Source organism: Streptomyces sp. GS7, from assembly GCF_009834125.1.
GTDB lineage: Bacteria > Actinomycetota > Actinomycetes > Streptomycetales > Streptomycetaceae > Streptomyces.
In genome coordinates this window covers 5,263,016-5,724,388 of sequence record NZ_CP047146.1, presented here as the reverse complement: position 1 = coordinate 5,724,388, position 461,373 = coordinate 5,263,016, and the positions used below count along the sequence as shown (strand labels likewise).

Below are 461,373 nucleotides of genomic sequence, written 5' to 3'. Positions count from 1 at the left end.
GCTGGGAGAGCGCGGGTGCCGTGTAGCCGAGCCGGGCCGCGGCCCGGGTGATCGAGCCGGCCTCCGCGACCGCTACGAGAGCGGCCAGCCGCGTGGGGTCGTACATAAGAACCTCTTTAGGCCCACCTACGAGAATGCCAATACCCATTAAAGGCTCTGGTCGGTGACGATGGCGTCATGGACGGACAGCTGATCACCTTCACCGGGGTCGCCGCGGGCATGGTCACCCTGCCGGGCGCGGACTTCGCGGTCGTGGTGCGCAACGCCCTCGACTCGCGCCGCGCGGGGGTGGCGACCGCCGTCGGCGTGGCGGGCGGGCTGCTGGTGCACACCGCACTGGCGGTGGCCGGCCTGGCCGCGGTGCTGGTGGCCGTGCCCGCACTCTTCGGTGCCGTCCAACTCCTGGGTGGTGCCTACCTGTTGTACCTGGGCGTCCGCGCGCTGACACCGGTCCTGCGCCGACCGGTCGCGCCGCCGGACGCCGCGCCCGCCACCCCGGGCACACCCGCGGCGGCACCCGCGGCCCGCCCCGCCGGGCCCGCGGTCGGCCTCGGTGCCGTGCAGTGCCTGCGCCAGGGCTTTCTGACCAACGCGCTCAACCCCAAGGCCCCCGTCCTCTTCCTCAGCCTGCTCCCGCAGTTCGTACCGGCGGCAGCGCCGGCGCTGCCCCGGACACTGCTGCTGGCCGTGATCGTCGTGGCCATGGCACTGGTGTGGTTCCCCGCCGTCGCCCTGCTCGTCGACCGGCTGGGCACGTGGCTGCGCCGCCCCCGGGTGGCCCGCGCCCTCCAGGCCACCACCGGCGCCCTGCTCACCGCCCTGGGCGGCATCCTGCTCGTCGAGCTCGTCGTCGCCTGAACACCCGCCCTGCGGGCACCGCTCACTGACTGCGCACCAGTCGCCGCCACCGGCCGGGCATCAGACGTCACGGCAGGTCAGCGGACCCGCCCGTACCAGACCGCGCGGCTCCAGATCCGCTCCAGGCGGACCACGCTGCCGGACTTGGGCGCGTGCCAGATCCGGTCGCCGCCGGCGTAGATGCCGACGTGGTAGATCCCCTTGCGGGAGTGGAAGAAGACCAGATCGCCGTCCCGGCGCGCGGCGCGCGAGACATGCTCGGTGTGGTGGTACTGGTCCGCCGCGGTGCGCGGGAGCGACCGCCCGGCCCGCCGGTACGAATACAGCGTCAGCCCCGAGCAGTCGAAGCTGTCCGGCCCCTGCGCACCGTACTCGTAGGGAGCGCCCTTCTTGGAGGCGGCGATCCGCAGCGCCGTGGCGGGCACGGACGCCGCCTCGGTCGCTCCCGGGGCCGTCGCCGTGCCGCCCACCGCGACCAGTGCCAGGGCGGACACGGCGCCGGCACGCATCAGGAGATGCGGCACCTGCACGCGCATGGTCATGCGCAACCCTTCGTCAGCCGGTGATCCGGACAACGGCGGGGTTCAACTGCCCGTCCGGACCGCCCCGTCGCTGTGGCGGGGTCTTGTCGTCGAGGGGATCGTCACGCAACCACTCCCCGATTTCCTCGCTGAAATTGCCTTATGTGGCATTGGTCACATTTAGCCTCAATGGGGGATTTTCTCCGCTCCGGCGCGACGACCGGCGCGTCGCTGAGGCCGGGACCAGCGGCGAAACGCAAGGGACAGCGGAAATCCCGGTGTTCCGCGCAATTTCTCGCTCCCTTACCGCAGGCGCGGACGCTACGCCGTAAGTGCGATCCGGAGTCGTTCGTGTCCCCTGTCTGCCCGCCCTGCGCTTCGCGCCGGTGCCTCAGACCTCCTGCTGCGGCGGCACCGCGACGCGCCGGGCCCGGCGCTCTCCGTCCAGCACCCGCAGTGCCCGGCCCAGCGTCTCGTGGTGCAGTTCGCTCTCGCCCCGGTCGTGCATCAGCGTCAGCGCGTCCCGCAGCTCCGCGGCCTTGCCGACCAGCGCCTGGGCGGCGCGCAGGCTGCCGTAGGTGGAGTCGCCGCGGGCCGGGTTGATCCGGCCCAGCAGGTCGAGGGCCGCCAGATAGCAGTCGATCAGCTCGCCCTCGGCCCGGGTCAGTGCGGGCAGCGGCGGCAGCTCTGGTGGCAGCACGGCGGCTCACCGCGCCGCGGGCCGGTCGGCGGACCGCTTGCGGTCGCGGGTGAGCCCGTCGATCAGGCCGTACTCCCGGGCGGCCGGGGCGTCGAAGACCGTGTCGCGCTCGATGTCCGCGGCGATCCGCTCGCGGGGCTGCCCGGTGTGCTCGGCCAGCATCTCCTCCAGCCTGTCGCGGGTGCGCAGCAGTTCCTCCGCCTTGATCTGGAGATCGGTGGTCTGCCCCTGGACCGGCTCGGCGAACGACGGCTGGTGGATCAGGACCCGGGCCCGGGGGAGGGCCAGCCGCTTCCCCGGGGCGCCGGCGGCCAGCAACACCGCGGCCGAGGAGGCGGCCTGCCCCAGGCAGACGGTCTCCACGTCGCAGGAGACGAAGCGCATCGTGTCGTAGATGGCGCACATCGCGGTGAACGAGCCGCCGGGGGAGTTGATGTAGAGCGAGATGTCCTGGTCGGGCGCGGCGTGTTCGAGGTGGATGAACTGCGCCATGACGTCGTTGGCGCAGGTGTCGTCGATGGGGGTGCCCAGGAAGACGATCCGTTCGCTGAGCAGCTTGGAGTACGGGTCCATGGTCCGGGTCCCGTCGGTGGTGCGTTCGGTGAACTCCGGCAGGACGTGGCGCGCCGCGGGTCGCAGCATGACTGCTCCTTTCCCTCCGTAAAAAATGTACAGGACGTACATCCCGTTAGAATGGGAGCATGGCCTACGAAATTCCGGTGACGCAAGCCCGAGCCGAGCTGGCGGATCTGATCAACCGCGTCGTCTACGGCGGTGAGCGGGTGGTCGTCACGCGCCACGGGAAGCCGCTGGTGGCCCTCGTTTCCGCCGCTGACCTGGAGCGACTCGAAGAGCTGGGGCGGCGCGCGGCGGATCCGGAACAGGAGCAGGTGATCAGCACGGTCTCCGCTGTCCGGCAGCTGCCGTCCGCTGCGGGCGAACGGCAGCGGTTCGGCATCGCGGCAGAACACCGCGACCCGGCTGCCGGGGATCGGCGGCCGGGTCGCGGGAGGTGACCGTGCGCTGCGCGGTGGCGGTCCGTCAGTGCGGGACCGCCCGGTGCCGCGGTGGCGTCAGGAGCTGAGCTGCCACAGGGCGTTGGCGATGGCGTTGCTGTGGTTGTGCAGTGCGGTGTCGTCGATGTTCTTGGACGTGTCGCAGGACTGGTGGTAGCAGGGGTCGAACGCCTTGCCCGCGGTGCCGCCCCACTCCTTCGCCTGGGCGTCGGTCTTGATGTAGTCGGCGCCGGAGAACAGCCCGCCGACGGGGACGCCGGCGTTCTTGAAGGGCGCGTGGTCGGAGCGGCCGTCGCCCTCGGTCTCCCGCTCGGTGGGGATCTTCTTGTCGGCGAACCAGTCCTTGAAGACCTTCGTCAGCCGGGCGTCGTATTCATAGACGAAGTAGCCCGGGTTCGGCGAGCCGATCATGTCGAAGTTCAGATACGAGTCGAGCTTCGCCTTGTCGGCGCCGAGGCTGTCGACGTAGTGCTGGGAGCCGACCATGCCGTCCTCCTCGTCGCCCCACCAGGCGAACCGCAGGTGCTTGGCGGGCTTGAGGTGCTCCCGGGAGACGGTGAGCGCGATCTCCAGGAGGCCGGCCGAGCCGGAGCCGTCGTCGTTGATGCCGGGGCCCGCGTCGACCGAGTCCAGATGGGAGCCGGCCATGACGGTCTTGTCCTCGGCGCCGCCCGGCCAGTCGGCGATGACGTTGTAGCCCTTGGCGCCGCCGTGCTCGAACTCCTGGAGCCTGGTGGTGAATCCGGCGGCGTCCAGCTTGCCCTTGATGTAGTCGACCGACGCCTGGTAACCGGGCTGCCCGTGGGCGCGGTTGCCGCCGTTGGCGTCGGCTATGGACTGGAGCTTGTCGAGGTGTGCCTTGACCGCGGCCACCGGGATGTCCGGGGCGGAGAGCGGCCGGGATGAGGTGGCCTGGGCCGCGGCGGCGGTGCCCAACAGGGCCGCGACGGCGGTGCAGGCGCCGGTGGCCAGCACGATACGGCGGGTACGGATTGAGCGGGTCACGATGTGGCTCCGATGCTGGTGTGGGGGAAGTGTTGCCCAGCTGATTTGACGCGCTCATGAGGATTACGACCGACTTTGAAATCAGTCAAGAGCGGTTACCGGACAGTCGCGTTCGTGAATCGGAATGACGTCTGTTTTATGCGGATAGTTCCGCTTGCTGTCGCGTATCGCGGAGGCCTCGGGCTTTCCGGAACGGTTTCCGATGTGTGGAATTCGCCACCGGATTTCCGCACAAACCCGTCGGGCTGGGGGGCGGGAAAGGCTGCGGCGAATCCGGTCGCCCCGGTGGCGGTCGGTGATTTCCGGTGTGTTACGCCAAGCGCGCCAAGGGTTCCGTGCCCGCCGTCCGCCGTAACGGCGATGAAATATCGGCGAACTAGGTTGGAGCGATGGGGTGGTTGATGTCCAAGTGCTGGTGGCCGGTTTGCTCCCCCTTTAATCACTGTGTGGTACATCTAACTGAACGGGTGTGTCAACGCCCGTGACCTGGGCAAATGCACCCGGGCGGGAACACTGTGAGGTGGAACGTATGCAACTGACCCCGCATGAGCAGGAACGGTTGATGATTCATGTGGCGGCAGACGTGGCCGAAAAGCGGCGGGCGCGGGGATTGAAGCTCAATCATCCGGAATCCATCGCGCTGCTGACCGTGCACATCCTCGAAGGTGCCCGCGACGGCCGTTCCGTAGCCGAGCTCATGTCCTCCGGCCGGAAGGTGCTCACCCGGGACGACGTCATGGAAGGCGTCCCCGAGATGATCCACGACGTGCAGGTCGAGGCGACCTTCCCCGACGGCACCAAGCTCGTCACCGTTCACGAACCCATCAACTGACCGCGGGAGTAACGAAGATGATCCCGGGACAGATCCTCTACGCCGACGAGCCGGTACGCCTGAACGCAGGGCTCCCCCTCACGCGCATGACCGTCCTCAACGCCGCCGACCGTCCCGTCCAGGTCGGCTCGCACTACCACTTCGCCGAGGCCAACCCGGGCCTCGACTTCGACCGCGACGCCGCGCACGGCAAGCGGCTGAACGTCGCGGCCGGCTCCGCCGTGCGCTTCGAGCCCGGTATCCCCACCGAGGTCGAGCTGGTCCCCATCGGGGGCAAGCGGATCGTCGCGGGCCTGCGCGGTGAGACCGGAGGAGCACTCGATGGCTGAGCTGACCCGCCAGGCGTACGCCGACCTGTTCGGCCCCACCGCCGGCGACCGGATCCGGCTCGCCGACACCGACCTGGTCATCGAGATCACTGAGGACCGCTCGGGCGGCCCCGGCCGGGCCGGCGACGAGGCGGTGTTCGGCGGCGGCAAGGTGATCCGGGAATCGATGGGCCAGTCCCGCGCCACCCGGGCCGAAGGCACGCCCGACACCGTCATCACCGGCGTCGTGGTGCTCGACCACTGGGGCATCGTCAAGACCGACGTCGGTATCCGGGACGGCCGGATCACCGCCCTCGGCAAGGCCGGCAACCCGGACACCATGGACGGCGTCCACCCCGACCTGGTCATCGGTCCGGAGACCGAGATCATCGCGGGCAACGGCAAGATCCTCACCGCCGGCGGTATCGACACCCACGTCCACTTCATCTGCCCCCAGCAGGTGGACGAGGCGCTGTCCGCGGGCATCACCACGCTCGTCGGCGGCGGCACCGGTCCCGCGGAGGGCAGCAAGGCCACCACCATCACCCCCGGCGCCTGGCATGTCGCCCGGCTCTTCGAGTCGATGGACGGTCTGCCGGTCAACGTCGGGCTCCTCGGCAAGGGCAACACCATGTCCCTGCCGTCGATGCGCGACCAGCTGAAGGCCGGCGTCCTCGGCTTCAAGATCCACGAGGACTGGGGCGCCACGCCCGCCGTCCTCGATGCCTGCCTGACCGTGTGCGAGGAGAGCGGCGCCCAGCTCGCGATCCACACCGACACCCTCAACGAGGCCGGGTTCCTCGGCGACACCCTCGCCGCCATCGCCGGCCGCTCCCTGCACGCGTTCCACGTCGAAGGGGCCGGCGGCGGCCACGCCCCCGACATGATCGCGATGGTCTCCGAGCCCAATGTGCTGCCCGCGTCCACCAACCCGACGCGACCGCACACCGTCAACACCGTCGAGGAACACCTCGACATGCTGATGGTCTGCCACCACCTCAACCCCGCCGTCCCCGAGGACCTGGCGTTCGCCGAATCCCGGATACGGCCCTCCACCATCGCCGCCGAGGACATCCTGCACGACCTCGGCGCCATCTCGATCATGTCCTCCGACGCCCAGGCCATGGGCCGGATCGGCGAGGTCGTGATGCGTACGTGGCAGACCGCCCACGTCATGAAGCGCCGCCGGGGCGCCCTGCCCGGCGACGGCCACGCGGACAACCACCGCGCCCGGCGCTACGTCGCGAAGTACACCATCAACGCGGCCATCGCCCAGGGCATCGACCACGTCGTCGGCTCGGTCGAGAGCGGCAAGCTCGCCGACCTCGTGCTGTGGGACCCGGCGTTCTTCGGGGTCAAGCCGCAGCTCGTCATCAAGGGCGGCCAGATCGCGTACGCGCAGATGGGCGACGCCAACGCGTCCATCCCCACCCCGCAGCCGGTCCTGCCCCGCCCGATGTTCGGCGCCTTCGGCCGGGCCCCCGGCAGCAACTCGCTCAACTTCGTCTCCCAGCAGGCCATCGAGGACGACCTCCCCGAACGCCTCCCGCTGGCCAAGTCCTTCGAGGCCATCCGCTCCACCCGTGGCGTCAGGAAGGCCGACATGCGCAACAACGACGCCCTGCCGCGCGTCCAGGTCGACCCCGACACCTTCACGGTGACCATCGACGGCGAGGTGGTCGAACCTGCCCCCGCCGCCGAACTCCCCATGGCCCAGCGGTACTTCCTCTTCTGACGTGCCGTCCATGTCGTCACCGAATGATCCGGAGCGCCATCGATGAGCGAGCGTAGCGAGCGAGCCATTCAAAGGTGCGTGCTGAGCGAATGCGAAGCCGAGCGAAGCGAGGTGTCGGCATGAGTCGCGCCGCGCTGCTCGTCCTCGCCGACGGCCGGTTCCCCGCCGGAGGGCACGCCCATTCGGGCGGCGCCGAACCGGCCGTCACCGCGGGACGTATCAAGGACGCCGCCTCCCTGGAGACCTTCTGCCGGGGCCGGCTGCACACCGCGGGCCTGGTCGCCGCGGGACTCGCCGCGGCAGCCGCCGGCGGCTGCGACCCGCTCCTCCTGGACGACGCCGCCGACGCCCGTACGCCCGTACCGGCGCTGCGGCAGGTCGCCCGGCGGCTCGGCCGCCAGATGATGCGGGCCGCCCGCGCCACCTGGCCCGGACCCGAACTCGACGCGCTGGCCGCGGCCCGCCCGCGCGGCGCCCACCAGCCGGTCGTCCTCGGCCTGGCCGCCCGGTCCGCCGGCCTGACGCCGCTGGACGCCGCGTACGCCGTGGCCTACGAGAACATCAGCGGCCCGGCCACCGCCGCGGTCCGGCTGCTGAGCCTGGACCCCTTCGACGCCACCGCCGTCCTCGCCCGCCTCGCCCCCGACCTCGAACGGGTCGCGGAACAGGGAGCCGAGGCCGCGGCCCGCGTCGCCGCCGAAGGACTCGACGCCCTGCCCGCCGCCTCCGCGCCGCTGCTCGACATCACCGCGGAGGCACACGCCGCCTGGCCGGTGCGCCTCTTCGCGTCCTGACCTCCGCCGCCCGCCCACCGCGCCGCGCATCCCGCGGCCGTACGAACCACCGGAGTGACCCACCATGCACCTCGACCACCAGGACGGCTTCCCCGAGCGGCACACCTACAGCGCCGCCGATCCGGTCCGCACGGACGGAACCCGGCGCGCCTTGCGGATCGGGCTGGGCGGCCCGGTCGGCACCGGCAAGACCGCCACCGTCGCCGCCCTGTGCCGCGCACTGCGCGACGAGCTGTCCATCGCGGTCGTCACCAACGACATCTACACCCGTGAGGACGCCGAGTTCCTGTTGCGTGAGGCGGTGCTGCCCGCCGAGCGGATCGCCGCGGTGGAGACCGGCGCCTGCCCGCACACCGCCATCCGCGACGACATCTCCGCCAACCTGGAGGCGGTGGAGGACCTGGAGGAGAGCGTCGGCCCGCTCGATCTTGTTCTGGTCGAATCCGGCGGTGACAACTTGACCGCGACCTTCTCCAAGGGGCTGGTCGACGCCCAGATCTTTATCATCGACGTGGCCGGCGGCGACGACATCCCGCGCAAGGGCGGTCCCGGCGTCACCACCGCCGACCTGCTCGTCATCAACAAGACCGACCTCGCCCCCTACGTCGGCGTCGACCTCGACGGCATGGCCCGCGACGCCAAGGCCCAACGCGGCGACCTCCCCGTCGCCTTCACCGCCCTCAAGCTGCCGAACGGTGTCCGTCCCGTGGCGGAGTGGGTCCGTGCGCGGCTGGCCGACTGGACCGCGGCACAGGCATGACCACAGTCCTTCCCACCCCCGCGGCGGTGCGGGCCACCGCCCTCCCGGCGGCCGGCCTGCGCGCCACCGCCCGCATCGTCGCGCGGGCGGACGCCCATGGCGCGACCCGGCTGCCGGTCCTCGACGGCGGCGGCCCGTTTGCGCTGCGCCGTATCCAGCCGCACGCCGGCCAGGCGCGGGTCTGCGTGGTGGGCGCCATGAGCGCCCCGCTCGGCGGTGACCGGCTGGGCATCGAGGCCACCGCCGAGGCGGGCGCCTCGCTGCGCGTCACGGCCGCCGCGGCGACCGTCGCGCTGCCCGGCCGCACCGCCGAACAGGCCACCTACGACGTGCGGTTGACGGTCGGCGAGGGGGCTGTCCTGGAGTGGCTGCCGGAGCCGCTGATCTCCGCCGAGGGCAGCGATCTGCGGATGACCACCACCGTCGAACTCGCCCCCACCGCCCGGCTCGTGCTCCGCGAGGAGCAGGTCCTGGGGCGCAGCGGCGAGCGGACCGGCGCCCTGCGCAGCCGCCTGACGGTCCGCCGGGCCGGCCGCACGCTGCTCGACCAGGAGACCGCCTACGGCCCCGGCGCCCCCGGCTGGGACACCTCGGCCGTCCTGGGCGGCAACCGCGCCGTCGGGCAACTCCTCGTCGTCACACCGGAGTACGAGCAGCAGCCGGCCGAGGTGCGGCTGCTGGGCGGGGTGGCCGGCGACGGCGCGGGCCAGGGCGTCCTGGCACCGCTCGCCGGACCCGCCGCCCTGGTCACCGCGGTCGCCCCGGACGGGCTGCGGCTGCGGCGGCTGCTGGACGAGGTCCTGGCCGGCTGAGGTCTCACACCTCCAGCTCGGCCTCCAGACGGGCGAGGCGGTGGCGCGCCAGCGCGAGGTTGGCGCGCTTCCGGTCCAGCACGAGGTAGAGGAACAGGCCGCTGCCGTTCTTGCCCGTCACCGGCCGGATGATGTGGTACTGCGCGGTCAGCGTGATCAGCATGTCCTCGATGGCGCCCTGGAGTTCCAGCATTTCCATGGTGCGCAGCTTGGCGCGTACGACGTCGGTGTTCCCGGCCGCGGCGATATTGAGGTCGAACGTCTGGTTGTCGCCGAGCGTGGCCAGCGCCATTCCGCTGGTGTAGTCGACCAGGGCGACGCCTATGGCGCCTTCGATGGTCGATATCGCTTCGGCGAGGGCCTTTTCCATTTGAGCCATGAGGGGTCGAGCCTTTCGGTGTAGGTAGTGCCTTCTCGTGATGCGCGGGCGGAATATCAGCGGCCCGGCGGTGCGTCCAGCAGGGTCGCGATGCGCGCCGCGGTCCGCCGGGCCTGTAAATGGAGCCGCCCGATATTGGTGTCCGGTCCCGCCACGGCCGTGAGGACCGCGCGGTGCCCGGCGGAATAGGCCGCGATATAGCCGCCCGAGCCACGTGTGAGGGATTCCTCGAACGCGCCCTGCCCGGTGGCGTCGGCCAGTCTTTTGGCGACCCCGATCGCCGCGGCGGTGAGCGCGGCGAGGCCGTCCGGTTCGATATCCGGCAGATCATGCGCGATGACCATGCCGTCCGCACTGGCCACCATTCCGCCGTGCAGGTGCCGCACTTGGTCGCGCAGTGCGAGCAGTTCCTCCCGGATTCCGGGTGCGATCGCCTCGGATTCGATCGTCATCGGTTTGCTGAATCTCCTTCTTCCGGCGCGCTTGCCGAATACGTGCCTCATGGCAGGGGTTCGCAGGGGTTCACAGGTTCTCCTCCAGCGCGGTGCGCAGTCGGACAAGGAGGGCGACGTCCGGATCGGCGGTCTCCAGGACGCCCGGGTCCGGCAGGTGCCAGCGCGGTGCGGCGCCGGGGGCCGCGGCGCGCCGGTCCGCCCCGGACGCCCCCGGCCGCCGCCGGGGCAGCGCCGCCGGCTTCGGGGGCAGCCGGATCAGCCCGGCCGCGGCCAGCCCCCGGACGTCGAGGAGCGTCAGATACGCGGACTGGCCCAGCGCATGGGCGAGTTCGTACGGGGTGTGCCGGCCGTCCGCGTGCTCCAGCAGCCGCCGCTGCCGACCGGTGACGGCCGGGCGCACTGCGCCGGCCGGCCCCTCCGGGCCACCCGGTCCGTCCGCTCCGGCCGAGCGGACCGGGACCACGGGGACGACCGGCGCCTCGTCGGCCGCCGCCCAGGGCCGCAGCCGGTCGAGCAGCGCCCGCCGGCGCGCCGTCGCCTCCTGGAGCGCCGCCGCGCCGACCAGGCGTACGACACCCAGCCAGTGCCCCTCGCCCGGTGTGAAGGTGGTGCTTCCGGGCGCCAGCGGCAGGACGAAGAACGCCGCGTCGAGGAGCGCCGCGAGCTGGCAGATCTCCAGCTCACCCTGGGTCAGCCACCCCTGCTCGACGAGGAACCGGCCACCGCGCCGCTGCGGACCCGCCGCCTCCGCGGCGCGCTGCCGGGACCGTGCGGAGAGCCGTCCGGCCGCGGTGAGCCGGGCCTCGGGCCCCGGAGCCGCCGGGCACTCGACGCAGTAGACCGCGCCCTCGCGGAGATAGACGCAGCCGTTCGGGGCGCGCAGGGCGCCGGTGGCGCGCTCGGCGGCGTACCGGCCGAGCAGACCGGACCCGCCGCCGTCGCCGGACGTGGCCGAACGGGTCGGCAGTGGAGGTGCCATGACGGGCCGTCAACCGGTGACCAGCTCCGCGGCCAGATCCCGCAGCCGTAACCGGGCGATGGCCAGATTCGCCTGGGCGCGATCCAGCCAGAGGTAGAGGAAGGTCTGGCTGTCGAAGGCGGTGGGCACGAAGCGGATCAGGTGGTAGCTGCGCGCGGCCGTGATGATCAGATCCTCCAGCGCGGGGCCTTCGCCGCCCGCGGTGTCGAAGGTGGCGTTGCGGGCCACGGCCTGCACCACCTCGGCGGTGTCCGCGGCGGCGGCGTCGTGATCGGCGTGCGGCGCCTGCCCGGCGGTACCGAGGGTCAGCCCGCTGGTCCAGTCGATCAGCCCGGCACCCAGGACTCCGGGTATCCCCATCGCTCGGGCCAACACCTGGTCGATACCGGGCACTTCAGGTCTCCTTCCGGCAGGCACACGGCAAAACGCGGAGGCTCTCCCACGTGGCGGTGAGTGGGAGAGCCTGCACGGAAGGTAACGTAACGCGGGCGCCGGGCATACGCATATGGGTCATGCGTACGGCAATTGACCGGTTCTCGCCCTTCCTCGGCCCGTTGTCTCCGGCCCGGTCCGCGGCACCGGTCAGCCCACCAGATCCCGTGCCGTGAGCGCTCTGCCGTCGAGCAGCCCGGCCTCCTGGTACGCCGCCTGCTGCCTCATCAGCTGCCGTGTGTCCGGGAGCAGTTGCGGGTCCCACTCGTACGACGGGGTGTGGCGCAGCACGCCCAGCCGCTGCCCGGTCGCCCGGGCCAGGATGCGCAGATTGACCTCCGCCGTCCGCCCTGTCCCCTGGAGGTCCGCGGCCCCCTTGCGCAGCGCCGTCAGGAACTTCGCGGCGGCCGGTGTCGCCGCGAACCGGGTCCCGAAGAGCACCCCGGTCGCGACCGTGCCCCTGGGAGGCACGGCCAGCGGCGTCGACACCCCGGCCTCCTCCATGGCCGTGGTGAGCGGTGCGGGCGGCAGCGCCGCGGCCACGCTCCCGGTGGACAGGGCGGTGCGCATGTCGGTGAAGGCGACATCGACCACCGTGACGTCCTTGAGGGTCAGCCCCGACTCCTGGAGCGCGGAGGCGAGTTGGTAACCACCCGCCGCACCCACCCCGCCGGACACCGCGATCCGCCGTCCGCGCAGATCGGCGGCGGTCTTGACCTCCCCCGAGTCCAGCAGCCGCTGGGACACCTCCAGCGCGGACGGGGACGGCCCGGCTCCGGTGGCGGCGCCCATCGACGCGGCGACCCGCACCTTCAGGCCCTTGGCCACCCCGTTGAACAGCCCCGCGGAGAACCCGGCCACCACCGCGTCCACCTTCCCGGAGGCGGCCAGCGGCACCGCGTCCTGGCCGTTCTTGACCGTCTCCAACCGGACCCGGAGGCCCTGCTCCTTGAAGTAGCCCTTGGCCTCGGCGATGTAGAGCGGGGCGAAGAGGGTGGAGGGGACGTGGGCGACCCGCACCGTGGACCCGCCGGCCGCGTCCCCGTCCGCACCGCCGCTCCCGCAGCCGGCGGCGAGCAGGGCGAGGACGGCGAGCAGCACCGGCAGGGCCGACCGGACGGGCGAGAGGGTACGGGGCATGGGGGAGGGGATCCTTTCGGCAGGCATCGGTCGGTCCCGGCTACTCGGGGCGCCAGGGCATCGCCCGGCGCCCGACCAGCGTCACCGCGGCGGAGAACAGCGTGCCCAGCATCGCGACCGCGACCAGGCCGACATACATCCGGTCCGGCTGGAAAAGCGTCCAGGCGTTCCAGATCAGATGGCCCAGACCGCTCTCGGACGCCACGAACTCGACCGCCACGACGACCACCACACCGAGCCCCGATGCCGTCCGCAGCCCGGTCAGCACCCCGGGCAGCGCGCCCGGCAGCAGCACGAACCGCAGCAGCCGCAGCCCCGAAGCGCCGTACGAGCGCGCCGACTCCAGCAGCCGGGGATCGATCTGGCGGACGGCGGAAGCGGTGTTGATCTGGAGGACGAAGAAGACGGTGATCGCGACGGAGAGGATCTTGGGGGTGTCGTTGAGTCCGAAGAGGAGCAGCAGCAGCGGCAGTACCGCGATCTTCGGCACGGAGTACAGCGCGGAGAAGAGCGGGCCCAGGGCGGCGCCCGCGGTGCGGGAGACGCCCATCACGAACCCGGTCAGCGCACCGGCCACCGCCCCGATCACGTACCCGGGGACCAGCCGCCCGAGTGTGGCGAGGGTGTCGGCGCCCAGGTCCCCCGACGCGGTCAGCTCGACGCACCGGACCGCGATCCGCGACGGCGGCGGGAACAGCAGCGCGTCGAGCAGGCCCGCCATCCCCGCGGCCTGCCAGCCCAGCAGCAGCACGGCCGGTACGGAGACGCCCAGCGCGGCGTGCCGCCAGGTCGTCCGCCGGGCCCGTACGACCACGGCGCGCACGGCGTCGTCGGCGGGTACGACGGCCCGCAGCCGCGGCGGGGCGGTCACCGGGCGCTCACCGACAGCTCGTCGCGCAGCACGTCCCAGATCCGGGCCCGCAGCCGGCCGAACTCCGGACCGTCCTGGATGCCGGGATCGCGGGGCCGGGCGAACGGCACCGCGAACTCGTCGGTCACCCGTCCCGGACGTGCCGACATCACCAGCACCCGGTCGCCCAGCAGCAGCGCCTCGTCGAGGGAGTGCGTCACCAGCACCACTGTCTTGCGCTCCTCCTGCCACAGCTCCAGCAGCTGCTCCTGCATCAGCCGCCGGGTCTGCGGATCGAGCGAGCCGAGCGGCTCGTCCATCAACAGCACCGGGCTGCCGGTGGCGAACGCCCGGGCCAGCGCCAGCCGTTGCCGCATGCCGCCGGAGAGCTGCTCCGGATACCCGTCGGCGAAGTCGGCCAGGTCCATCCGCAGCAGCCAGGCATCCGCGGCCCGTTCGGCCTCCCGCCGCCGGACACCCGCCATCCGCAGGCCGAAGGCGGCGTTGCTGCGTACGGTGAGCCAGGGGAGGACGGCGAAATCCTGGAAGACGAACGCCGCCGGGGGCACGGGCGGCCGCCCCGGCCGCCGTGTGACGGTGCCCGTCGACGGCTCCGTGAGCCCGCCGAGTATCCGCAGCAGGGTGGACTTCCCGCAGCCCGACGGGCCGACGACGCAGACGAATTCGCCTTCCCGGACGGTCAGCGAGACACCGTCCAGGGCCTGGACGGCGCGGCCGTCGACGAGGAAGAACTTGCCGATGTCCTGCGCGGACACCATGGGGGGCGGCACGGTCATGTCCGGACAGTTACCCGGCGCCACGCCCTGTGACCCGCCCTCGCCGCAACCGTGCTAATCCTACGGTCTGGTAAAGAAATTCTGGCCGAATCTGGTCAAGGAGGGGCAGGAGACGAAAGGATCGCCTTGTAACGCTGTGATCACCGCCGCGACTCGCGGCGCACCCTGCAGGGGGATCCCCACACATGAAACGAACAGCAGCGCTCGGAGCCGCCGGCACCCTGGTGTCGGGCGCGCTCATAGCCGGAGCGATCGCCGCGACGCCCGCCGCCGCGGGCGAGCCGCGGCCCGGCGGATCGGCCGAGGCGCGTGGCGTCCAGATCGCCGCCGCCCGCGCCGCCAAGGAAGGCGTCAAGTGGCAGGACTGTCCTGCCGCCTGGGGGTTCAAGGCCCCCGTCCAGTGCGGCTATGTCACCGTCCCGGTCGACTACGCCAAGCCCAACGGCCGCACCATCAAGCTCGCCGTCGACCGGGCCGTCAACACCGGCGGCCCCCAGAAGCGGCAGGGCTCGCTGGTCTACAACCCGGGCGGCCCCGGCGGTTCGGGGATGAGGTTCCCCAACCGCATCGCCACCAAGAGCCCCCTGTGGGTCAAGACCGCCCAGGCGTACGACTTCGTGGGCTTCGACCCCCGGGGCGTGGGCCACTCCGCACCGATCTCCTGCGAGGACCCGCAGGCGTTCGTCAAGGCCCCCAAGGCCGACCCGGTGCCGGGCAGCGAGGCCGACAAGCTCGCCCAGCGCAAGCTGGCGAAGGAGTACGCCCTCGGCTGCGCCGCGCACAGCCACGGCCTGCTGCCGTACATGACGACGGCGAACACCGCCCGCGACCTGGACGTGATCCGCGCCGCGCTCGGTGACAAGAAGCTCAACTACCTCGGCGTCTCCTACGGCACCTACCTGGGCGCCGTCTACGCCACGCTCTTCCCCGACCACGTCCGCCGGATGCTGGTCGACAGCGTGGTCGACCCCGCGCGCGAGAAGATCTGGTACCAGGCCAACCTCGACCAGGACATCGCCTTCGAGACCCGCTGGGGCGACTGGGAGAAGTGGGTCGCCAAGAACGACGCGACCTACCACCTCGGGAACACCCCCAAGAAGGTCCAGGCCGCCTGGGCGAAGCTGCGCGCCACCGCGAAGAAGAACCCCATCGGCGGCGTCGTCGGCCCCGCCGAGCTCACCGCCTTCTTCCAGAACGCGCCGTACTACGACTCCTCGTGGGCCGAGGTCGCCCAGGCATGGAGCGCGTACGTCGCCGGCGACAGCAAGCCGCTGATCGACAAGGCCGGACCGCACCTCGCCGACAAGGCCGCCAACATCACGGCGGAGAACGGCAACGCTGTCTACACCGCGGTCGAGTGCACCGACACCAAGTGGCCCACCAGCTGGCAGAAGTGGGACCGCGACAACACCCGCGTCAACCAGCGGGCACCGTTCATGACCTGGTCCAACGCCTGGATGAACCTGCCCTGCGCCAGCTGGCCGGTCAAGCAGCAGACCCCGGTCAACGTGACGACCGGCAAGGGCCTGCCGCCCGTGCTGATCGTGCAGAGCACCCGTGACGCGGCGACGCCGTACGACGGCGCCGTGGAGCTGCACAAGCGGTTCGCGGGCTCCCGGATGATCACCGAGCGGGGCGCCGGTTCGCACGGTGTCACGGGCCTGGTCAACCCCTGCATCAACAAGCGGGTCGACGCGTACTTCCTGGAGGGCAAGACGGACCCCAAGGACGTCACCTGCGCTCCGCACGCCACGCCCGTCCCGGGCAAGCAGGCGGCCAAGTCCGCCGGCTGACACCCACCGGGGGCGGCCGGGGAGACTCCCCGGCCGCCCCCGGCCTGTCCGGGGCAGGGCCGCACCGACCCCCGGTCCCGCCGCCTCGCCGCAGCAGCCGGGACGTCCCCGGCATCACACCGGAAACACCGCGCGGAAGGCATCCCTGGTGGGGGAGTCCGCCCGCTGGTCCAGCACGGCGAAGACCACCCGCCCGAACCAGCCGGCGAACCGGCCCCCGGGCAGCAGCGGCACCGCGAACGCCCGTGCCACATCGGCCGGTTCATTGCGGAACACCCCGCATCCCCAGGCACCCAGCACCAGTTGGCGGTACCCGCCGGCCGCCGCCACCTCCAGCACCCGCTCCGCGCGGACCGCCAGCGCCGCCGGCACCCGGCCCGCCTCGTCCGGCCGCTGCCGGGCGATCACCCCCGCGTTCGGCGCCGCCGACGTCAGGAACCCCGCCTCGTAGGGCACTTCGAGCAGCCGACCGCGGTCGTCGCGGAACACCGGCACACCGGGGGAGAGGATCACCCGGTCGCTGTAGAAAGGACTGGTCGCGGCCCGGTGCGCCGCATAGAACTCCGGGGCCTCGCGCACACAGCCGTACAGCGCCGACCCCCGGCACAGCGCCTCCTCCTGGGCCTGGGCGCCGCGGAGATAGCCGCCGCCGGGATTGCGCGCCGAGGCGAAGTTCAGCACCGCGACCGGGCCGTGCTCCGCGCCCGCCGCGGCCAGCCGCCGGCCGGCCGTCAGACTCCCTTCGCCCGTCACCTCGAACACCGTCCGCAGCCCCGGAGCCGGGCCCGGCACGGCCACCGCCTCCGGTCCGTACAGCCGGGTCCCGGCGCGCGCCCGCCGCACCGCCCCGGCGATCTCCACCAGCCGCCCGCTCGGCGCGCGGTACGCACCCGTCGCGACGATCCGCTCCGTCTCCTGCGCCATCCCGCGCAGCCGGGCGCTCATCGTCGGCACCCCGTTATCCGTTCGATCATGGAACTCACCGTACGGGCGGGCGCCACGCCCCGCGAACGGATATCCCCATCCGCCGTGCCGCGCGCGGGGGTTCAGCTCCCGCCGGAGCCCCGCCGCCCGTGGCCGCGCGCCTGCGCCGCGGCCTTCGCCTCGCCCGCGTACAGGTCCACGTACTCCTGGCCGGAGAGCTTCAGGATCGCGTACATGATCTCGTCGGTGACCGCCCGCAGCGCGGTGCGCTCATCCGACAGGCCCGCGTAGCGCGAGAACTCCAGCGGGGTGCCGAACCGGATGGTGATCCGCCTCGCACGCGGCAGCCGCCGCCCGGTCGGCTGCGCCTCGAACGTGCCGATCATCGCGCACGGGATCACCGGGACCCCGGTCCGGATGGCCATCGAGGCGACTCCGGTGCGCCCCTTGTAGAGCCGTCCGTCGTGCGAGCGGGTGCCCTCCGGGCAGATGCCCAGCAGCCGGCCCTTGCGCAGCACGGAGAGCCCCGAGGCGAGCGCCGCCTGAGAGGCGTGGCCCCCGGACCGGTCCACCGGGATCTGCCCGACGCCCCGGAAGAACGCCGCGGTCAGCCGTCCCTTGAGGCCGGGCCCGGTGAAGTACTCGGCCTTCGCCAGGAACGTCACCCGGCGCGGCACGATCGCCGGCATCACGAAGTGGTCGGCGAACGACAGATGGTTGCCCGCGATGATCGCCGCGCCCTCCTCGGGCACATGCTCCAGCCCCTCGATCCGCGGCCGGAACACCAGCCGCAGCAACGGCCCCAGCAGGATGTACTTCAGCACCTGGTAGAACACGGCGGCCCCCTATCCCATCCCGCGGGTCACCTGTGCGATCGCGTCGTGCCAGGTCACCGGGGATTTCCAGGGCCGTCAGTGTAGGCGCGGAAGCCGTTCTCCGTAACCGCGCCGGTCCGGATCGGCACCCTTCGGCCCGCGCCGGGCCGTACGGGCGACCGCACGGCGTGGCCGCTTGCGCACCGAAGCGCGGCGGGGTGCCCTGGGCCTGGGGCCGCCGGGCCCGCCGGCCCCGGTGATCGCCACCGCAGCGAGGCCACCGTCCCACCGAAGCCCCGATCCCCCGAACGCTCCAGGAGACCCCGATGCCCGTCAGCCGCCGACGCCGTACCTTCCGTGCCGCCGTGACGGTGGGCGTGGCCGCGGCGCTGTGCACCGCCCTCGGCGGTGCGTCGGGCGCCGCCGTGGACCGGGCCGGCGAGGGCCTGTTCCTGACGGTGTCCGGCTCCGACGACACCTGGATCCACGGGGTCCGGCTCACCTGCCCGGACACCCGCGGCAGCCATCCGCACGGGGCCGCCGCCTGCGACGCGCTGACCTCGGCCCACGGCGATCTGGACGCCCTGCGCGGCGAACCGCACGTCTGCACAAGGGAGTACGACCCGGTCGTCGTCGCCGCGTCCGGCACCTGGCGCGGTGAGCCGGTGGACTGGCACAAGGAGTACCCCAACGCCTGCACGATGGACGCCGCGACCGGCCCGGTCTTCCGCTTCTGACCCCGGTCCCGCTCCGGGACCGCGCTCAGACCCGCCGCGCGCCCACCACGCCGACCGTCACCAGCGCCAGCACCACCCACGCGAACCACAGCCGGCCGTCGCCGCCGAACACCACGGTGTAGGCGCTCGCCGCCACCAGCCCGCACACCGTGCACACGGTCATCGCCCTGGCAGATCCGGGCATACCCGCAACCTCCTCACGGACCGCCCGGGCGACAACGCCACGGGCCGCGACCCCGGGACCATCGTCCCCGGCCGCGGCCCGTGCCGCCAGATGACCTGCGGATCCGCGCTCCGCCGCGGTACCCCGTCACCGCCCCCGCGCGTTCAGCGAGGCGAGGTACGCGTTGTAGTCCGCCAGATCCCGGTCGCCGTTGCGCTCGGCGGCCCGGTCGGCGCGCTGCGACTGGCGCTCCTCGGACTTGTACCACTGGTAGACCAGCGCGATCAGCACCACCACGGACGGGATCTCGCTGAACGCCCAGGCGATCCCGCCCGCCGCCTGCTGGTCGGCCAGCGGCTCGATGCCCAGCGAGGCCGGCGGGTGCAGGAACGTGTCGACCATCGGCTCGGACGCCATCATCAGCGCGATCCCGAAGAACGCGTGGAACGGCATACCCGCGAACAGCTCCAGCATCCGCATCACGTAGCCAGGCCGGTGCGGGCCCGGGTCCACGCCCATGATCGGCCAGAAGAAGACCAGACCCACCGCGAGGAAGTGCACCATCATCCCGATGTGCCCGGCCCGGGACTCCATCAGGAGGTCGAACAGCGGGGAGAAGTACAGCGCGTAGAGGCTCGCGATGAACAGCGGGATGGTGAACGCGGGGTGTGTGATGACCCGCATGTAGCGGCTGTGCAGCAGCGCCACCAGGAGTTCGCGCGGCCCCTTGCGGCCCCGCCCCGCGGCCGGCAGCGCACGCAGCGCCAGCGTCACCGGCGCCCCCAGGAGCAGCAGGATCGGGGAGAGCATGCTGATGACCATGTGCTGGACCATGTGCACGCTGAACATCGCCATGCCGTAGTCGTTGAGCTTGGTGCACATCACGAGCGCGACGCTGACCACACCCAGCACCCAGGCGACGACCCGGCCCATCGGCCACGCGTCCCCGCGCCGCCGCAGCCGGATCACGGCCCAGCCGTACAGCGCCAGCCCCAGCAGGCAGCCGACGAGAAAGAACGGATCACCACCGAACTCCAGGCCCCGCCCCAGCGTGAACGGCGGCAGATCCATGTTCATGCCGTCCATGCCGTGCCCGCTGTGATCCATCCGCTCGCTCCTGATTCGTACCGGTACTCCGGCGACAAGCGTAGAGGCGCCCCCGGCCGATCCCACGGCCGGGGGCGCTTCGTCCAGTACTGGACTACTACGGGTGGATCGCCGCTCCTGCCCGGGGCGGGATCAGGGTGCCGGTCACAGCACGCACTCGGCCTCGTCGTAGCGCTCCGCGGGCACCGTCTTCAGGCTCTCCACGGCCTCCGCCAGCGGCACCAGCGTGATCTCGGTGCCGCGCAGCGCCGTCATCATCCCGAACTCCCCGCGGTGCGCGGCCTCGACGGCGTGCCAGCCGAAGCGGGTGGCCAGCACCCGGTCGTACGCGGTCGGCGTCCCGCCGCGCTGGACGTGCCCGAGGATGACCGGACGGGCCTCCTTGCCGAGCCGGCCCTCCAGCTCCAGTGACAGCTGCCGGGCCACACCGGCGAACCGCTCGTGGCCGTACACGTCCGTGCCGCCCACGTCGAACGACATGGTGCCCGTACGCGGCTTCGCGCCCTCGGCGACCACCACGATCGCGAACTTCTTGCCGGCTTCGAACCGTTCGGCGACCCGCGCGGTCAGCTCCTCGATGTCGAACGGCCGCTCCGGCACCACGATCGCGTGCGCGCCGGCCGCCATCCCCGAGTGCAGCGCGATCCAGCCGGTGTGCCGCCCCATCACCTCGACGATCATCACCCGCTGGTGCGACTCGGCGGTGGTCTTGAGCCGGTCCAGCGCCTCGGTCGCCACCCCCACCGCGGTGTCGAAGCCGAAGGTGACGTCGGTGACGGCGATGTCGTTGTCGATGGTCTTCGGGACGCCGACGATCGGCAGCCCGGCGTCCGACAGCAGCCGTGCCGCCTTGAGCGTGCCCTCGCCGCCGATCGGGATGATCGCGTCCAGACCCAGCTCGGCGACATGGCCGCGGGCCCGCTCGACGCCGTCCCGCAGATGGGCGGGCTGCACCCGCGACGACCCGAGGATGGTGCCGCCGCGCGCCAGGATGCCACCGACCGCGTCCAGGTCGAGCTTGCGGTAGTCGCCCTCCAGCAGGCCCTTCCAGCCGTCGCGGAAGCCGATCACCTCATCACCGTGGTCGGCGGTGGCACGGTGGACGACGGACCGGATGACGGCGTTCAGACCGGGGCAGTCGCCGCCGGAGGTGAGTACACCAATACGCATTGCTCGTAGAACCCTCTGCAACTCAACCGGAGGCCGGACCCCGTCGTCCGGTGGGAATCCCGCCCAGCCTACAAGCGCACGGCCACCCGGCACAGGGACGCCCGCACTGCGGACGCGCACCCACGACAACGCGGAACCGGCCGGATGCGGGGCATAACGCCCCGTATCCGGCCGGTTCCGCGCGGTGGTCGCCGGCCCGCTCAGGCGGTCTGCGCCGTCGCCGCCGCGATCCGCTCCTGGCGCAGCGCCTCGTACCAGGTGTCGTCGGCCGGCGGCAGCGCGTTGACGTCCAGCGCCAGCTTGATCAGCAGATCCGCGATATGCGGGTTGCGGGCCATCACCGGGCCGTGCATGTACGTACCGAAGACGGTGTCGTTCCACGCGCCCTCGTAGCCGTCGCCGACCCCGTTGCCGTTGCCGAAGCGCACCTTGGCGAACGGCCGGGCGGTCTGGCCCAGGTGCGTCACGCCCTGGTGGTTCTCGAAGCCGGTCAGCGGCGGCAGCCCCAACTGCGGGTCGATATCGGCCAGTACGTCACCGACGCACCGTTCGCCCTCGCCGCGGGTGCTCACCACGTCCAGCAGCCCCAGGCCCTGCTGCCGCTCGCCGAGGTCGTTGATGAACTCGTGGCCCAGGATCTGGTAGCCCGCGCACACCGAGAAGACGATCGCGCCGTTGGAGACCGCGCGGTCCAGGCCGCCGTCGCGGATCAGCCGTTCGGCCGCCAGCCGCTGCGGCCGGTCCTCACCGCCGCCGATCAGGTAGATGTCGCCGGAGGTGGGGATCTGCTGGTCGGACCGTACGTCCACCCGCTGGACGTCCAGACCGCGCTGGCGCGCCCGGCGCTCGACCACCAGCGCATTGCCCTGGTCGCCGTAGGTGCTCAGCAGGTCCGGGTAGATCCACACCAGGCGCAGACTGTTGTCACTCATGCTCGCTCGTCCTTGTCCGTGAGGTCGGTGGGATCGCACTAGTTGCCCACACGGCGGCGCAGGTCCTGGAAGGCCGTGTAGTTGGCGATGACCTCGATACGGCCGGGCGGCGCCACCCGTACCGCCTCGTCGAGGCTGTCGCACACCTGGAAGTCGAGCCCGGCGACCTCCAGGCGCACCGCCAGGTCCAGCTTGCGGTCACCGAGCACGAAGATCGGGTGCCCGGCCAGCCGGGTGTAGTCCACGTCCCACAGCCAGGAGGTGTCCGTGCCGTCCGCGCCGCGCGCGTTGACGGACATGATCACCGGGGTCGGCGGCCCGTCGATCAGCGAGAAGGTCTCCAGCCAGCCGGCCGGGTTCTTCGCCAGCAGCAGCCGCAGCTCCCGCTCCATGAAGCCGACCACGTCGTAGCGGCCGGCCACCGCCTGCACGGTGAACATCCGCTCCAGCGCGACCTGCGGCGGCACGCCGAAGGCGGCGGCGACGGCGGCGGAGGTGGTGGCGTTCGCCTTGTTGGCGCGGCCCGGCAGCTGGAGCTTGATCGGCCAGGCGCTGCCGTGCGGGTCGAGCACGTGGTCGCCGGAGAGCGCCCAGCTGGGCGTCGGGCGGCGGAAGCCGCACTCGGCGCAGAACCAGTCGTCGCCCGGCCGCTGCATCACACCGCCGCACGAGGGGCAGGACCAGGCGTCGTCCTTCCACTCCTGCCCGGCCGCAACCCACACCACGTTCGCGGACGACGAGGCCGCCCAGACGATCAGCGGGTCGTCCGCGTTGGCGATGATCAGGGCCTTGGAACCGGTCAGCCCCTCGCGCCACCGCTCGGCCAGCATCCGGGTCTCCGCGGCGCGGTCGAGCTGGTCCCGCGAGAGGTTCAGCAGCGCTATGGCCTTCGGCGTGACATCCCGTGCCACTCCCGCGAGGTACTTCTCGTCCACCTCGATGACGCCGTACTTGGCGTCCGAGCCGCCCGCCAGGGCGGAGGTGATCCCCGCCGGCATGTTGGCGCCGAGCGCGTTGGAGACCACCGGACCGCTGGCCCGCAGTGCCTCGGCGATCAGCCGCGTCGTGGTGGTCTTGCCGTTGGTGGCGGACACCAGGATCACGTCCAGATGCCTGGCCAACGAGGCCAGCAGGTCGGGGTCGAGCTTGAGTGCCACCCGGCCGCCGATCACCGATCCGCTGCCGCGGCCCGCCGCGCGCGACACCGCTGCCGCGGCCTTGCCGGCCGTCACGGCCAGCTTGGCCCGCGGCGACAGCGGCTCCGTGTTGCCTGCCATCGTCCTAGATCCTCCTTGCATCCGGCGCCCTCCTGGCCTCAGGCTGCCGGTGGAACGCCCCCTCCGTGGCCGACGGCCGGCCGGAGGCTTCGGTCGGGGATCAGCCTATCGAGATCCGGCGGCAGGCCCGAACTCCGCCACCTGTGTGACACCATCCGGTATGCCCCGGCCCGTACGCTGGGGCACATGCGCCACCGCACCATCCCCGGCAGTTCCGGCCGCGTCCGCCCCCTGCGCCTCCTCGGCGACCCCGCCCTCACCGGGCCCTGCGAGGACGTCACCGCCTTCGACGGCGAGCTGGCAGCGCTGGTCGAGGACATGTACGCGACAATGTACGCCGCCGAGGGGGTGGGACTGGCCGCCAACCAGATCGGCGTCCCGCTGCGGGTGTTCGTCTACGACTGCCCGGACGACGAGGAGCGCCGCCACCTGGGGCACCTCGTCAACCCCCGGCTCGTCGAGGCGGACGGCCCGGTCGTCCGCGGACCCGAGGGCTGCCTTTCGGTGCCCGGTATCGAGGCCGGCACACCGCGCCACGACCACGCCGTTGTGGAAGGGCTCACGGTCACCGGCGAGCCGGTGACCGTGACCGGCACCGGGTTCTTCGCCCGCTGCCTCCAGCACGAGTGCGACCACCTCGAAGGCGGCCTCTACCTGGACCGGCTCACCGGGTTCCGGCGCCGCCGGGCGCTGCGCGCGGCGGCGCGGTCCCCGTGGGCGGCGGGGACCGTCCCGGCATAGGGCAGGTCCCCGGTACGCCCGGTACGACACTGCTCCCCGGTACGGCTCAGAAGCCGGGGCCGTCCGCCAGGTCCCGGACGGTGGCCAGCTGGCCCCACAGCAGATCGGCCAGGTGGCGCACCAACTGCTCGCGGGAGCACGGGCGTTCGCGCAGCCACCAGTCCCCGGCGGCGTGCATCATGCCGACGATGCCGTGGCCCCAGACCCGGGCCCGCTCCGCGCCGTCCGACCCCAGGTCGAGCCGTTCGGAGATCACCGTGGCCAGCTCCTCGCCGAGCCGGCGCAGCAGGGGGGCGGAGTGCCGTCCCACGTCGAAGCCGGACTCCGACGGCATGTCCTCGTCCGCCGGGTGCATCAGGAAGCGGTAGACCTGCGGCCGGGCCTCGATGGCGACCAGATAGGCGTCGAGGGTGGCCTCCACCCGGTCCCGGCGCAGGACCGGGGCGTCCAGTGCGGTGCGCAGGTTGGCCAGCAGGGCGTCGGTGTGCCGCACGGCCAGGGCGCGGTAGAGCCCGCCCTTGTCGCCGAAGTGCCGGTAGAGGATCGGCTTGGTGATACCGGCCTCGGCGGCGATGGCGTTCATCGACGCCCCCGGGCCGTCGCGCAGCACGATGCGCTCGGCCGCCTCCAGGAGTTCCCGCCGTCTGCGCTCGGTCGCGGTCTGCTGCCGGTCGCTCTGCCCGGCCTCGCCGTGCGCGGTGCCGCTGTGTGTGGTGCCGCTGTGCGTGGTGTCGCTGTGCTCTTCGCTGTCCATGGTCGTGCTCCCCACCCTTGTGAATCCGTGGCGCTCGCGCAACGTAACACCCGAACTGCGCAAGGCCCGAACTCCGCGGCCGATTCGGACCGCGCTGCGGATGCCCTGCGGCGCCGGTTGGGTCGCGCGGAGGAGTTGACATTATCTACTGGCGAGTAACAGACTCGGGTTACCGCAAGTAACATCTGGCATGCGCGCACCACTGGAGGGGACATGGCCGAGTTCACCATGGAGCTCAACGACGAGCAGAAGGAAGTCCGTGACTGGATTCACGGCTTCGCCGCGGATGTCATGCGCCCCGCCGCCGCCGAATGGGACGAGCGCGAGGAGACTCCCTGGCCCGTCATCCAGGAAGCCGCCAAGATCGGGCTGTACTCCCTCGACTTCTACGCCCAGCAGTTCTTCGACCCCACCGGCCTCGGCATCCCCATGGCCATGGAGGAGCTGTTCTGGGGCGACGCCGGCATCGCGCTGTCCATCGTGGGCACCGGGCTCGCCGCCGTCGGCGTCCTGGCCAACGGCACCGAGGAGCAGATCGGCACCTGGGTCCCGCAGATGTACGGCGACCCCGATGACGTCAAGGTCGCCGCCTTCTGCTCCTCCGAACCGGACGCCGGCTCGGACGTCGCCTCGATGCGCACCCGGGCCGTCTACGACGGGGCCAAGGACGAGTGGGTGCTCAACGGCACCAAGACCTGGGCGACCAACGGCGGCATCGCCGGCGTCCACGTCGTGGTCGCCGTCGTCGACCCGGAGCTGGGCTCCAAGGGGCACGCCTCCTTCATCGTCCCGCCGAACACCCCGGGCCTCTCCCAGGGCCAGAAGTTCAAGAAGCACGGCATCCGCGCCTCGCACACCGCCGAGGTCGTCCTGGAGGACGTCCGGGTCCCCGGCCACTGCCTGCTCGGCGGCAAGGAGAAGCTCGACGAGCGGCTGGCCCGCGCCCGCGAGCGAGCCCGGAGCGGCGGCGAGCGCGTGAAGAACGCCGCGATGGCCACCTTCGAGGCTTCCCGCCCGGCCGTCGGCGCCATGGCCGTCGGCACCGCCCGCGCGGCGTACGAGGAGGCGCTGGAGTACGCCAGGACCCGCGAGCAGTTCGGCCGCCCGATCATCGACAACCAGGGCGTGGCCTTCCAGCTCGCCGACATGCGGACCCAGATCGACGCCGCCCGGCTGCTGGTCTGGCGCGCCTCGTGGATGGCGACCACCGGCAAGCCCTTCACCTCCGCCGAGGGTTCCATGTCCAAGCTCTACGCCAGCGAGGTCGCCAAGAAGGTCACCGCCCAGGCCGTCCAGATCCTCGGCGGCAACGGCTTCACCCGCGAATACCCGGTCGAGCGGATGCACCGCGACGCCGCCATCTACACGATCTTCGAAGGCACCAGTGAGATCCAGCGGCTGGTGATCTCCCGCACGCTGTCGGGAATGCCGATCCGCTGACACGAAGCACCTGCACGACGCGCATGGTCCGTGGTAAGACGCGCATAGTCCGCCGTGAAAGAACAAGGGCTCCACGCCACCTGGAGTGGGGCCCTTGGCCGTCTCCTGGATGTCGCATACCGCTGGTGGCAGAGATTTGGGAGATCGCTTTCGTGGGGGAGGAGAGAGTAGCGACATGCACAGCCGTTGTGCGTTCCCACTCCCCGACCTGCCCGGCGGCCTCCGGCCTCTCCAGCAACCTCAGCCCATCGCCTTCTTCACGAGCGCGCTGATGCGCTGTTCGTCGGCTGCGGTGAGTTCCTTCAGAGCGTAGGCGGTCGGCCACATGGCGCCGTCGTCGAGCGCCGCCTGGTCGCTGAATCCGAGCGTGGCGTACCTCGACGTGAACTTCTGCGCACTCTGGAAGTGGCAGACGACCTTGCCGTCTCTGGCGTAGGCGGGCATCCCGTACCAGAGCTTGGGCGTGAGGCCCGGTGCGGCGGCCTTGACGACGGCGTGGATCCGCTCGGCGAGGACCCGGTCCGCCTCCGGCATCTCGGCGATCTTCGCGAGCACATCCCGCTCCGCCGCCGCCTCCTTCTCCGCCCGCGAACCGCGCCGCACCGCCGCCTTCTTCAGCTCCTGCGCGTGCTCCTTCATCGCGGCCCGCTCCTCGGCGGTGAATCCGTTGTACTGCTCGGCGGCCGTGCCGGAGTTCTCGGCAGACGACTTCGTGTGCTGCATGGCAGATTTCCTCTCGTACGGGGATGAGCAGGCCGGGGCGGGAGTTGAGCGCCGGGAGGTCAGGGCCGGGAGTCAGGACGGTGCGGACGCCGTGGACGGCGCGGGGGTGAGCGGGGTGGCGGCCTCCCAGGCGAATCCGTCCGGGTCGGTGAAGGAGCCGGCGGTGCTGCCGAGGACGACGCGGTGCGAGCCGGTGCCGTCGGCGGGGACGCCGAGGTCCTTGGCCAGGCCGCGGCGCTTGTACAGCGCCAGCTTGACGGGGCCGGCCTCGCCGGAGGCGAACTCGGTGTACTTTCCGCCGAAGCTCCTGGCCACCGTCAAACCCCGGCCGACGTAGAACTGCTTGCTTGCCTTCATGTCCTCGACGCCGAGCAGGAGGACGATCTCGTCGATCTCGCGGGTGGCCGGGCCGGTGTCCTTCTTCGCCGAGGTCGCGACCTTCCAGATCGTCCCGTCGGGCGCCTGGACGACTCCGCCGTAGCCCCACAGAGACTTCGCGGCGGGCTTCAGCACCGTGGCGCCGGCGTCCACGGCGGCGCCGAGGAAGCTGTCGACGGAGGCCGGCTGGGACACCGTGAGCGCCAGGGTGAAGCCGCGGAATCCGGTGGAGTGCGCCTCGGACGCCCGCAGGCGTATGTGCATGTCCACTCCGAGGGCGGTGGAGAAGCGGTGGGCGGCCTCGGGATCGGCCACCTCAAGGGTGACGGATGCGAGGTGCGCGGTGGATGCGGTGGAAGTGGTGATTGCCATGGCCATCACGCTAGGGGCCGCTCGGCGGCCGGGGCTTCTCGATTCCTGACCGGTCTGGTCACCTGCTTCGCCACACACGCCGGCATCCCCTCCACCGTGACCGCAGGCCCCGCATCACCGGCCGCACCTGCGGCATCGGCACGGTCGGCCGCCCCATGCGCCCCATGCGCCCCATCCGCCGCGCGGCGCCGGAAGGCCCCGGGCGACATGCCGACCAGCTCGGTGAAGCGGGTGGTGAACGTGCCCAGGGACGCGCAGCCGACCGCGAAGCAGACCTCGGTGACGCTGAGATCGCCCCGCCGCAGCAGCGCCGTCGCGCGCTCGATGCGACGCGTCATCAGGTACGCGTACGGCGACTCGCCGTAGGCGGCCCGGAACTGCCGACTGAGGTGCCCGGCGGACATGTTCACGCCGCGGGCGAGTGCCTCCACGTTCAGCGGCTGTGCGTACTCCCTGTCGATCCGGTCGCGGACGCGGCGCAGCCGCGCGAGATCGGTCAGGCGCTGCGCCTCGACGCGTGCACGGCGCCACTCGGGCTGGCACATGGCAGAACTCCCCTTCCCTTCTTGCCTCTTCCACTTCCGTCGACGCCTACGAGCGCTTGGGGCGCTTGCCGGGACAAGGCCCCCCGGGCGCTCGGTGATGAGGACCGGCGCGCCGGAGCCGAGCAGCCGGTCGCGCCTCTGCCGGACGGCAGCGGAACGGACTCCGGGCCCCTGTCCGATGCGGACGCGGCCCCGGTGGGCGGCCGGCGGGGCGGACACCGCGGCACGGTGCGCCGCCTTCTTCGCAGGTGGTCGCGGTGCCGACCGGCACGGCCGCAGCGCCGTCCGCAGGTTCAGCGCAGCTCCTGGATGCGGACCAGGTTGCCCGCGGGGTCGCGGAAGGCGCAGTCACGGTTGCCGTACGGCTGCTCGGTCGGCTCCTGGACGACCTCGGCGTCACCGGCCTGCGCCTTCTCGAACGTGGCGTCGAGGTCCGGGGTGGCCAGCAGGATCCAGCCGTAGGTGCCCTTGGCCATCATCTCGGCGATGGTGCGGCGCTCGTCCTCGGTGACTCCAGGGTCGGCGGCCGGCGGCGCCAGAAGGATCGACGTGTCGGGCTGACCGGCCGGACCGACCGTGATCCAGCGCATCCTGCCCTGACCGACATCGCTGCGGACCTCGAAGCCGAGGACGTCGCGGTAGAAGGCGAGCGACGCGTCCGGATCGTCGTGCGGCAGGGAACTCGTGTGAATGGTGATGTCCATGACGAGAAGGCTAGAACCGGCTCCGTGTGCCGCGCTTCTCGATTCCTGATCGATCCGACCACGTCCCCTGCCCCTCCTCCCGGTCTGGCCGGAAGCTGCCCCAGCACGGACACCAGCCCGCCACCCGACCCCACCCCACCCCACTCACCCCACCCCACTCACCGCACCACCGGTTGCCCGTCCGGACAGGTTGACCAGGCCCTGCCGGTGCGGGACGGTCATCGCGCAACCATGCGCAACCGTGTGCAACCGACTCGACACACGAGGCGGCGATGGGCAGTTGGCGGATTGACCCACTCGTCGACAGTTCCACCGCGGGCTCAGCCGTAATTCTCTTGACCGGGCCATGGGGCAACGCTGCACTGTGGCGGGTCACCATGAATCGTGGTGCCGGTATCCCGGGGAGGCAGCGGCAGCTATGGAGATCCGTCCGACGACCGACAAGGATCTCGACGTCTTCGTCGACACACTTCATGCCGCGTTCGGGCGCTTCCCGGAAACCCCGGCCGAGGGTGGCGGCGGGGTCTGGTGGTCGGCGCTCGAAATGGACCGCAACCTGCTCGCCATGGCGGCGGACGGGCGGCCGGTCGGCACCGCCGGTGCGTACTCCTTCGAGCTCACCCTGCCCGGTGAGATCCTCGCCCCGGCCTCCGGGGTGAGCGCCGTCGGTGTCCTGCCCTCGCACCGACGCCAGGGCGTGCTCAGCGCGATGATGCGGCATCAGCTCACCGAACTCCGGGCCCGAGGGGAGTTCCTCTCCGTACTGCTGGCCTCCGAGGCCCTGATCTACGGCAGGTTCGGCTACGGACCGGCGACCTACACACAGCGGCTGACGGTGCCACGCCACCAGGCCGCCTTCGCCTTCCCCCGGGCGCGCGGAACGGCCGGCGCCGTGGCGACCGGTTCGGACACCGGCACGGTCCAGCTGCTACCGCGTGCCGAGTGCGGCGAGATCCTGGAAGAGGTCTACGACCGGTACCGCCGCGCACAGCCCGGCGCGTTGTCCCGGCCGCACCGCTGGTGGGCCTTGGGCGCGGGGCAGCCCCCGGTCTCTCCGGCGCCGCGCCGCGTCGCCGTACACCGTGACGCCGACGGAGCCCCGAACGGGTACGCCAGCTACTCGGTCGAGTCCGGCACCCTGACGGTCGACGAGACCATCGCCACCGACGACGCCGTCTTCACGGCCCTGGCCCGGTTCGTGCTCGGACACGACCTCGTCACCCAGGTCGTGTTCAAGCACGTCCCGCCCGAGCACCCGCTGCGCTGGCAGCTCGCGGACCTCCGCGCCGGCCAGGTGAGCGACGGCACCGACTGGCTCTGGGTGCGGCTGCTGGACGTCCCACGCGCGCTGACCGCGCGCGGCTGGTTCACGGACGGCGAACTCGTCCTCGACGTCGACGACCCGTTCCTCGGCGAACACGGCCGCTACCTGCTGACCGTCCAGGACAGCAAGGCCGACTGCGTCCCGACGGACCGGGAGCCCGACCTGTCCCTGGACGTGAGCGACCTGGGCTCGGTCTACCTCGGCGGCACCGCCCCGAGCACGCTCGTGCGTGCCGGACACATCCGGGCCCACCGCCTGGGCGCTGCCACCCTCGCCGACGCCCTCTTCCGCGCCGAGCGCTCCCCGCACTGCCTGCACTGGTTCTGACCGCGCGCTCGCCGACGCTGCACAGTTCTCGTTCGACCGGCTGAGCTTCAACGGCACCATCATCGAAACCCGCACCGCCTCCCACCGTTGGCCGGCCCCGGCCGCCAGGGGGAGGGCCTGCCAAGACGGGCTGACCTCTGATGCCATGGCCTCGACGGCCGGCCACCCTCTGACGGGTTGTCGGCCTTCCCCCTCTCGGCATACACGCGAGCGTCCCAACTGAGCCCGCGTGAGTGTGCTCCGGGACGGGTGCCTCAGCGGAAGGCTGCGGCATTCTCCGAAACCCACTGGTGGAACGGCCTGGCAGGGGATCCGGTGACCCTTGGGACCGTGTCGCGCACGGTTGCAGTTCGTAGTTGACGTCCCCGCCTGTCACCTCCAGCACCGCATCCGCGGCCTCGGCTCGGCTCCCAGGAACGTGGACATGTGCCGGTGAGCCTCCTCCCCGCCGATCTGCGCAACGGGCACCTCCCGTCCCAACGCCGCCCCGATGGCCTCAACTTGCTGCCGGGCCGTCACCCGCTCCGGACCAGTCAGCGCATAACGTCTGCCCCTGGTGACCGGGCTCGGCCAAAGCCACTCGCGCCACCGCCGCAATGTCCGCAGGGTGAATCGTGGGCAGCCCGGCGTCCGCACACGGCACGCGGACCGTTTGGTGCTGGCGGGTTGACGCCGCCCACCACAGGGCGTTCGAGGCGAACTGCGTTGGCCGCAGAACCGTCCAGGCCATGCCGCTGTCCTTGAGCAGCCGCTCGACGGCCATGTTCTCGCGGGTGGGGCCCAGATGCGGATGTGTCTGGACGGTGATGGACCTCCCGGGCACCGGGACCGGCGAGCGGGTCCAGGGCGGAGCCGAGCAGGCCCTCACTCCGCCTGCGTTCGGGTGGGGCGACCCTCCCGGCGCTCCGAGTCAGGCCGTGAGCCATCATTGCCGCTCATGAGCCTGGCTATTACACCCGCCATCCCGGCTGGGACCCTCTCCGCTTCCGCTCAGCCCTCGATTCCGTCGCATGACCGTGAGTTGCTGTTACGGCCATGGGAGTCGGACGACGCTACCATCCTTCAACGTGCCTTCCAGGACCCTTCAATCCGGCGCTGGCACACGCACCACGTGAGTTCGCCGGGGGAAGCTCGCGACTGGATCGCATCCTCCCACCGGTCCTGGCAGCAAGAGCAGGCTGCCCAGTGGGCTGTTACCCGGGTTGGCGGCGAGGTCGTCGGCCGGGTGGCGCTGCGCTGGATGGATCTGCTCCACGGCCTCGCCGAGTGTGCGTACTGGGTCCTGCCACACGCTCGTGGCACCGGTGTCGCCCCGCGAGCCCTCGCCGGGTTGGCCGCCTGGGCGCTGGACGAGGCCGGCTTTCACCGCCTTGAACTCGCTCACGCAGTCGACAACGAAGCCTCCTGCCGGGTGGCCACCAAGTCCGGCTTCGCTTTGGAGGGCACTCGGCGCAGCGCGCACCTGCGACTGGATGGCTGGCACGACATGCACCTCCATGCCCGTGTTCTGGGAGATTCTTGAACTGCTGGTGCTGTGACCGGACATGACCAACGGTTGGTGGTGATCGGCCCCGCATCGGCTGAATCTGACGATGCGTCCGATCGATGCAAGGAGGCGGTACGGCACGGCCGGTCAGGGTGCGCAGGCCGACCGCGCAGGTGGGGCGGAAGCTGCAGCGGACATGGCCGCCGGCTCGGCTTGGGGCCGGCCCTGGCCGTGCCCCGCCCGTACCCCGGCGGATGCCGCCACCCGATCAGCGACGGAGCTGCGACGAAGCACTTGTCTCGGCGCCTTCTGAACGTGGCGTGGCGGTGCTGTCCGGTGAACGTGGCGTGGCGGTGCTGTCTGGGGTCGTTTCGGGTCTGGTGTAGAGGACTTCGCGGCCCTGCTGGGCGGCGCGGGTGAGTGCTTCGCTGACGAAGTCGAGGAAGCGGGTGGCGTTTTCGAGGCGGGTGGCGGCGGGGGTGCCGGGGCCGAGGATGTCGACGCCCTGCCGTGCGGTCTCGATGAACTGGTCGTTGGCTCGGGCGCTGCGGAGCATCGCTTGGTACCAGAGGTCGTCGTCGACGACGTAGCGCTCGCGGCGGCGTTGTTCGTCGCGTTCTCGGCGGACGAGGTCTTGGCTTTCGAGGAACGTGATCGCTTTGGAGATGGATGCCGGGCTGACCTTCAGGTGCCTGGCGAGTTCGGAGGCGGTGAGGCTGCCGGTGTCGGTGGTGTAGAGGCAGCCCAGCACCCGGGCCATCATCTTGGGCAGGCCCGAGGTCATGAAGACGGTGGTGAGGGTTTCCTGGTAGTCGCGTACGGCTTCGGTGTCGCGTCCGTAGCCTTGCGGGAGCGTCTGCGGCCCCTGCTGCGTGGTGTGCCTGCGCCGGTGGGTGCGTTGCTGGGTGGCGCGGTGGGCCAGGTCGGCGCGGTAGCCGGCGGGGCCGCCGTTGCGCATCACCTCGCGCGTGATGGTGGAGGTGGGGCGGTCGAGACGGCGGGCGATTTCGGCGTAGGCCAGGCCGTCGGCCAGCCCTGTGGCGATCTGCTGGCGTTCGGATTGGGTGAGCCTGCCTCCCGGCATGACGACCCCCTTCATGCCCCACGGGTGCTCCATGGTGCTGCTCGGTGTTCCTCGACGCCTTCACCATAGCGTTCACCCTCAACGCATTGCAACGGGCGACCGTTCCATCGTTGCGTTAAGCGGGAGAGTGTTGCAATGATTGCCGCGCTTCCACCTGCGCAGATGCTGTTTTCATGCAAAGGGCTTGTTGCTCGAAGTTGGAAAGCAACGTAGCGTTTCCGTCATCAGGAAACAGTGAGTCGCCAGCACACAGGAGCGCATGATGCACAAGTTCCACACCCCCGCCCCGATCTCCGCCGTCCTGGGCATGCCCGCCGGACGCGTCCAGTTCATCGCCGCGGACCGAGCCGACACCACGGTCGAGGTCCTGCCCGCGAACACCTCGAAGGGCCGCGATGTGAAGGCGGCGGAGCAGACCACGATCGAGTACGCCGACGGCGTCCTGCGGATCGAGTCGTCGGCGAAGGACCAGTACTTCGGCCCGTCCGGATCCATCGAGGTGACGGTCAAGCTGCCCGCCGGCTCCCACGTCGAGGCCAAGACGGCCAGTGCCGAACTCCGGACCCTCGGCCGCCTCGGCGACGTCGTCTTCGAAGGCGCCTACAGCCAGACCAAGTTGGACGAGGCCGCGAGCGTGCGCCTCACTGCCGTCGACGGTGACGTCGAGGTCGGCCGGCTGGGCGGGCCCGCGGAGATCAGCACTGCACGGGGCGACATCCGGATCGCCGAGGCCACGGGCGGCAAGGTCGTGCTCCGCACCCAGGCCGGCGACATCACGATCAGCGCCACCGCCGGCGTCTCGGCCGCCCTGGACGCCCACACCGCCTACGGCCGCATCCACAACGCCCTCAAGAACGACGGCACCGCCGAACTCGACATCCGCGCCACCACCTCCCACGGCGACATCACCGCCCGCAGCCTCTAACCCGCCCCCCAAGCAACACCCCGCAGCACCCCCCGGCCTTCGGGGCGAACGGGCTGCGGACCTCAGACGGCGACAACGACGTCTGAGGTGCCCCCAAGATCACGGGTAGATGCAACTGGGCTCCGACCACCACGGGCCTACCGGGCCGGACTTCGCGAATGGCATGGACGTCCGGCTCGCCGCCCGGTCCGCCGGGCGGTCAGTCCAGCGCGAGCCAGGCCGCCCCCGCCCCGCGCCGGGCAGGCATCCCGCACCGCGAACGCAGCACGAGCACCGTCCGGGACGTGCTCGCCCGCTCGCGCTCACGGCCCACGCCCTCGGCGGCCGGCACAACCTCATCGCCGCCGCCGGGCAGCCGCACACCTCGCCGCAACGATCACCCACAGCTCATAAGGAGCACAGTCATGTCCCTCACCCTCATCGGGCAGGATCGCCCGGAGCTGCAGAAGGCCATCGAGGAGATCGTCGATTCCGGTTTCGCCGGGGTGCAACTGCGCGTGAACGACGAGCGGGGCGAGTGGGTCGGCAGCGCCGGGGTGCGCAAGCTGGGCGAGAGCGCCAAGCCGTCGACGAACGGGCGGTTCCGTATAGGCAGCACCACCAAGACCTTCACCGCGACCGTGGTGCTGCAACTGGTGGCCGAGGGCAGGATCGGGCTGGACAGCCCGGCCGATGACTACCTGCCCGGGTTCGGGCTGGACCGCCGGATCACGGTGCGGATGCTGCTGCAGCACACCAGCGGGCTGTTCAACTACACCGGCGAGTACTACGACGATGGGACGGTCGCGCCGGGGATCCCCTGGCAGGGCCAGGAGTACGTGGACAACCAGTTCCACACCTACCGGCCGGAGGAGCTGGTAAGGCTGGCGTTGTCCAAGCCGGCGCGGTTCGAGCCAGGGGCGGACTGGAGCTACTCCAACACCAACTACGTGCTGGCCAAGTTGCTGATCGAGGAGGTCACCGGCCGCTCGTTGGCCGAGGAGATGCAGCGGCTGATCCTGCAGCCGCTGGGACTGTCGGGCACCGTGGTGCCGGGCGCCTCGCCGGAGATCCCCGAGCCGCACGCCCACGGCTACTACCGGTACGAGCACGCCGGCCAGTGGAAGGTGGTCGACGTCACCCGCTTCAACGTCTCCTGGATCTCCGCCGCCGGCGACATGATCTCGACGACCGATGATCTCCACACGTTCTTCTCCGCCCTGATGAGCGGCAAGCTCCTGCCGGACTCACTGCTGGCCGAGATGCGCAGGCCGCACCCCAAGCTCGGCTACGGCCTGGGGTTGTTCGTGGAGGAGACGGACTGCGGCACCGTCTTCCACCACAACGGCGGCTTTTTCGGTTGGGGGGCGCTGATGTACAGCACGCCCGACGGCAGGAGGACCCTGACCGCCTCGCTGGCCACCGGTGACGCCGAGCTCGACTTCGCCGCCACGGCCGAGGCGTTCCAGAAGGCGCAGCAGAGGCTCGTCAAGGAGGTGTTCCGCAGCGGGCAGGCCGAGCCGGCTCACGCAGCGACCGAGTCGGCTCAGTAGACGGGGCCGAGCGGTGTGAACCGGCCCCTCAGGGGCGGCCCCATCCCGCACCGAGCCGCGTACCGGTAGCCACCGGTGCGCGGCTTTTCGCTGTCCGCAGGCCGGTTCGCCCGCATCGCTCACCAGGCACCTCTTGACGGGTGGAACGTCTCGCTCTACGTTCCTTCCATAAAGCAAAACATTAATTCCATGATGCGGAATTAAGTCCCGGCCGGTTCGGCCGGAAAGCCCGTGACAGGCCGACGCAGGAGTACCCGATGCCTCGAATGACAGCAGCCCGCGCTGCGGTGGAGATCCTCAAGCGCGAGGGCGTGACCAACGCCTTCGGCGTGCCCGGCGCGGCGATCAACCCCTTCTACGCGGCGCTCAAGGGTGCAGGCGGGATCGATCACACGCTGGCGCGCCACGTCGAGGGCGCGTCGCACATGGCCGAGGGCTACACCCGGACCCACCCGGGCAACATCGGCGTCTGCATCGGCACTTCCGGCCCGGCCGGCACCGACATGATCACCGGCCTCTACTCCGCGACCGGCGACTCCATCCCGATCCTCTGCATCACCGGCCAGGCGCCCACCGCGGTGATCCAGAAGGAGGACTTCCAGGCCGTCGACATCGCCGCGATCGCCAAGCCGGTCGCCAAGGCCGCGACCACGGTCATGGAGGCCGCCCAGGTTCCCGGGGTCTTCCAGCAGGCGTTCCACCTGATGCGCTCCGGCCGTCCCGGCCCGGTCCTGATCGACCTGCCGATCGACGTCCAGCTCACAGAGATCGACTTCGATCCGGAGCTGTACGAGCCGCTGCCCGCCTTCAAGCCGGCCGCGACCCGCGCCCAGATCGAGAAGGCGATCACCCTCCTCAACGAGTCCGAGCGCCCGCTGATCGTCGCCGGCGGCGGCATCATCAACGCTGACGCGTCCGACCTGCTGGTCGAGTTCGCCGAGCTGACCGGTACCCCGGTCATCCCGACCCTGATGGGCTGGGGCATCGTCCCCGACGACCACGAGCTGAACGCCGGCATGGTGGGTCTGCAGACCTCGCACCGCTACGGCAACGCGAACTTCCTGGAGTCGGACTTCGTCCTCGGCATCGGCAACCGCTGGGCCAACCGCCACACCGGCAAGCTGGACCTGTACACCAAGGGCCGCAAGTTCGTCCACGTCGACATCGAGCCGACCCAGATCGGCAAGATCTTCGCCCCGGACTACGGCATCGCCTCGGACGCCAAGGCCGCCCTGGAGCTGTTCGTCGAGGTGGCGAAGGAGCTCAAGGCCGCCGGCAAGCTGCCCGACCGCGGCGACTGGGCCGCCTCCACCCAGGAGCGCAAGGCTCAACTCCAGCGCCGTACGCACTTCGACAACATCCCGATGAAGCCGCAGCGCGTCTACGAGGAGATGAACAAGGCGTTCGGCCCGGAGACCCGCTACGTCACCACCATCGGCCTCTCCCAGATCGCCGGCGCGCAGATGCTGCACGTCTACAAGCCGCGCCACTGGATCAACTGCGGTCAGGCCGGCCCGCTGGGCTGGACCATCCCGGCCGCGCTGGGCGTCGCCAAGGCCGACCCGGAGACCCCGGTCGTGGCGCTGTCCGGTGACTACGACTTCCAGTTCATGATCGAGGAGCTGGCGGTCGGCGCCCAGCACAAGATCCCCTACGTCCACGTCCTGGTGAACAACGCGTACCTGGGCCTGATCCGCCAGGCACAGCGCAACCTCGACATCAACTTCCAGGTCAACCTGGAGTTCGAGAACATCAACTCGCCGGAGCTGGGCGTCTACGGCGTCGACCACGTCAAGGTCGCCGAGGGCCTGGGCTGCAAGGCGATCCGGGTCGCCGACCCCAGCCAGCTGGGCGCCGCCTTCGAGGAGGCCAAGAAGCTGGCCGCCGAGCACCGCGTCCCGGTCGTCGTCGAGGCGATCCTGGAGCGGATCACCAACATCTCCATGGCCGCCGCGGAGATCGACAAGGTGAACGAGTGGGAAGAGATCGCGACCGAGCCGGGTCACGCCCCCACCGCGATCAAGCCGCTCAAGGTCTGATTCCGGCCGAGGTCCGATTCCGGCCCCGATGCGGACGGTGTCCCGGGCGCGGCTTGACCGCCGCGCCCGGCACGGCCACCATCCCGTGCAGCAGAAAAAGAACTCCGCCATCCGGAAGGGTGGCATAACTCAGTCACCCGGAAGGGATGCCGAGCGGTTATGGGTTTCACGGACACGCGCTTCAACGTCAACCTGTCGATTCTGTTCACCGAGCTTCCGTTGCTGGAGCGGCCGGCTGCCGCGCGGGCGGCGGGTTTCACGGCGGTGGAGCTGTGGTGGCCGTGGGTGGACGCTCCCACTCCGGAGCAGTCCGAGCTGGACGCGCTGCGTGAGGCCATCGAGGACGCCGGGGTGCACCTGGTGGGCCTGAACTTCTACGCCGGCCGGCTGCCCGGCCCCGACCGCGGTGCGCTGTCGGTCCCCGGCACGGAGTCGGAGAGGTTCCGGGCCAACGTGCCGGTGGCGATCGCGTTCGCCACCTCGCTGGGCTGCACCACCTTCAACGCCCTGTACGGCAACCGCATCGAGGGCGCAGACCCCGCCGAACAGGACGCCCTCGCGCTGGAGAACCTGACGTTCGCGGCGCGTGCGGTGGGCGAGGTGGGCGGCACGCTGCTGATCGAGGCGCTCAACGCCCCCGAATCGCCGCTGTGCCCGATCGTCTCCGCACCCAAGGCCATCGAGGTCGTCGACGCGGTCAACGCCGCCACCGGACTCGACAACACCCGGTTCCTGATGGACCTCTACCACCTGTCGATGAACGGCGAGGACCTCGATGAGGTCATCGACCACCACACCGGCAAGACCGCGCACGTACAGATCGCCGACAACCCCGGCCGCGGCGCCCCCGGCACCGGCACCCTCGACTTCACCGCCCTGCTCGGCCGCCTGAAGAAGAACGGCTACGACGGCTACATCGGCCTGGAATACAAGCCCGGCAACACCCCCAGCGCCAGCGCCTTCGCCTGGCTCCCCGCACCCCTGCGCCCCGCCCACTAGCCAGGCACCACGCCACCCGCCGCCCCCATTTGTTTTTGAATGTGAAAGAGGCTTTTCGATGAGCAACCTCCCCAAGATCGCGTGGATCGGGCTGGGCATCATGGGCTCGCCCATGGCCGAGAACCTGATCAAGGCCGGCTACTCCGTAACCGGCTACACCCTGGAGGCCGACAAGCTCGAACGCCTCACCCAGGCCGGCGGCACCGCCGCCACCAACATCGCCGAAGCCGTCGCCGACGCCGACGTCATCATCACCATGGTCCCCGCCTCCCCCCACGTCGAGGCCATCGCCTACGGCCCCGACGGCATCCTGGACAACGCCAAGACCGGCGCGCTGCTGATCGACATGTCCTCGATCACCCCGCAGACCTCCATCGACCTGGCCAAGGCCGCCGCCACCAAGAACATCCGCGTCATCGACGCCCCCGTCTCCGGCGGCGAGGCCGGCGCCATCGAAGCCGTCCTGTCGATCATGGTGGGTGGTGAGCAGGCCGACTTCGACGCCGCCAAGCCCATCCTCGAAGCCCTCGGCAAGACCATCATCCTGTGCGGCCCCCACGGCTCCGGCCAGACCGTCAAGGCCGCCAACCAACTCATCGTCGCCGTCAACATCCAAGCCTGCGCCGAAGCCGTCGTCTTCCTGGAGAAGTCCGGCGTCGACCTCAACGCCGCCCTCGACGTCCTGGGCGGCGGACTCGCCGGCTCCACCGTCCTTGCCCGCAAGAAGGACAACTTCCTGCGCCGCGACTTCAAGCCCGGCTTCCGCATCGACCTGCACCACAAGGACATGGGCATCGTCACCGACGCCGCCCGCAACGTCGGCGCCGCCCTCCCCGTCGGCACCGTCGTCGCCACCCTCGTCGCCTCCCTGCGCGCACAAGGCGACGGCGGCCTCGACCACTCCGCCCTCCTCCGCGGCGTCGAACGCCTCTCCGGACACCCCACCCAGGGCTGAACCGGTCCGCGGCACGCGCCGCAGACCGCCACCGACAACCGGCGCCGCGACTGCCGCACTGCAGTCGCGGCGCCGGTTCGCGCGTACGCCGGTACGCGTAGACCGCGTATACGCGTACATGTGGCTCCCACGGCGGCGTCCCGGGCTCCGCACCGTCCGCCGCCCGCCCACTCACTGTCCCGGTTGACTGTCTTGAACGTCCCCGTTGATGGCCTCTGTGATGACCGTCACGTATCCTTCATGGAACGCTCATCCTCTGTTCACCGTTCAATGGAGTGTGGGCAGTTGAGAAACGCCTCCGCCAAGCCGCCCCGGCCAGTCTCCCCCGTCTGGCCGGGGCATTTTTCTGCCGTCTCCGTCTCCTTCTCCGTTTCCGTCTGCTGGACGCTGGGAGGGATGGCCGCAGTCCGCGCCTACGCCCCGTGCGCGTCCAGGGGATTGGCGGCGATCCGGTCGGCGATGCCGGCGCGTACGCACTCCGCGGCGGCACTGTCCGGTTTCCGCTCCGCCTGGTCCCGGAAGCAGGCGAGGAACTCCTCGCCGAGGCCCAGCCGCGGGTAGCGGTCCAGCACCTCGTTGCGCAGGCTCGCCGGGAGGGCGTCCGGACGCCGCCCGGAGATGTCCAACGACGTGCTGAACGCCAGCAGATGCGACTCCGGGTCCGTCGCCACGTCCACCTCGTCCCACATGTGCCGGACGATCACCTCGGACGCCCGCACCCGGCGCTCCACGGGCCACCCGGCGCCCGCGGCGAACACCCACGCTATATGCCCGCCGGCGTTCTCGAAGGGCACGGTGTGGCTGTCGAACTCCTTGACCAGCCCGATGTCGTGGAACATCGCGGCCACGTAGAGGAGTTCCGCGTCGAAGGCGATGCCGTGGGCCGACGCATATCCGGCCGCCCAGAGGTAGGCCCGTACGGAGTGGTTCAGCAGTGCGGGCGAGCAGTAGGCGCTCGCCACCTCCCGCGCGGCACGGCAGGCGGTGGTCTCGGGTATCACAAGATCGTCCATGGTCATGGCCGTGATTGTGGCCTACCGTCGGCCCCTCGGGCATGGGCGGTGGCACCCTCGGCCGTCCGCCGTATGCGCTGCCACCGCCCCTGTCGCCACCCCTGCTGCGACCGTCTCCGTGACCGACCCGGTGACCGGCGACCCGCCCGCCCACCCGCCGCCGAGGTGCGAGCGCGCGGAGCCCGGCGCACGCTGGAGGCATGACCGAGCATCCGCCTGTCATCGTGCATCCGCCGACGCCCTCCGGGGGCCGTCGGGTGACCGTGCACGGGCAGATCGTCGGCCTGGCCCACGGCCGCGGGGATGTGGCCGAATTCCTGCGCCGCGCGGGCGTCGCCGATCCCGCCGAGGACATCGCGCTGGACGATCCGCGCCTGGTCGAATGGCGCGGCGGCTCGCTGGACGACTGGCCGGTTCCGCGCGCGTGAACCGTCGGGCGGTCTGGGGCTCCACTGTTCCGAACTGAGCGCGAGCGCAGCGGAGTTGTACGGACGGGACGGTGGCGGCTCGATGTTGCCGCCGGGGGGGCGACGGGACCTCGTGCGAAGGGGCCCGGGATGGGGGGACCTCGTCCGTGGCGATGGGACAGGCGGGCGGTCGCCGCGCGCCGAGTGCGGGTGGATGACCGGAGCCACCAGCAAGTGGGTCGAAGGCCGGAGCCACCGGACGTCGATGACCCGAGCCACCGGAGCGGCAGGCGGCTCGCCCACCGAGGCCGCGACCGGATCCCTGGCTCCGCCCCATGGCCGTCGCGCGCCCACCGCGGTGTCCGATTTCCGCCAGCACCGGGGCTCCGAGTGCCGCACAGTGGGTCGTGTGATGACCGAGGACAGCAGGTACGAGGCGGTGCGGAGCCGGGACGCCAGGTTCGACGGCGCCTTCTTCTTCGCCGTGTCCACGACCGGGATCTACTGCCGGCCGAGCTGCCCCGCGACCACCCCGCGGCGGCGGAACGTCCGCTTCTATCCCACCGCGGCGGCGGCCCAGGGCTCCGGATTCAGGGCCTGCCGGCGCTGCCGCCCGGACGCGGTGCCCGGCTCGGCCGAGTGGAACGCGCGGGCCGACGTCGTAGGCCGGGCGATGCGGCTGATCGGCGACGGGGTGGTCGACCGCGAGGGCGTCGCCGGTCTGGCCGACCGGCTCGGCTACAGCGCCCGGCAGGTGCAGCGGCAGCTGACCGCCGAGCTGGGCGCCGGGCCGGTCGCGCTGGCCCGCGCGCAGCGCGCCCACACCGCGCGGATCCTGCTCCAGACCACCGGACTGCCGGTCTCCGAGATCGCCTTCGCGGCGGGCTTCGCCAGCGTCCGGCAGTTCAACGACACGATCAAGGAGATCTACGCGCTGACCCCGAGCGCCCTGCGCGCGGCCCGTCCCGCCGGTGCCGCCCGCCCCGGCACGGGCGCCCGGTCCGCCCCCGTCGCACCGTCCGCCACGCCCGGTGTCCTCCCGCTGCGGCTGCCGTTCCGCGGTCCGTACGCGGCGCGGCAGATCTTCGACCACCTCCAGCGGCACGCGCTCGCCGGGATCGAGGACGTCGGCGGCGCGCCCGGCCGCCGCACCTACCGGCGTACGCTGCGCCTCCCGAACGGCACCGGCGTCGTGGAGGTCGACGAGGCCACCGGAGACGGTTGGCTGGAGTGCCGGCTGCGCCTCACCGAACTGCGCGATCTGACCACCGCCACGCAGCGGATCCGCCGCCTGTTCGACCTGGACGCCGACCCGTATGCGGTCGCCGGGCGGCTGGGCGCGGATCCCGTGCTCGCCCCGCTGGTGGCCCGCTACCCGGGTCTGCGCTCCCCGGGCGCCGCGGACCCGCAGGAGGTCGCCGTCCGCGCCGTGCTCGGCCGCCGGATGTCGGCCGCCGGCGCCCGTACGCTCGGCGGCGCACTGATCGCCGCGTACGGCGAGCCGCTGCCGCAGCCGGCCGGCGCGCTCACCCGTCTCTTCCCCCGGGTCGAGGACCTGGCGCGGGCGCCGCTCACCGGACTCGGCCTGCCCGAGGCCCGCCGCGCGACGCTGCGGACCCTCAGCGCCGCGCTCGCCGACCGCACGGTGATCCTGGACGCCGGAACCGACCGCGACGAGGCGGAACGCGCCCTCCTCGGCCTCCCGGGCATCGGCCCCTGGACCGCCGGCTACCTCCGCATGCGGGCGCTGGGCGACCCGGACGTCCTGCCGGCCGGCGAGGCGCGGGCGATCGAGGGCGCCGACCCGTCGGCCTGGCGCCCGTGGCGCTCGTACGCGACGCACTACCTCTGGACGGCCGAAGCCGCGGGCGACGCACCGGATCCCGGAGCGGCAGACCACCGGCCACCGCACCGCATCGACCCCGACCGACGCCCCGACCGACTGACGAAGCGAACGGAATGACCGGACCCATGACCCTGACCCTTTACGCCACTCTCGCCAGTCCCCTCGGCGAACTCCTCCTGGTGGGCGAGGAATCGGCCACCGCTCCGGGCGGTGTCGCACTCGCCTCACTGTCCGTACCGGGCCAGAAGGGCGGGGCGACCGTCCAGGACGGCTGGACGTACGACCCGGCCGCGTTCGCCGGGATCGAGCGGCAGCTGCGGGCCTACTTCGACGGCGCGCCGACCCGCTTCGAGATCCCGTCCGTCACCCGCGGTACCGCCTTCCAGCAGCGCGTCTGGAAGGCGCTGGAGGACATTCCGTACGGCACCACGACCACCTACGGGCGGATCGCCGCCGACATCGGCGCGGCGCGCGGCGCGGTACGCGCCATCGGCACGGCCATCGGCGCCAACCCCCTGCTGGTCGTCCGGCCCTGCCACCGCGTCATCGGCGCCGACGGGTCGCTGACCGGCTACGCGGGCGGCCTGGAACGCAAGGCGCAACTGCTCGCGCTCGAAGGCGCCCTGCCGGCCGAGAGCTGACCCGCCCGACCGTTCCGCCCCTCTGGAGCACACCACCATGCCCGCCACCACGACCCGCCCCACCGCCTTCGCCGACCGCGTGGCCGCCGCCGACTGGACGGCCCTCGCCGGCGAACTCGACTCCCTGGGCTGCGCGTTGACGCCGCAGCTGCTCACCCCGGCCGACTGCCGCGCGCTGAGCGGCCTGTACGACGAGCCCGGCCGCTTCCGCTCCACCGTCGACATGGCACGGCACCGTTTCGGCGCCGGCCAGTACCGCTACTTCGCCGACCCGCTCCCCGAGCCCGTCCGGGCCCTGCGCGAGGCGTTCTACCCGTACCTGCTGCGGACCGCCCGCGACTGGGCGGCCCGGCTCGGCCGACCGGCCCCCTGGCCGGACACGCTCGCCGACTGGCTGGCGATGTGCCATGAGGCCGGCCAGTCCAAGTCCGCCCAGATTCTGCTGCGTTACGGGCCGGGCGACTGGAACGCCCTGCACCGCGACCTCTTCGGCGAGCTGGTCTTCCCGCTCCAGGTGGTCATCGGGCTCGACGCGCAGGGCACCGACTACACCGGTGGCGAGTTCCTGCTCGTCGAGCAGCGCCCGCGCGCCCAGTCCCGCGGCACCTCGACCGTGCTCCCGCAGGGCCGCGGGCTGGTCTTCACCACCCGGGACCGCCCGGTGCGCTCCACCCGCGGCTGGGCGGCGGGTCCGGTGCGCCACGGCGTGAGCGCCGTCCGCTCGGGCCTGCGGCACTCCCTGGGGCTGGTCTTTCACGACGCCTGAGGCACGTCCGGCGCCGGGGGCGCGTCCGCCCGGCCGGGCGCGTCCAGTGCCGTGAGTGTCGAGGTGAAGACCGGCTCACCGTTCTGCGAGCCGGTGACCTGGACCATCGTGGTGCGGGGGATCGCCGACGGGACCCGGCGGGCCTCGATCACGCACGGGACGCCGTGTTCCGCGTACCGGCAGAACTCCGTGCCGAAGGCGTAGGGGACGAAGGCGTCGGGGGCGGTCACCGCGCGGGCGGCCTGCTGGGCGGCGTCCAGCAGCGACAGGCCGGGCACGTGGTCGTTCGCCGGGTTGACGACCGTGGCATGGCCGGGGGCGATGCGCAGCAGCCAGTGGTCGGGCCGGTCGGTGGGGGCGAGCAGCACATCGCCGTCGGTGGCGCTGCCGGTCAGGCCGGCCGGGACGGGCGTGGGCAGCGGGCCGACGGTACGGCGTGCCGCCAGGCGCTCGCCGCGGATCCGGCGGTAGACCGCGGGCGAGGTGACGCTCACGCTGGAATTGCCCGTCGCGACGATCCGGCCCTCCTTGCGGAGGGTCATGTCGAACCGGCTGCTTACCAGCGAACCGGCCCGCATCCGCGTCTTGCTGCACGTGACGTCGATGGTCAGCCGGGTCGGCTCGTTCTCAACGGCGAGCTGCTCGGGGTCGGTTGTGTAGACGAGGTCCCCGAGGATGAAGTGGTGGCCGACCGGCACGCCGAGTTCGGCGTGCGAGAGCAGCAGCCCCGCCTGGCGGATGGTCTCGCCGGCGAGGAGGAGGTGGTGCCGGCCGTTGGTCGGGGCGAAGTACCGGTGGTTGTGCGGCCACTGGGCGGTGACCGAGAAGTGGCTCTCGTCCAGCCGGCGCCACGACGTGATCAGGACATCCTCGGCGAACGGACGGTGCACGAACTCGCGCGGTACGCGGGTGGCGAATCCCCGACCGGGCCGGGCGTCGGCGCGAGGGCTCCGGACCGGCTGCGCCAGGCGCTTGGCCCGGGGCCGAATCGTGCCGCTGACCTGCAACGTGTCGCTCATGACTGCCCCCAGGCGTCTCAACGGGAAGAGGTACGACGCTGGTAAGATACGTACCATCCGGTTTTCTTTTCAATGCCGACGAGGAAATTCGAGCCAACGGCCGATCTGCGGGAGACTTGGGCGACAACCCACTGGGGAAACACCCGTGTGCTTCGAGAGACAGGAGGCGTCCTGTGGCGCAACAGGACCGCGCGATCAGAACCCGGCGGAACATCTTGGAAGCCGCGGCGTCGGTTTTCGACGACCGTGGCTACGACCGCGCGACCATCGCCGAAGTTCTCGAGCGAGCCGGTGTCACCAAGGGCGCCCTCTATTTCCACTTCGCGTCGAAGGAGGAACTCGCCCTCGCCGTGCTCGAAGACCACGTGGTGGACATCGCGGTGGCGCCGCAGAAGATCAAGTTGCAGGAGTTCGTCGACTCGGGCCAGGTCCTGGCATACCGGCTGCGGCGCGACCCCATGCAGCGCGGCGCCGCCCGCCTCGCCGTTGAGCAGGGCTCCAACCGCCTTGACCGCAAGCGGTCGATGCTGGCGTGGACCCGGTTCGTCGAGGAGCTGCTGACCGAGGCGAAGGAGCGCGGCGAAGTGCTGGACAGCGTGGTCGTACGGGAGACGGCCGAGCTGTTCGTCGGGGCGTTCGCCGGCCTCCAGACGATGTCGCACGCGCTGACCAATCAGGCCGACCTCTGCCACCGGCTGGCCGTTTTCTTCGAACACACCCTGCCCAGCATCGCGGTGCCCGCGGTCCTCGCCAAGCTGAAGCTGGACCCGGAGCGCGGCGAGAAGCTCGACCTGGAACTCCGGGGCGGGCGCACGGAAGAGGGCGCGTTCCTGGACGCGGGCAACTCCCTTGCGGACGCGGCGTCGTAGGAATTCGGGCTGTTGCCCGCGAGTCGGAAAGGGCGGGATCCAGAGGGGCGACACGGGCGAATCAGCCGGCCGAACCATACCGGGCGTGCGGTCCTGACCGCGGTCCCGGGGCGACCCGGGGCGATTGTCAGTGGCATGCGGTTCACTGGAGTCGGTGTCCGGAACGAGACCGGGGGAGGGGCCATGAACGGGCCGGCGAGCGGGCCGCGATGCAGGTCGGCGGGAGTGAGGGAGATCACCGGCGGGCGGGCGAGACGGTGGGACGTGTGGCGGAATAGCGCCCCGAGATAAAACGTTCGGCATGCACGTACCAGGGGGCCGGCACTCCCCTTCACGACGCTCACCGCGCACCCCTCTCCGCTCACCCCTGCCGCACTGGAGGCCGCCCGCATGACCCAGACGACGACGGACCAGCTACCAGCAAGGGCGGCCGGCGCCTCCGCCGCGCCGCCCCCGTCCGACCCGGGCAGGGACGCCCACCCCAGGGCGGGCGGCGGCATCGTCCCCGTCCTCGCCTTCGCCGGCATCGTCGTCGCGGTGATGCAGACGCTGCTCGTGCCGGTCATCAAGGACCTGCCGACGCTGCTCAACACCGCGGCCAGCAACGCCACATGGGTCATGACGGCCACCCTCCTCGCCGGTGCCGTCGCAACGCCCATCATGGGCCGCCTCGGCGACCTGTACGGCAAGCGGCGGATGCTGCTCACCAGCCTCGCCGTCATGGTCGTCGGCTCGCTGGTCTGCGGGTTCACCGACGACCTGGTCGTCATGATCGTCGGGCGGGCGCTCCAGGGCTTCGCCATGGGCGCGATCCCCCTCGGCATCGGCATCATGCGCGACGAGCTGCCGCGCGAACGGCTCGGCTCCGCCATGGCGTTGATGAGTTCGTCGATCGGCGTCGGCGGCGGGCTGGCGCTGCCGGCCGCCGCCCTGGTGGCCCAACACGCCGACTGGCACGCCCTGTTCTTCGGCGCCGCCGGGCTCGGTGTGCTGTCGATAGTGCTCATCATCCTCCTCGTCCCCGAGACCGCGGTGCGGGCCCCGGGCCGCTTCGACGTCGCCGGTGCCCTCGGGCTGTCCGCCGGGCTCGTCGCCCTGCTGCTGCCGATCACCAAGGGCAGCGACTGGGGCTGGGGTTCGCCGACCACCCTCGGCCTGTTCGGGGCCGCGGCGCTGATATTGGCGCTGTGGGGCGTGATGGAGCTGCGGATCGCCGATCCGCTGGTCGACCTGCGGACCAGCGCGCGGCGCGAGGTGCTGCTCACCAACCTCGCCTCGATCACGGTCGGTGTGGCGTTCTACGCCATCTCGCTGGTGCTGCCGCAGCTGCTCCAGCTGCCGAAGTCGACCGGCTACGGCTTGGGTCAGTCCATGGTGGTGGCCGGTCTGTGCGTGGCGCCCCTGGGCCTGACCATGATGTTCGTCGCCCCGGTGTACGCGCGGATCGCCGCCCGGCGCGGCCCCAAGATCTCGCTGCTGCTGGGCATGCTGGTCATCGGGATCGGCTACGGCGGCGGCATCGGCCTGATGAGCGCCCCCTGGCAGACGGTCATCATCGCGGTGGTCGTCGGAGCGGGCATCGGGCTGGCCTACTCCTCGCTGCCGGCGCTGATCGTCGGCGCCGTCGACCCCTCCGAGACCGGCGCGGCGAACGGCCTCAACACCCTGATGCGCTCGATCGGCACATCCGTGTCCAGCGCCGTGATCGGCATGGTGCTCGCCCATATGTCGACGCGCATCGGCCCGGTCTCGGTGCCCACCATGTCCGGCTTCCGGGTCTCCTTCCTGATCGCCACCGCGGCGGTCGCCCTCGGCGTACTGGTGGCGGCCTTCCTGCCGTCCCAGCGGACCTCGTCCCGGCCGACGCCGGTCGCCCGGCACGCGGAAGGGGCGGACGCGGCCGACGAGCCCGCCGCGGCCGACGCGGTGGCGGCCACGCCGGAGCCGGCGGCGGAGCGCGCCCCGGCGCAGGCACCCGCGGCCGGGTTCCGCGGGCGGGTCGTCGACGGGGCCGGCGGGCCGGTGCCGCGCGCCGGCGTCACGCTGATCGACCGGCAGGGGCGGCAGGCCGGTGTCACCACGGCCGACGCCGAGGGGCGCTATGCGCTCGCCGCCCCGGGTGCGGGCACGTACGTGCTCACCGGCGCCGCGCCGGGCCACACCCCGCACGCGGTCGCGGCCACCTGCCGCGGCGTGGGCGCGCCCGTCGAGACGGACCTGATACTGACCGCAGCCGGCAGCCGCCTCGGCGGGACCGTGCTCGGCGGTCCGGACGGGACCCCGCTCGCCGGTGCGAGCATCGTCGTCACCGACGCCCGGGGCGATGTGGTAACCCGTACGTCATCCGGCGCCGACGGCAGTTGGGCCGTCGCCCAGCTGGCGAACGGTGACCACACCCTCGTGCTCAGCGCCCCCGGCCACCAGCCGCAGGCCCGTGCCGTCCAGCTGTCCGGCGGCGGCCCGGAGCGCCAGGACGCCCGGCTCCGGCCGAACGCCACCGTGCGCGGCACGGTCCGCGGCCCGGACGGGCAGCCCCTGCGGGACGCCGCCGTGACCCTCCTCGACGACGGCACGGTCGCCGGACACACGGTCACCGGCCCGGACGGCGCCTTCGCGTTCGCCGATCTGAGCAGCCGTCACTACACCCTCGCGGCGGCCGGCTATCCGCCGCACGCCGCGCCGATATCCCTCACCGGCGGCGGCGACGCGGTGCTGGATCTGGACCTCGTCCAGCCGTCGGGTGCCGAGGCGGGCTGACGACCGCCGGCGGGCCCGCGCGCCGCCCGTGTGCGCCGGGCCCGCACCGTGCCAACACGCCCCGGCCCGCCGCCGGGCGGTACGGCTCACCGCACCGTCAAGTGCGCCCGCCTTTCGGCCGGTTCGTCCCGGAGCGAGCGGCCGGCCGCCTCGGCGCCACCGCTCGCGTCGGCCTCCACCAGGGCCGTGTGCCGGGCGTCGCCGCGACCGTGGGCGCGGGCCAGGACACCTCCGCGCCGACGTGTCCCTGCGGGCCGTCCTGCGGGCCGTCCCGGCGGCCGTCGACCGCCGCATCCTGTCCGCCCCGGCCCCCGGGGCGTAAGCCGGCCGGCACCGGGGCAGACCGGCAGTCGGGTGCACCGGAGCGCCGGTGCACCCACGGACGGGCGAGCGGACAGGAGACACCGTGGCAGCGGACCTCGGCATCGGCGTCATCGGACTCGGCATGCGCGGCAACCTGGCGGACGCCGCGCACCGGCCCGGCCGGGGCTCCGCGGTCACCGCCGTCGCCGATCTCGACCCCGGCGTCCGCCGCCGCGCGGCCGCCCGCTTCGGCGCCCGCCTCGCCACCGGCGACCACCGCCAACTCCTCGCCGACGACTGGGTCGACGCGGTTGTCGTCGCCACCCCCGACGACACCCATGAGCGCATCGCCTGCGACGCTCTGGTGGCGGGCCGCCCGGTCTACGTCGAAAAGCCGCTCGGTATCACCGCCGAGAGCTGCGACACCATCCTGCGCACCGCCCGGCGTACCGGCACCCGCCTCTACGTCGGCCACAACATGCGGCACATGGGCGTGGTCCGGCTGATGCACCGTCTGATCGCCCGCGGCGACATCGGCGAGCCCAAGATGGTGTGGACCCGGCACTTCGTCGCGTACGGCGGCGACTACTACTTCAAGGACTGGCACGCCGACCGCCGCCGCACCACCGGCCTGCTGCTCCAGAAGGCAGCCCACGACATCGACGTGATCCATCTGCTCGCCGGCGGCTACACCCACCGCGTCAACGCACTCGGCGACCTCCTCGTCTACGGCGACCTGCCGCGCCGCGCCCCCGGCACCCCGCGCCCGGACGGCTGGCTGCGGGAGTACGACTGGCCGCCGACCGCCCGCCGGGATCTGCACCACGTGGTGGACGTCGAGGACGCGTCCGTGATGAACATGCAGCTCGACAACGGGGTGCTCGCCGCCTACCAGCAGTGCCACTTCACTCCCGACTACTGGCGCAACTACACCGTCATCGGCACCGAGGGCCGGCTGGAGAACTTCGGCGACGGCCCCGGCGACATCGTGCGGGTGTGGAACACCGGACCCAGCGGCTACCGCCCCGAAGGCGACGTCACCCACCGGGTGCCCGAGGCCGGCGGATCGCACGGCGGTGCCGACGCCCGGATCATGGACGAGTTCCTCCGGTTCGTCCGCGAGGGCGGGGCCACGGACACCTCACCGGTCTCCGCCCGGATGAGCGTCGCCGCGGGCGAGGCGGCCACCCGCTCACTGCGCTCCGGCGGCGTCCCGTACGAGGTGGCGCCGCTCGACGGCGAGCTGCGGGGGTACTTCGAGCGCGGCCAGGAGCCTTCGCCACGACGGCGCCGTCAATGACCGCGGTGCGTCCACACCCGATGGTGGTATTTCGGCCGTCTGCGGACCACCGGCCCACGCCCGGTGCCCACCGCTGCCCCGCGGTCACCGCCGGCGCCACCGCCCCGCGGGCGTCCGTATGCGCCGGACGGCGGCGCGGGACCGTACGGCGGGGCTCCCGGGGCGGCTGTGGCGGCCGGGACCGGTGGGCGGGAGGTCTGAAACGGCCGAACCTCGTAGTGCCGCGTCCGCAACCGTGAAGATTTCTGCGAGCCTGGGCGGCGCACCGGAGTTCCGGCTGGTCACAAGGCCGCCGGGGCGGCGTCATCCCGGGCGCGCGGACTCGTTAGCGGTGTGTTAGCGCACCGTTAGCGGACCGGCAGTGCCCGGGGCCACGCTGGAAGGGCAACGGACGGACCGTACGCACCCAACTGTTACGAGGGTACCCACCTACCAGACGAGGGGGAGACTCATGTCGCTCACCATCAAGACCCTCGGCCGCGGCCGGCGTGTCGCCGCCGGATCGCTGATCGCCGTCACGGCGCTGACGCTCACCGCCTGCCAGAACGGCACGGACACCGCGTCCCGCCCCTCGTCGGCCGCCGCACCCGCAACCGCCACGGCGAACGGGCAGTCGGCCGGCGCCAACGCGCAGTCCACCGGAAACGGTGCCCGGTCGTCCAACGGCGCCAAGCCCTCCGGCACCGCCGCGGGCCTGCCGAACGCCAGCCAGGCCAACCCCTCGGCCATGACGGACTCGGACCGCTGCACCGCGACCGACATGTCGCTGCACCTGGGCCGCGTCGACATCGGCGCGGGCAACATCCGCGTCCCGCTGGTGTTCACCAACAAGGGCAAGAAGACGTGCTCGCTGCGCGGCTTCCCCGGCGTCTCGCTGATCCAGCGCGACGGGTCCTCCGTCGGCAAGCCGGCCAGCCGCGAAGGTGCCGCGGGCGGCACCATCCGCCTCCGGCCCGGGCAGAGCGCCCACGCCCTGCTGCACACGGTCAACGACGGCGTCTCGGACACCCCGTGCTGGAAGAACTCGCAGATCGTCTTCGTCTACCCGCCCGGCTCCAAGGAGTCGATGACCACCGGCAGCGGCGGGCTGCGGGTGTGCGGCGGCACGTTCACCGTGACGTCGATGGAGGCCGGGTCGCCGAGCTGACCCGCGAAACCTCTTTCCGGCCACGGGGCCGTTCCGGTGCTGGTGCGTCACCGGAACGGCCCCGCTCGGCTCTCCAGGTCCCCGCGGCGGTGTTACGAAGGTGAACGGAAGCCGTCCGAGCGCTTCCGCTGCACCCCTCCCCTAAGGAGGCACACCGCCATGGATGCCGCACCCGCGACCGCGACCGACGCCGCCCGGCCGTCGGCCGAGGACGAGTCCCCGATCCACGTCCTCTGGATCAACGCCGGCCTGAGTTGCGACGGCGACTCGGTCGCCCTGACCGCCGCGACCCAGCCGAGCATCGAGGAAATCGCGCTCAGCGTGCTGCCAGGACTTCCCAAGATCCAGGTGCACTGGCCGCTGATCGACTTCGAAAGCGGTCCGGTGCAGGGCGCGGACACCTTCATCGAGTGGTTCTTCAAGGGCGAACGCGGTGAGATCGACCCGTTCGTGCTGGTCATCGAGGGATCCGTCCCCAACGAGTCGATCAAGCCGGAGGGTTACTGGTGCGGCTTCGGGGACAACCCGGAGACCGGCCAGCCGATGACCACCAGTGACTGGATCGACCGGCTGGCCCCCAAGGCGCTCGCCGTCGTCGCCATCGGCACCTGCGCCACCTACGGCGGCATCCACGCCATGGCCGGCAATCCGACCGGCGCGATGGGCGTGCCCGACTACCTGGGCTGGGACTGGAAGTCCAAGGCCGGCATCCCGATCGTGTGCGTACCGGGCTGCCCGATCAAGCCCGACAACTTCTCCGAGACGCTGGTCTACCTGCTCTACCAGGCGGCCGGCGCGGCACCGATGATCCCGCTGGACGAGCAGCTGCGGCCCACCTGGCTGTTCGGGGAGACCGTGCACGAGGGCTGCGACCGCGCCGGGTACTACGAGCAGGGGCAGTTCGCCACCACCTACGACTCGCCCAAGTGCCTGGTGAAGCTCGGATGCTGGGGACCCGTGGTCAAATGCAATGTGCCCAAGCGGGGCTGGATGGACGGCATCGGCGGCTGCCCCAACGTCGGCGGGGTCTGTATCGCCTGCACCATGCCCGGCTTCCCCGACAAGTTCATGCCGTTCATGGACGAGCCGCCCGGCGCGAAGCTCTCCAGCACCACCAGCGCCGCCTACGGCACCGTTGTCCGACGACTCCGCGGCATCACGGCCCGGACCGTGGACCACGAACCGAAGTGGCGGCACCGCGGCGAGAAGCTGACCACCGGCTACCGGCGCCCGTGGTGACCGCCGCGGGCCGACGGCCGCCCCGGCGGCCGTCGGCCCGTCGGCAACCGCCTGAGCACACCTGCCGGACACGATGTCGGACCACAGGTCAGACCCCACTTCCCGCGCGCGCAGAAGGGCACGGCACACACCATGGCAGCGAAGACCAAGACAGCCGGTGACGGCAGCGGTCTGACGGAGATGTCCTGGGATCCGATCACCCGGATCGTGGGCAGCCTCGGTATCCACACGAAGATCGACTTCAAGCAGAAGCGGGTCGCGGAGTGCTACAGCACCTCGTCCGTCTTCCGCGGCTACAGCGTCTTCATGCGCGGCAAGGACCCGCGCGACGCCCACTTCATCACCAGCCGGATCTGCGGCATCTGCGGCGACAACCACGCCACGTGCTCGGTCTACACGCAGAACATGGCCTACGGGGTCAAGCCGCCGCACCTCGGCGAGTGGATCATCAACCTCGGCGAGTCCGCGGAGTACATGTTCGACCACAACATCTTCCAGGAGAACCTGGTCGGGGTCGACTACTGCGAGAAGATGGTCCGCGAGACCAACCCGGGCGTCTGGGAACTCGCCCAGCGCACCGAGGCCCCGCACGCCGGCGAGCACGGCTACCGCACCATCGCCGACATCATGACCTCCCTCAACCCCATCGAGGGCGAGTTCTACCGCGAGGCGCTCCAGGTCAGCCGCTACACCCGGGAGATGTTCTGCCTGATGGAGGGCCGCCATGTGCACCCCTCCACGCTCTACCCGGGCGGCGTCGGCACCGTGGCCAGCGTCCAGCTCTTCACCGACTACCTCAGCCGGCTGATGCGCTACGTGGAGTTCATGAAGCGCGTGGTGCCCCTCCACGACGACCTGTTCGACTTCTTCTACGAGGCGCTGCCCGGCTACGAGGAGGTCGGCCGGCGGCGGGTGCTGCTTGGCTGCTGGGGTGCGCTCAACGACCCGGAGCACTGCGACTTCACCTACCGCAACATGACGGACTGGGGCCGGAAGATGTTCGTCACCCCGGGCATCATCGTCGACGGCAAGCTGGTCACCAACGACCTCACCCAGATCAACCTCGGCATCCGGATCCTGCTCGGCAGCTCCTACTACCAGGACTGGGAAGGCCAGGAGCAGTTCGTCACCCACGATCCGCTCGGCAACCCCATCGACCCGCGCCACCCCTGGAACCAGCACACCATCCCCGCCCCGCAGAAGCGGGACTTCAACGACAAGTACAGCTGGGTGATGTCGCCGCGCTGGTTCGACGGCAAGGAGCACCTGGCCCTGGACACCGGCGGCGGCCCGATCGCCCGCCTGTGGTCCACCGCGCTGTCCGGGCTCGTCGACACCCCGTACGTCAAGGCCACCGGCAACAGCGTCGTCATCGACCTGCCGCGCAGCATGACCCGGCCCGAGACCCGCTTCGAGTGGAAGATCCCGAAGTGGAGCAACGCGCTGGAGCGCAACCGCGCCCGCACCTACTTCCAGGCGTACGCGGCGGCCATGGCGCTGCACTTCGCCGAGCAGGGGCTGGAGGAGGTCCGCGCCGGACGCACCCAGACCTGGGAGAAGTTCGAGGTCCCCGACGAGTCCATCGGCTGCGGTTTCACCGAGGCGGTACGCGGCGTCCTCTCGCACCACATGGTCATCCGCGACGGCAAGATCGCCAACTACCACCCGTATCCGCCGACCCCGTGGAACGCCAGCACCCGCGACACCTACGGCACCCCGGGCCCCTACGAGGACGCGGTGCAGAACACCCCGATCTTCGAGGAGAACTCCCCGGAGAACTTCAAGGGCATCGACATCATGCGGACGGTGCGCAGCTTCGACCCGTGCCTGCCCTGCGGCGTCCACATGTACGTCGGCAACGGCCGGTCCGTGCAGAGCATGCACGTGCCAACCGGGCTGAGCGGACTGGCCGGATGACCGCGCCGACCGCCGAGCTGACGGGCCGCCGGGTCGAGGAAGTACTGGACCGCCTCACCGCGCAGGGCGACGGCGGATCGGTCGCAGCCGCCGAGGAACTCGTCCGCGTGCTGATGGACTTCTACGGCGCCGGGCTCACCCGGATCATGCACCTGGTGGAGCGGCGCACCGGCGAGGGCGGGCCGCGGGCCGCGCTGCTGGCGGACGAGCTGGTCAGCAGCCTGCTGGTGCTGCACGATCTGCACCCGGAGGACGTCACCACCCGCATCGGCCGGGCGCTGGAGAGCGTACGGCGGCAGATCGCCGCGGAGGTGGCGGAGTTCGACGCGGGCACCGGCGCGCTGCGGCTGCGGACCGCCGGGTCCGGCGGCTGTGGCTGCCCGGGCAGCGCGGCGGGCGACCGCGAGGCGGTGGCGGCGGCGCTGTCGTGCTTCGCACCCGAGGTGGCCTCGATCGCGTGGGAGGCGCAGGACCGCACGCCGGAGCCGGCCCTGCTGCAGATCTCCCGGCGCCCGCCGACCGCCGCCGCGGCGCCATGAGCACCCCGCAAACGGTCGCGCACCGCGGACTGCAGCGGTTCCGCGCCCCGGCGCCCCCGCCGCCCGAGCGCTGCGAACTGTGCGGTACCGAACTGGTCGGCCGGCACCGGCACTTGGTCGACACCACCAACCGCGCGCTGGCCTGCGCCTGCATTCCCTGCGCACTGCTCTTCCAGCGGCCGGGGGCCGGCGGGGGGCAGTTCCGTACCGTCCCGGACCGCTGCCTCACCGACCCCGCGCACCGCCTCGACGACGCGGCCTGGGACCGGCTCCAGATCCCCGTCGGCGTCGCGTTCTTCCTCCGCAACGCCGCGCTGGACCGGCTGGTGGCGCTCTACCCCAGCCCGGCCGGCGCCACCGAGAGCGAACTCGACCCGGCGCGCTGGCAGACCCTGCTGGACGCCAGCGACCTGGCCGGGCTCCTCGAACCGGATGTGGAGGCCCTGCTGCTGCGCCGCACCGAGGACCGGATCGAGTGCTACCTCGTACCGGTCGACATCGCCTACGAACTCGTCGGCCGGATGCGGCTGTTGTGGCGGGGCTTCGACGGCGGAGCCGAGGCGCGCGAGGCGCTCACCGAGTTCTTCCGCGACGTCGCCGGCCGGGCCCGGGCGCCGCGTGAGGAGGACCGGCGGCCGTGACCGAGCTGTCCTTCACCTGCCTCGGCGTCCGCGCCGACCGCTACGCCGCCGCGCCCACCCTCCTCTTCCGGCTGCGGATCACCGCCCCGGGACCGGACCGGGTGCACGCCGTCGCGCTGCGCTGCCAGCTGCGGATCGAACCGGCCCGGCGCGACTACGGCCCCGAGGAGGCCGCCGCGCTGGCCGACCTCTTCGGCGAGCGGGCGCGCTGGGGCAGCACCCTCAAACCGCTCCAGTTCGCCCAGGTCTCCCTCGTCGTACCGGGCTTCACCGGTGAGACGGAGGTGGATCTGCCCGTGCCCTGCACCTACGACCTGGAGGTCGCCGCCGGGCGCTACTTCCACGCGCTGCGGGACGGCGAGGTGCCGCTGCTGCTGCTGTTCTCCGGCACGGTGTTCGCCGGTGCCGGCGGCTTCCGGGTGATCCCGGTGCCCTGGCACAAAGAGGCGGTCTGCCGGATGCCGGTGGCCGTCTGGAAGGAGATGACCGACACCCACTTCCCGGGCGGCGGCTGGCTGCGGCTTCCCCGGGAGACCCTGGACGCGCTCCTCGCCTTCCGGTCCCGGCACGCGCTGCCGTCCTGGGAGGCCACCGTTGAGGCGCTGCTGGCCCGTGCGGAGAACCCCGGGCCGCGCGCCCGGCTCTTCCCCGGAGCCGCCGCCCGTCCCGTCACCGAGAGGACCGAGTCGTGACGACACATGTGCCGAACGATGCGCTGGGCGAGCGGTTCGCCGCCGTCCGGCAGGTTGCCGACGCCGTGCTGTTCGAGGGCTATGTGCTCTATCCCTACCGGGCGTCCGCCGCCAAGAACCGGCTGCGCTGGCAGTTCGGCGTGCTGGTGCCGCCCACCTGGGGAGCGGACCGTGCCGAGCAGTCCCACCAGCGCACCGAATGCCTCATGGAGCCCCGCTCCGGCGCCCGGCTCCGCGCCGAGCTCCGGTTTCTGCGCGCCCAGCGGCGTACCGTCCAACGCCTGCGCCCGGACGGCGAGTTCGAGACCGTACCGGAACTGGAACTGCCCGACCGGGTGCTGGTCCCATGGGACGAGGGCGCCGAGGAGCGCTGCCCGCTCGACGTGGCGGTCGCCGATCTCGCCGGGGACGGCATCACCGTCCCGTTGACCTGGCCCGCGGGCGAGGAAACCGAGCCGGTGCACGACGCGGACGGGCAGCTGGTCGGCCGGCTGGTGCGCCGCCGCGAGGAGGTCTGCGGCCGGCTGCGGCTGACCGCGAGCGAGGTCGACGGACCGTACGCGGTGCTGCGACTGACCGCGACCGTGGAGAACACCAGCGACTGGGCACCGGAGCCGGCGGCCGACCGGGAGGCGGCGCTGCCGCGTTCGCTGGTCGCCGCGCATCTGCTGCTCGGCCTGAGCAGCGGCCGGTTCCTGTCCCTGACCGACCCGCCCGAGTGGGCCAAGGGCGCCGTCGCCGACTGCCGCAACGAGCACACCTGGCCGGTGCTCGCCGGCCAGCCCGGCAGCGACGACGTGGTCCTGTCGTCCCCGATCATCCTGGAGGACCACCCCGCCGTCGCCCCCGAGAGCCCCGGCCCGCTCTACGACGCCCTGGAGATCGACGAGATCCTCACCCTGCGCACGGCGGCCCTCACCGACCAGGAGAAGCGCGAGGCCCGTGGCACCGACCCCCGGGCGGCCGAGGTCATCGACCTCGCCGACACCATCCCGCCGGAGGTGCTGGACCGGCTGCACGGCGCCGTACGGTCACTGCACGAGGCCACCGGACCGGACCCGGCCCGGGAGGCGACCCGTACCGACGCCCCCTGGTGGGACCCCGGCAGCGACCGCTCGGTGGATCCCGAGCGCGACCGGATCATCATCAACGGCCGGTCGGTCGGCTCCGGCAGCCGGGTGCAGCTGCGCCCCGGCCGGCGCCGCACCGACGCCCAGGACCTCTTCCTCCACGGGCTCACCGCACAGGTCGAGGCCGTCCTGCACGACGTGGACGGCGGGGTGCACCTCGCGGTGACGGTGGACGGCGACCCGGGCGCCGACATCCGGCGGGAGCAGGGCCGCTTCCTGTACTTCCAGCCCGACGAACTCGCGCCCCTGGAGGACGCGTGAACCGCGACGCGCCCCGGACCGCGCCGAGCGGCAGGACGCTGATCGCGGGCGTCGGCAACATCTTCCTCGGCGACGACGGCTTCGGCGTCGAGGCCGTCCGCGCGCTCGGCCAACACCCCCTCCCCGAGGGCGTCGAGGTCGTCGACGCCGGCGTGCGGGGCGTCCATCTCGCCTACCAGATGCTGGACGGCTACGAGACGGTGCTGCTGGTCGACGCCTGCGCGCGCGGCGGCGCACCCGGCTCGCTCCACGTCCTCGACGCCACCGACCCCACCGAACGACACGGGCCCGAGACCACCCCCCTCGACGGGCACCACATGACACCGGACGCGGTGCTGGCGTTGCTCGACACGCTCAGCGCCGGCACCGGCGGCCGGCGCCCGCGGCGCGTCCTGGTCGTCGGCTGTGAACCGGCGGACACCGCGGAGGGCATCGGGCTCAGCGAGCCGGTCGCCGCCGCCGTCGACGAGGCCGTACGGACCGTGCTGGAGCTGGTCGGCGCGGACCGGCCGGCCCCGGCCACCACCAGTGAGAGGAACACGACACCATGCTGAAGCTGGTCCTCGGCGGCGCGTTCGCCGCCGCCGTTGCGCTCGCCCTGCGCAACCTGCCCGACCTCAAGCGCTATCTGCGGATGCGCACCATGTGAGACGGACCGGCGCGGGGCGCTGCACCGAACGGTGTACGCCACCGCGCCGCCCCGGCGAGGCACCCCGGACGCCCCGGGGCCGCGCCGTCTAATGAAGCCAGCGGCAACCGGTCGTCACACCAGAGAGAGACGGACCGATGCACGAGATGTCCATCGCGCTGGCGGTCGTGGACCAGGTCGAGAGCGCGGACCGGCCGGACGGGGCGACGGCGGTCAGCAGCGTCCGGCTGGAGATCGGCGAACTCGCCGGAGTGGTCCCCGACGCACTCGCCTTCTCGTTCCAACTCGCCTGTGAGGGAACGGTGCTGGCGGGTGCGGAACTCGTCACCGAAGCGGTGGTGGCGCGCGCCCGCTGCATCCCGTGCGCGGAGAGCTGGCCGGTCGGCATGCCGCCGCGACTGAGCTGCCCCGGATGCGGCGGGGCGTCCGTGGAGCTGCTGTCGGGCCGTGAACTGCGGATCGCCGGCGTCAGCTGGCACGACGCCCCGGTACCCACACCGACGCACGAGGAGCGCTGATCCCATGTGCCGTGTCATCGACCTCCAGCAGGCGGTGCTCGCCAAGAACGACGCCTGTGCCCACACCCTGCGCGAGGACCTGGCGGCCCGCGGCACCGCGGTCGTCAACCTGCTCTCCAGCCCCGGCAGCGGCAAGACCGCCCTGCTGGAACGGGAGCTGACGCTGGCCCGCAGCCGCGGGGTGCCGGTCGCCGCGCTCACCGCCGACCTGGCCACCGAGAACGACGCCGTCCGGCTGGCCCGCTCCGGAGTGCCCGTCAAACAGGTGCTCACCGACGGGCTGTGCCACCTCGAAGCCGAGATGCTCGGCGGGCACCTGGACGGCTGGCTGCCCGCGGACACCCGGCTGCTGTTCGTCGAGAACGTCGGCAACCTGGTCTGCCCCGCCTCCTACGACCTGGGGGAGACGCTGCGCATCGTGCTGGCCTCGGTGACCGAGGGCGAGGACAAACCGCTGAAGTACCCGACGGCCTTCGGGCTGGCCCACCTGGTGGTGGTCACCAAGACCGACATCGCCCGCGCGGTCGGCTTCGACGAGGCGGCGTTCCGCGCCAACGTGGAGCGGGTCAACCCCGGTGTCGAGGTCGTGCTCACCTCGGTGCGCGGCGCCGAGGGCGACGGGGTGCTGCTCGACCGGGCGCTGGCGGCACGGGACGGCGGGCCGGTCCACATCCCGGTCATGACCCGGCAGTCGCACCATGTGCACGACGCCGGCCACCACCATCCGCACCATCACGGCACGGCGGACCGCGTCGGCGACCCCGGAGCCGTGGGGTCGAGCCGCTCATGACCACAGGGCGGCCCGGTGCGGGCGCTGCTCCCCACGTTCCCGCATCCACCCCCGAGTCTCCGACTCCGGTCGAGCAGCGGGGAGCCCCGTACGCAGGGGCGGCCCCCCGCACCGGAGCGGCGCGCTCCGCCGAGGCCGCCGCGACGGCCGCCCGCCGCCGGATCGTCGTGCGCGGCATCGTCCAGGGCGTCGGGTTCCGCCCGTTCGTCCACGGCCTGGCCACCGAAATGGGGCTGACCGGCCATGTCACCAACACCGGCGAGGGCGTGGTCGCCGAGGTCGAGGGCGCGCCCGGCGCGCTGCTCCGCTTCGGCGAGCGGATCCGTGGCGAGGCGCCGCCGCTGGCCGTCGTGGAGGCCGTCGAGGGCGAGGACATCGCCGTCGCCGGGGACACCGGCTTCGCCATCCTCCCGTCCCGCCGCGACGGCCCCGCCCGCACCCTGGTCGCCCCGGACGCCGCCACCTGCGACGCCTGCCTGGCCGAGCTGACCGATCCGGCCGACCGCCGCTACCGGCACCCCTTCCTCACCTGCACGCACTGCGGGCCGCGCTTCACCATCGTCCGCGCCCTGCCCTACGACCGCGCGCAGACGACCATGGGCCGTTTCCCCATGTGCGAGCGCTGCGCGGCGGAGTACGCCGATCCGGCCGACCGGCGGTTCCACGCCCAGCCGATCGCCTGCCACGACTGCGGCCCCCGGCTCCGGCTGCTGGCCGCCGCACCGGACGATCCCGCCGGTGCGCCGCGCCCGGTGTCCGGGGACCCGGTCGCCGCGACCCGGCGGCTGCTCGCCGACGGCGCGATCGTGGCGGTCAAGGGACTCGGCGGCTACCACCTGGTCTGCGACGCCGGTGACGACGCCGCCGTCGCGCTGCTGCGGCGGCGCAAGGCCCGCGGCGACAAACCGTTTGCGCTGATGACCCGTCATATTTCCGATGTGGACGGGCTGGTGGCGGTCGGCGCGGACGAACGGGCGCTGCTCACCGGGCCCGTTCGGCCCATCGTGCTGCTGCGCCGGCGGGACCGGGCGGCACCCGGCGCACCGGCGGTGTCGGACGCCGTCGCGCCCGGCAGCCCCGACCTGGGGGTGATGCTGCCGTACACGCCGCTGCACCACCTGCTGTTCGGGCTGCCGGGCGACCCCCCGGGGCCCCGGCTGCTGGTGATGACGAGCGGGAACGTCGCGGGCGAACCGATCGTCACGGACGACGGTGAGGCACTGGAGCGACTGGCGCACCTGGCGGACGCCTGGCTCGGCCACGACCGGGCGATCCAGGTCCCGTGCGATGACACGGTGGTCCGGATCAGCGACGGGGAGCCGCTGTACGTCCGGCGCTCGCGCGGCTGTGCGCCGTATCCGATCGCCCTGCCCGTCCCCGTACGGCCCGCGCTGGCGACCGGCGGCGACCTCAAGAACGTGCTGTGCCTGGGCGAGGGGCGGCGCGCCTGGCTGTCCGCGCACATCGGCGACATGGACGACCTGGCGACCCAGCTGGCGTTCGAGCGCGCCGGGGCGCACCTGGAGACGATCACCGGGGTGCGCCCGCGGCTGCTCGCCACCGACCGGCACCCCGGCTACCGCACCGGCCAGTGGGCCCGCCGCCACACCGACGGCCGGCCGCTGGTCCACGTCCAGCACCACCATGCGCATATCGCCGCCGCCATGGCCGAGCACGGACTGGACGGCAGCCGCCCGGTGATCGGTGTCGCCTTCGACGGCACCGGCTACGGCGACGACGGCGCGGTCTGGGGCGGTGAGGTGCTGCTCGCCGACTACGCCGGATACCGCCGCTTCGGCCAGCTCGGCTACGTCCCGCTGCCCGGTGGCGACACCTCCGTACGCCGTCCCTACCGGATGGCGCTGGCGCATCTGCACGCCGCCGGGATCCCCTGGAGCGACGAACTGCCTCCGGTGGCCGCCTGCCCGCCGGACGAACGACGTTTGCTGGCCCGCCAGTTGGAGCGAGATCTCAACTGCGCGCCCACCTCCAGCATGGGCCGCCTCTTCGACGCGGTCTCCTCGCTGGCCGGGATCTGCCACCGGGCCGGATACGAGGCCCAGGCTGCCATCGCGCTGGAGGCCGCCGCGCTGACCGCCGGTGAGGACCACGGACCCGGCTACGCCTTCGCGCTGCGCATCGGGGCCGGGGCCGCCGGCGCCGATCTCGTCGCCGACCCCGCCCCGGTCCTCACCGCCGTTGCCGAGGACGTCCGCGCCGGCACCTGCCGGGCGGTGATCGCGGCCCGCTTCCACACCGCGGTCGCCGAACTCGTCCGCCGCTGCTGCATCCTCGCGCGGGAGCGCACCCGGCTGGCGACCGTCGCGCTGACCGGCGGGGTGTTCGCCAACACCCTGCTGGCCGAGACCGCCGCCGCTCTGCTGCGGCAGGACGGCTTCACCGTGCTGCGGCACCGCCAAGTGCCGCCCAACGACGGCGGGTTGGCGCTCGGTCAGCTGCTGGTCGCGGCCCGGACGCGCGGCTCGTAACCCTTTTCTACCCGCTTGTGTACCCGCACGACGAGGAGGACCCATGTGCCTGGCGGTGCCCGGCAAGGTGATGGAGATCGAGGAACGGGACGGCACCCGGATGGCCACCGTCGACTTCGGCGGCGTGGTCAAGGAGGTGTGCCTGGAGTACGTACCGGATCTGGCGGTGGGTGAGTACGCGATCGTCCATGTGGGCTTCGCGCTCCAACGGCTGGACGAGGAGTCGGCCCGGAAGACCCTGGCGCTCTTCGAGGAACTCGGCCTGCTCCAGGAGGAGTTCGGCGACCCGTGGGAAGCGGCGGCGGAAGTGGGCCAGGAGGCGCGGCAGTGAAGTACATCGACGAGTTCCAGAACCCGGAGCTGGCCCGGCGACTGTTCGACGAGATCCGCGCCACGGTGACCCGGCCGTGGGCGCTGATGGAGGTGTGCGGCGGCCAGACGCACACGATCATCCGCCACGGTATCGACCAACTCCTTCCCGATGAGGTCGAGTTGATCCACGGTCCGGGGTGCCCGGTGTGCGTGACGCCGCTGGAGGTCATCGACAAGGCGCTGGAGATCGCCGCCCGCCCGGACGTGATCTTCTGCTCCTTCGGCGACATGCTCCGCGTACCGGGCAGCGACCGCGACCTGTTCCAGGTGCGCGGCGAGGGCGGCGACGTCCGGGTCGTGTACTCCCCGCTCGACGCGCTGAAGATCGCCCAGCAGAACCCGCACCGCGAGGTGGTGTTCTTCGGCATCGGATTCGAAACCACCGCCCCGCCCAACGCCATGACGGTCCATCAGGCACGCAGGCTGGGCATTCCCAACTTCAGTCTGCTGGTCTCCCACGTCCGCGTGCCGCCCGCCATCGAGGCGATCATGACCTCGCCGAGCTGCCGCGTCCAGGCGTTCCTCGCCGCCGGCCACGTGTGCAGCGTGATGGGCATGGGGGAGTACCCCGAGCTGGCCGAGCGCTTCAAGGTGCCCATCGTCGTCACCGGGTTCGAACCGCTGGACATCCTGGAGGGCATCCGGCGCACCGTCCGCCAGCTGGAGCGCGGCGAACACACCGTCGACAACGCCTATCCGCGGGCCGTCCGGCCGGAGGGCAACCCGGCGGCGCAGGCCATGCTCGCGGACGTCTTCGAGGTCACCGACCGGGCCTGGCGCGGCATCGGCACCATCCCCGCCAGCGGCTGGCGGCTGTCCGAGCGCTACCGCGACTACGACGCCGAACACCGCTTCGCGGTCGGCGGTATCACCACCCGCGAGCCCGCCGCCTGCCGCAGCGGTGAAGTGCTGCAAGGGCTGATCAAGCCGAACGAGTGCCCGTCGTTCGGCACCACCTGCACCCCGCGCACCCCGCTCGGCGCGACCATGGTCTCCAGCGAGGGCGCCTGCGCCGCCTACTACCTCTACCGCCGACTCGGCGTCACGCCCACCCCGCTGGAGGCGAGCCCCGTTGTCTGACACCACCTCCCAGAGCCCCCGCGACCTGCCCGCCGTCGACATCTCCGGCTGGACCTGCCCGACCCCGCTGCGCGAGACCCCCCGCGTCGTCATGGGGCACGGCGGGGGCGGCGCGCTCTCCGCCGAACTCGTCCAGCAGATCTTCGTCCCCGCCTTCGGCGGTGAACTCCTCGCCCAGCTCGGCGACTCCGCGGTGTTCTCCCTGGGCGGTCTGCGGCTCGCCTTCTCCACCGACTCCTATGTCGTCCGGCCGCTGTTCTTCCCCGGCGGCAGCATCGGCGACCTGGCCGTCAACGGCACCGTCAACGACCTCGCGATGAGCGGCGCCCGGGCCGCCTACCTCTCCTGCGGGTTCATCCTGGAGGAGGGCGTCGAGATGCCGGTGGTCGCCGGGGTCGCCGACGCTCTGGGCGCCGCCGCGCGGGCCGCCGGGGTGGAGGTGGCGACCGGTGACACCAAGGTCGTCGAGGCCGGCCACGGCGACGGGGTCTATCTGAACACCGCGGGCATCGGGCTGATCCCGCCGGGCGTCGATCTGCGTCCGCAACGGGTGGTGCCCGGCGACGTGGTGATCGTCAGCGGCGACCTCGGCGTCCACGGCGTGGCCATCATGAGCGTCCGCGAGGGCCTGGAGTTCGGCGTGGAGATCGAGAGCGACTGCGCCGCGCTCGGCGGCCTCGTCCAGACCATGCTCGCCGTCACCCCGGATCTGCACGTGCTGCGCGACCCCACCCGCGGCGGACTGGCGGCCGCGCTCAACGAGATCGCCACCGCCTCCGCGACCGGCGTCGTCATCAACGAGCGCGCCATCCCCGTCCCGCCCGTCGTCGCCAACGCCTGCGCCATCCTCGGCCTCGACCCGATGTACGTCGCCAACGAGGGCAAGCTGGTGGCCTTCGTCCCCCGCGAGCACGCCGACGCCGTGCTGGACGCGATGCGCGCGCACCCCCTGGGGGCCGGGGCCGCGGTGATCGGCGAGGCGGTCGCGGCGCACCCCGGGATGGTGGTGGCCCGTACCCCGCTGGGCGGTACGCGCGTGGTCGACCTGCCGCTGGGGGAGCAGCTGCCGCGGATCTGCTGAGCGCGGCGGGGAGTTCGGCCGCTGACCTCTGCGCCCACGGCGGCTACCGTGTCGGGCCATGGGGCGCTCGACGATCGCGATGCACCATGTGCGGGCCGCGCTGGGCGGGGCGCGGCGGCTCGGCATCGACACCGTGCCGCTGCTCCAGGGCGCGCGGATCCCGCCGCTGCTGCTCGGCGACGACCGGGCCCGGGTCACCGGGGAGCAGTTCGCCCTCCTGATCCGGGCCCTGCACCGCGCCACCGACGACGAGTTCCTCGGCCTGGGCCCGGTTCCCAGCCGCCGCGGCACCTTCGCGATGATGTGCCATGCCTGCCTGGGCTGCCCGGACCTGGGGTCCGCCCTGGAGCGGGCCGCGCGCTTCTACGCGCTGTTCCCCGGCGGCCCGGTGATGTCCGTCGACGGGGGCACCGCCTCCGGCACCGCCGTCTTCTCCGTACGCAGCGATCTGCGCCCGTACGACGACGCCGACTTCCTCGCCGAATGCGTACTGATCATCTTCCACCGGCTCTCCAGCTGGCTGATCGGGCGGCGCATCCCGCTGCGCTGGGCCCGGTTCGCGCATCCGGCGCCCGGCCACGCCGGCGAGTACGACCTGCTCTTCGGCTGCCCGGTCCGCTTCGGCGCCGAGCACACCGCGGCCGGCTGGGACGCGCACTGGCTGGCCGCGCCCGTGGTGCGGGACGAGACCGCGCTGACCGCGATGCTGCGACGGGCGCCGGCGGATCTGCTGGCCCGGCGGGAGTACGGGACCACCGTCGCCGAGCAGGTGCGGCGCACCCTCGCCCGGGCGCTGCGGACTCCGGCGCCCGCGCGGCTCCCGGAGGCCGCGGAGGTCGCGGCCCGGCTCGCGGTCAGCCCGGCGACCCTGCGGCGCCGGCTCCAGGCCGAGGGCACCTCCTACCAGCGGCTCAAGGACGCGGTACGCCGGGACGCGGCGATCACCGCGCTGACCGCCGGGCGGGAGCCGATCGCCGAACTCGCGGCGCGGATCGGCTTCTCCGAGGACACCGCCTTCCACCGCGCCTTCCGCCGCTGGACGGGCACCACACCGGGCGCCTACCGACTGCAGGGCGGCGGTGCCGATCCCGGCGGGCGCCCGCCGCCTGCCCCGCACGGCCAGCAAAGCTGAGCGTCCCGGTCAGCCCCCTCCTTACCCGCGAGTCACTACGGTCGGCCCAACGACCCCAGCCCTCAGGTCAGTTGGGAGAGCCGTATGCACCTTCGCTCCGCTTTACCGACCACTGCCGCCGCCCTGGCCCTGCTGCTCGGCCTCTCGGGCGCGGGCGCCGCGACGGCGCAGCAGCCCGCGCCCGGGGACGGCCGCCCCGGTGACATCGTGACCGCCGCCCCGACCTCCTTCCACCCGCTGCCCGGCCAGCCCACCCGGACCCGCGCCTGGCACCTCACCTACCGCTCCACCACCGCCAAGGGCACCCCCAACACCGTCTCCGGAACCGTCATCGTCCCCGACGACGGCAAGAACGGCCCGCGCCCGCTCGTCACGTACGCCGTCGGCACCGTCGGCCTCGCCGACTCCTGCGCACCCTCGGCCGGCTTCCCCAAGGGCACCACCATGGAGGCCAACCTCATCCAGCAGCTCACCCGCCGCGGCTGGGCGGTCGCGGTCACCGACTACGAGGGCCTGGGCACCCCCGGCGACCACACCTACACCGTGGGGCGAGCCGAGGGCCAGGCGGTCCTGGACGTGGCCCGGGCCGCCGAACGGCTCCCCGGGGCGGGCGCCGCCGGGGTCAGCGGGGACTCCCCGGTCGGCATCATGGGCTACTCCCAGGGCGGCCAGGCCAGCGGCTGGGCGGCCGAACTGCACCGTTCCTACGCGCCCGAGCTCAAGGTCAAGGGCACCGCGACCGGCGGCGTACCGGCCGATCTGCTCAAGGTCGCGGACGCCGACAACGGCACCATCGGCGCCGGGCTGATCCTGATGGCCGCCATCGGCCAGAACGCCGCCTTCCCGGAGCTGCACCTGGACCGCTACCTCAACGACAAGGGCCGCCACTACGTCGACTTCCTGCGCAACAACTGCGTCGCCGCCGACGTCGCCGCCGGCCTCTTCAAGCGGATCTCCGACGTGACCGTCAAGAACCCGCTGTACGAGCCGGACTGGCAGGCGCGGCTGCGGGAATCCGCTCTCGGCACAGGTACGCCGGACGCGCCGGTGTACCTGTACCACGGGACCGCCGACGAGCTGATCCCGTACGCCGTCGGCAGGCGGCTGCGGGCCGACTGGTGCGCCAAGGGCGCCCCGGTGCAGTGGAGTTCGGTCCCCCTGGGTGAGCATGTGGCCGGCGCGATCGTGGGCTCCGTACCGGCCGCCGACTGGCTCGCCGACCGCTTCGCGGGCAGGCCGGCGGCCGGCAACTGCGGCTGACCGGCACCGCCGCGCGCACCCCGGACGACGCGCGCCCCGGGGCGCCTCGTGAGCCGAGGCGCCCCGGGGCGTCTTCGCGGGGTGCGTGTCGTCTGGCGCCTCAGGTGCCGCGGGGCCGGGTGTCCCGCATCAGCTGGGATCCGAACCAGTCGTCCCGGTCCCGTACGCCGGGCAGCACGAAGAAGTAGCCGCCGCCGAACGGGGTGATGAACCGGGACAGCGGCTCGTGCCGCAACCGCCGCTGCACGGTGGCGAACTGCCGCTCCAGATTCTGCTGGTAGCCGACGAAGACCAGTCCCAGGTCCATCTCGCCGCGCTGGTCGAACCCCGTGCTGTAGTTGTAACTCCGCCGCAGGAAACGGGAGTCGTCGGTGCCGCGCCTGCGCGGATTGGCCAGCCGGATGTGGGAGTCGAACGGGATCTTCCTGCCGTCCGGGTCCGCGTCGTAGTCCGGCGGGTCGTTCTCGCGCACGCCGTCCAGCGGAGCGCCGCTCGCCTTGCGCCGCCCGAAGATCCGCTCCTGGTGGGACACCGGCACCCGCTCCCAGGACTCCGTGTGGAAGCGGATCAGCCGCAGCGCCTGGTAGCTGCCGCCCACGGCCCACTCCGGCTCACCGCACCGCGGCGTCACCCAGAGCAGCCGGTCCACCTCATCCGCCGAGTACGTGTCCGGATTGACGATCCCGTCCTTGAAGCCGAGGAAGTTCCGCGGTGAACCCGACGGCCGCGACGGGTTCATGAAGGCGTCCATCCGCCAGCGAGGCCGCAGCATCCCCTCCGTCTCCCGGGCCAGGTCGCGCAGCACGTGCACCACGGCGTCCGGGTGCTCCGCGCAGATCTGCAACGACAGGTCGCCGTGGCAGCGCGCCGGGTCCAGCCGGTCGTCGGGGAACGCGGGCATCGCCTTCAGGTGCCGCGGCTTGTGCCCGGCGAGCCCGAACCGGTCGTCGAACAGCGACGCCCCCACGCCGACGGTGAGGGACAGCGAGTCCGGCGTGGACCGCTCCGACGCCACCTTCTCGTCCGCCGGCTTCACCCCGGCCGCCAGCACCCGGCACCGTTCGGTGAGCCGCCGCAACAGCTTCGTCAGGGCCGCTCGGTCCTGCCCCAGGAAGTCGTAGGCGACGAAACCGGCGAACAACTGCTGCGGTGTCACGATCCCGGCCTGCGCCCAGCCGTGGAACGGCACCCGGTCCGGCGGCAGCCGCCGGCCGTCGTCCGACCTGCCGTACGGGGCCGGCGCCGCCTCCTGTGCCGACCGGCCGGCCGGCACCGCGGCGGCCCCGCCGGCCAGCCCCACCGAGGCCGCCGTCCCCGCGAACCCCGCCGCACATCTGAGGAAGTCCCGGCGCCCGTCGTCCGGCGCCGGGTCCCGCTCTTCGCCGGTCCGCTCACGTCTCATCGTCCCGCCCTCTCCACTTCGTCGTCCCGTGCCGGTGTACGTGCCCGTACCTGCGCGCGATCCTGACCGCCCGCCGCGCGCGCCCCGCGCTCAACACGGCAGGGCCCGGCGGAATCACGCCTGGGGAGTTGTCCGGCCGCCCGAACGGCGCACACCGGGCCCGCTCCCGCGCGACACGGCCCGCCGCTGCTCCTAGCGTCGGCCGTGTGACCCGCCCGACCGATGACCCGTCAGAGATCCGGTTCCGGATCGTCCGGGGCCACGCCGAGCCCGAGGAACTCGCCGCACTGACCGTCATCCTGTGCGCCCGGTTCGCCGGCACCCGGCCCGTGTCGCACGAGGTCCCGGACGACGGGCTCACCGCGCTCCGGCTGCGCGACCACAGCGCCCGGTTGGCCTGCTGGGCCGGGTGCTGGACCTGCGGCTGACCCGGTCGGACCGCCGGCTAGCGACCGGTCGTGCGCGTCCCGGCGGTCCCCGGGACGTATCGCGCCGCCAGTCCGGCCGCGACCAGGAAGCCGGCCGCGCCGGCGGACACCGCGGTGTGCAGCCCCGGGACGAGCCCGGCGGCGGTCAGCGTCCCGAAGACGGCGACACCGAGGACGCTGCCCAGTTGGCGGGCGGCGTTGAAGACCGCCGCGGCGGCGCCGCTACGCTCGCCGGGCGCGGCGTCCATCACGGCCGCGGTGGACGCCGGCATGGTCAACGCGGTACCGAACCCGGCGGCGGCCATCGGGGCCACCAGGGCGAGGTACGGCGTGTCGGGGGCCGCGCACAGCCAGCCGGCCAGGCCCGCCGCGCCGACGGCCAGGCCCGCCACCATCGGGGGCCGCGGACCCGTCCGGGCCGTCAGGCGCCCGCCCAGCGCGGAGCCGGCGGCCACCAGCCCGACGGCCGGCAGCAGCGCGATGCCGGTGCGCAGCGCGCTGTAGTGGTGGACCTGCTGGAAGTACAGCGGGGCGAGGAACAGCAGCCCGTAGAAACCGGTGTTGAGCAGCACGCCGATGACGGCGGAGGCGGAGAACGCCCGGTTGCGGAAGAGAGCCGGCGGCAGCATGGGCGCCGCCGAGCGCCGCTCCAGGAACAGGAAGGCGGCCGATCCGAGGAGCGTGACGGCGAACGCGCCGAGCACGGCGGGGTGGGTCCAGCCCAGGGGGCCGGCCTCGATGCAGCCGGTGGCCAGCGCCGCCACGCTCACCGCCGCGGCGGTCTGCGCCGGGATGTCCAGACCGGTCCGGGCCGGGGCGGCGGGGGAGCGGGGTACCCACCGCAGCGTCAGCAGCAGCGCGGCGAGCCCCACGGGCAGGTTCACGAAGAACACCGAGCGCCAGCCGAGCGCGGTGACCAGCACCCCGCCGAGCACCGGCCCGGCCCCGGCGCCGAGACCGGCGACCATGCCCCAGAGGCCGAAGGCACGGGCGCGGGACGCCGGGTCGGGGCAGGCCGCCCGCAGCAGCGCGAGTGAGGCGGGCACCAGCAGCGCGGCGCCGACCCCCTGCACCAGCCGGGCCACGACCAGTACCGCGACCGCGGGCGCGAGGGCGCACCCCGCCGAAGCGAGCGTGAACACCGCGAGCCCGGCGAGGAACACCGTCCGGGCGCCGAGCCGGTCCCCGAGCCCGCCGCAGAAGAGCAGCAGCCCGGCGAAGACCAGGGTGTAGCCGTCCACCGTCCACTGGAGCCCGGTCACCCCGGCGTGCAGCGCGCCGCCGAGTTCCGGCAGCGCCACCGTGACGACGGTGACGTCCAGGATGACCATGAAGTAGCCCAGGCAGACGGCCACCAGGGACAGCGGGGACATCGGGCGGGTGGCCGGAGGGGTGCGGAGCGGTGTGGAGAGTGTCGGCATGCGGTCAGTGTCCTGGCGGAATACTGCGGTCCCCGGCGAAACGTTCTGCCCCTCGGGGCAGCGCTCCTGGGGCGAGGCGCCGCGCCGTACGGCCGCCGTACCGGGTGCCCCGCGGCGCGAGGTCGTTTCGCCATCTGCCGAATCGTCTTGGGCGTACCGTCGCACCATGGATGCCCGGAACGAGACCGAACGCGCCACCGAGGCCGACATCGCGCAGGTGGCGGCGGCCATCGGCGACCCGTCCCGCGCCAGGGTGCTGATGGCTCTCGCCGGGGGCGGTGCGCTGCCCGCCAGCGCGCTGGCCGCCGAGGCCGGGGTGGGCAACTCCACCATCAGCGGCCACCTGGCCAGGCTCCGCGACGCCCGGCTGCTGACCGTCGAACTCGACGGGCGGCACCGCTACTACCGACTCGCCACCACCGACGTCGCCCGCGCCCTGGAGCAGCTCGCCATGATCGCCCGCCCGCTCCCGGTGCGCTCCCTGAACGCCGACACCCGCGCCCGGGCCCTGCTGCGCGCCCGGCTCTGCTACGACCACCTGGCGGGCCGCCTCGGTGTCGCCCTGATGAGTGCGCTGCTGGCGGGCGGCGTCCTCCAGGAGGAGCGGACGGGCGCGGACACCGAGTGCGTCGGCTACCTGCTGACCCCGCCCGGCCGCCGCGAACTGACCGCGTTCGGCGTCGACTTGGACCGGTTGCCGCGCCGTCGCGCCGCGGTCCGCTACTGCGTGGACTGGGCCGAACAGCGCCACCACCTGGCGGGTGCCCTCGGCGCCGCGGTCACCGCCCGGATGTTCGCTCTGGACTGGCTGCGCCACGGCACCTACCGGCGGGTCGTCCGGCTCACCGACGCCGGGCGCGACGGTCTCGCGGCGACCTTCGGCGTCCCGCCCGACCGGCTCGGCTAGGTCCCCGGCTCCTGTCCGGTCCCTTCCTCGCCATCTCCTGCCCCCTGTTCGCCATCTCCGGCCGCGCCCCTGTCGCGAACACGTCGAGTAGGGTCCTGACCAGCCGGAACAGAGAGTCGAGGAGGCCGTGTTCGTGACGGATCGTCAAGTACCGGAGGAATACGGCGGGAGCGGCGCACCGGACGTGCGGATGCAGGAGCGCCGGCTGCACCGCGACCTGGGGTTCTGGGGGCTGACCGGGATCGGCTTCTCCAACATCGTCGGCTCCGGCTGGCTGTTCGCCGCCATGTACGCCGCGCAGACCGCCGGACCCGCCGCCCTGCTGTCGTGGGTGGCGGCCGGCCTGCTGTGCGGGCTGGTCGCGCTGGTGATGATCGAGCTGGGCGCGTCCCGGCCGGAGGGCGGCGGTACGGTCCGCTGGCCGCTGTACGCCAGCGGCCGGCTGGTCGGCACCCTCGTCGGCTGGTCGGTGCTGCTGTCGGTCGGCGGTACCGCCGCCGAGATCAGCGCGATCATGCAGTACACCGCGCACTACCTGCCGGGCCTGTACAACGGGCACACCCTCACCGCCTCCGGGCTGGCCCTGGCCGCCGGTCTCAGCGTGCTGCTGACCGCGCTGAACTGGTTCGCGGTGCGGATGTTCGCCCGGCTGAACAACCTGGTCTCGGTGTTCAAGATCGCCGTCCCGGTCCTCACCGTGCTCGCCCTGATCGCCTCCGGCTGGCACTCCGGGCGCCTGACGGACCACGGCGGCTTCGCCCCGTACGGCTATGTCGCCTGCCTGACCGCGCTGGCCGGCGGCGGCATCGTCTACTCGGTCAACGGCTTCCAGGCCCCGCTGGACTTCTCCGGCGAGACCCGCAACCCCCGCCGCACCATCCCGTGGTCCGTTCTCACCGGCATCGGCCTGGCCGTCCTGATGTATCTGGCGCTGCAACTGGCCTTCCTGTTCACCGTGCCCGAGAACCTGCTCGGCGGCGGCTGGAAGGGCGTCTCCTTCGACTCGCCCTTCGGGCAGCTGGCACTGATCCTCAACCTGCACTGGCTGTCCAGCCTGCTCTACGCCGACGCGGTGCTCTCGCCCGGCGGTTCGGCGTACGTGGGGGTGGCGATCGACGCCCGGCACACCTACGCGCTGGCCAAGAACGGCACGATTCCCCGCTACTTCATGAAGGTCGACGAGCGTTTCGGCGTGCCCCGCCGGGCGTTGGCGATCAACCTGGTCGTCATCGTGCTGTTCCTGCTGCCGTTCGGCGGCTGGCAGGACATCGTGAGCGTGATGGGCGACATGTACCTGCTGATCTACGCCGCCTCCGCGGTCGCCGTCGCGGTCTTCCGCGCCGAGCCGGGCGGCAGCACGGCCGGGTGGGTGCCGGGCCTGCGCTGGATCGCGCCGGTCAGCTTCGTGGTGGCGAGCGAGTTCGTCTACTGGTCCGGCTGGCACGATCTGCGGCTGGCGCTGCCGCTGGTGCTCGCCGGACTGCTGGTCTTCCTGCTGATGCGGCGGCCCGGCGCGCGGGCCGCGGAGGACGACGGCGCCGGGCCGCGCCGCCCGCTGGGCGCCGAACTGCGCACCGGCGCCTGGCTGGTGGTCTATCTCCTCGCCCTGACGCTGCTGTCCTGGCTGGGCACCTTCAAGGGCTCCGGACGGCTGCCCGCCCCGTACGACTCGCTCACCGTGGCCGCCGTCGCGCTGGCCGTCTTCTTCTGGGCCGTACGGTCGGGCGTCGGCCACCTGACGGCGTCCCGGCCGGCCGCCGGGGAGTGACGGCCGTGGCGCCCCGGGTCGTGAAGCGGATGCCGGACCCCCGAAATATCATGAAGCCATGCTTCGGCGTCGTCCCCCGCGGTCGGCGAGCGCCGACGATCTGCTGACCACGCTCGGGCGGCTGACCGCCCAGGCGCGGGAAGGCGCGGAACTCCAGCGGGCCCGGGTCGAACTCGCCGAGGCGCTGCAGCGCGAGATGCTGCCGGGCGCGCTGCCCGAGCTTCCCGGGCTGCGCACCGCCGCCACCTACGCCCCCGCCCGGCACGGCCTGGCCATCGGGGGCGACTGGTACGACGGCTTCCGGCTGCCGGACGGCTCGCTGGCGTTCTCGGTGGGCGATGTGCAGGGCCACGACGTCGAGGCGGCGGCCTTCATGGGCCAGATCCGGATCGGGCTGCGCGCCGTCGCCGCGCACGCCGCCGACCCCGGCGAGGTGCTCAGCCGGGCCAACGACCTGCTGCTCTCCGTGGACTGCGAACTCTTCGCCACCTGCACCTTCGTCCGCTTCGACCCGGTCCGCTGGGAACTGGCCAGCGCCCGCGCCGGCCACGTCCCCGGCATCTGGGCCACCACCGACGACCGCCACGGCGTGACCGACGACCCCGGCGGCGTCCCGCTGGGCATCCTGCCGGGGGAGCGGTACCCGGTCACCCGGCGGCGGCTGACCACGGCGGGCGCCTTCGTGCTGCTCACCGATGGGGTCGTCGAGGGGCCCTGCTTCCCCATCGAGGACGGACTGGCGCAGGTGACCCGGCTGGTCAGCGCCAAGGCCGGGGACCATCCCGCCGACGTCGCCGACGCGGTGATGTGCGTCGCCGAGCTGACCGGGCACACCGACGACGCCGCGGTCATCGTGCTGCGCTTCGACGGCGCGGACGGCAGGGCCGGGTGAAGCACGCGCCGGGGGCGCGTGTCGCGGCCGGCGCCCGGCCACCGGCGTTGTCTGATGGCACACGTGGTACGCACCGGGGAACTCCGTCGGCCGGCAGCGGCAGCCCTGGCGAACCTCGTACTCGCCGGCGTCTACTGGGCGTCCGCGAAGGTCGGCCTGCTGGAGCAGGTCGTGGTCGCGGGTGCGGTGGTCACGCCCCTATGGCCGCCCACCGGCATCGCGCTGAGCTGCCTGCTCCTGCTGGGCCTCTGGATGTGGCCGGGCATCGCCCTCGGCACTCTCCTGGTCATCTCCACACTCACCAGGCTCGACCTGGCCGGCTTCGGCGTGGTGGCCGGCAACACCCTCGCGCCGGTCTGCGCCTGCCTGATGCTGCGGCGGGTCGGCTTCCGCACCGAACTGGACCGGCTGCGCGACGGCGTCGCCCTGGTGTCCCTCGGCGCCTTCGCCGCGATGGTGATCAGCGCGACGCTGGGCAGCGGCACCCAGGTGCTCACCGGGGCACTGCCGCCCGGCGACTTCTGGCGTACCTGGTCGGCCTGGTGGGTGGGCGACGCGATGGGCGTCCTGGTCATCGCGCCGCTGCTGCTCGCCTTCCGAAACGTCCGTCCGCCCCGGAACGTCCCCCTCTACCGCTGGGCCGAGGCGGCGGTGCTGCTGGCCGGCACGGTCGTCGTCTCGCTGCTGACGACCCGCAGCTCGATGTCCCTGCTCTTCCTGGTCTTCCCGGTGATCGTGTGGGCGGCACTGCGGTTCCAACTGGTGGGAGCGGCGCCCTGCGTACTGGTGATGTCGGTCTTCGCGATCAACGCGGCGACCGGCCGCAGCGGACCGTTCACCGGGCACAGCCTCCTGGAGTCGATGGTCAACCTCCAGGCCCTCAACGCCTCCGCCGCGCTCACCGCGCTGCTGCTGTCGGCGATCGTCACCGAGCAGAGCACCATCCGACGGAAGATCGAGCAGGCGTGCACGGAACTGGCCGAGGTCGTCGACCGGCTCGCACCGGGGGAGAGCCGGCGCCGGTGGCCGCCCGACGGCGAGCCGGGGTGAGCGGGTGAACGGCGCGGCTCAGCCGCCCAGCAGCTCCCCCAGGTCGTAGCCCACCGGCTCCTCCAGCTGCGCGTAGGTGCAGCTCTGCGGCGTACGGTCGGGCCGCCAGTGCCGGAACCGGGCGGTGTGCCGGAAGCGGCTGCCCTCCATGTGGTCGTAGGCCACCTCGCACACCAGCTCCGGGCGCAGCGGCACCCACGACAGGTCCTTGCCGCCGCTCCACCGGCTCGGCCCTCCGGGCATCCGCCGCGACACGTGCGCCGCCTCGTCGGCCCAGTCGCCCCAGGGGTGGCCGGCCACGTCGGCCATCCGCAGCGGCGCCAGCTCCTCGACGAGCCGGCGCCGCTCGGCCATGGGGAACGCGGCGCACACCCCGACGTGCTGGAGGTGCCCCGCGTCGTCGTGCAGCCCCAGCAGCAGCGAGCCGACCACCGGCCCGCTCTTGTGCAGCCGGTAGCCGGCCACGACGCAGTCCGCGGTCCGGGCGTGCTTGATCTTGAACATCGCGCGGTCGCCCGGTCGGTACGGCAGGTCCAGCGGCTTGGCGACCACCCCGTCCAGCCCCGCGCCCTCGAACTGCGCGAACCACCGGGCCGCCAGTTCCCGGTCGAGGGTCGCCGGCGCGGTGTGCACCGGCGGCCGGGCCGTCCGCAGCGCCTCGACCAGGGCTTCCCGGCGGGCCGTCTGGGGCTCGTCCAGCAGCGCGGCGGAGCCGAGCGCCAGCAGGTCGAAGGCGACGAGCGAGGCGGGCGTGCGCGCGGCGAGCGTACGGACCCGGGAAGCCGCCGGGTGGATGCGCTCCAGCAGCTCCTCGAAGTGCAGCCGGCCGTCATGGGCGACGACGATCTCGCCGTCCAGCACACAGCGCGGCGGCAGTTCCTCCCGTACGGCGTCGACCACCTCGGGGAAGTAGCGGCTGAGCGACCTCGTCGTCCGGCTGGCGATCTCCACCTCGTCGCCGTCCCGGAAGACGATGACCCGGAACCCGTCCCATTTCGCCTCGTACTGCATGCCGGCGGGGATCTCCGCCACCGACTTCGCGAGCATCGGGGAGACCGGGGGCATCACGGGCAGGTCCATGCTCCCGATCCTGGGGGCAGGGCGCCGCCTGCGCCCGCCGGGGACCGCCGGGCGCCCCGCCGCCCGGCGCGCGGCACTCCCGCACGGAACCTAGCGTGGAGGCATGGCCGGAGCCCGAGCTGTGGAGCTGGACGTCGCGGGGCGCACCGTACGGGTGTCGAACCCCGACAAGATCTACTACCCGGAACGCGGCTTCACGAAGTGGGACGTGGTCCAGTACTACCTCGCGGTCGCGGACGGGGTGCTGCGCGGTCTGCGCGACCGGCCCACCACCATGCAGCGGTTCCCCGACGGTGTCGCGGGCGAGTTCTTCTACCAGAAACGGGCGCCCAAGGGGCTGCCGGAGTGGCTGCCCACCGCCCGGATCACCTTCCCCAGCGGGCGGTTCGCCGACGAGATGTGCCCGACCGAACCAGCTGCCGTCCTGTGGGCCGCCAACCTGGGCTGTCTGACCTTCCACCCCTGGCCGGTCCGCCGCGGCGACACCGACCACCCCGACGAGCTGCGCATCGACCTCGACCCGCAGCCCGGCACCGGTTTCGCCGACGCGGTCGAGGTCGCCCACGAGCTGCGCGAGCTGCTGGCCGCCCACGGGCTGCGCGGCTGGCCGAAGACCTCCGGCGGCCGTGGTGTGCACGTGTACGTGCCGATCCGCCCCGAGTGGACGTTCACCGAGGTCAGACGGGCGGCGATCGCCGTGGCGCGGGCGCTGGAGCGGCGGCTGCCGCGGCTGGCGACCGCCGCCTGGTGGAAGGAGGAGCGCGGCGAGAAGGTCTTCGTGGACTACAACCAGATGGCTCGCGACCGCACCATCGCCTCGCCCTACTCGCTGCGCGCCCGCCCCCGGGCGACCGTCTCCACCCCGCTGCGCTGGGACGAGCTGCCCGACGCCGCGCCCGAGGACTTCGACCTGCGCACCGTCCCGCCCCGCTTCGCGGAACTCGGCGATGTGCACGCGGACATGACGGAGCACGCCTACGGCCTGGAATCCCTCCTGGAGCTGGCCGACCGGCACGCCGCCGACGACGGGCTGGGCGATCTGCCGTACCCGCCCGACCACCCGAAGATGCCCGGCGAACCGGCCAGGGTCCAGCCGAGCCGCGCCCGCAAGCAGTAGAACGCCGGACGGTGTCCGGGTAGCCGCGCGGCGGACCCGGAGCCGTGCCGCGACCGGAGCAATTCCGAGGGCCGTTGGAGTGGACGGCCGCCGTGCCTGCGAGGACGGTGGCACCGCGCGGTACGCATCACTTGTCCTATTTCCTGCCAAACAGGAGAAACGCATGCGTAAGTTCATAGGGCGTACCGTCGCCGCCGTGGCGCTTGCCGCGGCCACCGTCGTCCCCTCCGCCGGTATGGTCCAGGCCGCCCCTCGGAGCCAGACCGTCGCGGTGAGCGGTGATCACGGCCGTGGGCACCACGGCCGTCACTTCCGCCACCACCGGCGCGACGAGGACTGCGACTTTTTCGGCTTCGGTCGCTTCGGCCACGAGGGCCGTGAGGGCCGTGAGGGACGCCATCACCGCAAGGGCCACCATGGACGTGAGTTCCGCGAGGGGTGCGAGGAGCACCACTTCGGCCTCCTCGGCTGGCTTCTTCACGGTCTGCTCGGCTGGCTCTGACCGGCAGGAACCAGGCGGGCCGCCGCAGTTGCGCACTGCGGCGGCCCGCCACTGCCGGTCCGGTGCCCCGGGACCGGCGGGCCGGGATCAGACCGCGTCGCCCGACTCCTCGGCGCGGCGCCGGAGTTCCTTCTTGTCCGGCTTGCCCGCGTCGGTCAGCGGCAGCGCGTCCGCGAAGGCGATCCGCGCCGGCTCGTACATCGTGCCGCGGACTTCGCGCACCATCGCGCGCAGCTGCTCCGCGTCGACGTCGCCGCCGGGGGTCCGCACGACCGTCGCGTACACCCGCTCCATCCGGTCCGCGTCGCGGACGCCGTAGACGGCGCTCTGGAGTACCTGCGGGTGCGAGTTCAGCAGGTCCTCCAGCTCGGTGGTGTACACATGGCCGCCGACCACGACGATCATGTCCTTGAGCCGGTCGACGATCGTCAAGTAGCCCTCGCCGTCCAGGAATCCGACGTCGCCGGTGTGGAGCCAGCCGTCCCGCAGCACCTCGGCGGTCAGTTCGGGCTGCTTCCAGTAGCCCTGCATGATCATGGTGGAGCGGACACAGACCTCGCCGTGCTCGCCGGCCGGCAGATCACGCCCGGACTCGTCACGGATCGCCACCTCGACGTCGGGCAGCACCTTGCCGGCCGAACGCAGCCGGTCGGGGCGGTCCGGGTCGTGGTCCTCGGGCAGCAGCACGCTGATGCCGCCGGCCTCGTTCTGGCCGTAGCCCTGCACCAGCACCTGCCCGAACGCCCGTACCGCGTCGGCCAGCCGGGCCGGGGACGCCTGGCAGCCGCCGTAGGTGACCATGCGGAGGCTGGAGGTGTCGGTGTGCGGGCGGTCGGGGTGGTCCATCAACTGGTAGAGCAGCGGCGGCAGCAGGAACAGGGCGGTGATCCGCTCGCGCTCGATGGCCGCGAGCGCCTCCTTGGCGTCGAAGTCGTCGTGCAGGACGACGGTGCCGCCGGACTGGAGGACGGTGTCGGCCATGTAGCCGGCCGCGTGGGCGAGGGTGGTGCAGACCAGCTGCCGGTGCCGCACGCCCTCGAACTCCGGCAGCACCCCGGTGAACCACCGCACCTGCTCGAAGGTGGTGCAGATGCCCTTGGGGTGGCCGGTGGTGCCGCCGGTGTGGCGGATGGTGCAGATGTCCTCGGGCCGGGCGAGCGTGGCGAACGGCTCGTCGCTCTCCGCGGCGGCCAGCTCCAGCAGGTCGGCGCCCACCTTGGCCGGACCGAGTACGAGGACGTCGGGTACGGGCGCCAACTCGACCAGTTCCGCCGCCCGTTCGGCCAGCCTCGGATCGACGATCAGGGCGCGGGTCTCGACGTCGCGGACGATCGCGGCCTGGGAGTCGGCGGAGAGCTTGTTGTAGAGGTGGTTGACCCGGGCCCCGATGAGGTTGGCGGCGTAGCGGGCGGCGATGGTCTCCGGCAGGTTGCCGCTCAGCAGGGTGATGGTTGCGCCGGGTTCGATCCCCTGGGTGCGCAGGGCGCGGGCCATCTTGAGGACCAGGGTGCGGAACTCGCCGGCGGTGACCCGGCGGCCTTGGTGGACCAGGGCTTCGCGCCCCGGGTCGAGGCTAAGTGCATCGAGATTCTCCTCCACGTACGTACGGAACTGCTGGTCGGATATGGGCATCGACGGATTCCTCCTGACCCCGGCGGCGTATGGGGGTACGCCGGTGGTGCGAAATTCCATTATTGGTTGCCCCTAGCAACTAATGTCAGGGTAGTCCCAAGAGATCCACATCTCCAAGTCGGGAGGTCGGGCGCGGGCGTTGTGCCGTCGCGGGAGGCCGGACCAATATCGCCAACGAGGTCGCCGACCTGGCGGAGGGCGACGCATAATGCTCCATCCGGTACGGGCCCACCCCTTGTGGATCTCGCTCGCCATGTGTGTGGGGGCGCGGCCGTCCCGTGTGGAGGGATGATGGAGGGCAGCGGCAGCACGGCGAGAGTCGGCCGGTGCACGGAGCGCCACGGCTGTCGGTCCCCGGAGACCGGCGGAAGGAGTGCCTGGATGGGTGCGACCGACGCGTTCCCCGAGCGCGCCGTCCCGGTCGGAGCCGGACCGTCGCAGCCCGGCGGGCTGCTCGACGTCCTGGGTGTGGCTGCCGTGATGCTGGACGCGAAGGGCCGGATCACGCTGTGGAGCCCCCAGGCCGAGGAGCTGTTCGGCTGGACCGCCGAGGAGGCGCTGGGTCGGTACGCGGCCCCGCTGCTGGTCCCTCCGGAGCACGTCGATCTCGTCCTGCAGCTGTTCTCCGAGGTCATGGCCGGCAGCGGGAGCTGGGCCGGCGTCTTCCCCGTCCAGCACAAGGACGGCAGCGTCCGGCTGGTCGAGTTCCGCAACATGCGGCTGCTGGACGAGCGCGGCGAGTCCTACGCCCTGGGCATCGCCACCGACCAGGCCGTGCTCCGGCGGGTGGAGCGGGACCTGGCGCTCTCCGTCCGCCTCGTGGCCCAGTCGCCGATCGGACTCGCGGTGCTCGACACCGATCTGCGGTTCGTGATGGTCAACCCGGCGCTGGAGCGGCTCAACGACCTGCCCGCGGAGCAGCACGTCGGCCGCCACGTCCGGGAGGCGCTGTCCTTCCTGGACACCGACGTCATCGTGGAGCGGATGGGCGAGGTGCTGGCCACCGGCCGGCCGCTGATCGACCAGTTCACCCTCGGCCGCACCGCCGGCCATCCCGACACCGACCAGGCGTGGACGGTGTCGTACTACCGACTGGAGGACCCCAACGGCCGGGTGCTGGGCCTCGCGACCTCGGTCGTGGACGTCACCGAGCAGCACCGGGCCGCCACCGAGGCCGCCCGCGCCCGGCGCCGGCTCGCGGTGATCGCGGACGCCTCCGCGACCGTCGGCACCACCCTCGACGTCCACCAGACCGCCCGTGAACTCGCCGACGTCATCGTGCCGGAACTCGCCGACCTGGCCGCCGTCGACGTCCTCGACACCGTGCTGGACGGCCGCCGCCCCGCCGCGGTCGGCCGCGACGGCGCCGCCCGCTTCCGGGCGCTGGCGGTCTCCACGTCCGGCGAGACACCCGCGGTGCGTGCCGCCGACCCGACCGGGGAGCTCGCCTCGTACGGCGCCGACCGGCTGATCACCCGCGCCGTCACCGAGGCCCGCCCGGTGCTGGTCTCCCGGGTGGGCCCGGGGGACCTGCCGCGGATCGCCGCCGACGGGGAGGGCGCCGAGCTGCTGCGGGCGGCCGGGCTGCACTCCTATCTGGCGGTGCCGCTGATCGCCCGCGGCGAGGTCCTCGGCACGCTGTCGCTGTACCGCATCGGCAACGAGGTGCCGTTCGACGACGACGATGCGGTGCTCGCCGTCGAGCTGGCCGCCCGCGCGGCGGTGTGCATCGACAACGCCCGCTCGTACCAGAGCGAACGGCGCACCGCGCTCACCCTCCAGCGGCATCTGATGAACCACCGTCCGCTGCAGCCCACCGCCATGGAGATCGGCTTCCGCTACCAGCCCGCCCAGGCGGCCAGTGAGGTCGGCGGCGACTGGTTCGACGTCATCCCGATCGCCGGCGACAAGACCGCGCTGGTCGTCGGCGACGTGATGGGCAGCGGTATCAACGCCGCCGCCACCATGGGGCAGTTGCGCACCACCATCCGCGCGCTGGCCGATCTCGATCTGGAGCCCGACGAGGTGCTGCGCCACCTCGACCACATCGCCGGCGGCCTCGATCCGGCCTTCGCGACCTGCCTGTACGCCGTCCACGACCCGCACCGCGAGGAATGCCGGATCGCCGTCGCGGGTCACCTCCCGCCGGTCGTGGTACGTCCCGGCCGGCCGCCCGAGCTGCTCGACCTGCCGACCGGCGCCCCGCTCGGCGTGGGCGGGGTGCCCTTCGAGCAGACCACCGTGCCGCTGCGCGAGGGCGACCAGGTGGTGCTCTACACGGACGGGCTGATCGAGACCCGCGACCAGCCCATCGACGTCCGCCTGGACATCCTCCTCGGCCTGCTCGCCGAGCCCGAACGGCCGCTGGAGGAGCTGTGCGACCGCCTCCTGAGCGTGCTGCGGCGCGGCAACGATCACGACGACGTCGCGCTGCTCGTGGCGCGAATCGGGCGCCGCGGCGACTGACGGCCGTATTGCGCCCGCAAAAAACGCCGCCCGCCCCCGCGCCCCACAGGGGAATCCGCAGCTCGCCAAGGTCAGCGGAATTCGCGGTGACAGCGCTGCTCTCGCATGGATTGGGGCGTTCTGGTCCGGCGTTGGCTGCGGATTTCGTTGTCTCGGTGTCTTAACAAGACCTTGACGGGAGTCGACGACGGCGGTTGTATTCCGGTCACCGAAGCGGACCCGGCGATTCATCCGGTCCGACCGCTTTACGGCACTCCGCCTTGTATGTGCCACCCCTTCCTGCCTCCAGCACTGATGGGACACGGATGACCGATATGCCCTACACGCCTGTTGCCACCGCAGCTTCGGAGCCGGACACCCGCAGTGCGACAGCGGCGGACACCCCCCGACTCACCCGCTCGATCGGTGTGGTCGGCGGCACCCTGCTCACGCTGTCCTGCCTCACCCCGGCGTCCTCGCTGTTCGTGATCGTGCCGGGCTCGTTCGCCACACTCGGTACCGGAACGGCCCTGACCATCGCCATCGCGGGCCTGCTGTGCGTCGGAGTGGCCTTCACCTACTCCGAGTTGGGCACCCTCGTCCCGAGCTCCGGCGGCGAGTACGCGATGGTCGGCACCCTGATGGGCCGGCTCGCCGGCTGGCTGGTCTTCGTGCTCTCGCTGATCGTCGTCATGATCGTGCCGCCCATCATCGCGCTGGGCACCGCCGACTACCTGGCGCCGCTCGTGCACCTCGATCCGCAGTACACCGCCGCCGGCGTGATGCTGCTGGCCACCGCCATGGGCCTGCTCGACCTGCGCGCCAACGCGTGGATCACCGGCATCTTCCTCGTCCTGGAGGTCGTGGCCAGCGCGCTCGTCGCGTTCCTCGGCTTCACCCACCCCCACCGGTCCGCGGCCACCCTCATCCACCCCGTCATGGACGCCGGGCACGGCACCAGTACGGCCGTCACCGCCGGGCTGATGGTGACCGGACTGGCCACCGCGCTCTTCATCCTCCAGGGCTTCTCCACCGCCGTGTACCTCGCCGAGGAGATGGAGAACCCGCGGCGCAATGTCTCCCGCACCGTGCTGTGGACCCTCGCCATCGGCGCCGCCGTCGTGCTGATCCCGGTCGTCGCCATCACGCTCGGCGCCCCCGACCTCAAGACCCTCGGCGCCGGTGACATCGCCGGCATGGTGCAGACCTGGAGCAACTCCGCCGTCGGCACCTTCGTCAGCCTCTGCATCGCCCTGGCGATCATCAACGCGGCGATCGTCATGGTGATCCAGAACTCCCGGGTGGTCTTCTCCTCGGCGCGCGACGCGGCCTGGCCGACCCCGGTCAACCGGATCTTCTCGCACGTCGGCAAGCGCTTCGGCTCCCCCTGGGCGGCCACCCTCGCGGTGGGCGTTCCCGGCGCCGCGCTCTGCTTCGCCAAGCTGGACATGCTGAACGAGGTCACCGGCGTGGCCGTCGCCGGCATGTACGTCTTCGTCGCGCTGGGCGCCCTGGTCTCCCGCCGCGGGGAGCACAGGCACCGCCTCGCCTGGCGGATGCCGCTGTGGCCGGCGATCCCCGCCCTGCTGGTCGTCGTACTGGCCTGGGTGCTGTGCCAGCAGAGCGCCGTCAGCCTGCTGATCACCGGCGGCGTGGTCGCCGCGGCGGCGGTGTACTGGGCGGTCTACCTCCGCCCGCGGCAGGACAGCCACTGGGTGATCACCGTCCCGGAGGACGACCTGGCCGCCGAGGCGCCGCGGGTCTGAGCGGCCCCTTCTACCGGCCGCCGGGCCGGGAGAGGGCGAGCGCGTCCAGCAGCAGGCACACGTGGTCGACGGCATCCCGCCCGGCGGGGCCGTCGGCCACGTCCGTGTCGTCGAGGAGGCCGGCGGTCGCCCCCAGCAGCCCCACCAGTCCCGCGCTGGCCGGCGCCGCCGGCTGCGGGTGCGCGAGGGCGGAACGGATCTGCTCGCCGTTCAGCGGCAGCCCCGTCTCCAGGAAGCGGTACAACGCGACGGCGGTCTGCCGGTCGGCGTCGTTGGGCTTCCACAGTCCGCGCACAAGGTGGTCGATCAGCTCGGCCGCCCCGGCACGGATGTCCTCTGCAATACGCATGCCCACGAACGTCTCATACGCGCCCGCCGGCCCGGAGGCCGCCCCCCGGCCCCGTCCGGGCGCCCCGCGCCGCATCCGACTCCTGAGCAAGCGCCCCTGACCAGGCGTGTTGCCCGAAACGCCATGATCGCGCGGCAGATCCGGAGGGCCGCCGCAACCGTCCGGGCCTGTGGGAAGAGTTACACGCAAGGGGCTCCCGCCGCGTTATCGCGGCCCGCACGTCTACCGCAGACCCGTAGCCCTGAAACATACCCGCTGGTTTACTGGCCCCCTGGTGCCCGGGCCGCGGCCACGGGATCATCGTCCTCCGACGCCTGTGCACCGACCGTCGCGCGGCGGCCCACGGCCGCTGCGCTGCGCGATGTGCAGCTCGCCCACCGTATGCGGGAGGTGTAGAAAGAGGACATGGCCGGACGCTACGGCCGCCCGCGTTCGGTTCTGCGGATGCGAACTGTCGCAGGTCAGGTCTTTCTCCTGCAGGTGGCGATCGTGGTCCTGCTCGTCGCCGCCGCCATTGCGGCCCTCGTGCTGCAGTCCGGGTCCGACTCGGAGCGCGAGGCCCGGAACAGATCGCTCGCCGTCGCCCAGACCTTCGCCAGTTCCCCCGGCCTCGAAGCCGCCCTCAAGAGCCCGGACCCGACCGCCGCCCTCCAGCCCCGGGCGGAGGCCGCCCGCCGCGGCTCCGGCGTCGACTTCGTCGTCGTCATGAACACCGACGGCATCCGCTACACCCACCCGATCCCCAACCGCATCGGCAAGAAGTTCGTCGGCACCTTCCAGCCCGCGGTGCGTGGAGTCGTCGTCACCGAGCAGGTCACCGGCACCATCGGCCCGCTCGTCCAGGCCGTGGTGCCGGTCTTCGGGCACGGCGGCAACGTCGTCGGACTGGTCTCCGCCGGCATCACCATCAGCAAGGTGAGCGGGGTCGTCAACGAGCAGTTCCCGCTGCTCTTCGGCTCGGCGGCCGGCGTCCTGCTGCTCACCACCGGAGGTACGGCCCTGGTCACCCGGCGGCTGCGCCGGCAGACCCACGGCCTGGGACCCGCCGAGATGACCCGCATGTACGAGCACCACGACGCGGTGCTGCACGCGGTCCGCGAAGGGGTGATCATCGTCCGCGGCGACGGGCGGCTGGTCCTCGCCAACGACGAGGCGCGCCGGCTGCTCGACCTCCCGCCGGACGTCGAAGGACGCCAGGTCGCCGACCTGGGACTGGACCCGGCCACCGCCGGCCTGCTGGAGTCCGGCCGGACCGTCACCGACGAGGTCCACCCCGTCGGGGAGCGCCTGCTAGCCGTCAACCAGCGGTCGACCGACCAGGACGGCGGCCCGCCCGGCAGCGTCACCACCCTGCGCGACACCACCGAGCTGCAGGCCGTCACCGGCCGCGCCGACGTGGCCCGCGGGCGGCTGAAGCTGCTCTACGACGCGGGTACCGAGATCGGCACCACCCTCGACGTGGTGCGCACCTGCGAGGAACTCGCCGGGTTCGGGGCCGCGCGCTTCAGCGACCTGGCGACCGTCGACCTGGCCGTGTCCGTCCTCGGCGGCGAGGAACCGACGGTCACCGGCGCCGGCATCGAGATGCGCCGCACGGCGGTCGGCGGCGAACCGCCCGACGGCTCGCTCTACCCGGTCGGCGAACCGATTCGCTTCGCGCCCCACACCGCGCTCGGCGCCCGCCTGCCCGCCGGTGAGCCGTTCCTGGACAGCGATCTGGCGGAGTTCGCCGGCTGGCAGCACCACGACCCCGAACGGGCCCGGCAGATCGTCGCTCACGGCATCCACTCGCTGATCGCCGTTCCGCTGCGCGCCCGCGGCGTGATCCTGGGCGTGGTCCTCTTCTGGCGCTCGCGCACCCCCGAGCCGTTCGACGAGGAAGATCTCTCGCTCGCCGAGGAGCTGGTCGCCCGTGCCGCGGTGAGCATCGACAACGCCCGGCGCTACACGCGCGAGCACGCCATGGCGGTGACCCTCCAGCGCAGCCTGCTGCCGCGGGCCCTGCCGGACCAGAACGCCGTCATGGCCGCCTTCCGCTACCGGCCGGCCCAGGCCGGCCTCGGCGGGCTGGGCGGCGTCGGCGGCGACTGGTTCGACATCATCCCGCTGCCCGGGGCCCGGGTGGCGCTGGTGGTCGGCGACGTCGTCGGGCACGGGCTGCACGCCGCGGCCACCATGGGCCGGCTGCGGACCGCCGTCCACAACTTCGCGAACCTGGACGTACCGCCCGACGAACTCCTGTGGCACCTCGATGAACTCGTCACCCGCATCGACCAGGACGAGGGCACCGAGGGCACCGGCGACGGCCCCGAGGCGTCCGTCACCGGCGCCACCTGCCTCTACGCCATCTACGACCCCGCCTCCGGGGTCTGCACCATGGCCCGCGCCGGCCATGTCCAGCCGCTGCTGCTGCGCCCGGACGGCAGTGCCGCGTTCGTCGACGTACCCGGCGGCCCGCCCCTGGGGCTGGGCGGGATGCCCTTCGACACCTGCCGGCTGGAACTCCCCGAGGGCAGCAGCCTGGTGCTCTATACCGACGGACTGGTCGAGGGCCGCCACCGGGACATCGACGAGGGCATGGCGCTGCTGCGCCGTACGCTCGCCGGACACCCCGACCGCACACCGGAGGAGACCTGCGAGGCGGTGCTCGGCGCGCTGCTGCCGGACCGCCCGGCCGACGACATCGCGCTGCTCGTGGCCCGCACCCGGGTGCTCGGCGCCGCGCAGATCGCCGACTGGGACGTGCCCGCCGACCCCTCGGCGGTGGCCCAGGTGCGCGCCGCCGCCGTGCGCAAGCTGATCGAATGGGGGCTGGCCGACGAGGCGTTCACCACCGAGCTGATCCTCAGCGAGCTGGTCACCAACGCCATCCGCTACGCCGCCGGCCCCATCCGCGTCCGGCTGATCCGGGACCGCTCGCTGATCTGCGAGGTCGCCGACCGCAGCAGCACCTCCCCGCATCTGCGGCAGGCGGCCACCACCGACGAGGGCGGGCGCGGCCTCTTCCTGATCGCGCAGCTGGCCGAGCGGTGGGGGACCCGGTACACCGGCGACGGCAAGGTCATCTGGACCGAACAGGCGCTGTCCGACGGGGAGTCCGCCCCCGACGGCCCCTGATCGGCAGAGCGGCCGGCTGCTAACCTCCCGTTGCGTGAAGCGCATCTACGGGACGACGGTCGGGCGATGACCGACGCACCGCACGCGGACGGCGCTCCGCTGCCCCCGATTCCGGCACGGCGCTGGGCCTACGTCATCCCGGTCGCCGCGATCATGTACATGCTGGCGTACCTGGACCGCAACAACATCTCCGTCATCCTCCCCTACATGCACGGCGATCTGGCGCTCTCGCACGCCGACCAGGGGCTCGCCGGCGGCATCTTCTTCGTCGGCTACGTCTTCCTGCAGATCCCGGCCGCGGTCCTCGCCCAGCGCTGGAGCGCCCGGAAGACCGTGCTGATCCTCATGGTCGCCTGGGGGCTGTCCGCGATGCTCTCCGGTCTCGTCCGGACCCGCGGCCAGTTCTACGTGGCGCGCTTCGTCCTCGGCTTCTTCGAGGGCGGCGTCTGGCCGGCGGTGCTGATCCTCCTCGCCTCGTGGTTCCCGCTGCGCGAACGGGCCCGCGCCAACGCGCTCTGGATGGCCTGCCTGCCGCTGTCCTCCGTCCTGATGGCGCCCTTGTCCGGCTGGATGCTCGACCACGCGGGCTGGCGCTGGGTGCTCGTGCTCCAGGGGCTGCCGCCGCTGCTGTGGGCGGTGGTGTGGTGGTTCACGGTCGCCGACCGGCCGGCGCAGGCGCGCTGGATCTCCCGGGCCGAGGCCGCCCACCTGGAGCGGGCGCTCGCCGCCGACGAGGCCGCCAAGTCCCCGGCGGGCGGCGGCTCGTACCGGGACGCGGTCCGGCAGCGGCCGGTCCTGGTCCTCATCGGTGTCTACTTCTTCTGGATCACCGGCTTCTACGGTTTCAGCCTGTGGCTGCCCTCCGTCATCAAGGAGCTGACCCACAACGGCTCCCCGACGGAAGTCGGGCTGCTCACCGCGATCCCGTTCACCGTCGCGCTCGTCGCGATGATCGGCAACGCCGCCTGGTCCGACCGCACCGGCCGGCGGCGGCAGGCGGTGGCCGTCCCCCTGGTGGTCGGGATCGCCGCCCTGCTCCTCGGGCAGGCCGTGCACGGCGCGCTGCCCCGGATGCTGTTGCTGTGTCTCACGGCCGCCGCGGTGTACGCGCCCTACGGCCCGTTCTGGGCGATCCCGGGGCAGCTGCTGCGGTTCGAGGCGGTGGCGGTCGCGATGGGCCTGATCAACGCCCTGGGCAATCTGGGCGGGTTCGCCGGGCCGTATCTGGTGGGGTGGCTCACCGATGCCACGGGGTCGAGCCTGACCGGCTTCGCGGTGCTGGCCGGGTTCCTCGCGGTGGCCGTCCTCCTGGTGGCGCTCGGATTGCGCCCCGGCTCCCGGTTGCCGTACGAGCCCTCCGGGTGTCTGCCCGCCACGACGGCCAATACGCCGCCGAACGCGGCGAGTTGACGGTACCGGTCCGTCACCGCTGCCGGCGCCTTCCCTACGTCATCGGCCGTCCGCGGCCCTGCGCGGCGACAGCTCGGGCAGGGCGGCGTGCAGAGCCTGGAGGCCGCGCAGGAAACCGTCCCGGTCGGCGGCCGGCAGCCGGGCCAGTAGCCGCTCCTCGCCGCGCTGGATGTCCGACTGGACCGCGTCGCGCAGCCGCCGGCCCTCGGGGGTCAGGGAGAGCAGCCGGACCCGCCGGTCCCCGGGGTCGGGCTGACGGCGGATCAGTCCGCGGGCCGCCAGGTCGTCGAGGACCGGGATGATCCGGGTCTTGTCCGCCCGGATGGTCTCGGCCAGGGCGGCCTGGGTGCGGATCGGGGTCTCGTCGAGGTGCAGCAGTACCGAATACGCCCACATGGCCAGGCCGTGCGCGTCGAGTACCGGCTGCTCCAGGGCGGTCAGCGCCCGGCCCAACGGCACCAGCATCGCGGCCAGATCGGGGCGGGTCGGCCGCCCCGCGGAGGAGGTGTCCAGGTCAGCTGCGTTCTCGGCCATGGACAGGAAAATACCCCTTGACAGATCATGTGCTCACGCAGATCGTAAGCGCATGCCTATTAACTCTGCCGAACCGCACACCGCGAGCCCGGACCCGTACGGCGCGGGTGCGCCCTCCGCGGAGCCCGACCGCCCGGCGTTCGACCGCCTCAGGAGGCTCAACGCCCGCGCGGTGCGCGACAGCGCGGCGCTGGTGAGCCGGCTCGCCCCCGGGGACCTGGTGCGGCCGACGCCCTGCTCGGAGTGGGACCTCGCCGCCCTGCTCGGCCACATGACCGCTCAGCACCGGGGCTTCGCGGCGGCGGCCCTGGGGCGGGGGGAGGACCTGGCGCACTGGGCGGTCCGCCCGCCGGGCGACCGGATCCCGGACGTGGTGGCGGACCACCGCTCGGCCACCGAGGAGGTCATCGCCGCGTTCGCGGCCGTGGACACCCCCGGCCGGCAGTTCGCCCTCCCCGAATTCACCACCGACCGGACCTTCCCCGCGATCCAGGCCATCGGCTTCCATCTCATCGACTACGTCGTCCACGGCTGGGATGTCGCCCGCAGCCTCGGCCTCGCCTACGACCCCGACCCCGAACTGCTCGCGGCGGCCCTCCCGATCGCCCGCGCGGTCCCGGACGGCGAGGCCCGGCTCGCCGCCGGCAGCTCCTTCAAGCCGGGGCTGTCGGGCGCCGAGGGCGCGGGTGTGCTGGAGCTGATCCTTACGGCGCTGGGGCGCGCGCCCGAGTGGCGGGCGGGGGAAGCGGTGCGGTGAGGGGCGGGTGGCGGCGCGGGGCGGCTCGCGGGCCGGGCCGGTGAACGCCAACTCGCCCAGCGGGCCGGCCGGTTGCCGATTCGGCTATCGTTGCGTCCGCTGCATGCGCCGTGCCACCCGTCCGTGCTCCCGCAACTTCCCCATCGGCTCCGGAAGTCGGGGCTCGCCGCGGTCGACGAGGACCCGGCCGCCGACGATCGAGGTCCGGGCGCGGGACGGGCCCGCACCCGTCGACCGCCACGCGCGGGTGCCCCCGCGCGTGGCGGGGGCACCTGTCGGACGGGGCGGGTCGGCTCAGCCCTTGCCGGGGGCGTTGGCGGCGGTGACGTTGACGGCGGCCCAGGCGCGGTCGACCGTCTTGTACGCGGTGCTGCCCGCGCCGTAGAGGTCCTTGGCGGCCTTGAGGGTCGCGATCCGGGCGTCGTGGAAGTCGGTGGTGGAGACCATGTACCGGGTGAGTGCCCGGTAGAAGATCGCCGTCGCCTTGTCCCGGCCGATGCCGGTCACCTTCGCGCCGTCGTAGGTGGGGGAGTCGTAGGCGAAGCCCCCGATGGTCTTCTTCCCGCTGCCCTCGGCGAGCAGGTAGAAGGCGTGCGAGGAGACGCCGGAGCCGGCGTGCACCTCGGTGTCGTGGGTCTGCTTCGACCAGTAGTCGACGGTGCCTTCGAGCTTGTCGAGGGAGGGCTTGTCGAGCCGGCGCAGGAACTTCTGCTGGAGGCCCAGCTTTTCACCCATGAGGTAGTTCGGGGGGTTCTTCGGGTTGTTGGTGGCGAACTCGACCGCGGTGCCGAAGATGTCCGCCAGCGACTCGTTGAGCGCGCCGGGCTCGCCGAACTGGTTGCCCTCGGCGTCGACGCGGGTGGGCTGGAGCTTCGCGGTCGCGTCGACCACGCCGTGGGTGAGTTCGTGGCCGGTGACGTCCAGGACGACCAGCGGCTGGGTGAAGGTCTTGCCGTCGCCGTCGCCGTAGAGCATGCAGCCGCAGTCCGAGGACCAGTAGGCGTTGCCGACGTTCTTGCCGAAGTGCACCAGGGCGTGCGCGCCGGCGCCGTCGTTCTTGATGCCCTTGCGGCCGAAGGTCTTCTTGTAGAAGTCCAGGGTGCTGGTGATGCCGTACTGGGCGTCGACGGCGGCGGTGGTCGGGTCGGCGGCGGTGCCGTTGCCCCAGTGGTCGGTCGTGCTGGTGAGCGCCTTGCCGTCGGCGAACTTGTCGAGTTCCCTGCCGCCGGCGTCGCGGGTCTCGGTGTTGCCGCGGGTGCTGTCCTTGAGGGTGAACGCGGCCTTGCCGGTCTGGGTGGTGGACAGCGGCACGGTGCCGACGAAGAAGGACGAGCCGGTGCCGGTCGCCGGGGCGGGGAAGCCGCCGGCCTTGCCGGGCGTGGCAGTGGCGGACGCGGCGGCGGCCGGGCCGGTGGCGGGCGCGAGCCGCTCGCCGCGCTGCCGGAGCGTGCGCTGCAGGGAGGGCGACAGGAAGGAGTCGGCGGCCGGGATGTCGCTGAGCACGCCACCGGTGGTGGCGTCGACGACGACGGTCCGGGCGCCGCCGGACTCGGCGGTGCGGCTGTCGTCGACGTGCACCCGGTAGGCGAGCGTCGTGCGGTTCTCGCGGGCGTCCACGACCAGTTGGGGCTCGCCGGCCCGGCCCTGGGCAACGGAGGCGGCCTTGGCCGCGGCCTGCCGGCCGGTGAGCTTCGGGTCGGTGGTGGTGACGTCGACCTGATGGCGGGAGGCCCGGGTGACGCCCTCGTAGGCGGAGTTGGCGCCCAGGTGGATGACCAGGTCGCCGCCGAGCACCGGCAGTCCGCGGTGGCTGCGGAGGAAGCGCACGTGCTGCCGGCCGTCGGGGTCGACCAGGGTGTCGGTGGCCTGGAGGGTGTCCTGGCTGCCGACACCGGTCGCCGCGGAGTGCGCGTAGGCGGCGGCGCGGGCAGCGTCGACGACGGAGGGGGAAGCGGAAGAGGGGGCGGAGGGGGTGGCGGGGGCGGCCGTGGCGGCGCCCGCGGTTCCGGAGGTGAGGGTGGCGGCCGTGGTCACGGCCACGGCTATCGCCAGGTGGTACCTGCGTATGTGGGGTCTACGCACCGGTGTGGGTCCTTTGGGCTGCGGGGGCGGCCGGCTCGCCAACCGCCCGTACGCACGGTGCCGTTGGGCACCGTGGGGGTTGTGTGGCCCCGCGCAAACCCTGGTATGTCTGGCATGCGCATGTAAAGGAAAATGATCGATTTCCGATGCGAAGAATTCAAAAATTGACAATTCATCAGCTTTAGGTAGTCACAAGGTGACCAAATGTGTTCTGGGAGGGGGGACGCACGACGCGGTACGAGGGTTGCCCGGCATGGCAGGGGCCGGGACAGCGGCTGCTGTCCCGGCCCGGATCGTCCTGGGCGCCCTCGCGGGCGCTACATATGGAAGAGTTCCTCCAGCGACGCATGCGCCTTCTCGCCGCCGCGCACCGCCTCCACCACGGCCTGATGGAAGGTCCGGCTGTCCTCTTCCGAATGGCAGGGCACGGGGCTGCCGACCATGGTGTACCAGTCCGACGACCCGGTGTACTGCACGGCCACGTGCGCCTCGTCCTCCGACCACGTGGTGTGAATGGTCAGGTCGCCCTGCATCGGGCCGATCTCCTCGGTGCGCACCGCGCCGGGGCGGGCGTGGATCCCCACCGTGGTCCAAGATGCCCAGGTCATGATGTTCCCCTCGGTCCCAAGGGCCCCGGCCGGCCGCCGGGCGCGGTGCTTCAAGTCTGGCACCTGAGGTGCGGCGGCGCACCGTATCGACAGGCCGCCACGGCTCCCGCTCACTGTGTCACCATCCCTCCTCCATCCGCCCGTCACTCAGCCGTCACACAGGGTGCCGGCCGGCCAGTCGCCGACCGCACGGAGCGCCCGGTCCGCCGCCGGCAGTCGGCCGGCCGCGCCGAGGAAGCCGCGGAAGGTCCCCCGGCATTCGTCGACGCGGACCGCCACGCCCGCCCGCCGCAGGGCGCGTCCGTACGCGCGCCCCTCGTCCCGCAGCGGGTCGCACTCGGGCAGGACGAGGAGCGCGGGCGGCAGCCCGGTGAGGTCCGGGGCCATGCCCGGGGAGGCGTACGGGTGCCCCGGGGCGCCGTGCGGGCCCAGGTGCATGACGCCCATCGCTACTTCAAGCGCGCGCACGGGAGCGCCCAGCTCTTCGGCGCACCTGCCGAACACCGCCGGCGACTGGCCGAGGAACCGGGATTGACGGACCTTCCGCGCGTCGGCTGAAGGCGGTGCCGCGCAAGGAGCCGCCCCCGTACCTCGGTCGGATCGACGGGTACGGCGGCGGTGGCGCGCGCGGGCGGCGCTATCCGGCCAGGACCCGGGCGCGGCACTCGGACGGGGTGCCCCAGGCGTCCCGCAGCGGGCGGGCCTTGCGGATCCGGAGGGAGAGGTCCGGCTCGTCCGTGTAGCCGAGCGCGCCGTGCAGCTGGAGCGCGGTGCGCGCCGCGGTATGGCATGCCTCGCCCGCCGCCACCTTCGCCGCCGCGATATCCGGGCCGGCACCTGCGGCGTCCCGGGCCAGTGCCAGGGCCGCCGCATGGACCAGCGGCTGCGCGAACTCCAGGGCGAGGAGGGTGTCGGCCAGTCGGTGCTGCACCGCCTGGAACGAGCCGATCGGCACCGCGAACTGGGTGCGCCGTTTGACGTGGCCGACGGTCTCGTCCAGCAGGGCGCGGCCCAGGCCGAGCGCCTGCGCGGCGGTGAGCAGCCGGGCGGTGTCGGTGGCGTACGTGGCGGCCGCGGTGACCGCCGGGCCGCGGGTGAGAACGGTGCCTCCGAGCGGGCGGGACAGCCGGCGGGCCGGGTCGAGCGAGGGCTGCACCGGGCCGTGGGCCTCCGTGCGGCACACCGTGTCGCCCCGGACGACGAAGACCGCGTCGGCGGCGTCCGCGTCCAGCGCGAACGGTGCACCGTCCGCGCACAGCCCGACGATCGCGTCACCGGAGGCGATGCGGGGCAGCCAGGCGTCCGCCGCCCCGGTCTCGCCGAGACGGTCCAGGAAGGCCGCCGCGGCGGCCGTCTCCACCAGCGGGCCGGGTACCGCATGGCGGCCCAACTCGGTGTAGGCGACGGCGAGTTCGAGGGGGAGTGGGCCCAGTCCTCCGTACGCCTCGGGGACCGCGAGGGCGAACACCCCGGTCTCCGCGAGCCGCGCCCACAGGTCGCGGCCCGGCTTGTGCTCCCCGGCCGCCCAGGCCCGCACGACAGCCGGGGTACCGAACGCGCCGAGCATACCGTCCAGCGTCCGCGCGAACTCCCGCTGCTCGTCGGTCAGGAGGAACCGCATCACCGGCGTCCCTTCGGCAGGCCGAGCAGCCGCTCGGCGATGATGTTCCGCTGGATCTCGTTGGTGCCCGCGTAGATCGGGCCGGCGAGGGAGAAGACGTAGCCATCGGCCCAACTGCCGTGTGCGGGAGCCTCGTCGGCGCCGTCGGCGAGGGTGCCGTAGGGGCCGAGGAGGTCGAGGGCGGTCTCGTGCAGGGCGATGTCCAGCTCGGACCAGAAGACCTTGTTCAGGCTGGACTCGGCACCCAGGGTGCCACCGGCGGCCAGGCGCGAGGCGTTGGCGTAGGCGAACAGCCGGTAGGCGCGGGCGCCGATCACGGCGTCGGCCACCCGGTCGCGCAGCGCGGTGTCGCCCGGGTCGGCCGCCGCGTGCCACAGCGCGGTCAGCCGGTCGGCTGCGGCCGTGAAGCGGCCCGGACTGCGCAGGGTCAGCCCGCGTTCGTTGCCGGCCGTACTCATCGCGACCCACCAGCCTCGTCCCGGCTCGCCGATGACGTCCGCGTCCGGGACGAACACCTCGTCGAGGAAGAGTTCGGCGAAGGCCGGCTTGCCGTCCAGCCGGCCGATGGGCCGCACCGTCACACCCGGCGCGTCCAGCGGGAACATCAGATACGTCAGGCCGTGGTGCGGCTTGTCGGTGCCCGGCTCGCTGCGGAACAGGCCGAAGGCGCGGTCGGCGAAGGCGGCCCGGGACGACCAGGTCTTCTGGCCGCTCAGCAGCCAGCCGCCGTCGGTCCGTACGGCCGTGGAGCGCAGCGACGCCAGGTCCGATCCCGACTCCGGCTCGGACCACGCCTGCGCCCAGACCACCTCGCCGGTGGCCATCGGGCCCAGAACGCGGGCGCGTTGCTCCTCCGTGCCGTGTTCGAAGAGGGTCGGCGCGAGGAGGCTGATGCCGTTCTGGCCGACCCGGCCGGGTGCGCCGGCGGCGTAGTACTCCTCCTCGAAGACCAGCCACTGGAGGAGGGAGGCGCCCCGGCCGCCGTACGCCTCGGGCCAGGAGACCACCGACCAGCGGTCGGCGGCGAGCCGGCGTTCCCAGTCGCGGTGCGCGGCGAACCCCTCGCGGGTCTCCAGCGACGGGAGGGGGGTTGCGGGCACGTTCTCCGTGAGCCAGGCCCGTGCGGCGGTCCGGAAGGCGTCCTCGGCGGCGGTGAAGTCGAGATCCATCAGACGCCAACTCCCATGATTTCGCGGTCCATTACGCTCCCGCCTGCCGGGGGCGGGGCGAGCCGTCCGCGCCGTGCCGGCGCATCGCCGCGATGTCCACCCCGGCGAGCGGGTCCGCGGCGGTCTCCGCGTTGTGGGCGTGCGCGAGGTGGTGGAGTCCGAACACCGAGTCCATTCCGGTGTGCAGGCCCTGAAGGTCCTCGGCCTGGTTGACCGCGCGCTTGGTCAGGGCCAGGCCCAGCCGGGGCATCTCGGCGATCCGCAGTGCCAACTCGGTTGTGCGGTCGGCCAGTTCGTCGCGCGGTACGACGCGGTTGACCATGCCCACCTCGTACGCCCGCCGCGCGGTCATCCGGTCGCCGGTGTAGAGGAACTCCCTGGCGATGCGCGGCGGCATCACCCACGGGTGGGCGAAGTACTCCACGCCGGGGATTCCCATCCGTACGACCGGGTCGGCGAAGAAGGCGTCCTCGGAGGCGACGATCAGATCGCAGACCCAGGCGAGCATCAACCCGCCTGCCACGCAAGCCCCTTGGACGGCCGCGACGACGGGTTTGGGTAGCTCCCGCCAGCGGCGGCACATCCCCAGATAGACCTCGGACTCGCGGGCGAAGCGGCTCTCCGCGCCCTCCTTGTCCGAGTGGTCCCACCACAGCCCTGCCGTGCGGTCGAAGGGCAGATGGGCGTCGCGTTCGGGGGTGCCGATGTCATGGCCCGCGGAGAAGTGCCGGCCCGCGCCGGCGAGCACCACGACCTTGACGTCGTTGTCTTCGGCGGCGCGGTAGAAGGCGCGGTCCAGGGCGTAGGTCATCGCGGAATTCTGGGCGTTGCGGTAGTCCGGGCGGTTCATCGTGACGGTGGCGACCGAGCCTTGCCGCTCGTAGCGCACGACGGACGTGTCCTCGCCGGAGGTCATCGGCGACTCCTTCCCTAACAAGTGTTTGGTAGGTTAACGTACGGCCATGAGCAGCGTCGAGGCCCCGCCACCGTCGCGAGCTTCCGCACCGAGTTCCGCAGCCGGCTGCGGGCCGACTTCGCCGGGGAGTTCGCGGACCTGCGGGGCCGCGGCAGCCCCGCTTCGACGCCCGGCGGATGCTGGAGGGCGTCGCCGCCGGAGCGCCCGGTCCGGAGGCGTCCATCGGGAAGATCTCCTGGGCGACCTGGCACCGCGCGCTCGGCGAACTCGCCATGGACATCCGCGGCGCGGACCGCACGCTCGCCGCCGGGGAACCGTACGACCTGGACGACCGGCAGCGGCTGTTCCTCTTCTCCCGCGCCGACACGCTCCACGCAGGCTCGAACGAGATCCAGCGGAACATCGTCGCCGAGCGGGTGCTCGGCCTGCCGAAGGAGGCGCCGGCATGACCCCACCGCCCTACGTACCCGGTCATGATCTGCTCAGCGGGCGGACGGCGGTCATCACCGCCGCGGCCGGTGCCGGCATCGGAGGGGCCACCGCGCGCCGGTTCCTGGAGGAGGGAGCGCGGATCGTCATCGGCGACGCGCACACCCGGCGGCTGACCGAGAGCGCGGCGGCGCTGGCCGCGGAGTTCGGGCCGGACCGGGTCGCCGGGCTGCCCTGTGACGTCACCGACGAGGCGCAGGTCGAGGCGCTGCTGGCGCTGGCCGAGGAGCGGCACGGCCGGCTCGACATCGTGGTCAACAACGCCGGGCTCGGCGGCACCGCCGAACTCGTCGAGATGACCGACGCCCAGTGGGGCAAGGTCATCGACGTCACGCTGAACGGCACCTTCCGCTGCACCCGCGCCGCACTCCGCCGGATGCGGACCTCGGGCGGCGGCGTGATCGTCAACAACGCCTCCGTCATCGGCTGGCGCGCCCAGCGCGGCCAGGCCCACTACGCCGCCGCCAAGGCCGGGGTGATGGCCCTCACCCGCTGCGCCGCGCTGGAGGCCGCCGACCACGGCGTACGGATCAACGCGGTCGCGCCCAGCCTCGCCATGCACCCGCACCTGGTGAAGGTCACCACGCCCGAACTGCTGGCCGAGCTCACCGCGAAGGAGGCGTTCGGCCGCTACGCCGAGCCCTGGGAGGTCGCCAATGTCATCGTCTTCCTGGCCGGCGACTACGCCTCCTACATGACGGGCGAGACCGTCTCCGTCAGCTCCCAGCATGCCTGAGGAGCGCCGCCGCGAACTCCTCGCCACCGCCGCGGAGGTGTTCGCCGCCCACGGCTACGACGCCACCACCGTCCGGCAGATCGCGGATGCGGCCGGAATGCTCGCGGGCAGCCTCTACTACCACTTCGACTCCAAGGAGTCGATGCTCGACGAGATCCTGTCCACCTTCCTCGACGAGCTGCGGGCCGGCTACGAGGCGGTCCTCGCCGCGCGGCTCGGCCCCCGCGAGACCGTCGAGGCCCTGGTCACCGAGTCCTTCCGGGAGATCGACCGGCACCGCGCGGCCGTCGCGATCTACCAGAAGGAGGCCCGCCACCTGGCCGCCCAGCAGCCGCGGTTCGGCTGTCTCGCCGACGCCCGGGACAAGTTCGCCGGGGCCTGGCTGGGCACCCTGGAGCGCGGGGTGGCCGCCGGGGTCTTCCGCGCCGATCTCGACATCCGGCTGACGTACCGGTTCGTCCGCGACACCGTCTGGGTCGCCGCCTCCTGGTACCGGCCGGGCGCACAGCACAGCCCCGAGGAGATCGCCCGCCAGTACCTCACGACGGTGCTGGACGGCATCGCCTTGCGGACCTGACCGGCACCTCCGCAGAATCAGACCAAGGAGTTCACCATGCCCGAGGCGTACATCGTCGATGCGGTCCGCACCCCGGTGGGGAAGAAGGGCGGAGGGCTCTCGGCCGTCCATCCCGCCGATCTGGGCGCCCATGTGCTGACGGCGCTGATGGCGCGTACGGGCGCCGACCCGGCCGCCGTCGAGGATGTCGTCTTCGGCTGCCTGGACACCGTCGGTCCGCAGGCCGGGGACATCGCCCGGACCTGCTGGCTGGCCGCCGGGCTGCCCGAAGAGGTGCCCGGGGTCACCGTCGACCGGCAGTGCGGCTCCTCGCAGCAGGCCGTGCACTTCGCCGCCCAGGGCGTGCTCTCCGGCACCCAGGACCTGGTCGTGGCGGGCGGGGTGCAGAACATGTCGCAGATCCCGATCGCCTTCGCCAGCCGCCAGGCCGCCGACCCCCTGGGCCTCACCCAGGGCCCGTTCGCCGGCTCCCAGGGCTGGCGGGCCCGCTACGGTGACCAGCCGGTCAACCAGTTCCACGGTGCCGAACTGATCGCCACCACGTGGGACATCTCCCGCCAGGACATGGAGGAGTTCGCGCTCCGCTCCCACCAGCGGGCCATCCGCGCGATCGACGAGGGCCGCTTCGACCGCGAGATCGTCCCCTACGGGGAGTTCACCACCGACGAGGGGCCGCGCCGCACCACCTCGCTGGAGAAGATGGCCGCCCTCGCGCCGGTCGTCGAGGGCGGCCGGCTGACCGCCGCCGTCTCCTCGCAGGTCTCCGACGGCGCGGCGGCGATGCTGCTCGCCTCGGAGCGGGCGGTGGCCGAGCACCGGCTCACCCCGCGTGCCCGGATCCACCACCTCTCGGTCCGCGGCGAGGACCCGATCCGGATGCTCTCCGCCCCGATCCCCGCCACGGCGTACGCGCTGAAGAAGGCCGGGATGACCATCGAGGACATCGATCTGGTCGAGATCAACGAGGCGTTCGCGCCGGTCGTCCTGGCCTGGCTGAAGGAGACCGGTGCCGACCCCGAGCGGGTCAACGTCAACGGCGGCGCCATCGCCCTCGGCCATCCGCTGGGGGCGACCGGCGTCCGGCTGATGGCGACGCTGCTGAACGAACTGGAGCGCACCGGAGGGCGGTTCGGCCTCCAGACCATGTGCGAGGGCGGCGGCCAGGCCAACGTCACGATCATCGAACGCCTCTGACCCGGCCACTGCCGCGGGCGGTCCGTCTCGGGTGATCCTGCCGTCTCGGACGGCTTCGTCTCAGGGGGTGGTGTTGCCGGTGTTGCTGCGCGCAGATCATCCCGGGTGCTCAGGAGGACATGGCCAGCCCGGCCGTGATCGCCCGGGCCACCGGAGAAGGGTCGGAGCCATCGACGATGAACCCTTCCCGTACGTGCACGGCGGGCTGGGCCATCATCCGTGGAATCGTCCCCCGGTGCGGCCACGTGGCGGTGTGCACGATGAAGGGATGGCACAAGTAGACATCGCCCGCCTTGCCGGTGGCGTGCGCGGTGGCCCGGCACAGCACCGACGGTCGCCACAGCGATTCGACCTGTTCGGCGGGAACCCCGGTCTCGCCAAAGGGCCTGAGGACCGGCGGGATGTGCAGGTGCGAGCCTTTGACGAGGCGGGTCGGCGCGTCATCGGCGCCGGTGTCGGAGAACAGGAACAGTGCGAGCAACCCCCTTGCACGGGAGCGCAGGTTGACCCAGAAGCCTCCGTCCGGCCCTTCGTAGCTGCCTTCGACGTGATAGCCGGAACCCATCCCCGGGTATTCCTCCGACGGGAAGCGGACGGGGACCGCGCCGCCGACCCGGTCCCGACGGGTCCACCTGCCCGGCCCGATCAGTTCGTCGTATGCAGCGGTCAGCACCGGCGACGTGGCCGCTGCCGTGAACGGCTCGCCGGAAGGGCAGGGGATCTCCACGCTCGGGCGCCAGGTGTCGGGGGCCTCCCGACGGACTCCCCGCTCGCCCAGCGATTCCCAGATCATCTCCCGGCATGCCCTGGCCGTATCCGCATCGAAAGCGCCCCGGACGGCCACGTAGCCGTCGCGTACGAAACCTTCCACGTCCATGCGCCGATGGTGCTCCCGCAGCGCGCGAACTTCACCTGGATTTCCCGCCCGTTGCCGCTGAGCCGCCATGAGACTCCTCGGGCCGCAGGCGGGAAGACACCTGCCGGGTGGAGAACGTGTGCCGGACGGCGCTCCCTCTCGATCCACTGACGCGTACGGCCCCGCGCACGGGCACGCCGAGTGGCGTGCCCGTGCGTCGTTCGCCTACAGCGCTACGTCCACACCGCGCCGGCGTGGCATCAGCGGGAGCGACGCGATGCGGGGCGGTGCGGCCGGAACCGTCGACGGGCGCGCGAACGCCCGTTGTCCGAGGCCGGGCGGTCTCCAGCGGCGGGGGCCTGCGGGGACTTCGCGACTGCCCCGCCGTGCAGCATCAGTAGCGTGCCGGTGGCGAATACCACCAGGAACAGTGCGATCGATCCGGTGGCCATCAGCACGGCGGGGGCGTGGAGCATCTGGTTGGCCAGGGCGAGGACCACGGCGGGCACGCTGCTTCCGGCGGACAGCAGCAGCATGGCGATGCCGATCGCGGACGGCGACATCGACTGGGCCTCATCGGTGGCGACCTCCATTTTGGCGGGGCCGAGCTCCCACCTGAAGGTCAGTCCGGTGCTTTCCTTGAGTACGGCCGCGTCCGCGCGGTTGCTGGGTTCTTCCACGCTGAGGTCGAGATCTCTGGTGGCCATCTCCCACCCTTCTCCCCTCAGCTGTCCTCCGTCTCCTAAACCGCTCACGCCCCGACGTTAGCGATCAGGCGTGAGGTGCATCAACTTTACTTTCTCCGCCCTTACGTGACTGTTACTCAGCACCCACGCACTGGTGACGGAATCGGTCGGTGTTCGACCGCGAAGCACGTCTTGTGCGTGCATCATGTGCGTATCATCCATACGATTGCTTGACAGCGTATGGACGATCGGGCATCTTGGATGGGGTAGAGGTCTGGTCAGGTCAGACCGCGGATGGACCAGACGAAGGGGAAGCCGTCAGATGCCCACCTCGCGTAAGGGAGCCGCTGCCCAGGAGTGGCAGAGCGCCGGCCCGACTCGCATCACCGTCAACCTCGCCCCGAAGGCCGCCGCGGCGCTGGACCAGGCCGTCAAGCTGACCGGTGACACCAAGACCGACACCATCAACCGGGCCCTGCAGATCTACGCCTACCTGGAGAAGGTCACGCAAGAAGGCGGCACCCTCTACACCAGGTCCGCCGACAGCGACGAACTCGAACGCCTCTACTTCGTCTGACCAGCGGAGCAGATGACCCACGAGGGCCGGTCCCTCATCAGGAGTGCCTGGAGGCGCGCGCTGACGGGCCGTTCCGCCTTTTCCGCCCGGAGTTCGGACAGCTGGACCTGCGACCGGCTCGCCACTGGGCGACTGAACTCCCCACCTGCAGCCCGGCGGTCCTCCGGTTCAGTCGGGGATCACTTCGACGCGTTGGCGGTTGAGCGGATGCCGGGGGAGGTACGGCTGTTCCACGGCGATGGGGAATGCGTAACCGTGGGCCAGGCTCGCCATCACGATTCATCCCGACGACTCCACGAACTACCGTGCGTCGGGGCGGCGGCGGGTCGTGTACGCGGGCCGCACTTCGTGGGTGGGCAAGGGCACCGAGGGAGAGCCGTCAGGACTGTTCTCGGGCCGCTGTCCAGGGTGTTCCGAGACGCTCGCGTCATCGAGGTCCTGAGCCCTCACCCGACACGGCGTCGTGAGGTCGGCGGGCAGTGAGACGGTGGCTTCCGCGGTGGAGCAACTGCACCGTCTGGAAGCGGGGCTGCGCACGCAAGGACCGGCAGAACTCCTGGTGCGCTGATCGCCGGGGGACGTCGAGCCCAAAACCGGTCGTGCGGGCGCCCGTTGATGAGCGAGACTGACGCGCGATGAGTGAGCAACCATGCGGTGTCGAAGCAGCCTTTCGGACGGCCGGTGGCCGGGTGCGGGGCAGAGGGGCCGGCGACGGCGTCACCGCCGTCCTCGGTATCCCGTACGCGGCCGCGCCGTTCGGCGCCCGCCGGTTCCGGGAGCCGCAACCGGCTCCTGCCTGGGACGGGGTCCGGGACTGCACGGCCTTCGGCCCCATCGCCCCGCAGTCGGCGGAGCTGCCCGGAGCGCCTGCGTGGCATCCCGGGGACGAGGACGTCCTCACCGTCAACGTGTGGGTGCCGGAGCGTGCGGACGGCGGCGCGCTGCCGGTGTTCTTCTGGATACACGGCGGCGCCAACACGTTCGGCTCCTCCGCCCAGCCCGACTTCGACGGGACGACCCTGGCCCGCGCCGGGTTGGTCGTGGTCAGCTGCAACTACCGGGTGGGCTTCGAGGGCTTCGGGCATGCGCCCGGCTTTCCCGACAACCGCGGGCTGCTGGACCAGGTCGCCGCGCTGTGCTGGGTCCGGGAGAACATCGCGGCCTTCGGCGGCGACCCCGGGAACGTCACCGTCGCCGGGCAGTCCTCCGGAGGAGCCTCGGTGGTCTGCCTGATGGGCATGGAGCAGACACGGGGACTGTTCCGGCGGGCCGTTGCCCACAGCGTGCCCGGTGTCTTCTTCACAGTCGAGCTGGCAGCGGCGGTCACGGAGCGGATCGCGGCGGAGGCGGGGGTTGCCCCGACGGCGGAGGGACTGCTGTCCGTGTCGCCCGAGGCGCTGGTGGCCGCCTCCGACAGAACCGCCGCCCGCTGCGGGACCGACCCCGCGGCGGCGGTCCACGCCTTTGACCCGGTGGTCTTCCAACCCGTCGTCGACGGCGCGGTGCTGCCCGCCGACCCACTCCGCATGCTCGCCTCCGGGACGGCGCGGGAGGTGGACCTGCTGGTGTGCCACGCGTTGGAGGAATACTGGTTCCTCCACGCCGTGGGAGCCGTGCGGGAGGTGACCACCGAGGCGGAACTGGCGGACTTCGCCGAGGCCCTGCGCCTCCCGGCCCACCTGGTGGACGGCTACCGCGCGTTGCTGCCTGACGCTCCGGTACTGGACCGCTACCTCGCGATCTCCGGCGACGCGAAGTTCGGCGAGTACACCACCCGCCTCGCCGAGCACCACGCGAGGGCCGGCGGCCGGGCGTACCTGGCCCGCTTCGCCCGCAGGCGCGGAGAGGCCAGGCCCTGGCACACCGCGGACATCCCCTTCGCCTTCGGCAACCTGGACGCCGTCGGCGCCGACTTCCTCATCGGCGGTGCCCCCGACGACCACGACCGCGCCCTGTCCCGCCGCATGCTCCGCTCCTGGACCGGCTTCGTGGCCACCGGTGACCCGGGCTGGCCGGCGGTCACCGCCGCCGCCACCCCGGTCAAGTCCTGGGCGGTACCCGGCGACCACCTGGTCGGCGACGACACGACCGGGCTCCGCGCCCTGTGGCGCGACGTCCGGTTCGACCCGCTGCGCCCCGGGCAGACGGCCGGGCATCGTGCGCGTTCGGGATCGAGCTGACCCGGTGGCTCGCGTTCTCCGTGGACACGGTCGCGTCCGGAACGGTGCTCGGCGCCAAGCCGGCGGACAGTCCCGACCAGGTCACCGCGATTCTGGGCGCCGACTTCGCCGAGAACTCCCTTGACGACCACAGCATGTGGCGCGACTACGGAATGGCCGAGTTCTTCTGGGGCCGGGAATTGCCCGACCACCCGTGGGAGGGGCACCACTTCACCCTGTACGTGCATCGGCTCACGTACTGGGGCGGCAGCATCGTCAACAGGGCGATCCGCGACCGCTACGGCCGCTTCGACCGCCACCGGCAGGGTGGCCGGAGCATGCCGTGCGGAGGGAGAGGGCGCGGCCCACATCGTTCTGCCATCGTTCGGCGGTTGGTGATGCTTTCATGGGGCACGTCAGGGTGCTCCCCATCTGTGAACGGGGTACCCGAGTGTGGAGGGAGCCCCCATGACGGCAAGCGCGAGGGACCGGGCCACCGGGCCGACGACCGGCACGGGGCCGGTGGCGAACAAGGAGTGGGCCGGGTTACCCGAACGGGCCGCCGGGCTGGTCGAGTTGCTCCGGCGCAATGCCGCCCGCACCGAGCAGGACCGGCGGGTCGCCGAGGAGAACATCGCCGCGCTCGATGAGGCCGGCCTGTTCGGCATCACGAGGCCCGAGAGGCTCGGCGGCCCCCAGGCAAGTATCCGCACCCTCGTCGAGGTGAGTTCGGAACTCGGCCGCGGTTGCGGATCCACTGCCTGGATCACCAGCTTGACCAACGTCTCCGGCTGGCTCATCGGCCTCTATCCCGAACGCACGCAGCGTGAGGTCTACGAAGCCGATCCCCGCGCCCGCGCCTGTTCCGCCCTTCCTCCCCAAGGCACGAGCAAGGCAGCCGACGGGGGGCAGATCATCTCCGGACGGTGGCGCTTCGTGTCCGGCTGCCTCCATGCCGGATGGGCACTGCTCGGTACGCCGGTGACCGGCGCGTCCGGCGAGCAGCTGGACCAAGGGCTGGCACTGGTCCCGATGGACCGGCTGACGATCGAGGACAGCTGGCATGTGGCCGGGATGTGTGGCACCGGCAGCAACACCCTTGTCGCCGAAGGCGTCTTTGTCCCCGCGCACCGCATCCTGTCGGTGACCAAGGCGAGGCGCGGCGAGTATCCGACCGAGTTCACCGACGAGGCCCTGTACCGCGCCGCGTTCGTCCCCACGCTCGCCCTGTCGCTCGCCGGCCCGCTGCTGGGCCTCGCCCGCGGCGGACTGGAACTGGTGCTGGCCTCCCTCGCCGAGGGGCGCGGTATTTCGCACACCCTCTACGAGGAAGCCCGCGAGGCGCCCGCGACTCAGACGCAGCTCGCAGAGGCCGCTCAACTGATCGACACCGCCACCCTGCACCTGATGCGTGCGGCCGACGACGTGGACAACTGGGCGGCGAGCGGCCGGTGCATGCCCCTGCCCGACCGGGCCCGGGTGCGCATGGACGTCGCCACCCTCGTCCGCCGTTCACGGGAGGCGCTGGAGATCCTGCTGACCGTGCAGGGGGCCAGGGGCTTCGCCGACGGAAACCCGTTGCAGCGCATCTGGCGGGATCTGGGGACCGGCAGCCGGCACGCGATGATCAATCCCGCCATCGCGGCCGAGATCTACGGTCGTGCCCTGCTCGGCATCGAGGAGCAGATCACCCCGCTGATCTGAGTGGTCTGCCGAGAGGCTGGGCTGCGGCAGCTCGCCCCACCACTGCGGGACGACCAACCCACCTTGCCTATGCGGACTTCACATGGCCCCACAGTCCCGATCGGGATCACGCTGCCGACCCCGCCCCGCATCGTTTCCCATTGAAATGCGTCAATTCGGGAGCTTGCGGGAACCCTGTACTGGAGAGTCGACTCCTCATTCGCAGAGACGCACACCGGTGCGTCCGGTACGAAGTGGGGGCAGTATGACACGTAGGGCGCAACAGCCTGTGAGTGCGCGGCAGGCGACGGCCGGCTCCGCGGCAGCGGTGGTCGCGGGACTGGCCTTGGTGATCGGGGCGGCGGCTCCGGGGCAGGCGGTCCCCGCGGCGACTGCGGGGGCACGGTCGTCCGTGCCGAACTGCGGTGCCGCAGCGACGGCACCCGGCGCTGCGGCGGCGCGGTCGAACGCCGCGGCGGGGACGGAAACGGCCCCGGACACGGGCTTCACCGGTAGTCCGGCCACGGCCGTCACCGGAAGTGCGGCGCAGAAGCTGTCGTACAGCCTCGCTCCCGAGGCGCCGATCGGCCTCTGGTCGTCCTCGAACGTCACCCTGCGGACCCCGGTCTCCAAGGGCACCGTCCGCCTGGACGTCACCACACAGGGCTTCATCGCCGATTCTCTGCTGATGCAGCGTTACGACGAGAAGAGTCACCGCTGGGTCGACCTGGACGTCCAACGGGTCGGCACCGAGCGGCCGGACAAGGGAAGGTTCTCCTTCCCCGTCTCGGTGGCGGCGAGCCCGGGCCGCCCCGCCACGGTGGCTCTCCGGGTCCAGGCCATCGACCGTCCCGGCCGCCTGGCCGTGGCCGCTTCGGTCGTCGACCGCCACGGCCGTACCTACCGCGCGCCCACGCGGAGCGCCGTCGTCGACCGGCCCGCCACCACGGTCACGGGCTGGCCGAGCGGTACCGGCCTGGTGCGCGGCGGTGCGGCGAAGGAGTTCGAGCTCACGGTCAGGAACACCACCAAGCGGGCCTATCCGGCGCTCAACGCCGGGTACTTCGCCTACGGTCAGAGCGGCGGCCGTGCCGTGGCCCCCAAGGACCTGGTGCTGCAGCAGTACGTGCCCGGCCACGGGTGGCAGCGCGTGCCGTTGGTGCCCGGCGGCTGCGACCCGGGCATGAGCGCCGAGCTCACCCCGACCGCCAGGTCGCCGCTGGCACCCGGCGCCACCGCCGTCTACCGGTTGCGTCTGGCGGTCGCGGGAGGCGCTCCCGCGGCCGACGTCGAAGCGGGTGTGTCGGTGGGTACCGGCGACACGTCGTTCTTCTACCGGACGTTGCCGTTCAGGATTCGCGCCAGGTAGCCCTGCCGAACTCCTGGTCACGCAGGGGGAGTCGGGGGACGAGGGGCCGGGTTCCTCCTCGCCTTCGACTCCCCGTCGGCGTGTGCCGCCGATCTCGGCTGCGTGCCCACCAGCGTGCGCACTGCCTCCAGGGCCACCTGGAGCTGCTGGCGGAGCGGTTGCCGGGGTACGGGGCATCGCCACTGGTCGGCCGGTGGGACGGGGGACGGGACGGTGCGGGCCGAGCCCTTGACCAGGCGGATGCGGCCGGGGAGGGCGAGGAGTTGCTGAAGATCGTCGGAGGTGCGGTGCAGACGCGCCTGGATGGTGACGCCGACGTGGTCGAACCGACGGCACAGGGAGCGGTGCAGGGCCAGTACGGAGTCGGGGCGGTCGGAGCCCTCGGCCGAGATGATCATTTCCCGGTTGGTCTCGGCCGTGGCGTGCGCGATGCGGGTGGCGTTGGCCGGGGCGAGTTCCTCATCGACGACCAGGCCGATGCGGGACAGGTCGAGAGAGAGCGAGCAGCCGGGCGCAAGGAGTCCGGCGGCGTCGAGGAACACCTCGGTCGCCTCGGTGGCCCGCTGCGGGGCGCGGCAGCTTTCGCCCATGTAGTCGACGGTCGTGCGATGACCGGTGCCGCGGATGCGCTTGGCGTGGTCCAGCGCGTCGGTCAGCGTTTCGCCTGCCACGTAGCGCCCGGCGACCTTGCGGACCAGTGGGCCCAGGACCGGGTCTTGCGGAACGCGCGCCTTCAGCTCCTCGTCGAGCGCGACCCTTCTCAGAACCTGGGCGGCCTGTGCGGAAATCTCGGCGGTGGCGGTGGCGGTGGCGGTGGCGGGGAGGTCCGAGGCCATCGTGTCGTGCCTCGCAAGTGGAGCACTCGTTGCGCGGTGCGCCTACAAGACCTGCCCACGCCAGACTGTCGGCGGTGTCGCCTCGGGTCGGCGTCACAAGCTCGCGGACAGTCGGCGAAGACGTCCCCTCTGGGACGACGTAGGGCTCCAGGAAGCAGGACTTCGCCCTGGCGATCAACTCCCCATTCCGACCGACGCACGCCACCAGAGCCGTCTGGTGCCGTCACGGACACCCTGCACAACACGTGCGCCGTGTCGGAACGTGTCGCAACATGCCGCGTTCGGAGGCGATCTCCTCAACCGCCCCCGGCCGTTCAGTCGTCGAGCCCCAGGAGGTCGCTGACAACGGGAACGCTGGTAAGGACGGCCGTGAGCGGGGGTTTGCCGCTCGAAACCGCGGCCTGGGCCGGCGCGGCCAGGCCGAAGGTCAGCAGGGTGAGCATGGCGGAGACGGTCATGATGCGGAGATGGCGCCGCATGGTAGCCCCTTTCTCTCTTTCCGATAGCGGGCCGCGTCGGTGTGCACCCATGACACGCGTGAAGTCGTGATCAGAGCGCCCCGAGGCGGAGTGGATTCGATGAAAGGCATTCCTCCGCGCCGTGCATATTAACGCCACGTCACCCGAAGGATGGGAGCCTTCTGCATTCCGGCCTCGGACCGCAACCGTGTCCACCGTCTGGGGGCGCACCTGTTCGATACCGAGAGGGGGCTCCGGAGCGACGAGCATCCCCACTCCCCGGAAGCCGCGGACGGCACCTTCTGCAGCGTCATCGACTTCGGCGACCTCTGCGCAGGCGATCCAGCCCGCGACCTCGCCGCCTCCTGGGTGCTGCTACCGGAGGGCGCCGCCGGCCGCTTCCATGACGCCCGCCAACCGGCCCGGCCGTCACGACACTGCGCCGCGCCCGCGGCTGGGCGATATCGCAAGCCCTCCGCGGCGTCCTCATCGGAGAGGCCGGTATCCACGACCGCCCCGGCGGCAAACCCACCTGGGGCCCACCCGCCCACACCGCCCTGAAGCGACCCATCGCAAGCGCCCCGAGAGCTACCTCCCGCAAGCGGGCCAAGGCGCCTTCTTCCGTGGGGAGTTCAAGGCCCAGGGCCGCGGTGGCACGGTCCCGTCCGGCGAAGAGGTCCGGCATGTCCTCCAGGTACTCGGCCGCGAGGCCACGGCTTTCCTCGGCGGTGAACGTCTGGCAGTCGCGCCACCACGGGGCGATCAGCAGGAGCCGCGGGAGTTCGGGCAGGCCGATCGCGACCAGCGCCGCTCCTCCTTCGGAATCCGCGTACAGGACAGGCCGTTCCTCACCGCCTTCGCCGCAGAAGAAGTAGGTGCCTCCGGCGCTATACCGAAGCGGTCGATGTGCTCGCAGCAACACGCGGACCAGGACGGGCGGAGTGAGGATGGGGATGGGGATGGGGATGGGGATGGGGATGGGGATGGGGATGGGGATGGGAACTCGACGCGTCGCCTTGACCGTTCGACGATTCAGGGGATGGATCTCGTGCAGGGTCCCCGCCGTTGCCGGCGGGGACCACACGGGTGTCGGGGCGCTCAGTCAAGCCCCGCCACGACCCGTACATCGCGGTCGGCACCGTCGTCCAGCACCGCGACGGCCTGCTGGTAGTCCTCGCTTAAGAGCTCGCGCAGATAGGTGTGGGGGTGCCCGTGACGGCACGGCAGGCGCAGGTCAGCCGGTCTGGGCGATGGCGCGCAGGGCGTCGAAGGTCTCCTGTTCGTCTTGCTGGTCCCCGTAGTCGCTGAGTTTGACCACGACGGTCCTGCTTACGGGGTCGACGTAGATGTATTGCCCGTACACGCCGAGGGCGGAGTAGTCCTTGCCGTTGCCGCCGGGCGGATGCCACCACTGGGCGGAGTAGCCCCAGCCGTCGACTTTGTGGGGTGCTGGGGTGGCGATGCGCTTGATCCATGCCAGGGGATGATCTGTTTGCCCTGGGCGCGGCCGTTGTTGAGGACGAGTTGGCCGAGTTTGGCGTAGTCGCGGGGGGTGGCGTTGATGCAGCAGTACGCCTTCTCGTGGCCGTTGTCGTGGTCGAGGTTCCAGGTGGCGTTGTCCTGTGCTCCCATCGGTGCCCAGATGTTGTCCGCCAGGAGGTCGGCCAGCGGTCGGCCTTGGGTCTTGGCCAGGGCCTGTCCGAGGAGTTCGGTGTCGATGCTGCGGTAGGCGCCTTGGCTGCCGGGCGGGAACTGCAGGTTGCGATGGTCGTGTGCGAAGGCGGGCAGGTCCCGGGTGAGGTACATCCGGGCGGTGCCGGTCAGCGGGTAGTACTCGTTGTAGTTCTCCGGGACGTCCACGCCCGAGGTCATGTCCAGCAGGTCGCGCACGGTGATGGCGTCGTAGGCTCCGCCGGTCTTCAGCTGGGGCAGGATGTCGACCAGCCGGTCGTCTTCGCGGAGTTTGCCCTGTTCGATGGCTTGCCCGGCGAGCAGGGACACCACCGACTTGGCGGCCGACCAGGAGGACAGGCGGGTGGTGGAGCCCACCCCGTTGCGGTACCACTCGTGGGTCAGTCGGCCGTTCCTGAGGACGAGGAAGGCGTTGGTGTGGGTGGTCGTCAGGAACTGCTCGACCGGCACCCGCTCGCCCTTCCATGGCACGGTCGCAGGAAGCGACTCGTCGTGGACGGGCAGGTGTGCCGGCGTGGCGGAGGCGGGGATGGTGCGGGTGGCGAACAGGCCGCCCTGTCGCGAGGGCTCGGTGGTCAGCAGTTGGACCAGCGTGGGTGGGGAGGGGATGTCGAGCAGCGCGGTGGCCGTGTAGGAGCCGGCCACCAGCACGCCAAGCGCCACCGGCAGTGCGATGAGGGTGCGCCGAAGTGCGCGCCGTGTCCGCGGCTTTGCCGAACGCGAGGCGGCCACGGTGCGGTCGGTCGGCTCCACGGCCCGGGTGGTGGGACCGGCAGCGGAAGCGGACGGGCAGCTGGCTGCCGGTTCGGGACCGCTGTCCTGGGGGGCTTTCTGGCTCGTGTCGACAGCCTCGTCAGCCTCGTCGGCGGCTTCCACAGCAGGGCGATGGTCAGACATCGGCGTCGTCCTTGGGAGTGGTGCGGGCGGTTGCGTCGACGGCCAGCCAGAACGCCTCCATCAGCGTCTGGAAGACGGCCTCGTCGTCCTGCGCTGCCAGTTGGGGCAGGTGCGTGGTGATGGCCGGATAGCGCTCGGGGGAGATGGTGGCGTACGCCCCGGCCCAGGCATGCTCGTCGGCGGCGCGCACCTCCTGCGGGAGCGCGGCATACCCGGCACGCATGCCCGCATACGCCAACACGGTATCGGCGAGCATCCGTTGGTACCGGGCCACACTGCCCTCGTCCAGACCGATCTCCTCCAGCGCCGCGAGCATCGTCTCCATCGCAGCGAACTCGCCCGGGCCGCGGGTGGTCCGGCACGCGACGGCCGCACCGACGTACGGGTGGGCCTCAAAGACCTCCACCAGGGAGCGGGCCAGCTCCTGCAGCACCTCCCGCGGCCCCAGGCCGTCGGGCACACGCTCCACGGCCATTGCCAGCAGCCGGTCACCCACCGCCAGCAGCAGCGCGTCCCGGTCCGCGAAATGCCGCCACACCGCCGACCGGTCCACGCCCAGTTCCTCCCCCAGAGCCCGTCCGGTCAGCCCGTCCGGTTCCGCCCGCGCCGCGATCCGCACGGCCGCCTCCACGATCAGCTCCGGCGACAACCGCACCGCCCGGCCCTTGCCCACAGCCATGTCCGCCCCACCTTCGAAATCATCAGTGCTGTCATCGATGATGACAGCACTGGGGTGGGATGGTCAACTCTGGAGTGCGACCACGATGCGGCGACGTTCTCGGGAAGGGCGTCGGACGCAGGCAGTCGAGACGACCGCTGCTGCCGGCTTCTGCGCGACGCTCTGCGATCATCGGGGAGACCTGTGCCTGTTCTTCCGTCATGGCTGACCGAACCGCTGTGGGCCCAGTTCTCGGCGCTGCTGCCCCAGCGGCCGCTCCACCACCCGGCCCATCCTCTGCGCTGCCACCGTCCGCGCATCAGTGACCGGATCGTGTTTGACAAGCTTCTGCAGTTGCTGCGGTTCGGCTGCCCCTACGAGGCGATCGCTGACACGACCTGCTCGGCCAGCACCATCCGCAGCCGTCGCGATGAGTGGATCCGCCTGGGCATCTTCAGCCAGTTGAAGCGGATCGCGCTCGACTCCTACGACCGCATCATCGGCCTGATGCTGGATCAGATCGCCATCGATGGCTCCCTCACCAAGGCACCCGGCGGCGGCGAGGTCGCCGGGCGTTCCCCGGTCGACCGGGGAAAACAGGGCCTGAAACGCTCCGGCATGACAGACGGCTACGGAATCCCGCTCGGCCGCGTTCTGGCCGGGGCGAACTGTCACGACTCTCCGCTGCTGGCCCCGACCCTGGACCACCTCGCGGAACTCGGGCCGCTGCCCGACTACATCACGGTGCACCTGGACGCTGGGTACGACTCGCACAAGACCCGCGCCCTGCTCGACGAACGCGGGCTGCACGGTCGGATAGCGCACAAGGGCGAGAAAGCCCCGATTCAGTCAAGCCAGCGGTGGCACGTCGAGCGCACCCACGCCTGGCAGAACGCCTTCCACCGTCTTTCCCGCTGCTACGAACGCCGCGCCGTCGTGATCGACGCCTTCTTCGACCTCGCGGACACGATCATCACCGTCCGCAGCCTGATCCGACGATCCTGGACTACCCATCGCTGGGACAACCGTCCGAGGCGATGCCCGTAAGCCCACGCCTATCCGCGCGAGTTCTCAGTAGGCCGCGACCGCGGCATCGTAGCTGGGGAACTCGACCAGGACCGTGCGCTCGGGCAGGCCCGACTCGAACGCGGTCACCCGGCCGCCCCGGGCCAGAATCCAGCCGCCGGCCGCCTCCAGCGCGGGCTTGGCCAACTCCCCGTACGCGGCGAGCTTTTCCGGGTCGCGCACCGATCGGTAGGTGCCGACCAGATATCCTTTACATCCCTTGGCCATGCTGCTTACTCCTCGTTCTCCTCGTTCCGCGGGAACTTCGACCCGAGCCGGACACCTTTCGGTGCGGTCAGGAAGGGGGCCGGACCCCGCCCCGACCCCGCGGTTGCTGCCTCTGCATCGTGCCGGTGGTGCGTGTCGGCAGCCGCCCGCGCGCGAAGCCCGGACCGGACATGGCCCATTGCCGTGCAGCAGGCGTCCGCACCGGCAACTGGACGAGGAAGGCGCCCACTTGCCGCGCCGGGCCCCGCCGGTCGGTCTGCGCGGGGTTCACCCGCCGGAAGGCGAGCAGCAGGACGGCGATGCCTCCCGTGGCGGTGGCCGCGGCGAAGAGGGAGCCGGCGACCGCCTGGAGCAGGGGGCCGGTGCCGGTCTGGTGGATGTCGCCGGTGGCCGTGTAGCGGATGTCGGTGGTCCGGCCTGCCTGCAGCCCGTCCGAGGGCAAGTTTGGACGTGAGCATGCCATACCGACATGGCGGTCCCGCACCCGGGTGATGGTGTTGGTTTGGGGGGAGAGTGGGCCGACGCCTGCGTCGTGGACATCGCCAGGGCCGACGTCGCCAGGGGGGACCAGTGCGGCGGTCGGGTGCGGATCCGGGCGAGGGGCCCGGCGTCCAGGCCCAGCCGGGCGGTGAGGTGGCCCGGGATGGTGCCGTAGTCCCGGTGCCGGTGGGTGGTGTAGGGATGGGGGAGCGACAACACCGGTCCCTATGTGGGGAGTTGGGTTGGCGGGTGGGCGGTCAGCGGGGCAGGTCCGCCAGGGTTCCGTGTGCCTCGGTCATGATGCGGTCGATCAGTTCGGCGCAGGACGGCAGATCCTCGATCAGCCCGGCGACCTGGCCGGCGGCCATCACGCCGAGGTCGGTGCGGCCGTCCACCATCGACGCCTTCAGCAGCATCGGGGTGTTGGCCGCCAACAGGACCTGGCTCCAGGTCAGTTGCCTGCCGTGCTTCATCGCCAGCCCGTCGCGGACCATCCGGGTCCAGCTCAGCCCGGACAGCTTCCGGAACGCCGCGGCGTGGCGTACCGCGGTGAGCAGCGCGGCGGTGCGGCCGGACCGCTCCAGGGACTCGACCAGTTCGCTGCGCAGCATCCGGTGCGGCAGCCCGTCGACCTTGGTGGTGACGGTGACGTCCTTGACCGCCGCCTCCAGATAGCGGGTCTGGACGGCCCGCGGCACGGTGCTGTCCGACGTCAGCAGGAAGCGGGTGCCCATGGCGATGCCGGCCGCCCCGTAGGCGAGCGCGGCGACCAGGCCGCGGCCGTCGAAGAAGCCGCCCGCGGCGATCACCGGGATGTCGACGGCGTCCACGACCTGGGGGAGCAGCACGGTGGTGGCGACGTCGCCGGTGTGGCCGCCACCCTCACCGCCCTGGACGACGACCGCGTCGGCTCCCCAGGCGGCGACCTTCTCGGCGTGCCGGCGGGCCCCGATGGAGGGGATGACGACCACGCCCGCGTCCTTGAGCCGGGCGATCAGCTCCTTCGAGGGCGCCAACGCGAACGAGGCGACGCGTACGCCCTCGGCGACGATGATGCCGACGCGCTCGGCCGCGTCGCCCGCGTCCGCCCGCAGATTGACGCCGAAGGGCCGCTCCGTGCGGGACCTGACCTCGCGGATCGCGGAGCGCAGCTGATCGGGCGTCATGGTCGCCGAGGCGAGGATGCCGAGCGCGCCCGCGTCGGCGGCGGCCGAGACCAGTCGGGGGCCCGCCACCCAGCCCATGCCGGTCTGCACGATCGGATGCCGTACGCCGACCAGCTCGGTGAGCGGTGTGGCGAGCGCGGGTGAGGTGCCGGCGCTCACGACGGTACCTCGCGGTCGCGCAGTCCCTGAGGGTCGATGACCTCGCGGATCAGCCGCAGTTCGTCGCCGGTCGGCTCGCGGGTGCAGGGGATCTGTTCCGGGACCGTGAGCGCGAAGCCGGTGGCCTGCCGGACCTCCTCGGCCGTGACGCCGGGGTGCAGGGAGGCGAGCCGCATGGTGTGGTCCGGGGTGGCGAAGTCGAGGACGCCGAGGTCGCTCACCACCCGCGGGATGCGGTGATAGCGGGTCGCGGACGGGCCGGCGGCGGCTGCGCTGTCGTACCCGACGCCGCTGATCATGTCGACCCGTTCGACGAAGACCCGGGGTGAATGCCGGGGGATCCAGTAACTGACGGGATGGTTGAGGGTGTTGACGGGGGCGCCGCGCACCCCCAGCAGCTGGCGGGCGGGCCGTTGCCAGTCACCGATGCAGGAGATGTTCTGGTTGCCGAAGCGGTCGAGCTGACTGGCGCCCATCATCACGTGCCGCCGGCCGCCGGTGACCATGGCCAGATGCCGGCGGTACGGCAGCCAGCCCTCGGGCTCGCCGTCGAGGCCGACGAGCATCGCCTCGCCGTCGGTGAGCAGCAGGTCGGGGGAGAAGGTGCGCTTGGCGAGCCGGGCGCCGATGGACGGGATGGTGCCCATCGGGCTGGCGAGCACCTCGCCGTTGTCGCGCCAGGCGTCCGCGCAGGCGATCACGCAGTATTCGGCGCGGGTGGCGGTGGCGGTGGCGGTGGCGTTGGCGGCCGGTCCGCTGGTCGTGGTCACTTCTGTTCCTCCTTCGCCGTCAGCTCCTCGTGCCAGGTCCGGACGGCGGACTGGTAGGTCTTCTCGTCGCCGTGCAGGAACCGTGCGGCGAACTCCGGCCAGGGCGCGGTCGCGTAGAGCTTCTGGAAGGGCTCGTCGCGGCCGTAGTCCGGGACGCAGGAGGTGAAGTGGGCGCCGTGCGGGGTTTCCACGACTCCGGTGACCGCATGCCGTTTGACGAGGAGGGTCTGCGGTGCGGCGTCCCGGAAGCCGCCGGTGTCCACGAGTCGTTCGCAGGAGACGTAGGCCGCGTCGGCCGCCTCGCAGAAGAGGTCGTCGAAGTACGGGTCGGGGCCCAGGTATTGGCCGTTGCCGAGCCGGTCGGCGCGGTTGAGGTGCACCAGTGCCGCGTCCATGCGCAGCGCCGGCATGGCCACGAAGGTCTCGCCGTCCTCGTACGGGGAGGTGACCGTCTTCAGGCCGGGGTTGACCCGCATGACGTCGGAGCCGAGGCCGGCGCGCACGGGGAGGAACGGCAGCCGGTTCGCGGCGGCGTGCAGCCCCCACATGAACATCGCCTCGTCGACCTCCGCCAGGGCGAACGCGCCGGCCTGGCGGGCCGTGCGGAAATGGGGTTCGAGGGGGATGGAGTCGAGGGTCGCGAAGGGGGCGACCAGCTTGCGGATCTTTCCCGCGGCGGCGAGCAGGCCGACGTCCGGGCCGCCGTACGAGACGACGGTGAGATCGGTGATCTCGGATCGGAGCAGTGCACGGACCAGCGTCATCGGCTTGCGGCGCGAGCCCCAGCCGCCGATGCCGAGGGTCATCCCGCTGCGCAGCCGCGCGATCACGTCGTCGGGGGTCATGGTCTTGTCCGTCAAGGTCAGTCCTCCTCGCTGTCCGCTGCTTCCGGGGCCCGGCCGAAGGTGTCGCGGACGCGGTCGGCGACCCCGCTGAGGTTCGCCTCGAAGGTGAAGCCCTGCTCGAAGCGGTAGCTGCGGCGGACGTCGACGGGGTCGATGCCGTTGATGGCGGCCTTGGCGAGCCGGATCAGCGAGCCGTCCTTGCGGGCGATCTCACGGGCCAGCTCCACAGCCGATTCGAGGAGTTCGTCCCGCGGGACCACCTTCCAGACCGAGCCGTGGGCGTGCAGTTCGGCGGCCGTGGCGGTGCGCGAGGTGTAGTACAGCGCCCGCATCAGATGCTGCGGGACCAGCCGGGCCAGATGGGTGGCCGCCCCCAGCGCGCCGCGGTCCAGCTCCGGCAGGCCGAAGGTCGCGTCCTCGCTCGCCACGACGGCGTCCGCGTTGCCGGCCAGCCCGATTCCGCCGCCCAGGCAGAAGCCCTGGACGGCGGCGACCACCGGCACCTCGCACTCGTAGACCGCGGCGAACGCCTCGGCGCAGCCGCGGTTGGCGCCGATCAGGGCGGTGTGGCCGCCCGCCGCGGTGTCCCGCTGCATCTCCTTGATGTCGACTCCGGCGTTGAAGCCGCGGCCCGCGGCGGCCAGCACGACGCAGCGGACGTCGGGGTCGCGGCCGGCCGCCCGTACGGCGTCGGCGAGGTCGTACCAGCCCTGTACGGGGAGGGCGTTGACCGGAGGGAAGTCCACGGTCACGACCGCGATGCCCCGGTCCGGACCGGAGGTGGAGACACCCATGAGCAGATCAGCTACCTTTCCACCAAGCGTTTGTTAGGTAGCGAAGCTAGCAGCGGATCGCACGCTGCGGGAGGTGCCCGTTGAGCCTGACTCTCGATCTGACCGGACAGGTCGCCGTCGTCACCGGCGGCACCCGGGGCGTCGGCGCCGGAATCGCCCGCGCCTTCCTCCAGGCCGGCGCCGAGGTCGTCGTCTGCGCCCGCCGGCCACCGGACGCCCCGGTCACCGCGGACGGCAGGACCGCCCGCTTCCGCCCCCTCGACCTGCGCGACCCGCCTGCCGTACGGGAGTTCTTCGCCCGCGTCGCGGCCGAGCACGGCCGGCTGGACTGCCTGGTCAACAACGCCGGCGGCACCCCCTACCGGCTGCTCGGCGAGACCGGTGCCGAACGGCACGCCCGCGTCGTGGAGTTGAACCTCACCGCACCGCTGACCGCCTCGCTCGCCGCGTACGAGGTGATGCGCGGCCAGCCGCACGGCGGTTCGGTGCTCATGATCGGCAGCGTCAGCGGCACCCGCCCCTCGCCCGGCACCGCCGCATACGGCGCGGCCAAGGCGGGCCTGGACAACCTCGCCCGCTCGATGGCCGTCGAATGGGCGCCCGCGGTGCGGGTCAACACCGTCGTCCTGGGCATGGTGCGGACCGAACTCGCCGCGCTGCACTACGGCGACGCGGCGGGCCTGACCGCCGTCGGCGCGACCGTACCGCTCGGCCGGCTCGCCGAACCCGCCGAGATCGGCGACGCCTGCGTCTTCCTCGCCTCCGACCGCGCCCGCTACGTGAGCGGCGCCAGCCTGCTGGTCCACGGCGGCGGGGAGCGCCCCGCCTTCCTCGACGCCGCCACCGTCAACCACCCCAAGGAGCCCTGAGATGACCGGAATCTGCACCGGACGCGTCGCCGCCGTCACCGGCGCCGGCCGCGGCCTGGGCCGCGCCCACGCCCTCGCCCTCGCCGCCGAGGGGGCCCGAGTGGTGGTCAACGACCTCGGGGTGGCGGCCGACGGCGCCGGGGCCTCGGCCGGACCCGCCCAGCAGGTCGTCGAGGAGATCCGCGCCCGCGGCGGCGAGGCCGTCGCGCACACCGGCGACATCACCACCGGCGAGGGCGCCGCCTCGCTGATCGCCGCCGCCCTGGACTCCTTCGGCCGGCTGGACAGCCTCGTCAACAACGCCGGTTTCCTGCGCGACCGGATGCTGGTCAACCTCGACGAGGACGACTGGGACGCCGTGCTGCGCGTCCACCTCAAGGGCCACTTCCTGCCGCTCCGGCACGCCGCCGCCCACTGGCGCGCCGAGGCCAAGGCCGGGCGGACACCCGACGCACGGATCGTCAACACCAGTTCCGGCGCCGGGCTGTTGGGCAGCGTCGGCCAGGGCAACTACTCCGCGGCCAAGGCCGGCATCCTCGGCCTGACCCTCGTCGCCGCCGCCGAACTGGGCCGCTACGGCGTCCAGGTCAACGCCATCGCCCCGGCCGCCCGTACCCGCATGACCGAGCAGACCTTCGCCGACAGCATGGCGGCGCCCGCCGAGGGGGAGTTCGACGCCATGGCGCCGGAGAACGTCTCCCCCCTGGTGGTCTGGCTGTCCGCCGCCGACAGCGCCCATGTCACCGGCCGGGTCTTCGAGGCGGAGGCCGGTCGGATCACCGTGATGGAGGGCTGGCGGCCCGGCCCCACCGCCGACAAGGGCGCCCGCTGGACCCCGGCCGAGGCGGGCGAAACCGCCCGGAAGCTGCTCGCCGCCGCGGAGCCGGCGCAGGCGGTGTACGGCGCCCCCTGACCGTTTCGCTGCGCTTGGCTGGCTTCCCACGTTTTTGGCTTTCCCGCCGTGGGGGTTCGCGTGTTTGCGCCTTCGGCGCGGGGTGTTGTCCGCTGCGCGGGGCTTTCGGGTGCGGTGGTGGTCCTCCGGGGGTGGTGTGCAGGACTGCTGCGCTTTACGTCCTGCACACCACCCCCTCCGGCCCGCCCCCTCCCGTGGGGGGAGAAGAAAGACGGTGGGTGGGGGCTGGGGCGAGTGGTCCGCTGAGGGTTTCCCTCCACCCGTGAACCGGCACGGTCCCACTTACGCGCACCCCATCGGCCTTTTCTCACCCACTCACGGGAGGGGCGGGCCGGAGGGGCAGGGTGTCCGGACGTAAAGCGAAGCAGTCCGGACACCCTGCCCCGCAGGACCGCCACCGCACCCGACAGCCCCGCGCAGCGGACCCGCCCGCCGCAGGCGAAACGGCGCCGCACCCGGCAACGTGGGGAGCAGGCAAAGCGCAGCGGAGCCGCGCAACGGCGACAAACCCCTACGGCGGGACAGCCGACAACGTGGGAAGCAGGCAAAGCGCAGCGGAATCGTTACAGCCCCGGCAGGTTGACCACGATCGCCTCCTGCGTGCTCCGGGCGATCACCACCACCGCCTCCTCGTCCGGACTCGGGTTCTCCTCCCGGTGCGGCACGTACGGCGGCACGAACACATAGTCCCCGGGATCGGTCCGCAGCCGGACCTCCTCCCGGGCTCCGCCGGTGTCCTCGGCGAACACGAACTCCGGATGCCCCTTGACGACGTAGATCGCCGTCTCCGAGGCCCCGTGGTGGTGGTTCGAGGAGGCGGTACCCGGGGCGACGTGCGTCTGCCCCATCCAGATCCGCTCCGATCCCACAGCGCCCCCGCTGATCGCGGCGAACCGCCGCATCCCGTCCGTCTGCGCGGTGTCGCCGTCCAGCGCGTCCGCCCGGATGTGGTGCAGCCGGGCCCGCAGCGGGGCCGGGCCGTCCGCCCCGCTGCCGTCGAGGTCGGGATGAAACGCGTCGTACCCCATGCCGCTCCTCTCCGCGGTGCGGGCCCAAGTGCCCTCACCCGTCCATGGCATGCTCCCACCGGCGCTTCGGCGCGGTACCGGCACCCGGCCGTTCCAGCCAGGTCAGCAGGGTCCGGGAGAGCTGCGCCGGCGCCACCGTGCGGTGCCGCGAACCGGCGCCCTGACCCGGCGGCCGGGCGAGCGCGACACAGCCGGTCGCGGCGAGCAGCAGACCGGACACGAGGGCGAGGACAAGAGAGCGGCTCACGGTGTCACGGTGGAGGAGGCCCGGCCGCGGTCCAAGCGACGCGCCGGGAGGTCACGCGGACGAACGACAGCGACCGTCCCCTTGCACGACGGAGCCGGGCGGCCCGGCCGGGCCGCCGTTAGCGTCGACGGGGACGAGGAGGTGGGTGCGTGGCCAGATGGCCGGCCGTGCTGTTCGCGCTGCTCGCCGCGGCCTGCAACGCGCTCTCCACGGTGCTCCAGCGGCGCGCGGCTCGCAGCGTACCGGTCTGCGGACGGCTGCGGCTGGGCCTGATCGCCGATCTGCTGCACCGCGCGGTATGGCTCGCCGGGATGGCGATGGTGCTGCCGGCGGCCTGTTTCCAGGCGCTGGCGCTGTCGCTGGGCGCGCTGTCGGTGGTGCAGCCGATCTTCGTGCTGGAGCTGCCGCTGGCGCTGCTGATCGGGCGTCTGCTGCTGGGCGGGCGGATCTCCCGGCCCGGCTGGGCCGGCGTCGGTCTGCTCGTCGTCGGGCTGGGGACGGCCCTGGCCGCCGCCGCGCCCAGCGTCGGCCGCGACCACGCCCCGCTCAGCCGCTGGGTGCCCGCCCTGGTCGTCTGCGCCACGGTGATCGCGGCCACCGTCGGTGCCGGCCTGCGCCGCGGCGCCGGCAGCGTACGCGCCGCCGGCTTCGGGGCTGCCACGGCCGTGGCGTACGCACTGACCGCCGCCCTGCTGAAGGACGCCACCCATGTCTGGCAGGCCGCCGGCCCCGCCGCGTTCTTCCTGTCCTGGCAGACCTACGGCTTCGCGCTGGCCGGCGCACTGGCGCTGTTCCTCATGGAGAACGCCATGCAGTCGGGACCGCTGACAGCCTCCCAGCCGGTCCTCACCCTCGGCGATGCGCTGGTCAGCCTGTCGCTGGGGGTGACGCTCTTCGACGAGCAGGTGCGGGTGGGGTGGTGGCTGCTGCTGGAGGGCCTGGGCGTCGGACTGGTCCTGTGGGGCGCGGTGATGCTCTCCCGGGTAGCGCTGGCCCGGGACCTGGCGGCCGGTCAGGCCGCGGGGCCGCCGCCCGGCTCGCCCGCCTGAGCCGGCCCCGTCGGCACCGCGCACCTGCCGCCCGTCAGCGTACGTACGCCGGTGCCACCGCCGACGTCATCATCCGGCGGGCCGCCCCTGACCCGTTCGCCGGGACCGTCCACAGATCCGAGCCGTAGTCCCCGGGCAGGGCGTAGACCAGGTTCGCGCCGTCGGCCCACAGTGCCTGGTCGTCGATGTTGCGGTGCTCGGCGGTGGCGGTCTCCGCCATGGTGCGCAGGTCGAGGACGTACAGCCGCCACGGGGCGTCCGGGGAGGCGCCGGGGGCGCGCTTCTTGTAGGCGATGCGGGTGCCGTCGGGGGAGAGGGAGGGGCATTCCACGTTGCGGTGCAGGGTGGTCAGCGTCCGGGCCGCGGCGTCGCCCTGTACGAGATAGGTCTGGCCGCCGGTGGCCAGAGTGGCGTAGAAGCGGGTGTCGTCGGCGAAGGTGACACCCCAGACGTTGATGTCCGAGGCGTGGTACGGCCGGCCGTCCTTGACGACGGCGTACCGCTCCAGGTTGTCGTCGATCGCCCAGGTGCGGGTGTCGACGATGGCGGTCCGGGTGGAGAAGTCGGTGCCCGCGTACGAGTCGCCGCTGACGAAGACCGTCCAGGCGACCCGGTGCCCGGAAGGCGAGACCCGGGCCCGGGTGGGGATCCCGGCTGCCGGGAAGCGGTGCAGCTCGCGCAGGTGCGCGTCGAGCACCACGGCGCGGTAGGTGTCCTCCAGGGCGCCGTGCTCGGCCTGTAGGCAGACGGCGGTCCCGGCGGCGGCGTGGAAGCGCAGGCACTTGACGCCGGAGGCGGTGCGCGGGCCCTGCGGACGGTCGGCGGGCACGCTCGCGATCTCGTCGCGGTGCGGTCCCCACGCCAGGTTGCGGACCAGCAGCCGGCGGCCCGTGCCCGGCCGGAGCGAGACGCTGCCGGCGTGTACGGCCGGGCCGCCGGCCTGCTGACGGTCGCGGCTGCCGGAGCGGTCGGCGGCCCGCAGCACCGCCACGGCGCCGACCGCCCCGAGCAGCAGCACGGCGGCCAACAGGACTGCCAGACGGGAGTTTTGGGTCATCCTCACACCTCGTCGCTGATGCGTCGGTCGTCGTCGTTCTCCTCCGGCGTGCCCTCGACGGTCCGCAGCACGCGGGCCGCGACGACGGCGCCGACGGCCAGTCCCGCCGCGGTCACCGCGAGCGCGGCCCGCCCGTCCCACAGGCTCCAGGCCGCGCCGAACGCCAGTGAGCAGACGAACCGGGCGAGTGCCTGGCCGGTGCCCACCAGCGCCTGCCCGGCACCCTGGTGCCGGGCCGGGACGGCCCCCGCGGTGGCGGCGGCCAGTACCCCGTCGGTGGCGGCGTAGAACGCGCCGTGCAGCACCAGCACCGCGACCACGGCCGGGGCGCCGTCCAGCGGGGAGAGCACCAGCCCGTAGGCCAGCAGCAGCGCGCCGTGTCCGGCCAGGAACAGCCGGCGGCGGCCGATCCGGTCCGCGAGTGCGCCCAGCGGGACGGCGAGCAGCAGGAACACCGCCGCGGTGCCGAGCGGCAGTAGCGGGAACAGGTGGGCGGGCACGCCCAGTTCGCGCTGGAGGAGGAGGTAGAGGAAGGAGTCGCTGACGGTGGTGAGACCGAGCAGCGCGGCGCACAGCGTGAGCCGGCGCAGGGTGGGACGGCGCAGCAGGGCCAGCGAGTCGCGCAGCGCGGGACGCGCGGCGGCGGGCCGGGCGTCCGCACCCCCGGCCCGGCCGGGCACGAACAGCACCAGCACCAGCACGCCCAGCACCGCGACGCAGCCGCTGACCGTGAACACCGCGTCGTAGCCGTCGACGGTGGCCCGCAGTACGGCGAACGCGGCCAGCGGCCCGAGCAGCGCCCCGGTGGTGTCCATGGCGCGGTGCACGCCGAAGGCCCGGCCCCGGTGCTCGGGCCGGGTGGCCAGCGAGATCATCGCGTCCCGGGGCGCGGTGCGCAGCCCCTTGCCGGTGCGGTCGGCGGCCAGGACGGCGCTGATGACGGGCAGTCCGTGGGCGACCAGCAGCAGCGGCTTGCACAGCGCCGACAGGCCGTAGCCGAGCCCGGCCACCACCTTGTGCCGCCGGCCGCCGCCGTCCGCGAGGTGGCCGCCGGCCAGCCGGACCAGCGCGCCCACACCGTTGTTGATGCCGTCCAGCAGCCCGAAGCCGAGCGGGGACAGCCCGAGTGCGGTGACGACGTACAGCGGCAGCACCGCGGTGATCATCTCCGCCGAGACATCGGTGATCAGACTGACCGCGCCGAGTGCCAGGACCGTCCCGGGCACCGCAGCCCGCCGCCCCGGACGGATGCTGCCCGGGGCGGCGGCTGCGGTGCTGGAGGGCTCGCGCGTGGTGCCGTTGCGGGAGTCCGCGAGATACACGGGCCTCAGTTCCAGATGTCGCTGATGTCGGATGCCGAGGCGGCGTTGCCCGCGTGCGTGGTCAGACCGGCCAGGTCCTCCAGCGTACGGAGCACGTTGTAGTGGTTGTACTGGGTGTCACTGGTGCTGCCGGGCGCGACGTGCTGGCCGTAGAGCAGGGTCGGAATGCGGTTGCCGGACAGCCGGTTGTCCTCGTCGAAGGTGATCGCGAGGATGCTGTTGTGGCTCTTGGCCCAGTCCGCGTAGGCGCTCAGGTTGTCCTTCAGCCAGCTGTCGCCGGTGGACACCGAGCAGTCGTGCATGTCGTTGCAGAGGTTCGGGATGACGAAGGAGACCTTGGGCAGCGTGCTGTAGTCGCTGGGGAACTGATCCATCGTCATGGCCGTGTCGGCCGGCACGTTCGAGAAGCCGAACCACGGGTTGTGCTTCTGTGCGTAGTCTCCGCTGCTGCAGGTCGTCGAACCCTGGCTCGGCAGCGACTCGTTGTAGCTGGCCCAGCTCTGGCCGGCGGCTATCAGCTCGGAGGCGAGGTTCGGCGCGGACATCGACCCGACGTCGACGCAACTGTCGTCCGTGCGGCCCTGGTTGTCGCCGGAGAACAGCATGTAGTAGTTCGGCTCGCTGGGGTGGGTGAGCGCGTACGACTGGGTGAGGTCGGCGCCGCCCGCCTTGAGGCTGTTGATGTACGGAGCGCTGGAGTCGCCGATCACCTGGCCGTAGGCGTGGTTCTCCATCACCACGACGACCACGTGGTCGGGCGAGGGGAGCCCGGCGGTCTGCGCGGACGCGGTGGAGCCGGTGGTGGCCCACAGAGCCGCCGACGTGGCGGTGACGGCCATCGCACCGGCCAGCGCGGTCAGGGTGCGCCGGGTGCGCTTGCGTGCCTTGGCTGCGGTCATGACTGTCCTCCGGACAGGAGTGACGAGTGGGGGAGGGAGCGCGGTAACCCTAGAAGCCGACGTATGGATTCGGCCGCGTCTGCCGGGTGAAGAAAAGGCGAACAGATGAACGATGGTCCCCGCCCAACTGGCCGCCCGCACAGGGGAATTCAGGCCACCCTGATGCGTTTCCGGTCACCCGCTCCGAGGAGTTCCGGTCACCCCCGGCGCAGCTCCGCCCCGGCGGCGGGGCACCCTTGACGAGGGGAAGCGGACCGCCCCGCTCCGGGGTTCCCGGGGCCGGGCGGTCCGGTGCGTCAGGCCGTGGGCTTGGGGCGCGGTGCGGCCGGCGTGTCGCCCCGCACCGCGTGCAGGTACAGCAGCGCCGTGTCGAAGGTGAAGTACGCGCTGTAGGAGATGTCCGGCGTGTCGCCGCCCGTGTGGTAGCCGCCGATGACACCGATCAGGGCGTAGCCGCGGAAGTCCGGTACGAGGAAGGGCCCGCCGGAGGTGCCGCCGATGTAGCCGGCGCAGGGGATCTCCAGGAAGTCGCCCGGGGCGGCCGGGTCGGTGCTGGTGTAGCGGTGGGTGGCGGAGGAGCAGTCCAGCGGCTTGGGGTAGGTGGCGTCGCTGCTGCCCGGGTAGCCGATGAGCCGTACGTCGTGGTGGACGTAGCCGGGGTAGGGCAGCAGGTCGAAGCCGCCGGTCACCTCCTGGACCTCGGCGCCGTCCTCACGCGGGCCGACCTGGACGACCGCGTAGTCCCAGCGGGCGCCCCCGTCCGTCCCCAGGTCGTAGAGGTGCTGGTCGAGGTAGATCCGCTCGACGGGGTAGATGCCGTGCGGCTTGAGTCCGTCGTGGTACTGCGGCACGAACGACAGGTACTTCTTCGGGTCGGGGGAGAGCAGGCAGTGCCCGGCGGTGACGACGAGGTTGCGGTGCGGGCTGCGGACGACCGTACCGCCGCAGAAGCGGCCGATGTTGTGGCCGTCCGTCCAGAAGAACGTGCCCACCTGCGGGAGCCCGTCGAAGGGATGGCTGGGCGGCACCGGCGTGCCGGCGGCCTTCGGGGTGGGGGAACTCCCCTTCGTCGCAACGGGTTCGGCGGCCTCCATGCGGTGTGCGGTCCAGTAGCGGTCGTCCGTCGACGCGGGGGAGCCGGGATCGCCGGCGGCGTGCGCGAGCGGTGCCGGCAGGGCGGTCAGCGGCAGGACGAGCAGCAGCGCGGCGAGCAGCAGCCGCGCGAGGCGGCCGGGCGCGGGAAGGGGTCTGCCCATGGTCGTGTTCCTTTCGAGGTCACGTCATACGGCGTACGGCGAGGAACGAACGAGAGGCTGCGCGAGACGGGGCGAGGTGCGAGGAGCCGAGGCGGGCCGACACGTGGTCAGCCGACCCGGGGGTCAACTGACAGGGTGGTCAGCCGACATGGTCGTACGGCGAACGGCGGCTGACCAGAGGGGCGTCATCGTTCCCCTCCCGTTTCCCGTGCCGTCCCGTGGAGTTCCGCCAGAATGCGCGCCCGGTCCTCGTCGAGCGCCGGCACCCTGTCCATCCTGGGCTCCCGTCCGGCGACGGTGACCGGCGGCAGCAGCGCGTCCAGCGGGCCCACGGGGGAGTCCACGGTCCGCCAGCGGTCCCGCGCGGCGAGCTGCGGATGCGCCGCGAACCCGGCGACGTCGCGCAGCCGACCGTGCGCGATCCGCGCCGCTTCCAGCCGCTGCTCGACCTCCTCGGCCGTCATCGTGCCGAACCGCTCCTCGATCCGCTCCCGCAGGACCTCCCGGTTCGCCACCCGTACGGAGTTCCGGGCGAACCGCGGATCGGCCGCCAGCTCCGGCAGGTCCAGCACCCGGGTGCAGAACTCCGCCCACTCCCGCTCGTTCTGGATGCTCAGGAAGACCTGCGCCCCGGCCGCCGCCCGGTACGGCCCGTACGGGGCGATGGCGGCGTGCTCGGCGCCCGAGCGGGGTGGCTGGCTGCCGCCGTAGCGGGTGAAGTAGTGCGGGTACCCCATCCATTCGCCCAGCGCCTCCAGCATCGACACCTCGAAGGAGCCGCCCCGCCCGGTGCGTTCGCGCTCGTAGAGGGCCGTGAGAATCCCGCTGTAGGCGTACATCCCGGCGGCGATGTCGGCCACCGCGATCCCGATCTTGGCCGGGGCCTCCTCCGTACCGGTCAGCGACATCACCCCGGCCTCGCACTGCACCAGCAGGTCGTACGCCTTCTTGTGCTCGTACGGCCCGCCGGACCCGTAACCGGAGATGCCGCACACCACCAGCCGCGGATCGCCCTGGCACAGCGTGGCGGCGTCCAGCCCCAGCCGCTCCGCCGCCCCCGGCGCGAGGTTCTGCACGAAGACGTCGGCCCGCGCGACGAGCCGCCGCAGCACCTCGGCGTCCGCGGCGTCCTTCATGTCGAGCGCGATCGACTCTTTGTTGCGGTTCAGCCAGACGAAGTGGCTGGACATCCCGCGCACCGTCTCGTCGTAGGAGCGGGCGAAGTCGCCGGCGCCGGGGCGTTCCACCTTGATGACCCGGGCGCCGAGGTCGGCGAGCTGGCGGGTGGCGAACGGTGCCGCCACCGCCTGCTCGACGGAGACCACGGTGATGCCGTCCAGAGGGAGCATATGAGGACCTTTCCGAGAGAACCGGGGCGTGGACGCGAGGAGCGGGGTACCTATGCCTCCATGGATCCGCACCTGCCGCCCCATCGAACCCCACCCGTCCACCAGGCGGGATCGCGCGGTCCGCTCGCCCGCGCCCCCCGCACCCCGCAGGAGTCACCATGACCGTGGACCGGCACGGACACGCCATGACCGATACCGGCGCCGAGGCCCTGCGCCACTACGAACAGGCCCTGGACGACCTGCTGTTCTTCCGCCCCGCGATCACCGACACCACACTGGCGCTGCTGGCCGCCGCGCCCCGCGCGCCCATGGGCCAGGCCCTCGCCGCGTACCTCGGCGTCCTGGGCACCGAGGAGAAGGGCGCGGCCGAGGCCCACCAGCGGTTCAGCCGCTTTCGCGCGGGCCTGGACGCCGACCGCCTCACCCCGCGCGAACGCATGCACATCGCCGCCGCGACCGCCTGGCTCGACGGCGACTACCGCACCGCGGGCCGCGTCCTCGGCGAGATCAGCGTCGCCCACCCCCGCGACCTGCTGGCCCTGTTCGCCGGGCACCACCACGACTTCCTCACCGGCGATGCCCAGCGCCTGCGCGACCGGGTCGGCGGCGCGCTGGACGCCTGGGACGAGGACGATCCGCACCGCGCCCCGCTGCTCGGCATGTACGCCTTCGGCCTGGAGGAGACCGGGCACTACGAGCACGCCGAGCAGGTCGGCCGGGCCGCCCTCGACCGCCATCCGCACGACGTGTGGGCCATCCACGGCGTCGTGCACACCTACGAGATGCGCGGCCGGTTCGCCGACGGCATCCGCTTCCTCGACGCCCGTACCGCCCACTGGTCGAGCGGCACCCTGCTGACCGTCCACAACTGGTGGCACTACGCCCTCTACGCCCTGGAGTCCGGCGACACCGCCCGCGTCCTGGGCATCTACGACTCCGCCCTGCACCACGACCGCTCGGCGGGCGTGGCCATGGAACTCCTGGACGCCGCCGCCCTCCTCTGGCGGCTCTACCTGGCCGAGGACGACCAGAGCACCCGCTGGACCGCCCTCGCCGACGCCTGGGAGCGCCGCGCCGACGGTCCCCACTACGCCTTCAACGACGCCCACGCGGTGATGGCGTACGTCGGCGCCGGCCGCATCGACCGGGCCCGGTGCCTCGTCCGGGACCGCGAGAGCTGGCTGGCAGCGGAACCCGCCGGCGCCAACCGCGCCATGACCGCCGAGATCGGCCTGCCCGTCTGCCGCGCCCTGATCGCCTACGGCTGCCGGGACTACGCCGGCGCCGCCGACCTGCTGCTGCCCATCCGGCACCGGGTCCACGAGTTCGGCGGCAGCCACGCCCAACGCGACGCCGTGCAGCGCACCCTGGTCGAGGCCGCGCTCCGCGCCGACCGGCCCGGACTCGCCCGTACCCTGCTGAGCGAACGCATCCAACTCCGCCCGATCTGCCCGTACAACTGGTCGGCCAAGGCCCGCCTGGAGGACCGGCTCGGCGCTCCGGACCGGGCGGAAGCCGCCCGGAAGCGGGCCGCCGCCCAGGCGGTGACCGCCTGAGACGACATCTGTCCGGGACGGTGTGCGCGGTACGGGGCGGCGCGCCGTGCCGGCCGCGGCCCGGCCGGCACGGCGGTGTCACCCGCCGACGGCGGCCGGAACCGGCCGCCCCGGCAGCAGCCCCGCCGGCAGCAGCGCGAGCGCCGCGACAGCGGCCAGCACCAGCAGCGTGCCACCGGTCGCCGCCGCGGACCCGTCCGACGCCGAACCGGGGCCGCCCGCCGCCGACTTGAGGAACATCATGCTCGCCGCGACGGCGATCCCGAAGGCCGGCCCCACGTTCACCGCGGTCTGCTTGAGCCCGCCGACGACCCCGGCGTACCCGGGTGGCGCGTCGCCCACGACGGTCCCGGTGGCGGTCACCATCACTGTGGCGAACCCGGCGCCCAGCCCGGCGAACGCGGCCCCGGTCACCGCCCACGCGCAGTGCGTGCCGAGTCCCGACAACCCCACCAGCCCGAGCACGACGAGGGCGACACCGGCCAGCGCGACCCGGCGCGGGCCGTACCGCCGCAGCGCGGCACCGGCGACCGGCGCGCCGAGCACCATCAGCGCGGTCAGCGGCAGCACCCGGACGGCACTGGCGAACGGCCCCAGCCCGGCCACGTCCTGGAGGAGGAAGGTGGCCGCGAACAGCGCGCCGAACATCCCGCCGCTGACGAGCAGCAGCATCGCCATCGACGCCGTGACCGACCGGGACCCGGCCACGACGGACGGCACGATCGGCTGTGCGCTGCGGCGTTCCTGTACGACGAGCGCCCCCGCGAGGCCCGCCGCCGCGGTCAGCCCGCACACCGTCGGCACGGAGGCCCAGCCGCGTTCCGGCACCCCGCTCAGCGTTCCGACGCACACCCCCAGTGCCAGCGCCAGCAGACCCGCCCCCACCAGATCGAGCCGCCCGTCCCCCGCGGGTGCCGCGGCCGGCACCCGCACCGCGAGGACCAGCAGCGCGAGCAGCAGCGCGACGGGCACGTTCACCCAGAACACCGACCGCCACCCCCACTGCGCGACCAGCACCCCGCCCAGTACCGGCCCGGCCGCCGCGGCCACCCCGATCGCGGCGGTCCGCACCGCGACCGCCGTACCGAGCCGGTCCGCCGGGTACGCCAGCCGCAGCAGGGCGAGCGTCGCCGGTTGCAGGAGTGCCCCGAACACCCCCTGTGCCACCCGCAGTCCGACCACCCAGCCGATCCCGGGGGCCAGCGCGATCCCGCCCGAGGCCAGGCCGAAGCCGGCGACGCCGGCGAGCAGCAGCCGCCGGTGGCCGTACCGGTCGCCCAGCCGGCCGGCGATCACCAGCAGCGATGCCACCGCGACCAGGTACCCCGTACTGGTCCACTGCACCTGCGCCACGCTCGCGCCGAGATCGCGCCGCAGTCCCGGCTGCGCCACCATCAGCACCGTGCCGTCCAGCGCCACCAGCATCGCCCCGGCCACGCTGACCACCAGCGCCAGCCGCTCCCGTATCCCCGCGCTCACCGCGCCACCGGCCCCAGATGGGCGTCCAGCGCCGCGGCCACCAGCCGGTCCAGCAGCTCCGCGTCCGGCGTGCCGCCGCCCGCCGCCGGGGCGCCCATCGCCAGCTGGAGACTGCCCCACCGCCACAGCTGCGCGATCCCGTGCAGGTTCGCCCAGAGCGCGGCGGCCGTCACCCCCGGCGCCTCGGACCCGCCGCACCGGGCCACGCGTTCCACCAGCATCCCGAACAGCGGCACCGTCGACTCCCGCAGTTGCGGCCCGTCCGCCGCCTCTTCCTCGCCCTCGCTGTTGAGCAGGTCGTGCCGGAACATCAGCTCGAACATGCCGCGCCGCTCCAGTGCGAACCCGACATAGGCCCGCGCCAGCGCCGCCAGCTGCTCGCGCGGCGGACCCGCCGCGCCGGCCCCGTCCGCGATCCGCTCCCCGAGTTCCGCGAACCCCCGGCGGGCGATCGCCGACAACAGGGCCCGGTGCGTGGGGAAGTACCGCCGCGGCGCGCCGTGCGAGACGCCCGCGCGCCGGGCGATCTCGCGCAGTCCCAGCGCGGCGGGTCCGTCGGTCGTCACGAGATCGACGCCGACGTCGATCAGCCGCTCCCGGAGGGAGGCGTCGGATGGAGGGTTCGCAGAGCTCATAGACAGTGTCTACCAGGAGGGCGTAGACGGTGTCTACTCGCTTGTCGGGCGATGCGGGCGCTGTCGCGGGGCCGGCCGGTGCGGTGGTGCACGGATCAGCCGAGGAGCTGCTCGGCCCAGATGATCTTTCCGTCGGTGGTGTACCGGGTGCCCCAGCGGTGGGTGAACTGCGAGATCAGGAAGAGCCCCCGGCCGCCCTCGTCGGTCGTGCGCGGATGCCGCAGATACGGCGAGGTGCTGCTGCCGTCGCACACCTCGCAGATCAGGGTGTGCTCCAGGATCAGCCGCAGCCGGATCGGCCCGGAGCCGTACCGGATCGCGTTGGTGACCAGTTCGCTGACCACCAGCTCGGTGGTGAACTCCAGTTCCGCCAGGCCCCATTCGGCGAGCTGCGCGGCGGCCATCTCGCGGGCCCGGCCCACCACGGCGGGGTCGGGGGCCAGCTCCCACGAGGCGAACCGGTCCGGGTCCAGGCCCCGGGTCCGGGCCAGCAGCAGGGTGACGTCGTCGAACGGCCGCTCCGGTACGAGCGTGCCGATGACCGACTCGCACAGCGCGTCCAGCGCGTCGCCCGGCGCGGTCAGCGCCTCCAGCAGCCGCTGCCGCGCCGGACCGCGCGGACCGCCGCGGTCCACGCCGGCCAGCAACCCGTCCGTGTAGAGCGCGAGCACGCTGCCCTCCTTCACCGGCACCTCGACGGCCTCGAACGGCATTCCGCTGACGCCCAGTTGGGGCCCGATCGGCACCTCGGCGAAGGACGCGGTGCCGTCCGGCGCGACCACGGCGGGGGCCGGGTGCCCCGCGCTGGCCGCCGTGAAGGACCGGCCGACCGGGTCGTAGACCGCGTAAAGGCAGCTGGTGCCGAGGACCCCGGTGTCGGCGCCGGGCGGCTCGCTGCCCTCCTCCGACACCCGGCTCACCAAGTCGTCGAGATGGGCGAGGAGTTCCTCGGGGCGCAGGTCCAGGGCGGCGAGCGTCTGCACCGCGGTGCGCAGCCGCCCCATCGTGGCGATCGCGCCGATGCCGTGCCCGCGCACCTCGCCCACCACCAGCGCCAGCCGCGCCCCGGACAGGGGGATCACGTCGAACCAGTCGCCGCCCACGCCGGCCAGTTCGTCGGCCGGCCGGTAGCAGGTCGCCAGGGACAGCGCGCTCTGCTCCAGGACGCCGTGCGGGAGCAGGCTGCGCTGGAGCGTGAGCGCCGCCTCGCGTTCCCGGGTGTAGCGGCGGGCGTTGTCCACGCAGAGCGCGGCCCGCGCGACGAACTCCTCGGCCAGCCGCAGGTCGTCCTCGCCGAACGGTTCGCCCTGCTCGCTGCGGAAGAAGCTGGTGACGCCCATCGTCGTGCCGCGCGCCCGGATCGGCACCACCATCGCGGTGTGCAGTCCCATCGCCCGCATCCGCGCCCGCCGGCCGCCGGGGATGTCGGCGGCCCACTCCGCGCCGAGCGGGTCCAGCCACTCCACCCGCCAGGACTTGCCGTCGGCCAGCGCCCGGATGGGCGGCGACCAGGAGTGATACGACGCCAGGTCCCCGACCCCGATGACGGCTTCGGGGATGCCCTCCCGTACGGACTGCTGGCCGCCGCGGCGCAGTGCCACCATCTCCGCGTCGCCGCGCGGCCCGGTGAGCGGTTCGCCGCCCTGGATCACCGAGTCCAGCAGGTCCACCGCGACGAAGTCGGCGAGGTCCGGCACCGCGACGTCCGCCAGCTCCTGGGCGGTCCGCATCACGTCGAGGGTGCGGCCGATGTCCTTGCCGGCCCGGTCGAGCAGCAGCAGCCGCTGGCGGTTGCGGTACCGCTCGGTGATGTCGATGACGGTGTAACAGACGCCGAAGGGGCTGCCGTTGCCGTCCTCCAGCCGTACGAAGGACATGGCGTGGGCGCGCACCTGCTCGGGTTCCGAGCGGGGGCGGCCGATGTGCTCGTGGCCGAGCACCGGCTCGCCGGTCTCCAGGACCTGCCGCATCTTCGCTTCCAACGCCTCGGAGTCCAGGCCGGGTTGGATCTCCCCGAGCCGCCGCCCGATCCGCTGCTGTGCCGGGCCGCCGCCGAACCGCTCCAGCGCCCTGTTCGACCAGACGAAGCGCAGATCGGTGTCCACCACGGCCATCCCGACCGGGTTCTGCATCAGCATCCGCTCCATCACCGGGCGGCTCATCGTCCAGCCCTGGAGGGGCAGCGCCTCGACCGCCCCCACCAGCCAGTGCGGCTCGCCGGCGCCGTCCGACACCAGGACCAGCTGCGCCACGACGCCGACCAGGCCGCCGTCCTTGCGGCGGGCGGTCAGCGGTCCGCTCCAGCCGCCGCGGCCGCGGCACTCCTCGGCGAGCGCGGGCACCCGGGCCGCGTCCTCGGGCACCAGCAGCGCCGTGACGGACCGTCCCACGACGTCCGCGGCGGGGTGGCCGAGCAGCCGCTCGGCGCCTTCGGGCCAGCTCTCGACCCGGCCGTGCGCGTCGCACAGCACCAGGGCGGCGTCGGCGATGTCGAACGGCGCCCGCCGCCCGTAGTGGCCGTTCTCCTCGCACTCCACCATCTGAGCCGTTCCGTCTCTGCCGACCGAATGTGTTATATGCGCGATTTACCCCTCCTGAGGGTACTGGTCACGGGCCTTTCGGCCCGGCGGGCAGCCCGGCGAGTTCACGGGCCCGAGTGAGCAGCTCGACGAGCATCGCGAAGGTCAGCCGGCCGGTGAAGGTGTTGCGCCGGCTGGGGTGGTAGCAGCCGAGAACCCGCAGCTCCGGGCGACCGCCGGCGGCCGGCAACGTCAGCTCCGCGCCATGGCCGAACGCGGGCCGGGGGCGCGGAAGCGGCCAGCCCGCCGCCCCGAGCGCCGGCAGCAGCGCCCGCCAGCCGAACCCGCCGAGCGCCACCACCGCCTTCAGCCCCGGGGAGAGCAGCCCCAGCTCGGCCACCAGCCAGGGGCGGCAGGTGTCCCGCTCGGCCGGGGTGGGCCGGTTCGCCGGCGGGGCGCAGCGCACCGGCGCGGTGACCCGTACGCCGTACAGCTCCAGCCCGTCGCCGCGGTGCGTCGCGGTGGGCCGGCTGGCCAGGCCCACCGCGTGCAGCCCGGCGAACAGGAAGTCCCCCGAGGCGTCGCCGGTGAACATCCGGCCGGTGCGGTTGGCGCCGTGCGCGGCGGGTGCCAGCCCGACGACGACCAGCGCGGCGTCCGGCGGGCCGAACCCGGGCACCGGCTTCGCCCAGTAGTCCCAGTCCCGGAACGCCGCCCGCCGGGCCGCCCCCACCTGCTCCCGCCAGGCCACCAGCCGGGGGCAGGCCCGACAGCCCACCACGGCGGCATCGAGCGCCGCCAACCCCGTGCAGCGCGGCGCCTGATGGGCCGGAAAACCGTGCTCGCCGCTGCCCGGCGGCGGCTCGGCCGGGGCGCTCATCCGCGGCCCGCCACGGTCAGTCCCCGCCGGTCGGCGCCAGGAGCAGCAGCGCCACGTCGTCCAGCCGTTCCGCGTGGGCGCCGCGCCGCTTGAGGACGGTGTCGGCGACCGCGTCCGGGTCCCCGTACGGCGCGTCCGCGAGGTCGGCGGCCAGTCCGGCGATGCCCTCTTCGAGGTCGGCGCCCGGCCGCTCCACCAGGCCGTCGGTGTAGAGGGCCAGCACCGCCTGCGGCGGCAGCGCGATCGTCGTGGCGTGGTACCGGGCGTCCGGTGCGACACCCAGCAGCAGCCCGGGAGGCATCCGCAGCACGCCGGTGCGGCCGTCGGGGTGGCGCAGGACCGGCGGCGGATGGCCGGCGCCGGCCAGGCACGCCTCGTGGGTGCGCAGATCGATCAGGACGTACAGGCAGCTGGTGAACAGGTCCGGATCCAGGTCGGTGAGCAGCCGGTTGGTGCGGGCCAGCACCTCGTCGGGCGCCACCCCCGCCGTCGCATGCGCGTGCACGGCCGTCCGGGCCTGGCCCATCAGCGCCGCCGCCGCGGCGTTGTGGCCCTGCACATCGCCGATGACCGCGGCCACCCGGTGCGCGTCGAGCCGGATCAGATCGTAGAAGTCGCCGCCGATGTCCATCCCGCGGGTCGCCGGCAGGTAGCGGGCGGCGACGGACAGCCCGGGGGTCTCCGGCAGGCTGCGCGGCAGCAGACCGGCCTGGAGGTCATGGGCCAGCTGCTGTGTGGTGTCGTAGAGCGACGCCCGGTCCAGCGCCTGGGCGATCAGCCCCGCGAGCGAGGTCAGTACCTGGCGCTCCTCGGGACTGAACGTCCGGGGACGGGTGTACGCAAGGACGCAGCAGCCGACCGGGCGGCCGGAGACGATCAGCGGCAGCACCGCCCGCGCCGCCATCCCGGTCAGCCCGGCCAGCCCCGGGAACTGGCGCTCGGTCTGCTCGGCGGAGGTGAAGAAGCCGGGCTCGCCGGTGGCCAGCGCGCGCACGGTGGGGCTGTTCGCGGTGCTCAGGAGGCTGCCCTCGTACGCCTCGACGGCCTCCGGCGGATAGCCGCGCTGGCCGACGGTCCGCAGCCGGCCGGCCTCGGCCACGTACATCAGCATGCCCTGGGCGCCGAACGCCGGCACGATCTCCTCGGCGAAAAGCTCGGTGACGTCGTGCACGCTGACCGCCTCGGTGAGCCCGGCGGCGAGGTGCAGCACGTGGTACATCTGCGCGGCCCGCAGTGGTGTGACGTCGTCGGTGGGGTACTGGATCACCGGGGTCCCCGCGCGGACCGTGGCCCGGACCCAGACGCTCACCCCCCGCCCGTCCGGGAACAGCCGGAACGCCAGCCACTGGTGCGGCGGGCGGCAGGCGTGGAACGAGGTCGGCCGGCGGCTGATGACCGCGGCCCGGCAGCGGTCCTCGAAGACCGGGTCGGCCAGCCACGGCAGCACGTCCCACGGCCGGGCGCCGAGCAGCCGGGACTCCGGGGCGTCCAGCAGTTCCGCCGCGCCGGTGGTCAGCGCGGTGATCCGGCCCTCCAGATCGACCGCGAAGCAGCCGCCGGGCAGCCGTTCCGCGAAGTCCACCGCGGCCTGCGCCTCCCGCGGCCCCGCCGTCCGGGCCGGGGGCGGCAGCACCACGGCCGGGCCGTCGGCGGTGTCCTGCGTCGGCAGCAGCGCGGTCAGCCGGCGGCAGGCGGCGTCCAGTGCCGTGGACTCCGCCCCGGACAGCTCCGGAGCGTGGCCGGCCGGCCACAGCAGCACCACCGCACCCCGGCACACCGTCCCGTCGTTGAGGGGGGCCGCGCCGAGGGCGAAGTCGTAGGGCAGCGCCACCGCCGTGCGCGGGAAGTCCCGGGCCAGCTGCTGCTGCCCGGATGCCCACACCCGGCGCCCGCAGCGCGCCGCGATGGCGACCGGGATGGGCGCGGCGAGCGCGATCCTGGTCCACGGGTCCAGCACCGGCGGCGGGATGCCGCTCATGGCGGCCAGGTGCAGCACCGGCTCGTCGGCCGCGAGCTCGTAGACCACGCCGGAGGAGGCCCCGGTCTCGTGCATCGACCGCAGCAGTGCGCGGCCCAGGGCTGAGTCACCGGTCCCATGGGCCGTCATGTCGCACCTGCCCGCAGCCACCACGGCACAGTGCTGACGTTACGCCGCTCCCGGGGGCGCGGCAGTCCTGCCGGCGGGTGGCCAACTCGACCGTGACCGAGCGCATCGCCGCGTCCGCGGCCCGGTCGACCTCGGCTGCGGTGTCGGCCCGCGGCACGACGTGGCCGACCCGCACCACGGGGTTGGGTCCGATGGGGCGGACGGCCGGGCGGCGTGGTCACCGGCCCGCCCGACGCCGCAGCGCCGGGCCCAGCGCCAACTGGCCCAGCGCCGCCAGCAGGCACAGCGCCGTACAGCTCAGCCAGAGGGTGGTGGTGCCGACGACCAGCAGCCGGGTGCCGGCGACGGGGGCGATCAGGAAGCCGGTTCCCCAGGCCATCCCGATCAGCCCGTTGTACCGGCCGCGCAGCGCGGCGGGCGCGAGGTCGGCGACCACGGCCGCGGTGACCGCGAAGACCAGGATCTCGCCGAGCGTCGACACCGCGACCGCGATGCCGTAGACCACCGCGGCCTGGGCCGTGGCGGCCACCGCGTTGCCGACGGCGGCGACGGCGAAGCCGGTGGCCAGCACCCGGCTCTTGTCGAGGTCGGCGAGCCGGTGGCCGATCAGCGGCTGCGCCGCGATGACGACGAGTCCGTTGACGCCCATCACCATGCCGTAGGCGCCGCTGGACATCGCGGTGCTCCGCATCGCCAGCGGCAGGGTGGCGAACGCCTGCTGGAAGACGACGGCGTAGACCACGATGATGCCGGCGAACGCGAGCATCACCCGGTCCCGTACGACGGTGCCGAAGCCGCCGCCGGTGCGCTCCCGGGCGGCCGGCCGGGTCTCCGGGACGGCCAGCCACACCAGCACCCCGAAGGCCGTGCAGGCCCCCGCGTCCAGCCAGAACAGCAATGCGTAGCCGTGGCCGGCGAGATAGCCGCCGATCACCATGGCGACCGAGAAGCCGAGGTTGATCGCCCACAGCAGCAGCCCGTACGCCCGGGTCCGGTCCGCGGCGGGCACCGCGTCGGCGACCAGGGCCTGGGCGGCGGGCCGGAACAGGTCGAGGGTGATGCCGAGGACGAAGCAGGCAGCGACCAGCACCGCCAGGCTCCGGGCGTGCCCGAGGACGAGCAGCGTGGCGCCGTTCGCCAGCATCCCGCCGGTCAGCGCCACCCGGCGGCCGAAGCGGTCGGCGAGGAACCCGCCGAGCGGCTGGGAGATCACCGAGCCGACGCCGCCGACCGCGAGGACGATGCCGGTGGTGGCGATCGGGACGTGCCGGATACCGGTGAGGTAGAGGCTCAGGAACGGATTGACCATCGCCCCCAGGCGGTTGACCAGAGATCCGCCCCACAGCACCCAGAACGCCCCCGGCAGTCCGCCGGCCCGCACCCGGACGAACGCCCGCAGCCGGCCGTCCCGGGCGACCCCGCCGGCCACCGGGCCGGGCTCGTCGAGCCGGCTCACCGGGCGCCTCCGGCGGCCCCCGCCGCGGCCGGCACCGCCCCCGCCGCCAGCGCCGTCCGGTCGACCTTGCCGTGCGCGGTCGTGGGCAGCCGGTCCAGCAGCCGGATCTCCTGGGGGACCATGTACGGGGGCAGCGTCCGGGCGCAGAACTCCCGGAGCGCGCCCGTGTCGCCGAGGTCGTGACCGGCGGCCGGGACGACGAACGCGGCCAGCCGCTGTCCGCCACCGGGCAGCGGCAGGGGCAGCGCGGTGGCCGCCGCCGCGCCCGGATGCTCCGTCAACCGCCGTTCCACCTCGGCCAGTTCGACGCGGTTGCCGTTGATCTGCACCTGGGAATCGGTCCGTCCGGCGAAGTAGAACTCGCCGCCCGGGCCGCGCAGGGCCAGGTCCCCGGTCCGCAGGACGTACTGGCCGGACTGCGGGCACAGCGGGTCGGGGACCAGCGCCGCGCGGGTGGCCTCGGGGTCGTCCCAGTAGCCGGAGAACAGCGCCGGGCTGCGCAGATGGATCTCGCCGACCACACCGGGTGCGTCGACGACCGCGCCGGCCTCGTCGACGAGGAGCATCTCGGCGCCGGGGTGGGCGATGCCGATCGAGAGCCGCTCGCAGGTCGCGGGCAGCGGGCGGGGCACGTCCTCGAAGGAGCAGGCCATGGACTCCGTCGCGCCGTAGCAGTTGATGATCCGGGCCGTCGGCAACAGCTCCTGGAGGCGGCGGAGTTCGGGCAGCGGGAACTCCTCGCCGCAGAACAGGACGCCGCGCAGCCGGTCGAGCGCGGCCAGCCGCCGTGGCTCGTGGCGCAGCGCCTGCCGCCAGATCGACGGGACGCCGTTGACCTGGGTGGCCCCGGTCTCGCGCAGCACCCGCAGCAGATGCCGGGGCCAGCGCACCAGCCGCGGTGGGACCGGCACCACGGACGCGCCGCTGCCCAGCGCCAGCCCGATGTTGAGCAGCGAGAAGTCGAACTGGAGCGGTGAGGTGCTGGCGATCCGGTCCTCGGGGCCGGCGATCCGGTGCGCCAGCATGCCCCGGTAGAAGGCGACCACCGCGCGGTGGCTCATCACCACGCCCTTGGGGCGGCCGGTGGTGCCGGAGGTGAAGATGACGTACGCCGGGTCGGTGACACAGGGCGCGGTGCGCCGCGGCGGGCGGCGTACCGGGGCGCGGTCGACGGCCAGCCCGCCCGGACCGAACCGCGCGGTCCCCACGGACGGCGGGAGATCCGCCCGCTGCCCGGCCAACTCCTGGAGATGCAGGGCGGGTTGAACGGCATCGACGATGGATTCCAGGCGCCGGCGCGGCGTTTCCGGGCTCACCGGGACGAAGGTGAGGCCGGCCCGCGAACAGGCGAGCAGCATCGCGACGGCCGGGGCGGTGGTGTCCGCCTCCAGGATGACCCGGGCGCCGGGTTCGACGCCCAGCGCGCGCAGTTCAGCGGCGTATTCGCCCACCAGGGCGGTGAGTTCGGCGTAGGTCGTCACCGCGGTGTGGCCGGCCTGCGGCGATGCGATGACCGCGGGGTCGCCGGGGGAGTGCCGGGCCGGGTCGAGAAGGAAGTCGTGCAGGAAGTCATGGCGGATGCCCCCGGCGGTGTCGACGGGGGTGGGCTGCTGCTGACTCACGTGGCAAAGCCCCCTTGTGGCCTTCGGGAACGGAGAGTTGGCGCGAAAGCGGATGGAGTGCGATGGGAGTGCGATGACGTGGCGAAGGGCGGGAAGCGCGGAGAAATACTGCCTCGATTTTCCAGGATTTGGAAAGATGATTCCGGCAGGCGGCAATCAGGCTCTCATGTCCGCGACGGCGTCGACGTGTGAGGTGGATCACCTCGCCGCTTCGGCAACTCCTTGCGGCGGTCGATGGATTGTGGCAGCGTCACCCTTGCGTGGAATTCAACTTCCGCATAATGGAAATGTGACATGGGGGAATTGTATGTCCGAGGCAGGACCGCTTTCGCTGGGTCAGCTCTCGGTGTGGCACGACATCCGGGGCCTGCCGGCCTCCCGCCGGCACGAGCCGAACAACGCGGCGGCCTGGCCGCTGCCGCCCGGAGCGACCGTGGAAGCGGCCCGTACGGCGCTGCGCGTGACCGTCACCCGGCACCCGTCACTGCGGACGCGCTACGACGTCCACGACGCCGACGCCCCGCGCCAGTTGCCGCCCGACGAGCCCACCGGCGACCGCCTGCCGGTCGTCGAGGACGACGGCACCGGCCCCGACGAGCTCGCCGCGCGGCTGGCCGCCGAGCCCTTCGACCTGGGCCGGCAGCACGGCTGGCGGGCCCGTTTACTGACCCGCCGAGGCATCGCCTCCCATCTGCTGTTCGTCAAGCACCACATCGCCGCGGACGCCTGGGCCCAGGAACTCCTCCACCAGGAATTCCGCCGGGCGCTCACCCACCCGGCAGGACTGGGCACCACCCCGCCCGGTCCCGCCGACCTCGCCGCCGCACAGCACACCCCCGCCGGGCTCCGGCGCCAGGCGCAGGCCCTCGACCACTGGGCCCAACTCCTGGATCGCGCCCCGTCCGCGGCCCTGCCGCGCGACGCCGCCGCCGAAGGCCGGGTCGTCCAGGGCACCCTGCGCTCCGCCCCTGCCCGCCCGGCCGCGCACACCGTCGCCGAGCGCGCCCGGGTCTCCGTCGCCAGCGTCGTCCTCGCGGCCTACGCCCGCAGCGTGGCCCGGATGTGCGGCGCGGACACGCTGCTGGTGCAGCTGATGAGTGCCAACCGCTTCGCCGGCCGCTGGCGGAACGTGGTGACCTCCATGAACCAGTGGGTCCCGGCGCTGATCGAGCACGCCCGCGGCGACGACCTGGTCAAACTGGCCGACGCCGTCCACTGGAGCGGCCTCGGTGCCTTCCGGCACGGTATGCACGACGTCACCGCCGTGGCCGCGCTCCGGGCCCGTATGCCGGCGGCTCCCGAACCGGCCTGTGCCTTCAACTACGTTGCAGTACCGGAGAGTTCGGCCCCCGATGTGCCGGTCCTTCCGGCCTCCGCCGGGGCGCCCGCCCTCACCTGGGAGGAGCCCTTCACCACCATCGGCCCGCGATGTTACGCCCGCGCGCTGGAGACCGACCGCGCCCTGTCCATCCGGCTGACCGCCAAGGACCTCGGCCGCGACCGGTGCGCCGCACTGCTGTGGGACACGCACGAGGCCCTGCTGACCGCCGCCCGCGGGAACTGACCCGGCGGCGGCCCGGACCGCCGGAACCCGGCGCGCACCCGCCCGCCCCGTGACTCTCCAACACCGCTTCACGCATGGCGAGTCGGCCGAGTGGGCGGAGTTCATCCCGCCGCCTCCGTGCCCTCCTCCGCTCCCCGTGCACCGGCGCCCGCCCGGTGTCCGGTCTGCCCGCCCCCGGCCCCCTGCATCCCCGTGCCCGACCGCGCCCCAGGAGCCCTCCGGTGCCCGAACACGTGATCATCATCCACCGTTGGACCGACCGCTACGCCGACTACGCCGCCTACCTCGACCACGCCGCGCACCGCGTCAGCTACGTCACCACCGAACGCGCCACCCGCCACCTGCCGGCCGAACAGGCCGCCGGCGTACGGATCGTGGACAGCACGGAGAACGTGAAGGCGGTCCGGGAGGCGATCGACACGCTGGTGGAGCGGGTCGGGCCGGTGACCCGGATCGTCGCGCTCCAGGAGACCGACCTCGACCTGGCGGCCGATCTGCGCGGCGAGTTCGACCTGCCCGGGCAGCGCGCCGCCGACCTGGAGCCGCTGCGCGACAAACTGCTGATGGCCCGGAAGCTGGCCGCCGCGGGCATCGCCGTACCGCCCACCGCCGCCGCCCCCGACCGTGCCGCGGTGGCCGCCTTCGCCGCCCGGCACGGCTGGCCGGTGCTGCTCAAACCGCGCCGCGGCACCGCCAGCGCCGGGATCACCCGGCTGGACTCCGCGGACCGGCTCGCCGCCTGCGAGATCCCCCGCGACGGCGGCATGCTGGTCCAGTCCTGGCTGCCGGACCAGGTGCTGCACGTGGACGGCGTGTTCACCGGGGACGGCCTCGGCGCCTGGCGGGCCGCCCGCTATCTGACGACCTGTCTGGACTTCACCAGCGGCACCGCGCTCGCCTCGGTCGAGATCGACGATCCTCAACTCCTCGCCCGTATCGAGGAGATCACCGCCGCCACGGCCGGCGCGCTGTTCACCGGCCCGTCCGTCTTCCACCTGGAGCTCTTCGCGAGCGAGCGCGGGGCGCTCACGGTCCTGGAGATCGGGGCCCGGCCCGGCGGCGCCGAAGTGCCCTTCGTCTGGCGGGAGGTGCACGGCATCGACCTGATGGCGGCGGCGTTCGCGCACCAGGCGGGCACCGACGACCGCTCCGCCGGGTCGGCCCCCGCCCCCGGCGCGGTGGCGGGCTGGCTGCTGGTGCCGCCGACGGTGCCGATGCCCTGCCGGGTGCGCGCCCATCCCCCGTACGAGGAGGGCGGAGCCTACGCCCACGTCCTCCCCGAGGTCGGCGCGTTGCTGACCGGCGGCGGCTACGAGCACGCCGGGGCCCGGTTCCGCTTCCGCGGCGGCAGCAGCGCCGAGGTGGCCGCCGCCGTCCGCCGCACGATGCGCGGCGCCGTCCTGGACTGCACGCCCGTCGACCCCGAAGGGGCCCCGCAGCTCGTCGTCATCGGCTGCGGCAACCCGCCCTACCGCGGATACGCGCTGCGCACCGTCTCCGAACGCGCCCGCACCGCACTCGTCCAGTCCGCGGACATCGACTGGCAGCGGCGCTACGTCGCGGACCGGTTCCGGGCCGCGGACACCGCCGACCCCGCGGCCACCACCCGGGCCGCCGCCGCGCTGCTGGCCGCGCACCCGGGCCCCGGAGCCGTACTGACCTGGGACGAGGCGCTGTTGGAGACCACCGCGGAGGTCGCCCGACGGCTGCACCTGCCGCACATGAGCCCGGAGGCGGTCCGCCGCTGCCGCGACAAGCTCACCACCCGCCGGCTGCTGGCCGCCGCGGGCGTGCCCTCCGCCCGCTTCCACCACGCGCACAGCGGCGCGCAGGCCCAGGAAGCGGCCCGCGAGCTGGGGCTCCCGGTCGTGGTCAAACCGCGCGCCCTGGCCGGCAGCATCGGCGTCACCCTCGCCGCCGACCCCGGCGCCGTCGCCCGCGCCTACGCGCAGGCGGTGTCCGCCGCCTTCCCCGGACTCGGCGCGCTCGACGGGGTGATCGTGGAGGAATACCTGTCCGGACCGGAGATCAGCGTGGACTGCGCGGTCGCCGACGGAGCGGTACGGATCGTCAACGTGGCGCGCAAACGCCTCGGATTCGCCCCGTACTTCGAGGAGACCGGCCATCTCGTCGCCCCCTGGCGGCACGAGCCGTGGGCCGACGAGACGCGGACCGTGGTCGCCGAGGCGCACGCCGTCCTCGGCATCCGCACCGGCCTCACCCACACCGAACTGCGGCTGACCGCCACCGGCCCGCGCATCGTCGAGGTCAACGGCCGGCTCGGCGGCGACTTCATCCCGCTCCTCGGCACCCTCGCCACCGGCGTCGACCCGGTCGCCGCCGCCGCGGACCTCGCCCTCGGCCGGACCCCCGACCTCACCCCCGCCCGCGACCGCTGCGCCGAGGTCCGCTTCCTCTACCCCGAACACGACGGCACCGTGCGGTCCCTCGACGTGCGCGCCGCCGCCGCCGAGCCCGGCATCGCCGAGGCCGTGCCGCTCGCCGCCCCCGGCACCGTGCTCCGGCTGCCTCCGCACGGCGTCGTCCCGCGCCTGGCCGCCCTCCTGGCCGTCGGCGCGACCCCCGAGGACTGCGCGGCGGCCCTCGACCGCGCCCGGCACGCCGTGCGGTACTCCCTCACCCCCCTCCGGTGACCCGGGCCCCTCCCTCCACCACCCGCCTACGAAGAGAGAAACGCGTCATGTGGATCCTTGGCGTCAACGCACCGCCCACCGGCTGGCACGACAGCGCCGCCTGCCTCATCGACGAACACGGCGAGATCATCGCCTTCTCCGAGGAGGAGCGCTGCAACCGCCACCGCCACTCCCTCTACCGCAAGCCCCTCGGCGCCGCCCGCTACGTGCTCCACCAGGCCGGCATCTCCCCGGCCGACGTCGACGTGGTCGCCCTCGGCTGGGACAGCGAACAGCTCTACCCGCGCCGCTTCGCCACCGACGCCGACTTCCTCGCCTACGCCGTCGGCCTGGACTTCGGCGACCGCACCCCCGAGGTCGTCCGCGTCCCCCACCACCAGGCGCACGCCGCCTCCGCCTTCTACGCCTCGCCGTTCACCAAGGCCGGCGTCCTGGTCGTCGACGGCCACGGCGAGAACGAGTCCTCGACCATCTGGACCTACGAGGACGGCGCCGCACCCCGCCTGGAGCGCAGCTGGCAGCGCACCGCCTCCCTCGGCTACGCCTACGACGCCGCCTCCACCTGGCTCGGCTTCTCCTTCCTCAACGCCGGCAAGACCATGGGCCTGGCCGCCTACGGGCGCGCCGCCGGCATCGAGGTGGAACCCCTCGTCGACCTCACCGCCGACGACTTCCGGCCGGCCGTCGCACCGCTCACCGAGAACCGGGGGAGCGCCACCGCCGACGAGATCAAGGAGCAGTACGACACCGTCGTCGGCCGCTGGCGGGACCGCTACTCCCGAATCGCCGGGGCCGACGGCCCGAGCGCGCCGGAGGGCAGCCTCACCGACGACCCGAACGCCGTCCTCGTCGCCTACACCGCTCAGCGCGTCATCGAGGAGACCGTCCGCCACCTCGCCTCGCTCACCCGCAAGGCCGCCGGTGTCGAAGAGCTCTGCCTCAGCGGCGGCGTCGCCCTCAACTGCAGCACCAACGGCACCCTGCCCGGACCGCTCTACGTCCCGCCGGTGCCGCACGACGCCGGGGTCGCGCTCGGCGCCGCCTGGACCGTCCGCCCGCCCCGGCGGCACACCACCCCGCTCAGCCCCTACCTGGGTACCGACATCCACGGCCCCGACTCCGCCCGACGGCGGGCCGCGCTCGACACCTCGGACCTGGTCCGCACCGACCTGGACACCGACGACCTCGCCGCCCTCCTCCTGGACGGCCGGATCGGCGCGGTCGCCCAGGGCCGCGCCGAGGTCGGCCCGCGCGCGCTGTGCCGCCGCTCCATCATCGCCGTACCGGACACCGCGGGCGTCACCGTACGGGTCAACACCCTCAAGAACCGCGAGCAGTGGCGCCCCTTCGCCGGTGTCACCAGGCCCGACTACGGCGCCGAACTCTGGGAGCAACAGGAGCACTTGAGCCGCTACATGCTCGGCGCCGCCCGGGCCACCGCGCTGGGCCGGCAGGTCGCCCCCGGCGTCGTGCACATCGACGGCACCACCCGCCCGCAGGTCCTGCACGGCGACGAGGCCCCGGCCGTCGGCGCCGCCCTGGACGCCCTCCGCACGCAGGGCGCACCACCGGTGCTGCTCAACACGTCCTTCAACGGCAAGGGCGAACCCATCGTCAACACCGCCGCCGACGCGCTCACCGCCTTCCGCGCCATGGACCTGGACTTCCTCGTCCTCGGCGACGACCTCTACCGCAAGAGCGACCGGACCGGGGGTGCCCGCCGATGACGGCCGAGCCGTCGGCTTCGGCCGCCCCGCCCCGCTTCCGCGCCTACGGCCCCCGCCACATCGATGCCATCGCCGCCCGCCACGGACTGCCCGAGGAGATCCGGGAGACCGTCCGCCGGGTGTCGCTGGTGCTGCCCTTCCGCGTCAACGAGTACGTCCTGGACGAGCTGATCGACTGGGACGACGTACCCGGCGACCCGATGTTCCAACTGACCTTCCCGCAGCGCGGCATGCTGTCCCGGGACGACGAGGACCGGCTCGCCAAACTCTCCGCCGACCCCGCCGACACACCACTGCTGCGCGAGGCCGTCCAGGAGATCCGCGGCCGGCTCAACCCGCACCCCTCCGGCCAGCAGCGACTCAACGTACCCCGCCGGGACGGCGCCGAACTCCCCGGCCTCCAGCACAAATACCGCGAGACCGTCCTCTACTTCCCCGGCCAGGGCCAGACCTGCCACGCCTACTGCACCTACTGCTTCCGCTGGGCCCAGTTCATCGGGGACGCCGATCTGCGCTTCGCCGTCCCCGACCCGGGCGGACTGATCGACTACCTCGGCGCGCACCCCGAGGTCCACGACGTCCTGGTCACCGGCGGCGACCCGATGGTGATGTCCACCGAGCGGCTGCGCGCCCACCTGGAGCCGCTGCTCCGCGTCGACGCGGTCCGTACGATCCGGATCGGCACCAAGTCCGTGGCGTACTGGCCGCAGCGCTACGTCACCGACCCGGACGCCGACGACGTGCTGCGGCTCTTCGAGCGGATCGCGGCCTCCGGGCGGCAGCTGGCGGTGATGGCCCACTTCAGCCACCCCCGCGAACTCGCCACCGACCTCGCCCGGCGCGCCCTGGCCCGGATCCGCGCCACCGGTGCGGTGGTCTACTGCCAGGCGCCGCTGATCGCCCACGTCAACGACGACGCCCGGGTGTGGAGCGAGCTGTGGCGGGCCGAACTCGCCGCCGGTGCCGTGCCGTACTACCTGTTCGTGGAGCGGGACACCGGACCGTACGACTACTTCAAGGTGCCGCTGGCCAGGGCCGCGGAGATCTTCGCCGACGCCTACCGCACGCTGCCCGGACTCGCCCGCACGGTCCGCGGCCCGGTCATGTCCGCGACCCCCGGCAAGGTCGCGGTGGACGGGGTCGAGCACACCCCCGAAGGCGCCTTCTTCCAGCTGCGGATGCTCCAGGCGCGGCAGCCGGATCTGGTGGGCCGGCCGTTCCGGGCCCGCTACTCGGCCACCGCCGCCTGGCTCGACGAACTCGACCTGGACCCCGCCACGCCCGCCGACCTCGCGGCAGCCGTACGCGGCGACGCCGCGCACACCGAAGGGAACCCGCGATGACCGCCGGCACCGCCGCGCCGCCCGCGCCCTCACCGAACCTCGCCCTCAACCAGCTCGTCGACCGGCGCCGGGCCCGCGGCGACTCCCTGGTCCATCTCGCCTTCGGCGAGGCCCGGTTGCCGGTCCTGCCGCAGCTCGCCGACCGGCTCGCCGCCGGCGCGACCCGTGCCGCGTACGGGCCGGTGGCCGGCGGCGAGGGCGTACGCACCGCGGTCGCCGGCTACTTCACCCGCCGCCGGCTGCCCACCACCCCCGACCGGATCGTGGTCGCCCCCGGCAGCAAACCGCTGCTGATGGCCCTGCAACTCGTCATCCCCGGCGATGTGCTGCTGCCCCGCCCCGCCTGGAACACCTACGCACCCCAGGCGGCCTACGCCGGCAAGCGGGCCTTCGGCGTCCCGATCCCCGCCGACTGCGGCGGCGTCCCCGAGCCCGGTGCGCTGCGCACCGCCCTGCACCGGGCCCGGGCCACCGGCGCCGACCCCCGCCTGCTGATCCTCACCCTCCCCGACAACCCCACCGGCACCCTCGCCCCGCCCGCGCTGATCCGCGAACTCGGCGCGCTGGCACGGGAGGAGGAGCTGCTGATCGTCGCCGACGAGATCTACCGCGACATCGTCCACGACCCGGACGCCACCCCCTTCCTCAGCCCCGCCGAGGCCGCCCCGGAACGCACCGTCGTCACCAGCGGGCTGTCCAAGTCCCTCGGCCTCGGCGGCTGGCGGATCGGCGTGGCGCGGTTCCCCGAGGGCGACACCGGGGAACTGCTGCGGGACGCGGTCGTCGCCGCCGCCAGTGAGCTGTGGTCCACTCTGGCCGGCCCGATGCAGCACGTCGCCGAGTACGCCTACGCCGAGCCGCCGGAGATCGTGGCACGGGTGCGGGCCGCCGCCCGGCTGCACGGCGCGGTGGCCCGGGCCGTCCACCGGATCGCCGTCGACGCCGGGGCCCGCTGCCGCCCGCCCACCGGCGGGTTCTACGTCTACCCTGACTTCGCACCGCTCCGCGACCGGCTGGCCGCCCGCGGCATCACCGACTCGGCGTCCCTCGCGTCGGCCCTCCTCGACGACTCCGGCATCGTCGTCCTCGCCGGCCACCTCCTGGGCGACGACCCCCAGGCGCTCCGCTTCAAGGCCGCCACCAGCCTGCTCTACGGCGACGAGCGGCAGCAGGCGGAGGCGCTGTGCGCCGACGACCCCACACAACTACCCCACATCGCTGGCGAGTTGGCCCGAATCGCCGACGGGTTCGGCCGGCTCGCCGCCCCGCACCGCCGACCGGAGGAAGCACCGTGAAGGAAATACCCCCCACCCCGGAATCCTTCCGGGAGATCGCCGCCGCCGCTGATCGGCTGCTCACCGGCATCGAGGGCCTCACCGACGCCGACATCCCGGTGCCGTCCAGGCTGCCCGGCTGGACCCGCGGCCATGTCCTGTGCCACCTCGCCCGGCAGGCCCCGGCCCTGGAACGGCTGCTGGAATGGGCCCGTACCGGAGTCGTCACGCCCCAGTACCCGGACCGGGCGACCCGTGACGCCGAGATCGAGGCGGGCGCACACCGCCCCGCGGCGGCCCTGGCCGCGGACGTCCGGGCCACCGCGGCCCACTTCCAGCGCACCGCCGAAGCGCTCCCGGCGCCCGCCTGGCAGGCGACCATCCGGCCCTTCACCGGCGAACTCTGCACGCCCCAGCGGGTGTTGGCGATCCGCGTCCGGGAACTCGAACTGCACCACGTCGACCTCGCCATCGGCTACGAGGTCGCCGACATCCCCGCATCCGCCCGGCGGATCATCCTCGCCGACGTCCTGGGCTACTACGCCGAGGCCGACGGGGTACCGGACTTCACCCTGCGCGACCACGGGGGAGCGGTGCTGGCCCGGTTCGGGACCGGCGGCCCGGCCGTCACCGGCACCCCCGCCGACGCCCTCGGCTGGCTGGCCGGCCGGACCGGCGGTACCGGCCTCCACTCGACCACCGGGCAACTGCCCGTACTGCCGCCCTGGCTGTGACCCCGGCCCCCGCGAACGCCGCCACCCCCCGACCGGAAGAAAGCGATTCCCGAATGGCGCACCTCGAACTCGGTTCGGTCCGTACCGGTCTGCTGGACTGCATCCAGGTCAACCTGGCGGTACTGGCCGACCACCACCACGGCCCGGGCACCCACCTGCGCCTCGGCTCGTCCCTGGGCTTTCGCGCCTGGCGGCGCGCCGACGACGGCCTGCCGACCGTCGACCCGCCGCTGACGCGGCAACTGGCCACCCTGCCCGGCCTCCTGGGACTCCGAGTCGTCCGGCGCGCCCGCCTGCCGCGTACCGAACCGCTCGCCGCCCTCACCGCCGACGGCGGCACCCGCTACGTCGTCGCGGACTCCTACCATCTGCCCTGGCTGCCGTATCACGGCCAGGCGCACATGGAGCACAGCTTCCTGCTCGCCGCGGACCCCGAAGGCTGGCGGGTCACCGACGGCTACCGCAACGAGACCCCCTGGGGCCCGGCCACCCCCGGCCACTGGCTGCTGTCCGCGTCGGACCTCGCGGGTATCGCGGCGGCCGAAGTCGTCGAGCTGGCCCCGGCGGAGCCGCCCCCGATCGCCGCGCTGCCGCCCGCGCCGACCTTGGACGGGACGGCCGTCGACGCCTACCTCGACGCCTACGACCGCTGCCCGGACCGCGCCCGCGCCATCGGGCAACTCACCGTGGAGACCTGGCTGCTGGCCCGTACGCGCAAGCTGCACGCCACCTACCGCGCCCTGTTCTCCGGCCGGGTCGACGGGCCCGGACCCGGCCCGGAGGCGGAACACCTGCGCGCCTGGGACAAGGTCGTCGAGCAGACCTACCTCGCCCACCGCCGGGTCTCCCGCGGCCGGGCCGAACCCCCTGGCGTCGTCGACCGGTTGCGCGCCGTCCTCGCCGCCGACCGTACGGTCTTCGGCGTGGTACCGGAACGGGCGGCCGCCCCCGCCCCCGACGACGAGCTGCGCCGGCAGGTGGCCGCCGTCGCCGGCGCGGTGCTCGGTGTCGCCCCGTCAGAACTCCTCGCCGGAGCGCCGTTCGACTCCTTCCCCTCCTTCAGCTCCTTCCGGCTGGTCGAGATCATCGAGCAGCTGGAGAGCGCGCTGGGCCGGGAACTCGACGCCGACGAACTGATCCCGGAGAACCTCCGCCGCGTCGACGACCTCTGCCGTATCGCCCGCTGAGCCCCTCCCCGAACAGGAGACGCACCCCCATGGACCCCCGCTTCACCGCACTCCTCCGCCCCTTCCTCAAGCACGCCGGCCCCGGCGAGGCCGCCCTCACCCCCGAAACCGACCTGCGCCGGCTCGGCGTCGACTCCATGCAGGCGATCGAGCTGCTCTTCGCCATAGAGGACACGTTCGGCATCTCCCTGCCGGACGACGAACTCAACGACACCACCTTCGCCACCGCCGGCAGCCTGTGGCGCGTGATCGCCGACCAGCTCCCCGACAAGGTCTCCGCATGAGCGGCCCGCTCGCCCTGGCCGACCGCCTGGCCGAGGTCGCCGAGGTCACCGAGCGGTACGCGGCCGACACCGACCGGGCCGCCGCCTTCCCGGTGGACGCCCTGGCGGCGCTGCGCCGCACCGGCCTGCTCGGCCTGCTGGTACCCGCCGCATACGGCGGACTCGATGGATCCGTACGGGAGTTGGTGACCGCGGCACAGGCCCTGGGCCGGAGCGACATGTCCGTCGGCATGGTCTTCGCCATGCACTGCCAGCAGTCCGCGGCACTGGTCCACCACGGCGGCGCACGGCTGCGCAAGGAACTCCTTCCCAGGGTCGCGGCCGGCGAACTCTATCTCGCCTCCGTCACCACCGAGACCGGCAAGGGCGGGCACCTGCTCAGCGCCCATGCCCAACTCGCCGAAACCGACGGAACCTTGGCGTTCGACCGTTTCGCCCCGATCGTCACCGGCGGCACCCACGCGGACGGCTTCCTCGTCACCATGCGCAGTCCGAGCCAGGACGCCACGGCCGACGAGGTGTCCCTCGTCTTCGCCCACCGCGACCAAGTCGAGATCACCCCCTCCGGCGACTGGCAGCCCATGGGAATGCGGGCCAGCCACAGCGTCGCCCTGCGGCTGACCGGCCGTGTCCCGGCCCATCAAGTGGTCGGCGAGCAGGGCGGGTTCCACCGCATCGCCGCCGAGGTCTTCGGCCCGCTCGCCCACACCGGCTGGTCCGCGGTCTGGCTCGGCACGGCGGCCGGGGCGCTCTCCCGCGTCCTGCGGCTGCTGCGCAGCCCCTCCGGCCGGGAGCGCTTCGACCTCTCCTCCGAACTGCTGCTCACCCGCCTCTCCCGGTCCCGGAAGCGGCTGGACACCGTCCACGCACTCCTCCAACAGACCCTGAGGACACTGGAGTCGGGCCAGGACCTCTCCGTCCCCGCGCGGCAGCTCCAGCTCAACGCGCTCAAGATCACCGCCGCCGAGGAGTGCCACGCCGCCGTCGACGACCTGGTCACCGCCCTCGGCCTGCGTCACGGCTACCTCCAGGACTCACCCACCCGCCTCGAACGCGCCCTTCGGGACCTGCGCTCCGCGGCCCTCAACTACAGCAACGACCGCCTCCATCTCGCCGACGGCCGGCTGGCGCTGCGCGACCAGGGGGTCGGCTTTGCCTGACACCCGGCACCCGGTGGACCCGCCCGGCCCCCCGGCCACCGACGGCGCCGCCCTCGACGCCCTGCCGCCCACCGCCACCGGCGCCGAAGTCTGGCGCGCCCTCGGCGGGGCGGGCCTGCTCACCCGGGCCTACCGCGGCGGCGACCCCCGCACCGGACCGGACCCCGACGGCCTCGCCGAACTCCTCGGCGCCGTGGACGCCCGCTTCTCGCTCGCCGCCACACTGTCCGTCAGCGTCCAACTCGCCACCGCACTACCCCTCCTGGCGGTCGGCCGGGAACGCCGCGCCCACCACGCACTGGACGGCGCCCTCGCGGGCCGGGCCACCGTCGCCCTGGCCGCCACCGACGTGACCGCGGGCACCGACCTCACCGCCCTGCGCACCCGCGTCACGCTCGACGACGACGGGCTGACCCTCACCGGCGAGAAGAACTGGATCGCCAACACCACCACCGCCGCCCACTTCCTCGTCCTGGCCCGGCACCGCCCCGGCCGCCACTTCACCCACTTCACCTGGGTCCTGGTCCCCGCCGGCACCCCCGGCGTCACCGTCCGCCCCGCCGACTCGGCCCTTTTCGCCGACGCGGGCACCGGACACCTCGCGTTCGACGGCGTCCGGCTCGGCCGCGACCACATACTGGGCCGGACCGGCTTCGGGCTGCCGCTCTTCGCCCGCCACATCGCCACCGAACGGCTCGCCGGCGCCCAGTGGGCGGTCGCCCTCTGCCGCCGGGTGCTGGCGGACACCCACCGCCACCTCACCCGACGCGCCCACGGCGACGGCACCCTGTGGGACCTGGACGCGGTCCGCCAGCGCTTCGCGTCCTGCCTGGTCCGGGCAAGCGAACTGCGGGCGCTCGTCGCGGACCTGTCGGACGCGGTGGCATTCCGTTACGACGCCACGGCCGCCGCCACCCTCAAGGCCGCCGCCGGTGCCACCGTCCATCACGTACTCGACACCTGCGGCCGGCTCTGGGGCGCGGCCGGGTTCACCACCGGCGGCGTTCAGGAACTCCGCGCCCAGGCAGCACTGTTCGGCATCGGGGGAGGGGCGACCGAGGTCGTCCTCGGCACCGTCGCGGACGCCGCCGAGTCCGTCCTCGCCGCACTGGCCCGGCCGGGCACCCTCCCGTGACCGGCCCGCTCCAGGTCGCGGACCGGGTCTGGGTGAGCACCGTGACCGGGACACGGCACGAGCCCAGCCGGCACCGCGACGATCTGCGCCGGGCGGCGACCCTGCCCGAATGGCGCATCCGCGAATTCCTCTCCGGACGCGGCCTGTTGCGGCAGCTGCTGACCGCGATCCGGCCGGAGCTGGCCGACGCCGAGATCGCCCGGGACCGGCGCGGCAAGCCCGCCCTGCGCGGCCACCCCGGCATCGGCGTCAGCATCTCCCACACCCCGGGCGCGACGGCCGCCGGGCTCGCCCTCGGCCGCGACCTCGGCGTGGACGTGCAGCGCCCCGCCCCCGCCGTCACCGCGTCCTTCACCCGGCGGCTGCTGCCCGCGCACGCCCCGCGGCTCGCCGCCCTGCCCCCGGCGCGCGCAGCCGAGGAGGTGGCCTGGGTCTGGACCGCCCAGGAAGCCTGCGTCAAGGCCGCCGGAGCCGGGCTCGCCGGCCGCCCCTGGACCATCGGCATCCCGCCCGGCGCCCGCACCGGACGCTGGGGCGGCTACCGCTGGATCAGCCTCCGCGACCACTCCTCCGTGCCGCTGAGCTGCGCCTTCACCGATCCTGACGACCACGAGAAAGCCGGACCGCCCGCATGAGCACGCCGCCCCTGGCCGCACCGCAGACCCTCTACGACTGGTTCGCCGCCTCCGCCGCCCGCCACGGCACCCAACCCGCCCTGGAAGTCGGCGAGATCGCCCTCACCTACCACGAACTGGCCGCCGCGGTCGACGCGTTGGCGGCCCGGCTCCACCGGCACCTCGGCACAGGGGCGCCGCCCCGCCGCGTCGGGCTGCTGGCCGCCCGTACCGCCGTCGCCTACGCGGGATACCTCGCCATCCAGCGGCTGGGCGCCACCGCCGTCCCGCTCGGCCCCGCCTTCCCGCCCGAGCGCAACGCCGCGATCGCCGCCGCGGCCGGACTCGACGCCGTCCTCGCCGACTCCACCCCCGCACCCACCGCCCGGCTCGGCGCCCCGACCCTCACCCTCACCGACACCGAACTCCTCGCCCTGGCACCGCAACCGCTCCCGGCCGTCGACCCCGTCCGCCCGCACGGCCTGGCCTACATCCTCTTCACCTCGGGCTCGACCGGCGTCCCCAAGGGCGTCCCCATCCAGCACCGCAACATCCGCGCCTACCTCGCCCACGTCGTCCCGCGCCACGCCGCGGGCCCCGGCGACCGCTTCTCGCAGACCTTCGAGCTGACCTTCGACCCCTCGGTACACGACATGTTCACCGCCTGGGGGAGCGGCGCCACCCTCGTCGTACCGTCCCGCGGGGAACTCCTGTCCCCGGTCCGCTTCATCAACCGCCGGGCGATCACCCACTGGAACTCCGTCCCCTCGGCCATCTCCCTCGCCCACCGTCTGCGCGCCCTCCGGCCGGCCGCCCTGCCCACCCTCCGCAGCAGCATGTTCTGCGGCGAACCGCTCACCCTCCCGCAGGCCGACGCCTGGCGGCAGGCCGCCCCGCACAGCACGGTGGAGAACGCCTACGGTCCGACCGAACTGACCGTCACCTGCGTGACCTACCGCCTCCCCGCGGACCGCACCGCCTGGCCGGAGCCCGCCAACGGCACCGTGCCCATCGGCGCCCCGCACCCGGACCTCGAAGTACTCGTCCACCAGGGCGAGTTGTGCGTGCGCGGAACGCAGCGCTTCCCCGGCTACCTCGACCCGACCGACGACGCCGGCCGCTTCCTCGCCCCCGACACCTCCCCCTACGACCCCGCCACCCCGCTCACCGACGCGCACTGGTACCGCACCGGCGACCGGGTCGGCCCCGCCGCCGGCGGCCCGCCCGGCGAGCCGCCGCTGGTCCACCTCGGGCGCGACGACCAGCAGGTACAGGTGCACGGCTACCGCGTGGAGCTGGGCGAGGTGGCGGCCGCACTGCGCGCCCTTCCCGGCGTCCTCGACGCGGCCGTGCTGCCGCGGGCCACCCCCGCCGGCACCGAACTGACCGCCGCCTACACCACCGGCGTCGCCCCCGCCGCCGAGGACGACCTCCGCACCGCCCTCCGCGCCCGCCTGCCCGCCTACATGGTCCCGGCCACCCTCACCGCGCTGGACGCCCTCCCGCTGAACGCCAACGGGAAGCTGGACCGGGCGGCGCTGGCGGACGCCCTCGCTCCGCCGGTGACCCGCCGCTGAGCCGCCGTCTCCGGGACCCGCCCGGATCCGCCGGCCCCGCGGGGTCCGCCGGGTCCGGCAACTCCACCGGCGGGGCGGTGCCCCGGAGCGCCGCCAGACCGCCGGCCCATTCCAACTCGCTCTGTCCCGGCGGCCCTTGGGCGCCGTCGAGCCGTCGCGGCGGTATCCAGTGGACCACCATCGCCTCGCCGACCCGGGGCCTGGAGGCGCCCTGCACAGGCCCCGCAGCACGGCGCCCTCCGGCCGGCCCGCGTCTCCGCGTCGAAGGTCCCCTGAATCAGCCCGTCACTCCGTCCGCTGCGGCCGCCACGTCGCGGTGATCGTCAGACTCGCCCGCCCGTTGGCCCCCACGAGGCCGAGCTTCAGGTCCTGGCCGACCTGCACCCCGAACTGCACCGACATCTCGTGCGGGGGCCGTTCGGAGGCGGTGACCGCGTCATGGATCTCCTGGAGGAGCGGGCCCAGCGGTCGCAGCGTCGTGTGCAGCGCGGCGACCGCCGTCGCCGCTGCCGCCGCGCCGCCGCGGGCGACTGGCCCGGTCGGCCCCGTCCCCTCCGGCAGATCCGCGGCTTCCGTCCGGTCCGTGGCCGCGTCGGGCTGCGGGTGCGGCCGGTGCGCGCCGTCGACCGGAGTGAGCTCCAGACGGATGGATGTTCCATCGGCGAGGGTGAGTTCAGAGTGATTCGGCACGCACTCATTGTGCCGATCAGCGGCGATCACGACAGCGGAACGGCCGTATCACCGGCGGGGCCTGCGGGTGCCCCGGTGAGGGACTCGCTACCACCGGTCATGATCGCGGCGGGCAGGCGGGCAGGCGGGCAGGCGGGCAGGCGGGCAGGCGGGCAGGCGGGCAGGCGGGCAGGCGGGCAGGCGGGCAGGCGGGCAGGCGGGCAGGTGGAGGAGGGGCGTGCGGCGCCGCCGGCGGCGGGCACGCGCCGGGCCGGCCGCCGGGCGTGCCCGCCGCCTCCGGTTTGGCGCAGCCGCCCGCCGCTACGTAAAGTTCCGCCGAAGCTCGAACAGGCGGTGCGAAGGGCTGGAACAGCCGGCCTGACGAGGACGAACGATCCCAGGAAAGCGGCAGCGGCGATGACGGTGACCGATGACAGCCGGGCCGATGGCGCGGGAATCGACGCGGAGCGGATGGCGGTCTGCCTCAGCGTCCTCGAAGAACTCGACACCATCCCGGTCGACCACCCCGACGCGATCACGATACGGCGGGCCACCGCGGGCATCTACCGGACGGTGAAGCAGCGCCGGCGCCAGGAGCGCCGGGCGGCCAAGACCGCCAACGACAAGCAGGTGACCGAGGCGACGGCCACCGGAGCCGCCGACCGGATCGACGACGAGACCCTGGGCGTGGCGCTCACCAGCTCGGTGACCTCGGAACTCGCCGGAATCCTGGAACGCCCCCGCTGCTGCTACGTCTGCAAGGCCCGCTACGTCGAGGTCGACGCCTTCTACCACCAGCTCTGCCGGGCCTGCGCCACGGAGAACCGCGCCCGCCGCGACGCCCGTACGGACCTCACCGGGCGGCGTGCGCTGCTCACCGGCGGACGCGCCAAGATCGGCATGTACATCGCCCTCCGGCTCCTCCGGGACGGCGCCCACACCACGATCACCACCCGTTTCCCGAACGACGCGATCCGGCGCTTCACGGCGATGCCGGACAGCGCGGAGTGGCTGCACCGGCTCAAGATCGTCGGCATCGACCTGCGCGACCCGGCCCAGGTGATATCCCTGGCCGACTCGGTGAGCGCCGAGGGCCCGCTCGACATCCTGATCAACAACGCCGCCCAGACCGTCCGCCGCTCGCCCGAGGCGTACGACCGGCTGGTCGCCGCGGAGTCCGCGCCGCTGCCCGCCGGGGAGCTGCCCGCCTCGCTCGTCCTCGGCCACTTCGGCAGCGGTGCCCCCGCGCTCCCCGGCGCCGGGGCCGACGGGCGGCCGGAGCTGACCGCCGAGAACCTCACCGCGCTCGCCCTGACCAGCGGCTCCGCCTCGCCCGCCCGGATCGAGGCGGGCACCGCGATCGACGCCGGCGGTCTGGTCCCCGACCTGCACGCGAGCAACAGCTGGATCCAGAAGGTCGACGAGGTCGACCCGGTCGAGCTGCTGGAAGTCCAGCTCTGCAACATGACCGCCCCGTTCCTCCTGGTCAGCAAGTTGCGGCCGGCGATGGCCGCGTCCCCGGCCCGGCGCAAGTACGTGGTCAACGTCTCGGCGATGGAAGGCCAGTTCAGTCGCGGCTACAAGGGCGCGGGGCATCCGCACACCAACATGGCCAAGGCCGCGCTCAACATGCTCACCCGTACCAGCGCCAAGGAGATGCTGGAGACCGACGGCATCCTGATGACCGCCGTCGACACCGGCTGGATCACCGACGAGCGGCCGCACCCCGCCAAGATGCGCATGGCCGAGGAGGGCTTCCACGCCCCGCTCGACCTGGTCGACGGCGCGGCCCGGGTCTACGACCCGATCGTCCGGGGCGAGCTGGGCGAGGACCTGTACGGCTGCTTCCTGAAGGACTACGCCCCCGCGGCCTGGTGAGCACCGGGCGCCGTCCCCCGCAGTGGTGGACGGCGTCCTCGCCGGGCACCGCGGACGCGGGCGATCACGGCTCCGCCGGTGCGCCGTAATCTGGTGACGTGACCACGACCGAGCCGGACTCCGACGACATCCGCCGTATCGCCCTCGGCCTCCCGCAGACCACGGAGAAGCAGGCATGGGGCATGCCCACCTTCCGCGTCGCCGGGAAGATGTTCATCACCGTCCCCGATGACGAGACCTCCTTCGCCGTGCGCTGCCCCCGCCACGAGCGCCAGGAGCTGATCGCGGCCGAGCCGGAGAAGTTCTGGGTACCGCCTCACGAGGCCGGCTCCAACTGGGTACGGGTCCGCCTGGCCGCCCTGGAGGACATCGACGAACTCCGCGACATCCTCGTCGACTCCTGGAAGCAGGCGGCCCCGGACGCACTGGTCGAGGCATTCCCGACCCGGGACTGACCGCGAGCCGGCGGTACTTCGCCGCTCCGCGGCGGGTCGCACAGCCGCTCCGCGGCCGACCGCGCCGCCGCTCGTCAGGACGGTCGGAACGGCTCGTCCGGCAGCAGCACCGCCGCCCCCTCGATACGGTCACCGGCCAGATCCGCCAGCGCCTCCGGGGCGCGGCTCAGCGGATACGGCCGCGTGGTGACCCGGATCCCGATCCGCGCCGCCGCCGCCAGGAACTCCCGCCCGTCGCGCCGGGTGTTCGCCGTCACACTGCGCAGGTTCCGCTCGTAGAACAGCTCGCGGTGGTACGAGAGCGGGGGGATGTCGGTGAGGTGGATCCCGGCGACGGCGAGCGTGCCCGACCGGTCGAGCGCCGCCAGCGCCACCGGTACGAGATCCCCGACCGGCGCGAAGAGGATCGCGGAGTCCAGCGGTTCGGGCGGTGCGTCGTAGGCGCCACCGACCGAGGCCGCCCCCAGTTCGCGCGCCAGGTCGCGCGCCCGCGCCGACCGGGTCAGCACATGGACGGTCGCGCCCTCGGATAGCGCGACCTGCGCCGCCAGATGTGCCGAGCCCCCGAAGCCGTAGATCCCCAGCCTGCCGCCGGGCGGCAGCGCACTGCGCCGCAGCGCCCGGTAGCCGATGATCCCCGCGCACAGCAGCGGCGCCAGCTTCTCGGCGCTTGCGGCCTCCGGCAGCGGATACGCGTAGTCGGCCGGTATCAGCGCCGTATCCGCGAATCCGCCGTCGGCATCCCACCCCGTATAGGTCGACTCGGGGCAGAGGTTCTCCGCCCCCGCTCGGCAGTAGCGGCACCGCCCGCAGGTGCCGCGCAGCCACGCTCCGCCCACCCGGTCACCGGTCCGGAACGCCGTCACCGCCTCGCCCGCGGCAACCACCCGGCCCACGATCTCGTGTCCCGGCACGGTCGCCGGCCGGTGCGGCGCCAGATCACCCTCAGCGAGATGCAGATCCGTACGACAGACACCGCATGCCTCCACGCTCACCAGGAGATCGCCGGGCCCCGGCTCCGGAACGGGCCGGCGCACCGCCGTCAGCGGTCCGGAGTCCGCCGGACCGGGCCGCTCCACGGCCCAGCCGGACAGCGTCTCCGCCCGCGCCACGGCTGCCACCCCTCCAGCGTCGCGCCCGCCCCGGCACCGGGCAAACGCTGGCAGGCACCGCCCGCCGTACCCGCCGGCCACTGGCCTGATCCCGAGCAGCGAATTTCTACAGTGCTGTAGATTTCCGCCCGTAGCCAACGACCGACGAAAGGATGTCCCGTGGGCATCGTCAGCTGGATCGTTCTCGGACTCCTGGCCGGTGCGATAGCCAAGTTCCTTCTCCCCGGGCGCGATCCGGGCGGGCTGGTGGGCACCACGCTCATCGGTATCGCCGGGTCGTTCGTCGGCGGCTGGCTGTCGGCGAAGTTCCTGCACCGGCCGATCGCCCACAACTTCTTCGACGCCGCCACCTGGATCGCCGCCGTCGCCGGTGCGCTCGTGCTGCTGATCATCTACCGGCTGCTGTTCGGGAATTCACGGGACTGAGTCGATTCCACCCGCACCGGGAGAGGCACAGGTTTCTTCGCGGCTGCGGGAACCGCCGTGCCGGCGCGTCCGTTTCCCCGGCAGACCGGAATTGGGGAATCAGATGACCGTGAACATGAGCAAGGGCCAGAAAGTCAGCCTCAGCAAGTCCGACGGCGGGGCGCTGAGTGTCGTACGGATGGGACTGGGCTGGCAGGCCGCGCGCCGCAAGGGATTTCTCGCCCGCCTGACGGCCCGGGAGATCGACCTCGACGCGTCGGCGGTGCTCTTCGCGGGCAAGCAGCCCATGGACGTGGTCTTCTTCCAGCACCTGGTCAGCGACGACGGCTCGGTGCGGCACACCGGCGACAATCTGGTCGGGGGCAGCGGCCAGGGGGATGACGACGAGTCGGTTCTGGTCGATCTCCAGCGGGTCCCCGCGCACGTCGACCAGATCGTGTTCACCGTCAACTCCTTCACGGGGCAGACCTTCCAGGAAGTGGAGAACGCCTTCTGCCGCCTGGTCGACGAGACCAACGGCCAGGAACTGGCGCGGTACACCCTCTCCGGAGGCGGCGCGCACACCGCCCAGGTCATGGCCAAGGTCTTCCGGGCGGACGGGGGTTGGCAGATGGCGGCGCTGGGCACGCCCGCGCACGGCCGGACGTTCCAGGATCTGATGCCCACCATCGCCGCGCACTTGTGACGAGGCGAGTCGCCGTGCATGCGTGACGACGCGCTCGACGGCGTATGCGTGACGACGCGCGCCAGGGCGAATGCGTCACGCTGCGGGCCGGATCCCGGTGGCGCCGGTGGCTGTGGCAGGTGGCCGTGAGGGCGCGGGGGCGCCGTCGAGGAGCGGTCTCGACGGCGCTCGCTACTGCGCCCCGGGCGCTTTCGGCCCGGAGAAGTCCGGGCTGCCGAAGTCGGGGCCGGAGAAGTCCGGGGAGCTGAAACCCGGGCCGTCGGTGTGGACGGGGCGCCCCTCGCCCGTGCCGCCGGAGACACCGGCCGCGGCGGGGCGCGGGAGGGCCGGGCGTCCGGTGCGACTCCCGCCGCCGCTCAAGGTGGTGTCCAGCCGGCCGAGCAGGAACGGCATGATTCCCCGCTCCAGCAAGGCCAGTTGCCAGGCGGCGTGCGCCCGCGCGGTCTCCGGATCGGCGTCCTCCGGCGTCCGGGCGTCGGCCGCCGCGCGGTTGCGCGCTGCCGCCGCGAGCACCCAGACGAGCCCCGTCAACGTCGCCACACCCGCTACACCCGCGGACGTCCAGCCGGCCGTGATCAGCTCGTCGGCGAGCGGGGACGGCGATGCGACGGCCCGCAGACCGAAGCCGAACAGCAGGAAGACGGCCGCCGCGGTGGCGGCCAGGCCGGGCACCAACACCCCCAGCGCGGGCAGCAGTCCGCCGCTCCGGGCCTGCGTGCCGGTGCCGGTCGCGGGCTCCACGGGGCGGATCGGCGTCGTGGCGGCCCGCAGCCGGACGAACTCGCGGTACTCGGCCGCCGCCCCGGCGGTGATCGCGGCGCGCGCCCCGAGCGCCTCGCTGCGCAACTGCTCGGAGTTGAGCGTCCTGGACGTCCGCTGCAACGCCTCCCTGACCTCCGGGGAGTTCAGGGCCCGGTCCAGGGTGCGCTCGAATTCGGGTGCGTCCTGTGCCTCTAAGCGGTCGTTCTCGTGCACGTGTATTCCCCGGTGGGTTGAGGGAGCCAAGGTTGCGCGGTGCGGCCCGGTGCTCTGCCGGGGCCGACCGGACGGCGATGCATTCCGGTCACTGTGCGACCAACGTGGTGCACTTCTTGATGGTTCCCTGATTGCGCAATCTCTAAAGTGTTGCTCATGGATGAGATGGACGCAGCAGGGTGGGAAACGGCCGTACTCTCCGGCGGGCCGGCGGACGGGGTCCGGCTGCGACTGAGCGGCCGGCCGAGCGTGCTGCAGGTCAACCACCCCTGCCAGGCGGAGAACGCACCGGACGGCATGCAGATCGCGGCGCTGCACATCTACCGCCGTGACCTGAAGGTGAAGAGCGAGCCGCTGCGGTACGGGTTCGACGGGGTCAGCCCCTGACGGTCCGTCAGTGGTGAGGAGTTCCGTGCCCCTGCCTCAGGAAGCGGGGCGGGGGCCGGCCTCCTGGTCCGCGCGGGCGGCGGCGGGACGCTCGGCGCCGGCGCTGCCGGGGGCGGTCGCCGAGCTGACGCTGCCGGGCGCGCCGGGTGCCGCGTGGATCGTGCGCGGCGACTCGGTCCGCTCCTGGGGTCCCGCCTCGTAGGTGGCGGTCGGCGGCGTCCCGTCGTCCTCCCGCATCGCCTTCGCCTCGCTCTTGAGGATCCGCAGCGACTTCCCCAGTGCGCGGGCGGTGTCGGGCAGCTTCTTGGAGCCGAAGAGAACAATCACGACGATTGCCACCACGAGCAGATGCCAGGGTTCCAGTCCGTTGCGCAGCATCGCTGCCCGCCTTTCTCTCGTTGTCACAGTCGCGGCCGACGGGGACCGGCCCCGGATTTCACTTGCTACATTGCGCAACTGTATAACCCTGTGCAGGGGCTCCCCGTCTGCCTGCACGAAATCGCACGGACGAGGGTGCACACGTGACACGCAGCCACAAGGCACAAGCCGTACGCGGGAGCGAGGACGGGCTTGTCGGGGGACGGCGGCGTCGGCCCAGCGGGGTCCGGACAGCGGCGGCGCTCACGGTCTCCGTTCTGCTGCTTGCGGTCGCGGGTTCCGGCTGGCTCTACCTCCAGCTCAACGGGAACATCACCACCTTCGGCGCGGACGGCCTCAGCCGGGACCGGCCCGCCGCGGGCGCCGGCGGCAGCAACGTCCTGGTCATCGGCTCCGACTCGCGCGCCGGCAGCAACGCCAGGCTGGGCGGCGGGACGGGCGACGTGGGGCGCTCGGACACCGCCTTCCTGCTGCACGTCTACGGCGACGGCCGGCACGCGGGCGCCGTGTCGTTCCCCCGCGACACCCTCGTCGAGATCCCGCCGTGCCGGCTGCCCGACGGAAGCTGGACCGCCCCGCAGTCCGGGGCGATGTTCAACTCCGCGTTCACCGTGGGCCAGACCGCCAAGGGCAATCCGGCCTGCACCCAGAACACCGTGGAGAAGCTGACCGGGCTGCGTGTCGACCACACCGTCGTCGTGGACTTCGCGGGCTTCTCGAAGATGACCACCGCGGTCGGCGGCGTCACCGTGTGCCTGCCCAAGGACGTCTACGAGGGCGACCTCAACCCCAACCGGGGATCGCGCGGGCAGCTCATCTTCGCCAAGGGCCCGCAGACCGTCTCCGGCCGGAAGGCGCTGGACTACGTACGCCTGCGGCACGGCATCGGGGACGGCTCGGACATCGGGCGCATCAAGCGGCAGCAGGCGTTCGTCTCCGGCCTGATCAAGAAGGTCAGGTCGCAGGGCATGAACCCCTCCGCGCTGCTGCCGCTGGCGAACGCGGCCACCGAGTCGATGACCGTCGACCCGGGGCTGGGCTCGGCGGACAAGCTCCTCGCCTTCGCGATGTCGATGAAGAACATCGATCTGCACGACACCAAGTTCGTCACCCTGCCGTGGCGCTATCAGGGCGCCCGGGTGGCGATCGTGCATCCGGACGCGGACAACCTGTGGGCGGCGATGCGCGCCGACCGCACCGTGGACGGCCAGGACGCCAGCGGCACGTCCGCGCACAAGGACGATGACGGCAAGGCCGCCTACGCCACCGCCGCGGGGCCGGGCGTCACGGTGTCCGGGGCCGGCATCCGCGTCACCGTCTACAACGGCACCACCGTCCCCGGGCTGGCCGCCCGCGCCGCCGACGAGCTGAAGGCCGCCGGCTTCACCGTCACCGGCACCGCCACCGCCGGCGCCCAGCGGCACACCACCACGGTGATCAGCTACGGCCCCGGCCGGCAGGACCACGCCGTGGCCGTCGCCCGGCTCTTCCCCGACGCGGTGCTCCAGCAGGCCGCCGCCCCGGGCGTCAACGTCACCCTCGGCCGGTCCTACGCAACCCGACCCGCCCCCGCTGCGTCCCCGCACGGAGGAGAGCCGTCACAGGTGGGCGGCAGGGCCCGGTCCGCCGACGACAACCCCTGCTCCGATCTCTCCTACGGCTGACGACCGCCCATAATGGACAGTCGCAGGAGTCCCGTTCACCCTGTTTCGCCCCTACGTATCCCGTACACATCCCGAGCTTCCTGAGGAGATCAGCCCTATGTCAGCCCTCCGCCGGCCCTCGCCCGGCCCTCTGACCGGAGTCCTGTCCGGCGTCCTGCTGGCGGCCCTCGTGCTGCTCGCCACGGTGGCCGTGCTGCCGCGGCCGGCGTACGCCGCGGGCAGTGGCCTGGGCACCGTGGCCGAGGCACTGAGAAAGAGCCCGGTATATGTCGATCCGCGGGTGAAGGACCAACTGCCGGACGCGGACCGGGACGCCCTCGCGAAGAAAATACGCGACGCCGACAAGCCGGTCTTCGTCGCCGTGCTGCCCGACACCGCCGAATTTCCCAAGAAGACGCTGCTGCAGGACCTGCGGACCAGGGTCGGCGTGACCGGCGTCTACGCCGTCCACCTCAGCGCCGTAGGCTTCAACGCCGGCGCCGACCGGACGGTGCTGCCCACCAACGCGATGGACAACCTCAAGAAGGCCGTCAGAGACTCCCACAGCCGCGACGACGCCAAGGGCATGGTCACCGACTTCGTCACCCAGGCCATCGCCCAGGCCCACGGGACCGCACCCTCCTCATGGGGCGACGACGCGAGCGGCGGCTCCGGCGGCTCCACCACCGGGCTGATCGCCGCCGGTGTGGTCGTCGCGGGCGCCGGAGGCGGCTACGCCCTGTACCGCCGGAACCGGAAGCGGCGCGAGCAGGCCGAGCTGGAGCAGCTGCGCGTGGTGGTCGACGAGGACATCACCGCCTTCGGCGAGGCTCTGGAGCACCTCGACTTCAACCCCTCCGAGCCCGGCGCCACCGACGACATGCGCGCCGACTACACCACGGCCCTGGATGCCTACGACCTCGCCAAGACCACGATGGCCGAGGCCCGCGTCCCCGGGGACGTACGGGCGGTGACCGACGCCCTGGAGCGCGGCCGGTTCGCGCTGGCCACGCTCGCCGCGCGGCGCACCGGCGCACCGCTGCCGGAACACCGCAAGCCCTGCTTCTTCGACCCGCGGCACGGTCCCTCGACCGTCGACGTGCAGTGGGCCCCGCCGGGCGGCGCGCCGCGCCCCGTCCCTGCCTGCGCGGCCGACGCCACGCGGCTGGCCGACGGCCAGGAGCCGATGTCCCGTACGGTGCAGACCGCCGACGGGCAGCAGCCGTACTGGAACGCCGGACCCGCCTACTCGCCGTGGGCCGGCGGCTACTTCGGCAGCGGCGTGCTCCCCGCCCTGGTCGCCGGAACCGTGCTCGGTTCCCTCATCAGCGCCCCGTCCGCCTACGCCGACTCCCCGTCGTTCTTCGGCGGCACGGAGGGCGGGACCGACTCCGGCGCCAACTTCAACCCGGCGGACTTCGGCGGCGGTTGGGGCGACGGCGGCGGCTTCGACGGAGGTGGCTTCGACGGTGGCGGCGGCGACTGGTGAGCCGGTGAACCACGGCTGACCCGCCGACGCGCCAGGGCCTGCCCGGATTCCGTTCCGGGCAGGCCCTCGGCCGTTCTCGCGGTCCGTTGGTCGTTGCCGTGGTCCGTCAGCCGTTCTCCCGACGCGCGTACCGCATCCGCGCGATGGTCAGCGCCGCCCCGTAGAGCGCGAGGACGACCGAGAGCAGCAGGTAGTACAGCGGCGGCGGGGCCGACATGGCCAGCAGCGGAGCCAGCGGGGAGACCGGCAGCAGCAGACCGACGACCGCGAGGGCCGTGACGGCGAGATGGACCGGTCCGATGGCCCGGCCCTCGGCGGCCCGGCGGCCCGTCCGCAGTAGCAGCATCACCATCCCCTGGGTCAGCAGGTTCTCGGTGAACCACCCGGCGTGGAACATCGTGGGAGTGTCGGTCCCCGACGTCGCCCGGGCCGAGAACGCCAGCACCGCGAAGGTCGCCAGGTCGGCGGCGGCGTTGATCAGGCCGAAGGCGGTGATGAAGCGGAGGAAGACCCGCGGGCGCAGCACGGCGGGACGGCGCGCCGAGCCGGGGCCCGGGCGGTCGAAGGCGAGCGAGAGCTGCGCCGCGTCGAAGCAGAGGTTCTGCACCAGGACCTGGGCCGGGAGCATCGGCAGAAAGGGCAGCAACAGACCCGCCGCCAGCATCGCGATCACGTTGCCGAGGTTGGACGACAGCGTTATCCGCAGATAGGCGGCGATGTTGCTGCTCGCGTGCCGGCCGGTGGTGATCGCCCGCTCGATGGCGGTCAGATCCTTCTCGCCGAGCACCACGTCCGCGCCCTCGCGTGCGACCGGCACCGCCCCGCGCGGACAGATCCCGACATCCGCGGCGTGCAGCGCGGGCAGGTCGTTGACCCCGTCCCCGAGGAACCCCGTGGTGTGCCCGCTCTCCCGCAGCGCGGTGACGATCCGGGCCTTGTCCTGGGCCGTGCACCGCGCCACGACCGTCGCCCGCTCGACCGCCGCGGCCAGCGCCGGCCCGCCGCACCCGGCGAGCCGGTCCGCGGTGAGCACCTCGCCCGGCTCCAGCCCCAGATCCCGGCAGGCTCGCGCCGCGGTGCCCGGGTGGTCGCCGGTGAGCACCTTCACCGCCACCCCGCGCTCGGCGAGTACCTCCAGCGCGTCGGCCGCGGACGGCGCGAGCGCATCGCTCAGCTCGACGAAGCCGAGGAAGGTCAGCCCCCGGACGTCGGCGTCCGTGTACGCGCCGAGCCGGGGACGGCGCTCGCAGCGCGCCACGGCCAGCAGCCGCAGACCGCCCTCCGCCTCCGCCGCGGCGAACCGCAGCAGCCGCTCGCGGGCCGCCTGGTCCATCTCGGCGTCCTGCCCGTCGAGGTTCAGCCGCCCGCAGCGGGCGACGACATCCTCCACCGCGCCCTTGGCGACGAGAGTGTGGCTGCCGTGCCGCCCGGGGCTGCGGACCACCGCCGCGGCCAGCCGCCCGACCGGATCGAACGGCAGCGCCGCGATCCCGTCGTACTCCAGCGGATCCGCCCCGCACGCGTCGGACGCCTCCAGGACCGCCTCGTCCAGCGCGTCCGGCACCGGCAGCTCGGCCAGCTCGATCGTCCAGAAGCTGTTCACCGCCGCCCAGCGCAGCACCTCGGGATCGCCGACGCCGCGCGCGTCGACGGCCCGTACGACGACCGGCCGGTCCTGGGTCAGGGTGCCCGTCTTGTCCAGGCACAGCACGTCGATCGCCCCGAGATCGTGCAGTGCCGGCAGCCGCTTGACGATCACCCCGCTCGCCCGGGCCAGCGCGGCGGCCCCCCGGGCCAGCGCGGTGGTGACGATCACCGGCAGCATCTCCGGCGTCAGACCCACCGCGACGGCCACCGCGAACGGCAGCGTCTCCAGGCCGCGTCCGCGCAGCGCGGCGTTCGCCATCAGCACCAGCGGCGGCGTCAGCAGCATGAAGCGGATCAGCGTCCACGCGATGCCGTGCACCGAGCGGTCGAACGCGGTCTCCCCGCGCCGCCGGGCCCGCCCGCCGTACGCCGCGGCGAACCGGGTGTCCGCCCCCGTGGCCACCACCAGCGCCGTCCCGCTCCCGGACGCCACGCTGCTGCCCTGGAAGCACATGTGCGGCGGTTCGGCCGGCCCGCCGTCCCCGTCGAGCGGCGCGTCCACCGGCCGCTTCGGCACCGGCGCGGACTCACCGGTCAGCGCCGCCTGGTGCACGGTCAGCCCGCTGGCCCGCAGCAGCCGCACATCCGCCGGTACCAGGTCTCCCGGGCCCAGCCGCACCACATCGCCGATGACCAGCTGGTCGACGGGGATCTCCCGCACCCGCGGCGGAGCGTCGTCGTCCGTCCGGCGCTGCACCGTCGCCGTGGTGGCGACCAGCTCCCGCAGCGCCGCCATCGAGCGGCTGGCATGGTGCTCGCCGCCGGACCGCAGCGCGCAGCTGACGGCCACCAGCGTCAGGATCACGCAGGCGGTGCCCCAGGAGGCGACGGCCGCCGACACCAGACCCAGGCACAGCAGCACCGTGGTGAACGGATCCCGCAGACTGCCCAGGAAACGCCGCGGCCAGGACACCGGCTTCCAGGACGGCATGGTGTTCTCGCCGAGCCGGGCCAGCCGCTCCTCGGCCTGCGCGTCGGTCAGTCCGCGCGGCCCGCTGTCCAGCCGCCGCATCAGCTGCAACGACGTCAGCGCGGCCAGCGCCCCGACCCCCGCCGGGGCGCGGCGGGGCTCCCCGTCCGCGCGGGTGTCTTCCGTGTCCGGGGACGTCGGGCCGGTCCCGGGTGCCGCGGTGATCTCAGGCACCGAGCTCACGCAGGCGGAACGGCGCCTCTACCTCGGAACGGGCGGCGAGCTGGACGACCAGCGTCCGCATCACCGCCACCACGTCGGGGTCGTCGACGAGGTAGACCACGCGCCGGCCCTCGCGGCGCGAGCGCACCAGTCCGGCCAGTTTCAGCTTGGACAGGTGCTGGCTCACCGCCGGCAGGGCGCCGCCGACCCGCTCGGCGAGCCCGCTGACGTCGCTCTCGCCCTGGGCCAGTGCCCAGACGATGTGCAGGCGCGGGGGAGAGGCCAGCAGCCCGAACATCGCCGCCGCCGCGGCCAGTACCTCGGCGGACGGGTCGGGCTTGGCGGCCTTGGCGGCCTTGCCGTCGAAGCTGGTCACCACTGCCGCTCTCCGTCCTTCCGGGGCGTCCCCTTGTCCCCGGAACGCCCAGTGTAGGCGGCGGGCCGTATGCCCTGACAGGCCGAAGCTTCCAGTGCCGAACAGGCGAGTGCGGAGTGCCGGGAGCCGCGGCTGCCCCCATGATGGCGAATGCTTCACCACGGGTGCATCACGGCCGCATCAGCCACTCGATCTCGCGAGGTCTCACGATGGAAGAGAACGGGACCATGGAAGCGCCCCGGCCCCTTGCCGGTGGCCGGGCCACCTACGGGGGCCGGACCACGGAATGGAGCCGGGCCCTGAGGGACGGTCGGGCGCTGCGCCGGGCTCCGGTCCAGGTCCACGGGCTCCGCCCGCTGCCCGCCGACGTCTCCGCCCCGCGCACGCTGCCCTGGCTCGTCGCGGTCAGCGCGCTCTTCGTCCTCCTCCAGGTGGCCCTGGTGGCACCCGGATCCGGGCTGGGCTGGGACGAGACGGTCTACGCGAGCCAGGTCAGCCGGCACGCGCCACCTGCCTTCTTCAGCGCACCGCGGGCCCGCGGCATCACCTACCTGATCGCGCCGGTGACCGAACTGACCTCCTCCACCACCGTCCTGCGGATCGTCCTCGCGGTGCTCTCCGGCGCCGGTCTCCTGGGCGCGCTGTGGATCTGGCGCCGGCTGCTGCCCACCCGCGTCCTGGCCCTCGGGGGCGCCCTCTTCGCCACCCTCTGGATCACCCTCTACTACGCGCCCCAGGCCATGCCCAACCCCTGGAGCGCGTACGCCACGCTGGCCGCCGTCGGCTGCTTCCTGCGCGCCGTACGGGACCGCGCCGACCGGTCGGCGCGGGTCATGCTCCCGCTCGCCGTCGCGGTGGTGGCGCTGATGCGCCCGCCGGACGCCGTCTGGCTGGTGCTCGCGCTGGCCGCCGCGGCGCTGGCGGTGCCCCGGTGGCGGCGCCCCGGGCTCGTCCTGCTGCTGGTGGGCGGGCTGGTGCTGGGCGGCGCGGACTGGGTCGTCGAGGCGTACACCCGCTACGGCGGCCTGCTCGCCCGGCTGCACCGGGCCGCCGAGATCCAGGGCGGCATCGGCTGGAACGTCGCGGTGGAGGACCAGATCCGCAGTCTGGACGGGGTCGGGCTGTGCCGTCCCTGCGACGTGCCCTGGAGCCACCCCGTCACGGCGGTGTGGTGGTTCGCCCTGCCCGTCCTGGTCGTCGGGGGCATCCTGGCCGCCGTACGGGCCAGGCGCCCAGCCACCGCGCTGCTGCCCGGCGCGGTAGCGCTGGTGATGGCCGTGCCCTACCTCTTCCTCATCGACTACGCCGCGCCCCGCTTCCTGCTGCCCGGCTACGCCCTGCTGGCCCTCCCCGTGGCCGACTGCGTGTGGCGGCTGATCGCGCGCGGGGACCGACTCCGCCCGTTCGCCACGATCCTCTTCACCGTGGCCCTCCTGGGACATCTGGCCGTCCAGGGCGCCGTGCTGACCGGCAACACCGCCCGCAACCGCCATATGCACCAGGACTTCACGGCCGTCGCCACCGCCCTGCACGGCCTCGGACTGCGCCCGCCCTGCACGCTCTCCGGCGAGAACGCCGTCCAGATCGCGTACTACACGGGCTGCGCCTCCCGGCAGATCGGCGGCCCCGACGCCAGCATCACCCCCGACGGACTGCGCGCCGAGGCCAACCGACGCCCGGTGGCCCTGCTCGTCCCGCCGCGCACCGCGCCCCCGGCCTACGCCCGTTCCTGGCACCCCGCGCCGCTGCCCGACTCCACCCGATTCCGGGGATACCGTGCCTATCTCGCGCCGGTCCCGAAGGCCCGGAAAACGGCCGCAAGGTAAATCCCGCGGATATGCGGGGGAAATTCCGGCGAGCGCAGAATTCACCGGATCTCCGTTCGGATGTGCGGACCGGAAACTTCCGCACCGTGTTTGATCGGGGGTGCATCACCACACCCCCCTCCTCACAGTCTTCAGTGCCGTCAACGCACCGTTCCGGAAGTGGACCATGAGCACGATCAGCATCGGCGAGGCCGTCCTCCTCGAAATCACCGAGGACGTGACGGAATGCCTCCCGGTCTCTCCTGCCGGCCGCCCTGGCATCACCGACCGGCGCGAGAGCGCCGGAGGGCCGAGGGGAGTATCCGGCGACGACCGAGCCGTGCTGGCCGCCCCTCACGCGGCGAACCGCTGAGCGCGGGTGCTCTCGGCTGACGACCACCGCCCGCCGACGGAGCCCGGCGCGGGGCTGCGGGCGCGGTTGCACGCGGTCGAGGAGGCAGCCGAGCGGATCGGCACCACCTTGGACGAGCAGACCACCTGCGCCGAACTCGCCCGGTTCGTCTGCCGACGGCTGTGCGACGCCGCCGCGGTGGACCTCCTCCCCGAGGACGCGGCCACCGGCGCACCCGGAACACCCGGTGGTCCACCGTCCCCGGCAGCGCTGCACCGGGCGGCCGAGGCGGGCTCCGCCCCGCTGCTGGAATCCGGGTTCGCCGCCGTACCGGTGCCCCTGTCGGTGCCGCTCCTCGCCCACGGCCACCTCTACGGCGTGCTGCTTGCCGCCCGCGCCGACGGCGGCTTCACCGAGGACGAGAGCGCCACCCTCCGCCACGCGGCCCGCCTGGCAGCCGCCCATCTCGCGCACGCCCGGCGCCACGCCGCCACCCGGCGCACCTCGATGGACCTGCAACGCGCGCTGCTCGCCGAACCCGGCCGCCCGCACCCCAACCTGGAGCTGGCCACCCGCTATCTGCCGTCCGGCACCAGCGCCTTGGTCGGCGGCGACTGGTTCGAGTCCGTACGGCTCCACTTCGGGCGCACCCTGCTGGCCGTCGGCGACGTCATGGGGCACGGGCTCGACGCGGCCGTCGACATGAACGCCTACCGCTCCGCCCTCCGTTACGTCGCCTCGGCCGATCTGCCGCCGCACCGGGTCCTGCGCCAGCTCGACCTCGCGGTGGCCGAGGACGACGGCCGCCGCCCGGCGACCTGTCTGCTGGCCCGGGTGGATCCGGCCCGCGGTATCGCCGCGTTCGCCGCCGCGGGCCATCTCCCGCCGGTCGTGTTCACCGGCGCCGGCACCGCCGAACTGCTCCGCGTCCCGGTCGGCCCGCCGCTGGGCACCGGCGTCGGGGGCTACGACCTGGTCACCCGCGCCCTCACCCCCGCCGACACCCTGGTGATGTTCACCGACGGCCTCGTCGAACGGCGCGGCGAGGACATCGACGCCTCCCTGGACCGGGTCGCGGGGATGCGCCTGCCCGCCGGCGCCGGGGTGGAGGACGTGCTCGACGAGGTGCTGCTCCGCCTCGACGGACGGCGCGCCGAGGACGATGTCGCGGTCCTCGCCGCCCGCATCCGCCACCACCCGGGCCCCGGCGGCTCCCGGCGGCCCGCCCGACCGGACGTCGTGTCGCCGCGCAACGGTGAGTCCGCGGAGGGGTGCTGCGGATCGGTCCAACTCAAGGGAGACGGTGGTGAGTTGCCGGTACGGGGCGAGTGAGGGGGCAGTCGACGGCCGGCGTCCCGTGCGAGCGGGAAGAGCCGGTGATGCGCGGGGTGCCGGTGGCGTCGTCGGACGGATCGACCCGGACGATGTGCTTGCCGACCGCCGGTCGCCTCGTGAGGGTCGGTGCGCGGCGTGGTCGGGTCCCCGTCCTCCGGTACCGCCGCACCGCTACGGCGCCGGGCGCCGCGGCGGCGGTGACGGCCGGCCCGCCGACGTCCCCGTGGCGGGCTGTTCCGCGTCCGGTTGCTCCGGGGCCGGTCGCCCCGCGCCCGGTTCCTCGGCGTCCGGGAACCGGGTGATGGCGATCATCGCCGCGTCATCGCCCAGGTTCCCGTCCGCGTACCGGAGCAGATCGTCGTGGAGACGCCGCACGAGGGAGGCCGGGTCGCGGTCGTTCCAGGAGGCCAGCCGGTCGGCCAACGGGTAGAAGACGCCGTCGCGGTTGCGGGTCTCCATCACCCCGTCCGTGTAGAGCAGCAGCACATCGTCCGATGCGAACGGGAACGTCTCGACCTCGTACTCGCTCGGCGAGGGGGTGTTCAGGCCCAGCGGGATCGCCGGATCGGCGACCTCCAGCGGCAGGACCCTGTCGTCGCGCAGCAGCAACGGCGGAGGGTGTCCGCAGTTCACCATCCGCAGGAACGGGTCGCTGTCGGGCACGTCCAGCATCAGCGCGGTGACGAACGACTCCGGGTCCTCCTCGGGGGCGTGGGCCAGGTTCCAGTACACCGAGTTGCCCAGGTGCGCCATCATGCCCGCGAGGGGGAGGTGCCGGTAGGCCGCCCCGCGGAAGGCGCCGACCAGCGCGGACGCCTCGCCGATGGCCGCCAGGCCCTTGCCGCGCACGTCCCCGATGACCAGCCGGACCCCGCCCGGCACCGGCGCCGCCGCGTACAGATCACCGCCGATCTCGGCCTCCTCCTCCGCCGAGATGTACGCGCACTCGATCCGCAGCCGGCCGATCCGGCGGGGCAGCGGCCACAGCAGCACCTGCTGTGCCGCCGCGGCCACCGACCGTACCTGGACGAGCTGCCGCGCATGCCGGTCGCGCACATAGCGGAAGATCGTCACCAGTACCGACAGGACGAGGAGGGCGGCGACCTGCGCCTGGTGGTTCGCGGTCGTCAACCCGCCGTGCAGCTGGCCGATGAGGATCTGGGCGGCCACCGCCAGGGCTCCGACGGCGCCGGTCAGGCGGGCCCCCGCGAAGGACGCGGTGATCGCGGGCGCGGCCACCAGGAACGGGCCCAGGTGGATGCTCGTGGGCGTGCTGATGTCCAGCACGGTGACCGCGACGATCAGCGCGAGCGGGATGGCGACCAACCCGTGGCTCAGCTGCCAGGACCTGCCGGGACGGGGGCGACCCTGCCGGACGCGCATACCTCCTCTTTACACCCGGCGCGGCTGCAGTGCCCGCAGGGCCTGTCCGGCCGCCCGGAGAGGCCGGCCGGACAGGTTCCGGGCTGCCGCGTCGCGCCCCGTGCCGGAGCGCGACGGCGTCCCGGGTCAGAGGGTGACGATCTTCTTCGCGTCGGCGTAGTGGGCACCGTGCGGGGTGACGACGCTCGCAGCGACCTGGACCTTGTTTCCCTTGTGGAACGAGGAGCCGGGCTTGGGGCGCAGGGTCAGTCGCACCCGGTGCTGCCGCGCGTCGCAGACCAGCTTCTTGTTGGCCAGGGTCGCGGTGGCCACGGCCGGCCGGTGCCCCTTTGCCGGGTGCAGGCGCGTCGCGGTGGTCGCCAGGTGCACGTCGGAGCCGGGGTCGCAGGAGTAGGCGAGGGCGGCCGTTATCACCGCGTGCCGGGTGTCCAGGGCGACCTTGCCGACGGTGATGGAATTGGCCTTGGCGGCGGCCGGGGACGCCAGGGCGCCGACGGTGCACGCGGCGAGCGTCAGGGTGGCGACGGCGGTACCGGCGGCCCGGCGGTTCAGAAGGGCTGGCTTCACAGGTGGCGTCCTTTGCTGGTGTCGTGTTCGGTCGGGTGCATGGGCGTACGTCGTGCGGTGTCCGGCTCGTGCGCCTCTCGCTTGTCTTGATGGCAATTGCCGCCGCCAGGTTGCGAGATGAGCCGGTTTCCTGATCGGGGCGGCCACGGCCCGCGCCGCGACCGCCCCGTCGGATCCGCCGGCCGGGTCAGGCCCCCGGCGGCAGGTACGACGGCCGGCCGGAGCCCCGGGTCAGCCGGTAGCCGCCGATGCCCGCGAGAGCCGCGAGAACGCCGCCCACGGCGGTCCACACCCAGCGGTCCGACCACCAGCCCGACGACCAGCCGCCGTCCGGCGCGTCGGACGCCGCGGGCTGCTGCGCCGCCGCGCTCCCACTGGGCTTCGGGGCCGGCGCGACCGCGCCCGGCACCAGGGGAGCGGACAGCTTGCCGTCCACCGCCTGCGCGCCGCCCGCTTCGGAGGCGGACGCCTCGACCTCGGCGTGCACCGGCTGCCCCAGGTCGTCCTGAGGCAGGTCGACGACGGTCAGCCGGATGTAGTAGCTCCCCGGCAGCGGGTCGTTCGCCCACTGCTCCGCCCAGCCGCGCACGGTCCGCAGCGAGCAGGACAGCTCGACCGACGCGGCGTCCTTGGCCGCCGCCTTGGTCTGCGCCCCGTACCGGCACGCCTGCCGGCGGCGCAGCCCGTCGTACACGTCCAGCTGCCAGGTCGCCGCGCCGTGCCGGGCGGACGACGGCGGCAGCGTCACCTTCGCCTTGACCGTGGCGCGCGCTCCGGCATCGATCGGCAGCACCCAGTAGAGGTAGTCGCCGGTGGAGGCGCCGGCGGTGGCCCGCTGGTCCATCCTGATCGGCGTCGCGGTACGGAAGGAGGTACCGGCCTCGGTGGGGGCGCTGTCAGCCCCGGCGGAGGCACTGGCGCTCGGGCTCGGGCTGTCGGCGACGGCGGTGCCTGCCGCACCGGCGAGCCCGGCGCACGCCACCAGCACCGCGGCGACGGTCGTCGTCAATCGACGTACGCTACGCATCAGTTGGTCCTCCAGACGGTGACGCGCCAACGGGAGATCCAGCCCCACAGCAGGCCGCCCAGCAGCCCGGCGAGCGCCAGGGCGCCCAGCAGCCACCAGCCCCGGCCGAGGCCGAAGGAGGCCGCGTCGGAGGCGTTGTGCGGCCCGTCCACCACATCCACGGCCAGCTCGACCGGCATGCCCGGGTCGGTCTTGACCGAGGCGGGCGCCGAGAAGGAGTTGCTGACCTGGAGGCAGACGGTCTCCGCCGCGTTCTTGCCCGCGTCGTCCGAGGAGCCGGCCGGGGGCTTGGCGTAGCGCAGCCCCGTCGAGACGGCGTCGGTACGGCCGTCGCCTGCCTCGGAGCCGCGGACGATCTCCCGTCCGTGCACCGTGGAGGCCCGGAGCAGCACCCCGTAGTCGTTGTTGACGGCGCGGTCCGCCGCGACGCTCACCGACGCGCGCAGCTCCTGGCCGGGCTTGACGTCGACGCGGTACCAGCGGTGCTCGGCGAACTTCTCGCGGTCGCTGTAGAGACCGGGCTTGAGCTGTGGGGCGCCGGTGCACTGCTGGGTGCCCTGGGTGGCGACCGGTGTCCGCACGGGATGCGCCGTACGGTTGACCAACTGGTGGACCCGGTCGCGGAGTTGGCCGCGGTGCTGCACCGAGGTGTAGGTGCCGCCGGTGGCCTCGGCGATACAGCTCAGCTGGCTGCGGGTCTTGGCGTCCGGCAGCAGCCCGAGCGTGTCGACGGTGAGGTGGATGCCCTGGGCGGCGATGTCGCGCGCCACCTGGCAGGGGTCCAACGGGGCGCAGGTGTCCTCGCCGTCGGTGATGAGGACGATCCTGCGCTGCCCGTCACCGCCCTGGAGGTCCTTGGCCGCGGCCTGGAGGGCGGGGCCGATCGGCGTCCAGCCGGTGGGGACGAGCGTGGCGACCGCGGTCTTGGCCTCGGTGCGGTTGATCGGGCCGACCGGGTAGAGCTGGCGGGTGTCCTTGCAGCCGACCTGCCGGTCCTCGCCCGGGTAGTTGGCGCCCAGGGTGCGTATGCCGAGCTGGACGCCCTCGGGGACGGCGTCCAGCACGTCGTTGAACGCCTGCTTCGCCGCGGACATCCGGCTCTGCCCGTCGATGTCCCGGGTCCGCATCGAGCCGCTGACGTCGAGCGTCAGCTCGACCTTGGGGGCGGACTGCTGCGCGGGTTCGCCGGCGGCGGCCGGGGTGGGCGACAGCCCGACCGTCAGGGCGGCCAGCAGCCCGCACACCCCGGCCGCCAGCCTTCGCCTGGTGATCCGTTTGGTGATCGTTCTGGTGATCATCGCCGGATCGTATGGAGAAATCGCGCCGAGTCCAAAACGACCCTGAGGGAGGCGGCAAACCTCCCGTAGGAGGAGCGGGCGTACGCGACTTCCCGGCCCCGGCGACGAACCGCTGTCCCCGGGATCCCGGACACGTAGGTGGCTCATCTGCGGCCCCACCTCGACGGGGACCGGGCCGCTTGCGTGCCTTCGGCGGCATGCCACCGCGGAAGGCGGTAGGAACGTCGCAGGGAGCGGCAGGAGCGCACCGGAACGCGCGGGAAGCCGCCGGAACACCGAAGAGAGCCGAAGAAGCGACCGACGCGTCCCGCACAGAACAGAAGAGAACAGAACAGCAGCCCCGCGACACCAGGGAGACGGAGAAGATGGCGCCCACGAACCCGCATTTCGGCGACTACCAGAACGAGATCCACGCCAACGGCCTGCTGCACGGTGAACTGCCGCGGCTGCCGATGACCTTCGCCGAGCTGGAGGCGCGCGCCGAGTCCGCCCTGCCACCGTCCGTCTGGTCGTACGTGTACGGCGGCGCCGGGGACGAAAGCACCCAGCGCGCCAACGTCAGCGCCTTCGGGCGCTGGGGGCTGATGCCGCGGATGATGGTCGGCGCCGCCCAACGCGACCTCAGCGTCGAGCTGTTCGGGATGACCCTGCCGTCGCCGCTGCTGATGGCTCCCATCGGGGTGATCGGACTGTGCACCCAGGACGGGCACGGCGATCTGGCCACCGCGCGCGCCGCGGCCCGTACCGGCGTACCGATGATCGCCTCGACCCTGTCCGCCGACCCCATGGAGCAGGTCGCGGCCGAGTACGGCGGCACCCCCGGCTTCTTCCAGCTCTACACCCCCAGCGACCGGGAGCTGGCCGAGAGCCTGGTCCGGCGCGCCGAGGCCGCCGGGTTCAAGGGCATCGTCGTCACCCTGGACACCTGGACCCTCGGCTGGCGCCCGCGCGATCTGGCCACCGCCAACTTCCCCCAGCTGCGCGGCCACTGCCTGGCCAACTACACCTCGGACCCGGTCTTCCGCGCCCGGCTGCCCAAGCCGCCCGAGGAGGACCCCGGCGCCGCCGTCGCCCTCTACTCCGGCGTCTTCAGCAACCCGCTGACGTGGGACGACCTCCCCTGGCTGCGCTCCCTGACCGACCTGCCGCTGCTCCTGAAGGGCATCTGCCACCCCGAGGACGTACGCCGCGCAAGGGACGGCGGGGTGGACGGCGTCTACTGCTCCAACCACGGCGGGCGCCAGGCCAACGGCGGCCTGCCCGCCCTCGACGCGCTGCCCGGTGTGGTGGCCGCCGCCGAGGGCCTGCCGGTGCTGTTCGACTCCGGTGTCCGCACCGGCACCGACGTCGTCAAGGCGCTCGCCCTCGGCGCGACCGCGGTCGCCGTCGGCCGCCCGTACGCCTACGGCGCGGCCCTCGGCGGCACGGACGGCATCGTCCACGTCCTGCGCTCGCTGCTGGCCGAGGCCGATCTCCTGATGGCGGTGGACGGCTACCCGACGCTCGCCGACCTCCGCCCGGACACTCTGGTACGCGTGTGACCCGCACCGCCCGCCGGGCCGGGCCCCGGCGGGCGGGCGCACTCGGGCGTAAAGGCCGCCGGGAGCGGGAAGTGGTTAACGCGAACCGAGCGGGATGCGTCATGTCCGTTTCCAGGGGGGTCACTTGGCGGCTGCTGTGCCATCGTCACCGGAGCCGCTGTCTCTGGAGCCTCGTCTGGAGGAGCGTCTGGCGTCGCTGCTGAGGTCGGGGCGGTTGCTGCACACCCTCGTCGACGCGCTGGGCTCGCCGCTCAACGTGGTACTGCCGGACCAGATCGCCGAGAACGCCGAGCGGTTCCGCGCCGCGTACGGCACCCGTCATCTCGGCGGCCAGGTGTTCTTCGCGCACAAGGCGAACCGCTCCAGCGCGCTGGTACGGCGGCTCGCGGCGGCGGACGCGGCCGTCGACGTCGCCTCGCTGGGCGAGTTGCAGCATGCGCTGGGGGCCGGTTTCACCCCGGACCGCATCATGGCGACCGGCCCCAAGAACCCGGAGTTCCTGTGGCTCGCCGCCCGCACCGGCGTCACCGTCAACGTCGACTCGTACGGTGAGCTGGAGGCGCTCGCCACCCTGGTGAGGGAGCGTGAACTCGCCCGAATACGCGTGCTGTTACGGCTCTCGGCCTTCGACGGCCCCGGCGTCCGGGTGCTCAGCCGGCCCAGCCGCTTCGGCTCACCGGCGGGGGAGCTGGAGCAACTGCTGAAGGCGGTCGAGCGGCACGCCGACGCGGTCGAGCTGATCGGTGTCGGCTACCACCTGGACACCACCAGCCTGGACGAGAAGGCCCGCGCCCTGGAAGGCTGCGTCCGGGCCATGGACGCCTGCCGCGGCCGCGGACTGCGGCCCCGGGTGGTGGACATCGGCGGCGGCTTCGGCGTCAACTACCTTGCCCACGGGGCGCAATGGGAGCGCTACACCTCCGCGCTGACCGCCGCCGTACTGGGGCGGCGGCCCGCCATCACCTGGCGCGGACACGGCTACGGGCTGCGCAACGACGCGGGCACCCTGCGCGGCTCGCTCGCCCTCTACCCGGCCCACCGCCCGGTCGCCGGCGACCGGTACCTCGACGAGCTGCTGTCCCTGCCCGCGCCCTCCTTCGGCGGCCGGCCGCTGGCCACCCTGCTGCTGGAGAACCTCTACGACCTGTACACGGAGCCGGGGCGCGCCCTGGTGGACCAGTGCGGGCTGGTGCTGGCCCGGGTGCTGGAGGTACGCCGCACGGACGGCGGCGAGCACCTGGTCCGGCTGGGGATGAAGGCCGATGACGCGGGGCTGGAGGAGCACGGGGTGCTGATGGACCCCGTCCTCCTCGCCCGGGACGGGGTCCGCGCCACCTGCGGCGGTGAGCCGGTGGGCGTCTATCTGGCGGGCAGCCTCTGCCTGGAGGCCGATCTGATCACCCGCCGGATGGTCTTCCTGCCGCGGCTGCCCCGGCCCGGCGAACTGCTGGGCTTCGCCAACACCGCGGGCTACTGCATGGATTTCCAGACCAGCGGCGCGCAGCACCAGCCCGTCGCGCGCAAGGTCGCCGCCTGGCAGGAGGAGGGCTCCTGGCATTGGTGCCTCGACGAGCAGTACTGGCCGATCACACGTCCAGGGGGAGAGCGATGAGGTACGACAGCATCACCGAGGCCATCGGGAACACCCCGCTGGTGCGTATCGATCCGGCCGTGCACGGGCTGCGCCATATCGACCTGTACGCCAAGCTGGAACTGCTCAACCCCTTCGGCTCGGTCAAGGACCGCGCCGCGTGGCACATGGCCCGCGCCGGGCTGGCCGACGCCGTCGCGCACGGCAGCCAGGTCGTGGAACTCTCCAGCGGCAACACCGCGAAGGCGCTGGCCGTGATCGCGGGCATGCACGGGCTCTCCTTCAAGAGCGTGACGAACCGGATGCGGATACCGGAGATCAAGGACCTGCTCCTGCTGCTGGGCGCCGAGATCGAGGAGCTTCCCGGGCAGAGCGAATGCCTGGACCCGACCAACACCGACGACCCCCTCACCCTCTTCCACCGGGAGTTGTCCGGGCTCGGCCACAGCTATCTGCACACCGACCAGTACTTCAACGCCCGCAACACCGAGGCGCACACGACGGGTACCGGCCCGGAGATCGTCAAGGACCTGGACGGGCGGGCACCGGACTGGTTCATCGCCTGTGTCGGCACCGCGGGTTCGTCGACCGGGGTGGCGAGGGTGCTGCGGGAGCACGATCCGCGCGTCCGGGTCGTCGGCCTGGTCGCCGGCAAGGCGGACTTCATCCCCGGCATCCGCACCCTCGACGAGGTCCACGAGGTCGGCCTCTTCGACCCGGACACCTACGACACCATGGAGTCGGTCAGTTCCGACGAGGCCATCGAGGGGATGCTGACCCTGGCCCGCCGCTGCGGCATCCTGGCGGGACCCACCGGCGGGGCGGCCTACTACGGAACGGTGCGCCATCTGCAGGCCTGGGACGATGAGTTGACGTCAGGTCAGGGGAGTGCGGCGGCGCGCGGTGCGCGCAGGTCGGCGGTCTTCATCGTCTGCGACCGCATCGAGAGCTATCTCGGTTACACCAGGCAGCGCCGCCCCGACCTGTTCCACCAGCCGCCGCGCAGGAACGCGGTGGCCGATCTGACCGCCGCCGAGATCGCCTCGGCGGGCGCCATCGACACCCAGGACGCCCAGAAGTGGATGGTGCAGGAGCGCCCGTTGGTGGTGGACCTGCGCAGCCCGTTCGCGTACGCCGCGCTGCACATCGAGGGGGCGATCAACATCGTGGACGAGCTCTTCGAGGAACTGGTGCGGGGCGGGCTGCCGTTCGGCAAGCAGCAGCCGGTGCTGCTGGTCTGCCCGGTCGGCGAGCAGTCGGCCCGTTATGCCGCGCTGCTGACCCGCATGGGGCATCCCGACGTCCGCAGCCTCAGCGGCGGGGTCATCGCCTGGCGGGACGCCGGCGCTCCGCTGGTGCGGGAGTGACCGGTATGGCCCCCATCGCGGCGCGTGACCGCAGTGCGGCGCTGTTCGCGGAGCTCGGCCCGTGGCAGCGCGCGCTGCGCGCCCAGTTCCCGATCATCACCGGCAATCCGGAGCTGGCGTACCTGGACAGCGCGGCCACGTCCCAGAAGCCGCAGGCCGTACTGGACGCGGTCCAGGCCCAGTTGACCACCGCCAACGCCAACGCGGGCCGCGGTTCCTACCCGTGGGCCAATGCCACCACGGCGCTGGTGGCCGGTACCCGCGACCGGATCAAGACCTTTCTCGGCGACCCGGACCCGGCCCGCTCCGCGGTCCACTTCACCGGCGGGACGACCGAAGGGCTGCGGGTCCTCGCCCAGGACTGGCTGCCCGAACTGCTCCGTGACGGGGACGAGATCGTCGTTCCGTTCGCCGACCACGAGGCCAATCTCTCGCCGTGGCTGGAGGCCCGGGACCGGCTGGCCCGGCAGGGCGTGCGGATCCGGGTGCGGGAGATGCCCTACCAGACGTCGTCGGGCGACTACGACCCGGCGGCGCTGGCCGAGTCGACCGGGCCGCGCACCCGGTTCGTCGCCGCCACGCACGTGCACCATGTCTACGGCGGGAACATGAACGTGCACCTGATCCGGCGGGTGGTGGGGCCGGACGTGCCGATCTGCCTCGACGCCGCGCAGAGCATCGGCCATCTGCCGGTCTCGGTCGCCGAACTCGACGTGGACTTCGTGGTGTTCTCCGGGCACAAGGCCCTGGCGCTGCCCGGCTCCGGCGCCCTGTGGGCCCGGCAGGCCCGCGGTCCGGAGTTCGTCCCCGGCGGTTGGCGCGGCAGCCCCAACACGACCGGCGTAGCGAGCCTTTCGGCGGCGCTCGACTGGCTGGACGCCGCGGGCACCGACCGGATCGCGCGCTGGACGGTCGCCCTCGCGGCACGGCTGTCCGACGGGCTGCGGCGGCTGGACGCGTACGAGATCCTCGGCTGCCAGCGCAGTCTGGCGCTCGACTCGCCGGTTCAGCAGCGCTGCGGCATCGTCACCTTCCGGCACCGCGACATCAGCGCCCGCGACCTGGGCTTCATCCTCTTCAGCCACGGCTTCATGGTGCGGACGGACGGGCACTGCCAGGGGAGGGCGGGGGAGCGGTCGAGTTCGGTGCGGGTGAGCCTGCATGTCTACAACACCCCGGAGGAAATCGACCGGTTGCTCGCCGTCCTCGCCTCCCTGGTGTGAGGGCCGCTCCTCGGGGGTGGCTGCCACTCCGGGGTGGCTGCCACTCGGGAGTGAATGGCGACCCTTATGGCTAATGGAAACCGTTTCCACCTGTAGCCTCGTGGTGGACCGGTTATCGCGGGTGTGAACGGCAGAGGTGGCGCGACCAGATGGGGCTGAGCATGGCGGCGGCGGAACTGTGGGTGGAGCGCTGGGAGCGCCAGCAGCGGCGCTATGCCATCGACCGCGAGGAGCGGTTCACGGTCATCGCCGATGTGGTCGAGCATGTGACGCAGGGTCAGAATCGCCCACTGGTCGTCGACTTGGGCTGCGGACCCGGATCGCTCGCCGCCCGGCTCGCCGAACGGCTGCCCCGTGCGGAGGTGGTGGCGGTCGACATGGACCCGCTGCTGCTGGAACTGGCCCGCACCCACCACTCCGCCGCGGCGCGCTACGTGGACACCGTCATCGGCGAGGACGGCTGGACCGAGGCCCTGGCGCTGGGCCGCGCGCTGGACGCCGCGGTGTCCACCACCGCGTTGCACTACCTCCCCGAGGCCACCCTCCGGTGCACCTACGCCCAGCTCGCCGCCCTGCTGCGGCCCGGCGGCGCGCTGATCAACGGCGACCACCTGCCGCAGCGCGACCCCGTCGCCGCCGCGCTCGCCGCCCATGTGGGGCACCGCCGCGCCGATCGGCAGCAGGCGTACGCCGACGAGGACTGGGATGCCTGGTGGACGGCGGTGTCGGACGAGCCGGAGCTGGCCGAACCGCTCGCCGAACGCCGTCGCCGGCAGTGCGCCCCCGGCGGCGGCCAAGGCGCCGGTGACGGCCACGGTGCCGGTAACGGCCTGTCCGTCTCCGGCCACACCGCCCTGCTCCTCCAGGCCGGCTTCGCGCACGTCCTGCCGGTCTGGCAGTTCGGCGACAGCTACGTACTGGTGGCGATCCGCTAGGCGGTGTCTTTCCGGGCAGGCCCCGGCTTTCCGGACGAGCCCCGGTCAGCCGGCGTCCGGGAGTGCGTCCTTGGGCGTGTCCGTGCGGCTGATCGCCAGGTAGCCGACGAGCACCACGATGGGCGCCGTGAGCGCCAGCGTGACCGGACCGGTGCCCCAGTCGAGGCCGCCGCGCTGGGCCGAGACGCCCATCCAGTCGGCGAAGGAGGCGCCGAGCGGGCGGGTCAGGATGTACGCGCCCCAGAAGGCGGCGACCGCGTTCAGCCCGAGGAAGCGGCCGGACAGCGCGGGCACGAGGATGAGCACGCCGAAGACGATGCCGGCGGGGAGGTACCCCAGTTTCAGGGTGCCGGCCAGCAGGTCGCCGACCGCGGTGCCCAGCGCGAAGGTGGCGAGCACGGTCGCCCAGTAGAACGTCTCGCGGCGGCGGGTGCGGATGCTGTGGATGGACAGCGTGCCCTCGGAGCGGTACCAGGCGAACAGGATGACGGCCAGTGCGGCCGAGAAGGCGACGGTGGAGACCGCGTAGGGGACGCCGGCGATGACATGGACGACGTCGGCGGCCATGGTGCCGAAGACGCTGACCATGACGATCGCGGACCAGTAGATCCCGGCCCGGTAGCGCCGGGTCCGGAACTGCACGGCCAGCATCAGGGCGAAAGCGGTGAATCCGAGCGCACCGGCAGGTATCGGACCGAGCGTCCGGCCCAGGTAGTCCGAGGCGGTCTCGCCCATGCCGGTGGTGAGGATCTTCACCACCCAGAACAGTGCCGTGACTTCGGGTACCTTGCTCCAGCCCGCCCCGTGTCCCGCGGCTCCGTGGTGCCGTTCCTGTCCCGCCGGCGCCGCCACCGTCGTGCCGCTCGGCTGCCCCATCGTCATGTTCCGCCCTTCCGGCGCGGTGCGCCGTTTCGCGATCCGCGATCGTCTACAGGACTGTAGACGATCCCGGGTGGGGTCTGCGCACCCCCTGGGGAGCGAAGGTGCATGCGCTCCGGGGAGTGGGGCCGGGTCGGCCGAATGATCGATCAACCGACCGATGAACCCCGGGGAAACTCTTCGCATCTAAGGGGGCGGAAGGATGTTCGGAGGCGTTGCGCCTGCCTAGCATGTGCGGCGAGACAAGATCCCTTCCCTCGCACGACCCAGGAGGACCGGAGTGCCACGACCCAGCCCTGCCCGGCTGCGGTCGCCTCGTATCTGGGGTGCCGGAAGCGTACTGCTCGCGGGCGGCGTGGTGGCCACGCTGGTGCTGACCAGCGGCCCGGACGCCGCCGAGGAGGGGGCGCAGACCGCCGCCGACGGGCTGGTGCACACCAGCATCGAGATCTCCCCGAGCGGCTGCGGCCACGGCTGGCGGCACCCCCGCCCCGGAACCCAGGTCTTCGACCTCCACAACACCTCCAGCAACGCGGCCGAGGTCTACCTCAAGGCCGTCGGCACCGGGGCCGTCTACGGCGAGGTGGAGGGCATCGGCCCCGGGACCACCCGCCAGCTGCGGGTCCGGCTCGGCCAGGGCTCGTACGCCTTCATGTGCCTGCCGGACGACGCCGACGCCGTCACCGGGCCCACCGTGCGGATCACCGGCGGCGGGCGCGGCGGACCGGCCGCCGCCCCGATCACCCAGCACGACCTCATCGACCCGTCGATCGACTACCAGAAGTGGGTCGGCGGCGGACTGGACGACCTCGTCCGGCAGACCGGCGCCCTCCGCGACGCCGTCACCCGCGGCGACCTGGCGGCGGCCCGCGACGCCTGGCTGCCCGCCCACCTCACCTACGAGCGGCTGGGCGCGGCCTACGGGGCGTTCGGCGACGCGGACAAGAAGATCAACGGGACCACCGCGGGCCTGGCGGGCGGTGTGCGCGACCCGGAATTCACCGGCTTCCACCGCGTCGAGTACGGCCTGTGGCACGGCGAGTCCGCCGATGCCCTGCGCGCCCCGGCCGGCGCGCTCGCAGACGCGGTCACCGCCCTGCGGGACGACTGGGCCCAGGCCCGGATGGATCCGGCGGCACTCGGCCTGCGGGCGCACGAGATCCTGGAGAACACGGTGCAGTTCGAGCTGACCGGCCGCACCGACTACGGCAGCGGCAGCAACCTCGCCACCGCCCGCGCCAACCTCGACGGCACCCGTGCGGTACTCGCCCGGCTGCGCCCCCTGCTCACCACCCGGTTCCCCGAACTCCCGCAACTGGACCAGCAGTTGGACCGTACCCAGCGGCTGCTGGACGGCTTCCGCGCGGACGGCCGGTGGACGCCGCTCGGCGAGCTGGACCGCGGCCGCCGGGAACAGGCCAACGCGGTGCTGGGGGACCTGGTGGAGCGGCTGGCGTCGGTGGCCACCCTGTGCGATCCGCGCAGGACCGTCTGAGGCAGTGGCACAGGTGGAGAACGGGGCAGGAGGAGAGATGAACGGTGGGTACCGGTGAGTGGTGACCTGAGCGGGTTCCGCCGACGGGGGTTCCTGCGCGGCGCGGCGCTCGCGGGCGCCGGACTCGCGGCCGGCGCCGCCGCCCCCGGCTCGCAGCAGACCGGCGGGCAACTCCCGCTTCCAGGGCCGGAGTTGTCGACCGGTTCCGCCACCCCCTTCCACGGCGCGCACCAGGCCGCCATTCTCACCCCGCCGCGCCGGGTCACCACGTTCCTCGCCTTCGACGTCACCGCCGCCGACCGCCAGGGGCTCGCCGACCTGCTGCGGACCGTCACCGAACGGGCCCGCTTCCTGACCGGCGGCGGTATCCCTGCGCCTGTCGGCATCACCGGCCCGCCCGCCGACTCCGGCATCCTCGGCCCCCGGCTGCCCTCCGGCGCGCTCGGCGTCACCGTCGGCGTCGGCGCCTCGCTCTTCGACGACCGCTTCGGGCTGCACGGCCATGCGCCCCGCCATCTGGCCACGATGCCCGCCTTCCCCGACGACGACCTCCAGGCCGACTGGTGCCACGGCGACCTCAGCCTCCAGCTCTGCGCGGACGACACCGACACCGTGCTGCACGCGCTGCGCGACATCGCCCGGCACACCCGCGGCGGGATGCAGGTCCGCTGGCGCCTGGACGGCTTCGCCAACCCGCCCCGTCCGACCGGCACACCCCGCAACCTCCTCGGCTTCAAGGACGGCACCGCCAACCCGGACACCGGATCGGCCCGCGAGATGGACCGCCTGGTGTGGGTCGGCAAGGGCCAGGGCGAGCCCGACTGGACGGCCGGCGGCAGCTACCAGGTCGTCCGTCTGATTCGGATGCTGGTCGAGTTCTGGGACCGGGTCTCGCTGACCGAACAGGAGCGGATGTTCGGCCGCGCCCGCGAGACGGGCGCCCCCCTCGACGGCGACCACGAGCACGACACGCCGAACTACCCCGGCGACCCCAAGGGCGACGTCATCCCCCTGGACAGCCACATCCGGGTGGCCAACCCGCGCACCGCCGCCACCGCCGACCAGCGCATCCTGCGCCGCGCCCACAACTACGACCGCGGGATGGACGGCAACGGCAACCTCGACATGGGCCTGCTCTTCTGCTGCTACCAGCAGGACCTGGCCCGCCAGTTCGAGACGATCCAGCACCGACTGGCCGGCGAGCCGCTGACGGACTACATAAAGCCGTTCGGCGGCGGCTACTTCTTCGCGCTGCCGGGCGTCCGCGACACCGCCGACTGGTACGGCCGGGCGCTCCTCGGGGCGTAGGGCCCGTCCGGTGGACCGCGGCCGGGCCCGCGGCGTACTCCACGTGGCAGACCGGGCCCCGCTCGCGTAGTACTGGATACGAGCCGCTCGGTGGCCCCAAAGGTCAACAGCGGGTCAAGGTTTGGCCTGGGATACCTGACCCGGTGTTCACTCTCGCGCCATCATGGCTCTGCCGCGTCGCCGTCCGTCCCGCAGAGCATCCGGACGTACGGACCCACTCGATCCGCCCGGAGGAAGAACCAGCATGACCAGTAGGGGAAGAAGAGCAGCGATACGGACCCTGGGAGCCCTCACGGGCGCCGTGGCCCTCGCCGCCGCGGGCGGGGGAGCCCCTGTCCTGGCCGCCGGTCAGCCGCACGGCGGCTCCACCGGAACCGCCACCCCGATCAAGCACGTGGTGGTCCTCTTCGACGAGAACATCTCGTTCGACCACTACTTCGCGACCTACCCGCAGGCCGCGAACACCGACGGGACCAAGTTCACCCCGTCCCCCACGACCCCCCGGGACATCGACAACCTGCGCACCGCCGGGTTGCTCAAGCACAACCCCAACCAGTACGCCCCCAAGCGGCTCACCCCGAAGCAGGCCATGACCTGCGACCAGAACCACGACTACGGGCCCGAGCAGTACGCGTACAACGGCGGCAAGGCCGACAAGTTCGTCCAGAACACCGACTCGGGCAAGTGCTCCGGCGGCCTCTTCGGCGAGCCCGGACTGGTGATGGACTACTACGACGGCAACACCGTCACCGGCCTGTGGAACTACGCCCAGCACTACGCCCTCAACGACCGCTCCTTCGGGTCGGTCTACGGTCCGTCAAGCCCCGGTGCCATCAACCTCGTCTCCGGCCAGACCCATGGAATCATCTCCACGGACCCGGCCTCCGGCACCGAGAACCCCAAGCAGACCGCCAAGCCCGACAAGGAAGCGGTCCAGTCGCCCGACGCCAAGGGCGTCGGCACGATGGTCAACGACCCGGACCCGGCCTACGACGACTGCTCCGGCAAGGACCACACCGGCAAGAACGCGCTCGCCGCGATGCAGGGCCGCAACATCGGCGACATCCTCAACTCCCGTAAGGTCAGCTGGGGTTGGTTCCAGGGCGGCTTCCGGCCGAGCACCGCGTGGGACGGTCAGCAGGGCCACTACGCCAAGTGCGACACCCACCACGCCAACGTCGGGGGCGCGCCGGTCGTCGACTACAGCCCGCACCACGCGCCGTTCCAGTACTACAAGTCGACCTCCAACCCGCACCACCTGCCGCCGAAGAGCGTCGACGAGATCGGCCACGCCGGTCAGGCCAACCACAACTACGACCTGAGCGACTTCGACGCGGCGCTGCGCGCGGGCAAGCTGCCGGCCGTCAGCTTCCTCAAGGCCGGCGCCTACCAGGACGGTCACGCGGGCTACTCCGACCCGGTTGACGAGCAGCACTTCCTCGTCAACCAGATCAACCGCATCGAGCAGTCGCCGCAGTGGAAGGACACCGCCGTGGTCGTCGCCTACGACGACTCCGACGGCTGGTACGACCACGTCTACGCCAAGCCCCGCAACGGCTCCAAGGACACCTCCACCGGCTCCAACGGCAAGGCCACCGACGGCCCGGCCTGCCAGTCCGGCCCCGCCGCCGCGGGCGGCTACGCGGACCGCTGCGGCCCCGGCGCCCGCCAGCCGCTGCTGGTGATCTCGCCCTACAGCAGGACCAACAAGATCGACCACACCGCCACCGAGCAGACCTCGATCATCAGGTTCATCGAGGACAACTGGCACACCGGCCGCATCGGCGACGCCTCGTTCGACGCCCGCGCCGGCTCGCTGAACGGCATGTTCGACTTCCGGCACCCCAACAACAAGCAGGTGCTGCTCAACGCCGACGGCTCGGTCAAGTCGGTCGGCCCGATCCGCCCCGTGGCGCCCGTGAACACCTCCATCGACCCGGGCCCCGCGATGCAGGACACCGCCTCGGCCAGTGACGCGTCCGGCTTCCCCGTCGTGCCCGTCGGCATCGCGGCGGCGGTGCTCGCGGCAGGCGCGACCGGAACGGTCTTCGCCCTCCGGCGCCGCAAGGAGCAGGGCGCGTCCTGACGCCCGGCCCACCGGCCCGTATCCCGGCCGGACCGCCGCCCCGCGCGGTGGCCCGGCCGGGCTCGCTCGTTCACGCCGCGGTGCCCGTTCCGTCGGCCGAGCCGCGCGGGCCCCTCGGGAGGCCGTGCCTCACGCCCGCTCCGCCAGCAGCAGGTTCGCGGCGAACCCCAGGAACGCCACACCGCTCAGCTGCTCCATCCGGCGCCGGAAGGACGGCCGGCGGACCCGCTCGCCGAGGGCCGACGCGGCGGTGGACACCACCCAGTACCACAGCGCCAGTTCGGCCACGTCGACCGCGGTGAGCAGCAGCGTGGAGCCGAAGACCGGCGCGCCGTGCGGAATGAACTGCGGGATCAGGCTCATGTAGAAGATGCCCGCCTTCGGGTTGAGCAGGTTGGTGGCGACCCCGGCCCGGAAGGCGGCCCGCCGTCCGCGCCCTGACGCACCGTCGGTGGACCCGCCGTCCGCCGCCGCGGCCACGACCGCCCCGTCGGCCGCCGACTCCGTGCCGTCCACCGCCGCCCGGCCGGTGAACCGCCGCCGGGACTTCCACAGGGCCGAAACCCCCAGCCACGCCAGGTAGACGGCGCCGCCGATGCGCAGGGTGTCGAAGGCGAGCCGGGAGGCGGACAGCAGCGCCGTCAGCCCGACGGCGGTCGCCGCGCCCCAGGCCAGGCACCCGGCGAGGATGCCGAACGCGGCGGCCCGGCCGCCGGTCCGGCCGTGTGCCACGGAGGTCCGCAGGACGAGCATGGTGTCCAACCCCGGTGTGACATTGATGAGCGCCGCGACACCGGCGAACCACAAGAGAGAGGTGAGCATGCCAACAGCCTAGGGAACCTCGGCCCGTGGCTGTCCTGGCGCGGACCGGCCCGGGTATGGTCGCGCGGTCGGGGAGCAACCGGACGGAATGGTGTTGTCGTGATCTGGATGGGTTTGGCCTGCCTGGTGGTGGCGGCGTGCTGCGCGTACCTGGCGCGCGTCGCGAACACCCGGGCCCGCGCGATGGAGAGCACCGAGACGCTGCCTGTCCAGGACCTCCGAGCCATGCACGAGGCGGCGGCCCGGGCAGCGGGGGAGGGGCACTTCCGCTACCGCTGCGAGGTGGTCGGCCAGTCACTGCCGTACAACGACGGCGTACTCCGCTCCGAATTGGAGAATCTGGAGTGCGTCTGGCACAGGCACCGGATCACCCGCAAGTACGAGGAGACCTACCGCGACGGCAACGGCGGCCGCAGGCGCCGGACCCGCACCGAAGTGGTCTCCGAACACACCAGCTCCACCGCGTTCTTCGTGGCCGACGCCACCGGCGCGATAGCCGTCCGCCCCGGCAACGAGAGCGTCATCGGCGCGGAGAAGGTCCTCGACCGCTTCGACCCGCACACCGACAACGGCAACCGCCTCGAACTCGGCCCGCTGCGCCTCAAGTTCGGCGGCGGCGACAGGACCATCGGCTTCCGGCGCGAGGAGTGGATCGTCCGCCCCGGCAGCCGCTTCTACGTGCACGGCGAGGCCGGCGACGCCGACGGCCTGCTCGCGATGGCCGCCCCCGCCGAGGGCGGCGTCTTCGTCATGTCCGTCAAGACCGAGGAGGAACTCCTGCGCGGCGAGAACCACCGGGTCCTCGCCTACGGCATCGGCGCCGGACTCGCCGCGATCACCGCGGTCGCCTTCTTCGTCCTCGCCGCGCTCCGCTGACACCGGCACATGCACCGGGGTGGTATCCCCTTCAGCGAATCCCAAGCCGTCGGCCCGTCCGCGCCGATGAACCGTACGGGATCGGCACCGACCGGGATCAGCCGCGCTCTCCCCTGAGCGTCTCGATTCCGTCCAGCATCCGGTCCACGGCGAAGTCGAAGCGGCGGGCCAGGTCGGGGCCGGTGACCTCGGCCGCCAGGGCGACCGTGTGCGGGTACTCCTCCGCCGGCAGCCCGGCCAGCCGGTCGCGGAGGCCGTCCAGGAACTCCCGGGCCGGCATGCCGTTCCTGACCTGGGCAGACAGCGGTGCCTGCTCGTTGGCCACGAATCCGATCACGGTGACCATGAGGAAGTAGCAGGCGTACGCGGTGTCGTGCGGGCCCAGCCCGGCCGACCGCAGCACGCCGAGGACGGCCTCCATGGAGCGCAGCCGGTTCGGCCCGGCGGAGAAGCGGCCGGCCAGCAGCCGGGCGGAGTCCCGGCGGGCCAGCAGATGGCGGCGCATCTCGCGAAGGATCGCGGCGGCACCGGCCCGCCAGTCCGCCGGGTCGACCAGCGACCGCAGGTCCGCACCGGCCAGCAGCTCGTCGGCGAGCAGGTCGAGCAACTCGTCCTTGTCCCGGACGTGCCAGTACAGCGAAGCCGCCTGCACCCCCAGCTCCTCGGCGACCTTGCGCATGGTGAGCGCGTCGAGGCCGTCCCGTTCCAGCACACGCAGGCCGGCGGCGAGCACCGCCTCCCGGCTGATCACCGCGGTGTTCGCGGGCGGCCTGCCCCTGCGTCGTTTCGGGGGTCGTACACTGTCCATGACATTAATCTAACGTACGTAGTTTTACGGGGGGCGGCGGGCATGGCCGAGGCGATTCAGGGGTTCCTCGACGGTGCGATGGCAGAGATGAGGTCGCACGGCGACCGTCCGGCGCTGGTGCACGGCGACCGCACGGTGCGTTTCGGGGATCTGGTGGCGGAGATCCTCCAACGCGCTCGCGCGCTGGAGGCACTCGGCCTGCGGCGCGGCGACGGGCTGGCGCTGCTGGCGGCCAACCCGCCGGAGGCGCTGACCCTGCGGTTCGCCGCGTTCCTGCTCGGCCTGCGCTTCACCGCCGTGCATCTCGGCCCGGCCACCCAGGGCCTGGCGCACATCCTGCGCGACGCCGAGCCGGCAGCGGTGGTGTTCGACCCGGCCCGGCCCGCGGCGGGCGGCCCGGTGCCCGAACTCGCGGCAGGCATCCGGCCGGTGCTGCCGCTCGACGAGCTGGCGGCGTCGGCCGCCGGGCAGCCCGCCGATCCGATGCCGGCGCGGGCGCGGGACGGCGACATCGCCAAGCTGACCTACACCGGCGGCACGACCGGTCTGCCCAAGGGCGTCCCCACCACGTACGGCGGGTTGCTCGCGTCGTACCGGTCCTGGGGGTTCGAGGACCGTCAACTCCCGGAAGGCCTACGGCTGCTCGCCGTCACGCCCACCGCCCACGCCACCGGCGACATGGCGGCCGGCATGCTGATGGCCGGTGTCACCGTCGAGCTGCACGACGAGTTCCACCCCGACACGGTGCTCGCCTCGCTGGCGAAGCCGGGGCGGGTGGCCACGTATCTGTACCCGTCGCTGCTCTACCGGCTGCTGGACCATCCCGCCACCGCCACCGCGGACCTGTCCCGCCTGGCCCTCCTCAGCTACGGCAGCGCACCGGCCGCCCCGGCCAGGTTGCGCCAGGCCCTCGACCGCCTCGGCCCGGTCCTCCAGCAGACCTACGCCTCCACCGAGGCACCGGGCATCGCCCTGCTCCACCCGCACGAGCACCGCGACGAGCTGCTGACCTCGGTGGGCCGGCCGCTGCCCGGTGTGCGCGTGGACATCCGGTCGGCCGACGGCCGCCCGCTTCCGGCGGGCCGGATCGGCGAGGTGTGCGTCCGGTCGCCCTCGGTGATGACCGGGTACTGGCGACGGCCCGAGGAGACGGCCGAGGTCCTGCGGAACGGCTGGCTGCGCACCGGGGACCTCGGCCGCCTCGACGAGGACGGCTATCTGCACCTGGTGGGACGCGCCAAGGACATGATCATCGTGGACGGGCACAACTGCTACGCCGCCCCCATCGAACACGCCCTGACCGGCCACCCCGGTGTGCGGCAGGCGGCCGTCGTCGGCGCACCGAGCGAGCGGACCGGAGAGGCCGTACACGCCTTCGTGGTGCGCGAGCCGGGCACCGAGGCCGACCCCGAAGCGCTCCGCGACGCGGTACGCGCACAGCTCACCGCCCTGGACGCCCCGCAGTCCGTCTCGTTCCTCGACGCGCTGCCGCTCACCGCGTTCGGCAAGCCCGACAAGAGCGCACTCCGGGCGTTGATCCCGTCCTCATGACGGATGCCGGCAGGAGGAGGCGGGCCCGCGTGGCACTCGCGGGCCCGCCTCGGGCCGTGCGTCGGTTCCGTGGACCCGGCGCATCTCTCAGTGGTCGACAGCTGTCGCGCGCATGCGATGACAGCGGATCAGGTCACTACCGGATGATGACGACGAAGCTGTTGCCGCCGCCCCAACGACCCCAACGGCCCCAACCGCCGTAGCCGTAGCCGCCGCGCCAACCCCAGTCATCCCAGTCTCCGCCGTAACGGACTCGATCGTTCCTGCGTAGGCGGGGGAAGAGTGCCTTGAAGGTCATCTTCGCCTCCTGTGCGTCGTGCTTCGCCGCGACTTCCCCGGATCGTGCTCCGGTGGCGATTCGGCGCGCCCGTCGGGGCGTTCCTGAGGTCCGTTCCGCTGGAACGATCCCGCCGCGACGCTTTCGACCCTACGTCGGGCCCACGGTCCCAACAAGAATGATATATGAAAATTCAGGCAAAAGGGATGATTCGGTCAAGCGGTGTGATTGCCGTGTGTGGAGGGGTGGTTGCTCATGGTGGCATCGTGCGGTCCGGGGTGGCTGCCGCCCCCACCCGCCCACGAAGTGCGCGAGCCAGGGGCGGCATCAGGGGCGGCAACCGCTCTGCGGGCGAGGCGGGTCGGTGACCTCGATGCGGCCGTTCGCCGCCGCTGCGGCGCGAGGCGGGTCCGTTTCGCCGGTGCCGCCGGTGCCCGCGCCGCCGGTGACCCGCATCAGGAGCGCGTCCAGGTCGCCCCCGACGCCGACCCGAGCAGCTCCACTCCCTGGGCCACGTTGTTCGCGACCGTACGGGGCAACCGGCCCGCGCCGTCCGTGCCCCGTCGGCGACTCTCCCTCGCTCGCTCACATCGCTCGAACGGGGATGATCGCGCCATCCGGGACGGCCACCGGACGTTGCCGAATCGCGGCAGTCTGTACGTTCCCTTGAAGTCGCGGCAGCCCATCCAGGTCTCTCCGATTTCCCTCTTGACTCTGGGCGAATCGGGAGGAAACTGGTGTTTACACCAGACAACCGGAGAGCCGCACCGTCGACAAAGACGTTTGTTGGCAGGAGACCCTTGACGTGGCTCTGGCTAGGCCCCCGGAAGCCCCGCGATACCGGAGCCTCACCGACGAGTGAGGCAGATGGTGACGACGCGGACTCCCGGGGACTGAATTGTGTCCGGGGACTGATACGCGTCCGCGGCACCGCCCGAGAGGCGAGGGCACGGCGCGCGCCCTCTGCGGCTGCGCCCGGACCGCGACCCTCCAGTCGTCACGCAGTGCCCCCCCCGTGAGCCGCGGCGCCGTGCCGTCGGTGCTGCCGGGCGGCTCAGCCGGTCGCGTGCGTACCGCACTGCTCGTGGGTCTTGACCACGGTGAGCGTGATCTTCTGGTGCCCCAGCCGCGCCCCGGGCGCCGGCTGCTGCTCGCAGACCTTCCAGCTGCCGGGCCACAGGACGTGGCGGCTCGTGCCACGGCCGTCCTTCAGCTGGACGTGGGTGCTGTAGTCGAGGGCTTGGTACGCGGAGACCAGGCCCTTGCCGCTCACCTTCGGCATGACGCCGTCGTCGGCGTGGGCCGGGGCGGCCAGGGCCAGCGCGGTCAGCGGGAGGGCGGCGAGGGCCAGCGCTGTGTTGGTGGCGGTCTTCAGAGGCTTCTTCACAGGGATTCCTTCGGGGCTGCCCGGGGCTTAAGGCCCGGGAGGGAACGGGCTTCTGCGGAGCAGGCTAGGGAACGACGGCTCGCCGCCGGGTGATTCACCGTCGAGCATCCGGGCGGTGTTCGGCGCCCGCGTCCCTGCCTGCGCCGTACGCACCGCCCAGGAGCCCGGTGACCGGCAGCGCGGTGAGGGGCCGGCGGCCGCCCGACCCCTCACCTGTGGCTATGGTCGTCGGCGGGTCAGGGCGTTCCGCTGTCCCCCTTGCTCTCCCGGTCGGTGCCGGTTGCCGGTGCCCCCGCGTCCACCGGGGTGGGGGCGGTCGGCCGGTCGGAGCGGCAGCGGCTCTTCTCGGCCGCGGTGAACGGACCGGTGCGCTGGTAGATGCGGTCGGGGACGAGGGCGGACGGGCCGTCGGCGACGACGTGGAGGCGGATCTGCTTGTCGGGGGCCTCGCCGTCGCCGACGAACCAGCCGTCGACTCGCTGGCGGCCTGGCTGGCCCTCGATCCAGGACACCTCGCCGGCCTCGATGGTCTCGTGGATCCTGCGGCCCGTGGCGGTGTCCCAACGCCAGGGCTGTGGTGAGTTCTTGGCGAATCCCCTGAGGAACTGCTGGTGGAGGTTGTCCTTGGGGTTGGGGAGCCGGTCGACGTCGGCGTGCTGGCTCAGGCTGTCGTAGGAGTGGCCGGTGAAGTCGACCGGGCGGTCGTGGTTGAGGGTGTTGCGGCTGCAGTTGAGGTACGCCTCGCCGATCACGCGGGCTTTGTCGTAGTAGGTGTAGGAGTAGGGCTCGTCGACCGTGAAGGTGCATGTGTTGCGGCTGTTGGCACAGTGGTCGGCGGCTTTTCTGGCGTCGATGCGCTCGTTGCCTTCGAAGGCTTCCGGGGCGGGCAGTCGGGCCTTGTCGATGGTCTTGTCGACGGGGGGCGGCACGTCGGTGGCGCGGACCTTGGCGAGGAGCGGGCCGCAGTCCCAGGACCCCTTGGTCTGCGCGGAGGCGAAGGTGATCAGAGGTTCGTTCTCGTCGGCGGTGAAGGTGTAGGTGCGGTCGCGGTGCCAGTCGGTGCTGCCCGGGTCGGTGGTGAAGGTCTGCCGGGTGCCGCCGGAGCCTTGCAGGGTGTACGGCTGGCCGTTCGCGATCTGGTCCTCGGAGCAGGCGCTCCTGAGACCGCCGGTGCTGTCGTCGAAGGTCACGGTCACCTTTGCGCCGGCCCGTACGCCGCGCAGGCGTTGGCTCACGCTCTGGTCCGTGGTGCGCTTGTTGCGTAGCAGGACGGCGGGCAGCCCGTCGGGATGGCGGGCGTCGGCAGGCAGCAGCCGGAAGGGGTACTGGATGGTCCAGCCGGTCAGCTTGTCGCCGCTGCCGGACGCGGTGAAGCCCGGTGCGGCGAAGTCGCCGTTGATGACCGGCACTTGGCGGGTGGCGGGGTCCGCGGATGCCTGCGGCGCGAGGGCCGGCCCGGCCAGCAGGGTGCCGGCCAGGGTGACGAGTGCGGTGGCGGTACGTGCCGGACGGGGCCGGTGGGGGGATCGACCGGTTCGGGTCACGGGCTCTTGTGGGCCTTTCGTGCGAGGTCGGCGGGGAGCGGGGTCGGGCCGGCGGCGGTGCCGCGGACCGGGGCGGAGCCGCGGTGCCGCGGGACGCCGCGCGGCCGGTGCCCGGGGTGGTGCCCTACGGGCGCAGCTGGTTGCAGGTGCCGCCGGGCGTGGTGTCGGTCCGGGCGATGAAGGAGCTGCTGTTGACCGAGGACGGGGCGTCGACGATGACGTTGGTGATCCGCTGGCCGTTGTTGGTCGTCAGGACGCCGAAGATGCGCTCCATGGCCGCGTTGGCGGCGAAGACCAGGGTGTCTCCCGACTTGACCTCCATCCGGTACATGGTGGACTCGGTGTGGGTGGTGGTCCAGGTGCGTTGGTAGTGGGCCTTGAAGGCGCCGGAGAAGGTTGCCTTCAAGCCCAGCTGGCCGCCGAGCTTGCCGCTGGCGTTCGCCCCCGCCTTGGCGCCCGCCTCGGCCATCGGCCCGTTGCTCATGTCGGGGGTCTTGGCGGTCACGTTCCCCTCGCCGTTGACGCCGGCCGACACCTCCCCGGAGACGTTGATGTTGCCCTCCAGGGCGATGGAGCCGGTGATCTCGCCGCCGAGGTTGTCCTGGCTGCCGGTCTGGAGCTGGACGGTGCGTTCCACGGTGATGGGTTTGTTGGTGCAGTTGATGACCGCGTTGCCCAGGGACTTCACCACGCTGGTGAACTGGAAGGGGAGGGCCCGGGTCATCTTGAAGTTGCAGCCCTTGGGATTCTTGTTGCAGTAGCGCAGCACCGGGGCCACCGATGCCATCGGTTTGTTGTTCCTGTCGAACGCCCGTGCCTGGGGAATGGTGGGACGCGCCCCGGGTAGCGGAGCGGCCGGCCCCTGGGCGTCCTCGTGCACGGATCCTGCTGCCGTTTGCGGACGAGGCTCGGGCAGGGGCTGGGCGGCCACCGAGCCGGCGGCCGGGAGGAGCGCGGCCAGCGCCAGCGCGGTCACCGGCAGGACGCGGGTCCGCCGGGCCCGACGGCTACGGGAAGAAGAAAGACGGGACACCATGCGGGCGCTCACTTGGCCATCGCCTCGCACATGTCGGTGAGGGATTCCTCACCGTCGTGGTGCTTCAGTGCCGCCCCCGGCAACATGCTCGCGAAGTTGTCGCAGGTGCCGCCCACCGCGGCCCCGGCGTCGTTCTGCGCCTCGGGGTGGAAGTCGCCCAACTTCTTCTGGGTGTCCGCCATCCCCTCCTTCTGCTCCGCGCCGTCACCGACCAGCTTGCCCATGCACTCCTTCGACTCCGGCTTGCACTCCTCGACCTGGCCCTTGGCCTTGGAGATGTCCTCCTTGGCCGCCGCCGAGTCCTTCGACACCTGGTCCCGCCCGGAGTCGACCTGCTGCTCCTCCTGCCCGCGCTTGTTCTCCTCCTGGCACTTCTTGTCGTTCTCGTCGCACGGGGGCTGGGGCGCGGCCGCGGGCGCGGAGATGGCGTGCGGCGCGGGCAGCGGGGCGGCGGTGGCGCTCGTCGTGCCGTAGAGGGTGGCGGCGCAGACTGCGGCGGCGAGGGCGAGTGCGGTGCGGGTCCGTGAGGTACGGAGGTTCATCGGTGGTTCCCTTCGAGGTGTGGTCGAGCGAGGTGGGCGCGGCGGCGCCGGCAGTGGCGGGTCGCCGCCGCGCCTGGCCGGTCAGTACGCGAAGCTGAAGGCCGAGTTGCGGCCCACCGCGAGGTGGTTCACACCGCTGTGGGCTGGGATGGCGATAGCCGGTTTGTCGGCCCGGTCCGTGCTGTCTGTACTGCCATGTCCGAGCTGGCCGTTGGCGTTTGCGCCCCAGGCGACGACCGACTGGTCGTCGAGCAGGGCGAGGGTGTGGTCGCGTCCGGGGGCGAGCTCCCGGACGCCGGTCAGGCCGTCGATGGCCACGGCGGTGGTGCGGGTGGTCTTGGTGCCGTCGCCGAGCTGGCCGGAGGCATTCCACCCCCACCCCTTGACGCTGCCGTCCTCAAGAACCGCGAGGGTGCTGTGGGGGCCGCCGTAGAGCTTCGCCACGCCTTCGAGGTGCTGCACATCGACGGGTGAACTGCTGTTGGTGGTGGTGTCATTGCCCAGTTCGCCGTTGGCGTTGTAGCCCCACGCCTTGACCTTGTGGTCGCTGGTGAGAACGCTCGCGTGGAGCACACCCGCGGCGAGCGCGGTCACCCCCTCCAACTCGGGAACCCGCTGGGGGGTGTTGCGGTCGGTGGTGTTCCCGTTGCCCAGCTGGCCTTGGGCGTTTGCGCCCCATGCCCAGACGGTGCCGTCTTGGCGGAGCGCCAGGCTGGTACGGCAGCCGGCGGCGATGGCCTTGACCTTGTCCAGACCCTGAACGGCGACCGGCCTGGGGACCCCGGTGTTCTTCGCGCTGTTCGTGCCGTTGCCCAACTGGCCGAACTCGTTGTAGCCCCAGGCCCACACTCGCCCGTTCTTCAGGGCCAGGGCGTGGTGGCAGCCCACGGCGATCGACCGGACCCCGTCCAGTCCCGCGACGGCGGCCGGGAAGGCACGGGAGGTGGTGGATCCGTTGCCGAGTTGGCCGTAGGTGTTGTCCCCCCAGGACTTGACCGTGCCGTTCTTCAGCAACGCCACGGCGAACGGACCAGTTGTCGTACTGCCGCCGGCCTCAAGTGATTTCACGTCCTCCCGCGCCAGCCCCAGGACAGGCCCGGGGGTCGGCTGCGCCACGGTGGATCCGTTGCCCAGCTCACCCGAGGCGTTCTGGCCCCAGCTGTATACCCACGGGTCGGGCGACGCGGTACCGGCTGTGGCCGGTGCGGCCGTCCCCGCGAGCGCTGCCAGTGCCGCGGCGGCGGTGACCACACCGCACACTCCGCGCAGTCGACGCCGGGTACGCCGGGCTGTCTGCGTTTTCTGCATTCGGGCATGCCTTTCACAGGTGGCGGCGCGGAGGCAGGCTCCAGCGCCGTACGAAAGATGAGGTGAGGTCCTGCGCGCAGGGCGGCAGGAGTCAGTACGCGTAGCTCGAATTGCCCGCCAGGGACGCGGCGACGTGGTGGAAGTCCCCGCGGGCGGCGGTCACCGGTGCGTGGCGGGCGAGGGCGGTGCCGTTGCCGAGTTGGCCCTCGCCGTTGGCGCCCCAGGCCACCACCCTGTCGTCGAGGATGGCGAGGTCGTGGCTGCGCCCCGCGGCCAGGTCACGGGCTCCTTCGAGCGCGTCGATCGCCACGGGCGTGTTGCGGTTGGTGCGGCTCAGGCCGGTGTCGTCGGACTGGTCGGCCTCCAGCAGCTGCCCGTCCCGGTTCTCCCCCCACCCGTAGACGGTGTCGTCGTTGCGGATCGCGAAACCGTGATCCCCACCCGCGGTGATCTTGCGGATGTCGCGCAGCCACCGGGCCTTGACGGGCTCGGCGCTGCTGCCCTTCGTGGTTCCGTCGCCCAGCTGCCCCTTGAGGTTGTCCCCCCAGGTCCAGACGGTGCCGTCCTCGGTGCGGGCGAGCCCGTGGTGGCACCCCGCCGCGATCTCGGCGATCCCGCTCAGGCCCTTGACCTCCTGCGGCACGGACTCGGACTTCCGCTCTCCGGTGCCGAGTTGGCCGTGGGCGCCGTTCCCCCACGACCACACAGTGCCGTCCTCCATCAGCGCCATGCTGAAGTCGCAGCCCGCCGCCACCTGCCGCGCCATGAAGATGCTCGGCACCCGCACGGGGGACGTACTGTCGTCGCCGGAACGGTTGTTGCCCAGTTGGCCGTCGCCGTTGTCGCCCCAGGCCCACACCCGGCCCTTGCTGATCGCCAGCGCGTGCGCGCCGCCCGCCGCGACATCGTTCACGTCCCGCAGCCCGTTCACCGTGTCCGGGGTGCTCCGGTCGCTGCGGCTCCCGGTGCCCAACTGCCCAGCGGAGCCATGGCCCCAGGCGCGTACGGTGCCGTTCTCCAACTGCGCCACGGCGAAGGAGTCGCCGCTGCCCGTCCCCCCGGCGGAGATTCTGCGCACCTCCCCGCGGTGCATTCCCATCACCGGGCCCGGAGACCAGCGGTCCCCGGTTCCCCCACTGCCCAACTGGCCTGCGTCTCCCGCGCCCCAGCTGAACACCTCCGGTCCGGGAGCGGCCTGTGCCGGTCCCGCGACGGTCGGTCCGGCGAGCGCCGCCAGCACCGCGGCCACCACCGGCGCGGTCCGCCGAGTGCCCCACCCCTTGCCCGACCTGCGCGTCCTGCTCGTCGTCCTTCGCAATCCACCCGTCCTCTCGTCAAATGCGTTGTCCCGGTGGGCAGTTGACCAGCACCCCGCCGGGTTCGGACGGATCATTGGATCGGGCGACTCCAGGTATGCGCAGGCTGTCCTCACGTCACCCCCAACGGGGTATTCGGCACCCCAATGGCCTAACGGACATATGGGTGAATCTGCTTGGGGTGCTATACGGTTCTCGTCGCCTGGCGATGCCGTCGCGGCTACGCGTCGTTCAGGAGGGTTGCTCGGACCGCATCCCATCTCCTTTGCGCCGGAGGCGACTTGAGAGAACGGGGCCGGGTACCGCCTGGCGGTCCGGGCATGGTGAAGCCGTCACCGCGGGGGAGGGGGTGGAGCGCGGTGCTTCAGTGGCCCAGGCGGTGCAGGGCCTGTTGCGGGTAGCGGTCGCCCGCCACGGCGTCGAGGGGTACCGCGGCCCGCAGCAGGGCGAGTTGGTCGGTGGTGAGGGTCAGGTCCGCCGCGGCGGCGTTCTCTTCGAGATAGCGCACGCGCTTGGTGCCGGGGAGGGGCACGACGTCGTCGCCCTGCGCGAGCAGCCAGGCCAGGGCGGCCTGGGAGGGTGTGCAGCCGATGTCCGCCGCGATGTCGGTGAGGGACCGGACGAGGGCGAGGTTGCGGTCGAGGTTGTCGGCGGAGAAGCGCGGCCAGCGCCGGCGGTTGTCGTCTTCGGTGAGCTGGTCCCGCGAGGTGAGCGCTCCCGTCAGCATGCCGCGCCCGAGAGGCGAATAGGCGGTGACCGAGATGCCGAGTTCGCGGCAGGTGGCGAGCATCTCGCCCTCGACCACGTCCCGGGTGAAGAGGGAGTACTCCATCTGCACGGCGCTGATGGGATGGGCGGAGTGTGCGGCGCGCAGTGTCTGCGGGCTCACCTCGGACAGGCCCAGACAGCGCACCTTTCCGGCGGCGACGAGATCCGCCATGGCGCCGATGGTCTCCTCGACGGGTGTCCGCGGGTCGCGGCGGTGGACGTAGTAGACGTCGATGTGGTCGACACCGAGCCTGCGCAGCGAGGCGTCACAGGCCGCGCGGACATGGGCGGGCGAGGTGTCGACCCGGTCGACCCGGCCGCTCGCCGGATCGTGCCGCAGCCCGAACTTCGTGGCGAGGGCCACCGTGCCGCGGTCCCGGCGTCGCAGCCACCGGCCCAGCAACTCCTCGTTGGCGCCGCGCCCGTACGCGTCCGCGGTGTCGAGGAAGGTGACGCCCAGCTCGGCCGCGCGGTCGAGGGTGCGGAGGGTCTCGGTCTCGTCGGCCGGACCGTAGGCGATCGACATCCCCATGCATCCGAGCCCTACGGCGGATACGTCCAACTCGCTGTGTCCGAGCCGGCGGTACTTCATGGTCCTCCTTGTGTGGTGCCCGTCATGGTGAGGGGCGGCCGGAAAGTGATGCCGGCGCGGGCTTCGTCAGGCTTGGGTCCGCACCAGCGCGGCCAGGTGGTCGGTGTGCTCTTCGACGATCAGGTGCCCGGCGTCGGGCATGACGCGGAGTTCGGTGCCGAGGGTGGCACGTACCACCGGTGCGAGCCGGCGGGGAGGGAGGAAGACGTCGTGCTCGCCGGTGAGGAGGAGACGGGGGACGGAGCGCGGCGGCGGAGCGGCGGGGCCGGGGTCGGCGCTGGAGCGGGCGTGCCGGGCGACCAGTGTCATCCAGTGCACCAGCTCCTCGCGGGGTCTGCGGCCGGGGGCGTGCATGGCGCGCAGGAGCCGGGCGCTGCGCTTGGGGGTGGGGCGGAGGAACCAGGCGGCAGCGGCGGCCAGCAGCGCCGGGGGCACTCTCAGTTTCGTCAGGCCGCCGGGGGACAGCAGCACCAGTCGCTCGATCCGGGGGGAGTCGGCGGACAGGGCGATGGCGGCGCCGAAGGAGTGGCCCATGACCACGACCGGTGCCGTCGCGAGGTGCTCGATCGTCTCGCTCAGCCAGGTGCCGTACCAGGACAACGTGCCGTCGGGGAGCGTGCGTTCGGCCGTGCTCAGGCCGGGCTGGCCGGGGACGTCGGGTATCGCCACCCGGTAGCCGGCGGTGACCAGGGAGGTGGCCATGGGCAGTGATGCGGCGGCGTTGAAGTTGGTGCCGGGGACGTAGACGACCGTGGTCGGGCCGGAGCCCGCGAGGACCAGGTGGGTCCGGGCGCCGTTGGCGGTCAGCGCCGTCCGCTCGTGCGGCACCGGCCACGCGGCCAGCCGGTCGCGGCACCAGGTGCGGATGAGGTCCCGGCCTCGCGCGCTGCGGTAGATCGAGTCCATTCGTGCAGTATCCCGGCGCACGGGATGTGAGCTGGGCTCTTTGCCTCCCCGTGACCAAGTGACTACACCTGCGTAGACATAATCAGGCCAGCTGACTAAGGTATGCCTTCGCTAACTGAGGCAAGGCATACCGGCGAGGTCCGGCCGGGGAGGACACATATGTGGGACGACGCGTTTCCGAGCTTCTTGATCGGCTTGCGAGAAGGTCTGGAAGGCGGACTCATCGTTTCGATCCTCGTCGCCACTCTCGTACGGGCCGGTGCCAAGTCGCGCCTGGCGCAGGTGTGGACCGGTGTGCTCGCCGCCATCGCGCTGGCGCTGAGCTTCGGGGCGGTGCTCACCTTCACCGCCGCCTCGCTGTCGGCCACCGCGCAGGAAGCGTTCGGCGGCGCGCTCAGCGTCATCGCCGTCGCGTTCGTCACCGGCATGGTGTTCTGGATGCGCCGCTCGGCGCGCAGCCTCTCCGGGGAGATCAAGGAGAAGGTCACCGGAGCGCTCGCCATGGGGTCGGGCATGCTGATCGTCACCTCCTTCCTGGCCGTGGGCCGCGAGGGGCTGGAGACCGCGCTGTTCCTGTGGACCACGGCGCGTGCGGCAGGTGAGTCCGCCGGGCCGATGATCGGGGCCGGCATCGGACTCGTCATCGCCGCCGGGCTCTGCTGGGGTCTGTACCGCCGGGTGCTGAAGATCAACCTCACCAGGTTCTTCACCGCGACCGGTGCCGTGCTCATCGTCATCGCCGCGGGCGTCCTGGGCTACGGACTGCGGGACCTTCAGGAGGGCGGCGTACTCCCCGGCAAGGCCGCGTTCGCCTTCGACCTGAGCCAGAGCGTCGACCCGAGCGCCTGGTACAGCACCCTGGTGCAGGGTGTCCTGAACCTGACGCCGGCGATGACCTGGTTGCAGGCCGGTGCGTATGTCGCGTATCTCGCCGCGGTGATGACGCTGTTCGTCCGCGGCGTGCGGTCTTCCGCGGCGAAGCCGGCGGAGCAGAAGTCCGTGGAGCAGAAGTCCGTGGAGCAGAAGCCGGCAGAGCAGAAGCCCGTCGGGGAGACGGCGTTGGCGCAGTCCGCTTCGGAGGAGGTGGCGGAGGCCGGTGGCGAGCCGGCGGCCGACGGTGCCGAACAGCCCGCCGCCGCGCCGCAGTCCGCGCCGGTGCGCCCCGCCGCCCCCAGGAAGCGGCCCGGCTGGCTGCTGCCCACCGCGGTGGTCGCCGTGCCCGCCGTCATCGCCGGTGGCATCGTCGCCTTCGGCAAGTCCAAGCCCGCCGACGCCCAGACCGTCTCGGTGTCGGAGAAGGAGTGCGGCAAGGGGTTCACCGCGCCCAAGCCGGGCCGGCAGACCTTCCAGATGCACAACACCGGGGACAAGACCTCCGAGGTGTACCTCGTCGACCCCGCGTCGAACGCGGTGTACGGGGAGATCGAGGGCCTGGCGCCCGGTACCACCCGTGACCTGGTCGCGACCGTCGCCGGCGGCTCGTACGCCTGGCGCTGTGTGCCCACCGGCGGAAAGCCCGTCACCTCCGCCGCCGTACGGGTCACCGGCGGCGGGGCCGCCAGGGCCGTCGTGCCGGTCTCCGAGGACGATCTGGCCGGCCCGCTGAGCCAGTACAAGCAGTACGTCGACCAGGGGCTGGGCACCCTGGTGTCCCAGACACAGCAGCTCAGCGACGACATCGCGGGCGGCGACCTGGACAGCGCGCGGACGGACTGGCTCACCGCGCACCGTACGTACTCCTCGCTCGGCGCGGCCTACGGCACGTTCCAGGACTTCGACAAGAAGATCAACGGGCGGGCCGACGGGCTCCCGGCGGGGGTGCACGACAAGGACTTCAACGGGTTCCACAAGATCGAGTACGGGCTGTGGCACGGCCAGTCCGCGGATGAGCTGAGCGGGCCCGCGAAGCAGCTGAACAGCGATGTCGCGGGGCTGAAGAAGGCATTCCCCACGCAGGACTTCGACCCGGGCGACCTGCCGCTGCGGACCCACGAGATCCTGGAGAACACCCTCCAGTTCGAGCTGACCGGCGACACCGACGAGGGCAGCGGCACCAACCTCGCCACCGCCGACGCCAACCTCTCGGGCACGCGGGAACTCCTCGGCGTACTGCGCCCGCTGATCACCAAGCGCGATCCGCAGCTGCTCGCGACGATCGACGGTGACATCGACCGACTCCAGAAGCTGCTGGACGGCGCGCACCACGACAGCACCTGGACGCCGGTCGACAAGCTCGACGTGACGGTGCGGGCCCGGCTGAACGGCACGACCGGGCAGCTGCTGGAGCACCTCGCTCCGGTGCCCGACCTGCTGGAGATCCGGAAGTCCGCCTGATGACACCGGAAGACCGCATGTCCGGCAGCCCGGAACCCCGGCCGGGGAACGCCGCGCCGACCGCCCACCCCGCACCCTGTGATGCACGCTCCGAAGGGAACCACGAGATGTCCGCCGAAACGCCCGGCCCGCAGGGCCGCTGCCCCGCCGACCGGCGCTCGTTCGTGAAGACCGCGCTCGGCGCCGGTGCGGCCGGAGCGGCGCTGGCCGGCGGCGGATTCGCCCTGAGCCGGGTTGGTACGGCGTCGGCCGCCGAGACGGCGAACTCCGGGAAGGTGCCGTTCCACGGCGTGCACCAGGCCGGCATCGTCACACCGCAGCCCGCCGCCGCTGCCTTCGTCTCGCTCAACGTCATCGCGGACAACCGCAAGGAACTCACCGACCTGCTGCGGACGATCACCGAGCGCGCCCGCTTCCTGACCGCCGGCGGCACCCCCGCCGACCTCGGCGTCGGCGCGCCGCCGTCCGACAACGGGATCCTCGGGCCGGTGGTGCCCGCCGACGCGCTCACGGTCACGCTGGGCGTCGGCGCCTCGCTCTTCGACGACCGGTTCGGCCTCGCCAAGGCCAGGCCGCGCCGGCTCACCCCGATGCGGACCTTCCCCAACGACAACCTCCAGGCCGCCGAATGCCATGGCGACCTCTCGCTCCAGATATGCGCGGCACGCCAGGACGTCGTGCTGCACGCGCTGCGCGACATCGCCCGGCACACCCGCGGCGCCATGCAGATCAAGTGGCGCATCGACGGGTTCCAGAACGAGCCGCGGCCGGCCGGGGCGCAGCGCAACCTGCTCGGCTTCAAGGACGGCATCGTCAACCCGGACGTGAACTCCTCACGTGAGACGGACCGGCTGATCTGGGTCGGCGACCATCTCGGCGAGCCGTCCTGGGCCACCGGCGGCAGCTACCAGGTCATCCGGATCATCCGGATGCTGGTCGAGTTCTGGGACCGCGTCTCGCTGACCGAGCAGGAGAAGATGTTCGGCCGCCGCAAGGACACCGGTGCCCCGCTGGACGGCGCGAACGAGAACGACGCCCCGGTCTACAGCAAGGACCCGCACGGCAACGCCATCCCGCTCGACGCCCACATACGCCTGGCCAACCCCCGTACCGCCGCCACCGACGACTCCCGCATCCTGCGCCGCGGCTACAACTACGACCGGGGGGTCGACAACGTCGGCAACCTCGACATGGGACTGGTCTTCTGCTGCTACCAGCAGGACGTCCGCCGCCAGTTCGAGGCCACGCAGACGCGGCTGATCGACGAGCCGCTGGTCGACTACATATCGCCGACCGGCGGCGGGTACTTCTTCGCGCTGCCGGGTGTCCGGGACTCCTCGGACTGGTTCGGCCGGAGCATGCTGGCCGCCGCCTGACGCCCCCGGGGCGCGCCGCCCGGCGGTGCTCAGATCCGCAGCATCAGCGGCGGCTGCGTCCCGTTCAGATAGTGGTCGCCGATGGCGCGGAGGCTGTGGGCGGGGGAGCGCTGGGCGGTGAGCACGCGGGCGTTCCGCCAGAAGCGGTCGAAACCGGGGTCGTGGACGGGGGCGTCCGCGGTGGCCGTCAGCTCCAGGATGCGGGTGGTGATCCGGATCGCGGACTCGTTGGTGACCGCCTCCGCGGCGGCCACGAGCACGGCGATGTCGGCGCGTTCGTCGACCCCGAGGTCCTGGCCCATCAGCAGGCCCCGCGCCAGCGCCTCGGTCGCCGGTTCCACGACCGCCGCCGCGGTGTGCGCGGCGGCGACCAACTCGCCGTACGCGAGCAGGAGATAGGGGTCGCCGCCCGGTTGCTCTCGGTACGCGGCGGTGTCCAGGTCCTCGGCCGGCCAGTTGTGCGGGGCCGCGCGGCTGACGTCGCGGGCCTCGGCGAGCGCGCCCTCGGCGATCCCCAGGCCGACGTGGGCGAGGGCGAGGCGCAGCGCCAGCGGTGCCAGGGTGGCGTACGGGGTGACGTGGTGCTCGTCGTGGGCGGCCGAGCCGAGGATGCCGGCGGGCGGCACCGGGACATCGTCGAAGGTGAGGGTGCCGGCCCCGGTGAGCCGCTGCCCCAGGCGGTCGTGGTCCGGGTCGCTGGTGACGCCGGGGTGGGCCGGGTCCACGAGGGCGATGAGGGAGTCGCCGGTGGTGGTGCAGACGGCCCCGAGGACCAGCCGGTCGGCGACGGTGGCGCCGGCGGCGAAGGAGCGGCGGCCGTTGAGGAGATAGCCGGCCGCGGTGGGGGTGAGGGTGAGGCCGGTGGGCGCGGTGGCGCGGGCCGGAGCGGGCGTGTCGCAACCGGCGCCCGGGACCGTGGTGTCGCCGGCCAGCAGCCACTGCGCGGCGGCGGTGCCGCGTTCCAGCGCGTCGGCGGTTTCCGGGGTGCCGAAGAAGCGGGCGCTCCAGGTCAGCGCGTAGTGGCGGCCGAGCAGTTCGCCGATGGAGCCGTCGGCCGCGGCGATCTCCCGGATGACCGCGCAGGCGGTGCGCCAGTCACTGCCGCCGCGGTGCGGTCCGGGCGGGGTCAGCAGGGCCGGCAGGCCGGCTTCCCGGAGCCGGGCGAGTTCGTCGAAGGGCGGTTTGCCGGCGCGGTCGCGGCTGAGCGCGTCGACGGCGAGATCGTCGGCGAGTTCGCGGGTGACGCGCGGCCAGACGTCGTCCTCCGCGGGGGGGCCGGCCTGAGGGGCGGCGGGGGGTGCTGCGGACCTCTTCGGCATGGCGCCGTTCACCGTCCTCCGGCTTTCCTAGTTTTCCCACTGGATTGGTAGGGAATTGGAATTCACGATGATGCTGCTGAACTTGGTTCAGGGCAAGGGTTGTTCAAAGGGTGGACAGCGGGGTGTCGTATTCCGGACGTGTGGCCGCTGCGCCGGTAGCCGTCGCGGTACGCCGGACAGGGGCTACGGGTTCGTCCAGGAGGCCGGGTCCTGGGTCAGTGCGGAGACCCGGGTGGGGAGTTCGGACGTCGCGACATCGGCGAGGGAGACGCCGTCGAGGATCTCCCGGACATTGGCCCGCAGCGCGACCCACAGCGGAAGCAGGGACTCGGCGGGGCCGGTGTACGACAACTCCGGTGGGCGGACGCCGCGTACGGAGACCAGCGGGCCGTCCACGACGCGGATGACGTCGGCGATGCTGATGTCCTCCGGGGCCTTGGCGAGGCGGTAGCCGCCGTTTCCGCCGCGCTGGCTGAGGACCAGACCGCCCCGGCGCATGTCGTTGAGGATGCCTTCGAGGAACTTGTGCGGAATGTCCTGGGCGTCGGCGATGGCCTCCGCCTTGAGCGGCCCCGCGTCCCGGGCGTGAGCGAGCTGCAGGGCGGCGCGCACCGCATAGTCCGCTCTGGCTGAGATCCGCATGGCGGCATTATCCCCGAGGGGGAGGGATCCCCGAGGGGGAGGGGGCCGGGGAGCGGACCCCGGCGTTCACCCCTCCCCGTGCGCCGACCCGCCCCTCCGGTGGCCGGGTGCCGGACATCCCCTTGACGCGACACGACGGCGGCTCGACACTCATGGGCGGGAACCCTAGTGAACGGGTGGGAATCCATGGGGCACGCAGAGCCGGGCGACGACCGCGCACACCGCGCGGCCCGGCGGCTTCCCCTTCCGGCCCTGCTGACCTCGCGCCGGCATATCGACCTGCTGCGGGTGTGCAGCGCGGCAAGTCTCCTCGCCTGAGGCGCCGCAGGGCGCGCGCCCACCGCTCCGCGCCGCCCCCGTCGGACCCGGCACCCTCCGGGTGCCCGATGCCCGCCGCGCGGCGCCCGTCGCCCCGCAACCCCCCACGCCCGTACGTGCCCGTCCGTACGTCCGTGAACCGGACCTCGCCCCCAGGGACTCGTATGACCACCACCTCCGCCACCTCCGCGCCGTCCGCCACGGCGGACGCACCCGGCTCCGCCGCGTCGCTCCGCGGCCGGATCGGCTCCGACGCGCGGAGCGGCCACTACCCCGTCCCGCACCGCTACCGGCTGCATCTCTCGCTGTCCTGTCCGCACTGTCTGAGGATCGCCATCACCCACGGCCTCCTGGAGCTCGGCGACACCCTCCCGGTGACCCTGCTGCCCGCCGTGCCCGACGCCCCGGACTGCGGATACTCCGCGCTGCGCCCGCTGTACGAGGCCAGTGCGCACCAGTACTCCGGGCCGGCCGCCGCGCCCGTACTCAGCGACAGCTGGACCGGACGGATCGTCAGCACCCACGCCCCCGACATCCTGCACGACCTGGCCGAGCAGTTCGGGGCGCACGGGCCCGTGCTCCACCCGGACCACGCCCGCGACGAGACCGCGGCACTCGACCGGCTCTGCGAGCGGGAGGTCAACGACGCCGCGCAGCACGCCGGCGGCCTGGGAGCCGGCCACCCCGGCTACGAGGCCGCCGTCGGCACCCTCCTGGGCGCCCTGGCGTCGCTGGAGCGGCGGCTGGCCGGCCGGACGTATCTGCTCGGCGACGAAATCAGTGCCGCCGACGTGCAGTTGTGGGTGACCCTCGTCCAGCTGGACACCGTCCACCGCTGGCACCTGGACGCCGCGGCCGTACACCGGATCGCCGTCCACCGCCGGCTGTGGGCCTACGCCCGCCGGCTGGCGGCGCACCCCGCGTTCGGCCGCCACCTCGACCTGGACGCCATCGCCCGCCGCCACCACGCCCGTTGCCGGGGCCGGGAGGCGGCCGGGGCGGCGGTGCAGATCGTGGACTGGACGCCACCGGACGCCGCTACGCCCGCCCCGCGTCCGCGATCCTCAGCGGCAGCGACTTCAGCCCGTTGATGAAGTTCGACACCAGCCGCTGTGGCGGTCCGGCGACCGCCACAGCGGGCACCGCGGCACACATCTCCTCGTAGAGCAGCCGCAGTTGCAACCGGGCGAGATGGGCGCCCAGGCAGACGTGCGGGCCGTCGCCGAAGGAGACATGGGGGTTCGGGGCCCGGGACAGGTCCAGCCGGTGCGGGGCGGCGAAGACCCGCTCGTCGTAGTTGGCCGCGGCGTGGAAGACGACCACCTTGTCGCCGGCGTAGATCCGGCGGCCCGCCAGCTCCGTGTCGCGTACGGCGGTCCGGCGGAAGCTGAGTACCGGCGGGTGCCAGCGCAGCAGCTCGTCCACGGCGGTCGCCATCCCCGCCGCGCCGCCGCGCAGCGCGCGGTACGCGCCGGGGTGCCCGGCCAGTGCCAGCAGGCCGCCGGGGGCCGCGCTGCGCACCGTGTCGTTTCCGGCGACGGTCAGCAGGAAGAAGAACATCTCCATTTCCGGCGTGGTCAGTTCGGGGTCCGCGGCGAGCGCGGTCATGACGTCGTCGGCCGGGTGCTGCCGCTTGTGCGCGGCCAGCTCGCGGGCGAAGGCGAACATGTCCTGGAGCATCGACGGGGAGCGCGGGTCGACGGGCCGGCCGTCGGGGCCGGCGGCGGGCGGCCCGGCCTCGTCCGGGTCCTGGTAGCCGATGACGCGGCGGGTCCAGTCGAGGAGCAGCCCGCGCTCACCGGGCGGTACGCCGAGCAGATCGGCGAGGTTGAGCAGCGCGAAGTCGTCGGTGACGGCGGTGACGAGGTCGCAGACGCCGTCGCCGCCCCGGGCCGCGGTGAGCGCCGCGCCCAGCAGGCCGCGGGCCCGGTCCCGTACGGCGGTCTCGAAGCGGTCGACCCGGCGGCGGGTGAACGCGCGGCTCACCAGGCGCCGCAGCCGCCCGTGGTCCGGGGGGTCCTGATTGAGCATCATGCGGCGGATGAACGGCAGGTCGGCGGGGTCGGGGTCGCGGATCTGGGTGGCGCCCAGGTGAGAGGAGAAGGTCCGTGCGTCCTTCAGGACCCGTACGACGTCGCGGTGCCGGGTGACCGCCCAGAAACCGGGGCCGGCGGGCCAGCCGAGCACCTCGTACTCGTCCTGCCAGGCGACCGGGTGCCGGTCGCGCAGCAGCCGGTACGCGCCGTGCGGCAGCCCGGCGGCGTGGACGCGGGGATCGAAGACGTCGGGGACGGCGTCCGGGGGAGCGGCGCCGGGGGGCCGGGGAGCCGGGGACGGCACGGGCGTCATCCGGCCGCCGGTCCGCCACCGCCGTGCCCCCGGCCCTCCGCACGGCCGTCCCCTTCGCCGCCCCCGGCGCCGTCGTCGGCCCGCAGGAAGTCCTCCACGGCCCGGATCAGCTCCAGCGGTGTCTCGTCCATGGCGTAGTGACCGGCCGACGGCAGGTCCAGCAGCGTGCTGTCGGTGTACCACTTCATCCAGGTCTGCCGGGCCAGTTCGGCGCTGAGGGCCGGGTCCAGCGCGCCGGTCACCGCCAGCGCCGGCACCGCCGAGCCCTCGACCTCGGCCGCGAACCCGTCGCCGGCCCAGGAGTCCAGCCAGGCCCGGAACGCCTTCGGGTCGCTGCGCTCCAGGGACCGCCGCACCATCCGGTCGAGCCAGGCGGCGGGGCGCCGGCCGCCGGTGGTGAGGTCGATGATGGCCCGCCGGTTCTCCGGGGCATGCGCCGCCGAGGCGAACAGCTCCCACTGCTGCGGCGGCATCGGCATCCCGGAGGCCGGCACCGGCGAGATCCCGACGAGCCGGCGTACCCGGTGCGGTGCCGCGGCCAGCACCCGTTGCACGACGCTGCCGCCCATGGAGTGGCCGATCAGCGAGAACCGCTCCCAGCCCAGCAGGTCGGCCAGCGCCAGCACATCGGCCGCGCCCTCGCCCGTGGTGTACGCACCGGCTTCGGCCCGGGCCTCGCCGTAGCCACGGAGGTCCACCAGCGCGTACTGGAACGTGTCCAGGTCGAGGTCGGGCAGGACCGGGTCGAACGCGGACCGGTCGGCGAACCAGCCGTGCACGGCGATGACCTTGTGCGATCCCCTGCCGTGCAGGGCGTGGGGCAGTACGAAGGAGGCCACGCTCAACTCCAGACGTGTGACGGGAACGGCCACCCGGCCGCACACCACCGGTGGTGGACAACTCCCCTCACACTGGACGCCGCCGCGGCGGGCCGCAAGAGTGCCACGCGCGCAGGTCCGGGCCGGGGCAGGCGCCGGGAGAGCGCGGGCCACCCCTCCAGATATCTGCTGAAGCGTCAGTTGAACCTGCCCGCCGCCCGGTTCGGGGGAGTCACGGCCGGTGCGGGTTCTCGGAGGGGGCTGCGGCCGGGAGGGGGCCCGCCCCGTAGGCGAGGCCACGTGATTCCCCAGGGGCTGTGGTCACGTAATCCCCAGCCAGGCGGCCTGCTGCGAAGCCGCCTGGCTGGGAAACCGATTGCCCCTTCGTGGCCGGCTGCGCATCCTGCTGGAATGCGCTTCTCCATCAACATCCCCAACTTTGGTGACTTCGCCGATCCCCGTAACGTCGCGACCGTGGCGGCTGCCGCCGAACAGGCCGGCTGGGACGGGCTCTTCGTCTGGGACCACGTGCTGCACCGACAACATCAGGGGCGCCCCTTCGGAGACCCCTGGATGCTGTTGACCGCGGCCGCACTGGCGACCTCCCGGATCCGACTGGGCACCCTGCTGACGCCGGTCCCCCGTTACCGTCCGCAGCAACTCGCCCGCCAAGTGGCCACCCTGGACCACCTCAGCGGCGGCCGCGTGACCTTCGCCGCCGGCCTGGGCGGTCCGATCGAGGACGAATACCGCAGCTTCGGCGACGCCGCCGAACCACGCCTCCTCGCCGAGCGGCTGGACGAGGGACTGGAGGTGTTGAGGCGCTTCTGGTCCGGCGAGCCGGTGACCCACCACGGCGAGCACTACGAGGTCCGGGACGTGACGCTGCTTCCCGCCACCGTGCAGCGGCCCGGTCCGCCGGTGTGGATCGGCGGGTTCTGGCCGCATCGCCCGCCCATGCGGCGGGCAGCGCGGTGGGACGGCGCGGTGCCGCTGTTCGAGACGGCCCGGCATGGTCATGTGCCGGATGCGGCGGAGGTAGGGGAGCTGGTCGGGTATGTCCGCAAGCACCGTGCGGCCGGGGTCGAGCGCCCCTTTGAGTTCGTGCTCGGCGGCGCCACGCCCCCGGACGCGGCCAAGGCCAGGGACGTGATCGGTCCGCTGCACGACGCAGGCGCTACCTGGTGGGACGAGCGACAGGTGCAGACCGGCCCCGACCTCGACCGTCTGCCCCCGGTGCTGCGCCGCATCGAGGCGGGGCCGCCGGTGGTCTGATCAGCCGCCGCTGGAGCAAGTCGTGGTCGCGGTCGTGGATTTGCCGGCGGTGTCCGGCAGTGTTCCCAGCCGGAGTGTGCGGTCGCGGCGTGAGTTCCGTGTGTCCGGCGGCTCGGGCGTCCGAGGCGCGATCGATGTGGCTGTGGTCGGGCGGAGCGTTCGTTGGTCCTGGCCCGCGAGTTCATGGGTGGCCTGAGTGCCCAACGGGCCGATCAGATCTCGCGCGGCGCCAGGGCAAGGAGTCGAGTCAGGTGCCGCACCTGCCGGAGTTCGGCGCGTTCGTCAGAGTCCAGGCCGGCCCGGGACGCCTCCTGTTCCCGCGAGACCCATGTGGGCATGACAGTTGCACCGAGCACGCCCACCGTAACGGCCGAAGGGCGGGATCGGCAGGCTGGGATCGTTCACCCGCGATTCTGTTGACTTCTGTCACCCGCTATGCGACCTATGACGTGCTCACATCGGCCTCACCTCAAGCGTGGAGGGAGCACGGCGATGAGTACGGAGAGAACGAAGCGGCACCGGCGCTCGACGGCGGGCGCGACGGTCGTCGCCCTGCTGGCGACCGCCGGCATCGGACTGGCCGCCCCGCAGGCCAGCGCCGACAGCGTGTCCGTCGGCTACACGTGCACGGGCGCGGGTGCGCCCAGCGGCGTCAACCCGATCCAGGTCACCCTGAATGCACCGGCCACCATCGCGCAGGGCGGCACTGCCAATCTCACTCTGAGTGCGACCACGCAGATGACGGCGCCGGTCGACCTGCCCGCGGGCGCGGTCACCGCGGAGGCCGACATCGTGCTCGGCGGTGCGAACTCCGGCACCGCGACCGCCACGGGCTTCACTAACGACAGTGCCGTGCCGAGCGGTTCGACGGTCTCGGTGAGCGGCGGTACGGCCTCGATTCAGCTGAACGATGTCGGGACAACCACCTACACCCCCGGCGCCATCGCGGTGCACGTGTTCGGGCTGACCGTCAACTGCACGGTCGCCGACACTGCTCCCGTGCTCGGCTCCACCGAGGTCACGGCCTCCTAGTACTCCGATGTGACTTCGCGATCTCGCGTCGGAGCCGGGTGAGAACGGCAACGACCACCGCCTGATCATCAAGGGTGGTGTGGACTCCTGGAGATCGTGCGGTGGCCGCGGGCCACAGCGTAGACGCCGCCCGCCGGCGGGCGATGTTCGACCAGGTCACGCCGCATCCACTACCGGCGACGACTCGCAGACCCCTCAACCGGATCGATCGCGAAGTCACACTGGAGTCGGGTGCCGGAGGACGAGCACGTTGGTCTGGCGTGGCGCAGGGGACGGGCCCGCGAGTCGTACAGGGGCACCGCCGTGTCGCCAACTGTCCGGCTGCGGCGGTGTACTACTCGGTGATGTGGCGTTCTCGCATCGCCCGTGACGACGAATGCCCCCGCCCGGGGTTCCTGGGCGGGGGCATTCTGCAGGGTGCGTTATCTATCGGTGGGGTAGTCGGCGTGCTTGAGCCTCATGCGGGCTGCTACGAGGTCGGGGCCAGTCAGGGTGCCCGAGCGAAGCGCAGCACACCGACGCGGACTTCTTCAGCCAGGACGTCTACGGCGTGCTGCTCGCACGGTCACCGGGCAGGCGGCGTGCGAGAACACCGAAGCGGCCCGACGAGGGTGGGGCGTTGTGAGGCTGAGTGAGTAGCTCGCCAAGGCAGAACCATGCCGGGCAAGGTTCCCCCACGCCCGTTGGTGACCTTGGAGTTCACGCAACCGTGGACAGAGCCGTTTTGAGGAATCCCCAACACCCGGGATGGGCGGGAACCTTCTATGGGGGGAGGACGCAGCAGCGCTACCGGGTAACGTTCTTCTGTTGCTCACCCCTATTGCGCAAAGACAGCCAGATCGTCAAGTTGCCGAGAACTACGGCCATGGCGATAAAGATCCAAACCATCATGCCGGCAACGCTACAGGGGTGTCGCCAGCCGTCCGCCCCGTTGCAGCTGATCAAGAGCCCGTGCAGGATGCCGGAAACCTGTCGAGCCCGGCCCTTCTGCGGCTCTACCCTTGCCGCATGGCCCACGGAAAGACCTCTTACGTTTGCCTGCCCTGCCGGGCCTCGTACAAGCAGCCCTACCCCGGTTACCACGACCACGACCGGGTCTGCCCGCGCTGCGCCGAACCACTGATCCACGTCGGCTCCGCCTTCGCGGCTCCCAAGAGGCGGGACACCGCCGCCTGGCGCACGCTCTCCGTGCTGCTGCACGCCGGCGTGCGGTTCCACAAGAGCTGCTGTGGCGGCCCCGGCTACCGTCCACGCACTCTCAGCGAGGTGCGCGTGCGGATGGCTTACGCCCGGGCCACCGGACTGCCGTTCGCTCAGGCGTTGGTCCGCCGCGAACTGCCCTGACCGCCCGGCAGCAGGGGGCACTCCGCCGCATCAACGAAACGCCCCCTGCTGCTGATCGTCTTTCGACGAGGACCACACAGAGCAGCGGCTGTCCAGCCTGCGGGCGCGGGGCGAGCCCCTGCCCTCCCAGAGAGGTGATTCACTGGCCAGATGAGCACGTTCGATGACTACCTCGCGGACTGGGAGTTCGGCGAAGACTGGCGGCCAGTGGTCGACCGGTTGGCGGCCCGCGTTACGAGCTGGCCCGAGGGAGCGCCAGGACCTGAAGACTTTTGTGTGGACTTCCCCGTCGACGTCCTATGGACGGACGGCCTGCTGGTGTGGACGAGACTCGCGGGTACCTGCCTGGGCGGACAGATCGACCGTACGGGTCTGCGCTGTGGCACGCTGAACCCGCACAATCCGGGAGACCAACTCGACTGCCGCTTCGTCCTTCTCGGCACGGGAAGATCCCTTTCCGACCTGACGGACGCCCTTCTGGACTGGGTGGCCGCCCAGACGGATCGGGATGAGTCCGAACACTGACGGATTCGGTCGGTCTGGGTTTACCACGGCAGTCTCGACGAGGCGTCACAGACCGCTGACCTGCGGATGCCTGTCCCAACGACACGTTTCCGCGGTACTCCGACCGGTCCCCCCTCAGGTGCTGCGGCCGAAGTCGTCCCAGCGCTGGTAGTTGCCGCCATTGCAGCCGTTGACCTTGTAGTAGCGGCTTCCGTCCCCGTAGGTGTCCAGGCACTGACCGGACCAGCGGGCGTCCTCCGCGTACTTGTTCCAGAACCGGATCCCGCCCCTGCCGCGGTCGGAGGCAGAGCCGTCAGCCGCCCACACGGACAGGTCATCACCGCAGTTCCACGCTCCGGCCACATGCCATCCGTCACCGTTTGCCTGCGGGTTGACGCCGAGGCAGGCCGTGCCCGCGTCGCCCCACGACTGGGCGTAGCGGTACAGGTTGAGACTGCCGTCGTTGCCGACTTACTCCACCAGGAAGAATTCGCGGGAGTCGAGCTTGTCGCAGGGTGCGCTGCGGAACTCGACGCCGGTACGGAGCATGTGACCCTGGATGCAGCCGCCGGTGGCCACGTTTTGCAGCATGGTGTAGTTGTCGGCGTGGGCGGGTGCGGCCAGGCCGAGGGTAGGCAGGAGAGCGGCTGCAGCGGTGGCCGCGAGTTTGGCGCGTAGCTTCACGGTGTTCCCCCCCGTCAAGTCGTCGGTGCTTGCGCCGGCGAGGTTATCGCGGGAGGACGCTGTCGCGGCGCCTGGGCGTCAAGGGGCGCCCCTGTCGCATCACCCGCCACGTCCTGCAATTGCGCAGCAGGGTCCGGGGTGACTCTGCTGCGTGTTTCGCCGGGGCGTGCGGGGTGACGGTGACCGTGTCGGGGGCAGGCGGCTGCGAGGCGGTGTTGGGGTGTCAGGTCTCCCGGTGCCCGCTCAGAACAGTGCCAGGTCCTCGCCGCTGGTGTCCGCGATGACTGGCCGGGACTGGGCAGGGAGGCCGTCCAGGCGGTCAGGGCCGGCCGCGGCGGCCACGGCGGGGGCTGTCTCGGCCAACCAGACACGAAACCGTTCGGCGGCTTCGCGGTAGGGGACTTGGGCCAGGACACGGTGCTCGCCGGAGGGGCAGAAGTCGACGGCGACAGTGAGCAGGCAGGAACGGGGCGCGTTCTGACTGCCCGTCCAGGACACGCGCAGGACACCGCAGGGCTGGCGCCCGCGGGGGGCGCGGTGGGTCGGGCGCAGCGATCTGCAGGCTGTGTGGGCGGTCCATGCGGCGAGGTGGGGCAGGGGCAGGGTGGTGCGTGCGCGGCAACCGGGGCAGCGGTGCCAGTGGCGGAGCCAGTCGTCGGTGTCGGTGTGGAAGAGGTGTGTGTAGTGGTTCGCCACGCGGATGTCGTTGCTGTACAGGTGGTCGGGGCGCTCCTGTGTGTTGCAGGACTGGCAGACGGGGGCACGGACGTAGCCGTGTTCGTGGCAGTGGTCGAGGACGGTGGCGGGCGCAGTGTGGCAGACGGCGCATGCCCACCCGGCCACTTTGCGGGAGGTACTGGGCTTCCTGCTGAGCACCGAGTACAGCTGGCCTTCCAGCTCTTTGTTGTACGGGCGCAGTGGGGCGATGGGGCCCTCGGGGCTCGTCGTCTGCCGACCGTTGGCGTCTCGGGTCTGCCGGGGGCGGGAGGGCGGCTCGGTGACGGCTGCGCTCGCCTGGCGGGTCCGCGCGGCTTGCACCCACTGCGTCTCGGTGTGCTCGGCGGCGTCCAGCAGCCTGACCACGGCGCGCGGCAGCCACCACGTCCGCTGCGCCCCGTCGCGGGTCCGCTCCACGAGTATCTGTCGCCAGTCGATCCCCGCCAGATGGCAGGGCCGGCCGTCTTCACGCCGTGCGGCCCGCTCGGGGCCGCCCGGCTCCTGCAGTTCCCGCGTGATGCGCCGGCGCCAACGCAGCGGCGTTTCCTCGTTGCACTCCTGCCGCGGCGCCCCACGAAACGGACCGATGCGGACCAGGTCCTGCCGATCCATCCCCACCGCGTTCAGTTCCGCGGCCGCCCGGCGCACCTCAATCTCCCGAACACTCCACTGGCCGCCGCTCGCCCGCACCGTCGCCACCACATGGCCGCCGAGCAGGACGTACCCCACCCGGGCATGGGCAGGAGAGCAGGTGAATGCCCCAGAAGCCGTCGGCACAGCACTGTCGGCCGTCACATCGACCCACAGAGCGTCCGCGGCGCCCAGGGCGATCAGGCCGTCCGTGCGACCGGGCATGACACGCTCTGACATACCGACAGGCTACTAACCGTCCGAGCCGTCGCCTTCTACGTCACGTCCGGTATGTGGGAGGAGGCGTCCGTGCTCGACGAGCTCATCAACGCCCTGGAGACGACCCTGCCCCACTACGCGGACGCAACGTGTGGACACGCGCAGCACGCCGAACTCGCCCAGTGGGCACCGGACCTCGCCGAGTTCGGCATCACACTCGCATCGGCCGGCGGTCGCGCCCGCTACGAACGTTATCGCCGGGAGGACGAAGCGCCGCTGGAGAATCTCCTGTGCCAGGTCACCCTCGCCGCCATCGCCACGGGCACACTGGAGAGCCTGCGCTCGCGACGCACGTGGCTTGACTCCGGCCGAACGCCGTCCTCCTCCCAGGTACAGGACTCACACATGTCCCCTCCGCGGTGAAGATCAGCGCAAGCCGGCTCTGGCGTCGGAGCGGGTTCCGCGTCGGCACCGAGGGCCCTGGGCCCGGACCTGCGGCCGATGGTTTGCTGTGCTTCGCCCAGGACCTCTTCGGCACCCGGTTCGCCCTCGACGACGACGCACACGTGGTGCGCTTCGCCCGGCGGAAAATCGTTCGCGTGTGCGGTTCTGGAATTCTGTTGCTGCTCCGTTCAATCCGAGGTGAGGCCGCGTATCGCGTGGCACGGGATGGGGCCCGGCGATCATCTGATCCGATGGGAATGACCGTTACGCGGGCGGCCTGAGCGAGCCGCCCCACGCCACCTCCAGGAGGGCGCACATGAGCATGAGGCGATCTAGGAGCCGCGCCGCGCTAGCGGCAGTGTGCGGAGGGATGTTCATCGCCACCGTGGGAACCATCCAAGCCCAAGCCGATGACGGCGTCCCAGGTGGGAGGGCTCCCCACGCGTCCCCCGAGACGGACGAAGATGTCATGGCGGCGACCTACTTCGGGCTCAAGGAGTCTTCGAAGCGGGCAGGCCGCACGAACTTCCTGGGGCTGGCCGAGATCGAGAAGGCAGAGACCCGTACCGTGGCCGGCACGATGTACTACATCCAGGTGAAGGCCGGGGAAAGCAGCTGCAAGGTGGCTGAAGAAGCGAACTGGACGCCCGAAGGCTGCGGGGCGACGGACCCCGCAAACGCCAAGTCGTGCACGATGCGGGTCGTTCACCGAGCCTGGCAGACCGCCGCGCCTTATGAGCTCATGGGCGGCACATGCAAGGAACTCTGACCCAGAGCGGGCAGGCCCACGGCCGCACTCGGTCACAGAGGTGCAGTGGGCGGCAATGCCTCTCCGTCAGTGGCGCGACCGAGTCTCCTCTTTCGGCACCTTCGTCGGGTGGAGGGAGTGGGAGACGAGTGGGAGACGAGCATGGAATTTCGCTGTGCGGAGCTGTGCGAATCAGCGCGAATGTGTGAGGTGGGCTGGGCAGCGGATGCAGTGCAGCCCACCATGAATCCACCCGCCAGTGCTGTCCGAAGTGCTCGAAACCACTTGTCGAGCAGGTGTTTTCTACAGCGTGGTACCGCCGGGCGCGCTCCAGTCGGGTCCGAGGAGGCCCGCCTCGTAGGCGAGGAGCGCCGCCTGGACGCGGTTGTCCAGGCCCAGGCGGGTCAGGATGCGGTTGACGCGGCTCTTCACATTGGCCTCGGTCAGGCCCAGGGCCTCGGCGATCTGGAGGTTGGAGCGGCCCTGCGCGACCAGGACCAGCACGGGGAGTTCGCGCTCGGTCAGCGTGCCGACGAGGTCGGTGGCGCGGCTGCGGCCGGTCCGCGGGGCGCCGGGGAGGAGACCGGCGGGCAGCGCGGTGAAGGCGCCGATGAGCCGGTGGGTGACGCTGGGGGCGAGCATCGACTCGCCGTCGGCCACCACGCGGATGGCGTGGGCCAGTTGGTCGGGTGGGCTGTTCTTGAGCAGGAAGCCGCGGGCGCCCGCGCGCAGCGCCGCGTGCACGTACTCGTCCAGGTCGAAGGTGGTGAGGACGAGGACGCGCGGCGGCGGTTCCGGGTGCGGCCAGTCGTCGAGGATGCGGCGGGTGGCCTCCACACCCGTCATCCCGGGCATCCGGACGTCCATGACCACGACGTCCGGGCGGAGCGAGCGGGCCAGGGCGACGGCCTGCGCGCCGTCGGCGGCGTCGCCGACCACGGAGAACCCGGCGCGGCGGCCGATGACGGCGCGCAGCGCGTCCCTGACCATCTCCTGGTCGTCGACGATGAGCACGCGCAGGGCGGGGTCGGTCATGACGGCACCTCTGGGCTGGAGGGGACCTCCGGGGTGGGCGGCAGCGGCTGGGAGGGGGCCGGGCCCGCCGGGAGCGGGACCGGGAGCGTGGCATGCAGCCGCCAACCGCCGTGCGGCCGCGGGCCGTTGCGTACGGTGCCGCCGAAGGCCGCGACGCGTTCGCGGATGCCGATCAGGCCGCGGCCGGAGCCGGGCACGGGCCGGTGGCCGGCGACCGGCGGGCCGTTCTCGACCTCCACCGCCAGCGCCGCCCCGTCGTGCCGCACGGTCAGCGACACGGCTGCCGGACCCGCGTGCTTGAGGACGTTGGTGAGCGCCTCCTGCACGATGCGGTAGGCCGAGACCTGGAGCGCGGGCGGGACGTCGCCGAGCGCGTCCTCGTCCAGCGTCGCGGTCACCGCGCAGCCGGCCGATCCGACCGCGGTGAGCAGCCGGTCGAGGTGGCGCAGGGACGGCTCCGGCGCCAGGTCCGCCTCCTCGTCCCGGGCGGTGAGCAGGCCCAGGATGCGGCGCATCTCGACGAGCGCGGTGTCGGCGGTCTCCGCGATCCGCGCCACGCCCCGCAGGTCGTCCCGGAGGGCGCCGCGCGGATCGTCCCGGAGGACGTCCTCGATGATCTCCTCGGTGGACCGCGCCTGTACGGCGATGGCGCTCACATGGTGGGCGACCACGTCGTGGAGGTCGCGGGCGATACGGGTCCGCTCGGCGGCGACGGCCTGCCGGGCGTTGGCCTCCTGCTCGGCGCGGAGCCGTTCGTTGGCGTCCTGGAGCCGGCAGTTGACGTCGTGCAGCCGGGCGTTGAGGTCGCGCAGCCTGCCCGCCTGGATGCTGATCCGCCGCCGTCCGTACCCCAGCAGCCAGGCGACGGCGTAGAAGGCCGCGAACGTCGTCGCGGTGATCGGCTCCAGCGAGCCGAGCTTCGGCGGCCCGGCCTGGCCGGTGAGGAGGTCCGTCGCCACGGCGGCGGCGAGCGAGAGCACGGTCCCGGGCAGGCTCACCCGCAGCGGGGTGCAGCGGGCCAGCGCGTACACGCCGAAGACCAGCAGGAACGGCCCCGGCGTCTTCCCCTGCACTGGGGCCAGCACCTCGAAGGCGATGAAGGCCGCGGTCATCGCCGCCAGGACCGTGCGCGGGAATCGGCGGCGCCAGAAGAGCGGAAGGGTCTGCAGCGCCCAGAGCGGGACGCCGGCCGGGCCCGGCGCCGGGTGCCGGGCCAGCAGGGTCGCCACGTCGACGGCGGTCAGTCCGCCGCCGAGTGCGAGATCGGTCAGCCAGGGGCGCCGGCCGGCGAACCGGCGCCGCGCGGCGCGCAGGGCTGTCATGGGGTGTGCGTTCATGTCCGGTGGTCAGGCTAGCGAGCCGCGCCGCGGGCGGGATCGTCCGCAGGGAGGGATCCGCCGGTGTCCCGGCGCATCGAAAGTTGCGGCGCATCGAAAGTTGCGCGGGCCCGCGGCAGATCGGCAGCCGGGACGAGGTGGTGCGGGCCCGCCGTTCCCTAGCGTCGAGTACAGGCCGGAAGCGACAACTCGCACCGGCCGCTGGACGACCCGATCCACCAGATCCGATGAACCCACACCCGATGAACAAGGCGGAGGACATGCGCACCCATACGCAGACGCGTGACGACCGGGGGACGAGCGAGGCCCGCAGGCGTACGGGGCATCCGGGGAGCGGTGTACCCGCGCCACCGGCCCGGTGGCGCTACCCGGTGCTGGCGCTCGGCGCCGCCGTACAACTCCTCGCGGTCGGCGGACGCTGGGACATCGCCGCCGCCGCATGGCTCTTCCCGGTGCTGCTGCTGCGCTTCGGCCGCACCGGCCGGGTGGTGTCCGGCATGCTCTGGCTCTGGCTGGCCAACATCGCCGCGGCGGTGTTCTGGCTCTTCGAGTCGGCGCTGGGATTCAGCCCGGTCACCGTCGGCGGAGCGGTCGCCCTGGCCGCGCTGCTGACCGTGCCGTACCTCCTCGACCGGCTGCTGGTCCGCCGGCTGCGTCCCTGGATGGCGCTGCTCGTCTATCCCTCGGCCATCGTCGCGGCCGAGTTCGTGATCACGCAGCTGACGCCGTTCGGCGGCGCGTACGGTTCCCTGGCGGCCACGCAGTACGGCAACCTGCCGCTGCTGCAACTCGTCTCGGTCACCGGCTCCTACGGGATCGGCTTCCTGATCGCCTGGTGCGCGGGCGTGGTGAACCTGGTCTGGGAGACGGCCTCCTGGCGCCCGGTCCGCCGGGCCGTGTTCACCTACACCGCGGTCCTCCTGGCCGTACTCCTCGCCGGCGGGGCCCGGATCGCCTTCTTCCCCTCCGGCGCGCCCACGGTGCGGGTCGCCGGCGTCACCGCCGAGACGTCCGTGCTCCGTGCCCAGAAGGCGGCGCTCTCCCACGTCACCGGTGGCCGCCGGTCCGTCGCCGCGGCGCCGCCCGCGGGGCTCGAACCGGCCATGAACGCCGTGGCGGACAGCCTGCTGGCCGCCACCCGGCGGGAGGCCGCGGCCGGTGCGAAGATCGTGGTCTGGCCCGAGGGAGGAGTGCGGACCCTGGAGGTGCACGAACGCGCCGCCATCGCCGCGGCGCAGCACGAGGCCCGCCGGTCGGGGATCTACCTGGAGATCAGCCTCAGCGTCTACAGCTCCACCGGACCGGCATACGGCCGCGACGAGGCGCTGCTGATCGACCCGCACGGCACCGTCCTGTGGACCTACCAGAAGGCCCACCCGGTCCCCGGCTCGGAGCCCTTCACCCCGGGCGACGGCAAGGTCCCGGTCGCCGCCACCCCGTACGGCCGTCTCGCCAACGTCATCTGCTACGACGCCGACTTCCCCGGCATGATGCGGGTTCCCGCCGACATCATGCTCGTGCCCTCCCACGACTGGGCGGAATACGGGCGTCCGCACACGCAGAAGGCCGCCCTCCGCGCCGTCGAGAGCGGCTACGCCCTCGTCCGCCAGGACGCCGAGGGCGTGGCGACCGCCTACGACAACCGCGGCCAAGTCCTCGCCACGACGGACTACTTCACCACCGGCCGGCAGACCACGGTGGCCTACGTGCCGACGCGCGGTGCCACCACCCTCTACGACCGCATCGGCGACACCTTCGCCTGGCTGTGCCTGGCCGCGGTGGCGGCGGTGCTCGCGACGGGGGTGCTGCGCGCCCGCTCACCGAGGGAGCGGATGGCGGCCCAGGGCGACCCGACGGGTGCGCCGGCAGGTGAAATGAGGTAGTGAGGTACCCCGCGGGAAGTGGGAAACGAGAGAGGAGGGGGCGACATGGTGTCCACCGACGGGCTGCTCGCCTTCGGGGTGATGTCGCTGCTGGTGATCGTGATACCGGGGCCCAGCGTGCTGTTCGTGATCGGCCGGGCGCTGGCCCACGGGCGCCGTACGGCACTGGCGACGGTGCTGGGCAACATGCTGGGCTCGTATCTGCTGGTGGCCGTCGTCGCGTTCGGCCTGGGCTCCCTCCTCGAACGGTCGCTGGCCCTGCTCCTGGTGGTGAAACTGGCGGGAGCGGCCTACCTCGTCTACCTCGGCGTGCAGGCCATCCGGCACCGTAAGGACCTCGCGGCCGGTGAGCCGGGGCCGGGTGGGCGCCCGGCGCGCGGCGATCTGCGGACCGTCGCGGACGGTATCGCGGTCGGCGTCACCAACCCCAAGGGCCTGATCTTCTTCGCCGCCGTGCTGCCCCAGTTCGTGCACCCCGCGGCGGGCGCGCTGCCCGCCCAGATGCTGCTGCTGGGCCTGGTCCCGATCGGCATCGGCCTGGTCACCGACACCCTCTGGGCCCTGACGGCCACCGCCGCCCGCACCTGGCTCGGCCGCTCCGACCGCCGGCTGTCGCTGGTCGGCGGCGCGGGCGGGCTGGCGATGATCGGGCTCGGGGTGACGGTGGCGGCCACCGGCCGCGCGGATTGACAGCGCCGCGCGGCCGCGCGCGGACGTGCTGTGGGCCGCGCTGGGCCGGTCCGCGGCGGACGCCGCCGACCCCGTGGCCCAACTGGCCAACACCCCGCTGACGGCCGACGACATCACCCGCCACCTTTACACCGCCGGCCGCCCCGACCCCGACCTGGTCATCCGCACCAGCGGCGAACAGCGGATGTCCAACTTCCTGCTCTGGCAGAGCGCTTACTCCGAGCTGTACTTCTGCGAGGCGTACTGGCCCGCGTTCCGCGAGATCGACTTCCTGCGCGCCCTGCGCAGCTACGCCGACCGGCAGCGCCGGTACGGCGGTTGAGGCGGCCCCGAGGGCCGGGGCCCGGGCCGGCACCGCACTCGTACGGGACCCGGCGGTGCGGTCACCGGGGTGCCGGCGGCTCCCCGGTGACGGCCACCTCGGCGGGCCGCAGCAGCCGGTCGCCGACCCGGTACCCCTGGCGCAGGACGGCATCGCAGACGGCGCGTTCGGCCCGTGCGGCGGGGGTGTAGGTGACGGCCTCGTGGAGGGCGGGGTCGAAGGGGTCGCCGAGCGCGGCGACGGACCGCAGGCCCAGGGCGGTCAGTTCCGCTTCGAAGACCCGGACGACGCGCCGGAACCCGCCGGTGACCTCGCCCTGGTCGGCGGCCTCGGCGATGGCGTCGAGCACCGGCAGCATCTGCGCCAGCACGTTGACCACGGCGATCTCGCCGATCGCCAGCCGGTCGCGGTGCACCCGCCGGCGGTAGTTGTCGAACTCCGCCTTCAGGCGCTGGAGGTCGGCCGTACGCTCCTGGAGCTCGGTCTGCAGCCGTTCGCTCTCCGGCTGTTCGGTGCCGAGCCCTCCGGCGGTCGGTCGCCGTGCTTCGGGAGGTGCCGGCCGTCCGGCGGCCGGGTCCGGGCCGGGCGATGCGGCGGTCCCGCGGCGGCGGTCCTCCGGCCGGTGCCCGACGAGCGCCAGCTGAGGGCGGGGGACGTGGCCGGCATCGGTCGGGCGGTTCATCGTCCGCTCCCTTCCTGCTTGTCGTCGTCGACGATCTCGGCGTCCACGACGTCGTCCTCGGCCTTGGCCTGGTGGCCCGGGTGCGCCCCGGCGCCGTCGGTGCCGCCCGTGGCCTGCGCGGCCTGGGCCTCGGCGTACATGGCCTGGCCCAGCTTCTGCGAGACGGTCGCGAGCTTCTCGGTGGCGGTGCGGATCTCGGCGGTGTTGTCACCCGCGGCGGACTCGGCCTTGAGCTTCTCCTTCAGCTCGCCGACGGCGGTCTCGACCTCGGTCTTGAGGTCGCCGGGGACCTTGTCCTCGTTGTCCTTGAGGAACTTCTCGGTCTGGTAGACCAGTTGCTCGCCCTGGTTGCGGGTCTCCGCGGCCTCCCGCTTGCGGCGGTCGTCCTCGGCGTACTGCTCGGCGTCGCGGACCATCCGGTCGATGTCGTCCTTCGGCAGCGAGGAGCCGCCGGTGACGGTCATCTTCTGCTCCTTGCCGGTGCCGAGGTCCTTGGCCGTGACGTGCATGATGCCGTTGGCGTCGATGTCGAAGGAGACCTCGATCTGCGGGACGCCGCGCGGGGCCGGCGGCAGACCGGTGAGCTGGAACATCCCGAGCTTCTTGTTGTACGCCGCGATCTCGCGCTCGCCCTGGTAGACCTGGATCTGCACGGACGGCTGGTTGTCCTCGGCCGTGGTGAAGATCTCGGAGCGCTTGGTCGGGATGGTCGTGTTGCGCTCGATGAGCTTGGTCATGATGCCGCCCTTGGTCTCGATGCCGAGGGACAGCGGGGTGACGTCCAGCAGGAGGACGTCCTTGACCTCGCCCTTGAGGACACCGGCCTGGAGCGTGGCGCCGATGGCGACGACCTCGTCCGGGTTGACGCCCTTGTGCGGGTCCTTGCCGGTCAGCTCCTTGACCAGCTCCGTCACCGCGGGCATCCGGGTCGAACCGCCGACCAGGATCACATGGTTGATGTCCGCGACCTTGATCCCCGCGTCGTCGATCGCGTTGTGGAACGGGGCCTTGCAGCGGTCGAGCAGGTCCGCGGTCATCTGCTCGAACTGGGCCCGGTTCAGCTTCTCGTCCAGATGCAGCGGGCCGTCCGGCGACGCGCTCAGGTAGGGGAGGTTGACGGTGGTCTCGGTGGCGGCCGACAGCTCGATCTTCGCCTTCTCGGCGGCCTCGCGCAGCCGCTGGGTGGCCATCTTGTCCTGCGACAGGTCGATGCCGTACGCGTTCTTGAACTGCTTGGTCAGGTGGTCGACGATCCGCTGGTCCCAGTCGTCGCCGCCCAGGTGCGTGTCGCCGTTGGTGGCCTTGACCTCGACGACGCCCTCGCCGATCTCCAGCAGCGAGACGTCGAAGGTGCCGCCACCGAGGTCGAAGACCAGAATGGTCTGGTCGTTCTCCTTGTCGAGGCCGTAGGCCAGGGCGGCGGCGGTCGGCTCGTTGACGATCCGCAGGACCTTGAGCCCGGCGATCTCGCCGGCCTCCTTGGTCGCGGTGCGCTGGGAGTCGTTGAAGTAGGCCGGGACGGTGACCACGGCGTCCGTCACGTCCTCGCCCAGATAGTCCTCGGCGTCCCGCTTGAGCTTCTGCAGCACCCGTGCGGAGATCTCCTGCGCGGTGTAGTGCTTGCCGTCGATATCGCCGCTCTCCGGGAAGCGCCACCGCGCGTCGCCCATGTGCCGCTTGACCGAGCGCACGGTGCGCTCGACGTTGGTCACGGCCTGGCGTTTGGCGATCTCGCCCACCAGGACCTCCCCGCCCTTGGCGAAGGCGACCACCGACGGGGTGGTCCGGGCGCCCTCGGCGTTGGTGATGACCGTGGGCTCACCGCCCTCCAGCACGCTGACCACCGAATTGGTCGTTCCGAGGTCGATACCGACTGCTCGCGTCATGGTCGTCTCCTCACCGTCGGGCCCGTTCCCGGCCCCGATCCGGGGCACGGCCTCTCACCTGCTGATACGGAGACCGGGTCCGCTCCCTCATCTGCATAAAACGTGCCCCGATCCCTGGCAAGATGCACCTTTTCGAAGCAAATATTCCGTATGTACCGAAAGTGGGCGGGTGGTCGCACGCTGTCACTGGGCGGGCGGATCCGCGGCCCCACCGACCGGGCCGGGGCGTACGGGCGCGGACCCCCGCCGGGGCGGTGGCGCACGAAGCGGGCCGGGGAGAAGGGATCGGCCCGCCGGGCCGCGGAGTTGGGGGGCGGCGGAGCTGCCGCTCCAGTGGCTGCGGATCGCCGCCCGGACGCGGATCGACGAGGCCGCCGGGCGCCCGCCGGCCCAGGGACTGATAGACCGCCCTCCGGAACGGGGACGGATCCGGCCATGACCATCCTCCTCGGCACCTCCGGCTGGCAGTACCGCGACTGGCGCGGCGTCCTCTACCCGCGGGACCGCCCGCAGCGGCTCTGGCTGGAGGAGTACGCGCGGCACTTCGCCACCGTCGAGAGCAACGCCGCCTTCTACCGGCTGCCCGAGGAGCGCACCTTCGCGGACTGGCGGGACCGGACGCCGGCGGGATTCGTGATGGCCGTCAAGGCCAGCCGCTATCTGACGCACATCAAGCGGCTGCGCACCCCGGAGGAGCCGGTCGGACGGCTGATGGCGCACGCCGCCCACCTCGGCGACCGGCTCGGCCCCGTACTGCTCCAGCTGCCGCCCACCCTGCACGCCGACGCCGGGCTGCTGGACGCCTGCCTCGGCTGCTTCCCCGCCGGGACCCGGGTCGCCGTCGAGCCCCGCCACGCCTCGTGGTGGACCGCGGAGATCCGTACGGTGCTGGAGTGCCACGGTGCCGCACTGTGCTGGGCGGACCGAGGCTCCCGGCCCGTGACGCCGCTGTGGCGGACCGCCGACTGGGGATATCTGCGCTTCCACGAGGGCCGGGCGGAGCCCTGGCCGCGCTACGGGCCGCAGGCGCTGGCCGCCTGGGTCCGGCGGATCGCCGCCACCTGGCCCGACCGGGCCGACGTCCATACGTACTTCAACAACGATCCCGGCGGGGCGGCCGTCCTCGACGCCGCGCGGTTCGCCCGCGCCGCTGCGGACGCGGGCCGCACGGTGAGCCGTGCCCCGGCCCCGGGCGGCCGCACCGGCTGACCGCGGCCGGTCTCCACGCCGCCCCCGCGCCCTCGGCAACGCCCACCGCCCGCCGGACGCCGCGCACTTGGCGCGCCGGCTCGCGAGCCGGCGCCGGGTCAGAGTTGCGTCAACGTCTTCGAACGCAATCCCGGTATTTGCCGCCGTGAAGTGACGATGTCCTGGAGGACCCGGCACGCCGACCGGTGCCGCGGGCCACCCCCTCGGCACCGACCGGCGTGCCGTCTATTTCCACAGAGGAGTACGTGATGTCACGGGGCAGCGACAGTGCCGGCGGGGCGGGGCCACGTCCCGGCCGGCTCAAGGTCTTTCTCGGGGCCGCCCCCGGGGTCGGCAAGACCTACCGGATGCTGGACGAGGGCCGGCGCAGGGCCGCCCGCGGCACGCACGTGGTGGTGGCCTTCGCCGAGTGCCACGGCCGCTCCGCCACGGAGGCCATGCTCGGCGGACTCGACGTGCTGCCGCGGGTGACCCGCCACCACCGGGGCGCGGACTTCACCGAACTCGACCTCGGACTGCTGCTGAAACTCCGCCCCGAAGTGGCGCTCATCGACGAACTGGCGCACACCAACGCGCCGGGCGGCCGGCACATCAAGCGCTGGCAGGACATCGAGGAGCTGCTGGCCGCGGGCATCGACGTGGTGGCCACGCTCAACATCCAGCACCTGGAGTCGCTCAGCGACGTCGCCGAGAAGATCACCGGGGTGCCGCAGTACGAGACCGTGCCCGACGAAGTCGTCCGCCGCGCCGACCAGATCGAGCTGGTCGACCTCCCCGCGGAGGGGCTCCGGCGCCGGATGGCGCACGGCAACATCTATCCGCCCGAGAAGGTCGACGCGGCGCTCTCGCACTACTTCCGGGTCGGCAACCTCACCGCGCTGCGCGAGCTGTCGCTGCTGTGGGTGGCCGGCCGGGTCGACGAGGCGCTGCGCAAGTACCGCTCCGAGCACGCCATAGGGCGGGTGTGGGAGACCCGGGAGCGCGTGGTGGTCGCGCTCACCGGCGGCCCGGAAGGTGCCACCCTGATCCGCCGCGCCGCCCGGATCGTGGACCGCTCCTCCGGCGGCGATCTGCTGGCCGTGCACATCACCCGCAGCGACGGCCTGGCCGGCTCCTCGCCCGCCGCGCTGGCCGGGCAGCGGCAGCTCACCGAGCGGGTCGGCGGCAGCTACCACTCGGTGGTCGGCGACGACGTCCCCACGGCGCTGCTGGACTTCGCCCGGGCGCAGAACGCCACCCAGCTCGTCGTCGGCGCCAGCCGCCGCGGCCGGCTCCGGCGGCTGCTGACGCCCCGCGGGGTGGGGGAGACCGTCGTGGCGCGCTCCGGCGACATCGACGTCCACACGGTCACCCACGAACACGCCGGCCAGGGAAGGAAACGAGCCACCCCCGGCAACGGACTGCCGCGCTCCCGGCGGGTGGCCGGGCCGGTGGCCGGTCTCGTCCTGCCCGTACTGCTGACGCTGCTGCTGCGCGGCGTCTCCGGCCCGCTGGCGCTCAACCTCACCAGCGAGGCGCTGCTGTTCCTGCTGACCGTGCTGGGCGTGGCCTGTATCGGCGGGGTGGTCTCCGCGCTGCTCGCCTCCGTGACCACCTCGCTGATCCTCAACTACTACTTCATCCCGCCCCAAGGCGAGTTCACCTTCGCCGAGGCGAACATCGTCGTCGCCCAGGCCGCGTTCACCATCGTCGCGGTGACCGTCGCCGCCATCGTCGACCGCTCGCTGCGGCTGAGCCGGCGGGCCGCGCGGGCGACCGCGGAGGCCGAGACCCTGACCTCGCTGGCCGGCGGCATCCTGCGCGGGGACCGGGCGGTCCCCGCGCTGCTGGAGCGCACCCGCGAGACCTTCGGTATGGACAGCATCGAACTGCGTCCCCGGCAGGAGGAGTTGGAGCACCGGACGGACGCCGTGTCCGAACCGGCGCGCACCTGGCGCGCGGACGACACCCACACCACCAAGATCGCGATAGGGGACGACGGCGAGCTGGTGCTCACCGGCCGCCGGCTGCCCGCGTCCGAGCACCGGGTGCTCACCGCCTTCGCCGCGCACCTGACCGCCGCCGTCGAGCGCGCCCGGCTCGCCGAGGCCGCCGCCGAGGTCGAACCGGTCAAGGCCGCCAACCGCATGCGCACCGCGCTGCTCGCCGCCGTCGGGCACGACCTGCGCACGCCACTTGCCGGCGGATGGGCGGCGGTCAGCTCGCTGCGCAGCAGCGATGTGGAGTTCTCCCCCGAGGACCGCGAGGAACTGCTCGCCACCGCCGAGGAGTCCCTGGCCAAGCTCAGCCGGCTGGTCGACAACCTCCTGGACATGAGCCGGCTCCAGGCGGGCGCGCTGACCCTGCGCCTGGAACCGGTCGCGTTCACCGACGTCCTGCCGTCCGCGCTCGACACCCTGCCCGACTCGCCCCCGCAGGCCCTCGTCCACGTCGTGACCCAGGGGCTGGACACCGCTCCCGACGTCCTCGCGGACCCGCCGCTGCTGGAGCGGGTCATCGCCAACCTGGTGGCCAACGCGGTCCGCCACTCGCCCGCCGGCCGCCCCGTCACCCTCGGCGCGAGCGCGCTCGGCGAGCGGGTGGAACTCCGGGTCATCGACCGCGGCCCGGGGATGCAACTCGCCGACTGGGAGCGGGCCTTCGAGCCCTTCCAGCGGCTCGGCGACACCGACAACACCACCGGCCTCGGCCTCGGCCTCGCCCTCTCCCGGGGCCTGACCGAGGCCATGGGCGGCACCCTGACCCCCGAGGACACCCCGGGCGGCGGCCTGACCATGGTCGTCTCCCTGCCGGCGGCACCGGCCCCGGTGGCGGCCTCCGCACAGGAGGGCCGCGTATGAGGCATCCGCCATGGATGAGGCATCCGGGGAGGGGGCGGCACGGCGCCGCTCAGGAGTCCGCCAGCCGGGTCTCCTCCAGATCGAGCGAACGCTGCAACCGGCGCCGGGTGGTGTCGCTGATGAGGTGGTCGTCGTGCAGCCGCTGCAGCTCCGCGGCCTCCACCGCGATCACGTCGCGGCGCAGCTGTCGGTAGGTCGCCGCCATGGACTCGACCGGATCGTCCTCGTCGAGCAGTTGGCGGGTGAGGTCGAGGCGGGTGGTCATCTCGCGGCGGAGGCGCACCACGAGGATGTCGGGGACCGCTTCCAGGTCGGCCATCTGCTCCAGATGCCGCAGACCGGCCAGCACGACCTGGTGCCGGGCCTCGGTCTCCTCGCGGCGGGTGTGGTCCGGCTCCAGCGCGATACCGGAGCGGCGGACGAGCGGGGCGAGGGTGAACCCCTGGGCGACCAGCGTGATCACGACGACGGACGTGGTCAGCACCAGGATCACCCCGCGCTGCGGGAAGCCCGTCCCGCCGTCGGTGGCCAGAGGTATGGACAGCGCCGCGGCCAGCGGCATCACCCCGCGGGTGCCGGCCCACGACGCGACCGCCGCGACCCGCCAGGAGGGTGTGCCCGCCGCCTGTTTGCGGTGCAGCACCGCGGACAGCGGGAACACCCACAGCATCCGCACCGTCATCAGCACCACGGCCAGCGCCGCCGCCTGCACCGGCCACAGCCGGTCCGCGTCCGTCAACGCCCGTATCAAAGACGGAAGTTCCAGTCCTATGAGGCTGAAGACCACGCTTTCCAGCAGGAAGACCACGGTGCCGTAGACCGCGTGCAGCTGGAGCCTTATGGGGGCGGTGGTCAGCCGGTGGCCGCGGCTGCCCAGCACCACGCCCGACACCACCACCGCGGTGACCCCGGACGTCCCGGCCGCCTCGGCGAGGACGTACGCCGCGTACGGGGTGACCAGGGCGATCACGGTCTCCAGGACCGGGTCCACGGTGCGCCGCCGGATCAGCGCCACCGCCCCGGCGACCGCCAGCCCCACCAGCCCGCCGCCGCCCGCCAGTGTCAGGAACTGCCCGCCGGCCGCCTGCCAGGTCACCACACCCGACGCCGCGGCGACCGACACCGCCACGCGGAACAGCACCAGCGACGTGGCGTCGTTGAACAGGCTCTCGGCCTGCACCAGCACCTGTATACGGGGCGGCAGCGCCAGCCGCCGGCCCAGCGCGGTCACCGCCACCGGATCGGTGCTCGCCAGCACCGCACCGAGGACGAACGCGCCACTCAGGGGGAGCGGCGTCAGCAGCGAGGCCACCGCCGCCACCGCCGCCGCGGAGAACAGCACCAGCCCGACGGCGAGCACCGTCACCGGCCGCCACACGGCCTTCAGATCCCGCCCGGACAACTCCTCCGCCGACGCGTACAACAGCGGCGGCAGCACCACCGTCCCGATCACCTCGGGCGTCACATGGACGTCGGGCACCCCGGGCAGCGTGCCCACCACCAGGCCGGCCACCACCAGCAGCGACGGGGCGGGGATGCGCCAGCGCCGGGCGCCGGTGGCCACCGCCGTCGCGAGCACCACCAGGAAGAGCACGGTAGCGACACTGTGCACGGAGCGCCCCCTCGACCACCGGAAAACCGCAGGCTGTTCTCTGTGCCGACCAGACTTCCCGGCGCTCCGCGGTCACCCTATCGGCCGAGCGCCGCCGGGGCAGCGCCGCGGCGGCGGAAAACCGACTGATCAGGGCCGGGACCGGCCGCATTCCGTACATTCAGGTCAGGGTCGCGGCCGCGATCCCGGGTCAGGGAAACGTCAATGTCCCGGCGTTTCCGCACGGCCCGGGCCGGCCGGTGTGACCATGGCCCCCTGCAGAACGGTGAGGGAGGGGCCTTCGGTGGCGTCGAGTGCTGTCGCGGCGGACCCACCGGGCGTCCGGCCGGGGAGACTCAAGGTGTTCCTCGGCGCGGCGCCCGGGGTCGGCAAGACCTACCGGATGCTCGACGAGGGCCGCCGGCGCGCCCGCCGCGGCACCGACGTCGTGGTGGCCTACGCCGAGTGCCACTCCCGGCCGCACACCGAGGAGATGCTCGACGGACTGGAGGTCCTCCCGCGGCTGCAACGCCCCTACCGCGGCGCGGTCTTCGGTGAACTCGACCTGGACGCGGTTCTCGCCCGCCGCCCCGCGGTCGCCCTCGTCGACGAGCTGCCGCACACCAACATCCCCGGCGGACGGAACGCCAAGCGGTGGCAGGACGTCGAAGAGCTGCTGGCCGCCGGGGTCGACGTCGTCACCACCGTCAACGTCCAGCATCTGGAATCGCTCAACGACGTCGTGGAGAAGATCACCGGGGTCCCGCAGCGGGAGACCGTACCCGACGAAGTGGTCCGCCGCGCCCACCAGATCGAACTCGTCGACATGCCCGCCGAGGCGCTGCGCCGGCGGATGGCGCACGGCAACGTCTACCAGCCGGAGAAGATCGACGCCGCCCTCTCGCACTACTTCCGCGTCGGCAACCTGACCGCCCTGCGGGAGCTGGCCCTGCTGTGGGTCGCCGGCCGGGTGGACGAGACCCTCCAGAAGTACCGCTCCGAGCACGGCATCGGCACCGTGTGGGAGACCCGCGAACGCGTCGTGGTCGCGCTCACCGGAGGCCCCGAGGGCACCACCCTGATCCGCCGCGCCGAACGCATCGCGGACCGCTCCTCCGGCGGCGATCTGCTCGCCGTGCACGTCGCCCGCAGCGACGGACTCGCCGACGCCTCACCCGCCGCGCTCGCCAGGCAGCGCGCCCTCGTCGAAAGCCTCGGCGGCACCTACCACTCCGTCGTCGGCGATCATGTGCCCACCGCCCTGCTGGACTTCGCACGCGCCGAGAACGCCACCCAGCTGGTCCTGGGCACCAGCCGCCGCGGCTGGTTCTCCCGGCTGCTGGCGTCCCACGGCATCGGGGAGACCACCGTCGAGCTGTCCGGTGACATCGACGTCCACATGGTCACCCACGAACGCTCCGGCCGCGGCCGCCGGCTGCCGATCCCCGGCCGGCTGCTGCCCCGCTCGCGCCGGACCGCCGGCCCGGTGGCCGGCCTGCTGCTCCCGCTCCTGCTCACCGCCGCCCTCGCCAACACCCGCGGCACCCTCAACCTGACCAGCGAGGCGCTGCTCTACCTGGTCACCGTGGTCGGTGTGGCCTGCTTCGGCGGGGTGGTCTCCGCGCTGCTCGCCTCGCTCACCGCCTCGCTGCTGCTGAACTACTACTTCATCCCGCCCGTCCGCGAGTTCACCATCACGCAACCCAACAACGCCCTGGCCCTCGTGGTCTTCGCGGGCGTCGCCGTCACCGTCGCCGCCATCGTCGATCGCTCGCTGCGGCTCTCCCGGCGCGCGGCCAGCGCCACCGCCGAGGCCGAGACGCTGTCCTCCATGGCCGGCAACATCCTGCGCGGCGACCAGGCGGTCTCCCGGCTGCTGGAGCACACCCGCGAGACCTTCGGCATGGAGTCCGCCGAACTCGTCCCGCGCGTCGACCAGGAGACCGAGGCACCGGACGACGTCGAGGGCACCGTGAAGGTACCCGCCGGACCGGACCGCCTCCTCGTCCTCCGGGGCCGCACCCTGCCCGCCTCCGAACACCGGGTGCTGACCGCCTTCGCCGCCCACCTCGCCGCCGCCCTGGACCACGCCCGCCTCACCGAAGCCGCCGCCGAGGTCGAACCCGTGAAGGCCGCCGACCGGATGCGCACCGCGCTGCTCGCCGCCGTCAGCCACGACCTGCGCACCCCCCTGGCCAGCGGACGGGCCGCCGTCAGCTCGCTGCGCAGCACGGAGGTGGAGTTCACCGCGGACGAGCGCGGGGAACTGCTCGCCACGGCCGAGGAGTCGCTGATCGAGCTCAACCGCCTGGTGGACAACCTCCTCGACATGAGCCGCCTCCGGGCCGGCGCGCTGACCCTGCACCTCCAACCCACCGCCTTCGCCGACGTGTTCCCCCTGGCACTCGACACCCTCGCCGCGACGCCCGTGCCGATCCGCTCCCAGGGCCTGGACGAGATCTGCGACGTCTTCGCCGACCCGCCGCTCCTGGAGCGGGTCATCGCCAACCTCGTCACCAACGCCGTACGGCACTCCACCGACGGGCAGAGCGTGCTGATCACCGCAAGTTCGCTGGGCCCCTGGGTCGAACTGCGGGTCGTCGACCGCGGCCCCGGCCTGCAACCGGGGGACCGCGACCGGATCTTCGTCCCCTTCCAGCGCCTGGGCGACAACGACAACACCAGCGGCCTCGGCCTCGGCCTCGCGCTCTCCCGCGGCCTGACCGAAGCCATGGGCGGCACCCTGACCCCCGAGGACACCCCCGGCGGCGGCCTCACCATGGTCCTCTCGCTGCGCGCCGCCCGCCCGGCGGACACCCCGGACGGAGCCGCATGGCTGTCGGAGCGCTAGCGGTACTCGCCGGCTTCACCGCGTTCGGCGGCCTGGTCGCCGCGCTGGCGGGCGCCTACGGCCTGCGCCAGGCCCGGCGGCTGACCCGGACCGGAGTGCGGGCCCGGGCCCTGGTCAAGCTCCCGCCTGGCCCGGCCGCCGGGGAAGTGCCGCCACCGCGCCCGCTCCTCCAGTTCACCACCGACGACGGCCGGGTGATGGAGATCGTCTGCCCGGCACCGTCCACCCGCCGGCACCCGCTGCGCGACGGCGAGGAGGTGTCCGTCACCTACGACCCGGCCGACCCGCGCACCGCCCTCGTCCGCGGCCGGGAACGCCTTGCCCTGGAACGCGCCTTCCTCACCGCCGGCACCCTCATCGCGGCGCTCTCCCTCGCCCTGCTCGCCGTCGCGCTCCTCGCGGGGTAGGGCCCGCCCCACCACAGGCCCCGGGCGATCGGGCCATCGATCCTCCCGCGCGGTGCCGTCGCGAGGGTCAGCACGTCGCCCCGGCAACTTCCACTCGCACGCGCGCTTCTCCTGGGTCCTGCGCCTCCCTGTGAGCCGCGCACCCGGCGGCCTGCCCATCGTCCGGGTCCTGGCCAACCCTCGTACGGCGCGTCCCGCGCCGCTCCGTGCCACGCAGGGGAACCATCGACGGCAGCCGCCCACCGGGCCCACCACGCCGAGGAGTTGCCCCGTGCCCCGTGTCTCCGTCGTCCTGTACACCTCCGATCTGCGGCTGCACGACCATCCGCCGCTGCGCGCCGCCCTCGGCTCCGCCGACCTGGTGGTGCCGCTGTTCGTCCGCGACGACGCCATCGCCGCGGCGGGGTTCGCCACCCCCAACAGGCAGGCGTTCCTCGCCGATTGCCTCAGCGGGCTCGACGCCGGGCTCCGCGAGCGCGGCGGGCGGCTCGTGGTGCGCTCGGGCAGCCTCGTCGAGCAGGTGGGCCGGGTGGCCGCCGAGGCCGGGGCCGGCGAGGTGCACCTGGCGGCCGGCGTCAGCGCCTACGCCACCCGCCGCGAGGAGCGGCTGCGGCGGGCGCTGGAGGCCGACGGGCGCCGGCTGCACGTCCACGACACGGTGATCACCGCACTCGCGCCCGGCGCGGTCGCCCCGGCGGCGGCCGACCACTTCGCCGTCTTCACCCCGTACTTCCGACGTTGGTCCGGGCAGCGGCTGCGCGAGGCGCTGGCCGCACCGCGCACCGTACCGGTACCCGGCCACATCGACTCCGAGCCGCTGCCCACCGCCGCCGGCCTGCCGGGGGTGTCGCCGGGGCTGGCCGCGGGCGGCGAGGCGGCGGGCAGAAAGCGGCTGGCCGCCTGGCTGCGCGGCGGCCTGGACGCCTACGAGGACCGCCACGACGACCTCGGCGGCGACGCCACCTCGCGGCTCTCCCCACATCTGCACTTCGGCACCCTGTCGCCCGTCGAACTCGTTCACCGCGCCCGCCGGCACGGCGGCCCCGGCGCCGACGCCTTCGTACGGCAGCTCGCCTGGCGGGACTTCCACCATCAGGTCCTCGCCGCCCGCCCCGACGCGGCGGCCGTCGACTACCGCACCCGGCACGACCGCTGGCGCACCGAGGACACCGCCGGGGACGAGATCGCCGCCTGGAAGGAGGGCCGCACCGGCTATCCGGTGATCGACGCGGCGATGCGCCAACTGCTGCACGAGGGCTGGATGCACAACCGCGCCCGGCTGCTCACCGCGAGCTTCCTGAGCAAGACGCTGTACGTGGACTGGCGGATCGGCGCGCGCCACTTCCTGGAGCTGCTGGTCGACGGCGATATCGCCAACAACCAGCTCAACTGGCAGTGGGTGGCCGGCACCGGCACCGACTCCCGCTACAACCGCATCCTCAACCCCCTCGTCCAGGCTCGGCGCCACGACCCGGACGGGGAGTACGTACGCCGCTGGGTACCCGAACTCGCCGCTCTGGCGGGCCCGTTGGTCCATGAACCATGGAAGCTGCCGCACTCCGCACGCGCCGGGTACGGCTACCCCGCCCCCGTCGTCGACCTCGCCGACGGCCTCACCCGCTTCCGGCGCGCCCGCGGGCTCGGCTGACCACCGCACCCCCGGAACCCCCGCCTGCTCGCGGCCGCCGCTCGCTACTCTGGATGATCTCCGGGCCGCGGCCCGCCGATCCGTCCCCCACACCCCGTTGGAAGCAGCCGCATGACTCCGTCGGACATCAGCCGGGCCCCGGCCCACACCCAACTCCAGGCCCTGGCCGCGCGCACGGTCTCCAGCCGGGAACTCCTGGACCTGCACCTCGACCGGATAGCCGGGTCGCCCCTGAACGCCGTGATCGCCCTCGACCCGGAGGCCGCCCGCGGCGCCGCGCACGCCGCCGACCAACGGCGCGCCAACGGCCGTCCCGGCGGCCCGCTCGACGGCCTGCCGATGACCGTCAAGGACTCCTTCGAGACCCGGGGCCTGCGCACCGCCTCCGGATCGCCGGACCTGCGCGACCACCTCCCGCAGCGCGACGCGGACGCCGTCGCCCGGCTCCGGACCGCGGGCGCGATCATCATGGGCAAGACCAACCTGCCCGCGTACTGCCAGGACCTGCACACGGACAACGCCCTCTTCGGCGCGACCCGCAACCCGCACCACCCCGAGCGGACGGCGGGCGGCTCGTCCGGCGGTCCGGCCGCCGCGGTCGCCGCCCACCTCACCCCGCTCGAACTCGGCAGCGACCTCGCCGGGTCGCTCCGCCTGCCCGCCCACTACTGCGGCGTCCACGCCCTGCGCCCGACCCACGGCCTCATCCCTTCCCGCGGCCACATCCCGCGCCCGCCGGGCTGGCTCACCAGCAGCGACCTGCTCACCCCGGGCCCGCTGGCCCGGCACCCCCGGGACCTGCGGATCGCCCTGGACGTGCTGGCCGGCCCCGCCGAAGCCGACGCGGTCGCCTGGCGCCTGGAACTGCCCGCCCCCGCCCACGAGCGGATCGCCGACTACCGCATCGGCGTCTGGTCCGACGACGCGCACTGCCCGGTCGACACCGCCACCCGCACGCTGGTGGAAGACCTGGCGCAACGCCTCCGCGGCGCCGGCGCCCGGATCGACACCGACGACCGCCCCGTGGACCTGCCGGGTTCGGACACGCTCTTCCAGCGCCTGCTGCACGCCAACGCCGCCGGCACCGCCGAGGACGACGCCTTCCGGCGCGACTGCGACGAGGCCGCGCAGCTCCCACCCGAAGACGCCTCCCCGCGCGCGCAGTTCCTGCGGCTGCGGACCCAGCGGCACCGCGACTGGATCCGGGCGAACGAGGACCGGGCCCGGATGCGGGAGGGCTGGGCGGCGTACTTCCGCCGCCACGACGCCCTGATCACCCCGGCCGCCCCCACCGCGGCCATCGGACAGGGCGCCCGCTCGCTCACCGTCGACGGCCGGGAGCGCGGCTTCTTCGACCAGACCGGCTGGCTCAACCTCGCCGGCCACATGGGCCTGCCCGCCGCCGTCGTCCCGCTGGGCACCGACCCGGACGGCCTCCCCCTCGCCGTCCAGATCATCGGCCCCCGCCTCGCCGACCGCACCGTCCTGGACCTGGCCGAACGCATCGGCGGAAGCTGAGCCGCCGGGCCGCCCCTATGATCCGGGATCGGCCCCCGGCGTCCGCGTGGCGAGCCGCAGCGCCGCCGTGCGCAGGTCGTCGCGCGGGCGGCCGGCGGTGAGTTCGTGCAGCGCGACGTCGGCGACGGCGGCGACGAGCAGCGCGGCGACCGGCTCGGCCGGCCGCCAGCCGAGTGCGGCGAGGTCCGCCGCCGCCATACCGGCGAACGCGTCGTTGCGCGCCGCCACCTGCGGGCCGAGCGCGGCATCCGTACGGGCCTGTACCAGCAGCGCCTTGGTCGCCGGCTGGGTGAGGCAGCCGTCGAGGTAGGCGCCGATCCCCGCGGCCAACCGGTCCGGCCCCGGCGGCAGTCCGCCGATCGCCGCCTCGACCCGCGCCGTCAGCTCGTCGTGGAAGACGGCGTGCAGCGCGACGAGATAGTGGGTGCGGGTGGGCCAGTGCTGGTAGAAGCTGCCCTTGGCCATGCCCGCCGCGCCGACTATGGCGTTGACCGACAGCCGGGACAGATCCTCCCCGGCCAGCAACCGCCGGCCGGCATCGAGCAGCGACCTGCGCCCCGGTTCAGCCGGCCGCACCGTCAACCCCCGTCGCGGAGGGCGTGTGTTGGCGCAGGAAGGGGATGACCTCGGCGAGGAACTCCCGCGGCCGTTCGCTGAACGGCTCGTGTCCCGTGGCCAGCAGCACGCTCCGGGCGTGGGGGAGTGCGCGCCGCGCCCGGCGGCCGTCGACGGCGGCGGACAGGACCGGGTCCCGCCGCCCCCACACCAGCAGTGTCGGCGCCGTCCACCCGCCGACCGGGTCGGCCGGGCCGGTGAGATCGCACCGCGGGTCGGCGAAGCTGCGCCACAGCGCGCAGTGCACCGCGAGCCGCCGCGGCTCGTGCCGCAGCCGCCGGGCGCGGGCGTAGGTGGCGCGGGCGCTCGGGGTGCGCAGCCCACCCAGATAGGCCCGTGCCAGCGGGGCGACCAGCATCCGGGCAAAGAACTGACGTCCCATCACCTGACGGCAGAAGAACCGGGTCGCCGCGTTCTGCGGGGTGAACCCGGCCGGGTCCACCAGGATCACCCCGTCGACCGCGTCCGCCCGGCGCTGCGCCAGCCGGGCCGCGGCATAGCCGCCCACGCTGTTGCCCAGCACGCACACCCGGCGGATCCCGTGGCGGGCGGCCAGGGCGTCGAGCACGTCCTCGGCGGTGGCCACCAGCCCGTCGGCGGTCACCCGGTGCGGATCGGCCGCCGTGGACTGCCCGTATCCGGGCCAGTCCACGGTCACCACCCGCCACTCCCGCGCCAGCACCGGAGCGACCGCCGCGAAGTCCCGGCTGTCACCCGGGTTGGCGTGCAGAAGCAACAACACCGGTGCGTCGCATCCCTGGTGACCGTCCGTCATGCGCACCGCGACCTCGCCCAGCGCCGTGGACACGGTGAACGCCAACGCCCCCTCGATCAACGGGACTTCCATGGCGATACCTCCCTCATGGTGGAACCTCCTTGCCGGTCGCGCCGCACACGCTAGCGATGACCGACCGGTCGGTCAACGCCCTTCCGGGATCTCCCGCCGACCCCCGCCACCGCCCGACACCGGGCCCGGACGAACGCCGGGTCCGGCCGGCGGGCGCCGACCGGACCCGGGCAAAAGCCCCGCGCCGCCTCAGGCCCTGGCCAGCTTCCGCCGCCGGCTCAGCAGGACCCCGGTGCGGGCCAGCACCATCGCCAGCGACATGAAGACGAAGGTGTTGGCGTACACGTCCTGTCCGCTGAGTTCGTAGTCGATGCTGAACGTGACGATCCCCTGGGCGAACCAGTGCTCCGACCCGTACGCGAACAGCACCCGCGAGCCGGAGATGGCGATCCACAGCACCGCGTAGCCGATCCCGCCCGTGGTGTACACACTGCCGTCGGCGGCGCGGTCGGCGGGCAGCAGCGCACCCGCTATCAGCCCGCAGATCACGCCGATGCCGATCCCGGCGAGCTGCATCGAGACGTCGTTCCCGCCGGTCGGCAGCGAATGCACGAAGAGCCCGATGACCACGGCGACCGCGATCAGGGACCGCAGCATCCGCATGTTGGTCAGCCGCCGGTGACCGAGATCGGTGGCGAGGATGATGCCGAGAATCGTCACGCTGGCGATCAGCGCGGTCACGAACGGAGTGAACAACGTCGACGTCGTGTTCATGGAATGCGAGGTCTCCCCTGGTATTTGGCGCGTGTTCCCCTGCGCCGACGCCCTCGACGCTACGGCCGCACGGCGTCCCCCGGCGTCGACCGACCGACGGGACCGGCTGTCCACCGACCGGTGGACACCGGCCGTCGCCGGGGTGGTAGGACTGGGCGGGTGCGCACATACACCCAGGGGAACGGCGAGGGCCATGCTCCCGAGGCACGCAACCGCTGGTTCGGCCTCTGGGACGGGTACTTCGCCGTCAGTTACGCCGTCACCACCGTCCTGCTCTTCACCACCGGCGGCGACCCGTTCCGGCGCGCCCTCGCCATCGGCGCACTGACCCTGGCCATCCCGTGGTACGCGGCGCTCGGCCGCGGCCTGATGCTGCAGAGCCAGGCCGGCCGCACCGCCGGCCCGCGCCATCTCACCTTCGCGGCCGGGCTCTTCCTCCTCTTCGCCACGGCCACGGCGTGCGCCGTCGGCGGGTCCTTCGCGCTGTTCGCCGTCGTCCCGATGCTGATCATGTCGCTGCCCACCGCGCCCGCGGTCGCGACCGCCTCACTGGCCAACCTCACCCCGCCGGCGCTGGTCTGGCTGACCGGCGGTGACTGGCGCGGAGTGCTGCCGCTCGCCCTCCTCGGCATCGCCCTCTCCGTACTGCTGGGCCAGTGGATCACCAAGGTGGTGCGGCAGAGCAGGGAACGGGGTGAGCTGATCGCGGAGCTGCACCACAGCCGCGAGCAGCTCTCCGAGATGTCCCGCCAGGCCGGTATCGCCGCTGAACGCGAGCGGCTGGCCCGGGAGATCCACGACACCCTGGCCCAGGGTCTGACCAGCATCATCACCCTCGTACAGGCCGCCGAATCGGAGCTGGTGAGCCAACCGGAGCTGGCCGCCCGGCACCTGGCGCTGACCGGCCGGGTGGCCCGCGAGAGCCTGGCCGAGGCACGGGACTTCGTCGCCGCCCGCACCCCGCCCGCCCTGCGCGAGAGCTCCCTGGCACGGGCGATCCGCCGGCAGGCCGACACCCTGTCCGAGCAGACCGGACTGACCGTGCGCTGCACCGTCGAGGGCACCGACCGACCGGTACCGATGCCCGCCGCCGTGGTGCTGCTGCGGTCCGCGCAGGAGTCCCTGGCCAACGTCCGCAAGCACGCCGACGGCGCCCGCACCGTGGCCGTCGCCCTGGCCTACGAGCCGCACGCGGTCCGCCTCACCGTCACGGACGACGGCGCGGGCTTCGCCGTGGCCCAGGACCAGGCGGACCACGACCACGCGGGCCAGGACCACACGGGCTACGGGCTCCGCGGGATGCGGGCCCGCGCCGCGGAGATCGACGGACGCGCTACTGTCGACAGCCGCCCCGGTCAGGGCACCACCGTCACGATCACGGTGCCCGCGGACCCGGTGGCCGGGCCGGAGCCCGCCGACGGCGCGGGCGGGTCGTGACCCGGCAGCGCACCCCACGCACCGGGCGACCGGCGGGGCGACCGGCGGCGCGACAGGCGGACGAGGAACGCGGACAAGGAACAAGGGCGCGGGGAGCGATGACGAACCACACGGTGTGCGGCGACACGGCGGCGGACCACACGATCCGGGTCCTGCTGGCGGACGACCACCCGGTCGTCCGCGAGGGACTGTCCGCCATGCTGGAGTCCGCCCCGGACATCACCGTCGCCGGACAGGCCGCATCCGGTGAGGAGGCCGTGACCCTCGCGGTACGGCTGCGACCGGACATCGTGCTGCTCGACCTGCGGATGGGCGGGATGGACGGCGTCGAGGCCACCGGTCACATCCTGCGCCAGGCGCCCGGCAGCAAGGTCGTCATCGTCACCACCTACGAGAGCGACACGGACATCCTGCGCGCCGTGGAGGAGGGCGCGGCCGGCTATCTGCTCAAGGGGAGCACCCGGGCGGAACTCGTCGACGCCGTGCGGGCGGCAGCCCGCGGCGAGACCGTGCTGACCCCGTCGCTCGCCCCCAAGCTGTTCCGCCCGCGGACCGTGGAGACCCCGCCGCTCTCCGACCGGGAGACCGAAGTGCTGCGGCTGGTCGGCCAGGGCCTCACCAACGCGGCGATCGGCGCGCGGCTGTTCATCGGCGAGGCCACCGTGAAGACGCACCTGCTGCGCGCCTACCGGAAACTGGACGTGACGGACCGGACCGCCGCCGTCGTCACCGCCCTGGAACGCGGCCTGATCTGACCGCCCGGGGGCGCCAACCCGGCTGCGTCATGGCCAGGGACCCGGTGAACTCCATTGCCATTGCCCTGAGTTGCCCCCGCCTCCGCCGGAAGGAGCGTCACCCGGCCGGCCTCGGGCTTCCCGTTCGCCGTCCGGTACGGTCGCGCACACCGCGGTGGGCCCGTGCCGTGGGGGAGCCCGATGGCTCTTCACCGGTACTCGTTAGGATCGGCGCATGCCGAAACATCTGTTATTCATGACCCTTGGTGGCCACGGGCACGTCAACCCCACGTTGCCCTTGGTCGAGGAACTCGTGCGGCGAGGGCACCGCGTGGACTACGCCACCAGCGTGGACCATTCCGAAGCGGTCATCGGAGCCGGCGCCCGCTGGGTGGAACTGCCGAAGCGGGACTGGGGGGCGCCGCCCCGCAACTTCGGGCCCGAGGCGTTCGGTGAATTCATGCGAAGCCTCTTCGGGGCGATGCGGGCGGCCTATCCGGTCCTGCGCGAGCACTGCGTCGCCGAGAAGCCGGACGCGATCTGCTACGACGCGATGAACTGGCCGCCCCGGGTCCTCGCCGAGGAGCTGGGCCTGCCCGCCGTCCGCACCATACCGAACCTCGCCTCCAACGAGTCGTATTCGCTGTTCGCCGAGGTCATGGACCAACTCGGCGAGGAGAATCCGGCCATCGCCGCGATCGCCGAAGCCTGTGCGGAGTTCTCCGCGGAGTACGGGGTGACCCTCGACCCGGCGAGCCTGCTGGACGCGACCGAGAAGCTGAACCTGGTGTTCATACCCCGGGAGTTCCAGTTCGCCGGCGAGACCTTCGACGAGAGCTTCCACTTCCTGGGTCCCTCGCTGGGCAGCCGGGAGCACGCCGAAACGTGGGCGCCGGCCGACCCCGAGGCCCCCGTTCTGTACATATCTCTGGGCACGGTCTTCAACGACCGGCCCGAGTTCTACCGCACCTGCCTCGACGCCTTCGGCGACGGCCCCTACCAAGTGGCCATGACCGTGGGCGGTCTGGACATCTCCCTGCTGGGCGACATCCCGGCCAACTTCGACGTCCGGCCGCACTTCCCGCAGCCCGCCGTGCTTCAGCGGGCCGCCGCCTTCGTCTCGCACACCGGGATGAACTCCACGATGGAGGCGCTGTATTACGGCGTCGGGCTGATCGCCGTCCCGCAGATGCCCGAACAGGCCGCCAACGCCGGGCGGGCGGCCGAACTGGGCTGCGGTGAGCAGCTGGACTCCGCCACCGTGACCGCCGAGGAGCTGCGCGCGGCCGTCGACCGGGTCGCGGCATCCCCCGCGATCCGCGCCAACCTCGACCGGATGCAGAAGGTCGTCCGGGAGGGCGGCGGCGCCGTCCGCGGCGCGGACGTCATCGAGGAGTACCTCCGCTAGCGGCGCGGCGACGCCGGGCGCGCGGGGGCGCCACCGCCCCGCCGCACGGCGTCGCCCTGCACCGGCGGTGCGCGTGGCGCATTACGAGTTACCCACGAGTATCTTTGGCCGATCATCGTCTCACCAGGGCCGATGGCGCCCCCGTACGCTCCCAACCACCGCACCGGATGGGTGTCACTGTGACACCGCGGTCAGATCCCGATGGAGCATCGATGGCGCGATCCCGCCGTACCGCCGGCCGTCCCCAGGACCGGCACCGGACGACAACCGCCGTGCTGGTCACGGCCCTTGCCCTCAGCGGCAGCCTCGTCACCACCCCGGCGTCAGCCGCCGCCCACCCCGGCCCGCGGACCGCGCACGCCGCCGCACAGGCCGCACGGGCCTTTCGCCTGGCCGACATCCCGATGAAGGACGGCACCGTCCTCAAGGCCGATGTCTTCACCCCCGCACCCGGCACCCCGGGCGCCGACCGCCACGGCCGTTACCCGCTCGTCGTCCAGCCGGCCAGCTGGGGCCAGAACGACCTGGAGTACGTGGCACAGGGCAGGCAACTGGCCGCCGAGGGCTATGTCGCCGTCACGTACACCGTGCGCGGCTTCTGGGGCTCCGGGGGGCAGATCGACGTCGCGGGGGCCAAGGACGTCGGTGACGTGTCCGGGGTCATCGACTGGGCCCTCGCCCACACCCCGGCCGACCCGCAGCGCATCGGCATGGTGGGGCTCTCCCTCGGCGGCGGCCTCACCCTCATGGGCGCCGCCTTCGACCCGCGGGTCAAGGCCGTTGCCGCGCTGAGCGGTTGGGGAGACCTGGTGGACTCGCTCTACAGCGGGCAGACGCGACACCTCCAGGCCGCCGCGCTGCTCCACGCCATCCAGATGCCCACCGGCCGCCCGAGCCCGGAGTTCTCGCGAATGCTGGCGGACCTGTACGCCGACCGCGACATCCCCCAGGTCGTCGCCTGGGCGCACAAGCGGTCCCCGGCCACGTACGTGGACCGGATCAACGCCCACGGCACGGCCGTCTTCATGGCCAACGCCTGGGGCGACAGCATCTTCAACCCCAGCCAGATGACCGCCTTCTACCAGCGCCTCACCGTCCCGAAGCACCTCGAACTCCGTCCCGGCGACCACGCCACACAGGAGCTGACCAGCCTGCTCGGGCTGCACAACGCCACCTGGACGAGCGCCCGCCACTGGCTCGACCAGCACCTCAAGGGCGGCGGGACCGACGGCGGTTCCCAGGGGGCGGGGGCGGTGCGCCTCCAGGTCAGGCGGAGCGGCGCCGAGGAGAGCTACCCGGACTGGCGGGCCGTCAGCTCCCGTACCGCGCGCCTCCGGCTGGGCGACCCGAACGTCCACGGCACCGGTTCGCTCGGCACCAAGGCCGCCGCGGGGAGCGGATGGAACAAGGAGGTCGCCGGCGGCACCGACTCGGGCGCGGACGGCGGCATCGCCGAACTGTCCGGCGCGCTCGACCAGTTCACCGGCCTGCCGCCGACCGTCCTGGTGCCGCTGCTGTCCCGCAGGTCCGCCGCCGTATGGCAGTCGGAGCCGGACGCGGCACCGCAGCGGATACGCGGTGCCGTACGGCTGCACACGCGGATCACCGCGTCCGCACCGCAGGGCACGGTCTTCGCCTACCTCTACGACGTGGACGCGCTCGGTGTGGGCAAGCTGATCTCCCACGCCCCGCAGGGCTGGTCCGGGCAGACCCCCGGGCGCGCCTTCCCACTGGACGTCTCGCTCTTCGCCACCGCGTACGACGTGCCCGCCGGACACCGGCTGGCGCTGGTCCTGGACACCAAGGACCCGCTGTACGGCGGCCGTACGCCGAGCGGGAGCAGCGTGTCGTTCGGCGCGACGGCGGCCGACCCGTCCCAGCTGACCGTGCCCCTGCGCTGACGCCCACGGCCGGGGCCGCACCCGGCCGACTCCCCGGTCCGCGGACTCGCGGCCGCGGCGCGGCTACGCCGGCGCCGCGACCCGGTCCGCGGACCGGGCCTGGTCGAAGACCTGGACGTTCTTGATGCCGCCGGCGAAGAAGTCGACGGGCCGGCCGTCGAGGGCGGCGCGGCCGATGCTGCCGGTCGGGGTGAACTCCACCGCGGAGGGCGCCTGACCAGCCGTCATGGCCGTTACGCCGGACCGCGTACGGGGCGGGGAGGGGCGTCCGCCCGGAACGCACTTCCCCGCCCCTCAGGTCAGCAGGCGCCCAGGTCCTGCCACACCCCGGACCCGCCGGCGGAGGGGGCCTCGCCCTGTGTCCACCACTTGGCCTTCCAGGTATGGCCGTTGTACGACACGGTGTCACCGCCCACGTAGACGGTGCCCGCGCTGTAGGCCGCGGCGGTACAACTGCCCTGACTCGGCGGCGTGGTGGGCGGGGGAGTGGTGGGTGGCGGCGTGCCGGGCGGGGTGGCCCCGGCGAACTTCACCGAGTACTTGGTGAAGTCGTACGCGCCCTGCGGCACGCTGCTGCACGTGCCGGACGTCTTGCCGTTGTCGTCCGGCGGCGAGCACTGCCGGTCCCGGTTGACGGACCAGTTGGTGAAGCGCGCCATGTGGTGGGAGGTCGCGAAGTCCAGCACCGTCTGGAAGTCCGCCTGGGTGAAGTACTCGCCGGTGTCGCTACGGCCGTTCATCTGCGAGATGCCCTCGTGGGCGTAGGCGGTCGTCTCGTCCCAGCCGAACGTGGAGCGCAGGACGGCGTTGAAGTTGGTGAGCGCCGCGGTCTGCGAAGCGGCGCCGTTGAAGCCGCCGTCGAAGGGCATGATGGAGAAGTTGTCCGGGGTGAAGGACTGGGACTTGGCTTCGTTGAGCATCTGCTTCCCGAACCAGCCGGTGCCGTCGGCGGTCCCGGCGGTGGTGACGGAGAGGTAGAGGCCGGGGTTCTTCTGCTGGAGGATCCTGGCGGCCCCGATCTCGTTGTGGATGGCCGCGGAGTTCTCGTACTCCGGCTCCTCCAGGTCGAAGTCCAGTGCCTTGAGGCCGTACTTGTCGATGACCTGCTGGTAGGCGGCGGCGGTCGCCTCGGGGGTGCCGCAGCTCTGCCCGAGCTTGGTGCCGTTGTATCCGCCGACGGACGCGGAGACGTCGCCGCCCTTCGCGCGGATCGCGGAGATCACACCGGCGACCGCGGTGTCCGAGCCGACGGGGCTGTTCCCGTCCCATGTCGGGGAGCAGCCGCCGCCGTTCGGTGCCAGGATGAAGGCGAGCTGGAACGCCTTGAGGCCGGTGGCGTCCATCACCGCGCCGGGGTCCGGCGGGTCGTTGTCGAGCGGCATGAAATAGGGCGCCGCGGCATACCAGTTGCCGCCCAGGGCTTGGGGTGCCCGGGGCGCCGTGCCGCCGTGCCCGGCGGCGAGCGCCGTACCGGCCGCCACGAGCGCGACGCAGGCCGCGGAGACGGCGGCGGCGAGGGTTCCGACCTTACGAGGTGGCACATGTCCTCCCACGATCCGAGGGGGTGGTCCAGACCAATGGCCCACAGAGTGACCCCTGGCCACGGGCGCGTCAACACTTTGGACTGGACCAGTGCCGAACCGAACTCGCCCGGCCCGCCGCCGCGTTGGCGCGGGCCGGGCCGGTCACCCGTGGAGCAGCGTCCGGGCGCGGCCGTAGTTCTCCCGGATGCGGAGCCCGGTCGAGGAGTCGGCGGGGGCGGCGATCTCCCGGGTCGCGGCGAGCGGCCAGTGCGGCGGCTCGGGGGTGCCGGCCAGGGTCCAGGCCGCCTGCCGGGCCGCGCCCAGGGCCACGTACTCCTCGGGTTCGGGCACGGTGACCGGCGTACCGAAGATCTCGGCGGCGATCTCGCCGACCACGGGGGCCCGGGCGGCCCCGCCGATGATGAAGACGCGCCGGGCGTCCACCTGCTGGGCGCGCAGTCGGTCGAGGGCGTCGGCCATGTTGCACAGCATGCCTTCGACGGCCGCGCGGGCGACGTTCCGCGGGTGCATGTTCGCCGTGCGCAGGCCCGTCAGGCTGCCCGCGGCGTCCGGGAGGTTGGGGGTGCGCTCACCGCCCAGGTAAGGGAGCAGGACCAGCCCGCCGGCCCCGGGCTCGGCGGTGCGGGCGAGCGGTCCGAGGTCGTCGAGCGCGATGCCGAGCATCCGGGCGGTGGAGCTGAGCACCCGGGCGGCGTTGAGGGTGCACACCAGCGGCAGGAACCGGCCGGTGGCGTCGGCGAACCCCGCGACGGCACCGGTGGGGTCACCCACGGGATGCTCCGAGAGCGCGAAGGCGGTGCCGCTGGTCCCGAGGGAGATCACCACGTCGCCCGGCCGGATGCCCAGGCCCAGGGCCGCGCCCATGTTGTCGCCGGTGCCCGGTGCCACCAGCGCACCGTGCGGGGTGCGGCCGGCCGCCTCGTACGGGCCCAGGACGCGGGGCAGTCGGGGGGTGCGGCCGTCGAAGGCGAGCGCGAGCAGGTCCTGGCGGTAGGCGCCGTCGGCCGGTGACCAGTAGCCCGTGCCGGAGGCGTCGCCCCGGTCGGTGACCGGTTCGGCAAACGTGCCGGGACCGCCGCACAACCGCCAGGTCAGCCAGTCGTGCGGCAGCAGCACCCGGTCCGTGCGGTCCGCGGCCCGCGGTTCGTGCTCGGCCAGCCAGCGCAGTTTGGCGACGGTGATGGCGGCGACGGGCACGGTGCCGACCGCCTCGGCCCACTTCTCCGGACCGCCGAGGTCCGCGACCAGGTCCGCCGCGGCCTGCGCGGACCGGGTGTCGTGCCACAGCAGCGCATCGCGCACCGGCTGCCCGGCCGCGTCCAGGGCCACCAGGCCGTGCTGCTGCCCCGCGACGGCGACGGCGTCCACCTGCTCCAGAAGGCCGCCGCCCGCTGCGCGGAGCGCCTGCCACCAGACCTCGGGGGAGACCTCGGTGCCGTCGGGGTGGGCGGCGCGGCCCCGGTGCAGGACTTCCCCGGTGTCGGCGTCGCAGACGACGACCTTGCAGGACTGGGTAGAGGAGTCCACCCCGGCAACTGTGGGCATGGCGATGTCGCTTCCGTGCAACGAGAGAAATCAGCGGGAGAAATCAGCGGGAGAAATCAGCGAGGGAATTCAACGAGGGGAATCGGCGGGTGGAATCCGCGGGGGATTCACGGGGAATCCGTGGGGGATGGAACAGACCGGATAATGGATCAGGTGCCCTGACGGGCCGCCGGGCAGCGGGAGTTCAGCGCTGCGGACGGAGCTGGATCTTGCGTCCGGAACCGTCGCGGAAGGTCTGGAGCGCGGTGCCGAAGTCGTCCAGTCCGAAGCTGTGGGTGATCATCGTGTCGGCGTCGACGACCCCCTTCGCCATGAGGTCCACGGCGCGGCCGAAGCTGTGCAGGACGGCCATCGACCCGACGATGGTGATCTCGTTGTTGTAGACGTCGAACGGTGAGAAGGACGCCCTGGCGGCGGACGGCGCGACGCCGAACTGCTGGAAGGTGCCCCCGCGGCGAACCCGGCTCAAGCCGTCCTCGATCACGGGGATGGCGCCGGTGCAGTCGATCACGGTCTCCCAGCCCTGCGGCCGGTCCAGATCCGCGGCGCTCACCGCGGTGGCGTCCGCGCCGAGCCGTTCGGCGACCGCCAGCCGGTCCGTGTTGAGGTCGACCACCGAGAGCGAGGCCGCGCCGGCGGCCCTGGCGAGCTGAAGCATCATCAGGCCCATGGTGCCCGCGCCGTAGATGAGGTAGTGGTCGCCGAGGCGGCGCGGCAGCACGTCGAAGCCGCGGACCGCGCACGACAGCGGCTCGATCAGCGTGCCCTGGACGACGTCGACGCTCGAAGGCAGCCGGTAGCAGTTGGCGGCCGGCACCGCGACGTACTCCGCCATCGCGCCGTCCACGGTGTCGCCGATCGCGCCCCAGTTCTCGCACAGGTTGCCGCGGCCGATCGCGCAGTAGTGGCAGGCGCCGCAGAACAGCGACGGGTCGACGGCGACCTGTTCCCCGGTGCGCAGTCCGCTCACCCCGGGCCCCAGGGCGACGATCTCGCCGGTGAACTCGTGGCCGGGGATGATCGGGTACGGCGTGGGCGCGAACTCCCCCTGGACGATGTGCACATCGGTGCCGCAGATGCCCACCGCGGCGGGTGCGACGACGACCTCCCCGGGGCCGGGGGTGGGGTCGTCGACGGTGGTGACCTCGTAGTGCCCGGGGGTGTGGATGACGACAGCGCGCATGGGGCGGGGCCTTTCTCGGGGGTGTGGGAGTTCCGGCCGGAGCCGGTTCAGTCGAGCGGGTCTACGGTGCGGACCTCGACGCCGAGGTCCCGGACGGCCCGGAGTTCGCTCTCCGGGGTCCCGGTGTCGGTGACCAGCAGGTCGTAGCCGCTGACGTCGCCGTAGGGATAGGTGGCGGTGCGGCCGAACTTGCTGTGGTCGACGGCCAGTACGGCGCGGTCGGCCGCCTGGAGGTACGCCTGCTTGGTCTCGGCGTACTCGCGCACCGGGTGGAACAGCCGCCCCTCGCGGACCGAGGTGGCGGTGACGAAGGCGACGGTGGCGCGGATGTCCTGCAACTGGCGCCGGGTCTGCGGTCCGGCGCAGGACTCGAAGTCCTCGTAGTAGCGGTCGCCCAGCAGCGTCACCTCGGCCGGTGACGCCGCCAGCAGGTAGGTGATGCGCAGCGAGTTGGTGATCACGCGGATCCCGTCGACGTCGGCGAGCCGGCGGGCGAGGGGGAAGAGCGTGGAGCCGCAGTCGATCAGCACCGTGTCGCCCGGGGAGACCTCCGCGGCGAGGGCGTCCGCGATGGCGGACTTGATCTCGACACGGGCGTTCTCCCGGAAGCGGAGCGCGCTCTCCATGGCGACGTTGGAGAAGGCCGTGGCCACCCCGCGCCCCTTGCGCAGCAGCTGCCGCTCGTGGAGGTTGTCCAGGTCCCGGTGCATGGTCATCACGCTGACGTGCATCCGCGCGGCGAGTTCGGAGATCCGGATCTCGCCCTCCTGCGCGACATGGCGCAGCACCGTCCGGCGGCGCTCCTCCACCTCGGCCTCGGAGCCGCGACTCGCTCTCATCGTGGGCACCCCCCGTTCGTCGTCCGGCGGTCTTCGCCGTGGCCTCACCCTAGAACATCACACACTTTATGTGAAGCTCTTGAAATTCTCTGTGAGCTTGTTCAGTCTGTTGGCCACGCTCGGGCGAAGGCCCGGCCCGTCAGGAGGTCCCGCAGTGCTGCCCATGTCCTCGGAGCGCATCTCGCCGCCGCCCCGCCCCGCCGTACTCGGGATCCCCCGGGCCCTCATATGGGGTTATGTCGGCGTCCTGCTCTTCATGATCGGCGACGGTGTGGAGACCAGCTATCTGCCCACGTACTTCAAGACCGATCTCGGCTTCGCGGAGGCGAGCGTCGGCGTCGTCTTCACCGTCTACGGCGTCACCGCCGCGGTGGGCGCCTTCCTGGCGGGCGGGCTCTGCGACCTGTGGGGGCCGCGCCGGGTCATGACGGCCGGCGCCGGCTGCTGGGCGGTCTGCCACGCCCTCATGCTCGCGGTCGCCGTCCCGGCCCATTCCTACTGGCTGATCCTGATCACCTACGGCCTGCGCGGCTTCGGCTATCCGCTGTTCGCCTACGGGTTCATGGTCTGGATCATGGCGGGCGCCCCGGAGCGGCAGCTCGGTAAGGCGCTCGGCTGGTTCTGGTTCTGCTTCACCATGGGCTACCCGGTGCTCGGCTCCGTCCTGGTCTCGCTCCTCAAGCCCGCCATCGGCTTCTACGGCACTCTGTGGGTGTCCCTCGCGATGATCACCGCCGGAGCCCTGGTGGTCCTGCTCCTGCTGCGCGACCGCGCCGGGTTCCAGGGCCTGTCCAGGGGACCGGAGCGGGCCGGCCTGTCGCGGACCTTCATGGGCTGCCTCACGGTGATGTTCGCCCGGCCGCGCGTCGGGATGGGCGCGCTGGTCCGGCTCATCAACACCACGTCCCAGTTCGGCGTATGGGTCTTCCTCCCTCTCTTCCTCGTCGACCGGATCGGCTTCAGCACCCAGGAGTGGGCCTCCCTGCTGATCGTGATGATGGTCAGCAACCTCGCCTGCGTCGTGCTCTTCGGCGCGCTCGGCGACCGGTGGAGCCGGCGCAAGACCGTCGCCTGGCTCGGCGGGGTCGTCTCGGCGCTCGCCTGCCTGGCGCTGTACTACGTCCCCGAGACCGCCGGCCACGACTACCCGCTGGTCGCGATCGCCGTCGGCGCGCTCGGCGTCGGCATGGCCGGTTACGTCCCCCTGCCCCCGCTCATGACGGCCCAGGCACCGGAGCGCAAGGGCCAGGTCATGTCCGCGTACACCCTGGGCGCCGGCGCCAGCATGGCCCTCGGCCCGCTGATCGGCACGGTCTTCCTCGGCGTGCTCGGCATCGGGGGAGTGCTGGGGATCTACGCCGCGCTGCACCTGCTCAGCACCGTGCTCGTCCTCCGCATGAAGACGCCCGCTCCGCGGCCGGAATCCGGCGGCCCCGTCCCGGCGGCGCACCCGGAGCCCGAGGTGACCACGGGCGGCGTGCGTTAGCGTGTTCGACGCCGGTGCCCGGAACGTCCGCGGCGCCCCGAGACGACGCGTTCCGGTACGCCAACGGCCCTGCCGGAGAAGGAGATTGCGGTGTCCGAAGAGAAGCGCGACAGCGCCGATCGCGACGGGTTGGGCGGCGGCCCCTGGTGGGCGGGCCTGGGGCCGGTAGGAGGTGCCGTGCTCATCGTGGCCGGCCTCGCCCTCGCCCTGTTCTTCTTCCTCTTCCTCGGCCGGTCCGGCTCGGAGCAGCACCTGAGGGTGCTCCTCGGGGCGGGCAAGATCGTGGCCATCGGGCTCGTACTCGTCGGCACGGCGCTGATCGCGCGCCGCCGCGGCACCCACGAGACCGATGCGGACGGGAACCCGCCGGGCGGGGACGACGGGACGGGGTGAGCCGGCTCACCGGCGGTGCGCCACCTCATCGGGGAGCGGACGGGGGTGACCGCGCCGGGTTCCCTGGCGCGGCGGCCGAGGATCTGAACGTTGGCTGAACAATCGGCGGTCATGGCATCCCGGCGGGCGATCCGGCTATCTGGCACTCCGAACGGTGAGTTCCACCAGGGAGGCTTCGTCCATGGCCAGCACCACCTCGACAGCGACCGCGTCCGCAGCGCACACGGGCGGCGGGCTGCTCGCCCGCACCGGGACGCGGCGCCAGGACCGGGAGGTCCGGCCGGTGTACGCCAGGTTCGGGCTGCCGGTGATCCTCGTGGTGGCGGCGGTGCTGTTCACCTGGGACATCCAGCACAGCGCGTTCCACGCGTTCTACGCGGAGACCGCCCGCAGCATGGCCGAGAGCTGGAAGGCATTCCTGTTCGGCGCGTTCGACCCGGGAAGCTCGATCACGATCGACAAGCTGCCGGGCTTCCTCTGGCCGCAGGCGCTGTCCGCGCGGATCTTCGGCTTCCATCCGTGGGCGCTGACCCTGCCGCAGGTCATCGAGGGCCTGCTGAGCGTGGTGTTCCTGCACCGCGCGGTGCGCCGCTGGGCGGGGGAGCACGCGGCGCTCCTCGCGGCGGGGGCGTTCGCGCTCACCCCGGCGATCGCCGGGCTGTTCCGTACGGCGGTCGAGGACCCGGCGTTCACCCTGCTGGTGATCCTGGCCGCGGACGCCACGCTGCGCGCGGCCCGCGAGGCCCGGGTCCGCCCGCTGCTGGCGGCCGGGGTGTGGGTCGGCCTGAGTTTCCAGGCCAAGATGCTGGAGGCGTGGGCGGTGCTCCCGGCGCTCGGCCTGCTGTACCTGATATCCGCCCCGACGGCGCTGCGCCGCCGGCTGGCGCACCTGACGGTGGCGGGCGCGATGTGCCTGGCGGTGTCGGCGTCGTGGGTGCTGCTGGTGGCCGTGACCCCGGCCAAGGACCGCCCGTACATCGACGGGACCACCAACAACTCGGCGGTCAGCCAGGTCGTCGGCTACAACTTCCTCAACCGCTTCTCCAGCATCCACATCAGCGCCGAGAAGACCGGCAGCGTCGCCGTGTCCACCATGGCCGGCACCGCTCCGGCGACCCCCTCCGGCCACAGCCGGCCCACCGCCGCGCTGTGGGTCAAGATGTTCGGCCCGTCGCTGGCCTCGCAGGTCGGCTGGCTCTACCCGACGGCGGCGCTGGCCGCGGTGTGCGGCCTGGTGTGGCGGCGCGGCAGGCCGCGTACCGACCCGCTGCGGGCCGGATTCGTGCTGTGGGGGGTGTGGCTGGTGACGTACTTCCTGGTGTTCAGCGCCGGTTCGATCGGCGGCCACACGTACTACATGGGCGTGGTGGCGGTGCCGCTGGCGGCGCTGTTCGGCGCCGGTACGGTGCAGTTCTGGCGCGCCTGGCGTCGGGGGGGCCGGGCACGCGCCTGGGCGCTGCCGGCGGCGGTGGCGGGCACGGTGGGCTGGTCGGCGTTCGTCTCGGTGCAGTTCCCGACGTTCCTGCCGTGGCTGACGCCGGTCGCGATCACGCTGGGGGCGGGCGCGCTGGCCCTGCTCGCGCTGTCCCGGAAGGACGCCGGGGGTACGCGCCGGCGGATGGCGCTGCTGGGTCTCGGCGCGGGCCTCGCCGCCATGCTGCTGCCGTCCGCCGCCTGGGCGTCGACGGTCCTGAACCCGGTGTACGGCCACTCCGGCATGGGCTCGACCGGCCCGGTGGCCGTCCGACGCCATACCGCGCCGCGGCACCCGGCCCCCGACGCCCGGAAGGCCGCCAAGTCCCCCGACGGGGCCTCGCTCGACGAGAAGCAGCGCCGGCTCCTGGCGTACACCCGGGCTCACCAGGACGGCGCCGACTACGTTTTCGCGACGACCAGTTGGCGGACCGCCTCCCCCTACATCCTCGCCGCGGGCGCCAAGGTGCTCCCCATGGGCGGCTTCACTGGCACCGTGCCCACCCCCACCGAGGCAGCGTTCCGCCACCTCGTCGCCACCGGCCGGCTGCGGTACGTCCTGCTCGGCGGCCCGGGGACCACCGAGGGCCGCGCCATCGCCCCCTGGGTGCGGGCCCATTGCCCGCGCGAGCCCGGCACGACGGCGCAGCTCTACCGCTGCTCGCCGTCCTCGGCCGGCCGATGAAGCGGGACCGATCCAGCACATCCTCGCCGAGGCGCTGCGGCTGCTGCCCGTCTCGTGGGACATCCTGCGGGCCGGGTACCTCCTCGAACTGGTCCGCAGGGACGGCCTGACGGTGAGCCCCGGCCAGACGGTGGGCACGGTCGCCCCCGACGGCCTGATGGAGGTGGCCGAGGTGTGCGCGACGCGCCGCTGACCGCGGGCCCCTGGCGGGCCGTACGGCGGCCCACCGGGCGCACTCGCGCGTGCCCGGTGGGCCGGTCCCGTAGCTCCTGCGGCCGGTCAGCCGGCCGCGATGACGTTGGTGGCGTCCATCGCGGGGCGCAGGGCACGGGCCAGCCGGACGGCGTCGCCGACGGCCCAGAAGTGGACGAAGAACAGCCGGGGTTCGTCCGTCAGGCCGTGGTTGTGCAGCTCGACGAGTTCGGCGCCGGCCCGCCGCAGCGCGGCCAACACCTTCTGCACCTCCTCGGCGATCATCGCGCAGTCGCCGCTGACCGCGGCCCGGCCGTCGCCCAGCGGCTGGAAGTTGAGCGCGGTGGTCGATCCCAGTCCCGGCGGCAGCACCAGGTCGCCGTCGGTGATGCGCTCGCGGCGGACGAAGATGCACTTGAAGATCTCGCCGTCGACGGAACCCTTCGCCCCCAGCGCCTCTTCGACGCCGTCGGTGTCCAGGTCGACGGGGTTCTCGATACCGGGCGGCAGCGGGAGCGGGGTGCCGGTGCCGTCGAACGCCGCGCGCAGTCCGCGGGCGAGGTGCGCCGGGTCGTGGCCGTGCCCGTGGACGTGCAGCCACCAGACGGAGGGCCGCTGGGCGAGGAGGTGCTTGTGGAGGGCGGTCACCGCGAGGCGGTGCTTGTGCAGGGTGTCGCAGAACCGCTGCAACTCGTGCTCGGTGACCACCAGGTCGCCCATCACGAGCGAACTGCCGTCCTCGTAGCGGACGAAGGCGACATGCGATCCCAGGGCGAGTGCCGGTTTGACGGTGACGCGGTCGGAGACCACGCGGAGGTCCCGGCGTGGGAATCCGGTGTGGTACATCGTCTTCTGCTTCATGTCGCCCAGACCGCCCAGGTGTGCGGCCACGCTCGCCCAGTCCGACTGGGTGGTGTGCACCGGCTTGATCAGGCCGTGGCGGCTCGTCCCGGGCGGCGCGCTGGCCGGGACGCGCGCGGGGCCCAGGGCGCGGGCGGGGGCCGGCGCCGCCGCGGCCAGTGCCGGGGCCAGTGCCGCCGCGGCCAGTACGCGCCGCCGCGGGCTCCCCGCCTGCGGGTGGATGTCCTGCTGTGGGTCTCCAGTAATCACCTGAGCACCTCCATGACATGACGAGATGACAGCCTGACGCAGCAGCATGGCGGACCGGCGGCGACGATACGTCAAATTGGGTCCAAGTGGACCAAAACGGTCATCGTGACGGGGGAGTCGGCCGGGCGCGCCGGGAGCCCCGCGAGCGGGTCGCACCGCGGCTCCCCGGCGCCCGACGCGCTGCCGCCGTCACGCACTCCTGACGCGGCGACCGCCCCGACGATCGACGCGAACGCGGGGCGGGCGGGATCCGGGTGCGGGTCGTTGCCCGACGCCGCTACGGAGCCGGCGACCAGGACCCGGCAGCCCGGGGCCGGCCCGCGGCGGCATCGCTCCACAGCGATGGCCCCGACCTCTCTCAGGTCGGGGCCATCGCGTGGTGCCGGGCGCCGGCTCACTCCGGCGCTTCCGCTCCTACCAGGCGACCGGCAGGCGCTCGGGGATGCGCTTCATGAAGCGGGTGCGCCATACGAGTTGGTCGACGGGGACGGCCAGGTGCAGGCCGGGGGTGCGGGTGATGAGGGCCTCGATCGCTGTCTCGATGTGCTTCTTCCCGAGCGGGACGGCGGGGCAGTAGTGCCCGCCGTAGCCGAACGAGAGGTGAGCCGCCGCGTTGGGCCGGTCGATGTCGATCGTGAGCGGGTCGGGGAACACGTTCTCGTCGGTGTTGGCGGCCTCGACCAGGACGAGGACGAGTTCGCCCTTCCTGATCTCCGTGTCGCCGAGCTGCATGTCCTCCATGGCCAGGCGGGGCAGCCCGTCGGCGATGGACAGGTTCACGCGCAGCAACTCGTCCACGGCCGCCGGTATCTTGCCGGGCTCCGCGCGCAACTGCTCCCACACTTCAGGGTGCTGAAGGAGTGTGAACACCGCCATCGTCAAGGCACCCATGGTGGAGACGACTCCGGCGCCGAACATGGTGACGCCGACAGTGGCGAGCATGGCGTCCGTGAGGTGCGCATAACCGGGGTCACGACGGAGGGCGGCGAGTTCGGCCAGGAGCCCGTCGGTGGCGGGGTCGTTGAGCCGCCCGGTCATATAGGCGATGTCCCTGTCCCAGTTCAGGCGTGCCCCGGCGATGGGGCATGCCGAGTTCATGAACGCGATGTCGAGACTGGACGCCAACAGCCGTGCGTCGTCGCGGGGGATGCCGAGGATGTGGCAGTGGAGGTGTTCGGCGTAGGGGCTGGCGAACTGCCCGCGCAGGTCGACCGGCGGGCCGTAGTCGAGGATGCCGTCGACGAGGTGGGTGGCGTGGTCGGTCATCCACTCCGTCAGGCCGTCGGCCTTGGGATTGATCGCCTTGAGTACGGCCTTCCGCAGACCGGCGCCGGTGATGTTGCCCATGTTGTTGACCACCTCGGGCGGGATGGTCAGCGCGTACTGCCGGGGAACGCCGGGGGCGGACGTGTCCTTGAGGCTGAAGCGGGGGTCTTCGAGTACCTGCTTGCACAGTTCGTAGGAGGAGACCAGCCACGCCTCGTCCCCGGCGATGGTGCGCACCCGCGTGACCGGGGTGGCGCGAAGCCGCTCGATCTCCGGGGGGAGGCGGTCCCCGCGTGGGGAGAACGGGAAGTCGATCAGGGTCGGGGCGGTCGTCACTGGTCGCGTCCTTCGGTGAGGGTGCCGGCGGGGGTTATCACGGCGTGGCCCTGGTTGCGTGTGGCGCGCAGACCATGCCCGCGTGAGTAGAGGAGATCGGCCATCGGCAGTGCCTGGTGGTAGCAGTTGAGCGAGGAGGGGACGCCCATGATCGCGGGGGTGTCGATGAACAGCGGCGCCTCGGCGCAGATGTAGTCGAGGCAGACCTGACGCTGACGGTCCGTGGGCTGCTGCCCGTTGAGAACCCTGCTGGTGAGGAACTGGACCACGAGCTGATCACAGACGCCGCGGAACGCCGGGTCGGTGGACAGTCGATCGTCGAGGCTCTCGCGGATGACGCGATAGGCGGGGATGTCCAGCAGCGCGGACATGGGGCGCCCGCGGAGCCTGGTGCCGTCCGGGTCGAGCGCGGCAACGGCGGCGGTCACCTTGGCCCGTACACCGCGCAGGTTCTTCACGGCCTTGCGCTGGGCGTCGACGGCCGGATATCCGAGCGCCTCGTACATGTCGGCGACATGCAGATCCGTGTAGACGAGATCGACCTGACGGAAGTTCTCCACCCCCCAGGAGGCGAGGCTGAGGACTCGCTGATGGGTGAAGTAGGAGTTCCCCGGAGAGATGCCGATGACGGCGTGATCACCTTCGTCGGTGATGACTTGGCAGTGCGGGGTGTACGGACGGACGTGAAAAATCTCGGTCGCTGTCGTCAAGAGACGATGTCCCTACGTGCCGCTAGTCCCTGGGAACCCCGTGTTCCCGGTGTGGCGGCGACACCGAAAACCTACCCGACTGTCGGTTCTGGATGGTACCGAACCAGGCGGTAACTCGCAGGTCAGGCGCCTGGTTGAGTTCATATGGCGTTCACAGGAGCGGCCGGTGATCGCGCGTGAACGCGTCGCGACGCTGCTCAGGCCGACCCCTCGGGCCGGGGAAGGCCCGGCGCGGCCCGGCGGGTGAGCAGGTGCGCATGGTGGCCGGTCGGTCCGCCGGGTCGCGACGGCGACCGACCTTGAACAGCCCCCGGGACCGTCGATACGTGGGGATGTTCAGGCGCTGTGGCCGAGGTGGACGAGGGGGCGGGACCAACTGCGCAGCTCCGCCTTGTCCTTGAAGTTGCCGATGCTGGTGTCCATCGGGGTGTCGGTGTACTGGTGGAACAGCCACGGGTGCCGGATGTCGGGCTGCCCCGGCTTGCCGTTGTATTCGGCGATCCACAACCCGTCGCCGGCGAAGGACGTGGTGTCGCGGTTCTCCCAGAAGTCCCGGTCGCAGTAGAGGAGCGTTTTGTGGCCGGGGGCGGACGTCTGTACCTGCCTGAGCCAGCTGTCCTTCCACGTACCGGAGACGCCCGGGTCCTCCCAGTCGAGAATGAGGATGTCCCCATCGGCCAGGTTGATCCGGGAGAGGAAGTAGTCGGCCTGGGGCTTCATCGGCCCCGGCCGGGCGAAGTGATAGAAACCGGTCACCAGGCCGGCGTTGCGCGCGGTCCTGCGCTGGCCGGTCCACTTGGGGTTCGTGTAGCTGGTCCCCTCGGTGATCTTGATGAACACGAAATCGCTGCCGGATGTCTTGTATCCCTCCGGCTGGGACGACGATACGTCGATTCCTTTGATGGTCATGGCCGTCTTCTTGCTCGCCTTGGTCCATGCCTCCGGGCCGGGGACTTCGCCGCCCGGAGGTCGGTTTCATTCTCCCGCCGTGCCGTGGCCGACGCACCTGGATCACACGCCGGCGGGCGTGGATCCCCGTTGCGACAACGCCCGTTGGTTGTTCCGTCAACCGCTTTCGCCGGGCGCAAGCGCAGCCGCGAACACAGGGGTCAGAAGGCGATCGTCCACCCTTCGCGCCGGCCCTGCTCCTCGGTGTAGGACACTCCGTGAACGTTGATTCCGGCGGGGTCGAGCAGGGTGATCGTGCCGCCGAGGTCGGCGAGTTGGAACCCGTTACCGCCCGGGACGGCGACGGTGGCTCCGGGTGCCACCTGCTGTGCGGGCAGCGGGAGCCGGTGGCCCTGCTGGTCGGCCAGCTGCCAACCCGCCAGTTCGACGGGTGCGGGAGAGGCGTTGAGCAGGGTGACGGACTCGGCTTCCGGTGCCGGGCCGGCGGGCTTGACGAGGGCCGCCACGATGCGCAGCGGTGCCGCACCGGCGCCGGACACCGGGGCCGCGGTCGGAATGGTGTGGCCGGTGGTGTCGTCGGTGTGCCAGGACTGGGACTGGAAGGCGAGGAAGACGGCGACCCACCGTGATTCGGCAGGCAGGTGGATCAGCAGTCCGCCGTCCTGCCAGACCCCGTCGTCGACGCGGAACCGCCCGCTGTTGCCCTGGTTCATGTGCATGTCGTGCACACCGTTGCCCGGCAGGAAGTGAAAGACCTCGTCGGGGACGGAGGGTTCGGGGCCGAAGCGCTGGCCGAAGGCGTAGACCTGCATGGTGGGATCCGCGATGGCGCGTTGTACGTAGTGGTCCAGCAGGTCGGCGAGATCGTTGTTCGCGCCGGGGAGGTCCGCCGGCAGCACCCGCATCGAGGACGGGACGAACATGTTGCCGCGGATGTAGTCGAGGCTGGTGCTGCCCGACCGGGACGGCAGCGTCGTCCAGCCGGAGCCGGCGGCCGGAAGGAGCTGCGTCAGCGGATGGCGGAAGTCGTCATCGGCCAGGTACAGCAGCTCGGGCGGGGACTGTTGGGACAGGACGTTCACCGCCGCGCGGTAGTGGGTGCCGGCGTTGTCGGTGAGGTGGATCTGGTAGTGCGGGGTGCCGGTGCTTCCCTCGCGGCGCCGGTCGACGGCGCGGCCCGCCAGTACACCGTAGAAGTCGATGGGCATGGTGTCGCCTCCGAGCCGGGGCGGCCCCCGGGCCGGGGGCTATGCGGGCTGCAACTGCTCATGGAACGCCTTCCGGGCCACGTCGTCGTCGGCGGGGAGGATGGCGCCCCGCCACGCCTCGGCTCGTGCTTCGGCGTCGGCGGGCCCGGCGGCACGGCCTGCCGGGCCGGGGGCGACGAGATGCGCCGCGTACGGCGACCGGGGGTGGGCGGCCAGTACTTGCACCCGGCCGTCGCCGGAGCCGCGCGGGGCGACCGGAACCACCGCGACCGGCAGGCCCTTGGGGCCCGTCACGAACAGCTGGAAGTCGTCGTAGCGGAAGTGGTCGATGTCCACGATCGGCTTCGGGTAGTGGTGGTAACCCGCCGCCGTCGGCAGGACCCCGGTGTGCGCGCCGGCGGGCAGCGGCACCGAGGCGTTGAATATCGAATCCGTCCACTCGGCCACCTGGTCGGCGGTCTGTATCGGGGTGTTGAGCAGCCGTTCGCCGTCGTCGTAACCGAGGCTCACGTAGCCGGGCAGGGTGTCCGGGAAGGCCGCGATCACGCGCAGGGCGTATTGCCGCATGCGGTCCACCTTCGCTGGGTCCGCGCAGAACTGCGCCGACCACTCGATGCCGAGCGGCAGGATGATGCACATCCAGCCCTTGGTGTCCTTGAGCCACATGCCGGCCCCGTGATGGTCCTGATACGGACCGGGCGCGAACGGCCAGTCGTCCATCGTGCCGACAAGTTCATTCATCAACTTGCGGCTTGCCACGAACTGCGGGCTGTCGGTGCGCGGGGGGTGGTCCGCCACGGAGATGGTCCATGGCTCGTCTTCGTGTTCGGTGTGTGTCGATGGCGCGGTGTTCATGGTGATCTCCACGGGGGCCTGGGAAAGCCGTGACGCGTGAATGCGCTTGACGCGCGGGCTTGATGTGCAGGAGAGGGAACCGAGTCCCGTGGTGCCGCATTCATCCGGTACGCGTGAGAATGGCACTATGGGGGAGATTTTACGCCTGCTGCGGGGGCGTCGGAAGGGATGTCTGCCTGGGCCAACTACCCGTTGACGTACCGGTCGGTGGGGTGTCGCGCGAGCGCGGGGCCACGGTCGCTCAGGCGCCGGGGGCGCCGGTGCGGAGGCCGTCCATGACGAGGTCCAGGAGGCGGCCGGCGCGTGACTGCCAGTCGCCGTGCGGGTCGAGCTGCCAGAGGCCGGAGATGGCGAGCAGGAAATCGTCGGGGGTGACTCCCGGGCGGAGGGTGCCGGCCTCCTTGTTCGCCGCCAGCAGGAGGGAGACGGCCGAGGTCAGCGGGCCGTGGGCGAGCCCGACGAGCGTGCCGTGGGTGCCGACGGCCTTGCGTAGGGCGGCGGCAAGACCCGCCTTGGCCATGGCGTATTGGGCGAGCCGGTCCATCCATTCCCGCAGGGCCCGGTCGGGCGGCTGGGTGGCGAGGAGGTGGGCGGCGGCGTCGCAGACCTGCTGGACCTCGTGGCGGTAGACCTCCAGGACGAGCGCCTCGCGGTCGGGGAAGTTGCGGTAGAAGGTCCCCTGGCCGACGCCCGCCTTCTTGGCGATGGCGCTCAGCGGGGCGTCGGCCGCGCGCGTCAGCTCGGCCAGTGCCACTTCCAGGATGCGGTCGCGGTTGCGCTGTGCGTCGGCGCGCAGCGGTGCGCCGTGAGGGCGTTGCACTCGTCCTCCTTCCTGGATTCGCGGCCGGTCCGGTCCGGTCCGGTCTTGATGAGTCTTCCCGGTGGGCGGTCTCGGCGAGCGGTCTCCATGGGCAGTCTTGATAAGCGGACAGCTGTCCGGTAGGTTTCCGGGGTAGTGGACAGGTGTCCGCTTAAGGCCACCATAGCGGCAGACGGGGCGGTGGATACGGCCGGTTGGAGTGCCGGGGCCCCCGCGGTCCGGCCGCCACCGCGCATCCGGCGGCCGGTGCCCGCTCCGGCGCCGCTGGGCACCGCACCACGCCCTCCCTTCCCGTAGTCCGCACGGCCCTGGGATCGCCCCGCCCGGGGGCGTTCGTCCGGGGGGCACGCACCACGTCCTGGTCGACCGCGGCGGGCATCACGCCGGCGCCCGCCGCGCCCCCTTCACGCGAAAGGAGGCTGATCATGGCCCTATCGACGGCCGGCGCCATCACCCTGAACATCAACGGCGAGAAGCACACGCTGCCCGTCGACCACCGCACCACACTGCTCGACGCGCTGCGCGAGCGCCTCGGCCTGACGGGCACGAAGAAGGGCTGCGACCAGGGGCAGTGCGGCGCCTGTACGGTGCTCGTCGACGGCCGCCGGGCGGTCTCCTGCCTCCAGCTCGCGGTGGCCGCCGAAGGGCGGGAGATCACCACCATCGAGGGCGTCGCGGACGGCGCGCGGCTGCACCCGGTGCAGCAGGCGTTCCTCGACCTCGACGGCTACCAGTGCGGCTACTGCACACCGGGGCAGATCTGCTCGGCGATCGCGGTGATCGAGGAGCACGCGGCGGGCTGGCCCAGCGCGGCCACCGCCGACGTACGGCCCGAAGCCGGGGTGCCACCGCTGACCGCCGACGAGATCCGGGAGCGGATGAGCGGCAACCTGTGCCGGTGCGGCGCGTATGTGGCGATCGTGCAGGCGGTCACGCGGGCCGCGGCGGACACCGGGCGGCCGGCGGACGCGGAGAACGCGGAGGATGCGGCATGAGGGAGTTCGGCTATCGGCGGGCATCCGACGTCCAGGGCGCCGTCGCGCTGCTCGGCGCCGAGCCCGAGGCGCGCTATCTGGGCGGTGGCACCAATCTCGTCGACCTGATGAAGACCGGGGTCGAGCGGCCCGCGCTGCTCGTCGACGTACGGGAGCTGCCGCTCGACCGGATCGAGGCCACGGACACCGGCGGGCTGCGGATCGGCGCGACCGTCACCAACAGCGATCTCGCGGCCCACCCCGAAGTCCGGCGCCGCTACCCGGCGTTGGCGCAGGCCGTGCTGGCCGGCGCCTCGGGCCAGCTGCGCAACATGGCCACGGTCGGCGGCAACCTGCTCCAGCGCACCCGCTGCGGCTACTTCACGGACGTGACCAGGCCGTGCAACAAGCGGCTCCCCGGCAGTGGTTGCCCCGCCGTCGAGGGCGAGCACCGCAACCACGCGATCCTCGGAGCCTCCGCGCACTGCGTGGCCGTCCACCCCTCCGACATGGCGGTGCCGCTGGCCGCCTTCGATGCCGCGGTCGCCTACGAAACGGCCGACGGGCCGGGCGAGTTGCCGCTCGCGGAGTTCTACCGCCCGGTGGCGGACACCCCGCACCTGGAGACCGCGCTGCCGGCCGGTGCGCTCATCACCGGCGTCACCCTCCCGCCGGCCCCGGTCGCTGCCCGCTCCCGCTACCGCAAGGTGCGTGAGCGCGCCTCGTACGCCTTCGCCATCGGGTCGATCGCCGCCGCCCTCGACGTCCGGGACGGCGTCGTGCACGAGGTCCGGCTCGCCCTCGGGGCGGTCGCGTCCCGGCCCTGGCGGGCCCGGCAGGCCGAGCGGCTGCTGACCGGGGGACCGGCGAGCGCCGAGGCGTTCGCGGCCGCCGCGGACGCCGAGCTGGCAGCCGCCCGGGCGCTGCCCCACAACGGTTACAAGGTGACACTGATGCGCAACCTCGTCATCGCCGTACTGTCCGAGCTGTCCCAACCGCCCGCGGCATCAGGAGCGTCCGGGGCGGCAACCGACCGGAGCGGGGAGGCCGCCCGATGACGACCACGACCACCGGACGGCTCGCGCTGGTGGGGGCCGTCGGCACCGCGCACACCCGCGTGGAGGGCCGGGACAAGGTCACCGGGGCGGCCCGCTACGCCGGCGAGATCCCGTTCGCCGAACTCGCCCACGGCTGGCTGGTGTTGTCCACCATCGCCCGCGGCCGGATCCGTGCCGTGGAGACCGCGCCGGTGCTGGAGATGCCCGGCGTGCTCACCGTGCTCCACCACGGGAACGCCCCGCGCGTCGACGGGGACTACACCGGCCCCATGGGGCCGCCCGACCCGGCGATCCTGGTCTTCCAGCACGACCGGGTGCCGTGCGCCGGCTGGCCGGTGGCGCTGGTCGTCGCCGAGACCTCCGAGCAGGCCAGGGAGGCCGCGGAGGCGCTGGTGGTGCGGTACGACGAGGAGCCGCACGACATCGCGTTCGCGGCCGGGCGCCCGGGTACGTACACCCCGGCGGACACTCCCCGTGCGGCGGCGGAGCGGCAGAAGGGGGACCCGGTCGCCGAGTTCGCCGCGTCGGCGGTCGTGGTGGACGCGGAGTACACCACACCCGAGGAGCACCACAACCCGCTGGAGCCGCACGCGGCGGCGGCGCACTGGGACGACGGCCGGCTCGACGTCGTCGACTCCAACCAGGGCAGCGTCTTCGTGGCCCAGGAGCTGGCGAAGCTGTTCTCCCTCGACCCGGGCGCGGTCCGGGTGCGCTCCGAACACGTCGGCGGTGCCTTCGGGTCCAAGGGGACCCGTCCGCACCAGGTGCTCGCGGTGATGGCGGCGACCGTCCTGCACCGTCCGGTCCGCGTCGTGCTGACGCGACGTCAGATGTTCTCGCTGGTCGGCTACCGCAGCCCGACCGTGCAGCGGGTCCGGCTCGGCGCCGACCCCGACGGGCGGCTGCGGGCGCTCGACCACGAGGCGCAGAACCTCACCTCGACCCAGCGGGAGTTCGTCGAGCGCAGCGCGGACCCGGCGCGGGTGATGTACGACGCCGACGCGCACCACACCGTCAACCGCGTGGTGCGGCTCGATGTGCCGACCCCGACCTGGATGCGCGCCCCGGGCGAGGCGCCGGGCTCGTTCGCGCTGGAGTCCGCGCTCGACGAACTCGCCGAGAAGTGCGGGGTGGACCCGATCGCCCTGCGCATCCGCAACGAGCCCGCCGCGGGCCCCGTCTCCGGGCTGCCTTTCAGCAGCCGCAATCTGCTCGCCTGCTACGAGGAGGGCGCCCGCCGGTTCGGCTGGGCGGACCGGGACCCCCGTCCGGGCATCCGCCGCGAGGGGCGCTGGCTGCTCGGGACCGGTATGGCGGCGGCCTCGTTCCCCTCCGGGGCCGCCCCGTCCACGGCGTCCGTGACGGCGGAGGCCGACGGCACGTTCACCGTGCGCATCACCGCCGCCGACATCGGGACCGGCGCGCGGACCGCGCTGACCCTGATCGCCGCGGACGAGTTGGAGGTGGCACCGGACCGCATCCGCATGAGGATCGCGGACAGCGACTTCGGACCGGCGATGATCGCCGGCGGCTCGATGGGCACCCGTTCCTGGGCCTGGGCGGTCACCGTCGCGGCCCGCGCCTTGCGTGGCCAACTCGCCCTGGGCGGCGGCGTTCCGCCGCAGGGGATCACCGCGCGGTCGGACACCGCAGAACTCATCGGCGCGCTGCCGGCCCGGGAACGGCACTCCTTCGGCGCCCAGTTCGCCGAGGTGGCCGTGGACGTCACCAGCGGCGAGGTGCGGGTACGGCGGATGCTCGGCACCTTCGCCGCCGGCCGGATCGTCAACCCGCTGACCGCGCGCAGCCAGCTCATCGGCGGCATGATCTGGGGGCTCTCCATGGCCCTGCACGAGGAGGCGGTCCGCGACGAGGTCTCGGGCGGCCACGTCGGAGCGGACCTGGCCTCGTACCACTTCGCGTCGAACGCCGACGTACCGGTCGTCGAGGCGGACTGGGTGGACGACCCGGACGACGAGGACCCGGTCGGCATCAAGGGAATCGGCGAGATCGGCATCGTGGGCGCCGCGGCGGCGATCGCCAACGCGGTCTGGCACGCGACCGGTACCCGCCACCGGCACCTGCCGATCCGCCCGGACCGCGTCCTGCGCGCGACCCCCGGCCCACAGCGGCCGACCACCTGAGAAGGCCCTCGCCCACGGGCCGTTGGGGTGGCGCGCCGTGTCCCCGATGCCCTCCTCGTCGCGCCTGAGCCCGGCGCCTTCCGTCCCGCCCACCGCCGGTCGTGTGGCGCCCCGCACGCACGGGGCGCCACCGCGACGTCGCGAACCCGGGCAGGTGTACCGCGGCTGCCGACCGGCCTCGGCGCGGCGACGGTGCGGCCGGCGACGGGCGGACGGAGTTGACGCCCCGGGGTGCGCCCGGGTTTCCTGCTGCGATGTCTGACCTGCGCATCACACAACCGGACGGCGACGCCGGGTTCGCGGACTGGCGGCACGTCCACAACGCCGTCATCCCGACCCATGTGCTGTCCCTGGACGACGTCAGGGAACGCGCCCGGAGGAACCACCTGGAGGTGGCCTATGTCGGGGACGTCCTCGTGGGGTGCAGCACCGTGCGCCCGCCGGTGGACGACCCGTCGACCGCCACGGTGATCGCACGGGTGCTCGCCGCGCACCGCGGCCGGGGGTTCGGCGAGGAACTGTATGCGCGCGGTCTGCGGCGGGCGCGCGAACTCGGCGCCGAGGCGGTCGAGACCGTCGTGCTGTCCTCCAACGAGGACGGTCTGCGGTTCGCCCTGAAGCACGGTTTCGCCGAGACGGAGCGCTATCTGCTGCCCGGTGACACCACCCCCTGGATCGACCTGCGGCTCTCCTGAGCACGGGGCGCCGGTGGCGTGCCGACCGGGGGCCGCTGGCGGCGGCCGGCCGCCAGCCTTCCTGGCAACGCCCTTTCGGGCACGGTGCGAAGGAGGCCGCGGTCGTCAACTGCCATGGTTCCCGTGCCCGTTCGCCGTGGCGGGGGAGCCGCCCATCATTCCCAGCATCGCCCGGCCGCCGGTGCGGAGGAACCGCACCAGAAGGGCGGCGGCGAGGAGGAGGAAGGCGATGTTGAGCCAGCTGGTGTAGTTCCAGGAGACGCCCTCCATGGGGACCCTGGCACGGGCCTGGTCGGGGACGAGGCCGAGGGCGCGGAAGGCGAACTCCACGACGTAGCCGGCGGTGACCATGGCGGCGTAGAAGGTGCCGAGGAGGAAGAGCGCCATCCGGCCGCCGTAGTACTTCCGGTAGATGTGGAGGATGGGCAGGATCAGCAGGTCGGCGAAGACGAACGCCACGACGCCGCCGAAGCTGATGCCGCCCTTCCACAGCACGACCGCCAGCGGCACGTTGCCGATGGAGCAGACGAACGACGCGATGGCGACCAGCGGGCCGATCAGCGGCCCCCACACCGCGGACGCCAGCGGATGGCCGGCGAAGAAGAAGGAGCGCCAGAAGGAGTCCGGCACCCAGGCGGCGATCGCACCGGCGACGACCAGGCCGGCCACCAGGTCGCGCAGGATCGCCGCCCACTCCATGACGAAGACGTGCGCGGTGGCGGTGAACCCCTCGGGGGAGAACAGCCGCCGGGCGAACGAGCCGGGGCGCCGTACGGACATGTCCATCGCGGCATGGCCCTCCATCGAGCCGGCCAGCCCGCGGTCCGCCTGCGCGCGCGCCTCGCGCAGCAGTTCCGAAGGCAGCAGCAGCCGGAACAGCACCGCCAGCGCGACGATCATGATGGTGCCGCCGGCGAACTCCGCCGCGGTGAACTGCCATCCCATGAGCAGGGCCAGGATGACGCCGAGTTCGACGACCAGGTTGGTGGAGGCGATCTCGAAGGCCATCGCGGCGGTGAAGTGCGCGCCCTTGCGGAACAGCGAGCGGGCGAGCGCGACCGCGGCGTACGAGCAGGAGGACGAGGCGACGCCGAGCCCGGCGGCGATCGCGAGCGTGCGGGGGCGGTCGTCGCCGAGCAGCGCGACGACGGTGGACTTGCGAACGAGTGCCTGGACCACGGCGGACAGGGCGAAGCCCAGGATCAGCGCCCAGGTGATTTCCCAGGCCATGGAACCGGCGATCGACAGGGCGTGCAGTACGGCATGCATGGGTGAAGCCTTACCCTCCGGACCGCGGATGCCGCCCCCGGGACACGCCCTCCCCGCGAGCCGGTCGCCCGTACGCGGCTCGTGCCGATCTTGGGCCGGGGGCCGCGACCTGCTGGAGTGGCACGGTCCGGGGCGGCGGTCGTAGCGTGTCGGCAGAAGGGCAACGACCGCCCCGCGGGGGAATGCTCGTACCGTGACGAACACCGCACCCTGCGTCGCAGCCGGTGGCCATCCTTGCGAAGCGGCGGAGGAGCGGATATGCGAGCCCACAGAACGACGGCAGCACTCATGGTCTGTGCCGGGGCGGCACTCGCGACGGCCACGGCGGCGCCCGCGTCCGCTGCCCCCGGGCCGCCCCCGCGAGCCCGCGTGGCGGTCGTCGACTGCACCGGCAACACCCAGGTCCGCCCCGGCGAGTTCATGCTCGCCTGCGGCGACGGGAACAACGTCCTCACCTCGCTGCGCTGGGCGCGGTGGCAGCCGCAGGCCGCGGTCGCCGAGGGAACGGACATGGTCAACGACTGCAAGCCGTACTGCGCGGCGGGCCACTTCCACGGCTATGCGGTCAACGTACGCTTCGCGCACCCACAGCAGCGGACCGGTCACCCTGGGCAGTGGCACTTCACGCAGGTGACGCTGACCTACTCCGGCAGCCGTCCGGCCAACACCCCCGACGTCGTCACCTCCCGGCTCTGGGGCTGACCCGCGCCACCGCTCCGGCCGCGCGGTGACCTCAACCGGCCCGCCGGGTGGAGCAGTTCACCGCCGGGGACGGAATGTCGCCCGCACTCCTGGCTGCCGGCGGCGGGGTCGTGCACGGAGGGACCGGCGGCCTGTGGGCCGGTGGCCGGGGCGCGCCCGGCCACCGGCTCGCCTCCTGTCTCAGAGGGTGCGTCCGAACAGGTCCAGCAGTGCGCTCCAATGGCGCGTGTCCGCCTCGGCGTTGTAGGCGGCGGTGTCCTTCTGGGTGTATCCGTGGTGGGCGCCTTCGTACAGCTCGCTGCTGTAGCGCACCCCCGCGGCGTCCAGTGCCTGCTCCAGGGTCTTGATCTGCTCGACCGGCATCGACGCGTCCTGGTCGGCGTGGCCGAAGTACAGCTCCGCCGTGATGCGGTCGGCGAGCAGGTGCGGGCTGTCCTCGTCGTCGGTCACCAGCCGTCCGGTGTGGAAGGCGCCCACGGCGGCGACCCGGTCCGGGAAGGCCGCCGCGGTGCGGACCCCGAGCGCGCCGCCCATGCAGTAACCGGTGGTGCCCACGGGGCCGTCGGCGACCAGCGGCGAGGCGGCCAGCCAGTCCAGATAGGCACCGGCGTCCCGGACCGCCAGCTCGGGGGTGAAGCTCTGGATGAGCGGCATGAGCTGCCCGAAGATCTCGGGCCGCTCGGACGGGTCGATGTGCTCGGGCAGTTCCACCAACGGGGCGCGCCCCGCGCGGTGAAGGACGTTGGGGACCAGCACCGTGTATCCGTGCCCGGCCAGCCGCCGGGCCATCTCCTGCAACGAGGGGCGCAGCCCGAAGGCGTCCATGTAGAGCAGGACTCCGGGGTGCGCCGCGCCGTCGTCGGGATGGGCGAGATATGCGTCGGCGGTGCCGTCCGGTACGGGGATGTCGAGGGGTACACCGTTCACAGTTGCCATGTCCGTACCTTTCATCAGGTTTCCCGGCGGGGCGCGAGGGGCGCGGCACCGGCGCGCCGGCTGCGATGCACGGCGCGGATTCCCCCACGGTAGCCCGCGCCGCGCACGCCGCCCGACGGGGGAGTGGCCCGGTGACCGGCTTCGGCCGCACCCCGGCCGAGCACTCCCGAGCCCGAACCGCCCCGGAGCCGGCACCCCGTCAACCTGCCTGGCACCGAAGCCCCTTGACCATCCGCTCCGTGCCTCACTCCTGCGGTTCGCGCGCCGCCGCCACGATCCGCTCCAGGGCCGCGGCGTGTCGCTGGAACGCCCACCGGCCGTGCGCGGTGAGCCGGACGTGGGTGTGCCGCCCCGTGCGGTTGCGGGTCTTGCGCACCTCGACGTAACCGGCCTCCGCCAATGCGGCGACCTGCTTGGACAGGGCCGAGTCGCTGGTCCCCACGGTGTCCCGCACGAAGCCGAACTCCGCCCAGTCGGCCGGAGCCAGCAGCGCGACGACCGAGAGCCGGGCCGGTACGTGCAGGAACTCGTCGAAGTCCGGGTCCATCAGGCGTGGCCGTCCCGGCGCGTGAGGGCCTTGACGATCGGGCGGGTCGCATACCCGGCCACCAGGGTCGCCACGGCGGCGACGGCCCCGGCGACCATGCCGGGCTCCGGGAGCCCCAGCAGCCGGGCGCCGATCCCCGCCGCCACGAGGATCACGATGACGAAGCCCGCCACCCACAGCGAGAACGCCCACTCGGCGCCGGACGGCTTCCGGCGGACCGGGGCGCGCCGCTGCTGCACGAGCAGTGTGCCCGTCATCAGGCCGCTCGCCGTCAGGAGGGTGACGGTGCGCCAGGGGTTCGGCAGATCGAAGGCCGCACTGAAGCCGAACACGGTCAGCGCGGTGACGAGCGTGTAGGGGAGCTTGGAGCCGTGGCGCACATAGGCGTCACGGGTCTGCTCCTGGTGGTGGTGTATGGCGTCGAGCGCGGTCCGCGCGTCGTACGAGGTCATGGGTCCCCCTGGTCATCCTGGTCGTCCGAGGTACTTGCTCATGGAGAAAGTACCACCTTCTTTCCTTGCGAGAAAGAAGGTGGATGTCCCGGGGGACCCCGCCGCTGAGGGCGCTCAGGCGGCCCGCTCGCCGGGGCCCAGCCGCTCGAAGGAGACCGGGAGTTGGTCCGGGCCGCGCAGGATGGCGTTCTCCCGGTACGGCGGCGGATCGGCGATCAGACGCGGTGACGCCAGCCGGCGGGCCAGCGCGGTGAGCGCGATCTGCGCCTCCGCACGGGCGAGGGTGGCGCCGATGCAGTAGTGCAGGCCGCCGCCGAAACCGAGATGGGTGTTGTCCCGGCGGTCCGGGACGAACCGGTCGGGGTCCGGGAAGCGGCGCGGGTCGCGGTTGCCCGCGGCGAGCATCAGCCGGACCCTGGCGCCCCGCGGGATGGTGGTCCCCGCGATGTCGATGTCGGCCAGCGTGCTGCGCCCGGACATCTGCACCGGCGGGTCGTAGCGCAGCACCTCCTCCACGAGCGGGGTGGCGAGGTCGGGTTCGGCGCGCAGCCGGGCGAGGGCGTCGGGATGGCGCAGCAGGGCGAGCGTGCCGTTGGCGATCAGGTTGACGGTGGTCTCGTGGCCGGCGATGAGCAGCAGGCCGAGCGTGACCCGCAGGTCCACCGGCCCCATCCCGCCCCCCGGACCCGTGCCGGACATCAGGCCGGAGAGCAGATCGTCACCCGGGGCGGCCCGGCGCCGCGCGATGAGACCTTCGAGATACTGCACCAACTCCTCGCGGGCCTGCTGGAGTTCGCGGAGTTCCTCCTCGGTCTGGGTGTCGATGGGATCCAGTCCGCGGGTGAGCCGGCGGGCCAGGCCGCCGAAGACGGCTTCGTCCTCGCGGGGTACGCCGAGCAGTTCGCAGATCACCGTGACCGGCAGGGGGTAGGCGAGGTCGGCGACCACGTCGAGTTGCCCCGGCTGTTCGCCGCGGTGCGCGTCGAGAAGCCGGGCGACGAGGGTTTCGAGGTGGTCGCGCATGCCCATGATGCGCGGGATGAACTGCCGGGTGACCAGGTGGCGCAGCTGGTCGTGCCGCGGCGGGTCCAGGACCAGCAGGCTCCTGAACGCGGGCGGCGGTGCGTCGGGGTTGAGCCGGTCGGCGCTGATCCGCGGATCGTGCAGCAGCTGCGAGATCTCCTGGTGGCCGCTGACGAGCCAGGTCCCGTCGTGCATGCGGGTCACCGGCTGCCGGAGCATCCGCGTGTAGTACGGGTAGGGGTCGGCGCGGTTCTCGTACCGCAGGACGTGGGTGAACAGGCCGGTGGCCGTGTCGGGCAGGGTGGTGGTCATGGGGGTGCTCCCTACGGGTGGGCGGTCGGGGCCGGGGTGGCGGCTGCCGGGGCGTGGGTGTCGTGGCCGCGCACGCCGCCGGGCTCGTCCCTGGCCGGGCGCGCGAACTCCGCGTCGACGGGCCGGAGTTGCGGCGGTCCGTCGGGCGCGTTGAGCACCGGCGGGAACGGTGCCCCGGCCTCGATGAGCGCGGCGTAGCCGTCCAGGACGCGCGGCGAGTCCACCGCGACGGCCGCGACCAGCCGGCCGCGGAGTCCGTAGGCGGCCACGAACCGGCGCTGGTCCAGGGCTCCTTGGGTGACGGCGACCTGGTCGGCGAGGTGCGGCAGTCCCACGGACTTGAGGTTGACCCCGAACTGGTTGGACCAGAAGGCGGGCAGCGCCCGGTGGACGCGGTGGTTCGGCGAGGCGTGTGTCATGTTGTACGCGGCGGTCCGCGCCTGCGCCACGGCGTTGTCCCAGTGGTCCAGGCGCAGCAGCTGCCCGGGGAAGCGCGGGTGCGGCCAGCGGGCGATGTCACCGGCGACGAAGACGTCCTCGACGGCCGCCCCGTCGGCGCCCAGCGCCCGGCAGCCGCCGTCGCACACCACCCCGCGGTGGTCGGCGGCCAGCCCGGAACCCGCCAGCCACTCGGTGTTGGCCGGCGCGCCGGTGGCGACCACGGCCACCTCGGCGTCCACCGCGGTGCCGTCGGACAGCCGGGCGCGGCGCAGCCTGCCGTGGGCATCGCCTTCCAGCGCACGGACCGTGGTGTGCAGCCGCAGGTCCACCCCGGCGGCGCGGTGCCAGCCGGTGGCGACACGGCCGATCACGCCGCCCAGCGCGCTCGCCAGCGGGGCCGCGCCGCGCTGCACCACGGTCACCTCCAGCCCCAACTCCCGGCAGCCCGAGGCTACTTCGCCACCGGTGAAGCCGCCGCCGATGACCAGCACCCGGCGCGGACCGGTGGCCAGCGCCGCGCGCAGCCGGTCGGCGTCGTCCCGGCCGCGCAGCGTGTGCACACCCGCCAGGCCGCCGCCGGCCGCGTCGGGCCACGGCCGGGCGCGGGTGCCGGTGGCGATCAGCAGCCGGTCGAAGTCCACCCGCCGCCCGTCGGCCAGCACCACTTGGCGGCCGGGTATGTCCAGCCGGGTCGCGGCGGTGCCCAGCAGCCACCGCGCGTCGATGTTCCGCACCCGGGGCAGGGTGATGCGGTCGGTGGTCAGCCGGCCGGACAGCACCGCCTTCGACAGCGGCGGCCGGTCGTAGGGCTCGTGGGGCTCGTCGCCGACGAGGGTGAGTTCCCCGCCGAACCCCTCGTCCCGCAGCGCCTCGGCGGCGCGCAGCCCGGCCAGCGAGGCGCCCACCACGACGATGCGGCCGGCGTCGGCCCGGCGGGGCGTGCTCATGGCGGTCACCGGTCCCGCTCCGAGGACAGCGGCGACGGCTCGGTGGCGCCGCTCAGCGTGATCGCCTGCACGGGGCAGGCCGCCGCGGCACGCGCCACCTCGCGGTGCGCGCCGGCGTCGGGTGCGTAGTCGTACTCCAGCGACTCCTCGCCGTGGAAGCGGAAGACCGCCGGCGCGGCGTAGACGCACTGTCCGTAGCTCTGGCACCGGTTGAGATCCACCACCAGCCGCAGGGTCTCCGGCGGGCCTTGCGTGGTCATCTTTCTCCCTCTCCTCGCTGCTCGGCGCGGTCCTGCCCGGCATCTGCGGGCCGACGGCGCAGGGATCCGCCATCGCGATCGCAATTCAAATAGCGAGCGCTATGGGAACTGTACTCGCTATCCGAACATTGACATAGTGATCGCTATCCGAATAGCCTTGGCGATATGAACGGCGAGCACGATGCACCCCGACGCCAGCGCCTGACCCGCGCCGAGGCCAAGGCCCGTACCCGGACGCTGCTGCTGGACGCGGCGGCGCGGATCTTCGCCCGCAAGGGCTTCACCGGCGCCTCGGTGGAGGAGATCGCCGAGGCCGCCGGCTTCTCCACGGGCGCGCTGTACTCCAACTTCGACAGCAAGGAAGCCCTCTTCCTGGAGCTGCTGTCCGACCGTCAGAACGACCGCATCGCGGAGGCCGCCCGCGCCCTGGACAGCCATGAGGCGGGCACCGGGGAGGCCGCCGCCGAGCTGGGCCGCCTGCTGATCGACGTCGCCGACAAGGACATCGACTTCGCCCCGCTCCAGGCCGAGTTCTGGCTGTACGCGGTCCGTAATCCGCAGGCGCTGGAGACCATGGCGGCCAAGCTGCGCGAACCCCGCCAGGCGCTGGAACAGGTGATCAGCACCTCGCTGGCCGAGCGCGGCGCACCCGAGGAGGTCTCCGCCGAAGCCGTGGCCACCGTGGTCGCGGCGCTGTTCCAGGGCCTGGTGCGGCTGCGGCGCCTCGACCCCTCAAGCGTGTCGGAAGAACTCTTCGCCCAGGCCCTGACCTGGCTGTTCGCCGGCATCAATGCGGCCGGTACGTCCACCGGCACCGATGACGACTGACCGCCGCGACCATCCCCGCCGCATCGACGGTGCCCTCTCCTCCCGTCCTCCCGCGAAGGAGCAGCCCTTCATGAATCCGGCCCCCCACGCCTCCCGTGCGGCCGTCCCGCGATCACCCGGCGAGGCCCGGAAGCTGCGGATTCGCTACGCCGTGGCCGGCGTCGTCATGGCGCTCACCTGGATGGGAGAGGGCGCCGAGCCGGCCTGGGCGCACGCCCTTCGTACCGCCGTGATCCTGCTGATCGTCCCGCCCCTGCTGCTGCCCTCCCACCGCCTTCTCACCCGGCAGGTGTACGAGGCCACCGATCCCCGTTGGGCCATCGCCCGGCTGGTCACCGTCCGGACGGCCATCGTCGCGGGCGCCCTGGTGGCCGCCTACGTGCTCGGCTGCCTGCTGGACCCGCACAGCGCACAGCCCGCCGCCTCTCTGGGTGTTCGGCTGCTGGTGGTCCTGCTGACGGTCCCGCTCCAGATCCGTCTGGCGCACCGCACCCGCGCGAGCCGGGCGCATCCGTCCACCGGACCGGTCCTCTCGGCGCCCCGGCTGATCGCCGCGAAACTGACCCTCATCGTCGCCGCGCTGCTCGCCCAGGTGCTGCTCGACGGCGTCACGCACCACGCGGACGTGATCGTCGCGGTGGCGATCGCCGTCGCGGCGGCCGGCCTGGGCCCCAGGATCCACGCCCGCCTGCTGGTCACCCCGCCGGTCACCCGCCACGCCACCGCGGACGCCACGGCCTGACTCCGGACGGCACGGCCCGGCTGAGCGGCGAGCACGAGCCGCGAAGTGGCGTAAATGCGGGCGCAATTGAACATTTAAATCGGGCAAGTCGGTAGAAACTGCGCCCTGGTCTACCTCGGGAGTGAGAGGGCGTGCCGCTTGGGAGGGGCTGTCTGAACGAGCGAATCAGCGGGGGGTTAGCATATGAGCGCCGCCTAGCTCGAAAGATAAACCTGTGACTGTCAACGAAGACTCGTTCACTGACTGGAAGAGCCGCGAGGAGATCGCGGAGTCGATGATCCCGATCATCGGGAAGCTGCACCGGGAGCGGGATGTCACCGTCCTGCTGCACAGCCGCTCCCTGGTGAACAAGTCGGTGGTCAGCATTCTCAAGACCCACCGATTCGCCCGGCAGATCGCCGGCGAGGAGCTCTCGGTCACCGAGACGCTGCCGTTCCTGCAGGCCCTCGCCGCGCTCGATCTCGGCCCTTCGCAGATCGACATCGGCATGCTCGCCGCGACGTACAAGACCGACGGCCGCGGTCTGGCGGTGGAGGAGTTCACCGCCGAGGCCGTCGCGGGCGCCACGGGTGCCAACAAGATCGAGTGCCGCGAGCCGCGCGACGTCGTGCTCTACGGTTTCGGCCGCATCGGCCGCCTCATAGCCCGCCTCCTCATCGAGAAGGCCGGCTCCGGCAACGGCCTGCGGCTGCGCGCCATCGTCGTGCGCGGGGGCGGGGACCAGGACATCATCAAGCGCGCCTCACTGCTCCGCCGGGACTCCATCCATGGGCAGTTCCAGGGCACGATCACCGTCGACGAGGCGAACAGCAAGATCATCGCCAACGGCAACGAGATCAAGGTGATCTACTCCGACGACCCGACGTCGGTGGACTACACGGCGTACGGCATCAAGGACGCCATCCTCATCGACAACACCGGCAAGTGGCGCGACCGCGAGGGCCTGTCCCGCCACCTGCGCCCCGGCATCGACAAGGTCGTCCTCACCGCGCCGGGCAAGGGCGACGTCCCGAACATCGTGCACGGCGTCAACCACGACACGATCAAGCCGGACGAGCAGATCCTGTCCTGCGCCTCCTGCACCACCAACGCCATCGTGCCGCCGCTGAAGGCGATGGCGGACGAGTACGGCGTCCTGCGCGGTCACGTGGAGACCATCCACTCGTTCACCAACGACCAGAACCTGCTGGACAATTACCACAAGTCGGACCGTCGTGGCCGTTCCGCGCCGCTCAACATGGTCATCGCCGAGACCGGTGCGGCCTCCGCGGTCGCCAAGGCGCTGCCCGACCTCAAGGCGACGATCACAGGCAGCTCGGTCCGCGTCCCGGTGCCGGACGTCTCGATCGCCATCCTCAGCCTCCGCCTCGGACGCGAGACCACCCGCGAGGAGGTCCACGACTACCTCCGCAACGTGTCGCTGACCTCGCCGCTCAAGCGCCAGATCGACTTCACCACCGCCCCGGACGCGGTCTCCAGCGACTTCATCGGCTCGCGCCACGCCTCGATCGTCGACGCCGGAGCCACCAAGGTCGACGGCGACAACGCGATCCTCTACCTCTGGTACGACAACGAGTTCGGCTACTCCTGCCAGGTCATCCGGGTCGTCCAGCACGTCTCCGGGGTCGAGTACCCGACCTACCCGGTGCCGGTGGCCTGACCCCTGCGGACCGCCCGGTCCGGCGTCCCCGCAGGCGGGGCGGCGGTCGGGCGGCGGCCGATGCCGTCCGGTAGCGGTCGCCGCCCCAACCGCCGTTCCGCCCACCGGCGTTCGCGCATCAGGGCGCCGTGCGCTCGCGGTGCGGGAGCAGGCCGACGACCAGGCCGAGGAACCCCGCCGAGGCGCCGAGCGCGACGACGGCCGGCCAGCCGGAAGTCGACCACGCGACCGAACCGGCCAGTGAGCCCGCCGCGATGCCCGAGAAGCGGAAGGTGAAGTACACGGTGTTCAGCCGGTTGTGCAGGGAGGCCGGCAGGGCGAAGAGCACGGTCTGACTGACCGTCTGGCTGCCCCAGGCCCCGATGTCGAGCAGCACCACCCCGGCCACCAGCCAGCTCAGCGACGCACCGCCGGGCAGCAGCGCCAGCCAGCCGGCGATCACCAGCGTGACCAGGACGGCCAGCCCCCTCGCCCGGCCGTGGCGGTCGGCCATCCGCCCCGCCCACGGCGACACCAGCGCGCTGGCCGCCGCGACCAGCCCGAACAGCCCGATCCGGCTGGTGCCGTAGTGATACCGGTCGGCAAGCAGGAACGTCAGCGTCGTCCAGAAGGCGCCGAACGCGACACCGACCAGAGCGCCCGACCAGACCACCCGCGCGACCAGCGGCCGCGCGGCCAGCCGGGGCAGCGAGGCCAGGCAGGCCCGGTATCCGTCGGAGGCCCCCGGAGCCGGGGCCGGCGGCAGGTACCGGCGCAGCGCGAGCGCCAGAGCGAGCGTGAGCGCGCAGGAGACGGCGTAGACACCGCGCCAGCCGAGCAGGGTGGCCAGCGCGCCGGAGTAGGCGCGGGAGGCGAGGACGCCGACGAGCAGCCCCGCCTGCACGGTGCCCACGACCCGCCCCCGGGCCGCCCCCCGCTCCTCGGACAGGGCCACGGCCAGCGGCGTGACCAACTGCGGGACGGGGGACAGCAGACCGACCGCGAATCCGGCGGCGATCAGGAACCACGCCCCGGGAGCCAGCGCACACGCCGCGAGCGCCAGTGCGGAACTCGCGGTGAGGACCAGGATCAGCCGACGGCGGTCGTGGCTGTCCCCGGCCGGCACCAGCACCAGGATGCCCGCGGCGTACCCGAGTTGGGTGGCGGTGGGCAGGGCGCCCAGCAGTCCCGGGTCGGCGGACAGCGAGGTGGCGATCTCCTGGAGCAGGGGCTGGCTCAGGTAGACGTTGGCGGCCGTCAGCGCGGCGGCCACGGCCAGTACGGGCACCTGGAAACGCGGCGGCCGTCCGGGCCGGGACCCGTGCGGTGCTGCGGGGGAGAGCGGGAAGTGACGCATGCGGCCGAGGCTATGGAGGTGCCGCGTGGCAGACTTTCGCCGTACCGCCAGGTGATGTCGAGAGTGCGCCATGTTCGGAAAGAGCGAGAATCGGGACGACTACCAGGACGTGCCCCGGCCGATCGCGGCGATGGCGCGCGACCTGCCCGACGGCCATCACATCCCGCCGCACTCCCACCGGCGCGCCCAGCTGATCTACGGCACGTCCGGCGCCATCACGGTGGGCACCGCGCACGGGACGTGGGTGGTACCGGCCAGCAGGGCGGCGTGGGTGCCCCCGGGCCTCACCCATGAGATGACCTGCGCCGGCCCGGTCGCCATGCGGACGCTGTACCTCGCCGGGGACGCCGCGGCCGGCCTCCCCGGTACGCCCACCGTCGTGTCCGTCTCCCCGCTGCTGCGCGAGCTGATCGACGAGGCGACGCGGCTGCCGGTGGAGTACCGGACCGGCGGCCGGGACGGCCTGGTCATGGAGCTGCTGCTCCGGGAACTCACCCCGCGCCCCGTCCGGGCACTGCACCTGCCGGCCCCGGACTGCCCCCGGCTCGCCGCCCTGTGCCGGGAGATCCGGCGCCGTCCGGAGCGCCGCTGGACGACGGAACAGGCTGCGGCCCAGGCGCACTTGAGCCCCCGCAGCCTGCAGCGCCACTTCGCCGCCGCGACCGGTATGAGCCTGGGCCACTGGGTGCAGCAGGCGAAGCTGGTGCACGCGGTGGCGCTGCTGGCGAAGGGCGTTCCCGTCACCGCCGTCGCGCTGCGCGTCGGCTACTCCACCCCCAGCGCCTTCACCGCCATGTTCCGCCGCGCCCTCGGCACCACCCCCACCCGCTACTTCACCCCCTGACCGGCCTCACCGGCCACACAACAGCCCCGCGGCCCTGACGCCGACCGCTGCCGCTCCCCTGCGCAACGGCCGTCAGACGGGGAGCCGGGCCAGATCCGCCATGCCCTTCACGAGGTCCAAGGTGGCCAGGGCCTCGGCGAGTCCGGCATCGGCGTAGGTGCCCGCGGTCGCCGTGAAGAGCCGTTCGGGGTGGGCGCGGTCGCCGGCGAACTCCGCATGCACCCGGGCCGCCGCCTGCGACAGTGGAAGACCGTCCCGCGCCCAGGCCGTGGCCGCCGCCTGCACCTCGGTCAGGTACGCGCGGAAGTCGCGGACCTCGGCCCCCATCAGCGCCCCGTGCCCCGGCACGAACGTCTCGGCACCCCTGGCGAGCGGAACGTCCACGGAGTCGATGCACGCCGCCGGCGATCCGGACCAGACGATCATGTGCCCGCCGTCGAAGAGCATGGCCCCTGCGAAGACGATCCCGTCATCGGGGACCCGCAGCGCGACGTCGCCCGCGCTGTGCCCCGGGCCCAGATCGACCAACTCCACCGTGACACCACCGACGTTCATCTCCTGACGCCCGGTGAACGTCCGCGTCGGCGCCGTCACGGTGATTCCGGAGAAGTCGAACCCCCCGAAATGCTCGGCCGCATAGCGACTGATGCTGTCGGTGCTCTTCGCCGCCGGAAAGCCCCACGGCTCACCGCCGGCCCCAGGACGCGCCCCGCGCGGAAAAACGATCGCGTGATCAGTTCTGCTGGTTCCGGTATTTCCGGGCCGCCGGAAGTGCGGGCCGGGCCGCTCGAAGGTGGGGCGGGCCATGGGGGTGAATGTCGTGCCGGCGAGTGTCGGCGCGGTGTGTGCACGACGGCGGCACTGCACCATGTGGGCTCGGCCGGAAGCGTCTGCTGGAGGAGAACGTCATGCCAACCACCGGCGGGGCCCCGGTCCGGGCGTTGCAGACGCCGCGCGTCGCGGCGGTGGCCGGGATCGTCTCCGCGCTGCTGCTGGGTACCGCCATCCTGCTGGTGCGGCTGGCGGTGCCCGCGCACCCCGAGTACGCCGTCGACTGGATCCACCGCACCTCCCAGCGGGAATTCCTCCACACGGCCCTGGCCCTCCTGCCGTTCGCCGGGATCTTCTTCCTGTGGTTCATGGGGGCGATCAGGGACTACGTCGGTGCGGGGGAGGACCGGTTCTTCGCCACGCTGTTCCTGGGCAGCGGGCTGCTGTTCGTGGCCGTGCTCTTCGTCCTCGCGGCGACGGCGGGCAGCCTGCTGGACGTGACGGACGTGTCCTCCTCGGCGTCGGCGGGGCAGCTCGCGCTCTGGCAGTACGGGCGCCACCTCGTCCTCGTGCTGCTCACCAGCTACTCGACGCGGATGGCCGCCGTGTTCGTCGTATCCACCACGACCATCGGTCACCGGCTCGGCATCTTCCCCCGTTGGCTGGTCTGGCTCGGCTACCTCGTCGCGCTGGCGCTGCTTTTCGCGGTGGGCACCACGAGCCATCTCGAACTCGTCTTCCCCTTCTGGATGCTGGCCGTCAGCTGTCATGTCTTCGTGGTCACCCTGCGCCGCCGCCGGACCGCCGGGCAGGAGGGGTAAGGGGGAGGAAGGGCAGGAGGGGTGAGAGGGCGGGGAAGGGCGGCCGGAGGCTTGACCACGGTGCGGAGGGCGGTCACCGTGCGCGGGCCGGTCGCCGCCGCCGGAACGCCTCTGACCTGCGGAGGAACGGGGTGCGGGCGCCGGGGCCGGTTCCGCTTTGGCGTGCCTGTCGGGCGGGGCGGAGAGTGGAGGTACGGCACCCACAAGGCGGGATGATCATGGATCGCTACCCTCCCATCGCGGACCACGGCATCGTCGGTGACCTGCAGACCGCTGCGCTGATCTCGTCGCAGGGGGTCGTCGACTGGTTCGCGGCGCCCCGGTTCGACTCGCCCAGCATCTTCGCCGCACTGCTCGACCACGAGCGCGGGGGCTACTTCCTGTTCGGACCGGAGGACCCGGGCAGTACCTGCAAGCAGCTCTACTTCCCGGACACCGCGGTCCTGGTCACGCGGTTCATGTCCCCGGACGGCGTGGGCGAGGTCTTCGACTGCATGCCACCGGACCGTACGGGGACGCCGTCCGGCCGGCACGTCCTGCTGCGCGGTGCGCGAGCGGTCCGGGGAACGGTCCACTTCGACCTGGAGTGCCGGCCGCGCTTCGACTACGGGCGGGCCGTCCACGACCGGGACCTGGGGGAGGGCCTTGCCACGTTCCGGGCGCCCGGCATCACCGCGCATCTGCAGACCGGCTTCCCGCTGCAACCCGACGGCACCGACGTACGGGGAGCGGTCACGCTGCGCGCCGGCCAGGTGGCCGCGGCCGTCCTCACCGTCGACGCGGCGGGCGCGCCCGCCCCACCGCCGGTGACATCGGACGAGGTGACGCGGCGCTTCTGGGAGGTCGTGGACTTCTGGCAGCACTGGGTGCGTACCTCCCGCTACCGGGGCCGGTGGCCGGGCGTGGTGCACCGCTCCGCGATCACCCTCAAACTCCTCACGTACGCCCCCACCGGGGCGCCGGTCGCGGCGGCCACCATGGGGCTGCCCGAGCAGGTGGGCGGCGAACGCAACTGGGACTACCGGTACACCTGGGTGCGCGACGGATCGCTGTCGGTGCGGGCCCTGCTCGATCTCGGGTTCATCGAGGAGGCGGCGCAGTTCACCCGCTGGCTGGGGGACCGCCTGCAGCCCCCGGAGGACGACCGGAGCGAACCGCTCCAGATCATGTACCGCGTCGACGGGGACCCCGATCTGTCGGAGGAGATCCTTCCGCACCTGGAGGGCTATCAGGGCTCGTATCCGGTACGGGCCGGGAACGCCGCTGCCGACCAGCTGCAGCTGGACATCTACGGCGAGGCGCTCTACGCCCTGTCGGAGGGTCGGGAGATCGCCATGCGGGCCGGCTATCACGGCTGGAAGAACCTGGCCCGGACGCTGGACTGGCTCGCCGACTCCTGGGACCGCCCCGACGAAGGGATCTGGGAGACGCGCGGCGGACGCAAGGACTTCACCTTCAGCCGGATCATGTCCTGGGTCGCGTTCGACCGGGGACTGCGCCTGGCGGCCGCCTACAGCCGCCCCGCCGACACCGTCCGGTGGACCACCGCCCGCGACACGATCATGGAACAGGTGATGCAGCGCGGCTGGAACGACCAGCAAAAGGCCCTCGTCCAGCACTACGGCGGCACGGTGCTCGACGCGTCGCTGCTGCTCCTGCCACGGGTGGGCTTCCTGGCACCCCGGACGGAGAGCTGGCTGTCCACCCTGGACGCGGTGGAGCGCACCCTGGTGTCCGACAGCCTCGTCCACCGCTACGACCCCGCCGCGTCACCCGACGGCCTGCGCGGCTCGGAAGGCACCTTCAGCCTGTGCACCTTCCTCTACGTCGACGCCCTGGCCCGCGCCGGCCGGCTCCGCCTGGCGCGCTACGCCTTCGAGAAGATGCAGACCTACGCCAACCACGTCGGGCTGTTCGCCGAGGAAATCGGCCCCAGCGGCGAGCAGTTGGGCAACTTCCCGCAGGCGTTCACCCATCTGTCGCTCATCATGGCCGCCACCACCTTGGACGACGCCCTCGACCGGCAGCGTGACTGACCGGCGGACCGACCGGGCGGCCGGCCCCGCCGGAACGGCCCGGGGTCAGCCGATGATCCCGCTGAACGCGATCGGCAGGTGCCGGGGGCCGCGCAGGACGGCGTTCTGCCGGTAGGGAGGCGGGTCCTCGACCAGGCTCGGGCCGTCGAGCCGGCGGACGAGCGCGGTCAGCGCGAGCTGCGCCTCCAGCCGGGCGAGGGGCGCCCCGAAGCAGTTGTGCAGACCGTGGCCGAATCCCAGGTGCTGGTTGTCGGGGCGGTCGGGGACGAAGCGGTCGGGGTCGGCGAACCGCTTCGGGTCCCGGCTGCCGGAGGCCACCATGAGGTAGAGCGAGGCGCCCTTCGGGATGATGGTCCCGGCGATGTCGATGTCCGCCAGCGTCGTGCGCTGCGGCAGCATCTGCACCGGAGGTTCGAACCGCAGCAGCTCCTCGACGAGCGGGACGGCCAGACCGGGCTCGACACGCAGCCGCTGGAGGACGTCGGGGTTCCGCAGCAGGGTGAGCATCCCGTTGGTGATGAGGTTGACCGTGGTCTCGTGGCCGGCGATCAGCAGCAGCGCCGCGGTGGTGATGATCTCCACCGGTGACATCTGCCCGTCCGGTCCGTGTTCCGTGGCCATCGCCGAGAGCATGTCGTCGCGCGGCGACCGGCGGCGCTCCTCGATGAGACCGGCGAGATAGGCGGCCAGCTCGCCCCTGGCCCGCCGGACGCCCTGGACCTGCGCCTCGCGCTCCTCGGCCGTGCCGACCGGGTCGAGGCCGGCGGCGATGGTGTCGGCCCACTCGTGGAAGTGCGACTCGTCCTCGCGCGGGACGCCCAGGATCCGGCAGATCACGGTGACCGGGAACGGGTAGGAGAAGTCGTCGACGAGGTCGATGGTGTCCCGCCCGCGCAGACCGTCGACGAGCCCGGAGACGATCTCCTCCAGTTCGCCGTGCATGTCGAACACCCGGCGCGGGGTGTGCGGCGGACCGAACGGCCGCATGCTCAGCCGGCGCAACCGGTCGTGCTCCGGCGGGTCGAGCCGGATGAAGGCCGGCGGCAGGTTCGGGTCGTGCTCCTGACCGGAGGCCCTGGCCGCCTCGGGGGTCAGATTGCGGAGGTCGGAGCTGATCCGCGGGTCGTGCAGCAGCTCCTTGATCTCCCAGTAGGTGCTGACCAGATAGGGGCCCGACTCGTCGCGTACCACCGGTGTCCTGCGCAGCTCGGCGTAGAGCGGATACGGGTCGGGGCGGTTGGCGTAGTCGGTGATCCGGTGCAGGAGCGCGACCGACGTCATGGCGGAATCCTTCCGAGGTGCTGCGGCCGGGGGCGGGGGTTGCCGGTGTGCCCGGGTCAGGCGCGTCGGGGGGTGAACGAGACGCGGCGGTCGGTCGGCGAGTGCCCGCTGAGGGTGACGGTGGGCCCGTGGCTGGGAAGCGAGGGGTCCGGGAATCCGGCCGGCACCGGCTGGAGCCCTTCGGGGCGCCGGTCGACCGTGGTGAACTCGGGCGGGAACGGCGCGGCCTGCTCGATCTGCCGCTCGTAGAAGTCCAGCCACTTCGCCTGGTCGAAGGTGACGGCGGCGATGACGCGCCCCTGGTAGCCGTAGGCCGCGGTGAAGCGCTGCTCGGCCAGCGACCCCTGGGTCACGATGATCTGGTCGGCCATCGGCGGGACGCCGACGGACTTGATGTTCACCCCGAACTGGGCGGACCAGAACGACGGCATCCACAGGTGCGGCCGTCGGTCCGCGCTGGCGCTGATCATGTTGTGGGCCGCGACCTCGGCCTGTGAGACGGCGTTGCCCCAGTGCTCCAGGGAGAGGAACTGGTAGCCGAAGAGCGGGTGCGGGGACCGGGCGACGTCACCGGCCACGAAGACGTCGTCGGTGACGATGCCCCGTACGTCGAAGGCCCGGCATCCGGCGTCGCAGGCGATCCCGCGCGGACCGGCGCCCAGACCGGAGTCCGCGAGCCATTCGGTGTTGCGGGTCGCGCCGAGCGCGACGACCACCACGTCCGACTCGACCGCGGTGCCGTCCGAGAAGTGGGCCTGCCGCACCCGGCCGGCGGAGTCCCCCTCCAGCCCCGTGACCTGCACACCGCACCGCAGGTCGACACCGTGCGCGCGCTGGAGTTCCGCCGCCACCTCACCGACCACACCGCCGAGCGCTCCTACGAGGGGAGCCGGACCGCGTTCCGCGACGGTGACCGGCAGCCCCCGCTCACGGCAGGCGGAGGCGATCTCCGAGCCGGTGAACCCGGCCCCGATCACCAGCACCCGGCGCGGACCGGCCTTCAGCCGGTGGTGCAGCCGGATCGCGTCGTCCCGGGTACGCAGCACGCAGACCCCGTCGAGGTCGGCCTCCAGCTCGCGCGGCCACGGACGGGCGCGGACCCCGGTGGTGATCAGCAGCCGGTCGTAGTCGATCGCGTCGCCGTCGGCGAGCCGTACCTGCTTGGCCGCCAGGTCCAGTCCGGTGGCCGCGGCACCGAGCCGCCACTCCGCGTCGACCGGGCGCCGCCTCGGCAGCACGGTGTGGTCGGCGGGCACCTTGCCCAGCAGGACCTGCTTGGACAGCGGCGGCCGGTCGTACGGCTCGTGGGGCTCGTCGCCGACCATGGTCAGGGTGCCCGCGAAGCCTTCCGCGCGCAGCGTCTCGGCGGCTCGCAGGCCGGCCAGGGAGGCGCCGACGACAACGATCCGCCCCTCGCGCCGGAGCGTCTCCAGGTAACCGTCAACCGACACGGGACGCACCCGCCTTCCCGTCGGCCGCGCCCTGGTCCTCGTAGTCGAGGGTGATGGCCTTGACAGGGCAGGCGTCGGCCGCCCTGCGTACGTTCTCCCGTTGCGTGTCGTCGGCGAGCGGGTCGTACATCAGCGCCTCGTCGCCGTGCATGGTGAACACGTCCGGGGCGAGGAAGGCGCACTGGGCGTACCCCTGGCACCGGTTGAGATCGACGACAAGCCTCATGAACTCTCCGCTCCTCCGCGACGCGACGTGGTCATGGGCACAGCCGCTGATCGCGTCAGCGTGCGACCCCACAAGGTCCGGCCCCGCTTCAGGATGCGGAGGCCCCCGGTGCGGGCGCACGTTCAGCGTGCCGTCGGGGTGAGTCGCCCGGCGCAGGGGGAGCGGCGGCAGGAGCAGGCAGGGACAGGACGGAGCGGACCGGGGCAGGCGTCTGTCGCCGGTCACGAGCAGGCCCGGCCGCCACCTCGGCCGGAGCCGGTGCCGTGCCGCGGGCCGGCCGGTGTCACCGGCGCGACAGACGGCGGCCGAGAGCCCGCTTCAGCGGGGGCGGTGTGCAGGACAGGAGGGCGTGGACGGCCTTGTAGGGGGCGCCGGGGACGCAGCGGTGCCGTCCCGCGGCGACGGCCCTGAGCCCGGCGGCGGCGACCGCGTCCGCGGTCAGCCAGAGGAATCCCGGCACGGGGGCGGGGCCGACGTCGTTCGCCGTGAAGTACTCGGTCCTGGTCAAGCCCGGCAGGAGCGCGGTGACATGGATGCCCGAGCCGCGGTTCTCGATGGCGAGGTCCTCGGAAAAATGGGTGAGGAACGCCTTGGTCGCGCCGTAGGTGGCGCGCGAGGGCGACGGGAAACTGCCGGTCAGGGACGAGACGTTGAGGATTCCGCCCCGCCCCGCCGACCGCATCTGCGGCAGGACGGACCGGGTGAGCCGTACCACCGCCTCGTTGTTCAGCCGGAGTGTGGCCTCCTCCCGGTCCACGGGGAGGTCGGCGAAGACTCCGGTTGCCCCGGCTCCGGCGTTGTTGACCAGCAACTCGACAGGTTTGGCCGCATCGGTGAGGCGGGCGGCCACCTGCGCGGTCTGCGCGGCGTCGGTCAGGTCGGCCGGCAGCACCTCCACCTCGACGGAGTGCGCGGCCCGCAGCTCCGCCGCGAGGTCGCGCAGGCGCGATTCCCGGCGGGCGACCAGTACGAGGGAGACGCCCCGGGCCGCCAGGAGCCGGGCCAGGGCCGTGCCGATTCCGCTGGAGGCACCGGTGATCAGCGCGGTCCGGTACGGATAGGGTCGGTCGGTCATCCGCGATCTCCCCTGTCGGAAGGCGCGTGGAATGCCACGCTCGCGCGCCACCGCGGGCAGGCCGACGCGGCGTGTTCGGGGAATACGTCCGTGCATCACCGTACCGCCGGGGACGCCGCGCGCGACAGGGCGCGGGCGGTCACGGGGCAGGGCGGCCGACGCGTGCCGTCCGCGTACGGCGCCAGTAGCCGGGTGCCGTCCGCGGAACGGCGTGCAACGGAAGTTCGCACGGGCCGAGTTGACGGCGCCGGTATCGGCAAAGGCCGGCCATACCCATCGTTCCCCGGTTGTTCATGTGCCGGATCCCGCCGCTACACGGGGTCCGGTTCATCATGAGCGCGCTCAGCCACCCCCCTCCGGTACTCACGACAACAGGGGAGACCCGTGACCCGCCGCTCCATCCGACTGGCCGCCGCGTTCTGCGCCGCCGGAACCCTCGCCGGCGTGACCATCGCCCAGGCATCCGCCTCCGACGAGGCCGCCGCGCACCGCAAGGCCGCCGCGCGACACGTCCTGCTGGTCTCCGTCGACGGCCTGCACCAGTCGGACCTGGCCTGGTACATCACCCAGCACCCGCAGTCGGCGCTGGCCCGTCTCGTGCACGGCGGCGTGCAGTACACGCACGCCAGAACCACCACCCCCTCGGACTCCTTCCCCGGCATGGCCGCCCAGGTCACCGGCGGCGGTCCGGGCACCACCGGCGTCTACTACGACGACACCTACGACCACGCCCTGCTCCCGGCCGGCACCACCCACTGCCAGGGCGCCAAGCCCGGCGTGGAGGTGGACCTCACCGAGGACCTGGACAGGAACAAGGCGTCCCTCGACGCGGGTCAGGGCCTCAAGGGCCTGCCGGACAGCATCCTTCAGATGACCGGTCAGCCGCAGAGCCTCCTCGACCCGAGCCGGCTCCCGGTCGACCCGAAGACCTGCAAGCCGGTCTACCCGCACGCGTACCTGCAGGTGAACTCCGTCTTCGAGGTAGCCCGCCAGGCCGGTCTGCGGACCGCGTGGTCGGACAAGCACGCCGCCTACGACATCCTCAACGGCCCGTCCGGCACCGGGATCCAGGACCTGTTCGCCCCGGAGATCAACAGTGCCGCTCCCGGCTACCGGGCCGGTGGCGACTGGACCACCGACAACAAGGCCACCGAGCAGTACGACCACTACAAGACGCGGGCCGTGCTCAACGAGATCGACGGCTACGACCACAGCCGCACCCACAAGGTCGGCACCCCGGCGATCTTCGGCCTGAACTTCCAGTCCGTCTCCACCGCCCAGAAGCTGCCGACTTCCGACGGCCTCAAGGGCGGCTACGCGGCGAAGAACGTGCCCGGCCCGCTGCTGGCCCGGAACCTGGACTTCGTCAACGGCGAAGTCGCCTCGCTGGTCAAGGAGATCAAGGACCGGCACCTGGAGTCCAGCACCACCGTCGTGCTGTCCGCCAAGCACGGCCAGTCGCCGACCGACCCGGCCGCCCTGAACCGCGTGGACGACGGCCTGCTGCTCGACGGGCTCAACGCCGCCTGGAAGAAGCTGCACCCGGACGCCGGCGACCTCGTCGCGCACTCCGTGGACGACGACGGCATGCTGCTGTGGCTGAACGACCGCTCCGCCGCGGCCACCGAGTTCGCCAAGCAGTACCTGCTGGCGCAGCACGGCAACGGCACCGACATCAACACCAAGCCCAAGGCGTTCACCCACAGCGGCCTGAGCACGGTCTACGCCGGCCGGGCCGCGGCCGGCTACTTCGGCGTCAAGCCCGGGGACGCCCGGGTCCCGGACGTCTTCGGCATCGCGCAGTACGGCGTCGTCTACACCGGCGGCACCAAGAAGATCGCCGAGCACGGCGGCGCCCACGCCGACGACCTCGACGTCCCGCTGGTCGTCTCCGGCGCGGCCACCCCGTCCGGCGTCCGCACCGCGGCGCCGGTCCGGACCGCCCAGATCGCGCCCACGATCCTGGCGCTGCTCGGCCTCGACCCGCAGCAACTCCAGGCCGTGCAGCGGGAGCACACCGCGGTGTTGCCGGTCCGCTGACCGTCCACCGCCGGGCGACCGTGCCGGGGGCCGCGCACCGAACGGGGCGCGGCCCCCGCGTCATGGACGGTTTCCGCTGCCGGGCACCCGCGGCGCGCCCACCACGACGGCCTCAACGCCTCCGGCGGCCGTGTCCTGGCCCGCCTGATGGACCTGGCCTGAGGAAATTCGCCGCTGGGTGCCGCCCCCTCCCGTGACGCTACCGGAGAAACTCTATCGACATCAAGTATCTTGACGTCGAGCGAATTCTCGCGGCAAGGTTCCCCCTGTCGGCCGTCGAACACGGTGCGGGAAACGAGAGGGGCGGGGTCGTCATGGGGTGGGGCAGGAAGGGCGAACAGGCGGCGGGGCAGGGCCTGTTCGCCCAGTTACGGCGGCCTCCCGGCGGCCGGAACGCCCGGATCATGCTGCTCGCGCTCTGCCTCGACCGGACCGGATCCGGGCTGTGGACCTCGGCGTCCGTGCTGTACTTCACGTTCGTCACCCACCTGAGCGCCCAACAGGTGGGTGTGCTCCTGGGCGTGGCCGGAGTCGCGGGCATCTGCGGCTCCCCACTGGCCGGTTGGCTCGCCGGCCGGCTTCCGGTGCGCGGGCTGCTGATCGGCTGCCACCTGCTGCGCCTGGTGACCCTCGGGCTGATGCTGCTGTGCACCGGGTTCGGCGCGCTGCTCCCCGTCGTGGCCGCGACCTACCTGGGCGACCGGGCCGCCAAGACGCTGGAGATGCTGTTCGCCACCCGGACCGCGGGGGAGCGGCGGGTCGCCTACCAGGCGCTGTCGCGCAGCGCGGCCAACGCGGGCTACGCCTTCGGTACCGGCATCGCGGCCATCGGCGTCGCCGTGGGCACCCACACCGCGTACGCCGCCCTCATCCTGGGCGACGCGCTGTCGTTCGTCGTCGCCGCGGCCCTCGTGTGGCGTACCGGCGAACCGCGCGACCGCGCGGCCGAGTTGACCCGGTCCGGAAACGGGAGCGAGGCTGCGCCGACCCGGCCCGCGAGCCCCTGGCGGGATGTCGGATACCTCGGGTTCGTGCTGCGCGACATCGTGATGAACATCGACGACACGGTCCTCGGCGTCGGCCTGCCGCTGTGGCTGATCACCCGCACCTCGGCGCCGCACGCCCTGGCCCCGGCCTTCCTCATCGTCAACACGGTGCTGGTCGTGGTGCTCCAGATGCGGGTGTCGGCGCGCGCCGAGGGGCCGCGCCGGGCCGCGCGTGCGGTACTGCTGTACGGGGCGTTGCTGGGCGCGTCCTGCGTGGTCGTGGCGGTGTCCGCCCAGGGCGGGACCGGATGGGCGACGGCGGCACTGCTGACCGCGGCCCTTCTGGTCACGCTGGCGGAGCTGATGCGTTCGGTGAGTTCCTGGGAACTGGCGGTGCTGCTCGCCCCGGCGGACGCGCGCGCCGGGTATCTCGGGGTGGCCGGCATGGCGCAGTCCATCCAGAAGTCCGCCGGGCCTCCGCTGCTGACGGGCGCGGTGCTGGCCGCCGGACCGGCCGGGTGGCTGGCCCTGGGGGCGGTCACCGCCGCGGTGTCGGTCTGGCAGTGGAGCGCGTGCGCCCGGCGGCTCCGTACCCTCGCACCGCCCGACCCGGCCCCGTCCGGATCGGTGGAGCCGCGTCGTGCGCCCACCGCGCCGTACGAGTCCGCCACCCGGTAGTGCCTTGCCGCGTCAGGAGACATAGCGTCATGACACCCGCCACCGCGCCCCGTTCACCGGATGACGTCACCGTGGTGCTGTCGGGCTACGGCCCCGTCGGCCGGGCCTTCGCCGGGCAACTGCGCACCCGGGGCGACGAGATCGCCCGCGACCACGGAGTCCGGCTGCGGCTGGGAGCCGTCCGCGTCGGCACCGCCCAGTGCCTGCCCCGCGAGGAGGGGCCGCTGCCGCCGCGACCGGCCTGGGGGCCGCCCGCACCGCTGGAACGGACGCTGGACGAGACCGGCGCCCGCGTGCTGGTGCAGGCGCTGCCCTCCTCGCCGCAGGTACGTCAGCAGGCCGCGGACGAGGCCGTCATGGCGCTGCGCCGGGGGGTGCATGTGGTCACCGCGACCAAGAGCCACCTGCTCAGCCACTGGCACGCGCTCGGCGACGCCGCGCAGGCCGGCGGCAGCCTGATCAGGATTTCCGGGGCCACCGGAGCCGCGCTGCCGGCCGGGGACCTGGCGAGAACCGGGGTGCGCGGTCTCGGCTGCCGCTCGATCCGGGCCTGCCCCAACGGGACCGCCACGTTCGTACTGGACCGCCTGGCGGCCGGGGGCTCCTTGGCCGCCGCGGTCGGCGAGGCGCAGCGGCGGGGCATCGCGGAGGCCGACCCCTCGGCCGACCTGTCGGGTGACGACGCGGCCACGAAGGTGCGGTTGCTGGCGGCCCTGATGTGGGGGTGGGACCCCTCGGACGTCCGGACCCGGACGGAACCGGTCGACCGGCACACCACGCAGGCGGCCCGGGCCGCGGCGGCCCGGGGGCACCGGCTGCGGGCCGTGGCGGGCGCACGGGCGGACCAGCCGCTCCTGGTCCGCGTACGGCTGGACGAGACCGCCCCCGGCGATCCCCTGCACGCGCTGACCGGCCCGGAGAAGGCCGTGGTGTACGGCTGCCCGGACGCCGGTGACATCACCGTGAGCGGTGGCCGCTCAAGCCCCCTCGGCGCGGCGCTCGCCCTGCTCAAGGACACCCTCGCCGTCGCGACGGCCGGGCGCTTCGGCTTCGGCTGATCCGCCGCGGCCCGCGGCCCGGTCCGGCTGCCCGCGGCAATGGCAATCTTGCGGCGAAACACCCGTGCGATTGTACTGAGGTGCGTTCGGCCCGGGGCCGGGACGACCATCGGCGGAGGACGCGGAGGGAAGCGGATGATGGAGCTGGAGCTGCGGCACCTGCGAGCCCTGTGCGCGATCGCCGACGCCGGGAGCCTGGGCGGGGCCGCGCGGCTGCTCAGATACTCGCAGCAGGCGATGAGCACCCAACTCCAGCGGATCGAGGGGCACTTCGGCGAGCCGCTGTTCGAGCGCCATGCGTCGGGCGTGGAACCGACCCGGTTCGGCGCCGAGGTGCTGGCCCAGGCGCGCGAGGTGCTCGACCGCGCGGACGCCATCGGGCGGCGGCCGGGCGGCCGGGCCGCAGGGGCACGCCAGGTCCTCCGCCTGGCCGCGACCAACTCGCCGGTGCTGTCCGGCATGGTCGTCCGGGTCCGCAGCCGGCTGCCGGATCTGGGACTGACCGTCAGCAGCGTCTACGCCTCCTCGGAGATCGTGGAGCGCCTGGAGAAAGGCGAGTTGGACGCCGCGATCGCCGTGGACTACCCCGGCCTGGAACTGCCGCTCTCCCCCGCCATGGCGCACCGCGGGATCGTCGTCGAGCCGTCGTTCGTCGCCGTCCCCGCGCACCACCGGGTGAAGCACCGCATGGAGGTCGCGCTCGCCGACCTGGCCGACGACGCCTGGTTCCTGACCCCGGACGACGGGGCCGGCTGGCCGGGAGTGTTCTACGGGGCGTGCGCGGCGGCCGGGTTCACCCCGGCGGCGGTCCACGAATTCCTCGGCGACCAGCTGCAGCTCCAGAACATGATCGCCGACGGGCTCGGCGTCTCCGTCGTCCAGGCGACGATCCGCCCGATTTCCGGAGTGCTCGTCAAACCGCTGACCGGCACACCGCTGTGGTGCCGCTATCTGCTGCTGTGGCGGCGGGACAGCGTGACCGAGGAGATCGCGGAGACGCTGTTCCGCTCCGCCGCCGCGTCCTACCGCGTACTGAGCGCCCATTCACCGCACTTGCAGGCGTGGGCGGCGAGGACGTACGGGGCGGACGGCGGGCCGGGCGCACCGGCAGGCGGATCGGTGCCGGTCTGACGGTCGAGCGTTGCGCGGTCGGTGCGCGGGCGGGCCGGGTGCGCCGGATGTTGTGGCGGGGACGCCGACGGTGCTGTCCCTCAGCCCATGGTCCGCGGTCGGCGGGAGTGGCACAGTCCTTCAGGCATCTGCCGATCCCTACAAGGCACTTGCCGACCCCCACAAGGCGCATGAATTCACCAAGGGAGCCGCAATGCGCCATCGCAACCCCCCACACAGATTCCTGACCATCGGCCTGGTGGCCTGTGCCACCACCGTCGGCCTCGTGGTCGGCCCGACGCTCGCGGCGTCCGGTGCACCGGCCGCCGCCGGCCCGGCCGTCGCCAAGTCCGCCGCCCGACCCCACGACCCGGCGCGACCGCTGCCGCCGACGGGCCCGGCCACCACCGCCTCGGACCGGTCCGACGTGCAGGGCAGGCCGCACAGCGTGGCCCAACTGCGTCCGCAGCAGCCGCAGATGAGGGAGACGAGGAAAGCGAGAAAGACACCGCACCAGGCCCGTGCGGCATCCTGCTCACCGGGCGACTTCGGCAGCCGCAGCGGTGCGGAGCTGGTCGACTTCATCAAGAAGTCGACCACCGAATGCGTCAACACGCTCTTCAGCATCACCGGCAAGGACGCCCACGACGTCTTCCAGGAATCCCAGATGGTCCCCGTGGCGGACGCGCTGAAGAGCGCCTCGGCGACCTACCCCGGCGACGACTCCACCGACGTGCAGCAACTGGTCCTCTTCCTGCGCGCCGGCTACTACGTCCAGTACAACGACTCCAAGGACGTCGGCGACTACGGCCAGAACCTGGCGACCGCCATCGAAGGCGCCCTGGACGCGTTCGTCGGCAACGCGCACTTCATGGACGTCAGCGACGCGAACGGCGCCGTCGTCGGCGAGGCGATCACCCTCACCGACAGCGCGAACGAGCAGGGGCGCTACCTCGGCACCTACAAGAAGGTCCTGGACGCCTACAACAGCTCGTACGACGCCTTCCCCGCCATGGTGAACGCGGTCAACAACGTCTACACACCGCTGTTCCGCGGCCACCAGAACGACGCCTTCGTGAAGGCGGTCACCAGCGACCCCAGCATCATCGACACCCTGGACACCTTCGCCGAGAAGCACCTCGATCTGCTGGGCACCGACAACGCCTTCCTGACCTCCAACGCCGGCACCGAGATGGGCCGCTTCGTCCAGCACGCCGGGGCGCTCCAGGACAAGGTGCGGCCCCTGATGAAGGACCTGCTGGGCAAGTCGCAGATCACCGGCCGGACCGCCGCGCTGTGGGTCGGCGTAGCCAACATGGCCGACTCCTACGACAAGGCCAACTGCTCCTACTTCGACACCTGCAACCTGGCCGACAAGCTCACCAAGGCCGCGCTGCCGACCACCCACCCCTGCGATGAGACGCGCACGATCCTGGCGCAGGCGCTGACCCCACAGGACCTCGACGCCGCCTGTGCCAGCCTCCAGAAGGAGGACGCCTTCTTCCACGGTGTGGTGAAGGACAGCGGCTCGATACCGGGCCAGTACGAGGACAAGATCCAGGTCATCGTCTTCGCCAGCCCCACCGACTACAAGACCTACGCGGGACCGATATTCGGGGTCGACACCAACAACGGTGGCATCACCATCACCGGCGACCCGACCAAGCCCGACAACAAGGTTCAGTCCATCATGTACCAGAAGGGCTCCGACGACGGCTTCCCGGCCCGGATCTGGAACCTCAACCACGAGTACACGCACTACCTCGACGGCCGCTTCGACATGAAGGGCGACTTCAGCCAGGAGACCACCGTCCCGGACGTCTGGTGGATCGAGGGCCTGGCCGAGTACGTCTCCTACAGCTACCGCGGTGTCACCGACACCGAGGCGGTCTCCGAGGCCGGTAAGCACACCTACGCGCTGAGCACGCTGTGGCAGAGCACCTACGCCAACAGCGATGTGACCCGCACCTACCCCTGGGGCTATCTCGCCGTGCGGTACATGGCCGAGAAACACCCCGACGACATCCAGGCCATGCTCGCGAAGTTCCGGGCGGGCGACTACGCGGGCGGCTACGCCGTCTACAACTCGCAGATCGGCGACCGCTACGACGCCGACTTCACCTCCTGGCTCGACGCCTGCGCGTCCGGCGGCTGCAAGGCGCACTGACACCCCAGCGGGGAACCGGGATCCCCGGGCAGGCCACGACCGGCCTGCCCGGGGATCACGTCGTGCCGGGCGAGGCTCAGCCGGCGCTCCGATCGCCCGCGCCCGCCTGCCACTTGCGGCCGATCTCCCGCAGTATCGCCGGGTACACCCCCAGGTGCCGGAAGGGCTTGATGCCCGCCATGTACAGCGCGCCGAGCGGCCCGTTCGGCTTCACCAGGACGGCCATCTGGCCGCGGTACCCGCCCGCCCCGTCAGGGACCCAGCCGATGTGCACGATGCCGTGCATGGTCCGGTTGGCGATCTCGGCAGCCCACTCGTCGTGCGTCAGGTAGACGGAGGTGAAGGGGGCGCCGGGGCGTTCGGGGCCCCGCGGGCCTTGGCGGAGGTCCGCCGGTAACCGGTCGCGCAGCGAACGGACCCGGGTGCCGACGCCCGCGCCGGGTGTGTCCCAGCCGAGCACCTTCCCGAGCTTCCAGCGGACCGCGAAGAGCAGCCGCGGTATCGGAGCGGAGGTGAACTCCACGCCGTCGTGGGTGAATTGGTCCGCCAGTCGGGCCAGGTCGTCGGGGCCGCCCGGTGTCGGCAGCGCCCACACGTCCTCCAGGTGGAAGTCGCCGGCGATCTCATGGATCCGCCAGGGACGAGAGGTGTGCGCGCGGGTGGGAAGTCTCATGGAACGGCCCCTGTCTATACGGTGGCGTACAGATCAAGGCTAGGGCTGCCTATACGGCACCGTATAGTCGGCGGTGACGTGAGAGGAGACACACACCATGGGTGCGACCCGGACGCCTCGCGGCAAGTGGATCGAGGAGGGGCTGCGGGCGCTCTCCACCGGAGGTCCGGACGCCGTCCGGATCGAATCGCTGGCGCAGGTCCTCGGCGTCAGCAAGGGCGGCTTCTACGGGTACTTCGGAAACCGGGAGGCGCTGCTCACCGAGATGCTCGACACCTGGGAGCGCGACACCACCGAAGGGGTCATCGAGGAGGTCGAGCGCGACGGGGGAGACGCCCGGGCCAAACTGGAACGACTGCTGACGCTCGCCCTGTTCACCGAGGAACCGGGGCGGGCCACCGCCGTCTCCCTCTCCATCCGGGACTGGGCCCGGCGCGACGAGGCCGTCGCGGAACGCCTCCGGCGCGTCGACAACCGGCGGATGGACTACCTGCGTTCACTGTTCGGCTGCTTCTGCTCGGGCGACGAGGTGGAGGTCCGCAGCATGCTCGCCTTCACCCTGCGCATCGGCAGCCACTTCGTCGCCGCCGACCACGGTGCACGAAGCCGCGAGGAGGTGCTGAAGCTGACCCGGGACTGGCTGCTGAGGTAGCCGCCCCCTGGCCCGTGGCCGTCCTCCGCGGTCCACGGCGGGGACCACGCCCCGTGACGTACGCGCGGCTACGCCCCGCACCCGCCGGAACCCGGACGGTGCCGCTCCCGGCCGCCGGTCCTGGCCACCACCCGGAGCCCGGCCGGGTGGGCGCGCGGGACGGGCGAATCAGGGCTGTACTGGGAGAGGAAGAGGAGGAAGTGGAACGTCACACTGCGGGGAGGCATCGTGGACCTCGCCTTCCTCAACGCGGTGTACGCGAACGGGGGTCCGTACGTCTGCGCCTACCTCGACACCTCCCGCACCGCCGAGGAGCCGGACCGGGAGACCGCGCGGCGCAGCCGGCGGGTCTGCGAGGCGCTCGTGGACCAGGGCGCCGACGCCGCCACGGTGGCCGCCGTCGCGGGCGTCGTGGGCTGTGACCGCGAGATCGCCGGCCGGCACGGGCAGGCGATCGTGGCCGTCCGCGGGCGGGTGGTACTGGCCGAGGAACTGCCCGTGCCGCCGGCGCGCGACGAGGCCGCGTTCACCGCGCTGCCCGACCTGATGCCGCTGGTGGTGCAGTTCGCTCCGGGCATCCGCTACGTCGCCGCCACCGTGCACTGCCTCCCGCTCCCGTATGCGGAGCCCGCGGACGAACTGGAGGTGGCGTGCCAGGCGGGGGTGTGGCCCGGCAGCGCCGTCGCGCCGGGCGACTGCCACCTGATGCGCGGCCCCGCCGTGAGCTGGCTCGACGGAGCCGGGCAGGAGGCCGCCGACGGCATCGCCGCACTGGCGTGCAGCACGGACGCCGAGGCGATCGTGCTGGCCGGGATCGCCTGGGTCCGCAACGTGCTGGCGGACAACCTCGACGGACGATGGCGCAAGCGCACCGTCACCTGCGACGGCGACGGGTATCCGGCGCCGCGGGGCAGGGCGCTCATGGAGGAGGAACTCGCCGCGGCGTTCGAGGGGCGGTTGCGCAGCGCCGACCGGGCCCGCGTCGACCTGTTCCAGGCGCGCCGCACCGGCCGGCACGGCGCGGTCGAGGGACTGTCCGACGCCGTGGCCGCACTCCAGCGGTCCCAGGCCGGCACCCTGCTGCTCAACGTCCCGGTCGGCTTCCCGGTGGAACTCCGCGTGGGAGTGCCGGTCCTGCGGACCGGCCCGCCCGAGGCCGACCCGGGACCGTACGGTGCGCTCGGCTTCTGTGCGGGGCCCGCCGGTGCCGCCGTGATCCGCGCCGCGGTGCGCACCGGTGCCGAACTGATCGTGGTGCCGCGGGACCAACTGCCGCTGACGGACGGGCTGGGCGCACTGCTGCGGTACGCCGGCCCGGAGCGCGCCCCGCACCCCCACGGGCCGGCCGTCGGCTGATCGGCCGGTCGCGGGCCGGGGGCGCGGTCAGGATGCCGGCGGGTATCCGCGGGTGCGGACGAGGTCGTGGGTGAAGCGGGTGAAGGCAAGGGCGGCGGCACTGCGGTAGGCGTCGGCACGCTGGAGCAGGGCGACCGTGCGGGTGGGGAGGGCCGGATCGAGGGGGATGGGGGTGAGGTGGGGGTGGCCGTGGGTGAGGGCGTCGGGGAGGACGGTGACCAGCGGGGTGCACTGGACGATTTCGGTGAGCGCCTGAAGGGAGTTGGCCTCCACGGTGATGCGGGGGCTGACGCGGTGCCGGTCGAGATAGTCGTCGATATGGCCGCGGGTGGCGAAGTCCCCGCTGAGGAGGGCGAGTTGCCGATCGGCGAGTTCCCGGACGGGCAGCGGGCCGCGCTGGTCGGCGGGGTGGCCGGCGCCGGCGACCAGCGTGAGCGTCTCGGTGAACAGCGCGGTCGCCGCGATGCCGGGCAGGTGGGGGCCCCGGAAGCCGATGCCGAGGTCGAACTCGTCGGCGAGCAGCCCGGTTTCGATGCGGTCCTGGGGCATCTCCCGCACGGTCAGGGTGACGCCGGGGTGGCGGGTGTGCAGTTCGGCGGTGAGCGGGCCGACGAGGTAGGCGGTGAACGTGGGGGTGACCGCCAGCCGCAGGTGGCCGCGCGAGAGGTCCTGTACGTCGTGGACGGCGCGTTCGGCGGCGGCGAGGTCCCGCAGCGCGTGCCGCGCGTGCTGGGCGTACGCCTCACCGGCGTCGGTGAGCCGGACGGTGCGCCCGGAGCGGTCCAGCAGCTGGCTGCCCAGCGTGCGTTCGAGCTGCCTGACCTGCTGGGACAGCGTCGGCTGGGAGATGTGCAGGTCCTCGGCGGCGCGGGTGAAGCTGCCGTGCTCGGCCACGGTGAGCAGATAGCGCAGATGACGCAGTTCCAGAGCCATGAGACCACTATAGATGTCATCAATAGCAGACATTGAAATTGCGTCTTGGACTCTATAGGTAGAGGTCATGCAGGGTGGATGTCGCCGGGCCCGACGGGGCCGGCAGCCATCGAAGGGAGTGACCCATGCCAGACCTCGCCGCGGGCATCGCCCGTTTCCAGCGGGATGTCTTCCCGGTCAGGGAGAAGTTGTTCGCCCGCCTGGCCACCCACCACGGACCGCACACGCTGTTCATCGGCTGCTCCGACGCCCGTGTCGTCCCCGAGCTGATCACGGGGAGCGAGCCGGGTGAGCTGTTCGTCCTCCGTACCGCCGGAAACCTCGTCCCCGCCTACGCCCCCGGCGCCGACGCGGTGGCGGCCGGGATCGAGTACGCCGTCGCCGTGCTGGGCGTGACCGACATCGTGGTGTGCGGGCACTCGGCCTGCGGCGCGATGACCGCCCTCGCCCGGGGCCAGGACCTGTCCACCGCCCCGGCGGTCGCCGACTGGCTGCGGTACGCCGATGCCGCCCTCGCCCGTACCCCCGGCGGTGACGTGGACGCCCTGGTCCGGCACAACGTGCCGACCCAGCTGTCGAACCTCGCCACCCACCCCTCGGTGGCCCGTGCCCTGGCGCAGCGGACGCTGACACTGCACGGCTGGGTCTTCGACATCGCCACCGGCCGCGTCGAACGACTCGACGGCCCCGGCGCCGCACCGGCCGCCTGACCCCCTCCCCCGGGACCGGCAGCAGCGCGGCCCGGGACACCCCCAGACCCGCCGGCCGCCCTCCGTGCGGTACCGGCACCACCGGAAAGGACACCTACCTCATGGTGCACGCCCAGTTCGACCCCGCCGCCCGTCAGGCCCTCGCCGCCGCCGCGGTCGAGGCCAAGACGCGCAAGGACCTCACCTGGCAGCAGCTCGCCGACGCCGCCGGCCTCTCCGTCGCCTTCACCACCGCCGCGGTCCTGGGCCAGCACGCCCTGCCGCCGGAGTCCGCGCGGGCCGTCGCCGAGCTGCTGGGTCTGGACGACGACGCGGCGATGCTGCTGCGCACCGTCCCCACCCGCGGCTCGATCCCCGGCGGCATTCCCACCGACCCGACCATCTACCGCTTCTACGAGATGCTCCAGGTCTACGGCACCACCCTCAAGGCCCTGGTCCACGAGCAGTTCGGCGACGGCATCATCAGCGCGATCAACTTCAAGCTGGACGTGAAGAAGGTCGCCGACCCCGAGGGCGGCGAGCGCGCGGTCATCACCCTGGACGGCAAGTACCTGCCGACCAGGCCCTTCTGATCCACTCCACCCGGCGGGGCGGACCGCCGCCCGGTCCGCCCCGCCGCTACCTTGACCACCCCGCACTCCCCGAGGAGCCCGTCATGGACTTCGTCCAGCGCACCATCGACCTCGCCCGCCGCAACGTCGCCGAGGGCGGACGCCCCTTCGCGACCGTCATCGTCAAGGACGGCGAGATCCTGGCCGAGAGCCCGAACCGGGTCGCCCAGACCAACGACCCCACCGCCCACGCGGAGATCCTCGCCATCCGCCAGGCGTGCACGACGCTCGGCACCGAGCACCTGACCGGCACCACCATCTACGTCCTCGCCCACCCCTGCCCGATGTGCCTGGGCTCGCTGTACTACTGCTCCCCGGACGAGGTCGTCTTCCTCACCACCCGCGACGCCTACGAGCCCCACTACGTCGACGACCGCAGGTACTTCGAACTGGGCACCTTCTACGAGGAGTTCGCAAAGAACTGGGACGAGCGCCGGCTGCCGATGCGCTACGAGCCGCGCGCGGACGCGGTGGAGGTCTACCGCTTCTGGCAGCAGCGCAACGGCGGCGAGCGCCGGGTGGCCGGCACGCCGACCGCCGCCTCCTGAACCCCCACCGCCCGCCCTCCCCGCGCGCGGGCACGAGCTCGGCGGCGGGGGGCGGCCGTCACCGAGAAGTCGTCGGCCGGTCGGTGGTTCCGCCGGTGAAGGGCGCCAGGACATGGGTGAAGTCCCAGGTGTTCTGCGGGATGCTGGAGCAGTTGTCGGCGGACGGGCCGCCGGGGCAGCCGCCGTTGTCCCGCTGCAGCGCCCAGAACGACAGGGTGCCGATGCCCTTGGCGAGGGCCCAGTTGTAGACCTGGGTGGCGTTGGCCAGGCTGAAGGTCTCCGCCGGGCCGAAGTCGTCGACCCCGGGCATCTCGACGATGCCGATCGTGGCCCACAGCTGAGCCGGGGTCCTGTCCGGGTAGAGCGGCTTGATCTGGTCGTACAGCCCCTGGGCCGCGGTCTGGGTGTCGTTGGCCATGTCGTGGGTGGCGTTGTCGTAGTAGTCGAACGTCATGATGTTGGCGACGTCCACCCGTGCGCCGTTGTCCACCGCGTTCTGCAGTACGGCGAGTCCGCTGTCGGTGAGCCCGTGGGTCGTCGTCGGCAGGGTGTACGAGATCGCGACCGTGCGCCCGTTGGCCGCCGCCCAGTCCTGCACGAGCTTGATGGCCTTGTTCCGCCGATCGACGGCGGCGGAGTCGTCCAGCGAATCGGCCTCGATGTCCATGTCGAGCCGCGGGACGTCGTAGGTCGTGATCACCTGCTCGTAGGCGGCGGCGATCTGGCCGACGTCGGTACAGCTGTCGGCGATCTCGGTACCGGTGGAGTCCGCGGTGTACCCGCCGAAGGAGGGGATGACATCACCCCCCTTCGCCTGGATGGTCTTGATGTCGCTGCCGAAGGAGGCCGAGGAGACGGGCGTATCGGAACTGCCGTTCCAGTAGGCGGTGCAGGAGCCCTTGGCGGCCGTCGCGACGAACCCCATCGTCAGATGCCCGGCACCGGACTGGGCGGAGAGCGCGGCCGGGCTCTCGCCCGTCCACGACTCGAAGTAGGGAGCGAACACACGGGCCGGGAGCGGTGTCGCCGCGTGGGCGGCGCCCCCACCCAGGGCGGTGAGCCCGGCGGTGGCCACGGCGGTGACGGTAGCGGTGAGTACTGCACGGAGAGAGCGCCTGCGTCTCATGTCAGTCCAGGTGTGAGGAGGTTGACCGCCAAATCCCCTTGTGCGCAGCGGTATTGGCATAGGGGATAGCCCTGAGGGCAGCGGCGTGTCAATGGACTGGACCAAGAAAGGACCAGACCAATAAGTGCCGACGGGCGGCGCGGCCCTGCCCAGCACGGTCACCACATGCTGGACCACCTCTCCGCGCGCTCGGCGGTGCGGGGGACCGGACGCATGTCTCGACCGCCCCCGTACGCCTGACCGCACCCGCCCCAGGGCAGACAGCCGCCCCTGTCGCTCAACGCCGGCTACAGAGCGGGGAGTTCGGGACTGCCGCCGCTCTGGTGCCGCCCGGACCCGGCGAGGGCGGCGAGCCCCGGGTGCCAGTCGTCAGTCCTTTTTCTCGCCCAGCTTCTCGACGAAGTCCTGTGCCTTGCCGACGGCGGTGTCGATCGTGTCGCTGTGCTTGTGGTCGGTCCTGTCGTCGACGAAGTCGCCGACCTTCTCCAGTCCGCCGGAGATCTTGTCGCCGTGCGCCTCGGCGATCTCCTCGGCCTTCTCCTTGAGGTTCTTGAGGGCGTCAAACATGCAAAGTCCGTCTCCGTCGATGAATTGCCTGGTCAGGGCCATCGTCCCATGGAGGCGCGGAGCGCAGGACGGCTCATGGGGTCGCGTGCGGGGCGAAGCGGGCGCGGGCGCACACCGGCACCCGAGCACCGCCGACGGGACGGTCCGGCCGCGCCGTACGCGTCAGCTCCGGGTCATCTTGATCTCGCGCTCGAAGTTGAGAGTTGCGATGCGTCACCACTCCCTGGGGCTGGTGTGGCGCGCGAGTCGCGGTTCGCAGCGCTGTTCTGTCGTGCGCATGCTTTCGCTACCATCCGGTAGGTCGATCAACCACGCTCCGTGAGAGGACAGATGATGGACGTTCACGACCGTCTGCCGCGGGAGGAGCACGAGGCCGTGGCCCCGGTCGCCCGGGACGCCCCGCACTCCCACGCCGGCGTCGGCCGTCGGAGGTTCCTCGGCTACATCCTGGCGGCGCCGACCCTCGCGGTCGCCGCGCAACTGGGCGAAGCGGCGGCCGGTACCACTCCGGCACACGCCGCCTCCGCCTCGCTCCCCGAGCTGTCCACGGTGTTCGACCTCAACGACATGCTCACCGACGCGGCGCTGCCGACGGCCGGCCTCATCACCCTCCACGTACACGCCGACGGCACGGCCTCGTTCGCCCTGCCACGCGCCGAGGTGGGCCAGGGCATCACCACCTCCACCGCGATGCTGATCGCCGAGGAACTGGACCTGCCGCTGGAGAGGATCCACGTCACCCTCGCCGACGCACGCCCCGAACTCCTCTTCAACCAGCTCACCGGCGGCTCCAACACCACCATCTCCACGTACACCCCGATCCGCGTCGCCGCCGCGATCGCCAGACAGCGCCTCCTGGAGGCCGCGACCGAAGTGCTGGGCGCCGAGATATCCACGCTGACCACCAAGGCCGGTGTGATCACCGCCAGGAACGGCCGGAGCGCGACCTACGGCTCGCTCGCGGAGAAGGCCGCGAGCCTGGAGACCGTACGGGTCGCCACCGACCTCAAACCCCGCTCCGCCTTCTCGGTCATCGGCACCGCACGCAACCGGGTCGACGCGCTGGCGAGCGTGACGGGCCGCAAGCAGTTCGCCATGGACCTGCACGTGCCGGGCGCGTCCCCGGCCATGGTGTGCCGGCCGCCCACGATCAACGGCACGGTGCGGTCCGTGCAGAACCTCGCGGCGGTACGGGCGATGCCCGGCGTCACCGACGTCGCGGCCATCTCGACCGGCGTGGCGGTACGCGCCCGGACCTTCGGCCAGTGCATCGACGCGGTACGCGCGCTCAAGGTGACCTGGGGCCCCGGGACGGCCGAGCGGGCGTCCGACGACACGGTCCTGCGTGAGGTGAAGGCGGCCGAAGTACCCCTGGCGGTACCGCGGTTGGACCCGCTGGCCAAGACCGTCGAGGGCACCTTCACCTTCCACTTCGCCAGCAACAGCGCGCTGGAGCCCAACTGCGCGGTGGCCGACGTCCGGTCGGACCGGGCCGAGATCTGGGCAGCCCTGAAGTCACCGATCGTCGCCAAGGAGGCGATCGCGGCGAAGCTGGGTCTGCTGCCGGGTGCGGTCACGGTGCATGTCACCGAAGGCGGCGGCTCGTTCGGCCGCAAGCTGTTCTCCGACGCCGCGCTCGAAGCCGCCGAGATATCCCAGGCGATGGGCAAGCCGGTCAAGCTCATGTGGCACCGCACCGACGAGTTCCGCCAGGGACGTACGCACCCGATGGCCACCTCGCGCGTACGGGCCACCTACGCACTGGGCAGGGTGCTCACGTACGAGCAGCGGCACACCTCCGTGTCCACCGACTTCGGCCACGGCCTCGGCGAGATCATCACGGCGTCGGCCGCCAAGCTGCCGGTGGGCGATCTCACCTTCTCCGAGACCATCTTCACGCTCACCCAGCAGACGCCCTACGACCTCGGGCTCACCACCCAGCTCCTCAACGAGGTGGACAAGGGCTTCAACACCGGCAGCATGCGCAACATCTACTCGCCCAACGTCCGGTGCGCGCAGGAACTCATCCTCGACCGGCTCGCGGACGAGATGGGCGAGGACCGCCTCCACCTCCGCCGACAGCTCGTCAAGGACGACCGGGCCAGGGCCGTCCTTGACAAGGTAGCGGAACTCGGCCACTGGGGGAGGGAGTTGCCGGCAGGCATGGCGCAGGGCATCGCCGTACACCCCGAGTACCACGGAGTCGTCGCCGTACTCGCCGAGATCGACTGCCGCCCGCAGACCACCGGACGGCACGTTCCCGACGCGTACACCGGACCGCGCGTCACCAGGGCCGTCTGCGCCGTCGACGTCGGCCTCGCCATCAATCCGAAGGGCCTTGAGGCCCAGATGATGGGCGGCATCATGGACGGCATCGCCATCACGCTCACCTCGGGTCTGCACCTCAAGGACGGTACGTTCCTGGAGGGCAGCTGGGACAACTACTTCTACACCCGCCAGTGGAACACCCCGCCCGAGCTGGAGATCGTGGTCATGCCGCCGACCAGCGGAAAGCCCGGCGGTGCGGGGGAGTTGGCGGTCGGCGCCGCCGCGGCCGCGGTCGCCTGCGCCTACGGTGCAGCCACCGGCACCATGCCGACGACCTTTCCCCTCAACCACTCCGGCCCGCTCGGCTTCGAGCCGCTGCCGACCGTCCCCCCGATCCCGCAATCGCCGACCGACGGCCTGGACCGCGCCTACTAGCCGCGGTCGGTTGAAGCGGCCCACCAGGAGCGCAAGGAGCGACCGTGCCCGAACACACCTTCATCCTCAACGGCAAGCCCGTCACGGCGGACGTCGAGGGCGATGTGCGGCTGCTGTGGGTGCTGCGCGACGTCCTCGGCGTCACCGGGCCGAAGTACGGCTGCGGCCTCGGTGTCTGCCAGGCATGCACCAGCCACCTCAACGGCAAGGCGTTCAACCCCTGTTCCGTACCGGTCGGGAACATTCGGCCGGACGACGAGATCACCACCATCGAGGGGCTGCCCGCCACCGTCGGCAAGGACCTGCACCCCATGCAGGAGGCATGGCTGGCGCACGACGTCGCCCAGTGCGGCTACTGCCAGCCCGGCCAGATCATGGCCGCGGTCGCCAAGGTCAGGCAGGCCCGAGCCGCCGGCCGCGATATCACCGAAGCCGACCTGGACGAGATCCGCAACGTCTGCCGCTGCGGCACCTACCACCGCATCCGCGAGGCCATCATGGAGGGGGCACGACACTTCTAGGCCAAGGGGGGTGGAGCCACACGCGGCACGGCGCGAGCGCCCCATGCGCCACGACCGTCAGAAGCACCGTGGCCGCTGTCCCCATCACGGTGTCGCACGGCTCGAACGGCCGCAACGGCCGCTCCATGCCGCGGGCATTGCCTGGGGTGGGCCCGCACTTGCCCGCCACGCCACCGCCCCCGAGTACCAGCGCGCGCTCGTTCCCCATGTGTACCTCCAGGTGTGTTGCTGCCCAACGGGTCTGCCGTCGTCTCAAAGTCCTGGTGGGCGGGTTATTCCCGAGGGATTCCGGGAGGCGGCGGGGTAGCCGGGCCGCACCGTGCCCAGCCACTCCCGGGCGCGCTTGCGACGGCGCTATGCGGACACGCCCTCGACGAAGAGAAGCCGCCGGTCCAGCGCCGTCTTGCGGATTGCCAGCGCCGCTGCGTATTCGGGCGAGGCGTACCACTGCCTGGCCCGGTCCATGTCGGGGAACTCCACGACAACCAACCGGTGGGAAGTGAACCAGGCCCCCTCGACGGCGTCGGGCAGGGCACCGCGGACGACATAGCGGCCCTCGTAGCGGCGGATCGACTCCTCGGCCAACGTGCGGTACTCACCGGCCTGTTGCTCGTCCAGCACCTCGACCTCGGAGATCACATAGGCAGTCATGGCGGCCATGGTGTCAGGTCCGTCGACGCCCGTCCCGTGACGGTGCGATCGGTTTGTCCCGCAGAGGCAGAGGCAGAGGCAGAGGCAGCGGGAGGCGCCGACCGACATCGCCGCGGCCCGCAGGCCGTCAGCGTCCGGAGCCGGGTGCGCAGGGGCGCCGGGTGCAGCTGCCGGCGGTCCCGGTGCTCTCTCGATCTCTGGTCCGCCGACCGCGCTGCCCTGACTCCGGGCCGATGCGCCGGGGCGGAAAGCCAACGGCGGCCACGCCCGAGCGGCGCTTGCGTCGCGTCACACGGCGCGAGAACCCCCCGCCGCTGCCGTGCACGCCTCTGCCGGTCATCCGGCACCCTGCTCTCACGCGGTGCACCGCCGAGCCGGGCAACCGGACGGCCGTCCCCAGTCCGCCGGCGCCGAAGTCGCCTTCGGGTGGATCCGACAGGCCGAGCGGCCGCTCAACGCGCGGTCTCGCACACCCTTGGTGAGATGATGGGGCGAGTGCCGGACCGCCTCGACATGCCCTCCGGTCCTGCTCCCGCGAGCACGGCGGAGGCATCGGGTACGGCACGCCGATCCGCCCGCACCGTTCCCGTCGGGACGTGACGCGTTGCCGGAAACGACGATGTGGGCAGGGACCGGGGAACGTGTTCGCCGGCACGGCGAACCGCTTTCGCACGACATGCGGCCCGGCCGCACCCCTCGTACGATGATCCATGGAGGCTGGGCGCATGGAGGAACCCCCCGCAAGCGACGCGGTGTCACCACGGTAGGACGGTCCATGATGGGTGCATCTACCGACCGCTACCCCTACGCCTTCCACATCGCCCTCGACGGCAACGGCCTGAACGGTCTGGAGGGTGCGGCGGGTGTCTGCGTCTTCCGCTACGACCCGGACAGCGGCGCATACGCCTACCGCGTCCAGTACTACGACGGTGTGGCCGGGGGCCATGCCATCAGCATCACGCCCGACCGGAAATCCGGGTTCCTGGGCAATGCCGGGCAACAGCTCATGTTCTACGACGTCCATTCACTGGACGAGCGCGAGCGGGTCTCCACCCTGCGGTTCGAAACTCCCGACGCGTCCATCAAGAGCAGCACGCACATGGTGTGGCTCGACAACACCCAGGGCGTCACGGCGATCGGCGACGGTTTCTGGCTGGTGGACCTCGACCGCCCGACCAAGGCCGAGCGCATCGGCGATCACCTGCTCAAACTTCCGCATGCCATGAAACGCACCGCCTCCGGCCGCTATCTCGTCTACGGAGGGATGGACCATCCGGGTCGGGGCGAGGCCGCCGAGGTCGGCATCTTCGACCTCGAAAGACGCGTCGCCCGGAGGGTCCCCCTGCCGACGACCTGCTGGCACGTGGCCTGCCATCCGTACGAGGACGTCTTCTACGCACTGTCCTTCCGGGTCCTTCCCCAGGAGGGCCGGGACTGGCACGAATGGGCCATGGCGTACTTCAAGGAGTACGTGTTCGAGATCGACGCCGCCAGCGGGCAGATCCTGCGGCACTGGAACTGCGGTCAGAACGTGCCCGCGCACATCAACTCGGACGTGTGCGTCTCGGACCGCGAGCTGATCTACTGCAACGGCGGCAGCGGCACCATCGTCATGATCGACCTCGCCGACTTCACCTCGTACCGCGTCATCGACGAACGGCCGGGACTGTCCGCGCAGATGCGCTCCGCCCGGCAGGCCGCCCGGCAGGTCACCGACGCTTTCACCCGGGGGTCCCCCGTACCGAGCAGCAGGCACTTCGTCGGCGCGTTGCGCGTCACGCGCGGCACGCTGCTCGACTCGGTCTACGCCTGCCAGCTCTCCGCCGACCAGAAGCTGCTGTTCACCGCCAACCGCGGACTCAACACGATCACCGTCTACGACTATCCCGCCAATGCCGTGCGGCTCCGGGTCGAGATGCCGGAGCTGCGCGCGTACCTTCCCGATCTGCCTGTCTGGACCGATCCCCGGCTGGGGTTCCACCACAGCACCCTGCTGAGCCCGGTTCCGGCTCCCGCCGGGGCCCGACCTGAGGAGTGTTCATGAGCACCGAGACGACCGAAGAGCTGGCCGCCGAACTCCGGCGAAGCTGGGAACACTTCCGGACCGCAGCCGTCCGGATCGCCGAACTCCAGACCGCGATGTGGGGTGACTACGCGGAGTTGGTGACCGGGCTGCTCAACGGCAAACCCACCTGGGGCGAGGTCAACAGGGCGTACTGGGAGTTCGTCGGCGACGAGGGCGTGAAGTTCGCCTCGGCACTGGGCGGACTCGGTATCGACTACGCCCGGAACGTGGCGGAGCTGACCCGGGAGCACGAACAGCGCCTCTGCGAGCAGTTGCGCGCGTCCGCACCGGCTACGGTGCCGGACGGCAAGGGCGGTGGCGGAGCGGGCACCAAGGCGGATCCCCCGCCCCGCTCCAGGGGTACGAAGCGATGACGGCGGTGACCGGGTCGGCCGGCGTACGGTGACGGGCACCGCCGCCGCACCGTGCGCCCGTCGCGCGCTGAACTGACCGGGGAATCGGCTCAGTTGAGTGCTCCGGCTTGCTCGTCCAGCTGCCGGGGGACCAGTTCCCGCGTGGCCATGACTTCCGGATGCGGCCGCAGTCCGGACCTGATCCGGTCCGGTACATGCGGGCTGGTCACCAGCCAGCCGAGCGCCTCGGCGAGCGCCTGGCGCGCGGGCCGCGGTGTGTACCCCAGAACGGCGGCCTTGTCGTGCCGGTACCAGTAGTACCGGCCCATCGTCCGGGCCTCCGCGCGGGTGGTCGACGGGGTCCGGGCGCCCAGCACCGCCCGGATCTCCGCCAGCGTCGCCGCCACGTAGGCGCCGGTGTGCGTGGCGGTGGCCCACGGCCCATGAGTGCCGCACAGCTCCGAGACGGTCTGGTGGATGGTCCGCCACGCCCAGTTCTCACCGCCCAGCAGATAGCGTTCCCCGGCGGTTCCGTGCTCCGCGAGCAGCACGTGGCCCTCGGCGACGTCGCGGACGGAGACGATGTTGCATCCGCCCGGGTAGGTGGTGCGCAGCGGATCGGCCAGATAGCGGGTGAGCAGTGCGTTGCTGGGGACCAGCCGCCGGTCGGGCCCGCCGACCACGATGGTCGGGCAGGCGGCCACCACCTCCAGCCCCAGTCCGGCGCCCAGAGCGAGCGCTGTCCGCTCCTGTTCCAGCTTGGTGAGGAAGTAGTCCGGCAGATACTCCTCGCCCGGCATCCCGTTCTCGTCGCGGGACGCCGGGCCGTCGGACGATCCGCAGGTGACCGACGACGAGGTCACCACCACCCGCCGGACCCCCGCCGCCGCAGCCGCCTGCAGCACCTCACGGGTGCCCGCCACGTTGGCCCGGGCCAGTTCCTCCCGCGTGACGTCCCAGTACGTGAAGACGGCGGCGCAGTGGAACACCGTCTCGCAGCCCTCGAACGCGGGCCGCAAGGTGGCGGGGGCCCGGAGATCCGCGTGGACCACGGGGACGCCGAGCGCGTGGAGTTGCCGCGTGTCGCCGCTCCGGCGGACCAGCGCCCGCACCTCATGGCCGGCGCCCCACAGGGCCCGCACCACCTGGCCACCGACAAGTCCGGAAGCTCCGGTCACACACGCTTTCACAGGGGTTACCTCGATCGTCTGTCCCGGGCCACGGCTTCGCGCAGCCCCTGCCAGAAACCGGTGACCGCGGGCCGCAGCTCGTCCCGGAGCTCCTCCAACAGCCCGAAACGGGACGGCACATCGCCGGGCGCAACATGCCAGAAGCCGTCCGGCCCCAACTGCCCGGGCAGTCTCGACATGTCCAAGGCCTGCGAGGCGACGCTCCGTACGAGCCGGGCGGCCTCGGTCAGGCGCTGGGTGGGCAACTCGGCGGCCACCATGTCGTCATGCTCCTCCCAGGCACGGCCGATCCGGTACGGCCGCCCCTCGTACTGCGCCTCGAAGTTGTCGAGCGTGCGGGTGAAGAACCGCTGATAGGAGTCCTGCACCAGCGGATCCCTGAGCTTCGGCCGGGTCTCGGGACGGAACACCTGCCAGGTCAGCGGCAGGGTGAACCGCTGGCGGACCCGGACCACGATCCGGGTCCGGTTTCCGCCGTCCGCCGGGAGGAAGACCACCGAACCGTCGTCGTACTGGGCGGAGCCGTTCGGACTGTGGACGGTTCGCCAGGCGATCCGCCGCGACTGCTCCTCGTAGGTGATCGACTCGAGCTTGCAGACATCGATCGGCGGCCCGCCGTAGAACGCCATGTAATTCGGCTGTGCCAGATACAGGTTGCGTTCGATCTGGCGGGTGGGCCGCCCCTGCGCATCGCGGGACACCACGTGGACCCGTCCGCCCAGGTAGTCGGTCATGTAGCTGATGGACCGGCTGATGTCCACTCTGCGCACGAACTCCGCGTACGGCGCGTTGACGGTGCGCTCGCAGCCGAAGAGGACGGAGCTGCCCAGGTGTTGCCACCGCATCAGCCAGGCGTCCGCGGGCAGCGCGTCGATCACTTCTTCCAACGGCTGGAGGAGACCGTCGATCCGGTCGAAGTCGGTGTGGGTGTAGGCGTCCGGGTCGATGGCGAGCGAGACGTCCCGGCGCCGGATCTTCTCCTTGCCGTACCCGGTACGCCACGCGCGTACGGTGGACGACGCGGATGCGGCCGCCCCGATCACCGTGCAGAGGGCGGCGGAGGCGGCCGGGTTCTCGTCCGCGACGCGGATCAGCGTGGTGAGGACGTGCGAGAGCCGTGCCAGCGCGGGATCGGTGACCTCCGCAGTGCCCGGGGCCACCTGCCAGGCGGCGATGCTGAACAGACGGTGCACCCGGCCGTCCGGGGCGAGTCGGCGCACCGCCTCGACCAGGGCTCTCGGAGGGTTGCGCCATCCCTGATAGGGCGTCAGATCTCCGTCGAGGTGATAGCCGTCCGGCAGCCCGCGGTCGTGGAGTACCCGCGCGTTGAGCGGCGACGAGACGGGGTCGACGCGCATGAGCAGTGCACCCACCATGTCCGCCAGCGCCCCGTCGGGCGCGGCGATGACCGTCCCCGTTCCCAGTGGCTTGCCCACGTACGAACCGGCACACCCGTGACTGCTCACCACCGCGTCGATGATGTGGAAGTCCGGTGCGTGGGAACGCAGCAGATCCACGACGACCTCGGCGCCGTCGCGCCGTGCCCGGTAGTGGTGGTGCTTGTCGGCGTGCGGCAGCACACCCAGCAGATTGGCCAGGCAGAGGGCGTACCCGAACTCCGGGTGGGTGCTGTTCTTCGCGATGTTGATGCGGAAGCCGGCCGACAGCCAGGCACGCGCCATTCCGCTGCCGTGCAGCACGCTGGAAGCGGGAAACCCGGCCGGTTCGATGTCCTCGGACAGGTCCACGATCCGGTAGGCGTTGCCCTGTTGGGTGCGCCCGCCGTAGCCGAGCCGGCGACAGGTCTGCAGGAGTCCGGGGCCCTCAAGCCACACGTCCGGGCCGCAGCGGGAGGCTCCGACGGTGATGTTCCGGTAGCCCCTGTCACACAGCAGGTCGATCAGCTGCTCCACGAGCGCGGCGCTGACCGCGGTCGTCGGATCGCCGTACGCCGATGTGCCCGGCGTCAACATCACCGCCAACCCGCCCGGATCACCGGCCGCGCGTTCGGCGAGCCGCTGCCAGAGCCCGGCCCGGGTGACCGCGTCCGCCAGCAGGCGCGCGGGCGCAAGGGGCCGGGTCCGGGTGGACCGCACCACGGCGGCGACGGTGGTCATGTCGGCCTTGGCGTTGGTGGAAGAGACCGCACGCGACGGTCCCACCGCGGCCTCGTCGTGGGAGCTCATCTTGATGGCCTCCGCCCAGGGGCGCGTCGTTCAACGGTGCGCCCGGTCGGCCCAGCGTCACCTGTCGTAAAACGACCGAACAGGTACAAACCGGATTCTACTGGACTTGAGGGGGATGGGTGGGAGGACGCGCTCGTGGCAGACCCGGATCGTCGTCGGGCCGGCGGTACGCGAGCGTGGCAGGTGAACTGCCGGTTGGGCACCCCTGGCAGAGCCCTGACGCCCTCACCCGACCACGTGGTTGCGGTACTTGGTTCCGGCGGGCACGAAGGCCCGGCGGAAGCGAAGACGCGCTGCAGGACAGGTCCGTCAGGTGGCCCGGGGTGGTGGGGGTGGGCGGAACTGGGGGCCGTAGGTGCCCGGGGCGTCGGGGATCGCGATCCCCATCAGTTCCACGGCAGGGTCCTCCAGCCCGCGCATGGAGTGGACCGCCGCGCTCAATGCGCTGTGGCCGTCGCCGACCCAGGCCCGGTCGAGGGAGTCGAGCACGGCGTGGTAGGTGGAGTCGAAGCGCTCCAGGAGTCGCTGCACGTCCGTCGGGGGGTGGGGCCAGCCGTCGGCCGGTACTCGGGCCATGGGGCGGACGTCCGGGAAGGGCACGGCCGAGCCGGTGAACTCCCATTTGCCGCTCACGTTGTGCAGCCGCTGCCCGTGGTAGATCTCGCTGAAGGCGTAGTAGTGGGCCGGATGGTCGTCCTCGAAGGTGTTGGACGGGGAACTGGCGGTGCCCTCGCCCTGCTCCTTCACGATCTCCATGGAGCGTTCGACGTCGTCGAGGTTCTCGACCGGCCTCAGGTCGTCCGAGCCGATGTAGCCGGACAGTTGTCCGCGAGTGGACAGTTCGGGAGCCGCGGTCCGGAACGCCTTCTGCAGTTCGCCGTAGAACCCGCCGATGGTGGGTGAGTTGTTCGTGCCCTGGGCGAGCGGGACTTCGGGCGCCTCGATCGCCATCATCACGTCGTGCACGAGTGACTTGGTGAGACCTGACAGATATACGGTCACTCCGGCGCGCACACCCCCGGGCAGCGGGCCGGGGTAGGTGGGTGCCGCGTCCCTGATTCTCGGTCGCCCGCCCACCGCCACGAGCAAGTTGGACACCACTCCCAAGTGGTACATCTCGTCGAGGACGATGCGTCGGATCAACCGGGCGACCTCGCCGCCGCGGTCCTTGACGGACCACCAGCCACACAAGTAGGCGGGGATGGTGGAAAGTTCGAGTTGCACGGCCACCTGGAGGGCCGACCTGATCCAGTCCACCCCGCGGGCCTCTTCGGGGACGGCGAGGAGGTGTCCGACGGAGCCGCGGTGGGGTGCGGTGGGAGAGCTGCCCGCCGGCGGTTCGGCAGCCTGGGCGGCACGGGCGGCCGAGACGGGGGCGGCGGCTGCAAAGGCGGCTGATGCCAGGAAGCTTCGGCGTTTGAAGCAGGTGCCTGGCAGTGTGTCCGGACCTTCCCTCGCGTCAGTCACCGGTGCCTCCGCTCACAACCATGGCCCTGCTCGACTGCAGTTCCCCGGGTCCCTCGGACAGTTCGCGAAATTAGCAGCCGCCACCACCGTTCCCGGGGTGCGCGGCGTCAGCCGCCGCATCGACCACCCTGTCGGTCCAGTCGGCGCAGCGCCGTGGCACCGCAGTTCACTTCTGGGGCCGGTTGCGGATCTGCATGCCGGGGCGGCGGCGGTGGACCGTCAGGTAGGACATGCCGTCCTTGCCCGCGGTGAGGCTACGGGCGGTGCCGTGCGGGAGCCAGGTGAGGCTGCCTGGGGCGAGTGGTTGGGCGGCCTGTGTCGTCCCCAGGGTGCCGTCGCCCGCGACGACGAGCAGGAGGACGTCGAGGTCGGGCTCGGTGTGCGTGTCGATGCGTCCCTCGGGCGGGATGCGGACGAGGTTGGCGTCGAGTTGCCGCCCGGGTTCGGCCAGCCGCCAGAGCGCGCCGGCCGGCGCGGAGCCGGCGGCTGCGAGCAGCCCGGTATCGCACAGGACTCGCGGGAACCGCGCGCCGGCCGGCCCGGCGGGGTCGATGTGTGAGTCAGTCATGAATTACCACCGTCTCAAACGTGCATGCGGCCGTCCCGGGCCGGTCTCGGGCCGGCCAGGCCAGGTCGAGCCAACGTACGCCTCGCGGCGAAGACGCCGAGTCGGTGACGCGATCCACACGGCCGGCAGCCCTCTCAAATGCGAATCTAGCATGTGTATTTGGCCTGGCCGTGCGGAGGCCGGGCCGCGAAAGGAAGGACAGCGCACACCATGAACGCCACCTCGGCCGCCGTAGCCACTGCGGTCACCTTCGTCTGGCTCGGGATGGTCCTGGCGATCTCCTTCCTGGAGGCGCCGTTGAAGTTCCGGGCACCCGGCGTGACCATTCCCATCGGCCTCGGCATCGGCCGCCTCGTCTTCCGGGCGCTCAACCTGGTCGAGGCCCTGCTCGCCCTCGTCCTGATCGCCGCCGTGGCGCTCGGCGGCCCTCCCGCGTCCGTGGGCGCGCTCACCGCCGGTTCCGCGTTGCTGCCGGCCGTGCAACTCGCCGCGATCCGGCCCCGTCTCAACCGCCGTTCGGACCGGGTGCTCGCAGGTGAAGCCCTCCCGCGCTCCCGTGCCCACCTGTTCTACGTGGCCACCGAAACCATCAAAGTCCTCAGCCTGCTCGCCCTGGGCATCAGCGTCCTGACCGCCTGACCTCCCGTACCGCACGCCAAGCCGCCGGCAAGCCGGGAGGCCGGCCGAGTCAACCGGGGAGCGGTTCCTGGCCCGCGTCGTAGACGAGCAGCTGTTGCCCGGGCAGCAGCCGGGCCTCCGGGCTGACCGGATGTGGGCGCAGCCTGCCGTCGTGCATCAGGTGCAGCACCTGGGCCCGGCGGGCCAGGACGAGGAAGTCGGCGATCAGTCTGCGATGGCAGCGCCACCACACGGACTCGGCGCACATGACCGCGGTGCGTTCCACGTCGGCCTCGGCGAGCAGCTCCTCCGTCGCGGCCAGGAACTCCGGCGAGCGCATGTGTGCGGCGTACCCCGCGAACGCCTGGTTGCGCAGCGCGGTGTCGGGCGTATCCGGGCGTGCTGTTCGCCAGCCGCCGAGGCGTTTGTCCCAGCGGTAGGTGATACCTGCCTGTGGCAGCCACCGCGCCATGGTGTCGCGGCCGGCGTCGGGGTTGTGGCGGCTGCCGGGAGCCGTCCGCACGTCGACCAGGCGGCGCACCTCGGCGTGCTGCAACAGGCGCGCCATCTCTGCCGCGGTGGCGGTGCCGTGGCCGAAGGTCAACAGGAGCATCGTGGTGGGCCTCACTTGCGGATCCGCCGGCGCTGGTCGGGGCACCGGTGGCAACCGTGATACCAGCCGCAAGCGGCGGCGCTGGTCCCAGCGCGTAACGCGTTCGAGCGAACGGAAGAGCGTGGAAGAGTGTACGGCTGCGGTCGTTGTGGCTTCGGTGCGGGCCGAGTGGGATGTCGTCGGAACTCGCGGCGGGAGAAGAGTGGTTCAGCCGGCCGTGGTGGAGGGCTGACGTCGGAGGGTGAGCAGGGGCACGGCCGGCCCGGCCGCCGTCGCGGCGAACGCGATCCCGGCCCGTACGCCGTGGGCCTGGCCCGCGAGCCCCCAGACGGCAGCGGCCGGGACCGGGCCGAGGGCGAAGCCCAGTGGGCGGGACAGTTGGAGGGTCGAGGCGGCGGTGGCCGCCCGGCCGGGCGGCGCGGCGCCCAGCACCAGTGCCTGCGTCGGGCCGCCGTGGAGACCCATGCCGACGCCGACGAGGGCGAGTCGCCAGGCCACCTCGGGTGGCGGCAGCGCCTCGCCGAGCGGAATGAGCGGCCCCAGGCCCAGCGTGGTCAGTGCGGTCATCCGCGGCCTCCTGCCAGGAGTCGGCGAGCGGGCCGGGCTGGTTCCGGCGGCGACGTCGGATCACCAGTGCCAACGGCCCCGCTGCCGCGTCCGCCGCCCGCGTGCAGGTGCCGGCCAGGTGGTGACACCCTCCTGGAACACTGCAGTTCCTGCCCGATTGCGGGCAGGAATATGGACGTTGCGTGGCTCCCGACCTAGGGTGATCGCTCATGATCACCCTGGACGCAATAGGGACCTTCGCCCTGATAGTGGGACTCCTCACGCTCACTCCCGGACTGGATACCGCACTCATCCTGCGCACCGCGGCGCTCGGGCACCGCCGTCGCGCCTGGGGCGTGGTCCTCGGCATCCAATGCGGCACGCTGGTCTGGGGCGCGCTCACCGCGCTCGGCGTGACCGCACTGCTGACCGCGTCTCACCTCGCATACGAGATTCTTCGGTGGGTCGGAGCCGCGTACCTGGTGTGGATGGGCGGCAGGCTGCTGTGGGCCACCCGGCGTCGCTCATCGCGCGAGATCTCGCGGACAGCGGCAGCCGGGGGCGCGACCGTGGCCCGGACCCAGGCCGGGAAGGGCGCCGGCGACACCCTGCTCGGCGGCTGGCGGCAGGGGGTCGTCACCAATCTCCTCAACCCGAAGATGGGCGCGTTCTACGTTGCGGTGCTGCCGCAGTTCATCCCCGCCGGCGCCTCGTCCCTCGCTGCAGGCATGCTCCTGGCCGGCGTGCACATCCTCCTGGCCGTCGTCTGGGCCTGTGCGCTGATCGCCTTCGCACGCCTCCTCCGAGACCGCCTGCAACGGCCCTCGGCCCGCCGCTGCCTGGACCGCGTCACCGGCACGGTCATCGCCGCCTTCGGCATCCGGCTCGCACTCGGGCAGTGAGGCACCGGGCGACGTCATCGCAAGGCCACCGACGGCTGTGGAAGCGGCACCCCGCGCATCACCCGAAACGAAAGGACATCCGCATGTGCTCGCTCCCCACCGGCACCGAGGCCGTGGTCTTCGACTGCGACGGCCTGCTGGTCGACACTGAAGCCCGCTGGACCATCGCGGAAACCGCCGTCTTCGCGGCGCACGGCCATCCCTTCGGTCCCGCGCAGAAGGCCCTGGTCATCGGACGCACCGTGGAGGACGCCGGCGAGGCCATGGCCCAGTACCTCGGGTGCCCGGGCGCCGGCCCCGAACTCGCCGCCGAACTCGTCGAAAGAGTCCGTAAGGAGCTTTCCCGAGGGGCCGCTGCCCTCCCCGGGGCGGTGGAACTGGTGCGTGCCTGCCGGGCAGCCGTCCCCATCGCCGTGGCCAGCAACAGCCCCCGCGAACTGCTGGACGCGGCACTGCGGTCGGCCGGCCTCGCCGACTACTTCACCCACTCGTTCGCCGCCGACGAGGTACGCATCCCCAAGCCCGCACCAGAGCTCTACCTCACGGCATGCGAGGCACTCGGTGCGGCCCCGAACCGTTCCGTCGCCTTCGAGGATTCGGCCACGGGCATCGCCTCGGCGCGAGCCGCCGGGCTCTACGTCGCGGTCGTACCGTCCCTTCCCGGAGTCGACCTCGACCACGACTGGCTGGGCGCCAGCCTGGCCGAACCCGAACTGCACGACTGGGCCAGGAAATTGGGGCAGGGTACGCCCTGCTGACGCATCCTCCTGCCCCGTGTTCGGGAGGCGTCCCGGTTCCGAACGTCGCGGTTGGCGGGGTGCCCGTGGTGTAGGGATATTCCGTTGTGGGGGCAGGGAGGCGGCTCTAGGGTCTGCGGCATGTCCCTACGTCTTCGGATGCGTCAGGCCCTGCTGGAAGCGATTCGTGCCCGCGACAAGGCCGCGGTGAGCGCGCTGCGCGCAACGCTTGCCGCGCTGGACAACGCTGAGGCGGTGCCCGTGGACGAGGCCGCGCTGCGTGGCTTGGCGCTGGAGCACTCGCCGGTCGGTGTCGGCGCCACCGAGGTGGCGCGACGTGAGCTGAGCGAGCACACAGTGGCGGAGATCGTGCGTGCCGAGGCCGCCGAACGACTGGAGATCGCAGCGCAGTTGACTGCGCCCGCGCACGCTGGCCGAGCTGCGCAACTCCGTGGGGAAGCCGCTGTGCTGCTGGGGTTCCTCGACGCTGCCCACGCTGCGTAGGACAGGGTGTCGCTTCGCAGCCGAATCCCCAGGCACGGCCCGGATCGCGGGACGGTGCGGGTGGGGGGAGCCGGGCCGGCGCCCGGGGTTGCGTCGTGGCCGCTGTCTGTTTCACCCGGGGCAGGATCGACGGCGGCCGCGTGCCCGACCGCGCGGATGAGCGCGCCGGCACCTGCCCGCCGCTGCCTGGCAGAGCGAGGCCGTGCACGTCGTACGTGGGGTCATGATCCGCTGGCGACGTACGGGGACGGAGTAGGGCCGCCGGTACCCCTGTCGCGGACCCAGTGGGTGCCGAGGGGTGGCTGGACCGTCGGCGGACGGCGGCCGGGCCGGAAGCGCACGCGGGCAGGGGGACATGGGCCCTTCGGCCCCTGGCGGGGACGACCGGCCCACAGCCCGGTCCGGGTGTGCGCGAGAGAGTGGGTGCGAGCCGGTGAGGAGGCCCGTCATGCAGGTTCGCGACGTGATGCGCACACCGGTGGTCACGATCCGTTCCGACGCCACCCTGCTGGAGACCGCGCGGTTGATGCGGCAGCGCAGCGTCGGGTGCGTGGTGGTGATGTCCGGCGAGGTGGTTCTCGGCATGGTCAGCGACCGGGACCTGACCGTACGCGGGCTGGCCGCGGAGCGGAGCCCGGCCGCGCCGGTCAGCGAGGTGATGACGGCGCCCGTGCACGCGGTCCGGCCCGGCGACGACGTGGACGCCGCGTACCGGACCATGCGCCGCTCGGCCGTCCGCCGGCTGCCTGTCCTGGACCAAGGGCGGCTGGTGGGTGTGGTGGCACTCGACGACCTGCTGATGGACGTCTCCCGGCGGCTGTCCGACCTGCTGGGCGCGGTGTCGTGGTGCGTGCTGGCCGAGCCGCCCAGCAGGACCGCGCAGGCCCGGTGACGCAGACAGCGCCGCGGCTCCGGCACACCACGGCCGGGTCGGGCGCCGCGGTGTGCGGGGGAGGGAGAGAGCAGGTCGGGTGCCGACCAGCCCGGCCCCGCACGGTGCCGGCGGCAGGCGCGGCCGGATGGCGGGACCGGGCCGCTCGTCCTGGAGGTCGACCGGCCTGTGGCCGAGGGACCTATGGCCCCTGACGCCGCCGCCGGTCCCCCGCCACGCTGAAGTGGCCCCACCCGATCCGCCGATCCTGCCGGTTCACGGACCCTGCCGGATCCACCGGCCCTGTTCGTTCCACCGACCCCGCCGATTCCACCGACCCCGCCGATTCCACCGACCCCACCGATTCCCCCGACCGCGCCCGTAACGGCACGGTCCGATCCGCCCGGGAGGCCCCCGGTGCTCACCCACCCCACCCTCGACGACACCGCGATCGCGTCCCTGGTCGCCGACGCCACCGCCGCGCCCTCGATGCACAACGCCCAGCCGTGGCACTTCGCCTACTCCCGGGTGCGGCGCACCATCACCCTCTCCGCGGACCTCGACCGCGCGATGCCGCACGCCGACCCCACCACACGGGGACTCCACCTCGGCTGCGGGGCGGCCCTGCTGAACCTGCGCGCCGCCGCCGCGCATGCCGGACACCGGACGGTGACCACCCTGCTGCCCGACCCGGGCGCCCCCGCGGTCCTCGCCGCCGTACGCCTCGACGTACCGTACGAGCCCCTGGACGTCGCCCTCTCCGGCCTCCACGGCGCCATCCGCGACCGGCACACCAGCCGCCATCCGTTCACCGAGCGGCGCATCCCGGACGGCCTTCGCGCGGCTCTGGTGGAAGCGGCGGCCCGCGAAGGGGCGCGGCTGGCCTTCCTGGCCACCCCGCACCGCGAGGCGGTACTGGACCTCGTCCTGCACGCCGAGGGGTACGACCGCATGGACGACGGCAGGGAGGCCGAACAGCGCGGCTGGACCCGCGACACCTCCGCCGCATCGCCCGTCGACGGGGTCCCCGACTACGCCTTCGGCCCCGCCAAACGCGGCGGCGCGGCCCCCGTACGGGACTTCGCAGGGCGGCGCACGGTCCCCGGCCGCGCCTACGCCGACTTCGAGAAGCGGCCGCAACTGGCCTCCCTCAGCACCACCCGCGACGGGCCCGCCGACTGGCTCCGCGCCGGCCAGGCGCTCCAGCGCGTGCTGCTCCTCGCCACCCGCCAGGGGCTCGCCAGTTCCTTCGCGACGCAGCCGCTGGAATGGCCCGACCTGCGCTGGCTGCTGCGCGACCCGCTCTCCGGCACCGGCTACGTCCAGATGATCCTCCGCCTGGGATACGGCCCCCAGGGGCCGTGCACGCCGCGCCGGCCGGTTGACGAGGTCCTCACGATCACGCCGTGAGCGCCGGGCAGCGAGCGGCTGCCGGCCGGTTGTCGGCCGGTTGTCGGCGGGAGTGCGGGTGCCGTAGGGCGGATGTGCCTGTGGGGGAGGTGCCGCCGGCTCAGGAGTCAGTCGAGCACGGCGGCGACGGCTTCGATCTCCACGAGTTGGTCGGTGTAGCCGAGGACCGTGACGCCCATCAGGGTGCTCGGTACGTCGTGGTCGCCGAACGCGTCCCGGACCACTCCCCACGCCGTCACCAGGTCCTCCCGCCGGTGGGAGGCGACCAGCACGCGGGTGCTGATGACGTCGTGCAGCGACGCACCGGAGTCCGCCAGTGCGGTCCGCATGTTCGCCACGGCCTTGGCCGCCTGCCCCGCGACGTCCCCGACTGCCGCCGTGGAACCGTCCTCGTTCAGCGGGCACGCTCCGGCGAGAAAGATCAGCCGTGCCCCGGGCGGAGCCGTGGCCGCGTAGGCGTATTCGGCGGCATCGGACAGCGACGGCGAACGGATCAGCGTGACGGCACGAGGCATGGGCGTTCCTTTTGCGGTGGCCATGGAGGCGCCCACGATCTTGCCAGCGGCCGGCTCCGCGAGCGACGTGATTTCCCGGACGTCGGCTTCCGCGCCCAGGAGTGCGGGAGTTGCCGGAGCGGAAGCTCGCGCGCGGGACAGCGACCTCAGCATTCCGTGGCGTCGTCGTCGATGTGGTCGATGTCGTCGCAGTCGTCGAGAGCCGCGACCGCCAGGGCCTGCTCCGCCGGGTGACCGTCGGCTCCGGGCAGCGCGAGCGCGGTCCGGAACTGTTCGCGTGCCTCGGCGATGCGGCCTGCCGCCACGTAGGTGCGGCCCAGCCGGTAGCGGATGTCCATCTCCAGCCGGTCGCAGTGCGGTTCGGCGAGCGGGGACAGCAACCGGTGCCGGGCGAGGGCCTGGTGGTGGAGGGCCGCGGCGGCGCCCAGATTGCCGGCGCCCTGCTCCGCCGTGCCCAGCCGGGCCAGGGTGAGGCTGTGCAGGAGGACGTCCCCGACCTGCTCGACGAGGTCGGCCGCGCGCCGGAACAGGGTCCTGGCCGCGGCGTGGTCACCGAGGCCGAGGTGCACATCGGCGGCGCACGCCAGGACCCTGCTGATCATGCGGGGCCGGCCGTTCTTCTCGGCGTGAGGCCGGGCGTCGGTGAAGCAGACCAGCGCTTCCCCGGTCCGCCCCCGGCCGAGGTGAACGGTGCCGAGGAGGCAGAGCCCCATCGCCGCCAGCCAGTCGTCGCCGAGCCGCTGGGCCAGCTCCACCGCGGTGGTGAGATGGGACGTCGCCTCCCCGGCCCGGCCCAGGTTCATCTCGGCGGCTCCCAACCCGCTCCGGGCGCGGGCCTCTTCACGCGGGTCGGCGCACCGGCGACTGAGGTGCAGCGCCTCGGTGAACCAGGCATGCCCCTCGGCGTAGCGGCCCTGGTGGATGTCGGTGATGCCCAGGCAGTTCCGTACGGCGGCGGCCATCCGTCGGTCGGTGGCGCCGTCCGCGTGCGCGAGCGCGGTCTCCAGCGCGGTCCGGCACTCGTGGTAACGGCCGTGGCGGACGAAGTAGTCGCTCAGCGCCTCGGCGAGCCAGCACACGTCGTCGGCCTCGCCGAGCGCCGCGGCATGCCCGACGACATCGACGAGTTCCGCACCGGCCGCCTCCAGCCAACCGTCCGCGTCCTTCCAGCCCGTGAACGGCGTTTGTGCGGGCTGCGGTCCGGTGGGGAATCCGTCCGGGCCCCAGTCGCTGGTGGCCCGGCCCGCGTCCAGATAGAGGCGGAGCGCGGCGGTGCGCGCCGCGTCGGCTTCGGCGGGCGCGGCCTCCGCGAGCCGGCGCGCATGCACCCGCACGAGGTCGTGCAATCGGTACCGGCCGGGCCGCGGCTGCTGCACCAGGCTCGCGTCGACCAGGCTCTCCAGGATCTGCTCGGCGTCGCGGGACGACCAGCCCAGCATGGCCGCCGGCGTCCGCGGGTCGAACTCGACCGTCGGTGACAGGCCCAGCACACGGAATCCGCGCTGCTGCCGCGGCGTGAGCTGGTCGTAGGACAGGCGGAAGGCCGCCTCCACGCTGCGGTCGCCGGTACTGAGTTCGCCGAGCCGGTGCTCGTCGCCCGCCATCCGGTCCACCAGGTACCCGAGCGTCCACGCCGGGCGGGTCTGCAGCCGCGCCCCGGCGATGCGCAGGGCCAGCGGCAGCCCGTCGCACAGCCGGACCAGCGCACGCGTCGCCGCCGGTTCCCGGTCCGCGTGCTCCTCCCCGACGATGTGCCGGAGCAGGGACAGCCCCTCGGCGGTCACCAGCGGCTCCAGGGTGACCCGCCGATCGGCGTCAAGCCCGGTCAGCCGCCGCCGGCCGGCCACCAGCACCGCGCTGCCCGGCCCGGCGGGCAGCAGGGGCACGATCTGCTGCGCGCCCGGCGCATCGTCCAGTACGAGGAGCAGCCGCAGGGAACTGGTCGCGGTCCGCCAGGCGGCGGTGAGTTCGTCGAGGTCGTCGGGCGCCTCGCTGTCGGCCGCACCGATCGCCCGCAGCAACCGCCGCAGCACGCGCTGCGGAGGGATCCGCCGCCGTCCCGTGCCGTGTGCGCGCAGGTCCACGAACAGGCAGCCGTCCGGGTAGTGGGCGGTCAGCTCCCGCGCAGCCTGGACGACGAGCGCGGTCTTGCCGACGCCGGCGGTGCCGTCCACAGTCACGATCGACACGGAATCGGACGGCAACGGCGCGGTCAGCAGGGCCAGTTCGGGCTCCCTTCCGACGAGACGAGCGAGGCCGGCGGGCAGTTCGTTGACCCGGCGGGGCCGCGGCCCCGCCGGCACAGCGGTGGCGCGCACCGCCGCCGCGCCGAGGAGCTGCTCGTCGTCCCGGCGCAGCACCGCCTGGTGCACCCGGCGCAGTTCCGTGCCGGGGTCGACCCCGAGTCCGTCCCGCAGCCGCCCGCGGATGTCCTGATAGGCGCCGAGCGCCGCGGCCTGGCGTCCGCTGCCGTACAGGGCGCGCATCCACAGTGCCGCCAGCGACTCGTCGTACGGCTCGGAAGCGGACAGCGCGGCGAGGTCGTCCAGAGCCTCGGCGGACCGGCCGAGACGCACCAGGCACTCCAGCCGCTCCTGCTGGAACGTGCGCTGCCGCTGCACCAGCCGCTGCCGCTCGCCCTGCGCGAACGGCCCCGGCAGCCCGGCCAGGGGCTCGCCTCTGAACAGGGTGCGCGCCTCGGAGAACCGGTCCAGTGCCGTGGCCAGGTCACCGGACGCCCGCGCCCGCTGGGCTTCGCCGATCCGCCCGGCCAGCTCCGCGACATCGAGCCGCGTCCCGTCGCTGACGAAGCGGTAGCCGTCCCGGCCGCTGCGGATCACCGACGCCGACCGTCCGGCGCCCGCCGCGTCGAGGGCCTTGCGCAACTGGTAGATATAGCTCGGGAGCACCCGGCGACCGGACCCCGGCGGTTGTGTGCCCCATACGTCGTCGAGCAGCTGCTCATGGCTGACCAACAGGCCCGGACGCAGCACCAGTGCGGCCAGCACGGCCTGCCGTCGCACCGGCCCCAGGTCCAGGGGCGCCCCGTGCCACCAGGCCCGCACCGGCCCCAGCACCGCGATCCGAAGCGGCTGCGGAGAGCCCCCGTCCATCCCGAAGCCTCCGGTCCGCGCATCATCGTGAATTCATCGGCATTCCAGCGCCTTCCGCGAAGGTTGGTCAAGTCGGGACCGACCAACGTCGGTGAGGCAGGAGCGGTACGGTGTCCGTCTCGCACCGCACGGCGTGCCGGTGCATCGCCTCCTTCCGCTCCTGCAACGGAAGCGGTGAATCCGCCAACCGGCCGCCCCGTGCCCGGTCGTTGGTACTCGCCGCCGGAGCGCGCCACGCCGTCCGCCGGTATCCCGACCGAGCGGTACGACCTGCCCAATTGGGCGCGGAGCCGGGGGCGGGTTGGGCCCGCGGATTCGTCTATCCGGGGGGTATTCCGTGACATATGGGACACGTGTCCGTTGGTCAGGACCTCTGCTGCCTGTCATGGGCGGAGAGCGTGGTCTGACCTTCATCCGTGAAAGGACTCGAAAGCATGTCGCGTATCGCGAAGGCGCTCATGATGACCGCCGTCACCGGGCTGGCCATCACCAGTGCGGCCGGGGTCGCCTCGGCGAGCAGTGGAGCAGGCGCCAAGGCGGCCGGCTCCCCGGGCTTCATGTCCGGCAACATCGGCCAGATGCCGATCCACATCCCGTTCAACTTCTGTGGGAACGCCGGAGACTTCATCGGCGCCCTCAACCCGGCCTTCGGGAACCTGTGCGTCAACTCCGAGGGCAAGCACGGGCACCACCACAAGGAAGACCGCAAAGAGGAGCGCTGAGGACGACCCCTGGGCAGCATGGGGCCGGGGTGTTGTTCCCATGTCTGATGTCGGTGAGTGACCGGCGGTCCCGGCTGGTTCCCGACCGATCGGGCGTGTAGGGGCAGGACCCGCCGCAACCCCGGTGTACGTGATCACGTGAGTGTGCCCCGGGGATGTGGGCGAGAACCGTGAATGGGGCAAGGCCGCCTGGAGATGTCTCCGGGCGGCCTCTCTTGTGATCGCCGGGCGGGATGCGACAACGGCCGGATATTTCCCGTCCGTTGGGAGGGCATCACTCACGGGGTGCCCGTTGCGCGGTGGGCGCCCAGAGCCGGTCGGCGTCTCCGGCGGCGAGCCGGCCGCGGTAGACGTCGATCTTGTGCGCGATGAGTTTCAGATGTTCCTGGGATTCGGCGATCCCGGCGAGCACCTCGTCACGGTGCGATTCGAGCAGGGCCAGTCGCTCCTGCTCGTTGCCCCGGCCTGCCGCGACGAGCTCGGCGTAGCGGCGAATGCCCTTGATGGACATGCCCGTTGCCCGCAGCCTGGTGCAGATGGTGATCCACTCCAGGTCGAGTTCGCGGTAGCGGCGCCGGCCGCCGTGGGTGCGGTCGACGGGGGTGACGACCAGGCCGGCGCGCTCGTAGTACCGCAGGGTGTGTGCGCTGACTCCGGTACGGCGAGCGGCCTCGGCGATGCTCAACCCCCGTGCGGGAACGGCGTCGGGTAGCTGTCGGTTGACTTCGACCATGCTCTAAAAACTAGCGTCCCGGCCATGCCCGAAGACATGCCTTTTCCCAGTCCCCGCCGCCGGCTCCTGGTGCTCGCGATCTGCTGCGCCAGCGTCTTCGTCGTGGTGATGGACATCTCCATCGTCAACATCGCGCTGCCGTTGATCCGTCGCGATCTGCACGCCTCGGAGTCCAGCCTCCAGTGGACGGTCGACGCGTACACCCTGGTGCTGGCCGGCTTCCTCGTACTGGGCGGGTCCACCGCCGACCGGGTCGGGCGCCGGCGGATCTTCCGGATCGGTCTGGCCGCCTTCGGTCTCGGCTCGCTGCTGTGCGGCCTGGCGCCGAGCATCCATTGGCTGATCGCGGCGCGTGCGCTGCAGGCCGTCGGCGGCACCATGCTCAACCCGGTGGCGATGGCGATCGTCGCCACCACGTTCCCGCAGCCGGCCGAACGGGCCAGGGCCATCGGCGTGTTCGCCTCGATGAGCGGCCTGTCGCTGGCGCTGGGGCCGGTCCTCGGCGGTGCGCTGGTCGACGGCTTCGGCTGGCACTCCGTCTTCTGGATCAACGTGCCGATCGTGGCCGCCGCGATCGTGTGCACCGCGCTGTTCGTGCCCGAGTCGCGCGCCGCCCGGGCGCGCCGATTCGACCCGGTGGGCCAGATCCTGATGGTCCTGGTGCTGGGGAGTGTCGTGTTCGCGATCATCGAGTCCCGGCAGTGGGGCTGGACTTCGCCGGTCATCCTGGGGCTGCTCGCCGTGGCTCTGCTCGGCGTGCTGGGCATCCTCGTCCACGAACCACGCCGCGTCGACCCGCTGTTGGAACTGCGCCTGTTCCGCAGCGTGCCGTTCAGCTCGGCGCTGCTGATGGCGCTCTTCGCGCTGTGCGGTTTCGGCGCGTTCCTGTTCGTCACCCCTCAGTACCTTCAGGACGTGCGCGGTATGTCCGCGTTCACGGCCGGACTCTGCCTGCTCCCGGTCGGCGCGCTGGTGATCGTGTTCTCCCCGTTCACCGGCCGGCTGGTGGGCACGAGCGGTCCCAGGCTGCCGCTGCTGCTCGCCGGGGGAGCGCTGGCGCTGGGCGGCGCCGCGTCGCTCTGGCTCCGGCCGGCGACCCCGCTGCCGACCGTGCTCGCGGTCTACCTGCTGTTCGGCGTCTTCCTGAGCACCGTCAACCCGCCGATCACCAACACCGCGGTCGGCGGCATGCCCCGCTCGATGGCCGGGGTGGCCACCTCGCTGGCCTCCGCCGGCCGGCAGACCGGCACCACGCTGGGCGTCGCGATCTCCGGAACGATCGTGGGGCCGACCGCGGCCCGCGGCGGGACGGCGTTCGTCCGGGCGGCGCACGGGGTGTGGTGGCTGGTGCTCGGACTGGGCCTGGGGATCGTGGTCCTCGGACTGCTCAGCACCGGGCGCCGGTCCCGAGCCACCGCGGAGCGAGCGGCGGCGATGTTCGCGGAGGTGGACCGCGGCGGCGCGGCTCCGCGCACCGCCGCGGCCGGCCGACGGTGATCGACGAGCGGTACGGCGGCGGTCAGGAGCCGAGGGCGGCGCCTTGGTTCCGCAGTTCGCCCAGTGCCAGCCGCACCAGCGGATGACCTTCGCTGCCGCGCCGAACGGCGGTGAAAACCCGCCGGGTCGGGCGATGGGCGCCGCCGACCGGGCGGATGACGACGCCGCCGAAGGCGATGCCGTGGAGCGCCGAACGGGGCACCAGCGCCACGCCCGCACCGGCGGCGACCAGCGCACACACGGCCCGGGAGTCGTCGGCCAGGCACTCCACCCGCGGCTGGAGACGAGCCTCCTCGCAGGCGCGCAGGACGACATCGTGCACCGGGTTACCGGGCCACGGCGTGATCCACGGCTCCTCGCCGAGGTCGGACAACTCCACGTCGGGGGCGTCGGCCAGCGGATGGCCGGACGGCAGTACGACGTCGAAGGGCTCTGCGTAGAGGGGCTCGCGCAGCAGTTGCTCGCCGCTGTGGCCGGGGGTGTCCCGGTGCTCCACCGCCAGGGCGATGTCGACCACGCCGTCGATCAGGAGCCGTCGGCTGGCGTGGCCCTCGGCGTCCTTCACCCGGATCCGTACCTGCGGAGCGCGCCCCCGCAGCGCCGCCATCGCCGGGGCCACCACTTCGGTGATCGAACTCGCGAACGCGGCGATGGTCACCTCGCCCGCCAGGCCCGCCGAGCAGGCGGCCATATCGGCCTCCGCCTGCTCCAGCTGCGCGGCGATCCGCGTCGCGTGATCGGCCAGCACGGTGCCCGTCGGAGTGAGCCGGACGGTACGGCCGCGCCGCTCCAGCAGCGCGTGGCCGACCTCCGCCTCCAGCGCGGCGAGCTGCTGCGACGCCGCCGAGGGGGAGAGGTAGAGGGCATGTGCGGCGGCGGTGACGGTGCCGTGGTCGGCCAGCGCCCGCAGCACCCGGAGCCTGCGTGGATCGATCACATCCGGCAGTACACCAGACGAACACGGCCCCTGTGAAGTAGAGCTTCACAGACGACCTTGGAAAACGCTGATGGACTTCACAGGGATGGCGCGACAAAGTGGTTTCCCGTGAAGACAACGGCAACGGCCTCCGCCGGCCCGGGACCGTGAGCTGACCCACACCCCTGTGCCCACGGGGCGAGCGGACAGTTGACGATCAAGGCGCGGTGACGCGACCGCGGGGCACCGACCCCGACGCGCGGCCCGCGGCCAGGGAACCGTTCGGTGGAGCGCGGTCCGACCACGGATCCGGCGAGGAAGCGGCGGCTGCCGGGCGCAGGCCCATCACGCAGCGCGGTCGTCCGGTCACCATGGCGCCCGGTCTGTGCCCGCTCGGGGCGCCCATGCCATCCCCTTCGCCGTCCGCACCCCTACCCCCTCCCCACAAAGGAATCCGCTGTGTCCATGACTGCCGGTCACCGCCGGGAACACGACCTGCTCGGCGACCGGGACGTGCCCGCCGACGCGTACTGGGGCGTGCACACCCTGCGCGCCGTCGAGAACTTCCCCATCACCGGCACGGCGATCTCCGGGTACCCGCATCTGATCGACGCGCTGGCCGCCGTGAAGGAGGCCGCGGCCCGCGCCAACGCCGAGCTGGGGCTGCTCGCCGCGGACAAGGCCGAGGCCATCGTCACCGCCTGCCGGGAGATCCAGGACGGCCGCCTGCACGACCAGTTCGTCGTCGACGTCATCCAGGGCGGCGCCGGCACCTCGTCCAACATGAACGCCAACGAGGTCATCGCCAACCGGGCGCTGGAACTGCTGGGCCACGACAAGGGCGACTACGGCCACCTGCACCCCAACGAACACGTCAACCTCAGCCAGTCCACCAACGACGTGTATCCGACGGCCGTCAAGGTCGCCACCATCATCGCCGTACGCGAACTGCTCGACGCGATGACCGTGCTGCGCGACGCCTTCGCCACCAAGGCCGACGAGTTCCACGACATCCTCAAGATGGGCCGCACCCAGCTCCAGGACGCGGTCCCCATGACCCTGGGCCAGGAATTCTCCGCCTACGCCGTCATGCTGGAGGAAGACCAGAGCCGGCTCGCCGAGGCCACCCGGCTCGTACACGAGATCAACCTCGGCGCCACCGCCATCGGCACCGGCCTCAACGCCCCCACCGGCTACGCCGAAGCCGCCCGCCGACACCTGACCGCCATCACCGGCCTGCCGCTGATCACCGCCGCCAACCTCGTCGAGGCCACCCAGGACTGCGGAGCCTTCGTCCACCTCTCCGGCGTCCTCAAGCGCATCGCCGTCAAGCTCTCCAAGAGCTGCAACGACCTGCGGCTGCTCTCCTCCGGCCCGCGCGCCGGACTCGCCGAGATCAACCTGCCGCCCGTACAGGCGGGTTCGAGCATCATGCCCGGCAAGGTCAACCCCGTCATCCCCGAAGTCGTCAACCAGGTCGCCTTCGAGGTCATCGGCAACGACGTCACCATCACCATGGCCGCCGAAGCCGGCCAACTCCAGCTCAACGCCTTCGAACCGATCATCCTGCACTCCCTCTCGGAGAGCATCACCCACCTCGCGGCCGCCTGCCGCACCCTCGCCCACCGCTGCGTCGACGGCATCACCGCCAACACCGAGACGCTGCGCACCACCGTCCAGAACTCCATCGGCCTGGTCACCGCCCTCAACCCGCACATCGGGTACACCGCGGCCACCGCCATCGCCCAGGAAGCCCTCACCACCGGCCGCGGCGTCGCCGAACTCGTCCTGGAGCACGGGCTGCTGCCCGAAGACCAACTCACCACCCTGCTACGCCCGGAGCACATCGCCGGGACAACCGCCTGATGCGCGGCCCGACCCCCGGTCCGACGACGGGTGCGGACCGGGCGCGAAGCAGTCACCACCCCTACCGACCAGCAGAGGAAGTCGGCCATGGCAACGGCGCCTAGCGTCTCGTATTCGATGACGGTGCGACTGGAAGTTCCCGCGAGCGGCACCGCCGTCAGCCAGCTGACCACGGCAGTGGAGTCCTCCGGTGGGTCGGTCACCGGGTTGGATGTGACCGCGTCGGGGCACGAGAAGCTGCGGATCGACGTGACGATCGCGGCGACCTCGACGGCGCATGCGCAGGAGATCGTCTCGAAGCTGAGCGGCATCGAGGGTGTTTCGCTGGGCAAGGTGTCCGACCGTACGTTCCTGATGCACCTCGGTGGCAAGATCGAGATGTCGTCGAAGCATCCGATCCGCAACCGCGACGACCTGTCGATGGTCTACACCCCGGGTGTGGCGCGGGTGTGTCAGGCGATCTTCGACAACCCCGAGGACGCGCGGCGGCTGACGATCAAGCGCAACAGTGTCGCGGTGGTCACCGACGGTTCCGCGGTGCTGGGGTTGGGCAACATCGGGCCGAAGGCCGCGTTGCCGGTGATGGAGGGCAAGGCGGCGCTCTTCAAGCGTTTCGCCGGGATCGATGCGTGGCCGATCTGCCTGGACACGCAGGACACCGACGCGATCGTGGAGATCGTCAAGGCGATCGCCCCGGGCTTCGCGGGCATCAACCTGGAGGACATCTCCGCGCCGCGCTGCTTCGAGATCGAGGCCCGGCTGCGCGAGGCGTTGGACATCCCGGTCTTCCATGACGACCAGCACGGCACCGCGATCGTGGTGCTGGCGGCGCTGACCAACGCGCTGCGGGTGGTGGGGAAGAAGATCGAGGATGTGCGGGTGGTGATGTCGGGTGCCGGCGCGGCGGGGACGGCGATCCTCAAGCTGTTGCTGGCCGCCGGTGCGGGGCATGCGGTGGTCGCCGACATCCACGGTGTGGTGCACGCCGGCCGGGCGGACCTGGTGGATGCCGACCCGGACTCGGCGCTGCGTTGGATCGCGGACAACACCAATCCCGAGGGTGTGACGGGGACGCTGAGGGAGGCGGTGGTGGGGGCGGATGTCTTCATCGGTGTCTCGGCGCCCAATGTGCTGGATGGTGAGGATGTGGCGCGGATGGCGAAGGACGCGATCGTGTTCGCACTCGCCAACCCGGATCCGGAGGTCGATCCGGCGATCGCGCGGCAGACCGCGGCCGTTGTGGCCACCGGGCGTTCGGACTTCCCCAACCAGATCAACAACGTGCTGGTTTTCCCCGGGGTCTTCCGTGGTCTGCTGGATGCGGCCTCGCGTACGGTGAACACCGAGATGATGCTGGCCGCGGCCCGTGCGCTGGCCGAGGTCGTGCTGGACGACGAGGTCAACCCGAACTACATCATCCCCAGCGTCTTCAACGAGAAGGTCGCCGTCGCGGTCGCCGACGCCGTCCGCGACGCCGCCCGAGCAGCGACAGCCGGCTGAGCGCCGGTCGTTCGGCCACGGCGGTCGCCGTCCGACGCGTACGTGGGGCCGGCCCGGTGCCGGCCCCACATGACGGACGCGCCCCGTGGTCGGTGCCCGAGCCGCCGTAAGCCACGGCTCACGGCCCATGGCCCACGGCTTCAGGGGCGCGTCGCGCCAGGGTCCGTCCGACGGGTCAGGTTCGGACAGGCTCTAGCCGTGTGCGCGCAGTGCCGCGATCAGCCAGGCGAACGCAGGTACCTGTGAGGGGATCGGCGGACGCCCGTTCAGCACGCCGAGCAGCTGCCAGTACCGCTCCACCCGCTGGTCGGTGAAGGTGGCCAACTTGTCGGCCAGCCGGGCGCGTTCCGCCGCGGGCAGGCCGGGGCCGACGATCCGGTGCAGGATCTCCTCGCCGGCGGCCGACTCGGGAACGACGTGCTCGCGCACCGCCCGTCCGGCGTGCTCCGCGACCTTCGCTGGGTCGGGGCCGTCCGGCTGCTGCTCTCCCTGCGCCCCGGCCACGGCCATCTCCCGTACCCGCTTCCGGAACGCCGCGTCGCCGACCAGCTCAGCCAGCTCCACCCAGGCCTCCACCTGCTCGGGAGTCGGGTCGGCGGGCAGGTGAGCCGGCATGGTGCGCATGGCGTGGGCCAGGTGAGCGCCGGGCGCCTCGGGGGCGATGCCGTCGAAGGTCTCGTGGACGAACCCGTCGATGATCCGCTGCCGTTCGTCGGCGGACATCCGAGCCAGATCGTGCATCATCGTCATCTCCTCGGTCGTACTGTCACGTCGAGCGACCCGGTCGAGCACCGCGCGCCGCACCCGCAGGGTGCGGATCTCCGCGTCCAGTGCCCGTACATGGGCCCTGGCCACGTCGCGCACGGTCACCTGCCGGTCGAGTACCCGGCGTACCGTCTCCAGGTCCAACCCCAGCTCGCGCAGGGTGCGGACCAGGTCGACGCGGGCGGCGGCACCGGCGTCGTAGAGCCGGAAGCCGCCTGCCGTGCGCCCGGCCGGCGCAAGGATGCCGATATCGGACCAGAAGCGGATCGTGCGCACCGAAACCCCGGTGCGCCGGGCGAGGTCGCCGATGGTCAGCATCTCGATGTGGTCGCTCACGGGGCCTACTCTCATCCCTCCAGCGGATGGAGAATCAAGCCCTTTTCGCGGGATCCGGCGATGTCCCGGCCGGTGCGACACGGCGGGGTACGGCACTCTGCCGCCGGCCGGCGCACGAAGCCGGCCCTCGGCGCTTCCCGGTCTGCGGAGACCGGGGGTGGGGCGCCCTCGCGGGGGAGTACCGAGGGCGCCCCGGCTCGGGGACGGCCCGCCGGAGGTGCCGGCGGGCCGTGCGGGACCGTGTGGAGACGGTCAGTTGGGCCGCAGGGGCTCAGGGGCGGTGGAACTGCACGAGGCCGCCGTTGTTCGGGCGGTCGTACCAGCCCCGGAAGGCCCAGTTGATGTAGCCGCCGTCGCCGAGGTTCGTGAAGGTTCCGTCCTCGAAGACCCAGATGCCGTAGACGACGCCGTCGTAGGTGGCGGAACCGTATGCCTTCACACCGTTGAGGTGGTCGTCGTAGCCCTGGCTGAGGTTCATCACCATGACGTTGTACTGGCTGCCGGCGGCGTAGAACGCCGATTCCCGCAGGTTCTTGACGAAGCCCTCGCGGTTCTGGGCGGTCTTGATCGACGCCTCTATCTTGTTGGCGATGCCGAGCACGTCGATGTTGAAGTTCACATTGGCGTTGGCACCGGCGCTGACCGGCGAATCGCCGGCCGCTGCCGTGGCGGCGACCGGTGCGGCCGAAGCGGTCGCCGGGAAGGCGGCACCCGCAACGGTGAGTGCGGCTCCCAGGGCCACCGCTGCCACGCTCTTCTTCAGGACGCCCGAAGTGGACATGGTTCTCCTCGATCAACGATCAATGGGGGGCTGTGGTCTCCGCGGGAACGGAGACCGGGCCGGATCAGCGGGAAGAACCGCGGCTCCGGCACGGACACCAGGCTCGGCGGTGCCGCTCATGAACCGCTCATACCGCGCTCATGCGGGCCGATTCCCGCCATCGGACCCCAACGGACGGCATCGGCCCGCATCGCCCCGCATCCGGGCGCACCAGACATGTCCACATAGTGAGAAGAGAGGGCAGGGCTGTCACCCCGCCATCGATTCCATGGTCTTTACTTGGGCAAGGGCGTACAGAGCGCGCCCTGTTCGGCGGTACGCACAAGAGGGCACCATGGTTCAGTTGCGGCTCCTAGGGCCGGTGGAGATCGAGACGGACCAGGGCCTGGCACTGGCTCTGGGGGCGGGCCGCGTCCGTACGGTGGCCGCGGTACTGATCAGCGAGGTCAACCAGGCGGTCCCGGTGCACCGGCTGATCGACCTGGCATGGGACGGGGATCCGCCGGCCCGGGCGCGGGGCGTGGTCCACAACCATGTGCACCGGCTGCGGCGACTGTTGGCGGGCCATGCCGAACTCGCCACCCGGGGGCAGGGGTACGTACTCCTCGCCGATCCCGGCTCCGTGGACGTGCACCGCTTCCGTGGCCTGGTCGCCGGTGCCCGTGAGGCCGAGCCCTGCGCGGCGGTCGCGATGCTGCGCCAGGCCCTGGGGTTGTGGCGGGGCGAGGCGCTGGCGGATGTGCCCGGCGAGCGGGTGCGCCGGACGCTGGGCATCGGCCTGTCGCAGGGGCGGCTGGCCGCGTTGCAGGAACTCGGCGGACGGCTGATGCTGCTCGGCCGGTACGGGGAACTGGTCACGGAGTTGACCGGGTGGATCGCGGAGCATCCGCTGCACGAGGAGCTGACCGCGCTGCTCATACGGGCCCTTCAGGCGTGCGGCCGGCAGGCCGAGGCCCTCGACCACTACCACCGGGCCCGCCGCCACCTGAAGGACCAGCTGGGCATCGACCCCGGCCCGGCGCTCAGCGAGGCGTACCTGGCGGTCCTCGGAGGCCGTGGCAGCCCCGCGCGGGCCGCCGCCGACCGCCCGCGGCCCCCGGTGCGGCCCCCGGCGCCGGCCGCGACCGGCTACCCGCCGCCGGCCCCGGAACCCCACGGGAGGCCGTCGCCCGCAGGCCCGGGTGCGACGCCGTACACCGCCCCGTACACCGTGCCGTACGGCTACGACCACCGGCTCGGACCCTCGTCGCGGATCGCCCAACTACCGCCCGCCGTAGTGGACTTCTGCGGCCGTGACCGGGAACTCGCGGTGCTGGACCAGCATCTGGAGCGGGTGCCGCGGCCGGCGTGCGTGGTGCTCGCCGGCGCGGGCGGGACCGGCAAGACCACCCTCGCGGTGCAGTGGGCGCACCACCGCAAGGCGGAGTTCCCGGACGGGCAGCTCTTCGCGGACCTGCGGGGGTTCGAGCGGCCGCCGATGCGGCCCGGCACGGTACTCACGTCGTTCCTGCGGACCCTGGGCGTCCGGGAAGCGGAGATACCCGAGTCCGTGCCGGAGGCGGCGGCGCTCTACCGCTCGCTGCTCGCCGGCCGGCGGATGCTCGTTCTGCTGGACAACGCAGGCACCACCGAGCAGGCACGCCCCCTCCTGCCCGCGACGCCGGGCTGCCTGGCGGTGGTGACCAGCCGACGGCGGCTGAGCGGACTGGTGGTGCGCGACGGCGCCGCACTGGTCAGGGTGGGGCCGCTGACCACGGAGGAGGCGCTGCAACTGCTGGGCAACGCGCTGGGGCGGCAGCGCGTGGAGGCGGACGCGGCGGCGGCCGGGGCGCTCGTCGAGCGGTGCGACCGGCTGCCGCTGGCGCTGCGGATCGCCGCCGTCCGGCTGATGGCGCACCCCGAGTGGTCGTTGAACTGCTGGACGAAGAAGCTGGCCGGCGAGAGCCGCTGGCTGCAGGAGCTGTCCGCGCACGACGCCGATCTGGCCATGGAGACCTGCCTCTACCTCAGCTACCGTGCCCTGTCGAGCGGCGCCGCCCGGCTCTTCCGCTTCCTTGGTCTGCACCCCGGCCCGTACGTGGAGACCCAGGACGCGGGTGTCCTGGCCGGCCAGGACACCGAGCGCACCCGCCGGCACCTCGCCGAACTGTGCGACGCCCACCTCCTCGAAGAACATGCCCAAGGCCACTATGTGTGGTCGGAGATGGTACGCAGCTACGCCGTGCAGTGCGTCACGGCGGAGGAGCCGCGGAGCGCCCGGGACCAGGCCGTACAGCGGCTGCTCGCCCACTTCGACCGGCGCCGGGTGCCTCCCTGTTGATGATCGTGCGTGCCCGCGGTGCTCCGGGCGCGCTCCCGCGGTCGCAGCGCGCGGCCGACCGACGCCGCGCCGGACCTGCAGCCGCTTCTCCGCCCCGATCGCGGCCCCCCGGTCTCGTCGGAAGCGGATCCCCGTTACGCTCTGGGCCGGCACGGTGCCACCGGCCGGCCTGGCACAACGATCTGGACGGGGAATTTCCATGCGTTACCTGGTACGCGATCGCATGTTGGCCTTCCATGAGGAAGCCTGGATCGAAACCGAACACCGGGAGAAGCTGTACAAGGTCAACAGGAAACTGCTGCGCCTGCGCACCACCTTCGACTTCGTGGACACCCAGGGCAACCAGATCGCCAGCATCGTCAAGAAGGCGCTCACCTTCCACCACACCATCCTGATCAAGCGGGACGGCGAGCTGGTGGGCCGGATCAGCAAGCGGACGTTCAGCCTCTTCGGGGACCGCTTCAAGGTCAGTCTGCAAGACGGGCGGCGGCTGCGGATAGTCGGGAACTTCTGGGACCGGGAGTTCGACATCCAGCACGAGGGCACAACTCTGGCGCACATCTCCCGGCGCTGGTTCAGCATCCGGGACGCGTACGCCGTCGACGTGATGAGCCCGCAGGACGAGACGCTGCTGGTCGTCCTGGCGGTGTGCGTCGACCACACCCTTCAGGACCTCAAGGGCGAAAAGCTCACCAACCTCTGAGCCGGCGGGCGATCCGCGCGAGCGGGGCGCGCCGTGCACAGGGCGCGGGAGGTGGGCCTGCTGTACGCGCGCCCGCGGATTCTTGTGATCAAGTGGCGGCTGCGCCGTCGCCCGTCGCCGGTGGTCACCCCGCGGGTGGTCACCCCGCGGGTGGTCACCCCGCGGGTGGTCACCCCGACGTGGAAGTAGGCGCCCGGCCGGAGAGGCTGCCGCCGCGGCTGCGAAACGCCGCGTGGCGACGCTGTCCTCGTAGGTGACTGCACCGGTTGACGAGGCGGGCCGGGCCCGTCGGCCGGAGAACCGGCGGGCACGCGGCCTTCTGTCACGCTCCCGGGATGGCGGCGCGGAACTTCTTCGTCAGATCGGCGCCGCGGATCACCCCGCCCTGGTGGTACTTCAGCCCCCAGGCGTCGATCACCGAGCCGTCGGCGAACATGCAGGCGGAGGTCGCCTTCGACGGGTCGGTCTCGGCCCTGGGGCCCCAACCGCCGCCGTCCGTCGGCCTGTTGCCGAACATGGCGGTGCCGTTGATGCCCTGGCAGTAGGCGATGGACGGATTGCCGGGGCTGCTCGGGCCGGCGGGCTTGCGGACATAGGCGAGGGCGGCCAGGGTCGGCTTGTCCGCGGCCAGGGTGTCAGCGGCGATCATGATCTTGCTGTCGTCGCCGGCCGAGAAGACGCACATCTCGCGTTCACCGCCCAGCGGGGTGATCTTGTTGCCGGTGCCGGTGTAGTAGGGGACGCGGGTCTCGGCCTTGCCGCCCTGCTGCTCGCACCAGGCCGCATCCGCGGACACGGCGTGCCGTGCGGGAGCGGCAACGGGGTGGCCGTGGGCCGTACCGGCCGCGTTGGCCGTCGCGGCCGTACCGGAGACCAGGACGAGAACGGACACGGCAAGGGCACGGGAGCGCTTCACGCTTCCTCCTCAAGGACGTGGGGTGGGGGTGACATCGCGGGGCCGGGCGCGGTGCACGCGCCCATCCTCAGCAACCCCCGTCCCCTCGTCAACGCGCGTCATCCGGCCTCACGGTGGGCCCGGCGACATTGACGCGTTCGCACGGGCGGACCCCGGGCGACGTGCCCCGATCAGGGGCCGGATCCGGCCAGTAACGCCGGGGTAACTCCCATGCCCACCAGTCCGGTTCGGAACCGGTTAGAGTGACCGGCCCATGCATCCCCCACTGCTGCGCATTCGTCTGCTCGGCGGGTTCCGGACCGTACGCGAGGGCGGTGCACCGCTTGTGGAGCGGTGGTCGCGGCCCAGCGCCCGGACCCTGGTCAAGCTGCTGGCCCTCGCCCCGGACCACGCACTCCACCGCGAGCAGATCATGGCCGTGTGCTGGCCGCACGCCGAACTCCGCGCCGCGCTGGGCAGTCTCCGCGTGGCGCTGCACACCGTCCGGCACGCGCTGGAGCCCGAGCTGCCGCCGCGCGGCGCCTCCGCGTATCTGACCGGCGACGGCGACCTGCTGCGACTGGTACCGGACACAGTACGTGTGGACACCGACGAGGCCGAAGCCCTCGCCCGGCGGGCGCTGAGCGGCGGCGGGCGACGGGAACTGGCCCACGCCCTGGAGGCGTTGACCGGCGAGCTGCTGCCCGAGGACCGCCACGCGCCCTGGGCGGAACCGGCCCGCCGGCGCCTGGCCCGGCACCGGACCGACCTGCGGCGGGCACTCGCCGACGGCCGCCGGCCGCACGGCGGCGGGGCGGCGCGCCCCGAGGCGGACGCGGCGCGGGTACGGCTGGACTGGGCGCTGCATCTGGACCGCTCGGGACGCTACGAAGAAGCCGTCACCGTGGTGCGCGAGGCCCTGTGCTCGTACGAACGCGCAGGGCTGCGCGATGCCTGCACCCTGGCCGCCGCCCGGCTGGCGGAGGTGCTCGGCCGCAGCCGCGGCGCCGACGCGGCGCTGGCGGTCCTGGGCGCGCATCCGCCCGCCCCCGCTGCCCCCGACGACATCCGGGCCGCACACCACATGGCACGCTCGGCGGTCCTGTCCTACTCCGGCCGGTACGAGGAGGGCCTGGCCGACGCGCGGGCGGCGGAGCGCTGTGCGGCAGCCGCCCGGGGGCCCGACCGTCCGGTGCTGCTGGCCCGTTCGCTCGCGCAGCAGACCGTCTGCCTGGGCCTGTCCGGTCTCGCGGACGAAGCGGCCGGCCCCGCCGAATCGGCGCTGGCACCGGCCGCGGAGTCCGGCGACCGGGCACTGCTGGCCACCGTGCTGTCCGTACTGCGGGAGACCGAGCGCCGCGCGGGGCGGCACGCGGAAGCGCTGGCGTACGGGCGCCGCGCGCTGGCGCTGGCCGAACAGGCGGGCCGTCCCACGGCCACCGCCTTCGAGCGTGCCAACCTGGCGGAACTGCATCTCCTGCTCGGCGAACGGGCGGACGCCGAGCGGCTGGCGCTGGCCTCGGCCGAACTGGCCGAGCCGTTCGGCGGAACGGCACTGGCGTTCGCCCTGACCGCGCTGGCCCGCGTACGCGGCGGGGCGGCGCCGAAGGAGGCCGCGCGGCTGCTGGAACGGGCCGGACGCTGCGCGAAGGACGGCGGGCACCTTCAGGCCATCGACGAGGTGCGGCTGGCCTGGGCCGAGATGGTGGCGACGCGCCGTGCACCGCCGTGACGGCGCCGACGATCCGCCCCGGATGAGGGGGCGGGAACGGAGGCCGTGGCGGGCGGAGCGCCGCCAGTGCCCGCGGGCGCCACTCCCGCGCCCCGACACGGGCATCGGCATCGGCATCGGCATCGGGAGGGTCAGCCGAGATTGGTGAGGGGGAGCAGGCCACGCTCGGCGAAGACCTTCTTGGCGACGAGCGTGGCGTTGATCGACCGCGGCATCCCGCAGTAGACGGCGGAGTGCAGCAGGGCCTCGGCGATCTCGGTGGCGGTCAGGCCGACGTTGAGCGCGGCGTTGATGTGCACCTCAAGCTCGATTTCGCAGCCCCCGAGCGCGGCGAGCATGCCCAGCGTGACCAACTGCCGTTCACGCGGAGCCAGTTCAGGCCGCGAGTACATGTCGCCGAACGCCCACGCCACCACCTGGTGACCCAGCTCCGGCGACGTGTCGGCGAGCGAGTCGACGATGCGCTGTCCCGCCTCGCCGTCGACCTGCTCCAGCACCTTCATGCCGTACGCGTAGCGCTCTTCGCGGTTCATGGTTCCTCCTCAGGGGTCGGGTGTTCGCTCCGGTCGGCCGGTGCGATGTCTCCAGCCTGGCCGGAAAGCCACCCGCATCTGCTCCGCGGGCATTACTGGATATACTTCCCATGCCTGGGAGGTATGGATGGAGCTACGGCTACTCGGCTACGCGGTCGCGATCGCGGAAGAGGGCAGCATCAGCGGCGCTGCGCGCCGGCTGCATCTGACGCAGCCCACGCTCAGCCGCCAACTGCGCGAAATGGAACGGCAGTTGGGTGCCGCGCTGTTCATCAGGGAGGGGCGCGGCCTGACGCCGACGCAGGCCGGACAGGTTCTGGTGCGGCGTGCGGTCACCGTGCTCGCCGAGGCGGAGGCCGTACTGAAGGATGTGCGGCTGGCCGCGCAGGGCATGACCGGGCGGCTGACCGTGACCTTCGCCGGTTCGGGCATCAACGGACCCCTCGGCGGCGCGCTGAGCCGGGTGCGGCGCGAACTTCCCCGGGTGGACCTCCAGTTGGAGGAGAGCTTCAACGACGCCGAGATGTCGACCGGTGTGCTGGAGGGCCGTTTCGACCTCGCGGTCCAGCGCCTCCCGATGCGCGATGCCCGGCTGGCCACCCAGGTCTGGTGGCGTGAGCCGCTCACCCTGTTCCTGCCGGCCGGCCATCCGCTGGCCCACCCCGCCGAACCCGCCCCGCTCACGGCCCTGGGCCAGATCCCCCTGGTCCTCTGGCCCCGGGAGGTGTCACCCCTGTCCTACGACGAGATCATTGCTCTCTGCCACGGGGCCGGCATCGTGCCGCGGATCAGCGCGGAGGGCCGCAGCGTGCAGACCCTCCTGGCCCTGGTCGCGGCCAAGTTCGGCGCCGCGGTGCTCGCCGACTCGCACCGGGTGCTGCGCCGCGTCGGCGTGACCCCCCGGCCCCTGGCCGGCACCTCGACCACCCTGCACCTGGTCTGGCGGGCCGACGACACCAACCCGCTCGTCGAGCGGATCCGCACCGTCCTCACCGACGCGCGGGTGGTCGGCTCCGGGGAGAGCCAGGCCGCACTCCGCATGTCCGGCCCGGCCCACTGAAGGCCGGGCCGGGGCGAACGGAATCCGCCACCACGGCCCGTGCGATGCCCGGCCGCCGCGAGCCGGCGCAGCGACGGCCCGGCCTCGGCGAGCCGCCGCACCCCGCCCGGCTGATCGCCATGCGCCTCATCCGCAACCGCCGACCCGACCCCACGAGTTCGCGGTGAGCTGCGCCGACGACCGCTTCAACGCGTTCAACACCTCGGGCCTGCTTGCCCCTTGGCGAACACACCCGAAGGTCACTTGTCCGGAAACAGCTTCGCGGGCTCACCGTGTCACGGCTGCGGCCCACCGCGACCGCAAGGGCGCCTGCTCGCCGACGAGGCTCCGGTTGACGGACCGGCACTGGTTGCCTCAGCACCCAGGGCGCGTTGCTGGTTGTCGATGTACGGGCGCACAGCGGTCAGTTCCGTGTCGCCGGAGCTTCCGGCGCAGGACGACTCGGATCAGGAGTGTCCGCCCCAGAGGTACGGGCGTACGAGGCGGCCTGGGGCCGCTACCGGGCCCAAGTCTCCGCCCGCTCCCGTAATTCCCGGTGGGGAAACCGACGCAGGGATCTCCTGCAGGCCGCTCGCCTGTCACAGGGAGCGCAGGGCGCCTCCGTCGATGTGGATCATGCTGCCGGTGGTGTACGACGCCACCGGCGACAGCACGACGGCGGCCAGGCGGCCGAACTCCTCGGGTGTGCCGTACCGGCGCAGCGGGATGTCGGCGGTCCGTTGGGCGCGTGCCTGTTGGGGATCGCCGGTGGCCTCTTCGAGCCGGGTGAGGCGGTCGGTGGCGATGGAGCCGACCACGAAACCGTTGACTCTGATGCCGCGCGGGCCCAGTTCGTCGGCCAGCGTCTTGGCGGCCATGGCCAGTCCCGGCCGGAGTCCGTTGGACACGCTCATGTTCGGCCACGGGGCCTTCACCGACAGGGAGAGGACGAATCCTATGGAGCCTCCGGAGGGCAGCACGGGGGCGGCTGCGCGTGCGACGCGCAGGGCACCGAGGAAGACGGACTCGAACGCATCACGCCACTGGGCGTCGGTGATGGTGGTGAGGGGGCCGGTCGGCGGACCGCCCACGCTGATCAGCGCACCGTCCAGCCGTCCGTACTGCCGCAGGGCGGCTGCCGTCAGGCGTTCGGCCGCTTCGGGGTCGGCGTTGTCGGCGACCAGGCCGATGGCGTGGTCGGGGCCGCCCAGCTCCGCGACGGCCTTGTCCACTGCTTCCTGGGTGCGTGAGGACACCACCACCCGGGCGCCTTCCGCGGTGAGGGCGCGCGCCGCTGCCAGCCCGAGCCCCTTGGTCCCTCCCGTGACCAGAAAGACCTTGCCGTCGACCATCAGATCCACGGTCGCCACCCCCATGCCCAAATCCCCATGCCTGCAGGTCTCTTGTGCCTGCAGGTCTCTCGGGGGCAACGCAGAGAACCTGCGTCCGTATTCCGAGCCCGACGTCTCGTCATGTGAGCAATCGGCCGGCGGTCCCGCCGGCGCCCGGCCCGCCCCTCCGCTCACCGTCCGGCCCCGCTCCTCACGGCAGGGGCTGCGGCGGCCTGGGGCCGCAGTACTGGCCGCTGGGGCGCATGCGGGCGGGGCGCTCCCCGTACTCCTCCAGGGCGTGGGCGATCCAGCCCGTGGTCCGGGCGATCGCGAAGACCGTTTCGCCCGCCTCGGCGGACATCCCGGTCGCGACCGTGAGCACCGCCAGCGCCAGATCGACGTTGGCGTGCAGCGTGGTGTGCCGGGCGGTGGTGGCGACCACCTCGCGGGCGGCCTCCAGCACGGGCCGAGCCCGGGGTACGTCCGCCAGGAGCCCGAAGAGGGCGCGGGCCCGCGGGTCCTCGCCGGGGTAGATGCGATGGCCCAGGCCCGGTACGCGGCGGCCGGCCCGGAGATGGTCGGCGACCACGGCGGCCGCGCTGCCCCGGTCCAGTACCTCCAGCAGCATCCGGTGGGCGGGTCCGCTCGCCGCGCCGTGCAGCGCCCCGTCCAGTGCCCCGAAGCCGGCCGAGACGATCGCGTACGGATGGGCGCGCGCGGAGGCGGCGACCCGGACGGCGAGGGTCGACGCGGCGAGGTCGTGGTCGATGAGCAGGACCAGCGCGGAGTCCAGCACGCGCAGGGACGGTGCGTCGGCCGGCTCGGCGGTCAGGCGCGACCAGAGGCGCCGGGCGAGCGGGCCGGCGGCGCGCCGCTCGGCGGCTTGCGGCGGCAGGGCCTCGACGAGGGTCGGGATGAGGCTGCGGGCGGTGTCCAGGACGGTGTCCTCGGACAGGTCGAAGCGGAGCGGGTCGGCGGCCGCCGCGGCGATCAGCGCGACCCGCAGCTGGTCCATCTGCCCACTGTGGGGCGGCAGGGCGGCCACCGCGCGGCGGGCCGCGGACAGCGCGTCCCGCGGCGCGGTGAAGCGGATGCCGCGGCGGAGTTCGCCGGTCCACAGCCACTCGGCGACTTCCTCGTAGCCGTAGTGGGCGGCGAGTTCCGCGGTGTCGACGCCGCGGAAGTAGCAGTGGTCGCGGTCGATCAGGGTGATGTCCGTACGGACCGTCAACTCGCCGCCGGAGGCGGTCGGTTCACGCCGCCCGCCGCGACGGGCCAGCGCGTCGACCTCCTTCGCGTCGAAGGTGCTGCCGCGCCCGCCCGGTGCGCGGCGGCTGGCCAGCTGGCCGCGGCTGACATACGCGTAGACCGTCTCCGGCTTCACGCCGAGCCGGTCGGCCGCTTCCCGGGTGCTCAGCCGGCGCTCGCCCGGGTCCTGCGTCGTCTGTTGATCCGCCATGGCGCCACCGTATCCAGAACGATCCACATTGATTGAATCAATATTGACGTCGATTAAGTCAAGCATAGATAGTCGAATCAATATCCAGGGAGGACGAACAAGGAGTTCCGCCATGCCGATCGCCGAGGCGAACGCACCCATCGAGGCACCCCGCGGGCTCGCGGGAGTCGTCGTCACCGAGACCCAACTGGGCGACGTCCGGGGCCTTGAGGGCTTCTACCACTACCGCCAGTACTCCGCCGTCGAGCTGGCCACGAGCCGCGGCTTCGAGGACGTCTGGTACCTGATGTTCCACGGCGCACTGCCGGACGCGGACCAACTGGCGGCCTTCAAGGCCGAGACCGCCGCCCTGCGCCCGCTGCCCGCCGTGGTCCGCGACGCGCTGCCCGCCCTCGCTCACGCCGGTGCGCTCGCCGGTCCGCTCGCCGGGCTGCGCACCGCGCTGTCGCTGTTCGGCGCCACGGCCGGCTTCCGGCCGCTCTACGACGTCGACGCCGACCAGCGTCGGGCCGACGCGCTCGCCGCCTGCGCCGCCGTGCCGACCCTGCTCACCGCGCTCCACCGGCTCGGCCGGGGACAGCAGCCCATCGAGCCGCGCGCGGACCTCGGCCACGCGGCCAACTACCTCTACATGCTCACCGGCGAAGAGCCGGACCCGGAGCAGGTCCGGGCGATCGAGGCGTACCTCATCTCCACCATCGACCACGGCTTCAACGCCTCGACCTTCACCGCCCGCGTCATCACCTCCACCGGCGCCGACCTCGCCGCCTGCCTCGTCGGCGCCGTGGGTGCACTCTCGGGGCCGCTGCACGGCGGTGCGCCCAGCCGCGCCCTGGACACCCTCGACGCCATCGGCACCCCCGACCGCATCGACGCCTGGGTCCGCGACAGCGTGCTGCGCGGGGACCGGATCATGGGCTTCGGCCACCCCGTCTACCGCACCGAGGACCCGCGCTCCCGGATGCTGCGCGGTATCGCCGAGGGCTTCGGAGGACCGCTGGTGGACTTCGCCGTCCAGGTGGAGGAGCGGGTCGAGGCGCTGCTGGCCGAACTCAAGCCGGGCCGTGAGCTGCACATCAACGTGGAGTTCTACGCGGGCGTGGTGATGGAGCTCTGCGGGCTGCCGAGGGAGATGTTCACGCCCACCTTCTGCGCTGCCCGGGTGGTCGGCTGGAGCGCCAATATCCTGGAGCAGGCCGAGGACTCGAAGATCATTCGCCCGGCCGCCCGGTATGTCGGCCCACCCCCGCCGCAGCCGGTGCCCGCCGTCGCGCCCCGTTAGGGCCTGTCCGAGGGGCCAGGGCCGGACAGGCCCTGGCCCCTGCCGCCGAACTCCCGCCTGCCGGCCGAGCGGACGCCGGGCTTCACGGCATGGCGGGACGAGCGGTGGCTGCCGCACCGCGGCGAAGGCGCCGCCGGCGAGTTCTCCGCGCGCCTGACGGCTCGGTGCGGTGTCGAGACGGGGGCGACAGGCCACGTCCGTGCTCGCGGCCACCCTTGTTCTCGCGGCACTCCGGCATCGTGGCGCGCCGGTGGTGGCTGATCACGCCTTGTGGGTAGACACCAGTCGAGCTGTACTGACGATTCGTCAAATCACCGCTGTCGGGAGCCCGTTATGCCGCTGCGCCGCTCCGTCGCGACCTTCGTCCTCAGCCTGGCCCTGCTGTGTGCCGTCCCCGCAGCCGTCCCGTCCACGGCGCCGGCGGTATCCGCGCGGACGGCCGCCCGGTCCGAGCCGGCAGGCACCCGCGGCAGGCCGGCAGGTGCCTGGCCCGTCCCCACCGGCACCGTCACCGCCCCCGACGGCCGTACGCTCTTCACCGACCGGAACGGTCGCGTCCTGCGGTTGCGCGGGCTCAACCTGGGCAAGACCGACACGGTGACCGAGCGGCACATCGCCCGGCTTGCGCGCGACGGGTTCGACCTGATGCGGCTCAACATCCAGTGGGAGAAGGTCGAACCACACCGCCACCGCCAGGACACCCGCTATCTGCGCTACCTCGACCGGGTCCTGGGCTGGGCCGACCGCTACCGGGTACTGGTCCTGATCGACTGGCATCAGGACGTCTTCGGCCCGGCGTTCGGACACGACGGCATCCCCGCCTGGGCCACCCGCACCGACGGACTGCCCTTCGAGCCCAACCCGGATGACTGGTTCGCGGACTACTTCCAGCCCGCCGTACAGGCCGCCTTCACCCACCTCTACGACGACCCCGACCTGCGCGCCGCCCAGGCTGCCGTCTACGCCAGGGTCGCCACCGCTCTGCGCGGACACCCGTCCCTGCTCGGCTACGACCTGTTCAACGAGCCCTTCGGGCCGGTTCCCGGCGACCCGGACAACCCCGAAGACCGGATCCGTGCCTCCGCCGCCCTGGAACGCGGCCGACTGGCAGCCATGTACCGGCGGCTGATCAGAGCGGTCCGCGCCGCCGACCCCAACGCCTGGCTCTTCCTCGAACCCACGGTCCTGGTCGGCCAGGGCGTTCCCACCAGCCTGCCCGGCTTCCACGACCCGCGGCCCGGCGCCGGCCGCCTGGGCTACGCTCCGCACTCCTACGACACCGCCGTCGAATCAGGCGCCGACTGGGACCCCGCGGACCGCTTCATCGAACACTACGAAACCGCCATCGGCGGCTACCCGGCCGCCCACCGGCTACCGGTACTGGTCGGAGAGTGGGGCCCGCCCCGGGCAACCACCCCCGGGAACGCAGAGCTGATACGACGCCAGGTCGCCTCCATGGACCGCTTCGCCTCGGGCTGGGCGCTGTGGTACGACTGCCGCGCCCCCAACGGCAGCGGCTACTGCGCCTACGGCACCAACGGCGGCCCCGCCCCCGGCAAGGGGCCGGCCTTCGCCCCGTACGCGCCGGTGGTGGCGGGCATCCCCGACACCGACGCCTACACCCCGCCCACCGGGACATACACCCTCACCCTCACCGCCGACGCGACCACACGGCATGCCTGGACGTTCCTCTCCCTGCCCGCCACCGCCTTCCCCCGCGGAGCACGGGTGTCCGTCACCGGGGCGGGCCCGGCGGTGGTGGTGGCAGCCGGCCCCGGCCGGGCCGGGCTGCTGCTCCCGGCAGCCAGGCCGGGGGCCATGGTGCGGGTGACGGCAACCGGCCGCCGCCCCCATGCCGGTCGGCGTGCCCCGTCCTGCCTCGACACGTCACCGGGTCGCCCCGCGGCGACGGACTGCCCATGAAGGAACGCGGCGGTTCGGACGGAGGAAGTCGAGCCACGATGGGCATCAACGACTTCCTTGACCGTTTCAGGACGACACGAAGTAGCCTGGCCGGTCAGGTCACTTGAGAGCGGCCGCGGTTTCCGCTTCAGGAGCCAGGGAGCGGTGACGGATTCCGCCACGATGAGCGCTCCGTCGACCGCACCGACCGACCCGTCGTCAGCGTCGCCCCGGCCTCGGCGCCTGCTGCGCCCACGCGCGGGTGAGGGTCCGCACGGCGGATTCCGCGCGGTTCGCCCGCCGACCGTCCGTGCGGACGGAGTCGGCGAACTCGACGTGCAGGAAAGGGATGTGGCGGTCGGCCGCGGCGCGGCCCTGGACGTTCTCGGTCCCGTCCAGGGGCAGGAGCGGACCCAGGCCCGGCACACCCGGAAGGCCCGGTCGGCCAGGGCGTCCGCGAGGCCCCGGCCGTCGGCGCGGCCGGCGCTCCCGACGCCGGGGGAGGCGATGACGTCGTAGCCGGGGGCGGAGTCGTCGGCGAAGCCGTGCACCTGGACGCCCGGGAGGCCGCGGGCGGCCAGTTCGTCGCAGACGGCGTCGAAGACGGTGTCGCGGCGGTGGGCGACGTCCGCCGCGCCGTCGCGTCCGGCGTCGCGGTGCGCCCCGCCCGCTACCCGCTGGCCCCCAGCGACGGCAAGGGCAACGGCCTCCCGCGCACCGCCAACGGCATGGGCCGCTCCCACCTGGGCGCCGACATCATCCCGCTGTCCGGCCCCGCCCCCTGGTACGAACGCCCGCAGAACATCGACCTGCTCCAGCCGGGAGATCTGGTGTTCTTCAAGATGGACCACCATACCGGCGACCGCCTGGACCACGTCGGCCTGTACCTGGGCCCCGACACCGAGGGCCACAAGGTCTTCATCTCCAGCCGCAAGGAGGTCAACGGCCCGACCATCGGCGACACCGGCGGCGTGTCCGTGCGTCGATGGGCGGCTTGCCGCGCCTCATCGATCGGATCAGGCCGCGGAGGCGGCGGTCAGGTGGGTCAGCCGGATGTCGGCTGGGGCGGCCGCTCCGTGGCGGCGCCCGAGGAGAACCGCCGCCCGCCCGCTGTCCCTCTCCGTCCCGCCCACGAAACCCTGCGCGCGGGCGCGAGCCTCGGCGAGGACCTCCGCCTGGGCCGACGACGCGTACCCGTCCCCGGCGCGCCACCGCTGCGCGGGAAGGCTGTCAGGCCTGTTGGACGGCAAAAGGCAATGGCAAGGAGAGCGCTCTCCTTGCCACTTTCAACGTATAGCGCGCAGGGGGGCTTGCCGCAAGGCCCGGGTCACGGCGCAGAATCGTCGGCCGATGCCACAACCTGCGGAAAGAGGGGGCACGACGTGCGTGTGTTGTTGTCGACCTACGGGGGACGCGGTGACGTCGAACCGGTGGTGGGACCGGCAGTGCAGTTGCGGGTGCTCGGCGCGGCGGTGCGGGGGTGCGCGCCGCCCGACCGGGCGGAGCGGCCGGCCGACTCGCCGGAGGGAAGGCAACCAGGGATGAGGACGTGCTCGACAGGAGCTTCGACAGAGTGGGTGGCGCCGGTGATGCGATCGGCCACCGCAGTGCGGCGGATCACGGTTGCCTCGGCGGTACCGCAATGATCGAGCGGTACGTGTGGGATCTTCACGAGGCTGACGAGACGCAGGTCGCGGTCGTCGGCGGCAAGGGCGCGCACCTGGGCGGACTGTCGCGGATCGAGGGCATCCGCGTGCCGGGTGGCTTTTGCGTGACGACGGACGCCTTCCGGCGGATCATGGCGGAAGCGCCGTCGATCGACGATCGGCTCGATCAGTTGTCGCGCTTGACTCGCCTTGATGGAGAGGGGGACGACCGGGAGGCGATCCGCACGCTCAGCGCGCAGATTCGTCGGACCATCGAAGGGATCGCCATCCCGGGCGATCTCGCGGAGGCGATCACCCGCGCGCTCGCCCGGCTCGGCGAGCAAGCAGGCTACGCCGTCCGATCCAGCGCGACGGCGGAGGACCTGCCGACGGCCTCCTTCGCCGGCCAGCAGGACACGTACCTGAACGTCGTGGGGCCGACGGCGATCCTCCAGCACATCAGCCGGTGCTGGGCCTCGCTGTTCACCGAGCGGGCCGTGACCTACCGCCAGCGGAACGGTATCGACCACCGTACGGTCCACATGGCCGTGGTCGTGCAGCAGATGGTCGTCCCGGATGCGGCCGGCATCCTGTTCACGGCCGACCCCGTCACGGGCAACCGGAAGGTCGCCACCGTGGACGCCGGCTTCGGCCTCGGCGAGGCCCTGGTCTCCGGCCTGGTGAACCCGGACGTCCTCACGGTGCGACACGGCGAAGTCGTCGCCAAGGCGATCGCCGCCAAACAGCGTGCCGTTCACGCCCTGCCGGCCGGCGGTACGCAGGAAGTGGCGATCGACTCGCAGCGGCAGGAGCAGCCGGCGCTGACGGATGCGCAGGTCGTGCGGCTCGTGCAGCTCGGGCGGCGGATCGAGGCGCACTTCGGCCGCCCGCAGGACATCGAATGGTGCCTGGTCGATGACGGCTTCCAGATCGTTCAGAGCCGGCCGATCACGACGCTGTTTCCCGTCCCTGAGGCCGGCGACCAGGAGAATCACGTCTACGTCTCCGTCGGCCATGGGCAGATGATGACCGACCCCATGAAGCCCCTGGGGTTCTCCATGTGGCAGCTGACGGCCATGGTGCCGATGCACGAGGCCGGCGGGAGGCTGTTCGTCGACGTCACCCGGCGCCTGGCCTCGCCCGCGAGCCGCGCCGGCCTCCTGGACGTCTTCGGGAGAGGCGATCCGCTGATCAGGGACGCTCTGGAGACCGTCCTCGACCGCGACGGTTTCGTCCCGTCGCTCCCGGACGCCCCTCCCGGCGGGCCGCAGTCCGGCGGGCCGCCGGCCAGCGGTGCGTCCGCCCCGATCGAGACCGATCCGGCCATCGTCACCGAGCTGATCGAGCGCAGCCAGGTGTCCATCGCCGCCCTGGAGCGCGACATCCGGACGAAGACGGGACCGGCGCTGTTCGACTTCCTGCTGGATGCCTTCGAGGAGCACAAACGAGTCGTCGGTGATCCGCTGAACCTTCAGGCGATCATGGCGGGGATGGAGGCCACGTGGTGGCTCAACGACAAGCTGCAGGAGTGGCTGGGCGAGAAGAACGCGGCTGACACGCTCACGCTGTCCGCCCCCGACAACGTCACGTCGGAGATGGGACTGGCGCTGCTCGACGTCGCGGACGTGATCCGCCCGCAGTCGGAGGTGGTGGCGTTCCTGAAGGGCGTCGAGGACGAGGGCTTCCTGGACGAGCTGGCGAAGCTCGCGGGCGGGACCGAAGCGCGCGACGCCATAGAGGCATACCTCGACCGTTACGGCATGCGCTGCGTCGGCGAGATCGACATCACGAGGCCGCGTTGGCGCGAGCGCCCCAGCACGCTCGTTCCCGCGATCCTCGACAACGTCAGGAACTTCGAGCCGGGCGCAGCCGAGCGACGCTTCGAGCAAGGACGGCAGAAGGCGCAGAAGAAGGAACAGGACGTGTTGTCACGCCTGCGGGCCCTGCCGGACGGGGACCGGAAAGCCGGCGAGGCCAAGCGGATGATCGACCGGGTCCGCACCTTCATCGGGTACCGGGAGTACCCGAAGTACGGCATCGTCAGCCGCTACTTCGTCTACAAGCAGGCCCTGCTGGAGGAGGCCGAGCGCCTCGTGCAGGCCAACGTGCTACCTGAGAAGGAGGACGTCTTCTACCTCACGTTCCAGGAGTTCCACGACGTGGTCCGTTCGAACCGGCTGGATCACCAGCTCATCCAGCAGCGCAAGGACGCGTTCCGGTCGTACCACGCGCTCACACCGCCCCGGGTGCTCACCTCGGATGGCGAGGCCGTGACCGGGGCGTACCGGCGCGACGACGTGCCGGCCGGCGCCCTGATCGGCCTACCGGTTTCCGCCGGGACCATCGAAGGACGGGCCCGCGTCATCCTCGACCTGGCGGAGGCCGATCTCGAAGCGGGCGACATCCTGGTCACGACCTTCACGGACCCCAGCTGGTCGCCGCTGTTCGTCGGAATCGCGGGCCTGGTGACGGAGGTGGGCGGCCTGATGACCCATGGCGCGGTGATCGCCCGGGAGTACGGCTTGCCGGCCGTCGTGGGCGTGGAGCAGGCCACCCGGCTGATCCGGGACGGCCAGCGGATCCGCGTGCACGGAACCGACGGGTACATCGAGTTCCTGCCGTGACCGACCACAGCGAGAAGCCCCATCCGTAGCTTCCGACTCGACAACGCCGAGCAGTTGACGACCACTCCGCGACCGCCGCCCGCAACGCGCACACGCGGACACGACCCGTAAACGTCCTTCACCTGGGAAGAGCCTCTCCGCTTCCCCGTAAAGGACCCTCAGAACGTCCTGTCGTTGCAGCTCAGAGGCGCTTTCCACGTTCTCGATCACCTACCGGAAAGCGCCGTTCCCGACAGCCCGAGGCCAGGGTTGATCGGTCGGACCCGGTCGCGCAGGATGTCCCCATGCGGATACTGATGCCCCTGCCCGACCGGGACTTCGACGTCACCGAGGTGGCCGTTCCGTGGCAGATGCTCACTGAGGCGGGCCATGAGGTGGTCATCGCGACAGAGCGTGGGGGAGTCACCCCTGTCGGCGACCCGAGGCTGCTGGACGGGGTCCTCTTCGGGAGGCTGGGCGCCGAGTCCGAGCCCAAGCAGTTCTACCGCCGGATGGTGGCCGACCCGCGCTTTCGCGGTGCTGTGGCCTGGCAGGATCTCGTGGCCGCTGACTACGACGGCCTGCTGCTGGCCGGCGGGCATGCCCGCGGAATGCGGCAGTATCTGGGATCGGCGGTGCTGCAGCTGAAGGTCGCCGAGTTCTGGCGGTTGGGACGGCCGGTCGCGGCGATCTGCCATGGGCCGCTGCTGCTCGCCCGCGCGCAGGACCCGGCTACCGGCCGCAGTGTGCTTCACGGGCGCCGCACCACCTGCCTGCCCAAGTACCTGGAGCGAACTGCCTATCTGCTGACGGCCTGGCGCCTCGGCCGCTACTACCGCACCTACCCGGCCTACGTGGAGGACGAGGTCACGGCCGTCCTCGCCTCGGCGTCCGACTTCCAGCGCGGACCGCGCACACTGTCGCAGCGAGGCACGGCCACTGACCATCGTCCAGCCTTCATCGTCGAGGACGGCAACTACCTCTCGGCCCGCTGGCCCGGCGACGCCTATCTCTTCGCCGGGCGGTTCCTCACCATGGTGGAGAAGACCGCCCGCGCCTGATCACGCCCCCGTGAACGCCCCTCCAGGGCTCTGCAGGGGCGGCGAAATCGACGTGCTTCGCCCTCAACTGTCCAGCGTCGAGGGCGGAGTCCCGCCCCCGGTCGCATAACCGCTCGGACGGGTCCTAGGGTGTCGACGTGAACGGCATAAGGTGCACCCAGTGTGGAGTCGTGGGGCTGGAGCCCGGCTTCGTCGACGATGCGGGCCAAGGCTCTGCCGGATATACGCGGTGGATTGCCGGCGTCCTGGAACGTGGCCCGTTCGGCGGCGCCAAGAGGGCGGGACGCATGCGCCGGCAGATTGACGCCTACCGTTGTTTCCAGTGCGGGCATCTGGAACTCTTTGCCACCACACCGTGCTGAACTCAGCTCGATGTGACGGGCGTTCGGCCCCGAGCACGCACCAGCACCGTCACGAGACGCACAGGCTGATTCACGCCGCTTCAGCGGCCACCACCCACCAGTACCGCCGGCCGAAGCCGGCGCTCGGCGTGCGCCCGTCGCCCGGCACGCCTTGACTTCGAGGTAACGGACAAGATTTCAGCTGCCCTTGACGGCACTGCCCCATGCGCATGGAGGGCACCGCATGCCCACACGCCCGGCAGCTCCGTTGGTGCGGAGAAGATCGGCCGGGTGAATCCCGTTGAGCCGGGCCGTCTGCGACGCGGTGAAGGCCGGGGAGCAAATGTGCTGCAACAGCCGGCGCACCGGCCAACGCCGTTCCGGCTCGGCATGGTTGGCCGCTGACCATGAGGAGCTCGCGGCGTGTCGGCACCGGGCCTCCGGCTCAGGTCACCCGGTGGAGATCTTGTGGACGGTGGTGTCGTCGGGGTTCAGCCGTCGCCCGTCCGCGGAGAGCACTTCCAGTGCGCGGAGGCGATGTTCCTGCCGGCGGTCGACCAACTGCGAGTGTGGTTCGCCGGGGGCGAAGAAGTGCTGTTCGCCCCACTGTCGCAGCGCCACGATGACGGGGAAGAGCGCCTTGCCCTTGGGAGTCAGTACGTACTCGCGGTAGGCGCTGCCGTCCGAGGCGGGGACGGATTCGAGGACTCCGCCGGCGACCAGGGTGCGCAGACGCGCGGTGAGGATGTTCTTCGCCACGCCGAGGCTGCGCTGGAACTCCCCGAAGCGCCGGCTTCCGTCGAAGGCGTCCCGCACGATCAGCAGGGACCACCAGTCGCCGATCGCGTCCACCGACCGGGCGACGGGACATTCACTGTCGTCGAAGCGCGTCCTGGTCACCATGGCGTCCCTCCCTCTCATGCTGGTTGCAACATGCTACCGGGAAGGTTACCGTCACGCATTGGTAGCAAGTTGAAACTAGATCTGTGGGGGAGTGCCGATGCCTGACAGCGGTGAGGCCGTGACACGACGGACCGAGGCCCGAAGCGGGGAAGGTTCCGCGTTCGTCCTGTCCCGTGGCGTCGTCATACTGTTCGCCGTCGCCTGCGGGGCAGCGGTGGCCAACGTCTACTTCTCCCAGCCGCTCCTGGTGACCATGGGCCACGACATCGCCATGAGCCCGGCACTTGTCGGCAGCGTGGTCACCCTCACGCATGTCGGATACGGGCTGGGACTCTTCTTCCTCGTGCCGCTGGGCGATGTGGTCGACCGCAGGCGGCTCATCGTGGCCCAGTTGCTGCTCCTGGTGGTGGCGCTGGCCGTGGTGACCGCCGCCCACACGGCGGCGATCCTGCTCGCAGGGATGGCCGCGACGGGGCTTCTGGCGGTCGTCACACAGACGCTGGTGGCCTTCGCGGCGTCACTGGCCCCTCCCGCCGGGCGCGGACGGGTCGTCGGTCTGGTCACCGGCGGCGTGGTCATCGGAATCCTGCTCGCCCGCACCGCATCCGGCCTCATAGCCGATCTCGCGGGCTGGCGCTCCGTCTACCTCGCCTCGGCGTCGCTCACCGCTCTGCTCGCCCTGGTCCTGCATCGCGTGCTGCCGCGCCACCGTGACACTCCGCCGACAACCCTGCGCTACGGACAGCTCCTACGCTCCACGATCACCCTGTTCGCACGGGAACGACTGCTGCGGCTCCGGGCCCTGTTCGGTCTGCTGATCTTCGCTGCCTTCAGCACCCTGTGGAGCAGCGTCGCACTGCCGCTCAGCGAGGCCCCGTACTTCCTGCCCCAGAGCGCGATCGGGGCACTGGGGCTGATAGGTGTCGCCGGCGCCCTGGCCGCGACCATGGCGGGCCGCCTGAACGACCGCGGACTGTCCCGGCGGACCACCGGCATCGCCCTGGCACTGCTGGCCGCCTCGTGGTTGCCCTTGTCCTTCGCCCGCAGCTCGCTCTGGGCCCTGGTCGTCGGGGTGATCCTTCTCGACCTGGCCGTGCAGGCGGTCCATGTCACCAACCAGACCCTGATCTACGCGCTGCACCCGGACGCGGGCAGCCGGCTGATCGGCGGTTACATGGTCTTCTACTCGATCGGCAGCGCCACCGGCGCCATCGCCGCGACCTCCCTCTACACGGTGGCCGGCTGGGGCGCCGTATGCGCACTGGGTGCCGCGTTCAGCTGCCTCGGGCTCGTGCTGTGGGAGTTCACTCGACACAGCGCCCCGGACTCCGCCGCCCAGGCGACCTCTCGCGGCGAAGCCTGAGCGTTCTCGTCGAACGCCGAGGGACGGGCGTGACGTTGAGGGCGGGCACGCCGCAGGGCAGAGGACCGCGGCGGTGATTCCGGACTGATCACCCTGTCCGAGGCTCGGGACCGACGGCCCGACCAGGTACCCACATGAACGGTGCGCGTGGACGTCGTCCTGCCATTCACCACCCCGCAGCGCCTGACCCGCCGTTGTGCCGGGTCGATCGAAGGATGTACCCGCTCATCCGCCGATGGTGGGAGGAAGCCGGCGGGAGGTCGGGACGATGAGCGGAGGGCCTTTTCGCCTTTCGGGTGTCCCGGTGGCGAATGCGGCTTCGTACGGTGCTTGAGCAGCCGGAAATTCGCTGGGCACCGAGGGAAGGGAGCGTGCGTGTTGGGCGGCGCGGTGTTGGAGGCCAAGGGCCTGAGGAAGGTGTATGGCCGCACGGTGGCGGTGGACGATCTGTCGTTCACGGTGCGTGGCGGTCGGGTCACCGGCTTCCTGGGACCGAACGGGGCGGGCAAGTCCGCGACGATGCGGATGTTCCTCGGTCTGGATCACCCTGAGTCGGGCAGTGCGCTGGTCAACGGCAGACCGTTCCGTCAGCTGCGTCATCCGATGCACGAAGTGGGCGCGATGCTCGATGCCAAGGCGGCACACCCCGGTCGCAGCGCGTATGGGCATCTGCTGGGGCTGGCGTGCAGCAACGGGATCGGACGCCGGCGGGTGGGCGAGGTGCTGGAGATCACCGGTCTTGGCGCGGTGGCTCGGAAGCGGATCGGCGGGTTCTCGCTGGGCATGAGCCAGCGGCTGGGCATCGCCGCCGCTCTGCTCGGCGATCCGCAGGTCCTGCTGTTCGACGAGCCGGTCAACGGTCTCGATCCCGAGGGCGTCCGTTGGATCCGGGACCTGATGAAGGGGCTCGCAGCCGAGGGGCGCACCGTGTTCGTGTCCAGTCATCTCATGAGCGAGATGGAGTCGACCGCGGACTGGCTCGTGGTGATCGGCCGGGGCCGGCTCATCGCCGATGCCAGTGTGCGGGAGGTCACCGCGAGTGGTTCGCGCCGTGTGGTCAGGGTGCGCACCCCGCAGGCCGATCAACTCGGCGTACGGATCCGGCGGGTTGGTGGCGCGGTCACCGTGGACGGTGCGGACACCCTCCTTGTCAGCGGTCTCGACGCCGCGCTGATCTCCACGCTGGCGTTCGAGTGCGGTGCCGAGCTGCATGAGCTGTCCGAACAACGCGTCTCGTTGGAAACGGCGTTCATGGAGCTGACCGGGCAGAGCGTGGAGTACCGCACCGGTACGCCCGACCAGACCTGATTCCGCGCCCACACCACAGGCACGACTTCTCTCAGACAGGTGCTTCCATGTCCGTCACCGCCGTCACTGCTCCTGCGGCCACCCGTCGTGGCCGTCCGGGTGAGCCGCTGTTCGTCAACCTGATCCGGTCGGAATGGGTCAAGATCCGTACAGTGGGCGTCACCGCGTGGTGCCTGCTGGCCCTGACCGCGCTCGCTGTCGGCGTCGCCGCACTCGTCGCCCTCAAGGAACAGACGCCAGGCCGACAATCCATCGAGGTTCTGGTGAGCATGAGCCACCTGGGCCTCAGCGTCGGCCAGTTGGCGGTGGTGGTCCTCGCCGCCACGTCCATCGGCACCGAATACGGCACCGGGATGATCCGTACGTCGCTGACGGCCGTGCCACGGCGGGTGCGGTGGCTCGTGGCGAAGGCGCTCGTCGTGGGCGCGCTCGCCCTGGTCACCGGGGCGCTGCTGAGCCTGATCTCCTTCGCCGTCGGGTACGCGTCCGCACCGGCTGTCTCGGGTACGTTCGCGGATCCGCAGGTGGTCCGGGCGGTGCTCGGATTCGGGCTCTACCTGGGCATGTTGGCCGTGCTCTCGCTCGCGGTGACCACGATCGTGCGTGGCACGGCCGGCGGCATCATCGTGATGTTCGTGCTGATCCTCGTCGTCCCGCTTCTCGTGTCCGGCTCGCCCGTCAGCCGCATGGAGCGATTCCTGCCCGTCGGCATGACGCCCCCCAACGCCGGGCTCGCCGTCACGCAGGTCGCCCCGATGCTCGGTGGGCTTCCGCCATGGGGCGGATTCGCGGTGCTGTGCGCATGGACGGCGGCGGCCATGGGCGCGGCGCTGTGGTTGCTGGGTCGACGCGACGCCTGAGTCGGCCCTGTGCGGGCACACGGGGGACACGCCGGGAGCTGCGGACGGGTTACGTGTCGAGGAGGCCGGCGTCGTGGGCGATGATCGCGGCCTGAACACGGTTGGCGCACTGCAGCTTGGCAAGGACCCGGCTGACGTGGGTCTTCACCGTGGCTTCGCTCATGTGCAGGCAGGTGCCGATCTCGGCGTTCGGCTTGCCCTCGCCCACGAGCTTCAGCACTTCGCGTTCGCGTGCGGTGAGGTCACCGAGACGGTTGCGGGCCTTCGCCGTCCGGTCGGTGTCGCGGGTGGCGAAGGCGGAGAGCAGGCGACGGGTCACCGACGGGGCGAGCATGGCGTCGCCGCTGTTGACGGTCTTGACCGCGCGAATCAGTTCGCGGGGCGGGGTGTTCTTCAGCAGGAAACCCATCGCGCCGGCCCGCAACGTCGCGTGCACGTACTCGTCCAGGTCGAAGGTGGTGAGCACGACCACCTTCGGGGCGTGGGGAAGGCTGGTGATCTCCTTGGTCGCGGCCAGGCCGTCCATGACCGGCATCCGGATGTCCATGAGCACCACATCCGGCCGGTGCGTGCGAGCCAGGTGTACGGCTTGCGCGCCGTCGCTCGCCTCGGCGACCACCGAAATACCGGGATCGGCCTGCAGGATCAGGATCAGCCCGGAGCGGACGAGATCCTCGTCGTCGGCGAGCAGGACGCGAACGCTCATGGAGCGGCCTTTCTGGTGGTGGCGGGTGTCGTGGGGAGAACGGCAGCGACCCTGAATCCGCCGTCCGGCCGTGCGCCGGCCTCGAAGGTGCCTCCCAGGACGGTGACGCGTTCGCCGAGCCCGATCAGACCATGGCCGCCACTGGGCAGACCGGCAGACGGAGTGTCCGGGCCGGCCTCATTGTCCACCGTGACCTGCAATGTGTCGGGCGTGTGGCGCAGTTCGACGCGCGTGGCGGCACCCGGCGCATGCTTGTGCACGTTCGTCAGCGCCTCCTGGACCAGCCGGTACGCGGTGCGTTCGCACGACGCGTCCAGCGGCCGGACAACCCCTGACCGCGTCAGCTCGATCCGCATACCGGTGGCGCGCGACTGCTCGACCAGCACGGATACGTCGGCCAAGGTGGGCTGCGGTGTGCGTGGGGCGGACTCGTCGCTCTCGTCGTCCGTTCGCAGCACCCCGAGCACCTGGCGCAGCTCCTCCAGAGCCTGCCGGCCGATCCCGCCGACCAACTCCGCGGTCCGGACGGTCTTCTCGCTGTTCTCCGGATCAACCTCCAGGGTGCCGGAGTGGATGACCATCAGGCTGACCCGATGCGCGACCACGTCGTGCATCTCCCTGGCGATCCTGGTCCGCTCCTCGATCCGAGCCTGCCGCGCAAGGAGGCGCTGCTCGCGCTCCAGCCGTTCGGCCTTCTCGCGCAAGCCGTCCACCACCATCCGCCGTGCCCCCGCGTACAGGCCCAACAGCACCGGCCCCGTCACCAGCAGGACCATGAACGGCAGACGGTTCAGCAGACTGGCCAGGCCGGTCTCCAACAGCGCCATGGCGGCGGCAAGCCCCGCGCCCAGGGACAGGACGATCAGAATGCGACCGCCACGGCCATACCTGGCCTGCGAGTACAGGCTGACGGGCAGCGCGAAGAGCGTGACCTGGAAAGGCGTGACCGCGATGATCCCCAGGCATACCACCGTCGGCCAGCGGCGGCGCCAGATCAGAGCCAAGCCCGCCGCGACCGCCAGCCCGAAGAAAACCGGTGCGGGCAGCCCGAACGGATAACCTCCCGGAAACTCGGCCAGCACGGCGAACGCCATCGCGCAGCCGAGTGCCACCAGGACGTCGAAGAGCATGCTCCGACGGCTCTCCCACCAGAACCGGCGCCCTGGAAGACGCACCGACGGCCGCGGCGTGGCTGGTGACGAGTTTGACGGGCTTGACGGGCTCGAATCCGTCGGCGAGGCGCGGTGATGGTCCGGACGCATGGTGAGTGGATCCTCCAGCGGCGAGAACGGGCCTGATCTGGACGACGAGGACTCCCATCCACACCGCCTGGCCTGCCTCCTCGGTGCCGCCCAGCTTAACGGGTATCCCTCTGCGCGCCCGTGCCCCAGAAGGCCCGCTCTCCAGCAGCACCCTCACCTTCGCGCAGGCGGTGACCTGCCCACGCACCTCGCCGGCCTGCTGCTGCATGCCCACCCACTGCTCCTGCGGGGAGGCTCTCGCCAGCGCGGTCACGATCCGGACCGCCGTGTCCCGGGGTTGGGAAATCCGCCCCCCCACTTCGGGTGTTGGCACCCGTGACTTGGGCAAGCGCGGCGCGGAGACTGGGCGAGCGAACATCGCCCGACACCCGACACCCGACACCAAGGGGCACCATGCGCGTCTCCCGTACCCTGCTCAACGGCCTGCTCGCCACCACGGCGATGGGCACGCTCGCCGTTCCCACCACCGCTACGGCGGCTGACCGCCCGCAAGACCTGCGCGGCTCGCACAGCGAGCCGGACTCCGGTACGGCCCGCAAGGTCCGGCGCGATCTGGACCTGCTCACCCGCAGTGGCGCGGTCGGCGCGCAGGTTGAGGTGACCGAGAGTGGCCGGGCCTGGCTGGCCAGGTCGGGCGGTGCGCAGAAGACGGGAACCCCGGTGCCGCCTGAGGGGCAGTTCCGTGTCGGCAGTGCCACCAAGATGTTCACGTCGGTGGTGCTGCTCCAACTCGTCGGTGAGGGGCGGGTGTTGCTGGACGCACCCGTCTCGCGTTATCTGCCGTCGGGGCTGGTTCCCCAGGGCGACAAGATCACCGTCCGAATGGCGCTGCAGCACACCAGTGGGCTGCATGACGTGGCGCGGGACCTGCCGCAGGGCGAGGAGTTCATCCATCATCGCTTCCGTCACTACGACATGGCCGACCAGGTACGGCGGGCAGCCGCCAAGCCCGCCGACTTCCCGCCGGGCGCCTACTACGGCTACTCCAACACCAACTACCTTGTTGCCGGGCTGATCATCGAGCGAGTGACGGGGCACTCCTACGCCACCGAGGTGCGGAACCGGGTCATCGCACCGCTGGGGATGCGCCACACGGTCGTGCCCGTTGACAGCTCCGTCATACCCGGGCCGCATGCGCACGGCTATATGGGACAGACCGACATCAGCGCGCTGAACCCGTCCCTTGCGGGGCCGGCTGGGGAGATCATCTCCACGCCTGGCGACATGGACAAGCTGCTGGTGGCACTCACGTCGGGCAAGCTGCTGCGGCCCGCGCAGTGGAAAGAAATGAACCACACCGTGGCCACCAAGGAGCCGGGAGCGGGGTACGGACTCGGGCTCAAGGTACGTGAGTTGAACTGCGGGCGTACGGCGATCGGCCACACCGGCGGCATCCCCGGCTATGCGACGCTCGCGTTCACCACGAGGGACGGCAAACAACGCGTGGTGCTCTCCGCGAACCTCGCCGACTGGCCGGCCAACGAAGCCGTCGGCGAGCCCATCGACAAGGTTCTCAACGACGCGCTCTGCGGCTGAGCCGCTCCCGACCCACCGCCAGACCGGCACCGAACCGCGACGGACCGGACAGGACGGCAGGCTCAAGACCACCTGCACTCCGGGTCCTTGTACTTCTGTTCCTCAGGGAACGGTGCACGCACGTACCTGACCCACTGGCGTGCACGCGGCGGGGACCGGAAGCGGAGCATCGGCCGCCGCGCCAGTCCCCGACCCTGCTCGGAGGTGTGCGCGTCCGTGGCCAAAAGGGCACCAGACCGCGGCAACTGAATGTATCGCTAGATTAGGCGAGGCTAACCTTACTTAATTGGATCGGGAGGGCTCGACGGAACACGATCAAGGAGTGAACATGGGAAACCTCAGCGGAAAGGTCGCACTGGTCACCGGCAGCAGCCGGGGCATCGGGCGAGGCATCGCCGAACGCCTGGCCCGGGACGGCGCTCTGGTGGTTGTGCACTACGGCAGCAACGAGGCGGCGGCCGAGGGGGTCGCCGCGACCATCACCGAGGCCGGTGGCCGGGCGGTCGTCGTGGGCGCCGAACTGGGCGTTCCAGGCGACGTGGACACGCTCGTGGCGGGACTGGAGGCCGGACTGCGCGCACACGGGGAATCGGCGATCGACATCCTGGTTCACAACGCGGGGCTCCACCTGATGGGGCGACCGATCGAGGTTCTCACCCCTGAGGAGTTCGACGAGATGGTCGCGGTCAACATCAAGGCGCCGCTCTTCCTCACCCAGCGGCTGCTGCCACGACTGCGCGACGGTGGCCGGATCATCAACATCTCATCCGTCTCCACCCGTATCGCCTCCGCCCACGGCATCGGTTATCCGCTCACCAAGGGTGCACTCGAAGTGTTCGGCCACAGCCTGGCCAAGCACCTCGGCCCCCGCGGCATCACCGTGAATTCCGTCGTCGTCGGATTCACCCGCACCGACATGACCGCCGGAGTGCTGGCCGACCCGGCGAACCTGGAGCGCAACATCAGCCTGACCGCCCTCGGACGGATCGGCCAGGTCCCGGACATCGCCGACGCGGTGGCCTTCCTGGCCTCCGACGATGCTCGCTGGATCACCGGCGCCAAGATGGACGTCACCGGCGGCGTCAACCTGTAGCAACCTCAACGCGAAGGCCGCACCTGGGTCCGGGGAACACCCGCATGACTGGTCACGTGCGATGGGCCCTTCGACCACGGACCACAAACGGCAAGCTTGAAGATCAACACCCCGCAGAACCCTGGATCGGTCGGCCCCACCCGTCCCCGGGCAGGGCTCCTGCGTTCGCCCGTACCGGCGTTCACTCAGCACCCAGGCCAGGACGGGGGCGTGCGGGTCCGGTGGGCGCAGCAGGTGCGGCCCCGGGGCGGCAGGCTGCCGTCGGGATACGCGGCGAGGGCCGCGGTCCGGTCCGGAACGGCGGGCAACCTCCTGGAGGCATCGACATCGGATCCTCCCTGCGACCGCACGGCACAGCAGCGGCCAGTAGGGGCCGTCCTCCCGACAACATGTGGATCCACGCGGGGAGTTGAGCGACAGAGTCCCCCTGCTATGGTGCGCCGATGTCATCGATCAAGCAGTTTCAAGTCACCTTCGACTGCGCAGAACCCGCGCGCCTCGCCGGTTTCTGGTGCGAGGTGTTGGGGTACGTCGTACCGCCGATCCCGAAGGGGTTTGCCACGTGGGAGGACTACCACCGCTCGCTGCCGCCCGAGGATCCGGTCACCTACTTCGCATGCAGTGATCCCTCGGGTGTGGGCCCGCGCCTGCTCTTCCAGCGCGTTCCCGAAGGGAAGGTCGTCAAGAATCGGGTGCATCTCTGCGTGCGGGCCGGCACCGGGCTCGTGGGTGAAGAGCGCCTCGCCACACTGGAGGCCGAATGCGTGCGACTGGTCGCGCTCGGTGCGGTGCACCTGCGAACGCTGCTTGCCGATGACGACAACGAGTCGTGCATCGTGATGCAGGACGTCGAGGGCAACGAGTTCTGTCTCGACTGAGCATCCTCCGCGACGGCGAGACGGGGGGAGCGGTCTCCCTCGGGCCTCTCTTCGAGGTGGTGCGGGATGGCCAGGCCGGTGCCCCGGTAGCCGCCGTTCGCGGGGACCGTGGTCCGGCCGACGGCGGTCTTCGCACCGGACGGTTCCCGCGACGTGCGGTCGTTGCGGTTGCCGGTGACCGGCCGGCCGAAGGCGGCGACGCGTCGGGTGTCGGCGTCGATGACGACCTGGTGGCTGGTCGAGTACCTGTGGTTCTTCGACTGCTCGGCAATCGTGTGATCCCGCGTGGGGACCAGGGGGCCGTCGACGATCAGTACCGCGTCCGTGCGGAACCGCTTGCGGGGCCGGAGCGCGAGCGACGGCCCGGGGCGGCCGATGACGCGGTCGGCGGCCGACTTCGACACCCCGGACAGCGGGGCGAGTTGTCACAGCTGATGCCGCTTCCGATGGCGTCGTCGGAGGGGTGTGTCGATACGCGAGGAACGGGCTCTGATGAGAGTGGCCGCGGAGGCACCGGACACGTGGGCGAACCTCGCCATGGCGCCTGGCCAGAGGCGCGGTGCGGGGGACCCGGTCCTGGGGGACGCGCAGTCCTCCGTCAGTGGGTGAAGTGGTGGTAGGGGTGCGGAGCACGGCGTGACTGGCCACGGTGGACTGCTGCCTGGCCTGAGTGCGGGCACCGCCGCGGCCGTACGGAGGGTCTTCGGCGGCCACGTGGCAGTCGGCCGCCGGGCTTCGGTGCGGCGGCGGCCGGGACGTGCCGGGGAGCTGCCGTGGGGGTGCGGTCGCCCAGGTGGACGGGGGATGTGCCGGTGGTAGCGGTCGAATAACCTTTGCGTCCGGTGGATGTACCCAGGCGGAGGGCCCCGGGTAGGTTCAGCCCCCATGACAGAGAACGTCAATATCGACCGGCACCAGCTGATGGTGGAGGCGCTCCAGGAATACGCGGCGTGCAACGATGAGCAGCTTGACTGGATCCTGGGGCTTGTCCGGCATCGCCTCGGGGCCGCTCGCCGTATGGGGGTACCCGTGCCGGCCGAACTGGCGGGTAGGGTCGCGCGGCTGTGTGAGAAGCGCGGCTGGCAGCTCGACGAGCCGGAGGAGCGTGCCTGAGTTCGCCGTCCGCGGGCCGTCGGGGCTCGCGAAGGGTTCCCACGGGCCGTTGACTGGCGTGCCTGCCTCCGCCGGTGCCTGGGCCAGCCGCCCTCCGTCCCCGTGCCCGCCCCCGCCGCCTCGCCAGGTGCCTGGCCGTGACGGCGCGCCTGAGCCCCTGCGCCGTATGCCGTACGAGGCGCGCGGAGCGCATTTACAGGCCGATACTGGGATCCAGCCGCGCCGGACGACGGATCGGGGCGGAACGGTCGGCGCCTGGGGCGCCGACGCGCGGTCCCGTTGGGTCGGTACGAGGGTAGTGGGTCATGGACACACCGGTGACGACGCTGAGCGAGGGCCCGGACGACCCGTTCGCCCTGCGTCGCTCGGCCTCGGCGGTACTGGACGGCACAGGACGCGTCGTCGGCTGGAGTGAGCCTGCCGAGGCGCTGCTCGGCTACTCGGCCGAGCAAGTGCTGGGCCGCAGCGCGCGCGACGTCCTGCTCGACCCGCGTGACGCGGACGTCGTCATGGCAGCGGTGGCGGCCTGTGTGGGTACCGGGTGCTGGTTCGGGGTCCTGCCCGTACGGGCCTGCGGTGGCAAGCGGGTGGAGGTGGGCTGCCGGGTCCGGGCGGTGGCGCGGGCGGACGGCGGGATCGAGTGGCTTGTCGTCGGCGCGCCCGCGGAGCAGGTGATCCAGTGGGAGACGGACCGGTCGGTCCTGGACGGGATGTTCCGCCGGTCTCCGATCGGCCTGGCGGTGCACGCCCCCGATCTGAGCCTGCTGCGGGTGAACCGGGCGGTCGCACGGTTCGGTGGCATCCCGGCCGAGTACTACCGCGGGCTGCGCACCGGCGACTTCGTCGTCAGGCGGGACGCGGAACTGGTGGAGGCACGGCTGCGGCGGGTGCTCGAAACGGGCGAGCCGCTGATCTTCACCGAGCAGCCCTGCCATCTGCGGCACGACCCCGACCGGGAGCTGGTCGTCTCCGTGTCGGCCTTCCGGATGCAGGACTCCTCGGGCCGCACCCTCGGCGTCACGCAGATGGTCGAGGACGTCACCGACCGCTACCGGGCTCGCCGGAGACTGGCGCTCCTCAACGAGGCCGGTGCCCGTATCGGCACCACCCTCGACGTGGAGCGCACGGCACGCGAACTGGCCGACGTGGCGGTCACCGAACTCGCCGACTGCGTCTCCGTCGACCTGCTCGAACCCGTCACCCGCGGTCAGGAACCGGGCCGGGAGACGCCGGCCACCGTGGTCAGGGCGGCGGTCCGGAGCATCTCGGAGCCTCCCTCGGTGATGTATCCGGTGGGGCACACGACGCAGTTCCCGCCCGAGGCCCCGCAGGGCAGATGCCTGGCCGAGCGTCGCCCTGTCCTCGAACCGGTCCTGGAACTCTCTCCCGGCTGGTACTCCCTCGACCCGGCCAAGGCCGAGCGGGTCCTCGAACTCGGTGTCCACTCGCTCATCGTCGTGCCGCTGGTCGCGCGCGGCCTCGTACTTGGCGTGGTCAGCCTGTGGCGGTGGCAGCGGCCCGAGCCGTTCGAGGAGGACGACCTCACGCTGGCCGAGGAGTTCGCCGCCCGGGCCGCCGTCTGCATCGACAACGCCCGCCGCTACACCCAGCAGCACCAGGCCGCGCTCGCACTCCAGCGCAGCCTGCTGCCGAGCGCGGTGCCGGAGCACCCCGCGGTCGAGATCGACCACCGGTACCTGCCGGCCGACGCCACCGCCGGCGTCGGCGGCGACTGGTTCGACGTCATCCCGCTCTCCGGGCTGCGGGTCGCCCTCGTCGTCGGCGACGTGGTCGGCCACGGCATCCACGCGGCGGCCACCATGGGCCGGCTGCGTACCGCCGTCCACACCCTCGCCAACCTCGACCTGCCCCCGGACGAGGTCCTCTCCCACCTGGACGACCTCGTGGACCGGCTGGCGGCCGAGCAGGAGGCGACCGGCGAACACGCACCGCAGGTCGTCGGCGCGACCTGCCTGTACGCGGTCTACGACCCGGTCTCCCGGCGCTGTGCCCTCGCCCGCGCCGGCCATCCGCCGCCTGCGGTGGTGACACCGGACGGACGGGTGGACTTCCCCGAACTCCCGGCCGGCCCGCCGCTCGGCCTGGGCGGGCTGCCGTTCGAGGCCGCCGAGCTGGAACTGCCCGAAGGCACCCTGCTCGCCCTCTACACCGACGGGCTTCTGGCGGTACACCGCCGAGACCTCGACGAGGGCCTGGCGCAGCTGCGCCAGGCGCTGAGCCAACCCGCCCGCTCGCTCAAGGACACCTGCAAGGCGGTGGAGGACGCGCTGCTGCCCGACCGTCCCAGCGACGACATCGCACTGCTCACCGCCCGCACCCGCTGCCTGGCCGAGGACAAGGTGGCCACCTGGGACCTGCCGGCGGAGCCGACCGCGGCGGCCGAGGGCCGGACGCTCGCGGTGGCCCAGCTCGACGACTGGGGGCTGGCGGACATGGCGTTCACCACCGAGCTGATCGTCAGCGAACTGATCACCAACGCCTACCGCTACAGCAGCGGCCCGGTCACCCTCCGGCTCATCCGGGACCGCCACCTCATCTGCGAGGTCTCGGACACCAGCAGCACGTCCCCCCACCTTCGCCACGCCGCCACCACCGACGAAGGCGGCCGGGGCCTCTTCCTGATCGCCCAACTCACCGAACGCTGGGGCACCCGCTACGTCCGCAACGGCAAAACCATCTGGGCCGAGCAGCCGTTGCCGCCGCTGCGCGGGGGAGTGAGTCCGCACTCCTCCGGCGCGTGACGCCGGGGCGGGCGGCGGCGCCCCGCTGCCGAGCCACGCGCGGCGGAGTGCTCGCCGCCGCTCACCCGGCCGCCACCGCCTCCGCCGCCCCCCGGCCCAGAAGGTCGTGGAGGAGGCGGGTGGCGGGGAGTTCGTGGTGAAGGTAGACGTGTTCGCCGCGCTGGCCGACGGCCGAGAGGAAGGCGTGGAAGGTGGTCTTCGCGTCTTCCGTTCGTCCGGCACGGTGCTGTGCCTGGCCGAGGAGGCCCAGATGGAGGGGGCGGCGCAGGTGGCTTCGGGAGTTGCGGAGTTCGGCGAGGGAGGAGTGCATCAGGTTGAGTCCGTCGTCCTCCTGTCCGGAGTGGGTGAGGCCCCAGCCTTCCAGCATGCCGAGCATGGCCTTCCAGTAGCGCAAACCGTGTTCGTCGGCCATGCGGACTCCCTCGGCGCCGGAGGCGCGGGCGGTGTGGACGTCGCCTTCCCAGGCGGCCACCACCGCGTTCACGTAGAGCGCGAAGGCGCGGTCGGAGGGCCTGCTGTCGTACTCGGTGAGGCGCAGCAGTTCGTGGCGGCGTGCCGTGGCGGTCTCCCGGTCGCCCAGGAGCCAGTGCGTGAAGGTGTCGTAGGAGCGGCAGGAGACGCGCGGGTCGTGCTGAAAGGTACGGGCCAGCGAGTGGCCCTCGCGGGCGTAGCCGTCCGCCATGGCGACGCCGTGCTCCAACTCGGCGAGAGCCTGCCGCAACTGGCCGCGGATGTGCAGGACGATGCCTTCGCCGTACGCCGCGCCGAGCACCGCCACGGGCTGGCCGGTCCGTTCGGCCAGATCCCGGAGCAGACCGGAGAACCGGCGTGAGTCGTCGTAGCGGCCGGTGACGAGGTACGACGCGCACAGGGCCCACAGCACCGACGGGTCCTGGGGGGAGTGGGCGGCCTCGCTGAGGGCCCGTCCGCGGGCGAGTGCCGTCTCGGCCTCGGCGTGGCCGTAGCCCCGGGTGGTGGCCAGCACCTGGCCGAGTTGGACGTGCAGCCGCTGGTCCAGGGACGCGGCAGAGGGGTCGCCGGGCGGCAGCAGGCCGACCAGGTGCACCGCGCGGCGCAGCCAGGTCTCGACCTGTTCATAGGCGAGTTGCTGCTCGGCCTGCTCGGCGGCGCGCAGCAGGAGGGGAAGGGTCTCGGCGGCCGGCAGGGCGCTCTTGGCGTGCCAGGCGTGGTGGGCGACCCGCTCGATCTCCGCGTCCTCCACCTGCCCGAGCCGGCGCGCGGACAACCCCTCGGCGACCCTCGCGTGCAGCCGCTGCCGGTCCTCACGGGTGAGTTCGTCGATGAGCGTCTCCTGGACCAGGGCATGGCTGAAGTGGAGCCGTTCGGGGTGGCGCGGGTCCTCGCCGAGCAGCCCGGCCCGGATCGCCGACTCCAGTGCCGCGGCGACCGGTTCGTCCTCGCCGGCGGTGCGGCTCAGCAGATCCGTGTCGACCTCGGTGCCGATGACGGCGCACAGCCGCAGCACGCGCAGCACCGCCTCGGGCAGTGCGGCGAACCGCTGGTGCAGCGCCTCGCGGACGCCCGTCGGAATCCGCGTCAGGAGCACGTCCATCGCCTCGGGCCGGCGCAGGCTACGCGCGTCACCCAAGAGGGAGACGAGCTGCATGACGAAGTACGGGTTGCCCTCGCTGCGCCGGTGCAGCACCTCGACGACCTCCGCGTCGACGCCGGGGCCGGCCTGGGCGACGACGAGCGCGGCGACGTCGTGCCGGGACAGGCCGCCGAGCCGCAGGGTCTCGGTCCTGGGGCCGCGCAGGACCTCGGAGAGCATGCGGCGCAGCGTCGCGTCGGACTCGACCTCGTACTCGCGGGCGGTCAGGACTATGCCGAGCGGGTGGCCCTGGCTGCGGGTGCTCAGCAGTCTGAGAAGGTCCAGGGAGGCGGTGTCGGCCCAGTGCAGGTCCTCCATGAGCAGGACGAGCGGGCGTTGGACGGCCAGGGCGAGCAGGACTTCGCAGACCGCGTCGTGGGTGAGGAACCGGGCCTGGCCCCAGTCGGACTCGGCAGCCGGTCCGCCGGGTCCGGCCGCCCGCTCGGGCATCAGCGGGGCGAGCAGGGCGCCGAACGGTTTCGCCGCTTCGCGGAAGGCGTCCGGGCGGGTCGTGGACAGCCGTCTGAGGATCTGGGTCCACAGCCAGTAGGGCGGTACGCCCTCGCCCAGGAAGCAGTGGCTCCAGATCACCTCCAGGCCCCGACACTCCTGGCCGGCGCAGGCGGCTTCCAGCCGCGGGACGAGTTCGAAGAGCAGCCGGGTCTTGCCGACGCCGGCGGGGCCGAGGACGCCGGCCACGTGCCCGTGACCGGCCAGCGTGCTCGCCGCCGCGGCCGTCAGGCGCTGCAGTTCCTCGCTGCGGCCGGTGAACGGTGACTGGGCTCCCGGCCCGCCGGGCACCGGCCGTAAGGCCGCGCGGCCCCTCTCGTCCTTCGGCGCGTTCGCGTCCGGCGCGGGTGGCGCACTGTCAGGTGAATCCACGGTGGTCGACCGCGAGTCCGCGATGGTCGTCGCCGACCTGCAGGTGTGTCCCGGCCCGGAGGCGAGGTGCGGCGCTGCCGCGTAGCCTGCGGCGGGGCGGTGTGCCTCCTGCCGTTGCTCGGGCGTGACGCCGTCCTGGGGACCGTCGTTGCAGCCGGCCGCCGCCGGGCCGCGCGGAGTCGCTGCTGCCCTGCCGATCCCACCGGACGTCTCGGCCGCCGCGGGTCGGCCGGCTTCCTGCGCCGCGCGGACGGCCGGGTGTGCCTCGGCTTTTCGCCCCCGCTCACCGACGACCGCGTTCGCGGCCCCGATCACCGGAGCGCCCAGCGCGGGCCCGGCGGGTTCGCGGCTGCCGGGGCGGGGTTCGGCGGTGGGTCCGCAGGCCCCCGGTTCCTGGCGCAGGATCGCGGTCCTGACCCGGCGGAGTTCGGCGGCCGTGCCCACGCCGAACTCCTCGTCCAGGTGGACGCGGGTCCGTTCGTACACTTCGAGCGCCTCGGCCTGCCGCCCGAGCCGGGACAGGGCCGTCATCAGGTGGCCGACGAGGCGTTCGCGCGCCGGGTGGAGCCGTGCCTCGCGGTCGAGGCCCGCGGCGACCTCCTGGGCCGCCCCGAGAGCGAGTCGGGCCTCCGCGCAGGTCTCCACGGCGGTGAGCCGGACGTGTTCGAGGCGTGAACTCTCGTCGCTGAGCGGGGGATGGCCGTCGAACTCCGCGTAGGGCGAGCCCCGCCACAGCGACAGGGCCGCGGCGAGCCGGTCCCGCGCGGCGAGCGGGTCGCGCCCTTCCAGCAGCCGCCGCCCTTCGGCGACCAGGTGCTCGAAGCGGCAGACGTCGATCTGCTCGGGGGTGAGTTCCAGGACGTAGCCGGGCGCGCGATGGCGCAGCACGGTGGGGCGGTCGGGCCCGGACGCCGGCTGCAGTGCGCGGCGCAGGTGGGACACGTGGCTCTGGAGCGTGGCGACGGCCTGACGCGGGGGCTCCTCGCCCCACAGCTCCTCGATGAGCAGTTCCGTGGGCACCACCCGCCCCAGGCGTATCAGGAGCAGGGCGAGCAGGGCTCTGCGGCGCGGTGGGCCGAGTGCGAGATCGCGGCCGCCGTGGCGCGCCGACATGGGGCCCATGACACTCAGTACGAAGGGGGTGTCGTCCGGCCCGGTGGCGGGCGTCGGGGTGGTCGGGGCCGGGTTGGGCGTGGGGGATGAAGGCATAGCGGTCCCAATCGTTCTCGCACGCGCGGTGGTGCTGGCGGGCGGGTGACGCCGTGCGTCAGGTGCCCTTCCCATCCGGAGCTTGGCATACAGATCGGGGCATTCCAAGATCAAGTCGGCCGTCGGCAAGTGAACGGCAAGGTATCCGTAGGGGGGTTGGCAAGGATGGCGGAAAACCATCGCAGCGGACGGCAGGAATTGGCCAGCTTCCCGGCAAGGCTGCCGCAAGGGGCGTGTCGCAGGATCCCCGTCATCGGACACCACCGCTGATCGGGGAGGCCATGAACCCGCTGGACAACTGCCCTGCCATCACCCGGGAACCCTCCGCTGCGGGCCTGGCGTGAGGGCTTCCGCGGCGGGAACGCCCGCTGTGCTCTTCCCCGGCCAGGGGTCCCAGACCCGCGGCATGGGAGCCGGCCTCTTCGACCGGTTCCCCGAACCGACCGCGCTGGCCGGGGACATCCTCGGATACGACCTCCCGAGGCTGTGCCTGGAGGACCCGGACGGGCGGCTCGACGACACGCGCTACACCCAGCCTGCGCTCTACGTCGTCAACGCGCTCGCGTACCGGGACTCGTTGGAGCGCGGCGAGCCCGAGGGCGCGTATCTGCTCGGACACAGCCTCGGGGAGTACAACGCCCTGCACGCCGCCGGGGCCTTCGACTTCGAGACCGGCCTGAAGCTCGTGGCCAAGCGGGGCGAGCTGATGGCCCGTGCCTCGGAAGGGGCCATGCTCGCCGTCGTGGGGCCGGACGCGGGCGAGGTGCGGGCCTTCCTCGCCGAGGAGGGCCTGTCGCGGCTCGACGTCGCCAACATCAACACCCCCGTCCAGACCGTGCTGTCCGGGGCCCGGGACGAAATCGAGCGCGCGCACAGGACGCTCGACGCGCGCGGGACCCGGGTCGCCCGGCTGAAGGTCTCGGCAGCCTTCCACTCGCGGTTCATGGCCTCCGCCCGCGACGAGTTCGCCGCCTTCCTCAAAGGCTTCCGGTTCGCGCCGCTACGGGCCACGGTGCTCGCCAACCTCACCGCGCGTCCGTACGCGGACCGGGACATCGCCGCGACGCTGAGCGAGCAGATCTGCGGATCGGTGCAGTGGCTGGACAGCGTCCGCTACCTGTTGGAGCGCACGACCGCCGACCACTGCCGCGAGGTGGGCGGGGGAGGAGTCCTGACCCGGATGATCCGGCAGATCGACACGGCACCCGCCCGCCGGGTGCCGAAGCCGCAGTCGCAGTCGCAGTCGCAGCCAACGCCGCAGCCGCAGCGACGGCCACGCCTGTTCTGTGTCGCCTACGCCGGAGGCGACGAGCGCGCCTACGCAGGGCTCGCCGAACACCTCCCGGACGTCGACGTGGTGACGCTGGAACGCCCCGGACGCGGCAGGCGCGCCGCCGAGCCGCTGCTGCGGGACCCCGCCGCGATCGTCGACGACCTGTTCCGTCAGCTGCGGGACCGGCTCGACGCCCCGTACGCGCTCTACGGCCACAGCCTCGGAGCCCGGCTGGCGTACCTGCTCTGCCACCGGCTGCGCGCCGAGCGGCTGCCCGCACCGGCCCACCTCTTCGTCTCAGGGGAGAGCGGGCCGGCGATCCCCAGCCGGGAGCGCCACACCTGGGAGCTGCCGACCGACGCCTTCTGGGACCACCTCAAGGAACTCGGCGGAATCCCGGCGGAGCTGTGGGAGCACCCCGACCTGATGGCGTTCTACGAGCCCGTCCTGCGGGCCGACTTCGCCGCGCTGGGCGCCTACCGGCACCAGGACGCACCGCCGCTGGACGTGCCGGTCACCGCCATGGCCGGCGAGGACGAGTGGTTCACCAGGGCCGACCTGGAGGGCTGGCAACGGGAGAGCACCCGGCCCCTGACCACCCGCCGGTTCCCCGGTGACCACTTCTTCATCCGGGCCCAGTGGCCCGAGCTGGCCCGGATCGTCGCTGCCGGGCTCGCGGCTCCCTGACGCCGCACGGAAAGCGCAGAGTTCACGCGGGCCGGTTACCGGCACGCACCCCGAATCGACCATCCCGAGGGTGACGGACAGCCATGAAGCAGGCACTCAAGCAGTACATGGAAGAGCGGTTCATGTTCGAGTTCGACTCGGACATCACCGAGGACACCGACCTGTTCAAGGCGGGCATCCTCGACTCCTTCGGCTACATCTCGCTGATGGCGCACATCGAGGAGGCGTACGGAGTGCCGCTGGGCGACGAGATCCTCGGCAACGTCATGGTCTCGCTGTCCGGCATCGTCGGGTTCGTCGACGCCGCCCGCCTGCGGGCCGCCGGGAGCCGGTGACCCGATGTGCGGCATCGCCGGCTTCTACGGAAGCCCCCTGCCACCGCAGGAATACGAGACCCTGATCCACGGCATGCTCGCCCAGATCGAGCACCGCGGCCCGGACGAGGCGGGCTGCCTCCTCGACGACCGGCTGGCCATGGGCACGGTGCGGCTGAGCATCATCGACCTGTCCACCGGCTCGCAGCCGGTCGGCAGCGCCGACGGCCGCTACTGGCTCTGCTACAACGGCGAGCTGTACAACTACCGTGAGCTGCGCGCGCAGTTGGCGGCCCGCGGCCTCGCCTTCCGCACCGAGTCCGACACCGAGGTCGTGCTCAACGCCTGGATCGCCTGGGGTCTCGACTGCCTGCCCCGCTTCAACGGCGCCTTCGCGTTCGCCCTCTACGACAGCGTCACCGGCGAACTGCACCTGGTGCGCGACCGGTTCGGCAAGCGGCCCCTGTACGTGGCGCGCTGCCGCGGCGCGTGGCTGTTCGCCTCCGAGATGAAGGCGTTCCTGGCCTACCCGGATTTCCGGTTCGCCTTCGACGAGGCACAGTTGGCATCGGTCTTCGCCACCTGGACCCCGCTGCCCGGTCAGAGCGCGTACCAGGGGATCGAGCAGATCCCCATGGGCGAGTACCTGTGCGTGCGCGGTGACGAGGTCCGGCGCGGTCGCTGGGCCACACTCGACCTGGCCCGGGGCCCGGCCCCGGAGAGCGAGCAGGAGGCCGTCGAGCTCGTCCGCGCGGACCTCGAAGCGGCGGTTGACGTGCGCCTCCGCAGCGACGTCGAGGTCGGCGTCTACGCCTCCGGCGGCCTGGACTCCTCGATCATCGCCCACATCGCGGCGCAGCGGACGAGCCGACCGCTGCGGACGTTCTCGATCGAGTTCGAGGACGCGGAGTTCGACGAATCGGCCGAACAGGCCGAGCTGGCCGCTCACCTGAGCACCCGCCACTCCACCGTGCGCGTGACCGACGAGGACGTCGTCGACGCCTTCCCCGAAGCCGTCCGGCACGCCGAGGTGCCCGTCTTCCGCACCGCCTTCGTCCCCATGTACCTGCTGGCACGCCACGTCCGGAGCGAAGGGATCAAGGTCGTGCTCAGCGGCGAGGGCGCCGACGAGGGATTCCTCGGCTACGGCATCTTCAAGGACACGCTGCTGCTCTCGACCTGGCACGAGCTGGACGACGACACCCGCCTGCGCCACATGAGCCGGCTCCATCCGTATCTGCGCCACTTCAGCGGCGAGGACGGCCACCGCCGGATGCTCGGGCTCTACCGGCAGTTCACCGAGGAGACCCTGCCCGGCCTCTTCTCCCACCAGATGCGGTTCCAGAACGGCCGCTTCGCCGCACGCCTGCTCAAGAACGCGGGCGACCCCTTCGCGGCCCTCAAGGAACTCGTCGCCGCCGAACCCGGCTACGCACAGCTCGCACCCGTGCAGAAGGCCCAGTGGCTGGAGTTCCGCACGCTGCTGAGCGGCTACCTGCTCTCGACCCAGGGCGAGCGCATGGCGCTGGCCCACGGCGTGGAGAACCGCTGCCCCTTCCTCGACCCCGCCGTGGTCCGCCGCGCCGCCTCGGTCAATCTGCGGTTCGGCGACCCCTACGACGAGAAGTACCTGCTCAAGCGCGCCTATGCCGACGCGCTGCCGGAACGGATCGTCAAGAAGGGGAAGTTCCCCTACCGCGCCCCGGACAGCGCCGCGTTCGTCCGCTCCCGCCCGGACTACCGCGACCTGCTGACCGATCCCGGCACCCTCGACGAGATCGGTGCCCTCGACGCGCGCTTCGTGAAGCGGTTCACCGACCGCGTCTTCGACAGCCCGCCCGAGGAGACCGGCACCAAGGAGAACCAGGCGTTCGTCTGCCTGGCGTCGACGGTCTGGCTGCACCACTGGTACGTGCGCGGCAACGCCCGCCGCCGGGGCCCGCTCACAGTCCCCCTGTACGTCGTCGACCGGCGCAGCGGCGCCCTGTCGGCCTAGGACGGAGAACGCGCCATGCAGAAGGAGAACGGCGTCCTCGCCGACGACCGGGACATCGCCGTCATCGGCCTGTCCCTGCGGTTGCCCGGCTCGCGCACGCCCGAGGAGTTCTGGAGCCATCTCGCCGAGGGCCGCTCGCTCATCAGCGAGGTCCCGGAGCGCCGCTGGCGCAAGGAGGACCACCTCGGCCACCCGCGCCGTGAATTCAACAAGACCAACAGCGTCTGGGGCGGGTTCGTCGACGACGCCGACTGCTTCGACGCCGACTTCTTCCAGATCTCCCCGCGCGAGGCGCAGTCCATGGACCCGCAGCAGCGGATGGCCCTGGAGCTGAGCTGGCACGCCCTGGAGGACGCCGGCTACCGGGCCGACCGCGTCGCGGGCTCCCGCACCGGTGTCTTCATGGGCGTCTGCCACTGGGACTACGCCGAGTTGATCGAGCGGGAAGTCGAGGAGATCGACGCCTACTACCCGACCGGCGCCGCGTACGCGATCATCGCCAACCGGGTTTCCCACCACTTCGACTTCCGCGGCCCGAGCGTCGTCAACGACACGGCCTGCGCCGGCTCGCTCGTGGCCGTGCAGCAGGCGGTGCAGGCCCTCCAGGCCGGCGACTGCGACCTCGCGCTCGCCGGCGGCGTCAACCTGACCTGGTCGCCGCGGCACTTCATCGCCTTCGCCAAGGCGGGCATGCTCTCGCCCGACGGCCGGTGCCGGGCGTTCGACGCCGACGCCAACGGCTATGTGCGCGGCGAGGGCGGCGGCACCGTCCTGCTCAAGCGGGCCGCGGACGCCCGCCGCGACGGCGACGCCGTGCACGCCGTGATCAAGGGCATCGGCAGCAACCACGGCGGGCGCACCAGCTCGCTGACCGTCACCAACCCGACCGCCCAGGCCGAACTGATCGCCGGCGTCTACCGGAAGGCCGGCATCGCGCCCGAGACCGTCACCTACGTGGAGACGCACGGCCCCGGCACACCGGTCGGGGACCCCATCGAGATCCGCGGCCTCAAGCGGGCCTTCGCCGACCTGGCCGCGGACCGGTCCGGACAGGCCCCGGCACACCGGTGCGGCATCGGCTCCGTGAAGACCAACATCGGCCACCTCGAAGGGGCCGCCGGCATCGCGGGCATGCTCAAGGTCATCCTCGCCATGCGCCACCGCAAGCTGCCCGCGACGGTCAACTTCCGCAAGCTCAACCCCCTCATCAACCTGGACGGCAGCCCGCTGTACGTCCTCGACCGCCTCACCGACTGGCACGCCGAAGGGTCCGCGCCGCTGCGCGCGGGCGTCAGCTCCTTCGGATTCGGCGGGACCAACGCCCACGTCCTGCTGGAAGCCGCGGCCCCGGTGGCCGCCACCGAGGACACCGGTGAACAGTGGCTGCCGGTGTCCGCCAAGGACGAGGACCGGCTGCGCGAGACGTGCGCCGACCTCGCCCGCTGGGTCCGGATCCGGATCGGGCACAACGACCCCCCGTCCCTGACCGATGTCGCCCGCACGCTGCGCGAAGGCCGGGTGCCCCTGCGCGAGCGCGTCGTGTTCCGCGCGAGCGGCATCGAGGAGTGGGCGGCACAGCTCGACGGCGTCGCCGCGGGGGACGGCCCGCCCGCCGACTGCCCGCGCGGCCGGGCCGGCACCGAAGCCCCCGACGGCCTGGACGCGGAGGACCTCACGGCCCTGGCCGAGCGCTGGCTGGAGCAGGGCCGGTGGGACAAGTTCGCGTCCGCCTGGGCCCGGGGCCTGCCCGTGGACTGGGCGCAGTGGCCCGAGCGCGGCCGTCGTGTGCACGTGCCCGGCTACGCGTTCGCCCGTACACCGCACTGGTTCCGGACGACCCGCGACGAGACGGCCGCACGGCCCGAGCGCGGCGCGACGGACACCGCTCCCGACCCGCTCGGCCAGGGCGAGCCGGAGGGCGGCGGCTGGACCTTCCCCCTGCACTTCGACGCCACCCAGGGATTCGTCCGCGACCACCTCGTCAACGGCGCACGGATCGTGCCGGGCGTGGTGGCCCTGGAACTCGTCACCCGGGCAGCCGGACGGGCCGCCGTCGCAGGCGCCCGGACCGGGCTGACGCCCCGCATCCGCAACGCGGTGTGGATCCGCCCGCTGCTCGTCGGCGACACCGGGCTCTCCCCGCGGCTCCGCCTGACACCCGCCGCCGACGGCTACGACTACGCGATCACCGACGACGACGGGACGCGGTACGCCGGCGGCCGGGTGGAGTACCACGATGCCGCCGCGGCCGGGACGACGGACCCGGGCGCGCTGCGCCGGCGGTTCCCCCAGCGCGTCGACGTCGCCGAGGGGTACGCCGTGCTGCGCTCCAGCGGCATCGAGCACGGCCCGGCGCTGCGCGGCCTGCACGCCCTGCACCGCGGTCCGGACGGCGTACTGGCCGAGCTGCGGCTCCCCGCAAGTGCCCCGGACGGCATGGCACTTCAGCCCGCGATCCTCGACAGCGCCCTCCTCGCGGCCCTCGCCCTCGGCTCGGCCGACGGCGGCTGGCGCCGGCCCGCCGCCCCCGCGGTGCCGTTCGCGCTGGACCGTCTCACCGTGCACGCGGCGACGACCTCGACGATGTGGGCGTGGCTGCGGCCGGCCGGCAACGGCCCGGCAGGCGGCACGACCGGAGCCGACATCGACCTGTTCGACGAGAAAGGCCGGCTGTGCGTGCGCTTCACCGGCTACACGTCGAGGGAGCTGCCCACCGCGGAACCGGCGGCCGCCGAGGCCCCGGAAGGGGAGCTTCTGGAGGTCACCGGCGTCTGGGAGGAGGCCGCCGCCCCGGCCCCCGCAGCCGGGCAGGGCTCTCCGGCCGGCCCCGTGACGGTGCTCAACGCCGTACTGGACGACGACCTCGCACCGGCGAGCGCCGCGCGGCTGGGCATGGAGGTCCGGCAGCTGGCGGTTCCCGCGGAAGCCACCGACGCCGTCGCCATGAAGGCGGCGTTCGACTCCTGCTACCCGCAGGTCCGGCAACTCCTCGGCCAGGGACGGCAGGTGCTCGTCGTCGCACCCGGCGCCCCGGACTCGCCGGTCTACGCCCCGCTGGCGGCGCTGCTGAAGACCGCACAGCAGGAGAACCCCTCGTTCCGGGGCCGGCTGGTGCTCCTCGACGCCCACGACCCGCGCGACGCCGACCGCTTCGAGCGCGTCGTCCGCGCCGAGGCGGGCGCCGGAGACGACACCGAAGTCGCCTACGACGCCCGGGACCGCCGGGTACGGCACCGCTACGTGGAACTGCCCCAGGCCGAGGCGGGGGAGAGCCTGCTGCGCGACGGCGGCGTCTACTGGATCACCGGCGGCGCCGGCGGACTCGGCCTGCTGCTCGCCGAGCGGCTCTGCCGGCGCCACCGCGCCACGGTCGTCGTCAGCGGGCGCTCGGCGGGCAGCCGGGCCGTCGAGGCGCTGCGGGCCCGGGTGCACCACGGCGAGGTGGCCTACCGCCGCGCGGACGTCACGGACCCGGACGCCGTGCGGGACGCGGTCGCGGACATCCGCGCACAGTACGGGCGGCTCGACGGCGTGTTCCACGCGGCCGGCGTCCTCGACGACGGCTACCTCGCGAACAAGCCCCTCGCGGGCACCGCCGCCGTCCTCGCGCCCAAGGTGGACGGCGCCACGTACATCGACGACGCGACGCGCGCCCACGGCCTGGACTTCCTCCTGCTGTTCGGCTCAGTGGCGGGCGCCTTCGGCAACGCCGCGCAGGCCGACTACGCCGCCGCCAACGCCTTCCTCGACGCGTTCGCCGCACGACGGCAGGCCGCCGGTGGCGTGACCCGCGTCGTCGACTGGCCGCTGTGGGCCGACGGCGGCATGCGCGTGGACGACGCCAGCCTCGCCTACCTGCGCAAGCGCACCGGCACCGTGCCGCTGCCGAGCGGGACCGGCCTGGACGCGCTGGAGCGCGCACTGCGCGCCGACGCGCCGGTCCGCCGCGTGGTCCTCTTCGGCGAGCGGGCCGCGCTGCGCGGGTACGCGGGCCTGGACCGCTCCGCGCGGCCGGCGCCGAGCACCCCCGCGGGGCGGCGGAGCACGGCGGTGCCGGCCGTCACGGAGGAGGGGGAACTCGTCTCCCGTACACAGGACTTGTTGCGGAACCTGTTCGCCGAGGTGACCGGGCAGGACGCGGAGCACATCCTGGTCGACGAGAAACTGGAGAACTACGGCATCGAGTCGATCTCCATCGTCGACCTGACCAGCAGGCTGGAGGACGCCTTCGGGTCGCTGCCCAAAACGCTCTTCTTCGAGTACGTCGATCTGCAGGGCGTGGCCGGCTACTTCGTCGCCGAGCACCGCGACCGGCTGCTCGAACTCTTCGCCCCCGAAGCGCCCGCGGCCGAGGAGCCCGCCCCGGAGGAGCTTCCCGTCGAGGAACCGCCCGCGCCCGCCCCCGTCGCTGCCCCCGTTCCGGCCACCCGGCCGTCCGCGATCGCCGCCCCGCGCCCCCTCGCGGCCCGGACCGAACCGGAGCGCCACGACATCGCGGTGATCGGTATGGCGGGACGCTACCCGGGCGCCGACACCCTGGAGGAGTTCTGGGAACTGCTCAGCGAGGGCCGGCACAGCTTCGAACCCGTCCCGGAGTCGCGGTGGCGGCACGGCGACATCTACTTCGACGAACGGGACGTCGACGGCAAGACCGTCGTCAGGACCGGCACGTTCCTGCGGGACGTCGAGGCGTTCGACCCGCGCTACTTCAACATCTCCCAGCGCGACGCCGAACTGCTGTCCCCGGAGGTCCGGCTGTTCCTGCAGGCGGGAGTGACGGCCCTGGAGGACGCGGGCTACTCGCGCGAGACGCTGCGGCGCCGCTACGACGGCGACGTCGGCGTGCTCGTCGGCTCGATGAACAACAGCTACTCGCTCTACGGCTTCCAGAACATGCTGATGCGCGGCACCGTGACCAGTGGCAGCGAACTCGGCGTGATGGCGAACATGCTGTCGTACCAGTACGGTTTCACCGGGCCGTCCGTGTTCCTCGACACCATGTGCTCCTCGGCGTCGGCGTGCGTGCACCAGGCGGTGCGCATGCTGCGCGGCGGCGAGTGCCGCATGGCCGTCGTCGGCGGCATCAACCTGATGCTGCACCCCTTCGACCTCATCGCGACCTCGCAGGCGCACTTCACCACCAAGTCGGCGGATGTCGTGCGCAGTTACGGCCTGGGCGCCGACGGCACGATCCTGGGCGAAGGCGTGGGCACGCTCGTGCTCAAGCCGCTGGCCGAAGCCGTCGCCGACGGCGACCACGTCTACGGCGTGATCAAGGGCAGCGGCATGACCAACGCCGGGGACCGCAACGGCTTCACGGTGCCCACCCCGCAGCAGCAGGCCCGCGCCATCGAGAAGGCGCTCGACGACGCCGCCGTGGACGCGCGCACGATCAGCTACCTGGAGGGCCACGGATCGGCGACCTCCCTCGGCGACCCCATCGAGATCAAGGGCGCCGCCCTCGCGTTCGGCCGCGACACCCAGGATCTCGGGTTCTGCGCGCTGGGCTCGGTCAAGTCCAACGTGGCGCACCTGCTGTCCGGATCCGGCATGGCCGGCCTGACCAAGGTGCTGCTGCAGCTCAAGCACCGCACGCTGGCGCCCTCGCTGCACGCCGAGACGCTCAGCTCGGCGATCGACTTCGAGCGGACGCCGTTCGTGGTGCAGCGCCACCGCGACACATGGCGGCGCCCCGTGGTCGGCGGCGAGGAGGTGCCGCGCCGGGCAGGCGTCACGTCCATCGGCGCGGGCGGCATCAACGTGCACATCGTCGTCGAGGAGTACGCCGGGCAGGTCGTGGCCGCACCGGACAGCGGTCGCCCGCGCCTGCTGGTGTTCTCCGCCACCACGCCCCAGGCGCTGCGGACGGTGCTGCGCGACGTGCACGCGTACATAGGTGCGTCCGCACCGGGCCTGGACGCTCTCGCGTACACCCTGCAGACCGGCAAGAACGAACTGCCCTGCCGGCTGGCCTTCGTGGCGGACGACATCGCCGACGCACAGGCCCGCCTGGCCCGGCTGTCCGCCGTGGACTGGACGGCGGAGTCACCCGGTGTGCCCGCAGGCGTGCACTTCACGGCGAGCACGCTGCGGCGCCGGCGCACCGCCGACGCGGCGACCGTCGAACAGGCCCTGCGCGAGGGGAGGTCGGCGGAGCTGGCACAGTACTGGACGGACGGCGCAAGCATCGCGTGGGACCGGCTGTGGCCGGCGGGAAGCCGCCCGGCCAAGCTGTCGCTGCCCGCCTACCCCTTCGCCAAGGTGCGGTGCTGGTATCCCGAGGACGCCGACGACGCCGACGCCCCCAGCGTGCTCCGGCCGCTCGCCTTCACCCGCCGCGCCCACCCCTGGGTCGGCGTCAACGCCTCGGACCTCAACGGCGTGCGCTACACCCTCCGGCTGCGCGGCGACGAACTCCTCGACTACGTCCACACGGTGGGACGCAAGCGCCGTTACGCCACCGTGGCACTGCTGGACGCGGCACTGGCGTTCGCGCGGCTCGCCGGGCTGGAAGGGCCGCTGCGGCTGCGGAACGCGCAGTGGGCCGCTCTCCCGTCGCCCGCGGACGCCCCCGAGACGTTCACCTGGCGGCTCGGCATGTCCGGCGACGGCGCGCACCGCGTCGAGCTGTGGCACGCCGACGAGGACACCCTCCGGTTCGCCGCCGACGTCGTACCGTACGCGCCTGCCGAAGTCGCCTCGATGCGGCAGGTGCTGAACGCGCCCGCGGCCCTCGACCGGGACGGCTTCTACGCCGCGCTCGGCACCGCGGGCCTCGACGCACGGCCCTACGCGCGCAGCGTCGAAGGGGTCACGGAACTCGACGACCACCGGCTTCTCGTACGGGTCGCCGAACCGGCCATGTGCCAGGACCCGCACAAGCGGCAGGTGCACCTCCCGGCCTGGGCGCTCGCCGGACTGGTCCAGGGTGCTGCGCACACGCTGGGTCGGGCCGACGCCACCGTGGTGCGGGTGGGATCCGTGCAGGGCGAGCAGTGGGAGCGCACCCGGGCGATCGTGCTGGCCCGGACCTCCGACGCCGTCTTCTACGCGGCGTTCCTCGACGAGGACGGCCGGGTGCTGGGCCGGGTCGAGGACGCCGAGTTCACCGCCGGCGACCTCCGGCCGGCACTTCCCGGCGAGCCCGGACGGGCCTGGGCGGCACTGCCGCAGGCGGCGCGTCCGGTGCCGCCGACGCCGGCCGGTACGGGGGAGTGGCGGCAGCCGGCGGCCGGACAGCCGGAGGCCGAGCCGTCCGCGCCCGTTCCGGCGGACGCGGATGCAAACGGGGACGGGGCGGCGGCGCTCGTCGCGTCGCTGCGCGAGACCGTCGCCGACCTGCTCAAGTTCGACCTGGCCGACGTCGACCTCGACACCCACTTCCACGCGTACGGCTTCGAGTCCATCGCGCTGGCCAAACTGGCCTCGGAACTCAACGGCCTCCTCGGCACGGACCTCACTCCCGCCGTCTTCTTCGAGTGCCCCGACATCCGCAGCCTCGCCGGGCACCTGCTCGACCGCCACGGCCCCGAGCTGACCCTCCCCACCGTCGCCGACGCACCCGCGCAGGTCACCGCCACCACCCGGCCGTCCCCGGTCCCGATGCCCCAACCGGCGCCGGACGACGGTGCGGTGGCCATCATCGGCGCCGCGGGACGGTTCCCCGGCGCGGACGACCTGGACACCTTCTGGCAGCGGCTCCGCGCGGGCGACGACCTGATCGCCGACTACCCCGGCGACCGCTTCGACGGCCCCTACGCGGACGTCGTGGCACGCGCGGACTTCCCGAAGTTCGCCGGCCTGATCGAGGGCGTGGACCGCTTCGACGCGGACTTCTTCCACCTGTCGCGGCTCGAGGCGGAACTGATGGACCCGCAGCACCGCCTGGCACTGGAGACCGTGTGGGCCGCCCTGGAGAACGGCGGTTACGCCCCGGTGCGCCTCCCCGCGAACACCGGGGTCTACTTCGGCGTCTCCGGCAGCGACTACCACCACCTGCTCAACGCCAGCGGCGTGGCACCCGACGGCTTCACCGCCACCGGCAACGCCCACTCGATGCTGGCCAACCGGATCTCCTACGTCCTGGACGTGCACGGGCCGAGCGAACCCGTCGACACGGCCTGCTCCAGTTCGCTCGTCGCGCTGCACCGCGCCGTCGAGAGCATCCGCTCGGGCCGATGCGACATGGCCATCGCGGGCGGCGTCAACCTGCTGCTGAGCGTGGACACCTTCGCCGCGACGCACATGGCGGGCATGCTCAGCCCCGACGGCCGCTGCAAGACCTTCTCCGCCGGCGCGGACGGCTACGTCCGCGCCGAGGGCGTCGCCGCGGTGCTGCTCAAGCCGCTCGCCCAGGCGCGGCGGGACGGCGACGCGATCTGGGGAGTCGTCCGCGGCAGCGCCGAAAACCACGGAGGCCGCGCCGGTTCCCTGACCGCCCCCAACGGCACTGCGCAGGCCGCGCTGATCCAGGACGCCATGCGTGGCATCGACCCGGACAGCATCGGCTACGTCGAAGCGCACGGCACGGGCACCGGCCTGGGCGACCCCGTCGAGGTCAACGCCCTCGACAGCGCCTACCGCGCGCTGCGCGGCGACCGGGGCGGATCGCCGCACGCGGCCCGGCCGTGCGCCCTCGGCTCGGTGAAGACCAACATCGGCCACACGGAGTCGGCCGCAGGTCTGGCCGGAGTGCTGAAGGTGCTGCTCGCCATGCGCCACCGCGAGCTGCCGCCGACCCTGCACTGCGACCGGCTCAACCCGCACCTGCCGCGCGACGGCGGATTCGAGGTCGTACGCGAACTGCGCCCCTGGGAGGCGGGTACCGACGCCACCGGGCGGCCGTGGCCCCTGCGGGCGGGAGTGAGCAGCTTCGGCTTCGGCGGCGCCAACGCCCATGTCGTCCTCGAAGCACCACCCCTGCCGCCGGTACCGCCCGCCCCTGCGGAACCGGCCCGCACCACCGCCCCCCAGGCCCTCGTGCTCTCCGCCCGCGACGGCGACCGGCTGCGTGCCACGGCCGGACGGCTGCGGGACTTCCTCGACCGGGCGCGCCGCGACGGACCCGCACCGGACCTGGCCGACCTGGCGTTCACCCTCCAGACCGGCCGGGAAGCCATGGAAGCGCGGCTGGGCTTCGTCGCCGGCGGCATCGACGACGTGCTCGGCACGCTCGACCGGTTCCTCGCGGGCGACGAGCCCGACGGCTGGCACACCGGCGGCATCAGGCGGTCGCGCGGCGCCGGAGTGCGGCGCGAGCCGGAGCAGGACCCCGAGGTCACCCGAGCCCTCGCCGACCGACGGCTCGACCGGGTGACGGCCCTGTGGTGCGACGGAGCCCGGGTCGACTGGCAGGCGCTGCATCCCGCAGGCGAGCGCCGCACCGTGCGGCTGCCCGCTTACCCCTTCGCCCGCGACCGCTACTGGGTGCCCGCGGGCGGTGGAACTCCCCTCCCGCCGCCCGCTGCCGAGCCCGCGTTCGAGACCGGCGCCCGTGCGGCGCTGCTCGACGCGGTCCTCGACGGCCGTGCCGGCCCGGACGCCCTGAGCAGGACCTGACGCCTCCCCTGCCTCCTCCCTGGACCGGGCGGCCCGGCCGCCCAGTGACCCGGAACGGAATGAACGTGAGCAGAAACATCCTTCGTGTGCCGGTATGGCGCGACGAACCGGTCCGAGCGCACTCCGCGACGCCCGGAACACGGCGGCTGGTCGTGCTGTGCGACCTCCCCGACGCCGACGCGACCGACCTGCGCCGGCACCTGCCCGGCGTGTCCGTCGCCCGTGTGGAAAGCCGTGACGACGGGCCCGCCGCCGCCTACGAGCACGCGGCGACCCGGCTGCTCGGCGAACTCCAGCGACTGCTGAACTCACCGGCCGGCGGCCCCCGTTCCGTGCAGGTCGTGTGCCGCGAGGGGATCCCCTGCGGCTACGCCGGCCTGATCGGCATGCTGCGCACCGCCGCACAGGAGGACCCGGCGCTGCACGTCCAGTTGGTCGAGTTCCCGCAGTGGCCGCCGGGTGCGCAGCTCGCCGACGTGCTGCGGGCGGAGTCCGGGCAGGCGGCGGACCACGTGCGCCACACCGACGGCCGCCGCCAGGTCCGCGCCTGGGCAGCCGCCCCGAGCGCGGCGGCCCTCCCGCCGGTGTGGAAGGCCGACGGCGTCTACCTGATCAGCGGAGGAGCGGGCGGCATCGGGCGGCTGGTCGCCGCCGACATCGCACGGCACGCCCCCGGTGCCCGGGTCGTCCTGTGCGGCCGCTCACCGGCGGGCCGCGAGCCGGCGCAGCCGGATCCGGGGCCCCACTACCGCCAGGTGGACGTCACCGACGCCGCCGCGGTGGCGCAGCTCGTCAACTCCCTTGTGGGCACGTACGGCAGGCTCGACGGGGTCGTGCACGCGGCCGGTCTGATCAGCGACGACTACGTGATCCGCAAGTCCCACCAGGATGCCCAGCGGGTCCTGGCGCCCAAGGTCGCCGGGCTGGTGAACCTCGACGAGGCCACGCGCCGGCTGCCGCTGGACTTCCTCGCGGCGTTCTCCTCCGGCGCCGGGGCGCTGGGCAACCCCGGGCAGGCCGACTACGCCGCCGCGAACGGGTTCCTCGACGCCTACCTGGCCCACCGGGCCGCCCTGGCCGCCGCGGGCGAGCGCCACGGCACGAGCGTCTCGATCGGCTGGCCGCTGTGGCAGGACGGCGGGATGAGCGTCCCGGCCGAGGACCTGCCCGCGCTCACCGCACGCTTCGGGCGCCCGCTGGGAACGGACACGGCACTGCGGGCCCTGCACGGCGCACTGGCGCTCGGCGCACCACACCTACTGGTCATGGACGAGGAGAGCGGCGTGGACGAGGAAGGTCCCCGGGAGGCGGACACGCAGCAGACGCGGCAGACGGGCCCGGCGGAACTGCGGGCACGCGTGCTGCCCTTGCTGAAGGAGCTGATCGCCGGGACGGTGCGCATCGACGCCGCCCGGCTGGACGCCGCCGTTCCGCTGGACAGCTTCGGGATCGACTCGCTCGCCGTGACCCGGCTCAACCACCGGTTCGCGCAGTGGTTCGGCGCCCTGCCCAAGACGGTGCTCTATCAGTACCCGACGCTGAACGACCTGGCCGGCCACCTGGCGGAGCAGCACGCGGACGGCTGCCGCCGCTGGCTCGACGACGCGGCGGGGAGCACGGCACCGGCCACGGCGGAGGTGCCGGGCGCGGCGACGCCCGCCGCCGCGGCAGCTGCACCGGTGCGCCCACGACCCCGGGCGGTGCGGAGCCCGCGTCCGGCCGGCGCGGACGAGCCGATCGCCATCATCGGCCTGAGCGGGCGCTACCCGGACGCCCCGACCCCGGCGGCGTTCTGGGAGAACCTGCGCGCGGGCCGCGAGAGCGTCCGCGAGGTCCCCGCCGAGCGCTGGCCGCTGGACGGCTTCTACGAACCGGACCCGCAGCGGGCCGTGCAGCAGGGCGCCAGCTACAGCAAGTGGGGTGCGTTCCTCGACGACTTCGCCCGCTTCGACGCCGCGTTCTTCGGGATCGCGCCGCGCGACGCCGCCGACATGGACCCGCAGGAAAGGCTGTTCGTCGAGAGCGCGTGGTCGGTGCTGGAGGACGCGGGCTACACCCGGCAGCGCCTCGCCGAGCGGCACGGTTCGTCGGTCGGCGTCTTCGCCGGGATCACCAAGACCGGCTTCGACCGGCACCGCCCGCCGGCCACCGACGGACTGCCGCCCGCACCGCGCACGTCGTTCGGTTCGCTGGCCAACCGGGTGTCGTACCTGCTGGACCTGCGCGGCCCGAGCATGCCGATCGACACCATGTGCTCGTCGTCGCTGACCGCGATCCACGAGGCGTGCGAGCACCTGCGCCACGGCGCGTGCGAGCTGGCCGTCGCCGGCGGCGTCAACCTCTACCTGCACCCCTCCTCGTACGTCGAGCTGTGCCGCTCCCGGATGCTCGCCACCGACGGGCACTGCCGCAGCTTCGGCGCCGGCGGCGACGGGTTCCTGCCGGGCGAGGGCGTCGGCGCGGTGCTGCTGAAGCCGCTGTCCGCGGCCGAGGCCGACGGCGATCCCATCCACGCGGTGATCCTCGGCTCCGCCATCAACCACGGCGGTCGCACCAACGGTTACACCGTGCCCAACCCGCGCGCACAGGCCGCGCTGATCCGCGACGCGCTGGACCGCGCCGGCGTCTGTGCGGCCGACATCGGCTACATCGAGGCGCACGGCACCGGCACCCGGCTCGGCGACCCCGTCGAAATCGACGGCCTGACCCAGGCGTTCGGCCCCGACGCCGACGGGAGCGGCGGGTGCGCCCTCGGCTCGGTCAAGTCGAACATCGGCCACCTGGAGGCCGCTGCGGGTATCGCGGGCCTGACCAAGGCCGTACTGCAGCTGCGGCACGGCGAGTTCGTGCCCACCCTGCACGCCGAGCAGACCAACCCCGACATCGACTTCGCGGCCACCCCGTTCACCCTCCAGACCGGCGGGGCCCCCTGGCCGCGGCCCGCCGACGGCGGCCCGCGGATGGCCGGCATCTCCTCGTTCGGCGCGGGCGGCGCCAACGCCCATGTCATCGTCGCCGAGTACCAGGGCACGAAGAGCGCCCCCGCCGCGCCCGCGCGACCGGTGCTGCTGCCGCTGTCGGCCCGGACCGCCGAGGATCTGCGGGCACGGGCCCGCCAGTTGACCGATCTGCTCCGCTCCGGTTCCCCCGTGGACCTGCCCGCCGTCGCGGCCACCCTGCAGACCGGCCGCGAGGAGATGGACGAGCGGGTGTGCTTCGTCGCGAGCACCCCCGGAGAGTGGCTCGACCAGCTCGGCGCCTTTCTCGCCGCCCCCGACCCCGACCCCGACTCCGACCCCGACCCCGACTCCGCGCCCGACAGGGCCCGGGGGCCGTGGTGCCGTGGTCGCGTCAGGGCCACCCGCGAGACGCTGGCCGCCCTGGCGGAGAAGGACGAACTGCGCGAACTCGTCGACCGCTGGACCGCGTGCGGCGACTGGCACGAACTCGCCGCCTTCTGGGCCAAGGGCATGCCGCTCGACTGGACCCGCCTGCACGCCGGCGCGGACACCCCCGCACGGATCCACCTGCCCGCCTACCCCTTCGCCGGACGGCGGTTCTGGTACGGCCCGGCCGGCAGCGAGCGCCCGGCGGCGACGCCGGTGGCCGCCGCGCCCCGCCCGCCGGCGGCCCCTGCCGCCGACGTCGAGCGCATCCTGCTCGACGCGCTGGCCGACGTGCTGCAGATGCCGGTGGCCGAGATCGAGCGCCGCCGCCCCTTCGCCGACTACGGCCTGGACTCCATCCTCGGCGTGAACCTGGTCCACACGCTCAACACGGACCTCGGCACCGCACTGGAGACCACCGACCTCTTCGACCACGGCACCGTCGAGCGCCTGCACGCGTTCATCGTCGGCACCTACGGTGACGCGCCGCACGCACGGACCTTCCCGGCAGCCGACTCCCCGGTGCCGCACGACGACGCCGTCGCCGTCGTCGGGATGGCCGCCCGCTACGCCGACGCCGAGGACCCGCGCGCTCTTTGGGACCACCTGATGGCCGGCGACGACCTCGTCGAGCCGGTGTCACGCTGGGCACTCGGCCAGGACGTGACCTGCCGCTCGGGCAGCTTCGTCCGCGGCATCGACCTGTTCGACCCGGTGTTCTTCGCGATCTCCGGCGTCGAGGCCACCACCATGGACCCCCAGCAGCGCATCTTCCTCGAACAGTGCTGGAACGCCCTGGAGGACGCCGGCTACACCGGCGAACGCCTGACCCATCGCAACTGCGGTGTCTACGTGGGCTGTTACACCGGCGACTACCACGACCAGCTGGACAACCGGCCGCCGGCGCAGGCCCTGTGGGGCACCATGGGCTCGGTCGTCGCCTCCCGCATCGCCTACCACCTCGACCTCAAGGGCCCTGCCCTCACCACCGACACCTCCTGCTCCAGCTCACTCGTCTCGCTGCACCTGGCCTGCCGCGACCTGCTCTCCGGCGACGCCGACATGGCGATCGCCGGCGGGGTGTTCATCCAGACCACACCGCGGCTGTACGGGTCGGCGACGCGCGCGGGCATGCTCTCGCCCAGCGGCCGTTGCCGCAGCTTCGACGCCCGCGCCGACGGCTTCGTCCCGGGCGAGGGCGCGGGCGCGGTCGTCCTCAAACGGCTGGCCGACGCCCGGCGCGACGGCGACCACATCTACGGCGTCGTCCGCGGCTCGGGCATCAACCAGGACGGCACCACCAACGGCATCACCGCCCCCAGCGCCGCCTCACAGGAACAGCTCCTCCGCGACGTCCACGCCCGCGCCGGCATCGAGCCGGGCGGCATCCAGCTCGTCGAGGCGCACGGCACGGGCACCCAGCTCGGCGACCCGATCGAATTCCGCGCGCTCACCCGCGCGTTCGAGGGCGCCCCGGCCGGAGGCGCCGTCCTCGGATCGATCAAGACCAACATCGGGCACACGCAGTTCGCCGCCGGCATCGCGGGCGTCATCAAGGCACTCCTGGCCCTGGAACACCGGCAGATCCCGCCGTCGCTCCACTTCCAGGAGGCCAACCGGGCCGTGGTGCTCGACGGCAGCCCGTTCACCGTCGCCACCGCCGCGCAGCCCTGGACGGCGCCCGCCCGCGGCCCGCGCCGGGCGGCCGTCAGCTCGTTCGGGGCCAGCGGCACCAACGCGCACGTCGTGCTGGAGGAGCACCCGGCCCCCCGGACGACCGACGTCGGTGGGGAAGCCGGTGGGGAAGTCCGCGAGGAGCACGCCTTCCTGCTGTCGGCCCGCACACCGGCCGCCCTCCGCACGGTCGTCGACCGGCTGCTCGCCCACCTCGACCGCGAACCCGCGCTGCCCGCCGACGCCGTCGCCTACAGCCTGGCCGCGGGACGCAGCCACTTCGCGCACCGGCTGGCCGTCGTCGCCACCGGTCTGCCCGACCTCGCGGCACGCCTGCGCTCATGGCTGTCCGGCACCGCCGGTGACACGGTGCTGGCGGGGGAGACCGCCGCGGACCCCCGCCCCGTGGGCGCTGTGCGCGCCCTGGCACCGGCCGCGCTGGCCGCGGCGTACGTACGGGGCGAGGCCGACCGGTTCGGCGACAGCTTCGCGCCCGCCGCGCGCCGCCAAGTGCCGCTGCCCACCTACCCGTTCGAGCGGCAGCGCTACTGGACCGACACCGCCGACACCACTGACACCCCCGACCTCGGGGAAGGGCGGGGACTCCCGGACACGGACGAGGCCGCGTTCCGACTCCGGCTCGGCGGCGAGGAGTTCTTCCTGGCCGACCACCACGTGGGCGGCCGGGCCGTACTGCCCGGTGTGCTGTCGCTGGAGGTCGCCCGCCGCGCCGTGACCGGCGGTTCCTTCGCACCCGTGGGCCTGCGCGACGTCGTATGGCCGCAGCCGTTCCCCGTCGGGGACGGCGGCGCCGAACTCCGCGTCGACCTGGCCGGCGACACCTTCCGCGTCCTGCGCGACGGCTCGGCCGTGCACGCCCAGGGCCGGATCACCGCACCCGGCGCGCCCGCACCCGCGCCGCTGGACGACCTGCGGGCCCGCTGCGGCCGCCGCACCCTGTCACGCAGCCAGTGCCGTGCCGCCCTCGACGCCGTCGGCATCCGTCACGGAGACCGCCTGCGCGCCATCGACACCCTGGCCGTCGGCGACGGCGAGGTCCTGGCCCGGCTCGTCCTGCCCGACGGCGCCGGCGACGGAGCGTTCGCGCTGCACCCCGCGATCCTCGACAGCGCCGTCCAGGCCGTCGTCGGCCTCTACGGCGACGCGACCGGCACGCTCGGCGAACAACCCGGTGCGCCCGCACTGCCCTTCGCCCTGGACGCCGCCGACCTCTTCGCCCCCACCACCGAGCGCATGTGGGCCCACCTGCGCCACACCGAGGGCTATGCGCCCTCGGCCGACCGGGACGTGACGAAAGTGGACATCGACGTGTACGACGACAACGGGCGGCTCTCCGCGAGCCTGCGCGGCTACGCGTTCCGCCGCATGGCCGCCGCGGCCGGCGAGGCTCCGCGCGCGACGCTGCTGGCACCGGTGTGGGACGCCCTGCCCGCCGCGCCCGCCGCGCCGTGGCCCCACCCGCGCACCCGCGTCGTGCTGCTGGGCGGCACCGCCGAGGAACAGGACGGACTCCGCCGCCACTACCCGGAAGCCACCGTCCTGGACGCCCGCGCCGAGGAGCCGGCCGACCGGCTGGCCGCGCGGCTGCCCGCCGGTGTCGAGCACGTCTTCTGGCTCGCCCCGACCGGCCCCACCGGCGAGCCTGCCACCGCGCGGTACGACGCCGCGATCGCCGTTTTCCGCCTCGTCAAGGCGCTGCTGGACGGCGGCGCCGACGCCCGTGAAACGGGCCTGACCCTGGTCACCCGGCAGGCGCGCCTGCTGCCGGGCGACACCGGCGCCGACCCCTCCCACGCCGGGGTGCACGGCCTCGCCGGCACCCTGGCCAAGGAGTACCCGCACTGGCGGATCCGCGTCGCCGACGTCGCGGCGGACGCCCCGGTGCCCTGGCCTGCCCTGCTGGCCCTGCCCGCCGACCCCCGCGGCGAGGCCCTGGCCCACCGCCGTGGCGAGTGGTACCGCCTGCGCCTGCTGGAGACACACGGGCCCGGCGTGCGGCCCGCCCCGCGTGAGCCCGGCGGCGTGATCGTGGCCATCGGCGGCGCCGGCGGCATCGGCACCGTGTGGACCGAGCACATGATGCGACGTCACGGCGCCCGGGTCGTCTGGATCGGACGCCGCCCGCTGGACGCCGCCATCGCCGCCCGGCAGGAAGCCCTCGCAGCCCACGGCCCCATGCCTGACTACGTGCAGGCAGACGCGACCGACCGCGACGCCCTGCGCCGCGCATGCGAGGAGATCGTGCGGCGGCACGGCCCGGTGCGCGCGGTCCTGCACACCGCGATCGTCCTCGGCGACCAGACGCTCGCGAGGATGGACGAGGACCGGTTCCGCGCGACCTACGCCGCCAAGGCCGACATCGCCGTCAACCTCGCTGACGCCTTCGCGGGCCAACCGCTGGACTTCGTCGCGTTCTTCTCCTCCATGCAGAGCTTCTTCAAGGCCCCCGGCCAGGCCAACTACGCGGCGGGCTGCACCTTCGCCGACGCCTACGCCGAGCACCTGTCCACCCGGCTCGACTGCCCGGTCAAGGTCATGAACTGGGGGTACTGGGCCGGAGTCGGAGTCGTCACCGCCGACGGCTACCGGCAGCGCATGGCACAGCTGGGCCTGGGCTCGATCGAACCGGACGAGGGCATGGCCGCCTTCGACGCCCTGCTGGCCTCCCCGTACCCCCAACTCGCCCTCCTCAAGGCCACGGACACCCGCAGCATCGACGGCCTCCACGACTCCGACGCCCTCACACACCCGGCCGTCACCACCCCGTCCCTGATCGGCGCGCTGCGCGAGGCCCGCCCCGACCGCGGCGCCGAGATCGCGCGGCTGCGCGAACAGGCCGGCGGGCACGCCGGGGCCATGCAGGACGCGCTCGTCCGCATCACCCGGGCACTGCTGCAGTCCCTGGGCCTGTTCCGCGACGGCCGCGCGGCAACCGCCGCCGAATGGCGCGCCGTCGGCGGCATCGAGGACCGCTACCAGCGCTGGACCGAGCACACCCTCGCCGTACTCGCCGACGCGGGCCACCTGCGCCGCGACGGCGCGGACCGGTACGCGGCCCTCGACACCCGTACCGGATCCCTCGACGACGCCTGGGCCGACTGGGACCGGGCGCGACAGCCGTGGCTGGCCGACGCCGCCAAACGCCCCCAGGCGATCCTCGTCGACACGACGCTGCGCGCCCTGACCGGCATCCTCACCGGCCGCCGCCCGGCCACCGACGTGATGTTCCCCAACGCCTCGCTCGAACTCGTCGAGAGCGTCTACAAGAACAACCCCGTCGCCGACTACTTCAACGACGTGCTCGCCGACACCCTCGTCGCCCACCTCGAACGGCGGCTGGCGGACGACCCGTCCGCGCGCCTGCGCATTCTGGAGATCGGCGCCGGCACCGGCGGCACCAGCGCCACGGTCTTCCGCAGGCTGCGGCCGTGGGCCGGGCACATCGAGAAGTACAGCTACACCGACATCTCCAGGGCGTTCCTGTTGCACGCGCAGCGGGAGTACGGCGAGCTCGCCCCGTACCTGGACACCCGGCTCTTCAACGCCGAACTGCCGCTCGCCGGCCAGGAGGTGGCCGCCGGCGAGTACGACGTCGTGATCGCCACCAACGTGCTGCACGCCACCCGCAACATCCGCAGGACGCTGCGCAACGCCAAGGCCGCCGCACGCCCCAACGCCCTGCTGCTGCTCAACGAGCTCAGCGACAACATCCTCTTCAGCCACCTCACGTTCGGCCTCCTGGACGGCTGGTGGCTCTACGACGACCCGGCGCCGCGCATCCCCGGTTCTCCCGGCCTGGCGCCGGAGAGCTGGCGGCGGGTCCTCGGCGAGGTGGGCTTCCGCGGGGCGTTCGTCGCCGCCGAGGGCGCCGACGACCTCGGCCAACAGGTGATCGCCGCCGAGAGCGACGGCGCGGTCCGACAGCCGCGCCCGGACGGCGAGTCCGCCTTCCGCGGCACCCTCCCGGAGGACCGGCCGCGAGCCGCGGCGGCGGAACAGCCCGCCACGCCGCCGGCCGCCACCCCGGCCGCCGCCGACCGTGACGCACTGCTGGCGGACCTGGCCCGCGACTACTTCCGCGGCCTCGTCGCGGACACGCTGCGGCTGCCGGTCGCCGACATCCGCGCCGACGTGTCCTTCGACCGCTACGGCATCGACTCGATCCTGGTCGTCCAGCTGACGGAAGCGGTCCGCAAGGGCCTCGACAACGTCGGCAGCACGCTGTTCTTCGAAGTCCGGACGGTCGACGGCCTCGTCCGGCACTTCCTCCGCACCCAGCCCGACGCGCTCGCGGCGCTGGTCGGCCTGGGCGACGGGACGGCGGCGTCCACGGACGGGCAACTCGCGCCGCCCGAGGGGCCGAAGCCCGCGGATCAGCCGCGGCCGGCCGGTGAGCCGGAGCCGGCCGTGGTGCCGGAGCCGGCCAGGTCGCCCCGCGCCGAGCACGGCACGGCCATCGCGATCGTCGGCATGGCGGGCCGCTACCCCGGCGCACCCGATCTGGACACCTTCTGGGAGAACCTGCTCGACGGCCGGGACAGCATCACCGAGATCCCGGCCGGGCGCTGGGACCACAGCCGCTACTACGACGCGCGCCGCGGCGTGCCCGGCAGGACCTACAGCAAGTGGGGCGGCTTCCTCGACGGGGTGGACGAGTTCGACCCGCTGTTCTTCGGCATCGCGCCGAAGGCCGCGTCCACGATGGACCCGCAGGAGCGGCTGTTCCTGCAGTGCGCCCACACCACGCTGGAGGACGCCGGCTACACGCGTGACGCCCTGCGTGCCGCCGCCCGCGCCCGAGTGGCCGAAGACGCCGGCGACATCGGGGTGTTCGTCGGCGCGATGTACTCCGAGTACCAGCTCCACGGCGCCGAACACAGCGTGCGCGGTGAGCCGGTCGTCGTGCCGGGGAGCCTGGCGTCCATCGCCAACCGCGTCTCGTACTTCCTCGACGCGAGCGGCCCCAGCGCCACCGTCGACACCATGTGCGCCTCGGCGCTGTCCGCGATCCACCTCGCCTGCGCCGCCCTGCAGCGGGGGGAGTGCGGCGTCGCGCTGGCCGGCGGGGTCAACCTGTCGGTTCATCCCGGCAAGTACCTGATGATCGGCGAGGGACAGTTCGCCTCCAGCGACGGCCGCTGCCGCAGCTTCGGCGAGGGCGGCGACGGCTACGTGCCCGGCGAGGGCGTCGGCGCGGTGCTGCTGCGCCCGCTCGCCGACGCCGTCGCCGACGGCGACCGCATCCTCGGCGTGATCCGCGGCACCGCCGTGAACCACGGCGGGCACACGCACGGATTCACCGTGCCGAACCCGCTCGCGCAGGCGGCGGTCATCCGCAGCGCCTGGCGCCGGGCCGGAGTCGACCCCCGCGACATCGGCTGCATCGAGGCGCACGGCACCGGCACCGCACTGGGCGACCCGATCGAGATCGCCGGACTGAACGCCGCCTTCGCCGAGTTCACCGACGCGCGGAACTTCTGCGCCATCGGCTCGGCGAAGTCGAACATCGGCCACCTGGAGTCCGCGGCGGGTATCGCGGGCCTGGCCAAGCTGCTGCTGCAGATGCGGCACGGCACGCTCGTACCGTCCCTGCACGCCGAACGCGTCAATCCGAACATCGACTTCGCCGACAGCCCCTTCGTCCTCCAGCGGGAGGCCGCGCCCTGGCCGAGGACCGGCGGACGCCCGCGCCTCGGCGGCCTCTCCTCGTTCGGCGCGGGAGGCTCCAACGCCCACCTCGTGGTCGAGGAGTTCATCGACGAGCACGCCGGGAGTGACCGCGCGCCCGAGGCGCCCGCGCACCGTGGCGAACCCGTCGTCGTGGTGCTGTCCGCGTTCGACGGAGAGCGCCTGCGCGAGGCGGCCGGCCGGTTGCGCGACACCCTGCGGACGGAGCGGTTCGGCAGCGCGGACCTGCCCGACATCGCCTACACGCTGCAGGTCGGCCGCGAGGCGATGGCCGCACGGTTCGCGGCGGTCGTCAGCACGCTTCCCGCCCTGGTGGACGCGCTGGACGCCTGCGCGCTCGGCCGCGGGCTGCCCGCCGGCGCGTACCTCGACACCGGCGGCGAACGGGCCGGCGCGGTCCAGGACTTCCTCACCGACGAGGACTTCCAGGAGACGGTCGGGCGCTGGGCACGGCGCGGAAAGCCGGCGCCCCTGGCCGAGGCATGGACCAGCGGCCTGACGGTCGACTGGGCCCGCCTGTACGACGAGGGACCGAAGCCGCGCAAGGTCCCACTGCCCGGCTACCCGTTCGCCCGGGAGCGCTACTGGTACACCGACGGACTGCCCGAACTCCCGCAACTCCCCGCAATCCCCGCCACGTTCGGCGACACCGCACCGCAGCCCGCCGCCCCGCAGCCTGCAGCGGAGACCGCGCCCGCGACGACGCCCGCCCCACCTGCACCGCCCGCGCGGCCGGCCCACTCCTACGAGCTGCCGGCCGGCGACCTCACCCTGCACCCCGTCTGGGAACCCGTCCGGCTGCTGCGCGGCAGCCCCTACCCGTCCGCGGCCTCCCGCGTGGTGGCGATCGGCCTCGAACCGGAGGTCCTCACGGAGCTGACCGACCACCGCCCGCAGACCGCGGTGCTGGACACCGCGGCGTCCTCCGCCGAAGAGGTACGGGACCAACTCGCCGCCCTGGGCGACTTCGACCACGTCGTCATGCGGTTCCCGACCGGGGCCGCCGCCCAGGACGCCGAGGCTCAGATCGGCACGCAGCGCGCGGCGATCCGCCGGATGTTCCGCGTCCTGAAGGCACTGGCCCTCACCCGGGACGAACAGCGGCTCGGACTCACCCTCCTGACCAGCGGCGCGTTCGACGCGGGCGGCTCCGGGACCGCCGACCCGGCGCAGGCGAGCCTGCACGGCCTGCTCGGCGGCCTGGCCAAGGAACAGCCGCACTGGCGGATCCGCGCGGTCGACCTGGCCGACGGCGAACCGTTCGCCGCCGACGAGGTCTTCGCGCTGCCCGCCGACCGCCGCGCACACCCGCTCGCCCGCCGCGGCGGACAGTGGCTGCGCCGCCAGCTGCTGCCGGTGGACGCCACCCCGCCGCCCGCCGAGCCGGTGCTGCGCCGCGACGGCGTCTACGTGCTGATCGGCGGCGCGGGCGACCTCGGCGTACTGCTCAGCGAGTACCTCGTACGGCACCACCACGCACACGTCGTATGGGTCGGCCGCCGCGCCGAGGACGACGACATCCGGGCCAGGGCGGCCCGGGCCGCGGCGGGCGGGCGGACCCCCGTCTACCTGTCCGCCGACGCCTCCGACCCCGGCGCGCTCGCCCGCATGCGGGACGAGGTCGTCCGCCGCCACGGCCGCATCGACGGCGTGGTGCACCTGGCGATGGTGTTCAGCCACACGCCGCTCGCCCGGATGACCGAGCAGGAACTGGAGGCCACCCTCGCGGCCAAGGTCGACCCGTGCGTGCACTTCGCCGACGTCTTCGCCGGCCACCGCCTGGACTTCGTCCTCCTGATCTCCTCGCTGGTGAGCTTCATCCGCAACTCCCACCAGGCGCACTACTCGGCGGCCTGCGCCTTCGAGGACGCGCACGCCGCCGCCCTGCGCGAGGCGCTGGACTGCCGGGTCAAGGTCGTCAACTGGGGCTACTGGGGCAACGTCCCCGACGAGTTGCTGCGCGACGTGACGTCCATGGGACTGGCGCCGATCGACCCGGCCACGGCGATGGGCGCACTGGAGCGCCTGCTGGCCGGACCGCTCCACCAGATCGGCTTCATGCGCCTCGGCCGTCCGCTGCCCGTCGAAGGGGTGCTCACCGCGGAGACGCTGACCCCGCAGGCGCACGGCGCGGCGGCCCGCGACGGCGCCGCGGCCCTCGCCCTGCCCACCGACCTGGCCGCCTACCACGCGGGCCCGGTCCCGGGCGAGATCGACGCCTGCCTGCTCCGCCGCCTGGCCGCCGAACTGCGCCGGGCGGGACTGGAGGAGCCGCGCCACGGCATCTCCCGGTGGACGGAACAGCAGGGCGTCGACGCACGGTTCGACGGCTGGCTCGCGGCCACCCTGCGCACGCTCGCCGAGCACGGAATGATCGACGATCAGGGCCGCTGGAGCACCGGCAGCCCGACCGCCCGGGACGCCGCTGCCTGCCGCGCCGACTGGGCCGCGCGGACGCCCCGTTGGGCCGCCGCCAACCCCGATCTGCGCGCACCGCTGCACCTGCTGGACCAGACGCTGCCCGCGCTCGCCGACATCCTGCGCGGCCGGGTGCGCGCCACCGACGTGCTGTTCCCCCAGGGGGAGTTCTCCCTCGTCGAAGGCGTCTACCGCGACAACCGCGTGGCCGCGCACTTCAACGCCGTCCTCGCCGAACACGTGGCGGCGTTCCTGCGCGCACGCCGGGACGCCGAACCGGGCGCCCGCCTGCGCGTACTGGAGATCGGCGCGGGGACCGGCGGAACCACGGGCCCGGTGCTCGAACGCCTCGCCCGCGAGGGGCTCGCCCTGGCCGAGTACTGCTTCACCGACCTGTCCCCGGCCTTCCTGCAGAACGCCCAGGACACCTTCGGACCGGGCCGCGACCACCTCACGTACCGCATCTTCGACGCGGCCCGGCCCCCGCACGACCAGGGGCTCGACACCGGCGCCTTCGACGTCGTCATCGCCGCCAACGTGCTGCACGCCACCGACAACATCCGCCCTGCCGTGCGGCACGCCAAGGCGCTGCTGCGCGGCAACGGAATGCTGGCCCTCAACGAGATCAGCAGTTTCTACCTCGTCAACCACCTCACCTTCGGCCTGCTCGACGGCTGGTGGCTCCACGACGACGCCGAACTGCGGGTGCCCGGCAGTCCCGCACTGTCGCCGGCGGCCTGGCAACTCGTACTGGAGCAGGAGGGCTTCACCGGCATCCGCCACCCCGCGCGAGACGCCCTGGCGCTCGGACAGCAGGTCGTCGTGGCTCACAGCGACGGTCTCGCCCGCAGCCCGCGCCTGCCCTCCGGAACGGCCGAGGTGAGCAGCCCGCCGGCCCGGCCGGCTCAGCCGTCGACGGCGGCGGCTGCGGCCCCCGCGTCCGCTGCGGCCCGGACCGTCCTGGACGTGGTCCTCGCCGAACTCGCCGACGCGCTGCGCATGCCCGCCGAACGGATCGGCCCGGACCGGGCGTTCGCCGACTACGGCCTCGACTCCATCGTCGGCGTCCGGTTCGTCCAGCGCCTGAACCAGCAGCTCGGGACCGACCTGCCGACCACCGTCATCTTCGACCACCGCAGCGTGACGCAGCTCGCCGCCCACATCGTCGAGAGCCACCGGCCGCAACTGGTCGCCCCGGCGGCACCGGCACCCGCCGCAGCGGCACCGGTGCCCGCACCGGATGTCGCCGGAGCACCGCCGCGCCCCGAAGGCCGCGAACCCATCGCCATCGTCGGGATCAGCGGCCGCTTCGCGCAGTCGGACGACACCGACGCCCTCTGGCAGCACCTCGCCGCCGGCCGCGACCTCGTCGGCCCGGTCGAACGGTGGGATCTCTCCGGCTACAGCCAGGACGAACTCTCCTGCCGGGCGGGCAGCTTCCTCGACGACATCGACCGGTTCGACGCCCGCTTCTTCAACCTGACCGGCCTCGAAGCCACCTACACCGACCCCCAGCAGCGGCTGTTCCTCGAACAGGCGTGGACGGCCATCGAGAACGCCGGCTACGCGGGCTCCTCCCTGGACGGCCGCCGGTGCGGCGTCTACGTCGGCTGCACCGGTGGCGACTACCCCCAGTGGTTCGAGGACGCGCCGCCCGCACAGGCGGCATGGGGCACCGCGCCCTCGGTCGTACCGGCGCGCATCGCCTACCACCTGAACCTCCAGGGCCCCGCCATCGCGGTCGACACGGCCTGCTCCAGCTCACTGGTCGCCCTCCACCTCGCCTGCCAGGGCCTGTGGAGCGGCGAAACCGACATGGCCCTCGCCGGAGGCGTCAGCGTCCAGACCACCCCCGACACCTACCTGGCGGCCGGCCGCGGCGGGATGCTCTCGCCCACCGGCAAGTGCCACACCTTCGACGCCGCCGCCGACGGATTCGTCCCCGGCGAGGGCGTGGGTGTCGTGGTGCTCCGCCGCCTGTCGGACGCACTGGCCGACGGCGACCACATCCACGCCGTGATCCGCGGCTCCGCCGTCAACCAGGACGGGGCGACCAACGGCATCACCGCACCCAGCGCCGTGTCGCAGGAGCGCCTGATCCGCCAGGTGCACACCGAATTCGGCATCGACCCGGCGGAGATCGGCATGGTCGAGGCGCACGGCACCGGCACCCAGCTCGGCGACCCCATCGAATGCCGGGCGCTGGTCGCCGCGTTCGGCACGGCCGGCGGCAGCGACACCTGCGCACTCGGCTCGATCAAGACGAACCTCGGCCACACCACCTCCGCCGCGGGCGTCGCGAGCCTGCTCAAGGTCGTGCTCTCCCTGCGCCACGGCCAGATCCCGCCGTCCCTCCACCACTACGAGACCAACCCCGCGATCCGACTCACCGAAAGTCCCTTCCACGTGAACACCACGCTGCGGCCGTGGCAGCCCAACGGCCAGGGCAGGCGCGTCGCGGCCCTGAGCGCGTTCGGCTTCAGCGGCACCAACGGCCATATGGTCGTGGAGAACGCTCCGGACCGTGACGGGCGCCGGGCGGCGGAGGGCGAGCTGCTGTTCGTCCTGTCCGCCCAGCAGCCCGAGGCGCTGCGCCGCCGCGCCGAGGACCTGCTCGCGTACCTGCGCCGCGCACCCGACGCCGCGCTGACCGACGTCAGCTACACCCTGGCGGCCGGCCGCGACCACTTCACCCACCGCGCGGCATTCGTCGCCGCCGACCGCGACACGCTCGCATTCCGGCTGGAGGGATGGCTGGCCGACGGGCGGAGCGAGACCGCGGGTGGGCGCGGCGACACCGCACCGGAGCGCGCCCGGGCCCGGTACCTCAACGGCGAACAGGTCGACTTCGCGCCGCTGTTCGCCGGTCTCGACGTGCGCCGCACGCCGCTGCCCAGCTACCCGTTCCAGCGCAAGAGCTACTGGCCGACGGCCGCCGCCCCGAGCCGGCGCCACCGGTCTCCGGAGGCCGCGAACGGCCCTGCCGCCGCCCCGTCACCCGAGCCGGCCCGGCCGGCCCCCGCGCCTCCGGCGCCGGACAGCGACGAGGCGACCGTGCGGTACCTGGCCGGCGACCTCCTGCTGGCCGAACTCTCCCGTGTGCTCATGATGGAGCCCGACGAGATCGACCCGCAGGCGTCCTTCTCCGACTACGGCGTGGACTCGATCCTCAGCGTCAAGCTCGTCGCGGCGGTGAACAACGCCCTCGACGTCGACCTGCCGAGCACCGCACTGTTCGAGCACAGCTCGCTCGACCGGCTGACGGACCACCTGGTCACCCGGTACGGGGCACAGGTGCGGTCCTGCGGTGCGCTGCGCGCCCCGCAGGCCGAGGCCGGAGCGGCCCCGGCGCGGGATGACCACGGGCACGCCGCCGCCGAGGCTCAGCCCGCCGCCCCTGTCGCCTCCGCCGGAACTCCCGTTGCTGCCCCAGCTGTTCCTGCCGTCCCCGTCGAGGCCCCCGATGCCCCTGCGGCCCCTGCGGACGGCCCGGCCGACGACGGCATCGCCGTGGTGGGCATCGCCGCCCGCTTCGCGCAGTCGCCCGATGCCGCCGCCCTGTGGGCGCACCTCGCCGCGGGCGACGACCTGGTGGGCGAGGTCACCCGCTGGGACATGGAAAAGGAGCTGGGCGCGGACGCCCCGCGCCAGTTCGGCAGCTTCGTCGACGACATCGAGCGCTTCGACGCCTGGTTCTTCCGCATGTCCGGCAAGGAGGCCACCTACACCGACCCGCAGCAGCGGATCTTCCTGGAGGAGTGCTGGCACGCCCTGGAGGATGCGGGATACGCCGGTGAACGGCTCGACGGCCGCGGCTGCGGCGTCTACGTCGGCGGCTCGCCCAGCGACTACCAGCAGCTGATCGGCGACGACGCGCCACCGCAGACACTGTGGGGCAACATCTCCTCGGTCATCGCCTCGCGGATCTCCTACTTCCTCGACCTGCAGGGGGCCGCGCTGTCGGTCGACACGGCCTGCTCCAGTTCGCTGGTGGCCGTTCACCAGGCATGCCAGGACCTCCGCCTGGGCAACACGTCCATGGCGCTGGCGGGCGGAGTCTTCGTCCAGTCCACGCCGATCTTCTACCGGTCCGCCGTACGGGCCAACATGCTGTCCGCCCACGGGCGTTGCCACACCTTCGACGAGCGCGCCGACGGCTTCGTGCCGGGGGAGGGCGCCGGCGTGGTCGTGCTCAAGAGGCTCGCCGACGCGCTGCGCGACGGCGACCAGGTCTACGGCGTGATCCGCGGCTCCGGCATGAACCAGGACGGCACCACCAACGGGCTCACCGCACCCAGCGCCGGATCGCAGGAACGCCTCCTGCGCGGCGTCCACGAGCGTGCCGGCGTCGACCCCGCCGGAATCCAGCTGATCGAGGCGCACGGGACCGGCACGCCGCTGGGCGACCCCATCGAATTCGCGGCCCTGCGCGCCGCGTTCGCAGACGCGCCCGAGGGCGGCTGCGCCCTGGGGTCCGTCAAGACCAACCTGGGGCACACCCAGTTCGCCGCCGGCGTGGCCGGCGTCATCAAGGTGCTGCTGGCGCTCAGGAACGAGCAACTGCCCCCGTCGCTGCACTTCCAGCGGGTCAACCCGGCGATCACGCTGGAGGGCAGCCCCTTCTACGTCAACACCGCACTGCGCCCGTGGCCCGCCCCCGCCGACGGTCCGCGCCGCGCCGGCGTCAGCTCGTTCGGCGCCGCGGGCACCAACGCGCACGCACTGATCGAACAGGCCCCCGCCGTGCGGACCGCCGGGCACCGGCCGCGGCAGGGCTGGCTGATCGTCCTGTCGGCACAGGACGCCGCCGGCCGCCGCGCCCAGGCCGAGCGGCTGCTGGCCCACTTCCTCGCCCACGAGGACCTGGACCTGGGCGAGGTGGCCTACACGCTGGCCACCGGCCGCCGCCACTGCAGCCACCGCTGGGCGTGCGTGGCCACCGACCGCGAGCAACTCGTCGCCGCCCTGCGGACCTGGCTGCGCGACGGCCGGGCCGAGGACGTCGTCACCGGCGAGGCGCCCGACGGGCACCGCCGCCAGGACCCCGCCGTGCAGGCCCGCGCCGGCCGCCTGATGGCCGAGCCCGACGGTCACGACGGCCTCACCGAGCTGGCCGGGCTCTTCGCCCGGGGCCAGGACCTGCGATTCGCCGCGCTCTTCGACGACGGCGGCTTCCGCATCGTGTCCCTTCCGGCGTACCCGTTCGCGGGCGAGCGCTACTGGATCGGATCGCGTCCGGCGGCCCCCGCCGCGACCCCGGCCCCCGTCGCGGCCCCGTCGCCGCTGAAAGGCCGCCGGCTGACCGGTGATCCCGGCTCGCCGTCCTTCGCCGTCGAGTTGACCGGCCGCGAGTTCTTCCTCGACGACCACCGGGTGCGCAACACACCGGTGCTCCCCGGCGTCGCCTACCTGGAGCTGGCGTACGCGGCGGCCCGGGCCGAGGGCGTCGACCCCGCCAACGCCCGCCTGCGCAACGTGGTCTGGTCGCGCCCCGCACGGATCACCGAGCCGACCCCCGTCGAGATCGCGCTGCGGCCGTGCGGGGACGGCGCCTTCACCTACGAGATCACCACCGCGTCCGACGGCGAACCGCCCGTGGTCCACGGGCAGGGACGCATCGAACGGTGCGCGGCGCCGGCACCCGCACGCCTGGACATCGCCGCGCTGCGCACCCGGTGCGACCTGCGCACGGTGGAACACGAGGACTGCTACCGGCTCTTCGACCGCATGGGCATCGGCTACGGCCCGGCCATGCGGGGCGTCCGGCGGATCCACGTCGGCACCGGATTGGCCGTCGCCCGCCTGAGCCTGCCGCAGGCCGCCCGGGACGGCGCCGACTGGGACCTGCACCCCTCGATGCTCGACGCCGCCGTACAGGCCACCCTGGGCCTGTCGCTGGCCGAGGACACCGACAGCGTGGCGGCGGCACTGCCCTTCGTCCTGGAGGAGGTGCAGCTGCTCGCGCCCGGCCCGGACCACGGGTGGGCGGTGGTGCGGCCCGCGGCGGGCGACCACGGCGGAGCCGTGCGCCGCATCGACATCGAACTGTGCGGCGACGACGGCGAGGTGTGCGTACGCCTGCGCGGGTTCACCGCACGCATCCTGTCCACCGGTGACGATCCCGCCGGAAGGGAGAACACAGGGGACGCGACGCTCACCCTGATGCGCGCCGGCTGGCGCCCGGCCGAGCCCACCCGGACCTCGCCGCCCCCGGTGCGGCACGAGGTGCTGCTCGGCGGACTCGCCGGCACCGACCCCGCAGCGGTCCGGGACGGGCTCGGTGTCCCCTGCACCGCACTGCCCGCCGAAGGAGACCTGGCCCGCCGCTTCACCCGCCAGGCCGAGACGGTGCTGGCCCGGCTCCGGCAACTCGTCCCGGCCACCCGCGACGGCCGGGTCCTGCTCCAGGTGGTCGTCCCCGCCGACGGCGAGAACCGGGTCCTCGCGGGCCTGGGCGGCCTGCTGCGCACGGCCCGCATGGAGCACCCCGGGCTGCTGGCCCAACTCGTCGAGGTGGAGACGCCCGTCGACACCGCGGCGCTGTGCGAGCGGCTGCGCCAGGACGCGGCGAGCGCCGACGACGTGGCCGTGCGGTACTCCGGCGGCCGGCGCGAGGTGCCGCAGTGGACGGCCGTCGACGACGCCCCGCCGGCCCGCCCATGGAAGGCCGGCGGCGTCTACCTCCTCACCGGGGGAGCCGGCGGGCTCGGCGCACTGTTCGCCCGCGAGATCGCCCGGCAGGCGCCCGGCGCCACCCTCGTGCTCTGCGGGCGCTCGCCGGAAGGCCCCGCGCAGCGTGAACTCCTGGGCGAACTACGCGGCTTGGGAGCCTCCGCCACCTACCGGGTGCTGGACGTCGCCCGGCGCGACGCCGTGACCGCCTGCGTGCGCACCGTCGTCGCCGAGCACGGCCGCCTCGACGGCGTCGTGCACACCGCCGGCGTGGTGCGCGACGGCTACCTGGCCCGTAAGACCGCCGAAGAGCTGCGGGAGGTCCTCGCCGCCAAGGTCGCCGGCTTCGTCCACCTCGACGAGGCCACCGCCGCCCTCGACCTGGACTGCTTCATCGGATTCTCCTCCCTGTCGGCCTACGGCAACCAGGGCCAGGGCGACTACGCGGCCGCCAACGCCTTCATGGACGCCTACGCCGGCCTCCGCCACGAGCGGGTGGCCGGGGGCGAGCGCCACGGCCGCACCCTGGTCGTCGGCTGGCCCCTGTGGGCCGACGGCGGCATGACGGTCGACGCCGCCACCGAACGCCGCCTGCACGACAGTGTCGGCATGGTGCCGATGCGCGCGCCGCACGGTGTGGAGGCGCTGGTACGCGCCTATGGCACCGGCGACCCGCACGTCCTGGCCGTCTTCGGCGACCGCGCCCGCATCGACGCCACCCTCCTGGCCGCCCCGGAGCCCACCGGCACCGCACCGGCGGTGACCGCACCCGACCGCGCAGACCTGCACGCGAAGGTCCTCGGCCGGGCCATCGGCCACGCCTCCGCCGTGCTGCGCGTGCCGGCGGCGGAGTTCGACGGCGCGGTGGAACTGAGCGAGTACGGGTTCGACCCGGTCTCGCTCACCGCGTTCGCCGCCCGCCTCACCACGGAGTTCGGGCTCCCGCCCGAGCCCAAGCCCTTCCCCGAACACCTCACCCTGGGAGAGGTCGTGGACCATCTGCTCGACAACCACCCCGATCGCTTCGGGACGGTCCCGCCGGCTCCTGCGCCCGAGCGCGCCGCCGGCCCCGAAAGCGGCGCCGCGCCGGTCGCGGCGGCCGACCGGGAGCAGCGGCACCGGGCACTGCTCAAGAAGCTGATCGCCCGTGTGTCCACCCTGCTGGACGTGCCCGCCGAGCGGATCACCGGCACGGCCGAGATGACCCGCTACGGTTTCGACTCCCTCTCGTTCATCGGCTTCGCCAATGAACTCAACGCCGAGTTCGGGCTCTCGCTGGCACCGACCCTGTTCTTCGAGAACCCCACCCTCGACGGGGTCGTCGACCACCTCCTCGACCACCACGCCGACCGCGTCGCCGCCACCGCGGGGCGGCCGAACGCACCGCGCGCCGCGGTCCCGGCCGCCCTGGAGCCCGCCGCAGCCGTCACCGCCAACTCCCGTACGGGCGCGCCCGGGAACGAGCCGATCGCCGTCATCGGCATCAGCGGCCGCTTCCCGATGGCCGACGACCTCGACGCGTTCTGGGAGAACCTCAGCGAGGGCCGCGACTGCACCCGTGAGGTCCCCGCGGACCGCTGGGACTGGCGCGCCCACTACGGCGACCCCCTCAAGGAGCCCAACACCTCCCACGTGACCTCCGGTGGATTCATGGACGGCGTCGGCGACTTCGACCCGCTGTTCTTCGACATCTCACCCAAGGAAGCGGAGCTGATGGACCCGCAGCAGCGGCTCCTGATGCTGTACGTGTGGAAGGCGCTGGAGGACGCCGGGTACGCGGCGGGCGCCCTCGCCGGCTCCAACACGGCCCTGATCGCCGGCACCACCAGCACCGGCTACAGCACCCTCGTCACCCGGTACTCGCCGGTGATCGAGGGATACGACATCACCGGCGCGGCCCCCTCGATGGGCCCGAACCGGATGAGCTACTTCCTCGACCTGCACGGTCCGAGCGAGCCCGTCGACACGGCCTGTTCGAGTGCGCTCGTCGCGCTGCACCGTGCCGTCCAGGCCATCCGCGACGGCCAGTCGGACATGGCCATCGCCGGCGGCGTCAACACCATGGTCAGCGTCGACGGGCACATCAGCATCTCCAAGGCGGGCATGCTGAGCCCCGAGGGCCGGTGCAAGACCTTCTCGGAGGGGGCGGACGGCTATGCCCGTGGTGAGGGTGTGGGCATGCTGGTGCTCAAGAGCCTGTCGGCGGCCGAGCGGGACGGCGACCACATCTACGGTCTGATCCGCTCGACGGCCGAGAACCACGGTGGCCGGGGCAGCTCCCTGACCGCGCCCAACCCCAAGGCCCAGGCCGCCCTGTTGCGGGAGGCATACGGGAAGGCGGGGATCGACCCGCGGACGGTCGGCTACATCGAGGCCCACGGCACCGGCACCAAGCTCGGAGACCCGGTCGAGATCAACGGGCTCAAGGCGGCCTTCCGGGAGCTGTACGAGGAGCAGGGCGCGGTGGTGGAGGAGGCGCACTGCGGCGTCGGTTCGGTGAAGACGAACATAGGTCACCTCGAACTGGCGGCGGGTGTCGCGGGTGTGATCAAGGTGCTGTTGCAGATGCGGCACCGCACGCTGGTCAAGAGCCTGCACTGCGAGACCGTCAACCCCTACATCGACCTGGGCGGCAGCCCGTTCCACCTCGTACGCGAGCGCCAGCCCTGGCCGGCGTTGCACGACGCGGAAGGCCGTGAGCTGCCGCGCCGGGCCGGGGTGAGTTCCTTCGGCTTCGGCGGCGTCAACGCCCATGTCGTCCTTGAGGAATACGTGCCGCACACCGCCCCCGAGCCGGACCGGGCGCCCGCCGCACCGGTCCCCGTCGTCCTGTCGGCGAACCACCCCGACGTGCTGTGCGAACTCGCCGCCCGCTGGGTGGACGTCCTGCGCCGCGGCGACTACGACGACACCGACATGGTGGCGATCGCCCACACCACTCAGACCGGACGCACGCCCATGACCGAGCGCCTCGCATGCCTGGTCCGCACGACAGACGAACTGCGGGAGGCGCTGGAGTCCTGGCTGCGCGGCGAGCCCGCGGCCGACGTCTTCCGCGGCACGGTCCCACGCGGCGTCGATCTGCCGGACGCACCCGCCGGGTTCGGCCCGCGGGACGACCACGCCACCGCGGGCCGGCAGGACTGGGCCCGCCTGCTTCAGGCATGGGTGAACGGCGCCCCCTTCGACTGGGACCGCCTCCACAAGGGACGCCGCCCGCGCCGGATCGCCCTGCCGACCTACCCGTTCCGCCTCCGGCGCTACTGGGTCGACACCACACGCCCCGCGAACGGCACGCAACCGGCGGCACTGCACCCGCTGGTGCACACGAACACGTCGGACCTCAACGAACACCGCTACACCTCGCACTTCACCGGCCGCGAGTTCTTCCTGACCGACCACCGCGTGCGAACCCGGGTGCGGGAGACGGTCGCCGGCTGGCGACCCGGCCTCCGGCCCACCGCCTCCGACAGCGCCGCGGACGCCGTGCCGGTGCTGCCGGCAGTGGCCTACCTGGAGATGGCGCGCGCGGCCGCGGTCCAGGCGGCCGGCGGCGACGAACGCGCCTGGTCGCTGAAGCTGGCCTCCTGGCTGCGCCCGCTCACCGTCGAGAAGGCGACCGATGTGCACACCGCGCTGACCACCCGGGCCGACGGCGGCCTCAACTACGAGGTGTACACGGTGGACGAGGACGGCGAACGTGTCGCCTTCGGCCGCGGCCAGCTGCGGCGCGCCACCGAAGCCCCTGCCGAGCGGCTCGACCTCGCGGCCCTGCGCGCGCAGTGCGACGGCCCCGTGCTCGACGCCGCGAGCTGCTACGCGCGCTTCACCGGCATCGGCATGGCCTACGGCCCGGCGCTGCGCGGCATCGAGCGCCTGCACGCCGGGTCGCGGCAGTCGGTGGTGCGGCTGAAGCTGCCCGCCGCCGCGTCCCGCGACGACGGCTGCGTACTCAACCCGGGCATGCTCGACGCCGCTCTGCAAGCCACGGTCGGCCTCTTCCTCGACGACCCCGGCACGCCGCGCACGGCACTGCCGTTCGCCCTGGGCGAGTTGGAGGTGCTGCGGGCGGTCCCGCGCACCGGCTGGGGTGTCGTCCGCTTCGCCGAGGACGACCACGGGGGCGCGGTGCGCCGCCTCGACCTCGACCTCTGCGACGACGACGGCGAGGTGTGCGTACGCGTCCGCGGCTTCAGCGTCCGCACACTCGGCGGCAGCGAGCCCACCGGTGACGGCGAGCCCACCCCGCTCGCCGCACCCGCCCCCGAGCCGTCGTCGGGGGCCGACGACGCCCACCTGCTGGACCTGATCGAAGCCATTGGCCGACGCGAGTTGAGCGCGGATGAATTCAAGAGGAGCCTGGCATGAGCACCACCCGCATCACATCCCTGGACGACCTGCACCGGCTCATTCGCGAGGGACAGGTGGGGCAGGACGAAGCGCTCCGCCTGCTCCGCGACTGGAAGCAGGCACAGGCACAGGAGCAGACACCGTCGCAGGAGCAGACACCGGCGCAAGCCGCACGGCCGGCTGACATCGCCGACACCGAGGACCTGACCGAACGGGTCTGCGCCGTCGTGGTGGAGAAGGTCTGCGAGCTGCTGAAGGTCACCACGGCCGACCTGGACGTGAACGTCGAACTCAGCGAGTACGGGCTCGACTCCCTCGTCATCACCCAGCTGGTGAACATGGTGAACGACTCCCTCGGCCTGGAGCTCGTGCCCACCGTGCTGTTCGAGCACCCGACGATCCGTGCCTTCGGCACCCACCTGACCGACGAGTACGGACCCGCGCTGGCCACCCGCCTGGGGCTGTGGTCGCCCGGCGCCGCCGCGGAGCCCCGGTCCGTCGGACCCGTTGGCATGCCTGTGCCGCCCGCGACCGTCCCCGCATCGGCGGCGGTACCCGACCCCGCGCCGGCCGACCGGCGGGACGACCCCATCGCGGTGGTGGGCATGAGCGGCCGGTTCCCCCAGGCCGAGGACCTCGACGCCTTCTGGCGGAACCTGCGCGACGGCCGTGACTGCATCGCGGAAGTCCCCGCCGACCGGTGGGACTGGCGCGCCCTCTTCGGCGACCCCCTCCAGGAACCGGGCCGCACCAACGTGAAGTGGGGCGGCTTCATGGACGGCGTCGCCGACTTCGATCCGCTGTTCTTCGGCATCGCTCCGCGGGACGCCGTCCATATGGACCCGCAGCAGCGCCTGCTGATGCTGTACGTGTGGAAGGCGCTGGAGGACGCCGGCTACGCCGCCGACTCCCTGGCCGGGAGCAGCCTCGGCCTGTTCGTCGGCACCGGCGACACCGGCTACGGCCTGCTCTCCGAGCGCAGCACCGGCCGCGGCGGGAGCGTCACGCCCACCGGCAGTGTCCCCTCCGTCGGCCCGAACCGGATGAGCTACTTCCTGGACGTGCACGGTCCGAGCGAGCCCGTCGAGACCGCCTGTTCGAGTTCCCTGGTCGCCATGCACCGCGGCGTCGTCTCGATCGAACGCGGCGAGTGCGACATGGCCGTCGTCGGCGGCGTCAACACCATGGTGATCCCCGACGGCCATGTCAGCTTCGGCAAGTCCGGCATGCTGAGCCCCGAGGGCCGGTGCAAGACCTTCTCGGAGGGGGCGGACGGCTATGCCCGTGGTGAGGGTGTGGGCATGCTGGTGCTCAAGAGCCTGTCGGCGGCCGAGCGGGACGGCGATCACATCTACGGTCTGATCCGCTCGACGGCCGAGAACCACGGCGGCCGGGGCAGCTCCCTGACCGCGCCCAACCCCAAGGCCCAGGCCGCGCTGATCCGGCGCGCCTACCGCACCGCGGGCATCGACCCGCGGACGGTCGGCTACATCGAGGCCCACGGCACCGGCACCAAGCTCGGCGACCCGATCGAGATCGACGGGCTCAAGGCGGCCTTCCGGGAGCTGTACGAGGAGCAGGGCGCGGTGGTGGAGGAGGCGCACTGCGGCGTCGGTTCGGTGAAGACGAACATCGGTCATCTCGAACTGGCGGCGGGTGTCGCGGGTGTGATCAAGGTGCTGTTGCAGATGCGGCACCGCACGCTGGTCAAGAGCCTGCACTGCGAGACCGTCAACCCCTACATCGACCTGGGCGGCAGCCCGTTCCACCTCGTACGCGAGCGCCAGCCCTGGCCGGCGTTGCACGACGCGGAAGGCCGTGAGCTGCCGCGCCGGGCCGGGGTGAGTTCCTTCGGCTTCGGCGGCGTCAACGCCCATGTCGTCCTTGAGGAATACGTGCCGCGCACCGTACCGCCGGTGAGCACACCGGGCCCGGTGGCCGTCGTCCTGTCGGCCCCGGAGCCCGAGACGCTGCGGGCCCGGGCCCGGCAGCTGTCCGACTGGATCGCCTCGGGCAGGGTCGGCGAGTCCGACCTGCCGGACCTCGCCCACACCCTTCAGGTGGGCCGCGTCGCGATGGAGGAGCGCCTAGCCTTCCTGACCCCCTCGCTCGCCGACCTGCGCGAGCGGCTGGACGCCTTCCTCGACGGCGGCAGCGCACCGGGCCTGCACACCGGGCGGGCGCAGCGCCAGGCACCGTGGAACGAACTCGCCGGCGACGACGACATCGCCCTCGCCATCGACAGCTGGATAGCCAAGGGCAAGCTCGGACGCCTGCTCAAGCTCTGGGTCACCGGCTTCGACGTGGACTGGCGGCGCCTGTACGCCGGCCGGCCGATGCGGCGCATCCCGCTGCCCGCCTACCCGTTCACGCTGCGGCGCTACTGGATCGCCGACGCGAAGAGCACGACACGGACCCCGGCACCGGTGGCCGCGGCGCCGAGCCCGGCACCGTCGTCCCACCGCCGCGACCTGACCGGGAACGAGTTCTACGTGCGCGACCACCGGGTGGGGGACACCCCCGTCCTGCCCGGCGCCGCCTACCTCGAGTTCGCGCGCGACGCGCTCGTCCGGGCCAGGCCCGGAGCCACCGCCACGGGCGTGCGCCTGCGCGACGTGACCTGGCTGCGTCCCCTGGAGGCGACGGGACCGCGCACCCTCTCCGTCGACGTGGATCCGGCCGGCGGGTTCGAGGTGTACGCCCACGGTGCCGGCGACCGCGTCCTGCACGCGAAGGGCTCCGCACACGCCGACCCCGCCCTCCTCGCCTCCGACGACACCCACGACATCGACGCACTGCGCGCGAACCTCCCGTCCCGGCGCGACGGCGCCGAGTGCTACGCGCTGCTCGCGCGCACGGGGATGGGATACGGCCCCGCGTTCCGGGCCGTGCAGGAGCTGTACCACGATGGGGACACCGCCCTTGCGCGCCTGCTCCTCCCCGAGGCCGCGGCATCCTCGCTGACGCTCAACCCGGGCATGCTGGACGCCGCCCTGCAGGCGAGTGTGGGGCTGGCGCTCGGCGAGCCCGGCGACGCCCCGGAGGGGACGGCGCTCCCGTTCACCGTGCGCGAGGTACAGGTCCTGGCCCCGACTCCGGCCGAGGGCTGGGCACTTGTGCGCCGAGCCGGGGACGACCGCCGCGACACCGGCGTACGCCGGCTGGACATCGACCTCTGCGACACGCAGGGCAACGTCTGCGTGCGCCTGCTGGGCTTCGGCACACGCTGGAAGCCGGGCCCGGCGCCCCGCGCCGCCGAGCCGACCGCCACGCCCGCACTGCTGATCCAGGCGGACTGGCGCGAGAGCGCGGCACCGGAGCAGCCCGGCGACGACGTCGAGCGGCACGTCGTCCTGTGCGAACTCCCGGCGATGGACGCCACCGCGCTCGGCACGGCACTGGACGGCGCCACCTGCGAAACCTGGCAGGCCCGCGGCGAGACCGGCACCCGCTACACCGAATACGCCGAGCGGCTGCTGGAGTTGCTGCGCGCCAAGGCGCAGGAGCCCGCCCGGCCGCCGCGCCTGATCCAGGTCGTCACCCCCGCGCGCACGCCCTGGCTGGGCGGGCTGAGCGGCATGCTCCGCACGGCGCGCATGGAGCATCCCAAGCTGCTGACGCAGTGGATCGCCCTGGACGGCGACGGCGACCTGGCCGTGTCCGAGCTGGCCGGACGGCTGCGGCGCGACGGCGCCGACACGGCCGAGGAGGCCGTGCGTTACGAGGGGGGACGCCGGCAGGTCTCCCAGTGGCACGAAGTCGCGCCGGTCGCCCCCGTACTGCCCTGGCGCGACGGCGGCGTCTACCTGCTGACCGGCGGCGCCGGCGGGCTCGGCGCCCTGTTCGCGGAGGACATCGCCCGCCGCGTCGCGACCCCCACCCTCGTCCTGTGCGGCCGCACCCCGCTCGGCCCCGCACAGCAGGAACTGCTCACCGCACTGCGCGACTTGGGCGCCCGGGCCGACTACCGTGTGCTCGATGTCGCCGACCGCGCGGACGTGACCGAGGCCGTACGCGCCGTCCGGGCCGAGTACGGCGCGCTGCACGGCATCGTCCACGCCGCCGGAGTGCTGCGCGACGGCTTCGTGGCCAGGAAGACCGCGGACGACCTCCGGGAGGTGTTCGCGGCCAAGGTGGCAGGGCTGTGCCACCTCGACGAGGCGACCGCCTCCGTCCCGCTCGACTGCTTCATCGGCTTCTCCTCCATGGCCGCCTTCGGCAACGTCGGACAGGCCGACTACGCGGCCGCCAACGCCTTCATGGACGGATACGCCGCCCACCGCGCCTCCCTGGTGGACCGGGGCAGCCGGTCGGGCCGCACCCTGGTCGTGAACTGGCCGCTGTGGGAGAAGGGCGGAATGGGCGCCGATCCGTCGACCGTCCAGCTCCTGGAGTCCGTGGGCATGCGGCCGATGCGCGCGTCCGTGGGCATCGACGCCCTGGACCGCGGTTGGGCGACCGGACTGCCCAGCGTCATCCCCCTCGACGGCGACCGGGCCCGGATGCGGGAGCGCTTCCTGCCGGTGCGTCCCGAGCCGGCGCCCACTGCCGAACCCGCGTCGGCCGCCGCGACGACACCGGCCACCGCACCGGTCCCCGAGCCGGCCGAGCCGTCGGACGTGGGAGCCGTCGTCGCGGACCTCATGGCGACGCTGCTGGAGGTCGACGTCGAGACCCTGCGATGGGACAAGTCCCTGGGCGACTACGGCTTCGACTCCATCTTCATGATGCAGTTCCTCAGCCAGGCGCAGACACACCTCGACGCGTCACTGACCCTCGACGTCATCGCCGACTGCGCAACGGTGCAGGAGATCGTCGACGCGATCACCGGCACGGCCTCCCGGGACACCGGTACGGCCGCCCCGGAGCCCGCTCGGACGGCCAGGGTCGAGGAGACCCCGGCAGCCGTCGCACCGGCCCTTGAAGCCGTCGCACCGGAACCGGCCCCGGTACGACGCGCCGAGCCCGCGTCGCCGCACGACTTCCCCGAACTGGTCCGGATGAACGGCGTCACCTCCGGCCGGCCGGTGTTCTGGGTCCACCACGGCAACGGCGGTGTGGAGTCCTACGCCCCGCTGGCCGCCCGCTGCCCGCGCCCCTTCTACGGCATCCAGCCGAAGGGCTGGATCGACTCCACCGACATCCTCACCGGGCAGTACGCCATGGCCGAGTACTACGCGTCCGTCATCCTCGCCGTACAGCCGGAGGGCCCGTACGACCTGGGCGGGTTCTCCCTGGGCGGCCTGTTCGCGTACGAGACCGTGCGGCAGCTCCAGTTGAAGGGCGCCGACGTGCGCACGCTGGTCATGCTGGACACGCTCGACGCCGAATCCACCAACAAGGCCAACGCCCTCATCGTGGGCGGGAACTTCGACGCCGACGTGGTCACCAAGGTGAGCGACTTCCGCGCCGTCAACCTGATCCTCGGCAACAACCGCTTCGACTCGCACGGCGGCGCCACCCCGATCCTGCGCCGTGACGAGGTCGACGCCACCCTGGACACCACGGCGTTCCTCGACTCCCTGATCGACGCCGCTCTCGCCCGCGGCATCGGCAAGACCGAGACCCAGCTGCGTTCCCGAGTCCGGCAGCTGTCCCGCTACTTGGAGGCCACACAGGGCGAGACGTACGCGGTGGACCCCCTGCCGCGGCGCGACGGACTGCGCTGCTACTACCTGCGCAACCGGGGCGGCAAGTTCTTCGGCGCTTTCGAGGAGCACATGGTCCTCTTCCCGAACCCCGACCTCCCCGTCGTCGACGGCATCACGTACTGGCGGGAGTGGGCCGACCGGATCGACGACTTCTTCACCATCGACGTCGACACCTCGATGCACGCCGAGGTCATGACGGCCCCGCAGTCGCTCGACAAGCTGATGCGCCTCTGCGACCGGCTCTACGCCGCCGAGGAAGCCACCGCCCCGGGAACCTCCGAACAGGGGGGCAACTGACATGAAAGCAGTGGTCTTTCCCGGTCAGGGAGCCCAACGGCGCGGCATGGGCCGCGAGTTGTTCGACGCGTACCCCGAACTCGCCGACGAGGCCTCCGAGATCCTCGGCTACTCCCTCCGCACCCTGTGCCTGGACGACCCGCACCGGCAGCTGGGCCGTACCGAGTACACGCAGCCCGCGCTCTTCGTCGTCGGGGCGCTGGCGCACCGGCAGTGGCGCGAGAGCACCGGCGAGGAGCCGGCCTTCCTCGCCGGCCACAGCCTGGGCGAGTACTGCGCCCTGCACGGCGCCGGCGCCTTCGACTTCGCGACCGGGCTGCGCCTCGTGCAGCGGCGCGGCGCTCTGATGGCGCAGGCACGGGGCGGTGGCATGGCGGCCGTGGTGGGGGTCGAGGCGGCGCCGTTGCGCGAACTCCTCGACGAAGGCGGCTTCTGCGACCTGACCGTCGCCAACGACAACGCACCGCGGCAGCAGGTCGTGTCCGGCGACACCGCGACCGTCGACGCGCTGGTGGCATACCTCGACGCGCGCGATGTCCGCTGCGTGCGGCTGAACGTCTCCGGCGCCTTCCACTCGCCGCTGATGCGGCAGGCGCAGCAGGACTTCGCCCGCTTCGCCGCCGGGTTCGCCCTCGGGGACCCGGCGACGCCCGTGGTCGCCAACGCCACGGCGCGCCCGTACCTCCCCGGCCGCACCGCGCGCACGCTCGTCGACCAGATCGTGCAGCCCGTGCGCTGGACCGAGAGCGTGCACCACCTCCTCGACCGGGGCGTCACCGAGTTCGTCGAACTCGGTGGCCGGGTGCTCGGCAGGCTGATCGACCAGATCCGCTCCGCCCCGCGGCCGGCCGCCCGGCCCGCCGCACCGGCCGCCTCGCCCGATACGCCGGCCGCGCCGCCCGGCACACCCGCCGCCGCGCTCGGCAGCGCCGTGTTCCGCCGGCGCATGGGCGTGCGCCACGCCTACGCCGTGGGCGGTATGTACCGGGGCATCGCCTCGGCCGAGATGGTCGTCAGGCTCGGCCGGAACCGCATGCTCGGCTTCCTGGGCACCGGCGGCCTGCCGCTCCCGGAGATCGAGCAGAGGGTCAAGGAGGTCCGGCACGGCCTGGCCGACGGGCAGCCCTACGGCGTCAACGTACTGGCCGACCACGACGACCCCGCGGCCGAGCGCGCGCTGGTGGACCTGCTGATGCGCCACCGCGTCCCCGTCATCGAGGCGTCGGCCTTCCTGCAGATGACCCCCGCGCTCGTCCTCTACCGGGCACGGGGACTGCGCCGCGGTGCCGACGGCCGGACCGTGTGCGACCACCGCATCGTGGCCAAGGTCTCCCGTCCGGAGGTCGCCGAGCAGTTCATGGCACCCGCCCCCGGGCGGGTCCTGGACCGTCTCCGCCGGGAGAACGCCCTCACCGACGAGCAGGTGCAGCTCGCCCGGACGGTACCGATGAGCCACGACATCACGGTCGAGGCGGACTCCGGCGGGCACACGGACGGCGGCGTCGCCACCGTCCTGTTGCCCGCCATGCTCGGCCTCCGGCAGCAGGCCCAGGACCGGCACGGCTACGACGAACCGCTCTGCATGGGCCTCGCCGGCGGCCTCGGCACCCCCGCGGCGGTCGCGGCGGCCTTCATGCTGGGCGCCGACTACGTCCTCACCGGATCCGTCAACCAGTGCACGGTGGAATCCGGCATGAGCACCGAGGTCAAGGACATGCTGCAGGACATCGGCATCGCCGACACCGCCTACGCCCCCGCGGGCGACATGTTCGAATTCGGCGCCAAGGTGCAGGTGCTCCGCAAAGGCGTCTTCTTCCCCGCGCGGGCGAACAGACTGTTCTCCCTGTACTCCCACTACGACGGCCTCGACGAGATACCGGAGAAAACGCGTTCCCTGCTGGAAAGAACCTACTTCGGGAAAAGCTTCGAAGAGGTCTGGGACGAAGTACGCGGCTATCTCCGGTCGCAGGGGCGCGACGCCGACATCGACCGCGCCGACGCCGATGCCAAACACAAGATGGCACTGGTCTTCCGCTGGTACTTCTTCCACACGACGCGCCTCGCCATGAACGGCGACGGCTCCGGAAAAGTGAACTACCAGGTGCAGACCGGGCCGGCGCTGGGTGCCTTCAACCAGTGGGTCGACGGCACCGAACTCGCCTCATGGCGGCACCGCCACGTCGACCGCATCGGCCTCATGCTGCTCGACGGCGCCGCCGAACACATCGCCACCGCATGCCGGCACTGGCGCGACACCCTCGGTGGGCCCCGTGCGACGGACGCCCCACCGCAGTCGAGGAGAACGTGATGACCGTCCCGTCCACCGGCACCGAAGTCCGGCTCGCCGCCCGCCCCGAGGGGTGGCCGACCGCCGCGGACTTCTCCGTCGTGCAGGCGGACCTGCCCGCCGTCCGGACCGGCCAGGTGCTGGTCCGCAACCTGGTGATGAGCGTCGACCCGTACATGCGGGGGCGGATGAACGACACCCGGTCCTACGTTCCGCCGTTCGCCCTCGGCAAGGCGCTCGACGGGGGCGCCGTCGGCGAGGTCGTCGTCTCGAAGTCACCGCGCCTCGCGGTCGGCGACCTGGTTCTGCACGGCCTCGGCTGGCGGGAGTACGCCGTCGTGGGCGCCGCCGGCGCGGTCCGGATCGATCCGGCGCTCGCGCCGCCCGCCGCGTATCTCGGAGTGCTCGGCATGCCGGGGCACGCCGCCTACGCAGGGCTGCTCAAGACCGCCGAATTCCGGCCCGGCGACACCGTGTTCGTCTCCGGGGCCGCGGGCGCGGTCGGCTCCCTCGTCGGTCAGATCGCGCGGCTCCGCGGCGCGAAACGCGTGATCGGATCGGCCGGCAGCGCCGAGAAAGTCGCCTATCTGACCGGGGAGTTGGGCTTCGACGCGGCATTCGACTACAAGGCCGGGCCGGTTCTCGAACAGCTGGCGCGGGCCGCGCCGGCGGGCATCGACGTCTACTTCGACAACGTGGGCGGCGACCACCTGGACGCCGCCCTGGCCCTGGCCAGGCTCGGTGCGCGGTTCGCCCTCTGCGGCAGCATGTCGCAGATCAACGCCGAGGACGGCCCGTCCGGCCCACGGAACCTGATCCAGGCCATCGCCAAGGGCATCACCCTGCGCGGCTTCCTCGTCTCGGGTCACGCCGGCCTCCAGGACGAGTTCACCGCCCGCATGGCCGGCTGGCTGGCGGACGGGAGAATCTCGTACCGGGAGACGGTCGTCAGCGGACTGGAGAACGCGCCCGCCGCGTTCATCGACATGCTGCGCGGCGCCAACATCGGCAAAATGCTCGTGAGAATCGCCGAATGAATGCGCCACGCCCTGCGGAAGAAAACGGCGAACTCCACAGAAATTCCTATCGATTTGTTCCCCGTTCGCTTCCCGGCCGGTATGGTGATTTTCAAGCGCAGGCGCCAGACGGATGGCGCGCCGCACTCCTTGCGCAGAGATTTCCCCAACCGCCGCACATTCCCTGGGCATTCAGCCTGCGGCGCCTCGGCGATTCCTGCCCGACCCACACACCCACCGGGTACGTTCCGCCTCTTTCAGATGAACCAGAAGGAAAACGGAGGACTTCCATGTCCAGCACGTCCACCTCGTCCGGCACCTCCACGCCCACGACGATCCCCGTCCCCGAAGAGGTCGGACGCCTCTACGACCGCCTCACCGCACTGGACACCGAAGCGGTCGGCGGCAGCCTCCACCTCGGCTACTGGGACGTCGACGACAACGACACCCCGCTCGTGGAGGCGGCCGACCGGCTCACCGACGTGATGACCGACCGCCTGCGGATCGACCAGGGCCAGCGGGTCCTCGACGTCGGCTGCGGAGTCGGCCAGCCGGCCATGCGGATCGCCCGCCGCACCGGCGCCCACGTCACGGGCATCGCGATCAGCCAGGACCAGATCGCCCGCGCCACCGCCCTCGCCGAGGGCGCCGGCCTGGGCGACCGCGTGGAGTTCCGGCACGCCGACGCCATGCAACTGCCCTTCCCCGACAACTCCTTCGACGCCGCCATCGCCATTGAGTCGATCTTCCACATGCCCGACCGCGGACGGGTCCTCGCCGAGATCCGCCGGGTCCTGCGCCCCGGCGGTCGCCTGGTCCTCACCGACTTCTTCGAGCGTGGCCCCATCCCGGCGGAGAAGCAGCCCGCCGTGGACCGACTCCTCCGCGACTTCATCATGACGCTGGCCCGGCCCGAGGACTACGTGCCCATGCTGCGCGGTGCGGGCCTCCGCTTCGTCGAGCTGCTGGACATCACCGAGCAGAGCGTGCGCCAGACCTTCGAGCAGATGAGCCAGGGCTCCCAGGAGATGCAGACCGTCTTCGACGACGCGGCGGAGGAGAAGTTCAGCCCCGCCTCCATGATCGACGTCGACGAGTTCGGGTCCGTACTGCTGACCGCCCAGAAGCCCCTCTGACCGACGACGTCCGCATGCGGTGGCGCCGGAGCAGCGCCGGCCCGGCCCCCGGCGAAGGCACCGCCCCGCCTCCGGCGCCACCGCGCACCCCGCACCGACGAGGAGTGACATCCCGTGACCGAAGCCACCGACGGCGCCGCGCCGCCCGCCTTCCCGTTCCCCCGCACCTGCCCCTACCAGCTGCCCGCCGAGTACCGCGGCCTTCGCGAGAGCGGGCCCGTGTCGGAGGTGACCCTGCCGACCGGTAAGCCGGCGTGGATCCTGACCCGCTACGACGACGTCCGCAAGGCGCTGCTCGACCCGCGCCTCAGCTCCGACCGGGCCGATCCGAACTTCCCGATGCTGGTCGAGATCGCCCGGAGCGACAAGGACTCCACACTGTCCCTGGCCGGTATGGACGCGCCCGAACACACCCGGGCGCGGCGCGCCGTCGTCGGCGAGTTCACCTTCCGCCGGATGGAAGCCCTGCGCCCGCGTGTCCAGGAGATCGTCGACGACTGCGTCGACGCGATGCTCGCCGGCCCCAACCCCGCCGACCTGGTGAAGGCGATGTCCTTCCCGGTGCCGTCCCTGGTCATCTGCGAGCTGCTCGGTGTGTCCGCCGCCGACCGCGACTTCTTCGAGGACCGCACCTCCCGCATGCTCAGCATGACCCTCCCGCCGCTGACCCGGCAGCAGGCCTTCTTCGACCTGCAGACCTACTTGGACCAGCTCGTGACGACCAAGGAGGATGTCCCGGGGGACGACCTGCTCAGCCGTCAGATCGCCAAGGGCCGCAAGGACGGCACGTACGACCACGACGCACTCGTCGACCTGGCGTTCCTGCTGCTGACCGCCGGCCACGACACGACCGGAAACATGATCTCGCTGGGCATGCTCGCCCTGATGGAGACGCCCGAACTGCGGGCCCGCATCACCGGCGACCCCGGCAGCACGCCACAGGTCGTCGAGGAACTGCTGCGCTACTTCACCATCACCGACATCATCACCACACGCGTGGCCAAGGAGGACGTCGAGATCGGCGGGCAGACCATCCGCGCCGGCGAAGGCGTCTTCGCGCTGGGCGGCTCGGCCAACCACGATCCCGGCGTCTTCGAGAACCCCGAGAAGCTGGACGTCGACCGCGGCGCACGCCAGCACCTCGCCTTCGGCCACGGACCGCACCAGTGCCTCGGGCAGAGCCTCGCCCGCATGGAACTGGAGATCGTCTACGACACCCTGCTCCGCCGCGTCCCCGGACTCCGGCCGGCCGGCCTCGTCGCAGACCTGCCGCTGAAGAACGACGCGGCCATCTTCGGCCTTCACCAGCTCCCGGTCACCTGGTAGGCGGATGCGAAGCGGACCCGGATCGCGACGTCAACCACCCGTGCCCAGCCGCCGGTTGGCCGTATCCGACCGGTGTGTGTCAGCGTATGGAGGCGCCGTCGCCGCGTCCTGCGCGCCGCGCACGACCCGCGGCGCGCCCGCGCCCCTCCCGGGAACACCAGTAGCAGTGGCCAAGCACCCCCGAACCGCGCGGTATGTGGCCTAGCATCCCGCCATGCGCCATAAGTCTGCTGCAGCAGTCGCCCTGCTCGCCGGTCTGGCCGCCGTGGCGGGCTGTGCCACCGGTGACGTACCGGCCCGGAGTGCCCTGGTCTCCGCACCGCCCTCGTCCTCGCCGTCCGCGGGTGCCACCGGGCCCGCCCTCTGGTCCGCGCAACGGATGCGGGGCGCCAAGCCCTTCCGGCACCCACCGGGGGTCTCGCACACCCCGCCGCCGACCACGTCCAACGCCCGGGTGGGGGCGCTCTTCAGCCACGGCGGCAGCGGCGACCACTTCTGCACCGGGAGCGTCGTGGACAGCCCCGGCAAGTCCGTAGTGATCACCGCGGCGCACTGCATCCACGCGGGCAAGGGCGGCGGCTACCAGACGGACCTGGCGTTCGTTCCCGGCTACCGCGACGGCCAGGCACCCAACGGCACCTGGCCGATCACGAAGATGGTGGTGGACGACCACTGGGCGCAGTCCTCCGACCCCGGCTACGACGTGGGGTTCGTCATCGTGGGCAAGGTCGACGGCAAGCGCATCGCCGATGTACTGGGCGCCAACCGCTTCGGCTACAACGCCGGCTACGACAACAGCGTGCGGATCACCGGCTATCCGGCCGCCGGCCAGGACCCCATCTCCTGCGTCAACAAGACCACGAAGTTCCAGACGGACCAGATGAAGGTCGAATGCACCGGCTACAGCGGCGGGACGAGCGGCAGCCCCTGGCTGACCCACTTCGACCACGCCACCCGTACCGGCGAGGTCATCGGTGTCATCGGCGGCTACGAGACCGGCGGCGACACCGACGACACCTCCTACAGCCCCTACTTCAACGACGCCATCAAGTCCCTGTACGACAAGGCCGTCAGCGAGGAGAGTTAGGGCCTGTCCCGCCGGCGCGCCGGTCATCGGCCGGCGGCGAGGACGGATTCCGCGACGGACGTGCGTGCGTACAGCACGGAGCGGCCGGCCCGGTGGGCGGTGACGAAGCCGGCATCGCGCAGTGCCGTGAGGTTCTGGGAGACCCCGGCCTTGGAGATCCCGGTGCGGTGAGCCAGTTCCGTCGTGGTGGCCGGCGTCTCCAGTTCGGTGAGCAGGAGGGTCCGGGCACGGCCGAGCACGGCGACGATCGCCGCGGTACTGGTGGCGGTGCGGCGTTCCCACAGCGTGCCGGCGCCGCGGGCTCGGTAGGCGAGTTGCGGTGGGTCCGGGGGAGCGACCCGCGTGGACAGACCCGGCCCCTTGAAGGCCGAAGGAACCACGAGCAGCCCTGCGCCCGCCGTCTCCCGGGACAGGGCCCGTGGCCAGCGGGCCAGCCGCAGTACGTCGTCGCTCCAGCTGACCTGCGGATGCAGCTCGTTGAAGAGGTGGCCGGCCCCGTACTGCGAGACCTGCCGGGCCCGGTGGAAGACGTCGGCGTCCAGTACCGTGCGGATCCGCGCCCAGTAAGGAGCCAGTGCCAGCTCCCAGTAGGTCTCGATCTCCTCCGCGACCTCGGCCAGGCGGGCGCGCGGATCGGCATACAGGGACCGCAGCCGGGGTCCGATGCCGCCCCGGTGGTATCCGAGGTGGTCGAGGTCCTTGCGGACGCGGTCGGCGGGAGAGGCCACGACCGCGGCCAGCTCCTCCGCCAGCGTGGGGGCCGGCCCGGTGGGTGCCGGGTTGAGGAAGTCCGGGGCGTAGCCCGAGGGCGGGATCAGTTCGGCGAGCCATGCCCTGTCCAGGCCGGCAGCCGCGACCCGTGGCCGCACCTGCTCCAGCCAACGCCGGTGCACGGGATCCACGGCACCGGACTTCAGCAGTCGGAAGCTGGCCCCGACCTCCCACATCGGCGAGACGGCGAACCGCACCTGCGCCACATCGCTCGCCGAGAACGCAAGCTCCGCCAGGACAGCCATCCCCCCGAGGATTCACCTATACCCGAATCAATGGCGGCCACCGTACCGCGTGGAGATCATTCCGGCATGACCTCAGAGACGATCACCGCCGCCGCATCGGGAACCTGGAAGCTGGGAGACCTGACGGTCAACCGGATCGGCTTCGGGGCGATGCGCCTGCCGCAGACCGGCAAGGCGCTCGTGCCCGAGGCCGTCCCGCGCGACCGCGACCAGGCGATCAGCGTGCTTCGCCGCGCCGTCGAGCTCGGCGTGAACCACATCGACACCGCCGCGTTCTACTTCTCCGCGCTGCGCTCGGCCAACGAACTGATCAACCGGGCCCTGGCCCCCTACCCGGACGACCTCGTCATCACCACCAAGGTCGGGGAGACACGCGACCCGTCGGGAGCGTGGCTGCCCCACGCCAGGCCGGAGCAGTTGCGCGGACTGGTCGAGGAGAACCTGCGCCAGCTCGGCCGTGACCACCTGGACGTGGTGAACCTCCGCATCGCCGGCACCGATTCGATCGCCGAGCGCTTCGGTGCGCTGGCCGAGCTGCGCGAGGCCGGACTCATCCGCCACCTCGGCATCTCCAACGTCCACCCCCATCACCTCGCCGAGGCTCAGGCCATCGCGCCCGTGGTGTGCGTGCAGAACATGTACGGCCTCGGAGTGCGGCCCGAGCAGGACGCGTTCGTCCGCACCTGCGGCGAGCAGGGCGTCGCCTTCGTGCCGTTCTACGCGATCGCCGCCGAGGGACGCCAAGCCGGCGCGAGCGGCAGCGAACCCCCGGAGATCCTGGCCGTCGCCCGGGCACACGGGGCCGGCCCCGCCCAGGTGCGGATCGCCTGGACCCTGCACCGCGGCCCCCACGTACTGGCCATCCCGGGCACCGGTGACCCCGGCCACCTGGCATCGAACGTGGCCGCAGGCGCCCTCCGGCTCTCCGCGGACGAGATCGCCCTGCTCGACTCCCTGCACCGCCGGAACCCCTGAGCGGCTCTCGGAGTCCGCCGAAGGGCGCACTGCCGATCGCCCGGAGTCCTGCGGCCCCGCCACCTCGCGGCATCGCGCCGGACACCTGCCGGCTGCGCCATAACCGGGGACATGGCCGGGGCGCCGGACGCCGAGTCGTAAGAGATCGGTTTAGAAGCACTCCTTACCGTTGGCCACCGACGTCGTACAGCCCTGGCTGACCCTGGCCGACCTCCCCGCCCTGTATGGAGCTGCTCGTGACACCGTCCGATATCCCCGCGCCTGCGCGGTTGCGCACCCCGCGCCCTCGGCTGCCCCTGTCAGTGGGGCAGCCGCCGCCTGCGGCGCCGCGCCGCCGCCGGCAGAAGCGCGGCGTGCTCGCCGCCTCGGTGCTGATCACCACGGGTGCGATGGCCCTGTCCGGGTGCGGCGGGAGCGGCGCGGCGAGCGGCGACGAAGGAGCCAAGGACGCGTCCGGCCCGAGGATCAAGGTCTCGGCGCGGAACGGCGCCACCGACGCCGGACTCACCACCGGCGTCAGGGTCAGCGGCGGCAAGCTGACCGGCGTACGGCTGGTCCGGGTGGACGACGGCGCCCCGATCAAGGGCTCGATAGCCGCCGACGGCTCCTCCTGGGAGCCCTCGGCCCGGCTGGAGCGCGGTACCAAGTACCAGCTGGTCGCCACCGCCAAGGACGACCGCGGCCGGACGGCCACCGAGAACGCCACGTTCACCACGGTCTCCCCGAAGAACAGCTTCACCGCCTCCTACACCCCCGACGGCGGCAAGACCGTCGGCGTGGGGATGCCGGTGTCCTTCGACTTCGACCGGTCGATCACCGACAAGAAGGACGTCCAGTCCCACATCACGGTGACCTCCAGCAGCGGCCAGCAGGTCGTCGGCCACTGGTTCGGCTCCCAGCGCCTGGACTTCCGGCCCCAGGAGTACTGGAAGGCCGGCTCCAAGGTCACGATGAAGATCGACCTGGACGGCGTGAAGGGCGGCGGCGGCATCACCGGCGTGCAGTCCAAGACGGTGACCTTCACCGTCGGCCGGTCCCAGGTCTCCACCGTCGACATGAACACCCAGACCATGACGGTCGTTCGCGACGGCAGGACCATCAAGTCCGTGCCGATCTCCGGTGGCAGCCCGAAGAACCCGACCTACAACGGCCAGATGGTGATCTCGGAGAAGCTCGTGCAGACCCGGATGGACGGCTCGACCGTGGGCTTCGGCAACCCCGGGAAGACCTACGACATCCCTGATGTGCCGCATGCGATGCGGCTGTCGGCCTCGGGCACCTTCGTCCACGGCAACTACTGGGGCAACCCGTCGGACTTCGGCCGCACCGGCACCAGCCACGGTTGCATCGGGCTGCGGGACAGCAAGGGTGGCGGGGGTGAGACCCTCGGCAAGTGGTTCTTCGACCAGTCGCTCGTCGGCGATGTCGTGGTCGTCAGGAACTCGCCCGAGCAGACCGTCAAACCGGACAACGGCCTCAACGGATGGAACCTGTCCTGGTCCGACTGGCAGGCGGGCAGCGCGTTGTGACCGGCTCCCGCCCCGTACGGGAAACCGGCGGGCAGCCCCGCGGCAGGCGACACCGCCCAGGGCCTGTCCGCCCCTGACCCATCGGACAGACCCTAGGTGACCGGTCGGCGGTCGACCGGGGTGAGCGGGGTCCGGATGGTCACGGGGGTGCGGCGCGGACCGGACCACGGAGCCGGAACCGCGTCGATGTCCAGGGCCAGCCGGTAGGCGATCGACTCGTAGTTGACCCGCCAGCCGCGGAAGTGCGGCCACGCCTCCTCGGGGGTGCGTTCCATCGGGTAGCCACGCTCCTGCAACCGCTCGATCCCCATCAGGAAGTCCTGGTAGGTGAGTTGGACAGGGTCGTCGGGATGCGGGTCGAGGTCGTACGGGATACCGCGTATGTCCGCGATGTCGCGCAGACAGACAAAGCCCGCCCGCAGCGCCAGCCGGACCTCCGACTTCGGCTGGGACGGGTTGAGGGCCATGCGCAGTGCCGCGGCGTCCATGACGGCGAGCAGCGCGATCAGCCAGTTGCGGGTGGCCTTGGGCGACCGGAAGTGGATCAGGACCGGGTAGGTGGTGTGGCTCTCGCTCACCGCGGCGCTCCACCGTTCCCAGTTGCGGAACAACTCGGTGAGGTTGTCCAGCAGTTCGACCTGCGCGTACCGCACCAGGATCTCCGGCCCCCAGGGCGGTGAGCCCGCACGGGCCTGGAGCAGGGTGACCTCGGTCTCGCGGCTCTGGTAGGCGCTGTAGAGGGTGGGCAGATACCCGACCTGGAGGCCGATGACGATGGGTCCGGTGGCGGCGGCGCAGAAGTCGATGGCGTTCAGCGTGGCCCGGTTGCCACTGGCGAAGCCCAGTGTGAGCAGCGACGATCCGGACTCGGTCAGCGCCTCCCGTACACCGAGTTGGCTGACGGCGGCCTCCAGCAGGGCGTAGCCGACCAGGAACGATGCCAGCCAGCTGATCAGGGTCACCACGATGGCCAGTGGCGCCACCGGTGCGAGCACCCGGTCCTTGGTCTCCGCGCTCGTCGACCGGTCGGCGATCAGTTGGAACGCGCGGTGGACCAGGCGCTGCACGATGTGGGTGAAGCCGGAAAGCGTCGGGCGGGGGATCACCAGGGTGCGCAGTACGGAGGAGAAGATCCCGAGTACGACGACGGCACCGGCGATGCCCAGCAGTACACGCACCACAGTCACCTTGCGTTCCGACCGAGGGCCCACGTGATCGAGCCGCCGCGGTGGGGCGGACGGCTCGTCAGCGGCCTCGGTGCATCCTCGACGGCCGGGGCAGGTCGGCGTCCCGGCCGAGGAGTTCCCGGCCGACCCGGCCGGCCCACGGGCACGGCAAGATCCACTGACCCACGCCGAGACGGAATGGTAGCGGGGGACGCGGGCGAATCCGCCCAGCGGCTCGGCGAACGTCGAAGCGGCCGGCTCGCCTGCCCGGACATGTCCCGGGCAGGCGAGCCGGCCGGCGGGTTCGCCGGCCCCGTCCTTCACCAGAGCGGACAGCCGCTACCGGAGTGGAACCGGGACGGGGGCGGACGGGTCAGCTGGTGGGCTTGACCGGCCAGCTGGTCAGCGACTCCTGCGGGCCGCAGTCCGTGGCGTCCTTGTCACCGCGGCATATGAAGACCGAACCGGTGGTGGTGAGGCTGTAGTTGGCAATGCTCAGGTCGACCGCCTGAGTGCCGGCGCCGCACAGGGTCGACTGCTTGGTGGCCGGCATGGGCGACATGTCGTAGGTCCACTGGGTCCACACCGAGTAGCAGTCCTTCCCGGTGTTCTTGAAGGTGCCCTTGACGATGAGCTTGGAGGACAGGCCGCCGTTGGACTCCAGCGACCTGGTGCCCGATGCCGTGGCCGTGCCGTACGTGGCCGTCCACGGGACGTCCCCGCCCGCGGACGTGACACCGGCTGCCGTCGCCGAGGACTGGCCGAGGGCCAGGAGCATGGCGGAGGACGCCAGAACGGCGGCTCCCGATGTCAGCATGCGTGTGGATCGCACTGCGTTTCCTTTCCGGAGTGGTGATGAGCGGACCGTGCTCAGCGGCGCATGACCCCTGGTCCGGTCCGTCGGCAGGTACCCGTCCGTGGCGCCGGCGCGGTGCTCGCCGCCGGCCGAACCCGCGGCGAGCAGGCCGGACCCGCGGCGCAGCGTGGAGAGGCCGGCCGGACAGCCCGACATGCCGTCGGTGCCTGGCCCTGGTGGCAGGGAAGGGGAGCAGTTGCGGCTGGTGACCGCCGCACCGGGCGTCTCCTGCTCACCGGGAAGGTGTCGTCAACCTCGTACCGGAGGTGGCGTGGCCGTACCGCTCGCAAGCAGCCGTGGGGGAGTCGGGAGTCGAACGGCCCCTGGCGACACCGAATGCGACGTGCTCTTCGGACTGAAGTGAAGGGTGGTCAGTTCCCTCGTGGTGAAGGTGAGTTACCTCTTCCGGTGAAGTGCTGGTCGCACCGATCACCCGGGCGGCGACAGCGGCCGCCCGTGCCCTTCGCTGATCTGTCCATCGTGGAATTCCCCCTGCCGCGACGCCGCGCGCCGCCCCGTCGAACGAGTGAGATCGTTTCTAGCACGGGAAGCGGCTGCTAAAGAAAGGCGTTACTTGGGTGTGGGGATGTGCGCCAACTGGCCGGGACGGCATCTGAGTTGGGTACCCTTGATGAGGAGGTCGGAGTGCCGGGGGGACGGGCGGCGGAGCTGTCCGGGATCCGGCCGTGCCGTGGGGGGCCTCAGGCGGGGGCCGTCACCGGCCCCCGGTCCGTTCAGCGCACGAAGGCGACTTCCGGGTAGTGGTGTGACGGGCCGTCGAGCAGGTGACTGTGGTGGTGGCGCAGTTCCTTGTCGAAGAAGGCCGCGAGGTAGGTGCGTTGGATTTCGATGGCGCGGGTCGGGGCGATGGTGCCCAGAATCTGGACCAGTTGGGGAGGGGTGAGTCCGAAGGCGGCCGGTGCCTGGGGGAGTAGGGCCTCACTGTCGGTGAAGGAGTTGTGCTCGGCGCCGCGCAGCTTCAGGTCGATCCGCTCTCCGTGCAGGTGCTTCCAGAGCCTCGCCCAGCTGGAGTCGTCGTTGCGGTTGTGGTGTTGGGAGCTGAACAGCAGGAAGGGGCGGTCGAGTGGCTTGCTGATCTCCGACCCGAAGAACTGGCCGTCCAGGTCCGCCCCCGCGCGGATCCTGGAGTCGGCGTGCATGGCCGCGGGCACGGTCCCGCCGCCGAGGGATGCGCCGAACATCCCGATACGGTGCATGTCCACGGCCTTGGACAGCCCGTGGGGCAGGGCCTTGTGGTCGACGTCGGGGTTGTGGCCCCGGGCGAGCGCGGCAAGTTGGTTGATCACGAAGTGGGTGTCCGCCGCCCGGACGGCGATCGTGTGGGACGCGTGGGTCCCCGCCGGCATGGTGTTCAGCTCAAGCCGCCCGCCGGGGAACTCCACCTCGCCGGCGTCGTGGGTGTGGTCGATGGTGACGACCAAGTAGCCGCGGCTGGCCAGGTCCTGGGCCAGTGCGGTGCCCATCGCGCGGTCCCCGTGCAGTCCGGTTGAGTACAGCAGCACCGGCAGCTTGCCGGCCTTGTGGTCGACCGGGGCGCCGGTGTGGCCGGCGGTGGTGGGCAGGGTCACCGCGCCCGGCGGCATCTGACGGGCCGCCAGGAAGTGGGCGGCCGCTGCGGGTTGCATCCAAGGGGTGGCGGGATAGCGGCTGGTGTGCGTGGCCGGGTACCACAGCGTGACCATCAGCTCCCGAGGCTGGTTTCCGGGTATCCACGGATCCGCGCGCCTGGTGTCGCGCAGGTGGAGGTCGACCGTACCGACGCGATGGGAACCGGTGGGGGCGGGGAGGGTCAACTGGCCCGGGGCCTGCGGGGTGTCCTCGGGCTTGGTCACTGTCGTGGGCGTACCGGCGGTCTTCGCCGCGGCGGTGGCGGGCACGACCCCGGCACCCAGGACGACGGCCAGTGCTCCTGTGGTACCGGCGACCCGGGCGCGCAGCCGGCTCTGGCGCTTTCGTGCGTGCTTCATGGGCAGCCTCGTCTCCGTGGGGGCGTTCGCGAGATGACCGGCGAGCGGTGGCGCTCATCGTAGTGGGTAGTTTGCCATGGCCAAGCCAACCCCCCTGATTGTGCGGAGAGTTCTCGCTCGGGGACGGTTGGTGATCGAGGGTGCCACCCCACGTTCCGGTGTGGCGTGTGCGGGTGAAGCGGGCTGGTCGAGTGGCTGTTTGGGGCGTGTGCGACGGAATGCCCCGGTGCGTCGGGTGGGCGGCTGCCGGTGTCCTGGGTTCGGCGCGCTCGGGAGGTCGGTCGCAGTAGCAAAGATGTGTAAGCGACCTAATTCTCGGCCGAGTTGGGGATACAGATCCCTTTTGTCTCGTATGTGTGGGCGCGAAGGGAACGGACTTGTGATTATCGTGTGAAACGCAGTATCGATACTCCTCGAGTTGCTGCACGGCCATCCCCCACGTGCCGAGAGGACGCTGCCCTGCACCAGGTTGCCCACTCGCCCCGTCCCCATCGCGCCCGGCGTCGCGCCGACATGCCACTGCTCGGAGGGGTCCGTCCGCCGATCGCGGCGCTGCTCTGTGCGCTGCTGGCGGTCGCCGCGTTTCCCACACTCGGGCTCGGCACCGTTCATGAACAGGACGTTCCCCAGGCCGTACGCGACGGGGAACGCCGGATCGCCGAGGATGCCGCCGCCTCGGTCAGAACCTCCATCGACGCCAGAGCCGCCGCGGTGCGTCGCGCTGCGGCGTCGGCCAGACCCGCCGACGGCGGCACTCCCGCGGCCGTACTGCGATCCCTCGTCCCGGCCGGGCCCCCTGCGCTGGGCGCTTCGCTGCTCGACCCGGACACCGGAAAAGCGGTGGCCGCCGGCGGTGAAGGGGTGCCGCTGACCGGGGCGGCTGCGGTGGCCCTGGCGAAGTCCGGTACCGCGAACATCGCGCCCCGGCTGGCCTCTTCAGGCGGTGCCGAACCCCGGCTGCTGCTCTTCGCCCGGGTCACTGTGCCCACTGCGGTCGGCAAGCAGGACGAGAACCACGACCAGGCACGCGACCAGACGGGGGACCAGGGCGCCGGCGAACGCGAACTCCTGCTGGTCGTATCGGAGAGGGCCACTGCTCCGGTGGTGTACGGAGAAGTGCGCACCGGTCAACTGGTGGACCGGAACGGCAAGGTGCTCGCCAGCGCCGCCACCGTCGGCACGGACCCGGCGCCCGACACCGACGACCGCACCGGGCCCGCCGCCGCGGCGGACGCCGCCGGCGCCGGCCGACGCGCCGGGGACTCCTCGGGGAGCATGCTCGGTGACGGTCACGACGGGCTGCGCAGGGTCGCGGGCTGGGCATCGGTCTCCGCGGTGGACGGCAAGGACGACAGCTCCGGCCTGGGGCTGACGGTCGTCACGTCCCAGGATGTGGCTCCGGCGAAGGACGGAGCCGATCACACCGGGTTCGCCCTCGTGGCCGCGGGCCTGCTGGTGGTGATCGCGCTGCTGGTCACCGCGGTGCTGTGGCGCACCGTGCAACTTCCGCTGCTGCGGCTGCACCTGTCCGCCGCCCGGCTGGCCAGGGGTGTCTGCGGCTTGTCGGGGGCGGCGGAGGAACTGGCGCGGCCGGTGCCGGCCGCCCTGTTCGGCGAGCCCCGCAGGGTCGGCCGGGCGTTGGAGTCGATACGCCGCCAACTGCTCGGCGAGACGGGGCCGGAGCCCGTGCGGCCGGTGCGACGCCGGCCCGGTCTCCGGTCGGTTGCCGTGGTCTGCGCACTCGTGATCGCCGTGTGGGCGGTGCCGCTGCTGTTCCTGCTCAACCGGGTACCCGCCGCCAGGGCCGTACCGGCAACCACCGTCGCCGACCAGCAGGCACGCACCGAGGCCGCCGCCGACCGGGTGCGGCAGTCCCTCGGGCAGAGCTGCACCGACCTCGCAGCGGTGGCGTCGGCCATCTCCGGTATGCCACCGGAGCGGGCGACGGAGGTGCTGCGGCGCGAACACGCCGGCCATCCCACCTTCCGGTCGCTGTACGTGCTGGACCGCACCGGTGCCGTCGTGCTGCGGGTCGGCAAGCAGCCGCTGCGCACCCTCGTCCATGCACCGACCGGTCAGGGCATCACCCAGGTCACCACGTCCGGCAAGATCCCCACCATCGCCGCCTACGCCCAGATCCCTGCGGCGGGCAACGCCAAGAACGCCAAGGGCGCCGCGGACACCGCCCCGGCCGTGGTCGTCGCCGAGATCGGGGTGAACGGGCTGAACGACCTCGTGGCGCGGCCGGGGCTCGGCAAGGTGTGGCTGACCGACGAGCGCCACCGGGTGCTCGCGTCGAGCACCGGCTTCCGGGCCTTCCAGCCCCTTCCCAGCCGGGGCCTCACCAGCCTCGTGGACAGGACCGGCGCCGCGCCGGGCGGCCGGGGCAGACCGGAGTCGGCCGTCCTGGACGCGGGCGCCGGGCCGGGCGAGGGCTTGTCGGTGGCGGCCGCCGCGCCCCTGGCACAGTCCGGGCCGGCCGCCGGACTGGGCTGGCAGGTGGTCTCCGCCGAGCCCGCCGCGGCGCTCAAACTGGCGGCGTACGAGGTCCAGGCGCGCACCATGCTGGCCGGGCTGCTCGCCCTGTCCGTGGGCGTCGCCTGCCTGGGTTGGCTGCACATCGTCGTGGTCAGACCGCTGCGCGCCCTCACCGGGTGCGCCGAGCGGCTGGCCGGCGGCGACCGCCGCACCGTCCTGTACCCGGTCCACCACGACGAGTGCGGCTCGGTCACCCGCAACCTGGAGCTGCTCCGGCAGGCCCTGGTGGAACGGGACCGCGGCGCCGGAGCCGACGTGGCCCCGGCCCTTGTCCCCAAGTCCCAGCGCGGCAGCGCGCCGTAGCAGTGAAGGATCAACTGTCGTGCTTTTCCTCTACGTTGTGCTGCTGCTGAGCTGCACCGTGCTGCTGGTCGCCGGCGTGCTGGAGCAGCGGCGCCACTACGCCGCGCTGGCGCACATCCCCGCCCGGGTGCTGGTCAACGGCATCCGCGGCAAGAGTTCCATCACCCGGCTGTGCGCGGGGGCGCTGCGCGGCGGGGGACTGGTCACCGTGGCCAAGACCACCGGCACCGCCGCCCGGTTCATCCACCCGGACGCCACCGAGGAGCCGGTGTACCGGAAGTTGGGCATCGCGAACGTCGTCGAGCAGATCGGCATCGTCCGACGCGCGGCGGCCTACCGTCCGGACGCCCTGGTGATCGAGTGCATGGCGGTGATGCCCGCACTCCAGGAGATCAACCAGGAGAAGCTGATCCGCTCCACGATCGGCGTGCTGTGCAACGTCCGCGAGGACCACCTCGACGAGATGGGCCCGACGTTGGACGACGTGGCCCGCTCGCTGTCGAGGTCGATGCCGGTCGGGGGGATCTGCGTCACCGCCGAGCAGGAGCGGCTGCACATCCTCAAGGCGGAGGCGGACAAACGGAGATGCCGCCTGATCACGGTCGATCCGGAGTCGGTCACCGACGAGGAGTTGCGCGGGTTCAGCTGGTTCACGTTCAAGGAGAACGTCGCCATCGCGCTGGCGGTGGCCGAACTGCTCGGCGTGGACCGGGCCACCGCACTGCGCGGCATGTGGGACGCACCACCGGACCCCGGCGTGCTCTCCGTCGAGCGCTACCGCACACCGGACGGCAAGCGGCTGCGCTTCGCCAACGTCTTCGCCGCCAACGACCCCGAGTCGACGCTGATGAACGTCCGTCAGCTGGCCGAACTCGGCGCGATCCGGCGCCCGTTGAACGTGGTCGTCAACTGCCGCCCGGACCGGGTCGAACGCAACGGGCAGATGGGGGCGATCGTCCCCGACCTGGACCCGGAGACGGTCTTCCTCATCGGGCATCCGACCAGGAGCGCCCGCGACGGCATCCCGTCGGACTGGTCGTCGGGCCGGGTGGTGGACCTGGGAGGCGACCGGCGCGACGCCCAGGAGCTGACCGGCGCCATCCTCGCCGAACTGGGCCCGGATTCCTCGCTGGTGGCCATCGGCAACATCCACGGCCAGGGCGAACTGTTCCTGGAACACCTCGGCAGGCTGCCCATCGACCCCGCCGACGAGCCGCTTCCGGTGGCGCACCCGCCCGAGCCCGAGCCGTACCGCTGGGTGGCGTCGCTGAACGCCCCCACCCCCGGCCCGCCTGCCCTACCCCCCTCCTCAGCCCTCACCCCAGCCCGGCACGAGCCCACAAGGACGCAGCAGTGATCCCCGTCAACGTCACTCCGCAGACCGCCGCACTGGGGATCGCCCTGGGACTGGTCTTCTCGCTGGTCTGCTACCTGACCACCAACCTCTCTCCCGGCGGCATGATCACCCCCGGCTGGCTGGCGCTGACCCTCGTCACCGATGTGGTCCGGGCCGCGATGGTGATCGGTGTCACCGCGCTCACCCTCGCCGCGACCAAGCTCCTCCAGCGACATGTGATCCTCTACGGGAAACGGCTCTTCGCCGCCGTGGTGCTGTCCGCGGTGCTGCTCCAGACCACGGTGATGCTCGCGCTCCAGCACGAGTTCCCGCTCCTCTACACGGCCCAGACCCTGGGCTTCATCGTCCCCGGCCTGATCGCCTATCAGCTCGTTCGGCAACCGCTGGCGGCCACCGTGATCTCCACCACCGCGGTGACCCTCGGCACGTATGTGGTGCTGGTCGCCGGGCTGCTGCTGGGGGCGCTGCCCGTCGGCTGACCCGGGCACCCGCGTCCGCCGCACCCGTCCGCACGTAAAGGAGGTCACCATGGGCACCGGCCCCACCCCGCCCCGCAAGCCGAGCCGCCGTCAGATCCTGGGCTCCGCCGCCGGCCTGGCCGCCGCCGCAGTCGCCGGCGGATACGCATGGCAGCGTTCCCGAAGCGACCTGCCGGACCGTGACGTCCCGATACCGACCGGCGGCTACCGCTTCGAACGCCGCGACGCGCCTGCTCGTACGGTGGTTCTCGCCGCCGATGACCGGGTGCTGGCCACCTTCACCGACGGCGCGCGCACCGCCCTGCTGACCGGCCCGACCCGTACCTGGAGCGAGTCGCGCACCACCGGCGCGGTGGTCCACGGCGATGCCTGGGTGCGGCTGATGGGCAGCGCATGGAGCCAGGGCAGGGAGCGAACCGCCTGGTTCAGGGAGTGGTTCCCCAAGGCGCTCGCCGACCGCAGTCCGGATGCCCTCGCGGTGGCCTTCCAGTACGGCGACGGGGCACCCGACGTGCGCACCGCATCGGGCCTGCGCTACGCCGGCAAGGCCCACTTCGGGCCGCAGGTTCCCGGCCGCCAGCCCGATTCGTTCCACTACCGCGACGAGAAGTCCGACTTCTACGACTACCTCGGCGTTCCCTGGACCTTCCCGGACGGCACCCGCACGTCCCCGGAGAAGGAACGCTACGGCGACGTGGACTGCTCCGGCTTCATGCGCCTGGTCTGGGGCTACCGCATGGGCTACCCCATGCACGCCACCAACGACCACGGGATCGGCCTGCCCCGCCGGGCCTATGCCATCGCCACCCGCGCCCCCGGCGTGCTGCTGATCCCCAACACCGGGCAGCCGCCGGCCGACCTGAGCCTGCTGCTCCCCGGCGACCTCGTCTTCTTCTCCATCGACATCGGCAGGCCGCACGGCATCGACCACTGCGGCATGTACCTGGGGCCGGACGACGACGGGCATCCGCGCTTCTACTCCAGCCGCTCGCAGGCCAACGGGCCCACCATGGGCGACCTGGCCGGCCGCGCGACGCTCGACGGCCATGGCTTCTACGCCCGGGGGTTGCGCATGGCCCGCCGCCTGTGAAGCCGACGAAATACCCCTCGCATCCGAGCCCGTCCGCACGAGAGACACCGCCATGGCCACCGCACCCCTCACCGGAGCCCCCACCGACCCCGGCCGGCGCATCAGGCGCGCCTGCCACGCCAGACGCCGTCAACGGCCTTCTGTCAACTGGGAGTTGTCCGCGCTCCTGCTGATCCTGGCGGCGGCCGCGGTGCTCTACGCCTGGGGCATCGACCGTGCCGGGGTGCACCCGTACTACAGCGCGGCCGTGCGTTCCATGGCGGCGAACTGGCATGCCTTCGTCTACGGCGGGCTCGACCCGAGCGGCTCGATCACCGTGGACAAGATCCCCGGTGCGCTGTGGCCGCAGGCCCTTTCCGTCATGCTCTTCGGACCGCACAACTGGGCCGTGGTACTGCCGCAGGTCCTGGAAGGCGTACTGGCCGTCTGGGCGCTGCACCGCATCGTCCGTGCCTGGGCCGGCCCCACGGCGGGACTGCTCGCCGCGCTGGCCCTCACCCTCACCCCGATCACCGTCGCACTCAACCGGCACACCATCCCCGACACCCTGCTCGTGCTGCTGCTGGTCCTCGCCGCGGGATCGCTGCAAAGGGCCGTCACCACCGGCGGACTGCTGCCGCTGCTCGGCTGCGGAACATGGGTGGGGCTGGCCTTCCAGGCCAAGATGCTCCAGGCGTGGCTCGTGCTGCCGGTCTTCGCCGCCGTGTACCAACTGGCCGCGCCCGGCTCACCGTTGGAGCGGGCCCGGCGGGTGCTGCTCGCCGGAGTCACCACAATCCTCGTCTCCTGCTCCTGGCTGCTGCTGGTGGGGGCAACCCCCGCCGAGAACCGTCCCTACATCGACGGGACCACCAACAACAACCCCTTCACCCTGGTCTTCGGCTACAACGGGCTGAGCCGGTTCGGCCATGACCCGCATGCGCTGGGCGCCGTCGCCGGCACCGCCGCCAGCCGCACCACCGGCAACACCGGCTGGACCATGCTGGTCAACGAGAGCCTGGGCCCCCAGATCTCCTGGCTCCTGCCGCTCGCCGTACTGGCGTTGGTACTGGGCGTGTGGTGGCGCGCCGGACTCCCGCGCACCGACAGGCTGCGGACGGGGTTCCTGCTCTGGGGCGGCTGGCTGGCGGTGCACGTCGTGGTCTTCAGCAACTCCAACGGCAATCACGGCTACTACACCGCCGTACTGGCCCCGTCCCTCGCCGCGCTGACCGGGGGCGGCCTCGCCGTGTTCCGGTCCGAGCACCGTGCCGGCGGGCGACGCCGGGCCGCGCTGCCCGTCGCGATCGGGCTCACGGCCCTGTGGGCCGCGGCCGTGGAAGGCCCGCACAGCGCATTCGCCCCCTGGCTGCTGCCGATGGTGCTGATGCTCGGCCTGTGCGGGACCGTCGGTCTGTGGACCAGCGGGCCGGACACCACGCGCCGGGCGGTGCACAGCGCCCTGGCTGCGGCACTGGCGGCCGTACTGCTCGCCCCGGCCGTCTGGGCCGCCTCCTGCCTGGACCGGCGGTATCCCGGCTCACCCATCGAGCCACTGGCCGGACCGGTCGGACCCGACTATCAGGGGACGCACCACCACCGGGTCAGGATCCCGCGAAACCCTTTGAACCAGCCATCGTCGCGCGACGCCGCACTGCTGAGCTACCTGTCCGCGCACCGCTCCGGAGAGCAGTACCTGCTCGCCACCCAAGCCGCCTACGGCGCCGAACCCCTGCTGCGCGCCACCTCCCAACCCCTGCTGGTCATGGGCGGCTTCACCGGCCTGACCCCGTATCCGACCCCCCTGCGGCTGAGCGACCTGGTCGCCACCCACCACCTGCGCTACGCCCTGCTGACCACGCGCCGCCCGTCCACACCGGCAACGGCCTGGGTGAGGAGCATCTGCACCCGCATCCCGCCCAGCGCCTACGGCCGCACCTCGGACGGAAGCTTCACCCTCTACGACTGCGCTCGACGGGACAACTGACCTGCTCGGCCTGCCCTCCACGGATCGCCGGCCGTCGGTCGGGTGCCCGCTGTGACCCGACCGGGGCATCCCTCCCGCCCCCGGCCACGCCGGTAGAAACCTGTCATGCGAGTGACGATGTGTTTGCAGCGGAGAGGCAGGGGAACCTTCCTGGCGAAAATCGACCCTGGTCCCCGGGACCAGCAACAACGCACCGCGCGTGCTGCGCCCGGTCCGCGCCCGGTCCGCGTGCAGCGAGAGGACTCCATGAAGCACATGCGACGTTCATTCACCGTCCTGGCGACCGCCGTCCTGCTCTCCCTGGCCGGCCTCGCCCTCGCCGCGCCGGCCCAAGCCTTCTCCGAAGGCCCCGAGAGCAACACCGCCCTCGTTCCTGCACTGGGGCCGGGGCTCATCCTGTAACCGTCGATTCCCTCGTCGGCGGGCGCGGCGCCAAGTCGACGTCGTCCTCGTATAGGCGGCCGCCAACTCCCGGCAGCCGGGTGGGCGGGACTTCTACTCCGCCGCTGAAGCCCAGTGCGCTGGTCACACCCTGGAGGTTCAAAGAGAGCGCAAACCAAGGGGCATTGAGCAGGCCACACCCCTTGCGGGCACGGTGTGGAACGAGGGCATCCGGCTCTGTGACATTCGTCAGGGCGAATCAGTGACAGACGGGTCTGCCGACTGCATGGCCGTCTTGGCAGATTGAGGTGGGATCACCGCTTGGTGATCCGCACCGAGCGGAAGGTCCGCACGCCATGTCACCACGCAACCGCAACCGCAACCGCGCCTTCGCCCTGGCCGCCGCCACGGCCGCGCTCGCCGGAATAGCCGCTTCGCCCAGCGCCACGGCGCTCGGCGCCGCGTCGTCCGAGCCCACGCCGGCTGCCGACATCAAGGTCACGAACCGCGTGACCAACACCTTCTCGTCGCACGCAATCGGGGTGAACACGCCGTTCTGGAACCCGTACCTCACCAGGCCGGACACCCCTGAGCTCATCCGCAGGGCAGGCATCAAAACCCTGTCGTTCAACGCCGGTGGGCCCAGCGACCTGTACCACTTCCAGAACGGCGGCTGGCTGAGCCCCGACCCGAACGGCAAGGACAACGGGGGATACCAGGACCTCGACCCGACGTTCACCTTCGACCAGTTCGCGAAGACCGCCCAGGACGCACACGCCGGCATGCTGGTGCACGTCAACTACGGCACCGGCCCGACGGACACCAAGGCCCACCCGAGCACCAAGGAGCACCCCAAGCCCGGCGACCCGCGTGAGGCCGCCGCCTGGGTCCGGTACGCCAACCGCACCCACCACTACCACGTGCACGACTGGGTCGTCGGCGAGGAGACGTACCTCAACGGCTGGTTCAGCAACCCCCAACACCCCGCGCCCAAGGAGCCCGACGCGCACGCCGACAAGTCGCCGGCCGCCTACGCCCGCAACTCCATCGCCTACGCGAAGGCGATGAAGGCCGTCGACCCGAGCATCCGGGTCGGCATCGAGTTCTTCCCCAGCGACCCGGCGACGGCGCACGATCCGGGAAAGGGCAAGCTGAAGGAGTGGGACGACGCGGTTCTGAACACGCCGGGCCTTGCGAAGGCCGTCGATTTCGTCGACATCCACTGGTACCACCCCACGTTCAGTGGGAAGTTCGACGACGCGTCGGTGCTCGCCGACACCGCGCACACGGCGCCCGTGCTGAAGGCGCTGCGGGCGGATCTGGATCGGGCGTCGGGGCCGCGCCATCACCTCGACATCGTCGCGGGTGAGAGCAACTCCGGCGTCTTCCCCACGCAGCAGCAGGACAACGCGGTGGGCGCCCTCTACCTGCTGGACAGCAACCTGTCACTGCTGGAGAACGGCGTCTCGAACGTTGACTGGTGGGCTCTGTACAACGGCCCGAGCGCTACGAAGGACGGCGGCTGGGGCGACCTCGGGTTGCTGTCCTCCGGGAAGTGCCCGTGGGACCAGCCCAAGAAGCAGCACTGCGAGCCGCCGGTCGGCACGCCTTTCGCGCCTTACCACACCCTGCGGATGCTGACCACCGCTCTCCAGGGCGGAGGCGCCACGCTCGCTACGACCACGACCGGTGGCAACGGCACCCTCGCCACCCACGCGGTCCGTCGCGCGGACGGCACGCTGGCCGTCGTCGTGGTCAACAAGGACCCGAAGCAGGCCCAGTCCTTCCATTTCTCCCTTCCGGCCGGCTACCACAGCGACCGCACCCTCACCTGGCAGCGCGGCGACTCCGCCCCCGCCACCCACCGTGGCGCGGCCCCGACAAGCCTCGCCCCCTACTCCGCGGCGGTCGTCCTCCTCAAGCGTTGAGCGAACCTCCGGGGCCGGATCACGAGCCGGCCCCGGGGCCTGCGACGACGAGCCCCCCGATACGTGGGAACAGAAACACGCCCGGGGGCGAGCGCCGCCCCCCGAGCCGGAAGCATCCTTGCGTTGCAGCGGCACCGCGACCTCACCATGCGGGCGGCCGCACGGACGATCAGGCCAAGCAGCACCGGGCTGCCGCCGGAGCCGTGGCTCGGGCGGCAGCCCAGATCGGGTCGCCGACCTTCAGCGATCAGTCCCGCAGCTGCTCCGGGTCGGCCGCCAGGATGCGTCGGACCTGGTCGAGCAGTGCGCTCGCATCCGGCTCGGAGGAGCCCTTGTCGAGACCGCTGCCGCGGAGCGCGTCGGCGATCTCCTTGAACTGGACGTCCCAGTCGTTCTGGTAGACCTGCTCGTGTTCCTCGGTCCCGTGCGACTGGCGGAGGCCGATGGTGCGGTCGACCAGCTTGCCGATCAGCGCGGTCATGGCGAACGAGAACAGACCGATGACCAGCACGGCCACCAGTTGCTTGCCGAGCAGGTCCCAGCCGCCGCCGTAGAACAGGCCCTTCTTGCCGGTCATCGTTCCGGTCGCGGCGAGGCCGACCATCACCATGCCGAACAGCCCGCCCCAGCCGTGGATGCCGACCACGTCCAGGGTGTCGTCGACTCCGAAGCGGTACTTCCAGCTGATCGCGAAGGCACAGGTCAGACCGGCCAGGAAACCGATCGCGACAGCCCAGAACGGGGTGACGTCGCCGGCGGCCGGGGTCATCGCGACCATGCCGGTGACGGCGCCCATGCTGATGTCGAGCAGACCGACCTGGCGGGTGCGCCAGTAGCTGGTCACCGCCCAGCCCGCCATGGCGGCACCCGCGGCGAACTGGGTGTTGACGAAGCCCATCGCCGCCGCGCCCGGCACGCCGAGGGAGGAGCCGGTGTTGAAGCCGAACCAGCCGAACCACAGCAGGGACAGGCCGATGACCACCAGCGGCAGGTTGTGCGGGCGGATCGGCTGGCGCTCGAAGTCCTCCCGCCGCCCGGCGACCGCGGCCAGTGCCAGGCCGGCCGCGCCGGACGCGAGTTCGACCACCGTACCGCCGGAGAAGTCGACGGCGCCGAGCTGCCTGGACACCCATCCGTCGGGCGCGAACACCCAGTGCGCCATCGGGACGTAGACGAGCAGGGTCCAGGCGCAGACGAAGACCAGCCAGCCGTTCATCTTGGCCCGTCCCGCCACCGAGCCGCTGATCAGCGCGACCGTCACGATGGCGAAGGACATGTGGAAGACCGAGAAGGTCACGGTGGGTATGTCGCCGGTGCGGCTCTCCAGGCCCACGCCGGACATGAAGACATGGCCGAGCCCGCCGATCAACCCGAGCCCGCCGGCGTCCTTGCCGAAGGCGAGGGTGTAGCCGAACGCGAACCAGGTGATGCTGACCAGCACCACACAGCCGAAGCACATCTTGAGCATGGTGATGACCTGGCTGGTCTTCACCATGCCGCCGTAGAAGAAGGCCAGTCCCGGAGCCATGAGCAGCACCATGGCCGCGGCCATGATCAACCAGGAGGCGTTGCCCGTGTCGAAGATGTGGGACATGTCAGTTCCTCGATTCGACGGACGGCGGGTGAGCAGTCGTCACTTCTCCTGCTCCCGTCGCTGGAGGACCTCCCGGAGCTCGGCCAGCAGCTCGGCGTCGGCGCTGCCGCAACCGGCCTCCTCACCACCCGTGCCCACGGTGACGGGGACCCGGGCCTGCACAAGCCGCCGCCGGACCTCGGCGATGGTCTCGTCGTCGTACGCCTGCTCCTCCTCCGCGCCGGGGACATGCTCGTAGTCCTCGGCGGCCCGGAAGCCGACCGTCCTCTCGATGGCCTGGGCGATCAGCCAGGTCACGCCGAAGGAGAAGGCCGCACACACCACCACGCCGACGGCCTGGCGCCACAGCAGGTCGACGCCGCCGCCGTAGAACAGGCCCTTCTTGCCGCTCATCTGGAAGGTGGCGAACAGGCCGATACCCAGGACACCGACGATGCCGCCCCAGCCGTGTACGCCCACCACGTCGAGGGTGTCGTCGTAGCGCAGCTTGTACTTGAGGTTGATCGCGAAGGCGCACACCACGCCCGCGACAAAGCCGATCACCAGGGCGCCGATCGGCGAGACCTCACCACAGGCCGGGGTGATGGCGACCATGCCCGCGACGGCGGCCGACGCCACACCGAGCATCTCGACGTGTCCGAGCCGCCACTTCTCGATCAGGGGCCAGCCGACCATCGCGCCGCAGGCGGCGAGTTGGGTGTTGAGGAAGGCCATCGGCGCGCTGCCGCCCGATTGCAGCGCGGAGCCGGCGTTGAAGCCGAACCAGCCGAACCACAGCAGCGCGAGACCGACCACGACCAGCGGCAGGTTGTGCGGCCGGATGGTCTCCCGCTCGAAGTCCTTGCGCTTGCGGACCACGATCGCCACCGCGAGGCCGGCCGCACCGGAGTTGATCTCCACCGGCATACCACCGGCGAAGTCCAGAGCGCCGAGGTGGGCGGTGACCCACCCGTCGGGCGCGAACACCCAGTGCGCCATCGGCACATAGACGAAGAGGGTCCACGCCACCACGAACCACAGCCAGCCGCGCATGGTCGCGCGACCGGCGATGGATCCGCTGATCAGGGCCACGGTGATGATGGCGAAGGCCATCTGGAAGCCGGAGAAGATGACGGTGGGGATGGAACCGTTCAGGCTGGCCATCCCGACGTCGTGCATCATCCAGTGCGCGGGGGAGCCGATCAGGCCCCAACCGCCGACGTCCTTGCCGAAGGCCAGGCTGTAGCCGATGGCCAGCCACAGCAGGGTGACCAGGGCCAGGCAGACGAAGCTCATCTTGAGCATGACCAGCACGTGCTTGGTCTTGACCATGCCGCCGTAGAAGAAGGCGAGGCCGGGCGTCATCAGCAGCACCATGGCGGTACTCGCCATGAGCCACGCGGTGTTGCCCGTATCGAGAGTGGTAGGCATCCGAGTCTTTCCGGGTAGGGGGAGCCGTGCTTGAACGGCACCGCGGCGGTCGGGCAAGGGGGTGGGGTGGGTGCGGGTCAGGACGTGCGCATCGCCAGGGCCGGTACGCCTCACCAGGGCCGGTACGCCGATCAGGCGCCGGCGTACGGCATCAGGCGCCGGCGGGCGGCCGCGGTAACCGTGGGGGAGTCGGTGCCTGGGCGCGGAGCCGGGCCCCGGAGCCCTCGGGCAGCACGGTCTCGCAGGCCAGGAGATCGGCCGAGGGAGCGGCGTCGACCACGGTGCGGAATGCGGGCCCCTCGTCGGCGAGTGGGCCGAGCCTGCCGGCCTGGGCGCTCTCGTGCCCTTCGAGCAGGACGAGAGCGGCGGGCCGCGGGTGCCCCAGGCCGGATCGGGGAGCCGGTCTCATCTCTCAGGCGCCGATCGATTCATGACCACGGCGCCGGCCGGCCAGATCGGCGACGCCGTGGGCGCAGAGCTTGTCGATCTCCAGTGGAGCCAGATGCATGGAGGCGCTCCTTCTGCGGGCGCGGGGACGTCCGCGCGTCGGGGTGCGCGGCACCCATGAGGGTAAATTCCGTAATGCGGAAATCCACTTCCGTTTGAAATGCAACGTAAGGGCGACCACGGCGTTCGTCAACGCATGGCTGAAGGGTTTGGGCTTTTCTTTATCCGTGGCCGCGAGCGAAAACGGGTCGGCCAACGGTCAATTGATGGAAATCGACGCCTGCCGCTCGGTATGTGACGTTCGAAGCCGGTTTGTCATCGACCTGTGTGGCCCCGAGGGCTGGCGAGGACGTGCCCCAGGGGGGATCCACCCGCATGTGTCGGCCCTGGCGGACAACGGCGAGCCGACGACACCGACGGCCACCCCCAACACCGGTGCGGACCATGGCTGATGCGGCACCAGCAGGTGGATCGCCCAGAGATCCGGCTGGCGCGTGAGGCGGGTTTGCCGGCATGCCACTGCTCGGTGGGGACGGCCTGATCTGGAACGACAGGAGGGCGCCGGTGAAAACCGGCGCCCTCCGTCGTACGAGGCTGCTACGTCTGCCACCGAGGCGTGGCCGAGGGACGGACGTCACGCGAATGCGCTCCCCTCGACCGGGCCTCGGGTCACGCCTAGCTCAGGGTCTTGAGGGCCGCGGCGTCGTACGGCTGAAGTTCCTCGAAGCGGTTTCCCAGGATCTTGGCTGCCCAGTGGGGGTCCTGGAGGAGGGCGCGGCCGACGGCGACCAGGTCGAACTCGTCGCGGTCCAGGCGGTCGAGGAGGTTGTCGATGCTGCCGACCGCCGCGCCTTCGCCCGCGAAGGCGCGGAGGAAGTCGCCGTCGAGGCCGACCGAGCCGACGGTGATGGTGGGCTTGCCGGTGAGCTTCTTGGTCCAGCCTGCCAGGTTGAGTTCGGAGCCTTCGAACTCGGGGAGCCAGTAGCGGCGGGTGGAGGCGTGGAAGGCGTCGACACCGGCCGCGGTGAGCGGGGCCAGGATCGCCTCCAGGTCCTCCGGGGTCTCCGCGAGCCTGGCGTCGTACGCCTCCTGCTTCCACTGCGAGTAGCGGAAGATGACCGGGAAGTCGGGGGAGACGGTTTCGCGGACCGCGGCGACGATCTCGGCGGCGAACTTCGTACGGGCTGTGGGGGTGCCGCCGTAGGCGTCGGAGCGGCGGTTGGTGCCGGCCCACAGGAACTGGTCGAGGAGGTAGCCGTGGGCGCCGTGCAGTTCGATGCCGTCGAAACCGATGCGCTCGGCCGCGGCGGCGGCTTGGGCGAAGGCGCCGATGACGTCGTCGAGGTCGCCTTGGGTCATGGGCTTGCCGGTGCCCTCGGTGCCGTCGACGCGGATGCCGGAGGGGCCGACGGCGGGGGCGTCGGCGTAGGGCGGCTCGCCCTGCTTGCGCACCATGCCGATGTGCCACAGCTGCGGCACGATGGTGCCGCCTGCGGCGTGGACGGCCTCGGCGACCTTCGCCCAGCCCGCCAGCTGCTCTTCGCCGTGGAACCGCGGTACGCGGTCGCTGTTTCCGGCCGACTCGTGGCCGACGTAGGTGCCTTCGGTGACGATCAGGCCCACGCCGGCGGCGGCGCGGCGGGCGTAGTACGACCGCACGTCCTCACCGGGGATGCCGTCCGGCGAGAACATCCGCGTCATGGGTGCCATCGCGATGCGGTTGGGGACGGTCAGGCCGTTCAGCGCGATGGGCCGGGCCAGGATCTCGGCCGCGCGGGAGACGGCGGACGCAGAGGCGGTCATGGGGGTGCTCCTTGTAAGCATCGGTAGGGAGGAAGAGGAAGGGGAAGAGGAAGATGCGTGAGGCGCATTGAACGGGCGTGGGGGGCGACCGTCCGGGGGCACGGCATCTCGCCTGTCCGGCGAGCTGTCTGTGATCCGGGACATCGCCGCCTACTGCGCCGCGGGGTGTGCCAGCGCCACGTCGAAGCCGTCCGTACCGCGGCCCTCGACGGCGAGCGCCGACGCCACCGGGGGGTAGCCGCTGGCGATGAGCGAGTACTCGCCCGCCGTCAGGTCGGTCAAGGCGTACGCGCCGTCGGCATCCGTGATGGTGGTACGCACCACGTTCCCGGCGGCGTCCACCAGCGTCAGTCGGGCGTCGGGCAGCGGACGGCCGCCCTCCCCGGCGCGTACGGTGCCCCGCACCTGCACACCGGACGGCACTGTGGTGCGGGGGAGCCGGACGCCGTACGGGACCGGGGTGGCCGCCGCTGTGACCGTGGCGGCCTGCGGCTGATGGCCGTCGGCGGTCGTGATGAGGACGTACGGGCCATCGGCCGGGGCGTCCAGCGCGTACCGGCCGTCGGGGTGGGAGGCCGTGCGGCCCACCTGCCGCCCGTCCGGCGAGACAAGGGTGAGGGCGGCACCGCCCAGCACCTCGCCCTCGGCGTTCCGCACCACGCCGTGGAACCCGGCCCCGGCCGGGACGGAAGCGATCTGGACCGCTTCGGCCTGGACCGCTTCGGCCTGGACCGCATCGGCCTGGACCGCATCGGCCTGGACGGCAGGCTCCATAACCGGATCGGCAACGACCGTCTCCACTGCGGGAGTTGACGAGGTGCCCGCGCCGGCCCTGCCCGCCTCGACGACCCGGGGGCCGTGCTGTCCGCGCAGGCCGAGCCCGCCGATCACCGAGACCAGCGCGAACGCGACGGCCCCGATGCCGAAGGTGAGGGTGAACCCGGATTCGGCGGGCAGCGGCGGAACGCCCGCCGGCAGGTGCTCGATGGTCTTGGACGCCAGGATCGTGGTGACGACGGCGCTGCCGATCGCGCTGCCGGTGGAGCGGGAGATCGAGTTGATGCCGTTGGCGATGCCGCTTTGGTGGTGCGGGACGCTCGCCATGATGACGGCGGGCATGGCGGCGTAGCCGAAGCTGACGGCCGCGCCGGTCATGAGGCCGGCTCCGATGACCGAGGCGGTGTGGGCGTGGTCGAGGGCCAGCCAGCCGAAGCCGACGGCTCCGAACGCGGCGGCCATGCCGAGCACGTACCGGGGGCCGTGGTGTCGGACGAGCCGGCCGCCGATCGGCGAGGCGAGCAGGGAGACGATCGCGCCGGGCAGCAGGAACTCGACGGATGCGCGCAGGATGGAGGCGCCGAAGCCGAAGCCGGTGAGCGCCTCGGGCATCTGCACGAGGTAGGAGACACCGAGGAAGTTCGCGAACATGCCGAAGCCGACCAGGATGCCGGCCAGATTGGCCATGAGGACCGGGCGGTGGACGAACATCCGCATGTCGACGAGGGGCTCGCGCACCTTGAGCTCGACCAGGACCCAGACCGCGGCCATGACGACCGCGCCGGCGAAGGCGCCCAGCGTGCGGCCGGAGGACCAGCCCCACTCGTGGCCCTGGGAGATCGGCAGCAGGAGCAGCAGCAGGGCGACGCCGAGGGTCAGCGCTCCGAGGAAGTCGGTGCGTCCGCCGGTTTTGTGTCGGGTCGCCGGGACCAGGAAGACGACGGCGAGCAGGGCGAGGAGTGCGAAGCCGGTCGCCATCCAGAAGGCGTTGCGGTAGTCGGCGTCGGCGCCGGAGGTGAGCAGGCCCGTGGCGACGAGCGCGAGCCCGCTGCCGAAGGCGAGGGTGCCGCTGACCAGCGCCATGGCGCCGGGCAGCTTCTGCGGCCGGACCTCTTCACGCAGGACGGAAAGGGCCAGCGGGAAGATCGCGGTGGCGGCACCCTGGAGCACCCGGCCCAGGATCAGCAGCGGCAGCGAGTTCGCGACCGCGGCGATGACGGAGCCCGCGACCATGACGACGAGCACGGCCACCAGGGTGGGCTTCTTGCCGTGCTGGTCGCCGAAGCGGCCGAGCAGCGGGGTGAAGACGGCGGCGGACAGCAGTGTGGCGGTGGTCACCCAGCTGACGTTGGCGGTCGAGGTGCCGAGGTCCCTCTGGATCAGGCCCAGGATCGGGACGGGCAGGGTCTGCATCATCGACACGACCATGGCGGCCAGGCTCAGGGCGAAGACGATGACCGTCTCGTTCCGGCGCCCGGCGGCGGGGGCGGATGCGGATGCGGCGTGGCTCATGGCTGGCGGGACCTTCTCGGTGTTTCAGATCGTAGATGTTTGATGACATGAAGTACTTCCGCAGACGGTAGACCGAGATACTTAAGATGGTCAAGTAAACAATTGATGATGTGAAGCATCTTGGGTACGCTCCAGCTATGAGCGCCACCGGCCCGTCGGCCCCCACCAAGCTCCAGCTGCTGGAGCTCCTCGCCGCTATCGGCACCGCCCAATGGCGCGATTTCGCTGCTGCCGCCGCCCATCACGGCCTCACCGCCATGCAGGCCAAGGTCCTCGCCCAGCTCGACGGCCCGCTGCCGATGCGCGGCCTCGCCGCCCTGCTGGTCTGCGACGCGTCGAACGTCACGGGGATCGTGGACCGCCTGGAGGCCCGCGAGCTGGTCCGCCGTGAAGCTCACCCCGCGGACCGCCGGGTGAAGAACGTCGTCGCGACGGACGCGGGCCGCGAGATCATCCGTTGTGTGCGCGAGGAGATGCAGGAGACACACGGCGCCCTTGACGCCCTGGGTGACGCCGACAGCGCGACGCTCTACGCCCTGCTGCAACGCCTGCGACCGACGATGGAGGAGAACGCCTGACGCCCCTCCCGCTGCCTGGGCGCAACGCCGGTCTCCGGGGCGGAGCCGGACTTCGGCATGGCCGCTGGTGCGTACGGCTACCGATCCGTAACCACTTGCGGTTCGTCACGTTGGCCTTTGTGGTCTGTGTCGTGTGTGGGCGTTTGTCGGTGTGTGTCGGCGTCCTCTCACCTGTAAGGAGCATGGCGTGAAGCTGCGTTGGTCGAGACTGCTCGCCGCTCTTCCGGTGTTTGGCCTGGTCACGGGTATGGCCGCGGTTTCCCCTGTCGCCGCTGCCCTCTCGCCGTTGGAGGTTTCTGGTGGCAGGTCGGTCGGCCTTCCCCGTCCGGCGTCGTCGACCGCTTTGGTGGGGGGTTCGTCGGGGTCGTTTGTGTTCAGGCCGTCGGTTGGTGGGGTCGTGCCTCGTGGGGGATGGGCCGGCGTGGGCCGTGGTGGTTGGAATGACTTTTCCTGCAGGCCCTCGGCCGCTCATCCCCGTCCGGTGGTCCTGGTGCATGGCACTCTTGGTAACGGGGTCGACAACTGGCTTGGTCTGGCGCCTTATTTGATGGCGCGTGGGTACTGTGTCTTCTCCTTCACCTATGGCGGGTTGCTTGGTCTGCCGGTGGTGGGTGGGGTGGGTTCGATCGATGCTTCGGCTCGGCAGCTCGGTGTGTATGTCGATCGGGTTTTGGCGGCGACGGGGGCGCGGAAGGTCGACATCGTCGGGCATTCGCAGGGCGGGATGATGTCGCGGGTGTATCTGAAGTTCTATGGCGGCCGTCGCAAGGTGCACACGTTGGTCGGGCTGGCTCCCAATAATCATGGTACCGATCTGCATGGGTTGATCACGTTGTTGGATTCTGCTCCGGGCGTGAGGAGGGTCTTGCATGGGCTTGTTCCGGCGGTGACCGAGCAGGAGTCCGGCTCGCCTTTGTTGAGGCGTCTGAATGCGGGTGGTGACACCGTTCCCGGTGTTCGTTACACGGTCATCGCCACTCGGTACGACGAGATGATCACGCCGCATCGCTCGGAGTTCCTGCACGGCTCCGACGTCCACAACGTCGTGCTGCAGGACCTGTGTCCACTCGACGTCTCCGGACACGGCTCGCTCGGGCTGATCGACCGGCTCGCCTTCCACGAGACAGCCAACGCCCTCGACCCCGCCCACGCCACCCCCACCACCTGCGCCTATTAGTGATCATGGCTGGTCCCCGCGGGCGCCGACACCGCAAGTTCCGGGGGCATGGCCGGTCGGGCACGTTCGGGGTCCGCGCCCCCATGCTCCCTGTCCGTCGCATCACCGCGCCCCATGCCCTCATCAACGCGTCGAGTACGACGCGGTCGCACGATTGCCCGGACAAGTCCCAGGGCCTGCCCTGCGGAACTGTGCTGGGTTTCGCCGCCCATTGGAATGATCCACAAGACAGGCCCTGAAGGCGCGTTCTCACTGAGGTGGCGCGCTCGGCCGGCGGTTCTCGCCTACCGGGCCGTTTCCGTCCAGGTGACGGGCAGTTCGTGGACGCCGTAGATGTTCATGTCGGTCTTGAGTTTCACCTCGCGGGTGGGGATGGCGAGTTCGAGGGTCGGGAAGCGGCGTACCAGTGTGGTGAATCCGGCACGCATTTCGACGCGGGCGAGTTGCTGGCCGAGGCACTGGTGGATGCCGTGGCCGAAGGACAGGTGGCCGCGGGCCTTGCGGTGGACGTCCAGGGTGTCGGGGCTGTCGAAGCGCTCCGGGTCGTGGTTGGCGGCCAGCAGCGAGACAATGACGGTCGATCCCTTGCCGATCGTTTCACCGCCGAGTTCGGTGTCCTCCGTGGCGTAGCGGTAGAAGATGTCGGCGACGGAGAGGTAGCGCAGGAGTTCCTCGACGGCATCGGGCATCAGGTCCGGGTTGGCGCGCAGTTCGGCCATCTGCTCGGGGTGCTCCAGGAGCGCGAAGGTGCCCAGTGCCAGCATGTTGGCGGTGGTCTCGTGGCCCGCGAGCAGCAGCAGGGAGGCGATGCCGGTCAGTTCCTCGATGGTGAGGTCGTCATGGCGGGCCAGGTCGGACAGTAGGTCGTCGCCGGGCTCGGCGCGTTTACGCGTGACCAGTTCGGCGAGGTACGCGGTCAGCGCGCCGTACGCCGCCATCTGCTCCTTGAGGGACTGGTCCTTGACCAGGAACTTGGCGGAGTTGACCTGGAAGTTGTCCCGGTCCTCGTAGGGGACACCGAGCAGTTCGCAGATCACCAGCGAGGGCACCGGCAGCGCGAACTCCCTGACCAGGTCGACCGGCGGGGCAAGGCGCGCCATCTCGTCCAGCTGCCGCTCGGTGATGTCGCGGATGTGTTCTTCGAGCTGCTTCATGCGTGTGACGGTGAAGGCGCCGGTGAGCTTGCGCCGCAGCCGGGTGTGGTCCGGCGGGTCCATGGCGATGAATAAGCCCGGCACTTGCGGGGACGGTTCGGTGGCGGCGGGCATGCCTGGCACGTGGAGAACGCCGATGTCATGGCGGGAGCTGAACCGGGTGTCGGCCATGAGCCGGCGGACCGCGTCGTAGCCGGTGACGAGCCAGCCCTCGTGACCGTCGGGGAAGACCATCGGGCTGACCGGGCGGGCCTCGCGCAGCCGGGCGATCTGGCGGGGCGGGGCGAAGGGGCCCGCGTCGCGCTCCGTCGGGAGGCCGTGCGGGATGGGAAGCGTTTGAGTCATCGGGATTCCTTTCGTGGCGGTTGTTGCCGTCACAGTCGCCGACGGACCTGACAAATGACTGAAACGGCTCTGACACCGACCATGCGACCATGCCGGAGACACGGCCGGCTGAAGGCCGTCCCGTATGCGGCGGGGTTTATCCCGTGAAGGCGCGACCGCGGCGCGATCTGCCGCGGCGTGAGGTTCGTGCGCCGGTAGGTGGCCACCGGCAGTACCCGGTCAGCCAAAGGGCAACCGCTACGGACCCCCACGCCGGACATCGCGAGGGTGGGGCCCGTGCGGGCCAGGAGAGCTTGCTCGGTGGAGATGAGCGGTGCGGACGCGGCGCCCGGGTCGGCCGGCCCTGCCGGTGCACCCGGCAGCTCCACAGACAACCCACAAGATGGCTGGCTATGTTCTCCCTGTGAGGGTGCGGAAGGCGTGGGGAGGCCGTCCGTGCCACAGGAACAGGGAGGCACCGTGCGTGATCTGCCCCGGCCCATGAGGTCGCGAACGGCAGACGTCCCGCTGCCGGTGCCGCAACGGACAGGGGAAAGGCAGGAGTGATCGTGTTCGCGCGTGTGGGGGGTAACCGGCGGCGAGTGGTCTGGGGCCTGGTCGGCGTGGCGTTGGTGCTGGCCGTCTGGATGGTGATCCTTGGACTGACCCTGAAAAGCCATGCCAGGGTCCGCAACTGGGACACCGCCTGGATCGGGCTGGACGCCATGGAAGTGGCCGGCTTGCTGCTCACCGGTGTACTGATCTGGTATCGGCGCACCGCGGCAGGCCCCATTGCTTCGGCCACCGCCACGCTCTTCGCACTGGATGCCTGGTTCGATGTGACCACCGCAGCCAAGGGCACCGACCATGTGGAAGCGGTGGCCATGGCCGCCTTGTGCGAACTTCCTCTTGCGATCGGTCTGGCAACCATCGCCGTCCTCGCCCCTCGCTGGAAGGACCCTCACCGCCGGCCGTCGACGTCGCAGGTGGCATCCACCGGGAAGGGCTTCAACCGGCGGGCGGAGAACCGTACGCCGGAGGAGACGGAGGCGGCGGCGTTCAGGACCGCTCCGCGGAAGTAGCTGCGGTCGCGTACCGGAAAGGCAACAGCGCGGCGTCCGCCCCGGGTTCGGGGCGGACGCCGTAGCGTTGGCGCATGAGGCGCGACGCATGACGGTCGTGGTCCTGTGCGACGAGGCTTCGGCGGGAATCCCGCTACGCGTACCGGAGCCTGCGCGTCGACCGCCGCACCTGCGAGCCACCCTCGGCATTGACATCCTCTCGAACAGAGGCGAAAAGCCCGTAACTTCATGGACTTTGCCTTTTGGCCCCGCGCGGGTATCAACGGGAAACCCACGCCGCCGGAACCGAGTTGGGCTTCCGGGGCCGTCACGCAAGTGCCCGCACCGGTCCCAACGGTGCAAGGGCGATAGACGCCGAGAAGGCCCTCGCCCGCATGTCTGTTCCACGGCTGTTCACCTGCATGGTCCGAAATGGCAAAGGCATCTGGCAGAGTTCTCTGCCCGCCCGCCGCCTTGCGCACGCCCCGTCGGCACCACGACCCGGCCGGAGTGCGGCGCACCCTCCCGTCCCACCCGTGTCGCGCGGTGGGCGGCGGCGTCCGCATGGCGGCCGACCTGGTTCCGGACGGCGAACCGTGCGCTGTCACGCCGAAACGTTCGAGGCGCGCAAGGAGAATGTCTGTGCACTGCGGTGAATTGGGCAGGGTGCCCGACGGCTGGCCGCAAGGGTGCTTCAGGTGCCACCGCAGGGCCGTTACGTACGCTGCCGCAGCAGATCCGTACACCGCGGGGCGAATACGCGAGGCCATAGCCGGGAAACGGCGGCGTATTTGCTGGGAATCGCCTTTCGTGAGGTGTCACGTTTCCGGTTCGGGAAGAGTCCGTGGGTCGCTCCGGGATGTGAGGGGGAAGCGTCTCGAATTCCTTGACCGTACGGCATTCGCCATCGCGTGTGAGTGTGCTTCTCGGCGGCTCCCTTTGCTGTCGAGAACGGATATCGCCGCCCGGTGAGGCGGGGTCCGCCATCGACCGATTCGGCCTCCGGTGACCGGCGAGTCCTGATCGCCCTCCGTCCGGTGCGGGCACATCGTGACCGGGTTGCCGGGATTAATCCATTTTGGTTCGGCGGTCACGGCGTCACGACTCCTCGCCTGTGACCCGGCCCCGCCGGGGGATTTCCGTGTGCGGAATACGGCGATCCGCTAGTCCGGACGCTGTGCAGCGGAGGGGTGCTCTGTCAATGATCAATGTCAAGGCTTGATCCACAGCGAAAGCCGAACTAACGTCTGTCGGGTCGGCAAAGCCGCGGGCTCGGCAGGGGGACGGACTGCGCGAGCCGATGGAACCACACTTCAGAAGCGGGGGAAAAGCGTGTCGACTTCGGCAGGTTCCGGTTTACGACCCACTGGCCCTGACCCATTGAGTTATTCCAGACGGAGAAGGCACCGTCATCCGGTGCGCAGGCCGGTGCGCGCGGCTGAATACCACTTACGGCGCAGCTTTCGTGGTGCCGGGGAGCACTGTCCCGGCACGGAGACGCGCCGATGACGCGGGACATCGCGAGCCTTACGGCCACCCGCGGCTCCGGGGCCGGTGCGCTGCGCACCACACCCCCGTTCGTCGTGCTGCTCGGCACCGACTATGCCGGCAAGTCGTCCGCGCTGACGGAACTCGCCGAGCGCTCGCCCTCCTGGAACGTCGTCTCCCTCGACGACGAGTTCCTGGATCCCGGCCACGCCCTGATCGGAAGACTGCGCCGCAACCTGGTCGCCGACGTCCTGCCGGATCTGCACGACGGCTACTCCCTTGACTTCATGGTCAGCCTGCTGCAGACGGCGACGGTCCATCTGCGCGACAGCATCGAGCGCAGCCCGGGCGGAGCACCGGTTCTGGTCGACTCCTACTACTACAAGATCCTCGCCAAGTGCCGGCTGGCCGGAGTCGACAGCCATCCCCTGTTCGACTGGTGGCGCACCTTTCCGCAGCCGCGCCAGGTGGTCTTCCTGGAGGTGTCGACTGCCACGGCCTGGCAGCGCTGCGGCGAAGGGGCCGGGACCAACTCCCTGGAGTACTACGGCGAGCAGCCCGACCGGGCGTCGTTCGAGAAGTTCCAGTCCGACCTGCGCGAGGCCATGTGGGAAGAGGTCCGGCACCTCCCGGTCACCGTCGTCGAGGAGCAGGAACACGTTTCGCGGACCGTGCAGATACTAGGAGAGGTGATGGGCCGTGAAATCGGCTGACTTATGGACTGATCCGGCCCGGATGCGCAGCTACAGAGAGCGGGTCCTGGGCGAACGCGCGAGCCTCAGAGCCGCGCTCGCGGACGCGGACGGGCACCAACGCCGGGTTCTCGCCGAGCTGTTGGAGTACAACGCCGACACCGAGTACGGTCGCGCCCACTCCTTCGGTGCGATCCGATCCCTGGACGACTTCCGCAAGGCGGTGCCGATCAACGACTACGCGGCGCTGGCACCCTGGATCGAGCGGATGGCGGCGGGCGAGAGCAACCTGCTGAGCGCGGACGACCCCGCGGTGTACTTCACCAGCAGCGGTACCACAGGCGCCCACAAGAAGATCCCGGTCACCGCCGGTTTCATGCGCCGGACCTTCTTCCCGTTCTACTACGCGGCCTGGGCCCCGCTGATCGAGCACTTCCCCGATGTGCTCGACCGACCGGACGCGGTATTGAACCTCAAACACGACCCGCGTCCCGCGCCCCCGACCACGGCCTCGGGCCGGCCCCATGTCGGCGCCAGCCAGGTCGACCTCGGCAGCAGGTTCGGCGAGCCGCTGTCCGCCGAGCCCGGCACGTTCGCGCACTGGGGCACGCTCCCGGTGCCCGTCGACGAGAACGACCACCTGGAGAAGACCTACCTGCGGCTGCGCCTCGCCGTGGAGAGCGATGTCCGCTGCGTCATCGGGATCAACCCGGCGATGGTGGCCGCCCTGCCCTACCAGCTGAACCTCTGGTGGCCCCGGCTGGTCAAGGAGATCCGCGACGGCACGCTCGGCGGGGTGCCGTACGGCAGCCCCGATCCGGAGCGAGCGGCCAGGCTGGAGCGGCTGGCCGACCACTTCGGGACGGTGCGCCCGGCCCATGTCTGGCCTCACCTGCGGGCACTGTTCCTCTGGACGACGGGGATGGCGTCGCTCTACCTGCCGCGGCTGCGTGAGGAGTTCGGTCCCGGCGTGGCCACGCTGCCGGCGCCCGTCGCCGCGTCCGAGGGGCCCGCCGGTGTCGCCCTCGACCGGCACGGCTCCGCAGGCTCCCTGGTGGTGACCGCGTCGGCCTATGAATTCCTGGACGCCGAGTCCGACATCGGGCCCGACTCCTCGACCCTGACCATGAACGAGCTGGAGCCGGGCCGCGACTACCACGTGATCTTCAGCCACATCGGCGGTCTGTACCGCTATGCGGTCGGCGACGTGGTCCGGGTCGTCGACCGGGTCGGCGGCGTGCCGCGGGTGGAGTACGCGGGCCGGAGCACCCGGTCGGATGCCGTCGGAGAGCGGCTTCGCGACGCCCAGGTCATCCGCGCGCTCGCCGCGGCCGCCCAGGCCACCGGCCTCGACGTCCGCAACGCCGCCTGCCGGGTGGCGGACCGGCCCGAGGGCACCGTGGCGCACTACGAGTTCGCCGTCGCGGCCCGCGGCGAGTGGAGCGAGCAGGAGACGGATCGCTTCGCCTCCGAGCTGGACACGGCCATCGGCCGGGAGGCCGCGGCCTATCGGACGGCACGTTCGGCCGGCCGGTTGGACCCCGTGGCCGTGCGGCGCCTGGACGGCGACGCCTTCCTGCGTGACTGGCACGCCAGCGTCGCCACCGGCATCCGGCCGACCCAGGTCAAGGATCGGCTGTTCCGACAGGACCACACACTCTGGGAGCGGCTGACCGGCACCGACCCGGTCGGCGAGGGAGGCAGGGCATGACCGAGACACTGGACGCCGTCGAGCGGACCGCGCTCCTGACGGCAGCGCTGCGCGCGGCGGAGACCGGACGCGAGGACCGGCTCTACAGCGACCCCTACGCGGCCCGGCTGGCCGGCGAGGGAGGTCCGGAACTGCTCCGCGAGGTCCGCGATGCCACCTTCCCCAAGGACGCGGCACGCACCGTACCGAGCACCCCCGACTACAACGCCATCCGCACCCGGTTCTTCGACGACTTCCTCCAGGAGGCCGCCCAGGACCCGGCGATGCACCAGATCGTGCTGGCACCCGCCGGAATGGACTCGCGGGCCTACCGGCTCGACTGGCCCTCCCATATCCGCTACTTCGAGGTCGACCGGCCCGCGGTTCTGGCCTACAAGGAGGAGCGGCTGCGGGACGTCCGGCCCCGGGTCGACCACCGCTCGATCGCCCTCGACCTCACCTCGCCCGACTGGGAGAGCGAGTTGAAGGACGCCGGCTACGACCCGGAGCAGCCGTCCACCTGGCTGCTGGAGGGGCTGCTCTACTACATCCCCCGCGACGACGCGCACCGCATCCTCGACCGGGTCGCGGCGATCATGAAACCGGGCAGCCGCATCGCCGCGGACATCGTCAACGCGGCCGCGCTGACCCTGCCGAACATGCGTGACCTGCTCGACGTGTTCGCCGGCTGGGGATGCCCGTGGCTGTTCGGCACGGACGAGCCGGAAGCACTGTTCGACGCACACGGCTTCACCGTCGAGGCCGCGCAGCCGGGCGAGCCGGCGGCCGACTACGGCCGGTGGCCCGACCCGGTACCGGACCGTTCCGAGGCCGGCGTGCGCCGGGTGTTCTTCGTCCACGGGAGACGGAGCTGATGGCGATCGCGACAGTGGTCGGCGGGAGCATCGCCGGTCTGGCCACCGCACTCGCCCTCGGCGGCGCCGGCTACGAGGTGCGGGTGCTGGAGCGCTCGGCCCCACCTCCCGAGGGGCCCGTCGAGCAGGCGGTACGGGACTGGCACCGGCCCACCGTGCCGCAGGCGGTGCACTCCCACACCCTGACCTCGGTCGGCGTACGGACGCTGCGCCGCCGCGCCCCGCAGCTGCTCACCACGGCCCTGGAGGCCGGCGCCGAACTCCTGGACCTGGTCGAGGCGTTGCCCCCGCTGGTCGGGAACCGCGCCCGTGAGGTCGGCGACGACGATCTGGTGGCCCTGGCCTGCCGGCGCACCGTCTTCGAGCTGCTCCTGCACCGGACCGTGCGGGCCCTGCCGCAGGTCCGGTTCGACCACGGCACGGTGGTCCGCGGGCTGGCGCTCGACTCCTCCGGCGAGCGGGTGCGGGGAGTGCACACCGCCGACGGCGAGGTGCTGCCGGCCTCGGTCGTGATCGACGCCACCGGTCGGCGCGCCGAGTCGCGCGACTGGCTGACGGCCTCCGGGATCCCGGTCGCCGAGGACCTGGTCGAGCCGTCCGCCATCACCGGCTACAGCCGCCAGTACCGGCTGCGCGGTGCGGGGCGCCCCGGACCCCTCAACCGCGGCAACGCGGCCGGAGGGGTGTGGGACCACTACGCCGCCGCGCTGCACCCGGCGGACGACCGTACCTTCGCCGTCGCGGTGATGGTGCCTCCCGGCGACCGTGCGACGGCGCGCCTGCGCGAGCCGGGCGCGTTCACCGCCGCCGCCCGGGCCACTCCCGGGATCGGTGCCTGGCTCGCCCCCGGTGTCAGCGACCCGCTCACCCCCGTCAACGTCATCGCCTGCCCGCCGAACACGCTGCGCGGCACGGTGACGACCCGGCAGCGGCCGGTGGCCGGCCTGTTCGCGGTCGGAGACGCGGCCTGCGTCACCAACCCGCTGTACGGCCGCGGCATCTCGCTCGCGCTGGACCACGCCTTCCGGCTCGCCGACCTGCTCGCCGGCGCAGAACCCGACCAGGCGCTCGGCCAGGCGGCTGCCCGGCTCGCCGAGCAGTGCTTCACGCCCTGGTACGAGTTCGCGGCGCGGGAGGACGCGGAGCGAGCGGCTCGGTGGAAGGCGGCGGCCGACGGCGACAGGCCGCCTGCGCCGCCGCAGGAGCGGCCCGGCAACGGGCCGAGTCCCGCGCGGATACGGGCCGCGACACTCACCGACGGGCATGTCTGGCGTTCCGTCACCCGCGTCATCATGGGGCTCAGCACGCCGCCCGCGGCCTTCGGCGACGAGAAGTTCCGGGCCCGGGTGGAGCAGGCGCCCCCGATCGATCCGGCGCTGCTGCCCGCGGCGCCGAGCCGCGACGAGTTCCTCCGGTTGATCGCGGCGGCGGAAGGAGCGTAGTGGAGACCAGTCTTCAGACCACCTCCGTGCGCGACCGGGCACGGCTCCCGCACGCCACCTCCGTGCCCGCCGAAGCCGTACCCGCCGGAGCAGCGCGGCGCCGGGTGCTGCTGGCCCCGATCACCGTGACCCCGTCCAAGCCCCTGACACCGAGCCATCTCAAGGGGCTGCTGTGGACCGACGTGATGTACCGGGCCACCGCTCAACTGGCCGAGGTGTCCTATCGGTACAGCCCCACCACCTACCACCTCACGGAGCAGACCCTCGGGTTCTGGGAATACCTCGACCGCACCATCGGGGACACCGACTACTCCGGTCTCACGGAGGAGGGCATCGGCGAGCTGTACGTCGGCTACCGGTCCGAAGGACAGCGCGCCGACCTCGCCGCTCTGCGTCCGTATGCGGAGGCGGTCGAGCTGCACGGCTGGGTTCACCCGGCCAGCGCCCGGGTCCTGGAGCTGTGGGCGGCGCACTACTCGCGCCTCGGCATGCACGACCCCGGACTGCTCGCGCACCAGCCGCCCGGCCTGGGGCTGGAGGAGGTGATCGACCGCCTCGGCGCCGTCGGCATGTGTCTCGACCAGCGCGCCTACGGCAGCCCGGTCTTCCTCGACGCCACCCGGTACGGGCTGCCGCTGCGCCAGATCGTCGACGCGCAGGGCCGGCCCAACTACCTGGCCTGCGCCCTGCGGGAACTCATACCGCTGGCACCGCGGTTCGACGAGATGGTGCTGCTGTACGACCGTGAGCTGGAACCCGACTACCTGCTGCTGGAGCGCACGCTGTCCGTGTTCGGAGCAACCGTCCGCAGGGTCACTCTCGGCCGGGTGCCCATCGACGGGGAGATCCGCTCCGCGCGCCATGGTGACTGGCACGACCACACCACCGGCGCTCTGCTGAGCAGGGCCGCGACCGAGTTCGACGATCCGGTGCTCCGGCTGGGCATGCGGCTGTACTTCATCGCCGGGCTGGGCCAGGGCCAGCAGCAGTCCTTCCGCCACGAGGCGCTGCGTCAGAGTCTGGCGCGGGCCGCCCGGCTGCTGTCCCGCGGAAGGGCCACCGACCCGGCACCGCTGCCGGAGGTGCTCTCCCGGCACCGCGGCGACCACCTGCACGTCAATCCCTACCGGCTGACGTCCAGTCTGCTGGCCAGACACCGGCCGGCACCCAGCCCCGAACTGCTGTCGGCGGTGTACCTGTGACCACCGCCCAGGAACTGCTCCGTGAACAGGTCGCCCGGCGCATCGTGACCGCCCGGCCCGAGCTGGCGGCGCGCTTCGACCTGCTGACCGCCGAGGGGCTGCTGGCCGCGCGGCGGGAGATCTCCCGAGCCGCGCAGGACGCCAAGGTGCTGGCGGTGTGTGTGCTGCGCGACTTCGACCTGCCGGCCTGGGTGCGCGCCACGTGCGCGTTCGCCGCCCGCGTCGACCGGTCCGCGGCCGCGGACTGGCGCCGCGACTTCACCCGGACCGTCTTTCTCGCCGGGAACCCGGACAACCTCGACGACCGGTTCGCCTTCGGCCACGTGGCCGACGACGGGTCGGCCGCCTGGCAGGGCCCGGCACCCGCCGAGGAGAGCACCGCCCTGCGCCGGCTGCTGAAGCTCTTCGACGGGTCGGCCGGACTGCCGACCCGTCCCTCCGCGGTGGTGCGGGTCCTGGCCGACCAGGACGCGCGAGGTCGCGCTCCGGTCCGGCGGGAGCTGCATGTGGCCACTGCCGGGGTGACCATCGCCGACTGCCTGGTCCACCTCAACCACCTGCTGGTCGAAGCCGTACTGGACGAAGTCGTAGGCCCCGGGGACGAGTTGGTCGTCCGCCAGGCGCCGTGGCTGCCGGCCTCGGCAGGTCCCTTCGCCGCCCTGCGGATCGACGGCACGGCCGATCGCCCGAACCGCCTCCGTGCCTACACCGCCCTCACCGAGGAAATCCACGATGCCTGAACCGACCCCCTGCCCCGCCGACGGCCCGATCCGTTTCGGCTACCCCAGCTCCCCGCGAACGGCCCAGGACATCCTCGCCTCCGCGGGACTGAGCGAGGACCGGGCCGTGCTCGCCCCCTACGATCTCGCCGACCCCTTCTCCGCACTGCGCCGCGGCGAACTCGACGTGGTCGTCGTCAAGTTCGGCCCGCAGGAGCCGGACCTCGTCACGAGCAGGGTGCTGCACTTCGAGTCACGAGCCGTCGTGGTGGGCGCGCGGCATCCGCTCGCCGAGCGCGACACCGTCTCCGTCGAGGAGGTCGCCGCATACGACGCCTTCGACCGCCCCGGTGACTTCCCCGAGTACCTGTGGGACGAGATCGTGCCGCGCCGTACCCCGCAGGGCCGGCCGATCCACCGGCGCCACCGGGTGAGCGGCATTCCGGAGATGATGGCCCTGGTGGTGCAGTCCGACGCGGTGCATCTCTCGGTGGCGTCGTTGGCGGACATGGCGCCGCCGGCCATCAGGGTCGTACCCGTCCATGACCTGCCGCCCGTCCCGGTCTGCCTGGCGTGGTACCGGCATGCGGAACTGCCCGGGCACGTCGCGCAGTTCATCGCCGCCGCGGAGGCCGCGAGCCCGGTGGCCGCAAGCGGGTGACACCGGGGCCCGGGCCGCCGCGGGCGTTCCGTCAGCCGTGCAGGACCCGGCGGATCGCGTCGATCTGGTCGCGCACCATCCGCTCCGACACCCCGGCCTCGGTGATTCCGGTGCAGGCGTGGAAGGTGCCGGGGTAGTGGTGCAGTTCGGTCGGCACGCCCGCCTGGACGAGCCGGGCGGCGTAGCCGAGGTCCTCGTCGCGCAGCGGGTCGAACTCGCAAGCCGAGAGGAAGGTGGCGGGAAGCCCCGTCAGGTCGTCGGCCCGGGCCGGTGCCGCGTAGGGGGAGACGTCGGTCCGCTCCGATCCGTCCTTGCCGCCCAGATAGTGGTGCCAGCTCAGCAGCGCCGCGCCCCGGTCCAGTACCGGTGTGTCGACGAAGGCGCGGGCGGACGGCGTGTCCAGCCGGTCGTCCAGCTCCGGAAAGCTCAGGCACTGCATCCGCAACGGCAGGCCGCGGTCGCGGGCCAGCAGGGCCAGCCCGGCGGCCAGCGCGCCGCCCGCGCTGTCACCGGCCACACCGAGCCGGTCGGGATCCACCCCCAGTTCCGGGCCGTGCCGGACGACCCATTCCAGTACGGCGCAGCTGTCGTGCAGACCGGCCGGGAAAGGGTGTTCCGGGGCCAGCCGGTAGTCCACGGAGAACACCATGACCCGGGCCTGCTCGGCGATGCGCAGCACGGCCGAGTGGTTGGTGTCCAGGTCGCCGCTGACCAGTCCGCCCCAGTGCAGGTACACCAGGCCCGGTATCGGTGCGGTGACTCCGTGCGGCCGGTAGACGCGCACCGGCACCTCGGGGGCGCCCGGCGGCCCGGGCACCCTGCGGTCCTCCACTTCCACCGGCTCGGCGGGTCGGTACACGGGTAACTGTGCGATGAAGGAGGTCAACTCGGCCCGGGCGCGGGCGACATCGGTGTAGTCCGCGGGCGTGAGCTGCGGTGCCCAGGGGGCCAGCTCGGGGTCGTACGGGTAAGCCATCCGCTTTCTCTCCTATGGACTCGGGAGGTGCTCCCCGCATCCTTCTCACGGGACGGTCCGGAGCACCCGGGCTTGATCGATTCTCCCTCCCGGCCCCGCCGCTGTGGCGGGGATCAGGGAAACGAGGTGTCGGTTCAGGGCTGCGCAGCACCCGGGCCCTGGTGGGATTCAGCGGCGGTTCAGCGTGGACGCACGCCCTCGAAGAGCAGGTCGAGGAGGCGTTCCGTGGTGTCCGGCGCGGCGGTCGCCTCGTTCGTGCCACAGCGTGCCCGGGCCGACTCCCGCGCGCCGGGCGATGTCGTTCATCGCCGCCGCACCCGTTCCCACCTCGTCGAGGAGTGCCCTCGCCGACGCGACCAGGCGGGTCCGGTCACGGCGGGCGTCACTGCCTCCGGAGCGGCCTGCCGCCGTGTCAACTCCTCTATGGACGTACCAGATTGGCGCTCGATACTATCCGGAGTGTCACTCCGGATAGTATCGTGGAAAGGTCAGCCATGAAGTCGAATCTGCCGCCCATCGGCACGGTGGGACTGTGGGTGTCGGGCATGGACCGGCGGCCACCGGCCGCGGCCGCCGAGGCGGCCGCCGAGGTCGAGGCACTCGGCTACGGTGCGCTGTGGCTCAGTGAAGGGCTTCTGCGTGACCCGTTCATGGAAGCGAACACCCTGCTGGGCGCCACCCGTTCACTGGTTGTGGGCACGGGAATCGCAGTGATCTGGGGGCGCCATCCCCGGGTGATCAGATCGCAGGCCCGCGCGCTGCTCGATGCCCATCCCGACCGGTTCGTGCTCGGCCTGGGCATCTCCCACGCGGGACTGATCGAGGGCGGGCTGGGCCTTCGCTACGAACGGCCCCTGGCCGCGCTGCGCGAACACCTGGACCGTCTCGACGAACCCGACCCGGTCCTCCGACTCGTCGGCTTCGTCGGCGACCCGGCGCCCCGGCCACCCCGGGTGCTCGCCGCGCTGGGACCGCGCGCCCTCGAACTGGCCCGGGACCGGTCAGCCGGCGCGTTCTCCTACCTGGTCACGCCGGAGCACACGGCCAAAGCCCGCGCGGCGCTCGGGCCCGACCGGGTCCTGATCGTCGAACAGGCCGTGGTGACCGGGCTCGGTGCCGACGCGGCACGGGACAGGGCGCGCGCCCACGTCGCCGGGTACCTGCCCGCGGCGCCGTACCGGGCCAGCTGGCGACGGCTCGGGTTCGACGAGGACGACTTCGCCGACGGCGGGAGCGACCGTCTGGTCGGAGCGCTCGTCGCGATCGGCGAAGAGGAGATCGCACAGCGGGTGCACGCCCACCTGGAGGCGGGCGCCGACCATGTGTGCCTCCAGGCGCTGCCCGCGCACCCGGCCACCCTTCCCCTGGACCAGTGGCGAAACCTCGCCCACCTCACGCGGTGATCCGGCCGGGCCGGTCGCCTGACCGGTCCGGCTCCTCCGGTCGCACGGGGCGCCTGCGGTGTGGCACCCGGGCCGGACGGCGCCGGGGTGTCAGACCTCCGTCTCCGCCTGTTCGGCCAGTTCCTGGAGCGTCTGCTCCAGCCAGGCCCGCTTGGCTCGTTGTGTCGCCCGGGGCAGCGGGCCCCGCCGCATCCCATGGCCGAGGCAAGGGTGTTGGCCTTGATGACGAAGGAGTTTCCCTACGGGCGGGGGAGTTGACGAGGAGTTCGCTGCCGTGCGCGCTCGACTCGTTGAGCGGGGAGCCGCGCCGCCCGGCAGCGCGCCTGGCGGTCACCTGCGGCCTGCGCTCAGCGCCGTGGTGATCCGGGCCCGGGTCGCTCTGGTGGCCGGGACAATCGACACGCAGGCGGCCACCGCCACCGCGACGGCACCGGCGATCAGCAGGGTCTCCGGTGCGGGAATCCGTGCGATGCCCGCACCGACGCCGCTGGCCTGGCCCTCCATATTGATCAGGCGGTCCGACAGCAGCACCCCGAGCCCGGTGCCGACCAGCACCGCCACCATGGCGAGCAGCCCGGTGCTGGTCACGAT

The 461,373-nt window shown here is 72.4% G+C and carries 376 protein-coding genes and 7 pseudogenes (2 of these 383 only partly in view); 212 read left to right on the top strand and 171 right to left on the bottom strand.

Translation table 11 applies throughout. From position 1 onward, the window contains the following. On the bottom strand, positions 1 to 106 hold the 5' end (the start) of the coding sequence (locus GR130_RS24915; protein ID WP_159506778.1) for a LysR family transcriptional regulator. It extends 824 nt beyond the left edge of the window; only the first 106 of its 930 coding nucleotides appear in the window; its start codon is at positions 104 to 106; its stop codon lies off the left edge, out of view. 71 nt (positions 107 to 177) lie between these two features. Between GR130_RS24915 and GR130_RS24910 the strand changes: the two genes are divergently transcribed. After that, positions 178 to 858: a LysE family translocator gene (locus tag GR130_RS24910; protein ID WP_159506777.1), complete on the top strand. Its 681-nt coding sequence runs from the start codon at positions 178 to 180 to the stop codon at positions 856 to 858. 77 nt (positions 859 to 935) lie between these two features. On the opposite strand, the gene GR130_RS24905 is transcribed toward GR130_RS24910, so the two are convergent. The 3 genes from GR130_RS24905 to GR130_RS24895 all read right to left on the bottom strand — a co-directional run bounded on the left by GR130_RS24905 (position 936) and on the right by GR130_RS24895 (position 2,721). Beyond that, positions 936 to 1,400 carry a C40 family peptidase gene (locus GR130_RS24905; RefSeq protein ID WP_159506776.1) on the bottom strand — a complete coding sequence of 155 codons (465 nt, stop codon included), beginning with the start codon at positions 1,398 to 1,400 and terminating at the stop codon, positions 936 to 938. A 370-nt stretch (positions 1,401 to 1,770) separates the two neighbouring features. Then, positions 1,771 to 2,079 carry a hypothetical protein gene (locus GR130_RS24900; RefSeq protein ID WP_159506775.1) on the bottom strand — a complete coding sequence of 103 codons (309 nt, stop codon included), beginning with the start codon at positions 2,077 to 2,079 and terminating at the stop codon, positions 1,771 to 1,773. 6 nt (positions 2,080 to 2,085) lie between these two features. Beyond that, positions 2,086 to 2,721, bottom strand: coding sequence for an ATP-dependent Clp protease proteolytic subunit (locus tag GR130_RS24895; protein WP_159506774.1), 636 nt, complete (start codon positions 2,719 to 2,721; stop codon positions 2,086 to 2,088). Between the two features lie 59 nt (positions 2,722 to 2,780). Between GR130_RS24895 and GR130_RS24890 the strand changes: the two genes are divergently transcribed. Continuing rightward, positions 2,781 to 3,095 (top strand): type II toxin-antitoxin system Phd/YefM family antitoxin, encoded by a 315-nt coding sequence (locus GR130_RS24890; RefSeq protein WP_159506773.1) that lies wholly within the window; start codon positions 2,781 to 2,783, stop codon positions 3,093 to 3,095. A 57-nt stretch (positions 3,096 to 3,152) separates the two neighbouring features. Here the strand turns inward: GR130_RS24890 and GR130_RS24885 are convergent, their stop codons facing one another. Beyond that, positions 3,153 to 4,100: a M28 family metallopeptidase gene (locus GR130_RS24885; protein WP_159506772.1), complete on the bottom strand. Its 948-nt coding sequence runs from the start codon at positions 4,098 to 4,100 to the stop codon at positions 3,153 to 3,155. A 529-nt stretch (positions 4,101 to 4,629) separates the two neighbouring features. On the opposite strand from GR130_RS24885, the gene GR130_RS24880 reads away from it, so the two are divergent. The 6 genes from GR130_RS24880 (at position 4,630) to GR130_RS24855 (ending at position 9,341) form a co-directional block, all read left to right on the top strand. Then, positions 4,630 to 4,932: an urease subunit gamma gene (locus GR130_RS24880; protein WP_159506771.1), complete on the top strand. Its 303-nt coding sequence runs from the start codon at positions 4,630 to 4,632 to the stop codon at positions 4,930 to 4,932. Between the two features lie 17 nt (positions 4,933 to 4,949). Then, a complete protein-coding gene (locus GR130_RS24875) occupies positions 4,950 to 5,261 on the top strand; it encodes an urease subunit beta (RefSeq protein ID WP_159506770.1) in 312 nt (103 codons plus the stop codon). Next, positions 5,254 to 6,975: an urease subunit alpha gene (locus GR130_RS24870; protein ID WP_159506769.1), complete on the top strand. Its 1,722-nt coding sequence runs from the start codon at positions 5,254 to 5,256 to the stop codon at positions 6,973 to 6,975. The genes GR130_RS24875 and GR130_RS24870 overlap by 8 nt, the downstream gene beginning before the upstream one ends. 119 nt (positions 6,976 to 7,094) lie before the next feature. Further along, a complete protein-coding gene (locus GR130_RS24865; RefSeq protein ID WP_159506768.1) occupies positions 7,095 to 7,769 on the top strand; it encodes an urease accessory protein UreF in 675 nt (224 codons plus the stop codon). A 64-nt stretch (positions 7,770 to 7,833) separates the two neighbouring features. After that, on the top strand, positions 7,834 to 8,529 hold the full coding sequence (gene ureG / locus GR130_RS24860) for an urease accessory protein UreG (protein ID WP_159506767.1): 696 nt from the start codon (positions 7,834 to 7,836) through the stop codon (positions 8,527 to 8,529). Next, a complete protein-coding gene (locus GR130_RS24855) occupies positions 8,526 to 9,341 on the top strand; it encodes an urease accessory protein UreD (protein ID WP_159506766.1) in 816 nt (271 codons plus the stop codon). Before ureG ends, GR130_RS24855 begins: the two co-directional genes overlap by 4 nt. A gap of 4 nt (positions 9,342 to 9,345) precedes the next feature. Here the strand turns inward: GR130_RS24855 and GR130_RS24850 are convergent, their stop codons facing one another. The 7 genes from GR130_RS24850 to GR130_RS24820 form a co-directional block, all read right to left on the bottom strand. Continuing rightward, the gene (locus GR130_RS24850) at positions 9,346 to 9,720 is read right to left on the bottom strand and encodes a hypothetical protein (RefSeq protein ID WP_159506765.1); all 375 of its coding nucleotides are present in this window, start codon (positions 9,718 to 9,720) and stop codon (positions 9,346 to 9,348) included. 56 nt (positions 9,721 to 9,776) lie between these two features. Further along, a complete protein-coding gene (locus GR130_RS24845) occupies positions 9,777 to 10,172 on the bottom strand; it encodes a roadblock/LC7 domain-containing protein (RefSeq protein ID WP_159506764.1) in 396 nt (131 codons plus the stop codon). Between the two features lie 70 nt (positions 10,173 to 10,242). Continuing rightward, a complete protein-coding gene (locus GR130_RS24840) occupies positions 10,243 to 11,154 on the bottom strand; it encodes a hypothetical protein (RefSeq protein ID WP_159506763.1) in 912 nt (303 codons plus the stop codon). A gap of 9 nt (positions 11,155 to 11,163) precedes the next feature. Then, complete coding sequence (locus GR130_RS24835) at positions 11,164 to 11,547, bottom strand: hypothetical protein (protein WP_159506762.1); 384 nt, start codon at positions 11,545 to 11,547, stop codon at positions 11,164 to 11,166. Positions 11,548 to 11,736: 189 nt separating this feature from the next. After that, on the bottom strand, positions 11,737 to 12,726 hold the full coding sequence (locus GR130_RS24830; RefSeq protein ID WP_201304985.1) for an ABC transporter substrate-binding protein: 990 nt from the start codon (positions 12,724 to 12,726) through the stop codon (positions 11,737 to 11,739). Positions 12,727 to 12,766: 40 nt separating this feature from the next. Next, complete coding sequence (locus tag GR130_RS24825; RefSeq protein WP_201304984.1) at positions 12,767 to 13,597, bottom strand: ABC transporter permease; 831 nt, start codon at positions 13,595 to 13,597, stop codon at positions 12,767 to 12,769. Next, positions 13,594 to 14,373, bottom strand: coding sequence for an ABC transporter ATP-binding protein (locus GR130_RS24820; protein WP_159506761.1), 780 nt, complete (start codon positions 14,371 to 14,373; stop codon positions 13,594 to 13,596). Before GR130_RS24820 ends, GR130_RS24825 begins: the two co-directional genes overlap by 4 nt. A 185-nt stretch (positions 14,374 to 14,558) precedes the next feature. Between GR130_RS24820 and GR130_RS24815 the strand changes: the two genes are divergently transcribed. After that, positions 14,559 to 16,166, top strand: a complete 1,608-nt coding sequence (locus GR130_RS24815) for an alpha/beta hydrolase (RefSeq protein ID WP_159506760.1) — start codon at positions 14,559 to 14,561, stop codon at positions 16,164 to 16,166. A 114-nt stretch (positions 16,167 to 16,280) separates the two neighbouring features. Here GR130_RS24815 and GR130_RS24810 read toward each other — a convergent pair whose 3' ends face one another. Together GR130_RS24810 and GR130_RS24805 are read right to left on the bottom strand one after the other, a co-directional pair. After that, positions 16,281 to 17,111, bottom strand: coding sequence for a TIGR02452 family protein (locus GR130_RS24810; RefSeq protein WP_159510190.1), 831 nt, complete (start codon positions 17,109 to 17,111; stop codon positions 16,281 to 16,283). A 101-nt stretch (positions 17,112 to 17,212) separates the two neighbouring features. Continuing rightward, complete coding sequence (locus tag GR130_RS24805; RefSeq protein WP_159506759.1) at positions 17,213 to 17,926, bottom strand: lysophospholipid acyltransferase family protein; 714 nt, start codon at positions 17,924 to 17,926, stop codon at positions 17,213 to 17,215. A gap of 305 nt (positions 17,927 to 18,231) precedes the next feature. On the opposite strand from GR130_RS24805, the gene GR130_RS24800 reads away from it, so the two are divergent. Further along, on the top strand, positions 18,232 to 18,642 hold the full coding sequence (locus GR130_RS24800; RefSeq protein WP_159506758.1) for an SSI family serine proteinase inhibitor: 411 nt from the start codon (positions 18,232 to 18,234) through the stop codon (positions 18,640 to 18,642). 25 nt (positions 18,643 to 18,667) lie between these two features. On the opposite strand, the gene GR130_RS39975 is transcribed toward GR130_RS24800, so the two are convergent. The 5 genes from GR130_RS39975 to GR130_RS24780 all read right to left on the bottom strand — a co-directional run bounded on the left by GR130_RS39975 (position 18,668) and on the right by GR130_RS24780 (position 23,291). After that, on the bottom strand, positions 18,668 to 18,826 hold the full coding sequence (locus tag GR130_RS39975) for a hypothetical protein (RefSeq protein WP_201304983.1): 159 nt from the start codon (positions 18,824 to 18,826) through the stop codon (positions 18,668 to 18,670). 126 nt (positions 18,827 to 18,952) lie between these two features. Continuing rightward, on the bottom strand, positions 18,953 to 19,912 hold the full coding sequence (locus GR130_RS24795) for a cytochrome c oxidase assembly protein (RefSeq protein WP_159506757.1): 960 nt from the start codon (positions 19,910 to 19,912) through the stop codon (positions 18,953 to 18,955). Between the two features lie 144 nt (positions 19,913 to 20,056). Then, positions 20,057 to 21,082, bottom strand: coding sequence for a 6-phosphofructokinase (locus tag GR130_RS24790; RefSeq protein WP_159506756.1), 1,026 nt, complete (start codon positions 21,080 to 21,082; stop codon positions 20,057 to 20,059). 200 nt (positions 21,083 to 21,282) lie between these two features. Next, complete coding sequence (locus GR130_RS24785) at positions 21,283 to 22,014, bottom strand: type 1 glutamine amidotransferase (RefSeq protein WP_159506755.1); 732 nt, start codon at positions 22,012 to 22,014, stop codon at positions 21,283 to 21,285. A gap of 38 nt (positions 22,015 to 22,052) precedes the next feature. After that, positions 22,053 to 23,291, bottom strand: coding sequence for a MurT ligase domain-containing protein (locus GR130_RS24780; protein WP_159506754.1), 1,239 nt, complete (start codon positions 23,289 to 23,291; stop codon positions 22,053 to 22,055). A 186-nt stretch (positions 23,292 to 23,477) separates the two neighbouring features. Between GR130_RS24780 and def the strand changes: the two genes are divergently transcribed. After that, positions 23,478 to 24,032, top strand: a complete 555-nt coding sequence (gene def, locus GR130_RS24775) for a peptide deformylase (protein WP_159506753.1) — start codon at positions 23,478 to 23,480, stop codon at positions 24,030 to 24,032. 46 nt (positions 24,033 to 24,078) lie between these two features. Here def and GR130_RS24770 read toward each other — a convergent pair whose 3' ends face one another. After that, positions 24,079 to 24,786: a TetR family transcriptional regulator gene (locus GR130_RS24770; protein ID WP_236573433.1), complete on the bottom strand. Its 708-nt coding sequence runs from the start codon at positions 24,784 to 24,786 to the stop codon at positions 24,079 to 24,081. A gap of 213 nt (positions 24,787 to 24,999) precedes the next feature. Between GR130_RS24770 and GR130_RS24765 the strand changes: the two genes are divergently transcribed. Further along, positions 25,000 to 26,226, top strand: a complete 1,227-nt coding sequence (locus GR130_RS24765) for an acyl-CoA dehydrogenase family protein (RefSeq protein ID WP_159506752.1) — start codon at positions 25,000 to 25,002, stop codon at positions 26,224 to 26,226. A 240-nt stretch (positions 26,227 to 26,466) separates the two neighbouring features. Here the strand turns inward: GR130_RS24765 and GR130_RS24760 are convergent, their stop codons facing one another. The 4 genes from GR130_RS24760 to GR130_RS24745 form a co-directional block, all read right to left on the bottom strand. Next, complete coding sequence (locus tag GR130_RS24760; RefSeq protein ID WP_159506751.1) at positions 26,467 to 26,949, bottom strand: iron chaperone; 483 nt, start codon at positions 26,947 to 26,949, stop codon at positions 26,467 to 26,469. A 72-nt stretch (positions 26,950 to 27,021) separates the two neighbouring features. Beyond that, a complete protein-coding gene (locus GR130_RS24755; protein WP_159506750.1) occupies positions 27,022 to 27,705 on the bottom strand; it encodes a glyoxalase in 684 nt (227 codons plus the stop codon). After that, a complete protein-coding gene (locus tag GR130_RS24750; RefSeq protein WP_159506749.1) occupies positions 27,705 to 28,244 on the bottom strand; it encodes a helix-turn-helix transcriptional regulator in 540 nt (179 codons plus the stop codon). The genes GR130_RS24755 and GR130_RS24750 overlap by 1 nt, the downstream gene beginning before the upstream one ends. A gap of 293 nt (positions 28,245 to 28,537) precedes the next feature. Further along, positions 28,538 to 28,948: a VOC family protein gene (locus GR130_RS24745; RefSeq protein WP_159506748.1), complete on the bottom strand. Its 411-nt coding sequence runs from the start codon at positions 28,946 to 28,948 to the stop codon at positions 28,538 to 28,540. A gap of 418 nt (positions 28,949 to 29,366) precedes the next feature. Here GR130_RS24745 and GR130_RS24740 point away from each other — a divergent pair, with 418 nt between their 5' ends. Further along, on the top strand, positions 29,367 to 30,599 hold the full coding sequence (locus GR130_RS24740) for a GNAT family N-acetyltransferase (RefSeq protein WP_159506747.1): 1,233 nt from the start codon (positions 29,367 to 29,369) through the stop codon (positions 30,597 to 30,599). Positions 30,600 to 30,853: 254 nt separating this feature from the next. Here GR130_RS24740 and GR130_RS40920 read toward each other — a convergent pair. Then, a pseudogene (locus tag GR130_RS40920) lies at positions 30,854 to 31,410 on the bottom strand (capsule biosynthesis protein CapD); the annotation flags it as partial. Positions 31,411 to 31,536: 126 nt separating this feature from the next. On the opposite strand from GR130_RS40920, the gene GR130_RS24735 reads away from it, so the two are divergent. Next, on the top strand, positions 31,537 to 32,121 hold the full coding sequence (locus GR130_RS24735) for a GNAT family N-acetyltransferase (protein WP_159506746.1): 585 nt from the start codon (positions 31,537 to 31,539) through the stop codon (positions 32,119 to 32,121). A 232-nt stretch (positions 32,122 to 32,353) separates the two neighbouring features. On the opposite strand, the gene GR130_RS24730 is transcribed toward GR130_RS24735, so the two are convergent. Next, positions 32,354 to 33,169: a GbsR/MarR family transcriptional regulator gene (locus GR130_RS24730; protein WP_159510188.1), complete on the bottom strand. Its 816-nt coding sequence runs from the start codon at positions 33,167 to 33,169 to the stop codon at positions 32,354 to 32,356. A gap of 262 nt (positions 33,170 to 33,431) precedes the next feature. Here GR130_RS24730 and GR130_RS24725 point away from each other — a divergent pair, with 262 nt between their 5' ends. From GR130_RS24725 to GR130_RS24705, 5 genes are all read left to right on the top strand, one after another. Then, positions 33,432 to 34,094 carry a DUF4097 family beta strand repeat-containing protein gene (locus tag GR130_RS24725; RefSeq protein WP_159510187.1) on the top strand — a complete coding sequence of 221 codons (663 nt, stop codon included), beginning with the start codon at positions 33,432 to 33,434 and terminating at the stop codon, positions 34,092 to 34,094. 404 nt (positions 34,095 to 34,498) lie between these two features. Then, on the top strand, positions 34,499 to 35,626 hold the full coding sequence (locus GR130_RS24720) for a serine hydrolase domain-containing protein (RefSeq protein ID WP_159506745.1): 1,128 nt from the start codon (positions 34,499 to 34,501) through the stop codon (positions 35,624 to 35,626). A gap of 257 nt (positions 35,627 to 35,883) precedes the next feature. Beyond that, complete coding sequence (gcl, locus tag GR130_RS24715; protein WP_159506744.1) at positions 35,884 to 37,665, top strand: glyoxylate carboligase; 1,782 nt, start codon at positions 35,884 to 35,886, stop codon at positions 37,663 to 37,665. A gap of 159 nt (positions 37,666 to 37,824) precedes the next feature. Beyond that, positions 37,825 to 38,664 carry a TIM barrel protein gene (locus GR130_RS24710; protein ID WP_159506743.1) on the top strand — a complete coding sequence of 280 codons (840 nt, stop codon included), beginning with the start codon at positions 37,825 to 37,827 and terminating at the stop codon, positions 38,662 to 38,664. A gap of 58 nt (positions 38,665 to 38,722) precedes the next feature. Then, positions 38,723 to 39,619, top strand: coding sequence for a 2-hydroxy-3-oxopropionate reductase (locus GR130_RS24705; protein WP_159506742.1), 897 nt, complete (start codon positions 38,723 to 38,725; stop codon positions 39,617 to 39,619). 413 nt (positions 39,620 to 40,032) lie between these two features. Here GR130_RS24705 and GR130_RS24700 read toward each other — a convergent pair whose 3' ends face one another. Then, on the bottom strand, positions 40,033 to 40,638 hold the full coding sequence (locus GR130_RS24700; protein ID WP_159506741.1) for an HD domain-containing protein: 606 nt from the start codon (positions 40,636 to 40,638) through the stop codon (positions 40,033 to 40,035). A 194-nt stretch (positions 40,639 to 40,832) separates the two neighbouring features. On the opposite strand from GR130_RS24700, the gene GR130_RS24695 reads away from it, so the two are divergent. The 4 genes from GR130_RS24695 (at position 40,833) to GR130_RS24680 (ending at position 44,292) form a co-directional block, all read left to right on the top strand. Beyond that, positions 40,833 to 41,060 (top strand): hypothetical protein, encoded by a 228-nt coding sequence (locus GR130_RS24695; protein WP_159506740.1) that lies wholly within the window; start codon positions 40,833 to 40,835, stop codon positions 41,058 to 41,060. A gap of 391 nt (positions 41,061 to 41,451) precedes the next feature. Next, complete coding sequence (locus GR130_RS24690; RefSeq protein WP_159506739.1) at positions 41,452 to 43,002, top strand: DNA-3-methyladenine glycosylase 2 family protein; 1,551 nt, start codon at positions 41,452 to 41,454, stop codon at positions 43,000 to 43,002. Positions 43,003 to 43,016: 14 nt separating this feature from the next. Next, positions 43,017 to 43,526, top strand: a complete 510-nt coding sequence (locus tag GR130_RS24685) for a methylated-DNA--[protein]-cysteine S-methyltransferase (protein WP_159510186.1) — start codon at positions 43,017 to 43,019, stop codon at positions 43,524 to 43,526. 37 nt (positions 43,527 to 43,563) lie between these two features. Continuing rightward, positions 43,564 to 44,292 (top strand): 2OG-Fe(II) oxygenase, encoded by a 729-nt coding sequence (locus GR130_RS24680; RefSeq protein ID WP_159506738.1) that lies wholly within the window; start codon positions 43,564 to 43,566, stop codon positions 44,290 to 44,292. Here the strand turns inward: GR130_RS24680 and GR130_RS24675 are convergent. After that, positions 44,280 to 45,311: a ScbA/BarX family gamma-butyrolactone biosynthesis protein gene (locus tag GR130_RS24675; protein ID WP_159506737.1), complete on the bottom strand. Its 1,032-nt coding sequence runs from the start codon at positions 45,309 to 45,311 to the stop codon at positions 44,280 to 44,282. The two genes, GR130_RS24680 and GR130_RS24675, sit on opposite strands and share 13 nt — an antisense overlap. A gap of 173 nt (positions 45,312 to 45,484) precedes the next feature. On the opposite strand from GR130_RS24675, the gene GR130_RS24670 reads away from it, so the two are divergent. The 20 genes from GR130_RS24670 (at position 45,485) to GR130_RS24580 (ending at position 67,477) form a co-directional block, all read left to right on the top strand. Continuing rightward, positions 45,485 to 46,180, top strand: a complete 696-nt coding sequence (locus GR130_RS24670; protein ID WP_159506736.1) for a ScbR family autoregulator-binding transcription factor — start codon at positions 45,485 to 45,487, stop codon at positions 46,178 to 46,180. A 390-nt stretch (positions 46,181 to 46,570) separates the two neighbouring features. Next, positions 46,571 to 48,937, top strand: coding sequence for an MFS transporter (locus tag GR130_RS24665; RefSeq protein ID WP_159506735.1), 2,367 nt, complete (start codon positions 46,571 to 46,573; stop codon positions 48,935 to 48,937). A 406-nt stretch (positions 48,938 to 49,343) separates the two neighbouring features. Further along, positions 49,344 to 50,540, top strand: a complete 1,197-nt coding sequence (locus GR130_RS24660; RefSeq protein WP_159506734.1) for a Gfo/Idh/MocA family protein — start codon at positions 49,344 to 49,346, stop codon at positions 50,538 to 50,540. A gap of 451 nt (positions 50,541 to 50,991) precedes the next feature. After that, positions 50,992 to 51,687: a DUF4232 domain-containing protein gene (locus GR130_RS24655; protein WP_159506733.1), complete on the top strand. Its 696-nt coding sequence runs from the start codon at positions 50,992 to 50,994 to the stop codon at positions 51,685 to 51,687. Positions 51,688 to 51,846: 159 nt separating this feature from the next. Further along, positions 51,847 to 52,926 (top strand): hydrogenase expression protein HypE, encoded by a 1,080-nt coding sequence (locus GR130_RS24650; protein ID WP_159506732.1) that lies wholly within the window; start codon positions 51,847 to 51,849, stop codon positions 52,924 to 52,926. A 132-nt stretch (positions 52,927 to 53,058) separates the two neighbouring features. Next, positions 53,059 to 54,843 carry a nickel-dependent hydrogenase large subunit gene (locus GR130_RS24645; RefSeq protein ID WP_159506731.1) on the top strand — a complete coding sequence of 595 codons (1,785 nt, stop codon included), beginning with the start codon at positions 53,059 to 53,061 and terminating at the stop codon, positions 54,841 to 54,843. Next, positions 54,840 to 55,382 (top strand): hypothetical protein, encoded by a 543-nt coding sequence (locus tag GR130_RS24640; RefSeq protein ID WP_159506730.1) that lies wholly within the window; start codon positions 54,840 to 54,842, stop codon positions 55,380 to 55,382. Before GR130_RS24645 ends, GR130_RS24640 begins: the two co-directional genes overlap by 4 nt. Then, the gene (locus tag GR130_RS24635; protein ID WP_159506729.1) at positions 55,379 to 56,023 is read left to right on the top strand and encodes a DUF5947 family protein; all 645 of its coding nucleotides are present in this window, start codon (positions 55,379 to 55,381) and stop codon (positions 56,021 to 56,023) included. The genes GR130_RS24640 and GR130_RS24635 overlap by 4 nt, the downstream gene beginning before the upstream one ends. After that, positions 56,020 to 56,715 carry a DUF6084 family protein gene (locus GR130_RS24630; protein ID WP_159506728.1) on the top strand — a complete coding sequence of 232 codons (696 nt, stop codon included), beginning with the start codon at positions 56,020 to 56,022 and terminating at the stop codon, positions 56,713 to 56,715. Before GR130_RS24635 ends, GR130_RS24630 begins: the two co-directional genes overlap by 4 nt. Beyond that, a complete protein-coding gene (locus GR130_RS24625) occupies positions 56,712 to 58,106 on the top strand; it encodes a hypothetical protein (RefSeq protein WP_159506727.1) in 1,395 nt (464 codons plus the stop codon). Before GR130_RS24630 ends, GR130_RS24625 begins: the two co-directional genes overlap by 4 nt. Beyond that, positions 58,103 to 58,660 carry a hydrogenase maturation protease gene (locus GR130_RS24620; RefSeq protein ID WP_159506726.1) on the top strand — a complete coding sequence of 186 codons (558 nt, stop codon included), beginning with the start codon at positions 58,103 to 58,105 and terminating at the stop codon, positions 58,658 to 58,660. The genes GR130_RS24625 and GR130_RS24620 overlap by 4 nt, the downstream gene beginning before the upstream one ends. Beyond that, positions 58,654 to 58,755: a DUF6893 family small protein gene (locus tag GR130_RS42020; RefSeq protein ID WP_443043654.1), complete on the top strand. Its 102-nt coding sequence runs from the start codon at positions 58,654 to 58,656 to the stop codon at positions 58,753 to 58,755. The genes GR130_RS24620 and GR130_RS42020 overlap by 7 nt, the downstream gene beginning before the upstream one ends. Positions 58,756 to 58,892: 137 nt before the next feature. Continuing rightward, positions 58,893 to 59,273 (top strand): hydrogenase maturation nickel metallochaperone HypA/HybF, encoded by a 381-nt coding sequence (locus tag GR130_RS24615; RefSeq protein WP_159506725.1) that lies wholly within the window; start codon positions 58,893 to 58,895, stop codon positions 59,271 to 59,273. 4 nt (positions 59,274 to 59,277) lie between these two features. Further along, positions 59,278 to 60,063, top strand: a complete 786-nt coding sequence (gene hypB / locus GR130_RS24610; protein ID WP_159506724.1) for a hydrogenase nickel incorporation protein HypB — start codon at positions 59,278 to 59,280, stop codon at positions 60,061 to 60,063. Next, positions 60,060 to 62,552 carry a carbamoyltransferase HypF gene (hypF, locus tag GR130_RS24605; protein ID WP_159506723.1) on the top strand — a complete coding sequence of 831 codons (2,493 nt, stop codon included), beginning with the start codon at positions 60,060 to 60,062 and terminating at the stop codon, positions 62,550 to 62,552. The genes hypB and hypF overlap by 4 nt, the downstream gene beginning before the upstream one ends. Positions 62,553 to 62,595: 43 nt before the next feature. After that, positions 62,596 to 62,883 (top strand): HypC/HybG/HupF family hydrogenase formation chaperone, encoded by a 288-nt coding sequence (locus GR130_RS24600; RefSeq protein ID WP_159506722.1) that lies wholly within the window; start codon positions 62,596 to 62,598, stop codon positions 62,881 to 62,883. Further along, positions 62,880 to 64,004 carry a hydrogenase formation protein HypD gene (gene hypD / locus GR130_RS24595; protein ID WP_159506721.1) on the top strand — a complete coding sequence of 375 codons (1,125 nt, stop codon included), beginning with the start codon at positions 62,880 to 62,882 and terminating at the stop codon, positions 64,002 to 64,004. Before GR130_RS24600 ends, hypD begins: the two co-directional genes overlap by 4 nt. Further along, the gene (gene hypE, locus GR130_RS24590; RefSeq protein ID WP_159506720.1) at positions 63,997 to 65,085 is read left to right on the top strand and encodes a hydrogenase expression/formation protein HypE; all 1,089 of its coding nucleotides are present in this window, start codon (positions 63,997 to 63,999) and stop codon (positions 65,083 to 65,085) included. Before hypD ends, hypE begins: the two co-directional genes overlap by 8 nt. Before the next feature lie 58 nt (positions 65,086 to 65,143). Further along, entirely contained in the window at positions 65,144 to 66,217 is a 1,074-nt protein-coding gene (locus GR130_RS24585) for an AraC family transcriptional regulator (RefSeq protein ID WP_159506719.1), read from the top strand. 84 nt (positions 66,218 to 66,301) lie between these two features. Next, on the top strand, positions 66,302 to 67,477 hold the full coding sequence (locus GR130_RS24580; RefSeq protein ID WP_159506718.1) for a lipase family protein: 1,176 nt from the start codon (positions 66,302 to 66,304) through the stop codon (positions 67,475 to 67,477). A gap of 100 nt (positions 67,478 to 67,577) precedes the next feature. Here GR130_RS24580 and GR130_RS24575 read toward each other — a convergent pair whose 3' ends face one another. Then, the gene (locus tag GR130_RS24575) at positions 67,578 to 68,879 is read right to left on the bottom strand and encodes a Dyp-type peroxidase (protein WP_159506717.1); all 1,302 of its coding nucleotides are present in this window, start codon (positions 68,877 to 68,879) and stop codon (positions 67,578 to 67,580) included. Positions 68,880 to 69,085: 206 nt separating this feature from the next. Between GR130_RS24575 and GR130_RS24570 the strand changes: the two genes are divergently transcribed. After that, entirely contained in the window at positions 69,086 to 69,307 is a 222-nt protein-coding gene (locus GR130_RS24570; RefSeq protein WP_159506716.1) for an acyl-CoA carboxylase subunit epsilon, read from the top strand. Between the two features lie 17 nt (positions 69,308 to 69,324). Here the strand turns inward: GR130_RS24570 and GR130_RS24565 are convergent, their stop codons facing one another. Beyond that, a complete protein-coding gene (locus GR130_RS24565) occupies positions 69,325 to 70,728 on the bottom strand; it encodes an MFS transporter (protein WP_236573430.1) in 1,404 nt (467 codons plus the stop codon). A gap of 166 nt (positions 70,729 to 70,894) precedes the next feature. Here GR130_RS24565 and GR130_RS24560 point away from each other — a divergent pair, with 166 nt between their 5' ends. From GR130_RS24560 to GR130_RS24545, 4 genes are all read left to right on the top strand, one after another. Continuing rightward, positions 70,895 to 71,635 carry an ArsR/SmtB family transcription factor gene (locus GR130_RS24560; RefSeq protein ID WP_159506715.1) on the top strand — a complete coding sequence of 247 codons (741 nt, stop codon included), beginning with the start codon at positions 70,895 to 70,897 and terminating at the stop codon, positions 71,633 to 71,635. Positions 71,636 to 71,825: 190 nt separating this feature from the next. After that, the gene (locus GR130_RS24555) at positions 71,826 to 73,403 is read left to right on the top strand and encodes an APC family permease (protein ID WP_159510184.1); all 1,578 of its coding nucleotides are present in this window, start codon (positions 71,826 to 71,828) and stop codon (positions 73,401 to 73,403) included. Between the two features lie 58 nt (positions 73,404 to 73,461). Continuing rightward, positions 73,462 to 74,295: a PP2C family protein-serine/threonine phosphatase gene (locus tag GR130_RS24550; RefSeq protein ID WP_159506714.1), complete on the top strand. Its 834-nt coding sequence runs from the start codon at positions 73,462 to 73,464 to the stop codon at positions 74,293 to 74,295. A gap of 63 nt (positions 74,296 to 74,358) precedes the next feature. Continuing rightward, positions 74,359 to 75,345 (top strand): MASE1 domain-containing protein, encoded by a 987-nt coding sequence (locus GR130_RS24545; protein WP_201305212.1) that lies wholly within the window; start codon positions 74,359 to 74,361, stop codon positions 75,343 to 75,345. Between the two features lie 18 nt (positions 75,346 to 75,363). Here the strand turns inward: GR130_RS24545 and GR130_RS24540 are convergent, their stop codons facing one another. Then, positions 75,364 to 76,425, bottom strand: coding sequence for an ATP-dependent DNA ligase (locus GR130_RS24540; RefSeq protein WP_159506712.1), 1,062 nt, complete (start codon positions 76,423 to 76,425; stop codon positions 75,364 to 75,366). A gap of 103 nt (positions 76,426 to 76,528) precedes the next feature. Here GR130_RS24540 and ligD point away from each other — a divergent pair, with 103 nt between their 5' ends. Both ligD and GR130_RS24530 read left to right on the top strand, forming a co-directional pair. Beyond that, positions 76,529 to 77,542, top strand: coding sequence for a non-homologous end-joining DNA ligase (gene ligD / locus GR130_RS24535; RefSeq protein ID WP_201304982.1), 1,014 nt, complete (start codon positions 76,529 to 76,531; stop codon positions 77,540 to 77,542). 163 nt (positions 77,543 to 77,705) lie between these two features. Next, complete coding sequence (locus tag GR130_RS24530) at positions 77,706 to 78,044, top strand: hypothetical protein (protein ID WP_159506711.1); 339 nt, start codon at positions 77,706 to 77,708, stop codon at positions 78,042 to 78,044. Between the two features lie 87 nt (positions 78,045 to 78,131). On the opposite strand, the gene GR130_RS24525 is transcribed toward GR130_RS24530, so the two are convergent. Beyond that, positions 78,132 to 79,676, bottom strand: a complete 1,545-nt coding sequence (locus GR130_RS24525) for an AMP-binding protein (protein ID WP_159506710.1) — start codon at positions 79,674 to 79,676, stop codon at positions 78,132 to 78,134. A gap of 381 nt (positions 79,677 to 80,057) precedes the next feature. On the opposite strand from GR130_RS24525, the gene GR130_RS24520 reads away from it, so the two are divergent. Both GR130_RS24520 and GR130_RS24515 read left to right on the top strand, forming a co-directional pair. Beyond that, a complete protein-coding gene (locus GR130_RS24520; protein ID WP_159506709.1) occupies positions 80,058 to 82,142 on the top strand; it encodes a SpoIIE family protein phosphatase in 2,085 nt (694 codons plus the stop codon). 305 nt (positions 82,143 to 82,447) lie between these two features. Continuing rightward, positions 82,448 to 83,887, top strand: coding sequence for an APC family permease (locus GR130_RS24515; RefSeq protein ID WP_201304981.1), 1,440 nt, complete (start codon positions 82,448 to 82,450; stop codon positions 83,885 to 83,887). A gap of 10 nt (positions 83,888 to 83,897) precedes the next feature. On the opposite strand, the gene GR130_RS24510 is transcribed toward GR130_RS24515, so the two are convergent. Further along, positions 83,898 to 84,236, bottom strand: coding sequence for a hypothetical protein (locus tag GR130_RS24510; RefSeq protein WP_159506708.1), 339 nt, complete (start codon positions 84,234 to 84,236; stop codon positions 83,898 to 83,900). 405 nt (positions 84,237 to 84,641) lie between these two features. On the opposite strand from GR130_RS24510, the gene GR130_RS24505 reads away from it, so the two are divergent. Then, on the top strand, positions 84,642 to 87,353 hold the full coding sequence (locus GR130_RS24505; RefSeq protein WP_159506707.1) for a SpoIIE family protein phosphatase/ATP-binding protein: 2,712 nt from the start codon (positions 84,642 to 84,644) through the stop codon (positions 87,351 to 87,353). Between the two features lie 66 nt (positions 87,354 to 87,419). Further along, positions 87,420 to 88,763 carry an MFS transporter gene (locus GR130_RS24500; RefSeq protein ID WP_159506706.1) on the top strand — a complete coding sequence of 448 codons (1,344 nt, stop codon included), beginning with the start codon at positions 87,420 to 87,422 and terminating at the stop codon, positions 88,761 to 88,763. A 39-nt stretch (positions 88,764 to 88,802) separates the two neighbouring features. Here the strand turns inward: GR130_RS24500 and GR130_RS24495 are convergent, their stop codons facing one another. Beyond that, positions 88,803 to 89,297: a MarR family winged helix-turn-helix transcriptional regulator gene (locus GR130_RS24495; RefSeq protein ID WP_159506705.1), complete on the bottom strand. Its 495-nt coding sequence runs from the start codon at positions 89,295 to 89,297 to the stop codon at positions 88,803 to 88,805. A 52-nt stretch (positions 89,298 to 89,349) separates the two neighbouring features. On the opposite strand from GR130_RS24495, the gene GR130_RS24490 reads away from it, so the two are divergent. Beyond that, positions 89,350 to 90,054, top strand: coding sequence for a TIGR03086 family metal-binding protein (locus GR130_RS24490; RefSeq protein ID WP_159506704.1), 705 nt, complete (start codon positions 89,350 to 89,352; stop codon positions 90,052 to 90,054). Between the two features lie 294 nt (positions 90,055 to 90,348). On the opposite strand, the gene GR130_RS24485 is transcribed toward GR130_RS24490, so the two are convergent. The 6 genes from GR130_RS24485 to GR130_RS24460 form a co-directional block, all read right to left on the bottom strand. After that, positions 90,349 to 92,136, bottom strand: a complete 1,788-nt coding sequence (locus GR130_RS24485; RefSeq protein ID WP_159506703.1) for a M4 family metallopeptidase — start codon at positions 92,134 to 92,136, stop codon at positions 90,349 to 90,351. 317 nt (positions 92,137 to 92,453) lie between these two features. Further along, positions 92,454 to 92,744 carry a hypothetical protein gene (locus GR130_RS24480; protein WP_159506702.1) on the bottom strand — a complete coding sequence of 97 codons (291 nt, stop codon included), beginning with the start codon at positions 92,742 to 92,744 and terminating at the stop codon, positions 92,454 to 92,456. A 147-nt stretch (positions 92,745 to 92,891) separates the two neighbouring features. Continuing rightward, positions 92,892 to 93,191, bottom strand: coding sequence for an alpha/beta hydrolase fold domain-containing protein (locus GR130_RS41425; RefSeq protein WP_159506701.1), 300 nt, complete (start codon positions 93,189 to 93,191; stop codon positions 92,892 to 92,894). Between the two features lie 190 nt (positions 93,192 to 93,381). Beyond that, a complete protein-coding gene (locus GR130_RS24470; RefSeq protein ID WP_159506700.1) occupies positions 93,382 to 94,365 on the bottom strand; it encodes an acyl-CoA dehydrogenase family protein in 984 nt (327 codons plus the stop codon). Further along, the gene (locus GR130_RS24465; protein WP_159506699.1) at positions 94,365 to 95,534 is read right to left on the bottom strand and encodes an acyl-CoA dehydrogenase family protein; all 1,170 of its coding nucleotides are present in this window, start codon (positions 95,532 to 95,534) and stop codon (positions 94,365 to 94,367) included. Before GR130_RS24465 ends, GR130_RS24470 begins: the two co-directional genes overlap by 1 nt. A 31-nt stretch (positions 95,535 to 95,565) precedes the next feature. Then, on the bottom strand, positions 95,566 to 96,450 hold the full coding sequence (locus GR130_RS24460; protein ID WP_159506698.1) for an enoyl-CoA hydratase: 885 nt from the start codon (positions 96,448 to 96,450) through the stop codon (positions 95,566 to 95,568). Between the two features lie 176 nt (positions 96,451 to 96,626). Between GR130_RS24460 and GR130_RS24455 the strand changes: the two genes are divergently transcribed. From GR130_RS24455 to GR130_RS24440, 4 genes are read left to right on the top strand one after another with little or no spacing between them, the layout of a single operon-like run. Then, on the top strand, positions 96,627 to 96,899 hold the full coding sequence (locus GR130_RS24455; RefSeq protein ID WP_443043653.1) for an acyl-CoA dehydrogenase family protein: 273 nt from the start codon (positions 96,627 to 96,629) through the stop codon (positions 96,897 to 96,899). After that, complete coding sequence (locus GR130_RS24450) at positions 96,896 to 97,675, top strand: SDR family oxidoreductase (RefSeq protein ID WP_159506697.1); 780 nt, start codon at positions 96,896 to 96,898, stop codon at positions 97,673 to 97,675. The genes GR130_RS24455 and GR130_RS24450 overlap by 4 nt, the downstream gene beginning before the upstream one ends. Next, positions 97,668 to 98,252: a TetR/AcrR family transcriptional regulator gene (locus GR130_RS24445; RefSeq protein ID WP_159506696.1), complete on the top strand. Its 585-nt coding sequence runs from the start codon at positions 97,668 to 97,670 to the stop codon at positions 98,250 to 98,252. The genes GR130_RS24450 and GR130_RS24445 overlap by 8 nt, the downstream gene beginning before the upstream one ends. Before the next feature lie 36 nt (positions 98,253 to 98,288). Then, positions 98,289 to 99,446, top strand: a complete 1,158-nt coding sequence (locus GR130_RS24440) for an acetyl-CoA C-acetyltransferase (RefSeq protein ID WP_159506695.1) — start codon at positions 98,289 to 98,291, stop codon at positions 99,444 to 99,446. A gap of 109 nt (positions 99,447 to 99,555) precedes the next feature. Here GR130_RS24440 and GR130_RS24435 read toward each other — a convergent pair whose 3' ends face one another. Beyond that, entirely contained in the window at positions 99,556 to 100,323 is a 768-nt protein-coding gene (locus tag GR130_RS24435; RefSeq protein WP_159506694.1) for a phytanoyl-CoA dioxygenase, read from the bottom strand. 239 nt (positions 100,324 to 100,562) lie between these two features. Continuing rightward, the gene (locus tag GR130_RS24430) at positions 100,563 to 101,009 is read right to left on the bottom strand and encodes a hypothetical protein (protein WP_159506693.1); all 447 of its coding nucleotides are present in this window, start codon (positions 101,007 to 101,009) and stop codon (positions 100,563 to 100,565) included. 301 nt (positions 101,010 to 101,310) lie between these two features. Between GR130_RS24430 and GR130_RS24425 the strand changes: the two genes are divergently transcribed. The 4 genes from GR130_RS24425 (at position 101,311) to GR130_RS24410 (ending at position 106,776) form a co-directional block, all read left to right on the top strand. Then, positions 101,311 to 101,565, top strand: coding sequence for a hypothetical protein (locus tag GR130_RS24425; protein WP_159506692.1), 255 nt, complete (start codon positions 101,311 to 101,313; stop codon positions 101,563 to 101,565). Between the two features lie 635 nt (positions 101,566 to 102,200). Continuing rightward, the gene (locus GR130_RS24420) at positions 102,201 to 103,745 is read left to right on the top strand and encodes a carboxylesterase/lipase family protein (protein ID WP_159506691.1); all 1,545 of its coding nucleotides are present in this window, start codon (positions 102,201 to 102,203) and stop codon (positions 103,743 to 103,745) included. A gap of 447 nt (positions 103,746 to 104,192) precedes the next feature. After that, complete coding sequence (locus tag GR130_RS24415; protein WP_159506690.1) at positions 104,193 to 105,428, top strand: acyl-CoA dehydrogenase family protein; 1,236 nt, start codon at positions 104,193 to 104,195, stop codon at positions 105,426 to 105,428. A 268-nt stretch (positions 105,429 to 105,696) separates the two neighbouring features. Then, the gene (locus GR130_RS24410) at positions 105,697 to 106,776 is read left to right on the top strand and encodes a hypothetical protein (protein ID WP_159506689.1); all 1,080 of its coding nucleotides are present in this window, start codon (positions 105,697 to 105,699) and stop codon (positions 106,774 to 106,776) included. Between the two features lie 17 nt (positions 106,777 to 106,793). Here the strand turns inward: GR130_RS24410 and GR130_RS24405 are convergent, their stop codons facing one another. Beyond that, the gene (locus GR130_RS24405) at positions 106,794 to 107,612 is read right to left on the bottom strand and encodes a proline dehydrogenase family protein (RefSeq protein WP_201304979.1); all 819 of its coding nucleotides are present in this window, start codon (positions 107,610 to 107,612) and stop codon (positions 106,794 to 106,796) included. A gap of 314 nt (positions 107,613 to 107,926) precedes the next feature. Continuing rightward, positions 107,927 to 108,091 carry a hypothetical protein gene (locus GR130_RS24400; protein WP_159506688.1) on the bottom strand — a complete coding sequence of 55 codons (165 nt, stop codon included), beginning with the start codon at positions 108,089 to 108,091 and terminating at the stop codon, positions 107,927 to 107,929. A gap of 231 nt (positions 108,092 to 108,322) precedes the next feature. Here GR130_RS24400 and GR130_RS40910 point away from each other — a divergent pair. Next, a pseudogene (locus tag GR130_RS40910) lies at positions 108,323 to 108,657 on the top strand (phosphotransferase); the annotation flags it as partial. A gap of 647 nt (positions 108,658 to 109,304) precedes the next feature. On the opposite strand, the gene GR130_RS41420 reads toward GR130_RS40910, so the two are convergent. Genes GR130_RS41420 through GR130_RS24390 form a run of 3 tightly spaced genes read right to left on the bottom strand, consistent with a single transcriptional unit; the run spans position 109,305 to position 111,338 of the window. Continuing rightward, positions 109,305 to 109,433 (bottom strand): hypothetical protein, encoded by a 129-nt coding sequence (locus GR130_RS41420; RefSeq protein WP_268977938.1) that lies wholly within the window; start codon positions 109,431 to 109,433, stop codon positions 109,305 to 109,307. Then, positions 109,400 to 110,659: a serine hydrolase domain-containing protein gene (locus GR130_RS24395; protein WP_201304978.1), complete on the bottom strand. Its 1,260-nt coding sequence runs from the start codon at positions 110,657 to 110,659 to the stop codon at positions 109,400 to 109,402. Before GR130_RS24395 ends, GR130_RS41420 begins: the two co-directional genes overlap by 34 nt. Then, entirely contained in the window at positions 110,652 to 111,338 is a 687-nt protein-coding gene (locus GR130_RS24390; protein ID WP_159506687.1) for a TetR/AcrR family transcriptional regulator, read from the bottom strand. The genes GR130_RS24395 and GR130_RS24390 overlap by 8 nt, the downstream gene beginning before the upstream one ends. A gap of 183 nt (positions 111,339 to 111,521) precedes the next feature. On the opposite strand from GR130_RS24390, the gene GR130_RS24385 reads away from it, so the two are divergent. Beyond that, positions 111,522 to 112,364, top strand: a complete 843-nt coding sequence (locus tag GR130_RS24385) for an IS5 family transposase (RefSeq protein ID WP_159506686.1) — start codon at positions 111,522 to 111,524, stop codon at positions 112,362 to 112,364. A 24-nt stretch (positions 112,365 to 112,388) separates the two neighbouring features. On the opposite strand, the gene GR130_RS24380 is transcribed toward GR130_RS24385, so the two are convergent. The 6 genes from GR130_RS24380 to GR130_RS24355 all read right to left on the bottom strand — a co-directional run bounded on the left by GR130_RS24380 (position 112,389) and on the right by GR130_RS24355 (position 116,824). After that, positions 112,389 to 112,610 (bottom strand): DUF1330 domain-containing protein, encoded by a 222-nt coding sequence (locus tag GR130_RS24380; RefSeq protein WP_159506685.1) that lies wholly within the window; start codon positions 112,608 to 112,610, stop codon positions 112,389 to 112,391. A gap of 67 nt (positions 112,611 to 112,677) precedes the next feature. Further along, positions 112,678 to 113,052, bottom strand: coding sequence for a hypothetical protein (locus GR130_RS24375; protein WP_159506684.1), 375 nt, complete (start codon positions 113,050 to 113,052; stop codon positions 112,678 to 112,680). Between the two features lie 295 nt (positions 113,053 to 113,347). Continuing rightward, on the bottom strand, positions 113,348 to 114,415 hold the full coding sequence (locus tag GR130_RS24370) for an NAD(P)H-dependent flavin oxidoreductase (RefSeq protein WP_159506683.1): 1,068 nt from the start codon (positions 114,413 to 114,415) through the stop codon (positions 113,348 to 113,350). Beyond that, a complete protein-coding gene (locus tag GR130_RS24365) occupies positions 114,412 to 115,185 on the bottom strand; it encodes a CoA-transferase subunit beta (protein WP_159506682.1) in 774 nt (257 codons plus the stop codon). Before GR130_RS24365 ends, GR130_RS24370 begins: the two co-directional genes overlap by 4 nt. Beyond that, positions 115,182 to 116,045, bottom strand: coding sequence for a CoA transferase subunit A (locus GR130_RS24360; RefSeq protein WP_159506681.1), 864 nt, complete (start codon positions 116,043 to 116,045; stop codon positions 115,182 to 115,184). The genes GR130_RS24365 and GR130_RS24360 overlap by 4 nt, the downstream gene beginning before the upstream one ends. Before the next feature lie 2 nt (positions 116,046 to 116,047). Next, positions 116,048 to 116,824 (bottom strand): enoyl-CoA hydratase family protein, encoded by a 777-nt coding sequence (locus GR130_RS24355; RefSeq protein ID WP_159506680.1) that lies wholly within the window; start codon positions 116,822 to 116,824, stop codon positions 116,048 to 116,050. Positions 116,825 to 116,904: 80 nt separating this feature from the next. Here GR130_RS24355 and GR130_RS24350 point away from each other — a divergent pair, with 80 nt between their 5' ends. Together GR130_RS24350 and GR130_RS24345 are read left to right on the top strand one after the other, a co-directional pair. After that, a complete protein-coding gene (locus GR130_RS24350; protein WP_159506679.1) occupies positions 116,905 to 117,693 on the top strand; it encodes an SDR family oxidoreductase in 789 nt (262 codons plus the stop codon). 1 nt (position 117,694) lies between these two features. After that, on the top strand, positions 117,695 to 118,606 hold the full coding sequence (locus tag GR130_RS24345) for an SDR family oxidoreductase (protein WP_159506678.1): 912 nt from the start codon (positions 117,695 to 117,697) through the stop codon (positions 118,604 to 118,606). Between the two features lie 563 nt (positions 118,607 to 119,169). On the opposite strand, the gene GR130_RS24340 is transcribed toward GR130_RS24345, so the two are convergent. Together GR130_RS24340 and GR130_RS24335 are read right to left on the bottom strand one after the other, a co-directional pair. Next, on the bottom strand, positions 119,170 to 119,634 hold the full coding sequence (locus tag GR130_RS24340; RefSeq protein ID WP_159506677.1) for a cupin domain-containing protein: 465 nt from the start codon (positions 119,632 to 119,634) through the stop codon (positions 119,170 to 119,172). Positions 119,635 to 119,668: 34 nt separating this feature from the next. Then, positions 119,669 to 119,881, bottom strand: a complete 213-nt coding sequence (locus GR130_RS24335) for a hypothetical protein (RefSeq protein WP_159506676.1) — start codon at positions 119,879 to 119,881, stop codon at positions 119,669 to 119,671. 149 nt (positions 119,882 to 120,030) lie between these two features. Between GR130_RS24335 and GR130_RS24330 the strand changes: the two genes are divergently transcribed. After that, the gene (locus tag GR130_RS24330; RefSeq protein ID WP_159506675.1) at positions 120,031 to 120,930 is read left to right on the top strand and encodes a DMT family transporter; all 900 of its coding nucleotides are present in this window, start codon (positions 120,031 to 120,033) and stop codon (positions 120,928 to 120,930) included. A 34-nt stretch (positions 120,931 to 120,964) separates the two neighbouring features. Here the strand turns inward: GR130_RS24330 and GR130_RS24325 are convergent, their stop codons facing one another. The 5 genes from GR130_RS24325 to GR130_RS24305 form a co-directional block, all read right to left on the bottom strand. Then, a complete protein-coding gene (locus GR130_RS24325; RefSeq protein ID WP_159506674.1) occupies positions 120,965 to 121,987 on the bottom strand; it encodes a TolB family protein in 1,023 nt (340 codons plus the stop codon). A 2-nt stretch (positions 121,988 to 121,989) separates the two neighbouring features. Next, positions 121,990 to 123,309, bottom strand: a complete 1,320-nt coding sequence (locus tag GR130_RS24320; protein ID WP_159506673.1) for an MFS transporter — start codon at positions 123,307 to 123,309, stop codon at positions 121,990 to 121,992. Between the two features lie 5 nt (positions 123,310 to 123,314). Further along, positions 123,315 to 124,208 (bottom strand): alkaline phosphatase family protein, encoded by an 894-nt coding sequence (locus GR130_RS24315; RefSeq protein ID WP_159506672.1) that lies wholly within the window; start codon positions 124,206 to 124,208, stop codon positions 123,315 to 123,317. A 296-nt stretch (positions 124,209 to 124,504) separates the two neighbouring features. Then, entirely contained in the window at positions 124,505 to 125,464 is a 960-nt protein-coding gene (locus tag GR130_RS24310) for a trypsin-like serine peptidase (RefSeq protein WP_159506671.1), read from the bottom strand. Positions 125,465 to 125,649: 185 nt separating this feature from the next. Then, the gene (locus GR130_RS24305) at positions 125,650 to 126,813 is read right to left on the bottom strand and encodes a CaiB/BaiF CoA transferase family protein (protein WP_159506670.1); all 1,164 of its coding nucleotides are present in this window, start codon (positions 126,811 to 126,813) and stop codon (positions 125,650 to 125,652) included. A gap of 158 nt (positions 126,814 to 126,971) precedes the next feature. Here GR130_RS24305 and GR130_RS24300 point away from each other — a divergent pair, with 158 nt between their 5' ends. After that, positions 126,972 to 128,369, top strand: a complete 1,398-nt coding sequence (locus GR130_RS24300) for a tetratricopeptide repeat protein (protein WP_159506669.1) — start codon at positions 126,972 to 126,974, stop codon at positions 128,367 to 128,369. 78 nt (positions 128,370 to 128,447) lie between these two features. Here GR130_RS24300 and GR130_RS24295 read toward each other — a convergent pair whose 3' ends face one another. The 7 genes from GR130_RS24295 to GR130_RS24265 form a co-directional block, all read right to left on the bottom strand. After that, positions 128,448 to 129,848 (bottom strand): MFS transporter, encoded by a 1,401-nt coding sequence (locus GR130_RS24295; protein ID WP_443043652.1) that lies wholly within the window; start codon positions 129,846 to 129,848, stop codon positions 128,448 to 128,450. Further along, positions 129,845 to 130,483, bottom strand: coding sequence for a TetR/AcrR family transcriptional regulator (locus GR130_RS24290; protein ID WP_159506668.1), 639 nt, complete (start codon positions 130,481 to 130,483; stop codon positions 129,845 to 129,847). Before GR130_RS24290 ends, GR130_RS24295 begins: the two co-directional genes overlap by 4 nt. A gap of 95 nt (positions 130,484 to 130,578) precedes the next feature. Next, entirely contained in the window at positions 130,579 to 133,023 is a 2,445-nt protein-coding gene (locus GR130_RS24285; protein WP_159506667.1) for a SpoIIE family protein phosphatase, read from the bottom strand. A 67-nt stretch (positions 133,024 to 133,090) separates the two neighbouring features. Then, entirely contained in the window at positions 133,091 to 133,882 is a 792-nt protein-coding gene (locus GR130_RS24280; protein ID WP_159506666.1) for a uracil-DNA glycosylase, read from the bottom strand. A 16-nt stretch (positions 133,883 to 133,898) separates the two neighbouring features. Then, positions 133,899 to 135,989, bottom strand: coding sequence for a SpoIIE family protein phosphatase (locus GR130_RS24275; RefSeq protein WP_159506665.1), 2,091 nt, complete (start codon positions 135,987 to 135,989; stop codon positions 133,899 to 133,901). 217 nt (positions 135,990 to 136,206) lie between these two features. Further along, on the bottom strand, positions 136,207 to 137,445 hold the full coding sequence (locus GR130_RS24270) for an MFS transporter (protein WP_159506664.1): 1,239 nt from the start codon (positions 137,443 to 137,445) through the stop codon (positions 136,207 to 136,209). Then, positions 137,442 to 139,067 carry an AMP-binding protein gene (locus GR130_RS24265; protein WP_236573428.1) on the bottom strand — a complete coding sequence of 542 codons (1,626 nt, stop codon included), beginning with the start codon at positions 139,065 to 139,067 and terminating at the stop codon, positions 137,442 to 137,444. The genes GR130_RS24270 and GR130_RS24265 overlap by 4 nt, the downstream gene beginning before the upstream one ends. A 307-nt stretch (positions 139,068 to 139,374) precedes the next feature. Between GR130_RS24265 and GR130_RS24260 the strand changes: the two genes are divergently transcribed. From GR130_RS24260 to GR130_RS24205, 12 genes are all read left to right on the top strand, one after another. Beyond that, a complete protein-coding gene (locus GR130_RS24260; protein ID WP_159506663.1) occupies positions 139,375 to 140,631 on the top strand; it encodes a condensation domain-containing protein in 1,257 nt (418 codons plus the stop codon). A 221-nt stretch (positions 140,632 to 140,852) separates the two neighbouring features. Further along, the gene (locus GR130_RS24255; protein ID WP_159506662.1) at positions 140,853 to 143,285 is read left to right on the top strand and encodes an ATP-grasp domain-containing protein; all 2,433 of its coding nucleotides are present in this window, start codon (positions 140,853 to 140,855) and stop codon (positions 143,283 to 143,285) included. Between the two features lie 47 nt (positions 143,286 to 143,332). Continuing rightward, positions 143,333 to 145,012 carry a carbamoyltransferase C-terminal domain-containing protein gene (locus GR130_RS41415; RefSeq protein WP_159506661.1) on the top strand — a complete coding sequence of 560 codons (1,680 nt, stop codon included), beginning with the start codon at positions 143,333 to 143,335 and terminating at the stop codon, positions 145,010 to 145,012. After that, entirely contained in the window at positions 145,009 to 146,355 is a 1,347-nt protein-coding gene (locus tag GR130_RS24245) for a KamA family radical SAM protein (protein WP_159506660.1), read from the top strand. The genes GR130_RS41415 and GR130_RS24245 overlap by 4 nt, the downstream gene beginning before the upstream one ends. Continuing rightward, a complete protein-coding gene (locus GR130_RS24240; protein ID WP_159506659.1) occupies positions 146,352 to 147,650 on the top strand; it encodes a pyridoxal phosphate-dependent aminotransferase in 1,299 nt (432 codons plus the stop codon). Before GR130_RS24245 ends, GR130_RS24240 begins: the two co-directional genes overlap by 4 nt. Next, complete coding sequence (locus GR130_RS24235; RefSeq protein ID WP_159506658.1) at positions 147,647 to 148,363, top strand: maleylpyruvate isomerase family mycothiol-dependent enzyme; 717 nt, start codon at positions 147,647 to 147,649, stop codon at positions 148,361 to 148,363. The genes GR130_RS24240 and GR130_RS24235 overlap by 4 nt, the downstream gene beginning before the upstream one ends. Before the next feature lie 53 nt (positions 148,364 to 148,416). After that, complete coding sequence (locus GR130_RS24230; protein WP_159506657.1) at positions 148,417 to 149,550, top strand: hypothetical protein; 1,134 nt, start codon at positions 148,417 to 148,419, stop codon at positions 149,548 to 149,550. Between the two features lie 29 nt (positions 149,551 to 149,579). Further along, on the top strand, positions 149,580 to 149,834 hold the full coding sequence (locus GR130_RS24225; protein ID WP_159506656.1) for an acyl carrier protein: 255 nt from the start codon (positions 149,580 to 149,582) through the stop codon (positions 149,832 to 149,834). Further along, complete coding sequence (locus tag GR130_RS24220; RefSeq protein WP_159506655.1) at positions 149,831 to 150,994, top strand: acyl-CoA dehydrogenase family protein; 1,164 nt, start codon at positions 149,831 to 149,833, stop codon at positions 150,992 to 150,994. The genes GR130_RS24225 and GR130_RS24220 overlap by 4 nt, the downstream gene beginning before the upstream one ends. Beyond that, on the top strand, positions 150,987 to 152,129 hold the full coding sequence (locus GR130_RS24215; protein WP_201304977.1) for an acyl-CoA dehydrogenase family protein: 1,143 nt from the start codon (positions 150,987 to 150,989) through the stop codon (positions 152,127 to 152,129). Before GR130_RS24220 ends, GR130_RS24215 begins: the two co-directional genes overlap by 8 nt. Continuing rightward, positions 152,126 to 152,764 carry a 4'-phosphopantetheinyl transferase family protein gene (locus tag GR130_RS24210; protein WP_201304976.1) on the top strand — a complete coding sequence of 213 codons (639 nt, stop codon included), beginning with the start codon at positions 152,126 to 152,128 and terminating at the stop codon, positions 152,762 to 152,764. Before GR130_RS24215 ends, GR130_RS24210 begins: the two co-directional genes overlap by 4 nt. Beyond that, on the top strand, positions 152,761 to 154,320 hold the full coding sequence (locus GR130_RS24205) for an AMP-binding protein (RefSeq protein ID WP_159506654.1): 1,560 nt from the start codon (positions 152,761 to 152,763) through the stop codon (positions 154,318 to 154,320). The genes GR130_RS24210 and GR130_RS24205 overlap by 4 nt, the downstream gene beginning before the upstream one ends. Before the next feature lie 285 nt (positions 154,321 to 154,605). Here the strand turns inward: GR130_RS24205 and GR130_RS24200 are convergent, their stop codons facing one another. After that, the gene (locus GR130_RS24200) at positions 154,606 to 155,010 is read right to left on the bottom strand and encodes a CU044_2847 family protein (RefSeq protein WP_159506653.1); all 405 of its coding nucleotides are present in this window, start codon (positions 155,008 to 155,010) and stop codon (positions 154,606 to 154,608) included. A 396-nt stretch (positions 155,011 to 155,406) separates the two neighbouring features. Here GR130_RS24200 and GR130_RS24195 point away from each other — a divergent pair, with 396 nt between their 5' ends. Further along, positions 155,407 to 156,867, top strand: coding sequence for an SDR family oxidoreductase (locus GR130_RS24195; RefSeq protein ID WP_159506652.1), 1,461 nt, complete (start codon positions 155,407 to 155,409; stop codon positions 156,865 to 156,867). A 98-nt stretch (positions 156,868 to 156,965) separates the two neighbouring features. Beyond that, complete coding sequence (locus tag GR130_RS24190; RefSeq protein ID WP_236573426.1) at positions 156,966 to 157,322, top strand: MmcQ/YjbR family DNA-binding protein; 357 nt, start codon at positions 156,966 to 156,968, stop codon at positions 157,320 to 157,322. A 74-nt stretch (positions 157,323 to 157,396) separates the two neighbouring features. Here GR130_RS24190 and GR130_RS24185 read toward each other — a convergent pair whose 3' ends face one another. Next, positions 157,397 to 158,416, bottom strand: a complete 1,020-nt coding sequence (locus tag GR130_RS24185; RefSeq protein ID WP_201305210.1) for a zinc-dependent alcohol dehydrogenase family protein — start codon at positions 158,414 to 158,416, stop codon at positions 157,397 to 157,399. A gap of 177 nt (positions 158,417 to 158,593) precedes the next feature. On the opposite strand from GR130_RS24185, the gene GR130_RS24180 reads away from it, so the two are divergent. Continuing rightward, entirely contained in the window at positions 158,594 to 158,860 is a 267-nt protein-coding gene (locus GR130_RS24180; protein ID WP_159506651.1) for a GlsB/YeaQ/YmgE family stress response membrane protein, read from the top strand. Positions 158,861 to 158,963: 103 nt separating this feature from the next. Next, positions 158,964 to 159,545, top strand: coding sequence for a TerD family protein (locus GR130_RS24175; protein ID WP_159506650.1), 582 nt, complete (start codon positions 158,964 to 158,966; stop codon positions 159,543 to 159,545). A 171-nt stretch (positions 159,546 to 159,716) separates the two neighbouring features. On the opposite strand, the gene GR130_RS24170 is transcribed toward GR130_RS24175, so the two are convergent. Continuing rightward, a complete protein-coding gene (locus GR130_RS24170) occupies positions 159,717 to 160,520 on the bottom strand; it encodes a hypothetical protein (RefSeq protein ID WP_159506649.1) in 804 nt (267 codons plus the stop codon). A 156-nt stretch (positions 160,521 to 160,676) separates the two neighbouring features. Here GR130_RS24170 and GR130_RS24165 point away from each other — a divergent pair, with 156 nt between their 5' ends. After that, positions 160,677 to 160,907 (top strand): hypothetical protein, encoded by a 231-nt coding sequence (locus tag GR130_RS24165; RefSeq protein WP_189301750.1) that lies wholly within the window; start codon positions 160,677 to 160,679, stop codon positions 160,905 to 160,907. A 36-nt stretch (positions 160,908 to 160,943) separates the two neighbouring features. Here the strand turns inward: GR130_RS24165 and tatA are convergent, their stop codons facing one another. Continuing rightward, positions 160,944 to 161,285 carry a Sec-independent protein translocase subunit TatA gene (gene tatA / locus GR130_RS24160; RefSeq protein ID WP_159506648.1) on the bottom strand — a complete coding sequence of 114 codons (342 nt, stop codon included), beginning with the start codon at positions 161,283 to 161,285 and terminating at the stop codon, positions 160,944 to 160,946. A gap of 143 nt (positions 161,286 to 161,428) precedes the next feature. Here tatA and GR130_RS24155 point away from each other — a divergent pair, with 143 nt between their 5' ends. Beyond that, the gene (locus GR130_RS24155) at positions 161,429 to 162,949 is read left to right on the top strand and encodes an LCP family protein (protein WP_236573424.1); all 1,521 of its coding nucleotides are present in this window, start codon (positions 161,429 to 161,431) and stop codon (positions 162,947 to 162,949) included. Between the two features lie 97 nt (positions 162,950 to 163,046). Further along, the gene (locus GR130_RS24150; protein WP_159506647.1) at positions 163,047 to 164,417 is read left to right on the top strand and encodes a hypothetical protein; all 1,371 of its coding nucleotides are present in this window, start codon (positions 163,047 to 163,049) and stop codon (positions 164,415 to 164,417) included. A gap of 106 nt (positions 164,418 to 164,523) precedes the next feature. Here the strand turns inward: GR130_RS24150 and mgtA are convergent, their stop codons facing one another. Next, complete coding sequence (gene mgtA, locus GR130_RS24145) at positions 164,524 to 167,217, bottom strand: magnesium-translocating P-type ATPase (RefSeq protein WP_159506646.1); 2,694 nt, start codon at positions 167,215 to 167,217, stop codon at positions 164,524 to 164,526. Then, positions 167,201 to 167,494 carry an ArsR/SmtB family transcription factor gene (locus GR130_RS24140; RefSeq protein WP_236574017.1) on the bottom strand — a complete coding sequence of 98 codons (294 nt, stop codon included), beginning with the start codon at positions 167,492 to 167,494 and terminating at the stop codon, positions 167,201 to 167,203. Before GR130_RS24140 ends, mgtA begins: the two co-directional genes overlap by 17 nt. A 287-nt stretch (positions 167,495 to 167,781) precedes the next feature. Here GR130_RS24140 and GR130_RS24135 point away from each other — a divergent pair, with 287 nt between their 5' ends. The 3 genes from GR130_RS24135 to GR130_RS24125 all read left to right on the top strand — a co-directional run bounded on the left by GR130_RS24135 (position 167,782) and on the right by GR130_RS24125 (position 171,061). Next, positions 167,782 to 169,398 (top strand): hypothetical protein, encoded by a 1,617-nt coding sequence (locus tag GR130_RS24135; protein WP_236573423.1) that lies wholly within the window; start codon positions 167,782 to 167,784, stop codon positions 169,396 to 169,398. Positions 169,399 to 169,564: 166 nt separating this feature from the next. Beyond that, complete coding sequence (locus GR130_RS24130) at positions 169,565 to 169,750, top strand: hypothetical protein (RefSeq protein WP_159506644.1); 186 nt, start codon at positions 169,565 to 169,567, stop codon at positions 169,748 to 169,750. Between the two features lie 6 nt (positions 169,751 to 169,756). Next, positions 169,757 to 171,061 (top strand): PP2C family protein-serine/threonine phosphatase, encoded by a 1,305-nt coding sequence (locus GR130_RS24125; RefSeq protein WP_159506643.1) that lies wholly within the window; start codon positions 169,757 to 169,759, stop codon positions 171,059 to 171,061. 174 nt (positions 171,062 to 171,235) lie between these two features. Here GR130_RS24125 and GR130_RS24120 read toward each other — a convergent pair whose 3' ends face one another. The 4 genes from GR130_RS24120 to GR130_RS24105 form a co-directional block, all read right to left on the bottom strand. Further along, the gene (locus GR130_RS24120) at positions 171,236 to 172,447 is read right to left on the bottom strand and encodes a PP2C family protein-serine/threonine phosphatase (protein ID WP_159506642.1); all 1,212 of its coding nucleotides are present in this window, start codon (positions 172,445 to 172,447) and stop codon (positions 171,236 to 171,238) included. A 126-nt stretch (positions 172,448 to 172,573) separates the two neighbouring features. Beyond that, complete coding sequence (locus GR130_RS24115) at positions 172,574 to 173,014, bottom strand: hypothetical protein (protein ID WP_159506641.1); 441 nt, start codon at positions 173,012 to 173,014, stop codon at positions 172,574 to 172,576. 187 nt (positions 173,015 to 173,201) lie between these two features. Further along, positions 173,202 to 174,041 (bottom strand): hypothetical protein, encoded by an 840-nt coding sequence (locus GR130_RS24110; protein ID WP_159506640.1) that lies wholly within the window; start codon positions 174,039 to 174,041, stop codon positions 173,202 to 173,204. Then, entirely contained in the window at positions 174,041 to 175,339 is a 1,299-nt protein-coding gene (locus tag GR130_RS24105; protein WP_159506639.1) for a VWA domain-containing protein, read from the bottom strand. Before GR130_RS24105 ends, GR130_RS24110 begins: the two co-directional genes overlap by 1 nt. A gap of 365 nt (positions 175,340 to 175,704) precedes the next feature. Between GR130_RS24105 and GR130_RS24100 the strand changes: the two genes are divergently transcribed. From GR130_RS24100 to GR130_RS24080, 5 genes are all read left to right on the top strand, one after another. Continuing rightward, on the top strand, positions 175,705 to 176,880 hold the full coding sequence (locus GR130_RS24100; RefSeq protein ID WP_159506638.1) for an alpha-hydroxy-acid oxidizing protein: 1,176 nt from the start codon (positions 175,705 to 175,707) through the stop codon (positions 176,878 to 176,880). 94 nt (positions 176,881 to 176,974) lie between these two features. Beyond that, positions 176,975 to 178,492, top strand: coding sequence for an alanine racemase (locus GR130_RS24095; protein WP_159506637.1), 1,518 nt, complete (start codon positions 176,975 to 176,977; stop codon positions 178,490 to 178,492). Then, positions 178,489 to 179,838 (top strand): pyridoxal-phosphate dependent enzyme, encoded by a 1,350-nt coding sequence (locus tag GR130_RS24090; protein ID WP_159506636.1) that lies wholly within the window; start codon positions 178,489 to 178,491, stop codon positions 179,836 to 179,838. The genes GR130_RS24095 and GR130_RS24090 overlap by 4 nt, the downstream gene beginning before the upstream one ends. A gap of 5 nt (positions 179,839 to 179,843) precedes the next feature. Beyond that, entirely contained in the window at positions 179,844 to 181,061 is a 1,218-nt protein-coding gene (locus GR130_RS24085; RefSeq protein WP_159506635.1) for an aminotransferase class V-fold PLP-dependent enzyme, read from the top strand. Between the two features lie 149 nt (positions 181,062 to 181,210). After that, positions 181,211 to 181,996, top strand: coding sequence for a class I SAM-dependent methyltransferase (locus tag GR130_RS24080; protein ID WP_159506634.1), 786 nt, complete (start codon positions 181,211 to 181,213; stop codon positions 181,994 to 181,996). Positions 181,997 to 182,041: 45 nt separating this feature from the next. Here the strand turns inward: GR130_RS24080 and GR130_RS24075 are convergent, their stop codons facing one another. Further along, positions 182,042 to 182,878: a COG4705 family protein gene (locus tag GR130_RS24075; RefSeq protein WP_159506633.1), complete on the bottom strand. Its 837-nt coding sequence runs from the start codon at positions 182,876 to 182,878 to the stop codon at positions 182,042 to 182,044. Positions 182,879 to 183,155: 277 nt separating this feature from the next. Between GR130_RS24075 and GR130_RS24070 the strand changes: the two genes are divergently transcribed. The 3 genes from GR130_RS24070 (at position 183,156) to GR130_RS24060 (ending at position 187,764) form a co-directional block, all read left to right on the top strand. Then, the gene (locus tag GR130_RS24070; RefSeq protein WP_159506632.1) at positions 183,156 to 184,370 is read left to right on the top strand and encodes an EfeM/EfeO family lipoprotein; all 1,215 of its coding nucleotides are present in this window, start codon (positions 183,156 to 183,158) and stop codon (positions 184,368 to 184,370) included. Positions 184,371 to 184,424: 54 nt separating this feature from the next. Further along, positions 184,425 to 185,678: an iron uptake transporter deferrochelatase/peroxidase subunit gene (gene efeB, locus GR130_RS24065; protein WP_236573420.1), complete on the top strand. Its 1,254-nt coding sequence runs from the start codon at positions 184,425 to 184,427 to the stop codon at positions 185,676 to 185,678. A 244-nt stretch (positions 185,679 to 185,922) separates the two neighbouring features. Further along, positions 185,923 to 187,764: a phospholipase C gene (locus GR130_RS24060; protein WP_159506631.1), complete on the top strand. Its 1,842-nt coding sequence runs from the start codon at positions 185,923 to 185,925 to the stop codon at positions 187,762 to 187,764. 129 nt (positions 187,765 to 187,893) lie between these two features. Here the strand turns inward: GR130_RS24060 and GR130_RS24055 are convergent, their stop codons facing one another. Beyond that, positions 187,894 to 188,586 carry a LysE family translocator gene (locus GR130_RS24055; RefSeq protein ID WP_159506630.1) on the bottom strand — a complete coding sequence of 231 codons (693 nt, stop codon included), beginning with the start codon at positions 188,584 to 188,586 and terminating at the stop codon, positions 187,894 to 187,896. 108 nt (positions 188,587 to 188,694) lie between these two features. Here GR130_RS24055 and GR130_RS24050 point away from each other — a divergent pair, with 108 nt between their 5' ends. Then, on the top strand, positions 188,695 to 189,462 hold the full coding sequence (locus GR130_RS24050; RefSeq protein ID WP_236574016.1) for an E3 ubiquitin ligase family protein: 768 nt from the start codon (positions 188,695 to 188,697) through the stop codon (positions 189,460 to 189,462). A 97-nt stretch (positions 189,463 to 189,559) separates the two neighbouring features. Here the strand turns inward: GR130_RS24050 and GR130_RS24045 are convergent, their stop codons facing one another. Next, positions 189,560 to 190,270, bottom strand: coding sequence for a TetR/AcrR family transcriptional regulator (locus tag GR130_RS24045; RefSeq protein WP_159506628.1), 711 nt, complete (start codon positions 190,268 to 190,270; stop codon positions 189,560 to 189,562). Positions 190,271 to 190,312: 42 nt separating this feature from the next. On the opposite strand from GR130_RS24045, the gene GR130_RS24040 reads away from it, so the two are divergent. Next, the gene (locus GR130_RS24040) at positions 190,313 to 191,821 is read left to right on the top strand and encodes an AMP-binding protein (RefSeq protein ID WP_159506627.1); all 1,509 of its coding nucleotides are present in this window, start codon (positions 190,313 to 190,315) and stop codon (positions 191,819 to 191,821) included. A 136-nt stretch (positions 191,822 to 191,957) separates the two neighbouring features. Here GR130_RS24040 and GR130_RS24035 read toward each other — a convergent pair whose 3' ends face one another. The 9 genes from GR130_RS24035 to GR130_RS23990 form a co-directional block, all read right to left on the bottom strand. Further along, a complete protein-coding gene (locus GR130_RS24035; RefSeq protein WP_159506626.1) occupies positions 191,958 to 192,119 on the bottom strand; it encodes a hypothetical protein in 162 nt (53 codons plus the stop codon). A gap of 1,033 nt (positions 192,120 to 193,152) precedes the next feature. Further along, positions 193,153 to 193,485, bottom strand: a complete 333-nt coding sequence (locus GR130_RS24025; protein ID WP_236573418.1) for a hypothetical protein — start codon at positions 193,483 to 193,485, stop codon at positions 193,153 to 193,155. 236 nt (positions 193,486 to 193,721) lie between these two features. Beyond that, entirely contained in the window at positions 193,722 to 195,029 is a 1,308-nt protein-coding gene (locus GR130_RS24020; protein ID WP_159506625.1) for a hypothetical protein, read from the bottom strand. A 124-nt stretch (positions 195,030 to 195,153) separates the two neighbouring features. Further along, complete coding sequence (locus GR130_RS24015) at positions 195,154 to 196,077, bottom strand: hypothetical protein (RefSeq protein WP_159506624.1); 924 nt, start codon at positions 196,075 to 196,077, stop codon at positions 195,154 to 195,156. After that, entirely contained in the window at positions 196,074 to 196,607 is a 534-nt protein-coding gene (locus GR130_RS24010) for a hypothetical protein (protein WP_159506623.1), read from the bottom strand. The genes GR130_RS24015 and GR130_RS24010 overlap by 4 nt, the downstream gene beginning before the upstream one ends. A gap of 81 nt (positions 196,608 to 196,688) precedes the next feature. Further along, the gene (locus GR130_RS24005) at positions 196,689 to 197,858 is read right to left on the bottom strand and encodes an RCC1 domain-containing protein (RefSeq protein ID WP_236573416.1); all 1,170 of its coding nucleotides are present in this window, start codon (positions 197,856 to 197,858) and stop codon (positions 196,689 to 196,691) included. Positions 197,859 to 198,006: 148 nt separating this feature from the next. Further along, a complete protein-coding gene (locus GR130_RS24000; RefSeq protein WP_236574015.1) occupies positions 198,007 to 199,155 on the bottom strand; it encodes an RCC1 domain-containing protein in 1,149 nt (382 codons plus the stop codon). A gap of 440 nt (positions 199,156 to 199,595) precedes the next feature. Continuing rightward, on the bottom strand, positions 199,596 to 200,591 hold the full coding sequence (locus tag GR130_RS23995) for an aldo/keto reductase (protein WP_159506620.1): 996 nt from the start codon (positions 200,589 to 200,591) through the stop codon (positions 199,596 to 199,598). Between the two features lie 66 nt (positions 200,592 to 200,657). Further along, positions 200,658 to 201,497, bottom strand: a complete 840-nt coding sequence (locus GR130_RS23990; RefSeq protein WP_159506619.1) for an alpha/beta fold hydrolase — start codon at positions 201,495 to 201,497, stop codon at positions 200,658 to 200,660. Positions 201,498 to 201,656: 159 nt separating this feature from the next. Between GR130_RS23990 and efeU the strand changes: the two genes are divergently transcribed. Both efeU and efeB (GR130_RS23980) read left to right on the top strand, forming a co-directional pair. Beyond that, positions 201,657 to 203,831 (top strand): iron uptake transporter permease EfeU, encoded by a 2,175-nt coding sequence (gene efeU, locus GR130_RS23985; RefSeq protein ID WP_159506618.1) that lies wholly within the window; start codon positions 201,657 to 201,659, stop codon positions 203,829 to 203,831. A 107-nt stretch (positions 203,832 to 203,938) separates the two neighbouring features. Then, complete coding sequence (gene efeB, locus GR130_RS23980; RefSeq protein ID WP_159506617.1) at positions 203,939 to 205,207, top strand: iron uptake transporter deferrochelatase/peroxidase subunit; 1,269 nt, start codon at positions 203,939 to 203,941, stop codon at positions 205,205 to 205,207. A 29-nt stretch (positions 205,208 to 205,236) separates the two neighbouring features. On the opposite strand, the gene GR130_RS23975 is transcribed toward efeB (GR130_RS23980), so the two are convergent. Further along, positions 205,237 to 206,526 carry an acyl-CoA dehydrogenase gene (locus GR130_RS23975; RefSeq protein ID WP_159506616.1) on the bottom strand — a complete coding sequence of 430 codons (1,290 nt, stop codon included), beginning with the start codon at positions 206,524 to 206,526 and terminating at the stop codon, positions 205,237 to 205,239. Between the two features lie 183 nt (positions 206,527 to 206,709). Beyond that, positions 206,710 to 207,168 carry an RrF2 family transcriptional regulator gene (locus tag GR130_RS23970; protein WP_159506615.1) on the bottom strand — a complete coding sequence of 153 codons (459 nt, stop codon included), beginning with the start codon at positions 207,166 to 207,168 and terminating at the stop codon, positions 206,710 to 206,712. A gap of 186 nt (positions 207,169 to 207,354) precedes the next feature. Here GR130_RS23970 and GR130_RS41410 point away from each other — a divergent pair, with 186 nt between their 5' ends. Together GR130_RS41410 and GR130_RS23965 are read left to right on the top strand one after the other, a co-directional pair. Continuing rightward, a complete protein-coding gene (locus GR130_RS41410; RefSeq protein ID WP_268977937.1) occupies positions 207,355 to 207,486 on the top strand; it encodes a hypothetical protein in 132 nt (43 codons plus the stop codon). A gap of 164 nt (positions 207,487 to 207,650) precedes the next feature. Next, the gene (locus tag GR130_RS23965; RefSeq protein ID WP_159506614.1) at positions 207,651 to 208,577 is read left to right on the top strand and encodes a glutathione S-transferase C-terminal domain-containing protein; all 927 of its coding nucleotides are present in this window, start codon (positions 207,651 to 207,653) and stop codon (positions 208,575 to 208,577) included. On the opposite strand, the gene GR130_RS23960 is transcribed toward GR130_RS23965, so the two are convergent. Beyond that, positions 208,525 to 209,835 (bottom strand): cytochrome P450, encoded by a 1,311-nt coding sequence (locus GR130_RS23960; protein WP_159506613.1) that lies wholly within the window; start codon positions 209,833 to 209,835, stop codon positions 208,525 to 208,527. The two genes, GR130_RS23965 and GR130_RS23960, sit on opposite strands and share 53 nt — an antisense overlap. Continuing rightward, positions 209,832 to 210,674, bottom strand: coding sequence for an alpha/beta fold hydrolase (locus GR130_RS23955; protein ID WP_159506612.1), 843 nt, complete (start codon positions 210,672 to 210,674; stop codon positions 209,832 to 209,834). The genes GR130_RS23960 and GR130_RS23955 overlap by 4 nt, the downstream gene beginning before the upstream one ends. 390 nt (positions 210,675 to 211,064) lie before the next feature. Here GR130_RS23955 and GR130_RS23950 point away from each other — a divergent pair, with 390 nt between their 5' ends. Continuing rightward, the gene (locus GR130_RS23950; RefSeq protein WP_159506611.1) at positions 211,065 to 211,928 is read left to right on the top strand and encodes an LLM class flavin-dependent oxidoreductase; all 864 of its coding nucleotides are present in this window, start codon (positions 211,065 to 211,067) and stop codon (positions 211,926 to 211,928) included. A gap of 212 nt (positions 211,929 to 212,140) precedes the next feature. On the opposite strand, the gene GR130_RS41405 is transcribed toward GR130_RS23950, so the two are convergent. Continuing rightward, positions 212,141 to 212,266 (bottom strand): hypothetical protein, encoded by a 126-nt coding sequence (locus tag GR130_RS41405; protein ID WP_268977936.1) that lies wholly within the window; start codon positions 212,264 to 212,266, stop codon positions 212,141 to 212,143. Between the two features lie 154 nt (positions 212,267 to 212,420). Here GR130_RS41405 and GR130_RS23945 point away from each other — a divergent pair, with 154 nt between their 5' ends. From GR130_RS23945 to GR130_RS23935, 3 genes are all read left to right on the top strand, one after another. After that, a complete protein-coding gene (locus GR130_RS23945; RefSeq protein ID WP_159506610.1) occupies positions 212,421 to 212,960 on the top strand; it encodes a hypothetical protein in 540 nt (179 codons plus the stop codon). 1,008 nt (positions 212,961 to 213,968) lie between these two features. Further along, positions 213,969 to 214,304, top strand: coding sequence for a deoxyxylulose-5-phosphate synthase (locus GR130_RS23940; protein WP_159506609.1), 336 nt, complete (start codon positions 213,969 to 213,971; stop codon positions 214,302 to 214,304). Between the two features lie 150 nt (positions 214,305 to 214,454). Beyond that, the gene (locus tag GR130_RS23935) at positions 214,455 to 214,829 is read left to right on the top strand and encodes a hypothetical protein (protein ID WP_159506608.1); all 375 of its coding nucleotides are present in this window, start codon (positions 214,455 to 214,457) and stop codon (positions 214,827 to 214,829) included. 114 nt (positions 214,830 to 214,943) lie between these two features. Here the strand turns inward: GR130_RS23935 and GR130_RS23930 are convergent, their stop codons facing one another. From GR130_RS23930 to GR130_RS23920, 3 genes are all read right to left on the bottom strand, one after another. Next, entirely contained in the window at positions 214,944 to 215,171 is a 228-nt protein-coding gene (locus GR130_RS23930) for a hypothetical protein (protein WP_159506607.1), read from the bottom strand. Positions 215,172 to 215,279: 108 nt separating this feature from the next. Continuing rightward, positions 215,280 to 215,492, bottom strand: a complete 213-nt coding sequence (locus GR130_RS23925) for a hypothetical protein (RefSeq protein ID WP_159506606.1) — start codon at positions 215,490 to 215,492, stop codon at positions 215,280 to 215,282. 243 nt (positions 215,493 to 215,735) lie between these two features. Beyond that, on the bottom strand, positions 215,736 to 217,079 hold the full coding sequence (locus GR130_RS23920) for an endonuclease domain-containing protein (RefSeq protein WP_159506605.1): 1,344 nt from the start codon (positions 217,077 to 217,079) through the stop codon (positions 215,736 to 215,738). Positions 217,080 to 217,148: 69 nt separating this feature from the next. Between GR130_RS23920 and GR130_RS23915 the strand changes: the two genes are divergently transcribed. Beyond that, the gene (locus GR130_RS23915; RefSeq protein ID WP_159506604.1) at positions 217,149 to 217,481 is read left to right on the top strand and encodes a hypothetical protein; all 333 of its coding nucleotides are present in this window, start codon (positions 217,149 to 217,151) and stop codon (positions 217,479 to 217,481) included. A 337-nt stretch (positions 217,482 to 217,818) separates the two neighbouring features. Then, entirely contained in the window at positions 217,819 to 218,271 is a 453-nt protein-coding gene (locus GR130_RS23910; protein ID WP_328707566.1) for a cystatin family protein, read from the top strand. 282 nt (positions 218,272 to 218,553) lie between these two features. Here GR130_RS23910 and GR130_RS23905 read toward each other — a convergent pair whose 3' ends face one another. Together GR130_RS23905 and GR130_RS23900 are read right to left on the bottom strand one after the other, a co-directional pair. Then, positions 218,554 to 219,285: a response regulator transcription factor gene (locus tag GR130_RS23905; RefSeq protein ID WP_159506602.1), complete on the bottom strand. Its 732-nt coding sequence runs from the start codon at positions 219,283 to 219,285 to the stop codon at positions 218,554 to 218,556. Beyond that, complete coding sequence (locus tag GR130_RS23900; RefSeq protein WP_236573415.1) at positions 219,282 to 220,607, bottom strand: sensor histidine kinase; 1,326 nt, start codon at positions 220,605 to 220,607, stop codon at positions 219,282 to 219,284. The genes GR130_RS23905 and GR130_RS23900 overlap by 4 nt, the downstream gene beginning before the upstream one ends. A gap of 275 nt (positions 220,608 to 220,882) precedes the next feature. Between GR130_RS23900 and GR130_RS23895 the strand changes: the two genes are divergently transcribed. The 3 genes and pseudogenes from GR130_RS23895 to GR130_RS23885 all read left to right on the top strand — a co-directional run. Next, positions 220,883 to 222,505 (top strand): nitrilase-related carbon-nitrogen hydrolase, encoded by a 1,623-nt coding sequence (locus tag GR130_RS23895; RefSeq protein ID WP_159510170.1) that lies wholly within the window; start codon positions 220,883 to 220,885, stop codon positions 222,503 to 222,505. Positions 222,506 to 222,550: 45 nt separating this feature from the next. Next, positions 222,551 to 223,195 (top strand): LysE family translocator, encoded by a 645-nt coding sequence (locus tag GR130_RS23890; protein WP_159506600.1) that lies wholly within the window; start codon positions 222,551 to 222,553, stop codon positions 223,193 to 223,195. A gap of 73 nt (positions 223,196 to 223,268) precedes the next feature. After that, positions 223,269 to 223,517 (top strand): annotated as a pseudogene (locus tag GR130_RS23885) (undecaprenyl diphosphate synthase family protein); the annotation flags it as partial. A gap of 61 nt (positions 223,518 to 223,578) precedes the next feature. Here GR130_RS23885 and grpE read toward each other — a convergent pair. Next, positions 223,579 to 224,199: a nucleotide exchange factor GrpE gene (gene grpE, locus GR130_RS23880; protein WP_159506599.1), complete on the bottom strand. Its 621-nt coding sequence runs from the start codon at positions 224,197 to 224,199 to the stop codon at positions 223,579 to 223,581. Further along, on the bottom strand, positions 224,196 to 226,085 hold the full coding sequence (gene dnaK / locus GR130_RS23875; protein ID WP_159506598.1) for a molecular chaperone DnaK: 1,890 nt from the start codon (positions 226,083 to 226,085) through the stop codon (positions 224,196 to 224,198). The genes grpE and dnaK overlap by 4 nt, the downstream gene beginning before the upstream one ends. Before the next feature lie 435 nt (positions 226,086 to 226,520). On the opposite strand from dnaK, the gene GR130_RS23870 reads away from it, so the two are divergent. Together GR130_RS23870 and GR130_RS23865 are read left to right on the top strand one after the other, a co-directional pair. Then, a complete protein-coding gene (locus GR130_RS23870) occupies positions 226,521 to 227,294 on the top strand; it encodes a DUF72 domain-containing protein (RefSeq protein WP_159506597.1) in 774 nt (257 codons plus the stop codon). Positions 227,295 to 227,542: 248 nt separating this feature from the next. Continuing rightward, complete coding sequence (locus GR130_RS23865) at positions 227,543 to 230,134, top strand: sensor histidine kinase (RefSeq protein ID WP_159506596.1); 2,592 nt, start codon at positions 227,543 to 227,545, stop codon at positions 230,132 to 230,134. Positions 230,135 to 230,183: 49 nt separating this feature from the next. Here the strand turns inward: GR130_RS23865 and GR130_RS23860 are convergent, their stop codons facing one another. After that, complete coding sequence (locus GR130_RS23860; protein WP_159506595.1) at positions 230,184 to 231,746, bottom strand: Na+/H+ antiporter; 1,563 nt, start codon at positions 231,744 to 231,746, stop codon at positions 230,184 to 230,186. 247 nt (positions 231,747 to 231,993) lie between these two features. Here GR130_RS23860 and GR130_RS23855 point away from each other — a divergent pair, with 247 nt between their 5' ends. The 4 genes from GR130_RS23855 (at position 231,994) to GR130_RS23840 (ending at position 238,149) form a co-directional block, all read left to right on the top strand. After that, complete coding sequence (locus GR130_RS23855; RefSeq protein ID WP_159506594.1) at positions 231,994 to 234,576, top strand: sensor histidine kinase; 2,583 nt, start codon at positions 231,994 to 231,996, stop codon at positions 234,574 to 234,576. After that, entirely contained in the window at positions 234,558 to 234,983 is a 426-nt protein-coding gene (locus GR130_RS23850; RefSeq protein ID WP_159506593.1) for a DUF3592 domain-containing protein, read from the top strand. The genes GR130_RS23855 and GR130_RS23850 overlap by 19 nt, the downstream gene beginning before the upstream one ends. A gap of 271 nt (positions 234,984 to 235,254) precedes the next feature. Beyond that, positions 235,255 to 236,631, top strand: a complete 1,377-nt coding sequence (locus GR130_RS23845) for a cryptochrome/photolyase family protein (RefSeq protein ID WP_159506592.1) — start codon at positions 235,255 to 235,257, stop codon at positions 236,629 to 236,631. Positions 236,632 to 236,742: 111 nt separating this feature from the next. Then, positions 236,743 to 238,149 carry an amidase gene (locus GR130_RS23840; protein ID WP_159506591.1) on the top strand — a complete coding sequence of 469 codons (1,407 nt, stop codon included), beginning with the start codon at positions 236,743 to 236,745 and terminating at the stop codon, positions 238,147 to 238,149. 15 nt (positions 238,150 to 238,164) lie between these two features. Here GR130_RS23840 and GR130_RS23835 read toward each other — a convergent pair whose 3' ends face one another. The 3 genes from GR130_RS23835 to GR130_RS23825 all read right to left on the bottom strand — a co-directional run bounded on the left by GR130_RS23835 (position 238,165) and on the right by GR130_RS23825 (position 240,325). Continuing rightward, on the bottom strand, positions 238,165 to 238,725 hold the full coding sequence (locus tag GR130_RS23835) for a TetR/AcrR family transcriptional regulator (protein WP_159506590.1): 561 nt from the start codon (positions 238,723 to 238,725) through the stop codon (positions 238,165 to 238,167). Beyond that, positions 238,712 to 239,611, bottom strand: a complete 900-nt coding sequence (locus GR130_RS23830; RefSeq protein ID WP_159506589.1) for an alpha/beta fold hydrolase — start codon at positions 239,609 to 239,611, stop codon at positions 238,712 to 238,714. Before GR130_RS23830 ends, GR130_RS23835 begins: the two co-directional genes overlap by 14 nt. 189 nt (positions 239,612 to 239,800) lie before the next feature. After that, the gene (locus GR130_RS23825) at positions 239,801 to 240,325 is read right to left on the bottom strand and encodes a hypothetical protein (RefSeq protein ID WP_159506588.1); all 525 of its coding nucleotides are present in this window, start codon (positions 240,323 to 240,325) and stop codon (positions 239,801 to 239,803) included. A 159-nt stretch (positions 240,326 to 240,484) separates the two neighbouring features. Here GR130_RS23825 and GR130_RS23820 point away from each other — a divergent pair, with 159 nt between their 5' ends. From GR130_RS23820 to GR130_RS23805, 4 genes are all read left to right on the top strand, one after another. Further along, complete coding sequence (locus GR130_RS23820; RefSeq protein WP_236573413.1) at positions 240,485 to 241,762, top strand: histidine kinase; 1,278 nt, start codon at positions 240,485 to 240,487, stop codon at positions 241,760 to 241,762. A gap of 98 nt (positions 241,763 to 241,860) precedes the next feature. Further along, positions 241,861 to 242,517, top strand: a complete 657-nt coding sequence (locus GR130_RS23815) for a response regulator (protein ID WP_159506586.1) — start codon at positions 241,861 to 241,863, stop codon at positions 242,515 to 242,517. A 214-nt stretch (positions 242,518 to 242,731) separates the two neighbouring features. After that, a complete protein-coding gene (locus GR130_RS23810; protein WP_159506585.1) occupies positions 242,732 to 243,904 on the top strand; it encodes a macrolide family glycosyltransferase in 1,173 nt (390 codons plus the stop codon). 212 nt (positions 243,905 to 244,116) lie between these two features. Continuing rightward, positions 244,117 to 245,805: a CocE/NonD family hydrolase gene (locus tag GR130_RS23805; protein WP_159506584.1), complete on the top strand. Its 1,689-nt coding sequence runs from the start codon at positions 244,117 to 244,119 to the stop codon at positions 245,803 to 245,805. A 63-nt stretch (positions 245,806 to 245,868) separates the two neighbouring features. On the opposite strand, the gene GR130_RS23800 is transcribed toward GR130_RS23805, so the two are convergent. The 5 genes from GR130_RS23800 to GR130_RS23780 all read right to left on the bottom strand — a co-directional run bounded on the left by GR130_RS23800 (position 245,869) and on the right by GR130_RS23780 (position 250,916). Further along, the gene (locus tag GR130_RS23800) at positions 245,869 to 246,033 is read right to left on the bottom strand and encodes a hypothetical protein (protein WP_159506583.1); all 165 of its coding nucleotides are present in this window, start codon (positions 246,031 to 246,033) and stop codon (positions 245,869 to 245,871) included. Positions 246,034 to 246,104: 71 nt separating this feature from the next. Beyond that, the gene (locus GR130_RS23795; RefSeq protein WP_159506582.1) at positions 246,105 to 247,346 is read right to left on the bottom strand and encodes a chitinase; all 1,242 of its coding nucleotides are present in this window, start codon (positions 247,344 to 247,346) and stop codon (positions 246,105 to 246,107) included. 144 nt (positions 247,347 to 247,490) lie between these two features. Continuing rightward, positions 247,491 to 248,894 (bottom strand): xylulokinase, encoded by a 1,404-nt coding sequence (gene xylB, locus GR130_RS23790; protein WP_159506581.1) that lies wholly within the window; start codon positions 248,892 to 248,894, stop codon positions 247,491 to 247,493. A gap of 184 nt (positions 248,895 to 249,078) precedes the next feature. Beyond that, positions 249,079 to 250,077, bottom strand: coding sequence for a zinc-dependent alcohol dehydrogenase family protein (locus GR130_RS23785; protein ID WP_159506580.1), 999 nt, complete (start codon positions 250,075 to 250,077; stop codon positions 249,079 to 249,081). Positions 250,078 to 250,124: 47 nt separating this feature from the next. Beyond that, on the bottom strand, positions 250,125 to 250,916 hold the full coding sequence (locus tag GR130_RS23780) for a DeoR/GlpR family DNA-binding transcription regulator (RefSeq protein WP_159506579.1): 792 nt from the start codon (positions 250,914 to 250,916) through the stop codon (positions 250,125 to 250,127). A gap of 163 nt (positions 250,917 to 251,079) precedes the next feature. Between GR130_RS23780 and GR130_RS23775 the strand changes: the two genes are divergently transcribed. The 3 genes from GR130_RS23775 (at position 251,080) to GR130_RS23765 (ending at position 254,953) form a co-directional block, all read left to right on the top strand. Then, on the top strand, positions 251,080 to 252,402 hold the full coding sequence (locus GR130_RS23775) for an MFS transporter (protein WP_159506578.1): 1,323 nt from the start codon (positions 251,080 to 251,082) through the stop codon (positions 252,400 to 252,402). 90 nt (positions 252,403 to 252,492) lie between these two features. Continuing rightward, positions 252,493 to 252,795, top strand: coding sequence for a hypothetical protein (locus GR130_RS23770; RefSeq protein WP_159506577.1), 303 nt, complete (start codon positions 252,493 to 252,495; stop codon positions 252,793 to 252,795). 181 nt (positions 252,796 to 252,976) lie between these two features. Then, positions 252,977 to 254,953 carry an ArnT family glycosyltransferase gene (locus GR130_RS23765; protein WP_159506576.1) on the top strand — a complete coding sequence of 659 codons (1,977 nt, stop codon included), beginning with the start codon at positions 252,977 to 252,979 and terminating at the stop codon, positions 254,951 to 254,953. 279 nt (positions 254,954 to 255,232) lie between these two features. Here the strand turns inward: GR130_RS23765 and GR130_RS23760 are convergent, their stop codons facing one another. The 7 genes from GR130_RS23760 to GR130_RS23730 all read right to left on the bottom strand — a co-directional run bounded on the left by GR130_RS23760 (position 255,233) and on the right by GR130_RS23730 (position 262,359). Further along, complete coding sequence (locus GR130_RS23760) at positions 255,233 to 256,255, bottom strand: DUF1259 domain-containing protein (RefSeq protein ID WP_236573412.1); 1,023 nt, start codon at positions 256,253 to 256,255, stop codon at positions 255,233 to 255,235. Positions 256,256 to 256,669: 414 nt separating this feature from the next. Continuing rightward, positions 256,670 to 257,857, bottom strand: a complete 1,188-nt coding sequence (locus GR130_RS23755) for a cytochrome P450 (protein WP_159506574.1) — start codon at positions 257,855 to 257,857, stop codon at positions 256,670 to 256,672. Continuing rightward, a complete protein-coding gene (locus tag GR130_RS23750; RefSeq protein ID WP_159506573.1) occupies positions 257,854 to 258,567 on the bottom strand; it encodes a tRNA-dependent cyclodipeptide synthase in 714 nt (237 codons plus the stop codon). The genes GR130_RS23755 and GR130_RS23750 overlap by 4 nt, the downstream gene beginning before the upstream one ends. A gap of 336 nt (positions 258,568 to 258,903) precedes the next feature. Beyond that, positions 258,904 to 259,476, bottom strand: a complete 573-nt coding sequence (locus tag GR130_RS23745; RefSeq protein WP_159506572.1) for a glycoside hydrolase family 25 protein — start codon at positions 259,474 to 259,476, stop codon at positions 258,904 to 258,906. Between the two features lie 200 nt (positions 259,477 to 259,676). Then, positions 259,677 to 260,684 carry a DUF2278 family protein gene (locus GR130_RS23740; RefSeq protein WP_159506571.1) on the bottom strand — a complete coding sequence of 336 codons (1,008 nt, stop codon included), beginning with the start codon at positions 260,682 to 260,684 and terminating at the stop codon, positions 259,677 to 259,679. A 39-nt stretch (positions 260,685 to 260,723) separates the two neighbouring features. Further along, positions 260,724 to 261,539, bottom strand: a complete 816-nt coding sequence (locus tag GR130_RS23735; protein ID WP_159506570.1) for a DUF6424 family protein — start codon at positions 261,537 to 261,539, stop codon at positions 260,724 to 260,726. Between the two features lie 241 nt (positions 261,540 to 261,780). Beyond that, positions 261,781 to 262,359 carry a TetR/AcrR family transcriptional regulator gene (locus GR130_RS23730; RefSeq protein ID WP_159506569.1) on the bottom strand — a complete coding sequence of 193 codons (579 nt, stop codon included), beginning with the start codon at positions 262,357 to 262,359 and terminating at the stop codon, positions 261,781 to 261,783. A gap of 425 nt (positions 262,360 to 262,784) precedes the next feature. Here GR130_RS23730 and GR130_RS23725 point away from each other — a divergent pair, with 425 nt between their 5' ends. From GR130_RS23725 to GR130_RS23710, 4 genes are all read left to right on the top strand, one after another. Further along, a complete protein-coding gene (locus tag GR130_RS23725; RefSeq protein WP_159506568.1) occupies positions 262,785 to 263,354 on the top strand; it encodes a (2Fe-2S)-binding protein in 570 nt (189 codons plus the stop codon). Further along, positions 263,351 to 264,391 carry an FAD binding domain-containing protein gene (locus tag GR130_RS23720; protein ID WP_159506567.1) on the top strand — a complete coding sequence of 347 codons (1,041 nt, stop codon included), beginning with the start codon at positions 263,351 to 263,353 and terminating at the stop codon, positions 264,389 to 264,391. The genes GR130_RS23725 and GR130_RS23720 overlap by 4 nt, the downstream gene beginning before the upstream one ends. After that, entirely contained in the window at positions 264,388 to 266,535 is a 2,148-nt protein-coding gene (locus GR130_RS23715; protein WP_159506566.1) for a xanthine dehydrogenase family protein molybdopterin-binding subunit, read from the top strand. The genes GR130_RS23720 and GR130_RS23715 overlap by 4 nt, the downstream gene beginning before the upstream one ends. 254 nt (positions 266,536 to 266,789) lie before the next feature. Continuing rightward, complete coding sequence (locus GR130_RS23710; protein ID WP_159506565.1) at positions 266,790 to 267,230, top strand: GNAT family N-acetyltransferase; 441 nt, start codon at positions 266,790 to 266,792, stop codon at positions 267,228 to 267,230. Between the two features lie 105 nt (positions 267,231 to 267,335). On the opposite strand, the gene GR130_RS23705 is transcribed toward GR130_RS23710, so the two are convergent. Beyond that, positions 267,336 to 268,499 (bottom strand): permease, encoded by a 1,164-nt coding sequence (locus tag GR130_RS23705; protein ID WP_159506564.1) that lies wholly within the window; start codon positions 268,497 to 268,499, stop codon positions 267,336 to 267,338. Between the two features lie 258 nt (positions 268,500 to 268,757). Between GR130_RS23705 and GR130_RS23700 the strand changes: the two genes are divergently transcribed. Continuing rightward, positions 268,758 to 269,201: a hypothetical protein gene (locus GR130_RS23700; RefSeq protein WP_159506563.1), complete on the top strand. Its 444-nt coding sequence runs from the start codon at positions 268,758 to 268,760 to the stop codon at positions 269,199 to 269,201. A gap of 180 nt (positions 269,202 to 269,381) precedes the next feature. Here GR130_RS23700 and GR130_RS23695 read toward each other — a convergent pair whose 3' ends face one another. From GR130_RS23695 to GR130_RS23670, 6 genes are all read right to left on the bottom strand, one after another. Then, complete coding sequence (locus GR130_RS23695; protein WP_159506562.1) at positions 269,382 to 270,137, bottom strand: dienelactone hydrolase family protein; 756 nt, start codon at positions 270,135 to 270,137, stop codon at positions 269,382 to 269,384. 244 nt (positions 270,138 to 270,381) lie between these two features. Beyond that, positions 270,382 to 270,684 (bottom strand): transcriptional regulator, encoded by a 303-nt coding sequence (locus tag GR130_RS23690; RefSeq protein WP_159506561.1) that lies wholly within the window; start codon positions 270,682 to 270,684, stop codon positions 270,382 to 270,384. Next, a complete protein-coding gene (locus GR130_RS23685; protein ID WP_159506560.1) occupies positions 270,684 to 271,136 on the bottom strand; it encodes a hypothetical protein in 453 nt (150 codons plus the stop codon). Before GR130_RS23685 ends, GR130_RS23690 begins: the two co-directional genes overlap by 1 nt. A gap of 114 nt (positions 271,137 to 271,250) precedes the next feature. Then, a complete protein-coding gene (locus GR130_RS23680; RefSeq protein ID WP_159506559.1) occupies positions 271,251 to 272,471 on the bottom strand; it encodes a cytochrome P450 in 1,221 nt (406 codons plus the stop codon). Positions 272,472 to 272,482: 11 nt separating this feature from the next. After that, the gene (locus tag GR130_RS23675; RefSeq protein ID WP_159506558.1) at positions 272,483 to 273,859 is read right to left on the bottom strand and encodes an NAD(P)/FAD-dependent oxidoreductase; all 1,377 of its coding nucleotides are present in this window, start codon (positions 273,857 to 273,859) and stop codon (positions 272,483 to 272,485) included. Positions 273,860 to 273,864: 5 nt separating this feature from the next. Next, positions 273,865 to 274,092 carry a ferredoxin gene (locus tag GR130_RS23670; RefSeq protein ID WP_159510169.1) on the bottom strand — a complete coding sequence of 76 codons (228 nt, stop codon included), beginning with the start codon at positions 274,090 to 274,092 and terminating at the stop codon, positions 273,865 to 273,867. 192 nt (positions 274,093 to 274,284) lie between these two features. Here GR130_RS23670 and GR130_RS23665 point away from each other — a divergent pair, with 192 nt between their 5' ends. The 3 genes from GR130_RS23665 to GR130_RS23655 all read left to right on the top strand — a co-directional run bounded on the left by GR130_RS23665 (position 274,285) and on the right by GR130_RS23655 (position 277,349). After that, on the top strand, positions 274,285 to 274,947 hold the full coding sequence (locus GR130_RS23665; RefSeq protein ID WP_159506557.1) for a TetR/AcrR family transcriptional regulator: 663 nt from the start codon (positions 274,285 to 274,287) through the stop codon (positions 274,945 to 274,947). Positions 274,948 to 275,017: 70 nt separating this feature from the next. Further along, positions 275,018 to 275,689 carry a hypothetical protein gene (locus tag GR130_RS23660; RefSeq protein ID WP_159506556.1) on the top strand — a complete coding sequence of 224 codons (672 nt, stop codon included), beginning with the start codon at positions 275,018 to 275,020 and terminating at the stop codon, positions 275,687 to 275,689. Between the two features lie 214 nt (positions 275,690 to 275,903). After that, the gene (locus GR130_RS23655) at positions 275,904 to 277,349 is read left to right on the top strand and encodes a glyceraldehyde-3-phosphate dehydrogenase (protein WP_159506555.1); all 1,446 of its coding nucleotides are present in this window, start codon (positions 275,904 to 275,906) and stop codon (positions 277,347 to 277,349) included. 118 nt (positions 277,350 to 277,467) lie between these two features. Here GR130_RS23655 and GR130_RS23650 read toward each other — a convergent pair whose 3' ends face one another. Then, the gene (locus tag GR130_RS23650) at positions 277,468 to 278,685 is read right to left on the bottom strand and encodes an MFS transporter (RefSeq protein WP_159506554.1); all 1,218 of its coding nucleotides are present in this window, start codon (positions 278,683 to 278,685) and stop codon (positions 277,468 to 277,470) included. 70 nt (positions 278,686 to 278,755) lie between these two features. On the opposite strand from GR130_RS23650, the gene GR130_RS23645 reads away from it, so the two are divergent. After that, positions 278,756 to 279,529, top strand: a complete 774-nt coding sequence (locus GR130_RS23645; RefSeq protein ID WP_159506553.1) for an AraC family transcriptional regulator — start codon at positions 278,756 to 278,758, stop codon at positions 279,527 to 279,529. 72 nt (positions 279,530 to 279,601) lie between these two features. Here GR130_RS23645 and GR130_RS23640 read toward each other — a convergent pair whose 3' ends face one another. Next, complete coding sequence (locus GR130_RS23640) at positions 279,602 to 280,336, bottom strand: MBL fold metallo-hydrolase (RefSeq protein WP_159506552.1); 735 nt, start codon at positions 280,334 to 280,336, stop codon at positions 279,602 to 279,604. A 101-nt stretch (positions 280,337 to 280,437) separates the two neighbouring features. Between GR130_RS23640 and GR130_RS23635 the strand changes: the two genes are divergently transcribed. Further along, positions 280,438 to 281,121 carry a hypothetical protein gene (locus GR130_RS23635; RefSeq protein ID WP_159506551.1) on the top strand — a complete coding sequence of 228 codons (684 nt, stop codon included), beginning with the start codon at positions 280,438 to 280,440 and terminating at the stop codon, positions 281,119 to 281,121. Between the two features lie 218 nt (positions 281,122 to 281,339). Continuing rightward, positions 281,340 to 283,157 (top strand): glycoside hydrolase family 15 protein, encoded by a 1,818-nt coding sequence (locus tag GR130_RS23630; RefSeq protein ID WP_159506550.1) that lies wholly within the window; start codon positions 281,340 to 281,342, stop codon positions 283,155 to 283,157. Positions 283,158 to 283,202: 45 nt separating this feature from the next. On the opposite strand, the gene GR130_RS23625 is transcribed toward GR130_RS23630, so the two are convergent. The 4 genes from GR130_RS23625 to GR130_RS23610 all read right to left on the bottom strand — a co-directional run bounded on the left by GR130_RS23625 (position 283,203) and on the right by GR130_RS23610 (position 287,190). Next, complete coding sequence (locus GR130_RS23625) at positions 283,203 to 284,438, bottom strand: cytochrome P450 (protein WP_159506549.1); 1,236 nt, start codon at positions 284,436 to 284,438, stop codon at positions 283,203 to 283,205. Positions 284,439 to 284,494: 56 nt separating this feature from the next. Further along, positions 284,495 to 285,889: an NAD(P)/FAD-dependent oxidoreductase gene (locus tag GR130_RS23620; protein ID WP_159506548.1), complete on the bottom strand. Its 1,395-nt coding sequence runs from the start codon at positions 285,887 to 285,889 to the stop codon at positions 284,495 to 284,497. After that, positions 285,879 to 286,115: a ferredoxin gene (locus tag GR130_RS23615; protein WP_159506547.1), complete on the bottom strand. Its 237-nt coding sequence runs from the start codon at positions 286,113 to 286,115 to the stop codon at positions 285,879 to 285,881. Before GR130_RS23615 ends, GR130_RS23620 begins: the two co-directional genes overlap by 11 nt. 283 nt (positions 286,116 to 286,398) lie before the next feature. After that, positions 286,399 to 287,190 (bottom strand): SDR family NAD(P)-dependent oxidoreductase, encoded by a 792-nt coding sequence (locus tag GR130_RS23610; RefSeq protein WP_159506546.1) that lies wholly within the window; start codon positions 287,188 to 287,190, stop codon positions 286,399 to 286,401. Between the two features lie 384 nt (positions 287,191 to 287,574). On the opposite strand from GR130_RS23610, the gene GR130_RS23605 reads away from it, so the two are divergent. The 5 genes from GR130_RS23605 to GR130_RS23585 all read left to right on the top strand — a co-directional run bounded on the left by GR130_RS23605 (position 287,575) and on the right by GR130_RS23585 (position 295,229). Continuing rightward, positions 287,575 to 289,230 carry an alkaline phosphatase family protein gene (locus GR130_RS23605; RefSeq protein ID WP_159506545.1) on the top strand — a complete coding sequence of 552 codons (1,656 nt, stop codon included), beginning with the start codon at positions 287,575 to 287,577 and terminating at the stop codon, positions 289,228 to 289,230. Between the two features lie 314 nt (positions 289,231 to 289,544). Further along, complete coding sequence (locus GR130_RS23600) at positions 289,545 to 290,894, top strand: MFS transporter (protein ID WP_236573411.1); 1,350 nt, start codon at positions 289,545 to 289,547, stop codon at positions 290,892 to 290,894. A gap of 29 nt (positions 290,895 to 290,923) precedes the next feature. Continuing rightward, entirely contained in the window at positions 290,924 to 291,952 is a 1,029-nt protein-coding gene (locus GR130_RS23595; RefSeq protein WP_159506544.1) for a homoserine dehydrogenase, read from the top strand. A gap of 138 nt (positions 291,953 to 292,090) precedes the next feature. Next, entirely contained in the window at positions 292,091 to 293,083 is a 993-nt protein-coding gene (locus GR130_RS23590; RefSeq protein WP_159510167.1) for a LysR family transcriptional regulator, read from the top strand. A 193-nt stretch (positions 293,084 to 293,276) separates the two neighbouring features. Continuing rightward, positions 293,277 to 295,229, top strand: a complete 1,953-nt coding sequence (locus GR130_RS23585) for a collagenase (RefSeq protein WP_159506543.1) — start codon at positions 293,277 to 293,279, stop codon at positions 295,227 to 295,229. A 76-nt stretch (positions 295,230 to 295,305) separates the two neighbouring features. Here the strand turns inward: GR130_RS23585 and GR130_RS23580 are convergent, their stop codons facing one another. After that, entirely contained in the window at positions 295,306 to 295,902 is a 597-nt protein-coding gene (locus tag GR130_RS23580; protein ID WP_159506542.1) for a DUF2867 domain-containing protein, read from the bottom strand. Between the two features lie 97 nt (positions 295,903 to 295,999). On the opposite strand from GR130_RS23580, the gene GR130_RS23575 reads away from it, so the two are divergent. Continuing rightward, positions 296,000 to 296,554, top strand: a complete 555-nt coding sequence (locus GR130_RS23575; RefSeq protein WP_159506541.1) for a TetR/AcrR family transcriptional regulator — start codon at positions 296,000 to 296,002, stop codon at positions 296,552 to 296,554. Positions 296,555 to 296,622: 68 nt separating this feature from the next. Here the strand turns inward: GR130_RS23575 and GR130_RS23570 are convergent, their stop codons facing one another. Next, positions 296,623 to 296,781: a hypothetical protein gene (locus GR130_RS23570; RefSeq protein WP_159506540.1), complete on the bottom strand. Its 159-nt coding sequence runs from the start codon at positions 296,779 to 296,781 to the stop codon at positions 296,623 to 296,625. A gap of 1 nt (position 296,782) precedes the next feature. Here GR130_RS23570 and GR130_RS23565 point away from each other — a divergent pair, with 1 nt between their 5' ends. Continuing rightward, positions 296,783 to 297,910, top strand: coding sequence for a baeRF2 domain-containing protein (locus GR130_RS23565; protein ID WP_159506539.1), 1,128 nt, complete (start codon positions 296,783 to 296,785; stop codon positions 297,908 to 297,910). 27 nt (positions 297,911 to 297,937) lie between these two features. Here GR130_RS23565 and cynR read toward each other — a convergent pair whose 3' ends face one another. After that, complete coding sequence (cynR, locus tag GR130_RS23560; RefSeq protein ID WP_159506538.1) at positions 297,938 to 298,843, bottom strand: transcriptional regulator CynR; 906 nt, start codon at positions 298,841 to 298,843, stop codon at positions 297,938 to 297,940. Between the two features lie 125 nt (positions 298,844 to 298,968). Between cynR and GR130_RS23555 the strand changes: the two genes are divergently transcribed. From GR130_RS23555 to GR130_RS23545, 3 genes are all read left to right on the top strand, one after another. Beyond that, entirely contained in the window at positions 298,969 to 299,553 is a 585-nt protein-coding gene (locus GR130_RS23555) for a carbonic anhydrase (protein WP_159506537.1), read from the top strand. A 101-nt stretch (positions 299,554 to 299,654) separates the two neighbouring features. After that, the gene (cynS, locus tag GR130_RS23550) at positions 299,655 to 300,125 is read left to right on the top strand and encodes a cyanase (protein WP_159506536.1); all 471 of its coding nucleotides are present in this window, start codon (positions 299,655 to 299,657) and stop codon (positions 300,123 to 300,125) included. A gap of 83 nt (positions 300,126 to 300,208) precedes the next feature. Continuing rightward, entirely contained in the window at positions 300,209 to 300,712 is a 504-nt protein-coding gene (locus GR130_RS23545; protein ID WP_159506535.1) for a nucleoside deaminase, read from the top strand. A 47-nt stretch (positions 300,713 to 300,759) separates the two neighbouring features. On the opposite strand, the pseudogene GR130_RS23540 reads toward GR130_RS23545, so the two are convergent. Next, positions 300,760 to 301,838, bottom strand: a pseudogene (locus GR130_RS23540) (chitinase); the annotation flags it as partial. A gap of 369 nt (positions 301,839 to 302,207) precedes the next feature. Next, the gene (locus GR130_RS23535; RefSeq protein ID WP_159506534.1) at positions 302,208 to 302,405 is read right to left on the bottom strand and encodes an antitoxin; all 198 of its coding nucleotides are present in this window, start codon (positions 302,403 to 302,405) and stop codon (positions 302,208 to 302,210) included. Positions 302,406 to 302,735: 330 nt separating this feature from the next. Here GR130_RS23535 and GR130_RS23530 point away from each other — a divergent pair, with 330 nt between their 5' ends. Together GR130_RS23530 and GR130_RS23525 are read left to right on the top strand one after the other, a co-directional pair. Continuing rightward, positions 302,736 to 305,108 (top strand): molybdopterin cofactor-binding domain-containing protein, encoded by a 2,373-nt coding sequence (locus GR130_RS23530; protein WP_159506533.1) that lies wholly within the window; start codon positions 302,736 to 302,738, stop codon positions 305,106 to 305,108. A 44-nt stretch (positions 305,109 to 305,152) separates the two neighbouring features. Further along, complete coding sequence (locus GR130_RS23525; RefSeq protein WP_159506532.1) at positions 305,153 to 305,629, top strand: (2Fe-2S)-binding protein; 477 nt, start codon at positions 305,153 to 305,155, stop codon at positions 305,627 to 305,629. A gap of 354 nt (positions 305,630 to 305,983) precedes the next feature. On the opposite strand, the gene GR130_RS23520 is transcribed toward GR130_RS23525, so the two are convergent. After that, on the bottom strand, positions 305,984 to 306,280 hold the full coding sequence (locus tag GR130_RS23520) for a DUF1330 domain-containing protein (protein WP_159506531.1): 297 nt from the start codon (positions 306,278 to 306,280) through the stop codon (positions 305,984 to 305,986). Between the two features lie 775 nt (positions 306,281 to 307,055). Between GR130_RS23520 and GR130_RS23515 the strand changes: the two genes are divergently transcribed. Together GR130_RS23515 and GR130_RS23510 are read left to right on the top strand one after the other, a co-directional pair. Further along, positions 307,056 to 308,324, top strand: a complete 1,269-nt coding sequence (locus GR130_RS23515; protein ID WP_201304975.1) for a hypothetical protein — start codon at positions 307,056 to 307,058, stop codon at positions 308,322 to 308,324. Continuing rightward, positions 308,321 to 308,719, top strand: coding sequence for a hypothetical protein (locus GR130_RS23510; RefSeq protein ID WP_159506530.1), 399 nt, complete (start codon positions 308,321 to 308,323; stop codon positions 308,717 to 308,719). Before GR130_RS23515 ends, GR130_RS23510 begins: the two co-directional genes overlap by 4 nt. Positions 308,720 to 308,808: 89 nt before the next feature. Here the strand turns inward: GR130_RS23510 and GR130_RS23505 are convergent, their stop codons facing one another. The 4 genes from GR130_RS23505 to GR130_RS23490 all read right to left on the bottom strand — a co-directional run bounded on the left by GR130_RS23505 (position 308,809) and on the right by GR130_RS23490 (position 314,109). Further along, positions 308,809 to 309,876 carry an NAD-dependent epimerase/dehydratase family protein gene (locus GR130_RS23505; protein WP_159506529.1) on the bottom strand — a complete coding sequence of 356 codons (1,068 nt, stop codon included), beginning with the start codon at positions 309,874 to 309,876 and terminating at the stop codon, positions 308,809 to 308,811. A gap of 17 nt (positions 309,877 to 309,893) precedes the next feature. Beyond that, positions 309,894 to 312,074 carry a DUF362 domain-containing protein gene (locus tag GR130_RS23500; protein ID WP_159506528.1) on the bottom strand — a complete coding sequence of 727 codons (2,181 nt, stop codon included), beginning with the start codon at positions 312,072 to 312,074 and terminating at the stop codon, positions 309,894 to 309,896. Between the two features lie 309 nt (positions 312,075 to 312,383). Beyond that, positions 312,384 to 313,541, bottom strand: a complete 1,158-nt coding sequence (locus GR130_RS23495; protein ID WP_159506527.1) for a ferritin-like domain-containing protein — start codon at positions 313,539 to 313,541, stop codon at positions 312,384 to 312,386. 166 nt (positions 313,542 to 313,707) lie between these two features. Next, positions 313,708 to 314,109, bottom strand: coding sequence for a cupin domain-containing protein (locus GR130_RS23490; protein ID WP_159506526.1), 402 nt, complete (start codon positions 314,107 to 314,109; stop codon positions 313,708 to 313,710). Between the two features lie 210 nt (positions 314,110 to 314,319). On the opposite strand from GR130_RS23490, the gene GR130_RS23485 reads away from it, so the two are divergent. Beyond that, positions 314,320 to 314,748 (top strand): hypothetical protein, encoded by a 429-nt coding sequence (locus GR130_RS23485; protein ID WP_159506525.1) that lies wholly within the window; start codon positions 314,320 to 314,322, stop codon positions 314,746 to 314,748. Between the two features lie 49 nt (positions 314,749 to 314,797). On the opposite strand, the gene GR130_RS23480 is transcribed toward GR130_RS23485, so the two are convergent. Next, the gene (locus GR130_RS23480) at positions 314,798 to 315,340 is read right to left on the bottom strand and encodes a DUF488 domain-containing protein (protein ID WP_159510165.1); all 543 of its coding nucleotides are present in this window, start codon (positions 315,338 to 315,340) and stop codon (positions 314,798 to 314,800) included. A gap of 207 nt (positions 315,341 to 315,547) precedes the next feature. Further along, positions 315,548 to 315,907 carry a hypothetical protein gene (locus GR130_RS23475; protein WP_159506524.1) on the bottom strand — a complete coding sequence of 120 codons (360 nt, stop codon included), beginning with the start codon at positions 315,905 to 315,907 and terminating at the stop codon, positions 315,548 to 315,550. A 209-nt stretch (positions 315,908 to 316,116) separates the two neighbouring features. On the opposite strand from GR130_RS23475, the gene GR130_RS23470 reads away from it, so the two are divergent. From GR130_RS23470 to GR130_RS23450, 5 genes are all read left to right on the top strand, one after another. Next, entirely contained in the window at positions 316,117 to 316,788 is a 672-nt protein-coding gene (locus tag GR130_RS23470; RefSeq protein ID WP_159506523.1) for a LysE family translocator, read from the top strand. Between the two features lie 83 nt (positions 316,789 to 316,871). Further along, positions 316,872 to 317,546, top strand: coding sequence for an HAD family hydrolase (locus GR130_RS23465; RefSeq protein ID WP_159506522.1), 675 nt, complete (start codon positions 316,872 to 316,874; stop codon positions 317,544 to 317,546). Positions 317,547 to 317,708: 162 nt separating this feature from the next. Next, positions 317,709 to 318,029, top strand: a complete 321-nt coding sequence (locus tag GR130_RS23460; RefSeq protein WP_159510164.1) for a hypothetical protein — start codon at positions 317,709 to 317,711, stop codon at positions 318,027 to 318,029. A gap of 448 nt (positions 318,030 to 318,477) precedes the next feature. Continuing rightward, on the top strand, positions 318,478 to 318,921 hold the full coding sequence (locus GR130_RS23455) for a CBS domain-containing protein (RefSeq protein WP_159506521.1): 444 nt from the start codon (positions 318,478 to 318,480) through the stop codon (positions 318,919 to 318,921). Between the two features lie 396 nt (positions 318,922 to 319,317). Continuing rightward, entirely contained in the window at positions 319,318 to 320,310 is a 993-nt protein-coding gene (locus tag GR130_RS23450) for an Acg family FMN-binding oxidoreductase (protein ID WP_159506520.1), read from the top strand. 107 nt (positions 320,311 to 320,417) lie between these two features. On the opposite strand, the gene GR130_RS23445 is transcribed toward GR130_RS23450, so the two are convergent. Together GR130_RS23445 and GR130_RS23440 are read right to left on the bottom strand one after the other, a co-directional pair. After that, on the bottom strand, positions 320,418 to 320,825 hold the full coding sequence (locus GR130_RS23445; RefSeq protein ID WP_159506519.1) for a RidA family protein: 408 nt from the start codon (positions 320,823 to 320,825) through the stop codon (positions 320,418 to 320,420). Positions 320,826 to 320,971: 146 nt separating this feature from the next. Next, positions 320,972 to 323,938: an AfsR/SARP family transcriptional regulator gene (locus GR130_RS23440; protein ID WP_159506518.1), complete on the bottom strand. Its 2,967-nt coding sequence runs from the start codon at positions 323,936 to 323,938 to the stop codon at positions 320,972 to 320,974. A gap of 434 nt (positions 323,939 to 324,372) precedes the next feature. Here GR130_RS23440 and GR130_RS23435 point away from each other — a divergent pair, with 434 nt between their 5' ends. After that, positions 324,373 to 324,660: a chaplin gene (locus GR130_RS23435; protein ID WP_159506517.1), complete on the top strand. Its 288-nt coding sequence runs from the start codon at positions 324,373 to 324,375 to the stop codon at positions 324,658 to 324,660. Positions 324,661 to 324,934: 274 nt separating this feature from the next. Here the strand turns inward: GR130_RS23435 and GR130_RS23430 are convergent, their stop codons facing one another. Next, complete coding sequence (locus tag GR130_RS23430) at positions 324,935 to 325,393, bottom strand: MerR family transcriptional regulator (protein WP_159506516.1); 459 nt, start codon at positions 325,391 to 325,393, stop codon at positions 324,935 to 324,937. 24 nt (positions 325,394 to 325,417) lie between these two features. Between GR130_RS23430 and GR130_RS23425 the strand changes: the two genes are divergently transcribed. Then, entirely contained in the window at positions 325,418 to 326,890 is a 1,473-nt protein-coding gene (locus tag GR130_RS23425; protein ID WP_236573410.1) for an MFS transporter, read from the top strand. Positions 326,891 to 326,912: 22 nt separating this feature from the next. Here GR130_RS23425 and GR130_RS23420 read toward each other — a convergent pair whose 3' ends face one another. Further along, a complete protein-coding gene (locus tag GR130_RS23420) occupies positions 326,913 to 327,827 on the bottom strand; it encodes a LysR family transcriptional regulator (protein ID WP_159506515.1) in 915 nt (304 codons plus the stop codon). Positions 327,828 to 328,271: 444 nt separating this feature from the next. Between GR130_RS23420 and aspA the strand changes: the two genes are divergently transcribed. Next, positions 328,272 to 329,672: an aspartate ammonia-lyase gene (aspA, locus tag GR130_RS23415; RefSeq protein ID WP_159506514.1), complete on the top strand. Its 1,401-nt coding sequence runs from the start codon at positions 328,272 to 328,274 to the stop codon at positions 329,670 to 329,672. 87 nt (positions 329,673 to 329,759) lie between these two features. After that, complete coding sequence (locus GR130_RS23410) at positions 329,760 to 331,172, top strand: NAD-dependent malic enzyme (RefSeq protein WP_159506513.1); 1,413 nt, start codon at positions 329,760 to 329,762, stop codon at positions 331,170 to 331,172. A 192-nt stretch (positions 331,173 to 331,364) separates the two neighbouring features. Here GR130_RS23410 and GR130_RS23405 read toward each other — a convergent pair whose 3' ends face one another. Together GR130_RS23405 and GR130_RS23400 are read right to left on the bottom strand one after the other, a co-directional pair. Continuing rightward, positions 331,365 to 332,273 carry a helix-turn-helix domain-containing protein gene (locus GR130_RS23405; RefSeq protein WP_159506512.1) on the bottom strand — a complete coding sequence of 303 codons (909 nt, stop codon included), beginning with the start codon at positions 332,271 to 332,273 and terminating at the stop codon, positions 331,365 to 331,367. A 271-nt stretch (positions 332,274 to 332,544) separates the two neighbouring features. Next, entirely contained in the window at positions 332,545 to 333,054 is a 510-nt protein-coding gene (locus tag GR130_RS23400) for a stress protein (RefSeq protein WP_159506511.1), read from the bottom strand. A 343-nt stretch (positions 333,055 to 333,397) separates the two neighbouring features. Here GR130_RS23400 and GR130_RS23395 point away from each other — a divergent pair, with 343 nt between their 5' ends. The 3 genes from GR130_RS23395 to GR130_RS23385 all read left to right on the top strand — a co-directional run bounded on the left by GR130_RS23395 (position 333,398) and on the right by GR130_RS23385 (position 336,266). Beyond that, complete coding sequence (locus GR130_RS23395; RefSeq protein ID WP_236573409.1) at positions 333,398 to 335,374, top strand: AfsR/SARP family transcriptional regulator; 1,977 nt, start codon at positions 333,398 to 333,400, stop codon at positions 335,372 to 335,374. A gap of 199 nt (positions 335,375 to 335,573) precedes the next feature. Continuing rightward, positions 335,574 to 336,077 (top strand): LURP-one-related/scramblase family protein, encoded by a 504-nt coding sequence (locus tag GR130_RS23390; RefSeq protein ID WP_159506510.1) that lies wholly within the window; start codon positions 335,574 to 335,576, stop codon positions 336,075 to 336,077. 33 nt (positions 336,078 to 336,110) lie between these two features. Further along, positions 336,111 to 336,266, top strand: a complete 156-nt coding sequence (locus GR130_RS23385; protein WP_159506509.1) for a hypothetical protein — start codon at positions 336,111 to 336,113, stop codon at positions 336,264 to 336,266. Between the two features lie 133 nt (positions 336,267 to 336,399). Here GR130_RS23385 and GR130_RS23380 read toward each other — a convergent pair whose 3' ends face one another. Beyond that, a complete protein-coding gene (locus GR130_RS23380; protein ID WP_159506508.1) occupies positions 336,400 to 336,993 on the bottom strand; it encodes a hypothetical protein in 594 nt (197 codons plus the stop codon). A gap of 253 nt (positions 336,994 to 337,246) precedes the next feature. On the opposite strand from GR130_RS23380, the gene GR130_RS23375 reads away from it, so the two are divergent. Next, positions 337,247 to 338,704 carry an AfsR/SARP family transcriptional regulator gene (locus GR130_RS23375; protein ID WP_159506507.1) on the top strand — a complete coding sequence of 486 codons (1,458 nt, stop codon included), beginning with the start codon at positions 337,247 to 337,249 and terminating at the stop codon, positions 338,702 to 338,704. 131 nt (positions 338,705 to 338,835) lie between these two features. Here GR130_RS23375 and GR130_RS23370 read toward each other — a convergent pair whose 3' ends face one another. Then, positions 338,836 to 339,237: a carboxymuconolactone decarboxylase family protein gene (locus tag GR130_RS23370; RefSeq protein WP_159506506.1), complete on the bottom strand. Its 402-nt coding sequence runs from the start codon at positions 339,235 to 339,237 to the stop codon at positions 338,836 to 338,838. A 127-nt stretch (positions 339,238 to 339,364) separates the two neighbouring features. Here GR130_RS23370 and GR130_RS23365 point away from each other — a divergent pair, with 127 nt between their 5' ends. Continuing rightward, the gene (locus tag GR130_RS23365; RefSeq protein WP_159506505.1) at positions 339,365 to 340,297 is read left to right on the top strand and encodes a LysR family transcriptional regulator; all 933 of its coding nucleotides are present in this window, start codon (positions 339,365 to 339,367) and stop codon (positions 340,295 to 340,297) included. A gap of 578 nt (positions 340,298 to 340,875) precedes the next feature. Here GR130_RS23365 and GR130_RS23360 read toward each other — a convergent pair. Together GR130_RS23360 and GR130_RS23355 are read right to left on the bottom strand one after the other, a co-directional pair. Next, the gene (locus tag GR130_RS23360; RefSeq protein WP_201305202.1) at positions 340,876 to 341,637 is read right to left on the bottom strand and encodes an SDR family oxidoreductase; all 762 of its coding nucleotides are present in this window, start codon (positions 341,635 to 341,637) and stop codon (positions 340,876 to 340,878) included. A gap of 181 nt (positions 341,638 to 341,818) precedes the next feature. Further along, positions 341,819 to 343,066, bottom strand: a complete 1,248-nt coding sequence (locus tag GR130_RS23355) for a citrate synthase (protein WP_159506503.1) — start codon at positions 343,064 to 343,066, stop codon at positions 341,819 to 341,821. A 112-nt stretch (positions 343,067 to 343,178) separates the two neighbouring features. Between GR130_RS23355 and GR130_RS23350 the strand changes: the two genes are divergently transcribed. The 5 genes and pseudogenes from GR130_RS23350 to GR130_RS23325 all read left to right on the top strand — a co-directional run bounded on the left by GR130_RS23350 (position 343,179) and on the right by GR130_RS23325 (position 351,560). After that, positions 343,179 to 344,348: a citrate synthase/methylcitrate synthase gene (locus GR130_RS23350; RefSeq protein ID WP_159506502.1), complete on the top strand. Its 1,170-nt coding sequence runs from the start codon at positions 343,179 to 343,181 to the stop codon at positions 344,346 to 344,348. Positions 344,349 to 344,681: 333 nt separating this feature from the next. Next, on the top strand, positions 344,682 to 346,271 hold the full coding sequence (locus GR130_RS23345; RefSeq protein ID WP_159506501.1) for a glycoside hydrolase family 5 protein: 1,590 nt from the start codon (positions 344,682 to 344,684) through the stop codon (positions 346,269 to 346,271). Positions 346,272 to 346,915: 644 nt separating this feature from the next. Continuing rightward, positions 346,916 to 347,227: pseudogene (locus GR130_RS40890) on the top strand (NlpC/P60 family protein); the annotation flags it as partial. Positions 347,228 to 347,892: 665 nt separating this feature from the next. Then, complete coding sequence (gene rph / locus GR130_RS23330) at positions 347,893 to 350,520, top strand: rifamycin-inactivating phosphotransferase (protein WP_159506500.1); 2,628 nt, start codon at positions 347,893 to 347,895, stop codon at positions 350,518 to 350,520. Positions 350,521 to 350,804: 284 nt separating this feature from the next. Further along, complete coding sequence (locus GR130_RS23325) at positions 350,805 to 351,560, top strand: type 1 glutamine amidotransferase domain-containing protein (RefSeq protein ID WP_159506499.1); 756 nt, start codon at positions 350,805 to 350,807, stop codon at positions 351,558 to 351,560. A gap of 791 nt (positions 351,561 to 352,351) precedes the next feature. Here the strand turns inward: GR130_RS23325 and GR130_RS23315 are convergent. Next, positions 352,352 to 352,804 (bottom strand): winged helix-turn-helix transcriptional regulator, encoded by a 453-nt coding sequence (locus tag GR130_RS23315; protein WP_159506497.1) that lies wholly within the window; start codon positions 352,802 to 352,804, stop codon positions 352,352 to 352,354. 97 nt (positions 352,805 to 352,901) lie between these two features. On the opposite strand from GR130_RS23315, the gene GR130_RS23310 reads away from it, so the two are divergent. The 3 genes from GR130_RS23310 to GR130_RS23300 all read left to right on the top strand — a co-directional run bounded on the left by GR130_RS23310 (position 352,902) and on the right by GR130_RS23300 (position 356,335). After that, a complete protein-coding gene (locus GR130_RS23310) occupies positions 352,902 to 354,167 on the top strand; it encodes an MFS transporter (protein ID WP_201304974.1) in 1,266 nt (421 codons plus the stop codon). A gap of 390 nt (positions 354,168 to 354,557) precedes the next feature. Continuing rightward, positions 354,558 to 355,475 carry an ABC transporter ATP-binding protein gene (locus tag GR130_RS23305; protein ID WP_159510161.1) on the top strand — a complete coding sequence of 306 codons (918 nt, stop codon included), beginning with the start codon at positions 354,558 to 354,560 and terminating at the stop codon, positions 355,473 to 355,475. A gap of 47 nt (positions 355,476 to 355,522) precedes the next feature. Further along, the gene (locus tag GR130_RS23300) at positions 355,523 to 356,335 is read left to right on the top strand and encodes an ABC transporter permease (RefSeq protein WP_159506495.1); all 813 of its coding nucleotides are present in this window, start codon (positions 355,523 to 355,525) and stop codon (positions 356,333 to 356,335) included. Between the two features lie 49 nt (positions 356,336 to 356,384). Here the strand turns inward: GR130_RS23300 and GR130_RS23295 are convergent, their stop codons facing one another. Further along, complete coding sequence (locus GR130_RS23295) at positions 356,385 to 357,041, bottom strand: response regulator transcription factor (protein WP_159506494.1); 657 nt, start codon at positions 357,039 to 357,041, stop codon at positions 356,385 to 356,387. Beyond that, positions 357,038 to 358,135: a sensor histidine kinase gene (locus tag GR130_RS23290; protein ID WP_236573406.1), complete on the bottom strand. Its 1,098-nt coding sequence runs from the start codon at positions 358,133 to 358,135 to the stop codon at positions 357,038 to 357,040. The genes GR130_RS23295 and GR130_RS23290 overlap by 4 nt, the downstream gene beginning before the upstream one ends. A gap of 561 nt (positions 358,136 to 358,696) precedes the next feature. On the opposite strand from GR130_RS23290, the gene GR130_RS23285 reads away from it, so the two are divergent. From GR130_RS23285 to GR130_RS23275, 3 genes are all read left to right on the top strand, one after another. Further along, entirely contained in the window at positions 358,697 to 359,839 is a 1,143-nt protein-coding gene (locus GR130_RS23285; RefSeq protein WP_159506492.1) for a serine hydrolase domain-containing protein, read from the top strand. 328 nt (positions 359,840 to 360,167) lie between these two features. Then, positions 360,168 to 360,932, top strand: a complete 765-nt coding sequence (locus tag GR130_RS23280; protein WP_159506491.1) for an SDR family NAD(P)-dependent oxidoreductase — start codon at positions 360,168 to 360,170, stop codon at positions 360,930 to 360,932. A gap of 443 nt (positions 360,933 to 361,375) precedes the next feature. After that, a complete protein-coding gene (locus tag GR130_RS23275; RefSeq protein WP_159506490.1) occupies positions 361,376 to 361,810 on the top strand; it encodes a VOC family protein in 435 nt (144 codons plus the stop codon). Between the two features lie 50 nt (positions 361,811 to 361,860). Here the strand turns inward: GR130_RS23275 and GR130_RS23270 are convergent. Then, positions 361,861 to 362,235, bottom strand: a pseudogene (locus tag GR130_RS23270) (IS5/IS1182 family transposase); the annotation flags it as partial. Positions 362,236 to 362,695: 460 nt separating this feature from the next. Here GR130_RS23270 and GR130_RS23265 point away from each other — a divergent pair. Together GR130_RS23265 and GR130_RS23260 are read left to right on the top strand one after the other, a co-directional pair. Continuing rightward, the gene (locus GR130_RS23265; RefSeq protein ID WP_159506489.1) at positions 362,696 to 362,923 is read left to right on the top strand and encodes a hypothetical protein; all 228 of its coding nucleotides are present in this window, start codon (positions 362,696 to 362,698) and stop codon (positions 362,921 to 362,923) included. A 305-nt stretch (positions 362,924 to 363,228) separates the two neighbouring features. Further along, on the top strand, positions 363,229 to 365,685 hold the full coding sequence (locus GR130_RS23260; protein ID WP_159506488.1) for a SpoIIE family protein phosphatase: 2,457 nt from the start codon (positions 363,229 to 363,231) through the stop codon (positions 365,683 to 365,685). A gap of 61 nt (positions 365,686 to 365,746) precedes the next feature. Here the strand turns inward: GR130_RS23260 and GR130_RS23255 are convergent, their stop codons facing one another. Continuing rightward, complete coding sequence (locus tag GR130_RS23255) at positions 365,747 to 369,388, bottom strand: BTAD domain-containing putative transcriptional regulator (protein WP_159506487.1); 3,642 nt, start codon at positions 369,386 to 369,388, stop codon at positions 365,747 to 365,749. Between the two features lie 340 nt (positions 369,389 to 369,728). On the opposite strand from GR130_RS23255, the gene fabD (GR130_RS23250) reads away from it, so the two are divergent. From fabD (GR130_RS23250) to GR130_RS23200, 11 genes are all read left to right on the top strand, one after another. Beyond that, on the top strand, positions 369,729 to 371,348 hold the full coding sequence (gene fabD, locus GR130_RS23250) for an ACP S-malonyltransferase (RefSeq protein WP_328707565.1): 1,620 nt from the start codon (positions 369,729 to 369,731) through the stop codon (positions 371,346 to 371,348). A gap of 83 nt (positions 371,349 to 371,431) precedes the next feature. Then, entirely contained in the window at positions 371,432 to 371,683 is a 252-nt protein-coding gene (locus tag GR130_RS23245; protein WP_159506485.1) for an acyl carrier protein, read from the top strand. A 4-nt stretch (positions 371,684 to 371,687) separates the two neighbouring features. Further along, entirely contained in the window at positions 371,688 to 373,658 is a 1,971-nt protein-coding gene (asnB, locus tag GR130_RS23240) for an asparagine synthase (glutamine-hydrolyzing) (RefSeq protein WP_159506484.1), read from the top strand. Between the two features lie 15 nt (positions 373,659 to 373,673). Further along, positions 373,674 to 383,216, top strand: a complete 9,543-nt coding sequence (locus GR130_RS23235) for an SDR family NAD(P)-dependent oxidoreductase (protein ID WP_159506483.1) — start codon at positions 373,674 to 373,676, stop codon at positions 383,214 to 383,216. 65 nt (positions 383,217 to 383,281) lie between these two features. Further along, the gene (locus tag GR130_RS23230) at positions 383,282 to 407,443 is read left to right on the top strand and encodes an SDR family NAD(P)-dependent oxidoreductase (protein WP_159506482.1); all 24,162 of its coding nucleotides are present in this window, start codon (positions 383,282 to 383,284) and stop codon (positions 407,441 to 407,443) included. Next, positions 407,440 to 413,373 carry an SDR family NAD(P)-dependent oxidoreductase gene (locus tag GR130_RS23225; RefSeq protein WP_159506481.1) on the top strand — a complete coding sequence of 1,978 codons (5,934 nt, stop codon included), beginning with the start codon at positions 407,440 to 407,442 and terminating at the stop codon, positions 413,371 to 413,373. Before GR130_RS23230 ends, GR130_RS23225 begins: the two co-directional genes overlap by 4 nt. Before the next feature lies 1 nt (position 413,374). Then, positions 413,375 to 415,681: an ACP S-malonyltransferase gene (gene fabD, locus GR130_RS23220; protein ID WP_159506480.1), complete on the top strand. Its 2,307-nt coding sequence runs from the start codon at positions 413,375 to 413,377 to the stop codon at positions 415,679 to 415,681. Beyond that, positions 415,681 to 416,697, top strand: coding sequence for an NADP-dependent oxidoreductase (locus GR130_RS23215; RefSeq protein ID WP_159506479.1), 1,017 nt, complete (start codon positions 415,681 to 415,683; stop codon positions 416,695 to 416,697). Before fabD (GR130_RS23220) ends, GR130_RS23215 begins: the two co-directional genes overlap by 1 nt. Before the next feature lie 269 nt (positions 416,698 to 416,966). Next, positions 416,967 to 417,812, top strand: coding sequence for an SAM-dependent methyltransferase (locus tag GR130_RS23210; protein ID WP_159506478.1), 846 nt, complete (start codon positions 416,967 to 416,969; stop codon positions 417,810 to 417,812). Positions 417,813 to 417,926: 114 nt separating this feature from the next. Further along, positions 417,927 to 419,138 carry a cytochrome P450 gene (locus GR130_RS23205; RefSeq protein WP_159506477.1) on the top strand — a complete coding sequence of 404 codons (1,212 nt, stop codon included), beginning with the start codon at positions 417,927 to 417,929 and terminating at the stop codon, positions 419,136 to 419,138. Positions 419,139 to 419,352: 214 nt separating this feature from the next. Then, complete coding sequence (locus tag GR130_RS23200) at positions 419,353 to 420,225, top strand: trypsin-like serine peptidase (RefSeq protein ID WP_236573403.1); 873 nt, start codon at positions 419,353 to 419,355, stop codon at positions 420,223 to 420,225. 23 nt (positions 420,226 to 420,248) lie between these two features. Here GR130_RS23200 and GR130_RS23195 read toward each other — a convergent pair whose 3' ends face one another. Further along, entirely contained in the window at positions 420,249 to 421,241 is a 993-nt protein-coding gene (locus tag GR130_RS23195) for an ArsR/SmtB family transcription factor (RefSeq protein ID WP_159506476.1), read from the bottom strand. A 66-nt stretch (positions 421,242 to 421,307) separates the two neighbouring features. Between GR130_RS23195 and GR130_RS23190 the strand changes: the two genes are divergently transcribed. Together GR130_RS23190 and GR130_RS23185 are read left to right on the top strand one after the other, a co-directional pair. Further along, the gene (locus tag GR130_RS23190) at positions 421,308 to 422,216 is read left to right on the top strand and encodes an oxidoreductase (RefSeq protein WP_159506475.1); all 909 of its coding nucleotides are present in this window, start codon (positions 421,308 to 421,310) and stop codon (positions 422,214 to 422,216) included. A 224-nt stretch (positions 422,217 to 422,440) separates the two neighbouring features. Continuing rightward, positions 422,441 to 423,745: a L,D-transpeptidase gene (locus GR130_RS23185; RefSeq protein WP_159506474.1), complete on the top strand. Its 1,305-nt coding sequence runs from the start codon at positions 422,441 to 422,443 to the stop codon at positions 423,743 to 423,745. A 92-nt stretch (positions 423,746 to 423,837) separates the two neighbouring features. Here the strand turns inward: GR130_RS23185 and GR130_RS23180 are convergent, their stop codons facing one another. The 3 genes from GR130_RS23180 to GR130_RS23170 form a co-directional block, all read right to left on the bottom strand. Further along, positions 423,838 to 424,923, bottom strand: coding sequence for a hypothetical protein (locus GR130_RS23180; protein ID WP_159506473.1), 1,086 nt, complete (start codon positions 424,921 to 424,923; stop codon positions 423,838 to 423,840). Between the two features lie 361 nt (positions 424,924 to 425,284). Further along, positions 425,285 to 425,743 (bottom strand): hypothetical protein, encoded by a 459-nt coding sequence (locus tag GR130_RS23175; RefSeq protein ID WP_159506472.1) that lies wholly within the window; start codon positions 425,741 to 425,743, stop codon positions 425,285 to 425,287. A gap of 758 nt (positions 425,744 to 426,501) precedes the next feature. After that, entirely contained in the window at positions 426,502 to 427,755 is a 1,254-nt protein-coding gene (locus GR130_RS23170; protein ID WP_159506471.1) for an alpha/beta hydrolase family protein, read from the bottom strand. Positions 427,756 to 428,268: 513 nt separating this feature from the next. On the opposite strand from GR130_RS23170, the gene GR130_RS23165 reads away from it, so the two are divergent. From GR130_RS23165 to GR130_RS23135, 7 genes are all read left to right on the top strand, one after another. Continuing rightward, positions 428,269 to 430,596, top strand: a complete 2,328-nt coding sequence (locus GR130_RS23165) for a HAMP domain-containing protein (RefSeq protein WP_159506470.1) — start codon at positions 428,269 to 428,271, stop codon at positions 430,594 to 430,596. Between the two features lie 19 nt (positions 430,597 to 430,615). Further along, positions 430,616 to 431,953 carry a poly-gamma-glutamate synthase PgsB gene (gene pgsB, locus GR130_RS23160; protein WP_159506469.1) on the top strand — a complete coding sequence of 446 codons (1,338 nt, stop codon included), beginning with the start codon at positions 430,616 to 430,618 and terminating at the stop codon, positions 431,951 to 431,953. Further along, on the top strand, positions 431,950 to 432,432 hold the full coding sequence (locus GR130_RS23155; protein ID WP_159506468.1) for a poly-gamma-glutamate biosynthesis protein PgsC/CapC: 483 nt from the start codon (positions 431,950 to 431,952) through the stop codon (positions 432,430 to 432,432). Before pgsB ends, GR130_RS23155 begins: the two co-directional genes overlap by 4 nt. Positions 432,433 to 432,481: 49 nt before the next feature. Next, positions 432,482 to 433,522: an NlpC/P60 family protein gene (locus GR130_RS23150; protein ID WP_159506467.1), complete on the top strand. Its 1,041-nt coding sequence runs from the start codon at positions 432,482 to 432,484 to the stop codon at positions 433,520 to 433,522. 52 nt (positions 433,523 to 433,574) lie between these two features. After that, positions 433,575 to 435,488 carry an ArnT family glycosyltransferase gene (locus tag GR130_RS23145; RefSeq protein WP_159506466.1) on the top strand — a complete coding sequence of 638 codons (1,914 nt, stop codon included), beginning with the start codon at positions 433,575 to 433,577 and terminating at the stop codon, positions 435,486 to 435,488. 255 nt (positions 435,489 to 435,743) lie between these two features. After that, a complete protein-coding gene (locus tag GR130_RS23140; RefSeq protein ID WP_159506465.1) occupies positions 435,744 to 435,890 on the top strand; it encodes a hypothetical protein in 147 nt (48 codons plus the stop codon). Positions 435,891 to 436,225: 335 nt separating this feature from the next. Continuing rightward, positions 436,226 to 437,797, top strand: coding sequence for a hypothetical protein (locus GR130_RS23135; RefSeq protein ID WP_159506464.1), 1,572 nt, complete (start codon positions 436,226 to 436,228; stop codon positions 437,795 to 437,797). A gap of 247 nt (positions 437,798 to 438,044) precedes the next feature. Here GR130_RS23135 and GR130_RS23130 read toward each other — a convergent pair whose 3' ends face one another. The 3 genes from GR130_RS23130 to GR130_RS23120 form a co-directional block, all read right to left on the bottom strand. Then, positions 438,045 to 439,391, bottom strand: a complete 1,347-nt coding sequence (locus tag GR130_RS23130) for an ammonium transporter (protein WP_159506463.1) — start codon at positions 439,389 to 439,391, stop codon at positions 438,045 to 438,047. A gap of 39 nt (positions 439,392 to 439,430) precedes the next feature. Next, positions 439,431 to 440,801: an ammonium transporter gene (locus tag GR130_RS23125; protein ID WP_159506462.1), complete on the bottom strand. Its 1,371-nt coding sequence runs from the start codon at positions 440,799 to 440,801 to the stop codon at positions 439,431 to 439,433. 151 nt (positions 440,802 to 440,952) lie between these two features. After that, positions 440,953 to 441,210, bottom strand: coding sequence for a hypothetical protein (locus GR130_RS23120; RefSeq protein ID WP_159506461.1), 258 nt, complete (start codon positions 441,208 to 441,210; stop codon positions 440,953 to 440,955). 97 nt (positions 441,211 to 441,307) lie between these two features. Between GR130_RS23120 and GR130_RS23115 the strand changes: the two genes are divergently transcribed. Next, the gene (locus GR130_RS23115; protein WP_159506460.1) at positions 441,308 to 441,700 is read left to right on the top strand and encodes a hypothetical protein; all 393 of its coding nucleotides are present in this window, start codon (positions 441,308 to 441,310) and stop codon (positions 441,698 to 441,700) included. A 223-nt stretch (positions 441,701 to 441,923) separates the two neighbouring features. Here the strand turns inward: GR130_RS23115 and GR130_RS23110 are convergent, their stop codons facing one another. The 3 genes and pseudogenes from GR130_RS23110 to GR130_RS23105 all read right to left on the bottom strand — a co-directional run. Further along, positions 441,924 to 443,051, bottom strand: coding sequence for an NADH:flavin oxidoreductase (locus GR130_RS23110; RefSeq protein ID WP_159506459.1), 1,128 nt, complete (start codon positions 443,049 to 443,051; stop codon positions 441,924 to 441,926). 150 nt (positions 443,052 to 443,201) lie between these two features. Continuing rightward, on the bottom strand, positions 443,202 to 443,825 hold the full coding sequence (locus GR130_RS40880; protein ID WP_236574014.1) for an MSCRAMM family protein: 624 nt from the start codon (positions 443,823 to 443,825) through the stop codon (positions 443,202 to 443,204). 9 nt (positions 443,826 to 443,834) lie between these two features. Continuing rightward, a pseudogene (locus GR130_RS23105) lies at positions 443,835 to 445,340 on the bottom strand (MFS transporter); the annotation flags it as partial. A 137-nt stretch (positions 445,341 to 445,477) separates the two neighbouring features. Here GR130_RS23105 and GR130_RS23100 point away from each other — a divergent pair. Next, positions 445,478 to 445,918: a MarR family winged helix-turn-helix transcriptional regulator gene (locus GR130_RS23100; protein WP_159506457.1), complete on the top strand. Its 441-nt coding sequence runs from the start codon at positions 445,478 to 445,480 to the stop codon at positions 445,916 to 445,918. 187 nt (positions 445,919 to 446,105) lie between these two features. Continuing rightward, positions 446,106 to 447,095 carry an esterase/lipase family protein gene (locus tag GR130_RS23095; RefSeq protein WP_236573401.1) on the top strand — a complete coding sequence of 330 codons (990 nt, stop codon included), beginning with the start codon at positions 446,106 to 446,108 and terminating at the stop codon, positions 447,093 to 447,095. A 284-nt stretch (positions 447,096 to 447,379) separates the two neighbouring features. Here GR130_RS23095 and GR130_RS23090 read toward each other — a convergent pair whose 3' ends face one another. Next, entirely contained in the window at positions 447,380 to 448,594 is a 1,215-nt protein-coding gene (locus GR130_RS23090; protein WP_159506456.1) for a cytochrome P450, read from the bottom strand. Positions 448,595 to 449,142: 548 nt separating this feature from the next. Between GR130_RS23090 and GR130_RS23085 the strand changes: the two genes are divergently transcribed. From GR130_RS23085 to GR130_RS23050, 8 genes are all read left to right on the top strand, one after another. After that, the gene (locus GR130_RS23085) at positions 449,143 to 449,655 is read left to right on the top strand and encodes a hypothetical protein (protein WP_159506455.1); all 513 of its coding nucleotides are present in this window, start codon (positions 449,143 to 449,145) and stop codon (positions 449,653 to 449,655) included. Positions 449,656 to 451,139: 1,484 nt separating this feature from the next. After that, entirely contained in the window at positions 451,140 to 451,835 is a 696-nt protein-coding gene (locus GR130_RS23080) for a hypothetical protein (protein WP_159506454.1), read from the top strand. 22 nt (positions 451,836 to 451,857) lie between these two features. Then, positions 451,858 to 453,525, top strand: a complete 1,668-nt coding sequence (locus tag GR130_RS23075; protein WP_159506453.1) for a GH3 family domain-containing protein — start codon at positions 451,858 to 451,860, stop codon at positions 453,523 to 453,525. Then, positions 453,522 to 454,379: a class I SAM-dependent methyltransferase gene (locus GR130_RS23070; protein WP_159506452.1), complete on the top strand. Its 858-nt coding sequence runs from the start codon at positions 453,522 to 453,524 to the stop codon at positions 454,377 to 454,379. The genes GR130_RS23075 and GR130_RS23070 overlap by 4 nt, the downstream gene beginning before the upstream one ends. Continuing rightward, positions 454,379 to 455,821: an FAD-dependent oxidoreductase gene (locus GR130_RS23065; protein ID WP_159506451.1), complete on the top strand. Its 1,443-nt coding sequence runs from the start codon at positions 454,379 to 454,381 to the stop codon at positions 455,819 to 455,821. Before GR130_RS23070 ends, GR130_RS23065 begins: the two co-directional genes overlap by 1 nt. Beyond that, positions 455,821 to 457,023 (top strand): hypothetical protein, encoded by a 1,203-nt coding sequence (locus tag GR130_RS23060; RefSeq protein WP_236573399.1) that lies wholly within the window; start codon positions 455,821 to 455,823, stop codon positions 457,021 to 457,023. Before GR130_RS23065 ends, GR130_RS23060 begins: the two co-directional genes overlap by 1 nt. Continuing rightward, positions 457,020 to 457,763, top strand: coding sequence for a DUF6182 family protein (locus GR130_RS23055; protein WP_159506450.1), 744 nt, complete (start codon positions 457,020 to 457,022; stop codon positions 457,761 to 457,763). The genes GR130_RS23060 and GR130_RS23055 overlap by 4 nt, the downstream gene beginning before the upstream one ends. Further along, a complete protein-coding gene (locus GR130_RS23050; RefSeq protein WP_159506449.1) occupies positions 457,756 to 458,403 on the top strand; it encodes a LysR substrate-binding domain-containing protein in 648 nt (215 codons plus the stop codon). Before GR130_RS23055 ends, GR130_RS23050 begins: the two co-directional genes overlap by 8 nt. Positions 458,404 to 458,434: 31 nt before the next feature. On the opposite strand, the gene GR130_RS23045 is transcribed toward GR130_RS23050, so the two are convergent. After that, complete coding sequence (locus GR130_RS23045; protein WP_159506448.1) at positions 458,435 to 459,379, bottom strand: alpha/beta hydrolase; 945 nt, start codon at positions 459,377 to 459,379, stop codon at positions 458,435 to 458,437. A gap of 168 nt (positions 459,380 to 459,547) precedes the next feature. After that, positions 459,548 to 459,739 carry a TetR family transcriptional regulator gene (locus tag GR130_RS42015; RefSeq protein ID WP_443043776.1) on the bottom strand — a complete coding sequence of 64 codons (192 nt, stop codon included), beginning with the start codon at positions 459,737 to 459,739 and terminating at the stop codon, positions 459,548 to 459,550. Between the two features lie 134 nt (positions 459,740 to 459,873). On the opposite strand from GR130_RS42015, the gene GR130_RS23035 reads away from it, so the two are divergent. Then, a complete protein-coding gene (locus tag GR130_RS23035) occupies positions 459,874 to 460,782 on the top strand; it encodes a TIGR03620 family F420-dependent LLM class oxidoreductase (protein WP_159506446.1) in 909 nt (302 codons plus the stop codon). A gap of 330 nt (positions 460,783 to 461,112) precedes the next feature. Here the strand turns inward: GR130_RS23035 and GR130_RS23030 are convergent, their stop codons facing one another. Then, positions 461,113 to 461,373, bottom strand: the end of a protein-coding gene (locus GR130_RS23030; RefSeq protein WP_159506445.1) for an ABC transporter permease. 2,049 nt of this gene lie beyond the right edge of the window; 261 of the gene's 2,310 nt are visible here — the last part of the coding sequence; its start codon lies off the right edge, out of view; its stop codon occupies positions 461,113 to 461,115.

What these genes read in the sequence shown, in the direction of transcription:
- aspA (WP_159506514.1), top strand. Translation starts at nt 328,272, where the DNA reads ATGACTGCCGGTCACCGCCGGGAACACGACCTGCTCGGCGACCGGGAC.
- GR130_RS23145 (WP_159506466.1), top strand. Translation starts at nt 433,575, where the DNA reads ATGGCCACCGCACCCCTCACCGGAGCCCCCACCGACCCCGGCCGGCGC.
- GR130_RS23440 (WP_159506518.1), bottom strand. Translation starts at nt 323,938, where the DNA reads ATGGACGGGGGCTCTCCGCAGCCGCTTCGGATCGCGGTGCTGGGGCCG.
- GR130_RS24440 (WP_159506695.1), top strand. Translation starts at nt 98,289, where the DNA reads ATGCCCGAGGCGTACATCGTCGATGCGGTCCGCACCCCGGTGGGGAAG.
- GR130_RS24225 (WP_159506656.1), top strand. Translation starts at nt 149,580, where the DNA reads ATGGACCCCCGCTTCACCGCACTCCTCCGCCCCTTCCTCAAGCACGCC.
- efeU (WP_159506618.1), top strand. Translation starts at nt 201,657, where the DNA reads ATGTGGGACGACGCGTTTCCGAGCTTCTTGATCGGCTTGCGAGAAGGT.
- GR130_RS24445 (WP_159506696.1), top strand. Translation starts at nt 97,668, where the DNA reads ATGCCTGAGGAGCGCCGCCGCGAACTCCTCGCCACCGCCGCGGAGGTG.
- GR130_RS24075 (WP_159506633.1), bottom strand. Translation starts at nt 182,878, where the DNA reads ATGACGATGGGGCAGCCGAGCGGCACGACGGTGGCGGCGCCGGCGGGA.
- GR130_RS24095 (WP_159506637.1), top strand. Translation starts at nt 176,975, where the DNA reads ATGCGTCATGTCCGTTTCCAGGGGGGTCACTTGGCGGCTGCTGTGCCA.
- GR130_RS24205 (WP_159506654.1), top strand. Translation starts at nt 152,761, where the DNA reads ATGAGCACGCCGCCCCTGGCCGCACCGCAGACCCTCTACGACTGGTTC.
- GR130_RS24745 (WP_159506748.1), bottom strand. Translation starts at nt 28,948, where the DNA reads ATGGACATCACCATTCACACGAGTTCCCTGCCGCACGACGATCCGGAC.
- GR130_RS24130 (WP_159506644.1), top strand. Translation starts at nt 169,565, where the DNA reads ATGAGCACGATCAGCATCGGCGAGGCCGTCCTCCTCGAAATCACCGAG.
- GR130_RS24790 (WP_159506756.1), bottom strand. Translation starts at nt 21,082, where the DNA reads ATGCGTATTGGTGTACTCACCTCCGGCGGCGACTGCCCCGGTCTGAAC.
- GR130_RS24355 (WP_159506680.1), bottom strand. Translation starts at nt 116,824, where the DNA reads ATGGGTGTCTCCACCTCCGGTCCGGACCGGGGCATCGCGGTCGTGACC.
- GR130_RS23975 (WP_159506616.1), bottom strand. Translation starts at nt 206,526, where the DNA reads ATGCCGAAGAGGTCCGCAGCACCCCCCGCCGCCCCTCAGGCCGGCCCC.
- GR130_RS23840 (WP_159506591.1), top strand. Translation starts at nt 236,743, where the DNA reads ATGACTCCGTCGGACATCAGCCGGGCCCCGGCCCACACCCAACTCCAG.
- GR130_RS24855 (WP_159506766.1), top strand. Translation starts at nt 8,526, where the DNA reads ATGACCACAGTCCTTCCCACCCCCGCGGCGGTGCGGGCCACCGCCCTC.
- GR130_RS24275 (WP_159506665.1), bottom strand. Translation starts at nt 135,989, where the DNA reads ATGACGGCCCATGGGACCGGTGACTCAGCCCTGGGCCGCGCACTGCTG.
- GR130_RS23725 (WP_159506568.1), top strand. Translation starts at nt 262,785, where the DNA reads ATGGCCCTATCGACGGCCGGCGCCATCACCCTGAACATCAACGGCGAG.
- GR130_RS23265 (WP_159506489.1), top strand. Translation starts at nt 362,696, where the DNA reads ATGACAGAGAACGTCAATATCGACCGGCACCAGCTGATGGTGGAGGCG.
- GR130_RS23580 (WP_159506542.1), bottom strand. Translation starts at nt 295,902, where the DNA reads ATGAGACTTCCCACCCGCGCGCACACCTCTCGTCCCTGGCGGATCCAT.
- GR130_RS24540 (WP_159506712.1), bottom strand. Translation starts at nt 76,425, where the DNA reads ATGGACCTGCCCGTGATGCCCCCGGTCTCCCCGATGCTCGCGAAGTCG.
- GR130_RS24850 (WP_159506765.1), bottom strand. Translation starts at nt 9,720, where the DNA reads ATGGCTCAAATGGAAAAGGCCCTCGCCGAAGCGATATCGACCATCGAA.
- GR130_RS24815 (WP_159506760.1), top strand. Translation starts at nt 14,559, where the DNA reads ATGAAACGAACAGCAGCGCTCGGAGCCGCCGGCACCCTGGTGTCGGGC.
- def (WP_159506753.1), top strand. Translation starts at nt 23,478, where the DNA reads ATGCGCCACCGCACCATCCCCGGCAGTTCCGGCCGCGTCCGCCCCCTG.
- GR130_RS24765 (WP_159506752.1), top strand. Translation starts at nt 25,000, where the DNA reads ATGGCCGAGTTCACCATGGAGCTCAACGACGAGCAGAAGGAAGTCCGT.
- GR130_RS24085 (WP_159506635.1), top strand. Translation starts at nt 179,844, where the DNA reads ATGGCCCCCATCGCGGCGCGTGACCGCAGTGCGGCGCTGTTCGCGGAG.
- GR130_RS23945 (WP_159506610.1), top strand. Translation starts at nt 212,421, where the DNA reads ATGAGTACGGAGAGAACGAAGCGGCACCGGCGCTCGACGGCGGGCGCG.
- GR130_RS24400 (WP_159506688.1), bottom strand. Translation starts at nt 108,091, where the DNA reads ATGCGGCGCCATCTCCGCATCATGACCGTCTCCGCCATGCTCACCCTG.
- GR130_RS24415 (WP_159506690.1), top strand. Translation starts at nt 104,193, where the DNA reads ATGACGGCAAGCGCGAGGGACCGGGCCACCGGGCCGACGACCGGCACG.
- GR130_RS24555 (WP_159510184.1), top strand. Translation starts at nt 71,826, where the DNA reads ATGCAGGAGCGCCGGCTGCACCGCGACCTGGGGTTCTGGGGGCTGACC.
- GR130_RS23665 (WP_159506557.1), top strand. Translation starts at nt 274,285, where the DNA reads ATGAACGGCGAGCACGATGCACCCCGACGCCAGCGCCTGACCCGCGCC.
- grpE (WP_159506599.1), bottom strand. Translation starts at nt 224,199, where the DNA reads ATGAACCGCCCGACCGATGCCGGCCACGTCCCCCGCCCTCAGCTGGCG.
- GR130_RS24890 (WP_159506773.1), top strand. Translation starts at nt 2,781, where the DNA reads ATGGCCTACGAAATTCCGGTGACGCAAGCCCGAGCCGAGCTGGCGGAT.
- GR130_RS23890 (WP_159506600.1), top strand. Translation starts at nt 222,551, where the DNA reads ATGGTGTCCACCGACGGGCTGCTCGCCTTCGGGGTGATGTCGCTGCTG.
- GR130_RS23700 (WP_159506563.1), top strand. Translation starts at nt 268,758, where the DNA reads ATGCGAGCCCACAGAACGACGGCAGCACTCATGGTCTGTGCCGGGGCG.
- GR130_RS23745 (WP_159506572.1), bottom strand. Translation starts at nt 259,476, where the DNA reads ATGACCATCAAAGGAATCGACGTATCGTCGTCCCAGCCGGAGGGATAC.
- GR130_RS23920 (WP_159506605.1), bottom strand. Translation starts at nt 217,079, where the DNA reads ATGTCAGAGCGTGTCATGCCCGGTCGCACGGACGGCCTGATCGCCCTG.
- GR130_RS24520 (WP_159506709.1), top strand. Translation starts at nt 80,058, where the DNA reads ATGGGTGCGACCGACGCGTTCCCCGAGCGCGCCGTCCCGGTCGGAGCC.
- GR130_RS23445 (WP_159506519.1), bottom strand. Translation starts at nt 320,825, where the DNA reads ATGCCTCGTGCCGTCACGCTGATCCGTTCGCCGTCGCTGTCCGATGCC.
- GR130_RS24165 (WP_189301750.1), top strand. Translation starts at nt 160,677, where the DNA reads ATGGATGAGATGGACGCAGCAGGGTGGGAAACGGCCGTACTCTCCGGC.
- GR130_RS23245 (WP_159506485.1), top strand. Translation starts at nt 371,432, where the DNA reads ATGAAGCAGGCACTCAAGCAGTACATGGAAGAGCGGTTCATGTTCGAG.
- xylB (WP_159506581.1), bottom strand. Translation starts at nt 248,894, where the DNA reads ATGCCCACAGTTGCCGGGGTGGACTCCTCTACCCAGTCCTGCAAGGTC.
- GR130_RS23650 (WP_159506554.1), bottom strand. Translation starts at nt 278,685, where the DNA reads ATGCGTCACTTCCCGCTCTCCCCCGCAGCACCGCACGGGTCCCGGCCC.
- GR130_RS24645 (WP_159506731.1), top strand. Translation starts at nt 53,059, where the DNA reads ATGGCAGCGAAGACCAAGACAGCCGGTGACGGCAGCGGTCTGACGGAG.
- GR130_RS23295 (WP_159506494.1), bottom strand. Translation starts at nt 357,041, where the DNA reads ATGAGCGTTCGCGTCCTGCTCGCCGACGACGAGGATCTCGTCCGCTCC.
- GR130_RS23465 (WP_159506522.1), top strand. Translation starts at nt 316,872, where the DNA reads ATGTGCTCGCTCCCCACCGGCACCGAGGCCGTGGTCTTCGACTGCGAC.
- GR130_RS24455 (WP_443043653.1), top strand. Translation starts at nt 96,627, where the DNA reads ATGCTGGAGGGCGTCGCCGCCGGAGCGCCCGGTCCGGAGGCGTCCATC.
- GR130_RS23035 (WP_159506446.1), top strand. Translation starts at nt 459,874, where the DNA reads ATGAAGTCGAATCTGCCGCCCATCGGCACGGTGGGACTGTGGGTGTCG.
- GR130_RS24840 (WP_159506763.1), bottom strand. Translation starts at nt 11,154, where the DNA reads ATGGCACCTCCACTGCCGACCCGTTCGGCCACGTCCGGCGACGGCGGC.
- GR130_RS23865 (WP_159506596.1), top strand. Translation starts at nt 227,543, where the DNA reads ATGTCACGGGGCAGCGACAGTGCCGGCGGGGCGGGGCCACGTCCCGGC.
- GR130_RS23355 (WP_159506503.1), bottom strand. Translation starts at nt 343,066, where the DNA reads ATGGCGGATCAACAGACGACGCAGGACCCGGGCGAGCGCCGGCTGAGC.
- GR130_RS24635 (WP_159506729.1), top strand. Translation starts at nt 55,379, where the DNA reads ATGAGCACCCCGCAAACGGTCGCGCACCGCGGACTGCAGCGGTTCCGC.
- GR130_RS23190 (WP_159506475.1), top strand. Translation starts at nt 421,308, where the DNA reads ATGACCTCAGAGACGATCACCGCCGCCGCATCGGGAACCTGGAAGCTG.
- GR130_RS41415 (WP_159506661.1), top strand. Translation starts at nt 143,333, where the DNA reads ATGTGGATCCTTGGCGTCAACGCACCGCCCACCGGCTGGCACGACAGC.
- GR130_RS23080 (WP_159506454.1), top strand. Translation starts at nt 451,140, where the DNA reads ATGACGCGGGACATCGCGAGCCTTACGGCCACCCGCGGCTCCGGGGCC.
- GR130_RS23855 (WP_159506594.1), top strand. Translation starts at nt 231,994, where the DNA reads ATGGCCCCCTGCAGAACGGTGAGGGAGGGGCCTTCGGTGGCGTCGAGT.
- GR130_RS23050 (WP_159506449.1), top strand. Translation starts at nt 457,756, where the DNA reads ATGCCTGAACCGACCCCCTGCCCCGCCGACGGCCCGATCCGTTTCGGC.
- GR130_RS23500 (WP_159506528.1), bottom strand. Translation starts at nt 312,074, where the DNA reads ATGAGCTCCCACGACGAGGCCGCGGTGGGACCGTCGCGTGCGGTCTCT.
- GR130_RS23710 (WP_159506565.1), top strand. Translation starts at nt 266,790, where the DNA reads ATGTCTGACCTGCGCATCACACAACCGGACGGCGACGCCGGGTTCGCG.
- GR130_RS24680 (WP_159506738.1), top strand. Translation starts at nt 43,564, where the DNA reads ATGCCCGCCACCACGACCCGCCCCACCGCCTTCGCCGACCGCGTGGCC.
- GR130_RS24740 (WP_159506747.1), top strand. Translation starts at nt 29,367, where the DNA reads ATGGAGATCCGTCCGACGACCGACAAGGATCTCGACGTCTTCGTCGAC.
- GR130_RS24895 (WP_159506774.1), bottom strand. Translation starts at nt 2,721, where the DNA reads ATGCTGCGACCCGCGGCGCGCCACGTCCTGCCGGAGTTCACCGAACGC.
- GR130_RS23695 (WP_159506562.1), bottom strand. Translation starts at nt 270,137, where the DNA reads ATGGCAACTGTGAACGGTGTACCCCTCGACATCCCCGTACCGGACGGC.
- GR130_RS23300 (WP_159506495.1), top strand. Translation starts at nt 355,523, where the DNA reads ATGTCCGTCACCGCCGTCACTGCTCCTGCGGCCACCCGTCGTGGCCGT.
- GR130_RS23115 (WP_159506460.1), top strand. Translation starts at nt 441,308, where the DNA reads ATGGAGGCGCTCCTTCTGCGGGCGCGGGGACGTCCGCGCGTCGGGGTG.
- ligD (WP_201304982.1), top strand. Translation starts at nt 76,529, where the DNA reads ATGGCCGGAGCCCGAGCTGTGGAGCTGGACGTCGCGGGGCGCACCGTA.
- GR130_RS23390 (WP_159506510.1), top strand. Translation starts at nt 335,574, where the DNA reads ATGCGTTACCTGGTACGCGATCGCATGTTGGCCTTCCATGAGGAAGCC.
- GR130_RS24530 (WP_159506711.1), top strand. Translation starts at nt 77,706, where the DNA reads ATGCGTAAGTTCATAGGGCGTACCGTCGCCGCCGTGGCGCTTGCCGCG.
- GR130_RS23520 (WP_159506531.1), bottom strand. Translation starts at nt 306,280, where the DNA reads ATGACTGCCTATGTGATCTCCGAGGTCGAGGTGCTGGACGAGCAACAG.
- GR130_RS24315 (WP_159506672.1), bottom strand. Translation starts at nt 124,208, where the DNA reads ATGACCGCAGCCAAGGCACGCAAGCGCACCCGGCGCACCCTGACCGCG.
- GR130_RS23210 (WP_159506478.1), top strand. Translation starts at nt 416,967, where the DNA reads ATGTCCAGCACGTCCACCTCGTCCGGCACCTCCACGCCCACGACGATC.
- GR130_RS24480 (WP_159506702.1), bottom strand. Translation starts at nt 92,744, where the DNA reads ATGACCTGGGCATCTTGGACCACGGTGGGGATCCACGCCCGCCCCGGC.
- GR130_RS24560 (WP_159506715.1), top strand. Translation starts at nt 70,895, where the DNA reads ATGGATGCCCGGAACGAGACCGAACGCGCCACCGAGGCCGACATCGCG.
- GR130_RS23825 (WP_159506588.1), bottom strand. Translation starts at nt 240,325, where the DNA reads ATGAACACGACGTCGACGTTGTTCACTCCGTTCGTGACCGCGCTGATC.
- GR130_RS23815 (WP_159506586.1), top strand. Translation starts at nt 241,861, where the DNA reads ATGACGAACCACACGGTGTGCGGCGACACGGCGGCGGACCACACGATC.
- dnaK (WP_159506598.1), bottom strand. Translation starts at nt 226,085, where the DNA reads ATGACGCGAGCAGTCGGTATCGACCTCGGAACGACCAATTCGGTGGTC.
- GR130_RS23200 (WP_236573403.1), top strand. Translation starts at nt 419,353, where the DNA reads ATGCGCCATAAGTCTGCTGCAGCAGTCGCCCTGCTCGCCGGTCTGGCC.
- GR130_RS23130 (WP_159506463.1), bottom strand. Translation starts at nt 439,391, where the DNA reads ATGTCCCACATCTTCGACACGGGCAACGCCTCCTGGTTGATCATGGCC.
- GR130_RS23630 (WP_159506550.1), top strand. Translation starts at nt 281,340, where the DNA reads ATGGATCGCTACCCTCCCATCGCGGACCACGGCATCGTCGGTGACCTG.
- GR130_RS23615 (WP_159506547.1), bottom strand. Translation starts at nt 286,115, where the DNA reads ATGAGGCTTGTCGTCGATCTCAACCGGTGCCAGGGGTACGCCCAGTGC.
- GR130_RS24050 (WP_236574016.1), top strand. Translation starts at nt 188,695, where the DNA reads ATGGGTTTGGCCTGCCTGGTGGTGGCGGCGTGCTGCGCGTACCTGGCG.
- GR130_RS23370 (WP_159506506.1), bottom strand. Translation starts at nt 339,237, where the DNA reads ATGAACCGCGAAGAGCGCTACGCGTACGGCATGAAGGTGCTGGAGCAG.
- GR130_RS23680 (WP_159506559.1), bottom strand. Translation starts at nt 272,471, where the DNA reads ATGACCACCACCCTGCCCGACACGGCCACCGGCCTGTTCACCCACGTC.
- GR130_RS41405 (WP_268977936.1), bottom strand. Translation starts at nt 212,266, where the DNA reads ATGCCCACATGGGTCTCGCGGGAACAGGAGGCGTCCCGGGCCGGCCTG.
- GR130_RS24500 (WP_159506706.1), top strand. Translation starts at nt 87,420, where the DNA reads ATGACCGACGCACCGCACGCGGACGGCGCTCCGCTGCCCCCGATTCCG.
- GR130_RS24240 (WP_159506659.1), top strand. Translation starts at nt 146,352, where the DNA reads ATGACCGCCGGCACCGCCGCGCCGCCCGCGCCCTCACCGAACCTCGCC.
- GR130_RS24285 (WP_159506667.1), bottom strand. Translation starts at nt 133,023, where the DNA reads ATGGTGGAGTGCGAGGAGAACGGCCACTACGGGCGGCGGGCGCCGTTC.
- GR130_RS24820 (WP_159506761.1), bottom strand. Translation starts at nt 14,373, where the DNA reads ATGACCGTGCCGCCCCCCATGGTGTCCGCGCAGGACATCGGCAAGTTC.
- GR130_RS24195 (WP_159506652.1), top strand. Translation starts at nt 155,407, where the DNA reads ATGACGGTGACCGATGACAGCCGGGCCGATGGCGCGGGAATCGACGCG.
- GR130_RS24565 (WP_236573430.1), bottom strand. Translation starts at nt 70,728, where the DNA reads ATGCCGACACTCTCCACACCGCTCCGCACCCCTCCGGCCACCCGCCCG.
- GR130_RS23585 (WP_159506543.1), top strand. Translation starts at nt 293,277, where the DNA reads ATGCGCCATCGCAACCCCCCACACAGATTCCTGACCATCGGCCTGGTG.
- GR130_RS23400 (WP_159506511.1), bottom strand. Translation starts at nt 333,054, where the DNA reads ATGTCCACTTCGGGCGTCCTGAAGAAGAGCGTGGCAGCGGTGGCCCTG.
- GR130_RS23290 (WP_236573406.1), bottom strand. Translation starts at nt 358,135, where the DNA reads ATGGCGTTCGCCGTGCTGGCCGAGTTTCCGGGAGGTTATCCGTTCGGG.
- GR130_RS23530 (WP_159506533.1), top strand. Translation starts at nt 302,736, where the DNA reads ATGATGGACGTTCACGACCGTCTGCCGCGGGAGGAGCACGAGGCCGTG.
- GR130_RS24055 (WP_159506630.1), bottom strand. Translation starts at nt 188,586, where the DNA reads ATGCTCACCTCTCTCTTGTGGTTCGCCGGTGTCGCGGCGCTCATCAAT.
- GR130_RS24380 (WP_159506685.1), bottom strand. Translation starts at nt 112,610, where the DNA reads ATGGCCAAGGGATGTAAAGGATATCTGGTCGGCACCTACCGATCGGTG.
- GR130_RS40880 (WP_236574014.1), bottom strand. Translation starts at nt 443,825, where the DNA reads ATGGAGCCTGCCGTCCAGGCCGATGCGGTCCAGGCCGATGCGGTCCAG.
- GR130_RS23870 (WP_159506597.1), top strand. Translation starts at nt 226,521, where the DNA reads ATGACCATCCTCCTCGGCACCTCCGGCTGGCAGTACCGCGACTGGCGC.
- GR130_RS24575 (WP_159506717.1), bottom strand. Translation starts at nt 68,879, where the DNA reads ATGAGACGTGAGCGGACCGGCGAAGAGCGGGACCCGGCGCCGGACGAC.
- GR130_RS24045 (WP_159506628.1), bottom strand. Translation starts at nt 190,270, where the DNA reads ATGGACAGTGTACGACCCCCGAAACGACGCAGGGGCAGGCCGCCCGCG.
- GR130_RS23490 (WP_159506526.1), bottom strand. Translation starts at nt 314,109, where the DNA reads ATGACTGACTCACACATCGACCCCGCCGGGCCGGCCGGCGCGCGGTTC.
- GR130_RS23090 (WP_159506456.1), bottom strand. Translation starts at nt 448,594, where the DNA reads ATGACTCAAACGCTTCCCATCCCGCACGGCCTCCCGACGGAGCGCGAC.
- GR130_RS23690 (WP_159506561.1), bottom strand. Translation starts at nt 270,684, where the DNA reads ATGGACCCGGACTTCGACGAGTTCCTGCACGTACCGGCCCGGCTCTCG.
- GR130_RS24750 (WP_159506749.1), bottom strand. Translation starts at nt 28,244, where the DNA reads ATGTGCCAGCCCGAGTGGCGCCGTGCACGCGTCGAGGCGCAGCGCCTG.
- GR130_RS23780 (WP_159506579.1), bottom strand. Translation starts at nt 250,916, where the DNA reads ATGAGAGCGAGTCGCGGCTCCGAGGCCGAGGTGGAGGAGCGCCGCCGG.
- GR130_RS23895 (WP_159510170.1), top strand. Translation starts at nt 220,883, where the DNA reads ATGCGCACCCATACGCAGACGCGTGACGACCGGGGGACGAGCGAGGCC.
- GR130_RS24470 (WP_159506700.1), bottom strand. Translation starts at nt 94,365, where the DNA reads ATGCGGTTCCTCCTGACCGACGAGCAGCGGGAGTTCGCGCGGACGCTG.
- GR130_RS23515 (WP_201304975.1), top strand. Translation starts at nt 307,056, where the DNA reads ATGATGGGTGCATCTACCGACCGCTACCCCTACGCCTTCCACATCGCC.
- GR130_RS24245 (WP_159506660.1), top strand. Translation starts at nt 145,009, where the DNA reads ATGACGGCCGAGCCGTCGGCTTCGGCCGCCCCGCCCCGCTTCCGCGCC.
- GR130_RS24490 (WP_159506704.1), top strand. Translation starts at nt 89,350, where the DNA reads ATGCCTATTAACTCTGCCGAACCGCACACCGCGAGCCCGGACCCGTAC.
- GR130_RS23325 (WP_159506499.1), top strand. Translation starts at nt 350,805, where the DNA reads ATGCGGATACTGATGCCCCTGCCCGACCGGGACTTCGACGTCACCGAG.
- gcl (WP_159506744.1), top strand. Translation starts at nt 35,884, where the DNA reads ATGCCTCGAATGACAGCAGCCCGCGCTGCGGTGGAGATCCTCAAGCGC.
- GR130_RS23365 (WP_159506505.1), top strand. Translation starts at nt 339,365, where the DNA reads ATGGAGCTACGGCTACTCGGCTACGCGGTCGCGATCGCGGAAGAGGGC.
- GR130_RS24010 (WP_159506623.1), bottom strand. Translation starts at nt 196,607, where the DNA reads ATGAACCTCCGTACCTCACGGACCCGCACCGCACTCGCCCTCGCCGCC.
- efeB (WP_159506617.1), top strand. Translation starts at nt 203,939, where the DNA reads ATGTCCGCCGAAACGCCCGGCCCGCAGGGCCGCTGCCCCGCCGACCGG.
- GR130_RS24600 (WP_159506722.1), top strand. Translation starts at nt 62,596, where the DNA reads ATGTGCCTGGCGGTGCCCGGCAAGGTGATGGAGATCGAGGAACGGGAC.
- GR130_RS41410 (WP_268977937.1), top strand. Translation starts at nt 207,355, where the DNA reads ATGGGGCACGCAGAGCCGGGCGACGACCGCGCACACCGCGCGGCCCGG.
- GR130_RS24515 (WP_201304981.1), top strand. Translation starts at nt 82,448, where the DNA reads ATGACCGATATGCCCTACACGCCTGTTGCCACCGCAGCTTCGGAGCCG.
- GR130_RS41425 (WP_159506701.1), bottom strand. Translation starts at nt 93,191, where the DNA reads ATGGGCGTCATGCACCTGGGCCCGCACGGCGCCCCGGGGCACCCGTAC.
- GR130_RS24060 (WP_159506631.1), top strand. Translation starts at nt 185,923, where the DNA reads ATGACCAGTAGGGGAAGAAGAGCAGCGATACGGACCCTGGGAGCCCTC.
- GR130_RS24735 (WP_159506746.1), top strand. Translation starts at nt 31,537, where the DNA reads ATGAGCCTGGCTATTACACCCGCCATCCCGGCTGGGACCCTCTCCGCT.
- GR130_RS24755 (WP_159506750.1), bottom strand. Translation starts at nt 27,705, where the DNA reads ATGGCCATGGCAATCACCACTTCCACCGCATCCACCGCGCACCTCGCA.
- GR130_RS23435 (WP_159506517.1), top strand. Translation starts at nt 324,373, where the DNA reads ATGTCGCGTATCGCGAAGGCGCTCATGATGACCGCCGTCACCGGGCTG.
- GR130_RS23170 (WP_159506471.1), bottom strand. Translation starts at nt 427,755, where the DNA reads ATGAAGCACGCACGAAAGCGCCAGAGCCGGCTGCGCGCCCGGGTCGCC.
- GR130_RS24310 (WP_159506671.1), bottom strand. Translation starts at nt 125,464, where the DNA reads ATGGGCAGACCCCTTCCCGCGCCCGGCCGCCTCGCGCGGCTGCTGCTC.
- GR130_RS23165 (WP_159506470.1), top strand. Translation starts at nt 428,269, where the DNA reads ATGCCACTGCTCGGAGGGGTCCGTCCGCCGATCGCGGCGCTGCTCTGT.
- GR130_RS24695 (WP_159506740.1), top strand. Translation starts at nt 40,833, where the DNA reads ATGACCGAGCATCCGCCTGTCATCGTGCATCCGCCGACGCCCTCCGGG.
- GR130_RS23345 (WP_159506501.1), top strand. Translation starts at nt 344,682, where the DNA reads ATGCCGCTGCGCCGCTCCGTCGCGACCTTCGTCCTCAGCCTGGCCCTG.
- GR130_RS23275 (WP_159506490.1), top strand. Translation starts at nt 361,376, where the DNA reads ATGTCATCGATCAAGCAGTTTCAAGTCACCTTCGACTGCGCAGAACCC.
- GR130_RS23635 (WP_159506551.1), top strand. Translation starts at nt 280,438, where the DNA reads ATGCCAACCACCGGCGGGGCCCCGGTCCGGGCGTTGCAGACGCCGCGC.
- ureG (WP_159506767.1), top strand. Translation starts at nt 7,834, where the DNA reads ATGCACCTCGACCACCAGGACGGCTTCCCCGAGCGGCACACCTACAGC.
- GR130_RS23135 (WP_159506464.1), top strand. Translation starts at nt 436,226, where the DNA reads ATGTCACCACGCAACCGCAACCGCAACCGCGCCTTCGCCCTGGCCGCC.
- GR130_RS24665 (WP_159506735.1), top strand. Translation starts at nt 46,571, where the DNA reads ATGACCCAGACGACGACGGACCAGCTACCAGCAAGGGCGGCCGGCGCC.
- GR130_RS24725 (WP_159510187.1), top strand. Translation starts at nt 33,432, where the DNA reads ATGCACAAGTTCCACACCCCCGCCCCGATCTCCGCCGTCCTGGGCATG.
- GR130_RS23900 (WP_236573415.1), bottom strand. Translation starts at nt 220,607, where the DNA reads ATGACAGCCCTGCGCGCCGCGCGGCGCCGGTTCGCCGGCCGGCGCCCC.
- GR130_RS23215 (WP_159506479.1), top strand. Translation starts at nt 415,681, where the DNA reads ATGACCGTCCCGTCCACCGGCACCGAAGTCCGGCTCGCCGCCCGCCCC.
- GR130_RS23965 (WP_159506614.1), top strand. Translation starts at nt 207,651, where the DNA reads ATGACCACCACCTCCGCCACCTCCGCGCCGTCCGCCACGGCGGACGCA.
- GR130_RS24090 (WP_159506636.1), top strand. Translation starts at nt 178,489, where the DNA reads ATGAGGTACGACAGCATCACCGAGGCCATCGGGAACACCCCGCTGGTG.
- GR130_RS24525 (WP_159506710.1), bottom strand. Translation starts at nt 79,676, where the DNA reads ATGCCCATATCCGACCAGCAGTTCCGTACGTACGTGGAGGAGAATCTC.
- GR130_RS24150 (WP_159506647.1), top strand. Translation starts at nt 163,047, where the DNA reads ATGTCAGCCCTCCGCCGGCCCTCGCCCGGCCCTCTGACCGGAGTCCTG.
- GR130_RS24040 (WP_159506627.1), top strand. Translation starts at nt 190,313, where the DNA reads ATGGCCGAGGCGATTCAGGGGTTCCTCGACGGTGCGATGGCAGAGATG.
- GR130_RS23285 (WP_159506492.1), top strand. Translation starts at nt 358,697, where the DNA reads ATGCGCGTCTCCCGTACCCTGCTCAACGGCCTGCTCGCCACCACGGCG.
- GR130_RS24430 (WP_159506693.1), bottom strand. Translation starts at nt 101,009, where the DNA reads ATGGCCACCAGAGATCTCGACCTCAGCGTGGAAGAACCCAGCAACCGC.
- GR130_RS23675 (WP_159506558.1), bottom strand. Translation starts at nt 273,859, where the DNA reads ATGAGCACGCCCCGCCGGGCCGACGCCGGCCGCATCGTCGTGGTGGGC.
- GR130_RS23310 (WP_201304974.1), top strand. Translation starts at nt 352,902, where the DNA reads ATGCCTGACAGCGGTGAGGCCGTGACACGACGGACCGAGGCCCGAAGC.
- GR130_RS23475 (WP_159506524.1), bottom strand. Translation starts at nt 315,907, where the DNA reads ATGACCGCACTGACCACGCTGGGCCTGGGGCCGCTCATTCCGCTCGGC.
- GR130_RS24880 (WP_159506771.1), top strand. Translation starts at nt 4,630, where the DNA reads ATGCAACTGACCCCGCATGAGCAGGAACGGTTGATGATTCATGTGGCG.
- GR130_RS23535 (WP_159506534.1), bottom strand. Translation starts at nt 302,405, where the DNA reads ATGTTTGACGCCCTCAAGAACCTCAAGGAGAAGGCCGAGGAGATCGCC.
- GR130_RS23255 (WP_159506487.1), bottom strand. Translation starts at nt 369,388, where the DNA reads ATGCCTTCATCCCCCACGCCCAACCCGGCCCCGACCACCCCGACGCCC.
- hypB (WP_159506724.1), top strand. Translation starts at nt 59,278, where the DNA reads ATGTGCCGTGTCATCGACCTCCAGCAGGCGGTGCTCGCCAAGAACGAC.
- GR130_RS24550 (WP_159506714.1), top strand. Translation starts at nt 73,462, where the DNA reads ATGCTTCGGCGTCGTCCCCCGCGGTCGGCGAGCGCCGACGATCTGCTG.
- GR130_RS24110 (WP_159506640.1), bottom strand. Translation starts at nt 174,041, where the DNA reads ATGCGTAGCGTACGTCGATTGACGACGACCGTCGCCGCGGTGCTGGTG.
- GR130_RS24585 (WP_159506719.1), top strand. Translation starts at nt 65,144, where the DNA reads ATGGGGCGCTCGACGATCGCGATGCACCATGTGCGGGCCGCGCTGGGC.
- GR130_RS24910 (WP_159506777.1), top strand. Translation starts at nt 178, where the DNA reads ATGGACGGACAGCTGATCACCTTCACCGGGGTCGCCGCGGGCATGGTC.
- GR130_RS24810 (WP_159510190.1), bottom strand. Translation starts at nt 17,111, where the DNA reads ATGAGCGCCCGGCTGCGCGGGATGGCGCAGGAGACGGAGCGGATCGTC.
- GR130_RS24870 (WP_159506769.1), top strand. Translation starts at nt 5,254, where the DNA reads ATGGCTGAGCTGACCCGCCAGGCGTACGCCGACCTGTTCGGCCCCACC.
- GR130_RS24905 (WP_159506776.1), bottom strand. Translation starts at nt 1,400, where the DNA reads ATGACCATGCGCGTGCAGGTGCCGCATCTCCTGATGCGTGCCGGCGCC.
- GR130_RS24405 (WP_201304979.1), bottom strand. Translation starts at nt 107,612, where the DNA reads ATGGCCTCGGACCTCCCCGCCACCGCCACCGCCACCGCCACCGCCGAG.
- GR130_RS23575 (WP_159506541.1), top strand. Translation starts at nt 296,000, where the DNA reads ATGGGTGCGACCCGGACGCCTCGCGGCAAGTGGATCGAGGAGGGGCTG.
- GR130_RS24450 (WP_159506697.1), top strand. Translation starts at nt 96,896, where the DNA reads ATGACCCCACCGCCCTACGTACCCGGTCATGATCTGCTCAGCGGGCGG.
- GR130_RS23185 (WP_159506474.1), top strand. Translation starts at nt 422,441, where the DNA reads ATGGAGCTGCTCGTGACACCGTCCGATATCCCCGCGCCTGCGCGGTTG.
- GR130_RS23960 (WP_159506613.1), bottom strand. Translation starts at nt 209,835, where the DNA reads ATGACGCCCGTGCCGTCCCCGGCTCCCCGGCCCCCCGGCGCCGCTCCC.
- rph (WP_159506500.1), top strand. Translation starts at nt 347,893, where the DNA reads ATGATCGAGCGGTACGTGTGGGATCTTCACGAGGCTGACGAGACGCAG.
- GR130_RS24035 (WP_159506626.1), bottom strand. Translation starts at nt 192,119, where the DNA reads ATGACCTTCAAGGCACTCTTCCCCCGCCTACGCAGGAACGATCGAGTC.
- GR130_RS23800 (WP_159506583.1), bottom strand. Translation starts at nt 246,033, where the DNA reads ATGACGGCTGGTCAGGCGCCCTCCGCGGTGGAGTTCACCCCGACCGGC.
- GR130_RS24300 (WP_159506669.1), top strand. Translation starts at nt 126,972, where the DNA reads ATGACCGTGGACCGGCACGGACACGCCATGACCGATACCGGCGCCGAG.
- GR130_RS23995 (WP_159506620.1), bottom strand. Translation starts at nt 200,591, where the DNA reads ATGAAGTACCGCCGGCTCGGACACAGCGAGTTGGACGTATCCGCCGTA.
- GR130_RS23100 (WP_159506457.1), top strand. Translation starts at nt 445,478, where the DNA reads ATGAGCGCCACCGGCCCGTCGGCCCCCACCAAGCTCCAGCTGCTGGAG.
- GR130_RS23830 (WP_159506589.1), bottom strand. Translation starts at nt 239,611, where the DNA reads ATGGAAGTCCCGTTGATCGAGGGGGCGTTGGCGTTCACCGTGTCCACG.
- GR130_RS23715 (WP_159506566.1), top strand. Translation starts at nt 264,388, where the DNA reads ATGACGACCACGACCACCGGACGGCTCGCGCTGGTGGGGGCCGTCGGC.
- GR130_RS23640 (WP_159506552.1), bottom strand. Translation starts at nt 280,336, where the DNA reads ATGGCCCGCCCCACCTTCGAGCGGCCCGGCCCGCACTTCCGGCGGCCC.
- GR130_RS24345 (WP_159506678.1), top strand. Translation starts at nt 117,695, where the DNA reads ATGACCGGAATCTGCACCGGACGCGTCGCCGCCGTCACCGGCGCCGGC.
- GR130_RS24650 (WP_159506732.1), top strand. Translation starts at nt 51,847, where the DNA reads ATGGATGCCGCACCCGCGACCGCGACCGACGCCGCCCGGCCGTCGGCC.
- GR130_RS24865 (WP_159506768.1), top strand. Translation starts at nt 7,095, where the DNA reads ATGAGTCGCGCCGCGCTGCTCGTCCTCGCCGACGGCCGGTTCCCCGCC.
- asnB (WP_159506484.1), top strand. Translation starts at nt 371,688, where the DNA reads ATGTGCGGCATCGCCGGCTTCTACGGAAGCCCCCTGCCACCGCAGGAA.
- GR130_RS23150 (WP_159506467.1), top strand. Translation starts at nt 432,482, where the DNA reads ATGGGCACCGGCCCCACCCCGCCCCGCAAGCCGAGCCGCCGTCAGATC.
- GR130_RS23110 (WP_159506459.1), bottom strand. Translation starts at nt 443,051, where the DNA reads ATGACCGCCTCTGCGTCCGCCGTCTCCCGCGCGGCCGAGATCCTGGCC.
- GR130_RS23375 (WP_159506507.1), top strand. Translation starts at nt 337,247, where the DNA reads ATGCATCCCCCACTGCTGCGCATTCGTCTGCTCGGCGGGTTCCGGACC.
- GR130_RS24795 (WP_159506757.1), bottom strand. Translation starts at nt 19,912, where the DNA reads ATGGATCACAGCGGGCACGGCATGGACGGCATGAACATGGATCTGCCG.
- GR130_RS24230 (WP_159506657.1), top strand. Translation starts at nt 148,417, where the DNA reads ATGGCGCACCTCGAACTCGGTTCGGTCCGTACCGGTCTGCTGGACTGC.
- GR130_RS24495 (WP_159506705.1), bottom strand. Translation starts at nt 89,297, where the DNA reads ATGGCCGAGAACGCAGCTGACCTGGACACCTCCTCCGCGGGGCGGCCG.
- GR130_RS24100 (WP_159506638.1), top strand. Translation starts at nt 175,705, where the DNA reads ATGGCGCCCACGAACCCGCATTTCGGCGACTACCAGAACGAGATCCAC.
- GR130_RS23785 (WP_159506580.1), bottom strand. Translation starts at nt 250,077, where the DNA reads ATGCGCGCTGTCGTCATCCACACCCCCGGGCACTACGAGGTCACCACC.
- GR130_RS23990 (WP_159506619.1), bottom strand. Translation starts at nt 201,497, where the DNA reads ATGGACTCGATCTACCGCAGCGCGCGAGGCCGGGACCTCATCCGCACC.
- GR130_RS23545 (WP_159506535.1), top strand. Translation starts at nt 300,209, where the DNA reads ATGGACTTCGTCCAGCGCACCATCGACCTCGCCCGCCGCAACGTCGCC.
- GR130_RS23470 (WP_159506523.1), top strand. Translation starts at nt 316,117, where the DNA reads ATGATCACCCTGGACGCAATAGGGACCTTCGCCCTGATAGTGGGACTC.
- GR130_RS23485 (WP_159506525.1), top strand. Translation starts at nt 314,320, where the DNA reads ATGAACGCCACCTCGGCCGCCGTAGCCACTGCGGTCACCTTCGTCTGG.
- GR130_RS23075 (WP_159506453.1), top strand. Translation starts at nt 451,858, where the DNA reads ATGCGCAGCTACAGAGAGCGGGTCCTGGGCGAACGCGCGAGCCTCAGA.
- GR130_RS23720 (WP_159506567.1), top strand. Translation starts at nt 263,351, where the DNA reads ATGAGGGAGTTCGGCTATCGGCGGGCATCCGACGTCCAGGGCGCCGTC.
- GR130_RS23935 (WP_159506608.1), top strand. Translation starts at nt 214,455, where the DNA reads ATGAGCACGTTCGATGACTACCTCGCGGACTGGGAGTTCGGCGAAGAC.
- GR130_RS24460 (WP_159506698.1), bottom strand. Translation starts at nt 96,450, where the DNA reads ATGACCTCCGGCGAGGACACGTCCGTCGTGCGCTACGAGCGGCAAGGC.
- GR130_RS24505 (WP_159506707.1), top strand. Translation starts at nt 84,642, where the DNA reads ATGGCCGGACGCTACGGCCGCCCGCGTTCGGTTCTGCGGATGCGAACT.
- GR130_RS24780 (WP_159506754.1), bottom strand. Translation starts at nt 23,291, where the DNA reads ATGGCAGGCAACACGGAGCCGCTGTCGCCGCGGGCCAAGCTGGCCGTG.
- GR130_RS23555 (WP_159506537.1), top strand. Translation starts at nt 298,969, where the DNA reads ATGCCAGACCTCGCCGCGGGCATCGCCCGTTTCCAGCGGGATGTCTTC.
- GR130_RS24830 (WP_201304985.1), bottom strand. Translation starts at nt 12,726, where the DNA reads ATGCCCCGTACCCTCTCGCCCGTCCGGTCGGCCCTGCCGGTGCTGCTC.
- GR130_RS24720 (WP_159506745.1), top strand. Translation starts at nt 34,499, where the DNA reads ATGTCCCTCACCCTCATCGGGCAGGATCGCCCGGAGCTGCAGAAGGCC.
- cynS (WP_159506536.1), top strand. Translation starts at nt 299,655, where the DNA reads ATGGTGCACGCCCAGTTCGACCCCGCCGCCCGTCAGGCCCTCGCCGCC.
- GR130_RS24325 (WP_159506674.1), bottom strand. Translation starts at nt 121,987, where the DNA reads ATGACCCAAAACTCCCGTCTGGCAGTCCTGTTGGCCGCCGTGCTGCTG.
- GR130_RS23905 (WP_159506602.1), bottom strand. Translation starts at nt 219,285, where the DNA reads ATGACCGACCCCGCCCTGCGCGTGCTCATCGTCGACGACCAGGAGATG.
- GR130_RS24120 (WP_159506642.1), bottom strand. Translation starts at nt 172,447, where the DNA reads ATGCGCGTCCGGCAGGGTCGCCCCCGTCCCGGCAGGTCCTGGCAGCTG.
- GR130_RS23645 (WP_159506553.1), top strand. Translation starts at nt 278,756, where the DNA reads ATGTTCGGAAAGAGCGAGAATCGGGACGACTACCAGGACGTGCCCCGG.
- GR130_RS23280 (WP_159506491.1), top strand. Translation starts at nt 360,168, where the DNA reads ATGGGAAACCTCAGCGGAAAGGTCGCACTGGTCACCGGCAGCAGCCGG.
- GR130_RS23735 (WP_159506570.1), bottom strand. Translation starts at nt 261,539, where the DNA reads ATGAACACCGCGCCATCGACACACACCGAACACGAAGACGAGCCATGG.
- GR130_RS24615 (WP_159506725.1), top strand. Translation starts at nt 58,893, where the DNA reads ATGCACGAGATGTCCATCGCGCTGGCGGTCGTGGACCAGGTCGAGAGC.
- GR130_RS23590 (WP_159510167.1), top strand. Translation starts at nt 292,091, where the DNA reads ATGGAGCTGGAGCTGCGGCACCTGCGAGCCCTGTGCGCGATCGCCGAC.
- GR130_RS23570 (WP_159506540.1), bottom strand. Translation starts at nt 296,781, where the DNA reads ATGCCTCCCCGCAGTGTGACGTTCCACTTCCTCCTCTTCCTCTCCCAG.
- GR130_RS24705 (WP_159506742.1), top strand. Translation starts at nt 38,723, where the DNA reads ATGAGCAACCTCCCCAAGATCGCGTGGATCGGGCTGGGCATCATGGGC.
- GR130_RS24770 (WP_236573433.1), bottom strand. Translation starts at nt 24,786, where the DNA reads ATGGACAGCGAAGAGCACAGCGACACCACGCACAGCGGCACCACACAC.
- GR130_RS24690 (WP_159506739.1), top strand. Translation starts at nt 41,452, where the DNA reads ATGACCGAGGACAGCAGGTACGAGGCGGTGCGGAGCCGGGACGCCAGG.
- GR130_RS23660 (WP_159506556.1), top strand. Translation starts at nt 275,018, where the DNA reads ATGAATCCGGCCCCCCACGCCTCCCGTGCGGCCGTCCCGCGATCACCC.
- GR130_RS24465 (WP_159506699.1), bottom strand. Translation starts at nt 95,534, where the DNA reads ATGGATCTCGACTTCACCGCCGCCGAGGACGCCTTCCGGACCGCCGCA.
- GR130_RS23600 (WP_236573411.1), top strand. Translation starts at nt 289,545, where the DNA reads ATGGGGTGGGGCAGGAAGGGCGAACAGGCGGCGGGGCAGGGCCTGTTC.
- GR130_RS24785 (WP_159506755.1), bottom strand. Translation starts at nt 22,014, where the DNA reads ATGAGTGACAACAGTCTGCGCCTGGTGTGGATCTACCCGGACCTGCTG.
- GR130_RS24710 (WP_159506743.1), top strand. Translation starts at nt 37,825, where the DNA reads ATGGGTTTCACGGACACGCGCTTCAACGTCAACCTGTCGATTCTGTTC.
- GR130_RS23480 (WP_159510165.1), bottom strand. Translation starts at nt 315,340, where the DNA reads ATGCTCCTGTTGACCTTCGGCCACGGCACCGCCACCGCGGCAGAGATG.
- GR130_RS23595 (WP_159506544.1), top strand. Translation starts at nt 290,924, where the DNA reads ATGACACCCGCCACCGCGCCCCGTTCACCGGATGACGTCACCGTGGTG.
- GR130_RS23045 (WP_159506448.1), bottom strand. Translation starts at nt 459,379, where the DNA reads ATGGCTTACCCGTACGACCCCGAGCTGGCCCCCTGGGCACCGCAGCTC.
- GR130_RS23850 (WP_159506593.1), top strand. Translation starts at nt 234,558, where the DNA reads ATGGCTGTCGGAGCGCTAGCGGTACTCGCCGGCTTCACCGCGTTCGGC.
- GR130_RS23065 (WP_159506451.1), top strand. Translation starts at nt 454,379, where the DNA reads ATGGCGATCGCGACAGTGGTCGGCGGGAGCATCGCCGGTCTGGCCACC.
- GR130_RS23410 (WP_159506513.1), top strand. Translation starts at nt 329,760, where the DNA reads ATGGCAACGGCGCCTAGCGTCTCGTATTCGATGACGGTGCGACTGGAA.
- GR130_RS24510 (WP_159506708.1), bottom strand. Translation starts at nt 84,236, where the DNA reads ATGCGTATTGCAGAGGACATCCGTGCCGGGGCGGCCGAGCTGATCGAC.
- GR130_RS24290 (WP_159506668.1), bottom strand. Translation starts at nt 130,483, where the DNA reads ATGAGCTCTGCGAACCCTCCATCCGACGCCTCCCTCCGGGAGCGGCTG.
- GR130_RS24220 (WP_159506655.1), top strand. Translation starts at nt 149,831, where the DNA reads ATGAGCGGCCCGCTCGCCCTGGCCGACCGCCTGGCCGAGGTCGCCGAG.
- GR130_RS23120 (WP_159506461.1), bottom strand. Translation starts at nt 441,210, where the DNA reads ATGAGACCGGCTCCCCGATCCGGCCTGGGGCACCCGCGGCCCGCCGCT.
- GR130_RS23610 (WP_159506546.1), bottom strand. Translation starts at nt 287,190, where the DNA reads ATGACCGACCGACCCTATCCGTACCGGACCGCGCTGATCACCGGTGCC.
- GR130_RS24675 (WP_159506737.1), bottom strand. Translation starts at nt 45,311, where the DNA reads ATGAGCGACACGTTGCAGGTCAGCGGCACGATTCGGCCCCGGGCCAAG.
- GR130_RS24435 (WP_159506694.1), bottom strand. Translation starts at nt 100,323, where the DNA reads ATGGACGTGGAAGGTTTCGTACGCGACGGCTACGTGGCCGTCCGGGGC.
- GR130_RS23315 (WP_159506497.1), bottom strand. Translation starts at nt 352,804, where the DNA reads ATGGTGACCAGGACGCGCTTCGACGACAGTGAATGTCCCGTCGCCCGG.
- GR130_RS23070 (WP_159506452.1), top strand. Translation starts at nt 453,522, where the DNA reads ATGACCGAGACACTGGACGCCGTCGAGCGGACCGCGCTCCTGACGGCA.
- GR130_RS24730 (WP_159510188.1), bottom strand. Translation starts at nt 33,169, where the DNA reads ATGCCGGGAGGCAGGCTCACCCAATCCGAACGCCAGCAGATCGCCACA.
- GR130_RS23425 (WP_236573410.1), top strand. Translation starts at nt 325,418, where the DNA reads ATGCCCGAAGACATGCCTTTTCCCAGTCCCCGCCGCCGGCTCCTGGTG.
- GR130_RS24080 (WP_159506634.1), top strand. Translation starts at nt 181,211, where the DNA reads ATGGGGCTGAGCATGGCGGCGGCGGAACTGTGGGTGGAGCGCTGGGAG.
- GR130_RS23775 (WP_159506578.1), top strand. Translation starts at nt 251,080, where the DNA reads ATGTCCTCGGAGCGCATCTCGCCGCCGCCCCGCCCCGCCGTACTCGGG.
- GR130_RS24175 (WP_159506650.1), top strand. Translation starts at nt 158,964, where the DNA reads ATGACCGTGAACATGAGCAAGGGCCAGAAAGTCAGCCTCAGCAAGTCC.
- GR130_RS24280 (WP_159506666.1), bottom strand. Translation starts at nt 133,882, where the DNA reads ATGAGCGCCCCGGCCGAGCCGCCGCCGGGCAGCGGCGAGCACGGTTTT.
- GR130_RS24420 (WP_159506691.1), top strand. Translation starts at nt 102,201, where the DNA reads ATGAGTGAGCAACCATGCGGTGTCGAAGCAGCCTTTCGGACGGCCGGT.
- GR130_RS24390 (WP_159506687.1), bottom strand. Translation starts at nt 111,338, where the DNA reads ATGGCTGTGGGCAAGGGCCGGGCGGTGCGGTTGTCGCCGGAGCTGATC.
- GR130_RS24105 (WP_159506639.1), bottom strand. Translation starts at nt 175,339, where the DNA reads ATGATCACCAGAACGATCACCAAACGGATCACCAGGCGAAGGCTGGCG.
- GR130_RS23235 (WP_159506483.1), top strand. Translation starts at nt 373,674, where the DNA reads ATGCAGAAGGAGAACGGCGTCCTCGCCGACGACCGGGACATCGCCGTC.
- GR130_RS23125 (WP_159506462.1), bottom strand. Translation starts at nt 440,801, where the DNA reads ATGCCTACCACTCTCGATACGGGCAACACCGCGTGGCTCATGGCGAGT.
- GR130_RS23140 (WP_159506465.1), top strand. Translation starts at nt 435,744, where the DNA reads ATGCGACGTTCATTCACCGTCCTGGCGACCGCCGTCCTGCTCTCCCTG.
- GR130_RS24700 (WP_159506741.1), bottom strand. Translation starts at nt 40,638, where the DNA reads ATGACCATGGACGATCTTGTGATACCCGAGACCACCGCCTGCCGTGCC.
- GR130_RS24395 (WP_201304978.1), bottom strand. Translation starts at nt 110,659, where the DNA reads ATGTCTGACCATCGCCCTGCTGTGGAAGCCGCCGACGAGGCTGACGAG.
- GR130_RS23705 (WP_159506564.1), bottom strand. Translation starts at nt 268,499, where the DNA reads ATGCATGCCGTACTGCACGCCCTGTCGATCGCCGGTTCCATGGCCTGG.
- hypF (WP_159506723.1), top strand. Translation starts at nt 60,060, where the DNA reads ATGACCACAGGGCGGCCCGGTGCGGGCGCTGCTCCCCACGTTCCCGCA.
- GR130_RS24140 (WP_236574017.1), bottom strand. Translation starts at nt 167,494, where the DNA reads ATGTTCGGGCTGCTGGCCTCTCCCCCGCGCCTGCACATCGTCTGGGCA.
- GR130_RS23910 (WP_328707566.1), top strand. Translation starts at nt 217,819, where the DNA reads ATGAGCATGAGGCGATCTAGGAGCCGCGCCGCGCTAGCGGCAGTGTGC.
- GR130_RS23810 (WP_159506585.1), top strand. Translation starts at nt 242,732, where the DNA reads ATGCCGAAACATCTGTTATTCATGACCCTTGGTGGCCACGGGCACGTC.
- GR130_RS24135 (WP_236573423.1), top strand. Translation starts at nt 167,782, where the DNA reads ATGGAAGAGAACGGGACCATGGAAGCGCCCCGGCCCCTTGCCGGTGGC.
- GR130_RS23350 (WP_159506502.1), top strand. Translation starts at nt 343,179, where the DNA reads ATGCCGATCGCCGAGGCGAACGCACCCATCGAGGCACCCCGCGGGCTC.
- GR130_RS23740 (WP_159506571.1), bottom strand. Translation starts at nt 260,684, where the DNA reads ATGCCCATCGACTTCTACGGTGTACTGGCGGGCCGCGCCGTCGACCGG.
- GR130_RS23455 (WP_159506521.1), top strand. Translation starts at nt 318,478, where the DNA reads ATGCAGGTTCGCGACGTGATGCGCACACCGGTGGTCACGATCCGTTCC.
- GR130_RS23765 (WP_159506576.1), top strand. Translation starts at nt 252,977, where the DNA reads ATGGCCAGCACCACCTCGACAGCGACCGCGTCCGCAGCGCACACGGGC.
- GR130_RS24640 (WP_159506730.1), top strand. Translation starts at nt 54,840, where the DNA reads ATGACCGCGCCGACCGCCGAGCTGACGGGCCGCCGGGTCGAGGAAGTA.
- GR130_RS23685 (WP_159506560.1), bottom strand. Translation starts at nt 271,136, where the DNA reads ATGACCTCGTACGACGCGCGGACCGCGCTCGACGCCATACACCACCAC.
- GR130_RS24425 (WP_159506692.1), top strand. Translation starts at nt 101,311, where the DNA reads ATGCCCACCTCGCGTAAGGGAGCCGCTGCCCAGGAGTGGCAGAGCGCC.
- GR130_RS24800 (WP_159506758.1), top strand. Translation starts at nt 18,232, where the DNA reads ATGCCCGTCAGCCGCCGACGCCGTACCTTCCGTGCCGCCGTGACGGTG.
- GR130_RS23625 (WP_159506549.1), bottom strand. Translation starts at nt 284,438, where the DNA reads ATGACGTCGGTCGCGCTCCTGCACCGGATCACCGACTACGCCAACCGC.
- GR130_RS24340 (WP_159506677.1), bottom strand. Translation starts at nt 119,634, where the DNA reads ATGGGGTACGACGCGTTTCATCCCGACCTCGACGGCAGCGGGGCGGAC.
- GR130_RS24845 (WP_159506764.1), bottom strand. Translation starts at nt 10,172, where the DNA reads ATGACGATCGAATCCGAGGCGATCGCACCCGGAATCCGGGAGGAACTG.
- GR130_RS24655 (WP_159506733.1), top strand. Translation starts at nt 50,992, where the DNA reads ATGTCGCTCACCATCAAGACCCTCGGCCGCGGCCGGCGTGTCGCCGCC.
- GR130_RS23805 (WP_159506584.1), top strand. Translation starts at nt 244,117, where the DNA reads ATGGCGCGATCCCGCCGTACCGCCGGCCGTCCCCAGGACCGGCACCGG.
- GR130_RS42020 (WP_443043654.1), top strand. Translation starts at nt 58,654, where the DNA reads ATGCTGAAGCTGGTCCTCGGCGGCGCGTTCGCCGCCGCCGTTGCGCTC.
- GR130_RS23950 (WP_159506611.1), top strand. Translation starts at nt 211,065, where the DNA reads ATGCGCTTCTCCATCAACATCCCCAACTTTGGTGACTTCGCCGATCCC.
- GR130_RS24580 (WP_159506718.1), top strand. Translation starts at nt 66,302, where the DNA reads ATGCACCTTCGCTCCGCTTTACCGACCACTGCCGCCGCCCTGGCCCTG.
- GR130_RS23260 (WP_159506488.1), top strand. Translation starts at nt 363,229, where the DNA reads ATGGACACACCGGTGACGACGCTGAGCGAGGGCCCGGACGACCCGTTC.
- GR130_RS23430 (WP_159506516.1), bottom strand. Translation starts at nt 325,393, where the DNA reads ATGGTCGAAGTCAACCGACAGCTACCCGACGCCGTTCCCGCACGGGGG.
- GR130_RS24760 (WP_159506751.1), bottom strand. Translation starts at nt 26,949, where the DNA reads ATGCAGCACACGAAGTCGTCTGCCGAGAACTCCGGCACGGCCGCCGAG.
- cynR (WP_159506538.1), bottom strand. Translation starts at nt 298,843, where the DNA reads ATGGCTCTGGAACTGCGTCATCTGCGCTATCTGCTCACCGTGGCCGAG.
- fabD (WP_159506480.1), top strand. Translation starts at nt 413,375, where the DNA reads ATGAAAGCAGTGGTCTTTCCCGGTCAGGGAGCCCAACGGCGCGGCATG.
- tatA (WP_159506648.1), bottom strand. Translation starts at nt 161,285, where the DNA reads ATGCTGCGCAACGGACTGGAACCCTGGCATCTGCTCGTGGTGGCAATC.
- GR130_RS23225 (WP_159506481.1), top strand. Translation starts at nt 407,440, where the DNA reads ATGAGCACCACCCGCATCACATCCCTGGACGACCTGCACCGGCTCATT.
- GR130_RS23940 (WP_159506609.1), top strand. Translation starts at nt 213,969, where the DNA reads ATGGCCCACGGAAAGACCTCTTACGTTTGCCTGCCCTGCCGGGCCTCG.
- GR130_RS24305 (WP_159506670.1), bottom strand. Translation starts at nt 126,813, where the DNA reads ATGCTCCCTCTGGACGGCATCACCGTGGTCTCCGTCGAGCAGGCGGTG.
- GR130_RS24875 (WP_159506770.1), top strand. Translation starts at nt 4,950, where the DNA reads ATGATCCCGGGACAGATCCTCTACGCCGACGAGCCGGTACGCCTGAAC.
- GR130_RS24260 (WP_159506663.1), top strand. Translation starts at nt 139,375, where the DNA reads ATGTCCGAGGCAGGACCGCTTTCGCTGGGTCAGCTCTCGGTGTGGCAC.
- GR130_RS23510 (WP_159506530.1), top strand. Translation starts at nt 308,321, where the DNA reads ATGAGCACCGAGACGACCGAAGAGCTGGCCGCCGAACTCCGGCGAAGC.
- GR130_RS23195 (WP_159506476.1), bottom strand. Translation starts at nt 421,241, where the DNA reads ATGGCTGTCCTGGCGGAGCTTGCGTTCTCGGCGAGCGATGTGGCGCAG.
- GR130_RS39975 (WP_201304983.1), bottom strand. Translation starts at nt 18,826, where the DNA reads ATGCCCGGATCTGCCAGGGCGATGACCGTGTGCACGGTGTGCGGGCTG.
- GR130_RS23970 (WP_159506615.1), bottom strand. Translation starts at nt 207,168, where the DNA reads ATGCGGATCTCAGCCAGAGCGGACTATGCGGTGCGCGCCGCCCTGCAG.